The sequence below is a fragment of the Pseudonocardia sp. DSM 110487 genome, assembly GCF_019468565.1.
Lineage (GTDB): Bacteria > Actinomycetota > Actinomycetes > Mycobacteriales > Pseudonocardiaceae > Pseudonocardia.
The window spans coordinates 1-461,373 of sequence record NZ_CP080521.1; the positions used below are offsets into that span (position 1 = coordinate 1).

General features: G+C 71.8%; 376 protein-coding genes, 9 tRNA genes, 1 other RNA gene, 4 pseudogenes and 1 riboswitch (1 of these 391 only partly in view). Of the genes and pseudogenes, 210 read left to right on the forward strand and 180 right to left on the reverse strand.

The annotated features are described in order from the left end of the window. The 12 genes and pseudogenes from dnaA (at position 1) to K1T35_RS00060 (ending at position 14,315) form a co-directional block, all read left to right on the forward strand. Positions 1 to 1,596, forward strand: a complete 1,596-nt coding sequence (gene dnaA / locus K1T35_RS00005) for a chromosomal replication initiator protein DnaA (RefSeq protein ID WP_220258149.1) — start codon at positions 1 to 3, stop codon at positions 1,594 to 1,596. A 1,874-nt stretch (positions 1,597 to 3,470) separates the two neighbouring features. Next, on the forward strand, positions 3,471 to 4,628 hold the full coding sequence (dnaN, locus tag K1T35_RS00010) for a DNA polymerase III subunit beta (RefSeq protein WP_220258150.1): 1,158 nt from the start codon (positions 3,471 to 3,473) through the stop codon (positions 4,626 to 4,628). A gap of 27 nt (positions 4,629 to 4,655) precedes the next feature. Continuing rightward, positions 4,656 to 5,612: pseudogene (gene gnd, locus K1T35_RS00015) on the forward strand (phosphogluconate dehydrogenase (NAD(+)-dependent, decarboxylating)); the annotation flags it as partial. Positions 5,613 to 5,615: 3 nt separating this feature from the next. Beyond that, the gene (recF, locus tag K1T35_RS00020) at positions 5,616 to 6,746 is read left to right on the forward strand and encodes a DNA replication/repair protein RecF (RefSeq protein WP_220258152.1); all 1,131 of its coding nucleotides are present in this window, start codon (positions 5,616 to 5,618) and stop codon (positions 6,744 to 6,746) included. A gap of 84 nt (positions 6,747 to 6,830) precedes the next feature. Then, positions 6,831 to 7,421: a DUF721 domain-containing protein gene (locus K1T35_RS00025; protein WP_220258153.1), complete on the forward strand. Its 591-nt coding sequence runs from the start codon at positions 6,831 to 6,833 to the stop codon at positions 7,419 to 7,421. Positions 7,422 to 7,689: 268 nt separating this feature from the next. After that, the gene (gene gyrB, locus K1T35_RS00030) at positions 7,690 to 9,669 is read left to right on the forward strand and encodes a DNA topoisomerase (ATP-hydrolyzing) subunit B (RefSeq protein WP_220258154.1); all 1,980 of its coding nucleotides are present in this window, start codon (positions 7,690 to 7,692) and stop codon (positions 9,667 to 9,669) included. Between the two features lie 48 nt (positions 9,670 to 9,717). Then, positions 9,718 to 12,216, forward strand: a complete 2,499-nt coding sequence (gene gyrA / locus K1T35_RS00035; protein WP_220258155.1) for a DNA gyrase subunit A — start codon at positions 9,718 to 9,720, stop codon at positions 12,214 to 12,216. Between the two features lie 47 nt (positions 12,217 to 12,263). Continuing rightward, the gene (locus K1T35_RS49675; protein WP_370645287.1) at positions 12,264 to 13,244 is read left to right on the forward strand and encodes a DUF3566 domain-containing protein; all 981 of its coding nucleotides are present in this window, start codon (positions 12,264 to 12,266) and stop codon (positions 13,242 to 13,244) included. Positions 13,245 to 13,306: 62 nt separating this feature from the next. Continuing rightward, positions 13,307 to 13,380 (forward strand) — tRNA-Ile (locus K1T35_RS00045). A gap of 45 nt (positions 13,381 to 13,425) precedes the next feature. After that, positions 13,426 to 13,545: a DLW-39 family protein gene (locus K1T35_RS00050; protein ID WP_220258156.1), complete on the forward strand. Its 120-nt coding sequence runs from the start codon at positions 13,426 to 13,428 to the stop codon at positions 13,543 to 13,545. Positions 13,546 to 13,595: 50 nt separating this feature from the next. Beyond that, positions 13,596 to 13,668 (forward strand) — tRNA-Ala (locus K1T35_RS00055). A gap of 203 nt (positions 13,669 to 13,871) precedes the next feature. Then, complete coding sequence (locus K1T35_RS00060) at positions 13,872 to 14,315, forward strand: VOC family protein (RefSeq protein ID WP_370645288.1); 444 nt, start codon at positions 13,872 to 13,874, stop codon at positions 14,313 to 14,315. Between the two features lie 11 nt (positions 14,316 to 14,326). Here the strand turns inward: K1T35_RS00060 and K1T35_RS00065 are convergent, their stop codons facing one another. The 4 genes from K1T35_RS00065 to K1T35_RS00080 form a co-directional block, all read right to left on the reverse strand. Further along, the gene (locus K1T35_RS00065) at positions 14,327 to 15,121 is read right to left on the reverse strand and encodes an APH(3'') family aminoglycoside O-phosphotransferase (protein ID WP_255621426.1); all 795 of its coding nucleotides are present in this window, start codon (positions 15,119 to 15,121) and stop codon (positions 14,327 to 14,329) included. A 71-nt stretch (positions 15,122 to 15,192) separates the two neighbouring features. Next, positions 15,193 to 16,911 (reverse strand): L-arabinonate dehydratase, encoded by a 1,719-nt coding sequence (araD, locus tag K1T35_RS00070; protein ID WP_220258158.1) that lies wholly within the window; start codon positions 16,909 to 16,911, stop codon positions 15,193 to 15,195. Next, on the reverse strand, positions 16,908 to 18,512 hold the full coding sequence (locus K1T35_RS00075; protein ID WP_255621427.1) for a thiamine pyrophosphate-binding protein: 1,605 nt from the start codon (positions 18,510 to 18,512) through the stop codon (positions 16,908 to 16,910). The genes araD and K1T35_RS00075 overlap by 4 nt, the downstream gene beginning before the upstream one ends. Before the next feature lie 16 nt (positions 18,513 to 18,528). Further along, positions 18,529 to 19,821 (reverse strand): Nramp family divalent metal transporter, encoded by a 1,293-nt coding sequence (locus tag K1T35_RS00080; RefSeq protein ID WP_220258159.1) that lies wholly within the window; start codon positions 19,819 to 19,821, stop codon positions 18,529 to 18,531. A gap of 78 nt (positions 19,822 to 19,899) precedes the next feature. On the opposite strand from K1T35_RS00080, the gene K1T35_RS00085 reads away from it, so the two are divergent. Further along, entirely contained in the window at positions 19,900 to 20,607 is a 708-nt protein-coding gene (locus K1T35_RS00085) for a ribonuclease activity regulator RraA (RefSeq protein WP_220258160.1), read from the forward strand. Here K1T35_RS00085 and K1T35_RS00090 read toward each other — a convergent pair. Further along, positions 20,604 to 21,293, reverse strand: a complete 690-nt coding sequence (locus K1T35_RS00090) for a GntR family transcriptional regulator (protein WP_220258161.1) — start codon at positions 21,291 to 21,293, stop codon at positions 20,604 to 20,606. The two genes, K1T35_RS00085 and K1T35_RS00090, sit on opposite strands and share 4 nt — an antisense overlap. 54 nt (positions 21,294 to 21,347) lie before the next feature. On the opposite strand from K1T35_RS00090, the gene K1T35_RS00095 reads away from it, so the two are divergent. The 3 genes from K1T35_RS00095 to K1T35_RS00105 are packed head-to-tail and all read left to right on the forward strand — an operon-like array spanning position 21,348 to position 24,714. Beyond that, positions 21,348 to 22,244, forward strand: coding sequence for a TIGR03619 family F420-dependent LLM class oxidoreductase (locus K1T35_RS00095; protein WP_220258162.1), 897 nt, complete (start codon positions 21,348 to 21,350; stop codon positions 22,242 to 22,244). 14 nt (positions 22,245 to 22,258) lie between these two features. Then, entirely contained in the window at positions 22,259 to 24,376 is a 2,118-nt protein-coding gene (gene glgX, locus K1T35_RS00100; protein WP_220258163.1) for a glycogen debranching protein GlgX, read from the forward strand. Positions 24,377 to 24,387: 11 nt separating this feature from the next. Next, the gene (locus tag K1T35_RS00105; RefSeq protein ID WP_220258164.1) at positions 24,388 to 24,714 is read left to right on the forward strand and encodes a putative quinol monooxygenase; all 327 of its coding nucleotides are present in this window, start codon (positions 24,388 to 24,390) and stop codon (positions 24,712 to 24,714) included. A gap of 8 nt (positions 24,715 to 24,722) precedes the next feature. Here K1T35_RS00105 and K1T35_RS00110 read toward each other — a convergent pair whose 3' ends face one another. Continuing rightward, positions 24,723 to 25,139: a hypothetical protein gene (locus K1T35_RS00110; RefSeq protein WP_220258165.1), complete on the reverse strand. Its 417-nt coding sequence runs from the start codon at positions 25,137 to 25,139 to the stop codon at positions 24,723 to 24,725. A 155-nt stretch (positions 25,140 to 25,294) separates the two neighbouring features. Then, positions 25,295 to 25,783 carry a hypothetical protein gene (locus K1T35_RS00115; protein WP_220258166.1) on the reverse strand — a complete coding sequence of 163 codons (489 nt, stop codon included), beginning with the start codon at positions 25,781 to 25,783 and terminating at the stop codon, positions 25,295 to 25,297. Between the two features lie 168 nt (positions 25,784 to 25,951). Here K1T35_RS00115 and K1T35_RS00120 point away from each other — a divergent pair, with 168 nt between their 5' ends. From K1T35_RS00120 to K1T35_RS00130, 3 genes are all read left to right on the forward strand, one after another. After that, positions 25,952 to 27,154, forward strand: coding sequence for a S9 family peptidase (locus K1T35_RS00120; protein ID WP_255621428.1), 1,203 nt, complete (start codon positions 25,952 to 25,954; stop codon positions 27,152 to 27,154). Then, a complete protein-coding gene (locus tag K1T35_RS00125) occupies positions 27,151 to 27,684 on the forward strand; it encodes a peptidylprolyl isomerase (RefSeq protein ID WP_220263323.1) in 534 nt (177 codons plus the stop codon). The genes K1T35_RS00120 and K1T35_RS00125 overlap by 4 nt, the downstream gene beginning before the upstream one ends. Positions 27,685 to 27,854: 170 nt before the next feature. Then, a complete protein-coding gene (locus tag K1T35_RS00130; RefSeq protein WP_255621429.1) occupies positions 27,855 to 28,574 on the forward strand; it encodes a rhomboid family intramembrane serine protease in 720 nt (239 codons plus the stop codon). 249 nt (positions 28,575 to 28,823) lie between these two features. Here the strand turns inward: K1T35_RS00130 and K1T35_RS00135 are convergent, their stop codons facing one another. The 10 genes from K1T35_RS00135 to K1T35_RS00180 all read right to left on the reverse strand — a co-directional run bounded on the left by K1T35_RS00135 (position 28,824) and on the right by K1T35_RS00180 (position 39,938). Beyond that, positions 28,824 to 29,270, reverse strand: coding sequence for a PH domain-containing protein (locus K1T35_RS00135; protein ID WP_220258168.1), 447 nt, complete (start codon positions 29,268 to 29,270; stop codon positions 28,824 to 28,826). 79 nt (positions 29,271 to 29,349) lie between these two features. Next, positions 29,350 to 29,616, reverse strand: coding sequence for a cell division protein CrgA (gene crgA / locus K1T35_RS00140; RefSeq protein ID WP_220258169.1), 267 nt, complete (start codon positions 29,614 to 29,616; stop codon positions 29,350 to 29,352). A 69-nt stretch (positions 29,617 to 29,685) separates the two neighbouring features. After that, complete coding sequence (locus K1T35_RS00145) at positions 29,686 to 30,321, reverse strand: aminodeoxychorismate/anthranilate synthase component II (protein WP_220258170.1); 636 nt, start codon at positions 30,319 to 30,321, stop codon at positions 29,686 to 29,688. 40 nt (positions 30,322 to 30,361) lie between these two features. Next, positions 30,362 to 32,269, reverse strand: a complete 1,908-nt coding sequence (pknB, locus tag K1T35_RS00150; protein ID WP_220258171.1) for a Stk1 family PASTA domain-containing Ser/Thr kinase — start codon at positions 32,267 to 32,269, stop codon at positions 30,362 to 30,364. Positions 32,270 to 32,378: 109 nt separating this feature from the next. Further along, positions 32,379 to 33,785, reverse strand: coding sequence for a serine/threonine-protein kinase (locus K1T35_RS49590; protein WP_304940841.1), 1,407 nt, complete (start codon positions 33,783 to 33,785; stop codon positions 32,379 to 32,381). Further along, complete coding sequence (locus K1T35_RS00160) at positions 33,782 to 35,257, reverse strand: penicillin-binding protein 2 (protein ID WP_220258172.1); 1,476 nt, start codon at positions 35,255 to 35,257, stop codon at positions 33,782 to 33,784. The genes K1T35_RS49590 and K1T35_RS00160 overlap by 4 nt, the downstream gene beginning before the upstream one ends. Further along, positions 35,254 to 36,693: an FtsW/RodA/SpoVE family cell cycle protein gene (locus K1T35_RS00165; protein WP_220258173.1), complete on the reverse strand. Its 1,440-nt coding sequence runs from the start codon at positions 36,691 to 36,693 to the stop codon at positions 35,254 to 35,256. Before K1T35_RS00165 ends, K1T35_RS00160 begins: the two co-directional genes overlap by 4 nt. After that, on the reverse strand, positions 36,694 to 38,046 hold the full coding sequence (locus tag K1T35_RS00170) for a PP2C family serine/threonine-protein phosphatase (protein ID WP_220258174.1): 1,353 nt from the start codon (positions 38,044 to 38,046) through the stop codon (positions 36,694 to 36,696). A 94-nt stretch (positions 38,047 to 38,140) separates the two neighbouring features. Next, entirely contained in the window at positions 38,141 to 38,599 is a 459-nt protein-coding gene (locus K1T35_RS00175) for an FHA domain-containing protein (RefSeq protein WP_220258175.1), read from the reverse strand. Positions 38,600 to 38,642: 43 nt separating this feature from the next. Next, positions 38,643 to 39,938, reverse strand: coding sequence for a DUF3662 and FHA domain-containing protein (locus K1T35_RS00180; RefSeq protein WP_220258176.1), 1,296 nt, complete (start codon positions 39,936 to 39,938; stop codon positions 38,643 to 38,645). A gap of 135 nt (positions 39,939 to 40,073) precedes the next feature. Between K1T35_RS00180 and K1T35_RS00185 the strand changes: the two genes are divergently transcribed. Next, a tRNA-Leu gene (locus K1T35_RS00185) sits at positions 40,074 to 40,156 on the forward strand. 884 nt (positions 40,157 to 41,040) lie between these two features. On the opposite strand, the gene K1T35_RS00190 is transcribed toward K1T35_RS00185, so the two are convergent. From K1T35_RS00190 to K1T35_RS00200, 3 genes are all read right to left on the reverse strand, one after another. After that, a complete protein-coding gene (locus K1T35_RS00190; RefSeq protein ID WP_220258177.1) occupies positions 41,041 to 41,658 on the reverse strand; it encodes a uridine kinase in 618 nt (205 codons plus the stop codon). A gap of 3 nt (positions 41,659 to 41,661) precedes the next feature. After that, positions 41,662 to 41,904, reverse strand: a complete 243-nt coding sequence (locus tag K1T35_RS00195) for a DUF2630 family protein (RefSeq protein WP_220258178.1) — start codon at positions 41,902 to 41,904, stop codon at positions 41,662 to 41,664. 178 nt (positions 41,905 to 42,082) lie between these two features. Then, the gene (locus K1T35_RS00200) at positions 42,083 to 42,922 is read right to left on the reverse strand and encodes an LLM class F420-dependent oxidoreductase (RefSeq protein WP_220258179.1); all 840 of its coding nucleotides are present in this window, start codon (positions 42,920 to 42,922) and stop codon (positions 42,083 to 42,085) included. Between the two features lie 52 nt (positions 42,923 to 42,974). On the opposite strand from K1T35_RS00200, the gene K1T35_RS00205 reads away from it, so the two are divergent. After that, entirely contained in the window at positions 42,975 to 44,093 is a 1,119-nt protein-coding gene (locus K1T35_RS00205) for a 5-methyltetrahydropteroyltriglutamate--homocysteine S-methyltransferase (RefSeq protein WP_220258180.1), read from the forward strand. A 4-nt stretch (positions 44,094 to 44,097) separates the two neighbouring features. Further along, on the forward strand, positions 44,098 to 44,835 hold the full coding sequence (locus tag K1T35_RS00210) for a class I SAM-dependent methyltransferase (RefSeq protein ID WP_220258181.1): 738 nt from the start codon (positions 44,098 to 44,100) through the stop codon (positions 44,833 to 44,835). Here K1T35_RS00210 and K1T35_RS00215 read toward each other — a convergent pair. Continuing rightward, entirely contained in the window at positions 44,804 to 45,496 is a 693-nt protein-coding gene (locus tag K1T35_RS00215; RefSeq protein WP_220258182.1) for a haloacid dehalogenase type II, read from the reverse strand. The genes K1T35_RS00210 and K1T35_RS00215 overlap by 32 nt on opposite strands. Before the next feature lie 65 nt (positions 45,497 to 45,561). On the opposite strand from K1T35_RS00215, the gene K1T35_RS00220 reads away from it, so the two are divergent. From K1T35_RS00220 to K1T35_RS00230, 3 genes are read left to right on the forward strand one after another with little or no spacing between them, the layout of a single operon-like run. Continuing rightward, positions 45,562 to 46,014: a DUF4442 domain-containing protein gene (locus K1T35_RS00220; RefSeq protein WP_220258183.1), complete on the forward strand. Its 453-nt coding sequence runs from the start codon at positions 45,562 to 45,564 to the stop codon at positions 46,012 to 46,014. 19 nt (positions 46,015 to 46,033) lie between these two features. Beyond that, a complete protein-coding gene (locus K1T35_RS00225; RefSeq protein ID WP_220258184.1) occupies positions 46,034 to 46,696 on the forward strand; it encodes an NAD(P)H-binding protein in 663 nt (220 codons plus the stop codon). Continuing rightward, positions 46,693 to 48,090, forward strand: coding sequence for an NAD(P)/FAD-dependent oxidoreductase (locus tag K1T35_RS00230; protein ID WP_220258185.1), 1,398 nt, complete (start codon positions 46,693 to 46,695; stop codon positions 48,088 to 48,090). Before K1T35_RS00225 ends, K1T35_RS00230 begins: the two co-directional genes overlap by 4 nt. 5 nt (positions 48,091 to 48,095) lie before the next feature. Here K1T35_RS00230 and K1T35_RS00235 read toward each other — a convergent pair whose 3' ends face one another. The 4 genes from K1T35_RS00235 to K1T35_RS00250 form a co-directional block, all read right to left on the reverse strand. Then, on the reverse strand, positions 48,096 to 49,088 hold the full coding sequence (locus K1T35_RS00235) for a copper resistance D family protein (RefSeq protein ID WP_220258186.1): 993 nt from the start codon (positions 49,086 to 49,088) through the stop codon (positions 48,096 to 48,098). Further along, positions 49,085 to 49,639 carry a copper resistance CopC family protein gene (locus K1T35_RS00240; RefSeq protein ID WP_220258187.1) on the reverse strand — a complete coding sequence of 185 codons (555 nt, stop codon included), beginning with the start codon at positions 49,637 to 49,639 and terminating at the stop codon, positions 49,085 to 49,087. Before K1T35_RS00240 ends, K1T35_RS00235 begins: the two co-directional genes overlap by 4 nt. Before the next feature lie 91 nt (positions 49,640 to 49,730). Next, positions 49,731 to 50,237 carry a hypothetical protein gene (locus tag K1T35_RS00245; RefSeq protein WP_220258188.1) on the reverse strand — a complete coding sequence of 169 codons (507 nt, stop codon included), beginning with the start codon at positions 50,235 to 50,237 and terminating at the stop codon, positions 49,731 to 49,733. Positions 50,238 to 50,340: 103 nt separating this feature from the next. Further along, positions 50,341 to 50,871: a DUF6474 family protein gene (locus K1T35_RS00250; protein ID WP_220258189.1), complete on the reverse strand. Its 531-nt coding sequence runs from the start codon at positions 50,869 to 50,871 to the stop codon at positions 50,341 to 50,343. A gap of 120 nt (positions 50,872 to 50,991) precedes the next feature. On the opposite strand from K1T35_RS00250, the gene K1T35_RS00255 reads away from it, so the two are divergent. From K1T35_RS00255 to K1T35_RS00380, 26 genes are all read left to right on the forward strand, one after another. After that, positions 50,992 to 52,692, forward strand: a complete 1,701-nt coding sequence (locus K1T35_RS00255) for a TM0106 family RecB-like putative nuclease (RefSeq protein ID WP_255621431.1) — start codon at positions 50,992 to 50,994, stop codon at positions 52,690 to 52,692. A 147-nt stretch (positions 52,693 to 52,839) separates the two neighbouring features. Beyond that, on the forward strand, positions 52,840 to 54,144 hold the full coding sequence (locus K1T35_RS00260; RefSeq protein WP_220262287.1) for a UDP-glucose/GDP-mannose dehydrogenase family protein: 1,305 nt from the start codon (positions 52,840 to 52,842) through the stop codon (positions 54,142 to 54,144). Between the two features lie 108 nt (positions 54,145 to 54,252). Further along, the gene (locus K1T35_RS00265; protein WP_220258190.1) at positions 54,253 to 54,540 is read left to right on the forward strand and encodes a hypothetical protein; all 288 of its coding nucleotides are present in this window, start codon (positions 54,253 to 54,255) and stop codon (positions 54,538 to 54,540) included. Between the two features lie 253 nt (positions 54,541 to 54,793). Further along, positions 54,794 to 55,576, forward strand: coding sequence for an ABC transporter ATP-binding protein (locus K1T35_RS00270; protein ID WP_220258191.1), 783 nt, complete (start codon positions 54,794 to 54,796; stop codon positions 55,574 to 55,576). Continuing rightward, entirely contained in the window at positions 55,573 to 56,415 is an 843-nt protein-coding gene (locus tag K1T35_RS00275) for an ABC transporter permease (protein WP_220258192.1), read from the forward strand. Before K1T35_RS00270 ends, K1T35_RS00275 begins: the two co-directional genes overlap by 4 nt. A gap of 9 nt (positions 56,416 to 56,424) precedes the next feature. Then, positions 56,425 to 57,465, forward strand: a complete 1,041-nt coding sequence (locus K1T35_RS00280) for an ABC transporter substrate-binding protein (protein WP_220258193.1) — start codon at positions 56,425 to 56,427, stop codon at positions 57,463 to 57,465. Between the two features lie 166 nt (positions 57,466 to 57,631). After that, complete coding sequence (locus K1T35_RS00285) at positions 57,632 to 58,036, forward strand: helix-turn-helix domain-containing protein (RefSeq protein ID WP_255621432.1); 405 nt, start codon at positions 57,632 to 57,634, stop codon at positions 58,034 to 58,036. Positions 58,037 to 58,085: 49 nt separating this feature from the next. Then, entirely contained in the window at positions 58,086 to 58,880 is a 795-nt protein-coding gene (locus K1T35_RS00290) for an alpha/beta fold hydrolase (protein WP_220258194.1), read from the forward strand. Further along, positions 58,877 to 59,311 carry a VOC family protein gene (locus tag K1T35_RS00295; RefSeq protein ID WP_255621433.1) on the forward strand — a complete coding sequence of 145 codons (435 nt, stop codon included), beginning with the start codon at positions 58,877 to 58,879 and terminating at the stop codon, positions 59,309 to 59,311. Before K1T35_RS00290 ends, K1T35_RS00295 begins: the two co-directional genes overlap by 4 nt. A gap of 17 nt (positions 59,312 to 59,328) precedes the next feature. Further along, complete coding sequence (locus tag K1T35_RS00300) at positions 59,329 to 59,919, forward strand: carboxymuconolactone decarboxylase family protein (RefSeq protein WP_220258195.1); 591 nt, start codon at positions 59,329 to 59,331, stop codon at positions 59,917 to 59,919. A gap of 60 nt (positions 59,920 to 59,979) precedes the next feature. Continuing rightward, positions 59,980 to 60,324 (forward strand): helix-turn-helix domain-containing protein, encoded by a 345-nt coding sequence (locus K1T35_RS00305; protein ID WP_255621434.1) that lies wholly within the window; start codon positions 59,980 to 59,982, stop codon positions 60,322 to 60,324. A gap of 139 nt (positions 60,325 to 60,463) precedes the next feature. Continuing rightward, positions 60,464 to 61,108, forward strand: coding sequence for a TetR/AcrR family transcriptional regulator (locus K1T35_RS00310; protein WP_220258196.1), 645 nt, complete (start codon positions 60,464 to 60,466; stop codon positions 61,106 to 61,108). 48 nt (positions 61,109 to 61,156) lie between these two features. After that, positions 61,157 to 61,681, forward strand: coding sequence for a methylated-DNA--[protein]-cysteine S-methyltransferase (locus tag K1T35_RS00315; protein ID WP_220258197.1), 525 nt, complete (start codon positions 61,157 to 61,159; stop codon positions 61,679 to 61,681). A gap of 22 nt (positions 61,682 to 61,703) precedes the next feature. Then, on the forward strand, positions 61,704 to 62,936 hold the full coding sequence (locus K1T35_RS00320; RefSeq protein ID WP_220258198.1) for a cytochrome P450: 1,233 nt from the start codon (positions 61,704 to 61,706) through the stop codon (positions 62,934 to 62,936). Between the two features lie 66 nt (positions 62,937 to 63,002). Continuing rightward, a complete protein-coding gene (locus K1T35_RS00325; RefSeq protein WP_220258199.1) occupies positions 63,003 to 63,443 on the forward strand; it encodes a hypothetical protein in 441 nt (146 codons plus the stop codon). Then, entirely contained in the window at positions 63,443 to 64,318 is an 876-nt protein-coding gene (locus tag K1T35_RS00330) for an Fpg/Nei family DNA glycosylase (RefSeq protein WP_220258200.1), read from the forward strand. Before K1T35_RS00325 ends, K1T35_RS00330 begins: the two co-directional genes overlap by 1 nt. Before the next feature lie 11 nt (positions 64,319 to 64,329). Continuing rightward, positions 64,330 to 65,535: a sensor histidine kinase gene (locus tag K1T35_RS00335; RefSeq protein WP_255621435.1), complete on the forward strand. Its 1,206-nt coding sequence runs from the start codon at positions 64,330 to 64,332 to the stop codon at positions 65,533 to 65,535. A gap of 132 nt (positions 65,536 to 65,667) precedes the next feature. Continuing rightward, positions 65,668 to 66,540, forward strand: a complete 873-nt coding sequence (locus K1T35_RS00340; RefSeq protein WP_220262292.1) for a S49 family peptidase — start codon at positions 65,668 to 65,670, stop codon at positions 66,538 to 66,540. 129 nt (positions 66,541 to 66,669) lie between these two features. Beyond that, positions 66,670 to 67,545 (forward strand): LytTR family DNA-binding domain-containing protein, encoded by an 876-nt coding sequence (locus K1T35_RS00345; protein WP_220258201.1) that lies wholly within the window; start codon positions 66,670 to 66,672, stop codon positions 67,543 to 67,545. Further along, on the forward strand, positions 67,542 to 68,921 hold the full coding sequence (locus K1T35_RS00350) for a hypothetical protein (protein ID WP_220258202.1): 1,380 nt from the start codon (positions 67,542 to 67,544) through the stop codon (positions 68,919 to 68,921). Before K1T35_RS00345 ends, K1T35_RS00350 begins: the two co-directional genes overlap by 4 nt. Positions 68,922 to 68,925: 4 nt before the next feature. Then, positions 68,926 to 70,665: a cation acetate symporter gene (locus K1T35_RS00355; protein WP_220258203.1), complete on the forward strand. Its 1,740-nt coding sequence runs from the start codon at positions 68,926 to 68,928 to the stop codon at positions 70,663 to 70,665. A 50-nt stretch (positions 70,666 to 70,715) separates the two neighbouring features. Beyond that, positions 70,716 to 72,464, forward strand: coding sequence for a cation acetate symporter (locus K1T35_RS00360; protein ID WP_220258204.1), 1,749 nt, complete (start codon positions 70,716 to 70,718; stop codon positions 72,462 to 72,464). 322 nt (positions 72,465 to 72,786) lie between these two features. Continuing rightward, a complete protein-coding gene (locus tag K1T35_RS00365; RefSeq protein WP_255621436.1) occupies positions 72,787 to 73,074 on the forward strand; it encodes a DUF485 domain-containing protein in 288 nt (95 codons plus the stop codon). After that, positions 73,071 to 74,747 carry a cation acetate symporter gene (locus K1T35_RS00370; RefSeq protein ID WP_220258206.1) on the forward strand — a complete coding sequence of 559 codons (1,677 nt, stop codon included), beginning with the start codon at positions 73,071 to 73,073 and terminating at the stop codon, positions 74,745 to 74,747. The genes K1T35_RS00365 and K1T35_RS00370 overlap by 4 nt, the downstream gene beginning before the upstream one ends. A gap of 92 nt (positions 74,748 to 74,839) precedes the next feature. After that, entirely contained in the window at positions 74,840 to 75,172 is a 333-nt protein-coding gene (locus K1T35_RS00375) for a rhodanese-like domain-containing protein (RefSeq protein ID WP_220258207.1), read from the forward strand. 45 nt (positions 75,173 to 75,217) lie between these two features. Then, a complete protein-coding gene (locus K1T35_RS00380; RefSeq protein ID WP_220258208.1) occupies positions 75,218 to 76,129 on the forward strand; it encodes a DUF4328 domain-containing protein in 912 nt (303 codons plus the stop codon). A 12-nt stretch (positions 76,130 to 76,141) separates the two neighbouring features. On the opposite strand, the gene K1T35_RS48620 is transcribed toward K1T35_RS00380, so the two are convergent. Genes K1T35_RS48620 through K1T35_RS00400 form a run of 3 tightly spaced genes read right to left on the reverse strand, consistent with a single transcriptional unit; the run spans position 76,142 to position 79,568 of the window. Further along, complete coding sequence (locus tag K1T35_RS48620) at positions 76,142 to 77,737, reverse strand: ABC transporter permease (RefSeq protein WP_255621437.1); 1,596 nt, start codon at positions 77,735 to 77,737, stop codon at positions 76,142 to 76,144. After that, positions 77,734 to 78,516: an ABC transporter ATP-binding protein gene (locus K1T35_RS00395; protein WP_220258209.1), complete on the reverse strand. Its 783-nt coding sequence runs from the start codon at positions 78,514 to 78,516 to the stop codon at positions 77,734 to 77,736. Before K1T35_RS00395 ends, K1T35_RS48620 begins: the two co-directional genes overlap by 4 nt. Next, positions 78,516 to 79,568, reverse strand: a complete 1,053-nt coding sequence (locus K1T35_RS00400; protein ID WP_220258210.1) for an ABC transporter substrate-binding protein — start codon at positions 79,566 to 79,568, stop codon at positions 78,516 to 78,518. The genes K1T35_RS00395 and K1T35_RS00400 overlap by 1 nt, the downstream gene beginning before the upstream one ends. A gap of 222 nt (positions 79,569 to 79,790) precedes the next feature. Between K1T35_RS00400 and K1T35_RS00405 the strand changes: the two genes are divergently transcribed. Then, positions 79,791 to 80,759 carry an adenosine deaminase gene (locus K1T35_RS00405; protein ID WP_220258211.1) on the forward strand — a complete coding sequence of 323 codons (969 nt, stop codon included), beginning with the start codon at positions 79,791 to 79,793 and terminating at the stop codon, positions 80,757 to 80,759. Then, entirely contained in the window at positions 80,759 to 81,964 is a 1,206-nt protein-coding gene (locus K1T35_RS00410; protein ID WP_220258212.1) for an amidohydrolase family protein, read from the forward strand. Before K1T35_RS00405 ends, K1T35_RS00410 begins: the two co-directional genes overlap by 1 nt. On the opposite strand, the gene K1T35_RS00415 is transcribed toward K1T35_RS00410, so the two are convergent. Together K1T35_RS00415 and K1T35_RS00420 are read right to left on the reverse strand one after the other, a co-directional pair. Then, complete coding sequence (locus K1T35_RS00415) at positions 81,953 to 83,551, reverse strand: PucR family transcriptional regulator (RefSeq protein ID WP_220258213.1); 1,599 nt, start codon at positions 83,549 to 83,551, stop codon at positions 81,953 to 81,955. The two genes, K1T35_RS00410 and K1T35_RS00415, sit on opposite strands and share 12 nt — an antisense overlap. A 65-nt stretch (positions 83,552 to 83,616) precedes the next feature. Next, complete coding sequence (locus K1T35_RS00420; RefSeq protein WP_220258214.1) at positions 83,617 to 84,792, reverse strand: cytochrome P450; 1,176 nt, start codon at positions 84,790 to 84,792, stop codon at positions 83,617 to 83,619. Between the two features lie 46 nt (positions 84,793 to 84,838). Between K1T35_RS00420 and K1T35_RS00425 the strand changes: the two genes are divergently transcribed. Beyond that, entirely contained in the window at positions 84,839 to 85,777 is a 939-nt protein-coding gene (locus K1T35_RS00425) for a DUF5926 family protein (RefSeq protein WP_220258215.1), read from the forward strand. A gap of 54 nt (positions 85,778 to 85,831) precedes the next feature. Here K1T35_RS00425 and K1T35_RS00430 read toward each other — a convergent pair whose 3' ends face one another. Next, positions 85,832 to 86,638: a CPBP family intramembrane glutamic endopeptidase gene (locus tag K1T35_RS00430; RefSeq protein WP_220258216.1), complete on the reverse strand. Its 807-nt coding sequence runs from the start codon at positions 86,636 to 86,638 to the stop codon at positions 85,832 to 85,834. 199 nt (positions 86,639 to 86,837) lie between these two features. Between K1T35_RS00430 and K1T35_RS00435 the strand changes: the two genes are divergently transcribed. Both K1T35_RS00435 and K1T35_RS00440 read left to right on the forward strand, forming a co-directional pair. Continuing rightward, entirely contained in the window at positions 86,838 to 87,251 is a 414-nt protein-coding gene (locus tag K1T35_RS00435; protein ID WP_220258217.1) for a hypothetical protein, read from the forward strand. A gap of 7 nt (positions 87,252 to 87,258) precedes the next feature. Further along, entirely contained in the window at positions 87,259 to 87,576 is a 318-nt protein-coding gene (locus tag K1T35_RS00440; protein ID WP_220258218.1) for a DUF3817 domain-containing protein, read from the forward strand. On the opposite strand, the gene K1T35_RS00445 is transcribed toward K1T35_RS00440, so the two are convergent. Beyond that, positions 87,573 to 88,382 carry a DUF2470 domain-containing protein gene (locus K1T35_RS00445; RefSeq protein ID WP_220258219.1) on the reverse strand — a complete coding sequence of 270 codons (810 nt, stop codon included), beginning with the start codon at positions 88,380 to 88,382 and terminating at the stop codon, positions 87,573 to 87,575. The genes K1T35_RS00440 and K1T35_RS00445 overlap by 4 nt on opposite strands. Positions 88,383 to 88,493: 111 nt before the next feature. Between K1T35_RS00445 and K1T35_RS00450 the strand changes: the two genes are divergently transcribed. Continuing rightward, entirely contained in the window at positions 88,494 to 89,378 is an 885-nt protein-coding gene (locus K1T35_RS00450) for a hypothetical protein (protein WP_220258220.1), read from the forward strand. A gap of 39 nt (positions 89,379 to 89,417) precedes the next feature. On the opposite strand, the gene K1T35_RS00455 is transcribed toward K1T35_RS00450, so the two are convergent. Further along, complete coding sequence (locus K1T35_RS00455) at positions 89,418 to 89,960, reverse strand: macro domain-containing protein (protein ID WP_220258221.1); 543 nt, start codon at positions 89,958 to 89,960, stop codon at positions 89,418 to 89,420. 23 nt (positions 89,961 to 89,983) lie between these two features. Here K1T35_RS00455 and pheA point away from each other — a divergent pair, with 23 nt between their 5' ends. The 3 genes from pheA (at position 89,984) to K1T35_RS00470 (ending at position 92,682) form a co-directional block, all read left to right on the forward strand. Continuing rightward, positions 89,984 to 90,928, forward strand: a complete 945-nt coding sequence (gene pheA / locus K1T35_RS00460; RefSeq protein ID WP_220258222.1) for a prephenate dehydratase — start codon at positions 89,984 to 89,986, stop codon at positions 90,926 to 90,928. After that, complete coding sequence (locus K1T35_RS00465) at positions 90,925 to 91,557, forward strand: histidine phosphatase family protein (protein ID WP_220258223.1); 633 nt, start codon at positions 90,925 to 90,927, stop codon at positions 91,555 to 91,557. Before pheA ends, K1T35_RS00465 begins: the two co-directional genes overlap by 4 nt. An 84-nt stretch (positions 91,558 to 91,641) precedes the next feature. After that, positions 91,642 to 92,682: an acyltransferase family protein gene (locus K1T35_RS00470; protein ID WP_220258224.1), complete on the forward strand. Its 1,041-nt coding sequence runs from the start codon at positions 91,642 to 91,644 to the stop codon at positions 92,680 to 92,682. Between the two features lie 9 nt (positions 92,683 to 92,691). Here K1T35_RS00470 and K1T35_RS00475 read toward each other — a convergent pair whose 3' ends face one another. After that, positions 92,692 to 93,030, reverse strand: a complete 339-nt coding sequence (locus K1T35_RS00475) for a metallopeptidase family protein (RefSeq protein WP_220262294.1) — start codon at positions 93,028 to 93,030, stop codon at positions 92,692 to 92,694. A gap of 49 nt (positions 93,031 to 93,079) precedes the next feature. After that, positions 93,080 to 94,525: a septum formation family protein gene (locus tag K1T35_RS49595; protein WP_220258225.1), complete on the reverse strand. Its 1,446-nt coding sequence runs from the start codon at positions 94,523 to 94,525 to the stop codon at positions 93,080 to 93,082. Between the two features lie 149 nt (positions 94,526 to 94,674). Here K1T35_RS49595 and K1T35_RS00485 point away from each other — a divergent pair, with 149 nt between their 5' ends. Genes K1T35_RS00485 through K1T35_RS00495 form a run of 3 tightly spaced genes read left to right on the forward strand, consistent with a single transcriptional unit; the run spans position 94,675 to position 96,954 of the window. After that, on the forward strand, positions 94,675 to 95,301 hold the full coding sequence (locus K1T35_RS00485; RefSeq protein WP_255621440.1) for a hypothetical protein: 627 nt from the start codon (positions 94,675 to 94,677) through the stop codon (positions 95,299 to 95,301). A gap of 5 nt (positions 95,302 to 95,306) precedes the next feature. Continuing rightward, positions 95,307 to 96,473: a glutathionylspermidine synthase family protein gene (locus tag K1T35_RS00490; protein WP_220258226.1), complete on the forward strand. Its 1,167-nt coding sequence runs from the start codon at positions 95,307 to 95,309 to the stop codon at positions 96,471 to 96,473. A gap of 19 nt (positions 96,474 to 96,492) precedes the next feature. Next, entirely contained in the window at positions 96,493 to 96,954 is a 462-nt protein-coding gene (locus tag K1T35_RS00495; RefSeq protein ID WP_220258227.1) for a DUF350 domain-containing protein, read from the forward strand. Positions 96,955 to 96,957: 3 nt separating this feature from the next. Here the strand turns inward: K1T35_RS00495 and K1T35_RS00500 are convergent, their stop codons facing one another. Continuing rightward, positions 96,958 to 97,602, reverse strand: a complete 645-nt coding sequence (locus K1T35_RS00500) for an endonuclease (RefSeq protein WP_220258228.1) — start codon at positions 97,600 to 97,602, stop codon at positions 96,958 to 96,960. 63 nt (positions 97,603 to 97,665) lie between these two features. Here K1T35_RS00500 and K1T35_RS00505 point away from each other — a divergent pair, with 63 nt between their 5' ends. The 8 genes from K1T35_RS00505 to rfbB all read left to right on the forward strand — a co-directional run bounded on the left by K1T35_RS00505 (position 97,666) and on the right by rfbB (position 102,964). Further along, positions 97,666 to 97,926 carry a type II toxin-antitoxin system Phd/YefM family antitoxin gene (locus tag K1T35_RS00505; protein ID WP_220258229.1) on the forward strand — a complete coding sequence of 87 codons (261 nt, stop codon included), beginning with the start codon at positions 97,666 to 97,668 and terminating at the stop codon, positions 97,924 to 97,926. Continuing rightward, positions 97,923 to 98,315: a type II toxin-antitoxin system VapC family toxin gene (locus K1T35_RS00510; protein ID WP_220258230.1), complete on the forward strand. Its 393-nt coding sequence runs from the start codon at positions 97,923 to 97,925 to the stop codon at positions 98,313 to 98,315. The genes K1T35_RS00505 and K1T35_RS00510 overlap by 4 nt, the downstream gene beginning before the upstream one ends. Continuing rightward, positions 98,315 to 98,599 (forward strand): hypothetical protein, encoded by a 285-nt coding sequence (locus K1T35_RS00515; RefSeq protein ID WP_220258231.1) that lies wholly within the window; start codon positions 98,315 to 98,317, stop codon positions 98,597 to 98,599. The genes K1T35_RS00510 and K1T35_RS00515 overlap by 1 nt, the downstream gene beginning before the upstream one ends. Before the next feature lie 38 nt (positions 98,600 to 98,637). Beyond that, positions 98,638 to 99,432, forward strand: a complete 795-nt coding sequence (locus K1T35_RS00520) for an HAD family hydrolase (RefSeq protein WP_220258232.1) — start codon at positions 98,638 to 98,640, stop codon at positions 99,430 to 99,432. Between the two features lie 176 nt (positions 99,433 to 99,608). Further along, a complete protein-coding gene (locus K1T35_RS00525; protein WP_370645549.1) occupies positions 99,609 to 100,148 on the forward strand; it encodes a phosphatase PAP2 family protein in 540 nt (179 codons plus the stop codon). After that, positions 100,145 to 101,065 (forward strand): decaprenyl-phosphate phosphoribosyltransferase, encoded by a 921-nt coding sequence (locus tag K1T35_RS00530; protein WP_220258233.1) that lies wholly within the window; start codon positions 100,145 to 100,147, stop codon positions 101,063 to 101,065. The genes K1T35_RS00525 and K1T35_RS00530 overlap by 4 nt, the downstream gene beginning before the upstream one ends. Positions 101,066 to 101,089: 24 nt before the next feature. Then, a complete protein-coding gene (gene rfbA, locus K1T35_RS00535) occupies positions 101,090 to 101,977 on the forward strand; it encodes a glucose-1-phosphate thymidylyltransferase RfbA (RefSeq protein WP_220258234.1) in 888 nt (295 codons plus the stop codon). Positions 101,978 to 101,986: 9 nt separating this feature from the next. Further along, a complete protein-coding gene (gene rfbB / locus K1T35_RS00540) occupies positions 101,987 to 102,964 on the forward strand; it encodes a dTDP-glucose 4,6-dehydratase (RefSeq protein ID WP_220258235.1) in 978 nt (325 codons plus the stop codon). Here the strand turns inward: rfbB and rfbD are convergent. From rfbD to K1T35_RS00570, 7 genes are all read right to left on the reverse strand, one after another. After that, a complete protein-coding gene (rfbD, locus tag K1T35_RS48630) occupies positions 102,948 to 103,790 on the reverse strand; it encodes a dTDP-4-dehydrorhamnose reductase (RefSeq protein ID WP_255621441.1) in 843 nt (280 codons plus the stop codon). The two genes, rfbB and rfbD, sit on opposite strands and share 17 nt — an antisense overlap. Before the next feature lies 1 nt (position 103,791). Continuing rightward, positions 103,792 to 104,340: a dTDP-4-dehydrorhamnose 3,5-epimerase family protein gene (locus K1T35_RS48635; RefSeq protein WP_255621442.1), complete on the reverse strand. Its 549-nt coding sequence runs from the start codon at positions 104,338 to 104,340 to the stop codon at positions 103,792 to 103,794. After that, the gene (locus K1T35_RS00550; RefSeq protein ID WP_220258236.1) at positions 104,337 to 105,290 is read right to left on the reverse strand and encodes an NAD-dependent epimerase/dehydratase family protein; all 954 of its coding nucleotides are present in this window, start codon (positions 105,288 to 105,290) and stop codon (positions 104,337 to 104,339) included. Before K1T35_RS00550 ends, K1T35_RS48635 begins: the two co-directional genes overlap by 4 nt. A 387-nt stretch (positions 105,291 to 105,677) precedes the next feature. Continuing rightward, positions 105,678 to 106,811, reverse strand: a complete 1,134-nt coding sequence (locus K1T35_RS00555; RefSeq protein WP_220258237.1) for a serine hydrolase domain-containing protein — start codon at positions 106,809 to 106,811, stop codon at positions 105,678 to 105,680. Positions 106,812 to 106,875: 64 nt separating this feature from the next. Beyond that, the gene (locus K1T35_RS00560) at positions 106,876 to 107,061 is read right to left on the reverse strand and encodes a hypothetical protein (RefSeq protein WP_220258238.1); all 186 of its coding nucleotides are present in this window, start codon (positions 107,059 to 107,061) and stop codon (positions 106,876 to 106,878) included. 116 nt (positions 107,062 to 107,177) lie between these two features. Further along, positions 107,178 to 107,807 carry an LppA family lipoprotein gene (locus K1T35_RS00565; protein ID WP_220258239.1) on the reverse strand — a complete coding sequence of 210 codons (630 nt, stop codon included), beginning with the start codon at positions 107,805 to 107,807 and terminating at the stop codon, positions 107,178 to 107,180. Between the two features lie 113 nt (positions 107,808 to 107,920). Beyond that, positions 107,921 to 109,960: an alpha/beta hydrolase gene (locus K1T35_RS00570; protein WP_220258240.1), complete on the reverse strand. Its 2,040-nt coding sequence runs from the start codon at positions 109,958 to 109,960 to the stop codon at positions 107,921 to 107,923. 147 nt (positions 109,961 to 110,107) lie between these two features. Here K1T35_RS00570 and K1T35_RS00575 point away from each other — a divergent pair, with 147 nt between their 5' ends. The 11 genes from K1T35_RS00575 to K1T35_RS00625 all read left to right on the forward strand — a co-directional run bounded on the left by K1T35_RS00575 (position 110,108) and on the right by K1T35_RS00625 (position 158,213). Next, the gene (locus tag K1T35_RS00575) at positions 110,108 to 110,713 is read left to right on the forward strand and encodes a bifunctional 2-polyprenyl-6-hydroxyphenol methylase/3-demethylubiquinol 3-O-methyltransferase UbiG (protein WP_255621443.1); all 606 of its coding nucleotides are present in this window, start codon (positions 110,108 to 110,110) and stop codon (positions 110,711 to 110,713) included. Positions 110,714 to 110,745: 32 nt separating this feature from the next. Beyond that, positions 110,746 to 112,035 carry a lipopolysaccharide biosynthesis protein gene (locus K1T35_RS00580; RefSeq protein ID WP_220258242.1) on the forward strand — a complete coding sequence of 430 codons (1,290 nt, stop codon included), beginning with the start codon at positions 110,746 to 110,748 and terminating at the stop codon, positions 112,033 to 112,035. Positions 112,036 to 112,080: 45 nt separating this feature from the next. Next, positions 112,081 to 112,782, forward strand: a complete 702-nt coding sequence (locus K1T35_RS00585; protein ID WP_255621445.1) for a glycosyltransferase family 2 protein — start codon at positions 112,081 to 112,083, stop codon at positions 112,780 to 112,782. Between the two features lie 6 nt (positions 112,783 to 112,788). Next, positions 112,789 to 113,211, forward strand: a complete 423-nt coding sequence (locus K1T35_RS00590; protein ID WP_220258244.1) for a DUF2304 domain-containing protein — start codon at positions 112,789 to 112,791, stop codon at positions 113,209 to 113,211. Then, positions 113,208 to 114,104 carry a glycosyltransferase family 2 protein gene (locus K1T35_RS00595; RefSeq protein ID WP_255621446.1) on the forward strand — a complete coding sequence of 299 codons (897 nt, stop codon included), beginning with the start codon at positions 113,208 to 113,210 and terminating at the stop codon, positions 114,102 to 114,104. Before K1T35_RS00590 ends, K1T35_RS00595 begins: the two co-directional genes overlap by 4 nt. A 26-nt stretch (positions 114,105 to 114,130) precedes the next feature. Further along, on the forward strand, positions 114,131 to 115,807 hold the full coding sequence (locus K1T35_RS00600) for a hypothetical protein (protein WP_220258245.1): 1,677 nt from the start codon (positions 114,131 to 114,133) through the stop codon (positions 115,805 to 115,807). A 334-nt stretch (positions 115,808 to 116,141) separates the two neighbouring features. Beyond that, positions 116,142 to 125,009 carry a hypothetical protein gene (locus K1T35_RS00605; RefSeq protein ID WP_220258246.1) on the forward strand — a complete coding sequence of 2,956 codons (8,868 nt, stop codon included), beginning with the start codon at positions 116,142 to 116,144 and terminating at the stop codon, positions 125,007 to 125,009. Between the two features lie 9 nt (positions 125,010 to 125,018). Continuing rightward, positions 125,019 to 125,411, forward strand: a complete 393-nt coding sequence (locus K1T35_RS00610) for a hypothetical protein (protein WP_220258247.1) — start codon at positions 125,019 to 125,021, stop codon at positions 125,409 to 125,411. Beyond that, entirely contained in the window at positions 125,396 to 126,010 is a 615-nt protein-coding gene (locus K1T35_RS00615; protein ID WP_220258248.1) for a 3'-5' exoribonuclease domain-containing protein, read from the forward strand. The genes K1T35_RS00610 and K1T35_RS00615 overlap by 16 nt, the downstream gene beginning before the upstream one ends. Before the next feature lie 548 nt (positions 126,011 to 126,558). Continuing rightward, positions 126,559 to 157,773: a hypothetical protein gene (locus K1T35_RS00620; RefSeq protein ID WP_220258249.1), complete on the forward strand. Its 31,215-nt coding sequence runs from the start codon at positions 126,559 to 126,561 to the stop codon at positions 157,771 to 157,773. Beyond that, complete coding sequence (locus K1T35_RS00625; protein ID WP_220258250.1) at positions 157,770 to 158,213, forward strand: hypothetical protein; 444 nt, start codon at positions 157,770 to 157,772, stop codon at positions 158,211 to 158,213. The genes K1T35_RS00620 and K1T35_RS00625 overlap by 4 nt, the downstream gene beginning before the upstream one ends. A gap of 62 nt (positions 158,214 to 158,275) precedes the next feature. Here the strand turns inward: K1T35_RS00625 and K1T35_RS00630 are convergent, their stop codons facing one another. Together K1T35_RS00630 and K1T35_RS00635 are read right to left on the reverse strand one after the other, a co-directional pair. After that, positions 158,276 to 159,931, reverse strand: coding sequence for a hypothetical protein (locus tag K1T35_RS00630; protein WP_220258251.1), 1,656 nt, complete (start codon positions 159,929 to 159,931; stop codon positions 158,276 to 158,278). 17 nt (positions 159,932 to 159,948) lie between these two features. Beyond that, positions 159,949 to 161,889, reverse strand: a complete 1,941-nt coding sequence (locus K1T35_RS00635; RefSeq protein ID WP_220258252.1) for a DUF6541 family protein — start codon at positions 161,887 to 161,889, stop codon at positions 159,949 to 159,951. A gap of 128 nt (positions 161,890 to 162,017) precedes the next feature. On the opposite strand from K1T35_RS00635, the gene glf reads away from it, so the two are divergent. Beyond that, entirely contained in the window at positions 162,018 to 163,208 is a 1,191-nt protein-coding gene (glf, locus tag K1T35_RS00640) for a UDP-galactopyranose mutase (protein ID WP_220258253.1), read from the forward strand. A 2-nt stretch (positions 163,209 to 163,210) separates the two neighbouring features. Here the strand turns inward: glf and K1T35_RS00645 are convergent, their stop codons facing one another. Further along, complete coding sequence (locus K1T35_RS00645; protein WP_220258254.1) at positions 163,211 to 164,455, reverse strand: MFS transporter; 1,245 nt, start codon at positions 164,453 to 164,455, stop codon at positions 163,211 to 163,213. A gap of 182 nt (positions 164,456 to 164,637) precedes the next feature. Here K1T35_RS00645 and K1T35_RS00650 point away from each other — a divergent pair, with 182 nt between their 5' ends. Further along, positions 164,638 to 166,641: a glycosyltransferase gene (locus K1T35_RS00650; RefSeq protein ID WP_220258255.1), complete on the forward strand. Its 2,004-nt coding sequence runs from the start codon at positions 164,638 to 164,640 to the stop codon at positions 166,639 to 166,641. Here the strand turns inward: K1T35_RS00650 and K1T35_RS49680 are convergent. The 4 genes from K1T35_RS49680 to K1T35_RS00670 all read right to left on the reverse strand — a co-directional run bounded on the left by K1T35_RS49680 (position 166,575) and on the right by K1T35_RS00670 (position 172,456). Further along, positions 166,575 to 166,880 (reverse strand): helix-turn-helix transcriptional regulator, encoded by a 306-nt coding sequence (locus tag K1T35_RS49680; RefSeq protein ID WP_220258256.1) that lies wholly within the window; start codon positions 166,878 to 166,880, stop codon positions 166,575 to 166,577. The genes K1T35_RS00650 and K1T35_RS49680 overlap by 67 nt on opposite strands. A gap of 112 nt (positions 166,881 to 166,992) precedes the next feature. After that, complete coding sequence (locus K1T35_RS00660) at positions 166,993 to 167,445, reverse strand: hypothetical protein (RefSeq protein ID WP_220258257.1); 453 nt, start codon at positions 167,443 to 167,445, stop codon at positions 166,993 to 166,995. 153 nt (positions 167,446 to 167,598) lie between these two features. Beyond that, positions 167,599 to 169,506: a glycosyltransferase gene (locus K1T35_RS00665; protein ID WP_220258258.1), complete on the reverse strand. Its 1,908-nt coding sequence runs from the start codon at positions 169,504 to 169,506 to the stop codon at positions 167,599 to 167,601. Between the two features lie 82 nt (positions 169,507 to 169,588). Then, positions 169,589 to 172,456: an arabinosyltransferase domain-containing protein gene (locus tag K1T35_RS00670; RefSeq protein WP_220258259.1), complete on the reverse strand. Its 2,868-nt coding sequence runs from the start codon at positions 172,454 to 172,456 to the stop codon at positions 169,589 to 169,591. Between the two features lie 33 nt (positions 172,457 to 172,489). On the opposite strand from K1T35_RS00670, the gene K1T35_RS00675 reads away from it, so the two are divergent. Next, positions 172,490 to 173,128 (forward strand): nitroreductase family protein, encoded by a 639-nt coding sequence (locus K1T35_RS00675; protein ID WP_220258260.1) that lies wholly within the window; start codon positions 172,490 to 172,492, stop codon positions 173,126 to 173,128. A 230-nt stretch (positions 173,129 to 173,358) separates the two neighbouring features. Then, on the forward strand, positions 173,359 to 174,795 hold the full coding sequence (locus tag K1T35_RS00680) for an acyltransferase (RefSeq protein ID WP_220258261.1): 1,437 nt from the start codon (positions 173,359 to 173,361) through the stop codon (positions 174,793 to 174,795). A gap of 88 nt (positions 174,796 to 174,883) precedes the next feature. Here the strand turns inward: K1T35_RS00680 and K1T35_RS00685 are convergent, their stop codons facing one another. The 3 genes from K1T35_RS00685 to K1T35_RS00695 all read right to left on the reverse strand — a co-directional run bounded on the left by K1T35_RS00685 (position 174,884) and on the right by K1T35_RS00695 (position 177,433). After that, on the reverse strand, positions 174,884 to 175,252 hold the full coding sequence (locus K1T35_RS00685) for a YciI family protein (protein WP_220258262.1): 369 nt from the start codon (positions 175,250 to 175,252) through the stop codon (positions 174,884 to 174,886). A 67-nt stretch (positions 175,253 to 175,319) separates the two neighbouring features. Next, complete coding sequence (locus K1T35_RS00690; protein ID WP_220258263.1) at positions 175,320 to 176,075, reverse strand: decaprenylphospho-beta-D-erythro-pentofuranosid-2-ulose 2-reductase; 756 nt, start codon at positions 176,073 to 176,075, stop codon at positions 175,320 to 175,322. After that, positions 176,072 to 177,433, reverse strand: a complete 1,362-nt coding sequence (locus tag K1T35_RS00695; RefSeq protein ID WP_220258264.1) for an FAD-binding oxidoreductase — start codon at positions 177,431 to 177,433, stop codon at positions 176,072 to 176,074. The genes K1T35_RS00690 and K1T35_RS00695 overlap by 4 nt, the downstream gene beginning before the upstream one ends. Positions 177,434 to 177,549: 116 nt before the next feature. On the opposite strand from K1T35_RS00695, the gene K1T35_RS00700 reads away from it, so the two are divergent. Continuing rightward, positions 177,550 to 178,143, forward strand: coding sequence for a DUF1707 domain-containing protein (locus tag K1T35_RS00700; protein WP_255621447.1), 594 nt, complete (start codon positions 177,550 to 177,552; stop codon positions 178,141 to 178,143). Here K1T35_RS00700 and K1T35_RS00705 read toward each other — a convergent pair. From K1T35_RS00705 to K1T35_RS00715, 3 genes are read right to left on the reverse strand one after another with little or no spacing between them, the layout of a single operon-like run. Continuing rightward, the gene (locus K1T35_RS00705; RefSeq protein WP_220258266.1) at positions 178,134 to 178,397 is read right to left on the reverse strand and encodes a dihydrofolate reductase family protein; all 264 of its coding nucleotides are present in this window, start codon (positions 178,395 to 178,397) and stop codon (positions 178,134 to 178,136) included. The genes K1T35_RS00700 and K1T35_RS00705 overlap by 10 nt on opposite strands. A 1-nt stretch (position 178,398) precedes the next feature. Further along, positions 178,399 to 179,031: a dihydrofolate reductase family protein gene (locus tag K1T35_RS00710; RefSeq protein WP_220258267.1), complete on the reverse strand. Its 633-nt coding sequence runs from the start codon at positions 179,029 to 179,031 to the stop codon at positions 178,399 to 178,401. Between the two features lie 16 nt (positions 179,032 to 179,047). After that, positions 179,048 to 179,587: a dihydrofolate reductase family protein gene (locus tag K1T35_RS00715; RefSeq protein WP_220258268.1), complete on the reverse strand. Its 540-nt coding sequence runs from the start codon at positions 179,585 to 179,587 to the stop codon at positions 179,048 to 179,050. Positions 179,588 to 179,793: 206 nt separating this feature from the next. On the opposite strand from K1T35_RS00715, the gene K1T35_RS00720 reads away from it, so the two are divergent. Next, entirely contained in the window at positions 179,794 to 180,513 is a 720-nt protein-coding gene (locus K1T35_RS00720; protein ID WP_220258269.1) for a TetR/AcrR family transcriptional regulator, read from the forward strand. A gap of 110 nt (positions 180,514 to 180,623) precedes the next feature. Here K1T35_RS00720 and K1T35_RS00725 read toward each other — a convergent pair whose 3' ends face one another. Beyond that, the gene (locus K1T35_RS00725) at positions 180,624 to 182,303 is read right to left on the reverse strand and encodes a DUF885 domain-containing protein (protein ID WP_255621448.1); all 1,680 of its coding nucleotides are present in this window, start codon (positions 182,301 to 182,303) and stop codon (positions 180,624 to 180,626) included. Continuing rightward, a complete protein-coding gene (locus K1T35_RS00730; protein WP_220258271.1) occupies positions 182,300 to 185,503 on the reverse strand; it encodes a BTAD domain-containing putative transcriptional regulator in 3,204 nt (1,067 codons plus the stop codon). The genes K1T35_RS00725 and K1T35_RS00730 overlap by 4 nt, the downstream gene beginning before the upstream one ends. 104 nt (positions 185,504 to 185,607) lie before the next feature. On the opposite strand from K1T35_RS00730, the gene K1T35_RS00735 reads away from it, so the two are divergent. From K1T35_RS00735 to K1T35_RS00745, 3 genes are all read left to right on the forward strand, one after another. After that, positions 185,608 to 186,171 carry an NADPH-dependent FMN reductase gene (locus K1T35_RS00735; protein ID WP_220258272.1) on the forward strand — a complete coding sequence of 188 codons (564 nt, stop codon included), beginning with the start codon at positions 185,608 to 185,610 and terminating at the stop codon, positions 186,169 to 186,171. Positions 186,172 to 186,257: 86 nt separating this feature from the next. Next, a complete protein-coding gene (locus K1T35_RS00740) occupies positions 186,258 to 187,451 on the forward strand; it encodes an MFS transporter (protein WP_220258273.1) in 1,194 nt (397 codons plus the stop codon). A gap of 3 nt (positions 187,452 to 187,454) precedes the next feature. Continuing rightward, entirely contained in the window at positions 187,455 to 187,871 is a 417-nt protein-coding gene (locus K1T35_RS00745; protein WP_255621449.1) for a GtrA family protein, read from the forward strand. Positions 187,872 to 187,875: 4 nt separating this feature from the next. Here the strand turns inward: K1T35_RS00745 and K1T35_RS00750 are convergent, their stop codons facing one another. The 5 genes from K1T35_RS00750 to K1T35_RS00770 all read right to left on the reverse strand — a co-directional run bounded on the left by K1T35_RS00750 (position 187,876) and on the right by K1T35_RS00770 (position 192,096). Further along, positions 187,876 to 188,763: a glycosyltransferase gene (locus K1T35_RS00750; RefSeq protein WP_370645289.1), complete on the reverse strand. Its 888-nt coding sequence runs from the start codon at positions 188,761 to 188,763 to the stop codon at positions 187,876 to 187,878. Between the two features lie 35 nt (positions 188,764 to 188,798). Next, complete coding sequence (locus K1T35_RS00755) at positions 188,799 to 189,563, reverse strand: ABC transporter ATP-binding protein (protein WP_220258275.1); 765 nt, start codon at positions 189,561 to 189,563, stop codon at positions 188,799 to 188,801. Positions 189,564 to 189,570: 7 nt separating this feature from the next. After that, positions 189,571 to 190,458, reverse strand: coding sequence for an ABC transporter permease (locus K1T35_RS00760; RefSeq protein WP_255621450.1), 888 nt, complete (start codon positions 190,456 to 190,458; stop codon positions 189,571 to 189,573). A gap of 76 nt (positions 190,459 to 190,534) precedes the next feature. Continuing rightward, the gene (locus K1T35_RS00765) at positions 190,535 to 191,035 is read right to left on the reverse strand and encodes a bacterial proteasome activator family protein (protein WP_220262300.1); all 501 of its coding nucleotides are present in this window, start codon (positions 191,033 to 191,035) and stop codon (positions 190,535 to 190,537) included. A 74-nt stretch (positions 191,036 to 191,109) separates the two neighbouring features. Next, positions 191,110 to 192,096, reverse strand: a complete 987-nt coding sequence (locus tag K1T35_RS00770; RefSeq protein ID WP_220258276.1) for an NAD(P)H-quinone oxidoreductase — start codon at positions 192,094 to 192,096, stop codon at positions 191,110 to 191,112. Between the two features lie 54 nt (positions 192,097 to 192,150). Between K1T35_RS00770 and K1T35_RS00775 the strand changes: the two genes are divergently transcribed. Then, on the forward strand, positions 192,151 to 192,795 hold the full coding sequence (locus tag K1T35_RS00775) for a GNAT family N-acetyltransferase (RefSeq protein ID WP_220258277.1): 645 nt from the start codon (positions 192,151 to 192,153) through the stop codon (positions 192,793 to 192,795). A 6-nt stretch (positions 192,796 to 192,801) separates the two neighbouring features. On the opposite strand, the gene K1T35_RS00780 is transcribed toward K1T35_RS00775, so the two are convergent. Further along, positions 192,802 to 193,728, reverse strand: coding sequence for a neutral zinc metallopeptidase (locus K1T35_RS00780; RefSeq protein ID WP_220258278.1), 927 nt, complete (start codon positions 193,726 to 193,728; stop codon positions 192,802 to 192,804). Between the two features lie 73 nt (positions 193,729 to 193,801). On the opposite strand from K1T35_RS00780, the gene K1T35_RS00785 reads away from it, so the two are divergent. From K1T35_RS00785 to K1T35_RS00795, 3 genes are all read left to right on the forward strand, one after another. Next, positions 193,802 to 194,944, forward strand: a complete 1,143-nt coding sequence (locus K1T35_RS00785) for an endonuclease/exonuclease/phosphatase family protein (protein ID WP_220258279.1) — start codon at positions 193,802 to 193,804, stop codon at positions 194,942 to 194,944. A gap of 5 nt (positions 194,945 to 194,949) precedes the next feature. Continuing rightward, a tRNA-Ser gene (locus K1T35_RS00790) sits at positions 194,950 to 195,034 on the forward strand. A gap of 379 nt (positions 195,035 to 195,413) precedes the next feature. After that, positions 195,414 to 196,919, forward strand: coding sequence for an alpha/beta hydrolase (locus K1T35_RS00795; protein ID WP_220258280.1), 1,506 nt, complete (start codon positions 195,414 to 195,416; stop codon positions 196,917 to 196,919). 356 nt (positions 196,920 to 197,275) lie between these two features. Here K1T35_RS00795 and K1T35_RS00800 read toward each other — a convergent pair. Together K1T35_RS00800 and K1T35_RS00805 are read right to left on the reverse strand one after the other, a co-directional pair. Continuing rightward, positions 197,276 to 198,214, reverse strand: a pseudogene (locus K1T35_RS00800) (DUF6596 domain-containing protein); the annotation flags it as partial. Between the two features lie 63 nt (positions 198,215 to 198,277). Further along, a complete protein-coding gene (locus tag K1T35_RS00805; protein ID WP_220258281.1) occupies positions 198,278 to 198,754 on the reverse strand; it encodes a MarR family winged helix-turn-helix transcriptional regulator in 477 nt (158 codons plus the stop codon). Positions 198,755 to 198,810: 56 nt separating this feature from the next. Here K1T35_RS00805 and K1T35_RS00810 point away from each other — a divergent pair, with 56 nt between their 5' ends. Beyond that, entirely contained in the window at positions 198,811 to 199,317 is a 507-nt protein-coding gene (locus K1T35_RS00810; protein WP_220258282.1) for a pyridoxamine 5'-phosphate oxidase family protein, read from the forward strand. On the opposite strand, the gene K1T35_RS00815 is transcribed toward K1T35_RS00810, so the two are convergent. From K1T35_RS00815 to K1T35_RS00840, 6 genes are read right to left on the reverse strand one after another with little or no spacing between them, the layout of a single operon-like run. Next, on the reverse strand, positions 199,294 to 199,860 hold the full coding sequence (locus tag K1T35_RS00815; RefSeq protein ID WP_220258283.1) for a GNAT family N-acetyltransferase: 567 nt from the start codon (positions 199,858 to 199,860) through the stop codon (positions 199,294 to 199,296). The genes K1T35_RS00810 and K1T35_RS00815 overlap by 24 nt on opposite strands. A 26-nt stretch (positions 199,861 to 199,886) precedes the next feature. Next, positions 199,887 to 200,363, reverse strand: coding sequence for a cupin domain-containing protein (locus K1T35_RS00820; RefSeq protein WP_220258284.1), 477 nt, complete (start codon positions 200,361 to 200,363; stop codon positions 199,887 to 199,889). Between the two features lie 30 nt (positions 200,364 to 200,393). After that, on the reverse strand, positions 200,394 to 200,990 hold the full coding sequence (locus tag K1T35_RS00825) for a hypothetical protein (RefSeq protein ID WP_220258285.1): 597 nt from the start codon (positions 200,988 to 200,990) through the stop codon (positions 200,394 to 200,396). A 51-nt stretch (positions 200,991 to 201,041) separates the two neighbouring features. Continuing rightward, positions 201,042 to 201,695 (reverse strand): HAD family hydrolase, encoded by a 654-nt coding sequence (locus K1T35_RS00830; protein WP_220258286.1) that lies wholly within the window; start codon positions 201,693 to 201,695, stop codon positions 201,042 to 201,044. A 59-nt stretch (positions 201,696 to 201,754) separates the two neighbouring features. Further along, entirely contained in the window at positions 201,755 to 202,060 is a 306-nt protein-coding gene (locus tag K1T35_RS00835; protein WP_220258287.1) for a putative quinol monooxygenase, read from the reverse strand. A gap of 54 nt (positions 202,061 to 202,114) precedes the next feature. Further along, complete coding sequence (locus K1T35_RS00840) at positions 202,115 to 202,651, reverse strand: AAA family ATPase (RefSeq protein ID WP_220258288.1); 537 nt, start codon at positions 202,649 to 202,651, stop codon at positions 202,115 to 202,117. Between the two features lie 120 nt (positions 202,652 to 202,771). On the opposite strand from K1T35_RS00840, the gene K1T35_RS00845 reads away from it, so the two are divergent. Beyond that, complete coding sequence (locus tag K1T35_RS00845; RefSeq protein ID WP_220258289.1) at positions 202,772 to 203,929, forward strand: MFS transporter; 1,158 nt, start codon at positions 202,772 to 202,774, stop codon at positions 203,927 to 203,929. Positions 203,930 to 203,935: 6 nt separating this feature from the next. Here K1T35_RS00845 and K1T35_RS00850 read toward each other — a convergent pair whose 3' ends face one another. Together K1T35_RS00850 and K1T35_RS00855 are read right to left on the reverse strand one after the other, a co-directional pair. After that, positions 203,936 to 205,438, reverse strand: a complete 1,503-nt coding sequence (locus K1T35_RS00850) for an FAD-dependent oxidoreductase (protein WP_220258290.1) — start codon at positions 205,436 to 205,438, stop codon at positions 203,936 to 203,938. Between the two features lie 48 nt (positions 205,439 to 205,486). Then, on the reverse strand, positions 205,487 to 205,717 hold the full coding sequence (locus K1T35_RS00855; RefSeq protein ID WP_255621452.1) for a hypothetical protein: 231 nt from the start codon (positions 205,715 to 205,717) through the stop codon (positions 205,487 to 205,489). Between the two features lie 117 nt (positions 205,718 to 205,834). Between K1T35_RS00855 and K1T35_RS00860 the strand changes: the two genes are divergently transcribed. Continuing rightward, positions 205,835 to 206,737: an NAD(P)-dependent oxidoreductase gene (locus K1T35_RS00860; protein WP_255621453.1), complete on the forward strand. Its 903-nt coding sequence runs from the start codon at positions 205,835 to 205,837 to the stop codon at positions 206,735 to 206,737. Here the strand turns inward: K1T35_RS00860 and K1T35_RS00865 are convergent. Then, positions 206,721 to 207,980: a M18 family aminopeptidase gene (locus K1T35_RS00865; RefSeq protein ID WP_220258291.1), complete on the reverse strand. Its 1,260-nt coding sequence runs from the start codon at positions 207,978 to 207,980 to the stop codon at positions 206,721 to 206,723. The genes K1T35_RS00860 and K1T35_RS00865 overlap by 17 nt on opposite strands. A 20-nt stretch (positions 207,981 to 208,000) precedes the next feature. Here K1T35_RS00865 and mftG point away from each other — a divergent pair, with 20 nt between their 5' ends. Continuing rightward, complete coding sequence (gene mftG, locus K1T35_RS00870; RefSeq protein ID WP_255621454.1) at positions 208,001 to 209,410, forward strand: mycofactocin system GMC family oxidoreductase MftG; 1,410 nt, start codon at positions 208,001 to 208,003, stop codon at positions 209,408 to 209,410. 45 nt (positions 209,411 to 209,455) lie between these two features. On the opposite strand, the gene K1T35_RS00875 is transcribed toward mftG, so the two are convergent. Both K1T35_RS00875 and K1T35_RS00880 read right to left on the reverse strand, forming a co-directional pair. Then, positions 209,456 to 210,232, reverse strand: a complete 777-nt coding sequence (locus K1T35_RS00875; protein WP_220258292.1) for an arylamine N-acetyltransferase — start codon at positions 210,230 to 210,232, stop codon at positions 209,456 to 209,458. Positions 210,233 to 210,265: 33 nt separating this feature from the next. Further along, positions 210,266 to 210,685, reverse strand: coding sequence for an NUDIX hydrolase (locus K1T35_RS00880; protein ID WP_220258293.1), 420 nt, complete (start codon positions 210,683 to 210,685; stop codon positions 210,266 to 210,268). A gap of 6 nt (positions 210,686 to 210,691) precedes the next feature. Here K1T35_RS00880 and K1T35_RS00885 point away from each other — a divergent pair, with 6 nt between their 5' ends. Beyond that, entirely contained in the window at positions 210,692 to 212,725 is a 2,034-nt protein-coding gene (locus K1T35_RS00885; RefSeq protein WP_220258294.1) for a M3 family metallopeptidase, read from the forward strand. A 1-nt stretch (position 212,726) separates the two neighbouring features. On the opposite strand, the gene K1T35_RS00890 is transcribed toward K1T35_RS00885, so the two are convergent. Continuing rightward, the gene (locus tag K1T35_RS00890) at positions 212,727 to 213,200 is read right to left on the reverse strand and encodes a MarR family winged helix-turn-helix transcriptional regulator (protein WP_220258295.1); all 474 of its coding nucleotides are present in this window, start codon (positions 213,198 to 213,200) and stop codon (positions 212,727 to 212,729) included. A 72-nt stretch (positions 213,201 to 213,272) separates the two neighbouring features. Between K1T35_RS00890 and K1T35_RS00895 the strand changes: the two genes are divergently transcribed. Continuing rightward, a complete protein-coding gene (locus K1T35_RS00895) occupies positions 213,273 to 213,827 on the forward strand; it encodes a carboxymuconolactone decarboxylase family protein (protein ID WP_220262304.1) in 555 nt (184 codons plus the stop codon). On the opposite strand, the gene K1T35_RS00900 is transcribed toward K1T35_RS00895, so the two are convergent. After that, entirely contained in the window at positions 213,811 to 214,980 is a 1,170-nt protein-coding gene (locus tag K1T35_RS00900; RefSeq protein WP_255621455.1) for a benzoate/H(+) symporter BenE family transporter, read from the reverse strand. The genes K1T35_RS00895 and K1T35_RS00900 overlap by 17 nt on opposite strands. 52 nt (positions 214,981 to 215,032) lie before the next feature. On the opposite strand from K1T35_RS00900, the gene K1T35_RS00905 reads away from it, so the two are divergent. The 3 genes from K1T35_RS00905 (at position 215,033) to K1T35_RS00915 (ending at position 217,012) form a co-directional block, all read left to right on the forward strand. Then, a complete protein-coding gene (locus K1T35_RS00905) occupies positions 215,033 to 215,611 on the forward strand; it encodes a helix-turn-helix domain-containing protein (protein ID WP_255621456.1) in 579 nt (192 codons plus the stop codon). 102 nt (positions 215,612 to 215,713) lie between these two features. Beyond that, on the forward strand, positions 215,714 to 215,923 hold the full coding sequence (locus tag K1T35_RS00910; protein ID WP_220258298.1) for a hypothetical protein: 210 nt from the start codon (positions 215,714 to 215,716) through the stop codon (positions 215,921 to 215,923). Between the two features lie 111 nt (positions 215,924 to 216,034). Continuing rightward, a complete protein-coding gene (locus K1T35_RS00915; RefSeq protein ID WP_220258299.1) occupies positions 216,035 to 217,012 on the forward strand; it encodes an MsnO8 family LLM class oxidoreductase in 978 nt (325 codons plus the stop codon). Positions 217,013 to 217,085: 73 nt separating this feature from the next. Here the strand turns inward: K1T35_RS00915 and K1T35_RS00920 are convergent, their stop codons facing one another. Next, positions 217,086 to 218,177 carry a glycoside hydrolase family 16 protein gene (locus K1T35_RS00920; RefSeq protein WP_220258300.1) on the reverse strand — a complete coding sequence of 364 codons (1,092 nt, stop codon included), beginning with the start codon at positions 218,175 to 218,177 and terminating at the stop codon, positions 217,086 to 217,088. Between the two features lie 312 nt (positions 218,178 to 218,489). Here K1T35_RS00920 and K1T35_RS00925 point away from each other — a divergent pair, with 312 nt between their 5' ends. Together K1T35_RS00925 and K1T35_RS00930 are read left to right on the forward strand one after the other, a co-directional pair. Beyond that, positions 218,490 to 219,170, forward strand: coding sequence for a response regulator transcription factor (locus tag K1T35_RS00925; protein ID WP_255621457.1), 681 nt, complete (start codon positions 218,490 to 218,492; stop codon positions 219,168 to 219,170). Between the two features lie 137 nt (positions 219,171 to 219,307). Continuing rightward, positions 219,308 to 219,583, forward strand: a complete 276-nt coding sequence (locus K1T35_RS00930; protein ID WP_220258302.1) for a GlsB/YeaQ/YmgE family stress response membrane protein — start codon at positions 219,308 to 219,310, stop codon at positions 219,581 to 219,583. A gap of 49 nt (positions 219,584 to 219,632) precedes the next feature. On the opposite strand, the gene hisC is transcribed toward K1T35_RS00930, so the two are convergent. Beyond that, complete coding sequence (gene hisC / locus K1T35_RS00935; RefSeq protein ID WP_220258303.1) at positions 219,633 to 220,685, reverse strand: histidinol-phosphate transaminase; 1,053 nt, start codon at positions 220,683 to 220,685, stop codon at positions 219,633 to 219,635. A 61-nt stretch (positions 220,686 to 220,746) separates the two neighbouring features. Between hisC and K1T35_RS00940 the strand changes: the two genes are divergently transcribed. The 6 genes from K1T35_RS00940 (at position 220,747) to K1T35_RS00965 (ending at position 226,804) form a co-directional block, all read left to right on the forward strand. Further along, positions 220,747 to 221,445 (forward strand): dienelactone hydrolase family protein, encoded by a 699-nt coding sequence (locus tag K1T35_RS00940; RefSeq protein ID WP_220258304.1) that lies wholly within the window; start codon positions 220,747 to 220,749, stop codon positions 221,443 to 221,445. Between the two features lie 55 nt (positions 221,446 to 221,500). Next, complete coding sequence (locus tag K1T35_RS00945; RefSeq protein WP_220258305.1) at positions 221,501 to 223,462, forward strand: acetoacetate--CoA ligase; 1,962 nt, start codon at positions 221,501 to 221,503, stop codon at positions 223,460 to 223,462. 54 nt (positions 223,463 to 223,516) lie between these two features. Continuing rightward, positions 223,517 to 223,606 (forward strand) — tRNA-Ser (locus tag K1T35_RS00950). Positions 223,607 to 223,662: 56 nt separating this feature from the next. Continuing rightward, positions 223,663 to 223,735 (forward strand) — tRNA-Arg (locus K1T35_RS00955). 823 nt (positions 223,736 to 224,558) lie between these two features. Beyond that, positions 224,559 to 225,764 carry a 26S protease regulatory subunit gene (locus K1T35_RS00960; protein ID WP_220258306.1) on the forward strand — a complete coding sequence of 402 codons (1,206 nt, stop codon included), beginning with the start codon at positions 224,559 to 224,561 and terminating at the stop codon, positions 225,762 to 225,764. Next, the gene (locus K1T35_RS00965; RefSeq protein WP_220258307.1) at positions 225,761 to 226,804 is read left to right on the forward strand and encodes a tetratricopeptide repeat protein; all 1,044 of its coding nucleotides are present in this window, start codon (positions 225,761 to 225,763) and stop codon (positions 226,802 to 226,804) included. The genes K1T35_RS00960 and K1T35_RS00965 overlap by 4 nt, the downstream gene beginning before the upstream one ends. A 910-nt stretch (positions 226,805 to 227,714) precedes the next feature. Here the strand turns inward: K1T35_RS00965 and K1T35_RS00970 are convergent. After that, a complete protein-coding gene (locus K1T35_RS00970; RefSeq protein ID WP_220258308.1) occupies positions 227,715 to 228,608 on the reverse strand; it encodes a hypothetical protein in 894 nt (297 codons plus the stop codon). 10 nt (positions 228,609 to 228,618) lie between these two features. Here K1T35_RS00970 and K1T35_RS00975 point away from each other — a divergent pair, with 10 nt between their 5' ends. Then, the gene (locus tag K1T35_RS00975; protein WP_220258309.1) at positions 228,619 to 246,444 is read left to right on the forward strand and encodes a LysM peptidoglycan-binding domain-containing protein; all 17,826 of its coding nucleotides are present in this window, start codon (positions 228,619 to 228,621) and stop codon (positions 246,442 to 246,444) included. Between the two features lie 2 nt (positions 246,445 to 246,446). Here K1T35_RS00975 and K1T35_RS00980 read toward each other — a convergent pair whose 3' ends face one another. From K1T35_RS00980 to K1T35_RS00990, 3 genes are all read right to left on the reverse strand, one after another. Next, positions 246,447 to 247,091, reverse strand: coding sequence for a response regulator transcription factor (locus K1T35_RS00980; protein ID WP_220258310.1), 645 nt, complete (start codon positions 247,089 to 247,091; stop codon positions 246,447 to 246,449). After that, on the reverse strand, positions 247,088 to 248,830 hold the full coding sequence (locus K1T35_RS00985) for an ATP-binding protein (RefSeq protein WP_220258311.1): 1,743 nt from the start codon (positions 248,828 to 248,830) through the stop codon (positions 247,088 to 247,090). Before K1T35_RS00985 ends, K1T35_RS00980 begins: the two co-directional genes overlap by 4 nt. A 115-nt stretch (positions 248,831 to 248,945) precedes the next feature. Continuing rightward, positions 248,946 to 249,803 carry a helix-turn-helix domain-containing protein gene (locus tag K1T35_RS00990; RefSeq protein WP_220258312.1) on the reverse strand — a complete coding sequence of 286 codons (858 nt, stop codon included), beginning with the start codon at positions 249,801 to 249,803 and terminating at the stop codon, positions 248,946 to 248,948. Between the two features lie 79 nt (positions 249,804 to 249,882). On the opposite strand from K1T35_RS00990, the gene K1T35_RS00995 reads away from it, so the two are divergent. The 11 genes from K1T35_RS00995 to alr all read left to right on the forward strand — a co-directional run bounded on the left by K1T35_RS00995 (position 249,883) and on the right by alr (position 294,896). Then, entirely contained in the window at positions 249,883 to 250,929 is a 1,047-nt protein-coding gene (locus K1T35_RS00995) for an NAD(P)-dependent alcohol dehydrogenase (RefSeq protein WP_220258313.1), read from the forward strand. 3 nt (positions 250,930 to 250,932) lie between these two features. Then, entirely contained in the window at positions 250,933 to 251,370 is a 438-nt protein-coding gene (locus K1T35_RS01000; RefSeq protein ID WP_220258314.1) for an OsmC family peroxiredoxin, read from the forward strand. A gap of 204 nt (positions 251,371 to 251,574) precedes the next feature. Then, positions 251,575 to 252,084, forward strand: coding sequence for a DUF2617 family protein (locus K1T35_RS01005; protein ID WP_220258315.1), 510 nt, complete (start codon positions 251,575 to 251,577; stop codon positions 252,082 to 252,084). Then, on the forward strand, positions 252,081 to 252,488 hold the full coding sequence (locus K1T35_RS01010; protein WP_220258316.1) for a DUF4247 domain-containing protein: 408 nt from the start codon (positions 252,081 to 252,083) through the stop codon (positions 252,486 to 252,488). Before K1T35_RS01005 ends, K1T35_RS01010 begins: the two co-directional genes overlap by 4 nt. Positions 252,489 to 252,510: 22 nt before the next feature. Beyond that, entirely contained in the window at positions 252,511 to 252,975 is a 465-nt protein-coding gene (locus tag K1T35_RS01015; protein WP_220258317.1) for a DUF350 domain-containing protein, read from the forward strand. 8 nt (positions 252,976 to 252,983) lie between these two features. Beyond that, entirely contained in the window at positions 252,984 to 254,519 is a 1,536-nt protein-coding gene (locus K1T35_RS01020; protein ID WP_220258318.1) for a polyamine aminopropyltransferase, read from the forward strand. Positions 254,520 to 254,644: 125 nt separating this feature from the next. Beyond that, positions 254,645 to 256,057 (forward strand): helix-turn-helix domain-containing protein, encoded by a 1,413-nt coding sequence (locus K1T35_RS01025; protein WP_220258319.1) that lies wholly within the window; start codon positions 254,645 to 254,647, stop codon positions 256,055 to 256,057. A gap of 94 nt (positions 256,058 to 256,151) precedes the next feature. Continuing rightward, complete coding sequence (locus K1T35_RS01030; RefSeq protein ID WP_220258320.1) at positions 256,152 to 257,288, forward strand: sensor histidine kinase; 1,137 nt, start codon at positions 256,152 to 256,154, stop codon at positions 257,286 to 257,288. Further along, positions 257,281 to 258,378, forward strand: coding sequence for a hypothetical protein (locus K1T35_RS01035; protein ID WP_220258321.1), 1,098 nt, complete (start codon positions 257,281 to 257,283; stop codon positions 258,376 to 258,378). Before K1T35_RS01030 ends, K1T35_RS01035 begins: the two co-directional genes overlap by 8 nt. A 14-nt stretch (positions 258,379 to 258,392) precedes the next feature. Then, entirely contained in the window at positions 258,393 to 259,031 is a 639-nt protein-coding gene (locus K1T35_RS01040; RefSeq protein WP_370645290.1) for a response regulator, read from the forward strand. 276 nt (positions 259,032 to 259,307) lie between these two features. Continuing rightward, positions 259,308 to 294,896, forward strand: coding sequence for an alanine racemase (alr, locus tag K1T35_RS01045; RefSeq protein WP_220258323.1), 35,589 nt, complete (start codon positions 259,308 to 259,310; stop codon positions 294,894 to 294,896). A 132-nt stretch (positions 294,897 to 295,028) separates the two neighbouring features. On the opposite strand, the pseudogene K1T35_RS49685 reads toward alr, so the two are convergent. After that, positions 295,029 to 296,264, reverse strand: a pseudogene (locus tag K1T35_RS49685) (hypothetical protein); the annotation flags it as partial. Positions 296,265 to 297,180: 916 nt separating this feature from the next. On the opposite strand from K1T35_RS49685, the gene K1T35_RS01050 reads away from it, so the two are divergent. Beyond that, positions 297,181 to 297,675 (forward strand): hypothetical protein, encoded by a 495-nt coding sequence (locus K1T35_RS01050; RefSeq protein WP_220258324.1) that lies wholly within the window; start codon positions 297,181 to 297,183, stop codon positions 297,673 to 297,675. Positions 297,676 to 297,718: 43 nt separating this feature from the next. Further along, positions 297,719 to 298,735: an adenosine deaminase gene (add, locus tag K1T35_RS01055; protein ID WP_220258325.1), complete on the forward strand. Its 1,017-nt coding sequence runs from the start codon at positions 297,719 to 297,721 to the stop codon at positions 298,733 to 298,735. Here the strand turns inward: add and K1T35_RS01060 are convergent. The 10 genes and pseudogenes from K1T35_RS01060 to K1T35_RS01105 form a co-directional block, all read right to left on the reverse strand. After that, entirely contained in the window at positions 298,730 to 299,068 is a 339-nt protein-coding gene (locus tag K1T35_RS01060) for a DUF202 domain-containing protein (protein WP_220258326.1), read from the reverse strand. The two genes, add and K1T35_RS01060, sit on opposite strands and share 6 nt — an antisense overlap. Further along, entirely contained in the window at positions 299,065 to 299,439 is a 375-nt protein-coding gene (locus tag K1T35_RS01065; RefSeq protein ID WP_220258327.1) for a YidH family protein, read from the reverse strand. Before K1T35_RS01065 ends, K1T35_RS01060 begins: the two co-directional genes overlap by 4 nt. 72 nt (positions 299,440 to 299,511) lie before the next feature. Continuing rightward, the gene (locus K1T35_RS01070; protein ID WP_220258328.1) at positions 299,512 to 300,660 is read right to left on the reverse strand and encodes an acyl-CoA dehydrogenase family protein; all 1,149 of its coding nucleotides are present in this window, start codon (positions 300,658 to 300,660) and stop codon (positions 299,512 to 299,514) included. Between the two features lies 1 nt (position 300,661). Further along, on the reverse strand, positions 300,662 to 301,486 hold the full coding sequence (locus K1T35_RS01075; RefSeq protein ID WP_220258329.1) for a class I SAM-dependent methyltransferase: 825 nt from the start codon (positions 301,484 to 301,486) through the stop codon (positions 300,662 to 300,664). A gap of 99 nt (positions 301,487 to 301,585) precedes the next feature. Beyond that, positions 301,586 to 304,456, reverse strand: coding sequence for a BTAD domain-containing putative transcriptional regulator (locus tag K1T35_RS01080; RefSeq protein ID WP_220258330.1), 2,871 nt, complete (start codon positions 304,454 to 304,456; stop codon positions 301,586 to 301,588). 56 nt (positions 304,457 to 304,512) lie between these two features. Beyond that, a complete protein-coding gene (locus K1T35_RS01085; RefSeq protein ID WP_220258331.1) occupies positions 304,513 to 304,755 on the reverse strand; it encodes a hypothetical protein in 243 nt (80 codons plus the stop codon). A gap of 120 nt (positions 304,756 to 304,875) precedes the next feature. Continuing rightward, on the reverse strand, positions 304,876 to 305,196 hold the full coding sequence (locus K1T35_RS01090; protein WP_220258332.1) for an AzlD domain-containing protein: 321 nt from the start codon (positions 305,194 to 305,196) through the stop codon (positions 304,876 to 304,878). After that, positions 305,193 to 305,522, reverse strand: a complete 330-nt coding sequence (locus tag K1T35_RS01095) for an AzlC family ABC transporter permease (RefSeq protein WP_220258333.1) — start codon at positions 305,520 to 305,522, stop codon at positions 305,193 to 305,195. The genes K1T35_RS01090 and K1T35_RS01095 overlap by 4 nt, the downstream gene beginning before the upstream one ends. Before the next feature lie 58 nt (positions 305,523 to 305,580). Then, a complete protein-coding gene (locus tag K1T35_RS01100; protein ID WP_220258334.1) occupies positions 305,581 to 306,249 on the reverse strand; it encodes an isochorismatase family cysteine hydrolase in 669 nt (222 codons plus the stop codon). 24 nt (positions 306,250 to 306,273) lie between these two features. Beyond that, positions 306,274 to 307,487, reverse strand: a pseudogene (locus K1T35_RS01105) (MFS transporter). A gap of 121 nt (positions 307,488 to 307,608) precedes the next feature. On the opposite strand from K1T35_RS01105, the gene K1T35_RS01110 reads away from it, so the two are divergent. From K1T35_RS01110 to K1T35_RS01150, 9 genes are read left to right on the forward strand one after another with little or no spacing between them, the layout of a single operon-like run. After that, on the forward strand, positions 307,609 to 309,144 hold the full coding sequence (locus K1T35_RS01110; RefSeq protein WP_220258335.1) for an ABC transporter substrate-binding protein: 1,536 nt from the start codon (positions 307,609 to 307,611) through the stop codon (positions 309,142 to 309,144). A 1-nt stretch (position 309,145) separates the two neighbouring features. Then, positions 309,146 to 310,099, forward strand: coding sequence for an ABC transporter permease (locus K1T35_RS01115; protein WP_220258336.1), 954 nt, complete (start codon positions 309,146 to 309,148; stop codon positions 310,097 to 310,099). Continuing rightward, entirely contained in the window at positions 310,096 to 310,968 is an 873-nt protein-coding gene (locus K1T35_RS01120) for an ABC transporter permease (RefSeq protein WP_220258337.1), read from the forward strand. The genes K1T35_RS01115 and K1T35_RS01120 overlap by 4 nt, the downstream gene beginning before the upstream one ends. Continuing rightward, positions 310,965 to 312,509 carry an ABC transporter ATP-binding protein gene (locus K1T35_RS01125; RefSeq protein ID WP_220258338.1) on the forward strand — a complete coding sequence of 515 codons (1,545 nt, stop codon included), beginning with the start codon at positions 310,965 to 310,967 and terminating at the stop codon, positions 312,507 to 312,509. Before K1T35_RS01120 ends, K1T35_RS01125 begins: the two co-directional genes overlap by 4 nt. 14 nt (positions 312,510 to 312,523) lie before the next feature. Next, complete coding sequence (locus K1T35_RS01130) at positions 312,524 to 313,078, forward strand: GNAT family N-acetyltransferase (RefSeq protein WP_255621458.1); 555 nt, start codon at positions 312,524 to 312,526, stop codon at positions 313,076 to 313,078. Then, a complete protein-coding gene (locus tag K1T35_RS01135) occupies positions 313,075 to 314,304 on the forward strand; it encodes an MFS transporter (protein WP_220258340.1) in 1,230 nt (409 codons plus the stop codon). The genes K1T35_RS01130 and K1T35_RS01135 overlap by 4 nt, the downstream gene beginning before the upstream one ends. Before the next feature lie 34 nt (positions 314,305 to 314,338). Beyond that, a complete protein-coding gene (locus K1T35_RS01140) occupies positions 314,339 to 314,737 on the forward strand; it encodes a helix-turn-helix domain-containing protein (RefSeq protein WP_220258341.1) in 399 nt (132 codons plus the stop codon). Continuing rightward, entirely contained in the window at positions 314,734 to 315,171 is a 438-nt protein-coding gene (locus tag K1T35_RS01145; protein ID WP_220258342.1) for a protein-tyrosine phosphatase family protein, read from the forward strand. The genes K1T35_RS01140 and K1T35_RS01145 overlap by 4 nt, the downstream gene beginning before the upstream one ends. Before the next feature lie 30 nt (positions 315,172 to 315,201). Next, a complete protein-coding gene (locus K1T35_RS01150) occupies positions 315,202 to 315,474 on the forward strand; it encodes a DUF1905 domain-containing protein (RefSeq protein ID WP_220258343.1) in 273 nt (90 codons plus the stop codon). Here the strand turns inward: K1T35_RS01150 and K1T35_RS01155 are convergent. Next, positions 315,467 to 316,306 (reverse strand): helix-turn-helix domain-containing protein, encoded by an 840-nt coding sequence (locus K1T35_RS01155; RefSeq protein ID WP_220258344.1) that lies wholly within the window; start codon positions 316,304 to 316,306, stop codon positions 315,467 to 315,469. The two genes, K1T35_RS01150 and K1T35_RS01155, sit on opposite strands and share 8 nt — an antisense overlap. 68 nt (positions 316,307 to 316,374) lie before the next feature. Here K1T35_RS01155 and K1T35_RS01160 point away from each other — a divergent pair, with 68 nt between their 5' ends. The 3 genes from K1T35_RS01160 to K1T35_RS01170 all read left to right on the forward strand — a co-directional run bounded on the left by K1T35_RS01160 (position 316,375) and on the right by K1T35_RS01170 (position 318,169). After that, positions 316,375 to 316,818: a PPOX class F420-dependent oxidoreductase gene (locus K1T35_RS01160; RefSeq protein ID WP_220258345.1), complete on the forward strand. Its 444-nt coding sequence runs from the start codon at positions 316,375 to 316,377 to the stop codon at positions 316,816 to 316,818. A 2-nt stretch (positions 316,819 to 316,820) separates the two neighbouring features. Beyond that, on the forward strand, positions 316,821 to 317,786 hold the full coding sequence (locus tag K1T35_RS01165) for an aldo/keto reductase (protein WP_255621460.1): 966 nt from the start codon (positions 316,821 to 316,823) through the stop codon (positions 317,784 to 317,786). Between the two features lie 92 nt (positions 317,787 to 317,878). Further along, a complete protein-coding gene (locus K1T35_RS01170; RefSeq protein WP_220258346.1) occupies positions 317,879 to 318,169 on the forward strand; it encodes a DUF1905 domain-containing protein in 291 nt (96 codons plus the stop codon). Here K1T35_RS01170 and K1T35_RS01175 read toward each other — a convergent pair. After that, on the reverse strand, positions 318,156 to 318,761 hold the full coding sequence (locus K1T35_RS01175; protein WP_220258347.1) for a TetR/AcrR family transcriptional regulator: 606 nt from the start codon (positions 318,759 to 318,761) through the stop codon (positions 318,156 to 318,158). The genes K1T35_RS01170 and K1T35_RS01175 overlap by 14 nt on opposite strands. Before the next feature lie 168 nt (positions 318,762 to 318,929). Here K1T35_RS01175 and groL point away from each other — a divergent pair, with 168 nt between their 5' ends. The 3 genes from groL to K1T35_RS01190 all read left to right on the forward strand — a co-directional run bounded on the left by groL (position 318,930) and on the right by K1T35_RS01190 (position 321,654). Further along, entirely contained in the window at positions 318,930 to 320,540 is a 1,611-nt protein-coding gene (gene groL, locus K1T35_RS01180; RefSeq protein ID WP_220258348.1) for a chaperonin GroEL, read from the forward strand. Between the two features lie 70 nt (positions 320,541 to 320,610). Next, positions 320,611 to 320,946, forward strand: coding sequence for a zf-TFIIB domain-containing protein (locus K1T35_RS01185; protein WP_220258349.1), 336 nt, complete (start codon positions 320,611 to 320,613; stop codon positions 320,944 to 320,946). Positions 320,947 to 320,985: 39 nt separating this feature from the next. Continuing rightward, positions 320,986 to 321,654: an AAA family ATPase gene (locus K1T35_RS01190; protein WP_220258350.1), complete on the forward strand. Its 669-nt coding sequence runs from the start codon at positions 320,986 to 320,988 to the stop codon at positions 321,652 to 321,654. Here the strand turns inward: K1T35_RS01190 and K1T35_RS01195 are convergent. The 4 genes from K1T35_RS01195 to K1T35_RS01210 form a co-directional block, all read right to left on the reverse strand. Continuing rightward, on the reverse strand, positions 321,630 to 322,373 hold the full coding sequence (locus K1T35_RS01195) for a dienelactone hydrolase family protein (RefSeq protein WP_220258351.1): 744 nt from the start codon (positions 322,371 to 322,373) through the stop codon (positions 321,630 to 321,632). The genes K1T35_RS01190 and K1T35_RS01195 overlap by 25 nt on opposite strands. Positions 322,374 to 322,459: 86 nt before the next feature. Continuing rightward, complete coding sequence (locus tag K1T35_RS01200) at positions 322,460 to 322,852, reverse strand: DUF4189 domain-containing protein (RefSeq protein ID WP_220258352.1); 393 nt, start codon at positions 322,850 to 322,852, stop codon at positions 322,460 to 322,462. Positions 322,853 to 322,993: 141 nt separating this feature from the next. Then, positions 322,994 to 324,544 (reverse strand): MFS transporter, encoded by a 1,551-nt coding sequence (locus tag K1T35_RS01205; protein ID WP_220258353.1) that lies wholly within the window; start codon positions 324,542 to 324,544, stop codon positions 322,994 to 322,996. A gap of 61 nt (positions 324,545 to 324,605) precedes the next feature. After that, a complete protein-coding gene (locus K1T35_RS01210) occupies positions 324,606 to 325,169 on the reverse strand; it encodes a dihydrofolate reductase family protein (RefSeq protein ID WP_220258354.1) in 564 nt (187 codons plus the stop codon). A gap of 222 nt (positions 325,170 to 325,391) precedes the next feature. Here K1T35_RS01210 and K1T35_RS01215 point away from each other — a divergent pair, with 222 nt between their 5' ends. After that, on the forward strand, positions 325,392 to 325,979 hold the full coding sequence (locus tag K1T35_RS01215) for a TetR/AcrR family transcriptional regulator (protein WP_220258355.1): 588 nt from the start codon (positions 325,392 to 325,394) through the stop codon (positions 325,977 to 325,979). Here K1T35_RS01215 and K1T35_RS01220 read toward each other — a convergent pair whose 3' ends face one another. Together K1T35_RS01220 and K1T35_RS01225 are read right to left on the reverse strand one after the other, a co-directional pair. After that, on the reverse strand, positions 325,980 to 326,522 hold the full coding sequence (locus K1T35_RS01220; RefSeq protein ID WP_255622798.1) for a TetR/AcrR family transcriptional regulator: 543 nt from the start codon (positions 326,520 to 326,522) through the stop codon (positions 325,980 to 325,982). Then, positions 326,519 to 326,842 (reverse strand): multidrug efflux SMR transporter, encoded by a 324-nt coding sequence (locus K1T35_RS01225; RefSeq protein WP_220258358.1) that lies wholly within the window; start codon positions 326,840 to 326,842, stop codon positions 326,519 to 326,521. The genes K1T35_RS01220 and K1T35_RS01225 overlap by 4 nt, the downstream gene beginning before the upstream one ends. Before the next feature lie 132 nt (positions 326,843 to 326,974). Between K1T35_RS01225 and K1T35_RS01230 the strand changes: the two genes are divergently transcribed. Continuing rightward, the gene (locus tag K1T35_RS01230) at positions 326,975 to 328,270 is read left to right on the forward strand and encodes an adenosylmethionine--8-amino-7-oxononanoate transaminase (protein WP_220258360.1); all 1,296 of its coding nucleotides are present in this window, start codon (positions 326,975 to 326,977) and stop codon (positions 328,268 to 328,270) included. A gap of 48 nt (positions 328,271 to 328,318) precedes the next feature. Further along, on the forward strand, positions 328,319 to 329,131 hold the full coding sequence (locus K1T35_RS01235) for a hypothetical protein (protein WP_220258361.1): 813 nt from the start codon (positions 328,319 to 328,321) through the stop codon (positions 329,129 to 329,131). Positions 329,132 to 329,150: 19 nt separating this feature from the next. Here the strand turns inward: K1T35_RS01235 and K1T35_RS01240 are convergent, their stop codons facing one another. Beyond that, positions 329,151 to 329,837 carry an RraA family protein gene (locus K1T35_RS01240; RefSeq protein ID WP_220258363.1) on the reverse strand — a complete coding sequence of 229 codons (687 nt, stop codon included), beginning with the start codon at positions 329,835 to 329,837 and terminating at the stop codon, positions 329,151 to 329,153. Next, positions 329,834 to 330,988 carry a mandelate racemase/muconate lactonizing enzyme family protein gene (locus tag K1T35_RS01245; RefSeq protein ID WP_220258364.1) on the reverse strand — a complete coding sequence of 385 codons (1,155 nt, stop codon included), beginning with the start codon at positions 330,986 to 330,988 and terminating at the stop codon, positions 329,834 to 329,836. The genes K1T35_RS01240 and K1T35_RS01245 overlap by 4 nt, the downstream gene beginning before the upstream one ends. A 53-nt stretch (positions 330,989 to 331,041) precedes the next feature. On the opposite strand from K1T35_RS01245, the gene K1T35_RS01250 reads away from it, so the two are divergent. From K1T35_RS01250 to K1T35_RS01285, 8 genes are all read left to right on the forward strand, one after another. Continuing rightward, positions 331,042 to 331,758: a FadR/GntR family transcriptional regulator gene (locus tag K1T35_RS01250; protein ID WP_255621461.1), complete on the forward strand. Its 717-nt coding sequence runs from the start codon at positions 331,042 to 331,044 to the stop codon at positions 331,756 to 331,758. Next, positions 331,755 to 332,873, forward strand: a complete 1,119-nt coding sequence (locus tag K1T35_RS01255) for a Gfo/Idh/MocA family protein (RefSeq protein ID WP_220258365.1) — start codon at positions 331,755 to 331,757, stop codon at positions 332,871 to 332,873. The genes K1T35_RS01250 and K1T35_RS01255 overlap by 4 nt, the downstream gene beginning before the upstream one ends. Positions 332,874 to 333,169: 296 nt before the next feature. Continuing rightward, entirely contained in the window at positions 333,170 to 334,549 is a 1,380-nt protein-coding gene (locus K1T35_RS01260; protein ID WP_255621462.1) for an extracellular solute-binding protein, read from the forward strand. Then, positions 334,546 to 336,555: an ABC transporter permease subunit gene (locus tag K1T35_RS01265; RefSeq protein ID WP_220258367.1), complete on the forward strand. Its 2,010-nt coding sequence runs from the start codon at positions 334,546 to 334,548 to the stop codon at positions 336,553 to 336,555. Before K1T35_RS01260 ends, K1T35_RS01265 begins: the two co-directional genes overlap by 4 nt. Beyond that, positions 336,552 to 337,337 (forward strand): IclR family transcriptional regulator, encoded by a 786-nt coding sequence (locus tag K1T35_RS01270; protein ID WP_255621463.1) that lies wholly within the window; start codon positions 336,552 to 336,554, stop codon positions 337,335 to 337,337. Before K1T35_RS01265 ends, K1T35_RS01270 begins: the two co-directional genes overlap by 4 nt. 21 nt (positions 337,338 to 337,358) lie before the next feature. Further along, positions 337,359 to 338,180, forward strand: a complete 822-nt coding sequence (locus K1T35_RS01275; protein WP_220258369.1) for an RraA family protein — start codon at positions 337,359 to 337,361, stop codon at positions 338,178 to 338,180. Continuing rightward, positions 338,177 to 339,451, forward strand: a complete 1,275-nt coding sequence (locus K1T35_RS01280; RefSeq protein ID WP_220258371.1) for a mandelate racemase/muconate lactonizing enzyme family protein — start codon at positions 338,177 to 338,179, stop codon at positions 339,449 to 339,451. The genes K1T35_RS01275 and K1T35_RS01280 overlap by 4 nt, the downstream gene beginning before the upstream one ends. Before the next feature lies 1 nt (position 339,452). After that, on the forward strand, positions 339,453 to 340,319 hold the full coding sequence (locus K1T35_RS01285; RefSeq protein ID WP_255621464.1) for an NAD(P)-dependent oxidoreductase: 867 nt from the start codon (positions 339,453 to 339,455) through the stop codon (positions 340,317 to 340,319). A gap of 5 nt (positions 340,320 to 340,324) precedes the next feature. On the opposite strand, the gene K1T35_RS01290 is transcribed toward K1T35_RS01285, so the two are convergent. After that, positions 340,325 to 340,966, reverse strand: a complete 642-nt coding sequence (locus K1T35_RS01290; protein WP_220258373.1) for a TetR/AcrR family transcriptional regulator — start codon at positions 340,964 to 340,966, stop codon at positions 340,325 to 340,327. Positions 340,967 to 341,262: 296 nt separating this feature from the next. Between K1T35_RS01290 and K1T35_RS01295 the strand changes: the two genes are divergently transcribed. The 5 genes from K1T35_RS01295 (at position 341,263) to K1T35_RS01315 (ending at position 346,684) form a co-directional block, all read left to right on the forward strand. Next, positions 341,263 to 342,807: an HlyD family efflux transporter periplasmic adaptor subunit gene (locus K1T35_RS01295; protein WP_220258374.1), complete on the forward strand. Its 1,545-nt coding sequence runs from the start codon at positions 341,263 to 341,265 to the stop codon at positions 342,805 to 342,807. Positions 342,808 to 342,843: 36 nt separating this feature from the next. After that, positions 342,844 to 343,641: an efflux RND transporter periplasmic adaptor subunit gene (locus K1T35_RS01300; RefSeq protein ID WP_220258375.1), complete on the forward strand. Its 798-nt coding sequence runs from the start codon at positions 342,844 to 342,846 to the stop codon at positions 343,639 to 343,641. Between the two features lie 3 nt (positions 343,642 to 343,644). Then, complete coding sequence (locus K1T35_RS01305; protein WP_255621465.1) at positions 343,645 to 345,180, forward strand: DHA2 family efflux MFS transporter permease subunit; 1,536 nt, start codon at positions 343,645 to 343,647, stop codon at positions 345,178 to 345,180. A 95-nt stretch (positions 345,181 to 345,275) separates the two neighbouring features. Then, positions 345,276 to 346,475: a cytochrome P450 gene (locus K1T35_RS01310; RefSeq protein WP_370645291.1), complete on the forward strand. Its 1,200-nt coding sequence runs from the start codon at positions 345,276 to 345,278 to the stop codon at positions 346,473 to 346,475. A gap of 11 nt (positions 346,476 to 346,486) precedes the next feature. Continuing rightward, entirely contained in the window at positions 346,487 to 346,684 is a 198-nt protein-coding gene (locus K1T35_RS01315) for a ferredoxin (RefSeq protein WP_220262310.1), read from the forward strand. On the opposite strand, the gene K1T35_RS01320 is transcribed toward K1T35_RS01315, so the two are convergent. Further along, entirely contained in the window at positions 346,681 to 346,986 is a 306-nt protein-coding gene (locus K1T35_RS01320; RefSeq protein ID WP_220258376.1) for a hypothetical protein, read from the reverse strand. The two genes, K1T35_RS01315 and K1T35_RS01320, sit on opposite strands and share 4 nt — an antisense overlap. Then, positions 346,949 to 347,833: an AraC family transcriptional regulator gene (locus K1T35_RS01325; RefSeq protein WP_220258377.1), complete on the reverse strand. Its 885-nt coding sequence runs from the start codon at positions 347,831 to 347,833 to the stop codon at positions 346,949 to 346,951. Before K1T35_RS01325 ends, K1T35_RS01320 begins: the two co-directional genes overlap by 38 nt. 27 nt (positions 347,834 to 347,860) lie before the next feature. Here K1T35_RS01325 and K1T35_RS01330 point away from each other — a divergent pair, with 27 nt between their 5' ends. Both K1T35_RS01330 and K1T35_RS01335 read left to right on the forward strand, forming a co-directional pair. Next, positions 347,861 to 348,397: a class I SAM-dependent methyltransferase gene (locus K1T35_RS01330; protein WP_220258378.1), complete on the forward strand. Its 537-nt coding sequence runs from the start codon at positions 347,861 to 347,863 to the stop codon at positions 348,395 to 348,397. Further along, complete coding sequence (locus K1T35_RS01335; RefSeq protein WP_220258379.1) at positions 348,385 to 349,137, forward strand: SDR family oxidoreductase; 753 nt, start codon at positions 348,385 to 348,387, stop codon at positions 349,135 to 349,137. Before K1T35_RS01330 ends, K1T35_RS01335 begins: the two co-directional genes overlap by 13 nt. 148 nt (positions 349,138 to 349,285) lie before the next feature. Here K1T35_RS01335 and K1T35_RS01340 read toward each other — a convergent pair whose 3' ends face one another. The 3 genes from K1T35_RS01340 to K1T35_RS01350 all read right to left on the reverse strand — a co-directional run bounded on the left by K1T35_RS01340 (position 349,286) and on the right by K1T35_RS01350 (position 351,149). After that, positions 349,286 to 349,969, reverse strand: a complete 684-nt coding sequence (locus K1T35_RS01340) for a pentapeptide repeat-containing protein (protein WP_220258380.1) — start codon at positions 349,967 to 349,969, stop codon at positions 349,286 to 349,288. A gap of 29 nt (positions 349,970 to 349,998) precedes the next feature. Further along, positions 349,999 to 350,214 carry a hypothetical protein gene (locus tag K1T35_RS01345; RefSeq protein ID WP_220258381.1) on the reverse strand — a complete coding sequence of 72 codons (216 nt, stop codon included), beginning with the start codon at positions 350,212 to 350,214 and terminating at the stop codon, positions 349,999 to 350,001. A 92-nt stretch (positions 350,215 to 350,306) separates the two neighbouring features. Continuing rightward, positions 350,307 to 351,149 (reverse strand): GntR family transcriptional regulator, encoded by an 843-nt coding sequence (locus K1T35_RS01350; RefSeq protein ID WP_255622799.1) that lies wholly within the window; start codon positions 351,147 to 351,149, stop codon positions 350,307 to 350,309. Between K1T35_RS01350 and K1T35_RS01355 the strand changes: the two genes are divergently transcribed. Then, on the forward strand, positions 351,148 to 351,582 hold the full coding sequence (locus tag K1T35_RS01355; protein ID WP_220258382.1) for an NUDIX hydrolase: 435 nt from the start codon (positions 351,148 to 351,150) through the stop codon (positions 351,580 to 351,582). The genes K1T35_RS01350 and K1T35_RS01355 overlap by 2 nt on opposite strands. A 39-nt stretch (positions 351,583 to 351,621) precedes the next feature. Here the strand turns inward: K1T35_RS01355 and K1T35_RS01360 are convergent, their stop codons facing one another. The 10 genes from K1T35_RS01360 to K1T35_RS01405 form a co-directional block, all read right to left on the reverse strand. Next, the gene (locus tag K1T35_RS01360; RefSeq protein WP_220258383.1) at positions 351,622 to 351,768 is read right to left on the reverse strand and encodes a hypothetical protein; all 147 of its coding nucleotides are present in this window, start codon (positions 351,766 to 351,768) and stop codon (positions 351,622 to 351,624) included. Between the two features lie 614 nt (positions 351,769 to 352,382). Further along, a complete protein-coding gene (locus K1T35_RS01365; protein WP_220258384.1) occupies positions 352,383 to 353,156 on the reverse strand; it encodes an SDR family oxidoreductase in 774 nt (257 codons plus the stop codon). Between the two features lie 9 nt (positions 353,157 to 353,165). Then, positions 353,166 to 354,128, reverse strand: coding sequence for a tripartite tricarboxylate transporter substrate binding protein (locus tag K1T35_RS01370; protein ID WP_220258385.1), 963 nt, complete (start codon positions 354,126 to 354,128; stop codon positions 353,166 to 353,168). Beyond that, positions 354,128 to 355,120 carry a tripartite tricarboxylate transporter substrate binding protein gene (locus K1T35_RS01375; RefSeq protein ID WP_220258386.1) on the reverse strand — a complete coding sequence of 331 codons (993 nt, stop codon included), beginning with the start codon at positions 355,118 to 355,120 and terminating at the stop codon, positions 354,128 to 354,130. The genes K1T35_RS01370 and K1T35_RS01375 overlap by 1 nt, the downstream gene beginning before the upstream one ends. Continuing rightward, a complete protein-coding gene (locus K1T35_RS01380; RefSeq protein ID WP_220258387.1) occupies positions 355,117 to 355,761 on the reverse strand; it encodes a 3-oxoacid CoA-transferase subunit B in 645 nt (214 codons plus the stop codon). Before K1T35_RS01380 ends, K1T35_RS01375 begins: the two co-directional genes overlap by 4 nt. Beyond that, positions 355,758 to 356,417, reverse strand: coding sequence for a 3-oxoacid CoA-transferase subunit A (locus K1T35_RS01385; RefSeq protein ID WP_220258388.1), 660 nt, complete (start codon positions 356,415 to 356,417; stop codon positions 355,758 to 355,760). The genes K1T35_RS01380 and K1T35_RS01385 overlap by 4 nt, the downstream gene beginning before the upstream one ends. Beyond that, positions 356,414 to 358,039: a thiamine pyrophosphate-binding protein gene (locus K1T35_RS01390; RefSeq protein WP_220258389.1), complete on the reverse strand. Its 1,626-nt coding sequence runs from the start codon at positions 358,037 to 358,039 to the stop codon at positions 356,414 to 356,416. The genes K1T35_RS01385 and K1T35_RS01390 overlap by 4 nt, the downstream gene beginning before the upstream one ends. After that, a complete protein-coding gene (locus K1T35_RS01395) occupies positions 358,029 to 358,994 on the reverse strand; it encodes a tripartite tricarboxylate transporter substrate binding protein (protein WP_220258390.1) in 966 nt (321 codons plus the stop codon). Before K1T35_RS01395 ends, K1T35_RS01390 begins: the two co-directional genes overlap by 11 nt. Beyond that, positions 358,991 to 360,520 (reverse strand): tripartite tricarboxylate transporter permease, encoded by a 1,530-nt coding sequence (locus K1T35_RS01400; RefSeq protein ID WP_220258391.1) that lies wholly within the window; start codon positions 360,518 to 360,520, stop codon positions 358,991 to 358,993. Before K1T35_RS01400 ends, K1T35_RS01395 begins: the two co-directional genes overlap by 4 nt. A 1-nt stretch (position 360,521) precedes the next feature. After that, complete coding sequence (locus K1T35_RS01405) at positions 360,522 to 360,983, reverse strand: tripartite tricarboxylate transporter TctB family protein (RefSeq protein ID WP_220258392.1); 462 nt, start codon at positions 360,981 to 360,983, stop codon at positions 360,522 to 360,524. Between the two features lie 121 nt (positions 360,984 to 361,104). Between K1T35_RS01405 and K1T35_RS01410 the strand changes: the two genes are divergently transcribed. Continuing rightward, positions 361,105 to 361,983 carry a LysR substrate-binding domain-containing protein gene (locus tag K1T35_RS01410; RefSeq protein WP_220258393.1) on the forward strand — a complete coding sequence of 293 codons (879 nt, stop codon included), beginning with the start codon at positions 361,105 to 361,107 and terminating at the stop codon, positions 361,981 to 361,983. Positions 361,984 to 362,003: 20 nt separating this feature from the next. On the opposite strand, the gene K1T35_RS01415 is transcribed toward K1T35_RS01410, so the two are convergent. The 10 genes from K1T35_RS01415 to K1T35_RS01460 form a co-directional block, all read right to left on the reverse strand. After that, positions 362,004 to 362,756, reverse strand: a complete 753-nt coding sequence (locus K1T35_RS01415) for a class II aldolase/adducin family protein (protein ID WP_220258394.1) — start codon at positions 362,754 to 362,756, stop codon at positions 362,004 to 362,006. After that, positions 362,753 to 363,826 carry an ABC transporter permease gene (locus K1T35_RS01420; protein WP_220258395.1) on the reverse strand — a complete coding sequence of 358 codons (1,074 nt, stop codon included), beginning with the start codon at positions 363,824 to 363,826 and terminating at the stop codon, positions 362,753 to 362,755. The genes K1T35_RS01415 and K1T35_RS01420 overlap by 4 nt, the downstream gene beginning before the upstream one ends. After that, positions 363,823 to 364,824 carry an ABC transporter permease gene (locus K1T35_RS01425; protein ID WP_220258396.1) on the reverse strand — a complete coding sequence of 334 codons (1,002 nt, stop codon included), beginning with the start codon at positions 364,822 to 364,824 and terminating at the stop codon, positions 363,823 to 363,825. The genes K1T35_RS01420 and K1T35_RS01425 overlap by 4 nt, the downstream gene beginning before the upstream one ends. Beyond that, entirely contained in the window at positions 364,821 to 366,326 is a 1,506-nt protein-coding gene (locus tag K1T35_RS01430) for a sugar ABC transporter ATP-binding protein (protein WP_220258397.1), read from the reverse strand. The genes K1T35_RS01425 and K1T35_RS01430 overlap by 4 nt, the downstream gene beginning before the upstream one ends. Further along, positions 366,326 to 367,360, reverse strand: coding sequence for an autoinducer 2 ABC transporter substrate-binding protein (locus tag K1T35_RS01435; RefSeq protein ID WP_220258398.1), 1,035 nt, complete (start codon positions 367,358 to 367,360; stop codon positions 366,326 to 366,328). The genes K1T35_RS01430 and K1T35_RS01435 overlap by 1 nt, the downstream gene beginning before the upstream one ends. Positions 367,361 to 367,386: 26 nt before the next feature. Next, positions 367,387 to 368,181, reverse strand: a complete 795-nt coding sequence (locus K1T35_RS01440; protein WP_220258399.1) for a DeoR/GlpR family DNA-binding transcription regulator — start codon at positions 368,179 to 368,181, stop codon at positions 367,387 to 367,389. A 53-nt stretch (positions 368,182 to 368,234) separates the two neighbouring features. Beyond that, positions 368,235 to 370,208, reverse strand: coding sequence for a TRAP transporter fused permease subunit (locus tag K1T35_RS01445; protein WP_220258400.1), 1,974 nt, complete (start codon positions 370,206 to 370,208; stop codon positions 368,235 to 368,237). Beyond that, entirely contained in the window at positions 370,208 to 370,675 is a 468-nt protein-coding gene (locus K1T35_RS01450; RefSeq protein ID WP_220258401.1) for a hypothetical protein, read from the reverse strand. Before K1T35_RS01450 ends, K1T35_RS01445 begins: the two co-directional genes overlap by 1 nt. Before the next feature lie 7 nt (positions 370,676 to 370,682). Next, on the reverse strand, positions 370,683 to 371,657 hold the full coding sequence (locus K1T35_RS01455; RefSeq protein ID WP_220258402.1) for a TAXI family TRAP transporter solute-binding subunit: 975 nt from the start codon (positions 371,655 to 371,657) through the stop codon (positions 370,683 to 370,685). A gap of 98 nt (positions 371,658 to 371,755) precedes the next feature. Continuing rightward, on the reverse strand, positions 371,756 to 372,709 hold the full coding sequence (locus K1T35_RS01460; protein ID WP_220258403.1) for an aldo/keto reductase: 954 nt from the start codon (positions 372,707 to 372,709) through the stop codon (positions 371,756 to 371,758). A 31-nt stretch (positions 372,710 to 372,740) separates the two neighbouring features. Between K1T35_RS01460 and K1T35_RS01465 the strand changes: the two genes are divergently transcribed. Continuing rightward, positions 372,741 to 373,274 carry a DinB family protein gene (locus K1T35_RS01465; protein ID WP_220258404.1) on the forward strand — a complete coding sequence of 178 codons (534 nt, stop codon included), beginning with the start codon at positions 372,741 to 372,743 and terminating at the stop codon, positions 373,272 to 373,274. Positions 373,275 to 373,311: 37 nt separating this feature from the next. Next, on the forward strand, positions 373,312 to 374,154 hold the full coding sequence (locus K1T35_RS01470) for a hypothetical protein (RefSeq protein WP_220258405.1): 843 nt from the start codon (positions 373,312 to 373,314) through the stop codon (positions 374,152 to 374,154). Positions 374,155 to 374,276: 122 nt separating this feature from the next. Here the strand turns inward: K1T35_RS01470 and K1T35_RS01475 are convergent, their stop codons facing one another. Both K1T35_RS01475 and K1T35_RS01480 read right to left on the reverse strand, forming a co-directional pair. Next, positions 374,277 to 374,954: a response regulator gene (locus K1T35_RS01475; protein ID WP_370645292.1), complete on the reverse strand. Its 678-nt coding sequence runs from the start codon at positions 374,952 to 374,954 to the stop codon at positions 374,277 to 374,279. Beyond that, positions 374,942 to 376,060, reverse strand: a complete 1,119-nt coding sequence (locus K1T35_RS01480) for a sensor histidine kinase (RefSeq protein WP_255621468.1) — start codon at positions 376,058 to 376,060, stop codon at positions 374,942 to 374,944. The genes K1T35_RS01475 and K1T35_RS01480 overlap by 13 nt, the downstream gene beginning before the upstream one ends. Before the next feature lie 140 nt (positions 376,061 to 376,200). Between K1T35_RS01480 and K1T35_RS01485 the strand changes: the two genes are divergently transcribed. Beyond that, positions 376,201 to 376,446 (forward strand): hypothetical protein, encoded by a 246-nt coding sequence (locus K1T35_RS01485; protein WP_220258406.1) that lies wholly within the window; start codon positions 376,201 to 376,203, stop codon positions 376,444 to 376,446. A gap of 25 nt (positions 376,447 to 376,471) precedes the next feature. On the opposite strand, the gene K1T35_RS01490 is transcribed toward K1T35_RS01485, so the two are convergent. After that, complete coding sequence (locus K1T35_RS01490; RefSeq protein WP_220258407.1) at positions 376,472 to 377,485, reverse strand: ABC transporter substrate-binding protein; 1,014 nt, start codon at positions 377,483 to 377,485, stop codon at positions 376,472 to 376,474. A 149-nt stretch (positions 377,486 to 377,634) separates the two neighbouring features. Here K1T35_RS01490 and K1T35_RS01495 point away from each other — a divergent pair, with 149 nt between their 5' ends. From K1T35_RS01495 to K1T35_RS01540, 10 genes are all read left to right on the forward strand, one after another. After that, entirely contained in the window at positions 377,635 to 378,576 is a 942-nt protein-coding gene (locus tag K1T35_RS01495) for a MurR/RpiR family transcriptional regulator (protein WP_220258408.1), read from the forward strand. Beyond that, positions 378,573 to 379,331 carry a sugar isomerase domain-containing protein gene (locus K1T35_RS01500; RefSeq protein WP_220258409.1) on the forward strand — a complete coding sequence of 253 codons (759 nt, stop codon included), beginning with the start codon at positions 378,573 to 378,575 and terminating at the stop codon, positions 379,329 to 379,331. Before K1T35_RS01495 ends, K1T35_RS01500 begins: the two co-directional genes overlap by 4 nt. Positions 379,332 to 379,344: 13 nt before the next feature. Then, entirely contained in the window at positions 379,345 to 380,769 is a 1,425-nt protein-coding gene (ngcE, locus tag K1T35_RS01505) for an N-acetylglucosamine/diacetylchitobiose ABC transporter substrate-binding protein (RefSeq protein ID WP_220258410.1), read from the forward strand. A 9-nt stretch (positions 380,770 to 380,778) separates the two neighbouring features. Next, positions 380,779 to 381,690, forward strand: coding sequence for a carbohydrate ABC transporter permease (locus K1T35_RS01510; protein WP_220258411.1), 912 nt, complete (start codon positions 380,779 to 380,781; stop codon positions 381,688 to 381,690). A gap of 11 nt (positions 381,691 to 381,701) precedes the next feature. Next, complete coding sequence (locus K1T35_RS01515; protein WP_220258412.1) at positions 381,702 to 382,601, forward strand: carbohydrate ABC transporter permease; 900 nt, start codon at positions 381,702 to 381,704, stop codon at positions 382,599 to 382,601. 36 nt (positions 382,602 to 382,637) lie between these two features. Next, entirely contained in the window at positions 382,638 to 383,786 is a 1,149-nt protein-coding gene (locus K1T35_RS01520) for an alpha/beta hydrolase (protein ID WP_220258413.1), read from the forward strand. A gap of 31 nt (positions 383,787 to 383,817) precedes the next feature. Then, the gene (locus tag K1T35_RS01525) at positions 383,818 to 384,555 is read left to right on the forward strand and encodes a maleylpyruvate isomerase family mycothiol-dependent enzyme (protein ID WP_220258414.1); all 738 of its coding nucleotides are present in this window, start codon (positions 383,818 to 383,820) and stop codon (positions 384,553 to 384,555) included. An 89-nt stretch (positions 384,556 to 384,644) separates the two neighbouring features. Further along, positions 384,645 to 385,388: an MBL fold metallo-hydrolase gene (locus tag K1T35_RS01530; RefSeq protein WP_220258415.1), complete on the forward strand. Its 744-nt coding sequence runs from the start codon at positions 384,645 to 384,647 to the stop codon at positions 385,386 to 385,388. Between the two features lie 14 nt (positions 385,389 to 385,402). Further along, complete coding sequence (locus K1T35_RS01535) at positions 385,403 to 385,924, forward strand: VOC family protein (RefSeq protein ID WP_220258416.1); 522 nt, start codon at positions 385,403 to 385,405, stop codon at positions 385,922 to 385,924. A 379-nt stretch (positions 385,925 to 386,303) separates the two neighbouring features. Continuing rightward, entirely contained in the window at positions 386,304 to 387,242 is a 939-nt protein-coding gene (locus K1T35_RS01540) for an LCP family protein (protein WP_255621469.1), read from the forward strand. A gap of 131 nt (positions 387,243 to 387,373) precedes the next feature. On the opposite strand, the gene K1T35_RS01545 is transcribed toward K1T35_RS01540, so the two are convergent. Next, positions 387,374 to 388,273, reverse strand: coding sequence for a Ku protein (locus tag K1T35_RS01545; protein ID WP_220258418.1), 900 nt, complete (start codon positions 388,271 to 388,273; stop codon positions 387,374 to 387,376). A gap of 63 nt (positions 388,274 to 388,336) precedes the next feature. Here K1T35_RS01545 and ligD point away from each other — a divergent pair, with 63 nt between their 5' ends. Together ligD and K1T35_RS01555 are read left to right on the forward strand one after the other, a co-directional pair. Next, on the forward strand, positions 388,337 to 389,248 hold the full coding sequence (gene ligD / locus K1T35_RS01550) for a non-homologous end-joining DNA ligase (RefSeq protein WP_220262314.1): 912 nt from the start codon (positions 388,337 to 388,339) through the stop codon (positions 389,246 to 389,248). Between the two features lie 102 nt (positions 389,249 to 389,350). Then, the gene (locus K1T35_RS01555) at positions 389,351 to 389,938 is read left to right on the forward strand and encodes a putative glycolipid-binding domain-containing protein (RefSeq protein ID WP_255622800.1); all 588 of its coding nucleotides are present in this window, start codon (positions 389,351 to 389,353) and stop codon (positions 389,936 to 389,938) included. A gap of 48 nt (positions 389,939 to 389,986) precedes the next feature. Here the strand turns inward: K1T35_RS01555 and K1T35_RS01560 are convergent, their stop codons facing one another. The 4 genes from K1T35_RS01560 to K1T35_RS01575 form a co-directional block, all read right to left on the reverse strand. After that, positions 389,987 to 391,603 (reverse strand): ABC-F family ATP-binding cassette domain-containing protein, encoded by a 1,617-nt coding sequence (locus K1T35_RS01560; protein ID WP_220258420.1) that lies wholly within the window; start codon positions 391,601 to 391,603, stop codon positions 389,987 to 389,989. Positions 391,604 to 391,783: 180 nt separating this feature from the next. Continuing rightward, positions 391,784 to 392,671 (reverse strand): prephenate dehydrogenase, encoded by an 888-nt coding sequence (locus K1T35_RS01565; protein ID WP_370645550.1) that lies wholly within the window; start codon positions 392,669 to 392,671, stop codon positions 391,784 to 391,786. 80 nt (positions 392,672 to 392,751) lie between these two features. Further along, positions 392,752 to 394,080 (reverse strand): amidase, encoded by a 1,329-nt coding sequence (locus K1T35_RS01570; protein WP_220258422.1) that lies wholly within the window; start codon positions 394,078 to 394,080, stop codon positions 392,752 to 392,754. A 10-nt stretch (positions 394,081 to 394,090) separates the two neighbouring features. Beyond that, positions 394,091 to 395,302, reverse strand: a complete 1,212-nt coding sequence (locus K1T35_RS01575) for a M20 family metallopeptidase (RefSeq protein ID WP_220258423.1) — start codon at positions 395,300 to 395,302, stop codon at positions 394,091 to 394,093. Between the two features lie 93 nt (positions 395,303 to 395,395). Between K1T35_RS01575 and K1T35_RS01580 the strand changes: the two genes are divergently transcribed. Next, complete coding sequence (locus tag K1T35_RS01580; protein WP_220258424.1) at positions 395,396 to 395,911, forward strand: tRNA adenosine deaminase-associated protein; 516 nt, start codon at positions 395,396 to 395,398, stop codon at positions 395,909 to 395,911. 6 nt (positions 395,912 to 395,917) lie between these two features. Then, on the forward strand, positions 395,918 to 396,397 hold the full coding sequence (locus tag K1T35_RS01585) for a nucleoside deaminase (protein WP_220262315.1): 480 nt from the start codon (positions 395,918 to 395,920) through the stop codon (positions 396,395 to 396,397). A gap of 16 nt (positions 396,398 to 396,413) precedes the next feature. On the opposite strand, the gene K1T35_RS01590 is transcribed toward K1T35_RS01585, so the two are convergent. From K1T35_RS01590 to K1T35_RS01605, 4 genes are read right to left on the reverse strand one after another with little or no spacing between them, the layout of a single operon-like run. Continuing rightward, positions 396,414 to 397,844, reverse strand: a complete 1,431-nt coding sequence (locus K1T35_RS01590) for a S9 family peptidase (RefSeq protein WP_220258425.1) — start codon at positions 397,842 to 397,844, stop codon at positions 396,414 to 396,416. 33 nt (positions 397,845 to 397,877) lie between these two features. Continuing rightward, on the reverse strand, positions 397,878 to 398,627 hold the full coding sequence (locus K1T35_RS01595; protein WP_220258426.1) for an amino acid ABC transporter ATP-binding protein: 750 nt from the start codon (positions 398,625 to 398,627) through the stop codon (positions 397,878 to 397,880). Beyond that, entirely contained in the window at positions 398,624 to 399,457 is an 834-nt protein-coding gene (locus tag K1T35_RS01600) for an amino acid ABC transporter permease (RefSeq protein WP_220258427.1), read from the reverse strand. Before K1T35_RS01600 ends, K1T35_RS01595 begins: the two co-directional genes overlap by 4 nt. Continuing rightward, the gene (locus tag K1T35_RS01605; RefSeq protein WP_255621470.1) at positions 399,454 to 400,317 is read right to left on the reverse strand and encodes an ABC transporter substrate-binding protein; all 864 of its coding nucleotides are present in this window, start codon (positions 400,315 to 400,317) and stop codon (positions 399,454 to 399,456) included. The genes K1T35_RS01600 and K1T35_RS01605 overlap by 4 nt, the downstream gene beginning before the upstream one ends. 67 nt (positions 400,318 to 400,384) lie before the next feature. Here K1T35_RS01605 and K1T35_RS01610 point away from each other — a divergent pair. Beyond that, positions 400,385 to 400,472 (forward strand) — tRNA-Ser (locus K1T35_RS01610). Positions 400,473 to 400,576: 104 nt separating this feature from the next. Here K1T35_RS01610 and K1T35_RS01615 read toward each other — a convergent pair. Together K1T35_RS01615 and K1T35_RS01620 are read right to left on the reverse strand one after the other, a co-directional pair. After that, complete coding sequence (locus K1T35_RS01615) at positions 400,577 to 401,149, reverse strand: hypothetical protein (protein WP_220258428.1); 573 nt, start codon at positions 401,147 to 401,149, stop codon at positions 400,577 to 400,579. A gap of 383 nt (positions 401,150 to 401,532) precedes the next feature. Then, on the reverse strand, positions 401,533 to 401,958 hold the full coding sequence (locus K1T35_RS01620) for a helix-turn-helix domain-containing protein (RefSeq protein ID WP_220258429.1): 426 nt from the start codon (positions 401,956 to 401,958) through the stop codon (positions 401,533 to 401,535). Positions 401,959 to 402,056: 98 nt separating this feature from the next. Here K1T35_RS01620 and K1T35_RS01625 point away from each other — a divergent pair, with 98 nt between their 5' ends. Beyond that, positions 402,057 to 402,785 (forward strand): SDR family oxidoreductase, encoded by a 729-nt coding sequence (locus K1T35_RS01625; protein WP_220258430.1) that lies wholly within the window; start codon positions 402,057 to 402,059, stop codon positions 402,783 to 402,785. Positions 402,786 to 402,847: 62 nt separating this feature from the next. On the opposite strand, the gene K1T35_RS01630 is transcribed toward K1T35_RS01625, so the two are convergent. Both K1T35_RS01630 and K1T35_RS01635 read right to left on the reverse strand, forming a co-directional pair. Beyond that, entirely contained in the window at positions 402,848 to 403,063 is a 216-nt protein-coding gene (locus tag K1T35_RS01630; RefSeq protein ID WP_220258431.1) for a hypothetical protein, read from the reverse strand. Positions 403,064 to 403,235: 172 nt separating this feature from the next. Beyond that, positions 403,236 to 403,775 carry a YbhB/YbcL family Raf kinase inhibitor-like protein gene (locus K1T35_RS01635; RefSeq protein ID WP_220258432.1) on the reverse strand — a complete coding sequence of 180 codons (540 nt, stop codon included), beginning with the start codon at positions 403,773 to 403,775 and terminating at the stop codon, positions 403,236 to 403,238. Positions 403,776 to 403,896: 121 nt separating this feature from the next. Here K1T35_RS01635 and K1T35_RS01640 point away from each other — a divergent pair, with 121 nt between their 5' ends. Continuing rightward, complete coding sequence (locus tag K1T35_RS01640) at positions 403,897 to 404,562, forward strand: GntR family transcriptional regulator (RefSeq protein ID WP_220262317.1); 666 nt, start codon at positions 403,897 to 403,899, stop codon at positions 404,560 to 404,562. Between the two features lie 7 nt (positions 404,563 to 404,569). Here the strand turns inward: K1T35_RS01640 and K1T35_RS01645 are convergent, their stop codons facing one another. Continuing rightward, a complete protein-coding gene (locus K1T35_RS01645) occupies positions 404,570 to 405,331 on the reverse strand; it encodes a nucleotidyltransferase domain-containing protein (RefSeq protein WP_220258433.1) in 762 nt (253 codons plus the stop codon). 14 nt (positions 405,332 to 405,345) lie between these two features. Further along, positions 405,346 to 405,933, reverse strand: a complete 588-nt coding sequence (locus tag K1T35_RS01650) for an orotate phosphoribosyltransferase (protein ID WP_220258434.1) — start codon at positions 405,931 to 405,933, stop codon at positions 405,346 to 405,348. 148 nt (positions 405,934 to 406,081) lie between these two features. On the opposite strand from K1T35_RS01650, the gene K1T35_RS01655 reads away from it, so the two are divergent. Continuing rightward, on the forward strand, positions 406,082 to 407,374 hold the full coding sequence (locus K1T35_RS01655) for a cytochrome P450 (protein WP_220258435.1): 1,293 nt from the start codon (positions 406,082 to 406,084) through the stop codon (positions 407,372 to 407,374). Here K1T35_RS01655 and K1T35_RS01660 read toward each other — a convergent pair. The 5 genes from K1T35_RS01660 to K1T35_RS01680 form a co-directional block, all read right to left on the reverse strand. Beyond that, positions 407,349 to 407,813: a hypothetical protein gene (locus K1T35_RS01660; RefSeq protein ID WP_220258436.1), complete on the reverse strand. Its 465-nt coding sequence runs from the start codon at positions 407,811 to 407,813 to the stop codon at positions 407,349 to 407,351. The two genes, K1T35_RS01655 and K1T35_RS01660, sit on opposite strands and share 26 nt — an antisense overlap. Before the next feature lie 103 nt (positions 407,814 to 407,916). Beyond that, on the reverse strand, positions 407,917 to 408,879 hold the full coding sequence (locus K1T35_RS01665) for a threo-3-hydroxy-L-aspartate ammonia-lyase (protein ID WP_220258437.1): 963 nt from the start codon (positions 408,877 to 408,879) through the stop codon (positions 407,917 to 407,919). Positions 408,880 to 408,970: 91 nt separating this feature from the next. After that, a complete protein-coding gene (locus tag K1T35_RS01670) occupies positions 408,971 to 409,246 on the reverse strand; it encodes a GlsB/YeaQ/YmgE family stress response membrane protein (protein WP_220258438.1) in 276 nt (91 codons plus the stop codon). A 73-nt stretch (positions 409,247 to 409,319) separates the two neighbouring features. Beyond that, positions 409,320 to 409,634, reverse strand: coding sequence for a multidrug efflux SMR transporter (locus tag K1T35_RS01675; protein WP_220258439.1), 315 nt, complete (start codon positions 409,632 to 409,634; stop codon positions 409,320 to 409,322). 11 nt (positions 409,635 to 409,645) lie between these two features. Further along, positions 409,646 to 409,711, reverse strand: a riboswitch (guanidine-III (ykkC-III) riboswitch). Between the two features lie 135 nt (positions 409,712 to 409,846). Further along, positions 409,847 to 409,931 (reverse strand) — tRNA-Ser (locus tag K1T35_RS01680). A 59-nt stretch (positions 409,932 to 409,990) separates the two neighbouring features. On the opposite strand from K1T35_RS01680, the gene ffs reads away from it, so the two are divergent. Both ffs and K1T35_RS01690 read left to right on the forward strand, forming a co-directional pair. Then, an RNA gene (gene ffs / locus K1T35_RS01685) (signal recognition particle sRNA small type) lies at positions 409,991 to 410,085 on the forward strand. Positions 410,086 to 410,489: 404 nt separating this feature from the next. Continuing rightward, positions 410,490 to 412,619: a DNA polymerase III subunit gamma and tau gene (locus tag K1T35_RS01690; protein ID WP_220258440.1), complete on the forward strand. Its 2,130-nt coding sequence runs from the start codon at positions 410,490 to 410,492 to the stop codon at positions 412,617 to 412,619. Positions 412,620 to 412,693: 74 nt separating this feature from the next. Here the strand turns inward: K1T35_RS01690 and K1T35_RS01695 are convergent, their stop codons facing one another. After that, positions 412,694 to 413,464 carry an N-acetylmuramoyl-L-alanine amidase gene (locus tag K1T35_RS01695; protein ID WP_220258441.1) on the reverse strand — a complete coding sequence of 257 codons (771 nt, stop codon included), beginning with the start codon at positions 413,462 to 413,464 and terminating at the stop codon, positions 412,694 to 412,696. A 125-nt stretch (positions 413,465 to 413,589) separates the two neighbouring features. On the opposite strand from K1T35_RS01695, the gene K1T35_RS01700 reads away from it, so the two are divergent. Both K1T35_RS01700 and recR read left to right on the forward strand, forming a co-directional pair. Beyond that, on the forward strand, positions 413,590 to 413,937 hold the full coding sequence (locus tag K1T35_RS01700) for a YbaB/EbfC family nucleoid-associated protein (RefSeq protein WP_255621471.1): 348 nt from the start codon (positions 413,590 to 413,592) through the stop codon (positions 413,935 to 413,937). A gap of 12 nt (positions 413,938 to 413,949) precedes the next feature. Then, positions 413,950 to 414,570: a recombination mediator RecR gene (recR, locus tag K1T35_RS01705; RefSeq protein ID WP_220258442.1), complete on the forward strand. Its 621-nt coding sequence runs from the start codon at positions 413,950 to 413,952 to the stop codon at positions 414,568 to 414,570. A 6-nt stretch (positions 414,571 to 414,576) separates the two neighbouring features. Here recR and K1T35_RS01710 read toward each other — a convergent pair whose 3' ends face one another. Further along, positions 414,577 to 414,807, reverse strand: a complete 231-nt coding sequence (locus K1T35_RS01710) for a hypothetical protein (RefSeq protein ID WP_220258443.1) — start codon at positions 414,805 to 414,807, stop codon at positions 414,577 to 414,579. A gap of 255 nt (positions 414,808 to 415,062) precedes the next feature. Here K1T35_RS01710 and K1T35_RS01715 point away from each other — a divergent pair, with 255 nt between their 5' ends. The 6 genes from K1T35_RS01715 (at position 415,063) to K1T35_RS01740 (ending at position 418,627) form a co-directional block, all read left to right on the forward strand. After that, complete coding sequence (locus K1T35_RS01715) at positions 415,063 to 415,926, forward strand: helix-turn-helix transcriptional regulator (RefSeq protein ID WP_220258444.1); 864 nt, start codon at positions 415,063 to 415,065, stop codon at positions 415,924 to 415,926. A 105-nt stretch (positions 415,927 to 416,031) separates the two neighbouring features. Continuing rightward, positions 416,032 to 416,235, forward strand: a complete 204-nt coding sequence (locus tag K1T35_RS01720; protein ID WP_255621472.1) for a DUF397 domain-containing protein — start codon at positions 416,032 to 416,034, stop codon at positions 416,233 to 416,235. Positions 416,236 to 416,768: 533 nt separating this feature from the next. After that, complete coding sequence (locus K1T35_RS49690; protein WP_370645491.1) at positions 416,769 to 416,870, forward strand: hypothetical protein; 102 nt, start codon at positions 416,769 to 416,771, stop codon at positions 416,868 to 416,870. A gap of 48 nt (positions 416,871 to 416,918) precedes the next feature. Further along, positions 416,919 to 417,281: an amidase family protein gene (locus K1T35_RS01730; protein WP_220258446.1), complete on the forward strand. Its 363-nt coding sequence runs from the start codon at positions 416,919 to 416,921 to the stop codon at positions 417,279 to 417,281. Between the two features lie 165 nt (positions 417,282 to 417,446). Continuing rightward, positions 417,447 to 418,433 carry a helix-turn-helix transcriptional regulator gene (locus K1T35_RS01735; RefSeq protein WP_220258447.1) on the forward strand — a complete coding sequence of 329 codons (987 nt, stop codon included), beginning with the start codon at positions 417,447 to 417,449 and terminating at the stop codon, positions 418,431 to 418,433. Next, positions 418,430 to 418,627, forward strand: a complete 198-nt coding sequence (locus K1T35_RS01740; RefSeq protein WP_220258448.1) for a DUF397 domain-containing protein — start codon at positions 418,430 to 418,432, stop codon at positions 418,625 to 418,627. Before K1T35_RS01735 ends, K1T35_RS01740 begins: the two co-directional genes overlap by 4 nt. Positions 418,628 to 418,741: 114 nt before the next feature. On the opposite strand, the gene K1T35_RS01745 is transcribed toward K1T35_RS01740, so the two are convergent. Further along, positions 418,742 to 418,957 carry a hypothetical protein gene (locus K1T35_RS01745; protein WP_220258449.1) on the reverse strand — a complete coding sequence of 72 codons (216 nt, stop codon included), beginning with the start codon at positions 418,955 to 418,957 and terminating at the stop codon, positions 418,742 to 418,744. A gap of 537 nt (positions 418,958 to 419,494) precedes the next feature. Here K1T35_RS01745 and K1T35_RS01750 point away from each other — a divergent pair. The 5 genes from K1T35_RS01750 to K1T35_RS01770 all read left to right on the forward strand — a co-directional run bounded on the left by K1T35_RS01750 (position 419,495) and on the right by K1T35_RS01770 (position 425,326). Continuing rightward, positions 419,495 to 421,174: an ABC transporter substrate-binding protein gene (locus K1T35_RS01750; RefSeq protein ID WP_220258450.1), complete on the forward strand. Its 1,680-nt coding sequence runs from the start codon at positions 419,495 to 419,497 to the stop codon at positions 421,172 to 421,174. Positions 421,175 to 421,246: 72 nt separating this feature from the next. Continuing rightward, positions 421,247 to 422,251, forward strand: a complete 1,005-nt coding sequence (locus tag K1T35_RS01755; RefSeq protein ID WP_220262320.1) for an ABC transporter permease — start codon at positions 421,247 to 421,249, stop codon at positions 422,249 to 422,251. Continuing rightward, a complete protein-coding gene (locus K1T35_RS01760) occupies positions 422,248 to 423,171 on the forward strand; it encodes an ABC transporter permease (protein WP_220258451.1) in 924 nt (307 codons plus the stop codon). The genes K1T35_RS01755 and K1T35_RS01760 overlap by 4 nt, the downstream gene beginning before the upstream one ends. Further along, the gene (locus K1T35_RS01765) at positions 423,168 to 424,196 is read left to right on the forward strand and encodes an ABC transporter ATP-binding protein (protein WP_220258452.1); all 1,029 of its coding nucleotides are present in this window, start codon (positions 423,168 to 423,170) and stop codon (positions 424,194 to 424,196) included. The genes K1T35_RS01760 and K1T35_RS01765 overlap by 4 nt, the downstream gene beginning before the upstream one ends. A 5-nt stretch (positions 424,197 to 424,201) precedes the next feature. After that, the gene (locus tag K1T35_RS01770; protein WP_220258453.1) at positions 424,202 to 425,326 is read left to right on the forward strand and encodes an ABC transporter ATP-binding protein; all 1,125 of its coding nucleotides are present in this window, start codon (positions 424,202 to 424,204) and stop codon (positions 425,324 to 425,326) included. A gap of 55 nt (positions 425,327 to 425,381) precedes the next feature. Here K1T35_RS01770 and leuA read toward each other — a convergent pair whose 3' ends face one another. Beyond that, on the reverse strand, positions 425,382 to 427,178 hold the full coding sequence (gene leuA / locus K1T35_RS01775) for a 2-isopropylmalate synthase (RefSeq protein WP_220258454.1): 1,797 nt from the start codon (positions 427,176 to 427,178) through the stop codon (positions 425,382 to 425,384). A 280-nt stretch (positions 427,179 to 427,458) separates the two neighbouring features. On the opposite strand from leuA, the gene K1T35_RS01780 reads away from it, so the two are divergent. Then, complete coding sequence (locus tag K1T35_RS01780) at positions 427,459 to 427,761, forward strand: hypothetical protein (RefSeq protein WP_255621475.1); 303 nt, start codon at positions 427,459 to 427,461, stop codon at positions 427,759 to 427,761. A gap of 3 nt (positions 427,762 to 427,764) precedes the next feature. On the opposite strand, the gene K1T35_RS01785 is transcribed toward K1T35_RS01780, so the two are convergent. After that, entirely contained in the window at positions 427,765 to 429,897 is a 2,133-nt protein-coding gene (locus tag K1T35_RS01785; RefSeq protein ID WP_220258455.1) for a helicase-associated domain-containing protein, read from the reverse strand. Between the two features lie 58 nt (positions 429,898 to 429,955). On the opposite strand from K1T35_RS01785, the gene K1T35_RS01790 reads away from it, so the two are divergent. The 3 genes from K1T35_RS01790 (at position 429,956) to K1T35_RS01800 (ending at position 433,224) form a co-directional block, all read left to right on the forward strand. After that, positions 429,956 to 430,657, forward strand: coding sequence for a hypothetical protein (locus K1T35_RS01790; RefSeq protein WP_220258456.1), 702 nt, complete (start codon positions 429,956 to 429,958; stop codon positions 430,655 to 430,657). 162 nt (positions 430,658 to 430,819) lie between these two features. Further along, the gene (locus K1T35_RS01795; RefSeq protein WP_220262322.1) at positions 430,820 to 432,085 is read left to right on the forward strand and encodes an aspartate kinase; all 1,266 of its coding nucleotides are present in this window, start codon (positions 430,820 to 430,822) and stop codon (positions 432,083 to 432,085) included. 20 nt (positions 432,086 to 432,105) lie between these two features. Beyond that, the gene (locus K1T35_RS01800; protein WP_220258457.1) at positions 432,106 to 433,224 is read left to right on the forward strand and encodes an aspartate-semialdehyde dehydrogenase; all 1,119 of its coding nucleotides are present in this window, start codon (positions 432,106 to 432,108) and stop codon (positions 433,222 to 433,224) included. A 42-nt stretch (positions 433,225 to 433,266) separates the two neighbouring features. Here K1T35_RS01800 and K1T35_RS01805 read toward each other — a convergent pair whose 3' ends face one another. Together K1T35_RS01805 and K1T35_RS01810 are read right to left on the reverse strand one after the other, a co-directional pair. Then, positions 433,267 to 434,220: an endonuclease/exonuclease/phosphatase family protein gene (locus tag K1T35_RS01805; protein ID WP_220258458.1), complete on the reverse strand. Its 954-nt coding sequence runs from the start codon at positions 434,218 to 434,220 to the stop codon at positions 433,267 to 433,269. An 89-nt stretch (positions 434,221 to 434,309) separates the two neighbouring features. Beyond that, on the reverse strand, positions 434,310 to 435,539 hold the full coding sequence (locus K1T35_RS01810) for an MFS transporter (protein WP_220258459.1): 1,230 nt from the start codon (positions 435,537 to 435,539) through the stop codon (positions 434,310 to 434,312). Positions 435,540 to 435,770: 231 nt separating this feature from the next. Here K1T35_RS01810 and K1T35_RS01815 point away from each other — a divergent pair, with 231 nt between their 5' ends. Then, positions 435,771 to 436,679, forward strand: coding sequence for a hypothetical protein (locus K1T35_RS01815; protein ID WP_220258460.1), 909 nt, complete (start codon positions 435,771 to 435,773; stop codon positions 436,677 to 436,679). Here K1T35_RS01815 and K1T35_RS01820 read toward each other — a convergent pair. The 4 genes from K1T35_RS01820 to K1T35_RS01835 form a co-directional block, all read right to left on the reverse strand. Further along, positions 436,676 to 437,677: a LacI family DNA-binding transcriptional regulator gene (locus K1T35_RS01820; RefSeq protein ID WP_220258461.1), complete on the reverse strand. Its 1,002-nt coding sequence runs from the start codon at positions 437,675 to 437,677 to the stop codon at positions 436,676 to 436,678. The two genes, K1T35_RS01815 and K1T35_RS01820, sit on opposite strands and share 4 nt — an antisense overlap. A 21-nt stretch (positions 437,678 to 437,698) precedes the next feature. Then, on the reverse strand, positions 437,699 to 438,616 hold the full coding sequence (locus K1T35_RS01825; RefSeq protein WP_220258462.1) for a carbohydrate ABC transporter permease: 918 nt from the start codon (positions 438,614 to 438,616) through the stop codon (positions 437,699 to 437,701). Further along, positions 438,613 to 439,581, reverse strand: a complete 969-nt coding sequence (locus K1T35_RS01830; RefSeq protein ID WP_220258463.1) for a carbohydrate ABC transporter permease — start codon at positions 439,579 to 439,581, stop codon at positions 438,613 to 438,615. The genes K1T35_RS01825 and K1T35_RS01830 overlap by 4 nt, the downstream gene beginning before the upstream one ends. 107 nt (positions 439,582 to 439,688) lie before the next feature. Beyond that, entirely contained in the window at positions 439,689 to 441,098 is a 1,410-nt protein-coding gene (locus K1T35_RS01835) for an ABC transporter substrate-binding protein (RefSeq protein WP_220258464.1), read from the reverse strand. A gap of 251 nt (positions 441,099 to 441,349) precedes the next feature. Between K1T35_RS01835 and K1T35_RS01840 the strand changes: the two genes are divergently transcribed. Further along, positions 441,350 to 442,435 carry an ABC transporter ATP-binding protein gene (locus K1T35_RS01840; RefSeq protein WP_220258465.1) on the forward strand — a complete coding sequence of 362 codons (1,086 nt, stop codon included), beginning with the start codon at positions 441,350 to 441,352 and terminating at the stop codon, positions 442,433 to 442,435. A 51-nt stretch (positions 442,436 to 442,486) separates the two neighbouring features. Here K1T35_RS01840 and K1T35_RS01845 read toward each other — a convergent pair whose 3' ends face one another. Further along, a complete protein-coding gene (locus K1T35_RS01845; protein ID WP_220258466.1) occupies positions 442,487 to 443,533 on the reverse strand; it encodes a GNAT family N-acetyltransferase in 1,047 nt (348 codons plus the stop codon). Positions 443,534 to 443,644: 111 nt separating this feature from the next. Between K1T35_RS01845 and K1T35_RS01850 the strand changes: the two genes are divergently transcribed. Then, positions 443,645 to 444,067, forward strand: coding sequence for an organic hydroperoxide resistance protein (locus tag K1T35_RS01850; RefSeq protein ID WP_220258467.1), 423 nt, complete (start codon positions 443,645 to 443,647; stop codon positions 444,065 to 444,067). Between the two features lie 124 nt (positions 444,068 to 444,191). Here the strand turns inward: K1T35_RS01850 and K1T35_RS01855 are convergent, their stop codons facing one another. Then, positions 444,192 to 446,033, reverse strand: a complete 1,842-nt coding sequence (locus K1T35_RS01855) for a prolyl oligopeptidase family serine peptidase (RefSeq protein WP_255621476.1) — start codon at positions 446,031 to 446,033, stop codon at positions 444,192 to 444,194. A gap of 78 nt (positions 446,034 to 446,111) precedes the next feature. Between K1T35_RS01855 and K1T35_RS49695 the strand changes: the two genes are divergently transcribed. Beyond that, a complete protein-coding gene (locus tag K1T35_RS49695) occupies positions 446,112 to 446,543 on the forward strand; it encodes a DUF1707 domain-containing protein (protein ID WP_370645492.1) in 432 nt (143 codons plus the stop codon). Here K1T35_RS49695 and K1T35_RS01865 read toward each other — a convergent pair. Then, positions 446,435 to 446,848 (reverse strand): VOC family protein, encoded by a 414-nt coding sequence (locus K1T35_RS01865; protein ID WP_370645293.1) that lies wholly within the window; start codon positions 446,846 to 446,848, stop codon positions 446,435 to 446,437. The two genes, K1T35_RS49695 and K1T35_RS01865, sit on opposite strands and share 109 nt — an antisense overlap. 188 nt (positions 446,849 to 447,036) lie before the next feature. Between K1T35_RS01865 and K1T35_RS01870 the strand changes: the two genes are divergently transcribed. Beyond that, the gene (locus tag K1T35_RS01870; protein WP_220262324.1) at positions 447,037 to 448,224 is read left to right on the forward strand and encodes a Cmx/CmrA family chloramphenicol efflux MFS transporter; all 1,188 of its coding nucleotides are present in this window, start codon (positions 447,037 to 447,039) and stop codon (positions 448,222 to 448,224) included. On the opposite strand, the gene K1T35_RS48645 is transcribed toward K1T35_RS01870, so the two are convergent. Both K1T35_RS48645 and soxR read right to left on the reverse strand, forming a co-directional pair. Next, positions 448,190 to 448,315, reverse strand: coding sequence for a hypothetical protein (locus tag K1T35_RS48645; RefSeq protein ID WP_255621478.1), 126 nt, complete (start codon positions 448,313 to 448,315; stop codon positions 448,190 to 448,192). The genes K1T35_RS01870 and K1T35_RS48645 overlap by 35 nt on opposite strands. A gap of 68 nt (positions 448,316 to 448,383) precedes the next feature. Next, positions 448,384 to 448,905, reverse strand: coding sequence for a redox-sensitive transcriptional activator SoxR (gene soxR, locus K1T35_RS01875; RefSeq protein WP_255621479.1), 522 nt, complete (start codon positions 448,903 to 448,905; stop codon positions 448,384 to 448,386). A gap of 55 nt (positions 448,906 to 448,960) precedes the next feature. Here soxR and K1T35_RS01880 point away from each other — a divergent pair, with 55 nt between their 5' ends. Further along, entirely contained in the window at positions 448,961 to 450,577 is a 1,617-nt protein-coding gene (locus K1T35_RS01880) for an MFS transporter (protein ID WP_220258471.1), read from the forward strand. On the opposite strand, the gene K1T35_RS01885 is transcribed toward K1T35_RS01880, so the two are convergent. Beyond that, a complete protein-coding gene (locus K1T35_RS01885; protein ID WP_220258472.1) occupies positions 450,506 to 451,120 on the reverse strand; it encodes a maleylpyruvate isomerase family mycothiol-dependent enzyme in 615 nt (204 codons plus the stop codon). The two genes, K1T35_RS01880 and K1T35_RS01885, sit on opposite strands and share 72 nt — an antisense overlap. Positions 451,121 to 451,289: 169 nt before the next feature. Here K1T35_RS01885 and K1T35_RS01890 point away from each other — a divergent pair, with 169 nt between their 5' ends. Together K1T35_RS01890 and K1T35_RS01895 are read left to right on the forward strand one after the other, a co-directional pair. Then, the gene (locus K1T35_RS01890) at positions 451,290 to 451,730 is read left to right on the forward strand and encodes a VOC family protein (protein WP_220258473.1); all 441 of its coding nucleotides are present in this window, start codon (positions 451,290 to 451,292) and stop codon (positions 451,728 to 451,730) included. A gap of 329 nt (positions 451,731 to 452,059) precedes the next feature. Next, positions 452,060 to 452,596, forward strand: a complete 537-nt coding sequence (locus K1T35_RS01895; RefSeq protein WP_220258474.1) for a nucleotidyltransferase domain-containing protein — start codon at positions 452,060 to 452,062, stop codon at positions 452,594 to 452,596. Between the two features lie 170 nt (positions 452,597 to 452,766). Here the strand turns inward: K1T35_RS01895 and K1T35_RS01900 are convergent. Beyond that, positions 452,767 to 452,840: transfer RNA gene (locus tag K1T35_RS01900), tRNA-Pro, on the reverse strand. A 24-nt stretch (positions 452,841 to 452,864) separates the two neighbouring features. After that, the gene (locus K1T35_RS01905) at positions 452,865 to 453,806 is read right to left on the reverse strand and encodes a metallophosphoesterase (RefSeq protein ID WP_220258475.1); all 942 of its coding nucleotides are present in this window, start codon (positions 453,804 to 453,806) and stop codon (positions 452,865 to 452,867) included. 45 nt (positions 453,807 to 453,851) lie between these two features. Between K1T35_RS01905 and K1T35_RS01910 the strand changes: the two genes are divergently transcribed. Beyond that, positions 453,852 to 454,319 (forward strand): GatB/YqeY domain-containing protein, encoded by a 468-nt coding sequence (locus K1T35_RS01910; protein ID WP_220258476.1) that lies wholly within the window; start codon positions 453,852 to 453,854, stop codon positions 454,317 to 454,319. A gap of 45 nt (positions 454,320 to 454,364) precedes the next feature. On the opposite strand, the gene topA is transcribed toward K1T35_RS01910, so the two are convergent. The 6 genes from topA to K1T35_RS01940 form a co-directional block, all read right to left on the reverse strand. After that, a complete protein-coding gene (gene topA / locus K1T35_RS01915) occupies positions 454,365 to 457,085 on the reverse strand; it encodes a type I DNA topoisomerase (protein ID WP_220262325.1) in 2,721 nt (906 codons plus the stop codon). Positions 457,086 to 457,454: 369 nt separating this feature from the next. Further along, positions 457,455 to 458,048 (reverse strand): hypothetical protein, encoded by a 594-nt coding sequence (locus K1T35_RS01920; RefSeq protein WP_220258477.1) that lies wholly within the window; start codon positions 458,046 to 458,048, stop codon positions 457,455 to 457,457. A 66-nt stretch (positions 458,049 to 458,114) separates the two neighbouring features. After that, positions 458,115 to 458,723 carry a hypothetical protein gene (locus K1T35_RS01925; protein WP_220258478.1) on the reverse strand — a complete coding sequence of 203 codons (609 nt, stop codon included), beginning with the start codon at positions 458,721 to 458,723 and terminating at the stop codon, positions 458,115 to 458,117. 4 nt (positions 458,724 to 458,727) lie between these two features. Beyond that, positions 458,728 to 459,297, reverse strand: a complete 570-nt coding sequence (locus tag K1T35_RS01930; RefSeq protein WP_220258479.1) for a hypothetical protein — start codon at positions 459,295 to 459,297, stop codon at positions 458,728 to 458,730. A 104-nt stretch (positions 459,298 to 459,401) separates the two neighbouring features. Then, positions 459,402 to 459,950 (reverse strand): hypothetical protein, encoded by a 549-nt coding sequence (locus K1T35_RS01935; protein ID WP_220258480.1) that lies wholly within the window; start codon positions 459,948 to 459,950, stop codon positions 459,402 to 459,404. Between the two features lie 87 nt (positions 459,951 to 460,037). Then, positions 460,038 to 461,373, reverse strand: partial view of a sodium-translocating pyrophosphatase gene (locus tag K1T35_RS01940; RefSeq protein WP_220258481.1) — the 3' portion only. Its footprint extends 977 nt past the window's final position; only the last 1,336 of its 2,313 coding nucleotides appear in the window; its start codon lies off the right edge, out of view; it ends in the stop codon at positions 460,038 to 460,040.

Below are 461,373 nucleotides of genomic sequence, written 5' to 3' on the forward strand. Positions count from 1 at the left end.
GTGGCCGACCAACCAGGTGACTTGGGACAGGTCTGGAACCGCGTCATCGCCGATCTTTCGGGCGCGGCGGCAGGCTCTGGTCCCCAGTCGCTCTCCCCGCAGCAGCGCGCCTTCCTCCGGCTCACACGGCCGCTCGGTCTGATCGACGGCACAGCCCTGCTCGCGGCTCCGAGCGAGTTCGCGAAGGACGCGATCGAACGCATCCTGCGGCGGCCGATCAGCGACGCGCTCGGCCGGCACCTGGGCGTCACGGTGAACCTCGCTGTCGTCGTCGACGCCTCCGCTGCCTCCGGCGGCACCGAGGTGCCCGACCCGCCGGGAGCTGTCACGCGCTCCGCGCTCGCTTCCGCCGCCACCGACCACCTACCTGTCGAGCAGCCGGCCGATCCCGTCGGCTCCGACGGGATCGCACTGCACACCACAGGCCCCCTCGACGCCGTTCTCGACACCGACGGCGCGCGCACGAACGGCGGCCCGCGCGAGTCCGGCGACGGGCGGACCCCCGAGGTGTGGCCTACCTATTCCGGCCCTCCTGCCGGCGAGGCCGTCACCCCGCGCTCGCAGACGCGGCTGAACGAGAAGTACACCTTCGACACGTTCGTCATCGGGGCGTCCAACCGGTTCAGCCATGCCGCTGCGGTCGCCGTGGCCGAGGCGCCTGCGCGCGCGTACAACCCCCTCTTCATCTGGGGCGACTCCGGGCTGGGCAAGACCCACCTGCTCCACGCGGTCGGCCACTACACGCAGCGGCTGTTCCCCGGCATGCGCGTGCGGTACGTCTCCACCGAGGAGTTCACCAACGACTTCATCAACTCGCTGCGCGACGACCGGAAGGTGGCGTTCCAGCGCCGCTACCGCGACGTCGACGTGCTGTTGGTGGACGACATCCAGTTCCTGGAGGGCAAGGAAGGGACCCAGGAGGAGTTCTTCCACACCTTCAACACCCTCCACAACGCCAACAAGCAGATCGTCGTCTCCTCGGACCGGCCGCCGAAGCGCCTCGAGACGCTCGAGGACCGGATGCGCACCCGGTTCGAGTGGGGCCTCATCACCGACATCCAGCCACCAGAGCTGGAAACCCGCATCGCGATCCTGCGGAAGAAGGCCGCGCAGGACCGCCTCGCCGTCCCCGGCGACGTCCTCGAGTTCATCGCCGAGCGCATCGAGCGCAACATCCGAGAGCTCGAGGGCGCGCTCATCCGCGTCACGGCGTTCGCGTCGCTGAACCGGCAACCGGTCGACACGCAGCTCGCCGAGATCGTGCTGCGCGACCTCATCCCCGACTCCGCGGCGTCCGAGATCACCGCGCCCACGATCATGGCCGTCACCGCCGAGTTCTTCGGCGTCACGATCGACGAGCTCTGCGGACCGGGGAAGTCGAAGGCACACGCCCAGCCCCGCCAGATCGCCATGTATCTGTGCCGCGAGCTCACTGACCTCTCCCTGCCCCGCATCGGGCAGACCTTCGGCGGCCGCGACCACACCACGGTCATGCACGCCGACAAGAAGATCCGCAACGAGATCGCCCAGCGCCGCAAGACCTTCGAGCAGGTCCAGGAGCTCACGGCGCGGATCAAGCAGCGCGCTCGCCACTGATACACCGGGCGCTGTTGCCGGGTCCCGTCCGGTGGTGGCCGCGCCCATGATCCGCAATATCGGTTGCTCATGGCTGCGGCGACAGCCATGGACAACCGCTACTCGCGATCTTCGCTTCCATGATCCGGAGTTTCGGGTGCTCATGGTCGTGGCAGCAGCCGTGGACAACCGCTAGTTCGGATCATGCCCGCCGCCGGTCGAGGGCCGGGGTGGGTCAGGGCGCGATCCTGCCGATCCATCGGGTCGGGCTGGTCGGGCCCCTGCCGGTGGGCGCGCCGTTCCCGGCCCGGGCCCGCCTGCGCCCGCCTCGTGATCCGGGCCTCGCGCGTGTTCCCTCCCGTTCACCTCGACGCCGTCGCCGTGCGGAGGTGGCTGGGTTGGGTGCACTACCGAACCCTCGGGTTGCTCGGACGGCCGTCCCCGACTGGGGGGCACGCCCGTTCTCGACGAGACCACCGCGGTTCGGGTGCCACGCGACCGGCTGTGGTCCCGACCCTCCACCCCAGCCCTCTCCCGGATGATCACGGCCAGACCACCCCAAGGACAGTGCCCGTGCGCAGGTCCATGATCAGCAGGAACGGGACGCCAGCCGCAGGTGGTGCAGCTCCGGTCCCGATTCCGCTGATCACGCCCCAGATTCCAGGGGTGGCCAGTGGGCGAGGATCGGGACCACAGCCAGTCAAGTGGCACCAAAATTGCGGTGGTCTCGTCGTGAACGGGCGTGCCCCCGCGTCGGGGACGGCTGCCCGAGCAACCACATGATTCGGTAGTGCACCCAACCCGGCCACCTCCATGAGGCGGGGGTTGAGGTGAACCGGCGGGAACACGACGGCGGCCGAGGGCTGGTGGGTGAGCGCCGGGTGGCCCGGGCCGGGAACGGCGCGCCCACGAAAGACCCGGCACCCGACCGCACCCCCGGGGTGCGTTCCGCGGAACGCACCGCGACCCAGGCGGTGATCAGCGGCTCGGCGCGAAACCCGACGCCCCACGTCGGGAAAGGCGCCAAGCTGACGATCACAGGCTGCCGCCGGCCCGGCCCTGTGTCGCCCGGTGCGCGCGTTCTCGGGTGGCGCGCCCGGTCGACGGGGTGGCTGGCCGGTGACCAGGTGCGTCGACCGGCACGGGTTGCACCGGTGTCGGCGGCTCCGCCGTGCCGAGATGATCCCCAAGGCCTGCGATCAGAAGAACGATCACGAAGTCCGGCCGTAGTACTGGGGCGCCGTCCCAACTCGACCGCCGGGAGCGGGATGGTCGCTCCCCGCACACGGGCATCCACGCTCGCGTCACCACTCCCGGTCACGAACCGTCGTCACCCGGGTGCGGCGAGAGAGCACAACGGCTTGCTCAGAGTGAGGATCGACGGTCGGATCCGGTCGCGCAGCGTCCCCACCCGACCACTCTTCACCCACATCTGGGGACAACTCTGTGGATGGTCGCCGAGAGGCCGGTGGACGGATCGTGCGCGAACGGTGGAAAACCGGTGTCCACAGCGGGGACAGTTGACCGCTCCGCGCAGTCATCCACCGGCAACCTCATCCGCCCACGGGTGCGCCCACCCAGCCCTCCCCACCCGGACACGGCCACTGACCAGCGCGAACGTGACCCATCCACACTATGCACAGGCCCTTCTACTACTGCTGGATCTCTCTCTTTGAACATCTAAGAAAGAAGAAGCGACGTGGATGGAGTCGGACGGGCGATCCCGATCGGGTAGCCCATGGCCGGGATGACACCCGCCGTCCGGAGGCTCTACGGTGGGTCTCCCCGGCCCGGGTCCTCCCGGCACCGCGGCGGCGTCCGGGCGCCGCACCCACAACGCCCGCCGGCATTCCAGCCGGCGACCCTGAGTCGTCCCCAGCGTGAGAGGTCCCCTCATGAAGTTCCGGGTCGAACGCGACGTCCTCGCAGACGCCGCCGCCTGGGTGGCCCGCAGCCTCCCGGCGCGACCGCCGGTCCCGGTGCTCGGCGGCGTCCTGATCGAGGCCAGTGGCGGGGGAGACGGCGACCGCCTCACCGTCTCCGGGTTCGACTACGAGACGTCCGCGCGGGTCGAGCTCGACGCGACGATCGGCGACCCGGGCCGCGTCCTCGTCTCGGGCCGGCTGCTCGCCGACATCACCCGCGCGCTTCCGTCGAAGCCAGTCGATCTCGTCGTCGACGGGTCCCGCGCCACGATCAACTGCGGGAGCAGCCGGTTCAGCCTGCCGACGATGCCGGTGGAGGACTACCCACAGCTGCCGGCCATGCCCCAGCTCGCCGGCAGGGTCGCCGCTGGCGAGCTCGCCGAGGCCGTCGCGCAGGTCGCCGTCGCGGCAGGCCGCGACGACACGCTGCCGATGCTCACCGGCATCCGGCTCGAGATCGAGGGTGAGCAGCTCACCCTCGCCGCCACCGACCGGTTCCGGCTCGCCGTCCGCGAGCTGGACTGGACCCCGGAGGACGACGCGCAGTCGAGCGCGGTGCTGATCCCGGCGCGCACGCTCGCCGAGGTCGCGAAGACGCTCTCCGGCGCGGGCACCGTGGAGATCGCGCTGTCGGCAGGCGACGGCATGCTGGGCATCACGGGTGCCGGCAGACGCGCCACCACCCGCCTTCTCGACGCCGAGTTCCCGCGGTTCCGCCAGCTGATCCCGGCCGAGCACACGAGCGCCGCCGTGATCGAGGTTGCCCCGCTCGTCGAGGCGATCAAGCGCGTGGCGCTGGTCACCGATCGCGTCGCGCAGGTCCGGATGGAGTTCGCCGACGACGGGCTGCGCCTCGCCGCGGGTGGCGACGACGTCGGCAGCGCCGAGGAAGAGCTTCCGTGTGAACTCGACGGCGCGCCGCTCGTGATCGCGTTCAACCCCGGGTACCTTCTCGACGGCCTCGGTGCACTGCACACCGAGCGGGCACAGCTGACGTTCACCACGCCGAACCGGCCTGCTCTCGTGCGGCCGGTGCCCGCGCCAGCGAAGGACGCGTCCACGGAGGAGACTGCGGAACCGATGCCGGGGTACCTGCACCTGTTGATGCCAGTGCGGCTGCCCGGCTGAACGCCGCGCGCACCCCGATTCCAGGAGAGACGAGAAGTGCAACTGGGACTCATCGGCCTGGGCCGAATGGGCGGAAACATGCGCGACCGGCTGCGCGTGGCAGGCCACGAGGTGGTCGGCTACGACCCCCGGCCCGAGGTGAGTGACGTCGAATCGCTGACCGCGCTCGCGAAGGCGCTCACGGCGCCGCGGGTGGTGTGGGTCATGGTCCCCTCAGGTGAGCCGACGCGCGGCACCGTGCGCGCGCTGGGCGACGTGCTGGAGCCCGGTGACCTCGTGATCGACGGGGGCAACTCGCGCTACACCGACGACGGGCCCAACGCCGCGCTGCTCGACGAGAAGGGGATCGGCTACCTCGACGTCGGCGTCTCGGGCGGGGTCTGGGGCAAGGCCAACGGCTACGGGCTGATGGCGGGTGGGTCCGCCGACCACGTCGAGCGGGCCATGCCGATCTTCGACGCACTACGCCCTGAGGGCCCCCGCGAGGAGGGCTTCGTGCACGCGGGCCCGGTGGGCGCCGGGCACTTCTCGAAGATGGTCCACAACGGCATCGAGTACGGGCTCATGCAGGCCTACGCCGAGGGCTTCGAGCTGCTGCAGGCCGCCGAGCTGATCACCGACGTGCCCGGCGTGCTCCAGGCGTGGTCGCGCGGCACCGTGGTGCGCTCGTGGCTGCTCGACCTGCTCGTCGTCGCGTTGAAGGAAGACCCGGGCCTCGTGAAGCTCGACGACTACGTCGAGGACTCCGGCGAGGGGCGCTGGACGATCGAAGAGGCCATCAAGCACGCCGTGCCGCTGCCGGTGATCTCCGCTGCCCTGTTCGCCCGATTCGCCTCCCGGCAGGACTCCTCGCCCGCGATGAAGGCGGTCGCGGCGCTCCGCCAGCAGTTCGGCGGGCACGCGGTGCGCTCGGCCGCCGGGCCGGCCGGAACGCCCGGTGAGCACGCCGGCCCGAGCTCGGGCACCGGCAGCACCCACAATTAGTCGGTGTACCTGCGCCGCCTAGCCGTCACGGACTTCCGCTCGTGGGAGAGCGCCGAGCTCGACCTGCAACCGGGGGTCACGGTGCTCGTGGGGCCGAACGGGGTGGGCAAGACGAACCTCGTGGAGGCGGCCGGATACCTGGCCACCCTCGGCTCGCACCGCGTCGCCGCCGATGCGCCGCTCATCCGGCGCGGGGCACCGCGAGCACTCGTGCGCGGAGTAGTGGTGCACCAGGGCCGAGAGCTGACCGTCGAGCTGGAGATCGCGCCGGGACGGGCGAACCGGGCCAGGGTGAACCGTGCTCCAGCGAAACCACGGGACGTGCTGGGCATCCTGCGCACCGTGCTGTTCGCCCCCGAGGACCTCGCGCTGGTGCGCGGCGACCCCGGGGAGCGCCGCCGGTTCCTCGACGACCTCCTCGTCTCGCGGTTCCCGCGATACGCCGCCGTCCGCTCCGACTACGACCGGGTGCTGCGGCAGCGCTCCGCCCTGCTCAAGACCGCACGCGGCGGGGGCGACATGCGCACCCTCGACGTGTGGGACGGCCACCTCGCCCGGCACGGCGCCGCTCTGCTCGCGGGCAGGCTGGAGCTCGTCGGCGCCATCGCCCCCCGCGCGGTGGACGCGTTCGCCGAGGTCGCCCCGACCTCCGACCCGATCTCCGTCGGCTACCGGTGCAGCATCGAGGGCGAGCTGCCGGGGGCGGTGGACGAGCTGGAGCCACTCCTCATCGACGCGATGGGCCGGATGCGGCGGCAGGAGGTGGAGCGTGGTGTGTGCCTCGTCGGCCCGCACCGCGACGACCTGGAGCTGCGACTCGGGGACGGCCCCGCCAAGGGGTACGCGAGCCACGGGGAGTCATGGGCGCTGGCGCTCGCGCTGCGGCTCGCCTCGTACCGGCTGCTGTGCGACGACGACGTCGAGCCGGTCCTCGTGCTCGACGACGTGTTCGCGGAGCTCGACTCACGTCGCCGTACCGCCCTCGCCGACGTCGCCCGTCGCGCCGAGCAGGTGCTGGTCACCGCGGCGGTGGCCGAGGACGTCCCCGACGCGCTCGACGGCGACCGATTCGCGGTGAGCGGAGGGCACATCGAGCGGCTTACGCAAGAGTCCACGTCAGGAGGCCGGCTGTGACGTCGCCCACCTGGGGACAAAGGTGTGGATACTGTGGATAACTTTCGTCGCACTGGTGATGACGAGCAGAAACGACCGCCCATCGTGCCCGGGGAACCGCCCGCCGCGCCCCATTCGAGGGCGGTTGTCCCCAGCCCTGGGGATGAACAGGGGGAGACCGCTGGTCGTGGCCGCGGCGCGGATCTGGCCCGCGAGGCACTGCGCGCGGCACGGGAGGCCAGCGCCGAGCGAGCGGCCAAGCGCACCGCCGAGAAGCAGGGTCGCAAGCCGGCCAGCTCCCGCGGCCGCCGCAGGCGATGGTCGGGCCCCGGCCCGGACGAGCGTGATCCGCAACCCTTCGGCCGGGTGGTCTCGCGAGTTTCGCTGGACCGCGGCTGGTCGCCGCGCCTGACCGACGCCACCGTCCTGGGCCGCTGGCCGCACCTCGTCGGCGCCGATATCGCCGACCACTGCACGCCGCTGTCGTTGCGGGACGGGGAGCTCGTGCTGCAGGCCGAGTCCACGGCGTGGGCAACGCAGCTGCGCCAGCTGCAGCGCCAGCTGCTCTCCCGGCTGGCCGGTTCCGTGGGGAAGGACGTCGTGCGCCGGATCCGCGTGGTCGCACCGTCCGGGCCGAGCTGGAGGCACGGGCCGAGGCACGTCCGCGGCAGGGGGCCTCGAGACACGTACGGATGACGTCGATCGCGCCATGCGGCGATTCAGGGCGACGTGACGGCGCCGTAGCCCGTTTCATCCCCCGTCGCAGCCGATCGAACCCGTCCAGGTTCCCAATCGGCTGTCTGCGACGATTCTGGGGGTGTCCTAGCCGCGTTCCTGTCAAGCCGCCCCGGTATGATGGAGACGAGTTCCCGGGCGCTCCCCGATCGCCCGGTCTAGAGGCTCTGACACGGGGGCGTTGTCGTGCGCCCGGTCCGGGCCGTCATGGCGAGGAGACAGGCTGCCCGTGCCGGAGAAGAAGAACGCCTACAGCGCGTCGTCCATCACCGTTCTCGAGGGTCTCGAGGCGGTCCGTAAGCGGCCCGGCATGTACATCGGCTCCACCGGTGAGCGGGGGCTGCACCACCTGATCTGGGAGGTCGTGGACAACGCCGTCGACGAGGCGATGGCGGGCCACGCCACGCGCGTCGAGGTCACGCTGCAGGAGGACGGTGGCGTCCGCGTCGTCGACGACGGCCGAGGCATCCCGGTCGGCATGCACCCGGTGGAGAAGAAGCCCGCTGTCGAGATGGTGCTCACCATGCTGCACGCGGGCGGCAAGTTCGACAGCGACTCCTACGCGGTGTCGGGCGGTCTGCACGGCGTCGGCGTCTCGGTGGTCAACGCGCTCTCGGTCGCGCTCGACGTCGAGATCCACACCGACGGCTTCGTGTGGCGCCAGCACTACGCCCGCTCGGTGCCCGGTCCGCTGCGCAAGGGCGAGCCCACCCAGCGCACCGGCTCCTCCGTCACGTTCTGGCCCGACGGCGACATCTTCGAGACGCTCACGTTCAACATCGAGACGATCCGCCGTCGCCTGCAGGAGATGGCCTTCCTCAACAAGGGCCTCACGATCATCCTGCGCGACGAGCGCAACGGGCATCCGGCCGAGGAGGAGGAGCCCGACGCCGAGGGGTACGTGGCGAAGGTCAAGGAGTACACCTTCTGCTACCCCGGCGGGCTCGAGGACTTCGTCGCCCACCTGAACAAGTCGAAGGACCCGATCCACAAGAAGCTCGTCTCGTACGCCGCCGAGGCTGAGGGCCACGCGGTCGAGGTGGCGATGCAGTGGAACTCCGGGTACACGGAGTCGGTCTACACCTTCGCCAACACGATCAACACCCACGAGGGCGGCACCCACGAGGAGGGCTTCCGCTCCGCGCTGACGACCACCGTCAACAAGTACGCGCGCGACAAGAAGCTGCTCAAGGAGAAGGACCCGGCGCTGTCCGGCGACGACATCCGCGAGGGCCTCGCCGCGATCGTCTCGGTCAAGCTGAAGGAGCCCCAGTTCGAGGGGCAGACCAAGACCAAGCTCGGCAACACCGAGATCAAGTCGTTCGTGCAGCGGGTCAGCAACGAATGGATCGCCGACTGGTTCGAGCGCAACCCCACCGAGGCCCGCACCATCGTCAACAAGGCGGTGCAGTCCGCGCAGGCGCGGATGGCGGCGCGCAAGGCCCGCGAGCTGGTGCGGCGCAAGAGCGCGGGTGACATCGGCGGTCTTCCCGGCAAGCTCGCCGACTGCCGCTCCACCGACCCGTCCAAGTCCGAGGTCTACATCGTGGAGGGCGACTCGGCGGGGGGCTCGGCCAAGTCCGGCCGCGACTCGATGTACCAGGCGATCCTGCCGATCCGCGGCAAGATCATCAACGTCGAGAAGGCGCGGATCGACCGCGTGCTCAAGAACACCGAGGTCCAGGCCATCATCACGGCGCTGGGCACGGGCATCCACGACGAGTTCGACCTCTCCAAGCTGCGGTACCACAAGATCGTGCTGATGGCCGACGCCGACGTCGACGGTCAGCACATCCGCACCCTGCTGCTCACCCTGCTGTTCCGCTTCATGCGGCCGCTGGTCGAGGCCGGCCACGTGTTCCTCGCACAGCCTCCGCTCTACAAGATCAAGTGGGGCGGCCGGGGCAGCGAGCCGGAGTTCGCCTACACCGACCGCGAGCGCGACGGCCTCATCGAGGCCGGCCGGGCAGCGGGCAAGAAGCTGCCCAAGGAAGAGGGCGTCCAGCGCTACAAGGGCCTCGGCGAGATGAACGCCAAGGAGCTCTGGGAGACCACGATGGACCCGGCCCACCGGCTGCTCATGCAGATCACACTCGACGACGCCGCCACGGCCGACGAGCTGTTCTCGATCCTGATGGGCGAGGACGTCGAGTCCCGCCGATCGTTCATCACGCGCAACGCCAAGGACGTGCGGTTCCTGGACGTGTAGTCCGCGCGCCCGATACCGGAACCGGAACCGTACGAGCAGAGAAGGACGATGACCGACACCTTGGACCCCACGCTGCCCCCGCCGCCGGAAGGCGACCGCACCGAGCCGGTCGACATCCAGCAGGAGATGCAGCGCTCCTACATCGACTACGCGATGAGCGTGATCGTTGGCCGGGCGCTGCCCCTGGTCGAGGACGGGCTCAAGCCGGTGCACCGGCGGGTGCTGTACTCGATGGGGGAGAACGGCTTCCGGCCGGATCGCTCGTACGTCAAGTGCGCGCGCGTCGTCGGCGAGGTGATGGGTAACTACCACCCGCACGGCGACTCGGCCATCTACGACGCCCTCGTCCGGCTCGCCCAGCCCTGGGCGCTGCGGTACCCGCTGATCGACGGGCAGGGCAACTTCGGCTCCCGCGGCAACGACCCAGCTGCCGCCATGAGGTACACGGAGTGCCGGCTGTCCCCGCTCGCCATGGCGATGCTGCAGGACATCGACGAGGACACCGTCGACCTGGCCGACAACTACGACGGTAAGACCCAGGAGCCGCTGGTCCTGCCGTCGCGGGTGCCCAACCTGCTGATCAACGGCAGCGTCGGCATCGCCGTCGGCATGGCTACCAACGTCCCGCCGCACAACCTGCGCGAGGTCGGCGACGGCGTCGTGTGGGCGCTGGACAACTGGGAGGCCAACGACGAGGAGCTCCTCACCGCGCTCATGCAGCGCATCAAGGGGCCCGACTTCCCGACCGCGGGCACGATCGTCGGCCGCGACGGGATCGAGCAGGCCTACCGCACCGGCCGCGGCTCGGTGCGGATGCGTGCGGTGGTCGAGGTCGAGGAGGACGCCAAGGGGCGCACCACCCTCGTGGTCACCGAGCTGCCGTACCAGGTCAACCCGGACAACCTCATCGAGTCGATCGCGCAGCAGCACCGCGACGGCAAGCTCTCCGGCATCGCCGAGATCAACGACGAGTCGTCCGACCGGGTCGGCATGCGGATCGTCATCACGCTCAAGCGCGACGCCGTCGCCAAGGTCGTGATCAACAACCTGTACAAGCACACCCAGCTGCAGCAGGGCTTCGGCGTCAACATGCTGGCCATCGTCGACGGTGTGCCGCGCACGCTCCGGCTCGACCAGATGGTGCGCAACTACATCCGCCACCAGATCGAGGTCATCGTCCGGCGCACCCGCTACCGGCTGCGCAAGGCCGAGGAGCGGGCCCACATCCTGCGCGGCTACGTCAAGGCGCTCGATGCGCTCGACGAGGTCATCGCGCTGATCCGAGCGTCGGAGACGGTCGACGTCGCTCGCCAGGGTCTGATCGAGCTGCTCGACGTCGACGAGATCCAGGCCCAGGCGATCCTGGACATGCAGTTGCGGCGGCTCGCCGCGCTGGAACGACAGAAGATCATCGACGAGCTGGCCGAGATCGAGCGCACGATCGCCGACCTCGAGGACATCCTCGCCCGGCCGGAGCGGCAGCGCACGATCGTGCGCGACGAGCTCATCGAGATCGTCGAGAAGCACGGCGACGAGCGGCGCACGAAGATCGTGGCCGACGACGGCGACGTCACCAACGAGGACCTGATCGCGGTCGAAGATGTCGTTGTGACGATTACTCAGACCGGCTACGCCAAGCGCACCAAGACCGACCTGTACCGGGCGCAGAAGCGCGGCGGGAAGGGTGTGCAGGGTGCGCAGCTGAAGCAGGACGACATCGTCGCCCACTTCTTCGTGTGCTCCACGCACGACTGGATGCTGTTCTTCACGAACAAGGGCCGGGTGTATCGCCTCAAGGCATACGAGCTGCCGGAGGCCAACCGCAGCGCTCGCGGCCAGCACGTGGCCAACCTGCTCGCGTTCCAGCCGGACGAGCACATCGCGCAGGTCATGCAGATCAAGGACTACCAGGCGTCGCCATATCTCGTCCTTGCGACGAGAAGTGGTCTGGTGAAGAAGTCGCGGCTCACCGACTTCGACTCCAACCGCACCGGCGGCCTGATCGGCATCAACCTGCGCGAGGACGACGAGCTCGTGGGAGCCGTGCTCTGCTCGGCCACCGACGACCTGCTGCTCGTCTCCGCGGAGGGCCAGTCCATCCGGTTCGCCGCGAGCGACGACGCACTGCGTCCGATGGGTCGCGCCACGTCCGGCGTGCTGGGCATGCGCTTCAACGAGGGCGACCGGTTGCTGTCGCTCGCCGTGGTGCAGCCGGACACGTTCGTGCTCGTCGCCACAGCAGGCGGGTACGCCAAGCGCACCCCGATCGAGGACTATCCGGTGCAGGGTCGGGGCGGCAAGGGTGTTCTGACCCTCCAGTACGACCGCCGCCGTGGCACTCTGGTCGGCGCGCTCATCGTCGGGATCGACGACGAGCTGTACGCGATCACCTCCACCGGAGGGGTGATTCGCACGACCGCCAGGGAGGTCCGCAAGGCCGGCCGGCAGACGAAGGGGGTCCGCCTGATGAACCTCGGCGAGAGTGCCACGCTTCTCGCGGTGGCGCGCAACGCCGAGGACGACGCGGACGACCAGTCGGCCGACTGAGCTCGCGAGCCGCCCCACCCACCAGTCCCCGAGGAGACGTTCACCTCGTGAACGACACGACGAGCACACCGGACGAGTCCGACGGCCGTGGCCGCGTGGCCACCGGCGAGCAGGCGGCGATCCCGCCGCAGGCGAACGGACAGGCGAACGGAGCGGAGGCCGCGCCCGCTCGGCCCGGCGGTGCTGCTGGGGCGAACGGGTCGGCTCCCGCGCAGTCCGAGGAGGCGCCCGCCGCCGAGCGGCCGGTGGATCCCACGGGCCCGGATGCGCCCACGGCGCACATCCAGCTGCCGCGGCCCCACGGGGGAGCCGGCGGCCCGACGGGGGAGGCGCAGGCGGCTTCGGCGCCGGAGGTGCCGGCGGAGGCCTCTTCGCCGGCTCCCGCGCCCGCTCCGCGTCCGCCGGACCCGGAGCCCGCGCCCGGCCCGATGCCAGGGCCGGGGCCGGAAGCGGCGGCCCCGCCGCCGTGGCACCGGATGTCGGGGGGCGGTGGAGCCACGGAAGCGCCGCCAGAGCCCTCTCAAGAGGAGCAGGACACCACGCTGCTCGACGAGGGCCCCACCGCGTTCCTCGAGCCGCCGGCGCACTACGACGAGCAGCGCGCTGGGTCGGGTGGCTCGGCCGACACCGGCAGCTGGTCCACCGTGCGCTCCGTGCGCAACCGGCCACCACGGCAGGCGGCACTCCAGCTCAAGCGGCTCGACCCGTGGTCGGCGCTGAAGCTGGGCCTCGTGCTGGCCGTCGTGCTGTTCTTCATCTGGCTGGTGGCGGTCGGCGTGCTCTACGGCGCACTCGACGGCATGGGGGTGTGGGACCGGCTCAACGGCACCTACGCCGACCTGGTGTCCGGGGACACCCCCACGGGCAGCCCGCTGATCAGCGCCGGACGGGTGTTCGGCTTCGCCGCGGTGATCGGGGCGATCAACAGCCTGCTCTTCGCCGTGGCCGTCACGGTGGGCGCGTTCGTCTACAACGTGTCCGCCGACCTCGTCGGCGGCATCGAGGTCACCCTCTCGGAGCGGGACTGACCCGAGGGGGTATCCGGTTGAAGGCGGCCGGGGGTGCTGCGGTAGCCTCGTCCCCGGCGCAAGGGCCCATAGCTCAGTTGGTTAGAGCGCGTCGCTGATAACGACGAGGTCGCTGGTTCAAATCCAGCTGGGCCCACTTCCCTGAGCTCCACTCCGGACATCCTTCGGGACAGGTTAGGACGTGATCCTCGTGAAGAAGCTCATCGCCGTGGCAGTCGCTCTCGCCGCGGGCGCCTTCATCTTTTCCAAGGTGCGCGCCTCCCGCGAGACCGACCTCTGGCACGAGGCCACCAAGAACTGAACCCGGGCGACACCGCCCGCTGCTGAGCGGGTAACGTCCCCGTTCAGCCAGGGGACGTAGCTCAATTGGCAGAGCACCGCCTTTGCAAGGCGGGGGTTAGGGGTTCGATTCCCCTCGTCTCCACGCTCGGGCGAACCCTGCTCGCGGAGAGCGTTCGCCCTGTCGCGTGTCGGGTTTCCTCTGGGGGCCAAGCCCCCAGACCCCCGGCCGGGGGCTCCGCCCCCGGAACCCCGATCTCGCGGAGGGCGCTCGCCTACCTCTCGACCACCTTGTCCGAGCGTTCGTCGCGGTCCTCGCGGTAGCTGTGGGCTGTGCGAGGTCATCACGTGGCGCGCAAACCGGGCGGTCGCGGTCACGGCGGCGGCGGTTCCGGTTTGTCCAAGCCCTCCGGGGCGCGCCGCTGTCATCCTGGCCTGGTGATCAAAAGAATCGTCGCTTACGCCGATGGAGACGACCTCGCCGCCTCCCGGGACTTCTACGTCGAGGTTCTCGGGTTCGAGGTTGCGATGGAAGATCCGATCCTTGGCGTCACCTCGCCGACGAACCCCACGGCTCAGGTCCTCATCCCTCCACGCGGGATGGAGAACCCTCCGCCACGTTTCGGGGTCGACCTCGGCGACCCGCACGCGGTTGACGCCGCGCATGCCGAGGTTGTCCGGCGTGGACTGCGCGTCGTGTACCCGCTCACCAACGAGCCATGGGGTGTCCGTCGCTTCTTCATGGAAGATCCCAGTGGCACCGTGATCAACGTGCTCGCTCACCTGTCCTGATCCGGACGCCGTCACGACCAGGTCAGTGGGTCCAGGTGGAGGTAGAACCGCATCCGGTCGGGGTCGACGCGCTCCGGGCCGTAGAGGTCGGCCAGTAGGCGGTCCGCTCGGGGCTCGTCGTCGCCTTCCCAGGTCTCGCTCGCGTTGGCCTGCAGCAGGGACAGGTCGGCGTGGCGGTCTGCTGTGCCGAGGCGGCCGAGGTCGATCAGGCCCGTGCAGGTCAGCGTGTCCGGGTCGACCATGAAGTTCGGCAGGCACGCGTCTCCGTGGCAGACCACCAGGTCCTTCGACTCCTGAGCGAGGCGCTCGTCGAGCTGGGTGCGCAGGTCGGCCAGCAGCTCGGTGTGCGGCCGGCCGTGCTGGTCCTCGGTGAGGAAGTCGGGGATGACGGCGTCACGGCGGACCACGTCCTCCGCGATCCGGAACATCGTTCCCAGAGTCCGCTCGAACGGGCAGTCCGCCGCCGGGAGCTCATGCAATCGGCGCAGCATGCCGACGAGGGCCGGCCACGCGCGCAGCAGCGTGTTCGAGTCCAGCTCGCTCGCCGGGACACCCGGAACCGTCGTCATCACCAGGCGGGCGCCGGCATCGGACGTCGACCAGTCCACGACGGACGGACCCGGGATGCCGGTGCCGGCCAGCCACTCGATCCGCAGGCGCTCTTCGAGCAGGTCGTCGACGCCGCCCGATGCCACGTGTTTCGCGATCAGCGCTCCGTCGTCGCGCCGGAACACCTGGGCGCGGGACTCGCCGGTCGCGATGGGACTCCACTCAGGCACGGCGCCAGTCTTCCCTATGGTGATCAACTGTGACCGACGGTCCGCACGCGACGACTCCCCGGAGCAGCGAGTCGGTGGACGGGAGCACCGGCGCATAGTCAGTGGATGGCGGGCTCCGGGGCGCCGGATCCGGCGAGGAAGTCGAAGTCGCACCCCTGGTCGGCCTGCGTGACGTGCCGGGCGAACATCGCGCCGTACCCACGCGCCGGCGGCGGCGCGGGCGGGCGCCACGCTTCCCGGCGGGTCGCGAGCTCCTCGTCCGGCACGAGCAGGTCCAGGCGGCGGCCGGGCACGTCCAGCCGGACGAGGTCGCCGTCGCGGACGAGGGCGAGCGGGCCGCGCGCCGCCGACTCAGGCGCGACGTGGAGCACGCAGGTTCCGAAGCTCGTACCGCTCATCCGGGCGTCGGAGATGCGGACCATGTCGGTCACCCCGGCGCGCAGCAGCTTCTTCGGGATCGGCAGCTGGCCCCACTCGGGCATGCCGGGGCCGCCGATCGGGCCGGCTCCGCGCAGCACGAGCACGGAGTCCGCGTCGACGTCGAGGTCGTCGGCGTCGATGCGGGCGGCGAGGTCGTCGTAGTCGTCGAACACCACGGCGCGCCCGGTGTGCTGGAGCAGGTGCGGGCTGGCGGCCGACGTCTTGAGCACACAGCCGTCCGGGGCGAGGCTGCCGCGCAGCACGACGAGCGCGCCTTCCGGGAAGAGCGCGCGGTCGCGGCTGCGGATGACGTCCGCGTCGTGCGTCACAGCACCTGCGATGTTCTCCCCGATGGTCGTGCCGGCGACGGTGCGGGCATCCGGGTCCAGCAGGTCGCCCAGCTCGACCATCAGGGCACGCAGGCCGCCCGCGTCGTGGAAGTCGGCCATGAGGTGTGCGCCGGACGGGCGGATGTTCGCGAGGACGGGCGTGCGCCGGGAGACTGCGTCGAAGTCGTCGAGCGACAGCTTCACCCCCGCGCGGCCTGCCATCGCGACCAGGTGGATCACCGAGTTGGTCGAGCCGCCCAGCGCCATCACCACCGTGACGGCGTTCGTGAAGGCGGCGGCCATGAGTACCTGGCCGGGCCGCAGGTCCTCCCACACCATGTCCACGATCCGGCGTCCGGTCGCCACCGCCATCCGGGCGTGGCCGGAGAACGCGGCCGGCACCGACGATGCGCCGGGCAGGGTCAGGCCGAGCGCCTCCGCCGCCGCCGTCATCGTGCTGGCCGTACCCATCGTCATGCAGTGCCCCGGGGAGCGGGCGATGCCACCCTCGATAGCGCGCCAGTCCTCGTCGGAGATCGTGCCGGCGCGCTTGCGGTCCCAGTACTTCCAGGTGTCCGAGCCACTGCCGAGCACCTCGGTGCCCCAACGGCCGGGCAGCATCGGGCCCGCCGGCAGGAACACGAACGGGAGCCCCATGCTCGTCGCGCCCATCACGAGGCCCGGCGTGGTCTTGTCGCAGCCGCCCATCAGCACCGCCCCGTCGACGGGGTGGGAGCGCAGCAGCTCCTCGGCCTCCATCGCGAGCATGTTGCGGTAGAGCATCGTGGTCGGCTTCTGGAACGGCTCCGACAGCGACATCGCCGGCAGCTCCACCGGGAACCCGCCCGCCTGCCACACCCCGCGCTTGACCTCCTCGGCCCGCTCCCGGAAGTGCGTGTGGCAGGGGTTGAGCTCGCTCCAGGTGTTGAGGATGCCGATCACCGGCCGGCCGGTGTACTCCTCGGCGTCGTAGCCCATCTGCTGCGCACGGGACCGGTGTCCGAAAGACCGTAGGTCGCTGGCTCCGAACCAGCGGTGGCTGCGCAGCTCCTCCGGCGCCCGCCTCACACCGGCACCCGCTCGAGCAGGCCGGCGAGCGTCGCCGTCGGCGTGATGATGTCCGGATCGGTCCGGACTGCCACCACCGCAGGCCGCCCGCCGGTGACGGCGCGGTGCAGCGCGTCGTCCAGCTCTCCCGCCTCGGTCACGCCGTACGCGGCGGCCCCCAACCCCTCGGCCCACCGCACGAGGTCGACGTCGCCGATGTCGACGCCCGAGGTACGACCCAGGTCACGAGCCTGGTGCATCGCGATCGTCCCGTACATGCCGTTCTGCAGCACGAGCACGACGACGGGCACGCCGATCCGCACCGCGGTCTCGATCTCATGGCCGGTCATGAGGACACCGCCGTCACCGACCACCGCCACGGCGGTGCGCTCCGGTGCGGCCGCCGCGGCGGCGACCGCGGAAGGCACGGCGTAGCCCATCGCGCCGTTCACGGGCGCGAGCTGGGTGGTGGTGGGCGGGAAGCGCCAGTAGCGGTGCAGGAAGGCGGCGAAGTTGCCTGCGTCGTTGGTGACGATCCCGTCGACGGGGAGGTGCCGGTGCAGGGCGGCGATCACGGCGGCCGGGTGCACGCCCCCGTCGGCGTCGACGGCGGGGAGCGTCGACCAGTCATCGACGGCCGAGTGCACCGGCGTCCAGTCCACCTCGCGCGCTGGTCCGTCCCAGCGCGCGAGCGCCGCCAGCACGTCGGCCGGATCGGCGTCGATCCCGCCGTGGCCGTACCGGCCGATCGGGACGACCTCGCATCCGGGCGCCGGCAGCCCGTACCGCTGGGTAGTGACCTCGTCGAGCCGGGTGCCGATGACGAGCAGCAGGTCCGCGCCCGCCACGGCATCGACGGTGGCGTCCGGGGTCGCCAGCGCGAGGTGGCCCAGGAAGTTCGGGTGGTCCACCGGGAAGGCGTCCTGGCGGCGGAACGACGTGCAGACGCCGATGCCGAAGCGTTCTGCCGCGGCCACGAGCCGGTCGCGGGCCGGGCGGGCCCCTTCCCCGGCGATGGCGACCGGCCGGCGCGCGGCGAGCAGGCGGCCCGCCAGCTCCTCGACGGCGGCGGTGTCCGTGCCGGCCGGCTCCGCGACCGGCGGCGCCACAGCGCCCGAGAACTCGGCGTCCACGAAGTCGCTCGGGATCGCGATCGCCACCGGGCCCGGGCGGCCGGACATCGCGATCCGCCAACCCTCGGCGACGAGGCCGGGCACGTCCTCGGCGCGTTCTGCCGTGACGGCCCACTTGGTGATCGGGCCGTAGAACGCGGTGAGGTCGACCTCCTGGAAGGCCTCGCGCCCGCGCAGGTGTGAGTCGACCTGCCCGAGTAGCACGATCATGGGCGTCGAGTCCTGGTGGGCGGTGTGCACGCCGATCGCGAGGTTCGACGCACCGGGGCCGCGGCTCGCCATGGCCACGGCGGGAACGCCCGTCAACCGGGCGTCGGCGTCGGCCATGAACGCCGCACCGGATTCATGTCGCACCGACACCAACTGGAGTCCGGGATGCCGGTCGACCTCGTCGATCAGGCTGAGGAACGACTCCCCTGGCACGGTGTAGAAGCGGCGGGCGCCCGCTTCGGCGAGCAGGTCGGCCACTGCTGCGGCGACGGTCGTCACTCATGGTTCCTTTCGATCACGAGAACAGCTCACCCACAGCCTTGCCGATCCCCTGCACGGCGGCGACCGCGACGAAGGCGGCGACGAGCCCGAGCCCGACGTTCTCCTTCCAGCTGTTCGTGTACCGGCCCATGATGTCCGCGCGGTTGAGCATCACGATGAGGGCGATCACGATCAGCAGCAGGAACGGCGACGTCAGCACGTGGGACACCACGACGAGCGCCACGAATCCGGGCGCGTGCGGCAGGGACCACACGACCGCGAGCAGACCCCAGACGATCACCCAGCGGTAGGCGGGGTCGCTGGTGCGGCCGCCCGGGTAGCGCTCCTCCCGGCCGGGGCGCACCACGTGCAGTGCCTCGACCACCATCTTCGCCAGCGCGAAGAGCGACCCCGCCACCGTCGTCCACGCTGCCCCGAGCAGGCCGAGGTAGAAGATGTACGGGCCGACGGGGCCGACGGCGGCGCCCAGCGCGGCCGCGATGTCCCCGGCCTCGCTCACACCCTGCTTCCCGAACAGCACCTCGGCCCCGATCGCCCACACCGCGACGCCGAGGAACAGCACCACCATCGTGCCGAACAGCAGGTCGTACTGCTGCACGCGACGATGCGCCGGCGTGGTCCAGCCCTTCTCCCGCAGGAACTCCGGGTAGAAGAGGTTGGCCATCGAGCCGAGCGTGGCGAGCACGAGGCTGGACGCCACCAGGCCGGAGTCGAAGAGGCCCTGCTGCGCCGGCAGCTCGAACGCGAAGCCCTTGACCAGCTCACCCCAGTTGATCCCGACGAGCGCGATGCCGACCACGAAGGTGAGCACCATGAGCGCCAGCACCACCTTGAAGATGCGCTCGATCAGCCGATAGGCGCCCTTGAGCGTGACGGCGAAGACCGATAACGCCCCGATCACCGACCACCAGAACGTGGGCAGCCCGCCGAACAGCCCCTCCAGCGCCACGCCGACGCCGCTGAGGGTGAACGCCAGCAGGATGTGGGTGTAGAGCACGAACGAGACGAGCATCAGCCAGCCGAAGGCCGGGTGCGTCCTGGCGATGCCGCGCACGATGCTCGGGTCCTGCTGCATGTTGTAGAGCGGGTACTTGCCCAGTGCGTTCACAAAGACGAACCGGAAGACGAGCGAGAGCGGCAGCACCCACAGCAGGGCGTACCCGTAGTTGCCGCCCGCCACCGAGTTGTCGATCAGGTCGCCGGTGCCGACCCAGCTCAGCGCCACGACGATGCCGGGGCCGAATGCTCGCAGGTAGGCGAGGAAGTTGTTCGCCGGAGGTGCCACGGCTCCCGGCCGCTCGGTCATTCGTGTTCCCCTCGTCGTCGAGTGAACGGGCGTCTTGGTGTACTGGTATACCATCCGGATCGCTCGATGAGGAGGGTCATGACGACCGAGACCGTGGACCGCGGCACGCTCGAGGCACTGGGCAGCGTCAGCACCGCTACCGTGACCACCCAGCTCATGGCGCGCGGCCTGCGCAACACGTTCCTGCACGGGCTCGTGCCGCTGAACCCCTCGCAGACCCGCATGGTCGGCGAGGCGTTCACGCTGCGCTGCATCCCGTCGCGCGAGGACGTGGACACGCTGTCGGTGTTCCAGGACTACGACCACCCGCAGCGCAAGGCCGTCGAGACGGTGCCGCCCGGCGCGGTCCTCGTCGTCGACGCCCGGCGCCAGACGCGGGCGGCGTCGCTCGGTCACATCCTCGCCACGCGGCTGCTGCGCCGCGGCGTGGCCGGGTTCGTCACCGACGGGTCGGTACGCGACAGCGAGGGCTTCGCCGAACTGGCGCTGCCGACGTTCGCGGCGGGCGCGGCGGCCACCACCAACCTCGCCCAGCACCACGCGGTGGACCTGAACGTGCCGATCGGCTGCGCCGAGGTGCCGGTCTACCCGGGCGACATCATGGTCGGCGACCGCGACGGCGTCGTCTGTGTGCCGCGGCACCTCGCGGCCGAGGTGGCCGCGGCGGCCGTCGAGCAGGAGCGGCTGGAGGCGTTCGTGCTCGAGAAGATCGAGTCGGGCGCGCCCCTGCGTGGCACGTACCCACCGGACGAGTCGACGCTCGCCGAGTTCCGCCGCCGTCGTTAGCCTGCCGCGGCTCGCTCTCGCTCGTCCTGCAGCCGGGTGATCGAACGCTGGATGTGGCCCCGCATCAGTTCCTCGGCGTCGGCGGCCCTTCGTTCCTGGACCGCGGCGAGGATCTCGCGGTGCTCCTCCAGCTCGGCGCGCCAGGTCGGCCACTGCTCCCACAGCAGGCTCACGGTGCCGAGCGCGGTGAGGTCCTGCAGGTCGTCGAGGGAGCGGATCACCAGTTCGTTCGCGCAGGTGGAGTAGATGCTGCGGTGGAACCGCCGGTTGGCGAGACTCAGCCCGGGGTGGTCGTCCGCCTCGACGAAGCGCGCCGCGTCGTCGAGCGCGCGGCGCGCCTCGGCGGCGTCGAACGTGCCGGTGGCGGCCACCTGGCCCGCGGCCCACGGCTCGACCAGCAGCCGCATCTCGTAGACCTGCTGCACGTCCTCCGGTCGCAGGCGACGTACGGCGACCCCGCGGTTGCGGGTGGGCGTGAGCAGGCCCGACGAGGTCAGCGCGATCAGCGCCTCGCGCACCGGGGTCTTGGAGACGCCGAGGAGGTCGGCCAGCTTGCGCTCGACGAGCAGCTCGTCCGGCCGGAGCCGGCCGGACAGGATCGCGGACTTGATCGACGCGGCCACCAGGTCCGACCGCGTGGTCGAGCGGCCGAGCGGCGGCAGCACGGCCGCCTCGTCGTGCACCATCGCCTTGGTATACCACGCTTGCCGACGGGCGAATGCGGACTACTGTCACGAAGCGTGAAGCTCGGTGTCTCGCTCCCCACGACAGGTTCGACCGCGAGTGCCGACACCATCGGCACGGTGGCCGAGACGGCGGAACGCATCGGCCTCGACACGGTGTGGACGTTCGAGCGCCTTCTGTCCCCCACCGCGGGCGGCCTGATGGACGGGCAGACGGTTCCGCTACCGGACGCGTACGACTCCGTGCTCGCGCCGCTCGAGGTACTGGCGTTCGCCGCGGCGCGCACCAGCCGGATCACGCTCGGCACCAGCATCATGGTTGCCCTGCTGCACAACCCAGCCGACCTCGCGCGCCGGTTCGCCACGCTCGACCGGCTCAGCGGCGGTCGGGTGGTCGCGGGGCTCGGCCAGGGTTGGATGGCGCAGGAGTTCGAGGCCGCTGGTGTGCCGCTGAGCAGTCGTGGCCCCCGCTTCAGCGAGTTCATCGAAGCGGTGCGCGCAGTCTGGGGATCCGACCCGGTCTCGTACGACGGCCGCTTCTACCGGATCGAGGAGTCGAACGTCGGCCCGAAGCCGCTACGGGATGACATTCCGATCCTCGCCGGCGCTGCATCGCCGGGCGGGATCCAGCGCGCCGCCCGGCTCGGGCTGGGCCTGAACCCCGTGTGGTTCGGCTGGGAGGCGCTCGAGGGCACGGTGGAGGTGTACCGCGCCGCGGCCGAAGAGGCAGGTCGCGACCCGGCGACGCTCCCGGTGGTCGTGCGGGTCAACCAGTTCCCCGCGACCGAGCCCACCGCTGACGGCGCGTCGCCTACCGGTTCGCCCGCGCAGATCGTCGAGGCGATCCCGCGGCTGGAGCGGATCGGGGTCACAGAGCTGCTCTGGAATTTCGACGAGGGCCCGGTCGAGGAGCAGTTCCCGCGGCTCGCCGAGCTGGTCGGAGCGTCGGTCTGACCCGAGTGTCCCAAGTGGAGATCTGGCCGGGCTCGCCGTACCCACTGGGCGCCAACTACGACGGGGGCGGCACGAACTTCGCGCTCTTCTCCGAGGTCGCCGAGCGCGTAGAACTATGTCTGTTCGACGAGAACGGCAGGGAGACGCGCGTCGACCTCCCCGAGCGCGAGGTGCTGATCTGGCACGGCTACCTGCCGCGCGTGCGCCCCGGGCAGCGCTACGGCTTCCGCGTGCACGGCCCGTACGACCCACGGGCCGGCCTGCGATGCAACCCGGCGAAGCTGCTGCTCGACCCGTACTCCAAGGCGATCGACGGGCACGTGCGCTGGGACGAGGCGCTCTTCTCCTACCGGTTCGGTGAGCCGCGCTCGCTGAACCACACCGACTCGGCGCCGTACATGCCGCGCTCGGTGGTGGTGAGCCCGTTCTTCGACTGGACGGGTGATCGGTCGCTGCGCATCCCGTACCACGAGACCGTGATCTACGAGGCGCACGTCAAGGGCATGACGATGACGCACCCGGACGTGCCGCCCGAGATCAGGGGGACCTATTCGGGGCTCGTCCACCCGGTGATGATCAAGCACCTCAAGGACCTGGGCGTCACCGCCATCGAGCTGATGCCGGTGCACCAGTTCGTGCACGACCACGGGCTGGGGCAGCGCGGCCTGTCGAACTACTGGGGCTACAACACGATCGGCTTCTTCGCCCCGCACAACGACTACGCGTCCTTCGGCACCCGCGGCGAGCAGGTGCAGGAGTTCAAGAACATGGTCAAGCAGTTCCACCGGGCCGGGATCGAGGTCATCCTCGACGTCGTCTACAACCACACCGCGGAGGGCAGCCACCTCGGACCGACGCTGTCGTTCCGGGGCATCGACAATCCCAACTACTACCGGCTGGTGCCCGACCAGCCGGAGTTCTACGACGACACCACCGGCACCGGGAACAGCCTCAACGTCCGGGCCCACGAGTCACTGCGCCTGATCATGGACTCGCTGCGGTACTGGGTGCTCGAGATGCACGTCGACGGCTTCCGCTTCGACCTCGCCGCCGCTCTGGCCAGGGAGTTCCACGCGGTCGATCGGCTCGCCGCGTTCTTCGACCTCGTCAACCAGGACCCCGTGATCAGCCAGGTCAAGCTGATCGCCGAGCCGTGGGACGTCGGCGAGGGCGGCTACCAGGTCGGCGGCTTCCCGTCGCTGTGGACCGAGTGGAACGGGAAGTTCCGCGACACAGTGCGCGACTTCTGGCGCGGCGAGCCGGCGAGCCTCGGCGAGTTCGCATCGCGCTTCACCGGTTCGTCCGACCTGTACGAGAAGGACAACCGCAGGCCGATCGCGTCCATCAACTTCGTCACCGCCCACGACGGGTTCACCCTGAACGACCTCGTCTCCTACAACGACAAGCACAACGAGGCCAACGGCGAGGACAACCGCGACGGGGAGGGCCACAACCGGTCGTGGAACCACGGCGCAGAGGGCCCGACCGACGACGGTGCGGTCCACGCGCTTCGGGAGCGGCAGAAGCGCAACTTCATCGCGACGCTGCTGCTGTCGCAGGGCGTGCCGATGCTCGCCCACGGCGACGAGATCGGCCGAACCCAGCACGGCAACAACAACGTGTACTGCCAGGACAACGAGCTCGCGTGGGTGGACTGGTCGATCGCACGGGACAACTCCGTGCTCACCGACTTCATCTCCCAGGTCGCCGCGCTGCGCCGCGAGCACCCGGTCTTCCGCAGGCGGCGCTTCTTCCAGGGCCGGTCCATCCGAGGATCCGACATCGGGGACATCGCGTGGCTCCGCCCGGACGGGCAGCCGATGAGCGAGGAGGACTGGAACACCGGGTTCGCGCGTTCGCTGGCCATCTACCTCAACGGTGAGGGCATCCCCGAGCGCGACGCGATCGGCCGCCGCGTCGTGGACGACTCGTTCCTGCTGCTGTTCAACGCCCACCACCAGGCCGTTCCGTTCACCTTGCCCGGCGAGGCGTACGGGCGGATCTGGACGATCGTGGTCGACACCGCCGACCCGCTGCGGGCGCGCGCCCGCAGGCGGGAACGCGACGCGCGGCCGGGTGGAAGGCTCCGCATCACGGCGCGCTCACTGATGGTGCTGCGCAAGCACTATTGACCGGAGGACACATGATCTTCATCGTCGCCAAGTTCACGATCCGGCCCGAGCACGCCGACCAGTGGCTCGACCGGGTGGCCGACTTCACCGAGGCCACCCGGGCCGAGCCGGGCAACATCTTCTTCGAGTGGTCCCGCAGCGTCACCGATCCGAACCAGTTCGTGGTGGTCGAGGCGTTCCAGGACGATGCAGCGGCCGCACACGTGGGGTCCGACCACTTCAAGACCTTCATCGGTTGGGCGCCGGACGTCGTGGCCACCACGCCCGACATCGTGAGCGTGCAGGGTGTCCCCGGCGAGGGCTGGTCGAAGATGGGCGAGATCAGCCCTCGAACCTGAGACGTCGGTCAGCGAGCCCTGCGCAAGCCGATCCACTGCAGGTCGGCGAACACCGCCACGGCGGCGGCCTGGGCGAGCACCACGGCCACGCCGAGTGCGGTGAACGTGTCCCACCCGGCCACTGCGGCACCGATGCTGCCCAGGACCCAGGCGCTGTTCCCCAGGACGACCGTCCATGCGGCGGCCCTCGGAATCACCGGCCGTGCGGCGATGAACACGAGCGCGAGCGCGTAGGCGACGAGGAACGCGCCGGTCCCGCGCAGCCCGCCTGCTGTCATGCCGAGCGGGTCGGCCAGCGGCGCGGCCGCAAGGAGCCCCAGCAGACCCAACGCGCCTGATCCGGCGGCGTCGAGCCGGAGGGCGAACCGGAGCAGCAAGCCTCCATCACGGACGGAGACGATGCGAGCGAGCGAGAGGGCGGTCATGGCGATCCTCCTGACGTCGGTGCTGTCGGGATCGACTCTCGCCCGGGATGGGTCGTCGGGTCGATGACGTCGGAGGTAAGGCCTGCGCGACCAGCGGGCGGACGGGATAGGTCCGGGCGGCCGGCACGTGCGCCCGGACCTATCGCACCCGACCGTCAGGAACGGACGTCGTTGTTCGCGGTTGCGCCCAGCACCTGGCCGGGGACGGTGTCGAACATCGAACCGGCGTCGAGCCGCTGCATCGCGCTGTCCTGCTGCTGAGGTGCGGCGGACCGGAACTCGACGTCGGTGCTCCGCGTCGGCTGGGTGTTCCCGACGTTGACGGTGTCGCCCGTGCTCGGCAGCGCGTTGGTGGGCAGCTGGCGGGACGCGGGCAGCTGGGGGAGCCCGCGGTCCGCGGTGTAGACGCCGGTGCCCTGGATCGTGAAGAGCTGGGGCAGGTCGGGCAGGTCCGAGGTCTTGGGCGCGTTGCCGACGACGTTCGGCGTGGAGCGGGTGTCGGGTGCGGGGGCGGCCTCGTCCGTGGACGGCCGCTCGGGGGCCGCGGGGGCGGCGAACGCGGGACCCGCGAGCCCGACGCCCGCGGCGGCGATCCCGGCCACGGCAGCGGTGGCGCGCAAGGTGCGCCGTGCAAGCTCGCTCATCGAGTATCCCTTCGTGCTGGCTGTCGTCGAGGGCGACGCTGATCTCTGGTGGACAACGAGGTGGGCGAGTGGCAGTTGCCACGGATCCACCGCTCGTGGCTGCCGGTTCACCCGAACCGGTGGCTGGGGAAACCGCAGGTGGGGACCCGGTCACCGGGTGGAGTGAGCGTGAGCGGCTGCGCGCTGCACACGGTGGCGGGCATCATCATCGGCGTGATGCTGCTGCGGCGGGTGGGAGCCGGGCTCGGCGTCGGCCTCGGCATGGGGGCGGGTGCGGCCGGGATCGGGTGGTTCTACTCCTCGGTTCTGCTCGACACGTCAGCTCGACCGGTCTTCCCGGAACGGGTGCTCGCGGTCGCCGACGGTGCGATCACGCTCACGGCCAGCCGCCTCACGACGCAGCCCGGTACCTGGGGGCTGCGGTGGGCGTCCGACCACGAGAGCGGGCTCGCGGTGCTGGGTCCGGTGGCAGGGGAGAGCAAGCACGAGGTGGTCCGGCCGCTCATCGGCGGGGATCGTCCCGAGCCCGGATCCGCGGCTGTGCTCGACGCCGGACCGTACGACCCGGATCCGGCGGCGCGCGGTCTCGCGTTCGAGAACGTCGACGTGCCCGGCCCGCTGGGCTCCTACCCCGCCTGGTTCGTCCCGGCGGACGGGGACACCTGGGCGGTGCTGGTGCACGGAAGGGGTGGAGCGCGCCGAGAGGCGTTGCGGATCCTCCCGGCGCTGCACGCGCTCGGGCTCCAGCAGCTGGTGATCAGCTACCGGAACGATGTGGACGCCCCGGCCAGCCCGGACGGCTACTACCACCTCGGCGACACCGAGTGGGAGGACGTCGAGGCCGCGGTCCGGTTCGCGGTGGAGCGTGGTGCGCGGCGGATCGTGCTGTTCGGCTGGTCGATGGGTGGTGCGGTCACCGGCGCCTTCCTCGACCGCTCGGCCGACGCCGCCCGTGTGGCGGCCGTCGTCTGGGATGCCCCGCTGGTCGACTGGCGTGCCACGCTGCGCCAGCAGGCGCGCAACCGGCGTCTCCCGCCCGGGTTCTCCCCGCTGGCCAGTGCGGTGACGAGCCGCCGGATCGGGATCGACTTCAACCGCTTCGACCTGGTGCGCAACCCGCCTGCTGTCCGGCCACCGACACTGGTCGTGCACAGCGCAGGCGACACGGCAGTTCCGGTCTCGGCCAGCAGGGCGCTCGCCGCCGCCAGCGGGGATCTGGGATGGCCCATGCGCTACCTCGAGGTACCCCTCGTCGAACACACCGCATCGTGGAACGCCGACCCCGCTGCCTACGAGCAGGAGGTCACGTCCTTCCTCGCCGAGGTGCTGGACGGACGCCCCGAGGGCGGTGCTGGCACGATGGGGGTGTGACGGAAGCAGGAAACGGCAAGCACACCGCGACGCTCCGGACGAACCAGGGCGACATCCGAATCATTCTCTTCCCGGACCACGCCCCGAAGACGGTCGCGAACTTCGTCGGGTTGGCCACCGGGGAGAAGCCCTATAGCCAGCCGAACGCACAGGGCGGCACGTCCGGCCCGTTCTACGACGGCTCGATCTTCCACCGGGTCATCGGCGGGTTCATGGTCCAGGGCGGCGACCCGACGGGCACCGGCCGCGGCGGGCCCGGGTACGAGTTCGGCGACGAGTTCCACCCGGAGCTGCGGTTCGACCGCCCGTACCTGCTGGCGATGGCCAACGCGGGCCCGGGCACGAACGGTTCGCAGTTCTTCATCACGGTCGGCCCCACCCCGCACCTCAACCGGCGCCACACGATCTTCGGTGAGGTGGCGGACGCGGAGTCGCGGGCCGTCGTGGACGCGATCGCCGCCACGTCGACCGACCGCTCGGACCGGCCGCTCTCCGACGTGGTCATCGAGCACATCGACGTCTCGGCCTGAGCGTCCCGAGTCATGTGATGACGTATCCCGCCGGACCGCCGCCGTACCAGCCCGGTGGCTCGCCCTACGGCCCTGCCGCCGTGTGCGTGCGGCATCCGGACCGCCCCACGGGGCTCAGCTGTACGCGGTGTGGGCGCCCGTCGTGCCCGGAGTGCCTTCGTGAGGCCTCGGTGGGCTACCAGTGCGTCGATTGCGTCGCCGAGGGACATCGCACCGCCCGGACGGGCACCACCGTGGCCGGTGCGGCGCCGAGCGGCCGTCCGGTGGTGGTGCCGACGCTGATCGGGCTCAACATCGTGGTCTTCGCCCTCACCGCGGTGCAGGCGGGCAACCCGATGTACAACTCCATGTCGGCGCTGTTCCGCGAGCTGTCCCTCGTGCCGGGGTTCGTGCACGAGGGCGAGTGGTGGCGGGTGCTCACCTCGGGGTTCCTGCACATCGGTCCGATCCACCTGGTGTTCAACATGCTGGCGCTGTGGATGCTGGGCCGGGATCTGGAGATCGTGCTCGGGCGCGGTCGCTTCCTCGCCCTGTACCTCGCCTCCATGCTCGGCGGCGCCACCGCGGTGATGCTCTTCTACGGCGCGAACGAGCAGGTGGCCGGCGCGTCGGGGGCCGTGTTCGGGCTGATGGGTGCGCTGGTCGTCGTGCTGCGGCGGCTCAGGGCACCCGCCGGGCAGGTCTTCGGGATCATCGGCCTCAATGTCCTGATCAGCGTCGTGATCCCGGGGATCTCGCTGATAGGCCACCTCGGCGGCCTCGTGGTCGGCGCGGTGGCCACGGCCGCTCTTGTCTATGCGCCCGCACGCAACCGCGCCGTGGTACAGACCGGCGCGATCGGCGCGCTCACCGCCGTGCTGGCGCTCCTGATCTGGATCACCGGCTTCTGAGTCGGACGACGACGGCGGGGCACCCTCGTCAGGGTGCCCCGCCGTGGCTCGTCGGGATGGTCAGGCGGGTGGGTTGCAGCCGCAGCCCGAGGCGCAGCCGTCCGTTCCCCGCATCTGTGTGGTCGTCGCCATCCAGACTCCCTTCGTCGCCTCAGCCGATAGTAGGGCCGCCGTCGGCCGCACACGACCGCACGTTCGGGCGGCCCCCTTGCCACGCGGCGTATCCGATTGCGGCATGTGGGTGACGTCTCACGGTCTCAGCTCGCGCAACTGGGGCGCGACGTCCTCCGGATCGGCCGCGAGATCGAGCCGGCCGAACACGAGCAACCGTTCGGTGCCGTCCGCGGCGACGGTGTCGACCTCGAGGAGTGAGCTCTCCCGCCCGAGCCGCCGCACCCGAAGCACCCGAACGTCGGTGACGAAGGGCCATGGATGGTGGCGCGGGCGCAGCAGCCCGCCGACCGTCAGCCCGTCCGGATCGGCACGCAGACGGGGCCGCGCGCGGGTGCCGAACAGCGCGGCCAGCCCGGCGCCCAGCGCGGCCACCACGGCCAGCAGGCTCCCCGCGGGGTCGGATCCGGTCCACAACAGTGCCGCGCCCCAGGCTGCGGCGGCCACGGCCAGCAGCCAGGCCAGCGCGACGAGGCCGAGCGCCGGACTCCATTCCCGGACGCCGGCGGGCGCATGATCACTCATCCGTGTTGATCACGGAAAGTGACTTGTCCACAGCACCTGTCCACAATGGGGACTACTCACATTGGTGTATTTACGCTGGTCAGCGCCAGCGCATGGTCATCAGAAGACCAATTACGATCAGTGAGAACCCGATCGCGAAGTTCCATGGCCCGAGCGTGGCCATGAACGAGATCGACTCTCCGGCCAGGTAGTTCACCACGAGCCATACGAGCCCGAGCAGCATGACGCCGAGCATCACGCCGATGTAGATCGGGTGCGTGGGACCCGCGACCTTCACCGGGGTGGTGCCGGGGCGGTTGGCAGGCGGCGTGTAGGTCGCCTTCTTCCGGACCTTGGACTTCGGCATGGGCGCTGACCTCGGGATGTCGGAGTGTGTGACGTCCCCCAACGGTAGCGTGCCGAGTGGGGCACCGAGTCAGGCGCTGGCGGTGACGGCAGCGGCTTCCGCGGTGAGTGCTTCCACGGTGGGCTCGGGCACCGGGTGGCCCGCGCTCGCCATCCAGTTGGCCAGCAGCCGGTGTCCGCACTCGGTGAGCACCGATTCGGGGTGGAACTGCACGCCGACGACGGGAAGTTCGCGATGCCGCACGGCCATGATCACGCCACCGTCGGTGCGGCCGGTGACCTCCAGCTCGGCGGGCAGCGTGTCGGGCCGGATCGACAGCGAGTGGTAGCGGGTGGCGACGAACGGGTTCGGCAGCCCGGTGAGCACGCCGGTGCCCTCGTGGTGGACGAGCGAGGTCTTGCCGTGCAGCAGCTCCGGCGCGCGCTCGACGACCCCGCCCCACGCCACCCCGATGGCCTGGTGGCCGAGGCAGACGCCCAACACCGGCAGCGAACGCCCGGCGCTGTGGCGGATCACCTCGATGCTCGAGCCGGCCCGCTCGGGCGTGCCGGGGCCAGGGCTGACGAGTACACCGTCGACGGATTCCAGCTCATCGAGGTCGACCTCGTCGTTGCGGCGCACCGTGACCTGTGCCCCGAGCTGGGCGAGGTACTGCACGAGGTTGTAGACGAAGCTGTCGTAGTTGTCGACGACGAGGACGCGCATGGCGCCAGCCTCCCTGATCCCGGCGTGCGGCCGCTCCGGATTAATTGACCAGACCGCCGGGAGCGTCGCCGATCGTGAGGGTGACCGTCTGGTCCGTCGATACCTGACTGTCGGGTTCGACCGACTGATCGAGCACGCGCCCGTCCTGCGACTCGTTGCTCTGCTGTCGCCGGATCGAGACCCGCGAGAAGCCGAGCCCGGCGAGGCGATCCTTCGCCTGCTCCTCGCGAAGCCCCGTGAGGTCGGGCATCGTGACCTCGTCGCTGCTGCCGGTGAGCAGATCGACCTCGGTGCCCGGCGGCACGGTCTGGTTGGCAGGGGGATTGGTGCCCGAGACCTTGTCGGTGTCGTCGGCACCGTCGGGGCGCTGCGGCCTCAGCCCGGCGTCCTCCAGGGCGTTCACGGCGTCGTCAACGTCCTGACCGGAGACGTCGGGGACCCGCACGCCCGTCTGCTGGGCGCCGACGATGATGTCGACCTGGGCGCCGCCCTTCGCCGAGTCCCCGGCCCGTGGGTTGGAGTTGATCACCTTGTTGACCTGTGAGGGGTCGGCCGTCTCCTGCGGTCGCTGCTGGCCGAGCTCGAGGCCCTCCGCCTGGAGGGCGGCCTCGGCCTGCTGGGGCGTCATACCCTCCAGCCGGGGCACCGTGACGGTGGCCGGGCCGCTGCCGACGATCAGGGTGACCGAGGAGCGCTCGTCGACCGGGGTGCCTACCTGCGGGTCGGTCGAGATCACGCGCCCCTTCTGCTCGACCGTCGACTCCTGGGGTTGGGGATCGCCCGGCCGCAGTCCGGCGGCGATGAGCTGGTTGCGCGCCTCGGTCTCGGTCATGTTGGTGACCACGGGCACCGACACCGTCTGTGGTGCGGGCGGGCCGCTGAGCACTTGGTACGCGAAGAAGCCGACCACGCTGAGCGCGAGCACCACGACGACGGCGACCCCGATCACCTTGGCGGTGCTGCGCCGGGGCGGCTCGTCGTAGTAGTCGTCGTAGTTGTCCGATGGCGCAGGCGCGTGGCGGCCGTTGATCCGGCGAGTGGGGGCGGCCGGGCTCGAGGCGATCATCGCCGTGCGCTCGTCGTCGCTCATCACCAGCGGGGCCATCGGCGCCTGACCGTTGCGCACCCGCACCAGGTCGGAGCGCATCTCGGCGGATGACTGGTACCGGTTGAGCGGGTTCTTCGACAGCGCCTTCAGCACGACGGCGTCGAGCGAGGACGGGATGCTCGGGTTGAGCTCCGACGGGCGGCGCGGCTCCTCACGCACATGCTGGTAGGCCACCGCCACCGGGGTGTCGCCGGTGAACGGCGGCTCGCCGGTGAGCAGCTCGAACAGCACGCAACCGGCGGCGTAGACGTCCGAGCGGGCGTCGACGGCCTCGCCGCGCGCCTGCTCGGGAGACAGGTACTGAGCCGTGCCGATGACGGCGGCCGTCTGGGTGACGTTCTGGCCCTCGCCGAGCGCGCGGGCGATGCCGAAGTCCATCACCTTGACCGCGCCGGCATGGTTGATCATGATGTTGGCCGGCTTGACGTCGCGGTGGATGATGTTGTGGCGGTGGCTGAAGTCGAGGGCGGCGCACACGTCGGCCATCACCTCGATGACCTGCCGCTGCGTCATCGGCCCTTGGGTCTTGACGATCTCCCGCAGGGTCTGCCCGTCGACGAACTCCATCACGATGTAGGGCAGCGGGCCGAACTCGCCCTGCACCTCGCCGGTGTCGTACACCGACACGATCGCGGGGTGGTTGAGCGACGCGGCGTTCTGCGCCTCGCGGCGGAAGCGCATCTGGAACTGGGGGTCGCGCGCCAGGTCGGCACGCAGCACCTTCACGGCGACGTCGCGGCCCAGCCGCGTGTCAAGACCCTTGTGCACCTCGGACATGCCGCCGTAACCGAGCACTTCGCCCAGTTCATAGCGCTCGGACAACAGTCGGGGGGTGGTCATCGGTGCCGGTTCCTGGGAGTCATGGATGATTCGGACATCATGCCGGGCCTCATCGCCCAGCGGGGTGACCTCTCGGCCACCGCAGCGCCAGGCCGTCGGTTGGACGGGTTCACCGGACGCTCCCCGTGACGATCACCAGGGAGTGCAGCTCGCCGGGTACCGTCGAACTGGCCGAGACGCCCTCCCGACCAGCCACCGTACCGGGTCCGGCACCCTGCGGGGCCGGATTGACCGAGCCGATCGGCGGGAGTCCGCCTCGGAACAGCAGCACGCCGACCGCGACGGCGGCGATGGTGAGCAGCACGAACAGCACGAGCAGCAGGGTGCGGCCCGACGACTTCGGCTGCAGCCGGAACGACTGCGATGACGCGCGACGCGCCGGCGCGGTGTGCCGCGGCTGCGGTGCCGACTGGGGCCTGCGGGCGTGTGCTGCCTGGTCCGGCGCCGGGCGCCGGGCAGGCGCGGGGCGGGCCGCCCGCTGGACGGGTTTCGGTGGTGCGGGCACCGCCCGCGCCTGACGGGGCGGGGTCGAGCGCGTGGGAACCGGCGCCGACAGGGGCGATGACGGTGGCGCCGGGAACGGGGCAGACGGCGGCGCCGCTTTCGGCGCTGCCCTCGACGGCGTCGACGGCGTGCGCGGAGAAGCGATCGTGCCACTGAACGAGCCGATCGGGGGGAGCGGCTCGCCCCGGCGAACGGCCGCCACCGCGAGCGCGAACTCCCTCCCGTTGGAGTAGCGCTGCGAGGGATCCTTCACCAGCGCGGCCTCGATCAGCTCGCGCGCCCCGTAAGGCACGCTCGGCGGCAGCGGCGGAGGATCCTCCCTGACCTGCATCATCGCCACCGCCACCGCGCTGTCGGCGCGGAACGGCCGGTGGCCGGCCATGCACTCGTACCCGACGATGCCCAGCGAGTAGACGTCGCTGGCGGGCCCGGCCTCGGCCCCGCTCGCCTGCTCGGGAGCGATGTAGTGGGCGGTGCCCATCACCATGCCGGACCGGGTGACGGGCACAGCGTCGGCAGCCTTGGCGATGCCGAAGTCGGTGAGCTTCACGACGCCGTCGGTGCGCACGAGGATGTTCCCCGGCTTGACGTCGCGGTGTACGAACCCGCGCTCATGGGCCGCCTGGAGCGCCCACGCGGCGTCCTCGATGAGCCGCAGCGTCTCGTCGGTGTCGATCGGCCCGCGGGCGATGATGGTGGACAGCGGCTCGCCCCGCACCAGCTCCATCACCAGGTACGCGGTGCGCCTTCCGTTCGGGGCCTCGTCCTCGCCGTAGTCGTGCACGGCCGCGATGCCGGGGTTGTCGAGGGAAGCGACGGTGCGCGCCTCGATGCGGAACCGGTGCAGGAACTCCGGGTCGTCGCCCAGTTCCGGCCGCAGCACCTTGACGGCGACGCCGCGGCCCAATCGCGTGTCGGAGGCCTCCCAGACCTCGCCCATGCCGCCGACGGCGATCCGGCGCTCGAGCAGGTAGCGGTCGTCGATCTTCTGACCGGCGGCGAGTACGGTCACCGGTCCGTCCCCAGTGCTGCTCGGATCACGGCGCGACCGATCGGGGCGGCGACCGTGCCACCCGTGGCCGCGAGGTTGTTGCGGTCGCCGCCGGACTCGACCATGACCGCGACAGCGACCTGTGGATCGTCGGCGGGTGCGAACGCGACGTACCAGACGTGCGGGGCCACGGCCTGGGGGTTCGCTCCGTGCTCCGCGGTGCCGGTCTTTGCCGCGATCTGCACTCCGGTGATCTTGCCGCTGCCCGAGTAGCTGTTCTCGTTGTTGACCATCAGCTCGGTCAGCGTGCGGGCGACGGACGAGTCGATGGCCGTCCCGATGCGGTCCGGTTTGGTGGTCTCGACCGGCTCGAGGTCCTGGCTCTGGATCTGGCTGATCAGATGCGGCTTCATCGACACACCGCCGTTGGCGATGGCGGCGACGACCATGGCGTTCTGCAGCGGGGTGAGCGCGACGTCGCGCTGCCCGATGCTGGACTGCTGCAGCGCCGCGGTGTCGGGGATGTCGCCGATCGTCGAGGTGGCCACCGGCATCGGCACCTGCAGGTCGGCGGTGCCGATCCCGAACGCCTCCGCCTGCTGGCGGATGGCCTGCTCACCGAGCTCGGCCGACAGCTGCGCGAACGCGGTGTTGCACGAACGCTGCAGCGCGTCGCGCAGGGTCGCCGTCTCCCCGGTGCCACAGGCGTTGCCGTTGAAGTTCTGCAGCTGGGTGTTGGTGCCCTGCAGCGTGAGGGCCGACGCCGCGGTGAGCGGACTGTCGGGGGTGTAGCGGCCGCTCGACAGCGCCGCGGCCACGTCGATGAGCTTGAACGTCGATCCCGGTGGGTAGGTCTCGGAGATCGCCCGGTTCGGCAGCACCGGCGGCTCGGCCTCGTTGAACTGCTGCCATGCCGCCATCCGCTCGTCCGCGTCGTGGCTCGCGAGCTTGTTCGGGTCGAACGACGGCGTGGACACCATCGCGAGGATCTCGCCGGTCTGCGGGCGCAACGCCACGACAGAGCCGGTGTAGCCGCGGTCGGTCAGCTGTTCGTACGCGGCGCGCTGCACGGCGGGGTCGAGCGTGAGCGCCACGTTGCCGCCGCTCGGGTCGCGGCCGGTGATCAGGTCGGAGAGCCTGCGCGCGAAGAGGCGGTCGTCGCTGCCGTTGAGCACCGTGTCGGCCGCCCGCTCGATCCCGCTCGAGCTGTAGGTGATCGAGTAGTAGCCGGTGACGGGTGCGTACATCGGGCCGTCGGCGTACTGGCGCAGGTAGCGCAGCCGGTCGTCGGTCTCGACGCTGCTGGCCATGATCTGGCCCTCCGCCTGGATCTGGCCGCGCTTGCGCGAGTACTCGGCCAGCAGCACCCGCTGGTTGCGCTGGTCGCTGCGGTAGTCACCCGCCTGCACCACCTGAACGTAGGTCAGGTTGCCCATCAGCAGAAGGACCATCGCCATCACCGCGATGGCCACGCGCCGCACCGGGGTGTTCACGACGGCCGCTCCACCAGCTCGGTGCCGGCCTCCGCGATCGGCGGCAGCGGGGTGGGCGGGCGCCGCGGCAGTGGGGCACGGGCGGCGTTGGAGATGCGCAGCAGCATCGCGACGAGCGCGTAGTTGGCGACGAGCGACGATCCGCCGTAGGACAGGAACGGCAGCGTGAGACCGGTGAGCGGGATGAGCTTCGACGCCCCGCCGATGACGATGAACACCTGCAGCGCCAGCGTGAACGCCAGCCCGGTTGCGAGCAGTTTGCCGAAGCTGTCGCGCACGGCGAGGGCGCTGCGCAGGCCGCGCGTGATCAGCACGAGGTAGACGATGAGGATCGCCGCCAGCCCGATCAGCCCGAGCTCCTCACCGAGCGAGGAGAGCATGAAGTCGCTCTCGGCGTACGGCACCAGGTCGGGCCGGCCTGCGCCGAGGCCGGTGCCGCCGACCCCGCCCGTGCCGAGCCCGAACAGGGCCTGCGCGATCTGGAAGCCGGTGTTGTCGAAGTCTGCGAACGGGTCGAGCCACACCTGCACGCGCACCCGGACGTGCCCGAACAGCTGGTAGGCGATGATGCAGCCACCGAGGAAGAACGTCAGGCCGATGAGCAGCCACGAGACCCGCTCGGTCGCGACGTAGAGCAGCACGAGCACGATGCCGAAGAACAGCAGCGAGGTGCCGAGGTCCCGCTCCAGCACGAGAACGCCGACCGAGAGGCCCCACGCCACGACGAGCGGGGCGAGGTCGCGGGCCCGCGGCAGTTCCATGCCGAGGAACCGCCTGCCTGCTGTGGTAAACAGGTCTCGCTTCTGCACGAGGAAGGCCGCGAAGAAGACGATCAGGAGGATCTTCGCGAACTCGCCGGGCTGGATCCCCACGCCGCCGATTCGGATCCACAGCTTCGCGCCGTTGACCTCGGAGATCGACGAGGGCAGCAGGCCGGGCAGCGCGAGCAGCACCAGCCCGCCGAAACCGGCGGTGTAGGCGTAGCGGGCGATGGTGCGGTGGTCGCGCACCACCCACATCACCGCGACGAACAGCGCGACCCCGATCGCCGTCCACGCGACCTGCCTGTAGACCAGCTCGACCGGTGCGTCCCGCCCGGCCGCCAGCGCCCGCTCCACCCGGGCCAGGTCGAGCCGGTGGATCATCACCAGCCCGAGCCCGTTCAGCAGCGCGACGCACGGCAGGACCAGCGGATCCGAGTACGGCGCGAACCGGCGCACCGCGAGGTGGGCGATCGTGAAGAGCGCGAGGTAGGCCAGCCCGACCCACAGCAGTTCCTGCGTGAGTTCCTGCTCCTGGTTGGCCTCGACCAGCGCCAGCGCGCCCGTGACCAGAACGGCGGCGAACGCGAGCAGCACGAGCTCGATGCCGCGCCCGGTGGGCAGCGGCGCCGGGGTCGCCGGCGGCGACCCCGTGCGGGGCTCGGGAATGCTCATCTAACTCACCGACCGGCAAGTGGTCCCAGGCTCGGGCACAGGCGTCGGCAGCGGGGTCGTGTCGACCGGGGGCTGCGGCTGCACGTTCGGTTCGACGCCTGGCTGCGCCGGAGGTTGCACAGGTTCGAGCTGCTGCTGCGGCGGCTGGGGCACCGGGCAGGGCTCGAGCATCCGCTCGCGCAGGCGGTCGACCACCCCGTGGGCGCCGCTGAGCCCGTCGTCGGTCAGGATGCCGTCGCGCACCTGGCTGCGGTCGGTCTGGGGCAGGTCGTCCAGCGCGATGTCGGTGTGTTCGGCCACCGAGTGCAGCGGGAGCCCCAGCACGTCACCACGCACGCCCTGGAAGATCACGACCTGCTCGGCGTCGGCGCCGACGTAGTACTGCTGCAAGACCCACATGCGCGCGAGGAACCCACCGCCGAGCAGTACGGCGAGCACCGCGACGACGGCGAGCACGAGCCGCACCGGCCTCCGCCGTGAGGCGGCCGGTGCGGCCTGCTGGGGCACGACGCGCTGCGGGGCCGTGCGGGTCATCGTGGTGGCCGACGCGCGAGCGGCCGCCGAGTCGGGCGGCGGGCCGTCCTCCGAGCCGTCGCCGACCGACCCGCCCACGATGGGCGCGTCCTCGCCGAAGTCGATGTCCACGACGTCGGCCACGATGCAGGTGATGTTGTCCGGGCCGCCACCCCGCAGGGCCAGCTCGATCATCCGATCGGCGCACTCCCGCGGATCGCGATAGGCCTGCAGCGTCTCGGCAAGAGTCTCGTCGCTCACCACGCCGGACAGTCCGTCGGAGCAGAGCAGGAACCGGTCGCCCGGCCGGGCCTCCCGGATCGTCAGCGACGGATCCACATCCTGGCCGGTGATCGCCCGCAGCAGGAGGGACCGCTGGGGATGGGTGTGGGCCTCCTCCTCCGTGATCCGGCCCTCGTCGATCAGGGACTGGACGAACGTGTCGTCCTTCGTGATCTGGGTGAGGTAGCCGTCGCGGAGCTGGTAGGCCCGCGAGTCGCCGATGTGCACCAGCCCCAGCCGGCTGCCCGCGAACAGGATCGCGGTGAGCGTGGTGCCCATGCCCTCGAGGTCGGGCGCGTCCGCGACGTGCCGCGTGATCGCGGCGTTGCCCTCCACCGTGGCGTTGCGCAGCTCGGCGAGCAGGTCGTCGCCCGGATCGTCCTCGTCGAGCGGGGCCAGTGCCGCGATCACCAGCGACGACGCCACCTCACCAGCGGCGTGGCCACCCATACCGTCCGCCAGCGCGAGCAGCCGAGGACCGGCGTACACGGCGTCCTGGTTGTTCTGCCGGACGAGCCCGCGGTCGCTGCGGGCGGAGTAGCGCAGGACCAGCGTCATCTCAGCGCTCCGACACTACGTTCAGGGGCAGATCTGCCGGCGCGGCCGGCCCGGGCGGCGAGCGCCGAGGCACGGCGGTGAAGCATGCGCCGGCTCATGATCGAAGCTCGATCACCGTCTTGCCGATGCGGACAGGGACGCCCGGGGGGACCCGGGTCGGCCCGGTGACCTTAGCCCGGTCGAGGTACGTGCCGTTTGTCGACCCGAGATCCTCGACGTACCACTCGTCACCCTGCATCGAGATGCGGGCGTGGCGAGTGGAGGCGTAGTCGTCGTCGAGCACCAGCGTGGAGTCGTCGGCCCGGCCGATCAGGATCGGCCGGGAGTCCAACGAGATACGCGTGCCGGCCAGCGCCCCCTGCGTGACGAGGAGCTGACGGGGCGTGCGGCCCCGGCCTGTGCGGGCCGTGGCCCTTCCGCCACCGGGAATCAGCGCGCGCAGGCCGGACGCCGCATAGAGATCAGAGCGCACCACCCGGAGCGCGACCAGCACGAACAGCCAGAGGAGGGCGAGGAAGCCCGCCCTGGTCAGCTGCAGCACCAACTCCGGCACTCGCGGCGAACTCCATTCTGTCCGATGTCCGTCCCCACCCCGCCTACTGCGTCCGGAAGACCAGGCTCGAGTGCCCGACCCGGATGACGTCACCGTCGTTGAGCTGCCAGGTCTGAACCGGGTTGCCGTTGACGGTGGTGCCGTTGGTGGAACCGAGATCCGTCAGCGTCGCCGTGTGACCATCCCAGTTGATCTCGAGGTGGCGGCGCGACACGCCGGTGTCAGGGAGGCGGAACGACGAATCCTGCCCGCGCCCGATGACGTGGCTGCCCTGGGTGAGGTCGTACGTGCGGCCCGAGCCGTCGTCCAGCGAGAGCGAGGCCGACAGCTGCTGCTGGTAGCCGCCGTAGCCGCCCTGCTGCCCGCCGTAACCCTGGTCGTACCCGCCGTCGTAGCCCTGCTCGTACTGCTGCTGCTGGGGGTAGCCGCCCTGCTGGCCGTAGCCCTGCTCGTACCCGCCGGGAGCGTAGCCCTGCTGCTGACCGCCGTAGCCGCCCTGCTGGCCGTAGCCCTGCGGCTGCTGGCCGCCGTAGCCCTGGTCGTACCCGCCGCCCTGCTGAGGGGGACCGCCGTAGCCGCCGCCCTGCTGTTGGCCGTAGCCCTGGTCGTACCCACCGCCGGGCTGCCCGCCGGGGGCGCCGCCCTGCTGCGGGCCGGCGTAGCCGCCGCCCTGCTGGCCGCCGTAGCCCTGGTCGTACCCGGCGCCACCCTGCTGGGGGCCGCCGTAGCCGCCACCCTGCTGCGGGTACCCGCCCTGCGGGGCGTAGCCCGGCTGGCCCGGTTCGGCGGCCTGGTCGTACCCCCCTTGGCGCTGGTCGTAGGCGGGCGGGGCGTACGTCTGCTGCTGCCCGTATCCGGGGGCACCACGGTCGTATCCGTACTGCCCGTTCTCCTCGGGGTGGCCCGGTTGCTGGCTCATGGGTGCTTCTCCTGCGTCGCGTGCTCGGATGGCGTCCCGGCGGGAAGCGTCGGGGTCCACGGTCGAGCGGGTGCGGAACTGTCCCGTGTGCAGCGCATCGGAGCGCTCCAGGAAGACTACGACCTCGCCGTAGGTGTCCCATCCCTGGTCGGCGAGTTGCTCGGTGACAGAGCCGGACAGCGAGTTCACGATCTCCGCTCGGTCACCGCCCATGCGAGCGAGATCGGCCGGGCTGAGCAGCACCGTGAACCGGTTGGGCGCGAGTACGCGCCCCCCGGCCAGCTCCTGCACATGGCCTTCGGCTTCCCGCAGCAGCGCTTGCACAACTTCCTGGGGAACGACACTGCCGCCGAAGACCCGCGCGAAGGCATCGCCCACCAGTCCCTGAAGACGGCGTTCGAACCTGTCGACGCGGCCCAACTCGATCTTCCTCCGTTCGCATCGGCGTGTTGCTGGCAGTACCGATCGTATCTGTGCTAGTCCGTCAACTGCCGCCCCCCGACCAGGGGCCGCCCGAAACCCCCTCCCACCCCCGTGCTAACTTCGCATCTGCCAGGGCGAGTGGCGGAATGGCAGACGCGCACGGTTCAGGTCCGTGTGTCCGTAAGGACGTGAGGGTTCAACTCCCTCCTCGCCCACTGGGTACCCGTGTTCGCGGAGTGCGCTCCCTCCTCGTGGACTTCGGTTCTCCTCTGGGGGGCCGAGCCCCCCAGACCCCCAGCCCGGGGCTTCGCCCCCGGACCCCCATCCTCTGGGTCACCTTCCGGCGCCTGGTTCCGGTTCTTGCGTATGGACGTTCGCGCCTTCCGGTGCGGGCGTTCCGTTCCTTCCGTGGCGCCTCCCGGCCGGACCTTCAGCGCCTGCTGTGTGGCCTTCCTACGCTGGTCGAGCAGCGTAGGTCTCCGCGTTCGGCGGGTCTGGGGGTCGTCTGTTCTACGGTTCGTCCGCGGCTTCGGTTCATCCGTCCTTGTCCGCCTTGGTCGAGGCTGTTGATCGCTCACCGTGGTGCGTTCATCCGATCATGGGTGGCGGGTCAGGTCCAGTCCACGACAGTGGGTAACCGTGGAGCGGTCGGGGGAACCGGATGACAGCCGGCCGGGTGACGTGGCCGGAGGGGTGGCCACGCAACTCGTATCAGCTCGCGCGACCGTTCGGCGCTCGCGCTACCCGTCGATGGGTGGCGTGGGCCGACGAGGGTTGCGCGGCCGGAGAACGGGTGTGTGAGCTCCGCTGCCTGGCGTACAGGGCACCTCTGCTGCGGCTTGATCAGCAGTTCGGCGCGTTCCCGGGTCATTTTTGCCCGTTTCCGCACCGAAGTCTCGATCATGCCCGTGAATCCGCCTCCGGTGGCGCCGCGCGCCCATCTGGGCAGGCCCTTGGCCTGCCCGTGCTACTGCCCAGAGGGGTCGCAGAGGCGAGGGGCGGCCCCGCACACTGCGCGGCGCCACCGGAGGCCCTCCGGCCTGGTGCTTGCAAGGCGGCGCCACCGGAGGCCCACCAGGCTCGCCTGCTCGGGGTTGCGTCAGCGGCGCAGGGCCGGGCGGGTGGGGTGGTCGGAGAGGACCACCAGGTCCGCTTGCTGCTCCGGCGCGCGCTCTTCGGCGTAGCGGGCGTACGCCGGGAGGGCCCAGCGGTCGGCCTCCGGGAGGGTGCGGGCGAGTGCGGCGTTCGTCATCCGCAGGTGCACCGCGAGGTCGAACGGGAGGCCGCGGCCCAGCAGCAGCGCGCCGCCCAGCAGCACTACGCCGTCAGTGGGGAGTTCCACGTACCTGTCGCGGTGGGCGCGGTCGGCCACCGCGTCCCACAGGCGGGGGAGCACCCGGCCCGAACCGTGTGGCCCGGCCGGGTCGAGCACCTCACGGCGCAGGCCGCCCACGTCGATCCAGCCGTCGAGGAACTCGTCCGGATCCTCACGGCCGAACTCCAGCCGCACCGACGCCGGGCGCAGGAAGTCGTCCGTGCTGACGACCACCGCCATCCGGCCACGGGTGCGCAGCGCATCGGCCACCCGCTCCGCGATGGCGAGCGGGCGCGTGGGGGGAGGTCCGTCGAGCGCGAGGCGCACCCGTCCGGGGTGGTCGTCGACCAACTCCACGACCTCGTCGACGAGCCGGTCCGGTGTGACGGGTGTGATCTGCACGGTCTACTGCCGGTAACCCTCCACCACGTCGGCGGAGCGCTCCTGTGCCACGTCGGGGTCGAGGCCCGCGCGGCGGCGCGCGTCGCGCTGGCGCAGCAGGTCCCAGTAGCGGTCCAGCTGCACGGCCAAGTCGTTGAGCCGTTGCTGCTCCGCCTCCGACAGCGCCTGGCCCACGTGGGCCCGCTCGAGCCGGTGCTCCTCGGCGACCAGCTCGTCGATGCGGCGGTGCAGCTCGTCGTCGTTCATCCGGGTTCCCCGTCCGATCGGTGGGTGCGGTCGCCGCCTGTTGTACCCGACACTCGGCACGGTGGCACCGGACCGCGCCACCGGCGGCACTGCAAAGGTGACCGTTCCTCGTTCGGAACTGACCGCTCGTCGCCGCGAGCCGTCGCCGGCTCGGTGCGGGAAGTTACGGCCGCGTCGGTCATCCCGGCTGGCTGAGGCCCGCGAGGTCGTCGAGGGTGCGCAGGACCTCGTCCTCCCCGGCGTCGGGCAGCCCGTACAGCACCCGGTCGACGCCCGCCTCCGCGTACGACTCGACGGCAGCGCGGTCCCGCACGGCGCCGAACACGGTGACGGTGAGACCGTCGCGTCCCGCGTCGACGGCGCGCCTGCGCAGCTCGGCGATCCGTCCGGCGAGTACGTCTACGTCGTCGTCTTGGCCGCCGCGCGGCATCCAGCCGTCGCCGTGCGAGAGCACCCGGTCCAGCACGGTCGGCCCCTCGCCGCCGATCAGCACCGGTGGCGTGCGAACCGGCTTCGGCCACGACCAGATCGGGTCGAAGTCGACGAACTCGCCGTGGAACTCGGCCTCCTCCTTCGTCCAGATCTCCCGCATGGCCGCGATGTGCTCCAGCATCCGGCGGGTCCGGGTGCGCGGGTCGACGCCGTGGTTGGCCATCTCCTCCCGGTTCCAGCCCGGCCCGACGCCGAACTCGAACCGGCCGCCCGCGATGCGATCGAGGCTCGCGACCGTCTTGGCCAGCGTGATCGGGTGGTGCTGGAGCACGAGCGAGACGGCGGTGCCGAGCGTGATCCGCTCCGTCACCACGGCCATCGCGCTGAGCGCCACGAACGGGTCGTATGCGTGCGAGTAGCGGCTGGGCAGCTCGGACCCGCCCGGCCACGAGGATTCCCGGCTCGTCGGGATGTGCGTGTGCTCGGTGAGGTACAGCCCGTCGAAGCCGCGCTCCTCGGTGGCCCGGGCAAGCGTGGGTCCGTCGATGCCGTAGTCGGTCAGGAAGATGAAGACGCCGTGATCCACGCGACCAGCCTGCACCTGGGCGTGGGGTGGTGCACAGCGCTACGTTCCGGGCATGCAGCGACGCACCGAACCGCCATTCCGCGCAGACCACGTCGGCAGCCTCCTGCGCCCGCCCGCGCTCCTCTCGGCTCGAGAACGGTTCGCGGCAGGCACCCTCGACGCCGACGGTCTTCGCGCCGTGGAGGACGAGGCCATCCGGGACGTGGTGGCGATGCAGGAGGAGATCGGGCTGCAGTCGGCCACCGACGGCGAGTTCCGGCGCACGTCCTGGCACATGGACTTCATCTACCAGCTCGGCGGCATCGTGAAGACCGAGGAGCAGATCCGGGTCAGCATGCACAACGCGGAGGGGGAGAAGGCGTTCACGACAGCCGGGCTCGCCGTCCGCGACAAGGTCCGGCTCGACGAGCCGATCTTCGCCGACGCGTACCGGTACCTCGCCTCGCTCACCACGACCGCGACGCCGAAGCTCACGATCCCGTCGCCGAGCATGGTCCACTACCGGGCCGGCATCGGGGCCGTCGACCGCAGCGTGTACCCGGACGTCGAGGAGTTCTGGAGCGACCTGTCCGCCGCATACGCGGCGCAGGTGCGCGCCATGGCCGACCTCGGCTGCCGCTACCTGCAGCTCGACGACACCAGCCTCGCCTACCTCAACGACCCCGCCCACCGCGCCCAGATCGCGGCGAGGGGCGAGGACGCCGACCACGCCCACCTGCGCTACATCAAGCAGATCAACGCCGCGGTCGCGGACCGGCCGGAGGGCATGCGGATCACCACGCACATGTGCCGCGGCAACTACCGGTCCGCGTGGGCGGCCGAGGGCGGCTACGACTTCGTCGCCGAGGCGCTGTTCGGCGAGCTCGACGTCGACGGCTTCTTCTGCGAGTTCGACGACGAGCGCTCCGGCGGGTTCGCTCCCCTGCGGTTCGTGCCGCCGGGCAAGCAGGTGGTGCTCGGGCTCGTCACCACGAAGACCGGCGAGCTCGAGGACCCCGATGACCTCAAGCGCCGCATCGACGAGGCCTCCAAGTACGTGCCACTCGACCAGCTGTGCCTCTCCCCGCAGTGCGGTTTCTCGTCGACCGTCGAGGGCAACGCGCTCACCCTCGAGGAAGAGGTGGCGAAGCTGCGGCTGATCGTGCAGGTCGCGGAGGACGTCTGGGGCTGACGTGATGGACGGGCCGCCGGGCTGGGGCGCCCCGCTCCATGCCCGCGTGCTCGATCTCGCCGGGGTCGGCGCCGGCACCACGGTGCTGGACCTTGGCTGTGGGCCGGGGACGTTCGCCGCGGCGGCGGTCGCGCGCGGCGCGCGGGTGGTCGGCATCGACGCCGACCGGTCCGCGGTGGCAGCGGCAGCGGCCGAGGTGCCGGAGGCGGACTTCATGGTCGGTGACGCCCACGATCCGCCACCCGGCCCGTTCGACCTGGTCGCGGCGGTGCAGGTGCTGCAGCACGTCGCGAACCCGCTCGCCGTCCTGCGTGCCGGTGCGCGGGTGGGCTCCGCCGTCGCCGTCACCACGTGGGGGCCGGAGGAGGACTGCGACGTGCGTGCCTTCGGCGAGGCGCTCGCCGCATGGCTTCCGCCACGCCGTACGCCCGCTGGTCCGCCCCCGCTCACCGACCCGGTGCGGCTCCGCAAGATCGTCGGCCTGGCCGGGCTGGCGATCGAGGCCGAGGACGAGGTCGAGTGCCCGTTCACATACCCGGAGGCGGATGCACTGGTCAGGCCGCTGTTCGCATCGGGGATCGGGCGGGTGGCGGTCGCCAGGGCCGGCGAGGAGGCGGTCCGAGAGGCGGTCCTGACCCGACTGGATGTCAATCGGACGAGAACGGGCGGCTACGTCCTGCGGAACAGGTTCCGGGTGCTGCTGACCCGCCTCACGCGCCCAGCTGCGCCGCCAGCTCCGTGAGGGAGGCCACCGACACATCCGCCTCCGGGTCCGTCTCCGGGGGAGGGGCGGCCGCGGAGCCGTGCTCCCGCGGGCGGTGGATGTAGGCCGTGCGGAGGCCGCGGGCCCGGGCGGCGGCGAGGTCGCCGACATGGGCGGCGACCATCAGCACCCGCTCCGGCGGCAGACCGAGCAGCCGGGCGGCGCCGTCGTAGGCCTCGGGGTCGGGCTTGTAGTGCCCGAACAGCTCGGCCGAGAGCACCGTGTCCCAGGGCAGGCCGCCGTGCTTGGCCATGTCGACGAGCAGAGCGACGTTGCCGTCGGACAACGACGCGATCACGTACCGGTCCTTGAGCCGGGTGAGGCCCTCGACGGAGTCCGGCCACGGGTCGAGCCGGTGCCAGGCGAGTACGAGCTCGTTGCGGACGGCCTCGGGCACGCCGGGCACGCCGAACTCGGCAAGGAGCTCGTCCAGCGACGTCCGGTGCAGCTCGTCGAGGGAGGTCCACGGCAGCTCGCCGCGGCGCACGCGGTCCATGGAGGGGACGTACCGGCCGCGCCATGCGTCGGCGAGGGCCTCGGCGTCGAGGCCGGGCAGCAGGCGGCGCACCTCGCGCGCGATGCCACCGCGCCAATCGACGACGGTCCCGAACACGTCGAACACCAGCGCGCGCACGTCCACGCCTCGTGATCCTAGGAGCGCCCCACCACCTGGACAGGTGGTTACTGACCAGTAGCCTCTGCGGTGTGACGACAGAGCTGAGTTGGGTCGGCGCGACGATGCGGCAGACCGTGCCGTGGGTGGGCACGGTCGGGATCGAGTTCGTCGAGGTCACGCCCCAGCGCGTGGTCCTGCGGCTGCCCGACGACCCCGCGCTGCGCAACCACGTGGGCGGCCCGCACGCCGCGATGATCTTCGGCGTCGGCGAGACCGCCACCGGCGCGGTCACCCTGGCCGCGTTCGCCTCGACCATGGAGCGGGCCACGCCGCTCCCCGTCCGGTCCGAGATCGCCTACCAGCGCATCGCACGTGGGCCGCTGACGGCGGTCGCGGTGCTCGGCAGGCCGGCCGAGGACGTCATCGCCGAGCTCGAGTCCGGTACCCGTCCCGAGTTCGGCATCGACGTCACGATCACCGACGGGGACGACCGCGAGACCACCCGCATGACCGTCGTGTGGACGCTGCGGCCGAACCGCTGACCCGACTACCGTCCGGTTCGTGCACGTGGTGATCGCAGGAGGACACGGGAAGATCGGGCTGCGGCTGGCCGCGCTGCTCGCCGGCCGCGGGGACGTGGTCACCGGCGTGGTGCGCAACCCGGACCACGGCCCCGACCTCGAACGGGCAGGCGCCACGCCGGCCGTGCTCGACCTCGAGGCGGCGAGCGCCGACGAGCTCGCCACCGTGCTCACCGGCGCTGACGCCGTCGTGTTCGCGGCAGGCGCGGGGCCGGGCAGCGGGACGGCCCGCAAGGACACCGTCGACCGGGCGGCCGCCGTGTTGCTCGCCGATGCCGCACGGATCGCGGGCGTCCGGCGCTACCTGCTGGTGTCCTCGCCGGGCGTCGACGATCCGCCCGCCCCCGCCCGCGGGGAGGTGTGGGCCGCGTACGTCGCGGCGAAGAAGGCCGCCGAGGAGGCGATCCAGGCCGCCGACCACCTCGACTGGACGATCCTGCGGCCGGGCTCGCTCACCGACGACCCGGGCGTCGGGAGGGTCCTGCTGGCACCCCCTCCGGTGCCGCTTGGCAGCATCACGCGGGACGACACGGCAGCCGTGCTCGTCGCGCTGCTCGATTCGCGTGGCAGCGTGGGCAAGGTCCTGGAACTGCGCGAGGGGGAGGCCGACGTGCTCGAGGCCGTGGCAGGGGTGTCCCGATGACCGAGGTGGACGTCATCGTGATCGGCGGCGGGCCGGTGGGCGAGAACGCCGCCGACTACGCCGTGCGCGCCGGGCTCTCGGCGCTGATCGTCGAGTCGGAGCTGCTCGGCGGCGAGTGCTCGTTCTGGGCATGCATCCCGTCGAAGGTGCTGCTGCGCACGGGGCACGCGGTGGCAGCGGTGCGGAGGCTGCCGGGCACGACGGTCGACTTCGAGCCGGCGGCCGTGCTCGCGCGCCGTGACTCGTTCACGCACGACTGGGACGACGAGAGCCAGGTGCAGTGGGCCACCGGCACCGGGATCCGGGTGCTGCGCGGGCAGGGCCGCCTCGTCGGCGAGCGTGCGGTCGAGGTCGATGGGCCTGCTGGTCGCGAGACGCTGGTCGCGCGCAAGGCCGTCGTCGTGTGCACGGGCAGCGTGCCCACCACACCGCCCGTTCCGGGCCTCGACAGCGTCCGGACGTGGGGGTCACGCGAGGCCACATCGGCCAAGGAGGTCCCGCCGCGGCTTGGGGTGCTGGGCGGAGGCGTGGTCGGCTCCGAGATGGCGCAGGCGTTCCGGCGGCTCGGCTCGGAGGTCGTGCTCCTGCAGCGCGGTCCGCGGCTGCTGCCCGGGATGGAGCCCTTCGCGGGCGAGCGGGTGGCCGCCGCCATGCGGGAGGAAGGCGTCGACGTGCGCCTGGAGCACAAGCTCGAGTCGGTGGCCGCGGTCGGTGACCAGATCGAGCTCCGCACGAGCGACGGCACGGTCGTCGTCGACGAGCTGCTCGTGGCGACGGGCCGTCGGCCGAACACGGCGTCGATCGGCGTGGAGTCGGTGGGCCTCGAGCCCGGCAAGCCGCTCGTCGTGGACGACACCGGGCTGGTGGGGGGTGTCGAAGGGCAGTGGCTGTACGCCGCGGGTGACGTCACCGGCCGCGCGCTGCTCACCCACCAGGGCAAGTACGCGGGCCGGATCGTCGGGGCGGCGATCGGCGCCCGTGCGCGTGGCGAGGAGTTCGACACCCGGCCGTGGGGCGAGCACGTCTCCACCGCGGATCACAGCGCCGTCCCGCAGGTGGTGTTCACCGATCCCGAGGTGACCTCGGCGGGGCGCACCGAGGCGCAGGCGCGCGCCGCGGGCATCGACGTTCGGGTGGTCGACATCCCGATCGCCGTCGCAGGCTCGTCGCTGCAGGCAGACGGGTACGACGGTGCCGCGCGGATGGTCGTCGACGCCGAGCGCGGAGTTCTCGTCGGTGTGACGTTCGTGGGTCAGGACGTGGCCGAGATGATCCACGCCGCCACCATCGCGATCGTGGGCGAGGTGCCGCTGGACCGGCTCTGGCACGCCGTACCGGCGTTCCCGACGATGAGCGAGGTGTGGCTGCGCCTGCTGGAGGCGTACCGCTCCTGAGTGCACTAAGCCGACTGGGAGAGCGCGGCCGCGATGCCGATGGTGGCGGCCATGACCGCCACCTCGACTCCGGCCCACCGCAGCACGGGGGTGCGCCCGGCGGCGAGCCTGCGCCGGGCGATGCCGCCGAGAAGGCCGAGCAGCACGAGGCAAGCGATCTTCGCGAGCACGAGCACGCCGTAGCGTGTGGTGACGACCGCGTCCCACGTCCCGAGCCGGATCACCGCGGTGAGCAGGCCGGTCAGCGTGACGGCACCGAGGCACCAGCTCGCGAGTCGTGAGAAGCGGGGCAGGACCGGGTCGAGCAGGGCGCGGTGGCGCGCCACGAGCACGAGCACGACCGCCAGCCCGCCCACCCAGAGCGCGGCCCCCACGACGTGCACCCCGATCGACATGATCGCGAGCTGGTGGTCGGGGTGGGTGCCGGCGTGCCCGGTGACGGCCGGGGTGACGAGGCCCAGCAGCGCCGCCACCAGCGGCACGCGGGCTTGCACCCGGGAGCGGTCGCGCAGCCGCACGGCCGCGCAGACGAGGAGCGCAGCGGTGCAGACCGCCGTGAGCACCAGCCCTCGCCCGCCCGCCAGCTCCGTGACGAAGCTGCCGATCTCGCCAGGGGCGAGCTGCCCGAGCGGCCTGCCGAATGCATCGGCCGTGCGGAACATGATGCCGACCAGCACGAGCACCAGCCAGGCCCCCGCCACGGCGACCAGCGCGCGGTCGGCGACGGCCCGGACATGGTCGAGGGTGCGCAATGCGGAGCCCGGCACGTGGCGGGCCGCCGGGAGCAGCAGCGCGAGCAGGGCGAGCCCGACGCACGCGACGCCCGCGACGTCCATCCCGGACCGGGTGATCGACGTCCCGACCAGTACGGGGAGCGTCGTGCCCGCGAGCGCGCCGGTGAGCACGCTCGCCGTCAGCGCGGCACCGACCGCGAGCCCGGCCCACCCGACCGGGCGCAGCCGGTCGAGCGAGCGCGGGCCTGCGGTCGGCGGGGTCATCCGCGGCCCAGCCGGAGCGCAGCGACGACCCCGCCCCCGACGAGCACGACGGCGCCGACGATCCACGGCCAGACCGGCGTGCCGCCGCCGCTGTCGGCCGGTGCGGCGGCCGCAGGCGACGGCGCGGCGGCCGGAGCCGCGGCGGGAGCGGGCGCCGGCGCGCTCGTCCCCGGGCCCGGGGTGGTCAGTGTGAAGGAGATCTCACCCGTGACCGGGTGGCCGTCCGCCGACACCACCCGGTAGCCGATCTTGTACTGGCCCGCGGGGCCGAGTGGGAGCACCGCCGTGCTGACGGTGCCACCCTCCGCGCCGACATCGCCGGTCTCGTAGTGCGCGCCGTCGGGGCCGACGATCGTGACCGTGCTGAATCCCGGCGTCATCTCCTCGTTGAAGGTCAGCGAGATGTGCTCCGGAGCGGTGTCGAGGCTGGCACCGTCTGTCGGGTCGCTGCTTTGCAGGCGGGTGTGCGCGAGCGCGGGGGCCGCGCCGAGCAGCAGCGCGAGCCCGGCGAGCAGGATGACGGCGACCGTGCGCAGAATCCGTGCGGTCATCGGGAGGACGGTGCCGACGCGCAGCGCGCCCCGGCGGGTGGACGGGGGCATGGATGCTCTCCGGTGGGTGTTCGACGGCGTGCGGACGAGGTCAGCACGCCACCGGAGGACCACGCAGGGCATGGGCGACGAAGAAGGCGCGGCCCAGCCGTGCGGGCACCGCGGGCCCCGGTACCGCGAGGGTCGGGAGCGGGCGGTCGGCGGGGGGCGGCACGAGCCTGCGCGGCAGAACCCGACGCAGTGCCGCCGTCAACGCGGCGGCCCCGCGGTCGGCGTTGCGCAGCGCGAGCGCTGTGACCACGGTGGCCACGGCGTGCATGGTGAGCATCGACGAGCCCGTGTGGGACGGGTGCTGCAGCTCGATCGCGCTGTGCAGGACGAACTGCCCTGCCGACAGCACCGCGACCGTGCCCACCAGGCTCTTGCAGCGGCCGGCTGCGCCGGTGAACGTCCAGGCGAGCAGGGGCAGGACGGGTACGAGCACCGCCAGGTCGGGGACGGTACCCCCGCCCGCCGCGTGCCCGGCGGCCGCGAGCAGCGCGCTCAACCCGGCCAGGACGGCACCCCGGAGCACACCACCGCCCGGACCGCGCGTCACGGGGCGACGGTAGCCCCAGCGCGCGTGGCCGAGCCAGTGCACCCGTTCAGCGGACGGCGCCGCCTGGACGCCGCGCAGTAGGCCTGAGTTGTTCAGGACCCTCCTAGCCCCGGACGCCGAGGTGGTGGAGCAGGGCGATCTCGATGCGGTCCAGCTCGGCGCCGATGGAACGGTAGGCCGTGCGGCGGCGAGGGCCCGGCATCTGCTCGGCCGCACGCACCGCGACGGCCAGGTCGGCGAGGCGAGGTCGCATGTCGGCGGCGAAGCGGCGTGCCGCGCCGGTGCCGTGTGCTTCGGCGCCGGACTCGAGCCGGTCGAGCGCCTCCGCCATCCGGGAGAGGCGGGCGTGCAGCGCGCCACCCGGCCCGGAGTAGGCGGCCAGCTGCCCGGGCTCCACGCCGAGCCGGGTGGCGCGGTAGGCGTCCCAGCGGTTCCGCGCGACGGCGGCCGCGGCGAGCGCGTACGGCGCGAGCAGCGGTGCGACGGCCTTGCCCACGCCGATCATGCGCTTCGCCCTCGCCGCGGTGAGCGGCTTGCGGGCGCGACCGACCGCGCTCTCGATCGCGGCGCCCGCCTCGGGCGTCGCTCGACGTCGCAGCAGCCCCATCCGCTCGCCCTCCTCGTGCCCGCTCATGGTGATCGGAGCCTAGTGCCCCGGTGCCGTGCGCCTCCGCAGGTGGAGCGGCGGCGTTCACCGATGTGGTGAGGGCCGACCTGCCCCGGACTGTCGGTACCTGTCATTACTCTCTCGTACGTGACGGCGATCGAGAACCGGTTCCCCGCGGTGGAGCCCACCAGCGGGCCGGTCCTCGATGCGGCGGCCACCACGCGGTGCCGCCGTCGCGTCCACCTCGACCACGACCCGGAGGCGGCCGCCGCACCCCGTGCGATGCCGGATCCGTCGCTCGAGCAGCGCCGCGCCGACGCCGCCGCCCACCGCGAGCAGCTCGGTGCGCGGCTCGCCGCCGATCTCGGCGACGACTGGTGCGAGGTGCCCGCGGGTCTCCCCGCCGCCGACCGGGTGGAGGCCACCGCTCGCGCCGTGGCGTCGGGCGCCCGCCTCATCTGGGGGGCCACGTTGCCCGTCGACCGGGTGGCCGGCCGCAGGGGGAGTCCCGAGCTGCTGGTCCGGGTGCTGGGCGGCGGCTACGTGCCGATCATCGTGGTGCGCCATCGCATCACAGATCCCGGCACCGGTGCGCTCACGGCGGCGCTGGATGCGCCATGGCCGCAGCGCGCGGGCGTCGACCAGGAGCGCAAGGTGCGTTCGCAGCCGCGCGACCTGCTGCGTCTCGCCCACCTCAACCGGCTGCTGCACACCGCGGGCTGGGCGGCAGACCGCCGGCTGAAGCACGGCGACCACGGCGGCGTGATCGGGCTCGACGCCGACGTCGTCGTGTGGCACGACCTGCGGGCGGGCCACTGGCCCGGCGGCCGCTCCACCCTCGCCGAGTACGACGCGCGGTTCGCCGACCGCGTGGCCGTCGCCACCGCGGCAGCCACCGGGGCGCCCGCGCTCGCCGAGCCGTCTCGCATCACCGAGTGCAGGCGCTGCCCGTGGTGGCCCACCTGCGAGGCCGTGCTCGAGCGTGCCGAGGACGTCAGCCTCGTGGTCCGCGGGGAGTTCGCAGGTGTGCTGCGCGAGGTCGGGGTGGCAACCGTCGCGGAGCTCGCCGCGCTCGACCCGAAGGCCGAGCCACCTGTGGAGGTGCCGGGCCTGCCGTTCGGCGACCTCGTCGCGCTCGCGCGGGCGCGCATGCGCGGGCTCGCCGTCGTGCGGCGGGTGGCGGAGGTCGATGTGCCCCGCGCCGACATCGAGGTCGACGTCGACATGGAGAGCTTCGGCGAGTCCGGCGCCTATCTCTGGGGAGCGCTGCTGCGCCACCCCGGCGGGCGGCTGCCCGGCGACGAGCCCGACGGATACCGCGCGTTCGCCACCTGGGACCCGGTTCCCACGCAGGACGAGGCGCGGTCGTTCGCCGAGTTCTGGACCTGGTTCTCCGCCGTGCGCGCACGGGCCGCCGCCACCGGCCGCAGCTTCGCCGCCTACTGCTACAACGAGCAGGCGGAGAATCGCTGGCTGCTGGCCTCGGCCACCCGGTTCGCCGGGATGCCCGGCATCCCCCCGCTGGGCGACGTCGAGGAGTTCATCGACCATCCCGGATGGATCGACCTGTTCGCCGTGGTCAGCGAGTGGTTCCTGTGCGCACAGGGCAAGGGGCTCAAGCGCATCGCCCCGGCGGCCGGGTTCACGTGGCGCGACCCGGAAGCGGGTGGCGAGAACTCGATGCGCTGGTACCGCGACGCCGTCGGGATGGACGGCGTGCCCCCCGACCCGCAGCAGCGGGAGCGGCTGCTCGCCTACAACGCCGACGACGTCCACGCCACCCATGCCCTGCGGGAGTGGATGACGTCGCCCGCGATCAAGCAGGTCCCGCTGGCCGCCGAGCTGTAGGTCGGGCCGTGGTTCAGGCAGGTGGCCCGGTCGGGCCGGGGTAGGTGCACAGCGCGCCGTGATCGTCGTTGGATGGCCCTCGGCGTTTCATCGGAACGCCTCCGCCCATCCAGCAGGCCGTCATCCGGCGGAGGCAGCGTGCCTGGCATGTTCGCCCGGCGCATTGCTGTGATCGGTTCCGGCTACGTAGGTCTCACGACGGGCGCCTGCCTCGCCTCCCTCGGCCACCGCGTCGTCTGCGCGGATGTCGACGAGGCGAAGGTGGAACGGCTGCGCCGCGGCGTGGTCGACATCCTGGAGCCGGGGTTGCCCGAGCTGGTGGCCGAGAACCAGGCCGCGGGGCGGCTCGAGTTCGTGTTGGGCGCGCGGGACGCGGTGGCCGGGCGCGACGGGGAGCCGGTCGAGGTGGTGTTCCTGTGCGTACCCACCCCGATGGGCGAGGGCGGTGCAGCCGACCTGGCCGCGGTCCGGGCCGTCGCGGCCGAGGTCAGGCATCTGCTGCCGGCCGGATGCGTCGTCGTCAACAAGTCGACGGTTCCCGTCGGCACGGCGGAGGCCACGCGGAAGCTGCTGAACCGCCGCGACGTCGCCGTCGTGAGCAACCCGGAGTTCCTGCGCGAGGGCTCCGCGGTGCACGACTTCCTGCATCCGGACCGGATCGTCGTCGGCGCCGACGCGCAGGACGCCGCCGAGCGCGTGGCGGCGCTCTACTCGCGGCTCGGCGCGCCGACCGTGCTCACCGACGCCGCCAGCGCCGAGATGGTGAAGTACGCGGCCAACTGCTTCCTCGCGATGAAGCTGTCCTACGTCAACGCGCTCGCCGAGCTGTGCGACGTGCTCGGGGCCGACGTCGCGGACGTCACGGAGGGCATGGGCCACGACCGGCGGATCGGACAGGCGTTCCTCCAGCCGGGCCCTGGCTGGGGCGGGTCGTGCCTTCCGAAGGACACCAACGCGCTGGTGCAGGTCGCGGCCGCGGCCGGGATCGAGCTGCCGCTGGTCAGCGCGAGCATCAGCACCAACGAGCGGCAGCGCCGCATCGTCGTCGACAAGATCGCCGACGCCGTCGGGGGCGACCTCACCGGGAAGCGGCTCGGCCTGCTCGGGCTGACGTTCAAGGCGGGCACCGACGACCTGCGTGACTCGCCCGCCCTCGCCGTCGCGCGGCTGCTGAGGGAAGGTGGCGCCGAGCTGACGGCCTACGACCCCGGCTGCCCTGCGGCCGTGCCGGGCGTCACCGACGACGTGACCGTGGCCGACGAGCCGTTGCGCGCCGCCAAGGACGCGGAGGCGCTGGTGGTGCTCACGGAGTGGCCGGAATTCCGGTCGCTGGACTGGGGTGCGGTGGCAGGCGCGCTCGCGGGCCGGGTCGTGGTCGACTGCCGCAACCTGCTCGACCCCGACGTGCTGCGCCGCGCCGGGATCAGCTGGGTGGGTGTGGGGCGTCGCTGATGGCAGCGCCACGAGGGTGCTCGCGCGCGAAGCGCCGGTGAGACGTCCGTGAAAGCCCGTCCTCCGATCGTGGAGAGCGTCAGATCCACGACCAGGGGAGACGCGGACATGCACACCACTCGAATGGCATCCGTGCTGATCGGCCTCGTGGCCGCCGGCATGCTGGTCCTCGGCGCCGGTCAGGCGGCGGCGGCCGAGTCCGGCATCGGGCAGCCGGTACCCGCCGGCTACACCACGCGGATTCCCGCGGCCGCGGCGGACGAGGTGTACGGCCCGTACGAGTTCCAGTCGGAATGCCTCAGCGCGGGGAACCAGGGCATGGACGACGGCCGTTGGTCCGACTACGAATGCAACGGTAGCTACGGCGCCTGGTACCTCCACCCGAGCTACGACTGAGTTCGGTTCCGGTTCGCCATTGCCGGGAGGCGGCAATGGCGAACCGAAATTCCCGCGTGGGGTCGGTGTCAGGCGGCACGACGTACTGTGAGAAAATGGAAGGCTACGCAACCAAAAAATCCGTATTCGTAGCGTGACGTCCGGAGTTGACAGTACAACCCGATCGGCCCTACATTGATCCAATGTAAAGGGTTTCTGAAACTGGTTGTAGTCTTTGAGGCATCAGCAGAGTAGGGACGCCCGCGGGGGGCCGATGAACGAGACGAAGCCCAAGGTCGTCGTCGACCACCTGTCCGTGTCGCTCGGCGGCAACCACATCCTCGACGACATCGAGCTGTCCGTCGGCGAGCACGAGTTCGTGTGCATCATCGGCACGTCCGGCGGCGGCAAGACCACGTTGCTGCGCTCCGTGGCCGGCCTGCTGCCACCCGCGGGTGGAACCGTGCGGCTGGACGGGGATGACATCGTCGGGCCGACGCCCCGGATCTCGATGGTCTTCCAGCATTTCGGGCTCTTCCCGTGGAAGACGGTACGGGCGAACGTCGAGTACGGGCTTCGCGTGCAGGGCCGCACCGGCTACGGCGACCGGGTCGACGAGCTGCTCGAGATCATGAACCTCACCCATGCCCAGCACCGTTATCCCCACCAGCTCTCCGGCGGGATGAAGCAGCGTGTGGGCATCGCGCGCGCATTGTCGATGGAACCCGAGTTGCTGCTGCTCGACGAGCCGTTCAGCGCGGTCGACGCGATCACCCGCGAGGTGCTGCAGAACGAGGTGTTGCAGCTCTGGGAGCGCAACAAGGGAATGACGGCGATGCTGATCACGCACGACGTCGACGAGGCACTCCTGATGGCCGACCGGATCGTCGTGATCGCCGGCCCGCCTGGGCGCATCGCGCTGGAGGTCCCCGTGGCCATCCCCAGGCCGCGGTCGGCCCGGTCGGTGCGTTCGCACGAGTCGTACGCCGACCTGCGTGAGCAGCTGTGGAACGCCCTGCAGGGCGGCACCGACCGTGCCATGGAGAAGAGCGCATGACCGCCGTGACCGACGGCGGGCCCGGGACGGCGAGCGCAGGATCGCGGGGCCGCCCCCGCAAGCAGGCCCGCGGGCAGCGCCGCTCGCTGTCGCCCGCCACGAAGTGGGTCCTGCGGTTGGCCTCCGTGCTGGCCATCGCGGTGGCGTGGGAGCTGTACGGCAGCGCGATCAACCCGGTCCTGCTGTCCTCCCCGACCGCGATCATCGGGGCGACCTTCGAGATGGTCGCGGACGGCACGCTGCCGAAGGCGATGGGGGAGAGCTTCGTCGTACTGGGCGTCGGCTCGCTCATCGGCGTCACGGCAGGGCTCGTCATCGGCCTGGCGGCAGGCCGCAACCAGGTCTTCGCCACGCTGATCGAGCTGCCGCTCAACGCCCTCTACGCCACCCCGACGGTCGCGCTGATCCCCGTGATCGTGGTCTGGTTCGGGTTCGGGCCCACCGCCAAGACGGTCGTGGTGATCCTCTTCGTGCTGTTCCCCGTGCTGATCAACACGATGCGCGGGGTGCAGGAGGTCGACCGAGAGCTGGTCGAGGTGGCGCGTTCGTTCTGCTCGGGCGAGCGTCGCATGTGGTTCGACCTCATCCTGCCCTCCGCGCTCCCGTACGTCGTCACGGGCCTTCGGCTCGCGATCGGACGGGCGCTGATCGGCGTCATCGTGGCCGAGTTCTTCACGGCCTTCTCCGGGCTCGGCTATCTGATCGTCACCAACGCCAACAGCTTCCAGACCGACCGCACGTTCGTGCCCATCCTCGTGATCGCGGCCCTCGGTGTGCTCCTCACCGCGCTCCTCGAGCTGGTCGAGCGCCGCGTCGTCCGCTGGTCGGCGAGAGACTGAGAGGTTTCCATGTCACGACCGCGCCGGCTGCTCGCCGTCCTGTTCGTCACGCTGACCGTGCTGACCGCGGGATGCGGAGCGTTGGGTGAGGAGCCCGAGGCAGCGGCCACGAGCGGGCCTCGCGTGCTCCGGATCGGCCTGCCCACCAGCGTCACGAGCTTCGCCAACGCCGACGTCCTCGTCGCCAAGGAGAAGGGCTTCCTGGCTGACTACGGGGTCGCGGCCGAGATCCAGAACTTCCGATCGGGCGTCTCGGTGGTGCAGGCCATCGCCGAGGGGAAGATCGACATCGGGGCGTCGAGCATCGAGCCGGTGGTGAACGCCGCGGCCGGCGGGGCCGACGTCGTCATCATCGGCTCCCCGAGCGACCGGCTCGCGGTCTCCGCGGTCACGCCGAAGGAGGTCGTGACCCCGGCCGACCTGCGTGGACGCCCGCTCGGGGTGCAGGAGGTCGGTGCGTTCCGGGAGGTCATGACCAGACTCGTGCTCCAGCAGGCCGGTATGACGCCCAACGACGTGCAGTACGTGCCGGTGGAAGCGCAGTCCTACACCGCGGCACTCGTGGACGGTCGCATCCAGTCGGCGATCCTGCAGACCGAGCAAGCGGTCGCCGCCGCGCGCGCCTACCCCAACCTGCACGTGCTCGCGAACCTCGCCGACATCGTCCCGAACTACCACTACAGCACGTTCTTCGTGTCCCGGAGCTGGTTGGAGGCCAACCGAGAGACGGCCGAACGGCTGATCACGGCCATCACCAAGGCCCACCGCTACATGTACAGCAACAAGGCGGAGACGGTGCGCATCGTCGCCGACGCCACGGGCTATGACGACTCGATCATCGCCGAGTCGTACGACGTCCTGCTCACCCAGCGGCAGATCTTCCCGCTGAACACCGGCCTCGAGCCCGACCGGATCCGGTCCACGGTCGAGACGATGCGTCAGCTCGGCATCCTCGATGGCGACGCACCGCCGATCGACCGCCTTGTCGACACCGGGCCCGCCACCGACGCGATCAAGCAGCTCGGCGAGCTCGGCGGGGCTCGGCGCTGAAGTGCGGTCACACCAACGGCACGGGTCCCCGCGCTGTACACCGGTGATGGAACGTCGTTCTCGTGCCGGGATCGGCGGGCGTGCGAGTGGGAGCCGGACGGCCCTGCCGAGGCGATGTGGCGCGAGCGGCTCCGCGTCACCGCCGCCTGGTAGGTACCGTCGGCCCGTGGCGGCCACTCCGGCGATTCCGCTGTCCCGGCACCTGCTGCGGGTGCGGGACCTGATCGACCGTGCCTTCGCCGGGCCGCTCGACGTCCCCGCGCTCGCCCGGAGCGCCCACGTCTCCGACGACTACTTCATCCGGTCGTTCAAGGCCGCCTTCGGCGAGACGCCCCACCGGTACGTGCTGCGCAGGCGGATGGAGCGCGCCAAGGCGCTGCTGCGCACGGGTGAGCTGTCCGTCACCGAGGTCTGCCTCGCCGTCGGGTTCACCAGCCTCGGGTCGTTCAGCACCCAGTTCCGCCGGTTCGTCGGCGAGAGCCCCACGTCCTACCGCGACCGCGCGGGCCGCGACGAGCTCGCCGCCATCCCGTCGTGCCTGGTCCGCCGGTACACCCGCCCCGCGGGTTGAGCGGTTTTGGAGAAGCGGCCGCCACGGCTGCGCTCGTAGCGTCGCGGCAATGGAGACCGTGACCTCGGCAGACGGAACGACCATCGCGTTCGACCAGATCGGAGCGGGACCACCGCTGGTACTCGTGGCGGGAGCATCGTGCGACCGTGCCGTCGACGCCCGCATCGCCGGCGCCCTTGCAACCCACTTCACGGTGCTCAACTACGACCGCCGTGGCCGCGGCGACAGCACCGACACGCTCCCGTACGCCGTCGAGCGCGAGATCGAGGACCTGGAGATCCTGCTCGCCGCGTCCGGCGGCTCGGCGGTGGTCGTCGGCCTCTCGTCAGGAGCGGTGCTCGCGGCGCACGCCGCGGCCGCCGGCCTGCCGGTCGGGCACCTGGTGATGTGGGAGCCGCCCTTCCGGCTCGACGCCGCCGCGCGGCGTGCGGCCCGCGAGTACGCGGAGCGCACGAAGACCCTGCTGGAAGAGGGGCGACGTGGAGACGCGCTGGAGCTGTTCATGACCGTGGTCGGCCTGCCCGCTGAGGCGATCGCCGGTATGCGGCAGTCGCCGTACTGGGCGCTGGGCGAGCGGCTCGCGCCCACGCTCGCCTACGACGCCGCGGTGGTGGACGACGGCCGCATCCCCGGCGAGCGCTTCGCCGCGATCACCGCTCCCACGGCGGTGCTCACGGGCGGGGCGAGTCCGGACTGGTTCCGGGCGGCGGGCAGGGCCGCCGCGGCCGCGATCCCCGGTGCGACCTACGGCGAGCTGCCCGGTCAGACCCACGACGTCGCGCCGGACGCGCTCGCCGCGGCCGTGCACGACTTCGCCGGCACGCCATACGCTCGGCAGCCGTGATCACCGGGTTCGCTCTGGTCTGTCTGAACGTCCTCGACCTCGACGAGGCCAAGCGCTTCTACGTGGACGTGCTCGGCTTCGAGGTGGGCATCGACAGCGAGATCGACGGCTTCCGCTGGTTGACCGTCCATCCGCCCGGCCATCCGGACATGCCGATGATGCTGGTCGTTCCGGAACCGCCGGTGGTCGAGGAACCGATCGCCGGGCAGCTGCGCAGCCTGATCGCGCGCGGCTTCCTGGGGCTGGGCGCCCTCCGGACGGACGACTGCCGCGCGACCTGCGAGGAGCTGAAGGCGCGAGGCGTCGAGTTCACCGAGGAGCCGGAGGAGCGGTTCTACGGGATCGACGCCGCGTTCCGCGACCCGTTCGGCAACCACTGGCGGCTGACGCAGCCGAAGACGCTGGGCGAGATCCGCGAGACTGCTACGTAATAAGTAGCATCTGGGGGATGGAGCCACGACTCACCCCTGCACAGCCTCCCTACGACGAGGATGTCGAGCGGCTGCTCGGCAAGCTGATGCCACCGGACGCTCCGTTCGAACCGTTGCTGCTCTTCCGCGTACTCGCGATCCACCGCGACCTCGCCGATCGGATTCGGCCGATGGCCTCCGGGCTGCTCAACAAGGGGCTGCTACCCGCGAGGGATCGCGAGGTGCTCATCGAGCGCACCACGGCGCGGGCAGGTGCCGAGTACGAGTGGGGCGTGCACGCGATCGTCTTCGGCCCGTCGGTCGGGCTCGACGAAGCGACGCTGGCGGCCCTTGCGACCGCGCCCGCCGTTTCGCCGGCCTTCGACCCGAGAACGCGCCTGCTGGTCACGGCCGCAGACGAGCTCGCCGACGACGGACGGTTGACGGACGCGACATGGCGGGAGCTCGCCGCGGTCTTCGAGCCGGCCCAGCTGGTCGAGCTGATCATCCTCTGCGGCTGGTACCGGACGCTGTCCACGGTGATCACCTCGGTCGGCCTGCCGCTCGAGTCGTGGGCGGCCCGGTTCCCGCTGTCAGAGCAGCGAACGGAACGGGCCGAACAGGTCTGACTGCGCCTCTCGTCGCTACGTACTCCGTAGCGCATGGGTCGGTCGGAGGAGAATGCGGTCGTGGACGACGCCGAGACACCCCTCCCCGGCTCACCGGTCCGTGGATCGCGGACCGGTCGCCCGATCATGGCGGCCCTCGACCTGCTGGGCAGGCGCTGGGCACTGCGCATCCTGTGGGAGCTGCGTGATGGCGCGGTCGGCTTCCGGGCGCTGCAGGAGCGGTGCGACGGGCTTTCCCCGACGGTGCTCAACACCCGCCTCAGCGAGCTGCGAGCCGCAGGTCTCGTCGAGCAGGACGAGAAGAGGGCCCATCGCCTGACACCGCTGGGAGAGGACCTCGGTGACGCGATCGCGCCCCTGCGTGCGTGGTCGGTGCGGTGGGCGGAGTCGACCAGCGACGCCTGATACGCGGGTTGTGGAACGTGGTTCTCGTGGCGGCTGACCTGCAAGTGCAGGTCAAACGGGTGAGTCGGCGTGTTGAAGATCGTTATGGAGCCACATGATGTAACTTGATGCTGTAACGCCATTCCAGCAAGGGGTTCCAGTGTCGACTCGTACCCGCGCCGCCCGTGCCGAACGCGCCATGGCCACCCGGCAGCGGGTCGTGGCATCCGCGACGCCGCTGTTCGTACGCGACGGATACGTGGAGACGACGATGGCCGGCATCGCCCGCGCGGCGGGGGTGGCGGTCCAGACGCTCTATCTGTCCTTCGGCAGCAAGGCGGCGGTGCTGGAGGCGGCGCTCACCGTCGAGCCCGACGACCAGCCGAACGAGTGGCACGCGCAGGTGCACGCCGAGCCGGCGGGCCCGGCGGCGCTGCGCCGGTACGTCGAGCACACGGCGGTTCGGCTCGAGCGCCGCTTCCCGCTCGACGCGGTGCTGCGGGCCGCGTCGGCCGACCCCGAGCCGGCAGAGCTGCTCGACCGCACCCGGCGAACGGAGTTCGCGGCGCACGGCCAGGCCGTGGACGAGCTCGCGGAGAAGGCGGGCTTCACAACCGACATCTCGGTGGAGAGCGCCACGGAGATCGTCGCGACCCTGCTGTCGCACGAGACCTACGGCCTGCTGGTCGTCACGCAGGGCTGGCCGGCGCAGGACTGGGCGGACTGGGTCACCCGGCACCTCGTGGTCGATCTCTTCCCCGAGCAGGCGGCCGCGCACGACCCGGCACGCCCGAAGGCCGAGTAGCGGAGCCGGGAGGCGCGGAATGTCGGAGGGGCGCGTCACACTGGGGGCATGGCCATCGTTCGTTCCGTGGTGGACGCGCCAGCGCCGGTCGGGGCGCTCACCATCGGCGTCACCCCGGCGGGGCTCGCGCTCGTCGCCTTCGGTCGCCACCCCGAAGCGGTGGAGCGGGCGGCGGAGCGGTTGGGCGAGCCCGTGGCCGACGCCGAGGGCGGGGCCGTCGCGGAGCAGTTCGCGGAGTACCTGGCCGGCACGCGGCGGGCGTTCGACGTGCCACTCGACTGGTCGCTCACGTCGGGGTCGCAGCGCGTCGTGCTGCAGACGCTGTACGACACCGTGCCGTACGGCGCCACCGTCACCTACGGGGAGCTCGCGGCGCGCAGCGGGCTCGGCAAGGCCCACACGGCGGCGCGCGGCGTCGGGTCGATCATGGGGTCCAACCCGCTGCCGGTGGTGGTGCCGTGCCACCGGGTGCTCGGCTCCGACTCGCTCGGCGGGTTCGGTGGCGGCCGGGCCACCAAGGAGTGGCTGCTCGCGCTCGAAGGCGTGCTCACGCCCGCGCTCGACTTCGGGTAGCGCCACGGGTACGTAGGTCCCCGTGACGGACATCGACGTCTTCGATCCCCGCACGTTCGCGCGCGGCGTGCCGCACGAGGCGCTGCGCCTGCTGCGCGACACCGACCCGGTGAGCTGGCAGGAGGAGCCCGAGATCGGGATCTGGCCGGCGGGTCGCGGGTTCTGGGCGGTCACTCGGCACGAGGACGTCAAGCACGTCCTGCGCACGCCCGAGGTCTTCTCCTCTGCCCTCGGCGCTACCCAGATCCGCGACCCGGACCCGGCCGACCTGCCGTTCCTGCGCCGCATGATCCTGAACATGGATCCGCCGGAGCAGGTGCGGCTGCGCCGGATCGTCACGGGCACATTCACCCGCCGTCGACTGGAACTCTTCGCAGGCGTCGTGCGGGAGCGGGCGGCCGCGCTGCTGGGCGCCGTGGCCGGGCGCGGCAGCTGCGACCTCCCGCGCGAGGTCACCGACGACTTCCCGCTGCAGAACCTCGCCGACCTGCTCGGCGTGCCGGCCGCCGACCGGTCGCTGCTGCTCGAGTGGACCAACCGCGTGATCGGCTACCAGGACCCCGAGCACGCCCACGTCGTCACCGACGCAGAGGGGCGGCCGGTCAACCCGCGCTCGCCCGCGCAGCTCGCCGACATGTTCGGCTACGCGGAGCAGCTCGCCGAATGCAAGCGCGCCGAGCCTGCCGACGACCTGATGACCGCGCTCGTCTGGGCGGAGGTGGACGGCGAGCGGCTCACCGACGCCGAGCTGAAGATGTTCTTCTTCCTGCTGGTGATCGCCGGCAACGACACCGTGCGCAGCGCCTTGCCCGGCGGCGTGCTCGCCCTCGTGCGCCACCCCGACGCGTACCGGCGACTGCGCGCCGAACCGGAGATCCTGCCGTCGGCGATCGAGGAACTGTTGCGCGTGCATCCGCCCGTGCTCACGTTCCGGCGCACCGCGGCGCGTGACGTCGAGCTGAGGGGCAAGCGCATCGCGCGTGGCGACAAGGTCGTCGTCTACCACGTGTCGGCCAACCACGACGAGCGCCGCTTCCCCGATCCGTTCCGCCTCGACCTCGCCCGTGAACCCAACGACCACCTGTCGTTCGGGCAAGGCCCCCACCTGTGCCTCGGGGCGGCCTTCGCCCGGTTGCAGATGCGCGAGTTCTTCACGGAGTTCCTGCGGTTGCCGCAGGTGGAGCTGGACGGCGAGCCGCGCAGGCTCGTCTCGAACTTCATCAACGGAATCACGAGCCTCCCGCTGCGGTGGTAGCCGCCATCGAGGGCGGATCTGTGGGAAAGTTGTGGAAAACCACAGGCACTCAACACGGCGGAGAAGATGGCTACGAGAACGGTCGCCGGTGTAGACGGACGCATGTGGTCGGTGCGCCGCAACATCGAGTGGTCCGTGCCGGCCACGGGCGACGACTTCGAGCACGACGTCGACGGCGGGCGCGGAGCCGCGGTGCTCATCCTGTCGGCGCTGTTCGTGTTCTGGCTGATCATCATCGTCTGGCGGCCCGCGGGCGTGCACATCCCCTGGTTCCTGTACCTCGTCGCGTTCGCCGTGGTGGCCTTCTTCCCCATCCGGTGGTTCCTGCGCAGGCCGTGGACGATCGTCGCCGAGACCGCGGGCGGCTACGACCTGCCTGCCGAGCGCTGGACCGGCCTCGTGCGCGGTGGGTCGAAGGCGAAGGAGGAGATCCGCATCATCATTCGCCGCATCCGCACCCAGGGCACACCGGGCCACGCCGACAGCCCCCTGCAACCGGTCAACTGATGCCCGAGCTCCCCGAAGTCGAGGCGCTGGCTCACCACCTGCGCGAGCACGCGATCTACCGGCCGATCGCGCGTATCGACGTGGCGAGCATGAGCGCGGTCAAAACGTTCGATCCACCGGTGTCGGGGCTTCACGGGCGGGTGGTCACCGGGGCCGCCCGGTACGGCAAGTTCCTGTCCGTCGAGTTCGGCGACCGGCCCGACGAGCCGCTGCACCTGATCACCCACCTGTCCCGTGCGGGCTGGCTGCGCTGGCACGACTCCGCCGCCGCAACGCCGCCCAAGCCGGGGCGAGGGCCGCTTGCGCTGCGGGTGCACCTCGACACCGTCGGCGGGCCGGGGTTCGACCTCACCGAGCAGGGCACGCAGAAGCGGCTCGCGGTCTACCTGGTGCCCGACCCGCAACAGGTCCCGGGGATCGCCCGGCTCGGCCCCGACGCGCTCGCCCTCACTCGCGACGAGTTCGCCTCGCTGCTCACCGGGCGCACGGAACGGCTCAAGACCCTGATCGTGGAGCAGCAGGTGATCGCCGGGATCGGCAACGCCTACAGCGACGAGATCCTGCACACCGCGCGCCTCTCGCCGTACGCCACGGCAGGGCGGTTGACGGCCGAGCAGGTCGACGGGCTCTACGCCGCCATGCGCTCGGTGCTCACCGACGCCGTCGAGCGCTCGGTCGGCCAGGGCGCCGCGGAGCTCAAGGGGGAGAAGCGCTCCGGGCTCCGGGTGCACGCGCGCGCGGGCCTACCGTGCCCGGTCTGCGGTGACACCGTTCGGGAGGTCTCCTTCGCGAGCAAGTCGTTCCAGTACTGTCCCGGCTGCCAGACCGGCGGCAAACCCCTCGCCGACCGGCGGCTGTCGCGCCTGGTGAGGTAGGTAGGTGGAACGTGACTGAGCTGCTGGGCAGCTCCACGGCGCTGCTTGTCGCCGGTGGCGTCTTCATCATCATGATCGGGCTGCTGGTGTGGCTGATCATGAAGAACCGGCGCAACACCTTCGCCACGCCGCTGGAGCGCGCCACCTTCGCCACGCTGCACACGGTGGCGCTGGCCGCGCCAGCGCTGCGCGAGGGGCTCTCGCCGAACTCCGCGGGGTTCGCGCTGCCGTACCTGCGGCAGCTGCTCGACACGTGCGCGCTCGCCATGACCGACAACCGGGGCACCACTCTCGCATGGGACGGCGACGCCGACCAGCACGAGCCGGACGTCCGGTCGCTGGCCGACCAGGTGATCTCCACCGGGCGCCAGCAGGTGCTGTCCCACACCGCGCTGTCGTGCGAGCACCCCAACTGCGCGGTCAGGGGCATCGTCGTGGTGCCGCTCGAGACCGACGGCGCGATCGTCGGCACCCTCGCGGCGCTCACCACGTCCACCGCGGGGCCGGTGCTGCTGCGCGCCTCGGCGGAGGTCGCCCGGTACGTGTCCAGCCAACTCGAGCTCGCCGAGCTCGACGAGTCGCGGGCCCGGCTCAACCGTGCCGAGGTCAGGGCCCTGCGGGCGCAGATCTCGCCGCACTTCGTCTACAACGCGCTCACCACGATCGCCTCGTTCATCCGCACCGATCCGGTGCGCGCCCGCGAGCTGCTCATCGAGTTCGCCGACTTCACGCGCTACTCGTTCCGCACGGCGGGCGAGTACACGACGTTGCAGGACGAGCTCACCAACATCGAGCGCTACGTCCGGCTGGAGAAGGCCCGCTTCGGCAACCGGCTCAACATCAAGCTGCAGATCGCCCCCGAGGTGCTCTCCGTCGTGCTGCCGTTCCTCGCGCTGCAGCCGCTGGTGGAGAACGCCGTGCGGCACGGGCTGGGCGGCAAGCCCAACGGCGGCACGATCACGATCACCGCGGAGAACGCGGGCGCGGAGTGCGTGATCATCGTGGAGGACGACGGGATCGGCATGGACCCCGCACGGCTCCACGAGGACCTCGACGACGCCCACCAGTCGGGCGCCCACGTCGGGCTCGGCAACGTCGACGACCGGATGCGCTCCACGTTCGGCGATGACTTCGGTCTCGTCGTGGACACCGCGCCCGGAGAGGGCATGAAGATCACCCTGCGCGTCCCGAAGTTCCGCGCAGGCATCCGGGTCTGACTCGCGGGGGCCGAAGGCTCCCCGCCCACGAGTCGCGATGTGAGTGCGCGCGAGTTGTGGTTCGGCGCACGCTCCTGCCCTTCTTGATCTTGCGGCTGGCGCGCAGCCGCGTAACGTGGCCGCATGGACGTGATCCGCCTCCCCGACCGGCTCGCCTCCCGCCTACCGGGGCGACTCGGGGAACGCAGCGATAAGCCCGTCGTGTCTTTGCTGCGACTGCACGGCGTGATCACTGCGACCACCGGGCCGGTGCCGCGCTCGGTGATCAATGCGCAAGCACTGGAGAAGCCGATCGAGCGGGCCTTCGCGTCGGAGCGGCTCGCGGCCGTCGCGCTGCTGGTCAACTCACCCGGCGGTTCACCCACCCAGTCGGCGCTGGTGGCCGACCGGATCCGGGGCCTCGCCGCCGAGAAGGGCGTGCCCGTTCTCGCGTTCTGCGAGGACGTCGCCGCGTCCGGCGGGTACTGGCTGGCGTGCGCCGCCGACGAGATCTACGCGCACCCCACGTCGATCGTGGGCTCCATCGGCGTGATCAGCCACGGCTTCGGGCTGGACGGGCTCATAGAGCGGTTCGGGGTGCAACGCAGGCTCTACACGGCGGGCAACGCGAAGTCGCGGCTCGACCCGTTCCTGCCGGAGAAGCAGGAGGACGTCGAGTGGCTGCGCGATCTGCAGGACCAGCTGCACGAGATGTTCCAGAACTGGGTCGTCGCCCGGCGCGGTGATCGCCTACAGGTCAAGGACGAGCTGTTCACGGGCGAGGTCTGGACCGGAGCGAAGGCCGTGGAGCTCGGGCTCGTCGACGGGCTCGGCACCGCGAGGGGCGTTCTCGGCGAGCGCTTCCCCGATGCCGACCTCGTTCCGGTCGAGGGGCGCAAGCCGCTCCTCGCGCGCCTCGGCTTGACGCCGCCGGCGGCCGGGACCAGCGTGATCAGCACGGATGCCCTACTGGGGCTTGCCCAGGCGGCCGAGATACGGGCCGCGTGGGCGCGGTACGGTTTGTAGCGCGGTGTGATCGGATGATCCCGATTGGTGCTGGACTCTGGCACTCACACGGATTCGCCGTCACCATGGTCGTCGGAGTTGGGGCAGGCTGTCCCGACCCCGGCCCCGGACACGCAGGATGAGGAGATCGTGGACAGCAACGACAGCTCCGGCGGCCTGGTCGTCCTCGCGGTGGACGACGAGCTGCCTGCTCTCGAGGAACTGGCCTACCTGCTGAGCGAGGACCCGCGCGTCGGCACCGTGCTCAAAGCATCGGACGCCACCGACGCCCTCCGCATCCTGAACAGCCGGCAAGGCGTGCGCGAGGCCGCCACGGCCGGTCCGGCCCACCGCGGCGGGCTCGCCGACCCGGTGAGCGGCACGCGGGTGGCCGACCGCACCCACGTCGAGATCGTGTTCCTCGACATCCGCATGCCCGGCCTCGACGGCCTGGAGCTGGCGCGGGTGTTCTCGTCGATGGCCGTGCCGCCGTCGGTCGTGTTCGTCACGGCCCACGACGACCGGGCCGTCGACGCGTACGAGGTCGGGGCGGTCGACTACCTGCTCAAGCCCATCCGCTCCGAGCGGCTGGCCGCCTCGATCGACCGGATCCTCGCCAACCGCGCCGCCAACGTGGCCGAGCCGCAGCCGGAGCAGAGCAGCGAGGACGAGGTCATCCCGGTCGAGCTAGCCGGCACCACCAAGCTCGTGCCGCGTTCGGCCGTCCGGTACGTGGAGGCGCAGGGCGACTACGCCCGCCTGCACACCAACGAGGGCAGCCACCTCGTGCGCATCCCGCTCTCGGTGCTCGAGGACCGCTGGCGCGACGCCGGTTTCGTGCGCATCCACCGCTCGTTCCTGGTGGCACTGCCGTTGGTCACGGAGCTTCGGCTGTCCGGGTCCGGCTACGTCGTCCGGGTCGGCAGTGGCCCCGACTGCGCCGAGCTCCCGGTGAGCAGGCGCCACACCCGCGAGCTGAAGGACCGGCTGGTCCGCGCGACGAAGCAGGCGTGGAGTCAGCGGTGACCACCTTCACCGACGGCGCCCCGCCGTCGGTGACCCCCGAGCCGGACGACGGCTCGGTCCCGCACCGCGCCGAGGCTCCCGACGCCGACCCTGAAACCGGGTCGGCGTGGCTGCAGGACGAGATCCAGCGCCGCATCGCGGAGAAGGCCGCTGCCGGTGGCGGCGGGCGGCACGCGCGTCGCGGCGAACCCACGTCCTCCAGTTCGGCCGAGTACATCGCGCGACACTCCGTCGCGACGCCTGGGCCCGGCGCACCGCGACCGGGACCGGTGGGCGGGCAGATGTCGCAGGCGAGCGAGCTGCTGCGTCGTGAGCGCACCGAGGGCACCAGCGCCCAGCCGGTCTGGTCCGGTCCCCCCATCCGGCCCGGCGGGGTGCAGCCCGCGCCGAGTCCGTCAGACCGGGAGGCCGGGACGGACACCGTGCGCCCGGGTATCGCCGCGGCCGCCGCCATGCGAGGCGCCGCTCGCGGCCGGGCGCGCAAGGCAGCGGCCGCAGCGGCCCCACCCGTCGCCCCGATGCCGCCCGCGGACGCCCCGCAGGCTCCGCCGCATCCGGGGGCCGCCGCTCCCACCGATGCGCCGCAGCAGGACCCGTCGGCCACCACGCCGGTCGAGACAGCACTCGTCCACCCGGCGCCCGTCGAGACGGCGCCTCCGCACCCAGCGCCTCCGCACCCAGCGCCCCCCAACCCAGTGCCCCCGAGCGCCGCGCCGACCGGGCCCCTGCCCGCGCCGCCGCCTCAGGCCGCCGCCGCGCCGCCGGCGCCGACCGGCCCCATCCCGCCGGTCGCGTCTCCTCCGGACGCCACCGATACCCGGCCGTCCATGGCCCCGGATCCCGTCGCTGCCGAGCTCACCGCGCCGGTCCCGGCCGTCCCGCCCGCCGCTGCGGACGAGGAGCCGTCCGACGACCCCGAGCCAGTCGGTCGGCCTGTCGGCCGGATCAGCGTGCCCGCGCAGCGGCGCGCCGAGCTGCATGATGCCCCGCCCCCGGACCCCGATGCCCCGGCGGACCAGCCGGGCAAGCGGGTGCGGGTGGTGCTGGCCGAGCGTAAGAGCGTGGCCCGCCCGGTTCGCACGGTCATCACCATCCAGGAGCCCACCGGCGTCGGGGAGCTGCTGCGCAGCAACCTGATCGGGTCGCAGCTGGCCATCGCGCTGCGGTTCGCGATCGGGGCCGGCCTGACGCTCGGGCTGTTGCCGCTGCTCTTCGCGATGGTCCCGGAGATCGGGCGCGTCGAGGTGCTCGGGATCCGCCTGCCGTGGCTCCTGCTCGGCGTGCTGGTCTACCCGTTCCTGTTCGGGCTCGGGTTGTGGCACACCCGCACCGCGGAACACCTCGAGCAGAACTTCGCCGAGACTGTGCAAGATTAACTACGTGAGTACCCCAGCACTGGTCGCGCTCAGCGCGATCGGGCTCGTGGGGCTCGTGTCGACGCTGATCGGCTCGTACGGCGTCCGCATGGCGCGCAGCACGTCGGACTTCCTCGTGGCCTCGCGCACCGTCGGTCCCATGGCCAACGCGGGCGCGATTTCGGGGGAGTACCTGTCGGCGGCGTCGTTCCTCGGCATCGCAGGCCTGATCCTGCGCGAAGGCGCGGACGCGCTCTGGTACCCGGTCGCCTTCGTCGCGGGCTACCTCGCCCTGCTCCTGTTCGTGGCCGCCCCGCTGCGCCGCAGCGGCGCCCACACCGTGCCCGACTTCGCCGAACTGCGGCTCGCCTCTCCGGCTCTTCGCCGGCTGTGCACCGTGTTCGTGCTGGTGATCGGCTGGCTGTACCTGCTCCCGCAGCTGCAGGGCGCCGGGCTCGCGCTCACCACGCTCACCGGCCTGCCCACCTGGAGCGGGATCGCAGGGGCCGGCATCGTCGTCCTGCTCACCGTCGTGGGCGGAGGAATGCGGTCGATCACCTTCGTGCAGGCGTTCCAGTACTGGCTCAAGCTCTCGGCGCTCCTCGTGCCCGCCCTCGTGGTGGGCAGCATGTTCCTGAACGACACCCGCAGCTTCGACCGGCCGACGTCTCCGCGGTTCGGGGACGACACGGCCGTTGACATCCGCACCGACGTCGTGCTCGACGTGACGGAGCCGGTGCGGGTGTGGGTCGACGGCACCGTGAACGACAGCTGGGAGCGGGGCGACGTCACGTGGCCACCCGGTCGGTACGAGGTGGACGAGGGCACGAGGCTGAGGTTCGCGGCGGGCTCGGCCGTGCCGACCGCCGACGGCTCGCCCACCACCGACCGCCAGTGGCTCGAACCGATGACGGGTGGTGCGGCGGACGAACTGCTCTCGATCTACTCGGTGCTCGTGGCCGGCTTCCTCGGCACGATGGGCCTCCCGCACGTGCTGGTGCGCTTCTACACCAACCCGGACGGGTTCGCGGCCCGCCGCACCACGGTGATCGTCCTCGGGATGATCGGCGTGTTCTACGTGCTCGTCACGCTGCTGGGCGCGCTCACCCGCCTGTACACACCCCAGCTTCTCGTGAGCGGCGACACCGACGCCGCCGTGCTGCTGGTGCCCACGGCCGTTCTGGGGCACGACTGGGCGGGCTGGCTCCTCGGTGGGCTGGTGGCGGCGGGCGCGGCGGCAGCGTTCCTGTCGACTTCGTCCGGGCTCGTCGTCAGCCTGGCGGGTGTGCTGTTCACCGACGTGCTTCGGGGGCGGTGGAACGACTTCCGGATGGCCGCCGTGCTCTCGATCGTCGTGCCGCTCGCGCTCGCCCTCGCCGTGACCCGGATGGATTTCGCGCTGACCGTGCCGCTGGTCTTCGCGGTGGCCGCCGCGACGTTCTGCCCGCTGCTGGTGCTCGGGATCTGGTGGCGCGGCCTGACGGCCGCCGGCGCGATCGCGGGTGTGCTCGTCGGCGGCTGCCTGTCCGCGGTGGCCGTCCCGATGTCGCTGTTCGCGGTGGTGCCCCAAGGCTGGGTCGGGGTACTGCTCTACCGGCCCGCGGTGATCACCGTGCCCGCCGCGTTCCTCACGATGGTCGTGGTGAGCTGGTTCACCAGGGTCTCGATCCCGCGTGACGTCGACCGGTCGCTGATGATCCTGCACGCCCCGGAGCAGCTCGGGCTCTCCCGGGACCGGCTCGACCGGCCCGGTCAGGCCGGATAACCGACGAAGGTGTAGTGGTGGTCTGAGCCTCGCGTTGACATAGTGTTTTCGTGACGACAACCGGCATCATCGCGCTCGTGGCCATCGGCCTCGTCGCGGTGGCGTCGGCCGTGATCGGGTCGCTCGGGGTGCGCGTCGCGCGCAGCACCTCCGACTTCTTCGTGGCCTCGCGCACGGTCGGCCCGATGGCCAACGCGGGCGCGATCTCGGGTGAGTACCTCTCCGCGGCGTCGTTCCTCGGTATCGCGGGGCTGATCCTGCGCGACGGGGTCGATGCGCTCTGGTACCCGGTCGGCTACACGGCGGGCTACCTCGCGCTCGTGCTGTTCGTCTCGGCCCCGTTGCGCCGCTCCGGCGCGTACACGGTGCCCGACTTCGCGGAGTTCCGGCTGCGGTCCGGCGTGCTGCGCAAGGTCTGCGCGGTGTTCGTCGTCGTCATCGGCTGGCTGTACCTGCTGCCCCAGCTTCAGGGGGCCGGTCTCACCGTCACCACGGTCACGGGGCTGCCGGGCTGGACCGGAGCCGCGGTGGCGGCCTTCATCGTCGTCGCCACCGTGGTGCTGGGCGGCATGCGCTCGATCACGTTCGTGCAGGCGTTCCAGTACTGGCTCAAGCTCACCGCGCTGGCGCTGCCCGCGATCATCGCGGCGATCTTCTTCTTCAGCGACGACCGCACGTTCGACAAGCCGGCCCCGCCGCAGTTCCCCGACCGCGCGACGGTCGACATCCGTACCGATGTGGAGCTGCAGGTCGGGGAGCCGGTCCAGTTCACCGCCACCGGGGTGGTCGACGGCAGGCAGGTGGTCGACAGCCCCGTCCGCTGGGACGTCGGACGGCACACCGTCCAGGCGGGGTCGGAGCTCGAATTCCCCGCAGGCGCGCCGGTGCCGGTGGTGGCTGGGGCGCCCGTGTCGGACTCCACGTGGCTCGCCCCGTTCCCGGGCGGCCGCGAGCACGGCCTGCTCGCCACGTACTCGCTGATCATCGCGCTGTTCCTCGGCACGATGGGCCTGCCGCACGTGCTCGTGCGCTTCTACACCAACCCCGACGGGCGGGCGGCGCGGCGCACCGCTGTGTTCGTGCTCGCCCTGCTCGGATGTTTCTACCTGGCGGTCACGCTGCTCGGCGCACTGTCGCGGCTCTACACCCCGCAGCTGCTCGTCAACGGCGACACGGATGCGGCCGTGCTGCTGCTGCCGGCCGCCGTGCTCGGCAGCGGGCTGGCGGGCGCCCTGCTCGGTGGGCTGGTGGCGGCCGGTGCGTGGGCCGCGTTCCTGTCCACCGCATCCGGGCTGATCGTGAGCGTCGCGGGCGTGCTGTCCACCGATCTCATCGGCAGCAGCAAGGTGCGCGACTTCCGACTGTCGGCCGTGCTCGCCGGTGCGATACCGCTCGCGATGGCGGTTGCGGTCACCCGGCTCGATTTCGGCGAAGCCGTCGCGCTGGTGTTCGCGGTGGCCGCGTCGACGTTCTGCCCGCTGCTCGTACTCGGCATCTGGTGGCGCGGGCTCACCGCGGCGGGCGGTATCGCGGGCATACTGGTCGGCGGGATCAGCTCGGCAGGCGCGGTCGCCATGAGCCTCGCCGGGTTCGTCGACTCCGGATGGCTGGGCGTGCTGCTCTACCGGCCGGCGATCGCCACCGTGCCCGCCGCGTTCGTCACGATGATCGTGGTGAGCAGGATGACCGCACGGCATCGCCCCGTCGACGCCGACCAGGTGCTCCTGCGGCTGCACGCACCGGAACGGCTCGGTCTGAGCCGCGACCGCCTCGAGGATCGTCAGCGTCCCACCTGGTGAGATCCACCGCTCCCGGTGATCACCGGACGGATGAACCCAAGGTCACGATTCGGGGCGGTACGTCCGAGTCCGACCGCTCGTCAACCGTTCGTCGGCCACTTGTCCCGATTCACCCGCCGTTGATCGTGAGCTTGTCTCGTCAGTTGCGCAACGCCCGCCATCACCCAGCTGGAGTATTCCGGCGTGGGAGTGTGACTCAACTATGGTTCGCCCCGTTGTGCCCCGGAAGGCGCGGCGACGATGCAGTGCGCGGACGGAAGAGAACGGAGACGACGCCGTGAGTGCCACAGGCGAGCGATCTACAGGCACCATCTACGAACAGATGCAAGCCACTCCCGAATTCGTCGAACTGCGCAGGAAACTCCGGCGGTTCGTCTTCCCGATGAGTGTCGCCTTCCTGCTCTGGTACCTCCTCTACGTGCTGCTGGCATCGTTCGCTCCGGCGTTCATGGCCATCCCGGTGTTCGGCAACATCAACATCGGGCTCATCATCGGGCTGTTGCAGTTCGTCACGACGTTCGTGATCACGACCGTCTACGTGCGGTACGCGAACCGGCACCTCGACCCGGCCGCCGAGAAGATCCGCCATGAGATCGAAGGTGTGGAATGAGCAGCGCCGTGAGTGTCCTTGCGCAGGCCCCGGCGTCCCCCGGCGTCGGCAGCCCGGTACTGAACATCGGCATCTTCGCCCTGTTCGTGGTGGTCACCCTGGTCGTGGTGTTCCGGGCCAGCCGGAACAACAAGACCGCGTCGGACTACTACGCGGCCGGCCGGTCGTTCACCGGCCCGCAGAACGGGGTCGCGATTGCGGGTGACTACCTGTCGGCGGCGTCGTTCCTCGGTATTGCGGGCGCGATCGCGGTGAACGGCTACGACGGGTTCCTCTACTCGATCGGCTTCCTGGTCGCGTGGCTCGTGGCTCTGCTGCTGGTGGCAGAGCTGCTGCGGAACACCGGCAAGTTCACGATGGGCGACGTGCTGAGCTTCCGGATGCGGCAGCGTCCGGTGCGGGCGGCGGCGGCCACCTCCACTCTGGTGGTGTCGTTCTTCTACCTGCTGGCGCAGATGGCCGGCGCGGGTGCGTTGATCGCGCTGCTGCTGCAGATCCCGAACAGCAACACGTTCGGGCAGGGCGTGGTCATCGCGATCGTCGGTGCCCTGATGATCACCTATGTGCTGGTCGGCGGCATGAAGGGCACCACGTGGGTGCAGATCATCAAGGCCGCCCTGCTGATCATCGGCACGGCAGTGATCACCGTCTGGGTCCTCGCCAAGTTCGGGTTCAACCTCTCCGCGCTGCTCGGGCAGTCCGTCTCGGCCAACCCGTCGATCACGAACTCCTCGGGCGCGGTTCGAGAGCTCGGCGACAACCTGCTCAGCCCGGGCCTCGCCTACGGTGCCTCGACCACATCGAAGATCGACTTCTTGTCACTGGGCCTGGCGCTGGTGCTCGGCACGGCGGGCCTGCCGCACATCCTGATGCGCTTCTACACGGTGCCGAGCTCCAAGGAGGCGCGCCGCTCGGTGGTTTGGGCGATCTGGCTGATCGGCATCTTCTACCTGTTCTCGCTGGTGCTGGGCTACGGCGCGTCCGCCCTGGTCACCGGGGGTGCGCAGCGGATCTCCACCGCGCCGGGCGGCACCAACTCGGCGGCGCCGCTCCTGGCGTACGAGCTGGGCGGCGAGATCCTGCTGGGGATCATCTCGGCGATCGCGTTCGCCACGATCCTGGCGGTGGTGGCCGGTCTGACGATCACCGCGTCGGCGTCCTTCGCCCACGACGTGTACGCCAACGTCATCAAGCGTGGGGAGACCAGCCCGGACGCCGAGGTGCGGGTGGCCCGCATCACCGCCGTGGTGATCGGCGTCATCGCCATCGCCGCCGGCATCCTGGCTCGCAACCAGAACATCGCGTTCCTGGTCGCGCTGGCGTTCGCGGTGGCGGCGTCGGCGAACCTGCCGACGATCCTCTACTCGCTGTTCTGGAAGCGGTTCAACACGACGGGCGCGCTCTGGAGCATCTACGGCGGTCTGGCGTCCTGCGTGCTCCTGATCGTCTTCTCGCCGGCGATCTCCGGCCGCCCGACGGCGATGATTCCGAACGCGGACTTCGCCCTGTTCCCGCTGGCCAACCCCGGCCTGGTGTCGATCCCGCTGTCGTTCGTCCTGGGGATCATCGGCACGTACGTCGGCGGCAGGCACCCCGTCGAGGAGGGCAAGTTCGCCGAGATGGAGGTCCGCTCGCTCACCGGGGCCGGCTCCGAGAAGGCGACCGTGCACTGACCCGACACGCACACGACGGCGCCCGGCCCCTGTGGCCGGGCGCCGTTCGCGTTCACGGGGGTGTGACGTCCCGCCGTGCGAGGATTGGGGACATGACCGGTCCAGCCGTCCCGGAGGTGGCGGTGGCGCAGCTACCGCCCGACGCCGCCCTGCTCGATGTCCGCGAGTCCGACGAGTGGGCCGCCGGTCACGCGCCCGGGGCCACCCACCTGCCGATGTCGGAGCTCACCGGCCGGATGGACGAGCTGCCCGACGGCGACCCGCTCTACGTCATCTGCCGTTCCGGCGGCCGATCAGCGCGCGTGGTGGCCTACCTGTCCGCGCAGGGCTATCCGGCGGTCAACGTCGAGGGCGGGATGCAGGCGTGGGCCCAGCAGGGCCGCGACATCGTCGCAGACAGCGGCGCCCAGCCCCAGATCGTCTAGGACACGCCCGTGCAACCACCAGCGTCTGGTGCGGAGGGGGGCGGCATGGGCCCGCCGTGCCCCCGCTGTGGCCGCCAGGCTCCCGCCGGTGGAGGACCGTTCTGCCCGTTCTGCGGCCGCTACCTCGCCGCCCTGCGCTGGGTGGCGGAACCCCCTCCCGGCATCACACAGCCCCGGCGGGTGCCCGTGCGGGCCCGCTACACCGGGCCGCCGCGGTACCGCCTGCTGCCTCGGTGGGGGTTCCCGCTCGGTCCGTGGAAGTCACCGGAGCCGGAGCAGCCGCACCCGGATCCGCTGGTCGGCACGCGGTCGCTCGTGGGCTCCCTCGTTCCCTTGCTGTGGGCCACCGCGGCGGTTGCGCTGCTCGCCTCCGGCGCCGAGGTCTGGCGGTACGTCCTCCTGCTTGCGAGCCGCGACGGCGCGCTCCAGGCAGAAGCCGTGGCGGCCTCGGACGCCCTCGTCGCGTCCGCGGGCACCGTCGCCCCCATCCTGAGCCTCGTGGTCGGCGTGCTGATGGTGCTGTGGACGGTCCGCGCCGCGCAGGCGGCGGGCGATCGGGCACAGGTCCGGCCGTCCCGGTCCCCGCGCATGATCGTGCTCGGGTGGCTGGTGCCCGGGCTGAACCTGTCGATCCCCGGGTCAGTGCTCGCCGAGATCGAGCACAGCGCCATCGGGCTGCCGGCCGACCGGCGCCCGCGGCCGTCGCGGCTGGTGCTCGTCTGGTGGGGGCTGTGGGCCGCGAGTGTGGTGCTCACGGTCGTGGTGCTGCTGTGGTCGCTGCGCACCGGAGTCCAGGCGCGCGCCGACGGTGTCGTGCTGCACGCGGTGCTCGACCTGCTCGCGGCGGTCACCGCGGGCGTCACGGCGCGGCTCGTGCTCCGGATCACCCGGCTGCTCGCCCCCGCGGCGCCCCGCAGGCGCGAGGTGCTGATGCGGGTCAACCCGGCGCCCGCCTGACACCGACGCAGGTCAGTCGCCTGCCTGCGGGAAGAACCGGGTCAGCACGGCAGCCTCGAGCACACCGACCGCGGTGTAGCAGAGGATCGACGTGGCGGTGAGCACCACCACGGAAGCCCACAGCTCGTCGTAGCGGAAACCGCCGACGGCACGCAGGATCGCGCCTCCCATGCCCTCACCGGTGATCAGCCACTCGGCGATCAGCGCGCCGATCAGCGCTCCTGGCACGGCGATGCGAGCCGATGCGAACAGCGCGGGAAGCGCGGAGGGCAGCGCCACCTTTCGCAGCGCCGTCACCCGGCCGCCGCCGTAGGCCTGCACCAGGTCGATCGCGGAGCTGCTGGCCGAGCGCATGCCGAACACGACGTTCACCAGCACCGGGAAGAACACGACGATCGCGCCGATCACGGCGACGCCGACGAGGCCGCGGCCGAATACCAGCGCGATGATCGGGGTCATCGCGATCAGCGGCACGGAGCGCAGCAGCATCGCGACCGGCATCAGCGTGCGCTCCAGGCTGCGCACCAGCACGAACACCACGGCCGCCGCGAGCGCTCCGATCAGGCCTGCCGCGAACCCGATGGCGGCGTCGCGCAGCGTCACGAGCAGCGCGCCCAGTACGGCTGCCCGGTTCGCCTGTGCGTCGTCGTCGGTCACGAGGTAGGCCCACACCGCCGTTGGGGGCTTGCCGACCATCCGGCTGATGTCGAACACCTCGAGGAACGCGATCCACAGCGCCAGCACGACCACCGCGGAGACGACCAGCGGCAGCACCAGCCGCCCGACAGCGCGCAGGAATGCCACCGGGCCGTTCCCCTCGACGCGGAGGCCGCGCGCGCTCGGCGTGCCCGGGCCGGAAACCGCCCCTGCCCACGGGGTGACGAGCCGGGCGGCGAGGGCGACCAGCCCGTAGCCGATGAAGGCGAGCAGGCCGGTCAGCAACGCGAGTGCCCAGGTGCGGGCGACCTCGTACTGCTGCTGCGCGACGGTGAGCACCACGCCGAGGCCGCTGTCGACGCCGCCCAGGTACTCGCCGACGATCGCGCCGAGCATCGCGGCCGGGACTGCGATCTTCAGCGCGTTGAGCGTCGCCGGCAGGGCGGCGATCAGCTGGACCTTCACCAGCCGCTGCCAGCGGTTCCCGCCGAACGCCGTGACAGCGTCGAGGCTCGCGCGATCGGCCGCCCGCAGGCCGAGCAGGGCGCCGATCAGCGTGGTGAAGAAGACGGAGAGGGCGGCGAGGAACACCGTGGGCGTGCGGCCGCCGAACACCACGAGGATGATCGGGCCGATCGCGGTCAGCGGGATGCAGTAGCTGATCACCGCGAGCTGGGTGGCGACGCCCTCGACCGCCGGAACCAGCAGCACGACGACGGCGATCGCCAGCGCGAGCGCGTTGCCCCACAGGAAGCCGAGCCCCGCCCCGCGCAGCGTGATCGCCGCGTTGGACCAGTAGAAGCCGAACCCGTCGGTGACGAACTGGCCGACGACGGCCGCCGGTGTGGGTACCGCCCCGCTCGCCCGGAACGCCGTGACTGCCACGAGCCACCAGCAGCCGACGAGCAGCGCCATGCCGATCGCCGCGCCCGCCCAGCCGCGCCGCGTCACGCCTGCTCGCCCTTGGCGCTGAACACCAGGTCGGACACGCGGTCGTGGAGCGCGTGGAACTCCGGGCTTCGCTGCATGTCCACCGTGCGCGGTCGTGGCAGGTCGATCGGGACGAGGTCGAGGATCCGCCCCGGACGCGGGCTCATGACGGCCACGACGTCGGAGAGGAACACCGCCTCCGCGATCCCGTGCGTCACCATCAGCGTGGTGGCGGGCTGCTCGGTCCAGATCCGCAGCAGCTCCAGGTTGAGCCGCTGCCGGGTCATGTCGTCGAGCGCCCCGAACGGCTCGTCGAGCAGCAGCACCCGTGGCCGCAGCACCAGCGCCCGCGCGATCGACACCCGCTGCCGCATCCCGCCGGAGAGCTGGGCGGGCTTGGCCTTCTCGAAGCCCTGCAGGCCGACGAGCTCCACCAGGTCCGTCAAGAGCCCGGGCTCGGGCCGGATCCCGGCCACCTCGAGCGGCATCCTGATGTTGGTCAGCACGCTGCGCCACGGCAGCAGCGCGGGGTCCTGGAACGCGATGCCGAGGTGGTGGTGGCCGCGTAGCTCCTGCGGGCCCTCGCCGTGCACCAGCGCCGTGCCCGCGCTGGGCGTCTCCAGCCCGGCGAGGATGCGCAGCACCGTGGACTTGCCGCAGCCCGACGGCCCGACCAGCGACACGAACGTGCCGCGCTCGGTGCTGAGGTCGACGCCGTCGAGCGCGGTGACCTCGCGGCGCCCGAGGGTGAACCGTTTCTCCAGGCCGGTCAGCGTGATCCCGGACCCGTTGCCTGCCATCAAGCCCCCAGACCGGGGTTGTCCCGGTAGACCTCCCGCAGCGGCGCCAGGTCGAACAGCTGCTCGGCGGGCATGTCGATGCCGGCAAGGCGGAGCGACGTGATGTTCGCGGCGATGAGCTCGTCCGACACCGTGAGCAGCCCGTTCGACTGCGTCTCCGGTGAGACGATCAGCTCCATCTGGCGGCGCATGATCGCTTCCTGCTCGCCGGCGTTCAGGTTCTGGTCCTTGCCGTAGACCTCGGTGGCCAGCCGGGCCGCCTCGGCGGGCTCGGCCACGGCGTCGGACCAGCCGCGGGCCAGCCCCGTGAGGAAGGCCTTGAGCTTGTCCCGCTCCTCGTCGATCGTCTGCTGCGCCACCACCAGTGTCTCGCCCACCAGCGGCAGCCCGTTGTCGGCGAACAGGAACTGGGTGGCGGGGAACCCGCGTCGGCTCAGCGTGGCGGCACCGCTGGTGGAGTAGCCGATGTAGCCGTCCACGTCGCCCGTGGTGATCGGCGTGGGGTCGTACTGGAAGGGCACCCGGGTCACCTGGCCCGGCTCGATGCCGTTCGCGGCAAGCAGCGCGTTCCACACGATGTCGTTGGAGTCCTGCACGCCGATCCGCTTCCCGATCATGGCGCGGGCATCGGGGATCGGGGCGCTCTCCAGGGAGATCACGGCGAACGGGTTCTTCTGGAACGTCGCCCCGACGATCTTCAGCTCGGCGCCCTGCGCGACGGCGGGTGCCGTGATCAGCGGCGCCGAGATGCCGATCCAGACCCGGCCGGTGACCAGCGCCGTCTCCGCCGAAGTGCCCGCCGCGCCGCCGGCGAGCAGCTCGACCCCGGAGAACCCCGCCTGGGTGAAGTAGCCGCGGGAGTCGGCCATGTACTGCCCGCCGAACTCGACGTTCTTCACCCACGACAGCTGCATCGCGACGCTGCCGAACCCGTCGCCGGATCCGGCCGAGTCCCCGCCGGAGCCGCATGCGGCGAGCAGCGCGAGCCCGCCCGCGGCCCCGGTGAGTCGCAGGAAGCCGCGCCGGTCGAGATCCAGTGGACGGGGAGGCATGCCGTGCAGTAGATCAGGCCGGTCGGAGCCGGGACATCTCCACAGTGACGAAAAACCGCGGGTCACTCGCGTCGGGGGATGGACGATCCTCCGATGACGTTTCCACCGTGTTGACGCCGTGGCACCCCTCGGAGCTTCCCCCGAACCGCGCGCCGTACCGCCCGGCGAACGTTGGACGCTCCTCCGAAGCCGCGGGCGGCCTTGATCCGGTTGGCTCGACGCATGCTGCCGACGGCGGAACTGCACGTGCACGTCGAGGGAACCCTCGAACCCGAACTGCTGGTCCGGCTCGCCGCGCGCAACGACGTAGCGCTGCCCACCACCGACGTCGCCGCGCTGCGCGCCCGCTATCGCTTCACGAGCCTGCAGTCCTTCCTCGACATCTACTACGCCAACCTGGCGGTCCTGCGCACGGCCGAGGATTTTCATGAGCTGGCCGGCGCTTACCTGGCCCGTGCCGCGGCGGCCGGGGTGCGGCGCGCGGAGCTGTTCTTCGACCCGCAGACCCACCTGCGCAACGGCGTACCGCTCGCCGCGGTGTTCGACGGGCTCGGCGCCGCGCTCGCGGAGAGCCCGATCTCGGCCGACCTCATCCTGTGCTTCCTGCGCGACCTCGGTCCGGAGGCCGCGGAGGAGACCCTGCGCGCCGCGCTGCCGTTCCGGGAGCGGTTCATCGGTGTGGGGCTCGACTCGGCGGAAGTCGGTTTTCCGCCGTCGTTGTTCCGCGACGTGTACCGGATGGCCGCGGCCGAGGGCCTCCACCGGGTGGCGCACGCGGGGGAGGAGGCAGGCCCCGACTACGTCTGGGAGGCTCTCGACGTGCTGGAGGTGGAACGGATCGACCACGGCATCCGGGCGATGGAGGACGGCAACCTGGTGCGCAGGTTGCGGGCAGAGCGGATGCCGCTCACGGTCTGCCCGCTGTCGAACGTCAGCCTGCGCGCGGTCGACACGCTCGCCGACCACGTGCTCCCCGCGATGCTCGACGAGGGCCTCGTGGTGTGCGTGAACAGCGACGACCCCGCCTACTTCGGCGGTTACGTCGACGACAACTACCGTGCCGTCGCTCGCGAACTGGGCCTCGACGACGCGGCGTTGCGGACGCTCGCCACGAACTCGTTCGACGCCTGCTTCGCCCCGCCCGAGCAGCGCGAGCGCTGGAAGGCGGAACTGTCCGGGGAGGCCAACTGATGGACGGGCGTCTCGACGGGATCCGGCTGTGGGATGGCGATGCCGACCGCGGCCCGTCCGTGCTCACGTGGAGCGGCGGACGGATCACCGAGGTGCAGGCGGCGGAGCGGGACCGGCTGCCCGAGCTGTGCGCCATCCCCGGGCTGGTCGACACGCACGTCCACATGCTGGGCTTCGCGGGCGAGCAGGGCGATCCCGCCGGCCGCGACACCTTCACGTGGCCGCTCGTCACCACCCGGGAGGAGCAGACGCTGCACGCCGCGGCGAACGCGGGGAAGGCGCTGCGCGGAGGCGTCACGACGCTGCGCGACCTGGCCGGTGACGAGGCGCAGGTGGCCGTGGGCCGTGCCTTCGACAGCGGGATCCTGCCCGGCCCACGGGTTCGGGTCAGCGGGCCGGTCGGGATGACGGCAGGGCACCTGGACCTGTTCACCCCTGCGGCGGTCAGGAACCGGCCGCCGACCGCCGACGGCCCGGACGCCTGCCGCGCCCTCGTCCGCCGCTGGGCACGGGCGGGGATCACCGGCATCAAGATCTTCACCAGCGGCGGCGTGCTGTCCGTCGGCGACCGCGTGGGCTGGCGCAACCACACCCGCGCCGAGCTGGAAGCGACGATCGACGAGGCGCACGCGCTGGGGATGCTCGTCGCGGCCCACGCGCACTCGGCCGAGGGGATCCGGATCGCGATCGAGGTCGGCGCCGACTCCGTCGAGCACGGCACCGAGCTCGCCGAGCCGGAGGCGGCGGAGCTCGCCCGGCGGAACATCCCCGTCGGCCCAACGCTGCTGATCAACGAGATCATCGCCGCCGGGCGCGGGGCCACCGGGGAGGCGCGGGAGAAGGCCGCAGAGCTCGTCGAGCGGCGCGACGCGCTGCTGAAGGCCGCCGCGGCCGCGGGCGTCCGGTTCGTGCTGGCCACCGATGCGAGCGGCTACTTCGTGCGCTTCGGGGACCAGATGGCCGAGGTGGCCCGGATGGTGCAGGTGCTCGGCATCGACCCCGCACGTGCGCTGCGCGCCGCTACCTCCGACGCGGCGGACTCGATCGGGATCGGCGGCGACGTCGGCCGGCTCGCGCCGGGCTTCGGGGCCGACCTCGTGGTGCTGCGCGGGCGGCCGTGGGAGCGGATCGAGGACCTGGATCCGGCGAACATCGCGGCAGTGGTGTGCCGCGGCCGGGTGCTGTCCGGCGCGCTACCCGGCTGAGCGGCCGCCGTCGGCCTCGTCATGGCAGCTCAACGCCAGGTAGAGGTCGACCCGGTCGTGCATGGACGACATGCTGCGCCCGGTCAGCTGCTCGATGCGGGCGATCCGGTAGCGCAGCGTGTTGACGTGCACGTGCAGTTCCTCCGCGGAGCGCTGCCACGAGCCGCACGAGTTGAGGAACGACGCCGCGGTGCCGACCAGGTCCGAGCCGTGCAGCGCGTCGTAGTCGAGGAGCGGGGCCAGCAGCTGGCGGCCGAACGTGCGCCGCAGCCGGGCGGGCACGGCCGACAGCAGTGCCCGGTGCGAGTCGACCTTCGTGCCGGACACGACGTGCACCGGCTCGCCGGGCGCGGCCTCGGCGGCGGCCTCCCGGCGGCGCCGGGCCGTCTCCAGCGCCGAGCTCAGTGCGCTGACGCTGGTGGCGGCCTCGCTGATCCCCACCAGCAGCCTGCGGTCGCGCAGCAGCGGGCGCCAGCTCTCCGCGGCGGCGTGCACCGCCCGGACCAGGCCGTCGGCCTCGGTCGCGCCGTTCACGAGCAGGACGCCGTCCGCGCCATCGTCGACGGTGCCGAGCAGGTGCCGTCCGGGCGCGGCGAGCAGCTCCTCGAGCAGGGGGAGCGCCGCCCCACCCGGCGCGCGCTCGCCGGTGCCGGCAGGCGCGACGATCGTCGCGACGACCGCGACCGTCGGCAGCCGTGGATCGGCGCCGAGCACGCGCAGGTGCGCCGAGACCTCCCCGGGGGCCGCCGCGTCGGCGTCGAGGAGCGCGACGAGCCCGCCGACCGCCGCTCGCTCGGCCGCCGTGCGCTGGGCGGCGAGCTCCAGCTGGAGCGTCAGCACGCCGTGCAGGCTGCGCAGCGCCTCCGTGGTGGTGGCGTCGAGCTCGTCGGGCCGCCCGGGGTGCACGAGGTGGCCGTGCGGGCTGCCGGGGCCGTCCGGAATGCTCCAGGCCGAGCACGGGGCGCCGTCGACCACAACGGGGTGCCGCCCGGGTCGCCCGGGTAGGACCGCGCGCCGCACGGCGGACACCGCGGCCTCGTCGGGCGGGGTGCCGGCGGCGCCACCGACCCGCCCGGTGGGCGTGAGCACCCAGCACGCCATGCCGAACTCGTCGGCGAAGGCGGTGAGCGCCCGCGGCACGCCGTCCTCCGGCCCCACCGCGCCGAGCAGCCTGCGGTGGAAGCGGGCCGCCCTCGCGATCGCCGTCGCGGGTGCGGGCAGGGTCTCGGCGAGCACGGCTTCGCAGACCGCGCTGAACGAGTACCGCTCGTCGATCACCAGCATCGGCAGGTCGCGCCGGGCACAGGCCCGCGCCAGCCCGGCCGGAACGGTGCGGGTGACCAGCAGCCCGACCACGAGGCCCCGGGCGCCCGCGTCGGCGAGCGCGTCGGCGAACCGCGCGCTGTCGGCCGCGTCGCGGTACCAGAGGCAGCTGGTCAGCACGAGATCACCGGGCCGGAGGAACCGGCTGGGATCGGGCAGGTCGGTGACGTAGGGCCGCAGCACCGGCTCGTCGAGCGCCGCGCTGGGGGCGGTCGCCACGCTCAGGCCGAGCTCGGGCCTTGCGACGAGGTCACGCAGTCGCACTCGGTCCTCCAGTCGGCCGCTCCCGCCGGCGCGAGCCTATGTCGGCGCGATGGCCATGACGCGACTCACCCCGTCGCCAGCCGCAGCTCCCGCAGCCCGCGCATGACGAAGTCGGGGCGCCGCGGCGGCTCGGCCGCGAGCCGCATCTCCGGAAGCGCGGTGCGCAGCGCGTCGATCGTCGCCGCCACCTCCACCCGGGCGAGCGGGGCGCCGAGGCAGTAGTGCACACCCGCGCCGAACCCGAGGTGCGGGTTCGGCTGCCGGGCCACGTCGAGCTCGTCCGGTCGCGCGAAAACGGCGGGGTCGCGGGCCGCGGCGCCGAGCAGGGCGGCGACCTTCGTGCCGGCCGGCACCGGGTGGCCCGCCACGGCCGTGTCCACCACGGCCGTGCGCTCGAACAGCTGCAGGGGAGGGTCGAAGCGGATGAGCTCCTCGACCGCGGTCGCGTCGAGCCCCGGGTCGGCGACGAGCCGCTGCCACTGCCCGGGGTGGCGCAGGAGGGCGAGTACACCGTTCCCGATCACGTTGACCGTGGCCTCGTGGCCGGCCATGAGCAGCAGCGCGGCCGTGCCGACCAGCTCGTCGCCATCGAGGTCGGCGTCCAACAGGTCGGTGATCAGGTCGTCGCCGGGGTGCCGGCTGCGGTGGGCGGCGAGCCCGTGCAGCGCCTCCACGAACTCGGCGGCCGCCCGCTCCGCGTCCGCGCGCCGCACCCGGCCGGGGTCGGGCTCGTACATCGTGACGATCGTGTTGGACCAGCCGCGCAGCGCCGAGCGTTCCGGCTCGGGTACGCCGAGCAGGTCCGCGATCACCTCGACCGGCAGGACCGCGGCGACCCCCGCCATCAGGTCGGCGCTGCCGTCGGCCCGGATGCGATCGACGAGCTCGGCCACGAGCCGATCGGCGAGCGCTCGCACGCCCGGCTCGAGGCGGGCGGTGTGGCCACGGTTGAAGGCACCCGCCACCAGCCTGCGCAGCCGGTCGTGCGGTGAGCCCTCGCGTTCGAGCAGTGAGTTGCGGTGCAGCAGGTTGAAGGCCGGGAAGTCGGCGGCGGGTTCGGCATCGACCCAGATCCGGCCAAGGTCGCGCCCGCGCAGCACCTCCGAGCACGCGGCGTGGGACACCGCGACCGGGATGCCGAGCAGTGGGTGCTCGTGCACGGGGGCCTGCGCGCGCAGCGCGGCGAACGTGGGGTAGGGGTCGGCGAGGAAGTCGGGATCACCCGGGTCGAATGGGGCCATGGCGATCCCATCCTGCTCCGCCGGACCCACTAACGTTTGCCGGACCATGGCCAAGAAGACACGTGCCAAGGCGGCGCCCGCGGGTGAGAACCCCCGCCGCCCCTGTCCCTGCGGCTCGGGCAAGCGGTTCAAGGCGTGCCACGGCGCCGGTGACGACGTGATCGTCATCCGGCCGTTCGAGGGCCTCGCGGCGGAGTGCGACCTGGTCGCGATGCGCGAGTTCCTGCCGTCGGCCACGGCGCCGCTGCCGCTGCGCGAACCGGGCGGCGCTCCGGTCACGCTCGCCACCGTGCTGCCCGGGGCGGCCGCCGCGGTCGTGCGCCCGGACGGCTCGATCCTGCTCGGCATGCAGGTGCAGGCGCACTCCGGCGACCTGTCGGCCGACCTGGCGAAGGCGCTGCGGTGGGCGCAGTCGGCCGAGCCGGGATCGGCGCTGCCGGTCGTCGGGCCTGGCATCGCGGGCGAGCTGGTGCGGATGCAGGACGTGCTCGACGCGGAGGCCGCGCTCGACGTCACCGTGCACGCGGACTTCGGCTGGTGGATCCCCCCGGCCGAGGACGGTGCGGAGCCGAGCCCGGACGTCACCGCCGCCCTGGAACGGGCCAACAAGGTGATCATGCCGACCGAGCCGGTGGCGGCCCCCGGTGTCCGGGCGGCGTACTGGGTGGACACCGGGTCGAAGGCCCACCTGCGGTGGGTGCGGCCCGAGCCGGAGGAGGCGCTGCTGGCGGCGCTGGCCCGGCTCCAGGCGCGCGGCGAGCTGGCCCTCACCGACGACGCCCGGTACGCCGGATCGTTCCGGGCCCACGGCCTGCTCGTGCCGGTGTGGGACCTCGATCGCGAGCTGCACGCCAAGGAGTGGAGCGAGCCCCTCTCCGCCTTCTCGGAGCGGCTGGACGCCGCACTCGCCGAGGACGCCCCGCTCACCGATGCCGAGCGCCGCGCCCGCGACGCACTGGCCGGCAAGCAGATCACCCTGCGTTGACCGGGCCGTGAGTGGATACGCGGGCTATAGCACTCGTATCCGCTCACGACCCCGTTAGGGGAGCCAGGACGCCCGGCCGGAGAGGGCCGCGTATCCGACGAACGCCACCCAGTCGATCAGGGCGTGGGCGCCGACCAGCATCCACAGGCGGTTGATGCGCTGCCAGACTCGGCCGAACACCAGCCCCATCACGACGTTGCCGACGAACCCGCCGAGCCCCTGGTACAGGTGGTAGCAGCCGCGCAGCACGGCCTGGGCGACGACGGACCGGTTCTCCGACCAACCGAGCTGGCGCAGCCGCGTGATCAGGTAGGCGACCATCACCACCTCCTCGGCCCAGCTGTTCGCGGCCGCCGACATCAGCAGCACCGGCACCCGCCACCAGGTGTCGTCGAGCGTGGTGGGCGCGATCGTCACGCTCACCCCGATCGCGCGGGCGAAGAGGTACAGGCCCAATCCGGGTATGCCGATCAGCGCGGCGAGGCCGGCCGAGCCCAGCGCGTCGCGGCCCGGTCGGCGGCGATCGAGCCCGACGTCACGCATCGCGAAGCCGGCGCGCAGCAGCAGGTAGGCGCCCAGCGCGCCCCAGCCGACGAGCTGGAGTACCCGGGTGAGCTGCAGCGCGAGATCGATGAGCCCGACCTCCGCGGCCGGGGCGTTCAGCGCCACCTGCTGCTCGTTGAGCGGCACCGGCTGCATCACGGCGTCGAGCAGGGCGAGACCGCTGCGCACCGCGGACAGCCCGAGCGTCACCGTGAGGACGACCAGCACCTCCAGCCCGACGATCCGGCGGGTCCGCGGGTCGGTCAGGAGGGCCGTTCCGGAAGGTGGCGGAGCGATCCAGTCCCGGAGAGCGGTCACGGTCGCGGACGTTACTAGGCCGCGCCCTGTGGGCCCCAGGCCGCGCGCTTCGCGCCCAGACGGCCGCTGACTGCGTTGTCGGCACGACCGGGTATGTCCAATACATCGGCTCGCGCCTCCGCCTTGCCAGCGACCGCCTGGATCACGAAGCGCATCGACCTGGGGCCCACAGGACGCGGCCACGGGTAGTCTGAACCGCGTGCGCCGGCTGATCCTCTCCCCGAGGTGGGTCGTCTGGCACGTGCTCACGCTCGGCGCGATGGCCACGTGCGGCTGGCTCGCCGTGTGGCAGTGGCAGCGCGCCGGGTCCGCGATGGGCAGCGCGCTGAACGTCGGGTACGGGCTGCAGTGGCCGCTGTTCGCCGTGTTCTTCGCAGTCATGTGGTGGCGGATGCTGCGGATGGAGGCGGCGAAGCTGGAGGAAGCGGCCCCGGCCGCCGACGAGCCGGTGGCCCGGCCACTGCAGGAGCCACGCCCGGCCACGGCCCCGGACGCCCCGTCGCCATTCGGCCCGCGTCCGCGTGACGCCGCGCCACCGCCGGCGGACGACCCGGAGCTCGTCGCCTACAACCAGATGCTGGCCGAGCTGGCCGCTCGCAACTCCGACCGCTGAGGACGCCGTGCCGATCCAGACCGCCCTGCTCGCCTACCGCATCTCCGCATGGGTCACCGGCGTCGGACTCCTCGTCCTCGTGCTGATCGCCATGCCGATGAAGTACATCTTCGGGCAGCCGCAGCTGGTGGCGGTCGTGGGCGTCACCCACGGCTTCCTCTACATGATCTACATCGTCTGCACGCTGCTGCTGGCCGAGCGGGGGCGGTGGAAGCCGCTCGACGCCCTGCTCATCCTCGTGGCAGGCACGATCCCGGTGGCGTCGTTCATCGCCGAGCGCCGGGTCACCCAGCGGGTGCGGGCCGGTCAGTCCCCGGTCAGCTAGCTAGCGGGTCTGCTTCCGCCGAGCGGGTCGACGTCCACGCCGCGCCGCATCGGGCACCCGATCAGGTGCTGCATCTGCGTGCGCAGCTCCTCCACCGTGGTGGCCTGCTCGGGCCACGCGATCCGCACGTCGTGGTCGCGGCCCGGCGCCTCGAGCCGCAGGCGCAGGCCGTACCGGTCCATCCCGAGTGGGCGCAGCCGTGCCTCGCGCAGGTCGCGCAGAGCGGGCGGCAGGTGCCTGGTGAGGACGTCGAGGACGTCCGGGTGCGAATCCTCGAGGTGGGCGAGCCAGTGGCCCTCGTAGCGGCAGAACGGGTCCGGCCATGCGGCGGCCAGGTCGACGGGGGTGAGTGCGGCGGTGCCCTCGGCGTCGGACAGCACGGCCGATCCCGGGTCGAGGCGCACGAGGGTGGCGCCGTGGCCCAGCCGCAGCAGGTCGGCGTGCGGGCGCACGTCAGCGACCTGCAGCGCGATGCGCCTGGCGATGTCGGGCTCCGGCACCCGCAGCCGGCCCGTGATCCACAGCAGCCCGCGGACGGGCTCCCTGAGGTCGACGGGGGCGTGGTCGGTGATCTCGAGCATCGCCGCGAACTCGCCGCCGGGCGCACTCCGGATCGCGTCGAGTACGGGCTCGTCGTCGTGCAGCAGCAGCACCGCGGAACCGTCTGCGCGCACGTGGTGCACGAGAGGAACGGCCTGGGGTGCGCCGGTGCCGACGAGGCTCGCCGTTCCGCCGCGGGCGGCGACGCTACGGGCGCGCTCGGCAGCCGACGGAGCGGGCGGTCGGCGGGGCCGGGTGGATCCCAACAGGACACCTCCGTGACTTAGGTGAGCCTAAGCTATAGGCCGCTCCGGCAGGTGTCCAGGGCGCGAACCTACGGCCGCTGTCACACGGCCGAAGCCCACCCGTTAGCGTCTGTGACCGTGACGACGGCGGCTGGTGCGGATCCATGGGCCATCCCACCGCTCTTCGCGCAGCTGGTCGATGACATCAGCCTGCTGCAGCCGCGGTCGGTGGCGCCCGGCGTGGACGCCGTCGTATCGCGGTACCTGAGCGAACGGGACGGCCGGTACGGCGGTCTCGTCGGGCAGCTCGTCTGCCCGGTGTCGCGGCTTCCCGCGCTGGTCCAGGAGCTGGCCCGGTCGGTGCCGACGCGCCCTGTCGACGTGTCGCTCGTGGTCGACACCGGGCTCGGGGCCGTGCCGAAGGCGCTCTCCATGGTCTTCTCGCGCTCGAGCCTCCTGACGCCCCGCACCGTCGAGACCGCGGCGCCACCGGACGTCGACGCGATCTGGCTGGAGCGGGTGTCGGAGTTCGTGCCAGAGGACGTCGTGGCCGTGGTCGAGCCTCGCAGGCCTGCGGGCTTCGAGCCCGCTGACATCAGTGCGTGGCTTGGCGCCGTGCGCCGCGTCGCCGAGCACGGGTGCGCGCCGAAGCTGCGCTGCGGCGGCCCCCGCGCCTCCGACGTGCCGTCGGTCGCGGAGGTGGAGGAGTTCCTGCACGTGGTCGTCGACACCGGGCGGCCGTTCACCACGCTCGGGCTGCGTCAGGTCGTCCGCAGCGAGCAGGACGAGCAGCGCCGCCACGGCATCCTCAACCTGCTGGTGGGCGTCGCACGGGCGCTGGGTGGCGGCGACGTCCGCGAGGCGCTCGAGTCCAGCGATGGCGCGGGCCTCGCGCGAGAGCTCACGGGACTGTCCGAGCGCGCTGTCAAGGGCGTGCGCGGGCTCCTGTCGCGTTGCGGCGCCGACCCCGAGCCCGTGCCGGCCACCCAGCTGGCAGGCCTCGGCCTGCTCACCTGACGTTCCGCGAGTCGCGCTCTGGGTGCGGGTGAGTCGGGGTCATGCCTCCCCGAGGACCTCGTCCAGCGCCTCGCCCACTCGTTGCGCGCACACCTCGGGGGACAGCCCGCCCACGCCCGTGCCGAGGCCGGGCATGGCGATCGTGTGCACCTCGTCGCGGACCGGGGTGCCCTCGGGCAGTGAGCCGTCGCGCCAGAGCCGCAACACCGCGCCGGCCGCGGCGCGGGCGGCGTCGCCGTCGGGTGGGAGCCGCTGGCCGGGCCTGCTCATCGTCGGCGCGCTCACCAGCCAGGCCGGGTGCTCGACACCGGTCGGCACGATCACGGCCTCGCCGACGGGCAGCTCCCCGCCGGACGCCGCGCGCACCCGCTCGGAGATGCCGGGGAACCAGCGCGCGTACACGGCGTCGATGCCACCGCCCATGATCCCGAGCGAGTTGGCGGGGCTCACCACGGCGTCGACGGCCACGTCCGTGATCGGGCCCTCGTGCACGACGAGCCCGGCGCGGCCCTCCGCGAGCGCGCGCCATGCCCGCGCCATCGGAGTGTCAACGGCCACCAGCACCAGCGTCAGGCTGCCCATGCCCCCACAGTAGGGTCGCCTGCGTGACCCGCATCGCGTTCCTCGGGCCGCGCGCCACCTTCACCGAGCAGGCACTGCGGTCCATGCCCGAGGCCGCGGGCGCCGAGCTCGTGCCCTCCACCGGATCCCCGGCCGTGCTGGCCGCCGTGCGGGACGGTTCGGCCGACCTCGGCTGCGTCCCGATCGAGAACTCCGTGGAGGGTGCGGTTCCCGCCGTGCTCGACGGCCTGGTCGCCGACCCGCCGCTGGTGATCGTGCGGGAGGCGATGCTCGCCGTCCGGTTCGCGCTGCTGGTGCGGCCGGGCACGCGTCTTGCCGACGTGCGCACGGTCGCGTCCCACCCGCACGGCATCGCGCAGACCCGGGAGTGGATCGCCGCCCAGTTGCCCGAAGCCGACGTCCTGCTGTCGGCCTCGACGTCCGAGGCGGCGGCGCAGGTGGCCCGGGGCGAGTTCGACGCGGCCGTCTCGGCGCCGCTGGCCGCCGAGCAGCACGGCCTCGAGATCATCGCCGACGACATCGCCGACAACGCGGGTGCGATCACCCGGTTTGCGCTCGTCTCCCCGCCGGGGCCGCCACCCGCGCCCACCGGGCACGACCGCACCTCGCTCGCCGCCACCACGCAGAACCGTCCCGGCGCGCTGCTCGGCCTGCTCACGGAGCTCGCCGTGCGTGGAATCGACCTCACGCGCATCGAGTCCAGGCCGATCAAGGACCGGCACGCCGAGTACTGGTTCCACCTCGACTGCACCGGGCACGTCGCCGAGCCGGCCATGGGCGAGGCGCTCGCCGCGCTGCACCGCAGGTGCGATCGCGTGCGGTTCCTCGGCTCGTACCCGCGTGCCGGCAACGGCGCGTCGACGGCGGCCCCGAGCACGTCGCCGCTGCCGATCGGGGGCGCGGACGCGGAGCAGTTCACGGCTGCACAGAAGTGGCTCGACGGATTGCGCGCGGGGGGTACTGCATGAGCGGCGTACGTCTCGTCATGGCGCGGCACGGGGAGACCGCGGCGAACGTGCAGCACATGCTCGACACCCGCCCGCCGGGCCTGCCGCTGAACGAGCGGGGACATACGCAGGCGGCCGCGCTCGGCGCGCGGCTCGCCGCCGATCCGGTCAGCGCGGTGCACGCATCGGTGGCGGTGCGGGCTCAACAGACCGCGGCGCCGGTCGCCGCTGCCCACGGCCTGGACGTCAGGGTGGTCGACGGCGTCCACGAGGTGTTCTGCGGCGAGCTCGAAGGCCGCTCCGGCCGGGCGGCCCTCGAGCGCTTCATGGCCGTCTACGAGGCGTGGTGGGCCGGAGACCTGGACGCCCGGCTCCCCGGCGGCGAGTCGGCCCGCGACGTACGCGACCGGTTCCTGCCCGCACTCGACGGCATCCTCGACGGCGCGAGCGGCGACATCGTGCTCGTGAGCCACGGCGCCGCGATCCGCCTCGCCGCGGCCGCACTGCTCGGCGACACCGCGGAGACGCGCTTCCTGCCCAACACCGGCCTCGTGGTGCTGCGCCCCGACGGTGACGGCTGGGCGCTGGAGCACTGGGACGGCGCCATGCCCGTCGCCGGTGACGTCACCGCGGGCGGCACGCCGGCCTGATCGCGGTTCGGTCGCCGGGTCCACATCTCAGCTTCATCACAGCAAGTGGTTGCCATGGTGTTCCGCGCAACCGACCGAGGGTGGATGTTGAGCAGCACAGTGGACGCACCGACGCGACGCACGGCTGCCCGCTTGGACTGGGTCGACGCCGCGAAGGGCATGTCGATCCTCCTCGTCGTGGCCCATCACATCGTGTGGTTCATGGAGAGATCCGGGCAGGCGCCGAGTGCCGTCGTCACCGCCAACGAGGCGCTGGCCTCGCTCCGCATGCCCCTCTTCTTCCTGGCATCGGGGTTGCTCGCCGCCGGCCCCCTCGCGGCGCCGTGGCGGGCGGTGCTGCACAAGCGCGTCGCGTTCTTCCTCTACCTGTACGCGATCTGGACGATCATCCGGTTCACCTTCTTCGCCACGGTCGTGCCGCCCGATGTGGACCCGGACGGGTCGGCCGACCCGCTCGCGTTCGTGCTGGCGTTGCTGCTGCCCGGCCCGAGCATGTGGTTCCTGTACGCGCTCGCCGTGTTCGCCGTGGTGACCAAGCTCGCGCGCCCCCTTCCGGTCTGGCTGCAGCTGGGCGTGACGGGGACGCTGTCGGCGCTGGTCGGAGCCGAGATGGTGGATTTCGGCGACACACGCTGGACCTACATGTCGCGGTTCCTGTTCTTCTTCCTGCTCGGCTGCCACGCCCGGGAGTTCGTGGAGCGGTTGGCGCGGGCCACCAGCCTCCTGTGGGTCGTGGCCGGAGCCGCGACGTGCGTCGGGGCCGCGGTCGGGGCGGTCGCGTTCGGGCTCAGGACGATTCCCGGGATCGCGCTCGCCCTGCAATGTCTCGCGGTCGGGTCGGGCGTGCTGTTCGCAGCGTGGATCGCGCAGTACCGGATCGGCCGGCCGCTCGTGGTGCTGGGCACCCAGACCCTGCCGATCTACCTGATCCACATGATGTGGCTGGCCGCGATCATGATCGGGGTGCGGTACGTCGCGCTTCCGGTCGCGGCGGCGTACGCGCTGCCGTTCGTGCTGGTGCTGGTCCTGACGGCCCTCTCGCTGCTCACCCACCGGGCGCTGACGGCGCTGGGTGCGACGTGGCTGTTCGCCCTGCCCTCGCGGCTGGCCTACCGGGTCTCGTAGGAGTTCCGCTCAGCCCCAGCCGAGCTCGTGCAAGGTCGCCTCGGCGATCCCGAAGTGGTGCGCCACCTCGTGCACGACCGTGACGGCGACCTCGTGCACCACGTCGTCCTCGGTGTCACAGACGTCGAGGATCGCGTCCTGGTAGATCGTGATCCGGTCCGGCAACTCGCCGCCGTAGCTCGACGTGCGCTCGGTGAGCGCCACGCCCTCGTAGAGCCCCAGCAGCTCGGGATCGGTGTCGTGGCGGGCGTCGACGAGCACCACGACGTTGTCCATCGCGGCGGTGAGCTCGGGCGGGATGGTGTCGAGGGCATCCGCGACGAGCTCCTCGAACTGCCGCCGGTTCATGTCCACCGGTGGATACTCGCACCGCCGCCGGCGACGGTGGCGGCGCCCGTTACTGGCCCGCCACGGGGGCGGTCGGGGACACGCTCACCACCGGCGGCTGGGGCTGCTCGGGTTCCTCGGGACGCTCCGGGGCGGGCGGGGTCGTGGCGGTGGGCCGTGCCGGCTCCTCGGGACGCTCCGGCTCGACGGGCGCGCTCGTCGGTGCGGGCGTCGGCGTCGCCGTGGGGAGCTCCTCGGCGGGCGGCCCGTCGGTGGGCGGCGCCTGCGTGCTCGGGGCGGGGGACCCAGGCGTGTTGGTGGCAGGCGGAGCCGGCTCGTCGCCCACCACGACGTCGCCCTTCACCGGGCCGGTGACGGGCGCGAACCCGCTCCGGTCCGGCAGGAGCGCCGCGAGGTTGCAGTTGACCTTGCGGGTGCCGGCGTTCCAGGACGTCTCGGTGATGTTGTCCCAGTAGACGGTGAGGCCCTTGTCCGAGATCGCGTCGGCACTGCCCGCGTACTCGTTGGCGATCTTCGCGCACTGGGGCTGCAGGAAAGCGTCCTGGTCGCCGACCGCGGGGAAGGCGTCGCGGAACTTCTCGGAGAGCTCCACGATCCCGACCGTCTCGACGGCGTGCGGCCCCGAGCAGTCCACGGGGTCGCCGATCGTGCGGCCGTCGATGGCGAGGCAGGTGCCCGGGTCGTGGACCGCGGCCTGCTCGGACTCGGCGGCACGGCCGGCGAGCGGGAGGAGCGCGCCGGACCGGGACGCGCTCTGCACGCCGCACCGCAGCTCACGGTCGCCGTCGGCCCACTTGGACGGCGAGGGCTTCAGCGCGCCGACGCGGAAGCGGCCGTCCGGGTCGAACCTGCCGCCCAGGTAGTCGAGAACGACCGGCTGGCACCGTTCGTTGACCAGCTGGCGCCACTGACGGTCGTCCGGCAGCGCCATGTCGCTTGCGAGCGCGACGGAGCCGGCCTGCTCGAACAGGTGGGGCTGCGTGCAGTCGACGACCTCGGTGTCGGCGGCGTCGGGACGTGACCACATGAGGCAGGTGCCCGGCGTGGCCGGGGGCGGGGGGACCTCACGCGCGCTCGACCCGGCTGCCGCCGGGAGTGCCGCGAGGGTGCCCAGAACGGGCACGGTGGCGCCGGCGAACGAGTCGAGGGTGGCGACGCCCAGCATGGTGAGCGAGCCGATGAGGACGCCGAGGACCATGCGCCGCACCAGCCGCGGCTCGGGGGTACGCGACGCTGCTGGCGGTGGGGGCGCCGGTTGCGCCGACGGCGTCGGGACGCCGTGGCGTCCGGTGCGGGTGCCGCCGGCATCGCCGAACGCCGCGGCGCGCGCGGCGGCGAGGCGGTTGACGTTGGGCACGACGACGGTGGGCGCGTCGCCCGGACGCGGAGCAGGCTGAAGGCGCGGTGCACCTGCCTGCTGCGGCGTATGGGGCCGGCCGTGGGGAGCGGTCAGTCGGTCCATGTCGGCCGTCATCATGCCGTTACCTGCGGTCACGTCCAGAGGTCGGGGTCGATCTGCGCGACCATCGGTCGTTGGCGTGCTGCGAGCGTCAGCGTTTGCCGGTGGATGGTGTCCCGGTACGGTTCGGCGCGCGGGACGGACCTGTCACCGGCCCGGGAGCGCAGCCGAAGGGGGGACGAGCGGTGCCCGAGGACAAGACCGATGGCGACGGTGGGCCGGACGAGCAGCCCGACGGCGCACCGGCACCGGAAGAAGGTAGCCGCGGCCGGATGCGCTTCCAGGACGAGACCACGACCCCGCGCGAGCCCACGCTCGCCGAGCGCCGCGCCCGTGAGGTCGCGGAACGCCGGGCGGAGGAGGCCGAGCGCCAGGAGGCCGAGGAACGGGAGCGCTCCGCGCGCAAACGCAAGCGGATCCTGATCGGCACCGGCGTCACCGTCGGCGTGGTCGCGCTGATCGCCATCGGGTATTCGGTGGTGCAGTCCGACGACGAGGTGCAGGCCCAGTGCGTCGACGAGGAGGGTGTGATCGTCGACGACTCGAACTGCGCCACCCCGGCCGCCTCCAGCACCACCCACTACGGGGGCGGCTTCTACCCGATCTTCATCGGCGGTGGCGGCCGGCAGTACCACTACACCTACGGCGGCAGCGGAAGCATCGGCCAGCGCGTGCAGGGCGGCACGACGACGGTGCCGAGGGAGGGCACCCGCGTCACCACCTCGTCGGGCAAGACGGTCTCGTCCGGCAGCAGCAGTGTGTCGCGGGGTGGGCTCGGGGTCTCCGGCGGCGGCTCGAGCAGCGGGTCCTAGTCGTCATGGAGCGACACACGGGTGAGCCCCGGCCGGGCTGGGAGGCCATCGTCCGCGAGCAGGGCATGGTCTACAACACTCCTGGCCGTGGCATCGGCGGCGAGCCGAGGCCGTACTGGGACGAGTCCGTCCACTACACCTTCTCGATGGACGAGGTCCTCTCGCTGGAGGCCGACGTCGAGGTGATCCACGGGATGTGCCTCCAGGCCGTCGACCACGTGGTCACCACCGAGCGGTACCGCGACTTCGCCCTGCCCGAGTGGTGCTGGGACGGCGTCGCGGCCTCGTGGAAGCGGAGCGACCCGCACGTCTACGGCCGGTTCGACCTGCGTTACGACGGCGGCGGCCCGGCCAAGCTGCTGGAGTACAACGCCGACACCCCCACCACGTTGCTCGAGGCGTCACTGCTGCAGTGGTACTGGCTGAAGGACACCCACCCCGGCGACGACCAGTGGAACTCCTTGCACGAGGCGCTCGTCGAACGCTGGACGACGATCAAGGGCAGGCTGCCGAGCAACGAGATCCACTTCACGTGGTCGGGTGCCGACACCACTGGTGAGGATCACGTCACCGCGGGCTACCTGCAGGAGACGGCGGCCGAGGCGGGCCTGGACACGATCGGCCTCGCCATCGAGGACATCGGATGGGACGCCGCCCTCGACCGGTTCGTCGACCTCGAGGAAGCGCCGATGTCGACGGTGTTCAAGCTCTACCCCTGGGAGTGGGCGCTCACCGACCAGTTCGGCAAGGGCGTCGTCCGCAGCCTTCCCGAGACGCTGTGGATGGAGCCGCTGTGGAAGGCCTTGCTGTCGAACAAGGCGCTCCTCGCCGTGCTGTGGGAGATGTACCCGGGACACCCCAACCTGCTCCCCGCCTACCTCGACCAGCCGGGCCTGCTCACCGAGTACGTCCGCAAGCCCCGGCTGGGCCGCGAGGGCGCGAACATCTCGATCGTCGCGCCCGGCATGGAGCACCAGACGGGTGGCGTGTACGGCGAGGAGGGGTACGTCTACCAGCTCTTCGACCCGCTCCCGGAGTTCGACGGCTACCGTCCCGCGCTGGGTGCGTGGGTGATCGGCGACACCGCGGCAGGGCTGGGCATCCGCGAGACCGTCGGGCTGGTCACCGACGACGGCGCGGCGTTCGTCCCCCACCGCATCCCCGCAACTTGATGCTCCCCCGGACGCTCTGATGGAGGTTTTCGTGACGCTGGCCCAGATCGGTCCGGGTTTCGGCGAGGTGATCGGCCGCGGCGTCGGCGCGATCCTGCTCTACGCGGTGCTCGGCGTCCTGCTGATGCTGCTCGGCTTCTACGCCGTCGACCTCACTACGCCTGGCAAGCTCAACCGGATGGTCCGGGACGGGCTGCCGAACGCCGTGGTGATCACCGCTGCGGGCATGGTGAGCATGGCGTTCATCGTGGTCGTCGCGATCTACGCGTCGAGCGGTGGGCTGCTCGAGGGCCTGCTCCTGTCGCTGATCTTCGGCCTGGTGGGGATCGTGGCGCAGGTCGGCGGCGTGCGGCTGCTGGAGTGGGTCACGGGCATCGACATCGGCAGCGTGCTGGCCGCCGACCGCATCCAGGCCCAGGCCTTCGTCGTCTCGGCCGCCCACCTCGCGCTCGGTCTCGTGGTGGCCGTCGCCATCCTCTGACGGTCACGCGGCGGCCCTGACCTCCTCGACGAGCGACTTGTCCAGCGCCGCCCGCACCAGCGCCGCCGCCAGCGGGGCGAGCTCCGAGCCGGGCGCGAGGCGGGCCAGCTCGTCCGGGTCGGTGGGCAGGCCGACGCGGCGCGCGCCGTCGAGGGCCTTGCCGTCGATCGCGGGGCGAAGCGACGGCCACACGTCCTGCGCCTCGCGGCAGAAGATGTCGGCACCGACCGGTCCCAGCCTCGGGAACCCGGTGAGCGCCTCCCGGACGCGCTTCGGGTCACCGTCGGCGCTGTCGCGCAGCTTCCGCAGGTCGTCGCCGTACTCGCGGTGCATCAGCTCGGCGCCCTCGCCGAGCGCGGTCGCCGTGCTCTCGTCGTAGCGCTTGTAGCTCGCCCTGCCGAGTGCGTCCACGCGGTCCTGCCACGACGCCTCGCGCATCTTCGCGGGCGTCCCCATCCCGGCGTCGGCGAGCGCGCGGGCGGCGTCCACCGCGATGTCGGCCTTGATCCGGGTCGAGAGCAGGACCGACAGCACGAGCAGGCGGTAGAGCGGGGCCGGGCTGTCCTTCAGTCGGATCCCGGCCTGCTCGGCGTAGGTGGTGCCCGCGCGGTCGAGAAGACTCCGTAGGAGCTTGCGTTCGTCGGACATGGCTGATGGGTACCCACTCGGCTGAAGGCTACGTTGGCCTACGTAGGTGCTACGGTCGTAGGCATGTCGAGCGTTCCCTCGCGTGAGCTCCGTAACGACACCGCGGGCGTTCTGCGACGAGTCGAGGCAGGTGAGCGCGTCACAGTCACGGTCAACGGCCGCCCGGTGGCCGAGCTGGTGCCGGTGCAGCGGTCCCGGAGGTCCTGGATCCGGCGCGACGAGCTCGTCGCCCGGCTCCGTCGGGTTCAAGCGGATCCAGGGCTCCGTGACGACCTCGCCCGGCTCGCAGGCGACACGACTGACGACCTCGGACCCATCCGGTGAAGGGTCTGCTGGCTACGAGCGTCTTCATCGCGTTGGAGAGCGGCAGGCCGCTCGACGAGCAGCGGATCCCCGATGAGACAGCCGTGTCGGTGGTGACATTGGCGGAACTGCAGGCCGGTGTGCTGGCCGCGACGGACATCGACGTCCGAGCCCGTCGCCTAGCCACGCTGGACGCTGTCGCTGATATCGAGTTGATCGACATTGATGAATCGGCCGCGCGTGCCTGGGCGCGGATGCGTGTGCATCTGGCCGGGACTGGTCGACGGGTCAACGTCAACGATCTCTGGATCGCAGCGGTCGCCGCATCCCGCGGTCTTCCGGTCGTGACGCAGGACGACGACTTCGGCCCGGTCGAGGGTGTCATGGGACTCGACGTCATCCGCGTCTGATGTTGACCGGCGCCGCCCTGCGTGCCGCGATGGCGGCGGCGCGGTCACGCAGGATGCGTCGCGACGGAGCTGAGTACGAGGTGACGTTCGTGGAGAGCGGGCCGGACGGCGTCAGCGTCAGCGACGGCCATGGTGTCGCCGTGAACCGCGAGTTCCTGCTGGAGGCCCTCGATGCGGGTGGCGACGGGCAGCTGCTGCTCACCCTCGACGGACCGATCACGCCGCTGGCCATCAGCGCCGAGTCGCCCCGATCGGTCTCACTGCTGATGCCCGTGCGCCTCTGAAACCAGGGGCGCGCGCGCCGCGAACGTACCCTGGGCGAGTGCAACCACCCAGGCTCGTCGCCACCGACGTGGACGGCACCCTGCTCGACCCCGACGAGCGGGTGTCGTCGCGTGCGGTCGCCGTCGTCGAGCGGCTGGTCGCGGCCGGGGTCGGTTTCGTGCTGGTCACCGGGCGGCCGCCGCGGTGGATCCCGCCCGTCGTGGCGCAGCTGGACGTCGCCGCGCTCGCTGTGTGCGCCAACGGGAGCGTGCTCTACGACGCCGCTGAGCGCCGCGTGCTCTGGGCCGAGACCCTCGCTCCTGACGCGCTCGCCCGGATCGCCGCGGCCGCCGCTGAGACGCTGCCGGGGTGCGCGCTCGCGGTCGAGCGGGTCGACCTCGGCGCGCCGTTCGTCGCCGAGCCCGGATACCGGCACGCATGGGAGGACGGCGACGGGGTCGCGGCAGACCGTTCCGTTCTGCTGGACCGGCCGGCCGTGAAGCTGCTCATCCGCGATCCGCGGCTGTCCAGCGACGCGATGGTCGCCGCCCTCGCGCCGGTGATCGGCCACGAGGCGGACCTCACGTTCTCGTACCCGCGCGGGCTCGTCGAGGTGTCCCCGCCCGGTGTCACGAAGGCCACCGGCCTCGCCGAGGTGGCGCGGCGGCACGGTGTGACGGCGGCCGACGTCGTCGCGTTCGGCGACATGCCCAACGACCTGGAGATGTTGCGCTGGGCCGGCCACGGCGTCGCCATGGGCAACGCCCACCCGGCGCTCATGGAGGTCGCCGACGAGGTCACGGCGAGCAACGCGGAGGATGGTCTGGCGCTCGTCCTGGAGCGCTGGTTCTGACACGGTTCTGCCCACACCCGACTACGTAGGGTGACCGGGCGTAGCATCGGGCGACGACAGCGCACTCCGTGCGGCGCAGCGCCGCACCGATCACCGGGCGCACTGCCCGCCACGCCGTACTGGAGGCCCCACCTGTGGCCGAGCTCCTCGACCGCCCCGGCCAGCACGCCGTCCCGATCCTCGAGCCGGACGGCACGGTCGACGTCCCGCCGGCAGCGGCCGAGGTCCGAGTCCTCGAGGCCGTGCAGAGCACGCTGGGGCATCCACCCGTCGTGCGGGTCGCGCGCGGGATGTCGTTCTTCGGCGAGCATGCGGCCGGCTGGCTGGCGATGGGCGCGATCGGCGCGCTGGTCGACCGCAAGCGCCGCAGGGACTGGATCGCCGCGACGGCCGCGGTCGCCGTGGCGCACGGGGCGTCGGTCGGGGTCAAGCGCGTGGTGCGCAGGCCGCGGCCGGACGACCCGCGCGTGCAGGTGCACGTCGGCACGCCGAGCAGGCTGAGCTTCCCGTCGGCGCACGCCACATCCACCACCGCGGCAGCGATCCTGTTCGGTGCGTTGCTGCGCAAGCCGCTGGCTGCCGCGCTGGTGCCGTCGATGGCGCTCTCGCGGATGGTGCTCGGCGTCCACTACCCCACAGATGTCCTCGCGGGCTCCGCTCTCGGCGCCGCCGTCGCGGCCGTGGCGCGCCGGGTCATCCGGAAGGAAAAGCGATGACCAGCACCGACGTGCCCACCGAGCAGGCCGTCCCGCACCGCACGCCCGTGAGCGTCGCCCGGGGCGTGCTGAAGACGATGCGGCCGCGGCAGTGGGTCAAGAACGTCCTCGTGCTGGCCGCGCCGTTCGCGAGCGGCGACCTGTTGCGCCAGGGCATCGTGATGGAGCTCGCGGTGGCGTTCGTGGCGTTCTCGATCGCCGCGTCCGGGATCTACCTGGTCAACGACGCGAACGACGTGGCAGCCGACCGCGCCCACCCCACGAAGCGCAACCGGCCGATCGCCGCGGGCATCGTCCCGCCGGGGCTCGCGATGGGCGTCGCCGCCGTGCTGCTGGTGGGTGCGCTCGCGCTGAGCTCGCTGGCCAGCGTCCAGCTGGTGATCGTGCTCGCCGTGTACATCGCGGTGCAGATCGGCTACTGCTACTGGCTCAAGCACCAGGCGGTCCTGGACATCTGCATCGTCGCCTCCGGCTTCCTGCTGCGGGCCATCGCGGGTGGCGCGGCGACGGGCATCGTGCTCTCGCAGTGGTTCCTGCTGGTCGCCGGTTTCGGCTCGCTGTTCATGGTGGCAGGCAAGCGGTACGCCGAGATGATGCTCGCCGAGCGCACCGGCGCGAAGATCCGCAAGTCGCTGGAGAGCTACTCGGCGTCCTACCTGCGGTTCGTGTGGGCGCTCTCGGCCACGGTGCTGATCACCACGTACTCGCTGTGGGCCTTCGACATCGGCGTGGTGCGGCACAACCAGATGTGGTCGGTGATCTCGATCGTGCCGTTCGTGATCGCCGTGCTGCGCTACTCCGTCGATGTCGACTCGGGCAACGGCGGCGAGCCCGAGGAGATCGCGCTGGGCGACCGCGTCCTGCAGGTGCTGGCGCTGCTGTGGGTGGGCACGCTCACGCTGGCCGTCTACTTCTGACGGCGCCGAGTTGAAGCCGCCCCGATGAAGGGCATCATCCTGGCCGGCGGGTCGGGCACGCGGCTGCACCCGATCACGCGTGCGGTGTCGAAGCAGCTGATGCCCGTCTACGACAAGCCGATGGTCTACTACCCGCTGTCGGTGCTGATGCTGGCCGGGATCCGGGACATCCTCGTGATCTCCACCCCGCAGGACGTCCCGGCGTTCCAGCGGCTACTCGGTGACGGCGGCGAGCTCGGCCTCTCCATCGGCTACGCCGAGCAGGCCGAGCCGAACGGGCTGGCCGAGGCGTTCGTGATCGGCGCCGAGCACGTGGGGTCCGACCCGGCGGCGCTGGTGCTCGGCGACAACATCTTCCACGGGCCGGGCTTCTCCGGGCTGCTGCAACGCTCGATCGCCGACGTCGCAGAGGGGGTGGCCGCCTGTGTCCTGTTCGGCTACGCGGTGCGCGACCCGCAACGCTACGGCGTGGCGGAGGCAGGCCCCGACGGCCGGCTGCTGTCGATCGAGGAGAAGCCGGCGCACCCGCGGTCGAACCGCGCGGTCACCGGGCTCTACTTCTACGACAACGACGTGGTCGAGATCGCGGCAGGGCTCATGCCGTCGGCCCGCGGCGAGCTGGAGATCACGGACGTCAACCGCGCCTACCTCGAGCGCGGCACGGCCAAGCTGGTGGACCTCGGCCGAGGGTTCGCATGGCTCGACACCGGCACGCACGAGTCGCTGCTCGAGGCGGGCGAGTACGTGCGCGTGCTGGAGAATCGGCAGGGCGTGCGGATCGCCTGCATCGAGGAGATCGCGATGCGGATGGGATTCATCGATGCGGCCGCGTGCTACGCGCTGGGCGAGCGGCAGGCGAAGTCGGGCTACGGCGAGTACGTGATGGACGTGGCGAAGACTTTCGCCGGGTAGGAGGTTCGGGTGCGGGTCCTCGTGACCGGGGGAGCGGGCTTCATCGGCTCGCACTACGTGCGGTCGCTGCTCGCGGGCGCCTACCCGGCGTACGCGGACGCCGACGTCGTGGTGCTCGACCTGCTCACCTACGCGGGCACGCTCAGCAACCTCGCGCCGTGCGCGGCCGACCCGCGGCTGCGGTTCGTCAGGGGTGACATCCGCGACGCGGACGTCGTCGCCGAGGTCATGACCGGCACGGACGTCGTGGTGCACTTCGCGGCCGAGTCGCACGTCGACCGCTCGATCGCAGGCGCAGCCGACTTCGTCTCCACCAACGTCGTCGGCACCCAGGTCCTGCTTCAGTCGGCGCTGGAGTGCGGCGTCTCGCGGTTCGTGCACGTCTCCACCGACGAGGTGTACGGCTCGATCGACGAGGGCGCATGGCCGGAGACGCACCCACTCGAGCCGAACTCGCCGTACTCGGCGTCGAAGGCGGGCTCGGACCTGCTCGCGCGCTCCTACCACCGCACGCACGGGCTGCCGGTCTGCATCACCCGCTGCTCGAACAACTACGGGCCGCACCAGTTCCCGGAGAAGGTCATCCCGCTGTTCGTCACCAACCTCCTGGACGGGAAGAAGGTGCCGCTCTACGGCGACGGCCTCAACGTCCGCGACTGGCTGCACGTCGACGACCACTGCCGCGGCATCCAGCTGGTCGCGGAGAAGGGCCGCGACGGCGAGGTCTACAACATCGGTGGCGGCATCGAGCTGACCAACAAGGAGCTCACGATGCGGCTGCTCGCCGCCGTGGGTGCCGACGAGTCGATGATCGAGCCCGTCGCCGACCGCAAGGGCCACGACCGCCGCTACTGCGTGGACTGGTCCAAGATCGCCGACGAGCTCGGCTACGCCCCGCGGACGTCGTTCGAGGACGGGCTCGCCGGCACCGTGCGGTGGTACGCCGACCACCGCACGTGGTGGGAACCCCTCAAGAACCGGACCTGACGTACTCCGCCAGCCGCTCGCGCCAGTCCGTCAGCTCCACGCCGGCCGCGGCCGCCTTCGACAGGTCCAGCACGCTGTTCCGCGGGCGGCGGGCAGCGTGCGGCTTGTCGGCGAAGTACTCGGCGGTGGTGGTGTCGGTGACCCGCAGGTCGCCGTGCCCGGCCAGCGCGAACGTGGCCCTGGCGACGTCGGCCCATGACGCGGGCTCGCCGCCGCCCGTCACGTGGTAGGTGCCGTACGGGGCTCCGCTCGTCACGAGGTGGACGATCGCGCAGGCCAGTTCGGTGGCGAACGTCGGCCGCCCGACCTGGTCGGCCACCACCGAGGGCTCGACGCCCTTCCCGGCCAGCCGCAGCATCGTGCGCACGAAGTTGTGGCCGTCGCCGACCACCCAACTCGGCCGCACGAGGTAGTGGCGCTCGACGCCCTGCACCGCGAGGTCGCCCGCGGCCTTGGAGGCGCCGTAGGCCGACAGCGGGCACACCGGCGCGTCCTCCGGGTACGGCAGCGCGGACCGGCCGTCGAACACGTACTCGGTGGACAGGTGCACCAGCGTCGAGCCGGTCCGCCGGCAGATCGCAGCGAGGGCGGCAGGCCCCGTGGCGTTGGCCCGCCACGCGGCGGCGCGGCCCTCGACGGTCTCCGCGCCGTCCACATCGGTGAACGCCGCGGCGTTGACGATCGTGTCGTAGGCCGCCCAGTCGATCGACGCGTCCGCGGCGTCGGCGATGTCGAGGTCGAGGCGGCGCAGCGCGGTGGCGTCCGGCAGTGCGGCGGCCAACGCCCGCCCCACCTGCCCGCCTGCTCCGAGTACCAGTACCCGCACGTCACACTCCCGTCGGGGCGATGGCGGACAGCGGTGGGTGGCCACGGTCCTTGTCGGAGCGGATCGCCTTGTCCTCGGAGATCGGCCACTCGATGCCGAGCGCGGGGTCGAACGCCTGGATCAGCGTGTACCGCGCATCCGGCGTCCAGTGCTCGTTGACCAGGTACGAGTAGACGACGTCCGGGGTGAGCGTCTGGTAGGAGTTTCCGCACCCGCGGGGCACGAAGATCGCGTTGCCCGGGTGCAGCTCGAACGTCTCCACCCGCCCGAACGACTCGCCCGCCCGCAGGTCCACGATCGCGGCGTACGCCCTGCCGTGCGCGAGGGAGATGAACTTGTCCCACGGTTCGGCGTGGATGCCGCGCGTGACGCCCACCTCGGCGTTGTAGGAGACGTTGCTCTGCACGATCTCGAACGGCGGGAACCCGAGCGCCTCGAGCTTCGCGCGCTGGAAGGCCTCCTTGAACCAGCCGCGCCCGTCGTGGTGCAGGACGAGGTCGACGTGCAGCAGGCCGGGGATGGACGTCTGCGACACCCGCAGGTCACTCACGGCGACGGCTCCCGGGGGAGGGTGCGCACCCAGTCGAGGGTGGCACGCAGCCCGTCGGTCAGGTTCGTCGGCGGGGGGAGCCCCAGCTCGGACCGGGCGCGGGTGACGTCGAGGCAGCTGCGCAGCACCTCGCCGTTGCGGGCGGGCAGGAACTCGGGCGCGAAGTCGTCCACGCCTGCCGCCGCGGCAACGGCCTCCGCGAGGGTGAGCACGTCGACCTCGGTGCCGGTGCCGACGTTGTAGACCTCGTGCGGGAGGTCGCTCGCGGCCGCGGCCGCCCGGTTGGCGGTGACGATGTCGCCGACGAACACGTAGTCGCGGGTCTGGCGGCCGTCCCCGAACACCGTGGGTCGCTGCCCGGCGAGAACCCGGTCGCAGAAGATCGCGATGACGCCCGCGTCGCCGCGCGGGTCCTGGCGAGGGCCGTACACGTTGCCGTACCGCAGGGTGACGACGTCGAGCCCGTGGCTGCGCCGGAACCAGCTGCCGTACCGCTCCACGGTGCGCTTGCCCAGCCCGTACGCCGACAGCGGGTCGGTGGGGGTGGTCTCCGGGGTGGGGACGACGTCGGTCTCGCCGTAGATCGCCCCTCCGGTGGAGGTGTTCACGACCCGCCGCACGCCCGCGGCGAGGGCCGCGGAGAAGACGTTGACCGAGCCGAGGACGTTGACCGCGGTGTCGGTGGCCGGGTCGGCCATCGACTTCCGCACGTCGATCTGCGCCGCGAGGTGGAACACCAGATCCGGCGCGAACCCGGTGATGGCCCGGTGTACACCCGCCTCGTCGCGCACATCGAGCTCCACCAGCTCGGCGGCGGGGGAGCCCGCCAGGTTGGCGGCCGAGCCGTGGCTGAGATCGTCCAGCACGAGGACGTCGGCGCCGTCGGCGACAAGGGAATCCACGAGGTTGGAGCCGATGAACCCGGCCCCACCGGTCACTACGGCGCGCACGGCGGGATCGTAACGGGCGCTCCGCGTACGGTGGTGGACGCCAGCAGGCCGGTGGGAGATCCGAGATGTCCGAGTCCAGCGGTGCCCCGGTAGGGCGGAGGCTGCGCGAGATCCGGCTGTGGCGTGGCCTGTCGCTGCGCGCCGTCGCCGAGCTCGCCGGGTTCTCGGCGTCTTACACGGGTGCCCTCGACCGGGAGCGTGCGAGATCGCTTGGTACGCGAGTCGAGCGGCGGCGCTCGAGGAGGAGTCTCGGTCCTTGATCAGCGGAAACGGGACCTGGCGTTCATACCTGAGCGCCAGGTCCCGATCTTCGTGATCATGGCGGCCTGAGGAGCTATGAGTCTTTGCAGCGCGAGCGCGGGGCGCGAGCAGGGGTGCGTGAACCCCTCAGCCCACGCCGAGGCTCGCCCTCAGCAGCGCAGCCAGCCCTGGCGCACTCTCCTCGGCCGTCGGTGGCGTGAGGCGGTTGTGGGTGAACGCGAACCCGAGCCGCCGCTCCGGGTCGGCGTAGGCTTCCGCCCCGCCAAGGCCACCGAAGCCGAACGCGGTCTCCACCCCACCGGAGACCGGGTCGGCGTGCAGGTAGCCCAGCGACTTGAGCGCCGGAGCGTCGATGATCTGGTCGACGTCGCGGCGGCGGATGCGGGTGGCGAGCGCGACCCGCTCCGGGGAGAGCAGCACCCCGCCTCCGTTCGCCAGCGCGCCGTACAGCGCGGCACCCGCGCGTGCCGTCATCGTCGCGCTGAACGGAAGGAAGGCGTCCATGGCCCAGCTCCGACCCGCCGGGGCGACGCGTCGCGGCACGATCGAGTCGGCCAGTATCCCGCCCACCACCCTCTGGAAGGCGTTCCCGCCGGGGAGCTGCGCCTGAAGCGCGACGAAGTCGGCGGCGTCGATGTCGGCGAGCCGGTCCGCCTGTTCCGCGGGCGGCACGACGAACAGCTCGTCCTCGATCCCCAGCGGCACGGCCAGCTCGGTGCGGACGACCTCGTCGATGGTGCGCCCGGTGGCCCGCCGGACGACCTCCGCCATGAGGTAGCCGAACGTGAGACTGTGGTAGCCGGTCTTCGTGCCGGGTTCCCAGGCCGGTTCGAGGTCGGCGATCAGGGACACCACCTGGTCGTAGTCGGTCAGGTCGTCGGGGCTCAGGCCGGCGGGGAAGTAGGGGATCCCGGCGCTGTGCTCGAGCACGTGGGCGACGGTGATCGTCTCCTTGCCGTGCGCGCCGAACTCGGGCCACAGCTCGGCAAGCCTGGTGTCGTAGCGCAACGCGTCGCGCTCCACCAGCCGGTGCGCCACGGTGGCCAGGATCCCCTTGCCGACGGAGAAGACCGGGAACAGCGTCCTCGCGTCGACGAGCTGTCCGGTCGCCGGATCTGCCGTACCGGCCCAGGCGTGGACCACGAGCTCGTCTCCGAGGTACGCGGCCACCTGCGCGCCGAGCTCGACCCCGGATTCGACGAGGTCATCGAGCCGGCGCTGGATGGCCTCCTGGGCCGTGCGAGCAGTCGAGATCGTCATGACCTCGAGTGTGGCGGGCGCCAGTTTGTCTGTGTTGCGATATCTGGTCAGCCTCTATCGCGTTTCAGACACCGCACCAGTGGCCGCGGCGGCGCGTCGCCAGCGCGAACACGAGCGGGAGCGCGATGATGATCAGCGGGATGATCGTGAGGACCGCGATGATGACCATCCATCCCGGATCGATCAGTCGGACCACGATGATCGTGATGAGGGCCGAGAGTTGCAGGGCGACGTTCGTGCTGGTTGTCACTACTTGCTCCCGTCGCGTCGCAAGGATTCTCGCCGCGCCGCCCTCACCTGCGTCTCCGGAGGCATACCGGGTCGCCACCGTCGGCGTGCCGCCAATTGGCTGCGCCCGACAGCGTGTCAAGGGGCCTCGGCGGTGGGGGTGGAGGGCACCCACGGGGTGGGGTTGGTGGAGCGATGGCAGCCGCTGCTGACCCGGAGGACGGTGGCGAGGTTTGTGATGAATCGGTAGTGGGCGTCGAGGGTGGTGTCGAAACCGTTGGTCGTGTGGTCGCCGGGCCTGTCGATCTGCAGGCCCATGGTGGTGAAGCCGTGCTCGGCGGTGATCTCGGCGACGATCCGTTTGGCGTGCGGCCATTGATCATCCGGGATGTTGCGGTCGGTCACCCACGCCGGCGAGGTGGTGGTGTGGCCACCGAGGTGACTCGGGAACCTGTTGCCGCAGGTGCCCCAGGTACGGCCGCTGGATCTGTACCAGGTGAACGGACCGAACTCGGTGTCGAGGCGGTCGCGGATGCGCTGCAGCATGTCGTCGTAGCGGGCGGTCATCTCTTCGAGGGTGGGGCGGGCAGCCAGTTCGGCCTGGGGGTCCATCGTCTTCTCCTGGGTGGACGGGGCAGGGCTGCTGCAGCCGACGCACAGCAACAGCACGAGCGCGGTGAGCAGGACGACACCGACAGCTGGCTGCTGGCGACGTCGGAGCCGGTGGTGTGCCGCGGTGCCGGTGATCGGCCCGGTGAATCCGTCCACGTCAGCGGAGGCTACGGGCCGAGCCCTCGGCCGCGGGGCCGAATGGAGAAATCGAGGTTGCCGGGGTCGGCGTGACTCCGGGGAACGGGCGGGCGGTCGGCGCGGTGTGGTCATCAGAACGCGTCCCACGCCTCGCGAAGGAGGTCGCCGACGCCGGTGTTGGGACCGGTGATGCGTTTGTCGGGCAGACCGGCGACGGTGGCGGCGAGGTTGTGCTGGCTGGTCGTGCCGGGCACCAGGTACTCGCTGTGGCCCTCGGACTCGAGCAGCCTCGTGCCGTCGGGCGCTGTCTCCTCGGCGGCCGACAGGTTCGTGACATCGCCGAGCTGGTTGGTGTCCCCGCCGAAGCTGCCGAGGTCGGCTATCCAGTCCCCGCGGGCCTCCAGCACGCTCAGATGTCCGGGCGGAACGCGGAGGTCGCCGATGTCACCGGTGGAGGCGCCGGGGGAACCGAACAGGACCGCGTCGTCGACCCCGTCGACCAGTTGGAGGGCGTGTCCCGTGGTCGTGGAGCCGTACGAGTGGCCCAGCGCGGTCAGGTGCGGGTCGGTGGAGCGAGCAGCGAGGAGTCCCTCGATGAAACCAGCGAGCTGGGCGCCGCCCTGCTCAGCGGCGTCGTCGACGAGGACGGACTGGCCGGGGTCGCCGAGGGTGTCCCACTGCGGTGCGTCGTAACCGAGCCATGCGACAGCCGCGACCGTTTCGCCTCCTCGTCCGGCGCTCACCAACTGATCGTGGGTCAGGTCCCGCAGGCCCCCCATGTCGGTGACGTATCCCTTCAGGCTGTCGGTGACGGTGGTGGTGAACCCGGGGGTGAAGACCGCGACGTGGTCGGCGGTATCGACACCGACGAGGTTCCCGTCGCCGTCGATGGTTCCCACCGCAACCGCTGCACGGGGTTCCGCGTGCCCGGACACCTCGAGGTGCAGCAGTTGCCGATCCGGCCCGGCGATCGCGTTGGTCACCGCAGCGAGGGCGTCGCGCTGCTCGGCGAGCCGCTCGATCTCGAGGGGAAGCTGGAGCCGGTCGCGGGTTTCGCCTTGGCCTTCCATTCCCGGAGGCAACGCTTCCTCGGCTGTCGCCAAACGGGCGGTGGCCGCGGCGAGCTCCCGGTCGACCCGGGCTCTCTCCCGGTCGAGGAGGGCGCGGTTGGCCTTGTCCCGGTCGGCGGCGGGGACGCCGTCGCGGTTGCCGATCCACTCCGGGTGCTGCGCCAGCACCTGTTGCCTCTGGGCGGGGTCGAGCGCTCGCCACCACGCGGCGTTCTCGGCCGGCCGGGCGCCGGCTGGAGGTGGGGGTGGGATCGGGCCGGGCGCCGAGGTGAAAGACCGGACGACGCTGGTCGCGGCCGGGCCGATGACGCGGTGCGCCGCACCGGCGAGGGTCGCGCCGACCAGGGCGGCGCCGGCGCCGTCCTCGATGCCGTCGACCGTGGTCTGTTCGGCCGTCGCGCCTGCGGGGGTTCCCGACCGGACGGTGCTCGCCCCGGCGGGCCCGTTCTGCGGCGTGCTGCCCGCGGTCGGAGGCTGCGCGAGGTTGCGGATCTCGATCCCGGCGCTGCTGGCTTCTTCGAGCTTGCTGACGCATCGTGCGGCCGCGGCGTCGCGTTGGCCGGCCGCCTCGTCGGCTTTTCGCTGTGCGGCCTGGAGCGCCTGCCCCGCTTGGTCGGCGGCGGTCCGGGCGGCCTGCGCACGCTGAAGGGCGTCTGCCCCGCGTTGCTCGGCGGCCTGGGCGTCGACCGGGTCCAACCGCAGCTGGGCGTCGGCTGCCGCGGTGGCGTGCCGATCGGCGTCCGACCGTGCCGAGTCGTGGTCGGCGGTGGCTCGGTCTCGGTCCGCACTCGCGGTGCTCGCCTCCGCCGCGGCCGCGCGGGCAGCGTCCTGCGCGGCGGCGAGCTCTGTGGCGTAGGTGGCGAGTGCCTGGCTCGCCATCGCGTACGAGGTGGCGAGCCGCGTGAGGTCGGGACCGGTCCGGGTCAGCAGGGCGGTGAAGCCGTCGGCGGCCTCGCCGCGCCACAGCTGCGGTCCCATCCCGGTCTCGATCGCGCGCAGCCGCGACTGGATCTCCTGCGCGCGGGTCTCCACCGTCGCGTACAGGGCGGAGAGACGCCGCGCCTGTTCCGGGTCACCGGGAATCGTGGCGATGCGGGCCATTGGCTCTCCCCCCTTGGGCCGGGCGCCGCCCGGCACGCGATCGTGCCGACGACGCTCGCAGCCGGGCCGCTCCGACGTGAAGGAAGAGTTCTTCCATCGGTGGGGTGGGGCAGCGTTCATGAGGGCATGGCCGTCACACTGAGAGATGTGACTGCGCCAGAGGGTCGGCCGCGTACCGACGCCCCCGACTACGCCGAACGTCTGAAGAACCTGGAACAGGCGCGGTGGAAGCAACGGCTCGACGTGCAGGCGCCGTACCGCTGGAACATCCGCCGGCTCGAGCTCGGCCGGACCCTCGACGTGGGCTGCGGCCTCGGGCGCAACCTGGCCCACCTCGGCGGCGAGGGGGTGGGGGTCGATCACAACGCGGCCTCGGTGTCGGTGGCGCGCGAGCGCGGGCTGGTGGCGTACACGGCGGACGAGTTCTTCACCAGCGCACACGCGCGTGAGGGGTCGTTCGACAGCCTGCTGGCCGCGCACGTCGTCGAGCACATGTCCGAGGACGACGCCGTCGGGCTGCTGAAGACCTACCTGCCGTTCGTGCGCGCGGGCGGCAAGGTCGTGCTGATCACCCCGCAGGAGAAGGGCTACGCCACCGACGCCACGCACGTCCGATTCTGCGGGTTCGCCGAGGTCGCGGCCCTGTGTGAGACCGTGGGGCTGACGGTGGTGCGGCAGTACTCGTTCCCGTTCCCGCGCGCAGCCGGCCGGATCTTCCCGTATAACGAGTTCGTCACGCTCGCCCGGATCTGAGCAGGCCGGACCCAGCCCACTACCGTGGGCACGTGATACCCGCACGCCGCCTCGGCACCGCGGCGCATCTCGCCGCGGGACTCGGGGTGCTCGGTGCGGCGGGCTACGCGTTCGTCGCGGTGGTCGGCCACGTGTTCCACGGCCCGGCCGACGCAGGCGCGCTCAACGCCCTCATCTCGCTGTACATGCTCGTCAACATCATCGGGCCGGGGGTCTTCGCCGCGCTCGAGCAGGAGACGAGCCGCGCGGTCAGCGCCGCGGCGGCGCGCGGGGAGCCGTTGCGTCCGGTCGCCCGGCGCGCCGCGGTGCTCGCGCTCTGGTCGTTCGCCGGTCTCGTCGCGGTCGTTCTCGTGGCGTGGCCGCTCGTGCTGGGCCGGGTCCTCGAATGGCGTCCGGGCCTGTTCGCCGCGCTGCTCGTCGCGATCGCCGGGTCGGGCGCCGTCTACTGGGCGCGCGGCCTGCTGGGCGGGCAGCAGCGCTTCACCGTGTACGCGCGCACGCTGTACGTCGAGGGTGCGGTCCGGCTGCTGCCCTGCCTCGCCCTGCTGGCGTTCGCGCTGGAGGAGCCCTCCGCTTTCGGATTCGCCTTCGCCGTCGGCTCCGCGGTGGCCGCGCTGAGCGTCTGGCCGGCGCTGAAGCTCCCGGCGACGGACGTCGTGACGAGCCCCGACGGCATGGGGCGTTCGCTGCTGTACCTCGCGGGGGCGATCGCGCTCAGCCAGCTGCTCGCCAACCTCGCCCCGGTCGTCGTGACCTACCGGTCGCCGGACGACCTCGTGGCCGCGGCCGTCTTCGGGTCGACGTTCGTGCTCGCCCGAGTGCCGCTGTTCCTGTTCGCGCCGGTGCAGGCAGTGCTACTGCCGCAGGTCACGCGCGCGGCGGCCATGGGGCGCCACGAGGAGCTGACCCGGCGCCTGTGGCAGGTGCTCGGCCTGGTGGCCGGCCTGGGCGTGCTGGGGGTGGCCGGCTGCGTGTGGCTCGGCCCGTGGGCCGCGGAGCAGTTGTTCAACACCGCGTACCGCCCGTCGGTGGGCACGCTCGCGCTGCTCGGCACAGCCACGCTGGTGATGATGCTGGCGCTCGTCGTGCAGCCGACGCTCGTGGCGCTCGCCCGTCAACGTACGGTCACGATCGGGTGGATTGCCGGATCCGTCGTGTTCCTCGTGGTACTGGTGGTTGGGTCGGAGCCGATCACCGCGGCCCTCGTGGCGCAGCTCGCCGGCCCGCTCGTGGTGCTCGCCGTCCTGCTGGTCGGAGTGCTGCGAGCGCTGCGCGTGCCACCAGCGGGCGTGGGTGCATCGCCCGCCACGGGGCGCCGGTAGGTTGACGCGGCCATGCCTGGACAGAACGACCCGGAGGAGAGCGGTGTGACCACCGTCGACGGCAGGCGCAACGAGGACGTCTGGGTCGTGATCCCGGTCTTCAACGAGGCGCCTGTCCTGGAATCCGTTGTCCGGCAGGTACTTGCGGTCTTCCCCAACGTCGTCTGCGTCGACGACGGCAGCCGTGACGGGTCGGCCGAGGCCGTGCTGCGCACGGGCGCCCACCTCGTGCGGCACCCGGTGAACCTCGGCCAGGGCGCCGCGTTGCAGACCGGTCTGACCTATGCACGCGTGCAGCCGGGCGCGCAGTACTTCGTCACCTACGACGCCGACGGCCAGCACCGGCTCGAGGACGCCGCCGCGATGGTCGATGTTGCCCGTTCCGGGGTAGCCGACGTCGTGCTCGGGACCAGGTTCGCCGACCACGCCGACTCGGTGCCGGTGATCAAGCGGCTCGTGCTGCGTCTCGCGGTGCTGCTCAGCCCGGCGGGCCGCAAGCTGCGCCTCACCGACGCACACAACGGCTTGCGTGTACTCACCCGCCCAGTCGCGGACCAGCTGCAAATCTCCATGAACGGCATGGCGCACGCCTCGGAGATCGTCTCGTACCTGGGACGCTCGAAGTGGCGGGTGCGGGAGATCCCGGTGTCGATCCGCTACACCGAGTACTCCCGCAGCAAGGGCCAGTCGCTGTTGAACGGGGTCAACATCCTCTTCGACCTGTCCGTCCGCCACCGAGGAGGCTGATCGGCCGTGCTCATCCAGTTCGTCCTCGTGCTCGCGGTCTTGACGATCATGTACGTCTTCGTCCGCAGCTCCCACGCCGTCTACGTGCAGGCGAGCAAGCGAATCGCGCTCGTGCTGTTCGCGCTGGCGAACGTCTACGCCGTGATGCGGCCAGACGACCTCACCGCGATCGCCAAGCTTCTCGGCGTCGGCCGCGGCACCGACCTCGTGGTGTACGCGCTGGTCGTGGCGTTCATGGCCGGCATGTTCAGCATGTACCAGCGGTTCCGGGTGGTCGACCGTCGCTACACGGAGCTGGCCCGCACCGTGGCCATCCGCGAGGCGGAGCTCATCAACAAGGAACGGGGCCTCCACTCGGCCCAGGTCGTCAGCGTCGCGACCGGCGACGGCGACCGGGCACCGGTGGTGAGCGAGGAAACCGTCCGGTGACGACCGTTGACGTCATGCTGCCCCACTACGGGCGGCTCGACCTCGTGCAGGCCACCATCCGCAGCGTGCTCGCCCAGGACGACCCGAACTGGCGGCTCACGATCCTCGACGACACCGGCGAGTCCGCCGACGACGCGCTCGCCGACTGGTGCGCGGGCCTCGACGACAAGCGTGTGCAGTACCGGCTCAACCCGCGCAACCTGGGCATCAACCGCAACTTCCAGCAGTGCGTCGACCTGGTCGAGCACGACCTCGCCGTCCTCGTCGGCAACGACGACCTCATGCTCCCCGGCTACATCGGCACCGTGCGACGCGCGCACGCGGCGCACCCGGAGGCCGCGATCATCCAGCCCGGCGTCGAGGTGGTGGACGCCGACGGCGCGCCAGCGCGCTCGCTGGTGGACCTGGGCAAGCGCTGGGTGTACGCCCCCAGGGTCACGGAGGCCACCGTATTCGCCGGGCAGGAGCTCGCGGTGAGCCTGCTGCGGGGCAACTGGCTGTACTTCCCGTCGATCTGCTGGCGATCCGAGCCGCTGCGGCGCACCGGGTTCCGCGAGGGCGTCGACGTGGTCCAGGACCTCGCCCTGGTACTCGACCTCGTGCTCGACGGCGAGTCGCTACTCGTCGAGCCCACCACCTGCTTCCAGTACCGGCGTCACGATGCGTCGGTGTCGTCGGCGCACGCCGCCGACGGCAGGCGCTTCACCGAGGAGCGCAGGTTCTTCCTGGAGACGGCCGACCGCATGACCGCGCGGGGCTGGCCGCGGGCCGCGCGCGCCGCCCGCCGCCACCTGTCGTCGCGGATCAACGCCTTGACCCGGCTGCCGGCCGCGGCCCGGCACGGTGGACTCGGCGGCGTCCGCGCACTGGCCCGCCACGCTTTCGGCGCGTAACCGTGGCCCATCGAGGGCCCCTGGTCGTGGCCAGGGGCGTGGACGGAGCGCCCGACGATCTCGCGGCGGCCGCGTGGTGGGTGCGGGCGGTCGTCGCCGTGGGGGTGCCGACGGCCGCGTTCGGTGCCCACGCCCTGCTCTACGGCCGCTGGATCGTCGACGACGCCGGGATCACGTTCGCCTACGCCCGCTCGATCGCCACCGGCGCGGGGCCGGTCCTGCAGCCAGGGGCCGAGCCGGTCGAGGGCTTCTCGAACCCGGCGTGGCTCGGGCTGCTGGTGCTGGGCCGCTGGGCCGGGTTGTTCGACCGGGGCACCTGGTTCGGGATGCCCGACTACGTGGCGTTCCCGAAGCTGCTGGCGCTGGTGCTCGTCGCGGGCGTGTTCGCCTGCTGCTACGCCGTGGCGATCGCCATGACCCGCAGGCCCGCGTTGGTCACGGTCGTCGCGGGCCTGGTGACCGCGGTCGTGCCGTCCTTCGTGATCTGGACGATGTCCGGCCTGGAGAACGCGCTGCTGGCGCTCGCCGCTACGGGAACGGCGGCGGTGCTGGTCCGGGCCGTCGTGGCCGGCCGGTTGCTCGAACCCTCCACGGCCGTCTGGTGCGGCCTGCTCGCAGCGGTGGCGGCGCTCACCCGCCCGGACGGCCTCGTGTACGCCGGAGCCTTCCCACTCGCGGTGCTCCTGCTGCTTCGCCGGGCCGACCTGGCCCGCGCCGCGCGGGCCACAGCGCTGAACCTGCTCGTCTTCGCCGTGCCGGTGGGGGCCTACCTGGCGTGGCGGATCGCGGTGTTCGGGGAGTACCTGCCGAATACCGCGATCGCCAAGTCGCAGGGCCTCCCCGGACTCGCAGCGGCTACCCGGCCCGGCGAGCTGGTGACCTACATCGGGTGGCCTGCCGCGCTCCTGGCGGTCGGGGCCGTCGGGGCCGTCCTGGCGCGACCGGGCATCCGGCGCCGGGCACTCGTGGTCCTGCTCGTGCCGCTCGCGCTCGCGGTAATGGCATTCGGTGTGCTGGCGCCGGATTGGATGGGACAGCTCCGATTCGCCACACCGGTATGGCCACTGGCTGCGCTCGCCGGGGTAGTGGCCGCAGTTGTGGTCGCTCCGCAGTTCGTCGCACGGGCCCGCATCGCGGTGGTGGTACTCGCGATGATCGCGGCCGCGGTTTCCGGGCTCGCATTCGTCGACGGACTGCGCGCATTCCGCGCCGCACCGACCGCGCCGCTGTGCCTCGTCGCGCAGAACACGGGGTGGACGATCAATTCCTATGCGGAGATCGTCGACGTCCCCGATCCGGTGCTCGCCGCTCCCGACATCGGCGGCGCCGCACTCGTCAGTAATCTGCGGGTGGTCGATATCGTCGGTCTCGCCGACCGTCGGATCGCGCAATTCTGGGCGGTCGGCGACATCGCCGGGCTGCGTACTCATCTCCTTCGCGATGTGCGGCCCACCTTCCTCACTCTCAACCCCGATTGGGCGCGGCTGACCGGGCTCGCCGTCGACCCTCGATTGGTCGCGGGTTATGACAAGATTGCGACGAGTCCCGCGGGTGTCACCGACTGGGTGAGGCGCGACGCGCTCGGGCCCGGAGATCTCGACGCGCTCCGGATCCGGGCCGCCGAAGCGGTGGTCGTTGACGAGAACGCCCGTCGGTCGCCGCGGGCGTCCTGTGGCGACGTGCTCGTTCCGGCGGCGGGCTGAGGCGTCGCCTCCGGCGCGGTCGACATCGACATACCTCGAGTCATGGTCGGGTGATGGGGGTCACAACAAGTCGGTTTGGTCGCCTCCTGCCCGTCTGCTAATCTTCGGCCAGACCTTGATCTTGGGATCGAGGTCGTCACCCGGATCCATTGGACGCTGACGTTGCGCGTCGGATGTGGCCGGATGGCGAGTTGCTGGATGCGAGTGCTCTTACCCGTCCAGTGATGGTCGCTTGCCTCAGGCGCGACCTGGTATTGCTCGTGCTTCCTGCACGTCTTCTGCCTGTTCCCATTCGGTTCCGACCGCCGACTTCCTTCTCGAGGAGCAACCCGTCATGTTCGCGCGCCCGGTACGCAACGGTGAGGCCGCCAGCCTCGCCGTGCGTCCCGACGCGTGTGTCGTGCGGCTGCGGACCTCGCCGGTGGAGCGCCTCGCACTGGTCCTGCGCACGATCCTGGGTGTCGCCTTCGGTTTCGCGGTGCTGTGGGTCGGGGGCGTCTTCCTCTCCTCCACGGCGACCACCGCAGCCGCCGTTCCGGTTCAGACCGTTTCGTACGGGGCCGTGAAGGGCGGCAAGGATCGGGCCGCGGGAGGCCGCGCGCCCGGTTCTTCGCTTCTCCTGCTGGCTGCCTCTGATGACGGCGGCGACTCGGATGGCGGCGACTCGGACAAGAGCGACTCGGACAAGAGCGACTCGGACGAGAAGAACTCCGACGAGAAGACGGACTCCGACGAGAAGTCGGATGAGAAGAAGTCCGACGAAAAGGACTCGGACGAGAACGACTCCACGAAGAAGGAGTCGGTCAAGAAGGACTCCGCGGAGGAGGACTCCGAAGAGAAGAAGTCGGAGAAGAAGGAGTCGGACGAGAACGAGTCCGGCAAGGAACGCTCCGACGACAGCTCGTCCGCCAACGGCGACTCGGAGAACGGCGAATCGGAGAACGGCGAATCGGAGCAGCGCGACTCGAACGGCGAGAAGGCCGAGCCCGCCGAGTCGCGCGGCGAGGACTCCGATGAGGAGAAGCCCGCGGTCGAGAAGCGCGACGATTCCGACGAGGACCGCGAGTCCGACGTGCCGGCTTCCGACGTCGCCGCGGACAATGAGGAATCGGAGACCGACGAGCCCACCCGGTCGCAGCCCGCGTCGAGCGACTCCGCGGCGGACCAGGACGCCGACGCCGATGACGAGCGGGGTTCGGCGCCCGCTGCCACGGACGAGTCGGACGACGCGTCGATCGACTCCGACGGCACGGTCGACGGTGCCACCGACGAGGGCGATGACGTCTCGCGCGGCGAAGGGGCCGACCGCGACCGCGAGGATTATGACAAGATCAGTGAGGAGCAGCCTTCCTCCGACTCGCAGGAATCTCGCGACGATGCCGACTCCGAGGCCGCCGATTCGGACGCCGCTGACCGTGCGGCCGGCGACGCCGACGGTGCTGACCTGGCCGAATCGACCGCCGACCTCGCCGAGGGCATCAGCGACGACGCCACCGAGCGCGTCCAGGACCTGGTCGAGGAGCCGACCCTCGAGGACTCCTCAGCCCGCGACGAGGACATGGACGGCCGGGACGGCGACTCCACGGACAGCGACGCCGAGGAGGGCTCCGATGAGTCCGGCTCGGACACCGCCGGCGTGCTCGCCGCGAACGTCACCGATCTGGTCGGTGAGGCCATCGACGAGGCGGCCGGCGCGGACCACGCCGACTCCGACTCCGACGAGACACGTTCCGATGCCGAGGAGGCAGCGTGGGAGCAGGTGCTCACGGAAGCAGCCGATGCGCCCGACGCCGGCGAGGAACAGGACATCCAGCAGGCGCGGCTGCGTGCCGGCGAGCCCGCTGACCCGCGCGGCCCACCGGCCGAGACCGTCGCGCTCCTCAGTTCCGACGAGGACGACGCGGACGAGTCCCGCAAGTCCGACGAGGACGACGACCGCGATGACGATGAAGACCAGGACTACGACGACTCTCCGGAGCTGACCGAGCGGGTGCTCGAGGACCGGATCGAGGTCGACAACAGCAAGGAAGAGCTGGAGCGGGACAAGGCGAAGGTCGCCTCGGGTGAGGCGTCCCAGGCCGACTACGACCGGAAGGCCGCCGAGCACGCGGAGCGGGAGCGCGAGTCCGTCGAGCGCCGGGACGAGCTGTCGCCGGACCGCGTGGAGCTGGTCGACGAGGTCGTCGACGGGCACCGCGAGCTGAGCAAGCGCGAGAAGGAGTTGGCGGCCGAGAAAGAGCAGGTCGCCTCCGGCGCGGCCGACCGCGACACGCACGAGAAGAACGTCGCCGACTACGAGATGCGTCGCGACGACGTCTACGAGTCCACCGACGAGCTGATGGACGCCACCGACCGCGAGGTGCGGACGGTGTCGGAGGACGACCTCGACGGTGAGGGCGCGACCGCCGGATGTGACGCGGACGGGTCCTTCGTCGGCTGCGGCTCGGCGAGCGAGTCCGCCGATGGTGAGCGCGACTCAGAGCGGAAGCTGTGCCTGTCCGGGGTGTCGAACTGCGGGGCGTCGTCGGAGTCGGGCGGCTCGAAGGCCGACGCGTCGTGTGACGACACCGGCTGCGGGAGCAGCGCGTCGAGCCGCGGCGCCGACGGCACGGAGACGCGGTCGTCCGCGCGGTGCGACGGCGCTGCCGGGGACTGCGGGCAGTCGAGCACGGCCGACCGACAGGGCGCGAGCGCGGAATGCGAGTCGGGCAGCGGGACCTGTCGCAGCGAGTCGAGCGGCTCCGGTCGCGGCAGTGACGAGTCGGGTGGCGATCGGGACACCGTGCGCCTCGCCTCCGCCGACGAGTCCGTTGAGACACGGGTCGCCGGAAGCGGCTCGGCGCGGTGCGAGTCGGCCACCGGGTGCGGCACGTCCAGCCGGGTCGGGGTGAGCGAGGACGGCGACGTCGTCGCCGACGCCGAGACCGGGTGCGACGCCGGGTGCACCGGGTCCGCCGGCACGCGCACCGACGCTTCCGCCGTCACCGCGAGCACGCGCCAGTCCACCACGACCGGGAGCGCCGACTGCTCCGTGAACGGCGCCTCCTGCTCGGCCCGCAGCGGCTCGCAGGCCGACGGCGAGGACGGCGACCTGTCGGCCTCGAGCACGGCCGGCGGCAGTGTCGAGTGCGACACCGCGTGCACCGGGAGCGCGACGGGCACCACGAACGGGAAGACCACCGGTAGCCCGGCGGTCGCCGGCGCGGCGGCGCCCGTGCGGGAGACCAGCGGAACGTCGTCCTGCACGGCCTCCGCAGGCGAGTGCTCGGCGGAGTCAGCCTCCGAGGTCGGGGATGCCGGCAAGGAGTCCCGTTCGGTCCGCAACGCCGCCACCCGGGAGCTGTACGCGGCGAGCGCCGCTGGAACCACCGTCGCCTGCGCGACCACGGAGTGCTCGGGCACGGGCAACAGCACGACCTCTGGCGCAGCTTCGGGCGACGTGGTGGGCGTGCGGGACAGCACAGCCACCTCGTCCTGCTCGGCGCACGGCGCCGGCGGCGCCTGCTCGACGGCCGCGGACACGCTCGTGTCCGACCGCGAGCCCACCGCGGGCGAGGTCGTGGCCGGCGTGCCGGTCTCCGGTCCGGTGAGTGTGTCGAACGCGAACGCCTCGGTGGAGTGCTCGGGCGCCGCAACCGAGTGTGGCGGCACCGCGACCTCGGCCACGAGCGCCCGCGACACCGCCGTCACGCCCGACGCCCGCGGGACCTCCGCGTCCACCGAGTGCGTGGTGACGGGCGGCGGGTGCGCCGGCACGGCGAGCTCGGCGGCGTCCAGCGCGAACGACTTCGTTGCCACCGATCCGAACACCGGGCTCCCGCTGCCCGGCCAGCCGACGACCGGACCGTCGTCGACCGCCACCGCGAACGCGGCGCTGGCGTGCGCGCCCGGAACGTCGTGCACGGGTTCGGTGCGCACGAGCACGACCGCATCGGACGGCGCGCTGACGCGCATCTCCGACGGCACCGCGTCCTGCACGGGTGCGACCGGCGGCTGCAACGTGCAGTCGGTCTCGACCGCCTCCAGCGGTCCCGGCGCGGCGCTGGCGCTGGCCGGGGGTCCGCAGCCGGTGAACGCGGCCCGCCTGCCGGCAGGCCCGTCCGCGGCCTCGGCCGCCGGAGCGGCGATGACCTGCGCCGGTGAGACCGCCTGCAGCGGCTCGGTGTCGAGCGCGGCGAACGCCACCGACCCGCTGGTGTCGCCCACGGCCCGCGGTTCCCACGGCACCGGCTCCTGCGAAGGCGTCTCCGGCGGCGTGTGCCAGGCGGTCACCAACTCGGGTGCCTCGTCCGACCCGTCGGCGAACGTGATCGCCCCGCTCGTGGCCGAGCGCTCCACCGCCAACGCGACGGTGGCCTCCGGCACTACGGGTGACACCCCGCAGGGCAGCGGGCCGCAGCAGGAGCAGCCGGCAGTGCCGGTGCCCACAGCGCCCGGCTCGTCGGCGAACTTCGGTGCGCCCACCGTCCCCGGCGCGTCCAGCTGGACCATGGCGAACGCCACGCTCGACTGCTCCGGCAGCGCCAACGGGTGCACCGGGGTGGCGCGCAGCTCGGCTGCCGGCACCGACGGCCCGACCGCCGGCAACGGTGTGACCGGGGCTCGCGGCCCACCGGCAGGCGGCTCCAGCACCAGCAGCAGCTGCGCCACGGGCGCGAGCGGCTGCCGGGCGCAGACCAGCGCCACCGCGGCGTCGGGCCAGGTCGTGGCCGACATGATCGCGGAAGACCGGATCTCCACCGCCGTGCAGCTGGCCGAGCAGGCCGCGCAGGCGGAGCACTACGCCGCACTGGCCGCACGGGTTGCGAGCCGGGCGGATGCCACAGCAGAGCAGAAGAGGGCCGCCGCGGACGCGGTGGCACTGGCGGAGCAGACGCGAGTGGCCGCGTCGGAGGCTGCCGAGCTGGCCGCCAGGCCGGTGACCGGCGCCCCGGCGAGCACGAGCGAGTCGTCCGCCCGCGCGATCTGCGCAGGATCGGGCTGCGTCGCGGGGACGACGGCCGCCACCACCGGTGCGACCGGCGCGTCGAACACCTCGGCGACCTGCACAGCGGCAGCCACCGGGTGTGCGGTGACGAGCAACGCGTCGGCCGCCGCCGACGACGCCGCCGGGACCGATGCGGCAGGCAAGCTCATCCCGGGAGCGTCCGTCAGCGGTCAGGCCGCCTCCCGCATCGTCTGCCCGGAGGCGGGCTGCACCGGCACCCTGACCGGGAGCGCCACCGCAGGCGACGGGACGAGCCGCAGCACCGGTGACACGGCCTGTGCCGGCACCGCCCCGTGCTCGGCAGCGATCACCGCCGGCTTCAGCGCGACGTCCTCGGCCGCAGGCGCGCGGCTGGACGAGCGGTTCACCAACTCCTCCACCTTCGTCGAGGCGCTGTGCAGTGACGGCACCACAGCCGGTTGCACGACCCGGACGTCCTCGACGACGGAGGTCACCGCAGCGGGTGACCCGGGCATCCACGCGCGGTCCACCTCGACCTGCGCCGCTGCGGGCAGCTGCGCCGGGGCCTCCGGTGGGCTCTCCGCAAAGGGGTACGTCGACCTCACCGCGGGCTGCGCCGGTGCCGGATGCCGCATCGAGACCGTCGGCACCGCCGCGGCGGCCGCGCAGGGTGGGCTGAACCGGGCGGAGGTGCGGACGGACTGCACCGCGGGAGCCGCGGGCGGCGAGTGCGCGGCCACGAGCAAGCTCGTGGCGAGCGCTGCCGGGGCTCAGGCGTCGACTTCCTGCCAGGGCAGCGCGGGGGCGGTCTGCCACCGCAGCTTCGCGGCAACGAGCACCGCCTCCGGGATGCATGGCGGCACCCGGGTGAACGCGGACGCCGGGTGCGGCGCGGCCGGTGGCGCGGGCTCCGGATGGTGCGCCACCAGCGCCGCAGCCGACGCGCGGACGGGACTCGCGATGGCGTCGGCGGCGTGCGAAGGGGCGGGCTGCTCCCACTCGTACCGCGCGGAGAGCCACGCACGGGGCGCAGGCGCCAAGGCCGACGCGGTCGGTCACGGGGGCGGCGGGACCGGTGGTGGCCATGTCGCGACCACGGCTTCGGCCACGGGCGGTCCCGGGTTCGCGCAGGCATCCGCGTCGTGCGCGGGCTCCGAGGGGGCCAGCTGCCGGCACTCCTACTCCGCAACCAAGTCGGCGTCCGCCCGCGGTGCGCGGGCGTCGGCCTCCGGGTCCGGTGGCGGCGGCTTCGGCGGTGGCGGCGTGACGGTCACGGCGCAGGCCTCGTCCGGCCCCGGGTGGGCTTCGGCTTCGGCGTCGTGCTCCGGCGCGGCGAACTGCCGGCACTCCTACTCTGCGAGCGCGTCGCAGTCGGCGTCGTACCAGGGCGCCGGTCCTGGCGGTTCGACCGTTCGCCACTGGGCGCGGGCGTCGGCGTCCGGTTCCGGCGGCGGTGGTCAGGGCGCAGGTGGGGTGTCGGTCACGGCGCGGGCGAGCGCGAGCCCGACGGGTGCCAGCGCGTCGGCGTCGTGCTCGGGCGCGCGGAACTGCAGCGCGAGCTTCGAGTCCCACTCGGTCGCCGACGCCTACCACGACCCGAAGCACTATGCGCACGCCGACGCCGACTGCTCGGGCAGTGGCTCGGGCGGGTTCTGCGCGACGTCCGCCGTCGCGAAGGCCGATGCGAAGTCGGCGTCGGCCGGTGCCTCCTGCAGCGGCAGCGGCGCGGTGTGCCGCCACAGCTACTACGCGCACGGCGACGCGGACATCGAGACGCCCACCACGAAGGCCAACGGTGGGGTGGACTGCGGGGACAGCGGCGGGTTCGGTGGCGGAGGCTGCGGCCTGGTCGCCTACACCGAGGTCGACCAGCACGGCGTGACCCGGCTGCACCTCGGATGCAAGGGCCCCGGCTGCCGCTTCAGCGGTGTCGCCGACGCGAAGGTCGGGAACCTGATCGCGGAGGGCAAGGCGCACCAGGAGTGCAGCTCCGTCGGCGAGGGATCCTGCACGCTCGGCGTCAAGGCGGAGCTGCGCCCCGACCGCGAGCGCGAGAACTTCAAGGTCGATGCCTTCGGGTCCTGCGTCGGTACCGCGGGTGTGAGCTGCAAGGGCGACTACTCCACGCGGATCGCGCTGGGCACGTCGACGGTCGGGGAGTGCACCGGCGTCGGCTCCGGTGGATGCCACAGCCGGACCGAGACCGGCAAGGGCAACCCGGTCTTCTCGTACGGCACCTGCATCGAAGGGCTGGCCTGCGACTGGAAGGCGACGACCCACAGCGACGCGGGCATCAAGACGGCCGATGAGAGCCTGGCCGCCCGCTCGGGCGCCGACTGTTCGACCTCCAGCGCGAACGGCCCGGGCGGATGTGTCACGGCGGCCGGTATCGAGGTGAAGAGCGACAACGTGATCGTCGCGTTCGCCAGCTGCAACGGCGGCGCCGGTGCGGTGTGCAAGTACGACGCGCGCGTCGAGGCCGAGGACAACTCGGGGAGGAACTCCGCCGAGGGGTGGCAGGCCTGCGGGCAGCAGGCGGCCGGCTCCTGCGGTGTCTCCAGCTACGCGCTCACCTTCACCGACCGCGACAAGCTCCACGGTGAGGCGATCGCCGGCGGGACCTGCACCGGCACCGCGGGCACCGCCTGCAGCGGCGCCTTCCGCACGCACGTCGACAGCGGTCGCGACACCTGGAGCACCTGCACGGGCACTAGCGCAGGCGAGTGCCACGGTATCGCCGATCCGTCGAACGCACGCTCGACGGGCACCGGGACCGGCCACATCGAGTCGAAGTCGCCCGACGAGCACAAGAAGGGTCACTTCACCGCCGACGGCTCCCCGGTCACGATCGGCGCCAACACGCACGAGACCGTCGGCCGTTTCTTCATCAACCAGGGCCGCAACGTCACCGATGGATTCGCCGACATCGGTACGCACTTCGGCAACTTCGGCCACCTCGCATGGACGGGGGACGAGGAGCCGCGCCGTCCCGGGGAGTCCGAGGAGGAGTACACCGCTCGTGTCTGGCCGCTGAAGGCCAGTTGGAACGAGGGTGTGGAGTCCGTCAAGCAGACGGTCGAGGACATCGGCACCCACTTCGGCAACTTCGGCCACCTCGCGTGGACCGGAGTGGAGAAGCCGTACCTCCCCGGGGAGTCCGAGGACGAGTACAACGCTCGCGTCTGGCCGCTGAAGGCCCAGTGGGACCAGAGCATGGACATGATCGGCAAGATCGCGTCCGGCCGCGCAGGCCACGAGCTGTTCTGGGACCCCGCCGGCACGCTCGCGACCGCGGCCTCTGGACCGGCGATGATCGCCACCGGCGGGGGTGCCGGGGCGCTCATCTCGAAGCTCGGGACGAAGTCGCTGGGGGGTGGCCGCGACTCGTCCGCGGATTCGCCGCACTCCCTCCCGGAGAACATCAGGAATCAGCCGGGAACCGTTCGCACGGACGATCCGGGAACGCTGTCACCCGCGCTTCCGTCGAACGCAGCCAATCCTGGCTCGGGGCAGCCGACGGCGCCGCAGATCCCGGGGAATGGCAGCGACCTCCCGCAGGCTCCGACCAACCTGGAGCGGGCGGGCAACGACCCGGACACGCTGGCCCGCTGGGAGCGTTCGCACCGGACTCCTGGCGACCTCGACGCGGCACTGGACACCATCTGGTCGAAGGTGCCCGACCCCGCCCAGCGCGAGCGGCTCATGAACGTCGTGGACCGGCCGGGATCGCTCGCCAAGTACCTCGACCGTGTGGAGAGCCCCGACGACCTCGAGCGGGCGATCGAGACGACGAGGACGAACGGGGTGCCCGGCGGGATCGATGCGGACGATTGGACGGACGCGGCGGCGAAGATCCGGGCCGGAGTCGAGGCCAAGGAGTTGGGAGGCCGGCTGATGGTGCAGGGCAGCCGCGCCGTCGGGGTCCCGGGCCCGGACAGCGACCTCGACTTCGCGATCCTCATGGATCGGAAGCTGTACGACGAGACGCTCGTCAAGACCTTCAAGACGACGCACGAGCAGATCGCCGAGATGCGCGCCATCCAGGAGTCCGAGTACAAGACCGCTCTGCCCACCGCCAAGCTCCGCGGGCTGTGGTACGCGGCGAACAAGGGGAAGATCGCGCGGGGTGAGCTCAAGCTCAGCCCACTCGGCAAGAGCCTTCAGCAGGAGCTCGGGTTGGGGAAGGACGTGGACATCTCGGCGATCCTCGAGGGCGGTGACCTCGACCAGGGTCCGTACCTCCCGGTGCCCTAGCATCGCCGCGTGTCGGAGGACGTTGATCCCTACTGCACCGTGTACGTGCACGGTGCCGAAGATCCCCAGGACCTGGCGCGCGCTGTGGGAGACGTCCTCGGTGGTGTCGTGGATGACTGGTCCACTGTCACTGCGGAGGGTGTCGATGTGTACGCCCGCGACTCGGACGAGTTCTCGCCGGATGGGGCCACCGAGTTCCCCATCGGGTTCTACTCCTTCCCGTTCCTGCTCGAGGTCGTGTTCACCGAGGGCACTGCCGTGGACACCGCGGTCGAGACCGTCGCCCGGGTTCTGCGCGGTCTGTGGGAGCGGGGTTGGGCTGCCGTTGCAACATCGGGCTACGCGGATCGCCTGCCTCATGAGGGTGGCGTGAGCGAGGAGCTTCCGTGGCCCGGGAAGTAGCCGAGGACCACACCGGGGCAGACGTCTACATCTCGGTCGATGTCGAAGCCGACGGGCCCGTGCCGTTGGTGCACTCGCTCCTGTCACTGGGCGCGTGCGTCGCGGGCACGTTCGACGGAAAGGCGTTCCGCCGGCCCGACCCTCTCGGCTGCACGTTCTACGCCGAGTTGCGGCCTGTCGGCGACGAGTTCGACCCGGCCGCGCTGGAGGTGTCACAGCTGGACCGCGGCCGCCTCGCCGCGGAGGGCGAAGATCCCGAGGCCGCGATGCGGCGGTTCGTGGCGTGGGTCCACGAGGCGGTGCGGGGCGGCCGGCCGGTGTTCGTCGCGTATCCGGCGTCGTTCGACTGGCCGTGGGTCTCCGCCTACCTCGGCAGGTACGCCGCTGGCCTGTCGCCGTTCGGGTTCTCCGGGGTGCTGGACGTGAAGACGATGTACATGGTGAAGGCGCGGGTCCGGATCGGGAAGGCTGCGAAGCGCGCGATGCCGGAGGAACTGCTCTCAGCGCGGCCGCACACGCATCACGCGCTGGACGACGCGGTCGAGCAGGCCGAGCTGTTCGCCAACATCTGGGAATGGCCCGGCCCGGCGGGTCGATGAGTGAGGCCGGTCAGTCCGACGGGCGGGCGGCAGGCGAGGGCTGGTCGCCCCGCAGCAACGCCCCCGGATCCGGTGCACACCCGTTCGCTCCGCTGGACTCCGGGCACCGCCCGTCTGGCTGCCGCACGTGCTGTGCCACGTACGCCACGGCCCCACCGACCGGTCGTTGCGGGGCAGGTACCGCTCCGCGGTGGCGAAGCCCATTGAGAGCGCGAGCAGCAGCGCCGCGCACATGGCACCCGATGAGCATTCCGCCAGTGGCCGACCTCGGTGACAGCGGCCACCGGGGGGCTTGGTCAACATGGGTCCGTCTGATAGCCTCGTTCGAGTCTTGATCTTCGGATCGAGATCGCCGTATCGGATCCACCAGTCGCTGACGTAGCGCGTCGGGTGAGGTCGGATGCGGTGGAGCTGTTGGACGTGAGTGCAACCCGTCCAGCAGGGGTCGCTTGCCTCAGGCGCGACGTCGTTCTCGCTGGTTCTGCGTGTCTTCTTCTGCCCTTCCGCTCGGCGTTCCTGTCGCCGACTCTTCTGAGGAGCAACCTGTCATGTCCGGGCGTCCAGTCCACGACGGTGAGGCCATCGGCCTCCCCGTGCGTGGTGGCGCCTGCGTGGTACGGCTGCAGAACTCGCCCGTGGATCGGCTGCTCCTGGTCCTGCGCATGATCCTCGGCGCCGCTTTCGGAATCGCGGTGCTCTGGCTCGGCGGCGCGTTCCTCTCGTCCCCGGCATCCACCGCCGCCATGGTTCCGGTTCAGACGGTTGTCTACGGGGCCGTGAAGGGTGGCAAGGATCGGGCCGCAAGAGGCCGCACGTCCGGCTCCCCGGTGCTTCTGCTGTCAGCCTCGGATGACGACGGCGGCGATTCGGACAGCGGCGACTCGGATTCGCGCGACAGCTCGGACTCCGGTTCCGACTCGGCGGAGAAGGACTCGCACGAGGAGGACTCCGACAAGGGCGACGGGGACAAGGGCGACGGGGACGAGAAGGAGTCCGACGAAGAAGAGTCCGGCTCGGAGGAGAAGGAGTCGGAGAAGCAGGAGTCCGACGAGAACCGTTCCGACGACAGCCCGTCGACGGAGAGCGACTCGGACGATCGTGACTCGGGCGACGAGGAGCCCGTAGACGAGAAGCAGGCAGACGAGAAGCAGGACGACCAGAAGCAGGACGACCAGAAGCAGGACGACCAGAAGCAGGACGACCAGAAGCAGGACGACCAGAAGCAGGACGACGCCGACGAGGACCGAGAGGCGGCCGCAGCCGGCAGCGCATCGGAGGACGAGGGCTCGGAGAACGGGGACACCCCCGAGGCGCAGCCCGCGTCGGATCACGACGCTGCCGCCGACGAGCAGCACGGCGCTGAGGAGCGGGGTTCGGAGCCGTCGGGCCAGCGCGACTCGGCGGACGAGTCGGACGACGGGACGACCGCGGCAGCAGTCGAGGCGACCCGCGAGGATTATGACAAGATCGGCGAGGAGCGGCCTTCCTCGGACTCCGGCGAATCCAGCGACGAGGAGGGCTCCGAGGACGCCGACGGCGCCGAGTCCGACCCCGTTGACCGCGAGAGCGACGACCTTGCCGGGTCGACCGCGGGCATCGCCGAGAGCATCAGCGACGACGCCGCGGAGCGCACCCGAGACCTGGTCGAGGATCTGACCAGCGACGACGAGTCCGCTGCGAGCGACGAGGACGGCCTCACCGAGGAGCGCGCCGACGAGTCGGCCGACACCTCGTCGACCGGGGTGCGCGAGGCGCTCGACGAGTACCTCGGCGACGAGCGGATCGAGGGGGCGCGAGCGGAGGCCGACGATCTCCGTGACGACTCCGGCGAGCTGTCGGACGAGGCGCAGCAGCTGATCGCCGCTGGACAGGACGACAGCGACAAGGACCACCGGGACGAGGACTCCACCGAGACCGCCCAGGACGACACGGTCGACTCGGTGAGCGACACCGTCGCGGATCTCGTCGAGGACCGCGGCGAGGACGCCGGAGAGATCGCGCGCGATGTGCTGGAGCGGATCCCGGACTGGGTTCGGTCGGCCTCGTCGAACGGGGACGTCGAGGAACGGGTCGAAGAGGCCCGCGCAGACCGGGACGAGCTGGACGGCGACCAGCCCGAGCGGGGCGACGTCGAGCGCGCGGTCCGCGAGCTGAGCCGGCACCTCGACGACGATCAGGGCGTCGATCAGGATCTCGACGCCGAGCAGGCGCTCGATGCGAGCGACGAGGTCCGCGCGCCGCTGGCCGACGCCGACGACGCCGAGAAGGTCGTCGAGCGGCTGGTCGCCCGGGAGGGCACTCGGGACCAACCGGTGTTGAGCGACGCGTCGGACCGTCGTCCGCGGGTCGACACGGAGGCGTTCGAGCGGATCGGGGACCGGGTCGCCGACGTCGTGCGTGAGGCGGCGTCCGATGACGGCGAAGATCTCGCCGACGCGGTGGACGATCTCGTCGACGAGGTGTCCAGGTCGATCGAGTCGAGCCGCGACTCGTCAGAAGAGCCGGAGCCGCAGCTTGCCGTGCTGATGCGGGACGGCACGAACTCAGGCAAGACAGGCGACGTCGACGGCGTGCTCGTCGACGACTCCGGCGACCCCGACCTCTGCGCGTCCGCGGGCGCCGGGTGCGGCGAGTCGACGGCGGGTTCGCGGCTGCTCTCCGCCGAGGCCGCCCGGGGTCCCCCGTCAGATGAGGATGACGAAGACGACGAGGATTCCGAGAACCTCACGGAGAAGGTTCTCGAGGAGCGGATCGAGACGGACAAGAGCGCGGAGGCGCTCGAGGAGAGCCGCAAGCAGGTTGCGGCGGGCACGAAGACGGCCGATGAGTACGCCCGGGAAGAGGCTGCGCACCAGGAGCGGGTGGCGCAGGCGGAGGCGGATCGGACCGAGCTGTCGGAGAAGCGGGTCGAGCTGGTCGACGAGGTCGTCGACGGGCACAAGGGCCTGAAGGGACGCGAGGACTCGCTCGCGGCGGAGGCGCAGCAGGTTGCTGCCGGCGCCGTCGACGCGGAGACGCACGAAAAGAACGTGGCGGCCTTCGAGGCCGACAAGGACGAGCTCTACGAGAAGACCGACCGGCTGCGTGAGGCGGCTGGGCGGGACGAGCCGAAGACGGTGTCGTCGCGTGACGCCGGCACGGACGGCTCGGCCGCCGGGTGCGGTGTGAGCGGGGCGTTCGCCGAGTGCGGATCGGTCTCGAAGGACGAGAGCGGCGAGCGGCAGGGCGACCGGTGCGTGGCGCTGGGTGGAGTGTCGGGGTGTGGTGTGTCCACCGGCTCTGGCGACAACACGGCGTCGGCGTCGTGCGACCTCTCGAGCTGCAGCAGCACCGCCCGGAAGGGCGAGAACACCGCGTCGGCGAAGTGCTCCATCGGCGATGGGTGCAGTGCGCGCAGCAGGGCCAATTCGGGCGGCGCCGAGGCGGACTGCCGCACCGGCAGCGGTTCCTGCGAGTCCGGTAGTTCGGGCGCCCGGCGCGGGAACGATCGAACAAGGCTGGCATCCACCGCGACCGGCGAGCAGTCGCGCCAGGGCAACGCGACCGCACACTGCGAGGGCGCGTCCGGCTGCGGCACGAAGAGCAAGGTGACGTTCGACCGGTCCGGCGATGTGCGCGCCGACGCCAGTACGAGCTGCGGCGCGGACTGCTCCGGCAAGGCCACGACCGCGACCGCCGGCTCGGCGGACGGCGTGCAGGACGGCACCGAGCGGGCGAGCGACGGCTCGGCGACCTGCGAGGCAACCGGCGGCGGCTGCAATGCGCGGTCGGGCACGAAGGTGAACAGCTCCGTCGACGTCGAGCGCGGCGCGATGGGCGTGTCGGTCACCGACGGCAAGGGCAAGGCATCGAGCACCGCTCAGGCGAGTGTCGACTGCAAGGGCGCCGCGGGCTGCTCGGGCAAGGCCACCACCGCGACCGACGGCAAGGTCGCTGCGCCGAACGCCACGCCCGGCGCTCCGGCGGCGGTCCGTGAGACCAGCGGCTCGGCGAGCTGCGACGCCACCGCCGGCGGGTGCCGCAGCGAATCCGCCTCCGACGCGGTGGACGGCGGTGTCTCCGCCCCCAGCTTCGACCGCGCCGCGGACGGCACGCTGGTCGCCCGTCCGGCCGGGCACGAGCTGACCGCGACGAGCCGGACGGGCACGCGGGTCGAGTGCGACAACGCGCTCTGCAGCGGTTCGGGTAACTCGGCGACGTCGGGTGCCGCGTCCGGTGACATCGTCGGGGTGCGCGACAGCACCGGATCCTCGAGCTGCACCGCCCACGGGGCGAGCGCGAGCTGCGCCGCCGACTCGGACACCACTGTGTCCGACCGCGAGGCCACCCGCGATCCGGCGACCGGCGTGGCGCAGGTGTCGGGGCCGGTGAGCGTATCCAACGCGGGCGCCACCGTGAAGTGCTCTGGCGGGGCCACCGAGTGCGGCGGCACCACGGCATCGTCGACGAGCGCGCGCGACACCGCGGTCACCCCGGAGGCTCGTGGTACGAGCGCCGCCGCAGACTGCATGGTGACCGGTGGCGGCTGCTCGGGTGAGTCGAGCTCGAAGGCCTCCAGCGCCCCCGATTTCGTCATGATCGACCCGGCCACCGGTCAGCCGGTGGCGGGGCAGGCCACCAGCGGACCGTCGTCGACGTCCTCGTCGTCCGCGGCGCTGGACTGCCCGAACGGCTGCACCGGCACCGTCAACACCAGCACCGCCGCCTGGGACGGCGCGGTCGCAGGGGGTGCGCCGCGCACCTCGAACGGCACGGCCTCCTGCACGGGTGGCACCGGCGCCTGCACCGTGCAGTCGGTCTCCACCGCGTCGACCGGGCCGGGCGCCGCCCAGGAGCTTGCGGCCGAGTCGCAGGCCGGAGCGGGGCAGCAGCTCAATGCGACGCGGCTCGTTGCCGGCCCGTCGGCCGCGTCCGCGGCGGGAGCGACGCTGACCTGCACCGGCCAGGAGCTGTGCACCGGCAAGGCGACGAGCGCGGCGACCGCCACCGACCCGTCGGTGTCGCCGGACCCGCGCGGCTCACACTCGGAAGCTTCCTGTGAGGGCATCTCCGGCGGGGTGTGCCAGGCGGTCAGCAACTCGGCGGCGTCGAGCGGCCCGGACGCGAACAGCATCGCGCCGCTGGTGCAGGCCCGCTCCACGGACAACGCCACGGTGACGTCCGGCACGACCGGCGACCAGGCCCCGCAGCAGCGGTCCGGCGAGCCCGGTCAGGACCAGCCGGCCACGCCGCCCGCACCGACCGCGCCGGGTTCGAGCGCGAACTCGGGTGGTCCGACCGTGCCCGGCGCCTCCAGCTGGACGATGGCGAGCGCCACCCTCGACTGCCAGGGCGGCACCCGGTGCACGGGCACCACGCGTACTTCGGCATCGGGCAGCGACGGCCCGGCCGCGCTGAACGGTTCCGGTGAGGCCCGTGGCCCACCGGAGGGCACCTCCACCACCAGCGCAAGCTGCGCCAGCGGCCGTTCCGGCTGCCAGGCGCACACCAGCTCGACCGCGGGATCCGGCCAGGTCGTGGCCGACATCATCGCGGAGCAGCAGAACGACGCCGCCCAGCAGGCTGAGCAGCAGGCCACGCAGGCCGAGCAGCTCGCAGCACAGGCCGCGAAGGTCGCTGCCCGCAAGGGCGCGACCCCCGAACAACAGAAGGCAGCCGCCGACGCCGCGACCGCCGCCCAGGAAGCGCGCAAGGTCGCCACCGCGGCCGCAGAGCAGGCCGCGAAGCCGGTCACCGGCGCGCCGGCGACGATGTCGCAGTCCTCGGCCACCGCGCAGTGCGCCGGCCCGGAGTGCACCGCGACGACGACCGGCGACACCGCCGGCATGCCGGGCGAGTCCCACACGACCGCCGCGTGCACCGCCGCCGCGTCCGGGTGCGCAGTCGCCAGCGACGCCAGCACCACGACCAACCGGAACGCCGGTGTCGGCGAGAACGGCCAGCCGGTCCCCGGCTTCTCCGCCCAGGCCGAGACCAACTCGCAGGCGATCTGCCCCGATGCCGGCTGCACCGCCGTTCTCACGGGCAACTCGAGCGCCGCGGCGGGTCCGGCGGGGCAGCAGACGCGCAGCGCCGCCACGGGCGACACCTGGTGCGACGGCACGACCGACTGCCAGGCCCAGATCACCGCCGGGTCGACCACCAGCGTCGTCACCCCGGCCGACCCGGCCGCCGGGTCCGCAAGCACCAGCGGCTATGTCAGTGCGGCGTGCGACAACGGCAGCGCAGAGGGCTGCGCCACCCACGCGACCTCGCAGACCGAGGCCTCCGGCGCGGCCACCGTCCACAACAACGCCACCGCCGCCTGCCAGACTGCCGGCGCCTGTCAGGCCGGCACGGCCGGGATGGCGGCGAAGGACTTCGCTGAGACCACGGCAGGCTGCGCCGGCACCGGTTGCACGACCCACACAGCCAGCGTTGCCGACGCCGCCTCACAAGGCGGGATGAACACAGCCCGGTCGAACAGCGACTGCACCGCAGGCGCGAACGGGCAGTGCGCCGGTTCGAGCCGGGTGGCCGCCAGCGCGGACTATGCCCTCGCCTCCGCCTCGTGCGCCGGCAGTGACGGGTCGACGTGCTCGTTCTCGTACCGGGCGGAGAGCCACGCCGCGGCGTCTGGGGCCAAGGCGGACGCGGTCGGGTTCGCGACCGGCACCGTCGGCGGCGGCGAGGTCGTCACGTCGGCGGCGGCTCAGGGCGACGCGCACTCGGCCCAGGCGTCGGCGTCGTGCCAGGGCAGTGCCGGAACCAACTGCAGCTACCACTACGAGGCAACCCGCTCGGCGTCGATGCGGGCGAAGAGCGGCTCGCACGCCGAGGCCTACGCGCACGGCGTCGGCGGCGGCACGATGGGCGCGGGCGGGGTCGCCGTGTCCGCCTCCGCCTTCGCGCAGGGCAACACGGCGCAGGCTTCCGCCAGCTGCTCCGGTGACGCCGACTGCTCAGGAACGCACTACTCCGCGTTCGCCGCCGACTCCGCCCGTGCCGAGATCCCGGCCACGGAGAACTCCTGGGGCGGGCACCTCGACGCGACGAAGACGGCGCAGTGCAGCGGCAGCGGCAGCGGCGGCTGCGGCGTCACCGCGATCGCCGACCCCTTCGACGGTGACGGCGGCGAGGCGGCCTGCTTCGGCAACTGCCAGAACTTCCGGGAGAGCCACAACGCCCCGGTCTTCACCGCGACCACGCCGCCGCTGCCGAAGAAGACGCCCGTCGGCAACAACGGCCAACCGCTCGATCTCGGCGATCTCGGCCCCACCCAGAGCGGATCGAACTCGGGCACGGACGAGCAGGGCAACCCCAAGCTGGAGATCAAGAGGGCCGGCGAGGACAAGCCGCAGGTCTGCGACGCGACGTGTGTGGCGGCGTTGCCCGTCGGCGCCGACGGGCGCAAGACGTTCGGTGCTGCCGACGGCCCGCAGGCCAGCATCGACCCGAACGCGGTCGCGAACAGCGCCACCCGTTTCGGCGCGTCCGACCGGGTGGCCGAGAACGGCCCAGGCCGTCACCAGGTCTACGGCCAGACCAGCGCCGGGATCGCTCGCGACGCGGCCGGCCGGACCCAGGCCTCGGTCGGCGGCAACGGCAGCGTGACCGACGGGCGCAGCGGCAAGAAGATCGTGATCACGGCGGAGCGGGACACGGTCAACAACCTCAAGATCGTGGATGCGAACGTCCCGTTCCACGGCGAGATCAAGGGCAGCTTCACCTACACGGGCCCCGAGGTCGTGCTGCCAGAGGGGGCGAAGCCCTTCAGCCCGAAAGCGCCGCAGTTCGAGCAGGTGACCACGCACGGCACCTGGGGCAAGATCACCGCCGGTGCCGGGGGCACCACCGACAACGCCGGGTTCCAGTTCAACGGCACGGGTGAGTACACCTCAGCCTGGGGCGACAGCCTCGTCCTGGAATCCGGCAAGGCCAACATCGTCGTCCGCAACTCGATGGGCTACGGCGGCCGCATGCGGATCGAGAACGACGGTGCAGCCCCCGCTGATGGAAGGATCACCAGCGCCGAAGGTGTCTTGCTGTTCTGTGCCGGCTGCGCGGGCGACGACAAGAAGGCCGGCTTCGCCGAGCACCGCATGCCGACGGCGCCCGGCCTGGGCGGCAGGAACCTCTGCGCGGGCTCGGCCGGTAGCTGTGTCGGCACCGGCACCGCCGTGGGGGACACCGGCTACGTCGACAAGCAGACGGGATCGGTCCGCAACGGCGGTAAGGGCCGGTTCGAGTTCGTCCAGCAGCTGCGCAACGATGACCTGAGCGGTGGGTGGGCGGTCGCATTCACCTCGGGTGACGGGCATGTCAGGGGGGACGACGCCTACCACAACCCGATCGAGGACTGGGGCGACGGCGGCGGCATTTACCTGGGTTACTCGGAGCCCGACGGCTACAACAACGGCCGGGCTTGCGCCAGCTCCCGGTGCGTCAGTGCACAGCCGGACGACCGCGTGAAGTGGGTCAACCCCGACGAGAAGGTCACCCTCGCGCTCGGCATGCAGGACCTGGAGTTCGTCGGCCCGCCCGGCCGAGGACGCCAGGACCTGGAGGCTCGCGCTGAGGCCGTCGCGATGTACGGCGGTTCACAGAGCCACGCCCGCTGGATGTCTCAGACCGGCAACGCGCAGCTCGAGGGGCTGGCGACGGCAGCAGGGCACGCCGGGCTCGACGGGATGAGCCGGGAGGAGCGCGACGCCTTCCTGCAGGAACTGGCCAAGAACCCGACCCTGATGTCCCGCGCGCAGCGCACCCGCGGCGCGGTGGAGACCATCTTCAAGGTTGCGGACACCCAGCCGCGCAACACGGAGGACGTGGAGCGGCTGCTGGGTGAGGATCCTGCGCTGTTCAAGGCGATCACCGGCCGCGACTGGAACCCCGACCCGGGTCAGAAGGACACGCAGATCCAGGACGCGAAGACCATGATCCTGGACAAGCAGGACGTGGTGGCCGGCTTCCAGAAGACGCTGGAGACCGATCCGACGCTGGTCGGGAAGCGCGGTGCGTACCAGCAGAAGCTGGACGACTACAACAAGGCGGTCGACGCCTACAACCGCGGGCTGGGTGGGAACAAGGCGGATCTCGACCGTCGGGCGGCCGAGCTCGACGGACTCTCGCGGGAGATCGCCGATCTCGAACGCCCCCTGCGGGAGGGCATGGAGAAGGAGCGGGGCGGCCTCCGGACCTACGACCTCGCCGCGGCGGGGGTCGCAGACCCCGGCTACGCCGCGAACATCGAGCGGGCGCGCAACAACCTCGACGCGATCGCGGGGCTCGTCGACAAGCTTCCGCAGGCCGACCCGCAGACCCCGGCCGACGTCGCGGCGAACAACCAGGTCATCAGCTTCGTCGACTCGATCGAGGCCAGCTACGACGCGGCCCTCGTGGCGCCTCGCAAGCCGGGCAACCGGCTGAACGACATGTCGCTTCCGTCGCACGGGCTGGACCTCGTGCTGGCGATGCGTGCGGCGCAGGGCTACGACGACCTCAAGCGGCTGATGGACGCGGACAGCAGCCCGCTGGTCACGCAGGACGGACCGAACGCCCAGCAGCGTGACCTGACGCCGGACGAGCTCTCCAGCCTGGCCGCGACCTGGGTGCCGAAGAACGACACCACGATCCGAGCCCTGCGCGACGACAAGCTGGACCTGCGGGTGATCGCCCGGCAGAACGGCGCCTTCGGCAACGCCGACGACCGGATCGCCTTCATCGCGGGCCTCGCCGGTGACGCCGGTACGAGGGAGGCGCTGCTCGGCGACCCGAAGCGGGTGGCCACGGTGAACCGGTTCTTCAGCCGGGCGAACGTCGTGAACGGCAGCTACCGCGCGCTCGCCGAGGGTCTCGGCGAGGGTGAGCGGGAGAAGCTGGACAACTTCGCGGCGGAGGTCGACCCCAAGAGCTTCAAGAACTTCTTCAAGTTCCTCGGCGACGGTGCCCAGCAGCTCAACGCCCACGTGGTGCGCGAGTACAACCGCGCGTTCGGCTACGGCACCGACAGCTTTCTCCGCAACGCCGGACGCAGCGCGGCGCAGTTCGCGAGCGGATCGATCAGCTTCATCCCCGGCACCGCGCTCGGCGGGTACGGCTACGAGGCCATCAACAACATCGAGCACGGCATCGAGGCCGGTGGGGTGTCGCTTCCCCCGCGCATCATCGCCGACGCCGGTGGCGAGGTCCCCGGCATTCCTCGCTACGTCGGGGAGTCCCAGGAGGAGTACAAGGCCCGGGTCAGCCCGTTCACCACGACCGTCAAGGACATGGCAAAGCACTCGTGGGGCCTCATCAACGGGAAGGAGGACCGCGGCAAGGCGTTCTTCCACGACCCGTTCGGCACGGTGGCCAGCGTCGCCCTGCCCGTCACGATCGTGGTCGCCCCGTTCGGCGCGGTCGCGAAGGGCCGGGGGGCCGGATTCGCCGCCCAGGCCGGAGCCCTGCGCGCCACCGCGGGCACGCTCCAGCGCGGTTCGATGACCCTCGACGCCTTCGCCGGCATGAGGTCCGGCCTGCGGCAGCAGGCCTTGGGTCTGGAGCGCAAGGCCGGTGTCTACAACGGAATCGGGCGTGCCGCGGACGCCGTCGGGTACGTCGGCAGGGCGCCGTTCGTCCTGCTGGGCCTGCCCTTCCGTGGCGCGGCCGCGCTGGCGCGAGGGACGTTCGCCTCCGCGTCACGGCTCACTTCCACCGCGGCCTCCGCGGCGATGGCCCGCGGGGCGGCTCGCGGCTCTGAGGGCGTGCCCTTCGGAACCAGGTGGGGCAACGTCGGCGAGCGCCTGAACGGCATCGCAGGCACCATGGCCCGGGGCGCCGAGTTCGCTCGTGGGGTCGCCCGTCACGGCGTGATGGGCGTGAGCATCCTGGGATCGCGCCGGACGGCCAGCGCCTACAACACCTTGGGGACGAGGCCCGGCGCCCTCGCCCGTGACATCTCGGCCAGCTTCGAGAGGCGTGCCCGGCAGCTGAGCGAGTCGCCTGGAGGCAGGTTCTCCCGGCCCGGGCTGCAGGACCCGGTGCGTGCCGCTCGGCACGACGCCCTCCGGCAGGCGTACGTGACGGTGGCCGACAGCAGGGCTGCGCTGGCAGCCGCACGTTTCGCGACCGACGCCACGAAGGCCACCAAGGCAGCAGATCGGGCCGCGGCGGACGCGCGCAAGGCCGAGACGCGAGCCACCGAGACCGCCGCCACGCGCGACGCCGCTCTCGCCGCCGCCAAGGTCGCGGAGGCCGAGGCCACGAGGCTCGCCGTTGAAGCCGCGGTCGCGCGAGCACAGGCGATCGTGGCTCAGGCCGAGGCGCTCGCCGAGGGAAGCGCCGCCGCGGCCGCCCGCGCCGCCGACGCGACCAGGGCTGCCGCAGCCGCTGATCGTCTCGCCGCCGCGGCCGCGGCGAGGGCGGCCGAGGCGCGGACGGCCGCCAAGGCGCCCACCGCATCCGCCTACCGGTCGGCACAGGACGCCGTGGTCACTGCACACGACGCCGCTCGGCTCACCACGGTGGCGGAGCAGACCAGGGTCCGTGCCATCCAGGTCGCCAACGACCAGGTGCGGTTGGTCCGGGAGCGGCACTCGGAAGGGTCCGAGCCCGGATCCCCGGCGCCGGGGCCCGGCAAGCCGATCGATAACGGTCCCGGCAAGCCTGTCGACGGTGTGCCGCCGAGCCAGCCGAACCTCGGTGGCGGCCGCCCGTCCAAGACGGACGGGGGCGGCGAACGGCCGGATCCGAAGCCAGGTGACGGCGATGGCGCACAGCGCCCGACCGGCAAGGTCGGACGTCCCAACCTGACCTCGTTCCGCGCCCGGCAGGGGTGGCTGGACCAGTACCGCAACCGCGGGCCTCCGGAGGGGCCGACCAGCTCTGACCCCAGCTTCACCAAGCGTTCCCTGAAGAACGCGGTCGCAACGGCGAAGCAGAAGCTGGCCGCCGCGTTCCGGAACCGGAGCGAATACCTCAACCGGCTGGACGCGGAGTACCGCAAGACCGGCAACGCCGACCGCCGTCGGGCGCTGGATCACGCACGGCTTCGGCCCGAGATCGCGGTCGAGAAGGCCAGGAAGGAGCTCTACGAGGCAGAACGCGCTCTCACGCTCTACAGGGAGCTGCGTCGTGGCGACCGCAGGACCATGCGCGCCGCGAAGCAGGAGTGGACCAACCTGAACGACCAGCGTTACGGCGAGCTGGTCGAGAAGGTGCTCAACCGCGAACGGCTCACCAGCCCGCAGTACTTCGCGGTGCTCGCGGAGACGATCCGCCGCACCGAGCGCGGACCGGGGCAGGCGCAGCTGCGCCTGCACGACGTGCAGCTCGCCGCCGCGATCGTGATGGACCGTGGCATGCGCGGCCGGCGGGGTCAGCGGCTGCGCGGGGTGATCGCTCAGCTGGGAACCGGTGAGGGCAAGACCATCGCCGGGATGGTCGTCGCGTTCAAGCGCGCGCTCGAGCACCAGGCCGAGCGGGCTGCGGGTGGCACGGCGCACGGCGTGCACGTGATGACGCACAACGGCCAGAAGGCCGTCGATGCCTGGAACGACTACCGGCCCTTCGCCGAGAAGCTGGGTCTCGAGGTCAGCCTGCTGGCGGAGCGGTGGCAGTCCACCGCTGTCCGGCGGGGGGCGTACCAGGCCGATGTGACGATCGGCGCGGTCAGCAGCTTCGTCTTCGACTTCCTCGAGGACCAGCGGGTGGCTTCCTCCTCGAAGGTGCAGGTCGGTAAGCGCTTCGCCCTGATCGACGAAGCCGACATGATCCTCCTGCGGGCGGACGACTACCGGCTCGCGATGAGTGTCGCCGGGAGCTCGGCCCGCCGGGCCGAGCTCATCTGGGCCCGGGACTTCGCAGCGAAGCTGCGCAACGACATCGAGATCAGCTTCAGCGAGAAGCGCGGCTACACCATCAGCAAGGCCCAGGTCGATCTCATCGCCAGCAGGGTCGGACGCCGGCTGACGCAACGGCAGATCAGCGATCTGATCAACGCACGACGGGCCGCGCGCGAGGTGTTCGGCCGAACGTACGTGATCCGTGACCGCGTGCGGGTCGAGATCCTCGACAACCCGAACGGCCGGGCACTCGACGGCCAGCGGTGGAACAACGGTCTGCACGAGGCGCTCGAGGCCTGGCACGGCCTGCCGATCCGCAACCCCCAGCGGACCATCGCCGACACCACGGTGGTCAAGTACCTCGACAACTACCGCGGGCTTGCCGGCATGACCGGCACCGCGGGCCGGGCCGGGCTCTACCGGTCTCACTTCGGGCTGGGCGTGCGGGTGATCCCTCCGCGCGTCGCCAGCAGAGTGGGACCGCCGCGAGATCTGGTCGTCTACGGCAGCGAGAAGGCGCAGCTGGCCGCGTTCGCCGACGAGGTGGCATCCCGGAAGAGCCGCGAGCGGATCGACGCGGGCGACGGCGACCTCAGGCCCGAGTTGCTGATCTTCCGCACCCCGCTGCAGACCGAGGTGTTCGCCGCGATGCTGCGCGAGCGCGGTGTGCGGGCGCGGGTGCTGAACGCCTTCGACGGGCGCTACGACCGGGAGAACCAGGTGGTGGCCGCGGCCGGGCGCCCGTACCAGGTCACCGTGGCGACGAACATGATCGCGCGCGGCACCGATATCAAGCTGGGCGGCTCCGGGATCACCGCCTTCACACAGGCCCGGCGGGCGGTGCTCGAAGCCGGTGGATTGCGCGTGACCGTCGGCAGCGCCTTCGAGTCGAACCGGGCCCTGAACCAGGCATACGGGCGCGCGGGACGGCAGGGCGAGCCCGGTTCGGTGGGACAGATCCTCTCCCTGGACGACCCGATCCTGAAGCAGTACGGCAACCAGCGCCAGATCGCGAGGCTGAAGGAGCGCTACGGCGACGGAGTGATCCCGCGCGATGAGGTCCAGCGCCTTGTCGACAAGGCCGTGAAGCGCGCCGAGATCCTCAACGAGAAGCGGTTCACGGCGATCGTCAAGGGCAAGATCAAGCCGGACAACTCGGTGGTCGCCGAGGTCAACGGCAGGCCGGCCGGCACGTCCTTGCAGGAGGTGGGTCGGGCCGCCGTCGACGAGAGCGGGATCGACGCCATGGTCGGCGAGATCGCCGGCCCGCTCACGGAGAACCTCGTCGCGGCGCGGGAGCTGGTGGCCCTCGCCGAGATGCGGTACAGCCGCAGCGGTAGCGTTGCCGGGCTGCTGGGCGCCGTCGCGCACCTGGATCGTGCCGAGGCCGCGTTGTACCGGGCGTTGCAGGAGTACCGCGCGGCGACGGAGCCGGAGCGTTCGGACCCGATGGGCGGCGCCGTCCGCAGCGAAGGCGACGCGGACGTTCCGGGGCAGGCGGAGTTCGACGAGATCGCCGCGTACCTGACCGGGGTGCACCCCGACACCGTGTTGCACGCCCGCGCGCAGATGGAGGCGGGCGACTACGCCGGAGCGATCGACACCCTGCTCGGGCTTGTGACCGGCACGCAGATCGTGGCCGCATACCTCGACGGGCACGCCGTCGCCACCCTGGAGTCGGCCCGCCTCGCCGCCGAGGACGCCACCGTCGCTCTCGCCCGGCTCGTGGCGCTGCGGCAGGCGCCCGGCCCGGTGACGATCCTCGACAGCTTCGAGCAGACCGAGCTGCGCGGCACCATCGGCCGCCTGGCGTCGATCGTCGCGACCTTGCAGGGCCGTCCCGGCGAGGCGGTTGCGACGATGGTCGGCGCGGATCTGCACCACCAGCTCGGGCGGCTCAGCCTGGTCTCCGAGGTCCCGATGAGCGTGATCGCGGATCTCTACATCCTGGCGATGAACGGCGAGCTCACCGCCGCCCGGCTACGGGCGCTGCTGCACGTCGGCCGGATGTCCGGCCACGCCCGGCCTGCGCAGGTCGTCGGCGACTTCGCCGCCGAGCACGACCTCCACTGGAGCAAGCGCACGAAGCAGCGCCTGCGGATGGCGCTGCGCAACGTGCGGCCCGAGCCGAACGGTCCACTCACCGAGCCAGGGCGCGTAGCGCAGCTGCTGGCGGCGTCGCAGACGCCCGCCCAGGCGGATCTCACCACCCCCGTGGTGCGGACCGGCGGTCGCTTCCACCTCGTCGACGCCGGGAACGGCATCAGGGTCGTGCGAGCCGACGAGGTGTCGGACTTCCTCCGCCACTCGGCGTTCACCGCGGTGGGCATGGCGGTGCTGGACACGGCCGCAGGCGGCGTCACCTGGTCCACGGTGAATCTGCCCGACACCCGGCTCGCCGGCGACGTGACCGTCCCGGGGCAGGCGCGCAGCGGCAGGGGAGCGAGGACGTCGCGGGGATCGGCCCCAGGCGCGTCCGATGACGGCAACGACCGGACCGGCGGGCCGGGCATGACGGCGGGCGGAGGAGGCGGCTCCGGGACCGGCGGCTCGGGTGCGGCGGGGTCCACTCCGGGGAACTCGGCCCAGGGTCGGTCCGACGAGGGCGGAACCGCGGAGTTCACCGCACACCGCCCCAGCAACGACCGGTACGACGCGCAGCAGCGCGGCCCGCCGCTGTGGCTGCGGATCCAGGACGCCGTCCGGCGCATCCTGGGCGTGCTGGGCGCGGCCGTGGCCATCGCCCTCGTCGCACCGGCCATGGCGAACGCCGCCACCGCCGGCGCCGCTGCCACCGTCGGTTCGACGAGCGCGGCCGGTCTCGGCCCGACCGGTGGCCGCCAGGCCGAGCCGGGTGCGTTGTTCGACTTCTCGTCCGGCGTCCACCCGTTGATCGGTGCCGCTGTGGCCATCGTCGTCGTCGGCGCTGCGGCTGCCTGGTTCATCGCGCGGGCACGTGGTCCTCCTCCGACGCGGCCCGCCACGGAGGCGGACCTGCAGCGGATCAAGGACGAGCTGCGCGTTTTCGAGAACGTCGTGATCGTCGCTCCGAAGTGGGCGTGGCGGTACGAGGACCGCACGGTCGGGGAGGACCGGCTCCATTCGTACGGGCCGGGGTTGCGGGGCGAGCCCGGATCGATCGTGCTGGTCGGCCACGCCACCGCGGACCACTTCGTCTTCCCAGCGGCAGACGCGATCATCCTGGCCACGTTCGAGCAGCTGCGGGAGCTGCTGCACTCGCACCCCGAAGTGCGAGCGCTGCTCGACGAGACCGTCGCGGCGGGCAACGAGCCGCGGATCGATGCCGTCGCCTGCCGCCTCGGCTGCATCAGCGAGGACGACGGGCGGGCGCTCGCGGGCGGGCTCGGCGTGCCAATCCGGGCGCCGGAAGCCGACGTGGACGTGTTCGCGCCGGCGACCGCGGGCGGCGCGGCCCGGATCGCACCGGTGTCGGGTGGCTGGGTCGACATCCTGCCCGACGGTTCACGGCGGCCGGCTGCGGCGCCGATGTCGCTGATCGCGCCGGACCTGACGCCGGGTGCGAAGCGGTTCGCGCCTGGCGGATACCTGGCGCGTGGCCCGCCGGCCGGCGGACTGCCGGTACGCGCCGGCGGTGATGAACAGCCTTCCCGAACTGAAGAACAGCAGCGCCTCCTCGACAAGGCGTTGGCCGATCTGGCCGACGGCTCGACCCGGAAGCGCAGGATCTCCGACAGCGCCCGTCTGCTCATCGACGACGCCCGGGCGAAGATCCCGGCCGGATTCACTCCGCCCGTCATCGGTGCCGGTCGCTTCCGCATCGACAAGACGTCACCGGTCCGCCCGATCTACGAGGCACTGCGCAAGGTCAGCCCCGGCACGGTCGGTGACATTCCGTTCCAGGGTGCACCTCGCCCCAAGCCCGGCGACATCGACCCGGCTCGTCCCAGCACGAGGATCGCGGGCACGGACGAGAACCCGAAGGTAGCTGCGGACCACATCGTGCCGCTGGCGAAGATCGTCAACCTCCCCGGCTTCTGGCGGCTCGGCACGGACCTGATGTTCGCCATCGCCAACGCCCCGCTGAACCTGCAGTGGCTGTCGGGGTCGGTGAACTCCTCGAAGGGCTCCGGCACCGCGGCGAATGTGAGCAAGGCAGATCCCCAGTGGCAGAAGGACCAGGCCGCCATCGAGGACTGGCTCCTCGACAAGTTGCAGGACGTCATCGACGACCTCCTCGTCAGCCAGGGTGACCAGCCGTCGAGGCCGCAGAGCGAACGGGTGCCGGGGACCGAACGCCCCGGCCGGCCGAACGCGCCTGCCGCGCGGGGTCAGCTGATCCGTCAGTTGCCGTACTGGCAGTGGCTGCTGCACCGGATTCTCGGCCACGGCCCGGACGACGTGGCCAGGAGGCACGGCGCGCCGGAGGACGAGACGGGTCGCGACCAGCCGCGCAACGGCGGCACGAACCGCCAGCGGCGCGTGACGTCGAGCAGCGACGACGACGGCCCGGCGCCGGGTGAGCTGTGGTGGCGGTTCGGCATCCAGGGCGCCACCGCCGGTGCCAACCAGGTCGCGCGCGGCCTCGCCGGTGCCGTCGGCGGCAGTTCGCTCTCGAGGCAGTGGCGAGAGCGGGCCGACGCCTTCGTCCACGACTACCTGGGGGTCGCGAAGCGGAAGGCTGACAAGGAGCGCTGGCTCGAGGTCCGGATCCACGTCGACCCGTCGGCGGTCGGCCACCTCGACCAGATCCTCACGGGTTGGGGCGTCACCCTGACCCCGGCCGAGCACTTCGCCAACAACGAACTGCGAGGGCAGGTGCTCGGTGAGGGCTACCGGGGCGGGGTCACGGAGCGCGGTGACGTGGTGATCGTCGAGGGCTCGAACGAGTGGGACCCCGGCTACTCCGGCGCGGTCGACGGCCGGGGCTCGGACCACATCGACCCGGCAGGGACGAGCGGTGGCCGCGGCTACGTCGGTGACCCGACGAGCACGTCCTCCCCGGCTCGCCATGGCCGGCCGCGACCCGCGGAACCGTATCTGCCCGAGAACGTCAACCGCGGGGAATTCGAGCACCACCTCCAGAGGTGGGACGAGTTCGTCAAGAAAGCCGAGTCGCTGCACAAGCGCCGGCACGACCTCGGCAGGGTCATCGTTCGCGGCGACGAGCTCGCGCGTCGGCAGCTGGTCGACGATCTCGTCACATGGTTCCGGCAGCGGGTCGCGCCGAACGAGCGGCCGGTCGTCGCCGACGCGATCGCGGCGAAGCGACCGCGCATGAAGAACCTGCTCGCGCATGTCGACCGCAAGCTCAGGAGCAAGCTTCTCGCCGGGCTCGGCGACAGCTTCCGCACGGTGAAGCCGATCTACGAGCGCCGGGTCGTCACCGATGCGGACCTCGCCGAGCTGCTGGCGGACTGGGACTGGTTCGCGGACAACGTCGACCGCCTCGGCAACCGTCGCCGCTACGACGACGGCCGGTACCTCGTTCGGCCGGACGAGGCCTACCGCCGGGAGCTCGTGACCGAGCTCGTCGAGTGGTTCGGCGAGAAGGTGGAGCCGGAGGACCGCGCCTCCGTCGCACAGGCGCTTCTCAAGCAGCGCCCGGGGAAGGGCCTGGCCTCGATCCTCCGTCAGGTCAGCAGGAGGCTCGAGCGTCAGGGCAAGGGCGGCCTCGGCTGGGGCCTGCCGGGGGTGGCCGCACTCGTCGGCGGGCTGACCGTCGCCGGCACGGTCGGTGGTGCCGGCACGGCCGAGGCCGACACGGCGTCGGGCGTCGGCGAGGTGGCTGCGAGGGGTTCCGAGCTCGACCTCTCCTCGGTGGTCGACTTCGTCCTGACCGCGGGCGCGACCGCGGCTGTGGTCGGTGGGTTCTGGATCGGCGCCTACCTGCTGGTCCGTGGCGTTGCGGCGCTGTTCCGGGCGATGCCCCGTCGGTTGGACGCACCGGTGAGGCGCGGCGTGCGGTTCTGGGCGTCGGACCGTGGCCGCGCGCCACCGGTGCTGGGGGGCGCCCTCGCCATCGGCGGGGCCGACGTCGTGCTCGGACGCGCACCCGCCGACTTCCAGAAGCCTTTCGGGCCGCCGGTGAACGAGCGTGTCGTGGGCGCGCAGATGCGCGGCACGTTCGAGTGGGATGAAGGGCATCGGGCGGAGATCGTCAGGGACCTGGGGCAGGGTGCGCGCTGGCCGCGCGAGCACGCCCGCCTCGGTGCACTGCTGGATCTGCTGCGCCGCGTGGTCGCGGAGCAGGTCGCCGGCATTGAGGACGGTCCGGCGTACCGGGATCTCCTGTCGGTCGATCGAGGCGTGCGCAACCCGCCGCGGGTCTTCCAGGTCCGGCTCACCGAAACCGTCAGCGGCGACGCGACGTGGAAGGAGATCGCGGCCGGTCACGTCTGGACGGCCGACGGCGTCGTCCGGCTCTACTTCCGCACCTCCGACGGGGCGCTGCACGAGTACACCGAAGCGGTCCTCGCCGAGCTGCTCGGGATCGACGACCCGGCGCTGCGCCACCTCCTCGCGGTGCTGGCCGAGCGGTCCCTCGCCTCGCAGACGATCGACGAGGACCGGCTGCTGACCACGCGGGCGCTGCGGCAGCTGCAACTCATGAGCGTGGAGGACCCCGACGCGCTGCGAGCACTCATCGACGACTACTCGCGGGTCCAGCTCGGCATCTACGCGGCGACGGCGGGCAGCTCCGCCCTGCGCGCGCTGCTCCTCGGGTTCGCGGCGGAGTTCCACGAGGCGGCGAAGGCGGCGCTCGCGGACTCCACGGTGACGGAGGCGGACGAAGCGCGAATGCTCGCCGACACTGCCGCCGCTCTCATCGAGACGCTCAGGGCGTTCTTGCCGGGGAACACGGAGCAGCTCGCCGCGCGGGCGCGTCTGCTCGACGCGATCGAGACCGCCATCGGTGATCGGTCCGACATCATCGGCTCGCTCGACGAGCGGGTGGCGCACACGAAGGACCTGATCGCGCAAGCCCGTGCGCTGGTGGCAGCGGGTCCGGTGGTACGCCCTGATCAGGCGCAAGCAGCTGCCGTGGTCGTCGAGTGGCTGTCGATGGCGACGATCATCGAGGACGGCATGCGGCCGTCCGAGGACGCGCTCGGGCAGGCGGCAAGGACCGACCCCGACGCGCTGCAGGCGTTGATCGACGACCGCCGGGTCGTCCAGGACCACGTCCTCGATCTGTTCGGGGACGACGAGCTGCGCGCGCGGCTGCTGGCCTACGTCGACGAGGTCGTCGCCGCCGCCTGGGGCGCGCTGATCGCCTCGTCCGACTTCACCGCGGTGCTCGACGAAGCCGCCCTGCTCCATCAGGTGCTGCAAGGCGCTCGTGCGGGGTTGGGCGCGTTCGTGCCGGCCTCACCGGAGCAGCACTGGTTGCGCGCCGAGCTGTTCGACGAGAGCGACGACGCGTACGAGCGGGTCGGCAAGCTGCTCGTCGAGCTGGTTGCTCTGGAAGATGCGGATGGGCTGCCGTCGCCCACCACGCTCGCCCGCCTTCGCACGGAGCTCGACGATCTCGCCTCGGCCGTCCGGGCGGTGACACGGCGGATCTGGACTGCGCTCGGCGACGGGGACGTCCAGGGCGGCGGGCTGATCATCGGCGGCATCGAGCCGCACGAGGAGCGGTTGCTCGTGCGGATCCTCCGCCCGGTGGCCGCCGCGCTGGCACCCAGGGGCGGCGGGGTCGACGTCGACTGGCGCCTGGTCGCGGCGCCGCTGCGCAGGGCCGGCATGGGCGGTCTCGGCACGCGGATGCTCGCGTACACCGTCTTCGGCGGGGCCGGCGACGACCGTGTGTGGACGGTGTCGTTCACGCACGTCAGCGAGGTCCTCGCGGAATCACGGAAGGCACGGGAGGTCATCGCCGGGCACGAGGAGCTGCATCGCCTGCATCCGCACGGCTGGGAGAGCCACGACGTGCACGCGTCGACGACCGTCCAGCGGCTCGACGACGTGTTCCCCGGCTGGCGCGACCGGCTCCGTGAGGCGTTCGAGCCGATCGCCGTTCCCGACCGGGTCGACGGCGATGCCGCGCTGCTCGACTTCTCGACGCCTGGAATGTCGGTACACCTGGTCGGGAGCCGCTGGGCCGAGCCGTTCCTGCTCTCGCCGGAGCAGCTTCAGGAGCAGCAGGCCGTGGAGGCGTTGATCTCGGAGCTCGCCGCGGCGCACCGGTTGTCTCCCGATGCCGCGCATGTGCTGCGCATGAACTACGGCTCGAGGCTCCTCGACGCCTCGCCGCGAGCGCACGTGCGGTGGGTGCACGACGCACGGATGGCCTCGCTCGCGGACCTCGAGCGGGCGCAGGAGATCGACGCGGCGCTGGGCCTGGATCCCGAGCAGATCGAGCACCGCCTGCTGGCGAGCCGGATGGTCCAACATTCCCTGCGGCTGGTGAACCACGGTCACCGCGGGGACAAGGGCCGGCAGTACAACTGCGACAGGTGCGCGGTCGCGGCGGACGCGACCAGTGCCGGTCATCCGGCGACGGCGACGCCCGCGGCGCTGCCACCCGGCACCACGCTCGCCGAGGTCGAGGCAGCGCTCGCCGCACACTTCGCCGGGACGAGGCGTGCGCTCGAGGTTCGGTACGGACGTGCCTTCCAGCCGGTATCCGGCGAGGTCGAGGTCGTGCAGATCATGAGCGCGGCCGGGGCCGGGGCGCGCGGGATCGTGGCCACCGATACGCATGCCTTCAACGTGCAGTCGGTGCTGGCTCTGATCGAGGGCACGCCGCAGGTCGTGGTCGTGTTCAGCGACGCCCAGTTCGGTGGACATCCCGGGTACCTCCAGCGCGCCACCATCGAGGGGCTCCTCCTGACGAACGACAACTCCGGTCGGGGCGGTGCCGCCGTGGCCGCGCATCCGCTCGACGAGCGAAAGCGCGATCAGGTGGTCGAGGCGCTGCGTCGCTCCCGGGCGGAGATGACGCCGCTGGACGAGCTGACCCTGGCGATGCCGCGTGCGCCGCCGGGGGTGGAGGGGCAGGGCGAGCCGATCGCCGAGCGGGCTTCGTCGCTGCGTCGGCTGCTGAGATGGATCGGACGTGTCCTTTCGCCGCTGATCGCGGCCGTCGTGCTGACGTTCGCTGGTCCGGGCGCCGGCACGCCCGTGGGCGCAGCTCCGACCCGGGCGGTCATCGCACCCGACGCGCCTGCCACGCACGAGACGCTCGCGCTGGCCGATGCGGCCGGGCTCGGCGGCGGCTCCGATCTCCTCGGAACCGTTCTGACGAGCGGGCTCGCGAATGTGACGGTGGCGGGGGTCGGTGTGATCCTGCTGGTCGCGGTGGCGGATCTCCTGTACCGCTACTCGAGCCGCCTGCGGTCGCTCGCGCCGGCGTGGTTCGCCAACCGCACGCTCCACCGGAAGCTCGGCACATTGCGGCCGGAGCCCAACGGGACGGTGCGGGACCTGGAGGGTCTGCTGCCGGGGAACGGTGACCGGAAACGCAAGGTGCCGGGGGCGGCCGAACGTTCCGACGACGATCTGCTCCGGTCGGTGTTCGCTCCGGCCGACGGTCAGTACCTGGCGACGCACCCCGGTGCGCCCGGGCGGCTCCTGCAGGGCAACCACCGCGGGAGGGAGCTGCGGAACCGGGCCGGGAAGCCCGATTCGTCGATCACCTGGGACACACCGATCTTCATCCACCACGTCGGGCCGGGGCGGAACGGGTGGATCCGGAGGGCCGTGCAGAACCGCCGGACGGCGGGCGAACGCCAATCCGATCAACACAGGGGTGGGTCGAAGGCGCTGTCGCATCCGCTGGTGACGATCGCCGGGCTCTTGACGGCCCTCGCGTCGGCCGGACCGCTCGTCGGCCTGGCGGGGGCGTTGGTGTTCGCGGTGGTGGCGGCCGGCATCGTGGGGATCGGGCTCCGGTTCGCCGTTCGGGTGGCTCGCGCGTGGTCGCAGCGGGGGCCGCCCGGTGTCCTGTCCCGCATCAGCGTGCACGTGCGGAAATCCGTTCTCGGTTGGGCGCTGATCGCCGCCGTGGCCGGGTCCGGTGCCGCCGGCATCGGTGCCGTCGTGCTGACGCCTGCTCCGGCGGCGGCCACCACCGTCACCTCGGAGTACCGACCCGCGGCCCGTACGGCGTCGATCGACGTCGCGCCCGCCTTCGTCCGGTTGATCGCGGTGGAGAACGACAACCTCACCGGGCTTGCCGCGGCACTCGGCATGTCGCCGCAGGCGCTCGCGGCGGCGAACCCGAACGTGTGGCCCGACGAGACGACGTGGGACCAGCTGCTGGAGCGTCAGGAGCTCCGGGTCCCCGTCGGCCCGGGTGGATGGGACGGACGCTGGCGGGTTCAGCCGCGATTGGTGCTCCCCGCGGAGTCGCTGTGGGCGGTGAGCAAGCGGCTGAACGTGCCGGGTGGCTGGCAGCAGCTTGCTGCTGACAACCCCACCGCGCTGATCGACGGGAACCCGGACCAGGTCATGGCGGGCGCGGAGCTCGTCGTGAACGGCGTGACGCCGATCCAGCCGCCGGGTCAGCCGAACCAACCGGGGCAGCCGGGCCAGCCGAACCAGCCTGGCCAGCCAGGTGACCCGGGCCAGCCCGGGCAGACGACCCCTCCCACCACGACCACGACGCCGGCCCCGTCGCCGAGCCCGCCGACCACGACCACGAACGCGCCGCCATCGGACCGCGCACCCCCGGGTTCCGGGTTCTGGCAGGCGCTGCTCACAGCGGCTATCGGCCTGTTGGCCCTCCTGGCCGCGGTCCTCGGAATCCGGACCGTCGTGCGGTGGACGGGCGCGCGGGTCGCCGCCGGCGGCGGGTGGCGTGCCTCGGCGGGACGGGCTGGTCGGGCTGTCCTCGCGGCACCGGGATCGGCGCGCGCATGGTGGGCCGACGTGGTGACCGGGCTGCGACTCGGACTGGACGTCGCCGGCTCCGTGCTGCCGGCGCAGTGGACCGTCAGCTGGTGGCGGGCCGCGCTCGGTGGCGCGGTGCAGGAATGGACCGCCCGGCTGGCCGGCTGGCGCGATCAGGTGGCCGCGGCGTGGCCGGTGGAGCTGAGCCCGGTCTGGTGGCGGGCGACGCTGCGCAACGCGGCACAGCGCTGGAGTTCCCGGTTCCGCGCGATCTCGGGCCGGGTGATCGGTTTCGTGGAGCGTCGGGGTTGGGACGAGCCGATTGATTCGGGCCCCCGCCTGCAGGTGTGGGGCGGCGTCTCGGCCTACGTCACCGCTTTCGGGTTCGGGCTCGCGGCCGTGGCGACGGGGGCGGTGACGACGCTGATCGCCGTCGGTGCGATCGCGGCCGGTCTGCTGGCCGGTGCTCGGGTGGTGTGGTCGGTCACCCTGCTCACCGATCCGCGACGCCCGTCCTCGTGGGTGTCGCGCCTGCGGGGCACGGTGCGGGTGCTCTCCGTGATGGCCGCGGGCGGGTTCGTCGGGGCGGTGGCGACCGGGCTTCCCGGCGCGGCCGTCGCCGGTGTGACCGCGCTCGCCGCGTGGTCGGCACCGACGGTCAAGTTCCTGCTCGCCGGGGTCGCGGTGCACGGCCTGATCGCCTACTGGTCGGTGCGGAACCGGCGGACCGCGAACCGGGCATCCTCCGGGTCGTGGATCCACCCCGCCCGGGACGCGCTGATCTCCGCGGTCAGTGTCGTGGCCGTCGGGTGGGCCTACAACGTGTTCCGCGTGGTCGCCCTACCGCCCGTGTTGCACACGGTCACGGAACACACCGTCCTGGTCGCCGTGGCCGCGGTGGCCGGCATGCTCAGCTCGGCGCTCCAGCGGCGGCTCGTGGGTGGTGAGCGGGGTTGGACCGCGATCATGTCCGGGCTCGCGGCCATCCCGACCACATTGATGCTGGCGTCGCTGCACCTTGCGAATGCCCCGCCGAACTGGGACGAGTACCTGAGTGCCTTCGGTACCTGGGCGATGTTCGTCCTGCCGACGACCATGGTCGTGGAGTACGTGGTGTACCGGTGGGGTCGCCTGCGGCTGTGGATCAACGAACGGCGCTACCGCAAGGCGGAGCAGGACGGCAGCGCCGCGGACCCGAAGAAGCTGGATCGGATCGCGCACCGCATCGTGAGCTTCCGCCAGTTCGGGCCTCCGGACTGGCGGATCATCGTGTTCAAGACCTTCCGGGCGGAGCTGACGGCCGCCCTCACCTACTGGATCGTGCGGCCGCTACCGGGGATCCCGGATACGCCGTGGCTGGTGGTGGGCCGGGCCGGGATTGCAGTGCTGGTGATCCTCGCGGTGTGGGTGCCGGTCGATCGGTTGCAGGCCCGGCTGAAGCTGCTCGGTGAGCTCACCGACCGGGTGTTGACGTCCCGGATGCGCCCGCTGATCCCGTTCGGACGGGTGAGCCAGCGGGTCCGGCCGTATCGAGGGCTGCTCGACGCGTTCCTGCAGAACGCGGTCGGCGACCCGGCGGAACCGAACCGGACGCTCGACGAGACACTGGCACCCACGGTTGCCGGACAGGTGGTGCGGGTTCTGCAGATCCCGTCGCCGAAGCCGAAACTCCTGACCCAGCTTCTGCAGCACCCGGACCTGGGCGAACAGGCCGCGCAGGTCGCCGAGCTCTGGGAGAAGCGCCACGAGCAGCTCCGGCTGGCCGCCGCGTCGATCATCATGCTGCTGGCCAGCAACCGGGCGGCCGTCGGCGGGGCGGCCGACCGGATCGAGAGCAGGACGGGTGGGATCCTCCGCTTCCACATCCAGGTGCTCGATGCCCTGCTCACCGAGGAGAACCTGCGCGAGCTGGGTCTGCCGCTCGACGCTGTCGAGATCCTCCGCGGCAACGCCGAGACTCAGCTGATCGAGGCGCTGGAGCGGCGCATGAAGCTGCGGGTCGACTACCTGAAGGCCTATCGGCAGCTGCTGCAGGACTGGGCTGCCATGCTCCGAGCCGGTGGCAGCTCCGATGCCCTCGAGCAGGTGGAGGTGGAGCTGGCCCGCGTCGAGGCCCAGCTGGAGATCGAGCGTTTCCAGAAGGTCGACAAGCGAGCACCGGTCGCGGCCCGGGTGCTGCTGCGTGAGCGCCGCGACAACCTGCGCGTCGCACTCGCTGCCGAGCTGCGCGCGCTCGGCGCACCGGACAACCTCAGGACCCGACCCGAGGCCGAGATCCGGGAACGCATCGGGACCATCCGGCTGCTGGTGTCGACTCTGGAGCTGATGGAGGGCTGGGTCGCCCTGCACGACGAGGTGGAACTTCATCGGGAGGAGCGCGGATTCTGGAGAAGGGCGCTGAAGCGCGCGCTCGACGAGCCGGCCCGGCTGCGGCCCGATTCCCTGCTCGCGGTCGCGCTGACGGTGGCCGGGCGGACCGAACCCACCACCGCGGACGTGCTCGCTCGGATCCACCCCGACATCAGCGTCGACTGGAACGAGCGCCTCGCCGATCTCGCGGCCGTCGGCATGGTCTCGGGTGACCCCGGCGCGGGCTACCGCGCCGCGCCCGAGCTGCGGCAGGCGTGGCTGCAGGCGAACCCGCGGTTGCGCCATGCGATGCGGCGCAACCCGCAGCTGCTGGTGGCCGCTCTCCCGACTCCGCGGTGGACGAACGTCGGGTCCACCGTCCTGGAAATCCTGATCACGACCGACCCGGATCGACAGAAGGTCGCCACGGAGGGGAAGGTCGCCTACAGGACCCTGCTGGAGCTGTTCTCCTCCGCGGATCGCGTGCTCTTCCGCCACCACTCGCAGGGCCTCCGCGACGACGTCATCCGTCTGGTGCGGTGGATCAGCGGGGCTCGCTACGAGTTCGTCGACGCCCAGTCATGGGTCGACCCGTATGCGGACTCCGTTCCCGAGGTGGATCAGTCCGGTGCGCGGGACGAGAAAAATGAGGCGGTCGCCAAGCTGCACACCGCGATTCGCGAGGTGGAGCAGGCCGAGCTCCAGTGGCGGAGGACCGAACGGAGGGTCCACCGCGCTCGGGGCGGCCGGAACGCGCACGACGCGGACGCCAACGCGCCACCGGGGCGCGCGGACTCGGTCACGCCCGAACAGGGCGCGGCCCGCGCGGCCCGGCAACAGGCGTACCTGACGCTGCGGGATCTCCGGCAGGAGGTCGAAGAGACCCATTACCCGGTGGTCGGATCCCGGCCGACCCGGGTCAGCGGGTTGCTCGAACGCGCGGAGCGGCTGCTCGCGAATGCGCCCGGTGCTCGGGCGACCGAGCCCCAACCCGAGATCGAGCTCCGCCGGGCGAGACGGGCAATACGTGCCGCGGACCGTCTGATGGTCGGCGCGCGGTCACTCGATCCGAGCGATCCCCGCTACATCGAGGCCGTCGCGGCGGCGCGCAAGGCGCTGTCCCACTTCAAGTTCGCGCGGCAGATCGCGGAGACGAACAAGAGCGACAAGCAGCTGGGGCCGCGGCTGCGTCTGCGCCGGGCGGCGGCCATGGCCGAGGTGCTGCGCGGGCGGGCGCCAGGCCTGCTGACCGACGACCTCCCGCTGACACCGCCCGGCGGACCGGCGCACGGCGGCCCGACCTCCGTCGCCGGCCGCGCCGTCGAGCTGGCATCACCGCACACCGGCGGCACGGTCGTCGCCGGCATCAGCCGCGCCGGGACCGATCACCCGGCGATCGACGAGCACTACAACGAGGACCGGCTCCGGATGGCCGTCGACGCCGCCGGGACGGTCACGATCGTGGCCGCCGACGGGCTGCAGTCCAGTGGATCGCGCGCCGCGGAGGCCGCGGAGGTCGCGGGCGACAGCGGATTGGCCGAGCTGAGCCGCACAGACGGGGCCGGGCGCTCCGCTGGGAAGGCGCACGAGGACGCCTACGCGGTGGTGGCTGCTGCCGTCGACCGCATGGCCGTGCCGGGCCAGGCCAACCCGCCGGCGACCACGTACACGGCCGTGCGCATCGAACAGGTCGGGCCCGGGCGCTGGGCGATCACCATCATGCATGTCGGCGACGCCCGGGTGCTGTGGATCCCCCGGCGGGCGACCGGCGGCACCCCGGAGGTCCTCACGGTCGACGACACCTGGGCGGTGCGTTTCGGCCGGACCGGCCCGCAGAGCGAGACCCTCTCCGCGTGGCTCGGCGCGGACGCGCCGCAGGGCGCTCCGACCGTGACGACCTTCTACACCGACACCCCGGGAACGGTGCTGGTGGCGACTGACGGGTTCCACCGGCACGTCCCGCTCGACCGGCTGCAGGCTCTGATCGAGAAATTCGCCGACCGGGGTGTCGGCGCGGTGCGCGACCGGTTGATCGCGGAGATGCTGGCGCGCGGTGGCGGCCGGGACGACTACAGCCTCGCGGTCGCGGCGGTCGATTGGCCGGCGACCCACGGCGGTGGCGCGCCCGCACGGGTGTCGCACGAGGCCGCGAGCCCCCGCGACCAGGTGGTGCTCGCGTACGTCATCGCCCACGCTCCGGTGGCGGCCACGATCGGCCTGGCTGATCCGCGGCTGGCAGAGGTCACCGGTGGACTCACCCAGCGCGACTTCGCCGAGCACCACGCCCATGGCATCCGCATCATCGACGGGCTGAACGAGCAGGTCCGGTCGGCAGGTGGGCCGCTCGACCTCGTCATGTGGGCGCACGGCGACGGCTGGATCTACGTCGACAGCCAGGTGTGGTCGGCGATCCTCCGGTCGCTCACGCCTGCCGAGCGGCAGATGCTGGTGCGCCACGAGCTGACGCACATCGATCGTCCGGATCTCGTGGAGGACGAGGCCCAGCGGATCGCGCCGTTGCCGGATCTCCACGTGGTGCAGGCCGCGGTCCAGGGCGAAGTGCCCGCCGCCGAGCTGATCGCGGCCTTCGGGGACGTTGTCGAGCACATCGACGACGTTCTGACCCGGGGCCGGCCTGGCCGTCGGGGGCGTGAGCGGGTCCTGTCGTGGGAGGAGCGGATTCGCGCGCGGGCGCAGGTGTGGGCGGTGGCCGACCACCACTGGGGCGCCTCCGACGAGCGGGAGATCGCGCAGACTGTCCGTGCGCGGGTTCGGGGACTGTCCGCTGCCGCGGAGGCTCTGGGGCTGGAGCGTCCCAGCGACGCGGAGCTGGTGCTGCCGGCGGCGTTCCTGGCGTACTGGGGAACGGTGACCCGCCGCCAGGTCGTGCCGGACGAGCAGGGCAGGGCTCGCACGGTCGACGTCGGCGAGGACGTGCGTCGGTTGAGCGCGTGGTGGTTCGGCACCCGGCTGCTGCCCGAGCTCGGCCGTGCGCTGGTCGCGCCGAGCTCAGGGGCGCGGGTCGAGCGCACCCTCGACGTGCTGATGGACGAGCTCGACCGAGCGTCCGGCAGCGGCCCTCGGGTGCCGGCGTGGGTCCTCGCGGAGGTCGATCATCTCGCGGACTCCGTGCCGGACCTGCTGCGAGCGCTGATCGACGACACGCTGGGACGGTTGCGACGGATCGATGCCGAGGTGGCCGACCCGGCGCTGCGCGCCGACCTGCGAAAGGCGGAGCTGCAGCAACTGGAGGCGGCGTTGGTGCGGCTGGCGGTCCCCGCGCCCCCGCTCCACCCGGACGGCCTGCGCAAGCTCGTGGAGGCCGCACGGGCCGGGCTGATCACCGTGTTCATCGAGGAGCAGTTCGATGCGCTCGCCGATGCAGCGGAGCTGGAACGTCGGGCGGGCACGGTCTGGCGGGTCGCTGTGCACGCCGCGCGCAGCGGAGACGACGCGACCGTCGGGCTGGGTGGCGACGCCGTCTGGCGGCTCGCGGCCATGTGGTGGGTGTGGGAACGGGCCACGTGGGACGACGCGGAGTCGCGTGAGCTGGCCGAGGTGGCGTTCGCCGCGCTGCTGCCGTCGCCGCTGCCCGACTCGATCACCCTGGCGACGACGCCGGAAGCCGTCCGTGCGCCGGTCCTGCCCGCAGAGGAGGACGCGGCGTCCTACGCGCTCACCGGCGCGGCGCTCGAGGGCCTGCAGGCCACGGTGGTGGAACTGCGCACCTACCTGGAGAACCGGCAGCTGGCGGCCGCGCGGGGTGCGATCACGTTCGCCGCGGCGCAGTTGCGCGGCCGGCGGCTGCACCTGGAAGCCACGGTGCCCTCGGCTGAGACGGCCCTCGACCTGCTCGGTGAGCTGCACGCACAGGCCGGCGTGCTGCACGTGATGGAGAAGGTGCGTGCGGGCGAGGCGCCCGGAGCCGAGTTCTGGGCCCTGGTCCAGGACGTGCTCGACCAAGTGATGGTGCGCGGTGAGTCGGTCCAGGAGCATCTGCACGATGCCCTGCTCCTGGCGTGGGCGCGCACCCCGGTCGACTACGAGGGCCCCTCGGTGTACCCGGCCTTTGCCACTCTTCCGTCGATCAGATTTGTCGGAGCATCGCCGTGGGAGAAGATCGGGCTGCTGCTGGTCGTGATGCTCGGTGCACCGGACCAGCACCACGCGGCCCGCGTGGCCGACTCGATCAATGAGCTGCCGCGGCACGGTCGGAGCACGGACGCCGCCCCGCACGGCCGGGCGCTGCTGACCCTCATGGACCTGCTGGTGGCGCGGGGCGTCGTCACCCCGCTCGACGCCGCCGTTGAACTGGACCGCGTGCGTCCGAAGATCGCTGAACACGATCTGTTGCCCGAGGCCGGCCCGGAACGACGGGGGGTGTTCCTGCAGCAGCAGCTCGCCCGGCTTTCCGGATCGACGCCCGGCGCAGGCGAGTGGGAGGAGATGGCGCGCGATCAGCGCGAGGAACTCGTCCGGCAGTTGGAGCAGGTCCTGGAGACGGTGACCCCACCGGTCGGGTTCGCTGCCCGGTTCACCGAGCTGCACGGCTGGGCGCGGCAGTTCGTCCGGGTGCTCTCGGGGGAACGGGTCGACGGGCTTCCACCGGTCCGGTTCGTCCTGCTGGACGCTGTGCTGGAGCACTCGGCACCGGGGGCTCCGGTGCACGCGGTCACCCGGCGCGCCGATGGCGTCACGATGATCGCGGGGACCGATGGCGTCCGCCTCTTCGGCGAGTTCGTCCGCAGCGTGCTGGCCCCGTCGCTCGGGTATGCCGACGCGGCGGCACGTCGCCTCGGGCGCCTGGCCGAACGGGTCCTCGAGACCTGGCCGGACGACGGTGTCACCCCGCAGACGTTCGAGTCCCGCCTGCTGTGGTTGACCCGTCGCGACCACCGGGACATCCGCGATCACAGCGCCCTCATCGAGGAGTGGATCGCCGACCACCTCGCCGAGAAGGCGCGGATCCGGGAGGCACTCGACGATCGGTGGCAAGGTCTGGAGCTCCACGTCGCCCACCAGCGGCAGCTGCTCATGCTGACGAACGCCCCGCTGCCGAAGATCACCATGGAGCTGGCCGACCAGTACCGGTATCCGGCTCGTCGGGTCGTTCAGGCAGCGGCGCGCGACCTGTCGAAGCGCGAGCGGAAACGGGTGGAGCGCGCGCAGACGGAGTCCGACGAGCAGGTTCCGGACCGGAAGCACGTCGGTGACCTGCAGATCATCGCGCGGAACCTCGCGGCCGCGCTCGGTGCGCACGGAATCCGGTTGTCGCGCGATGAGCTCCTCACGCAGGCCGCTCGGATCTACCAGTTCGACATCGCCGCCGGACCCCAGCCCTCGCCCGTCGATCGGGCCCTGTGGTCGAGGTTCACCGCCGGTATGGCCGAGCTGATCGGGGGCGATCCCGGGAGGGGTCTGGTCGGATCGTTGGACAGGTGGGACACGATCCGGGCGTTCCGGCAAGAGCTCGTGGAGCGTGGGCACCCCGACGTCGCGGCTCGTCTGCACGAGCCCCCCGCTCCCGAGACCGTTGCACCGCTCCCGACACCGCACGCCACCGTAAGCCGGTTCGCCGAGGCGTATCCCGATCTCGCACAGGCCATCGTGAAGCCGGAGGGCGGGCTCTCCGTCGAGGAGCTCGCGGCACTACGGGAGGTTGCTCGCCCGGGGAGCAGGGGGACCAGCGCTCGGAGCTCCGCCGTGCGCTGGCGGAACGGCACCCGCTGCTGCTCGAGCGGCACGCCCTGTACGTCACGGTGCTCCGGTCGGCGGTGCGCAAGCTCCCGGTGGTGACGGGTCTCTTTGCCACTCCACTCGCAACCGAGCACCCGTGGTCGACCGATCGCGGATGGGGCGGGTACGGCCCCGGTGACGTCGTGACCGTGCCGGGCGTGCTGACCGCCGTCCGGGAGTATCGGCCCTACCGGCACGATCCCCCCGAGCTCTTGCTCTACTCGCGGACCGGGCGCGACCTGAGCGGGCTGCGTTCCCTGGAAGCGATGGGTATGGCGGTGTTCGCGCCCGGGTCCCGGTTCGCCGTGGTGCACCGCTATCAGGTGACCGATGATCCGACGGCGGAACGGATCCTCCTCTTCGACGTGACCACGGGTGGCCCGGTCTCACCGGACGAGCTGGACACCCTTCGCGGTGAGCTCGTCGGGCTCGCCGGACTGAGCGCCGCAAGGGCCGACGAGCTGCTCGACTTCCTCGCTCGCGTCCCGACCGGCGGCTGACCTGCACGCCCCGCTCGACTCGGCGCGACCGTCACAGGGATGGCGCATGACCGCGCTGTCGGTCAGCTGCCGTTCGGGGAGCTCGGAACGTCCTCCGGCTTCCACTCGCCCCGCAACAGCGCCCCCGGATCCGGCGCACACCCGCCGGGCCCGCTGAAGATGGGGCAGGCCCCGTCCGGCTGCCGCACCTGCTGCGCGACGTACGCCAGCAACCCCACCGACCCGTCGTTGCGGGGCAGGTACCGGTCGGCCGTGGCCGAGCCCATCGAGAGCCCGAGCAGCAGCGCAGCACACAGGGCGCCGACGACCGGCATCGCGTTCCGCGGAACGTGCCCGTTGCCCGTGACCGCGCGCGCCCGCCATGCGTCCACCAGGCGTCGGCCCCCGTACCGCGCCGCGAGCACGACGAGCAGCAGCAGGCAGAAGAGGATCTCCGCCGTGGTGCGCGGGTAGAGCTGGACCGTTTGGGTCTCGTACATCTGCGCGGCGATCGCGAGCCGCAGGATCCACGCCCCGGCGAGCAGGGCGCCTGCCGTGAGCACCGCGGTCCGGCGGCCCGCCACCGCGACGGCCACGCCGAGACCGACCACCAGCAGCACCGTGAACACCCCGACGCCCGCGAGCTCGCCGGGTGGCGGCCACGGGCCGACGTCGCCGGGCAGGTCGTTGCGCCACATCGCGATGTACGCGGGCTCCACAGCGGTGTCGAAGTAGAAGTAGCGGTCCTGCACCATGCCCGCGGCGGCGATGACACCGAACAGGTGCGGCCAGGCCACCACGACGAGGCCGGCCGCCGTCGCACCCAGCAACGCGAGCCCGCGCAGCGGAGCGCGCCACGGGAACCGGGCGAGCACGGCGACCAGCGCACCGGGCGCCGACCAGAGGAACCAGCCGGAGTACACGCTGAACAGCACCCCGAGCGCGACGCCCGTCGCGGCGCCGGCGAGCGCGATGCTGGTCCATGTCTGCGTGCCGGCGCGGCGGAGTACCCGCAGGAACACGATCAGCAGCGGCACCAGCGCGACCAGGACCACCGTGGTGTACGGCTTGTACGGCTCCAGCAGCGGCATCGCCGCGACCAGCGTCACCGCGAGGGCCCACACCGGTGCCAGCACGAGCCGCCACGACAGGTAGGCGATGGGCCCGAAGAGCGCGGTGCCCACGATCTGCGACGTGCGGAGGGCGCCCGCCGTCGAGTCGCCGGTGAGCTCGGCCCAGCGGGCGATCAGGTGCAGTGCGACGGGCGGGTAGTCGGGAGGGATCGGCCGGCCGGCGAGGATGTCGTCCGCCCAGCGGATGAGCTGGCCGGAGTCGCCCCAGTTCGCGAACAGCGCCCATGTGGTGCCGTGCAGCGCGAGCACGATCCCGCCCGCGACGAGCCCGGTGGCGAGCCCGGCGACGGCGGCACACGCCAGCCGGCTGACCACCGCGAACACGCGCGGGTGGCGCGCCGTCGCGACGCAGGCGGCGAGCACCGCCATGCCGATCAGGAGGAACCGCATGTCGAGCGCGGCGAGCCCGCTGACCTGGCCGATCCGGTCCAGCGGGTCGACGTCCACCGAGTGGCTCAGCTGCATCGAGACGAGGCCTGCGCCCACGCAGGCGGCGACCTCGCCTGCGCCGGCCGCGGCGCGCGCGAACCGGCCTTGCGGGTCGGAAATCGGGGATGCGGTCGTCACGTCCAACCCGCCCGTCCCCGCCTCTGCGTGCGCAGACACGGCCGCAAGGGTATGGCCTAGCCCGGCCGTGCCCTGATCCGGTAGATGACCGCGTCCTTGTTCCGGTACACGGCCTGGAGCCACGGGGCGTCCTCGAGCCCGAGCAGCCCGGGGGCGCGGCGCCAGTCGGTGCGGACGAAGCCCCTGCCGAGCATCACGTACGAGATGTTGAGGCGCGCGACCGCGGCCCGAACCGAGCGGTCCACCGGGTAGCTGTTGAAGCGGGTGTTCAGCATCAGGGCGTCCTCCCCGATGCCGGAGACGTTGTAGAACCCTGCCACGGGGTGCACGCCGGCGATCGCGTACATCCACACCGAGCCGTCGCCCCGGTCGTTCATGACGCGCTGGTCGGGCGGTACCAGCGTCGCGAGCACGCGCATCGCGTCGACCTCGAGGGAGGACACGACCGGCCCGTCCGGGGCGGACAGGCGCATCCTGGCCACGTTGCGGCCGGAGTACAAGTCCTCGCTCGCCACCAGGAACAGCGCGATGACCAGGATGGTCGCGAGGCCTCTCGCCGCGTTCCGGGCCAGCGCGGGCGGGCCTGCCCCGACCTTCTCGGCGAGCGCCGTGACACCCCAGGCCGCATGCCGCTGCAGCTCGGCGAGGCCGTGGCCGGCCAGCACAGCGACCGGTACGACGCACAGCCCGATGAGCCGCCACTGGTCGTTCCACCACGGGCGCGTGATGGCGTTGACCCACGGTTCGTCCGACGACGCGGCGAGCACGAACATCGTGCCGAACGCGAACCCGGACGCGAACATCCAGCGCAGGGCGCCGAGCTGCCGCAGCCCTGCGATGCCGATGGCGGCGACGAGCACCAGCCACCACTGCGGGTGCAGGCCGTCGTGGGCGAGCGCGAGCAGCTCGCCGAAGGCCTCCGACTGCGTCAGTTCCGCCGGCCAGTCGTACACCGGCTCGCCAGAGGCGCTGCCGAGCGAGCCGAGCACCTGCGGCAGCGCGAGCACCGCGGCGACCGCTCCCGCCGCGAGCACGACGATCGGCTCCCGCAGCAGCAGCCGCGGTTGCCCCGCCCAGCGTTGGACCATCGCGGGGAAGACGAACACGGCCGCGGTGAACAGGATGGCCGGGTTGAGCGCGATCATGCCGAGCAGGCCCAGCCCGAACAGCAGGCCTCTGCCGATCTGACGGCGGCCCTCGGCGTCGAGGACGTCCACCAGCAGCACGGCGGCGAGCGGCATCAGCACCGCGCCGGTGACGAACGGCAGCAGAGGTCCCCGCCACAGCAGGTCGTAGAACGACGTGATCGCGATGCTGCAGCCTGCTGCGGTCACGGCGAGCACGGCCCGGCCGCCGAACCGGTGCACCAGCGTGACGATGACCAGCGCGCCCAGCCCGGGCAGCAGCACGGTGTGCGCGTTGAGGACGGTGGGGATGTCCGCTCCGGTGATCCGGAAGACCACAGCGGCGATCAGGTGGTAGGCGTTGGGGTAGAAGACCTCGACGTCGTCCTCGTACCAGTTGACCTTGGCCATCCCGACGAGGCTGCTGTCGCCGGTGTCGGCGATCCACCGGATGCCGTTGGCGTGGAAGGCGGCGTCCCAGTCCTGGGGGATCGCGGTCAGCTGCCCCAGACCCGACCAGATCACGGTGCCGCCGAGCACGACGATCCAGCCGAGGGCCGCGGCGACGCCGACGTGGGTCAAGAGGCCCCACACCGGCGGCCCGGAGCGGTCGGCGGCGCCGAACCGTTGCCGGATGGAGAACCGCACGAGCACCGCAACGGCGCAGAGCACCACGAGGAGCAGGCCGGCGCTCGTCGGCGTCCACGCGATGCCCAGCGCGGCGAAGAGCGGCCCGAACAACCCGGCGACCGCGTAGGTGAGCAGTGGGGCCCCAGCGGCGAGTGTCCAGCCGCGCAGACCGGCGAGCCCGCCGAGCACGAGGCCCGGAAGCCAGAGGATGAGCACGTACAGCGCCACAACGCCTGCGCCCACCTGCCGAACCCCCGGATCGCCGCCGTCGCCGGATCAACGGCAACGGGCGCGAACCTACACGCCGGTGGATGGCGTCCCGGTGATGCCAGGGTCGGGGCGTGCGGGGGCGCCCACTACCCTCGGTTGGCGTGACCTACGCGGGATACGACCTCGTCGTCGTCGGTTCCGGCTTCTTCGGCCTCACCGTTGCCGAGCGGGCCGCAAGCGAGCTGGACAAGCGGGTGCTGGTGCTCGAACGCCGCTCCCACATCGGCGGCAACGCCTACTCCGAGATCGAACCGGAGACCGGCGTCGAGATCCACCGCTATGGCGCCCACCTGTTCCACACCTCGAACGAGCGCGTGTGGGAGTACGTCAACCGCTTCACGAAGTTCACCGGCTACCAGCACCGGGTCTTCGCCCGCGCGGGCGACCAGGTCTACGCGTTCCCGATGAACCTGGCGCTGATCAACCAGTTCTTCGGTCGCAGCCACACCCCGGACGAGGCCCGCTCCCTGATCGCCGAGCTGTCGGGCGAGATCGACACGAAGGACGCGAAGAACCTCGAGGAGAAGGCGATCTCGCTCGTCGGGCGCCCGCTCTACGAGGCGTTCATCAAGGGGTACACCGCCAAGCAGTGGCAGACCGACCCCACCGAGCTCGACCCGTCGATCATCACGCGGCTCCCGGTCCGGTACACGTTCGACAACCGGTACTTCAACGACACCTACGAGGGCCTTCCGGCCGACGGCTACACCGCGTGGCTCGAGAAGATGGCTGACCACCCGAACATCGATGTGCGGCTCGACGTCGACTACTTCGAGGTGCGCGACCAGATCCCGGCCGGCATGCCCGTCGTCTACACCGGCCCGCTGGACCGCTACTTCGACTTCTCGGAGGGCGAGCTGGGGTGGCGCACGCTCGACTTCGAGCAGGAAGTGGTCGAGACGGGCGACTTCCAGGGCACCGCGGTGGTGAACTACAACGACGCAGAGGTGCCCTACACCCGCATCCTGGAGTTCCGCCACTTCCACCCCGAGCGGGACTACCGCACGGACAAGACGGTGATCGTGCGCGAGTACTCGCGCTTCGCCGAGTCGGGCGACGAGCCGTACTACCCGATCAACACGCCGGACAACCGGGCGAAGCTGCAGCGCTACCGCGAGCTCGCCCGCAAGGAGACGGCCAACGCGGGCGTGCTGTTCGGCGGCAGGCTGGGCACGTACAAGTACCTCGACATGCACATGGCGATCGGTTCCGCCCTGACGATGTTCGACAACCGCCTGCGCCCCTATTTCACGGAGGGCAAGGCGCTGTCGGGCACGGAGTCCGAGGACTGAGCTCAGCTGCGACCCGGGTTCCGACGAACGGCGCGTTCGTCGGAACCTAGCCGACGAACGCGCCGCTCGTCGGAATCAGGGCGGGGGCGCCGGGGCACCCATCGGGCCATGCCCGCCGCGCCCAGCGCCGAGATCGCCGCGAGCGCGAGCGAGCCCGCTCCCAGGGTGGCCACCGCGGCGACGGCGGCGAGCACGAGCGGGCCTGCCAGGCTGCCGGCGTCGTGGCAGAGGCGGAAGGCGCCGAGGAACTCCGCGCGCCCGTCCTCCGGCGCGGCGTCGGCGCCCAGCGTCATGATCAGGCCGTTGCTCAGCCCGTTCGCGACCCCCATCAGCACGGCGACCGCGCCGAGCGTGAGCACGCTGCCGGTGAGCGGAAGGGCCACGTGCGCCGCGGCGAACGCCACCAGCGAGCCGACGGCGACAACCCGCCGTCCGCGCAGGTCCATCCACCGTCCGGCCGGGTAGGAGAGCGCGACGTCGACGGCGGCGCCGACGCCGAACAGCAGGCTGGTGGTGGTCGGGTCCAGCCCGATGTGGTCGGCCCACAGCGGCAGCACCGCCGTGCGCGAGGCCCGCGATGCGCCCATGATCAGGGCGTTCACGCCGAGCGTTCGCAACACCCTCCGGTGGGTGACCAGCACGCTGCGCATGGTCTGTGCTGCTCGGGCGCCACCGCGGTCAGAGCCGACCGCGGGCATGCCGGCCATCAGGGCGCCTGCCACGACAACGGCCACCAGCTCCACGAGGAACCCGCCGCGTGGGCCGAGCAGGTAGACGACGCCCGCTCCGAGGAACGGCCCGATCAGGGTGCCCAGCCGGTTCAGCCCCGCCATCGTCGACAGCGCCCGCGCCCGCAGCGCGACCGGCACCGCCTCGATGATGTAGGCCTGCCGGGCCAAGGCCCACACCGCACTAGCGACGCCGTACATCCCGACGCCGATCCCGAGCACCACGGGCGTCCAGGACAGCAGGCAGAGCGCCGTACCGACGGCCCCGACCGCGCTCCCCAGCAGCACCGCGGATCGCTCGCCGATGCGGGCGACGATCCGGCCTGCGGGGAGATCGCCGAGCACCATGCCGAGCCCGAGCATGGCCACGACGAGGCCCGCGCCGCCGACCGACGCCCCGAGGTCGCGGGCCTGCAGCGCCACCACCGGGATCGCGGCTCCCTGTCCGATGCCGAACACCGCTGACGGCAGGAAGACAGGGACGGCGAGCCTTCGGAGTGTCCCGGCCTCGGATGTCACTCGGGCCTCCTGCGGCGTGGGGTTGCTTGCCGAGAAGCAAGCTATCGCATCGCATGCCCGTATCGGGGGGCATGCGCGGCCCGCGCCCCATCCGGGCCCTCGGGTACGGCGTCGCTACTCTCGGGTGCCGGAAACACACGAACACGCCACCCCGGCCCTCGACGACACAGGACGCTTCCTCGATGACGATCTCCGAGACGCCGCCCCGCCCGAAGCCGGCGCGCCGCCGTGGCGGGACGCCGCCCGCACCCGACGGCCACCTGCTGCAACGGGTGATCCTGCCGCGCACGGGCGACCCGATGAGCGTCCGCGCGCTGTACCTCGACGAGCGGACGGGGATCCGCCTCACCACCGTGCCCGACGTGGCCGGTGGCGCGATCCCGAAGAAGGTCAGCCTCGGGGGTTCCACGGTCAGCGCCCGGCGGCTGCGCGCCACGTCACGGACGTCGGCGGTGGTGCCGGAGCAGAGCGAGGTCTCCTTCTCCGCCTACTTCAACGCGTTCGCCGCCGGGTACTGGCGGCGCTGGAGCCGGCTCACGGAGGTGCACCTGAAGCTGTCCCTCCAGGGGGCGGGCCGGGTGGATGTCTACCGCACCAAGTCCGACGGCTCCACCATCTTCGAGCGCGGCGTCGTGGTGACGGGGCGTCATGAGCTCGACATGCCGCTGGACCTGCGGCCGTTCGAGGATGGTGGGTGGTACTGGTTCGACCTCACCACCGACGAGGGCGAGCTCATCCTGCACGCGGGTGGCTGGTACGCCGCCGACGAGCCGACGGGCCGAGCCGCGGTGGCCGTGGGTACACCGACGTTCAACCGTCCCGCCGACTGCGTGGCCACCCTCACCGCGCTCGGCGAGGACCCGCTGGTGCGCGAGGCGATCACCGCGGTGATCATCCCGGACCAGGGCACGAAGAAGGTGCGCGACGAACCGGGCTTCGAGCAGGCCGCCGCGGCGCTCGGCGACAAGCTGAAGATCATCGACCAGCCCAATCTCGGCGGGTCGGGTGGCTACGCGCGGATCATGTACGAGGCGCTCGAGCACACCGACTGCGAGCAGATCCTTTACATGGACGACGACATCCTGCTCGAGCCGGACTCGGTGCTGCGGGCCGTCGCGTTCTCCCGCTACTCCCGCTCGCCGATGCTCGTCGGTGGCCAGATGCTGTCCCTGCAGGCCCGGTCGCAGCTCTCGACGATGGGCGAGGTCGTCGACCGGGGCACGTTCCTGTGGCGCAATGCGCCCGGCACCGAGCCGCACCACGACCTGGCCGCCCAGCCTCTCCGGCAGACACCGTGGCTGCACCGGCGCACCGACGTCGACTACAACGCATGGTGGACCTGCCTGATCCCGCGTGCGGTCGCCGAGGACGTCGGCATGCCGCTGCCGCTCTTCATCAAGTGGGACGACGCCGAGTACGGGCTGCGCGCCCGCGCGAAGGGCTACCGGACGGCCACCGTTCCCGGGATCGGCATCTGGCACATGTCGTTCCTCGAGAAGGACGACACGAGCGACTGGCAGGCCTACTTCCACTACCGCAACCGGTTCATCGCGGCCGCCCTGCACGGGCCCGACAACCCCACCGCGCTGCTGCGCGACTCGATCAAGCGCACGCTGCGCCACCTGCTGCTCCTGGAGTACTCCGCGGTGGCGTTGCAGGAGATGGCCCTGCGCGACTTCCTGTCCGGCCCCGAGCACCTGTTCCCGAAGCTGCCCACGGTGCTCGGCGAGATCCGCGCGAAGCGCGCCGAGTACGACGACGGCAGGCCCCTCGACTCGGCCACCCAGGTGCCGCTGTCCGACCTCGACGCGCTGTCGGCCCAGCTGTTCCCCGAGCCGCCGTCCGGCAAGGTCGCTGCCGTGAAGGGGCTCGCGCGGGGCGTGCTGCACAACCTGCGCGCCCCCGACCCCGGCCACCAGGCGGTGCCCCAGCGCAACGTGCCGGCCCGGCACGCGCAGTGGTTCGTGCTCTCCCGGCTCGACTCGGCCACGGTCGCCACGCCGGACGGGCGCGGGGTGACGTTCCGCCGCCGCGACCCGGCCCTGTTCCGGTCCATGCTCAAGCACGCGATCAGCGAGTACCGGCACGTGGCCAAGGCATGGCCCGACCTGCAGCGCCGCTACCGCGCCGCGCTGCCGGAGCTCACCAGCCGCGAGGCGTGGGCCCGCGAGGTGTTCGACCGCTGAGGAACGGCCCGGAGCTGGCGGATCCCGAACGCCGACGCAATGAAGGACGTCAGCTCCGGCTCGTCGAGTCCGAGCGCATCCGCCAGCATCCGGACCGTCACCGGTCGAGGCCTGGTTGTTTCCCCTGATTCGAGCTTTCCCACCGCGCGCACGCTGAGACCTGCGCGTTCGGCGAGTTCCTCCTGCGTGAGTGCGGCCCGCAGTCGCGAGTTGCGCAGCAATTCCCCGAAAACAGCCACAACGACCCCCCAGCCCTGTCCTTCTACTGACGAGGACGCGACGGGAGTAGCGGCGTTGCCCGCCCGTGACCAAGATCGGCTGTCCGGAGTAGTCCGGACAGCCGACCAGCGGTCAGTAGTCGGGGTGCACGACGCCGGTGTGCGTGTACTTGCGCGGGATCCAGGGGATCAGGTTCACCCAGCTGGCGTTGGCCCGGTAGTAGCCCACGCCCCGGCCCCACGGCTGCAAGTTCGTTCTGACCTCCGGTTCGTCCTGACCGGTGGCGACCTGCACCGGATTGCAGGTCTCACCGTCGCACTCCTCGAGCACCACGAGGGCACCCACCAGCGTGCCTCCCTCCGACCGGGCGAGCGCGCCGATCCGCGTGTTCTCCGGATCGGACCGGTCCACGATCTTGCAGACGACGATCCCGTCGACTGCTGCGGCGCAGTCCTCCTCGAGCGAGGGCTTCGGGGCGGCGGGTTCGGCGACCGCCGGGCCCGCCAGGCCGAACACGGCCGCGCCTGCCAGTACCGGCACCATCGCGAGCCGGCCGGCCCGGTGTACCAGGTTGAGGTTGCGCATCTGTTCTGTGCTCCTGTTGCGATTGAGTGATCACGACCGGCCGGCGAGCCGGTCGCGATCAGTCAATCGGAGTCAGACAGGTTGGACCAGGAACGTGATCAGCACTTCGCCGGCACTCCGAACGAGTGATGTCGGCAGCTGATCGAGTGAAGGTCAGTCCTTCAGGCCGTAGAGCCGTTCCCAGTTCTCCCGGCTCGACAGCTGCGGTACCGCCTCGCGGTAGCGGCCGACGAGGGCAGGTGCCTCGCGCACGAAGCGGCGCAGGAGGTGGGCGGCCTGGCGGGCGAGCTGGAGGGCGGTCTGCTTGTCCCGGATGCGGATGCGGAAGCCCTGCTCCGACATGTCGGTGACGATGGCGCGCTCGAACAGGGAGACGTGCCACCAGTGCGCGTCACCGGCGGGGACCGCACCGGTGGGGTGTGGCGCACGGCCGGTCACCTGGTAGGCCACCCGCTTCAGGAAGGTGAGGGTCTCGGAGCCGGGTGGGTTGGCCGCCCGGATCACCGGCCGGTCGTGGAACTCACCACCCGCATCGGACATCGGGTGCATCACGGTCTCCGGGTAGGCCTTCCGGATCTCGCGAACGCGCGCGAGCGCGCCGGCCGAGCCGTCCCGGAGGGTGTCCGGGCCCGCCAGGAAGTCCTCGACGGCCTGCAGCAGCGTGGCCGTCATGCCGTACTGCATCGCCACCAGCTGGTGTGACACCAGCTGCGCGAGCCGCCCGGTGATCCGGCGGATCGAGAAGCCGCTGTGCAGTGCGGCCATGATCAGGCCGTTGCGCACGGTGAAGTAGCGCTGCCACTCGTCGCCGTCCTTCCAGCCGAAGTCGGCGTGCCACACGCCGGCGCCGGGGAGGGAGACGGTGGGGAAGCCGTGGGCGCGGGCCCGATAGCCGTACTCGATGTCGTCCCACTGCAGGAACAGCGGGAGCGGATAGCCGATGGCGCGGATCACCGTGGCCGGGATCAAGCAGGACCACCAGCCGTTGTACTCGGTGTCGACGCGGCGCTCCTGGTTGATCGGCAGCTGCCGGTCGTCCAGGCCCAGCAGGTAGGCCTCGCGGAGGGCGCCGGGCATCTTCAGCCCCATCAGCAGCACCTCGGGGTCGGCGTACTCGGCCGAGATGTGCAGGTGGCCGGGGTGCAGCAGGTTGAGCATCTGCGCGCCGACGATCATCGGGTGCCGGGTGCTCGCCGAGAACGACGTGAGCCGCACGAGGAGCTCCGGCTCCAGGTGCACGTCGTCGTCCATGAGCAGGACGTCGGCCTCCTCGCCCGGCGCGCCGTGCGTGGCGTGGAGCATGCCGCGGGCGAAGCCGCCCGAACCGCCGAGGTTGGGCTGGCGGACGTACTTCAGGCGCTCGCCGAGTGCGGCGGCGATCTCGCCGAACCGCTCGCGCGACTCGATCGGGTCGCTGCCCTGGTCGGCGACGTGCACGGTGCGGATGCGCTCGAGCGCCTCCGGGTCGCGGGCGAGCGCCTGCAGGGTGTTGAGGCAATCGTCGACGCGGTTGTGGGTGGTGATGGCGATGTCGGTCGGCGGCAGGGGGCGGGTGGTGGTCACCGTCCAGCGCACGCCGGAGACGGTGAGCTCGCCGGTCTCGGTGGTGATCTCGAGCCACATGCCGCCGCCGTCGACGAACCGGTCGACCGGGCCCACGAGGCGCACCGCGGTGGCCTCGCCGTCCCGCACGTCGACGGTTGCGACGATCCGCCACACCTTGTTGGTGTCCGACGCCATCAGCCGCACCCGGCCGGTGCCGGTGGCCACGGCCGACACCTCGACCTCGCCGATGTCGGTCCAGCGCTGCCAGTAGGTGGCGTGGAACCGCCCGAAGTAGGTGTTGGTGCTCACCAGCGAGCCGGGCGCGAGCGCCACCAGGTCACGCTCGCGGCGCGCGGTGCCCCGCTCGACCCGCGAGTAGAGGTCCTCGGGCACGATGCCGGACGGCCCGAAGAACAGCCCGCGCTGCGCGAGCAGGCGGGCCGGGGTCCGGTCGGCCGGCCGCTCGTCCGTCGCGGGCGCGGCGGCCCGATCCGTGCTGTCCGATGTGCGAAGCATGCGCGCGGCCGTCCTCCGGTCGTCGGGTGCCCTTTCCGGGGTCATTGTGGAGGCCGTGCGGTGCGAGCCGTGGCCCGGGGGGTCACCCGGCCGGGTCGAGCGACGGCACCCGCGGGTGGCCGTCCCGCTGCCATCCGGCCACCGTGCGCCATGTGACGACCGGCTCGGGGTGCGCGAGTGGCCTGATCGGGATCCAGCGGTAGACCTGCCCCGCGTCGCGGAGTGGATCACCGGCGAGATAGGTGGGCATGCGCCGTTCGGTGATCAGCAGCCGGGGTGCGACGAAGGGTCCACCGTATTGAGACTGGTACGTGATGTGCGTCTCGGTGTTGTCCACGGACGGCGCCACGCGCCACTCCGGGAGCGCCGCGGTGCCCAGCGGCAGCGGTTCCGGGGCGAGGCAGGGGAACAGGAACGCCACGGGCCAGTCGAGGATCGCGCTGCTGCCGGGCGGCAGTAGGTCGGTCATCGGGGTGAGCCGCGGGGCCCGCGGCAGCGTCGCCAGAGCACGGGCGGTGTCCGGGGCGTCGACGGCCAGCCGCACCGCCGTGGCGCCGATGGGCGCGAGCTCCCGGATGTCGTTCTGGGCCGGCAGGTCCGGCGCGATGCGCCTGCGCTCGAGCACTGCCGTTCCGTCGCCGAACTCGAGGTACAGCCCGTCGCTCAACCGCAGCGTCCCGGACGTGGTGACGACGACCGGGAGGATCCGCGCGCGCTGCCGCGGGTCGAGCGTGAACCACGGGGTGGCGGTCCGGCCGGCCACCGCCACGCCGGGGACGAGGCGCCCACCCACGTCGACCGGGAGCGTGCCGCCGAGCGGGCCGCCCACGGCGGGCAGCACTCCGGCAGCGGGGTCCGTCTCCACGGACAGCCGCTCCTGCAGCCCGCACGGCCGGCCGCCCACGGTGGCGATCGTGTCGGAGGTGGGGGTGTAGCTGTCCTGGTGCGCAACCGCCACCCGGACCGCGATGAGCACCTGCAACGCCAGCACGGCCACCAGCACGACGGCGAAGGCGGGCGCGGGAGCCGGCAGCCCGCGCGGCAGCGGGCTCTCGGGAACCCCGCCCGCCCGCTGCCATGCCCACCGCACGAGCAGCGGGATGACGACCGCCCCGCCGGCCACGAGCGCGATCGTCGCCAGCGGGACGTCGAGGATCCGCGGAGCGATGGTGCTGAACGTCGGCGTGTACCACGCGCCCTGGTAGGGCCAGACGTTGTAGCCGGCCAGCACGATCGCGGCGACGACGGTGGTGGCCGCCAGTCCGGCGACGAACGCGCGCGGACGGGCGCGGAGCGTCGCCGACCCCACCACAGCGCCCAGCACGAGCACGGCGATGCCGTAGCCGGCGAGGTCGCCGAAGTGCTGGGTCCACTTGGTCGGGGCCAGCGTCAACGTCGCCATGCTCAGCAGGAACCCGATGATCAGCCGCCGGGCCGGGCCCGTGGCGATCCCCGTTGCCGTGCGCCGCAGCGACCACAGCACGCCAGCGGCGGCGAGCAGCGTGCCCAGCACCGCTGCCCGCCTGCCGATCGCGCCCTGGAAGGTCGTGCTCAGCAGGCGCGCGTACCGGTCGGTCTCCTCGAACCACGGCTGGCCGCCACCGACGACGGCACGGACGCGGACCGCCTCCAGCATCCCGGCGAGGCTCTGGTCGGGGACCATCAGGAACACCGCCGACGCCGCGGCGGCCAGCAGCACGGCCAGCAGGTGCAGCGGGCGCAGGTCGCGGCGGGACCGCAGCTGGGCAAGCAGCCGACGCCCCGCGACGAGGAACGGGGTGAACGCGAGCAGTCCGCCCGGCGTGAGGGCGGTCGTCGCGCCGGCCAGCACGAGAGCGACCGCGAGCGGTAGCAGCCGGGCTGTGGCGAGGGTCCGCTCCACGGCGAGGAACACGGCGAGCGCGCCCACCGCGACCCACGGCTCCGGCCGCAGCCCGAGGCCGAACGGGATCCACCAGGTGGCGAACGCCAGCGCGGCGGCCCACTGCACCCATCGGCGAGCCGCGAAGCGGCCGAGCCGGGGCAGCGTCAGCCGGGAGACCAGCCACCAGCACAGAAGACCGAGCAGCGTGGACGGCAGGCGCATCCACGGCGTCGAGGGCGAGAAGAGCGACCACAGGTAGTAGACGTCGTAGAACCAGCTGAACGGTGCTTCTGGCGCGTTCAGCCAGCGGTAGGCGTTGCCCACGAACCCGTTGCCGGCCCTGCTGCGCACGATGCCCGCGATGTAGCCGTCGTCCACCGTGATGGCGCCGATGGCCCACCACAGGCCGAGCAGGGCGGTCACGGCGGCGTCCACCGGCCGCGGGTGCCACCAGCGCCGCGGGAGCAGCCGTACGTGCCGCGTCCGATCGAGGCGGTGCACCGCGACGAACATGGCGAGCAGCGCGAGCACACCGGCTACACCGATCCCGGCCTTCAGCGGGGAGATCGTGGTCTCGAAGCGAGAGTCGGTGGACAGGCGCAGCTCGACGCCCGACCGGACGTCGGAGAAGGCGCCCGCGACGTCCGGCCGCACGTCGCCGTCCCGGACGAGCACCGGCTCGCCGTTCACGAGCACCGACGTGCGGGCCGGGTCGGCGACGACCGACAGCGTGCAGTCGCCGCTGGGGAGCCGCACGGCGCCGAGGTCGACGCCCGCGGTCTCGACCCGCACCGCGCCGCCGGACGTGGTGAGCAGCAGCCCGTGCAGTGGTTCACCCGCCACGTCCGGCCGTGACGGCACCGTGTACAGCAGCGCATCGCCGTCAGGTGCCTCCCGCGCGGTTGTGCAGCTCGCCTGCGCCGTGAGCTGGACGGGCTGGTAGGGCAGCAGCGGGATGGCGGCGTCGCCGTCGGCCGCCGACCAGGAGTACGTGGCCTCGGCCTGCTCGACCGGGGCGAGCGGGAACGCGACCGCCGCGAGCACGGCGAGCAGGCCGAACAGGCCGGCACCCGACCGTGTGAACACGCGCGAAGCCTAAGCGAGAGGGATCATCGAGCCATGACGCTCCCACTGACTCCCGACGAGCTGCTCACCACCACGCGTTCGGTGCGCAAGCGCCTCGACCTCGACCGCCCGGTGCCGATCGAGCTGGTCCGCGAATGCCTCGAGGTGGCCCTCCAGGCACCCACGGGAAGCAACTCGCAGGGCTGGCACTGGATCGTGGTGACCGACGCGGCCCGACGCCGGGCCATCGGCGACTACTACAAGCAGTCCTACGACCGCTACCGCGCCGGGCGCGACGAGCAGTTCGCGCGGCTCTCCGCCGAGCGGCAGACCGTGGGAGCCCGCGTGGCGACCTCCGCCGACCACCTGGCGGAGCGGATGGGGGACGTGCCGGTGCTCGTCCTCGGGTGCATCACTGCGGCGGGCGAGCTGCCTGCCGGCAACCAGGCAGGCCTGTGGGGCTCGCTGCTCCCCGCCGCCTGGAGCTACCAGCTCGCTGCCAGGGCACGCGGTCTGGGCACGGCGTGGACCACCTTGCACCTGGCCTACGAGAAGGAGATCGGGGAGCTGCTCGGGATCCCGCCGAACGTGCGCCAGGGCGTGCTGATGCCCACGGCCTACTACACGGGGGAGACGTTCCGGCCGGCGCCGCGTGAGCCGCTGGACACCGTGCTGCACCTCGACGCCTGGTAGCACGCCGTGCCCGCCATTGGTGGGAGGCACGCCGAAAACGTGAACAGGTATCCGCCCGAACGGATGACAGGGCCGGAAGCGCTCCGTGAGCGTCGCCGCCAAGCCGGTACGTTCCGGGTGTCACTCGCACCGCTGGTTAGCCAGGCTTCGTTTTTCCGTGCGTGACGAACCCGTGCCCCACAGCCACTCCATCCGGTACTCGAGCGGCATCCTCCGGTGAAATCCGAGGCTTGACGGGGCTGCGGGCCGTCGCGGCGGTGTGGGTGGTGCTGTTCCACTTCCACTTCACCCCGCTGCCGGGGGTGGCCGGGGTGGTCGACGCGCTGGGGCCGCTGATCACCTCGGGCGCCCTCGGCGTGGACCTGTTCTTCGTGCTGAGCGGGTTCGTGATCGCCTACACCTACCTCGACAAGCTGGGCCCCTCCCTGCGGGCACGGGCCACCGCCCGGTTCCTGTGGGCGCGCGCCTGCCGGCTCTGGCCGGTGTACCTGCTGGTGCTGCACGTGTTCGGGGCGTGGCTCATCCTGCGCGCGACCGTCGGCGCCGACGGGGTGATCGCGTTCCAGACCACGCAGCCGGCGCTCGACGTCGGCCAGTACCTGCAGCAGCTCGTACTGGTGCAGCTGTGGGACGACGCCTACTTCGACGGCGCATCGTGGGTGGGTTCCACGTGGTCGATCAGCGCCGAGTGGCTCGCGTACCTGCTCTTCCCGGTGGCCGCGCTCGTGCTGCACCGGATGCGCGGGCTGCCGGTGGTGGTGCTCGCCTGCGGCGCGCTGCTGCTGATGGCTCCGATGACGTGGGCGTACCTCTCCACCGGCAGCCCGTACTTCCCGTGGAGCTGGCTCGTGCGCATCCTGTGCGGGTTCGGCGCGGGCGCGCTGGCCTACCTTGCCGTGCGCAAGCTGCGGTGGACGTCGACGACCCGGCGCGCCGCGTCGGCCATCGCGGCGGTGCTGCCGATCGTGCTGGTCGCGGGTCTGCTGTTCGGAGAGCTCGCGGGCCCCGGAAGGGGCGGCGCCGTGATCCTGCTGTTCCCGGTGCTCGTGGCGGCGCTCGCGGTGGCCGACCGGGGCCCGGCGATGCTGCTCGCCACCCCGGCGCTCGTCTACGGTGGGCGGCTGTCCTACGGCCTCTACCTCGTGCACATCCCGCTCTTCGAGCTGTACTGGTTCGCGCTGGAACGCTCCCCGCTGCTGGCGCCGCACACCGCGCTCGCGCACGTCGTCGGCGTTCAGGTGCTGCTCCTCACGGTGGGGGCCGCGGTGCTGACCTACCGGTTCGTCGAGGAACCGAGCAGGCGCAGCCTGCGCGCCCTCACCCCGGCCGTCGAGCGGCTGCCGGTGCGCGCGGCGATCGCGCTGGGGATCCTGCGCGCCCGGCCGGTCACGCTGCCGGAGGTCGCCGCGTCGTCGGACGGCGCGCTGGCCACCGCGGCCGCCCGGTTCGCCGCGAAGCGCCAGGCATTGGCCCGGGCCGGGGGCTGGCTCGACGAGCCGGTTTCGGAGCCGAAGCACGCTGCGTCGCCGATGCGGCCGGCAACGCTCGCCACGGCACTGGCCAAGGCAGAGTGCCGCAGGGCGGCCCACCGCAGCGAGCTGGATCTCTGGGCCGACTACGAGCGCGCGGAGTACATCCGAGGCGGCTACCTGGCCGCCGGGAATTGACCACCACCCCGAAGATCGGCATGTGGTCTCGATACGCGCCGGCCCTGGCGGGCCGGCGCTACTCGACCACCGGAAGAGGGGCCGTGCCTCAGTCCGCCGGGCCCGCCGAGAAGATGATCGGGCGGACCTCGATGCCGAGGCCCTCCACCCCGGCGTCCGGGATCAGAGCGGCCAGTTCAAGTGCTCGCTCTCGGGTGGCGCAGTCCACGATGTAGTAGCCCCCCATGAACTCCTTGGACTCGAGGTAGGGGCCGTCGGTCACGACCGGCACGCCGTCCCGCACGCGCACCACGGCGCTCTGGGAGGGCTCACCGAGGGCGTTGGTCTCCACCATCTCGCCGGAGGCCTTGATGGTGTCCATGAAGGCCCCGTGGCCCTCCATGATCTCCTTGCGCTGCTCGTCGGTGAGCGCGTCGAAGGCGGCCGGGTTCAGCTGCATGATCAGCATGTACTTCACGGCGGTTCGCTCCTATCCAGTCGGCGTGCACGGACAGGTCGGAACCGAAGCGCGGTTCTCGACACGCCTATGCGGGAAGCCGGCGGAACACCGCTCGCGGCAGGTGCCGCAGCACGCTCATCAGGAAGCGCACCTGCGCGGGCGCCCACACCAGCTCACGGCGCTTGCGCACGGCGTCGACCGTGATCGCGGCGACGGCCTCGGGGGTGGTGGACAGCGGCGCGGGCCGCATGCCCTCGGTCATCCGGGTGTGCACGAAGCCGGGGCGCACCACCGTGACGGTGACGCCGAGCGGCCGCAGCGCCTCGGTGAGGCCGGAGTAGAAGGCGTCCAGCCCGGCCTTCGTGGAGCCGTACACGAAGTTGGAACGGCGGGCGCGCTCGCCTGCCACCGACGAGAACGCCACGATCGCCCCGTGGCCCTGCTCGCGCATCCGCTCGGCCAGCGCGACGCCCACCGTCACCGCCGCCGTGTAGTTCACCTGTGCCATGCGGGCGGCGTACGAGACGTCGGTCCACGCCTGCTCGTTGTCGCCGAGCAGGCCGAACGCCACGACCGCCACGTCGATGTCGCCGCCGGTGAAGGCCTTGCGCACGACGTCGGCGTGGGTGTCAAGGGCCTCGGCGTCGAACGGGAGCGTCTCGACGGCGCAGCCACGCGCCTCCAGCCGGGCTCGCGCGGCGTCGAGGCGGTCGGACGGGCGCGCGGCGAGCACCACGCGCAGCGGCCGGTCGCTCGCGAACGCCTCGACGACCGCGAGGCCGATCTCGGAGGTGCCCCCGAGCAGCAGGATGCTCTGGGGGTTGCCCACGGCGTCGATCACTTGGTCAGCTCCAGTCTGCGGGACATGTCGGAGGCGAAGACCCCCTCGGGATCCGCGGCGTCACGGACCTTGCGCCACTCGTCGAAGCGCGGGTAGCCGCTGCGGAACTTCGCGGCGCCCACCCGCGACTCCTTCGCCAGGTAGAACCGCCCGCCCGCGCCGAGCACCAGCTCGTCCAGCTCCTCGCACAGCCGGTGCAGGCCGCGCGCGATCGGGAAGTCGACCGTGATCGTCCAGCCCGGCTGGGGGAACGACAGCGGCGCCTGGTTGCCCTCGCCGAACCGCTTGAGGACGTTGAGCCCGGATGCGTGCGGCGACGCGGCGATCTTCTCGACGATCCGGCGGAACGTCGGCTCCTCGCCGAACGGCACGAGGAACTGGTACTGCAGGAAGCCGCGCGAGCCGTACACCCGGTTCCAGTCGCCGAACAGGTCCAGCACCTGGTAGAAGGCCGTGATGTTCTGGATGGCGCCGCGCTGCCGCCTCGGCGCCTTGCGGTACCAGAGCTCGCTGAACGCACGCAGCGTGTAGCGGTTGGCGAGACCGCTGGGGAACACATCGGGGAACGACAGCAGCTGCGGCGCGTCGAACTTCAAGGGGTCGCTGCGCAGCTTCGCGGGCAGCTGGTCCACCGTGGCGAGCGAGCCGCGGGTGAGCACCGCCCGCCCGAGCTGCGCGCCGGTGGTCGTCGTGTCGAACCAGGCCGCCGAGTAGCCGTACGTGTCATCCGAGCCGTCGGTGAGCAGGCCCATCAGCTCGTCGAGGTCGGCCGTGCGGTCGGTGTCCACCACGAAGTACGCCGACTCGGTGCGATGCAGCGCCACGGTGGCGCGTACGACGACACCGGTGAGCCCCATCCCGCCGATGGTGGCCCAGAACAGGTCGGAGTCGGGGCCGTCGGGCGTGAGCCGACGCACGGAGCCGTCGGCCGTGACCAGGTCGAGCGAGCGGACGTGGTTGCCGAAGCTGCCCTTGGTGTGGTGGTTCTTGCCGTGGATGTCCGCGCCGATGGCCCCGCCGATCGTGACCTGCCGCGTACCGGGCAGCACCGGCACCCACAGCCCGTACGGCAGCGCGGCCCGCATGAGGGTGTCGAGGCTGACGCCCGCGTCCAGGTCCACGAGGCCGGTCTCGGCGTCGATGGAGTGGATCGTGGCCATGCCCGTCATGTCCAGGACGGTGCCGCCCGCGTTCTGGGCCGGGTCGCCGTAGGACCGGCCCAGCCCTCTGGCGATGACGCCGCGCGGGCCTGCGGTCTTGATCGCGGCCGACACGTCGTCGGGGGACCGGGGGAGCAGCACCTTCGCGGTGGTGGGCGCGGTACGTCCCCAACCGCGCAAGCTCATCGATTCCGGCATCGCGGGCCAGGGTAGCGCTGGCTCGGTCGGCGGCCGCGGGGTGGACGAGGTCGCCCATGGCTCCTCGTCCCGCTCCTCGTCCCGCGGATCAGCGTCGCGGCATAGGCTCACATGCTGTGAGCGAGCAGCCCGAGGCACGCGGATTCCGCATCTCCGACGCGGACCGCGAGCGGGCGGCCCAGCGATTGCACCAAGCGCTCGCCGAGGGCCGGATCACGCTGAGCGAGCTGGAGGAACGGCTCACGGTGGTCTACGCGGCGCGCTACGAGGCGGACCTCCGACCCCCGTTCGCCGACCTGCCCGACCCCGACGTCGTCGCCCGCCCGGTGCCGTCGGTTCCGTCGGACGCGCCGCCATTGGTGCTCAGGGCAGGCATGTCGACCATCAAGCGCAGCGGGTCGTGGGACGTGCCGCCGCGGCTGCGCCTGCAGAGCGCGATGGGCTCGGTCGTGCTCGACTTCTGCGACACGGTGATCGCGCATCCCGTGGTGGACATCGAGGTCGACCTGGGTGCAGGGTCGGCCAAGCTCCTCGTGCCGGACGATTCCACCGCGAACGTCGACGACATCGTGGCGAGCATGGGCACGGTGAAGAGCAGCGTCCCGTCCGTTCCCCGGCCCGGCGTGCCCCATTTCGTGGTGCACGGCCGGGCCGGGATGGGATCGGTGACGGTGCGGAGGCGCTACCGCATCGCGGGCCGCTACTTCTGATCCGCCCGCTGGAACACCGTGATCGGGATGCCCTCGCCGACCGTTCTCGACGCCGTCAGCTTCCACGTCGACTTGTCCGGGGTCTCCCCGAAGAGCCGCCGTCCCGTGCCGAGGACGATCGGGAACGTCATGAGGTGGATCTCGTCGACGCGATCGAACGCGAAGGCCCAGTTCGGGTGCTTGAAGTCCTCGCCGCCCGGGGCCTCCACGACGCCGTCGAGCGAGATGAACTCGGTGACCACGATCCGGCCCATCTCAGGCCCCCTTGCGGCGGAACGTCAGGTGCGTGACTCCGCTGGGTGAGGAGGTGGTCTCGATCTCGTAGTCCTTCTCGAGACCTTCCAGCCCGTCCCAGAGCCGCACGCCCCGGCCGAGCAGGATCGGCACCACCGCGGTGTGCATGTGGTCGATGAGCCCGGCCGCGAGGAACTCGCGGATCACGGTGGGTCCCCCGCCGATGCGTACGTCCTTGCCACCCGCGGCCTCGCGGGCCACCTTGAGCGCTTCGGCGGGCGACGCGTCGAGGAAGTGGTACGTCGTGCCACCCTCCATCTCGATCGACGGGCGCGGGTGGTGGGTGAGGACGAAGACCGGCGTGTGGAACGGCGGGTTGGGTCCCCACGCGCCCTTCCACTCCGGGTCCTCGTGCCATCCGGGGTGGCCCCACTTCCCGGCACCCATGATCTCGGCGCCGATCCCCACGTCGTGCCGCTGGACGAAGGCGTCGTCGACGCCGCTGCTGCCGCCGGGCTTCCACCACTGCGTGGTGAACATCCATTCGTGCAGCCTTTCCCCGGCGTGCCCGAAATGTGCGTCGCGGCTCTGCCCTTCACCGGTGCCGAAGCCGTCGAGCGAGATGGCGAAGTTGTGGACGCGGGCGAGTGACATCGTCAGCTCCTCCTGATCAACCGGCGGCGGGCCCGTAGACCGTGTGCACCACGCCGGTGGTGAAGGTGGTGGCGGACTGCAACTTCAGCGGCACCTTCGCGCCGTCCGCGAACAGCTTCTGGCCCTTCCCGATCACGACCGGGTGCACCAGCAGGTGCAGCTCGTCGACCAGCTCCTGCTCGACCAGCCACTGGACCAGGACGGCGCTGCCCGTCGTACCGAGCTGCGCGTCCTGCTTGAGCTTCGTCAGCTCCGCCTTGACGTCGCCGCTGATGATCGTGGAGTTCTCCCAGGTCGCCTCGGTGAGCGTGTTCGACACGACGTACTTCCGCGACTCGTTCATCTGCTTGGTCATCGGGTCGTCCGGATCGGCCTTCGGCCAGTACTCGGCGAACCCGTCGTAGGTCTTGCGGCCGAGCAGCATGGCGTCGTTGCCCTCCATCAGCGCGCCGACCGCCGCTCCCATCTCGTCGTTCCAGTAGTCGAAGTGCCAGGTCTCGGGCGACTCGATGACGCCGTCGAGCGAGATGAACAGGCCGGACTTGATGGATCCCATGAGCTCTCTCCTTCGGTGGGGTTCTGGTGTGGAGACCGCGCCGCGGCGCGGAACTGATCGGTCGCCCTCTAGCCCGGACGTGCGTGCTCGATCACTCGCCCCATCGGTTCCCCTCGAGGTGCGGTACCGTATCCCTCGGAAACAGTATCTGGCGGATACTGTTTACGGCAAGCACGCCGTGGGGGCAAGAGCGGATCGGAGAGCGGATGGACGACGACACCGGGCGGGTCATCGAGCTGCTCTGGGGCGCGCCGAATCGGCCGAGCCGCGGGCCACGGCCGTCGCTCTCCATCGCCGCGATCGCCGACGCGACGGTGCGGATCGCCGACGCCGACGGGTTGGAATCCGTGTCCATGCAGCGCGTCGCCGAGTCGTTCGGCGTCACGAAGATGGCGCTGTACCGGTACGTGACCGGTAAGGCCCAGCTGCTCGCCGTCACGGTCGAGGCGGCGGTGGGAGACCCGCCGGTGCTGCACGGCACCGGCTGGCGGGCCCGGATCGAGGAGTGGGCCGGGCTGCTCCGCGAGAACTGGCTGCGCCATCCATGGCTGCCGCGGGCGACCGTGGGGGACCGGGTGATGGGGCCGCGTGAGGTCGCATGGATCGAGTGCCCGGTCCAGGTGCTCGCCGAGGCCGGCCTCACCGGCCCTCGGCAGATGGACGCCGTCCTGCTGCTGTGCGCCCACGTGCGCAACACGTTGACGCCGACCATGTCCGGCACGCAGCCGTGGACCCCCGGCAGGGGTTCCGGCTCCCTGCGCAAGCAGCTCGCGCAGCGCAACGCCGAATACACGGCGGTGCTCGCCGCCACCGAGTCCGGGCGGTCCCACGACAACGGCTGGCGGTTCGGGCTCGAGCTCGTCCTGGACGGGCTCGAGGTCCAGGTCACCAGAGCTGGACGGCATGGTGCTCTGCATCGCGGCTGATGCGCCACCTCTACCAGGCGAACAGCCCTGGACCGCCCGCTAGGACGGAGGTTGGCGAGAACCACGCGGAGGATGTCGACATCGGCTCGTGCTTCCCACTCTGGCGGGGCCTAGAGCTTCGCGAGCTCGTCGGTGAGGTCGTCGAGGCCGAGGCTGCCCAGCGACAGTGCAGCGGCGTGCCATGCCTTCAGGTCGAAGTCGGCGCCTCGCGCCGCCATGGCCGCGTCGCGGCCTGCGAGCCATGCGCGTTCCCCGAGCTTGTAGCTGATCGCCTGGCCCGGCCAGCCGAGGTAGCGGACGATCTCGCTGTCCAGAAACGCGGCAGGCCGCCCGGAATGCGCACCGAAGAACTCGCGTGCGATCTCCGGTGTCCAGGTCTCGCCTGCGTGCAGCGGGGAGTCGGCGGGCACCCGCAGCTCCAGGTGCATGCCGATGTCGATCACAACCCGCACCGCGCGCATCTGTTGCGCGTCCAGGTAGCCGAGCCGGGCGCCGGGCACCGTCAGGTAACCCAGCTCGTCCATCAGGCGCTCCGCATAGAGCGCCCATCCCTCGATGTTGCCGGACACCGAGCCGACCGAGGTCTGGTAGGTCGAGAGCCGGGACGCCAGGTACGCCCACTGGGCCAGCTGCAGGTGGTGCCCCGGAACTCCCTCGTGGTACCAGGTGCTGATCAGCTGCCACAGCGGGAAGCGGGTCTCGCCCATCGTCGGCAGCCAGGTGCGGCCGGGGCGGGAGAAGTCGAGCGACGGGCGCGTGTAGTACGGGGCCGCTGCGCTGCCTGCCGGCGCGATCACGGCCTCGACCGCGCGGACCGGTGGAGCGATGTCGAAGTGCGTGCCGTCCAGCTCGGCGATCGCGGTGTCCATCATCTGCTGCAGCCAGGCGCGCACCTCCTCGACGCCCTCGACCGCGGGGCCGTTCTCGTCGAGGTGACGGATCGCGCTGCGCAGGTCGGCGCCCGGCAGCACGGCCTCGGCCTCCCGGCGCATCTCGGCGTCGATCCGCCGGTACTCGGCCCAGCCCCATGCGTAGGCCTCGTCGAGGTCGAGGTCCGAACCGGTGGACAGGCGGGCGCCGAGCCGGTAGCGGTCCGGCCCGACGGCATCCGGGGTGCCGGCCGTGGCCGGCAGGTAGGTGCCGGCGAGGTAGTCGCGCAGCGACCTGGTGGCCGACGCCGCCGCGTCGGCGGCGCCGGCCAACCCGGACCGCACCGCCCCCGGCACGCCGTCCGGTGCCTTCGCCGCGAACGAGTGGAACCACGAGCCACCCTCGCCGGTGAGCCACTCGTCGAGCTGGCCGATCACGGTCTCCACCTGCCTCGGCGCAGCGTGCAGCCCGCGGCTGGATCCGTCGGCCAGCGAGGCGGTGTAGCCCCGGAACGACTCCGGCACCTTGCTCATCCGCCGTGCCACAACCGCCCAGTCGTCCGGGCTGGTCGTGGGCATCAGCTCGAACAGCTGCCGGACCTGCGCGTGCGGGCCGAAGATGTTGCGGACCGTTCGCAGGTGCTCTCCCGCGTCGCTCACCGCCAGCTGGGCCTCGAGCCGCTCGCGCAGCAGCCGGGCGCAGCGGCGGTCGTCGTCATCGGCCACCTCCGCCGCCGCGATGGCCGCGAGCGTCGCGCGGGCCAGCTCGTCGACGGCGCGTTGACCGTCGGGGGAGAGGTCCGGCACTCGGTCGTCGCCGGGATGGGTGCCCAGTGACGTCGCCACCCGGGTGTCGAGGTCGGCGAGCCGGCTGACGTAGTCGTCTGCGAGCGAACGGACGGCGGAGTCGGTGATCGTCACCCGCCCCATCCTGCTGTATTCGATTGCCTCCGCTCCGCTAGGACGGCATCGGCATCGAGGTCGGAGCCACGGGCGAACTCGGCGTCGAACGCCTCGCCCAACGCCGCTCGCGCGGCCGCCGTGATCCGATCGACGTCGCCGCGGTCGCTGGACGCCTCGGTCCCGTCGATTCCCGCACGGGTGGCCGCCGCGGCGCCGAGCAGCCGGGCGGCGTGGCGGTACTCGCCGCGCAGCACACGCTCGCCGGCGAGCCCTTCGAACGCGAACGCGACCGCGCGTGGGTCTCCGCTGCGACGTGCCGCGTCGAGGCCCTCGATGTGCAGGCGGCCCGCGGTCTCCGCGTCGCCGCGCTGCTCGGCGAGGAAACCGAGCTCGGCGAGGCTGATCGCCTTCCCCGGCTCGTACCCCGCGGTGCGGTACCACTCGTGCAGGGCCGTCAGATGCTCCGCTGCCTCGTCGAACCGGCCGGTGCGGCGGGCGACCATGCCGAGGCCGAGCTGGGCGTAGACCGCCTTCGACTCGTAGCCCTGCTCCCGCGCGAGTTCCAGCGCGCGGCGGTGGCGGTCGTCGGCGAGCGCGGGCTCGCCGGTGAGGGCGGCGATGCGGCCGAGGCGGCTCAGGTGGTCGATCACGGCGGGCCACAGCTGGAGCTCCTCGGCGCACCGCAGGCCGTCCCGGTGGCGCCGCGCCGCCGACTCCTGATCGCCCGCGATCTCGTCCAGGTTCCCGAGCACCTCGGCCGCGCTGGCCTGTCCCCACCGGTCGCCGAGCTCGTCGAAGAGCCGCGCGCTCTCCTCCCCGGCCCGCCGCGCCTCGTCGAGTCTGCCGCGGGACATCGTGTACATGCTCACCTCGCGCAACGCGGCCGCCGCGCCCCACCCGTCGCCCAGCTCGTGGAACGTCGCGAGCGCCGAGGCGGCGAGGTGCTCGCCCGCCTCCAGCTCGCCGATCCCGCTCATGACGAAGGCGTGCAGCCAACGGGCGTGTGCGAGCGCGCCCGGCGAGCCAAGGCCGGTGAAGGCATCGAGCGCGGTGCGGCTGTGCGCCACCGGATCGTCGACGCTCCGCTCCCGGATCCGGACGGCGGCGAGCGCGGCTCCTGCGGCGGCCCGCGCGACCGACCGTTCCGGCCCCGCGATCCGCAGCGCCGCCGCCAGCGACCGACCGGCTGTGCGGTGGCGGCCCCGGAGGAACCAGTACCAGGTGAGCGCATTCACCAGTCGCAGCGCGAGCGCCGGGTCGGGCCGGGCGACGGCGGTGTCCAGCGCCGCCTTCATGTTCGCCGTCTCCGCATCGAGCCCGGACAGCCATTCCTTCTGTTCGGGACCGCGCAACCGGGGTGCGGCGCGCTCGGCGAGCTCCGCGCAGGCGACCGCATGGCGGTACCGGGTGGCCTCCTCCTCGCCGGCCTCGTGGAGCCGCTCGCACGCGTACGCGGCGACGGTCTCGAGCAGCCGGTAGCGGGTGCGGCCGCCGCCGCTCTCGACCGGCAGCACCAGCGAGCGGTCCACGAGCCGGGACAGGAGCTCGAGCACGTCATCCCTGTCGACGGGTTCGCCCGCGCACACCTCCTCGGCGAGGCCCGTGGTACAGCCGTCCGCGGTGACCGCGAGCCTGCGCAGCACCGCCCGCTCGGACTCCGATAGCGGCTCCCAGCTCCAGTCCATGACGGCCCGGAGGGTCCGCTGCCGCCGGGGGGCGTCCCTCGGGCCGGAGCCGAGCACGCGGAACCGGTCGTCGATGCGTGCGGCGAGCTCGGCGAGGCCGAGCGTGCGGACGCGGGCCGCCGCGAGCTCCAGCGCGAGCGGGAGCCCGTCGAGCTGCCGGCAGACGGCCGCGATCATCGCCGCGTTGTCCCGCGTGAGCGCGAACCCCGGCGCCACGGCGGCGGCGCGTGCGACGAAGAGCTGCACGGCCGCGGAGCCGGCGGGATCGGCCCCGTCGGATGGCAGGTCGAGCGCCTGCACCGGCCGCACGACCTCGCCGCGCAGACCGAGCGGTTCCCGGCTCGTCGCGAGCAGGCGCAGCTCCGGTGCGCGGCGGAGCAACGCGGCGACCAGCTCCGCGGCCGGCTCGACGATCTGCTCGCAGTTGTCGAGCAGGAGCAGCACGTGCCGGTCCGCGATCGCGTCGACGATCCTGCGGACCGGATCGGTGGACGCGTCGTCGTGCAGGTCGAGAGTGGCGGCCACCAGCTCGGCCAGCTCGCCGACCGCGTCGCCGCGGGCGGCGTCGAGCCCGGACAGATCGACCATCCACACCCCGTCGCGCGTGGTGGGGACGAGCAGGCGGGCGGTCTCGACGGCCAGCCGCGTCTTCCCGACCCCGCCAGGGCCGGTGAGCGTCACGAGTCGGGCCGTCGCGAGCACGGTGCGCAGGTCCGCGACGTCGCGATCCCGCCCGACGATGTCGTCCCACGTGGCGGGCAGGTTGGTGCGCGGCGTCGCGGGCGCGTCCAGCGCTCGTTCCTGGGTCAGGATCGCTCGGTGCAGCTCGACGAGCTCCGGCGACGGGTCGAGGCCGAGCTCGTCGCGGAACCGGATGCGCAGCTCGTCGTAGCGCTGCAGGGCCTCGGCCTGCCGGCCGGCCCGGTACAGCGCGCGTAGCCGGGTGGCCTGCAGCTTCTCCCGCAACGGGTGCTGGTCGAGCAGGGTGTTCAGCTCGCCGATCACGGCGTCGACCTCGCCGAGCTCGAGGCGCGCCTCGGCGTCCAGCTCGACGGCGCCGAGGCGCAGCTCCTCGAGCTCGGCGATCGCGGGCGCGGCGAACTCCTCGTCGGCGACGTCGGCGAACGCCGGCCCGCGCCACAGCGCGAGCGCTTCTGCGACGCGCGTCGCGGCCGTCGCGGCCCCGCCTCCGCGCGCCGCCGCCACGAGCTCGGCGAACCGTCCGGCGTCCACGGCGGAGGCCGGTACGTCGAGGACGTAACCGTGCCCGCGCGAGACCAGGAGCCCGCGGGCGCCGGGCTCGGCACCGTCGAGGGCCCGCCGCAGCTGGGAGACCTTCACCTGCAGCGCACCGAGCGGCCGGCGGGGCGCGTCGGCTCCCCAGAGGTCCTCGATCAGCCGGTCGGCCGTGACGAGGCTGCCGCGGTGCACCAGCAGGTCGGCGAGCAGGGCACGGACCTTCGCGCCCGGCACCACCACGGGTGTGCCGGCATCGGTCCACACCGCCAGCGGCCCGAGCACCCCGAATCGCACGGTTACGACCGTAACCGGCCGATCGTCAGCGGACGGGAAGTGCTCGGTAAGCGCGGGAGCCCAATCTCGGTCTCGTCGGAACAGACACCTCGGAAGGAAGACCGATGAACACCCGCATCCTCGCCATCTCGGGCAGCCTCCGCTTCGACTCGGTCAACACCGCACTGCTGCGCGCCGCCGCCGCCGTCTCGGCCGACGACACGTGGGTCGAGCTCTGGTGTGGCCTGGGCGCCATCCCGCCGTTCAACGAGGACGGCGAGCACGACACCCCGGCCTCCGTTGCGGACATGCGCGCGGCGATCGCCGGTGCCGACGCCCTGCTGGTCTCCACCCCCGAGTACAACGGCTCGATCCCCGGCCAGCTGAAGAACGCGCTGGACTGGGCGTCGCGGCCCTACGGCGACTCGGTGCTGTCCGGCAAGCTCGTCGGGATCACCAGCGCCAGCCCCGGCGACTACGGCGGCGCATGGGCGGCCGAGCACCTCGGCAAGGTGCTGCGGACCGCCGGCGGCCAGGTGCTGGAGCCCTCCTTCTCGCTGCCGCTCGCCGACCAGGCGTTCGAGCCCGGCACGGACGTGCTCCGCGACCCCGCCCACACCGCTGCCCTCACCGGTCTGGTCTCCGCCCTGCAGACCGCGGCGCAACCCGCCCTCGCCGTGGCGAACTGACCCCGAACTCGGCAGGAGAACCCCATGTCCCGTATCGCCGCCGGCCATTACTCCGCCACCGGCAACGTGACGACGGTGCGTGCGTCATGAGTGCCGTCGTCACCGCCGCCCCGCCCGTGTCCCGCACCTTCCCGCGTGTCGCGCTGTTCGCGCTCGCCGCCGGTGCCTTCGTGATGTGCACCGCCGAGTTCGTGATCGCGGGCCTGCTGCCCGACATCGCCGCGGACCTCGGTGTCGGGATCTCGACGGCGGGCCTGCTGATCTCCGGCTACGCCGCGGCCATCGTCGTCGGTGGCCCGGTGTTCGTCGTGGCGGGCACCCGGATCCCGCGTGGTCGGCTACTCGTGTTCGCGGCGGCCGTGTTCGTCGCCGGGAACGTGCTGTCCGCCGTCGCGGGCTCGTACGGGCCGCTCATGGCGGGCCGGGTGATCGGCGCGCTCGGGCAGGGCGCGTTCCTCGCCACCGCGTCGGTGGTCGCGGCCGACCTGGTGGCGCCGTCACTGCGAACCCGTGCCATCGCGCTCGTGTTCGCCGGCGGCACGGCGGCCAACGTGGCCGGCAGCCCGCTGGGCGCGCTCGTGGGGCAGCTGCTGGGATGGCGGGCCACGTTCTGGGCGGTCGCCGTGCTGGGCGTCGTGGCGTTGGCAGCGGTGGCGGCCGCCGTGCCCGCCACCCCACCGCCCGTGCCCACCACGCTGCGGAGCGGATTCGGGGCGTTCCGAAACGGCCAGGTGTGGCTCACGCTCGCGATCGGAGTGGCCGGGCCGGGTGGACTCTTCGCGGCCTACACCTACATCGCGCCCCTGCTGACGTCGGCCAGCGGCTACCCGCCTCAGGCGATCGCCGCGGTTCTCGGCCTGTTCGGGATCGGGCTCCTCGTCGGCAACTCCATCGGGGGCAGGTTCGGGGGCGGCGCCCAGCTCCGGGTGCTCGGCATCGCGCTCGCGGTGCTCGCGACCGGGCTGGCCGGGCTGGCCGTCGGCGCGCACTCCACGGTCGTGGCCACCGTCCTGCTGGTGGTCGTCGGGGCGGGCGCGTTCGCCATGGTGGCGCCGTTCATGACCAGGCTGATCGACCAGGCCGCAGGCGCACCGCTGCTCGCCGCGGCCGCGGGTGGCTCGGCGACGAACACGGGCGCCGCGCTCGGCGCATACCTCGGCGGGCTCGCGATCGACACCCCGCTCGGGGTCACCGGCCCGCCGGTGGCCGGCGCGATGATCGCCGCGTTCGGCCTGGTGGCGGTACTCGCGGCCAGTGCCACTGCCACTCGATACCCTTGACCGGTGACCGCGACCCAGCCCGCATCGGCCCAGCATCCCGGCCTCGCCGCGCAGCTGGGCCGGTTCGTGGCCGTCGGGGCGCTCTCCGCGCTCGTCGACTTCGGCGGCTACCACGCCCTGCTCGCGCTCGGCACATGGGTGCACCTGGCGAAGGCCATCAGCTTCATCCTCGGCACCACCACGGCGTACCTGCTCAACCGCCGGTTCACGTTCACCGCAACCGCGGGCGGCAGCGCCCGGTTCGCGGGCTTCGTGCTGCTCTACGGCACCACGTTCGCGATCAACATCGGGATGAACGCGCTGATGCTCGCCGTGCTGCCGCAGATGCCGTTCCGCACGAGCCTGGCGTGGGTGATCGCGCAGGGCTGTGCCACAGCCATCAACTTCGTGATGCTCCGCACGGTGGTCTTCCGCCGCTGAGTGCTCAGGGGCGGCGGAAGCGTTCCGCCCGGCCCTGGCGGACCAGCCGCACCCACTGCAGGAACTCACGTGGGCTGCGCTTCGTCACCAGGAAGTACCAGGCGAACCGGGGCACCTCCAGCACCCCGACCCGCCGCATCCCCGGCTGGGACACCAGGAACCCGCGGTTGCGGTAGGTGTAGTAGCGCTTCACCGGGTCGTCGGGGTCGCGGGCGTGCAGCCGGCCGCCGAGCATCGGCTTGTCGTCGTCGGCGCCCGCCGGGTGCAGGTAGGCCGCCCGCAGCGAGGTGCCGAACGGCAGCCCGGAGCGCACCAGCCGCCGATGCACCTCCACCTCGTCGCCGCGCACGAACAACCGCAGGTCCGGCACGCCGACGACGTCGAGCGTGGACGCCCGGAACAGTGCCCCATTCATCAATGCCGCGATCCCGGGCAGCAGCTCGTCGTCGGCGCCGTGCTTGACGTCGGCGGCGAGCTCGGCGCGGGAGCGGTGCCACGTGAGGCCGCGCCGGACGGGGAAGGCGAGCCGGTCGGGCCGGTCCTTGTCGGCCACCGTCGGGGATACGGCCGCGAGGCGGCGGCGCTGGGCGAGCTCGACGAGCGTGGAGAGGGTGGACTCGTCGGCGGGCATGCCGTCGTCGTCGCCCAGCCAGATCCAGTCGGCGCCCATGGCAAGTGCGTGCAGCATCCCGAGGGCGAACCCGCCCGCGCCGCCGAGGTTCGTCCAGGACGGGATCCAGGTGGCCGGTAGGCCACAGTTCTCGACGACCGCCTGAGCGGACTGGTCGGGACCGTTGTCGACGACGATCAGGTGCGCGATCGGGTGGGTCTGCTTCGCGAGCGCGGCAAGCGACTCCGTGAGCAGCTCGGTGCGGTGGCGGGTGACCACCACCGCGACGACAGAACCAGCGGGAAGCGGGGCCCGATTCACCGGGCGTCTATCTCGGCCAGCACGTCACGTCCCTTGTAGTGGTGGAGCACCTCGCGCAGCGGGCCGTGCTCGCGGATGGTGCCATGGTCCATCCATATCGCGGTGTCGCACAGGTCGGCGAGGAACTCGTCGGAGTGGGAGGCGAACACCAGGATGCCGGACCGCTCGACCAGCTCGTTGAGCCGGTCGCGGGCCTTGGCGAGGAACTCGGCGTCTACCGCGCCGATGCCCTCGTCGAGCAGCAGGATCTCCGGGTCGATGCTCGTGACCACACCGAGCGCGAGGCGCACCCGCATGCCCGTGGAGTAGGTGCGCAAGGGCATCGACAGGTAGTCGCCGAGCTCGGTGAACTCGGCGATGTCGTCGACCCGTGCCTCCATCTGCTTGCGGGTCATGCCCAGGAACAGACCGCGGATGAGGATGTTCTCGAAGCCGGAGATCTCCGGGTCCATGCCGACGGCGAGGTCGAACACCGGCGCCACCTTGCCGACGACGCTCGCGCGCCCGCGGGTGGGCTCGTAGATGCCCGACATCAGCCGCAGCAGCGTGGACTTGCCTGCGCCGTTGTGCCCGACGAGCGCCACGCGGTCGCCGCGACGCAGCGACACCGTGACGTCGCGGAGCGCCTCGATGATCGGGACCTTCGACTCGGTGCCGATGCGCCCGCCCGCTCGGCCGAGCACGGCCTTCTTCAGCGAGCGTGTCTTGGCGTCGAAGATCGGGAAGTCGACCGCGGCACCTTCGATGTCGATGCTGACCATGCGCCCCTCAGACCCAGTACGCCACGCGGGAGCGGTAGTTGCGGAGGAAGACGAGTGCGGCGACGCAGCCCGCCACGGTGATCACGGCGACCACGTACCAGTGCCGCCACACGATCGGCTGGCCCAGCATCGGCTGGCGCAGGATCTCCACGAAGTGCATCACCGGGTTGAGCTCGGCGATGCGCGCCCGCTCGGCCACCGCCGGGTTCTTCAGCAGCGTGTCGTACTGCCAGACGATCGGCGTCATGAAGAACAGCAGCTGCGTGAGGCTCGCGATGATCGGCGGGATGTCCCGGAACCGGGTGGCCACGATGCCGGCGAGCACGGCGATCCACGCCCCGTTGAGCACCAGCACCGCGAATGCCGGGAACGCGAGCAGGAGCGACCAGCCGAGTGGGTGCGGGAAGATCACCATCAGGACCGCCCACACGACCAGGTTGTGCAGGAAGAACAGGGTCTGCCGCCACACCAGCCGGTACACGTGCAGGGACAGCGGTGCCGGCAGGAACTTGATCAGACCCTCGTTGGCGATGAACACCTCGCTGCCCTCGAGGATGCAGCCGTTCACGAAGTTCCAGATCAGCAGCCCCGTGGCCACGTACGGCAGGAACGTGGCGAGATCCATCTGGAACAGCGCGCCGTAGAGGATGCCCATGGCGGTGGCGACGACGGCCATGCTGATGCTGACCCACAGCGGCCCGAGCACCGAGCGTCGATACCGCTGCTTGATGTCCTGCCAGCCCAGGTAGCCCCACAGGGGGCGTTGCTTCCATCCCTGCCCGAGGTCGCCGAACGCGCGCTGCCAGCTGCGCGAACCGGCGACGTCGACCACGACGGGCCGGGCGGGGGTGGCGCCCTCGGCCCGGTCGTCGCCGGTGGTCATCGTCTGAGCCACCAGGCGAGGGTACCGGCGGGTCGAGTAACCGTTCCGGGCGGTGCTGCCCAAGACGGTCCGCAACCGCGACCCGGCCTCAGAGGTACTGCCCCGTGCCCCGGCCGATCGGGCCCTCCCCAGCCTGCGGCACCGCGCCCGGCGGGAGGCCGCGGCGCATCTGCTCCAGCTGCTGGCGGGCGGCCATCTGCTGCGCGAAGAGCGCCGTCTGGATCCCGTGGAACAGGCCCTCCAGCCAGCCGACCAGCTGCGCCTGTGCGATCCGCAGCTCCGCATCCGACGGCGTGGAGTCGTCGGTGAACGGCAGGGTGAGTCGGTCCAGCTCCTCGCGCAGCTCGGGCGCGAGGCCGTCCTCCAGCTCCTTTATCGAGTTCTGGTGGATCTCGCGGAGCCGGTTGCGGGAGGCCTCGTCGAGCGGAGCGGCACGCACCTCCTCCAGCAGCTGCTTGATCATCGTGCCGATCCGCATGACCTTGGCCGGTTGCTCGACCATGGAGCCCACTCCCTGCTCGTCGGCGTCCTCGCCGGATTGGGGGACCCGTGCCACGCCGACCGGTCGCCCGTCAGGGCCGATGACCATGACCTGGTGGTCGCCGTTTTCCCCGTTGTTCTGCTCCGTTGGCTGGCTCACCACACCACGGTATCGAGGTTGTGTCAGGTGAGGGGCAGCAGGATCTTGCCGATCACGCCGCCCGCCTCGAGTTGAGCGTGCGCCTTCGCCGCCTCGGGCAGGGGGATGCTGCCGTGCACGATCGGCCGCACCCGCCCGTCGGCGAACAGCGGCCACACCTGCTCGCGCACGCCCGCGACGATCGCGCCCTTGCCGCTCGGCCCGGTCACAGGGCGGCCGCGCAGCTGCAGGGCGGTGACGCTCCCGCGCTTGCGCAGCAGCTTGTTGAGGTCGATCTCACCCTTCGTCCCGCCCTGCAGGCCGATGATCAGCAGCCGGCCGTCGGGCGCGAGCGTCTCGATGTTCGCGGCGAGACCCTTGGCACCCATGATGTCGAGGATGACGTCGGCACCGTGCCCGTCGGTGGCCTCCTTCAGCCGGGCCGGGACGTCGTCGTGGTAGTCGATCACGATGTCTGCGCCGAGCGCGCGGCAGCGCTCCAGGCGGTCCGGGGCACCGGCGGTGGCGGCCACGCGGGCGCCCAGCGCCTTGGCCACCTGGATCGCGTGGGTGCCGATCCCGCTGCTCCCGCCCTGCACGAGGAACGTCTCCCCGGCGGACAGCCGCCCCGCCGCCACGATGTTCGACCACACCGTGCACGCCACCTCGGGCAGGCCCGCGGCCGTCACGAGGTCGACGCCCTGCGGGATCGGGAGCAGCTGCGCCGCCGGCACGGCGACCTTCTCTGCGTACCCACCGCCCGCGAGCAGCGCGCACACCTCGTCGCCGACCTGCCAGCCCTCGACCCCGTCACCGAGTGCCGCGATCCGGCCGGAGCATTCGAGACCGATGATGTCCGACGCGCCGGGCGGCGGCGGGTAGAAGCCCTGCCGCTGCAACAGGTCGGCGCGGTTGACCGCGCTCGCCACGACGTCGACGACGACCTCGCCCGGACCCGCCACCGGGTCCGCGACCTCGGTCCACTCGAGCACTTCCGGTCCACCCGGTTCCCGCACCGTGATCGCACGCATGCCGCTGACGCTATTAGGTCGAGCGTGCGCGCGCCGCTCCGGCAAGGTGGCGCCATGGACTATCCGGAGCCATGGCCCCTGCGGCGCCTCGTGCTGCGCACGCCGCGGCTCGAGCTGCGACCGGACGACGACGCCGGGCTGCTCGAGCTCGTCGAAGAGGCCTACCGCGGCGTGCACCCGCCGGAGCAGATGCCGTTCCTCGTCCCGTGGACCGACTCCGAGCCTGCTCACCTGGGCAGGCGCATGCTCCAGTTCTACTGGGACGCGCGCGGACGGCTCACCCCCGACAACTGGTCGATCCACTTCCTCGTCCGGTTGGAGGGACGGGTGATCGGCGAGCAGACGGTGACAGGCCGGGACTTCCGGGTCGTGCGCGAGGTCGATACCGGCTCCTGGATCGGGATGCGCCACCAAGGCGGTGGCATCGGCACCGAGATGCGCGCGGCCGTGCTCGCGTTCGCGTTCGACCACCTCGGTGCCGTGCGGGCTCGCTCAGGCGCCTTCACCGACAACATCGCCTCGCGCCGGGTCTCGGAACGCCTCGGCTACCGGACGGACGGCTCCAGCTGGTTCGCGCGTCGCGGCCGGCCCGCCGAGGAGCTGCGGCTGACGGTCACCCCCGACCTCTTCGTGCGCCCGGAATGGAAGCTCCAGGTAGAAGGCGTAGAGCCCTGCCTCGCGCTACTGGGTGCGGGCTGACTGGGGTCAGCCGAGGTCCACGCCGCGGGCGAAGGTGTCGCACCGCGCAGGGTCGCCCGACTCGTACCCGGTGGTGTACCAGCGCTCCCGTTGCGCCGAGCTGCCGTGGCTGAACTGGCTCTCGTCCACCTGGCCGCCACCGAGCTGGCTCTGGATGTAGTCGTCGCCGATGCGGGCGGCCGTGTCGAGCGCGGCCGCCACGTCGTCGCGCGTGACGTCACGGATCAGCGGTTGCCCGGATGCGGTCGGCACCGATTCGGCGTGGTTGGCCCACACCCCGGCGTAGCAGTCGGCCTGCAGCTCCAGCCGCACCGAGCCGGACGTCGGCCCGGTCTCGCCAGGCCGCACGCGCTCGCTCGTGCCGAGCAGCGCCTGGATGTGGTGGCCGTACTCGTGGGCGATGACGTACGCCCGCGCGAACGGGCCGCCCTCCGCCCCGAAGCGCGTCTCGAGCTCCCGGAAGAAACCGAGGTCGATGTAGACCTCGTTGTCGGCGGGGCAGTAGAACGGCCCGACCGCCGACGACGCGCTCCCGCAGCCGGTGCGCACGCCGCCGCTGAAGAAGTTGGTGCGCGGGGCCTGGTAGGTGATCCCGGAGCGCGCGAAGGTGTCGCTCCAGTACCCGTCGAGCGAGTTGACGACCGCCACGACCTCGCAGTCCAGCTCCGTGTTGGCCTGGCCGCCTGTTCGGCAGGTGGAGGCGGCCTGGGAGGTGTCGGCCGACTGTCCCTGCTCCAGCCCGGTGAGTCCACCCAGGTCGATCCCGGAACCGCCGCCCATCTGGCTGAGCAGGAAGTACAGGATCAGTCCCACGACGCCGAGCCCGCCGCCGCCCACCGCAACGCGCCCGCCGAGGCCACCGCCTCCGCCACCGCTGCCGCGCAGGTCGTCGATCTGAGACGTGTCCAGCTGGGCGTTCTCGTCGAACCGCATGCTGCCCTCCCGCGCAGATCCCACCACATCGGTCGTCACCGCTCGTTCACGCTCGCCTGTAAGGGTGATCGCCATGCCGCTCCACCGCGCGCTCCCCGCCGTGCTCATCGCACTCGCGCTGCCCGCCTGCACGGCGGCGACGGCCGCCCCTCCCGCCGAGGCCCGCGTCGCGACGTTCAACGCATCGCTCAACCGGGCAGCAGATGGCGAGCTGGTGGCCGACCTGTCGACCCCGGACGACCCGCAGGCCCGCGAGGTGGCCGAGGTGGTGCAGCGAGTGCGGCCGGACGTGCTGCTGGTCAACGAGTTCGACCACGCCCCCGCCGCCGTCGACCTCTTCCGCGACAACTACCTGGAGCGCGGCCAGAACGGCGCCGAGCCGATCGAGTACCCGTACGCGTTCCTCGCACCGTCCAACACGGGGGTGCCGAGTGGGTTCGACCTCGACAACGATGGCGCCGTCGGCGGCCCGAACGACGCGCTCGGCTTCGGCGCGTTCCCCGGGCAGTACGGGATGCTCGTGCTCTCGCGCTTCCCGATCGACACCACCGCCACTCGCACGTTCCAGCGGTTCCTGTGGAAGGACCTCCCTGGTAGCAGGCAGCCCACAGACTTCTACTCGCCCGAGGAGCAGGCCGTGCTCCCGCTCTCCTCGAAGTCGCACTGGGACGTGGCCGTGCGGATCGGGGACCGCACCCTGCACGTGCTCGCGAGCCACCCGACGCCGCCGACCTTCGACGGCCCTGAGGACCGCAACGGCCGCCGCAACGCCGACGAGATCGCCTTCTGGCGCCTCTACGTCCAGCCCGGGGCGGCCGGTGACGCGCTCTACGACGACGCAGGCCGGCGCGGCGGCCTCGGCGCCGGGGAGAGGTTCGTGATCCTGGGCGACCAGAACTCCGACCCGCTCGACGGGGACTCACTCGCAGGCGCGGCCGAGCAGATCCTCACCGCGCACCGCGTGCTCGACCCGGCCCCTGCCTCTGACGGAGCGGCGGAGGCCGCGAACCCTGGCCACCGCGGCGACCCCCGCCTGGACACCGCCGACTTCTCCGACCCCACCCCCGGCAACCTGCGCGTCGACTACGTGCTGCCCTCGGCGCCGCTGGAGGTACTTCGCAGCGGAGTGTTCTGGCCGGTCGCGGCCGATCCGCTCGCCCGCCTGAACGACGCATCCGACCACCACGCGACGTGGGTGGATCTGCGGCTACCCTGATCGACGGAAGCGTGGCAGAGCGGCCGAATGCACTCGCCTTGAAAGCGAGAGACGGGCAACCGTCCGGGGGTTCGAATCCCTCCGCTTCCGCGGTCCTGACCAGCGGCAGCGCCGGACAGGACGATCACGTCCCGACCGGCGCCGCCGACGTGGTTGCAGTTCTGGTTGCAGTTCGCCGCTCAGGCGGCCGGTCGCGGCCGTCCTGATCTGGTCGGGGTCCCTACTCGGTCGCCGCAGCAGACCGCCGACGCGCTCCGCGACGTCGCGCCGCATCGCGGCCGGTGATGTGCCGGTAGTGAGCGGCCATCGCGGTGTCGACCCAGCCCATGACGGTGCGCCCGGGGACGCCGAGCAGTAGGGGACCGTGGCGGCGGTGTGGACGAGGCCGTGTCGCCGGGGGCATGCCCCCGGCCCGCTCGGAGGGTTCGCCGGATGGGTTCGCCGGCGGGGGGTGGCCAGGCTGAGATGCATGACGACGACGAGGCGTAAGGCCGCGCTGCTGGCGGGGGTCGCTGCCGTACTGCTCACTGCCATGCCCGCTACCGCGGCAGCGGCCGACGGCGCCGGTCTGGACTGGGGCGTGTGCGCGGGCGACGACCTCGATCCGCGGCAACAGTGCGCCACCCTGGACGTGCCACTCGACCATGACGACCCGCGCGGCGAGCACATCGAGCTCGCCGTCTCCCGCATCCCCGCCGCCGACCCGGGCGCCCGCCGCGGCACCCTGATGCTGGTGCCCGGCGGCCCGGGCGAGCCGGGGCTGTCCGACCCGACCGCCGCCGCCCGCAGCCTCCCGGCGGAGGTGCTGAACGCCTACGACATGGTCAGCTTCGACCCGCGCGGCGTCGCGCAGTCCACGCCGGTCAGCTGCGGCCTGGCCCACGAGGACCTGTCCCTGGTGCGGCTGCGGCCATGGCCCGCCCCGGACGGCAGCATCGCGGAGAACGCGGAGAACTCCGAACGCATTGCCGACGCCTGTGCGGTCCACGGCGGCCCGCTGCTGCACGAGATCAGCACCGCGGACGAGGCCCGCGACATCGACCTCATCCGGCAGGCGCTGGGGATGCAGCGGATCTCCATCTGGGGCGTGTCGTACGGCACGTACGCCGGTGCCGTCTACGCCCAGCTGTTCCCCGATCGCACCGACCGGGTCGTGCTGGACAGCGTGGACGACCCCGACCCGACGCGGGTCGCTCGCGGCTGGCTGGCGAACTACGCGGTCGGCGTCGAGGACGCATTCCCCGCCTTCGCGGACTGGGCGGCCGACCCCGGCAACCCGCAGCGGCTGGCCGACGCTCCCGAGCAGGTGCGCCCGCTGTTCCTCGACCTCGCGGCCCGCCTGGACGCCGAGCCGATTCCGTGGCCGGGTGCCAACCCACCGGAACTCTCGGGCAACTCGCTGCGGCAGACGCTGCTCGACGCACTGTACGCACCCGACCGCTACCCGCGGCTGGCCGAGCTGATGCACGCTGTCCTGGACCGCACCGCCCTGCCCGCGCCGAACACCCCGCCCGACGAGGTCGTGCAGAACTCCGCGGCCGCGATCGCCGCCACCATCTGCAACGATGTCGCCTGGCCGACGGACCTCGACACGTACGCCCGGGGCGTGGCGGCGAGCCGGGAGAGCCACCCGCTGACCGCGGGCATGCCGATGAACGTGCTGCCCTGCGCGTTCTGGCCACGGCGCGCCGAACCGCCCGTGGAGATCACAGCTCGCGGCCCGTCCAATGTGCTGCTGGTGCAGAACCTGCACGACCCGGCCACCCCGCACTCCGGCGCGCTCCGGATGCGCGAGGCGCTCGGTGACCGGGCACGCATGGTCACCGTCGCCGCCACCGGCCACGGCTCCTACGCGAGGACCGGCAACACCTGCGGCGACCGGCACGTGACCACGTTCCTCCTCACCGGCCACCGCCCGGCCGCCGATACCTTCTGCCCCGCGGAACCCTCCGATGCGCCGATCGGAAGGCGCTGAGTGTCCTCGCACCGACTGCCTCGCCTGCGGCGATCCGCTCGACCGGGAGCCAGACATCGACGGCAAGTCGTACGCCATCGCTGACCGGGACGTACAGGGACTGCAGGCGTACCGGGCGATGCAGGTCGCGATCAGGGAGGCCGGCGGCGGTCCCACACCTGACCGGCCACAAGGGGGCAACCGCCCATGATCCGTTGTTTCGGGTGCTCATGGTCGTGCGGGCAGCCGTGGACAACCGGCAGTTCGGATCATGCCCGCCGCCGGTCGAGCGGCTGAGCCGCCGGGGTGCGTCAGGGCGCGATCCTGTCGGTCCATCGGCTCGGTCCGGTCGAGCAGCCGCCGGTGGGCGCGACCGGTCAGCGGCGCAGGCGGGCGTTGAGCCGGGCGGCCTGGCGGGTCAGGTGGGCGCGCTCGGCGAGGTTGGGTGCCTTCTCGGCCGCCTCGGCGTACAGCCGCGCCGCCGTCTCCGGATCGCCGGCGCGCTCGTGGAGGTACGCCGCGACCGCGGCGTGGCGGGGCAGTGAGTCGTCCAGCGCCGCGAGCGCTGCAAGCCCGGCGCGTGGTCCCTCGGCCTCGCCCACGGCCACTGCGCGGTTGAGCCGCACGACCGGGCTGTCGGTCAGTCGCGCGAGCTCGTCGTACCACTCGACGATCTGCACCCAGTCGGTCTCCTCGGCGGTGGGCGCGTCGGCGTGGAAGGCCGCGATGGCGGCTTGGGCCTGGAACTCGCCCAACCGATCGCGGGCCAGCGCCGCCTGCAGGATCTCGACGCCCTCGGCGATCGAGGCGGTGTCCCAGCGGCTGCGGTCCTGCGCGACGAGCGGCACCAGGCTCCCGTCGGGAGCGGTCCGGCTGGCGCGCCGGGCGTGGTGGAGCAGCATGAGGGCGAGCAGCCCCGCCACCTCGGGGTGGTCGATCGCGGCGGCGAGCTGCCGGGTGAGCCGGATGGCCTCGGCGGCGAGGTCGACGTCGCCGGAGTAACCCTCGTTGAAGACCAGGTAGAGGACGCGCAGCACGGTGGCGACGTCGCCGGGCTGGTCGAACCGCACGCTCGCGACGCGGGTGGTCAGCCCGCCGACGGCGCGCAGCGTGAGCGCGACCGCTGACGACGGCGTCAGCGACGGGTGGGCGCACAGGAAGTAGAGCTGGAGCGTGTCGTCCACCGCGGTAGCCGGCCCGGGGGCAGGCTCCTCGTCGACGAGGTCCTCACGCCGGCGGCGGGCGGCTTCGGTCCGGGTCGCGTCGAGGAACTTGCGCCATGCGACGGTGACCAGCCAGCTCTTCGGGTCCCGCGGCGATGATTGCCGGCACCGGAGAGCCGGAGAACGTGACCTCCCTCGTGGAGCCGGTCTTCGCGCCTACTGCGCCGGGCGCACTCTGCGGTTGCGCACCGCAGCCGCGCCACCCGCGATGTCGATCGCGGTGAGCAGGGTGCGCCGGGCCGACTCGACCCGGTCGGCGCCGAGCTTCTCGGCCAGTTCGCCGACCAGCTCTGCCCGGATCTCCCGGGTGTCTCGCACCGCGGCGCGGCCGCGCTCGGTGAGCGCGACCCGGCGCACCCGGCCGTCCGTGGCGTCCGGCATCCGTTGCAGGTACCCCGCGGCGCTCAGCTCGGCCGCGGTCTTCGAGACGGCCTGTTGCGTGACGCCGAGCCGCTGCGCCAGCTCGCCGACGGTGATGGGCCCATCGATGAGGTGCTGGAACAGGTAGCCGTGGCTCACCCGTAGCCGGGTGTGGCCGCGTTCGTGCAGCCGTTCGAGCGTGCGGTCCGTGAGCGCAAGCCCGGCGAGTTGGGCCACGACGGCGAAGTCGAGCAGATCGTCCGGGACGGGCACGTCGCGACTCTACAACCATGGTTGACAACTCTCGTTGTGCAACTATGGTTGTGGATATGTCTTCGCCGGTCAAGCGGTTCATCGCGATCGCCCACGAGATCGTCTGGTGCACGCTCGGCACCGTCGACACGTCCGGACGGCCGCGCTCTCGGGTCGTCCATCCGGTCTGGGAGGCGCTCGCTGACGGCGGGCTGGTCGGATGGCTCACCACCCGCTCGTCGACACCGAAGCTCGGTCACATCGCTGCCACCCCGTACGTCTCGTGCTCGTACTGGTGGGAGAAGCACGACGTCGCCGTCGCCGAATGCCACGCGCGGGTCGTCCTCGATCCCGGCGAGCGGGAGCGGGTGTGGGAGGTGGTGGCGGCGCTGCCGGCGCCGACCGGGTTCGACCCCGCGACCATCTGGCCAGGCGGACCGGCCGACCCCGGGTTCGTCCTGGTCCGGATGGACCCATGGATGCTGCGGTTCGCGCAAGCCGACGAGCTCGCCGCAGGCGGGGCGCCGGAGGTGCACCGGTTCGCGGGCGGCGGTGTCGCCTCAGGGTCGGTGGGCCAGCGCTGACGCGTCCGGCCATGCGACGCGGAGCATGGCCGGGGCGCCGTTCAGGCGGATGGGCACACCACCGGGCGGCGGGACGAGCGCCTTCTCCACGCAGGCTCCGCCTCGAGCACGGTAGAACCGCTGCGCGGCGACGTTCTGCTCGAGCACCCACAGGTAGATGGCCGGACCGGCGGCGCGGCCGAGGATGCCCTCGGCGGCGCGGGCGAGGAGGGCGGTGCCGACGCCGGTCCGCTGGTGGGGAAGGGCGACGTGCAGGTTGTCGACGAGGCTGCCCCACGCGGCATCTTCGTCGATGACGACGTGGACGAACCCTGCGAGGCTGTCGCCGTCTTCGGCCAGCACCGTGACGCCGCCTGCCGGATCGGCCAGGCGCGCCGACCAGACCGCCCGCCGGTCGGCGACGACGTCACCGTCGAGATAGGCGTCGGCGTAGGCGCCGCGGTAGTGCCGCCGCCAGCTCGCGGCGTGCAACGCGGCGACCTGCTCGGCGTCGCCGGCGTGCGCGGCGCGGAAGCGCACTTCCGTCGGCTCGTTCGCAGCCATATCACCGCACGGTAGTTGGGGTGCCGCTAGAGCGGGTCGGAGATCGCGAGCGGCGGACCGATGAACTCGATCCAGTTCGCGTGGCCGACGGCGGCGAGCGCCTCGGCGTCCACCGGGCCCGGCAGCGCGGCGAACTGCTCGAAGAACCGCTCCACCCCCGACGGTGAGGTGATGATCAGCAGCCGTCCGGCCGCGTCGCCGATGTTCTGGAAGTTGTGCGGTACGCCACGCGGCCCGAAGGCCATGCCGCCGCTCGACGCCCGGAGCATGGTGTCACCGGCCTTGAACCGGAATTTGCCCTCGAGCACCCACCACACCTCGTCCTCCCGGACGTGGATGTGCTGTGCAGGTCCCGACCCGGGTGCGACCAGCAGTTCGAGGACCGTGAGCGAGCCGTTGGTGCTCATGGTGTCGGCCTTCACCGTGATCGCGTCGCCGGTGGGCGTCTCGAGAACCGGACCCTCACCGGGCTGCACGGCGAAGGGCGCCGTGAAGTTGGGCATGGGCCTGGCTCGCTCGGGGCCGTGCGCGCGTTACGACTCCTTCCGGCCGGTGAGGCCGAGGTAGCGCGCACGCCACGAGGCGCCATCGCGGACCGGCACTTCCTCGCGGTAGATCCCGAACGACCGCCACATGTCGGCCGCCGGCGCCGTGCCCTCCCACATCGCCTTCGCCAGCTCCTCGGACACGGGGGACTCCGCTCCGAGGTGCCGGGCGATGTCGTGGGCGGCGAGCGTGCGCGCGACGTTGAGCTGCCAGAAGTAGTCCCATGCCGGGACGTCGCCGTACCCGCAGTGGACGACGGCGTCGCGGTCGGTCACCCGCGCGGCGGCGGCGCGGGCGCGCTCGGCGATGCGGGCGATGTTGCCGTGCGGATCGTCGCCGAGCAGGTCGCCGTCGTAGGTGTCCCGGCCGACCTCGTCCATGGTGCGCCCGGCGAGCATGTCCGGGATCCAGGCCTCGTCGTAGGCGGCGTGCGCGAGCACCTCGCGCAACGGGCGCGGCTGGTCGGCGCCCGGCATGTCGAACAGTGGTGGCAGGACGCTGTCCATGTCCTCGGCCCCGACCAGCGTGAAGGCGTGCACCGCGGCCAGGTCGGCGAGCTGGAACACCGCTGCTTCGTGGATCATTCGTGCTCCTCGGTCGTCGTCGGGCACGACCGTAGGAGCGATGTAGGTCAGTTATCGGCACACATCGTCGAGGTGTTCGTGCAGCTGCGCGGGCGATTCGAAGACCTCGGCGGCTCCGGCCTCGCGCAGTTCGCCGGCGGAGAAGCCGCCGGTGAGCAGCCCGTAGCCGGGTATCCCCAGCCGCGCGCCGGCCCGGAAGTCCCACACCGAGTCACCGACCAGCACCGCGGAACGGCCGCCGACCTTCTCCAGCGCGGCTTGCAGGAGGTCCGGCGCCGGCTTGGTCTGCTCGACGTCGGCCGAGGTGGTCCACGCTTCGGCGAGCTCGGCACCGCCGAACAGGCTCAGGTAGTGGTCGACGTGCTCGGCCTTGCCGGAGCTGGCCAGCACGAGCGTGAAGCCCCGGCGGCGCACGTCGTCCAGCAGCTCACGCACCCCGTCGAAGGGCTGGACCTCGCCGAGCAGCGCGTCGAACTCGTCGGACCAGTCCGCGCGCAGCTGCTCGCCGAGTCGCTCCTCCACGTCATCGCCAGCGACGGCCGGCACCACGTGATCACCGCCCATCCCGATCGCCCGGTGCAGCCGCCAGATCGGAACGGTCAGGTCGTGGCGCCGGAAGGCTCGGAACCAGGCCAGTGCGTGGTGGTAGTTCGTGTCGACCAGCGTGCCGTCGACGTCGAAGATCGCCGTGTCGTAGTCGGCCACCAGACCGGACTACCCGGGCGCGCGCTCCGGAATCGGATCCTAGGAGCGCCCTGAGCAACTCAGGACCCTCCTAGCCCGACCCCTCCCACCACCCGCGTCTCCTGCCGGGTGAACTCGCCGGTGAGCAGCGGCATGGCGGCGGCGATCGCGGCCTTGGTCTCGGGAAGTTCCAGGGACGACGCGTGGTGTTCGGCGCTCTCCCACACCTCGGTGACCCAGATCCGGTCGTCGTCGTCAGGGCACTCGCCCACGACGTAGGACAGGCATCCCGCGGCCGGGAGTCCGTCGATGCTCTTCAACAGGTGCGCGACGACCTCGTCACGCTCGCCGGGCCGCGTCCGCATGCTGGCGATGTAGCCGTACACGAAGGCAGCCTGGCACGGGTCGGCGCGCCTGCATTGGAGATTCCCGACAACGCGTCACGCCACCCTGGACTCGTCGGTTCGGCGCACGATCTCGTCGACGGTCTCGGCCACGGACAGCTCGGAGCTGTCGAGCCACAGCCCCACGCGCGGTGTCTCGGTGCGCAGCGACTGATCGAGCGCCTCCACCGTCCACGGGCCGTATGCCTGCTTGCCTCGCCGCGCCTCCCGCGCCGCCACGGCGTCCGGCCGCGGGGCGAGGACGACCACGTGCAGCGGCCGGGTGCGGATCGTCGCCACCATCCGCGGCAGCTCGTCGCCGAGCACGATGTCCTGGGCCACGACCGTGAAGCCGGCGTCGGCGTACGTGTCGCACGTCCGGGCCGTGAGCAGGTGCCGTAGCCGCAGCTGACGGACCGCTTCGGGGCCTGCGTCCGGCGTCATCTCGGCTCGGCCGCCGACGATCCAGCGGCGGAACTGGTCGCCGTGCACGTGCACGGTCCGACCGGGCAGCCGCTCGGCGAGGGTCTGCGCCACCGTCGACTTGCCCGCCGCCTGGATACCGGTGACGAGGTGCACCGAAGCCGTGATCACGTTCTGGATCGTGCCAGGGAACGGAAATCGCTGGGATCGGATAACCGATGCGGTTAACCTCCCGACGTGCCTGGTTGACGCACTCTCCCGCCTCCCGCCCGCCCGCTCGCCCGTCGCATCGTGGGGTGGGCGCTTGTCAGCGACGTCGTCCCGCTGTACCCCCTGTACGCGCTGCTGTTCACGGCCACGGGGCTGTCCGTCGCGCAGGTCTCAGCGCTGTTCGCGATCTGGTCGGCGGTCGCGGTGCTCACGGAGGTGCCGTCCGGCGCGCTCGCAGACCGGTTCTCCCGGCGTTCGTGCCTGGTGGCGGCGGGGGTCCTGCAGGCCGCCGCGTACGCCACGTGGGTGCTGATGCCCGGCTTCGCCGGGTTCGCGCTCGGCTTCGTGCTCTGGGGGTTCGGCGGATCGCTTGTCTCTGGTGCGAAGGAGGCACTGCTCTACGACGGACTGGCCGCGGCCGGGGCGAAGGAGCACTACGCGCGTGTCGCGGGCTGGGTCGCCGCGATGGAGTTGGTGGCCCAGCTGCCGGCGGCGCTCGCGGCCACGTGGCTCTTCGTCGTCGGCGGGTTCCCGATGGCCGGGTGGGTGAGCGTGGGCACGTGCCTCGCCGCCGCCTGCGTCGCCGCGACCCTGCCGGAACCGTCCCGCCACGACGACGGTGACGGCACCCGCTACCTGGCGACGCTGCGCTCCGGCGTCAGGGACGCGACTCGTAGCCCCGGCGTCTGGCCCGTATTGCTGGCCGCCGCCGTCCTCGCTGCCTACGACGGCGTCGAGGAGTACTTCCCGCTCCTGCTGGCGGGATGGGGCATTCCCACCGCGGCCGTCCCGCTCGCCGCCGTCCCGATCGTGCTCGGCGGGACGGCGGGTGCCGCGCTCGGGGGAGCGGCCGCCCGGCTGCCCGCGTGGGCACTGGCGGTGATCCTCGGGACGGCGATGGTGCTCCTCGGGGTCGCGGCCGGCGTGATCGCCGTCGCCGCGTTCTACGGCGGCTATCGGGCGGTGCTCGTGGTCCTCGACGCGCGGCTGCAGGAGCGGATCGCGAGTGCCACGCGCGCCACCGTGACCTCCGTGGCCGGGCTGGGCACGGAGCTGGCGACGTTCGCGGTGTACGCGGCATGGGCGGCGGGCGGAGCGCCGCTGCTCGCCGCGGGAGGCCTGCTGATCGCGGCGGCGCTGCCGGTGCTGCTGCGGAGACGGGTGGCGGGTAGCGGCGCCCCCGGTATGGCCGCCACCCGCCGGACCGAGGAGGGCGCTCGCCCGCCGGGAGATTCGTGATGCGTGTCACTCACCCGGCGGGATCCGCCCGGGCAGCGGCCGCACGGCAGGCCCTTCCAGCACCTCGCCGTCGACGTCGAACCGCGAGCCGTGGCACGGGCAGTCCCAGCTGTTCTCGGCGGCGTTGAAGCGAACGAGGCAGCCAAGGTGCGTGCACCGCATCGAGACGGCGTGCAGGCCACCGTCCGGGTCGCGGTACACCCCGGTGCGCTCGATGCCCGAGCGCACCACACCCGCCGAGCCCGGCGCGAGCTCCTCGGCGGAGGAGATCCGTCCCGGCATCAGCCGGTCGCCGACAAGGTCGGCTCCCACCTTCGCGTTCAGGCGCGCGAGCCGCGGCAACGCGCGCAGGGAGACACGGTGCGGGCTGAACACGTCCGTGCCCTTGCCCCCGCCGATCTGCTCGGACAGGATCGCCGCTGCCATCGTGCCGCCGGAGAGCCCCCACTTCGAGAAGCCGGATGCCACATACATCCGTGAGTTGCCAGGGGTGTAGGTCCCGATCATCGGGGTGTGGTCGTATGGCGTCGGGTCCTGGGCCGACCAGCGGTGCGTCACCTGTTCCACGTCCCAGTGCTCGCGCAGGTGCTCCTCGACCGCGTCGTAGCAGGACCGGTCGACACCGCGCGCCCCCGTCGGGTGGCCGCTCCCGAGCACGATCATCAGGTCGCCTGCCGACCGGTAGGACCACGTCCGCGGGCCGACCGTGATCGACATTCCCTTGACGGGCTCGCCGCGCACGCGCGCGGCCACGCAGTACGAGCGGCTCGCCTCCATCCGGGCGAAGTACAGCCCCCGATCCCAGACCGGGTAGTGCGTCGCGACGACAACCCGGTCGCCGGTCAGCGGGCCGCGCGTGGTCTCGATCCGCACCGGGCTGCCCTCCGCGACGCTCAGCGCGCGGGTGTTCTCGAACACCCGGCAGCCGTCGCCGTCGACGGCGGCGGCGAGCCCCGCCACGTACTGCACCGGGTGGAAGGCCACCTGGTCGCGCAGCCGGGCCGCCCCGGCCACCGGGTAGGGCAGGTCGACCGACGCGGTCATCTCGACCGGAAGTCCCGCCCGCTGGGCCGCCTCGAACTCGCGCTCGACGTCGGAGAGTTCCGCGTCCCGCACGGCCACGGTGAACGCGTCACGGCGCCGCAGGTCGCAGTCGATGCCCTCGTCCGCGGCGAGCTCGGCCACCAGTTCGACGGCGGCGAGGCTGCGCGCGGCGTACTCGTCGGCGACCTCCGAGCCGCGGGTGCTCGCGATCGATGTCAGCACGGTGGACTGGAGGGCGGTCACCTTGGCGGTGTTGTTGCCGCTGACCCCGGCGCCGACCCGCCCGGCCTCCACGACGGCCACCCGGGCACCGCGCCGCTTGAGCAGCAGCGCTGTGGTCAGGCCGGTGATCCCGCCGCCGAGCACGAGGACGTCGAAGGTGCGCTCGCCGGACGGGGGTGGGTAGGCCGTGCTCGGCAGCGCGGCGAGCCACAGCGACTGCGCGGCGGTCGTGGTGGATGACACGAGAGCCTCCCGGATGTCGGCTCCCGTCTTTACCCCGTGATCGGGGGGTCAACCAGCGTCGTCGTGGTCCGGGTCGCGCAGCCGGTACTCGCCGCCGTGGCCTGCCACCTCGTGCAGGTCGTAGTGGTGCACGATCTTCGGGCCTTCGTGCAGGTGCACGTAGCGCACGGTGCCGGGGGCCGGGTCGGACGGCTCGCGGGTGTCGACGCGACCGTCGAGCGGGCCGCCGACGAACCAGTACACGTCCGGGCCGTCGGCGAGGGAGTGCTCCGCGCTCACGCGACCTCCTCGGTGGGGTTCCGGGGACATTCGCACCACGGTAAGGCCACTCACGGCACCGTGCGAGATCCGTGCGAGGAGCGTCAGCGCGCGGCGGGACGGTGGGGTCGTCCGGAGATGACGATCGAGAGGAACACCATGTCCCAGCACGACCGCTCGCCCGTCACCGTGATCGGCCTCGGTGCCATGGGCACCCGGATCGCCGAGGTCCTGCTCGCGGGCGGGCACCCGACCACCGTCTGGAACCGCACCCCCGGCCGGGCCGACCCGCTCGTCGCACAGGGTGCGGTCGGATCAGGGGACGTCGCCGAGGCGATCACGGCGAGCCCGCTCGTCATCGTGTGCGTACTCGACTACGCCGCTGCTCGCGAGATCGTCGAACCCGTCGCTGGCGAGCTCGCCGGGCGCACCGTGATCCACTACACCACTGGCACGCCGCGGCAGGCCCGCGAGATGGCCCAGTGGGCGGCCGCGCACGGCATCGAGTACGTCGACAGCGGCATGATGGCGACCCCGCCGATGATCGGAAAGGACGGCGCGCGCTTCCTCTACAGCGGTTCGAAGGACGCGTTCGAGCGCTACCGGTCCGGCCTGGAGCTGCTGGGGACGGCGGAGTACTTCGGCGAGGACGCCGGGCTCGCCTCGCTCTACGACCTCGCGCTCCTGTCGGCGATGTACGGGATGTTCGCGGGCTTCTTCCACGGGGCCGCGCTCGTCGGGAGCGCCGGGGTCCCGGCGGCGGACTTCGCCGGACAGGCCGCGGCATGGGTCACCGCCATGACGGCGGGCCTCCCGTACGACGCCGCGTTCATCGACTCGGGCGACTACACCACAGCCGACGAGCAGACCATCGCGTTCAACAAGTCCGGCTTCGACACGATCGTGCAGGCCAGCAGGGAGGAGGGCGTCGCCGTCGACCTCGTGGCGCCGCTGCAGGCCCTGCTCGCCCACCAGGTCGCGGAGGGCAACGGTGCCGCGAGCTTCGCGCGGGTCTTCGAGGGGATCAGAGCGGGTCGGTGAGGAACGCGGTGGCCGCTGCGGCGAGGTGAGCCGGATCCTGCACCCCGCACAGCTCCCGCGCGGAGTGCATCGAGAGCACCGGGATCCCGACGTCGACGGTGCGGATGCCCAGCCGGGTGGACAGGATCGGCCCGACGGTGCTTCCGCAGGGCATGGTGTTCTTGCTGACGAACACCTGCGTGGGGGTGCCCGAGTCCCGGCACGCGCGGTGCCACGCGGCCGCGCCGGGGGCGTCGGTGGCGTAGCGCTGGTTGGCGTTGACCTTCAGCGCCGGTCCGCCGTTCGGCACCGAGCGGTGGTTCGGGTCGTGGTGGCCGAGGTAGTTCGGGTGCGCGGCGTGGGTGACGTCCACCGAGAGGCAGCGGGACGCGGCGAACGCGGCGCCGCGCGCGTCGAAGCCGCCCGCGAGCCGGGTGAGCACGGTCTCCAGCAGCGGACCGGCGGCCCCGGTCGCGGAGGCGCTGCCGATCTCCTCGTGGTCGAAGCCGACGAACACGGGGATCACCCCAGCCGCGTCGTCGGCCGCGGCGAGCAGGGCGCAGATGCCCGAGTGCACGGACGCGAGGTTGTCCAGCCGCGGGCCCACCAGGAGCTCCTCGTGCTCGCCCAGCCGGGCGGGCGGGGTGAGCTCGTGCACGACGAGGTCGTGGGCGGCCACCTCGGCCGGGTCGATGCCTGCCTCCGCGGCGAGGAACCCGATCAGGTCGCCCTCTGCGGGGGCGCCCAGTCCCCAGACGGGCAGCAGGTGCTCCTGGGGGTCCAGCTTGAGGCCCTGGTTCACCTGGCGGTCCAGGTGTATGGCCAGCTGCGGCACCCGCAGCAGCGGCCTGCGCACGTCGACGAGCACGACGGAGCCGTCGAAGAGGGCGAGGCGGCCCGCGAGACCGAGGTCGCGGTCGAGCCACGAGTTCCACAGCGCGCCGCCGTAGACCTCCACCGCTACTTGCCGCCACCCGGCCGACCCGGTGTCGGGCCGCGGCTTGACCTTGAGGGTGGGCGAGTCGGTGTGCGCGGCGAAGATCCGCATGGGCGTTCCGGGCGGGGCGCCCTCGGGCATGAACCAGGCCAGCAGCGTGCCGTCGCGCACCAGGTAGCGGCCGCCGGGGCCGTCCGCCCAAGGCCCGGCCTCCGGCTGCTCGGTGAAGCCGGCTTCCCCCAGACGGCGCACGCCCTCGGCGACGGTGTGGTACGGGGTGGGCGCCGCGGTGAGGAACGCGGCGAGATCCTGCGCGAGATCGCTCATCACCAGGCATCCTCCCTGATGTGTACGACGTGGTCGTGGTGGGCGCCGGTTCCGCGGGCTGCGCCCTTGCGGGCCGGCTCGCCGAGGACGCTGGGCGTCGGGTGCTGCTGCTCGAGGCAGGGCCGGTGGCGGCGCCGCCGGACTGGCTCGACGGGGCCAGGCCGGGGCACCCACTGAACTGGTCCTACGCGGCCGAGCTGCGGCCCGGCCACACCGTGAGCGTGCCGCGCGGCCGGGTGGTCGGCGGGTCGAGCGCCATCAACGGCGCCAACTGGGTGCGCGCCACCCCCGCCGACGCCGCGGGCTGGCGCGTGCCCGGCTGGTCCTGGCCCGACCTCCTCCCGCACTTCGTCCGGTCCGAGCACGACCTCGACCTCCCGACCGCACCCGGCCACGGCGACCGCGGCCCGGTCCCCGTCCGCCGCCCCGCCGGGCAGTTGCTCCACCCGGTGGCGGAGCGGTTCCTGGCCGCCGCGCAGCGGATCGGCCACGGGCTGGAAGCCGACAAGAACGCGGGCGCCCCGCCGGGGGCCGGGCTGGTGCCGAGCAATGCCGGGGACGGCATGCGCACCTGCGCAGCGAGCGCCTACCTCGTCGGCCACCCGAACCTGACCGTGCGGGCCGATGCCCCCGCGGCCCGGGTGCTGCTCGACGGCGACCGCGCCCGCGGCGTCGCGCTGCTCGACGGCACGGTCGTCGAGGCGGGGGAGGTGGTGCTCGCCGCAGGCGGCGTCGCCACCCCTCACCTGCTGATGCTGTCCGGTATCGGGCCTGCCGACATGCTGCGCGCCGCGGGCGTGCCGGTCGTCCTCGACCTGCCGGTGGGGCAGGGCTTCACCGACCACCCAGCGGTGTTCGTCCCCTTCACCACCAGCGACCCACCCGCCCACCCGCACACGCCGGGCAGCCAGGCCGCGCTCGACTGGGACGCCGGCGCGGATCCAGGAGGCGATGTCGAGGTGCTCGCGTTCGTCCGGCCCTTCACCCCGGCAGGCGAGCTGCACCTGATGTGCATGGTGGCGAGCCCCGACAGCCGCGGGACGATCACCCTCACCGCCCCCGATCCGCGCGTCCGGCCGCGGATCGACTACCGGTACCTGCGCACCGAGCACGACCGCCGCCTCCTCCGCCACGCCATCCGCACCGCCGCCGAGCTGCTGCGGGCCGGCGTCGGCACGCGCGTCGCGCCCGGCGGCGACGTGCTGGGCAACGATCGCGCGCTCGACGGCTGGATCGGCGCCCACCTCACCACGGCCGTGCACATGTCGGGGAGCGCCGCGATCGGGCCGGTCGTCGACCCGCAGCTGCGCGTCCACGGGATCGCCGGGCTCCGGGTTGCCGACACCTCGGTGCTGCCGATCGCTCCCCGGCGCGGCACGGCCGCCACCGCGGTTGCGATAGGGGAGAAGGCCTCACAGCTACTGTCGTGAGTGGATACGCGAGCTATAGCACGCGTATCCGCTCACGACTCCGGCTCAGCAGGTCGCGAGTACGGGCACGCGCTCGGCCCACTGGCGATCCAGCACGATCCCGAAGCGGTCGGCGAGCAGCGCCCACTCCTCGGCGGCGGAGACCTCCCGCTCCGTTCGCACCCCGCGGTCGAGCTCGGCGAAGACGCCGTTCACCAGTGAGATCCGGCCGGTCGGGGTGGCCAGTGCGGCGAGCCGTCGGCCGATGAAGTCCGAGCCGGGGTCGTACTGCTGGTAGCGGTTGCGGTCGGCGAAGTCGGCGAGTTCCCGCGGCTGCGGCGTCCAGGCCCAGCCTCGTTCCCACCGCCCGTCGCCGCGGCGCTCCGTGATCCACCACAGGTCGCCGACGCGGTACACCTGCACCCTGCCGTGCACCCCGGGGCGTCGTGGCACGGGCTCCGTCCACCGCGCCCCGTTGCCGACGTCGACGATCCAGCTGCCGTCGACGGCGTCCACCAGTAGCCGCAGGTGGTCGGCGTCCCGGCCGCGGGTGCCGTCGTCGTCGAGGGAGAACGCCCCGACCATCGTGACCGCGAAGCCCAGCTCCCGCAGCAGCACCCCGAACAGACCGTTCAGCTCGTAGCAGTACCCGCCGCGACGCCGCTGGACGATCTTGCGTTCCAGCGCGGCCGGCTCCAGCGAGATCGCGACCCCGGTGTGGATGTCGTAGTCCTCGAAGGGAACGGACCGCACGTGCGCCCGGTGCAGAGCGGTGAGCGAGGCGCTCGTGGGAGCGGCCGGGCGGGCGGCCCCGATCCGCATGAGGTAGGCGGCGACGTCCATGAAGGCAGCCTCCGACCTGAACCGGGGTTCAGGTCAAGCAGATTTCCCGTCCAGGAGCCCCGCGTCGAGGCAGCGGCCGAGCGGGTCGAACAGCTCGGCCCGGCGATCTCGCAGCTCGGCGGGCGTGAGCCAGGCCAGCGCGGTGGCCTTGTCCAGCTCGCGCAGCTGCGCCTCACCGCCGAGCCGGGTGCAGCCGATGAAGAGCGTGACGTAGTGCCGCCCGATCTCGGGCATCGGGTCGTCCGTGAAACCCAGCCGGACCGTCGGCCGCACGACGAGCCCGGTCTCCTCGAGGGTCTCGCGGACGGCGGTGATCTCGGGCGACTCGCCGAACTCCTGGTGGCCGCCCGGCAACCCCCACGTGCCTGCCCCGTGAGCGCCCGCCCTGCGCAGCACGAGGACCCTCCCGCCGTCGCGCACCACCGCGCCGACCCCGACCTGAACACCCGCCACGGACCTATGCTCGCGCGGGTGACCGGCAACCCGTTCCTCGCCCCCAGCCAGCTGCCGTTCGAGTTCCCGGACTTCGACGCCATCCGCGAGGAGCACTTCCTCCCCGCGTTCGCCGCGGGCATGGCCGAGCAGCGCGCGGAGGTCGAGGCGATCACCGCCGACCCGGGTCCCGCGACGTTCGAGAACACCGTCGTCGCGCTGGAGCGGTCGGGCGCCACCCTGCGGCGCGTGTCGAACGTGTTCTTCACGCTGGTCGGCTCGTGCAGCACGCCCGGGATCCGGGAGATCGAGGCGGAGGTGGCGCCGCGGCTCGCCGCCCACGCCGACGCCATCACGCTCGACCCGGTGCTGTTCGCCCGCATCGAGGCGCTGTTCGGGGCCCGCCACGATCTGGATCTCGACGCCGAGTCGCTGCGGCTCCTCGAGCGGCGCCACCGCGACGCCGTGCGGGCGGGAGCCCGACTCGCGGCCGCCGAGCAGGAGCGGCTCAAGGAGCTGAACGCGGAGCTCTCGGCCCTCGCCACGGAGTTCGGCACGCGGTTGCTCGCCGGGGCGAACGCGGCGGCCGTGCTCGTCGACGACGCCACACAGCTCGACGGCCTGCCCGCCGACGGGGTCTCGGCGGCGGCGCGGGCCGCGGCCGAGCGGGGGCACGAGAGCGGCTACCTGCTCACGCTCGTGCTCCCGACGGGGCAGCCCGCACTCGCCTCGCTCACCGACCGCGGGCTGCGCGAACGGCTGCACACGGCATCCACAGCCCGTGGATCGGGTGGGGATCACGACACGCGCGACATCGTGCTGCGCATGGTCGCGCTGCGTGCGGAACGGGCGACGCTGCTCGGCCACCCGCACCACGCCTCGTGGGTCGTCGAGATCGGCACCGCGGGCACCGTCGAGGCGATCGACGCGATGCTGGGCAAGCTCGCCCCGGTGGCGGTCGCGAACGCGCGAGCGGAGGCGGCGGAGCTGTCCGAGGCGGCAGGCTTCCCGATCGAGGCATGGGACCGCGCCTTCTACGCCGAGCGCGTGCGCCGGGCGCGGTTCGACCTCGACACCGACGCGCTGCGCCCGTACTTCGAGCTGGAGCGCGTCCTGCACGACGGCGTCTTCCACGCCGCGGGCCGGCTGTACGGACTTCGCTTCGCCGAGCGCAACGACCTGCCGCGCTACCACCCGGACGTGCGAGTCTTCGACGTGTTCGACGAGGACGGACAGCTCGGGCTCTTCGTGGCGGACCTCTACGCCCGCGACTCCAAGCGCGGCGGCGCGTGGATGAACTCCTTCGTCACGCAGTCTCACCTGCTGGGCACGAAGCCGGTGGTGCTCAACACGCTGAACATCGCAAAGCCCGCCGACGGCGAGCCCACCCTGCTCACCATCGACAACGTGCGCACCCTGTTCCACGAGTTCGGCCACGCCCTGCACGGCCTCTTCTCCGACGTGCGGTACCCGACCTTCTCCGGAACGTCCGTGCCGCGCGACTTCGTGGAGTTCCCGTCGCAGGTCAACGAGATGTGGCTGGAGGACCCGGAGATCCTCGCGAGCTACGCCCGCCACCACGAGACCGGCGAGCCGCTACCGGCCGAGCTCGTCGAGCGGCTGGCGGCGTCGCGGCGGTTCGGGGAGGGGTTCGCCACCACCGAGTACCTCGCCGCGACGCTGCTCGACCAGGCATGGCACCGGCTGGGCCCGGATGACGAGGTCATCGACGTCGAGCGGTTCGAGGCCGACGCGCTCGCCGCGGCGGGCATCGCCGAGCCAACCGCGCCGCCCCGCTACCGCAGCGCCTACTTCAACCACGCCTTCGGCGGTGGCTACAGCGCGGCCTACTACTCCTACATCTGGAGCGAGGTGCTCGACGCCGACACCGTGGATTGGTTCGCCGAGAACGGTGGCCTGCGCCGGGAGAACGGCGACCGGTTCCGCCGCGAGCTGCTCTCCCGCGGCGGCGCCGTGGACCCGATGGAGGCGTATCGCTCCTTCCGCGGCCGCGACCCGGAGCTGGCCCCGCTCCTGGCCCGCAGGGGCCTGACAGGTTGACTCAGGGGCCGAACCAGCCGGCCACATCCAGACGGATCGCGGTGGGCGGCACGACCGTCCGCAGGTCCGCCTCCAGCGCGCGCACGTGGTCGGTACCCAGCCGCTCGGCCCACTCGGCTCGCAGCTGCTCGAACACGGCGGCCGAGCGGGCGAGCGCGTCGTACCCGCGCGGCGTGAGCCGCACCAGCTTGCGCCGCGCGTCGGCTGCATCCGCGCTCCGCTCCGCGTAGCCCAGCTCCACGAGCCGGTCGACGGTCTTGCCTGCCGCCTGCTTCGAGACGCCGAGGCGTCTGCCCAGCTCGCTCGCGGTGGCCCCGTCGCGGCCGATCGCCTGCATCGCGAAGCCGTAGGCGGGGCGCATGTCGGAATGTCCCTGCCGCGCGAGCTCGGCGTGCAGCCGGTCGATCAGCGTGCGGAAGCCACCGAAGAGCAGCAGCGGGAGCATCCAGCCCGGCTCGTCCTCCCGATCAACCATGGACAGATTCGACAACCTGGTTTACGGTTTGGTCAACCACGTTGTCGAGTCTAGGAGATGCCGATGTCCCAGATGTTCCCCGCCCACACGATCGAGACCGCGCCGCAGGCCGCCCGCCGCACGATGGGCGCCGTCGAGAAGCGGTTCGGGTTCGTGCCGGGCGCCGTGGCCCGGCTCGCCGAGTCGCCCGAGCTGCTCGACGGGTTCCTGCGCCTCAGCGGTATGTTCGAGGCGTCGACCCTCGATCCGACGGCCAGAGAAGTCCTGATCATGACGATCGCCGTCCGCAACGGCTGCCACCTCTGCGTCGCCATGCACACCGGCAAGCTGCGAGGGTTGGATGCCGACGAAGCGCTTGTCGCAGCGTTGCAGGCGGGGGAGCCGCTCGCGGATCCCCGGCTCGAGGCGCTGCGGGCGTTCGTCCTCGAGGTGCTCGCCACCACGGGCGACGTGCCCGACGACTCCGTCCGGTCCCTCCTCGACAACGGCTACACGCTCCGCAACGCGCTGGAGGTGGTGCTCGGGATCGGCGCCTACACGATGTCGACGTTCGCGAACCGGCTCACGAGCGCGCCTCTGGACGAGCCGTTCGCTCGGCATCTCGAACCGGTCAGCGTGGGGAGGTGACCGCATCGGCAGGCGCGCGTCGCCGGTGCAGCAGGCTCACGCCCACCCCCGCCAGCAGTCCCCAGAACGCGGCTCCGATGCCGAGGAACCCGACGCCGGCCGCCGTCACCACGAACGTGGTGGCGGCGGCCTCGCGCCGGTCCGGCGAGGACACCGCCGAGGACAGCGCCCCGGCCAGCGCACCCAGCAGCGCGAGCCCGGCGACCGCCTCGATCAGCACCGGCGGCGACAGCACGAGGAGGGCCGCCGCGAGCCCGGCGCCCAGCCCGAGGACGGCAAGGCCGACCCCGGCGGTCACGGCGGCGACCCAGCGCCGCCGGGGGTCCGGATGGGCGTCCGGTCCGGCGACGAGCGCGGCGCTGATCGCCGCGAGGTTCACCGCGTGCCCGCCGAACGGCGCGGAGACGATCGTCGCCAGGCCGGTGGTGGTCAGGATGGGGCGCATCGGCGCGCTGTAGCCGTATTGGGCGAGCACGGCGGCGCCGGGCAGGTTCTGCGAGGCCATCGTGACGAGGAAGAGCGGGATCCCGACGCCCACGACGGTGGCGAGGTCGAACGTCGGCGTGGTCCACACGAGTGCGGGGGTGATGGCCACGTCACCGAGTCCCGGCCCGGTCAGCGCGATCGCGACGGCCGCGACCACGAGCGCGGCAGGCACCGCCCACGTCCGGGCGAACCGGCCGACGAGTGCCCACACCGCGATCACCGGCGCGGCGAGCACCGGAATCTCCGCGAGCGCCCGCACCGGGGCGATGCAGAGCTCCACGAGTACGCCGGCCAGCATCGCGCTCGCGATCGGCACGGGGATCAGCGCGATCAGCCGCCCGACCGCCGGCACCAGGCCGGCCACCACGACGAGCGCGCCACAGACGAGGAACGCGCCGGCGGCGGCGGGGAAGCCGCCGGGCGGCGGGCCAGTCGAGATCAGGAGTGCCGCACCGGGTGTGGACCAGGCGATGCTGATGGGGATCCGGTGGTGCAGCCCCAGCGCGAGCGTGACCAGGCCGCACGTCAGGCACAGCACCAGCAGGCCGGATGCCGCCTGCCGCTCGTCCGCCCCCGCCGCGCGCAAACCCGTGAGCACCACAGCGAACGCGCTGGAGAAGCCGACCAGCGCCGTCACGATGCCGGCGAGCACGGGTTGCAGCCGCACGTATCCCTCCCATCGTGCGTTCCGTTTACGGAACGATGGGACGATAGCCGACGTGACAGCGGCGAGCGAGGGCCCGGCGGGGGAAGGCACATCACGGCCGGCCCTCCCCGAGGGCGCGGCCGAGGTCGGGTGCCGGGTGCGGGAGCTGCGCGAGCGCCGGGGCATGTCGTTGTCCGAGCTGGCGCGCCGGGCGGCCGTCGGGAAGGCGACGCTGTCCGGGCTGGAGGCCGGCACCCGCAACCCCACCCTCGACACGCTGCAAGCCGTGGCAGCCGCACTCGACCTGCCGTTGACCGCTCTCCTCAGCCCACCGCCCGCCACCCTCCGCGGGGCCGCCGTGCAGATCCAGCTGCTGCGCGTCTTCGACGACGGCCCGGTCACGTACGAGCTCTACCGCATGCGCGTTCCGGCAGGCCTCGCGCAGAGCTCGCCCGCGCACCAGGCCGGTGTCACCGAGCACGTCACGGTGTTCGCGGGCGTGCTCGAGGCCGGTCCCGCGGAAGCCCCGCTGCGCGCCGGCGCCGGCGCGCACCTCGAGTGGACGGCCGACGCCCCGCACACCTACGCCGCCCTCGGAACGGACGACGTGCTGGCGAGCCTGCTGATCCGCTACCCCCGCGTCGCCCGCTGAGAGCCGGAACGCGCGACCCTCTCGCCTAGCCGGGCACTACGCTGTACCGATGATCCTCTGAGAGCAACCCCGTCCCCATCCCGACCACCTCGGAGGTTCTCCGTGTCCCAGCCAGTACCGCCCAACCCCGAGCAGCCCGAGTCGGTTGCGGAGCCGGAACCCGCCACCGACCCGGACGAGGAGGCCGCTCCGCTCAACCGGGCCGAGCGCCGGGCCAAGGCGAAGAAGGGCGATCCGACGCACGTCGGCCCGCGCGACGACCTGGCCCGCCAGACCCGCGGCGGCCGCCCGCACACGAAACGCCGCCACTGACCCACTCACTTCCGCGAGTCGCGGGCTGGGTGCGCGTGAGTCGCGGTTTCAGTGCGCCGCCAGCCGACCAGCTCTGGAATGGCAGGCGGGGTCGGCGTGTTGGGCGAAGCGATGGATCCGCAGGTCGAGCTCTCGTTGCTGGACCGCTCGCGCACCCGCGCGGGCGAGCCGGACGTCGCTGCCCTCCGGCACACGGTCGAGCGGGCGCGGCGTGCCGAGCGGCTCGGGTACCACCGGTTCTGGGTGGCCGAGCACCACGCCGTGCCCGGTATCGCGAGCGGCAGCCCGCCGGTGCTGATGGCGGCCGTTGCCGCCCGCACCGACCGCATCCGGGTCGGGTCCGGCGGTGTGATGCTGCCCAACCACCAGCCCCTGGTCGTCGCCGAGCAGTTCGCGGTACTCGAGGCGCTGTTCCCCGGGCGGATCGACCTCGGCGTCGGCCGTTCGCTCGGCTTCACCGCTCCGGTGCGCACGGCGCTGCGCCGTGCGGCCGACGCGCCGGACACCTTCGAGGCCGATCTCGACGAGCTGCGCTCCTACCTCGACGGCCGGGGCCCGGTCACGGCCCGCCCACGCCTCGAGCGTCCGGTTCCGGTGTTCGTGCTGGCCACTGGGCGGGGCCTCGCCATCGCGGGCGACGCGGGGTTGCCGGTCGTGCTCGGTGGTCCCGTGCTGGACAGCGCCGACGTCGGGGAGGCACTGGACGACTACCGCGGGCGCGCCATGGCCGCAGGCGGCCGGCCGTACGTCGTGGTCTCGCTCGACGTGCTGATCGCCGACTCGGTCGCCGCGGCCCGTGAGCTGGCCCTACCCGAGGCGTGGGCGCTGGCCGCGGCCCGCACCACCGGGCAGTTCCCGGCGCTGGAGCCGGTCGACCCCGATCGGGTGTTGTCCGCCCGGCAACGCACGGTCATGGAGGACGCCGTCGGCCGAACGGTGCACGGCGACGAGGCCACGGTCGCCGCCGAGCTCGGCGAGCTGTTCCACCGCACCGGGGCCGACGAGCTGCTCGCGTCCACCTCGACGTTCGACCTCGACGCCCTGAGCGAGTCCGACACGCGGCTCGCCCGGCTGCTGACGTCCCGGTGAACGTCCCGCCCCGCCCGGTGGGGAGCGCCGGGCGGGACGGGGTATGGGCAGTCGTCGGGGAAGTCGGAGGGTTCTAGCGGTAGATCCGCATGTAGTCGACGTACATCTCGGTGGGCTTCGGCGAGCCGCCCTCGGGGAAGTAGTCGAGCTGGATCGTCGCGTGCATCTTGCCCGGCGGGAGGGTCTCCGAGTCGGTGCTCTCGAACCACTTCTCGCCGTCGATGTAGCCGGTGACCCTGCCATCCACCCACTCGACCGCGTAGTTGTGCCACTGCGTGATGTCGAGGGTCTTCTTCGCGTACTTCTGGTCGCTGCCGTAGTGCAGGAAGAAGGAGACGTCGGGCGACGCGCTGGTCGTCTCGGCGAAGTCGATCTCGCCGTTCTCCTTGCCGCCGCTCTCGCGCCAGAGGATCAGCACGGGGTGGTACTGGTCGTCACCCTTGGGGAACCGGGCGCGCATCTCCCAGCGACCGAAGCGCTGGTCCTCCTTCCAGGACATGCCGCCCGTGTTGCCCTCGGAGTCGCCGCGGATCACGAGGCTGCCGTTCTCGACGCTGACCGCGTCCGGTGTGCGGCGTCCGGCGCCGTCGTGCCCCTCGCTGTCGTAGGGGCTCCACAGCGGGCTCAGTCCGCTGTTGAACTCGTCGCCGCCGGCGCGGGTCCAGCCCTTCGCGGCGGCCGCCGACTTGCCCTCACCGCTCTTGCGGGGTGCCGCGGCCTGGCCGTTGCCTGCCGTCTTGCGTTCGGCGGCTTCCGGCTTGGGCGTGGCAGGGGGTTCTGTCGGCTCGGCGGCGGCCTGGGGCTCGGCGGTCGGCTCCGGCGTCGGTTCCGGGGTCGCGGGCGGCGCCTGGGCGGGATCGGTACGGGCGACGGTGTTGCTCAGCTCCTGCGCCGCGAGCGAGGGGTCTTCCGGGGGTTGCGCGAGCGTGGCGACGAGGGTGGCCACGAGCATTACGACGGCGCCGACGGCCAGCGGTGCGAGCCGCCGGGTCATCGAGCTCGTCCGGGGCGCCTCAGTGGTGACGACGGCCTCCGCGTGGCGGGACGGGAGCCGGTGGCGGCCCGTGTCCGTGACGGCGTCGCTGCCACGTTCGGCAGTGATCCGTTCGATCAGCTCGGTGGCAGAGCCCGAGCGACCGCCCACTGCGGAGGTTGTCCTTCGCATGGGGCGGAACGATAGGGACGGTGACGGCTCGTGATCGGAAACCTGAGAGTGCGGGTTGCTCGTACGCGCCCAGGGGTAGGTTGCACGCGCCGGAACGCGCCCGATCGGTGAGGTTGCGCGCGGTTTGTACCCCGTTCGGGGTAATCGCGCTCTCAGGTTGCGCCTATCCGTCGTACTCCTGGAAGTGATGTCGCTCCGTTAGCCGATTGTTACGGGCCGCCCGCTGCGCAAAGGTGTCTGGCGATGCTCCCCGCTGCTCCCCCGGGGGGTGCGTCCTCGTACACGTCGACCGCTGTGTCGGCGCGTGTGTCCGTGCCCCCGAACACGATGCCCCCGACCAACAACCACGTATTGCTGGCGCTGCCACCGACGGCGGCGTCGGCCTCTGTGCTGCGCAGCCTTCGTGCCGAAGGCGTGTCGGTCAGCCCGGTGAGCGACGGCATCGGCGTGCTCGACGCCGTCCGCAACCGCGGCCCGGCCCTCGTCGTGCTCGACGTCGAGCTCCCGGGCCCGGACCAGGCTGCCGTGCTGGCCGCGGTGCACCACGAGGCGCCCAACGTGCCCGTCATCGCAGTCACGCCGCGCGAACGCAGGCTCGGTCTGCTCGGGCTCCTGCGCGGCGACCGCGACGACTTCCTCGTACGCCCGTTCGCCGTCGACGAGCTGGCCGCCCGGATCCGGTTGCGCCTGCGGCTCGGCCCCGCCGTCGAGAACACCGTGCTGCGCCACGGCGAGCTCGTGGTGGACACCGAGTTCGGCGACGTCACCATCGACGGGCAGCCCGTGTCGTTGTCACCCACCGAGTACGCGCTGCTGATGGCCCTCATCGCCGAGCCGGGCGCGGTGGTGCCACCGCACAGGTTGGCCCGCGAGGTCTGGTCCGAGCCGGCTTCGCCGAATCTCGTGCAGGTCTACATCTCCTACCTGCGGCGCAAGATCGGTTCGGAGCGCATCCGCACCGTTCGCGGCGAGGGTTACGTCCTCGAAGCCTGATCGATGCCGTAACTGTTATCGAACGCGGCCCGACCGGGTGGCATCTGCGGTTGCCTAGTGCGACGGTGGTCACACCGTGCTACCCAATGACTACACGAGCCGCGCGGCTGCGGCCCGGACGAGAGTCGGGAGCACGGATGACTGTTACGGGGATCATCACCGCCATCATCATCGGCGCCATCATCGGGTTCGTCGGCCGCCTCGTGGCGCCGGGGAAGCAGAACATCCCGATCTGGCTGACCATCCTGGTCGGGATCGTGGCGGCCTTCATCGGCACGTGGATCGCAGGCCTGTTCGGCGTCGCCGACACCGGCGGCATCGACTGGATCGAGCTGATCCTGCAGGTCGTCGTGGCCGCGATCGGTGTCACCGTCGTCGCCGGTGTCTACGGCAGGCGCGGCGTCACCCGCTGACCCCGTCGCAGGCCCGGTCCCGACCAGTTCGGGGCCGGGCCGCCTTCGGCTATTCCTGGAACGCCCGCGCGGCCGCGAGGAACGCGTCGTTCTCCTCGGGCGTCGACACCGTGACGCGCACGCCGTCGGGGTGGAACGGGCGTACGACGACCTTGTGGTCGAGGCAGTGCGCCGCGAACGGGGCGGTTCGCTCGCCGAGGGCGAGCCACACGAAGTTGGACTGCGTCTGCGGCACCGTGAAGCCGGCGGCGAGCAGGGCGTCGCGCACCCGGACCCGCTCCTCGATCACGTCGGCGCAGCTCGCGAGCAGCACCTCCTCGTCGTCGAGCGCCGCGACGGCGGCGGCCTGCGCCATCGAGCTCACGCTGAACGGCGAGCAGACCTTGCGCAGCGCCGTCGCCACCTCCGGCGACCCGATCGCGTACCCGACGCGCAGCGCCGCCAGCCGGTAGGCCTTCGAGAACGTGCGGAGCACCACGAGGTTGGGGTGGACGTCGATCAGGTCCATGCCGTCCACGGCGTCCGGGTCGGTGACGTACTCGTGGTACGCCTCGTCCAGCGCCACCAGCACGTTCCGCGGGACGGCAGCGAGCAGGCGCTCCAGCTCCGCGCGGGTGACCACGGTGCCCGTCGGGTTGTTCGGGCTGCAGACGAACACGAGCCGCGTGCGCGGCCCCACAGCGGCGACCATCGCGTCGACGTCGTGGCGGAACTCGGCGTCGATCGGGACGGTACGGATCGTCGCCCCGCCGATCTGCGTGACGATCGGGTACGCCTCGAACGAGCGCCATGCGAACACGACCTCGTCCTCGGGCTCCCGGCAGGTGGCCTGCACCAGTTGCTGGCACAGGCTCACGGAGCCGCAGCCCACGGCGATCCGCTCCGGTGCGACGCCCCGAGCCTCCGCCAACCGCGCCGTCAGGCCTGCGACGGCCAGATCGGGGTAGCGGTTGCCGCTCGTCGCGGCCTCAGCGATCGCGGCGAGCATCCGCGGGGTGGGAGGGAGGGCGACCTCGTTGCTCGCCAGCTTGATCGCGCCCGGGATGGTCTTCCCGGGCACGTAGGCCGGCAGGCTGTCGAGGTCCGGGCGGATCTGCGTCATGAACGTCACCGTAACCGTGCCCGAGGCCGCCGACTTCACCCAGCCGTGACACCCTGGTTCCATGACCGAGATCCGCACCGAGACCGTCCCTCTGGTCGACGGCAGTGCGCTGCGACTCACCGTCGCAGAACCGGTCAGCGCGATCCGCGGGGGGATCGTGGTGCTGCACGAGGCGCGGGGTGTCACCGACTCGGTACGCGGCATCGTGCACGGCCTCGCCGCGGACGGCTGGCTCGCCGTCGCCCCACATCTCTATCACCGTGACGGTGCCGATGAGCTCGACGGCGCCGACGAGGAGGTTCAGCAACAGGTCGACCGGCTCGAGGGCGAGCAGGTGATGGCCGACACCGACACGGCGTTCGGGTGGCTCGCCGAGCACGGCGTCACCCCCGACCTGATGGGGGTGATCGGGTTCGACCTCGGTGGCTCCGTAGCGCTGCTCGTGGCCGCGAAACGCACGCTCGGTGCCGCCATCACGGTGGCGGGCGACCGGGTGGCCGCGACCCCGGCCACCGGGCTGCCCGCGCTGGTCGACGCCGCCCCCGGCCTCACCTGCCCGTGGCTGGGCATCTACGGCGAGGTCAACGGCGGCGGGCCGGACCCGGAGGTCATCCGGCTGCGGGACGCCGCCGCGTCGTCGCAGGTCGCCACGGACGTCGTCGTCTACCCGCGCCGCGGCCACCGATTCGACGACGACCCGGACGTGGCCGCCGACGCCTGGCAGCGCACCCTCAACTGGTTCGACTCCCACCTGCGCTGATCCACCACCCGGGACGCCTCTGGCGCGGGCGGACCTCGGAATGCATGCTGCGCGTATGACCGGCGCCGAGGCCCCCGACGTCCTGTGGACCCCCGACCCCGACCACCACGGTCCGCTGGCCGAGTTCACCGACTGGGTGCGCGAGCACCGAGGCGTCGACGCTCCCGACTACGCCGCGCTGCACGCCTGGTCGGTGGACGACCAGGCCGGATTCTGGTCGGCGGTGGCCGAGTTCCTCGGCGTCCGGTTCCACGAGCAGCCGCATGCCGTGCTCGGCCGCACCGAGATGCCGGGTGCCGAGTGGTTCCCCGGGGCCACGCTGAACTACGCCGAGCACGCACTCGCGCCCGGCGCCGACGCCGATCTCGCGGTCGTCTTCGCCCGGGAGGACGGTGTCGAGCGCGAGGTGACGCGCGGAGAGCTGCGCGACCTCGTCGGCCGTGCGCGCGCCGGGCTCGTGCGCGCCGGGGTCGGCCGGGGTGACCGCGTCGTCGCGCTGGCGCCCAACAGCGTCGAAACCCTCGTCACGTTCCTGGCCGCGGCCAGCCTCGGCGCCATCTGGTCGTCCTGCTCGCCGGACTTCGGGGCCAGGGCGGTGCACGACCGGTTCGCGCAGATCGAGCCGAAGGTCCTGCTGGCCGTCGACGGCTACGTCTACGGAGGCAAGCGGTTCGACGTCCGGAGCACCGTGCAGCAGCTGCGGGAGAAGCTGCCCACCCTCGCCGCCACCGTGCTGGTGCCGTACCTGGACGAGACCGCCACGCTCGACGGCGCCGTCCCGTGGGCCGAGTTCACCGGTGCCCCGGGTGAGCTCGCGTTCGAACCGGTGCCGTTCGACCACCCGCTGTGGGTGCTCTACTCGTCCGGCACGACCGGCCTGCCGAAGGGCATCGTGCACGGCCACGGCGGCATCGTGCTGGAGCACCTCAAGGCGCTCCGGTTGCAGATGGAGCTCGGGCCGGGGGAGCGGTTCTTCTGGTTCACCACCACCGGCTGGATGATGTGGAACCTCCTCATCGGCAGCCTTCTCGTCGAAGCGACAGTGATCCTCTACGACGGCAACCCCGGCTACCCCGACCTCGGCGCGCTGTGGCGGCTCGCCGAGCGGCACCGGGTCACGTACTTCGGCACGTCCGCCCCGTTCATCCAGGCGAGCCTCAAGGCCGGGCTGCGCCCCCGCGACCAGTTCGACCTGGGCGGGCTGCGCGCCCTCGGCTCAACGGGCGCCCCGCTGTCCGCCGAGGGGTTCCGCTGGGTCGGCGACGCTGTCGGCGAGCACGTGCAGATCTGCTCGGTGTCCGGCGGCACCGACGTGTGCGCCGCGTTCGTGGGCTCCGCGCCGAACGTGCCGGTGTGGCTGGGTGAGATCAGCTGTGCCTCGCTCGGGGCCGCCGTCGTCGCCTACGACGAGAAGGGGCAGGAGCTCGTCGACGAGGTCGGGGAGCTCGTGATCACCCGGCCGATGCCGTCGATGCCGGTGATGTTCTGGAACGACCCCGACGGCACCCGGCTGCGCGAGGCGTACTTCGACGAGTTCCCCGGCGTGTGGCGGCACGGTGACTGGGTGCGCCGCACGCCGCGCGGGTCGTTCGTCATCTACGGACGCAGCGACTCCACGCTCAACCGCGGCGGCGTGCGGATGGGCACGGCCGACTTCTACGCCGTGGTCGAGGGCTTCGAGCAGGTCATGGACTCGCTGGTGATCGACACCACCGAGCTCGGCGCCCGCGACGAAGGAGCCCTGCTCTGCTTCCTCGTCCTCGCAGAAGGAACCTCGCTCGACGACGTGGAGCCCGCCCTGCGCCGTGCCCTGCGCACCGAGCTGTCGCCCCGCCACGTCCCGGACCGGTTCGTGGTGGTCGAGGCGATCCCCCGCACGCTCAACGGGAAGAAGTGCGAGGTACCGGTCAAGAAGATCCTCGCCGGCACGCCACCGGAGCGCGCCGTGAGCCGCGGCGCCCTCCAGAACCCGGACGCCCTCGGCCCCTTCCTCGCCCTCGCGACCGGGGGGTCGTGAACCCGCTGGACCCACCCATGTACTCTGATGTCCGCTGGAGGCCGAGAGGCCCCGGGAGGCTTCGCCTAGTCTGGTCTATGGCGCCGCACTGCTAATGCGGTTTGGGGTCACCCCCCATCCCGGGTTCAAATCCCGGAGCCTCCGCGCTGGTGCGGTCGACTTCCGGGTCGGTCGCGGCATGATGTACAACTGAACAGCACGCGCCCGTAGCTCAACGGATAGAGCATCTGACTACGGATCAGAAGGTTAGGGGTTCGAATCCCTTCGGGCGCACAGCAAGAATCTCCGCCCTGACCAGCACGAACGGTCAGGGCGGAGATCGTTTGTCGGATCGGTTGTTGATCTCTGGCCACAGTCTTGGCCACGAACCTTGCTAGCTTCCGAGCCGTGGCAGGCACTGGGGGACCGATCGCGAGCCGCAGGCGCGGCGGGATTCGCCGGCACGGCGACGGCTGGCAGGCCCGCGTCTCGGCCTGCTCCGACCCGAGCACACGCGAGCGGATCGTCCTCTACGAGACCGTGCCGATCCCGAGGCGTACAAGGATGCTGAGAAGGTCCTCACGCGCCCCCAGGCCGAGGCCGACGCGCTGAAGGTCGGTAGGACCAAGGCGACCGTAGGAGCGCTCCTTGAGCGCTGGATGGCCCAGCACGAGATCGACCCGACCACGCGAATGACCTACGACGCGCAGATCCGGGCTCTACATCGTGCCGAAGCTCGGAGACGTCCCGCTGGTGCTGTTCGTCCGCGAGGCGGCCGAACGGCTCAGCGGGACTGGGAGCGACTGCGACGGATGGTGACCGGCCGTGCCGACCATCGCTGCGAGGCGTGCCACGAGTCCACACACCTTGGCCTCGCCAACGTGCAGGGCCGGGCCGGTGAGGCGCTCGCGCACCTCCAACGGGTGACCGGCATGTCCGACGGAGAGGTATCGGGCCACGTCGACGCGGCGAACGACGCGTTGGCTGGCGAGGACAAGCTCGGCACGGCGACACTCGAGGGTTTGCACCACAACAGCACCGCCGGTTCGGAGGATGGCCACGCTCGGACGAAATCGGGTGTGACTCGGATCGTCCCTGCCGGACATACTCCTCTTCGATGCCTGACGACCCGCTCCTCACCACCCTGCTCGCTGCCGTCGCGGCCGCCCCGGCCGACGTCCCGCTGCGCCTCCACGTCGCCGAGCTCCTCATCGAACGGGATCGGCCGGGCGATGCTCTCCAACACTGCAGCCACGTGCTCGCCACGGAGCCGTCGAACGCGAGCGCGGTCGCGATGCTGGAACGCATCACGGCGCTCATGACCCAACCGGCCGAGCCCGGCCCGGCGCCCGCCGAAGGTTTCGACTGGCGGCACGCCGAGGAGCAGGTGGCCGACATCCCCGCCCTGTCCATCGAGGAGCCCGCCACCCCGTCACCGACCGTCGAGGACATCGAACGGCCGTCCGTGCGTCTTGCGGACGTCGGCGGTATGGAGCAGGTCAAGCAGCGCCTCGAGATCGCGTTCCTGGGCCCGATGCGCAACCCGGCGCTGGCCAAGGCCTTTGGCAAGAGCCTCTCCGGCGGGCTGCTGCTCTACGGCCCGCCCGGATGCGGCAAGACCTTCATCGGACGCGCGGTCGCAGGCGAGCTGGGCGCCAACTTCTTCAACGTCGGCATCGCCGATGTGCTCGACATCTACACCGGGTCCAGCGAGCGCAACCTGGCGGGGATCTTCGCCGCGGCCCGGCGCAACGCCCCCTGCGTGCTCTTCCTCGACGAGATCGACGCGCTCGGCCAGAAGCGCGCCCACCTGAGCCACGACAGCAGCATGCGCAACACGGTCAACCAGCTGCTGAGCGAGATGGACTCGCTCGGCGGCGACAACGAGGGCGTCTTCGTCCTCGGCGCCACCAACCACCCGTGGGACATCGACAGCGCGCTGCGCAGACCCGGACGGTTCGACCGCATGCTGCTGGTGCTCCCACCCGACGCTCCCGCACGAGCCGCGATCCTGCGCTACCACCTGCGGGACCGGCCGACCTCCGGCATCGACGTCGACCGGCTCGTCGCCGCGACGGAGCACTACTCCGGGGCCGACCTGGCCCACGTCTGCACCACGGCCGCCGAACGGGCACTGGCCGCGTCGATGCAGGCCCAGCGGCTGCAGCCGCTGACCACCGCCGACCTCGTCGCCGCGCTGGGCGAGGTGCGCCCCAGCACCGGCCCATGGTTCGCCACCGCGCGCAACGTCGTCATGTTCGCCAACACCGACGGCGGCTACGACGACCTCGCCGCCTACCTGCGCAAGCACCGCAAGCTGTGAGCGCAGAGCAGGCGGCGCAGCGGGTGGAGCACCTGCGCGGGCTCGGCCGGCTCGACGACGCCGAGCGGGTGGCACGGGAAGCCCTCGCCGCCGAACCGGAAGACCCTGGCCTCCTCGCCGAGCTGTCGGCCACCCTGCTCGCGGCCGACCGCTACGAAGAAGGGCTGGCCGCCGCCGCGGCCGCACTCGCCGGTGACCCCGACCACGAGTGGGCGTACCTGCTCTACACCACCCACCTCTCCTGGATGGGCCGGCACGACGAGGCCGTGGAGCGGTCCGAACGGACCGTGGCGCGCGACCCCGAATCCGGGGTGGCCCACGCTCACCACGCGTTCGTGCTGAATCGGGCCGGTCACCACGAGCGGGCCCTTCCCGTCGGGCGACAGGCGGTCGAGCTCGAACCGGAAGACCCCGATCACCACGTCCTCGTCGGAGACATCGCCGCGGATCTCAAGAAATGGCGCATCGCGCGGCAGGCATACCACGAAGCCCTCCGCATCGACCCGACCCACTTCAGCGCGCGCCACAACCTCGCCATGCTCGACTCGGCCATGTTGCGGATCGGCCCTGCCCTGCACGGGCTGGTCGAGGCCGGTTCGATGGACCCGGGTGAGCCGGCGGTTGCGCAGAACCTGACTGCGCTGATGTGGCGCCACCTGCTGGTCCACCTGGCGGCGCTGGGCCTGGCCGCGACGGCCGTCCTCATCTTCGGCGGCCTCGGCACCCCGGGACTGGTGGTCCGCATCCTCGCGGGTCTGTCGGTCCTCGATGTCATCACGTTCGCGTGGTGGGCGACCCGAGCGCTCCGCTCCGCGAACCGGACCGCCGTCCTCGCGATCGCCCGCACCGAACCCGGCTACCGACTCACGCTCGCAGCGATCGGCCTGGGCCTGCTGCTCCAGCTGGGCGCCGCGATCACCGGCCTCGGCTGGTTCTCGCTGGGCGTGCTGATCATGCTCGGCGTGCTCGGCGCCGTCTTCATCAGGTTCGTCGCCCGGACCCCGAATGACGAGCCGGAGGCGCAGGCCCCACCGGGCTGACGAAACATGGAGACTCGGGCTCTGCGGCTCGCACCGGTAAGGGTGGAACGCGTCACCCGAACGACTGCGGTGGCGAGCGTCCGCCAGGGTCGTCGTTCATCGAAGCGGTCTACTGGGCGCACCCGTGAGGCAGGACCCGGTGATGGCCGCCCACCAAGTCGTCGACGAGCTGGGCGTCCACTTCGAGACTTTGCTGGTCACTTGCTTGATCCGGTCCATCGTGGGTCCTTGCCCCAGATCGCGCGACTCCTTCCGGGTCCGCTGGAATGACACGCGGGGCTTGCGCAGTAGTTGGCGCAACCGCTTACGACGGACGCGCGCGCACCGGCCAGCCTAGATTCTCAGCTGGATGAGGAGAGCTTGCGCACGCTCCCGTCAACGGGCATCCGAGCCTGCCCGGGCGGGTGGTGGCCGTCGCGAGGATGAACTCGGTGTCCTCATCACTGATCAGGCGGGGACAGCCTCCCGCCCACTGAGGTCCAGCACGAACATTCCTTCTCCGCGCCGCTACCGGTGTACTCGGCAGCCAAGAGAATGTTCGACACCTGGCTAGGCAAAAGGTGAATCCGGTTACCGACGGCGGCTCGAGTGCCGATCAGCTGCGGTTGTGAGGCTCCTCGAGCGCCTGAGTGTTTCCACTCAGGTCCTCCATGAGTATCCGCGGGGTGGACCTTCCTGCGCTGTCCGGCTATCGTTCAATCGTCCTTCCGGACGAGCCGTTGCTGACGTTGCGCGCCGGACCGTCGGGGGGAGAGCGGGTCGCTGCCTCGGGCGCGACGTGCGGATGTGGGAACTGACCTTCCCGTTCGGCCGGTGTCGGCCTGTTCATCATGCGGCTGCTCTTGTTCTACTCCGCAGCTTCTTGTTCCCTGTGAACGCTTCCGAGGAGATCTGACGTCATGCGCGCGACCTATGCACACGATGGCGAGGCCACTGGCCTCGCCGTGTGTGCCGAGTCGTGCGCCGTGCGGCTGCGGCCCGGGCTCGCGGACGTCGCGATGTCGATCGTGCGTGGCGTGCTCATCATCGCCGGGCTACTCGTGGCGCTCTGGATGGGATCCGTGGTGATGGCGTCGCCCGCTTCGGCGGCCGTCGTCGTTCCGGCCGCGACCGCATCCACCGCGAAAGGTGGAAAGGGAAACTCCTCGGGTGGAGGCGAGAAGAAGTCTTCGGCCGAGAGTGAGTCGTCCGGGGGGAAGTCGGGCGGTGAGAAGAAGCCTTCGAGGGGTGAGAAGAAGTCTTCGTCCGAGGATGAGTCGTCCGGGGGGAAGTCGGGCGATGAGAAGAAGCCTTCGAGGGGTGAGAAGAAGTCTTCGTCCGAGGATGAGTCGTCCGAGGGGAAGTCGTCGAGCGGCGAGAAGAAGACTTCTGGGCAGAAGGATCCCGCGAAGTCGACCTCGAGTGGCACCGTAAAGACCACGACCGGGAAGACCACGACCGGGAAGACCACGACCGGGAAGACCACGACCGGGAAGACCACGACCGGGAAGACCACGACCGGGAAGACCACGACCGGGAAGACCACGACCGGGAAGACCACGACCGGGAAGACCACGACCGGGAAGACGACCACCGGGAAGACCACGACCGGGAAGACCACGACCGGGAAGACCACGACCGGGAAGACCACGACCGGGAAGACCACGACCGGGAAGACCACGACCGGGAAGACCACAACCGGGAAGACCACAACCGGGAAGACCACAACCGGGAAGACCACAACCGGGAAGACGACCACCGGGAAGACGACCACCGGGAAGACGGTCGCTGCTCGGCCGAATCCGGCGTCGGTTGGTGTGCGCACGGCGATCGGTGTGAACGATGAAGAGACCGATGCGGTGCGGGACGCGAAGAAGATCGTCGCGGGGCTCCGCGGGACGACCGGGAAGCAGCGCGCCGAGCTCATCCGGCGGGCCGAGCGGTGGGCCGAGAAGGCGCGCGACGAGATCACCCGCGATCCGAAGGTCGCCGCCACGGTGAAGGCGGTGCTCGACAAGGCGGGCGTGCGCGACCAGGTCGACGACGCCGAGCGGCCGACCACCATGGAGGGCCACCGCTGCGCCGACGGTTCGTGGGGCGGCCAGGAGTGCGGTGCCGCGACTACGGGCGATCAGGGGCCGCCCGGCAAGCGCGGCCCGCCGTCCGAGGACCAGACGTCCGGGGCCGACGAGGGCGGAGCCGACGAGGGCAGGGCCCGCGTCGCGAAGGTCCTCGACGACCGGATCGCGGTCCAGCGCGGCCGCGACGCCCTCGCGATCGAGCGGAAGAACGTTGCCGCCGGCAAGGGCGACGCCGCGGCGTACGCCCGGCATGCACGAGCGCAGCAGGCCCTCGAGCGCAAGGTCGCCGCGGAGAGCAAGAAGCTGTCGCGCCACGAGAACAAGCTCATCGGCGACGTCGTCGCCGGGCACCGCGCCCTCACGACCTCTGAGAAGACCCTCGCAGGCGAGCGCAAGCGCGTCGTCGCCGGCAAGCTGAGCGATGCGACCTACCGCGCCCACCTCGCCGCCTACTCCACCCGCCGATCGCAGGTCTACGCCGACACCGGCAAGCTGCAGGACATCCTCGGCGGCAGCGGCACGGACGGGCGTCCCGACGATCTCGACGGGAACGGCGTCTCCGCCGGCTGCGACCGCTCCGGCGCGATCGCCGAGTGCTCCACCGCGAGCAGGGCGGGCGGGTCCACCAAGACGGATCGCTGCGTGGCTCTCGCGGGCATCTCCGCCGGCTGCTCCGCCGCGGCCGGCTCCGGCCATCAGAAGGCCGCCGTCTCGTGCACGCTCACCGGCTCGGCGAAGGGCTGTCGCAGCTCCGCCACGTTCGGCAGCAACACCGCGTCGAGTTCGTGCGCCGGGGGTGCCGCGTGCGCGATGCGCAGCACGGCCACCGCCACCGATGCCAGCACCAGCTGCCGCACGTCCGCTGGTTCGTGCACGGGTGACACGTCCGGCCCCCGCATGTCGGCGAAGGTCGCGGCCAACGTCACGTCGGCATCGTGTGAAGGCCGGTGCACGCTCACCGGACGCGTCGACGCCCGCAACGCCGACGCCGACTGCCGCGCCGAGAACGGCAACTGCAGCGTCCGCGGCGTCGGTCGCGGGGTGAGCAGCGGCGCCGCCTCCTGCCGGATCTCCGGTGGTACCTGCGACGCCACCGGCGGCGCCCGCTACGTGAACGGCGTGCTGTCGAGCACCGCCGACGCAGGAGTCGACTGCCACGCCGAGATCTGCCACGGCACCACCGACACCGCGGCCCGCGGCGCCGTGCGCGGGATCCCCGTCGCCGGCAAGACGGTGCCCGTCCGGGCCACGACCACCACGTCGAAGTGCACGATCAACTCCGGCGACTGCCGCTCGCAGGCGGGCTCCGACGTCACGACCGTCGCCGGCATGGTGGCCGGCACCCGCGACGGCGTCGCGAAGAGCACGGGCGGCTCGGACGCCGACTGCGCCGCCACGACCTGCGCGGTCGGCATCACCGGCGCGACTGCGGGGTCGGCCACCGGTGACGTCACGCGCGCCAGCTCGGGCACCGTCAGCTGCACGGTGCACGGCGCCGGTGGCACGTGCGAGACCGACACCGCCACGACGGTCGGCCACCACAGCGTCTCGACCGCCGACGCGGCCCTGCACTGCACCGGCGGCCCGGGCACGTGCGGCGGCGCCGCGGCGACCGAGGTCCAGGCCATCGACGCGGCGATCAGCGCCGTCCCGCGCGGCGCACGCGGCAACGTCGCCTGCACGGTGACCGGCGGCCGCTGCGACGCCACCACGAACGGCACGTCGACCACGGTCGGCGGGGGCGCGGGCCGCACCACGGCCACCGCCGCTCTGGACTGCCCGAAGGGCTGCACCGGCACCGCCACCAGCTCGACCGCCGCGTTCGCCGGCACCCGGCAAGCCAAGGCCACCACGGCCACGGTCACCTGCTCCCTGCAGAACGGCGCCTGCGGGGGCGAGGCGCGGTCGGCGGCCTCCACCACCGGCGACGCGATCGCGCTGCTGACCGGGAAGACATCCACCGGCACCCGGCTCGCGCTGTCCAGCGTGGCTGACGCGAACGCGCACCTGAACTGCGAGCGCGGCTGCACCGGCGGCGTGACGTCGGCGGCGAAGGGCTCGGACGGCATCGAGAAGCGCGGTTCCGACAGCTCGGCACGCTGCACGCTGACGGGTGGGACGTGCTCGGGCGCGTCCCGTTCGATCGCCAGCGGTGCCACCGACGTCGCGGACGTGGTGCGCGCGATCAACGAGGACGAGCAGCAGACACCCGCCCCGCTGGCGCCCGGCGACGGATCCAGGCAGGCCATCTCCGCGCCGGTGGCGGGCCCGTCGAGCGTGTCGGACTCGTTCGCGCTCGCCGACTGCCCGGACGGCTGCACGGGCGGCGTGTACTCCCGCACGACCGGTTCGCACGCCCCGGTGCTGGCGAACCGGCACCCCGGCGGCACGGGTGCGCGCGGTCCCCCGTCGGCCAGCACGACCAACACCCGCGGTACCTGCACGGCCACCGATCCCTGCCGGGTCCAGATCCAGTCGAGCTCCGGCGCGGGCGCCGGTGTGAACTACCTGGTCGAGCGCAATGCCAGCGCCACCGACAACTCCGAGTCTTCCGGGAAGTCCGGGAAGGCAGCTCCGTCACCGCTGCCGGTGACGTCGAGCCAGTCCTGGGTCTACGCCCAGTGCGGTGGACCGGACTGCGCGGTCCGCACCGTCAGCGACGCGTACACCAGCGGCGCCGGTGACGCCGCGAAGACCCACTCCCACTCCGCCGGCCGCTGCCGGGCCGAGACCGCCTGCGGCGTCGGCTCCGACGCCGGCGCCAGCACCCTCCTCCACACCGGCCTCGGCACCCCGCACGTGCGGGGCCGCAAGGCGACCTGGATCCCGGGTGTCGCGGGTTCCGCACAGTCCGGTTCCTCGCTCGACTGCCCGGACGGCTGCGACGGCGCCGTCACCGGCGACTCGACCTCGGCCGCCAGTCCCGACGGCGGCGCGACCGCCGGGATGGACGCGGTGCGCAACGGGTCGAAGCGGCCCGTGAGGCCCGCCGCAACCGACCCGGTCGCCACCGGCCGCGCCCATGCCTCCACCGCCTGCCAGCAGGCGTGGGGCGAGTGCCGGGCAGGGGTCGTCACCGGGGTTTCGGCGAGCGCCACCCCGAACGAGGCCGGCCGGTTCGGTGTGGCGTCGGCATACTCGTCCGGCAGCTGCGGCAGCGCGGCGAAGGCCTCGTGCCCGACGAAGGCCGCCTCGACGTCACTGGGCACCGACAACCCGACCACGCTGGGCAGGCCCGGAGTCGTCATCCCGGTCGGCGCGGCGAAGATGATCTCCAGCGCGACGTGCGCGAGAGCCGGATCGTGCGACACGTCCACCGGCGCCTACGCGGCCGACCACCTGGCTGAGGCAACGGGTGCCTGCACCGGTGCGGGCTGCCGCGTCGGCACGACAGGACGGGCGACGGCAACCCCCACGCGCGGCGCACTGGCCCAGATGATGAAGGCCGCGGCCGCCGCGGAGAAGCGAGCCGCTGCCAAGGCGTACGCGAAGATGTCGCCGGCGCAGAAGGCCGCCGCCCGCAAGGCCGCCGCACAGAAGGCCGCTGCCCAGCGGGCCGCGGCGAAGGAGGCGGCGGCTCGGCAGGGGACGGCATGCGCCGGACCGTGCGCGCCGACGACGGCGATCAGGGGTGCGCACATCGCGGTGGCCGGCTCCTCCTGCACCGCCACGTCGGCGAAGGCGTGCAAGGTCGACGGTCGGGTGGGCGCGACTCCGCAGGGAGCCCAGGCGTCGGCCGGGTGCACGGGCCTGGCGGCGTCGTGCCGGCACTCCTACGCGGTGCGCAGCGTGGTGAGCGACCGGTTCCGCGGCAACGTCGCCGTCGGCCGGGCCGCGTGCGGCGACCGTGCCGGTGCCGGCACGGGCTGGTGCGCGACGACGGCGCTGGCGGAGACGGACTACAGCCAGGCCCTCGCCGGTGCGGCGTGCGCGGGCAGCAAGACCGCGAACTGCACGTTCGCGTACCGGGGGAGCAGCGCATCCGGCCAGAAGGCGCGCAAGGCCGGTGCGAAGGCACTCGCCCACGGTTCCCAGAACGGTCGGGTCGGCGGTGGAACCGTGCTGACGACCGCGCTCGCGGCCGCGGCCGGCAACCAGGCGATGGCCTCCGCTGCCTGCTACGGCACCAAGGGCACGAACTGTCGTTACTCCTACATCGCTCGCGCGGGCGACAAGGCGCGAAAGGGCAGCAACAAGGCCGCGGCGCAGGCAGTGGGGTGGAAGAGCGGCCGGACCGGCGGCGGCGGTGTCGGAGTCGCGGCGCAGGCGATGGCCGGCCGGGGTTACGCGGCGGCAGCGGCGGTCTGCGAAGGCGTCGGCACCTGCCACCGCAGCTACTCCGCCTCGGCGTCAGCCCGTGACTCCCACGGCGCGAACACGGCACGGGCCCACGCCGCCGGGTCCGGCCGCGGCGGCAAGGGCTCCGGCATGGTCCTCGTGATGGCGCAGGCCAAGGCCGGCCCGGGCTACGCGTACGCGGCGGCTGCGTGCTCCCGCGCGGCGAACTGCCGGTACGGCTACTCGGCGACGGCGAAGGCATCGGCCCGGTTCGGCGCCAACACGGCGTGGGCGAAGGCGCACGGTTCGGGCGGCGGCCGCGTGGGCTCGGGTGGAGTGGTGGTGAGCGCGCAGGCGCAGGCCGGCCCCGGCTACGCGTTCGCCGCGGCCTCGTGCACGGGAGCGCGGAACTGCCGCCACAGCTACGGCGCGCACGCCGAGGACTACGCGGCCTCGCACGGCAGCTGGGCGTGGGCCCGCTCCGACGGCTCCGGCGGCGGTGGCCAGGGCAGCGGCGGCGTCGTCACCACTGCCGTGGCAATCGCGGGCAAGGGCTACGCGCAGGCGCAGGCGTCCTGCTCCGGGGCGCGCAACTGCAGCACGGCGAAGAACCAGCACGTCAAGCCGATCATCGTCTACCGGGTCGTCACGAAGAAGAAGGTGAAGCAGGCGCCGCGCGGCTCCGGCAGCGGTGAGGACACCACGCGCACGTCGGTCGTCGACTGCGGGGCGGCGAACCAGGCGGGCGCGTCCTCGTGCACCGAGTACGGCAACGGGAAGAAGACCAGCTACGAGCTCAACGACCACACCCGTCGGGAACTGCGGTTCGAACGGCGGACCGGCAACGCCGACCAACGGCGCGAGGCCGAGTACTACATGGGCAAGGCGGGTGGCGACTACAACAGCCGCGTTCAGGGCAAGGACGCGAAGACCGGGAAGACGAAGGTCCAGTACGGGACGATCGAGCGGCGCCCGCAGGACCAACTGACCAGCACCGCGACCACCGTGGTGATCAGCCGGACCGCACCGAAGATCATCAAGACGGACAAGGAGTCGCTGCCGCCACCGTCGATCGTCGTCGGGCGGACGACCTGCGGCACGTCCGGATCGATCCGCACCTGCGTCAACTCCGACGGCACCGGCAAGCAGGTCGGCAAGATCGAGAAGTACGACACGAACGACATCTTCTCCCTCCAGAAGGCGTGCACCGGTGGCATCGGCGGCGCCTGCGGCCGGATGCTCGCGATGTCCGTCGGCGGCGACGAGATGCAGGTGCGCGACGGCAAGAAGATCATCAGCCTGCACGCAGGCCTCGCGCCGAAGGCGGCGCTGCCGCTGCCGAAGGGTGGCAACGGCGAGTCCTGCGGCCGCTACGCCGGGCCGGAGTTCCACTGCCAGTCGTTCGCAGGCGGCAAGCCGGTCGGTGATCCGCGCACGCTCTTCGGCTTCAAGGTCGAGAACCCGCTCAAGACGTACACGCAGTGCACCAGGACGGCCGTCTGCACCGATGTCGAGCAGGGCACGACCCTGCCGCGCTCGTTGCCGATGACCTACGACAAGGGTTGGCAGAACGAGCTCGCGGCATCCTGCAGCGCGAAGGGGGGCTCCAACTCCAGCACGTGCATCTCCGCGCGAGCCCTGGGCGACCCCGACGGGGTCGCCTGGGACACGACCAAGGAGATCAAGCTCTCCGTCACGCCGTTGGCGCAGAACAACCCGAGGTCCGGGTCCGTGACGACGGTGTTGAACCCGGACGGCTCCCGCCGCCTCACCACCGCCTACGACGCCACCCAGGGCGCTTACCTCGGCGGCTCGCTCGACGGCGGCGAGGTGCGGCTCCAGCCGCACCGGGCGGTGCCGGTCCGGGTGCTCCGCCTACCGGCAGGTGATCGCCAGTACCTGGGCGGCGACGACCGGCGGAACCTGTCGTTCGTCGACACCTACCCGGACGGCTCCAAGGTTCGCTGGGACGTCCACGACGACCAGCACGGCATCCGCACCTCCACCCGGACCACCTACGACTGGGGCCTCGTGCCGCGTCGGACGACCATCACCGAAGAGGTCCCGGCCGTGGTAACCGACGTCGGGACGAACACGGTGTTCGGCGCCCACGGTGTCGCCGAGGAACGCGGGTACCTGCGGGTCGCGAACACCGAGGGGACCTACACCAACGGCGACCCGAACAACCGGCGTGGCGGCAACGTGGTCTTCCGCCCCGACATGGTCCGCGACGGGCACATCATCGGCACCGACTCGGGCACTGACTGGCACCCCGTGATCGCGGTGGACGACCAGGGCCGGCACGTCATCAGCGGCACGTTGTCCAGCGGCGACGCCGTGTACCCCGCGAAGCTCCGCTCCCCGCGGATGGAAGACGGGAAGCCGGTCGAGGACCCGATGCTGCAGGTCGCGATGCCGTCCGACCACCAGACTCTCGTCGATGTCACCTCCGCGATGGGCGGCATGGACCAGAGCTACGCCGCCGTCGTGGACGGGGTCCGCTACCAGGTGTACACGCCCCGCATCGAGCGCGGATACGAGCGGTTGGTGCGAAACAGCAAGCACCTCTACGCGGACGTCACGGCCGATGGGGTCCCGCTCGGAACCCGGATCAAGACGGGCGCGCTCGGCGCCGGCAGCATCGCGCTGGACGCCGCGACCCTGACCGGCACCAACGTCTACGAGTACGGCAACGACTGCCGCACGGCCGGCACGAACTGCGGGCGAGCCACCCGGGACGCGGCGCTCGGGCTTGTTTCGGTGCTGCCCGTCGGGAAGGGCATCGGATTCGTCGGCAAGTTGGGCGCCAAGGCGCTCAAACTCGGTGTCCGCGGCGGGGCGACCGCGGCCTCCGGCCTCGGTCGCATGACGGTCGCGCTCTCCGAGAAGGCGGCGGCGTCCCGGTTGGCCGGGTCCGCGCTCGCGAGGGGTGGTGCGCTCGCGGCCGGCGTGCGGGGCACGGCGGCGTTCACCCGGCTCGCCACCGGTGCGGCGGCGGTGCAGCGGGTCGTCGGCCCAGCGGTGCGCGTGGGTTCCACCGCCGTGGTGCGTGTCGCGGGAGGGGGACGTTGGCTCGGCACGCAGTTGCTGCGGGGCGGCCGTGGCGCCGGCAACATGCTGACCGCGGGTGCGGCCGCCCTGGGCACCGTGGTGGATCCGGTCTTCCGGGTGGTCAACGTGATCCCGCCGCTGCGCGCCGGGTTCTACGCCCACACCGTCGACAACGCCGCCGAGGCCTACCACCAGGTGAGGGCGTGTGACGGGCGGACATCGTGCGCGCTGGCCGGGGCACACGCCGGTCTGCTCGCGTTCGACGTCCTCGCCGGGCGCGGCTTGACCAACACGTTCGAGAACGGGCCGGCCTGCGTGGGCGGGCACGTCGGAGGGTGCTCGTTGCTGGCGCTGGACGTGGCCGGCACCGGCGTGCTGGCCCATCCGGGTAAGCCGGTCCTCCGCGGCCCACCCCGGGAGCGGGCACCCTCCGACGCGGCCGACCGGACCGACCTGACTGCCGAGCTGAAGGCACAGGGGCGGGTCGACTCGAGGGTCGTCGATGTCCGCCCCGGCCGCGACGGCGGCGCGGTCGGGATGGACGCGCACGGGCAGCAGCGGGTCCTCACCGACCGGGGCGAGGACTTCCGCGATGTGGGGGTGCCGCAGGAGGACGTGACCGACTTCGTCATGACGGCCGTCACCGAGGGCACCGTCGTCCGGTCACTGCGCACGAAGCGCGGTACCCGCGCCGACTACGAGCTGGACTGGAAGGGCGGGCGCTATCGCGTCACCGTGGCGGTCGATCGTCGCGGGCTCGTCGGCAGGGTCGATCGACCCGTGCGGATCGGCGATCCCCCGCGTCCGGGCCGGCCGGCGTCGCCGAAGATCAAGATCATCAAGTCCGCTCCGGGCGGGGCGTCGACCCCAGGAACGTTCCCCGGCTTGCGGAACGACCCTCTGCCGGGGCCGGTTGTCGACCGGATCAACGCCCCGGTCGAGCCGTCGCGCTGGTCGACCGTGACCAGGATTCCTGGCTACACCCCTTCGCGGACGACCGCGAGCCGCCCGATCGACTCGGCCACCGCGCCGGCGCGGACGTCCGCCGAGGTGCCGAAGGGTCGGACCTGGCTGCAGAAGATCGGTGACCAGGCGAAGGTGCTGCTCCTGCGCGCCGGCATGCAGACCGTCGCCGTCGCCGTGACCGCCTTCCCGTCGCCGGCCCGGCTCGACACCGTGCCGACCGACACGACGCCGTTCGTGAACTACCAGTCCATCGGACCCAAGTGGCTGGTCTCGCGTGGCGACAAGGACTTCAACCCGTCGGCTCCCGACCTGTCGCTGCGGTCGCGCGGCGGGATGGGGCGGGGCATCTTGCGGACCGCCACCGACAGCCCGCCTCCGGGGGTGTCCCGGCGCGAGTGGCGCGCGGCCGACAACCCCGCGCGTGTGCAGCTGCGTGCCCGGTACGCGCAGGCGCAGCAGCGCGAGCTGGACTCCGCGCGCACAGACCTGGCCGCCGAACGGCAACGGCAGCAGGCTCTGCCGGCGGAGCAGCGGACGGTACTGGACTTCGGGCCGGTCTCGCGGGCGAGCGCCGCGGCGGCTGATGCCTGGATGCGGGTGCGTCTCCAGGAGAACGCGGCCCCGCGCCCGGTCGGTGTGGTGCGGCTCGCCGTCGACGGCGACCGGACAGACGGGGCCGTGCAGCCGGTGCCCGTGCCGGACGCAGGCGGGCTCGTGCTGCCCCCCGAGGTGGCCGCGGTCGTGTTCGACCTGCCGCCTGCCGAGACCGACGCCTGCGCCGCCGTCTGCATCGTCTCGCGCCCGTCCGGCACGGAGGCCGACGACGGCGTGATCGCCTACGTCGACGCCAGCTCCGGGCGGATCCACCTCGACGCCGATCTGGCCACGGCGATGCTGACCGGACAGATCGGGACGGAGCAACGCCAGGCGCTCGGTCGGCACCTGCTCGGTGCGCTGCAGAACGCGCAGCGGCCGTGGACGCAGCGGGTGGCCGACGGCGAGCCCTGGACCGCGGCCGACCTGGTGGCTGCTGGACAGTCGCGCGCGGCGACCCCGAAGCCGGCGACCGACGAACACGACGCCGCCTCCACGTTCGTCCTCGGGCTGCTCCGGGGCGAGCTGCCGGCCGGTGGCCCGGCCCGTGAGTCCGGCGCCGGGCTGACCGCTGCGCAGCTGCGCGCTATGGCGGACCTGCTGCGCTCAGTCACCGGCAGCGAGCTGCTGACCCCGCATGAGGTCGCCTACTTCTTCGGCGTGCCGCTCGCCGAGGTCGAGGACGTGGGATGCACCGGCATCTGCGTGGTCCGCAACTTGGACGAGCAGGTGGCGCGGACCGGGGTCGACGACCTGGTGATGTACGCCGACGGTGCGACCGGGCTGATCGTCGTCGACGCCCGGACCATGGATGCGCTGCGCGCCGGGGTCCTCGGGAAGGACGCGCTGCGCGCGCTGGGTCGGCACGAGCTCGCCGAGCTGCGCAACGCCCGGCTCCCCGAGGGGCAGCGGCTGCCGCACGACCGGCTCCCGGCGCTGCCCGACATGACCCCGGTCGGCACTTGGCGGCGGGCGATGCAGCGCCTCGCCGCCGGCGAGTCGGTCGCAGAGTCGGACCTGGGCCCGTGGTTCGGGGAGAACTACCGCCATTACCGCCGCGACGGGACGGTCCACATCCGCCGGCGTGACGGCCGGGCCGACGACGACCTGCACCCGCAGCTGGTGCCCGCCGGTCAGGGTCGGGTGCGGGCCGCCGACGTGCCGGGGCCTGCCCGGTTCGTGCCGGGGAAGCCCGTGGCCGGGGACCACCACACGCTCAGCGGCCCGTGGCGGGAGATCGCCGACCTGGTGTCCGCAGGCCGCGGGTGGCTCAGCGGGAAGATCGCGGAGTGGTGGGCGGCAGGCAACCGCGAGCTCGCCGTGCGCGGCGAGCACACGCGCACCAACGTCGGCGAGGCGCTGGGCACGATCGCGGGCGAGCACGCAGTGGAGGACCTGCAGCGGGAGTACGGGCCGCGCGGCTACCGGATCGAGGAGGTCCTCCGCGATCTGAGCGTCGACGACACCCGCGCCGGCACGGGCCGGTTCGATCGGATTCTGCGCGTGACCAGGCCCGACGGCACCGCCGAGATCTGGATCATGGAGGAGAAGGCGCCTTCGAGCAGGCGTGGCAGCAGCTTCGGCCCGGATGGGGATCTTCTGCGCTACGAGCAGGGCCACCCCCGGTACGTGCTGCGCAAGCTGGAGGAGATGCGCGCTCGCGGCGGCGACGAGCGCGTGCTGGCCGACGAGATCCAGGCGGCGATCGACGCAGGACAGTTCCGGTACTTCGAGGTCCGGGCGCGACCGATCGAGAACGAGCGGTACTCCGGCTACCTCCGGCGGGAGTTCGACCAGACCGACCGCACCACTCCGATCCGGGACGAGCGGGGCGCGACGTCGCCTCTGGTCGCGGCGCTGACGGCCGTGCTGGTGCCCGGCGCAGGGGTCGCCGTCGCGATCTTGGGCTGGCCGGCCGCCCTGGTGGTCGGTGCGCTGGGAGCGGTGGCGGCGGCGGTCGTTGTCGTGCTCCGGCACGCCGGATCCGACGTACGGGTCCGCGGGCCACCGCGGGTGTGGCAGCAGATCGTCCGCATCGGCCGGGCGGTCGCTACCCGGCTCGTGGCCGCTGTGCCGAGGCTCGCGCGGCGGGTGACCGGGGCGTCCGGTGTCGTGCTGCTGCTCGCCGCGACCACGCTCGGCTTCGGGATCCTCGGGACCGAGGACGCCGCCGGTACGACCACGGTGTCGGAGCTGCACGTCGAGCGCGGCGACACGCTGTTCGGGCTGGCCCGCGCGCTGGGCGTCACGCCGGAGGAGCTGGCGGCTGCCAACCCGCACGTGTGGCCGAGCCGCGCCGACTGGAACCGGCTGGCTGCCGGTGAGGAGCTGAACATCCCGGCTTCCTGGGACGGGACGTGGCGGGTGCGCCAAGGCGACTCGATCTGGGTCATCGCCGCCCGGTTCGACCTGCCCGGTGGCTGGACGGTGCTGGCCAGGCAGAACCGGTCCACCGTCGCGGATCCCGATGTCATCGGGATCGGCCAGCGCCTCGTCATCCCGGGCGCGTCACAGGAGCCGACCCAGAAGCCGACCCAGAAGCCGACCCAGAAGCCGACGATCCGTCCGAGCACGCCCGCGACCGGAACCCCGCTGCCGACGAACTCGGGCACCGGGTCGCACGTCGACTGGCGGCCGCTGGCGTGGATCGGCGGTGTCATCGCCGGTGTCGCTGCGCTGGTGGCCGCGATGTTCGGCGTCGTTCGCGTCCTGCGCAACCGCCCGCACCCTCTGGTCACCGCCGCCGGGCGGCCCACCGGTGCTGGGCCCGGTGCAGCGGGCAGCGTGCTGCAGGCCGTGTACGAGGGCGGGACCGCCGGCATGGACGTCGACGAGATCGCCGCGGCCACGCAGCGGCCCGCGGACGAGGTCGCGAGGGTGTTGGACCAGCTCGTCGAGACCGGCGTGCTGGAGCGCGACGGGCCCGGGTACCGGCTGTCGGATCTGATCCGGGCCGCGCTGGACGCCGCGCCCGCCGACCTGCGGACCGCGATCATGGATCAGCTGTTGCCGCGCACGGACGACCCGGTGGCCGCCGCCGATCTCGTTCGGTCGGCGGCGAAGCCCGCAGCCGTGTGGAAGCGCGCCGCCACGGCCGTGCGGCAGCTCGGCGCCGTGCTGCGTCGCGTCTCGCTCGTGGTGCGGATGCTCATCTCGACCGAGCGGACGCGCCGGCTCGTCGTCGCGCGCCTTTCCGCACGGCAGCGTGGCTGGATCGCCTGGTTCGTGCAGCAGTCCTCCATCGCCGAGGTGGGCCGGCTCAGCGGTCTCGGCAGCGCAATGGTGGCGGCGATCGTCGACGGGATCGTCCCGGTCGCGCCGCCGGCGGCCGGCTCAGCAGACGCGCTGCGGGAAACGCTCACGACGTTGGGGTCGACGGTGCCGGAGCTGGCGGCGGCTCGTTCCGGCCTGCGCGCGCTCGCTGCGGTGCAGGGCGCTCTCCGCGACGCGGTGCGGGCGGCGGTGGCCACGGTCGCCGCGGCCGGGATCCGCCCGGTCCGCTCGGTGCGCGCCGACGGCACCGTCCGGCCGGGCCGCGTCGTGCGGGTGCTGCGCGCGACCCAGAACCTCCCGCAGACCCGGATCGTGCGGATCGGCGTCCGCATCGCGCAGTTCCGGCCGGGGAGGCGGCTGGTCGTGGCGCTGGACCAGTACGGCCCGCAGATCGGTCGGACCGGGTTGGCCATCGGCGCCATGCTGCTCGGCGGCGGTGCCGCGATCACCGGCTGGCCGGGGGTGCTCACCGGTGCCCTCGGCCTCGCCGCGATCGCCGTGAGCAGCCGCCTGCACCCGATCCGCGGCCCGCCGGCAGTGCTGGTGACCGCCGTGGTCGCTGCCGGCTCGGCGTTCGTCGGCCTGTTCCACGGATTCCTCGGCGGCCGGCTGCGCACCGCCACCGGGGAGCACGGCTGGCTCACCACCCTCCAGCACCTCGCTGACCAGTTCCCGCTCTCCGCCCGGCTGCTCGCCGGAGCGGTGACCGTGCTGCTGGTGTACCGCGCGGTGCAGCAGCGATCCGCGGCGCGCCGGGCGGAGGGCTACGAGGTGCACCCGAGGCGCGACTCGTGGGGGTCGGCCGCTGCCGTGACGGTCGCGACGCTCGGGTACCTGTTCTTCGTCGGGGCCGCCGGGCTCACGGAGCGGGTGGTCGCGGTGGCCGTCGCGGTCCTCGCGGGCATCGCCGTTTCCGGGTTCCAGCGGAAGACGACGGGCCGTGGCCGGGTACTGGCCGCGGCGGCCGCCGGGGTGTCGGCGATGCTCACCTCTCTGCTCGGACGCTGGATCGGCATCGGAGAGATGACCGATGGCACGGTCCCGTTCTTCAGGGTGGCGGCTGCCGGGCTGGCCGCCTACCTGCTCGGAATGCTCGGCGACCAGATCATCGCGGCCTTCGCGCAGTGGCGGGCGCACCGCGTCGCCACCAAGGAGCACCGGGAGCTGTCGTCGAGCAGCGCTCACGAGCGCCGCGCGCTCACCCGCAGCCTGCTCGACTGGACCTTCGCCATGTCGTTCGACTGGAGGGTGGTGCGCTGGCGGCTGGATCCGCTGATCAACAGCGTGATGATCGCCGTGATCGCCATGCCGGTCAGGGCTTCGACCCTCCTCTACGAGGTGCTGGTCGCCGGGTCTGCGGCATGGCTGGTCATCATGATCAACCGGCGGCGCGACCGCCGTGACCAGCTGAGCGGCGGATACGGATCGAAGTCCTCGCGGTCGATCCGCAAGCCGTTCCGCCGGCAGGTGCAGCTGCCGTGGCACGAGCGGACACCTGCCGAGGCAGCGGTGCGCGCCGCACTGGCCGAACTGGGGATCCCGACCGACGTCGAACTCGGCGAACTCACCCCGGAACAGCGGGCCGCGCTCGTCGAACTGGTCGGCGAGAACCTGCGTCCGAACATCGACGATCTCGTCACGCTCGTCGCCGCGTGGATGAGCGCGTACCGGTCGGCGCACATCGAGGACATCCGGGAGCGCCTCGCAGCGCTGGCCACGCAGCGGGCCGAGCAGCACGCGGTGACGGTCGCGCATCTGGTGCTGACGATCGAGCAGGCGCTCAAGGCTCCGGGCCTCGGAGGTGAACTGCACGAGCTGCTCGTGGAGATCGTCGAGCGGCTCCGGTCGCACCCGGACGTCCAGCGGCTGATCGCGGCGGGCGACGCCGGATGGGGCGCCCGGACGCACTCGGCGATCAAGGAGAGCGACGATCTCCGCAGCGAGTACCACCGGCTCTTCCACCTGCTGCTGCTCGATCTGCGCCGCGCGCTCGGGCACCGGCATCCGCGGCTGGACGAGCTGCTGGAACAGATCCAGCGGATCGAGCAGGCCGAGGCCCGCGACCTGCAGCGCGAGACCGATCCCGACCCGCTGACGGCCACCATCAACCGCCTCGACCAGCGGTTGAAGAGCATCGACGACCGGAACTTGTCGACGCTGGACGAGCACCGCAAGGTCCTCGTGCTGCTCCGCAGCACGGCCCTGTTCGCGAACGAGCAGCGGCTGAGCCGCTCTTCCCGGAGGACGGCGCGTGCGCATCTCACGGAGCGGCTGAACGCCATCCGTTCGTCGGGCGCAGCGCTGATCGGCGAGACCACGTTGCTGCGCCTGCTCATGTGGGTCGCCGCCGCGCCGCTGCCCGTCACACCCGCCGAACTGGACGGGATCGGCGGGCGGACCGCCCGCCAGTGGCAGGCCGCGCTCACCGTTCTCGTCGAGGCGGGCCTGCTGATCGGTGGGCCGGCGGAGGGCTACCGAGCCGAGCGCTGGCTGCTCGTGGCCTGGCAGGACGCCGATCCGCGGCTGCGCCACGCGCTCCTCACCGCGCCCGTCGAACTGCAGGCACACCTCGAGTCGCTCGTGTCCGGCACGCGCAAGCGGAAGAAGGTGAAGCTGGCCGGCCAGGTGCTCCGGGACGTGCTCGACGAGGGCAACCGCGTGCTGCGTCACCACCGCGACGGCCACCTCTACGAGCTGGCGGGCCTCCGCAACCGCCTGCACGCGCTGGTCACCCGGCCGCGCCACGGGGCCGTCGACGCCGCCCGGATCGGGCGTGGCCAGTACGTGGGTGATCTCGGGTCGGTCGAACGGCTCTGGGCGGAACTCGTCGAGGAGCAGTGGAACGCGGTCCGGGCGGCCAAGGCGCGGCTCGCACGGGCAGGCCGGAACGAGGGGCGCGGATCGCGGCTGGTCCGGGAGGCGAGCGCTGATCTCGCCGTGGCGCTGGGGAGGCTGGCAGCGGCGAGGGACCAGTACGCGGCCGCCATGGAACGCCACGACATCTACCCGCACGTGTACTTCCGCGAGCTGGACCGGATCGAGCGGGTGCTGCAGCACGAACGCGGCAGCGACCCCACAGCGGAGGCCGGCGCGCTCCTGACGCAACTGCTGGCGAAGCTCGAGAAGGCGCTTCGTGATCTGCGGGCACGCCCGACCGATCCCGAGGCCATCCGCGCGGCTGAGCAGGTGCTCGACGAGCACGTCGCCGTCAGCGCCCTGGTGATCGAGACGATTGCGTGGCGGCCCCGCGGGAACTGGAAGAAGCACGGCAGGGCCTGGGAGCTGGCGCTGGAGCTGGCTTCGCTGGTCGCGATCAGCCCGGACGCCTCCGTCGTGAGCGCCGCGGGGCAGGAGGTTCCCCGATCCGCCGACATGCCGATGGACGAGACCGGCTGGATCGCCGACGGTATCGCCGCCGCCACCGTCCCGGCGCCCGGTGCGTCGAGCAACCAGGACGCCGCGGCCATCGGTGCGGACGGCGACATCAGGTTCGTCGCGGTCGCAGACGGGCTCGCCGACGGCCCGGCCGACGCGCGGCCCGCCGCCGCGGCCGTGCACGCGGCGATCGAGTCGCTGGAGAACTCGTCGGGCACGCCGATCGACGTGCGGCTGCGAGAGGCGATGCGCGCGGCCCAGCAGGCGGTGGCCGCCACGGCGACCGACACGCACGCACCGGCGACCACGCTGACCGTGGTCGCGGTGGTCCCGACCGGCACAGCGGGCGAGCACCTGATTCTCGCCGTCTGGACCGGCAACACCCGGGTCTACTGGCTGCCCGCCGGCTCGACGGGCAAGGCGACGCCGCTCACCCGGGACCACACCATCGGCGACCGGCTCACGAGCTGGCTCGCCGCCGACTTCGAGCCGACCATCGGCACCGTCGTCCGCACGGTCACCGGCGACGGGACGGTGCTGGTCGTCACCGATGGGCTCTGGCGACAGGTGCCGGAGCTCGGCGCCGCCGTCGGTGCCGGGGGCGACGCGCTCGCGGCCGTCCGCTCGGTGCAGGCCGCGGCGAGCACGATCGGCCGGGCCGACGACCGCACCGTCGCGGCCATCACGGTCCCGGCGCCGGCCCCGCATGCCCCCGGTCCGAGTGGCGGGACCGGGCCGGTGGTGTCGCCGCAGGGTGGGGCTCCGGCTGTCGGCCCGTCCGCCCCGGGTTCGGGCGGCACGCCCGCAGCACAGAGCGGGCCGTCGACCGGAGGGCAGTCGGCCCCGACAACGAGCGGCGTCGGCGGCACGCGCAAGCCGCACGGCAGCGCCGGCATCGACGAGCTCACGCGCCTGATGCTCGACGACGACCCGGTCTCGGAGCGGCAGCGGCGCTGGTGGGCCGATGAGCTCGACGAGGCGATGCGCCGGACGCCGCCGGTCGAGCTGGCCCTCGGCCCGTACAACGAGCTCCGCGCCATGGTGGTGGCGGCCATCGCGTTGCTCCGTGGGGAGTCGCCCGGGCCGGGGTGGGGAACCCTGCCTCCGGTCGTGCTGCACCAGTTGTCGGAGGATGCCCGCGAGGGGCTGGTCGACCACGCTCTCGGCATCGGCCCGGACGCCACCCACGTCGTCCGCGACGGTGCGGTGCACATCTACGCAACCACGGCGATCGGGGCCCTGCACGAGCTCGTCGAGGCCGTGACCGCTCCCGCCGCAGGCGTTCTCGCGTCGCAGGCGCACACGATTGCGACCATCGCGGAGCGAATCGTGGAGATGGACCTCGATGCGAAGGAGGGTGCGCGGAGGTCGAGCCGCCGCCCGGGCTGGTTGACGACGCGCGCAGCCCGGGAGATCACGCAGTGGGCGAACGAGCGCGACGACGTCCGCAACCTGATGGTCCTGCAGTACCAGCAGGTGCTCGCCGACATCGAGGAGCGGTTCGACGGCAGCCCGTGGGCCGACACCGTCCTCACCTACGCGGCGGAGTTCCACGATGCCCTGATCAAGGCGGCGCGTCCCCTCAGGATCCAGCCCGGCGCACTCCAGATCGAGTTCGACCGCGCCATTACCGAGCTCCGGGAGTTCGGGAAGCCCTTCGAGCCGAGGGGCCTTGCGGGCTGGAACGACCGGCGCAAGATCCACACGCAGCTGGACCGAGCGCGTCCCCGCTACTTCGGCCAGGACTTCGAGAAGAAGCTCAACCTGCTTCGGGAGAACGCCGAGAGGCACGGCATCCCGCTCGACCACGACCAGCTCCTCGCGATCGCCGCCCGGTGGAAGGCCTGGGAGATCTACGCCTGGGCAACCCCGTACGAGGCCGGCATCCAGGACGAGGCGGCCCGGCAGCTCGTACGACGGTGGCCGCAGATCGTGCCGGCGCTGTACGGGACGGCAGAACCCTCGAAGCTCCGGAATCGGGTGGCCCGGCTCGAGCAGGACCTCGAGAACGGTCTATCGACGCCGGCCGACCCGCTGGGGTGATGTCACCGACGGCTGCGCTCGGCCTTCTGCAGCTCGAGGATGGCGAGCACCCGCTGGTTGCCATCGGGCAGTTTCAGCTTGTGGAAGATCCGGGTCACGTGGTTCTCCACGGTGCGCTCCCCGATGCCGAGGAGTTGAGCGATGCCGCGGTTGGACATGCCCTCCGCGGCGTGGGTGAGCACCTCGCGCTCCCGCGGCGTCAGCGATTCCAGGGCGTCGGTCATCGCCTGCCGGGCCACGAGATCGGCGACGACGTCCGGGTCCACCGCGACCCCGCCGCCGTGGATCCGGTTCAGGGCGTCGCGGAGCCGCTCGGCGTCGGTCAGGTTGTGTTTGAGCAGGTATCCGACCCCGGTTGGCCGGCAGCGCAGCAACCGGGCCGCCCACTCGGCGTCGCGGCTGGCGGAGATCACGAGGACGCCGACGTCCGGCGCCGTGGTGGTGATGGTCTCGGCAGCGCGCAGGCCTTCGTCGGCGAAGTGCGGCGGCATGCTGATGTCGACGATCGCGACGTCGGGCGGGTTGGCGCGCACCATCGCCTGGAGCTCGTCGGCGGTGTGCGCAGCGCCGAGGACCTCGATGCCGATTTCGGTGAGCCAGCTGGTGAGGCCGGCGAGGAAGAGCGGATGGTCATCGGCGATCGTCACGCGCATGGCAGCCTGACCAGCACGGTCGTGCCCTGCCCGACAGGGCTTCGCACTTCCATCCGCCCGCCCAGCGCTCGGGCGCGGTCAGCGGCTCCGGCCAGGCCGGAGTGGGCGGTGCACTCGGCCCCACCGCGGCCGTCGTCGACGACGCGGAGCTCGACGGTGTCGCCGTGGCGTTCGATCGTCAGGCAGGCCGAGGTAGCCCCGGAGTGCTTGCGCATGTTCGTGATCGCCTCCGAGGCGATGAACCAGAGATTCCGTTCGATCGCTGCGGGAAGGCGTTCCGCGGTGACGTCCAGATGGACCGGGATATCGATGGACCGCACCAGTTCGGGGAGGGCTTCGGCGAGACTCTTGCCGCCGGCGGGCACGGGTGCACCAGCGGTGAGACCGCGGATGACCTCCAAGGCGTTGACCACCTCCATGCGCGCCTGCTCGATGGCTTCCTTCGTGCTGGCGTCGTCGGCTGCCCTGCGGGTGGCCACGGCCAATCGCAGCTGCGCGCTGAGCAGCACTTGCTGGGCACCGTCGTGCAGGTCGCGGGCGATGTCGTGACGGGCGAGGCGCTCGGCGAGCTGCAGGCGGGCCTGCGAGGCTGCGATCTCGGCCTGGTTCGCCTGCCGGTCGAGCAGCATGCCGACGGCTCCGGTGGCGGCGTCGACCAGCCGACTGTGTCGACGCACCGCCTGCGGCATCCCGATGATCGCGAGCAGGGCGCCGTCTGTGGAGCTCACAGGGACCAGGTACCGGTCGCCGATGGCGTCGGGAGGGGGGACTTCGCCGGGGAGCCACAGCTCCAGGTCGGGATCGCGCAGCGCCCGGCGCAGCTCCGCGCGGACCTCGTCGAGGGTGGTTGCGTAGTAGATGCGCGGCAGGAATTCGGCGGCCGCCGAACGGATCAGTTGCCGGCGCACCTCCACGGCGAGGAACGCGATCGGTGTGAGCAGCGCCGCGGCGGCGGTGGCGATCCGCAGTACGTCGATGACGGCGCCGGGCAGCCCGAGGATCCGCGTCCCGATGTAGAGGATGGCCGACACCGCGATCGTGACGGCAGCGACGACAGCGGGCAGGGCATCGACTCGTTCGAGCCCTCGGCCGCGCCAGATCCTGCCCAGCAGGAGGGCGACGAGGCCTACCCCGAACGCGACGAGCCCGATGTTGAAGATCGTGGTCAGGGTCGTGAAGAGGCGCTGGTCCGGCGCGAGGGCGAGCCACCAGGCGCGGTCGTCGAAGTCGGCCCAGCCGGGGCGCGACACCGCGGCGATGACGAGCTTCCCACCGCACACCCAACCGGCGAAGGCCAGCAGGAGAAGCCGTTCGTACCAGCGTTCGAGGCGGGCCTGCGGGTAGCGGATCAGCGCGGCCCCGAGGCACACGACCCAGAGGTAGCCGCAGACGAAGGAGATCATGGGCAGCGGGCTCGCCTGCCACTCCGGCGGCCACCCCCAGCCCCATGACACCAGATAACAGGCGGCCGAGAGCGCGATCGCCCGCGCGCTCGGGCGCTGTTCCGGGTCCTCGGCCAACACCGCTGCGGTGGCGGCGAAGGAGCTGATCACGAGCAGGATCACCACGCCGGTCGCTGTCGCGTCGAGCCACTGTGACCACCACGACACGGCAGCAGCGCCTGCGAAGACCGCTGTGATCGACAGGACGCGGAGAACGCGGCCGCCACCCGGTGGTATCGCGTGCTTCTCGTCGGCCGGCAGGTCGGCCGCGCACGCCCCAGCCGAACCCATCGGGCCTCCCGTCGTCGGCGAGCGGGTCCACCTTCCTCACACCCGGTACACGCCGTTGGTCAACTCTAATCCGTGTGCTCGGAGCAGCTCCAGGTTCGCCCGTCCGCCCGGGCTCTCACCGTGCGCGTCGTCGAACCGCGCCGTTCGTGTTCGCCGCGCTCTCCGCGCGCGGTGCGGACGGCTCGGGCCGGGTGGCCGCCAGCTCGCGGAGCAGGGCGGCGCTGTCCTCGTCGGCGGGGAGGAACGTCTCGAGGGCCAGGTCGGCCGCGCCCACGTCCAGTGGGGCGCCGAGCGTGGCGATCACGGTCTGCAGGCCGACCACACCGAGGCGGGTCTTGAGCTCGAAACCGGCCATGACGCCGTCGCCCGTCCACCGGGGCGGCGGCCGGCCCGCAGCGGCGGCGAGGTGCCGTTCGGCCTCGAGCACGAGGTCGAGGAGCGCGTCGTCGGCCTCCTCGTCGGCCTGCCGACGCAACTGGGCGATCAATGGCCGGCTGCAGACCGGGGTGGCGGTGGAGATCCGCGGCAGGCCCTCGGGGTGCGTGGACAGCCGCAGCATGTTGACCGGCGGCGTCAACAGCCCGGGATCGACGCCGTCCCACAGCAGGTCGGCGGCGGCGTTGGCGGCCACGAGGTCCCAGCGGGCGTCGACCACGATCGCCGGGTGCGGGTCGTGGGCGGCGAGCAGCGTGTCGAGCGCCTGCCGCAGCGGTCGCATCGCCCGGTCCCGGGGGCCGGGCCCGCCCTGGGGCGGCGCGTAGCCACCCGCGAGCAGCAGCCGGTCGCGCTCGCGCAGGGGCATGTCCAGTGCATCGGCGAGGTGGACGAGCAGCTGCCGGCTGGGCCGGGCCCGTCCGTTCTCCACGAAGCTGAGGTGCTTGGTGGACACACCGGTCGCGGTGGCGAGCTCCAGCTGGCTCATGCCGCGGCGCTGCCGCCAGAATCGCAGCACCTCACCCGCGCCGCCGCCCACGGAACCAGAGTAGGGCCGTGGCGTCGCTGCACCCAGGAGGTAATGGGCTGCAGCACCTCCGGAGGACGAAGGTCGGTTCATGCGCAGCTACCGGCTCGACGCGGGGACCGGCCTCGACGGCCTCCGCCTCGACGTCTCCGAACTCCCGGTGCCCGGGCCCGGCGAGGTCCTCGTCGAGGTGCGGGCGGCCTCGCTCAGCTACCGCGAGGCGATGATCCTGGAAGGCAGGTACGTGCTCCCGGTCCGCGCCGGCGGGATCCCGCTCGCCGAGGGGGTCGGCGTCGTCTCCGCGACCGGACCGGACGTCGCAGGCCCCCCGGTGGGGGCGCGGGTCGTCGTCGCGGCGTTCCCGCGCTGGCAGGACGGGCCGTTCTCCCTCGACGTCATCGACCAGATCGGAGGATCGCTCGACGGGATGCTCGCCGAGCACGTCGTGCTGCCCGCGACCGCGCTCGTCGAGATCCCGGACGACCCCGCCGAGCCCACCGCCGACCTCACCGACGCAGAAGCGGCCACGCTGCCGGTCGCCGGGCTGACCGCGTGGAACGCGCTAACCGGCGGCCGCGGGATACGCCGCGGGGACACCGTGCTGACCCTCGGGACGGGAGGGGTGTCGCTGTTCGCGGTCCAGCTGGCCACCGCGATGGGCGCGCGGGTGATCGCCACGACCGGGAAGGACGCGCGGGCGGGCCTGCTGCGGGAGCTGGGCGCGGACGAGGTGCTGAACTACCGCGACATGCCGGACTGGCCTGCCGCGGTCCGCGCGGCGACGGGCGGGCGCGGGGCCGACCTCGTCGTCGACGTGGCGGGCAACCTGGAGTCCTCGCTCGCTGCCGTCGCGCTCGGCGGGGAGATCGCCGTGGTCGGGTTCGTCGGCGGGCGCCCGGGTGCCACCCTCGACCCGTATGCGGTCTTCACCACGGGCGCGACGCTCCGACCGGTCGCGGTCGGCAGCCGGGCCCAGCTCGTCGCCCTCGTCCACGCGGTGGGCACCCACCGGATCCGGCCGGTCCTCGACCGGGTCTTCCCCTTCGACGACGCACCCGAGGCGTTCCGCCACTACCTCGGCGGGACCGCACTCGGGAAGGTAGTCATCACAGTCGCACCGAACCACGAGAGGACCTGAGCGATGGCCGCACGCACCGGAAGCGCGAACTGGACCGGCGACCTGCAGGACGGGAGCGGTCGCCTGGTCGTCGGCCCGAAGCGTTGGGAAGCCGACTACAGCTTCCGCTCCCGCTTCACCGACGACGCCGTGGGCGCCACGAACCCCGAGGAGCTGCTCGCCGCAGCACACGCCGGCTGCTTCTCGATGTCGCTGACGCACGTGCTCACCCAGGCCGGCAGCGTTCCCCGCAGCGTCGCCACCAGCGCCCGGGTGCGCCTGCGTCCCGTCGACGGGCTGCCGACCATCGACCTCGTCGAGCTCGACACCACGGTGGACGTGGACGGCGTCGACGAAGCCGCCCTCCAGAAGCACGCCGAGGCGGCCGAGGCAGGCTGCGCGGTCTCCCGCGCCCTGACCGGGGTGGCAGAGATCAGGGTGACGGCGCGGCGGCAACCCTGAGCACGCTGGATCCACTGCAGGGCGACCGACGGGCCGGTCACCGCACCTCCTTGATCGAGACGATAGTGTCATCCGATCGGATGCCGCCGGGGGGAGGCATGACATGAGCGAGCCGCTGCTCGCCCTGCTCGTGATCGCCGTGCTCGCTGTTCTCGTCGTGCTCGCGCTGCGGTGGCGCCAGTACTCGCGCCGCCGGACCGGCACGTGAGCCTCCACCACCTCGATGTGGAGCCGCGCGACGTCGCCGCCGAGGCGCTGGGGCTGCTGCTGGACGCCCCGGCCCCGGCCGCGCTCGCAGAGCTCGTCCTCGACGACGGCCGCGGCGGCAGGCTGGTGCTCGGTGTGCTGGGCGCCTCGCACGTCGTCACCGCCGGCTCGGGTGGGCACGTCCTCACCGAGCAGGTCTCTTGTGACGCGCTCGCCGCAGGCGGGCGGGCGCTCCCCGAGCGGGCGGAGTCCGACGGCTACACGCTGTCGTCGACCGTCACGCCGGTGCCGCGGGCGGACCTCGACGCCACCGCGGTCCGGCTGCGCGCCCGTGCCGAACGCGACGACCGCCTGCTCTGCGGCGCCTTCCCGGGTGATGCGGGCGCCCTGACGGCCCTCGCGGCCGCCCCGCTGCCCGGCGGCGGCTGGACCTGGGAGACGTGGCACCTGTACCCCGGTGCGGAGAGGGGCGTGATCGTGACGACGCGGAGCAGGTGGGCACGGTGAGGGCACCGGTCGCCGCCGCCCTCGCCGCCGCGGCCGCGCTGTCGCTCGGCGCGTGCAGCGGCGACGACGACATCCGCGACTTCCTCTCCGAGACCTACTCGTACAACGGAAGCAGCGGCGACACCGCCACTTACAGCGCGCTCCGATCCCCGGTCGATGCCACGACCGCGAGGATCGCCGGGGAGTTCCCGCCGTCCGCACGCGGGGTCGACGGCAGTGCCGAGTACCTGCGCTACGCCGACGACATCGTCATCGTGAGCGCGATCCCCCAAGGCAGCGCGATCCGCGTCGAGGACCTGGACGACGGCTACCGCAGCGGCCGCTACCGCCACCTCGGTTCCGGTTTCGATCCGGGCTCGCCGGCCGGCAGCGCCACCGACGGTGGACCGGGGGACGGGAAGTGACCCACCAGAGCAGGAGAAATCCGTGATCGTGACGACCCAGTCCCTCCAGTTCGGGGCGGTCGACGCCACCGCGCTCGCGCAGGGCGCGCTCGCGACCCTGCTGTACTTCGTCGTCGGCTTCGCCGTGCTCGGCCTCGGCTTCCTCGCGCTCGACATGCTCACGCCGGGCAACCTGCGGCACCAGGTCTACGTCGACCGCAACCCGAACGCCGCGATCCTGCTCGGCGCGAACCACCTCGCGCTGGCGATCATCGTCGTCACCGCGATCATGACGAGCTCCGACAGCCTCGGACAGGGCCTCGCCGACTCGGCCGTCTACGGGATCATCGGCGTCGTCCTGCAGGGCGTTGCGCTGCGGCTCCTCGACGCGTTCGTGCCGGGCCACCTGCGCAACCTCGTCAACGAGCCGCGCATGAACGGTGCGGCGTGGGCGGTCGGCGTCAGCCTGGTCGCGATCGGCGCGGTGAACGCCGCCGCCCTCTCCTAGGGACACTAGTGCCGCCGCTGCGGTGGGCGCGTCCGCTGCTGCTCGCCGCGGTGGCGGTGTGCGCGGCGTGCGGGCTCGTCTACGAGCTGGTGCTGCTCACGCTCTCCACCAGCCTCGCGGGCGGCGGCATCACCGAGACGTCGCTGATCGTCGCCGGGTTCGTCGCGGCGCTGGGCGCGGGCGCGCTGCTGGTGAAACCGCTACTCGGGCACGCGGCCGCCGTGTTCGTCGCCGTCGAGATCCTGCTCGGCGTCGTCGGCGGGCTCAGCGCGGTGGCGCTCTACGTCTCCTTCTCCTTCTACACGCAGAGCTCGCCGGTGCTGGTCGTGGCGACGGCGGTGATCGGCATCCTCGTCGGCGCCGAGGTCCCGCTGCTGATGACGCTGCTTCAGTCCGGCCGGAGCGGCATCGACGCCCGCACCTCGGGGTCGGTGCTCGCCGACCTCAACGCCGCCGACTACGCGGGCGCCCTGCTCGGCGGGCTGGCCTGGCCGTTCGTGCTGCTGCCGCTGGCCGGCCAGGTCCGCGGCGCCGCCCTGACCGGCATGGTCAACCTGGTCGCCGCGGCCGTGGTCGCAGCGTTCCTGCTGCGAGCACAGCTCGGGCCGTGGGCGCGCCGAGGCGCCGCCGTCGCGCTGCTCGCCGCCGCCGCGGTGCTCGGGGTGCTGCTCGTGCAGGCGAGCGACATCGAGGTGAGCGCCCGCCAGCGGCTGTACGCCGACCCCATCGTCGAGGCCATCCAGTCGTCCTACCAGCAGATCGTCGTGACCGAGCGGGGCGGCGACGTGCGGCTGTACCTCGACGGCGACCTGCAGTTCTCCAGCGGCGACGAGTACCGCTACACCGAGGCGCTGGTGCACCCGGTGCTCGCGCGCGACCCGCGGCGCGTGCTGATCCTCGGCGGCGGCGACGGCCTGGCCGCGCGGGAGGCGCTGCGCCACCCGTCCGTGCGGGAGGTGGTGCAGGTCGAGCTGGACCCCGCCGTCGTGCGGCTCGCCCGCACGCGGTTCGCCGGGATCAACGACCACGCGCTGGCCGACCCGCGAGTCCGGGTGATCACCGCGGACGCGTTCACCTGGCTCCGCGATCCTGCGGCCCGTGGCTTCGACGCGGTGGTGGTCGACATGCCCGACCCCGACACCCCCGCGCTGGGGCGCCTGTACTCCACCGAGTTCTACGGTCTGGTGCGCGCGGCCCTGAGTCCGGGCGGGCTGGTGGCGGTGCAGGCCGGGAGCCCGTACTCCACTCCCACCGCGTACTGGCGCACCGTGTCGACCGTCGCCTCGGCCGGGCTCACGGTCACGCCGTACCACGTGCACGTGCCGTCGTTCGGCGACTGGGGCTTCGCGCTTGGCGGCACCGCCCCGTCCGCCCCCGAGCTCGCGCTGTCGCCGCAAACGCCTCCGCTGCGCTTCCTCGACTCCGCCGGGCTGCAGGCTGCCGCCGTGTTCCCGCGCGATCGCCCGCCGCAGCAGTTGGCGCCCTCCACCCTCGACCGCCCGCTCGTCGTCGATGACATGCGCCGCGGGTTCGTCGGGCGTTGACCCGGGACGCGGGTCCGTCGGATAGAAATGCGGCGTCACTGCTGCGGTCGGCATCTGGAAGACGGTGATCGACGATCGTCACTTCGCCTGACGACCCGGCCCAGCGCTCGCTCGACGTACTGGCGATGCACCGGCTGGGCCGCCGCGCGGACGGGAGCGCGGCGCTGTTGCGCTGGCTGTCGAGCCGCACGGGGTGCTGGACGGGGTTGGTGGACCGCTCGGGCGCAGTGCTCGTCAGCATCGGGGATCTCGACCGCACCGACATGGCGCTCGTCGGCCGCGGCATCGAGGACATGCTCGACCGGGGGCTCACCACGTTCATCGCGCACGACGGCCCGACGCGTTCCGCCCTGCTGCTGGTCGTCGACCAGCCGGCGGACGGTCCCGGCCCCGTGCTCGTGTTCGTCGGCGACGATTACGTGCCGCGGTCCCTGGCGAGCGACGCGGCCTCGCTGCTCGGCACCTGCTGGTGGGCGGAGGAGACCCGGCGCACCCGGCAGCGGGTGGAGGAGGCCGAGGCCCGATCGCGTGAGGCCGTCCTGCACCTGCTGACATCGAGGAACACGGCGATCGCCGGCCAGATCGCCGCCGCCCTGTTGCCGCCGCTGCCCGATCCGGTCCGGGTGCACGTCGTCGAATGCGGGCCCGGCGAGCGCGACGAGGTGCTGCGGCGGTGCGCGGAACTGACCGGGAACACGGCATGGATCGTCCGATGCCCGGTTCAGGTGCGCCACGTCCTCGTCGTGGCCGCCGGGCACCTGCCCTCGTTGGAGGTCGCACTCACGGCAGGCCTCGACGGCTGCGTCGTCGGGACCGGCGACGTCGTCGCGCTGCGGGACACCGCCGCCGGCTACGAGCAGGCGTTCCACGCGCTGACGGTCGCGCGGGGGCGCCCGGAACGGTGGGCTCGCTTCGACGCCCGGCTGGACCTCGCCACGCTCGTCGGGCGAGACGGCCTGCCGTGGGCCACCGCGGTGCTGACTCCGTTGATCACCCACGTGCCGGCACGCCGCAGCGATCCGGACGCTGTCGAGCTCGTGGCGACCGCCAGGTCCTGGCTGTCGTTCTCCACCGCGGCGACCCGGCAGCTGAAGATCCACCGGAACACGCTCGTCACGCGGCTCGGCCTCATCGGGGAGTTGCTCGGGCTCGACCTCGGTCGGGTGGCGGACCAGGCCGTGCTCGACCTCGCTCTGCGCGTCAGGGCCATGCCTCATGCCACGACGGCCCACGAGACCGACGTCGTCGATCTGGACGACCTCCTACGGGCGCCCGCCGTCCGGGAGTGGGCGCTGGCCACCCTCCGCCCGATCCGCGACCCCGCGCTCGAGTCGACGCTCCGTATCTGGCTGGATCGCGATGCGCGGCTCAGTGCCACGGCCGACGCGCTCGGCGTCTCCGTCCCTGGTGCACGCAAGAGGCTCGGCCGGCTGGAGCGGGCCCTGGAACGGTCGCTGCTGCAGCCGCCCAGCGCCCGGTTCGACGTGTGGCTCGCCCTCCGCGCCGCCGATCTCACGGCACGGGCCACCGACGGCTAGATCTGCTACTTGCGGATGTGCTCGCTGGGCAATTTGATCCTCGCCGTCCGGATCCGATCGCCGTTACATTCCGGCACAGCTGCGTGAGGGGCACATGTCGGAAGAGCTCGGAGGTTCCGAACGGCTGCTGGCGCGGTTCGGTCGCCGGTACGCCGGTGTCGTCCGCATCGCGACGGCGTTGCCGATCGGGGCGATCAGCGTGTTCAGAGTGGCGCCGGAGTTCACAGCGGCCCAGATCGTCCAGGCCTGCGTCCTTGTGGCGTGGACCTGCGTGTATGCGTGGTGGCTGACCCGCTCCGACCAGGTGCTGTTGCCGCTCACCGTCGACGTCGCAGGTTTGCTCGCCGCCTGCGTCGTCTCCGCGGTCCTCGTGTCCACTACCGGCGCGGACGTCGACCGCGGCCCCCTGCGGCTGCTCGTCACGTTCGGCGTCGTGACCTACCAGTGGTACGCGCCGCCGCTCGCCGGCGGCCTCGCGGCGCTTGCGGCGGTCGGTGCGCTGGTCCTCACCAGCGTCGTGGTCGGAGCGGACATGGACATCCTCCGCGGGCAGGCGTGGGTGCTGGTGGCAGCAGGGCTGTCCCGAGCCGCGTGGGTGCTCATCGTGCGAGCCGCGCGGCGGGCCGATGCCCTCGCGCTCGAGGCCGAACGGGCTCGTCGCGCGGCACACGTGGAAGCGGCCGTGCGCGCCGACCAGCGTGAGCTCGCCAACGCGCTGCACGACACCGCCTCCACCACACTGCTCATGGTGGGCACGGGCCAGGTGCCTGCCGGCGCCGGTTGGCTGGCGCCGCAGGCGCGCCGCGACCTCGATCGGATGCGTACCGACGGACGGCGAGTGCCCGACCACGCTGATCTCGTCGCCATGCTGCGCGAAGACCTCGACGCGACGCACCTCGCGGTGCGGCTCGACGGTCCGGAGCGGATTCCGCTGCCCTTCGCCGTGGCGCAGGCGATCGCCGACGCGGCGCGGGAGGCCCTCAACAACGTCCGCCGTCATGCCGGAGTGGACCATGCGGCCGTCCGGCTCCGGGGCGACTCCCGAGGGCTGCGGCTCGACATCGTCGACGAAGGAGTGGGTTTCCCGGTCGACGAGGTCCCCGGCACGCGTCGCGGCTTGCGGCACTCCGTGCACGGACGCATGAGCCGCATCGGGGGCACGGCGACGGTCATCTCCGCCGTGGGCGCGGGCACCGTCGTGAGGCTGGAATGGCGAGCCGAGCATGAGTGACAGTGGTGAGGCGCAGGTCCCGCACAGCGTGCGGATCGCGACGCTGATCATCTCCGCGGCCATCGCACTCGGGCTCGGTGGCGCCAACCTGCTGAGCAACATGGCGGAGTACGAGGTCCCGCTCGCCCAGGTGGGTGCCTACGCAGCCCTCGCCGCGGTGCTCGGGGTCGAGGCGGTGCTGCTCGTCCGGCGGCGCCCGTGGGGACGCCTGCGCATCCCGGCCATCGTCGTGACGTTCGCGGCGTCGGCCCTGTCGGCGGTGACCCTGCCAGACGGACAGACCTCCACCACCGTGGACTGGGTGTTCGGCGCGACGAACTTCGTGGGCCTGGCCGTGCTGCACGACCGCCCGCTGCGCAGCGTCGTGGCGTTCCTGTCCGCCCACGAGCTGATCGCGGTGCTGAACCTGCTCCTGTTCCACGATGTCACCCGCGGTGCGCTTCTGCGTCTCGCGACGGGCTCGGTGAACGTGATCGGCGTGCCGCTGTGCATCGCGGTGGGAGCGGCCGCGGTGCGCCGGATTCACGCAGAGGCGGAGGCCGCCCGCCGGGAGATCGAGCGCGTACGAACCGCGGAGGCCGTCGCGACGGAATCGCACGAGCGCCGCCAGCAGCGTTTCGCCGAGCTGTCCGGCACGGCCGTCCCATTGCTGCAAGGGCTCGCCGACGGGTCGCTCGATTCCGAGGACACCGACGTGCAGCGTCGCTGCGCCATCGAGGCCGCGCGGATGCGGCGACTGTTCGCCGAGGTGGACGAGGCCGCGAATCCCTTGCTGCACGAGCTGCGCCATTGTGCCGACATCGCCGACCGCAAGGGCGTCGTCGTCGAACTCGACGCGCGCGGGAAGTGGCCCACTCCGCCGAGAGAAGTGCGACGTGAACTGACCGAGGCGGCCCTCACCGCCCTCGCCACCGCGGTGTCGCGGGCGCGGGTGACGGTGATCGGGGGAGCGGATCTCGTGTCGGTCGGCGTTGTGGCGGACTGCGGCGCGGTCGATATTCCGCCACCGACGGTACCTGGCGTGCGGATTGATACGTTCAGCAACGAGGAGACGGTGTGGATCGAGGCGCAATGGGAACCGACGCGATAGCCACGATCACAGCGGTGATCGTGGACGACCACGTCGCGGTCGTCGCGGGAGTGCGCTCTTGGTGCGATGAGGCGGTGCCGCCGATTCGAGTCGTCGACGCCGGGGCTCGGCTCGCCGACGTCTGGACCGGACCGGGTGCGGAGGCGGATGTCGTGGTCTTCGATCTGGAGTTGGTCCCGGGGAATCCCGAATTCGGAGAGTTGCGCCGGTTGGTCGACAGCGGCCGCCGCGTCGTCGTGTATTCACAGCACCTCGACAACGCCACGGCGATCAAATGCATCGACCTGGGAGCGCTCGCCTACCTGACCAAGCGCGAAGGGCCGGAGCACCTGGTGCCGGCCGTCCGGGCCGCTGCCCAGGGCACGGCGTACACCCCGCCGTCGCTCTCCGGAGCGTTCATCGCGGACGATGACTCCGATCGACCCCGGCTGTCCGGGCGTGAGCTGGAAGTGCTCCGAGCTTGGTTCGCGTCGTCGTCCAAGGACCTCGTCGCGGCCAAACTGCACATCACGGTCAAGACCGTCGACACCTACATCGCGCGGGTGCGGGCGAAGTACGCCAACGTGGGGCGGCCGGCCCGCACCAAGAGCGAGCTGGTCAGCCGGGCGCTGGACGACGGGATCATCACGCTCGCCGAGCTCAACAGACCATGACGGCGGTGTCGGGTGTTCGCCCGACACCGGAGGGCTTCCGGCCTTCCTAAGGTTTCTACCGAGCGGATCCACCGCAGTTGCTGCCCACGGCGCAACGGCTCGGGTCCGCCCCTCGTGGCCACGCCAGTTGCTTGCCTCCGGCGCAACAGCGTGGCTCACCAGGGTTGTGCGCAGGTCGCTTGCCTCGAGCGCGACGTGCGGGACGCCCTTTCTCCGGTCATCCGACCGAACCCCTTTGCAACACCCCTTCTACTCCGAGCTCAGGAGCGATCAGCGATGCGTGCGCAAACCGTGTGGGACGGAGAGGCCATCGGCCTCACCGTGCCCGGTTGCGCCTGCGTCCGGTTGCGCTCCTCGTGGCCGGAGCGGTTTGTGACCGCCCTCCGGTGGGTGCTCGGTACTGCTGCCGCGGTCGTCGTCCTGTGGATCGGCGCGGCGTTCCTCGCGACGCCCGCATCCGCGGCCGCAGCCCTTCCCGCGGCGGCTGCGGCTCAGCACGGCCTCCTGAGGGGAGGTGTCATGAGGCCGGCGGCAAGCAATGGCGACGGCGAGGGGAATTCCGACAAGAAGAAGTCGGATGACGGGGGCAGCGATTCCGACGGCGGAGATTCCGACGATGAGAAGAAGTCGGATGGCGACGGCGAGGAAAAGCAGTCCCGCGAGAAGAAGTCGAAGGACGACGACGAGTCGGGCGACGGCGATGGCGAGGCAAGCCCCAGCCTGGCGAGTTCGGGCGACGACGAGGGCGACGACGAGGATCGGCCGACGCCCAAGAAGAAGTCCAAGGGCAAGGAAGAGTCGGGCGACCGCGAGGACAAGGCACGGCAGAAGAAGAAGGCCGACGACGAGAAGGATGCGGACGACGAGTCGTCCGTGAAGGTCACAGTCAGGCTGGTCGAGTCCGATGAGGATGCGGACGAGGACTCGGACGAATCGAAAGAGGCCCGGTCGAAGAACGACGCCGAGGCCGATCGCGAGACCTCGAAGTCCGACAAGAAGAAGCCGGGCAAGCCGTCGAAGGCGAAGAAGGACGCACCCGAGTCGGACGATGACGCCGAAGAGGTTGACGCCGACGACGCCGACGTACGGCGGGCCGTTGTTTCGGATCGACGTGAGGGCGGCCGGGTCGGCCATGAGCTGGCGGAGTTCATCCGGGAGCAGAAGGAGCTCCAGGGGGCCGGCCGCGATGGCGACGGCAATGAAGAGGACGAGTCCGGGCCGGACGACGAGCCGGGCAAGCCCTCGACGGGGAAGAAGAACACGTCCGAGTCGGACGAGGATGCTGAAGAGGATCGCGACGCCGATGTGCGGCGGGCCGTTGTCGCGGATCGTCGTGAGGGTGGGCGGGTCGGCCATGAGCTGATGGAGTTCATCCGCGAGCGGAAGGAGCTTCAGGGCGCCCGCGACGAGGACGGCACCGAGGACGACCAGTCCGAGTCGGACCGTGAGCGGCCACAGCGCGACAGTGCTGATCGGTCGAAGGACAAGACGACGCGATCGGGCGAGAGCCACGACGACACCGGGCGCCGGTGGAAAGAGATCGCGGCTGCCGTGCGGGACGCCGTGGACGAGCGTGCCGGCGATGATCGTAAGGAGTCCGCGGAGAAGTTCCGCGAGATCGTGCGGGACGTGTTGCGCAAGAGCGACGACCGCGGTGAGCGGGCGACGTCCAAGTCGTCCGACGACGAGGAACGCGACACGGCAGCTGACGGCGCCGACGTCGTCTCCACGCTCGTTGCGCTCGCGGACGACCCGGACAAGGTGACGGCGGAGGGACACCGGGCCACGAGGACGGGCTCGGAGGAGTCACGAGGGCCACCGTCCTCCGACAACGAGACGGACGACGACGAGCAGGAGCACGACGACTCGCCCGAGCAGATCGAGAAGGCCCTCCAGCAGCGGATCGACGCGATCGAGAGCGCGGAGGCGCTGGAGAAGGACAAGAAGAAGGTCGCATCGGGTGACCTGTCCGCGAAGCAGTACAAGAAGAAGCAGACCGCGCAGGCGGCGCTGGAGAAGAAGGCAGACGCGGAGGCGGCGAAGCTGTCGCCGGACGACGCCGAGCTGATCGACGAGGTCGTCAACGGTCACCGCACGCTGGAGAAGCGCGAGGCGCAGCTCGCGGCGGAGAAGAAGAACGTCAAGGCCGGGAAGGTCGACGACGAGACCTACGAGGGCCACGTCGAGGCGTTCGAGGAGCACCGGGACGACCTGTACGAGGCCACCGACGAGCTTCGCGAGGCCGCCGGCCACGACGAGCTGGGCAGTATCTCCGAGGACGACCTCGACGGTGAGGGGTCGGTCGCCGGCTGCGGATCGAGCGGCGCGTTCCTCGCGTGCGGGGCGGCCAGCGAGAACGACGACGGCGACACCCAGGAGGACCGGTGTGTCGGGCTGGCTGGTGTGTCCGGCTGCGGCGTCAAGGCCGGCGGCGGGGACGACAAGGCGGCCGCGACGTGCTCGGATCGGGGCTGCCGGAGCAACGCGACCAGCGGTGAGAACACCGCGACCGCCTGGTGCTCGGCCGGTACGGACTGCCAGCAGCGGGCCCACGCCGACTCGGGCGGTGCGGAAGCTGACTGCAGGACCGGTTCCGGCAGCTGCCGGGTGAACGGCTCCGGCACCGCCCGCGACTCTGACGAGGCGACTCTCGTGAGCACAGAGGGCCGCCGCCACGGCAGTGCCGCTGCCGACTGCTCCACGAAGACCGGTGGGTGCGACACCTCCGTCGCGGTGGACGTCCGCAACGACGCATCCGCCGAGGCCGAGACCGGGTGCGACTCGGACTCCACCGGCTGCCGCGGTGGCGCGTCGACCAAGAGCGATGCCGACGTCCGTGACGCCGCGGCGCAGCGGGCCGGCGTGCGGACGGCGGCCGACAAGAAGGTCGCCGACCCCGCCGCGAAGGCAACGGGCTCCGCCTCCTGCACGGTGAGCGCCGGCTCGTGCCGCGCGCAGAGCGGCTCCGACGCTGACGGCGAGTCCTCCGACGTGGATGCCGGCGTCACCGCGTCCGTCGAGCTCGACTGCGAGGGCGCCTGCAGCGGAGAGACCGCAACCAGCGGCACCGCGAGCGGCGTGAACGCCGGTACGACCCGGACCAGCAGCGGCTCCAGCGGCTGCGAGGTGCGGGGCGGGGACTGCGGGGCGCGCTCGGACACCGCGGTGGGCCACGCAGTCGACGTCACCGACACCCCGGCCGGCGTCGCCACCGGTCCAGGAGTCACCGATGGCGACGGGTACGCCTCCAGCTCCACCGATGCCGATGCGGCCTGCGATGACGTGGCCGGGTGCTCCGGCTCGGCGCGGACGGCCACATCGGGCACGGTCAGCAGCCTTGCAACGGGCGCGGTGCGGACCACGAGCGCGTCGAGCAGCTGTGCCGCGACGGCCGGTGACTGCACGAGCGCCGCGTCCTCGCAGGTCGCCGACGACTCGCGGGAGTCGGATGAGCTGACTCCGGCAGGCCGTGTGCTGACCGCCTCCAGCCAGGCCGGCGCCGACGTGGCGTGCGAGCTTGTCGAGTGCGGCGGCTCGAGCACCGCGACGACGAAGGGTTCGGCCTCCGGTGACATCACCGGGGTGCGTGACAGCGTGGCAACGGCGTCGTGCACGGCCGACGGTGCGGGCGGGGGTTGCGCCGCCGACTCGGTGAGCGACGTCGCCGATCGCGAGCCGTCGGACACCCCCGGCGCCGTGACCGGCCCAGTGGCCACCTCGGATGCCACGGTCCAGGCTTCGTGCGCCGGTGGCGAGGGCACGTGCAGCGTGTCCGGCACCGCGTCGAGCAGCGCCCGCGACACCGCGGTGAGCCCGGACCGGCGTGGTACCAGCGCGACCACGACGTGCACCGTCGAGGGCGGCACATGCGGCGGCACCGCGTCGTCGGCGGCCTCGTCCGCGCCGGACTACGCGGCGGTCGACCCGAAGACCGGGCTGCCTGCGGCCGGCCCGTCGAGCGCGTCCAGCTCGAGCGCACAGCTGGACTGCCCGCAGGGCTGCACCGGCACCGCGTCCAGCTCGGCGACGGGCATGGACGGGAAGCTGAAGCGGTCCTCGACCGGCTCGGTGAGCTGCACCTCGACCGGTGGCGCCTGCTACGGGCAGACCACGTCGGTCGCCTCGACCTCGCCCGGATCCGCGCAGCAGCTGTCGGCCGACACCACGGTGAACGCCGCTCGCCAGGTGGCCGGCCCGTCGGCCGCGTCCGTGTCGGGTGCGCAGTTGGTCTGCGCCGGGCAGACGACCTGCGACGGCAAGGTCACCAGCGCGGCCTCGGCCGTGGACCCGAGCGTGTCGCCCGACCCGCGTGGCTCCCGCAGCGAGGGCTCCTGCACCGGCGTGACCGGCGGCATCTGCCAGGCCGTGACGAACTCGGGCTCCTCGACCGAGCCGAACGCCTCGATCATCACGCCGATCATGACGGCCGCCAGCACGTCGAATGCTGACATCAGCACCACCACGGACGAGCCCGTCGAGGGCGACACCGACGCTCCGGCCCAGGCGCCTGCGACCCCGGTCGCGCCGGGTTCGAGCGCCAGCTCCGGCGGCCCGACGGTGCCGGGCGCGTCGAGCTGGACGACGGCCTCGGCCACCCTGGACTGCGCCGGCGCCACCGCCTGCTCCGGCACGGTCGGCAGTTCCGCGTCCGGCAGCGACGGACCGGCGAACCTGAACGGGTCCGGCGGGGCTCGCGGCCCACCGGAAGGCGTCGCACGCACTACCAGCAGCTGCACCGCAGCCGACTCCGGCTGCCAGGCCCAGACCAGCTCCACCGCGGGATCCGGCCAGGTCGTGGCCGACATCATCGCCGAACAACAGAACACCGTCGCCGAGCAGGCCACCGCGTACGCGGAGCAGGCTCAGCAGGTCGCCGACGAGGCAGCGCGGATCGCCGCGGACTCCGGCGCAACGGCGGCGGAGAAGAAGTACGCAGCCGACGCGGCGAAGGCCGCGAAGGCTGCGGCCGACGCCGCCACGCTGGCTGCGAAGCCGGTGACGGGCGCGCCGGCCACGCTGGCCCAGTCCGACGCCGCTGCGCACTGTGTCACCGCCGGCTGCACCGCGACCACCACGGGCGCCACCTCCGGCCTGGCCGGCGACTCGCGCACCGAGGCCACCTGCACTGCGGCCGCCTCCGGGTGCCGTGTGACCAGCGAGGCCAGCGCCCAGCTCAGTCGGACCGAGGGGCCGCTCCCGGGCTTCTCCGGCAGCGGCGAGGCCGGCTCCCAGGCCGAGTGCCCCGAGGCCGGCTGTACCGCCCGGCTCACCGCCACCGCGGACGCAACCGCGGGCTGGAAGGGCCAGCGCAGCACCAGCTCCGCCGACGGTTCGACGTCCTGCGACGGCACCACCGCGTGCCTGGCGCAGATCACCGCGGGCTCCGCGGTGTCCGTCACCGCCCCCGGCGTGGCGCGGGAGGCCCGGTTCGCCACGACCGCCGCGTCGGTGGGCGCGGTTTGCGACAACGGCACCGAAGGCGGCTGCGTCACCCGGACCACGAGCACGACCAGCACCGTCGCGGGGAAGAAGACCACGGGGAAGGCCACCGCGACCTGCGCGGCGGCTGGTGCCTGCCGGTCCGAGACCACCGGCTCCGTCGTGCCCGACCTGACCGAGGTCTCCGCCGCGTGCATGGGTACCGGCTGCCGCGCCCGCACGCAGGCCACCGCCGAGCACGCCGGGCTGGACGGCAACGGGACCAACATCGCCATCTCGCGCTCCGCCTGCACGGCCGGCGCGGGCGGTGCCTGCCTGACCTCCAGCCAGGCCGGGGCGACCGAGACCGGCACGCAGGTCTCCGCCGCCTGCCAGGGCAGCGAGGGCTCGACCTGCTCGCATAGCATCTACGCCAAGAGCGCCGCGCACAGCGTGACCGGTGGCAACGAGGCGTCGGCGAAGGCCACGTGCAAGGCGAGCGGTGGAGCTGGCGGGGGTTCGTGCGCCACCAGCGCCGTCACCCAGACCACCGAGAACAGCGCTATGGCCGCCGCGTACTGCCAGGGCAGCAAGGGCACCGACTGCTCCTACTCGTACCGGGCGCACAGCTCCGCGTCGGCGGGTTCGGCGTACGGCACCGCGACCGGCCATGGTGAGGGCACCTTCGGCGGCGGCCAGGTGATGACCACCGCCAGCGCCCAGTCCATGGCGAACGGTGCCGCCGCCTCGGCGTCCTGCCAGGGCACGCCGGGCACCGAATGCAGCCACTACTACGAGGCGAGCGCCTCGGCGTACGCCAAGGACCCCAATACCGGCTCGTGGGCCGAGGCGTCCGCCCACGGCTCCGGCCGTGGTGGCATGGGCGGCGGCGGGGTGGCGGTGTCCGCGTGGGCCCAGGCTGTGGGTGACACCGCGACGGCGGGGGCCTCCTGCACCGGTGCAGCGAACTGTGATGCGCACTTCTACGCGTACGCGGCCGACGAGGCGGTCGGCCGTCGATCGGATGCGACCGGGCGGCTCTGGGAGGACAAGGCGACGTACTGGGCCAGCTGCTCGGGCAGCGGCAACGGCCACTGCGGCGTCACCGCGGTTGCGAACCCGGCCGATCCAGACGGGGGCGCCGCCGAATGCTGGGGCAACTGCGACAACCTCCTCCAGGACGGCACCAGGACGACAACGGCGCTCGGCGGGCCAGCGGAGGCGGCCCCCGCCCCGCCCGACCCGATCGACGCCGTCAAGGAGTGCGGTGAGGACTGCGTCACGATCGGCTGGGACAAGAACGTCGACGGCAGCTACGACATCGCCTATCAGGACGCGGACGGCACGCTCGTCGAGCTGATCTGCCCGGCACCGTGCACGCCGGGTTCGGAGAACTCTGTGGTTAACGGCGGTGACGGCCAGCGTTTCGAGGTCACCGACGACGGCGTGGTGACCACCAACCCGTCGGCAGACGGCAAGCCGGACGACGAATGTGGCTCCACGCAGGGGTGCGGGCTTGCCCGTGACGCGGACGGCAACGGGAAGGGCTGGGTGGAGGACAAGGGCTACGTCTACGACGGGAACAGCGGTTCCCGAATCACCTACGACGGCGACCATTCTTCGCTCGGATACGGCTCGCCGCTCGAGTTCCAAGGGCTTGGCGAGAATCCGGCGTCCAACAACGAGGCCACCTTCACCAACGCCGAGGGTGCCCCGTTCACCACGACCTGCTTCGGTGGCTGCTCGGGGAGCATCAGCAACGCCGACATCGGCAACGATGTCTGGACCGACCACATCGACATCGACCACAGCCCGTACGTGCTCACCGGCCGGGACGGGCTGGGGAGCGCCGCGAACCTCAGCTTCCACGGCAAGGGGACCGTCACCACCGCCGAGGGCGACATCATCGACGCCGATGGCAACGGCGCGGACCCGGGTGGCACCTGGACCTCCATCATCACCCGGGATGCCTTCGGCAACCCCGGCATGTACAGCATCACCGGTGGTCAAACCGGAGCTGTCTTCCTTGCGGAGAAGTCGCGCTGGTACCACCAGAACGAAGAGAGTCGCGTGGAATCGTCGACGACGGGTGCCCCGGTAGTTGTCACCCCGACCAGTTTGTATATCCCTGGTGAAGAAATCTCGACGGAGAGCACGCTCGTCGGCGCGGACAATCACATCACCGTCTTCACGCCCAACGGTGCCGGCAAGGGCGGATCGATGGAGTGCCTCGGCGACTGCACCCCGATGAGGCCCACTGACGTCCTCGACCCGTCGACCGGCCGGCCGATCTATGAGCCGGACTGGTCTGCGGGCGAGGACCGCCTGATCTACGAGGAGTTCGGCACCGGGGAGGGCGTCGCCCCGAACGGCCTCGTCACGGTCGAGTTGCTCGACCGCGCGGGCTCCACCGCCCGGGCCTCGTACGGCGAGAACGACAACTACGCGACCTGTGTCGGCGCGGAATGTGCCTTCACCGTGTACCACCCGGACGCCGACGGGAACGGCGGCGGCGCGATCTGCAGCCACGGCGGCTCCGCAGGCGGCTGCTTCCTCGACAATGCCCATGGGGATTCCCAGCACGCGACCGTGGTGGTGGTGGACGGCGAACCGGTGCCGGTGACGGCCGGGCTGCTCTTCGGCAACGCCGACGGCACCGGCCGCGGCCGGTTCTGCCAGGGCGAGATGTGCGGCGGTATCGGCCCGAACGAGCTCGATCTGCCGCAGATCAACGCGGCGATGGCGGCCGAGCTCGACCCGGGCATCGAGATCTCCGCGGAGATGGCGCAGGAACTGGCCGCGCTCGAGAACGCGGACGGTGAGTCGCTGCTGAACCGGGACTCCGACGACCAGCGCCCGCTGAGCAGGTCCGAGTACGGCGCGCTGCTGGCCGCTGAGGCGAATGGCGAGATCGACCAAGCGGTGTTGGACGCCTATGCCGCGGCCGAGGACGAGCTCGACCTGTCGGCCACCCAGCTGCACGCCCCGCACATGGCGTACTTGGACGCCGCCGTCACGGATATCGAACTCGCCGCCGAGTACGAGGAGCTCGCGCCCGAGATCGACGAACTCAATGTCGTGGTCACGGCGGCGCTGGACGACGACCATATCGACGACGCCGAGTGGGCGGAGATCGAGCCGCTCCGGGACAGCATCGACGAGCAGGCGCCCGGGTTCTTGGAGGAGTGGGCCCCCGCGCAGGAGATGCTCAGCCGCCTTCGTTACGCGGGCTGGACGGTGGAGCAGGACAGGTCCGCGTACGCGTACGTGGGTGAGAACCCGGAGCTGATCGAGCAGCTGATCGACACCTACGACGCGTCCGACGGTCCCCCCACCCCAGAGCAGCAGGAGCAGGCCATCTTGGCGGTCGCCGCGGCGCAGCGAGCGGTCGGGGACGCCCAGTCGAGGATGTACGCCGAGATCGGGGCCCGCACCGAGGAGCTCAACTCGCGCATCGACATGTACAATCAGTTCGCGGCGAGCGTCGAGGCCGGCGGTGGGGCGACTCCTGGCGAGTCGATGTGGCTCAGCAGCGAGTACGCGGCGCTCACCCGGGAACAGGATGAGCTCACCGAGCTCTCCCGGCCGTACCAGGACGTCATCGACGACGCCGAAGCGGCGCTACAGGCGATCGATCTGGCCTATGCCGATGTATCCGAGAATGCCGGGTGGGCGGCCGACCTGCACGAGGCGAACAACCGGCTGAACACTACGAACGAGCTGTATCGCCAACTGCTGGCGTCCGAGCAGCCGCGGCAGCAGGAGCTTTCGACGACCTACGCCGATCTCGACCGGCTCACCAAGCTCGCCTACAACGCGGTCCGCGACCGGCCGCTCACCGCACCGTCGAACTATGAACCAGGCGACAGCGTCGGTACGACTCAGAGTTTGCTGGGCGGGACGTACCTGCCCTCCACCCTGCTGGGTGATTTCGCGAAGATTCATCAGACCGCCATGAACTATCCGGGATGGCGGGACTATGACGGCCCTCTCAATGCCTTCCTCGAGTCGTTCGCGCCGACTGCTGATGCTCAGGCCGCCTGGGCCGCTGCGGGGATTACGCCGAGCCGATGGCAAGACCCTGAGAAGGCGGAGAACACGCTGAGCGGTATCACGGAGGTGCTGGACGGCGACGAAGATGCCGCCGAAGAATGGTCGAGTCACATCGACGAGGTTGCGCCAGGCGCCGACACGGTCGACGTGTTCCGGATGCCTTACTACCAGCCCGCCACCGACAACACCCCGGGATACTGGGGCGAGGTTCTCCTGTTCCGGGTCGACGTCGACGGCAGCGATGACACCGACTATCGGTTCATTGATCAGACCGGCGCGTACTACACAGATCTCTACGATTTCCGTCGGCACAACGAGATGCTCGTCGAGGACGGCACGCTGATCGCACCCAAGGACCTGTCGAGCGACGCTGGAGAAGTCGAGCTGATCTCGACGTCCGGGCGAAAGGTCACCGGGTGGGAAAAGGCCGAGCCGTGGGTCATGAGCGGTCTGGTCGTCGGTGGTGTCATCCTGACGATGAGCGGAGTCGGGGCGCCCATCGGACTCGGGATGATCGGCGCCGGCGTCGGGTACACCACCGCAGACGCGATCAACAACTTCCGTCAACGCAGTGCCCACGGCCAATCCAACAGCTGGTCCAATCCCGCAGCCAGGGCCGACTATCTGACGCTGGCCGGCAACGCGCTGGCATTCACCGGTATCGGTGCAACTGCCCGGCTTTTCGCCACCGGCAGCCGGGGAGTGCTGCTCGGCACTCCGCTCTGGCAGATGCCCAGGTCGAGTATGGGCAGCGCAGTGATGGGCTGGCAGGCCAGCCGCGCCGCATCCCTAGCCGCGGAAAGCGGGGGCCTCCTCAGCCAGGCCCGTTACGCTGCCAGACTCGAGAATGTCGCCATAGCGAGCGACACCGCCGGCTTCGGCGTCTTCGGCGCGACCGCAGTCGAGAGCACGATCGCCACATACCAAGGTTGGCGCGACATGACGCCGGCCCAGAAGGATGAAGCCTGGGGTGGGCTCGTCCAGACCTGGAGCATGATGGCGTTGCCGTTCGCCCTCAAGTACGTGCCTCCCCTGATGATGAAGTTCAACCTGAACTGGCTGCCGGGCCGTCGAAATGCGAACGCCCCCGCAAACAACAGCCACCTCCCGGTCCGCGCTGGAAGACCTGCCACCCTGCGCGAACCAGTTGAGCCGGACGCGGCGAACGTGCGCCGGTCGGACCAGGAGCAGGCGCACCGCGAGGCGGTTCTCGAGGCGGAGGAGGCGCATCGCAAGGCGGTTCTCGAGGCGGAGCAGGCGCATCGCAAGGCGGTTCTTGCAGCGGAGGAGGCACATCGGACTTCGGTTCGTGAGGCGGAGCAGGCGCATCGCGAGGCGGTTCTCGCGCGTGAAGAGGCGCACCGAGCGGCGGTCCGTGCGCAGGAGGCGCGCGCCCGGGAAGGAGCGCAGGGCTCGAACGAGGGCGGCGTGCCCGGCGTGACGTCCCCGCGGACCGGTGCCGACCCGCTCACCGGACGTGACGCCGATCCCGCGTCGGAGAACAGCACCGGCTTCCCGACCGGACAGAAGCCCGAGTTGGGTGAGCAGGACCTGCCGCCTCCGGACGCGACGAACGAAGGCCCGGTCACCGGCTCGCTGCTCGAAACGCTGGAGTCCCAGGACACCACTGGGGAGAGCGTCGTCGGGGCGCTCGAGGGCAGGTACGGACGGCCCTTCCAGAAGACCGATGCCAAGCAGGTCGAGCAGACGCTGGCCGACCTCGAGGACGGCGAGTTCGTTGTCTGGTCCCCTGGCCGTCCCGGCGAGCCGGCCCGCCTATTCAACGCCGTCGTCAAGGGCGGGAAGGTTCGCTACTTCGACCGGGGTCGTGAGCTTGCCTCCGACGACCCGCGCATCCAGAACATCGAGGCCATCCAGCAGGTCGACGGCGGCGAACCCATCACGTTCGGCACCGGTGAGCGTGCGCTGCCACCGCAGCGGTTCGGCACCCGCACGCAGTCCGAAGGCAACACGCAGCGCGCTACCACGCCTGAAGCCGGTGCGAGCCCGGAGGGCATCCCAAGCCTGCGTGACGCGGAGCAGGCGCAGCAGGCGCATCTCGACGCACTCGCCACGGTCGACAAGCTGGCGCGTGACCTCGATCGCGCCCGGAGCGCCGCCCGGAGCGCCGCCCGGAAGAAGGACTACGTCGCGGCCCGGGAGGCGGAGCGCAAGGTTGCGGAACTCGAGCGCAGCCTGGCGGCGGCGCGTCAGGCGGAGGAGGCGGCCCTTGCGAGCCGGGATGCCACGGCCGTCCCAAGCGATCGGGACGTCGAGCAGGCGGAGCGGGCGCATCTCGCCGCGCTCGCCACGGTAGACAAGCTGGCGCGTGACCTCGATCGCGCGCGGAGCGCCGCCCGGAAGACGGACGTCGTCGCGGTGCGGGAGGCGGCGGAGCGCAAGGTTGCGGAACTCGAGCGCAGCCTGGCGGTCGCACGCGAGGCGGCGCGTCAGGCGGAGGAGACGTTCTGGAACGTCCATCGCAGACGGCACCAGCCCACGTACGAGGAAGAGCTGCGCCAGTGGATGGCGGCTGGCGAGGGCCGGGACATCGAGGGGGTCAAGAACCTCGCTGCGCGGTACCCGCAACTGCTCGCGCGGCTGAAGACGGCGCGCCAGACGGGGCGTCCGCTCAGCCAGCTCGAGGCCTACGCGCTGCTGTTCGAGGCGACCCGGCGCGCTCACCCGGACGCGAAACGCCTGAAGGGCGGTTTCACACTTTTCGACGCCCAGATCTCCGGGGGGTTCGTGCTCGACGGCAAACCGGTCGACGGGCGCGGATACGTCCTGGAGATGCCCACCGGCATGGGCAAGTCCGAAACAGCCGTGCTGCCGCTGGGCAGGCGGGCACTGGAGATCAAGGTCAAGTACGGCGCGGACAGCGGGGATCACCTCGTCGTCTACGTCGCCAGAGACGGGGAGCAGGCGCAAGACACCTTCAACAGGCTCAGTCCCATCCTGAAGGAGGTCGGGCTCGACTCCGGCCTGCCGGAAAAATGGGGTCCGGACAGTGCGGAGCGGCGCGCCGAGTACCGCAAGGACGTCGTGTTCGTCTCACGGAACGAGTTCGGGCACGACGGCTTGCGGGACAGCACACAGGCCGATCCGGCGCTGCGCACTCAACCGGACCACCTCGCCTACGTGCTCGCCGACGAGGCCGACCTCGTGTTGGTGGATGCTGCCGGCAGCCCGCTGGCGCTGACCACCCGATCCGACTACCGGGATCCCGCAGCGTGGTACGAGGCCCGGGACCTGGTCGGCAACTCGCTCAAGCCCGGCGAGTTCGACCGGAGGACAGGGACGATCAGCGACCGGCAGTTCGCACGGATCGAGAAGCGCATCGGGCGCAAGCTCACGCCCGAGCAGCGCAAGGGTCTGGTCGCGGCGGCGCAGCGGTCGCTGTCGGTGCGGCGCGATGTTGACTACGTCCTTCCCGACCGAGGCGACCCGATATTGGTCGACGGCCTCAGCGGCTCGGGCCAGCGGGACCACCAGCTCCAGGACGGCGTGCACGAAGCCCTCCTCGCCAGGACCGACCGGCCGATCCGGGCGGCAGAGGACATGATCGCCGAGACCACCGTGGCGAAGATCTACGCCAGGGCCGAGCATCTCGCCGGTATGACGGCCACCCCGGACGTGCGTGGCATGTTCGGCGCGCTGCACGGGCTGGAAGTGGCGAAGGTTCCCACCGCGAACCCTGCCCGCCTCGCGAAGCGGCCCACTGAGCTGTACGTCGGTCGTGACGGCGAGTTGGACGCGACGGTCGCGGAGGTGCGGCTCGTCCGGGACACCGGTGACCCCGCTGCGTTCTACGTTGTCGTCCGGACCCCCAAGAGGGCCAAGGAGGTGGCCAGAGCGCTCGGGGGCGCGGGGATCACACCGGACGTTCTCAGCGCCGAGACCGAGGCGATGCTCACCGCGATCGTCGGTCGGGCGGGCCGGCCGGGCCAGGTCACGGTGGTGACGTATCTGGGCGGCCGTGGCACCAACCCGCGCCTCGGAGGCCGCGGGGCCGGGGCGGACGACGCAGCCCTGGCCGAGGTCAGGGATGCGGGCGGGCTCCACGTCCGGGTGCTCGAGGTCTCCGAATCGGTCCGCGGCACGACCCAGGTCGAAGGCCGCGCCGCCCGCAACGGCGAGCCGGGCGAGTCCCTCGAACGCTACTCGATCAAGGACTCCATCCTGGCCACGCACGGCAACCCCGCGGTGTCCGCGATGTTCCGGGTGGCGGGCCTGTTCCGCGGCAAGGGCACGCCGTTCCGGGGCAAGCTCGTGGAATGGTTCGTCCGCAACGCGCAGAGGCGGGCCGAGAAGCAGGAACTCCAGCACATCCTGGACGTCCATCACGGCAAGGCCACGGCCCGGAGCAGAATCACGAGGACCGTCGAGGGCGGCGCGGCCGGCCCGGTCGCGAAGACCGGCACGACGACCACCTCCACGACCTCAGCGGCGGTCAAGGCCGCGGCTCGCGCCGGTGGCCTGATGGAGCAGCTCGGCCAGGCCCGCGCCCACCTCGCCGCCCACATCACCGGGCAGCGTTCCGGCACGCTGCTCCTTTCCGACGTCGCGGAGCTGAACCGGCTGGAGACCGAGACCGCCCGAGCACTGGCCGCCTACCGCGAGCTGGCCAACCCCGCGGCGAAGGTGGCCGGCGGCGCGGCAGCGGCCACCGAGAACAGCCCTGCGATTGATGCATCCGATGCCAACGGGTTGGCCCTGACACCGTCGGACGTGCGGCAGGTGGCCGAGCAGGCGGCCGCCGGGGATTACCGCGGGGCGATCGAGGCGCTGCACCGGATGGCTGTCGCCCTCGGGCTGGTCACCGGCTTCTCCGAACAGGACGGCGACGAGTGGGGCGCCGCCGGGTGGGCCGAGCTCAGCATCAGGCAGGCCCTCGGCACCCTGCAGCGGATGGCCGCGGGTGCCGACCGGTCGGCGCCGTGGCTGGCCGACGGCTTCGAGGCCGCCGAGCTGGCCGGCCAGCTGAACCGGCTCGAGAACCTCGTTCGCACGATGCCGACCGACGTCACGGCCAACCGGTACGCCGCCGACTTCGCCGGACGCCTGCGCCAGCTCAGCCGTGCCATCGATCTTGCCGACCGGCTGCACATGACCCCGGAAGAGCTGGCCGACACGCTGCTGGTCGGCAGGCGGCTGCTGGCCGAATGGCTGGCCCGCGACACCGTCACCGGCGCCGAACCGTCCCGGCTGGAGCTGCTGCTCATCGGGGAGCTGCAGGTCCTCATCGCGTGGGCGGACGGTGCGACTGACGAGGCGATCGCCGCCGACCTCGGGACCACCGTCGACGAGGTCGACCGGTTGCGCACCAGGGCGATCGACTGGCTGGCTACCGGTACGGGCCGAGGGCTGAAGACCGAGGCGGGCGTCCGGGAGAAGGCGCACGACGACTACCGGAACCGCAAGCCCAAGTCCAAGCTGTGGCTCTTCGTCCGGCGGAAGCTGCACAACGCCGAGAAGAGCGTGGGCCGGGCCGAGGGGGTTCTCTGGAACCGCGGGGACCGCATCGAGGAACTCATCGCGCACATCGACGACCCCAACACGGGTGACGACCGGTACCGGGACCCCGTTTACCGGGCGCTTGTCGAGGCCGGGATCACCTCGATTTCGCATCTCGCCGTGCTGGACGACTCGAGGCTGGCGACGATCGGCATCACCGGCGCTGCCCGCACGGCGCTGCGCAGGGCACTGGAGAAGTCCCAGAGCCGCAACGCGCATCCCGTGCCCGCCGAGCGGCGGCGCGCGGCGGAGCTCGCCGAAGCCATGCGCAACAGCCCGACCGGGCCCACCCGCGACCAGCTGCAGAATGCCCTCCGCGCGGTGCTCGACGAGCACCTCGCGAACGAGGTGAAAGCCGGCCGTCTCACGGACCGGCAGGCTGCTGCTCGGAAGCAGCAACTGGCTGCCATGCCCGAGCTGCTCGTCGAGACCGGCGCGTCGCGCGTCGCGGCCGTCATGCGCGGAATGCCGTCGGCCGGCACCGCCTTGTTCGACCAGGCAGGCGCCCACGACACCCTCGGCGCAACCGAGCTGGAGACGTTGATCGCGCACGCGTCGGGCGCAGTGCACCATCTCGATGGCCGCGCCGACGCCGGGCCCTCGGCACGGCTGGTCGCCCTCGCGGTGTTGTACGAGTACGTCCGCAAGGTCGCGGTTGGCGCCGGCTCGGGTTCAGGTACGGGCGGCGGCAGTGGCGGCCCCGTGGCGATCGGGGACGACGGGCAGGCCCGGACGGCGATGCGGCCGCACGCCGCGGAGCTGCGCGAGGCGGGCGTTCCGTTCAGCCGGGAGCGGTTCCGACACCTGCCGCGTGGCCCGCCGGAGGTTTCGGACGGGATGATCATTGTCGTGCCGGCGGAGATGCGTCCCGCTGGCGCTGAGGGCGTGCTCGCATTCGGGTGGCGCCCCGACGCGGCACGGTCCGGCGGCTACGTCCTGGTGTTCGATGACGTGCTGCGGGAGATCGACCGGCTCATCGCGGCTGACGAGCGGTTCGGCCAGTGGTGGGTGGATCTGCTGCTGCACGAGTGGACGTTCCACCTGTCCGGCCGCGAGCACTCCGATCAGGAACACCGCGCAGACGTTGAGCGTCTGGTCAGGAGGTTCCTGCAGGCTGGCCTCGACGACGCCGTCGACAGGGTGCTCCGCGCGGAGTTCCAGCGGACCCTGACGGATGACAGGTCGCAGATCGTCAAGGACCTGGACCGGTACGTCGAGCGCAACCGCGACAAGTGGATGAGCACGGCTGCCGGAAAGGTGCTCGAGCAGTCCGCCACGCCGGATCGCAGGGTGAGGCCGGCGGACGTGCTCTACGCCGACTTCGGTCGGGATGAGCTCGTCGATGCCGTCCGGGACGGGATCGCGCGTTGGCTGGAGTGGTCGGAGAAGAACACCGGCCGCGCGGACGCCGACTCGGTGATCGCGCTGGACAACCTTCGTTCGACCGACGCGCGAGGCCCCACAGCGCGGGCGTCAGGCCCGATGGCGGCGGCATTGCTGGTGACCCTGCATCCCGCGGTCGGCGACGCGCTGACTGCCGGTAGCGGTGGTTCGGGAACGGCCGGTGGCAACCAGCTGGGATCGATCGAAAGGGACGGGCACCAGCCACAGCTGGCCGGGCCGGGTCCGTCGGTGCTTCCGGCGGTCGGGCGGGTCATCCGGCGCACGTTCGACGCCCTGGCTCGCGGCCCTCCGCGATGGCTGTGGAACGGGATACGAGGGGCTAATGGATGGGTCGCCGCCACCCCGCATCGTCAGATCGCCGCCAGTGCGGTCATCGTCACGCTGGGCGCCATCATCGGGTATCTCGGGTCGCTCGACGGATTCGCTGCCGCCCTCGTGCCGTGGCTCGGCAACGGCCGGATAGACAAGCGCTTCGAGAACGCGTGGTCGCGGGCGGCGATGTTCAGTCGGGAGCTGCGGAGGCTCTCGTTCGAGTCGTTGTGGCGGCACTACGAGCGGCGGGCCGAGCAGTTCGAGCGGATGGCTGCGGAGGCGCGCCGCGCTTCGGCCGGTGTGATGCGCAATGCCGCCCTTTGGCTGCTGACTTTGAGCGCCCGTGCCGGTCGCCGATCGCAGGTGCTCCCCGTCGTTCTCCTCGGATTGATCGTCACCGTTGGGCTCACCGCCGGGGAAGCGTGGCTGCAGGGCGCAATAGGTAGCGGTGTCGTTGGAACAGAGACCGGCTCGATCGCCGGGGTCCTCATGTGGCCCTGGTGGCGTGGTGCCGCAAAGAATGGCGGTTCACGTGGGCCGGGCGGTGGCCCGACCGATGCCGCGCCGGTCAGCGGGTCATCGGAGCTTCCGGTCGTGGGTAAATCCGTGCCCGCGCCGAAGGGCAACCAGGTGGCCCAGATCGGCCACGATGCGCGGGCGCGTGCCCCACCGGCACCGCCGCGCTTCGTGTCGAGCAAGTGGGGTCTCATCGACACCGAGTCACCTGCGCTGCGCGCACAGATCGAGACGGTGGTTGAGTCACTGGCGACCACCGGAATGCCCCCGCCCGGTATTCCGCGGGGCAGAACTCCAGGATTCCCGAAGGGAGTGTTCGCCAACCTCGAGGGCGCGCTGCCCGCGCATCCTGTGGACCCGCACTACTACCTGGAATCGGACGTCAACCCGAAGTGGCCGGTCGTAGACGATGCGGGCAAGATCGTCGGAAAGGCTTTGCGAGACTCTGAACGGATCGTTCGCGGAGCGGGCGGTGAGGTGTACTACTCACCGGACCACTACGGAACATTCCGCCGTATCGACCGCGGCGCGGGAGCAGATCAGGCTTCCGCGACCTCTGGCTCGAGTAGCGGGTCGGGAACGAACGGCGGTGGCCAGCAAGGCGCGATCGAGGCCGATGAGTTCGGGTCGCCGTCGGTCATGTCGGGCTGGTCGGCGCTCTCGTCCGCTGGCCACGTGATGCGTCGCGGTTTCGATGCGCTGGCTCGGGGGCCCCCGCGGTGGCTGCGCGCCGTTGTCGCCGCGGCGAAGGCGATGTTCCGAACTGTGCTCGGGTCGGCCGTCATTCAGCGCGCCGTCCGGCTGCTGCAGGCGGGGCTGTCATGGCGGGCTGTCGGCCGGGTGGCGCTGGTGGCAGCCGTCGCCGTCGCGGTCGTGCTACTCGTCGCGGGGTCGGGTGAGGCGCATCCGGCCGCCGACACGGCACACGCCACGGTCGGCGCGGGTGTCTTCCTCGTGCCGCTGCTCGGCCCCCGCCGGAACGGTGGTCGAGCTGCGGCCTTGCGCGCCCTGCGTACGCAGGCCAAGGGCGGACCGCTAGGCGCCGCACTGGAGGACCTCGGTCCCGCCGCACGGGCGGACGCGATGGCACAGGCGCAGTACAAGGAGCGCTACGCGTGGGCGGGCCGGCTGTACCGGGACCGCGCGAAGGGTGCGGGCGGAACGGGCCTGGTTCTGAAGATCGCCAAGGAGTTGCACATCACTACTCCCGAGGAGGTCCACGCGCAGATCGTCACCGACCAGCTGTTCGCGGCTCCAGACTTCACCGTGTTCTCGAAAGAGGGTGACGACCTCCTGGCGGACGTTGCCGCCGAGACCGACACGCGGCGCAGAGCAGCGGCGGCGGCCGACACAAAACTGGCCGCCGTTCTGGATGTGGTCCGAACCGCAATCGAGCCGTCCGTGACCGCGGGGGCGTCGGATCGGCGGATCGTGAGGGCTCTCGGGATCGACGCCGATCTGCGGTACCTGCTCTTCCCGGCGCCGGTGGCGCGAAACAGCGGGGAGTCCTCGAAATCGTCGGATGCGCGGGTGGAGCACATCGCCGCGTCGGTCGACTTCGCCGAGCGCCGGGCGTGGGTGCGCTGGGCATCCGATGAGCTGGCGGGTGCGTGGGCGGACGCCGAGATCACGAGGAGGCTGGCCGCCGCGCTCGAGCTGGACGAGGTCGAGGTCGCCTCGATCCGGACCCACGGCCCGGGGATGCCGCGCGCCCCGCCCGGGCTTGCCGGCCGCACGCTCACCCCGGACCAGGTGCTGGCGGAGCTCACCGCGCTCAGCACGACTCGACGCGATCGCCTGGCTCAGGCCACCGCGGCTCTGGCGGCGCTTCCTGCCTCCCACACCAAGGACGTCGCGGGTGCGGCGCCGATCCTGACCGACTGGTTGATCCTCCCGGCGTTGGCCCAGCTGCGTGCGCTCGGCCTGCGCGTGACCGGGCGCGGCAACCGCATCATCATCTCGTTGCCGAAGGGTCTGCAGGCCGATGTTCGGCTCGAGGAAGCAGTGACGGCGTTCGGGAAGTTCGTCGACGGGCACCTGCACCACTTCGGCTACCCGTACCACCGGGTGACGTCGCTGGGCGGGCTGGTGAAGGACCTGCTGTTCGCCGGTCACGACATGGTGTTGACGTTCCACCCGATTCCGCAACGGATCAAGGGGCTGGGCTACTACGGCGACGTCGACGCACAGGTGGTGTCGACCCGGTTCGGGACGTCGATGCTCGCGATGCGCGGCAAGCTCACCGACGCCCACCTGTTCGAGGCGATCCGCGAGTTGCCTGCGGACATCGGGTGGCGGGTGATCGGCGGCATCACCGGTGGTCGGTTCGACATCCCAGGCCTGGGGCTCTACCTGCGGGTGATGGTGATTCTCAACCCGAACCTGGGGTTCCTGTTAGGTGAGACGACCCTGAACAAGGAGAACGTCACGCTGCAGCTCGGGCCGCAGTCGGCGAACCTGCTCGACCCCGACTACGCCCCGACCCTGGAACGGGTGCGCACCGCGATTCCGCGGCTGCGCAGCGCGCTGGCCGGCGGGGTGCTCGACCTTGCCGCCTACCGCAAACTGGCCGCCGCCCTGGATGAGATCGCTTCGTTGCAGGGCGTGGACCTCGGGCTGCAGCTGGTGCGGAAGCTGCACTACCTGGCCGACCCGAACCAGGTCGGGCGCGACGACGAGCTGCAGCGGCAGTTCCGGGATGCCTTGCTCCGGATCGGGGTCGGCCAGGCCGAGCTCAAGGCATACTCGATCACCCGGGTGTACGGGCGGAGGCTGAGGGAGTTCCTCGAGTTCCTCGAGGAGACCGGCGCGGTCGGCGTGATCCACAACGACGCGGGCGAGCCGATCTTGGGACCGGACGGCTTCCTGATCGCCGGTCCGTCGGACTGGCGCTACGTGATGGCGTTGCTCGCCGCGCTACGGGAGCACCCCCGGGCCCGGGTGATCATGGCGCACCTGGGGACCGGGAAGTTCACCACGCTCTCGCGTGGGTACCTGAAATTCCTGGAAGACGAGGTGGTTGGCAAGCGGAACCAGCTGTTCCCGAACCTGTACATCGACGTGTCCTGGAACGACCTCGCCCAACACATCCAGGAGACGCCGCAGCTGCGGGCGGACTTCGAGCGGATCGTGGCCAGCCGCTTTGACATGTTCGTGTTCGGCACCGACGGGGTGAAGCCGGCGAACGTGGAGCACTACGAGCGGCATCACCGCGACATGGCGCACATCCTGGAGGCGATTGACCGGCGCGCCGCACAGGACGGCCACCCGGGAGTGGCCGAGGCCATCAGATACCGCAACCTCATCACGCTGCTGACGGCCGCCCGGTCCGATGTGCAGGCGTGGGCGCTGGCGAACATCGCGTCCGGGAACTGGGACGAGGTACTGAACGCGTTCCCGCGACGCGACCGGGAACGCGTACGCGCGTGGGCCGAGCTGCAGCGCCTCCGGGGCGCGACCCCGCGGTCGGCACTGGAAACCCATCCTGGGCCGAACCCGCTAGCCAACCAGCAGGTCGCGGACCTGCTGGGCTGGCGGCACGCGATCAGCCACCGGTCCGCCGGCGGCCGGCAGACCTTGCGGCTGTGGGCCCATGGGTTGCGGGTCACGGCCCGAGAGTGGTGGCGGACCGTCCGGCCGTCCCGCGCGCCGCCGACCTCGGAGCGCGCGTCCGACGTCGCTCCGCTGCAGCTACAGCCGGGAGAGCAGGCGCCGGCTGCGGGTCATCCGATCGAGGCGCTGATCGCCGCTGATCAGGGCCGCCGGATGGAAGCCTCCGAGGGGCACCAGCGGGAGGCGCTGAGGCTGGTGACGGACCGCCAGCAGATCGTGGAGAAGAACCGTGCGGCGATCAAGGAGCGCACCGCGAAGGTGCTGCGGGCGTTCCGGTGGATCGTCGCCGTGGTCGGTGTCGCCGTAGCCGGGGCGGTGGCGGCCGCCATCCTGCTGATTCCGGAACTGTTGCCGTGGATCAGTTCGGTGGCGTTCATCGTGCGCGGCCTGATCACCCTGATCCGGACGGGTGACCAGGCGCTGACCCGCGTGGTCCACGAGTCGATGGTGGAACGCGGCAAGGTGACGCCGGCCAAGATCGCCTGGCTGTACTGGACGGTGCTGCGCAACGCCGCCGCCTACGGCGTCAGCAGCGACCGGCTGAAGACGTTCCGGGAAGTGACTCGCCAGCTGCTGGTCAACATGTTCCACCAAGACCGCGGCCTGATGCGCAAGCCCCTGCAGAGCGGCGAGTCCGTGCGAGCCCGGCTCGGCCGCATCATCGCCGAGTACTCCCGCTGGTTCGATCTCGCGACCCGGGCGGTCGGGCCGAGCGTGACGTCGCTGCAATCCAGCGGCCCGCAAGCGCGGTGGGGGCGGATCTTCAACGCGGCGATCCTCGTGACCTTCGTCGGGAACCTGGCCTACCACCTGTACGCCACGTACACCGGCATCGTTTCGAGGGCCTTCTGGCTCGACATCATGACCGATGGGCTCTACGCCGTCACCGACACCTTGTTCCTGATCCTCGCGGTGCCCGGGGCGGTGAGCGGCTGGTTCAAGTTCAACAGCGGGGCATGGCCCGAGGCCCGCAAGCTGACGAACTACGTGGCGTTCCCGCTGGTGACGCTGGCCAATGCGGCGCTGACCGCGCTGTTCCTCTACGAGAGCCAGCCGTTCGCCGCGTTCGTGACGGGAACGCTCGCCGTACTGTCGGCGAGGGTCGTCCTCGCCACGATGTTGACCGGAGCGACCGGATACCTGTCCATGCTGGGTCTGCAGACCGAGTTCACCCTCGGCGTGCGCTCCGCCAGGCGACTTCCTACGGCCACAACGTACTTCGCGTTGTCACTGGTCGGGCTTGGGCTGCTGACCGCCCCGAGCCCGCTGCTCCCCGACGTGTCGCTGCTCCTCCCGGTCGTGGGCATAGCCGCGGCTCTCGCGATCAAGAACGGTGTCGCCGCCGCCAAGAAGGCGGTTGCGGGGGCGGTCCGCAAACGTGACGTACTGCGTGACAGTCACGCGGTCAAAACCCTGGTTCTGACCGCGCTGCGGGCCCTCGGCCTCACCGGCGCCGTGGTCGCGCGAGGCGTGGACGCCCTCCTGCCCGCCCTGACGACCGGCGTGACCATCGGTGTGGTCGCCGCCGGAACTCCCGTCGTGGTGGCGGTGATCGTGGGTGCGGTCGTGCTCTACGAGCGGGCCAGGGCGGGCGGGGCGGGTTTCCACCTCCGCCCGATCAGCAAGCAGGACGCCGCCTTGACCGGCATCCGTGCCGGCCGGTCGATTCGCTGGGCCGCCCGGTTGGCGAGGGTCGACCGAGAGCAGATCGTGCGGTGGCTGATCCGCGCCCTTGGCCTCCGCGGCCCACCGCCCACGGCCGTGCGCGACCCTTCTTACGCGGCGACACTCCGCGGTGCACCGCGCTTCCCGCTCCGGCGCTCGTCCCGGCTGGCCCGCCAGCTCGTGGCCGCGGTTCGCGCCGCCGAGGCGCCGGCCCAGCTCGGCACCCCGGAGGCCCTCCGCCTCATCCAGATGTACCGGCACCTGATCTGGGTGGTGCGCCCCGACGGCAGCGTCTGGATCGCCCCGGCAAAGGTTCAGGGGCGATTCCAGATCCACCACGCGGTGCTGTCCGAAGGTGAACCCGTACTGGCCGCGGGGGAGGTGATCCTCCAGGGGCCTGGTCCTCTGGTCGTCGGCATAAAACTCACCGTCGGCAGCCGGCACTTCCGGGCGCACGATGCCGCACCCGAAACCGATCTGCGTGACCTCGCTCGCGCCGCGTTCGCCCGGCACGGTATTGGCTTCCCGAACAACGGATCGCTGGCCGACGTACCTGGCTACGAGCTGACCGGCCGGGCGCAGGAGGACTTCGAGGCTCCCCTCCCGGATCGGATCGCGGGTGGGACGCGGATTGACACGCTGCCGTACGGGGAGCGCGGCCCACCGCTGGTGCTGATCCGCAGGGAGCCGGGCGACCCCGCCGTGGTGGCCTACACCTTCCACGGGCCCGACGGTCCGGTGATCGTGATGTTCGACGACGTCTTCGCCCAGATCCATGCGTTGCAGGACTTCGGACTGGCCGATGACTTCCTGGTCCGGGTCCTTGCTTTCGAGGTGACGTACCGGGTTCTCGGTGGGCCCGAGTTCGGCCGCCGAGCGGACGCACGGGTGCTGATCGACGAGCTGAACGCGGCACGGGCATCGGCGACCGTGGAGGCGGAGGCCGCCAACGACCTGGATGCGCTGCTGCACAACTTCGGGGTGGTGCAGGCGGCGACCGATGCCGTCGTGATGCCGGTGCTCAAGGGCGACGCCTACGGGCATGGGCTCGTTCGGGTGGCACTTGCCCTGGAGGCCGCCGGCGCACAATGGTTCGGCGTCGCCACCCTGAAGGAAGCGCTCACGTTGCGGGCCGCCGGGATCAAGGTGCGGGTGTTTTCCTGGCTGCACAGGCCTGGTCAGGACTTTGCGGTGCCGATCGTGGCGGGCGTCGATCTGTCGGTGAACTCGCGGCGGCACCTGGATGCGATCGCGTCCGGAGCGGTCCGCGCAGGGCGGCGGGCAAGGGTGCATTTGAAGGTCGACACGGGTCTCGGCCGGGGCGGGGTCCCGCTCGCCGAGTGGGAGGACTTCCTCAACCACGTCGAGCGGGCAGTGGCGGACGGGACCGTGGAAGTGGTCGCGGTCTGGTCGCACCTGTCGTACGCCGAAGAGGCCAGTGGTGCCACCACTGCTCAGCAGGCTGACCTGCTCACCGCGGCCTGGGTAGCGGCGCGGAAGCGAGGGCTGGACCCGTGGCGGCATCTCGCCAACTCTGCGGCCGTCATGACCAGTCCGGAGGTGCACTTCGACATGGTCCGCGTGGGCTATGCCCTCACCGGCCTCGATCCGCTGGGCCACGCACCCTCCGAGAGCCCGCTACGTCCGGTGATGACGCTCCGTGCGCGCGTGGCTCTCGTCAAACAGGTGTTGGCAGGGCAGGGCGTGTCCTACGGCGGCGAGCGGTGGACCGCCGAGCGGGACACCGCGCTTGCACTGGTGGCGATCGGGCACGCCGACGCCTCGTGGCTGCGCGAGGGGATGTACGTGCAGCTGGGCGGCGCCCGCCGGCCCATCGTCGGGAGCGTGAGCATGGACCAGATCGTGGTGGATCTCGGTCCCGGCAACCCCGGCGCGGTGCGGGAAGACGACTTCGCGGTGTTGTTCGGGCCGGGTGACCACGGCGAGCCGACGGCGGTGGAACAGGCGATGCACCTTGGCGGCGACACGGACCCGGTCCAAATCTTCACGGGTCTGAAGTGGGACCGGATCGCGCGCAGGTACACCGGAGAACGCCGGCAGCTGGTAGGCGCAGAAGCGATGCCCTTCGGCGGTGAGTCGGGCACGACCGGTGGCATCCAGCCGGGCATGACCGAGGACGGAGGGCTTCGGCCGCCGTCGGCTCGTTCGTGGTCTGCCGCGGTTCTGAAGGTCGGCCGTGTCTTCCAGCGGACATTCGACGCCCTGGCCAGGGGGCCTCCGCAGTGGGTGCGTGCACTGTGGGGCTGGATCCGTGCCGGATGGGGGCTGATCCGCAGCGCGTACGGCTGGGTCAACGCCACAACGGGGCATCGGCTCGCCGTCGCAGTGGGTGTGGTGCTCATTGCCGTCGTCGGGTTCGCATGGTCGCCGGATTGGCTCGCCGCTGCCTTCGTGTTGCCCTGGTGGTCTGGCGCCGGCCGGACCGACGCGGCGCGGGACGGCAAACGAGCGTCGCGGAGGGCCACGGCCGTGCTGGTCGTTGCCGGGTTCCTCGGCGTTCAGCTGCCCGCGGCGACCGCGATGGGAGCCCCGGTCGACGGCCTCCCGGTGGATGAGCGGGTGGTCATCCAGCTCGAGCTCGAGTCGCAGCCGGCTGTGCCCATGTCAGGTCCAACTGCGCCCACGCACGAGATCCAGACTTCGACGTTGCAGCTCGTGGGCGTCGAGGAGCAGTTGGACGGCGACCTGGAACAGGGGCCGGCGTCCCCCGTCAAGGGGCTGATCGTTCAGGGCGGCGACACGCTCAGCGGAATCGCGGCGCGGGAGGGGTTGGAGGTCGACGACGTGGTCGCGGCGAACCCGGGTCGGTTCCCGACCATGGAGAGCCGGAACTGGATCTTCATCGATGAGGTCCTCAATCTTCCCAGCACGGCGGGGTCGGTTGCGCCCACGGAGCCGAACGGGCCGGCCCAGCCGGGTACCGAGCCGCCCGGTACGGAGAACCCGCCCCCCGGGACGGAGACACCGGGTGCCGAGACACCGGGCCCAACGCCGGGCACGACGGACTCGCCGACGGTTGATCCGGAGCCGACGACGGGTCCGAGCGAGCAGCCCACGATCCGAGGCCCGCCGCTGGTGATCGTGTTGATCTCCGGTGCGTTGGTCGTGGGTGGGGTTGTGGGCGCGCTGGCGGGCGCGTTCCTCGGCCTGTGGAAGCGGCTCGACCGGTCGTCCCGGGTTCGGATCGGAGATGGCCTCGGTGCGCTTCGCTCCGGCCTGGTCGCCGGCGGCCGAGGACTGGCGAAGCGGTGGCAGGACGGGCGGCCGTTGCGGGGGCAGGTCCGGGGCCTGGCGCGGTTGCGGGCGCTACAGGTGGCGGCGGAGCGGCTCTGGGACCGCGAACAGGGAGCGGTGCTGCGGTTGATCACACGGCACCAGCTGGGCTGGATCCGGTGGCTTCGGAAGGTCAACGACGAACAGGCCGAAGCGCCGCTGACGGACGAGCAGCTGATCGAGCGCATCGCGGACGAGCTGAAGCTGTCGGTGCACGCGGCGGCTCGGTTGTGGGAACTGGCCGGTGCCCCCGCGGTCAAGGCAGTGCCGCCTGCTGATACGGCCTTGTCCGAAGTACTGCTCGACGAAGCGGTCGCCGCCGTGGCGAAGGCTTTCGGCGAAGTGTTCCCGATGGTGAGGGCCGCTTGGTCCCACCAGAACGACGCCGAAGACGCGCTGCGGAACGGCCGAGCTGACGCGGGGCGGATCGCGACCGACGCCGGGGTGGAGCAGGACCGGGCGAACGCCCGGCTGGACCGGGCCGCTGGCGGACGGGGCTGGGCCGGGTACCGAGCCCGGATCCTTGACCGACTCGGCTTGAGCACTCCGGTGGCCGAGCGGAACCGGGCGCGCATGGCGGGGACGGCCGGGTTCGCAATGGCTGCCGGCGTGCTGGGGATCGTGGGACCGGCCGAGGTCACAGTCCTGGTGGGGGCGATTGTCGCGGCGGCCGGACTGCTGGCGGCGGTCCGAGCAATGTGGACGCCACGGCAGACCAACGGCCCGCCGAGTGGGCCGAAGGCGTCGAGTGCCGCGGCGACGGACCAGGCTGCGTCGGGGACTTGGAAGGCGCTGGCGCGCGGCCTGCGGGACCAAGGCTGGTCGTTCGTGTGGGGGGTGTCGATCGGCCTGGCCGTGGCCCGCGGTGTGCCATGGGTGTGGGGACTGGTCGGTGGCCAGCCAGATCTGCGCGGCGCGGTTCTGACATTGGCGGTCATTGTCGGCCTGGTGTACCGGAACGTCCTTCATCGGCAGTTCGCTTACCAGGAAAGGGACATGCAGACCCGGCCGCGGTGGTTGGCGTGGAAGTCATCGGTTCTGTTCTTCGTAATCGCCGGTGGCTATGTCGTGTTGGTCGATCGGTCCCCCGAGAACGTGCGGTCGTTGCTGGAATCCCTCTTCGGTGCCGCCCTGTTCGGTGCCGGCGAAGCGATCGCGCAGAACAAGGACATCGGTCGAACCAGACTGTTCAAGCCATTCGCCTCGGCGCTGGCTGCCGGGATCCTGGCTTGGGGTGTGTCCCCGATCCGCAGCGGGCTGGAGTCGGGAGGGTGGAGCGCAGGGATCGATTTGGCGTGGCTCGGGGTCCTTGTTTTGGGGGCTGCGCTCCCTACCGTGTTCGCCGAATACGCCAACAGGTGGTTCGGGATGCTGGGCGCGAAGGTCGCCGAACGGAACGCGAGGAAGGCGGAGGCCGCCGGCGATCCAGAAGCGCTGGAGGATGCGTTGCAGGCCGAGGTGGACTACCGGAAGTTCTCCGACGTCGACCTCCGGTTGTTGTGGCGCAAGGCGGTCGACCCGATGCTGGGGATGATCGCCGCAATCGTGATCACCCTGCCCTGGGTGGATCCGGACTGGGTGATGGAGTACGACTCCGCGTCGTCGGTCGTGATCCGGTTCGTGCTGGTGGCAGCCGCGATCTGGCTGCTCAACAAACTATGGCGTGACCTGGACGAGTTCCGCGCCGGCTACTACGGCCTGACGGGTGCGCGTCGCGCACCGGACCGGCCGACCCGCTGGCTGTGGTGGCGCGGGAACCGGCTGCATCAACGGTCCGTCGAGTTCCGCACGCGCGTGCGCGCGTTCCTGAAGGAGCACCCGCTCGACGAAGACGGTGCCAAGGAGCTGGCCCGACAGCTGATCGACCTGATGACGAGAAAGATCCCCTCACCGCTGAACGAGTGGGCGGACGGCATGGAGAACGAGCCGGAGATCCGAGCGGCGTTGTCACAGGTGCGCAAGCGTGAGCGGGAGTGGCGCGAGCATGACGTCAAGACGATCAGGTTGGCGCCTGCGATCCTCGCCGCCGACACGGCGGCGTTGCAGCGGATGCTGCCGAAGCGCGCTCGAGGCGATGCCGAGATCATCGATTTCCTACGGATGGTCGACGAACAGCTGTGGAAGCAGCTCACGGGGCGGCAGGACGCGGATCTCCCCGAGCCGAACCAGGCGTGGGCCGAGCTCGAGACGGAGCTCGAGAAAAGTGTCGAGCTCCGGACCGAATATCTGAAGGAGCGGAAGGAGCTGCTCGAGCTGATCGTTCAGTTCTACCTGAAGGTGGGCAAGACGCGGCATCAGAACTACAAGCGGGCCCGCCTAGAGCTGAGCAAGCTCAAGTTCGAGGCCCACAACAAGCCGCTGACCGACCCGCTGGAGGCGGTTGCGCAGCTGGCCGAGCAGCGCCTGCCGCTGCTGCGCGCGATGGCGTTGGTGCACAAGGAGGTCGAGTACCGCCTTACCGACCGCCAGCAGATCCGCCCCGCCACCCCGATCCAGTTCGCCCGTGCCCTCATCGACTGGGTCGTCACGAGCGTGCGGCGCGAGTGGGTGCCCGCCAAGCACCGGGTCCGACTGTGGGTCTTGATACGCAAGCTCGACCCCGCTGACCGGCACTACTTCCGGGTGCGGCTGGCGACCGACTTCCGGGCCGACCACCATCCCGACGGAGGGCTTCCGGAAGACGCGCGCCGGCTACTGCATCTCACCACCGCTACCCGGGCGGAGAGGCACGCCAGGCTCGCCGAGGCGCGGAAGCAGGCCCGGGAGGAGATGGAGGCGGTCGGGTCCTACCCCCACCTGATCGACCGGGCGTTGCACGGCGCGAACAAGGCGCTCGAGCGGTCCCCGGAGTCCGATCCACTGCCAGCCCCGGTTCGACGGGCGCTGATGGCGATCACCCCCAAGTTGCGCGCCATCAGCCGGCGGCTCGCCGCGATGGACGAGTCGGATCGCGAATGGAACCAGACCATCGAGGAGGCGAAGCGGCTTCTGGAGCTGCACCGCGGGCTCGACGAGAGCGCCCGGAACACCGATCTCCACCGCGACTACGGCGGCTGGAGGACGATGAGGAAGGCCGAGCGCGCCGCGAATGAGCTGCGGGTCAGCCACAAGGCCGTCAACGCGCCACGTGATCCGGGCAAGGTCGAGATCACGCCCAGGATGGCGGCGATATCCCACCCCGGCGTGGGCAACCCGGTGAACCAGGATGACTTCGCCGAGGTGCTACTGGGCAACGGGGACTGGGTCAGGATCGTTCTCGACGGCCTGTCGAGCTACCCCGACTCGAACGGGGCGGCGACCCGGTTCGCCGCGGCGTTCCTCGCCGAGATCAGCCGCATCGACGGCCGTGCCCCCGAGCGGGCACTTAGTGACGCCCACGCCGCTGCGCTGGCCGCTATGACCAGCCGCTACACCCCGAATGCCGGCCACGCCGGTGTGACCTATGTGGCCGCTTACACCACCGCCGCCGGCACGACCTGGACCAGCCATGTCGGATCGGCCCGCGCCTACTTCCTCGACAAGGACGGGGTCCGCACGGCGTTGACGGAGGACCACTCCCGCGGCGGCGACGTCACCGACGGCGGGATCATGGATCGCTGGGCGGCCAGCAACTACCAGCCCGAACCCACCATCAAGCAGCACCCCGAGGTGAAGGGCGCCGGTCTGCTCGTGCTGATCACGGACGGCGTGTGGCGCTACCTGCTTACCGCGGACGAGGTCGCCGCCCTGCTCGCCCCGGAGGACTACAGCGACCCCGCGACTGTTGCGAGGAAGATTGCCGCTGCTGTCCGGAGCAAGGGCGGTCGTGACGACTACACCGTCGCCGTCATCGTCGTTGGGCCGGGATCTGCTGCGGTCAACCCGGACGATGGCGGGAGCGACCGGGGGCAGCAGGTGATGCCACAGACCGACGCTGACGCCCCTGAGCAGGTCCGGGCGCCGGAGGCCAGTTCGAACGACCAGCGGCCTGGGCGCACGGCGTCGGGGACTTCCCCGCCCACCGACGGACAGGTTGCGGCGACGGCCATGGAAAGGCAGGCGCCGGACTCCGTTCGGCCAGGCGTCGTCCAGCGCGTCTCGCGATTGTTCTGGGCGGTGTTGACGCGGTGGTTGACGCTCACCTCGCTCCGCTGGGTGGCCGTGCTCGGGGTCGTGGTGGCCGTCGCGGCGATGGTGGGGCATGACCTTGCCGGGGGCGTCGCCAGTGCCGCCGCGGTGGGGCCGTGGTTCCGGGGGCTAAGCCTCACCGTCCGCAGGCGGCCGGATGCTCATCCGGATGTGCTGCCCCACGCATACAAGCCGGAACCGGTGTTCCACGGAACGGGTCCGCTGTACCTCGGCCTCGAGTTGGAGATCAACACCAAGCCGGACTCTCATGACAGGGCCGTCGAACTCGCCATCAACCACCTGGGTGGTCTGGGCTACCTCAAACGCGATGGCTCCATCACCCATGGCTTCGAGCTCGTCACCCATCCCATGTCGTACCACTGGGCTATGGCGAACTTTCCGTGGGAAATGCTCGCCGAGCTCGAGAAGTTGGGCAGCCATGCGAACGGCGTTGGGCTGCACGTCCACATCAGCCGCGCCGCGTTCGACTCCCCGGCGCATATCCGCCGCTGGATGCTGTTGCTGCACCACAACAAGGACCAGGTGACGGCACTCGCCCGGCGGAACTCGGACAGGTATGCGGCGTTCACCTACTCGGACCGGCTCAAGGCAAGGGATTACGCATACGGCGAGCGAGGTGACAGCCGGTACCGGGCAATCAACACCTGGAACGAGCAAACCTTCGAGCTTCGGATCTTCGCGGGTTCGCTGAACCAGCAACAGGTACAGGCGGCGCTCGGGCTGGCCGCTGCGACGGTCGAGTACAGCCGAGGGCTGTCGTTGTTGGACGTCGGGGACTGGTCGGCGTTCCTCTCACACTTGAACGATCACCCCGAGTACGCCCCGCTCTCGCGCGAGGTGACTCGGGTTGGTGCAGCCGGGACCGCCGAGGGCAGTCCCAACACCGGTATCGAGGCGCCACGCAGCCGCGGCTCCCCAGTCGTGATCAAGGTTCTGCGGTGGCTCGGCTCGCTGCGGGCGGGGCTGACGAGCCGGCGGCTGTTCACCCTCCTGCTGCTCGGGTCCGCTGTGGCGCTCGTGTGGTCGGGAGTCGAGCCGGCCGACGTGGCGATGGCGGGTGCGCTGCCGTGGTGGCCGCAGCGTCAGCGGGCCCAGGCACGGGAGAGGGCGCTGGAGTCGGTCCGCCGTGAGCTGAGCCAGGCCAGGTGGGCCCTGGAGACCATGGAACGCTCGCCTGGGCGGGCGGAGTTGGCGCTGCCGGTGCTGGAAGCAGTGGACGCACGGCTGAGCGAGCTGGCCGCGGCGGTGGAGTCGCTGACGCTCTCGCGGTCCCGGGACCGGCGGTTCGCTTCCCAGCTCGCAGCGACACGGGCCGAGCACGAGCGCCTGGCCCAGGTCGCGGCGATTCTCACCACCCGGCCGGATGGCCCGGAGCCTGCCGCGCGGTTCTGGCAGCGGGCGTGGCCGGTGCTGGCCGAGATCGCCGCGACACCGCGCGCAGCTCGCAGCGCTCTGCAGGTGGTGGTGCTACGGGCGTTGGTGGCGGCGCATGGGCGTCCATTCACCCCAGACGGTGACTGGGAGTTCCTCACCCGCGACGGTCCCGGATGGGTGGCCACCGCGCTGAACACCGAAGATGTCGCTCCTCAGTGGCTGGTCACTTGGTGGGGCAAGCGATCAACGCGTGATGAGAAGCTCGCGATGGCGCTGGCCGCTGCGGCGGCGGGCGAGCGGGGCTGGTGGTTGGCCGAGCTGCCCAGAAAGCTGCGCGCAGAGCGTCAGCTGATGAACGTCGCCGAGTGGTACACCAACCCCGAGCTCGCGCACTACCTGGACCCGGTCGAGGCGATGATCCCCCTGGTCGAGAGCGGTCCGCTGCGTGGTGGGTACCTCAAAGCCTGGTTGGGCGTACTCGACGCCCTGGTGGTCGCCGTGCCGGTGCTCACCGAGTTGGGGCAGTCGAGACAACCGGATGCCGTGGTGTCGAACCTGCCGCGGACGGTTCAGGCCCGGGCCCCGCCCAAGAGGGCCGCGGCCCTCACCGAGGCCGCCGGTCAGCTGCTGGGGATCATCGAGCAGCAGCTCGACGCGCTGCTCGGCGCCGAGCTGGACCGCAACCGGCCACTGAACGTCCCGCCTGGAACCGAGCTGTTCCGGGCGTTGGTGCAGTACCGCCAGCCGGTGCGGCGCCCAGAGCTGACCGCGATGTTCGCCCGCTACCTGGAGGCCTGGCAGCGCACCGGTGACGCGGCGGCGGCGACCGAGGCGTTCTGGGCGCAGTGGCAAAGGTGGATCACCGGTCGGCTCGGACGCTATCCGTCCGTTGTGGCCCGTGACCTCGCTGCCACCGACCTGATCGGCAGCGCCCGGGTCGGCAACCAGGAGACCGAGGTGCTGATCGGCGTCGTGCACAGCCCGGTGGAAATCCTGCACCTGGGCTATCCCGACCTCGACGGCGGCTGCCTGGACTGCGCTCGCGGCAGGAACCGCCATCACACCCAGACCTACCTGCTGCACCCCCGGCTCGCCGTCATCGGCGTCTGGCGGCGGCTGCCGGAGGGCCGCCGGGGCGAGCGGCTGGCGGTCATGCAGGTGTTCCTCACCGACCAGGGCATCCTGCCGCTGAGCCACCCCTACGCCGTCGGCGCCAGTGTCAACGCCGACAGGGCGGTCACGGAGTATCTGGCGCGCTGGGCCACCGAACTTGACCGGCCGCTACTCGCCCCGCACGCCTCCGAGGGGATCTACCGCGCGTCATGGCTACGGCTACCGACCCCGCACGAAGGCCAGATCACCCTCACCGTCACCCTGCCGGCCGATGGCGCGGCGGATGAGATCTATGCCGATCTGTTCCGCAGCACCCCCGAATTGCCGAGTCTGCACACCCGCACGTTCGACCGGTGGGCGCCGCCGGGCGTCCACGACGGCCCGGTCGCCATCGGCCACTGGGACGACGCGGACACCGAATTCCTCCGGACGGTGCTGGCGAAGCTGGCCCCGCACCTGAAGTCGCCGCGCGAGCTGGGCGTGCGGCTGCCGCGCGGCCCGCCCGGTACCGCGCCCATCTTCGGCTTGGACATCGAGGCGTTGCGGCCGGAGCTGGCGACGCTGCTGACCAGCGACGAGCGCGCCCGGCTGGACGAGGTGCTGTCCAGGCTGGTGGCCTTCGGTCGGCGCGGCCCGGCGGGTTCGGGCGCCGAGCGGGGCATGATCGTGACGAGCAAGGCGCGGCTCGACGAGATCGCCGGGCACCTGGCCGCGGGTCGGCTCACCAAAGCCTGGTGGCGGGAGCTGCTGGCGCACGAGGCGCAGTTCCACGTCGACGGCCGCAGGCAGCTGCGCGGGCTGGGCCACGATGACCACGCCAACGTCCTCGCCGCCGCGCTGGTCGACGCCCGCGGCGAGGCGGCCAACGCCGGTCGCATCACCGAAGCCGGCCCCGCGACGACACCGGTCAGCGACCATCGGGCCGGAGCTGCCGCGCACGACACGCCGCACGCGGTTGCGCCGCCGGTCGCCGGTCGGCCGGTCCTGCCCGGCCTGCCGCCCGGAGCTTCGCCTGCGGAGGTCGCGCGGTGGTGGGCGGGACTCGGTTCCGCCGGGCAGGGGTACCTGATCCAGCACCACCCGGAACAGTTTGGCGCCCTCGACGGGCTTCTTCCCGCGGATCTCCACGAGGCCAACCTTCGGGTCCTCGACCGCGCCGAGGCCGAGCTGCGCGCGGCGCTCGAGGCGGTGCGCAAGGGACGAGAGGGCCGGCGGCAGCGGGCCGAGATCGAGGGCAAGCTCACGGGGATCCGGGACGTCCGCGCTCGTCTGGACCGCACCGACCTGCCTCGGGCGTACCTGCTCTATTTCGACATCGAGGGCCACGGTCACGCCGTCCTCGCGTTCGGCGAAGTCGACGCCGCGGCGCACATTGCCGTCTACGTGCCAGGCATGACGCAGAAGCTCGCCCGGATCCATGTGGGTATCGAGCATGCCGAGATCGTGCGGCGGGAGGCGGAGCACCTCGGTGAGACCGACATCGCGTTCGTCGCGTGGTGGGGCTACGACATGCCGCAGTCAATTCCAGGTGCCGCGTCGGACTCGTGGGCGCGGACAGCGGCGCCGCGGCTACGGGCCTTCCTCGGCGGCCTGCGCGCGAGCCGTCGCGGACCGCCGGCCCACGTGACGGTGTTCGTGCAGAGCTACGGGACGGTGGTGGGCGGGTACGCCGCGCGGACCGTGGGCCTTCCCGTCGACGACCTGATCTTCCACGGAAGCCCCGGCACCACCGCCGAGCACGCATCCGACCTCAACCTGCCCCCGGAGCGAGTGTGGGCCGCCGCCGCGGATCGGGATCCAGTGCCGTGGATCCCGCGGCGGTGGCACGGCATCAACCCGGTGGATCCCGCGTTCGAGGCGCAGGTCTTCGACGCCGGCACCGGTGGCGGCTTCCGGCCGGGCCGAACCCACCGCAGCTATCTGCGCGAGGACTCCCCGGCGCTCACATCCACCGTGCTGATCATCATCGGGCGGGGGGACGAGGTACCGATCCGGCCGCGGGAGGTCAGCGGCCGCATCCCAGGCGGCATCTCCGTTCCCGAGGTGGCGATCCGCGCCGCCGTCCGCAATCCGGTGAAGATCCCGACGATCAGGCGCGAGGCGGGAGGTATGACCTTCCGGTACGTCGGAACAAGCGCCACCGTCGTTCTCCGCTCCGACGGCACGGTCGTCGCCGCCGGTGCCCGGGCGGCGGACTTGGCGGTCGGCTGGCGGAACCGGCTTGAGGGGTCGATCCTGTGGTCGCCGACCACGGTGTGGCGTGCGGTTGTGCGCGTGGTCGTGTTCGCGGTGGCGACAGCGGTCGCGCTCGCCGTCCTGATCGCGGTGGACTCCCTCACCGCACCGGCCGCCGCGATGGCGAGCGACCTACTGGGTGGTCTCGCCGCCCCCGTGGCTGCCGACCCGTCCTGGTTCGCGGCGCACCTGCCGGCAGCAGCGTCGATCGGGACGGCGACAACCGTAGCGGTGGGGCTCTGGCTCGGCCTGCTGAAGTGGCGAGCCCATTTCCGCGCACCTGCCGGGACGGGAACCGGTGCTGCGCTTCGCTCCCGGCCGGCCGGTCACCGTGGTCGACGTGAGCACACCGGTGGGTCGGTGGCTGGTCGCAAGTCGGTGACCAGACGATCACACCCGACCGCGGCGGAGCACCGAAGTCGATGTGTGAGTCGACCAAGCACCCGATTCGGCCGCCGCTATCCGTCGACGGGTGCACCTTCATCGGGGAACTGCGAAGGCCACCATCTCCGCCTGACTGATGTTCGAGGTGTAGTAGAGGGTCCGGAAGATGAGGAAGCGCCCGCCCGTCCACACTGCCTGCTGGTTGTCGCCGCCGAACAGCCCGCTCCGGACGTGGTCGGACAGCTCGTCGTCCTCGTGGGCGTCGGTTCCGATGGGCAGCAACGGCTTCAGTGCGCCGGTGGCGGCGTCCACCGAGAGGAGCAGACCGTGGACGTCGTTGGCGTTGGCCGACTGGTAGGCCACGACGCTCCCGTCGGTCGTCTGTACGAGGTGCAGCGCACGCCCGTCGACCATCCCGGTGCGCCACGCCTCATTGCCCGTCTCGAGGTCGAGGGCCATCAGTTCGTTGCGGAACTCGGTGCTCTCCATACCGGGGTACGCGCCCGGGGAGCCGGGGTTCATCTGCTCGGGGACGGTGGTGAGGATCAGCTTGCCGTCGGCGATCCGGACCTGCTGGCAGTGCGCGATCCCGCGCTCGTCGCAGGGGGAGAGATATGGATTGCCGTCGCGCAAGGTGAAATGCCGGGTGAGGAGGGTGACCGACTCGTTCGTCTCGCGGTTCACCCGCAGCGTCTCGACGGTGTCGGTGCTCTTCCGGTAGACGTCGACCACGAGCGGTTCGGCGGAGAGCACGTTGCGGATCGCGAGTGGCTTCTTGGCGCCCTCCTCGGGAGCTTGCCAGGTCCACACCTTGTCGAGTTCGCCGTTGTAGGCCCGTAGCCCGGTGAGGATGGGGTCGCTGCCCGGTCGCTCGCGGCAGTTCACGCGCGCCAGCAGCAGTTCGCCGAAGGCCGCGTACGCGTCCTCGCGGCACTGTCCCTCGTCGGCGACCGGCACGTGCCGGCCCGTGGCGGCATTGACCAGGTGACCGCCCGTTGGGCTGCTGACCAGCACGAACTCCCCGGATACCACCGGGACGTCGGACACAGTGACCGGTTTGCCGTCGATGGGCGGGAGGTCGGCGGTGAACACTTCCTTTCCGGTGCCGATGTCGAGCACCGTGACCTCGTCGCAGGTGCTCGCGTCGCCTCCGGGGCCACGCAGCAGCGCCACCCGGCTGCCGGACTGCTGCTGTGACGAGGGGCAGTCATCCGATGCGTCGCCGGACAGGGGGACCTCCCAGGCCACGTCACCGGTGTTCAGGTCGTGTGCGACGACGCGACCCGGCAACCGCCGCACGAGATGGGTGTCGGTCACCCAGTGGTCCCGGGCCGGCTGCGCGTTGGGCGCGGCGCCCTGCGTGGTCCGCCACAGCTCCCTCGCGGCCCCGACCTCGTCGACCGCGGCGGCCCAGTCCTGGGCAGCGCGCGCTCCGGAACCTCCGCCGTCCGCGGACCAGACCAGCCCGGCCCCAGTGCCGACGGCCACCAGCAGTGCACCCACCGACGCCGCGACGATCAGCCGCCACGGGGGCGCGGGCTTCGTGAGGACCGGTGGAGGTGCCGGCCGACGGTCTGCGCCTCCCAGGATGTCCCTGAGCCTGCCGATCCCGTACAGCAGGTAGCCGACCGCGATCACGCCCACCAGCAACCCGGCGATCATGACAGCGAACCCGTCCTCGCGCGGGTCGAGGAACTCGTAGAGGGAGCGGTAGACCCCGGCGCCGAGGAAGAACGCCAGGTAGGCCAGCGGGAAGGCGACCCAGGTCAACGGGTGCCACCACCGGACGGCCCGCTGGTTGCGCCCGACCGCGATCCAATCGACGAGCACGAGCAGCGGCGTGTAGACGTGCTCGAACGGCAGGTAGTCGAAGTCGCCGCCCATGATCCCGAAGAACGTGCCCGCGACCAGCAGGAGGAGCACCGTCGTGGCGCCGCGCAGCCACGGCGAGCTCGGCTCGTGCCGGGTTCCGCCGGTGAAGGCGGGGTAGATCAGCAGCCCGAAGTAGACGACGCCGGTCAGCAGGCTTGCCTGCTGGCTCAGGCCTTCGAGGTTCTCGCTCCAGCCGGTGGCGTCGGTGAAGCCGTACAGCGCGCTCGCGACGATGACCAGCCGCCAGAGACTGACCCCGGTCAGTACGCCGAGGCTCACCCGCCGGACCGGTTGCCGGTGGACGACGTTGATGGGCTCGGTGTCGGGTTCTCGCATCGGACGCTCTGCCGGAATCGCGGGGCGGGAAGAACTCACGAAGAACCCTTCAATCGTTTCGCTGCGGTGACGCCACTCGAATTCGGCAACCTACCCGTTGGGCCGATCGGTGGCTTGCTGTCAGGTGTTCGCCTGACAGTGCGCGGCAGAGCGCGGCAGTATCGTCCGCTCCGCATTGTTCGTGCCGCAGCAACGAGGGGAACTCGAGGAGGCTGGAAGCGGCGAAATTTGTTCGGGAAAAAGATCGCGTAAGAACGCGGGGAGCGTTCTCGCGGTCCTCGTTCGCCGGGCGGTGCCACTGTGCATCGCCCGGCGATCGGGTTTCCGGGGTGATCGGCACCGGCGGTCATCGCCCGCGGGTGCTGACCGTGAGCACGGTCCGCCGGTCCGGACGGAGCGCCGGCCACTCAACGAACGCGCTGCGCCTACCGCGACAGGTGTTCCGACGGGATCGAGAACGGGTCGGTGAGCCAGTGCGCCTGCCGGTGTGCCCGGGGAAGGGGCTGCTGCTCGTCCGAGTCGAAGCGGGCGATTCTTCGCAGCTTGCGCGCCGTCACCCGGTGGTCGGGTGAGCAATAGGCCTGGCGTGTGCCGCCGCACTCGGGTTGAACGATGGTCTCGCCGCACCCCGGAAGGGCGCATCGTTGCACTGTCGTGGAATGCCCGTCGGGCATGAGTTCGGTCCTCGTCTCGCCGCCGTCCCAACGTGTCGGGACGGTATTCAGGCAGGTCCGCGGTTGGTGCCGGGCGAACACCCGACAGACGTCGCGGAGCGGGGGCACCTGGAGATGACCACGTCAGGTTGTCGGGTGTTCGCCCGACAACACGGGGCGTGTCTCTCCGTAGGGTTGCCGCGTCATGCCGACCGGCGCGATCGCTCGTGCAAGGCGGACGGAATCGAAAGGGAAAGTTGTCAATGTCGAAGAAGCCTGTTGCCGTCATCGGTGGCATCGTGGTCGTACTGGCCTTGACCGCCGGCTGCGCGGACAACGGCATGTTCGGCGGGGGCACCGATGTCGCCTATGGCGAGGAGGTCACCCTCGAGCAGAACAGCGGTAGCTCCAAATTCACGGTCAAGGTGGACGAGCCTCGCGAGGTCGACCACGACGCCTCCGAGGAGGGGATGATCGCGCTGGCCGTCGACATCGAAGCGAGTACGGAAAAGGGCGCCCCCAGCACGAATCGCATCCTGGGACCGTTCTCGTTGATCAGCCCGTCCGGTGAGAGCGTGGCCAATCACGTCGCCGGTACCCCCGACGGCGATTATTTCGGCACCTCGATGCCGCGCGAAGGGGAGTCGAAGTCGGGCACGCTGGTCTTCCTGGTCGAGGAGGAGGGCGACTACACCGTCCAGTACAAGAGCCCGCTCAAGACCGAGGACGTGTCCGCTACCTGGAGCAAGAGCGAGTAACGACGAGGTCGCGAAGAGCGGAGCACCGGAGCACCATGCGTGCATGGACGTGGAACTCAGCGAGTTCGTCGCCGGCCTGCCCAAGTGCGAGCTGCACGTGCACCTCGAGGGGACGCTCGAGCCGGAGCTGAAGCTCGCCCTCGCCGAGCGCAACGGGGTGGACATCGGGCAGCGAACGGTCGAGGAGGTCCGCGCCACCTACCGGTTCGACTCGCTGGCGTCGTTCCTCGCGGTCTACTACCCGGCGATGGACGTGCTGGTCACCGAGCAGGACTTCTACGAGCTCGCGCACGCCTACCTCGTGCGGGCGGCGTCGCAGAACGTCCGTTACGCGGAGGTGTTCTTCGACCCGCAGGTGCACACGGGGCGCGGGGTGGCGTTCGAGGCCGTGGTCCGCGGCTACCACCGTGCGTTGCAGGACGTCGAGCGCGATCTCGGGGTGGCCGGTGCGCTGATCATGTGCATCGTCCGCGACCTGCCCGCCGACAGCGCGATGGAGGCGCTCGACGCGGCGCTGCCGTTCAAGGATCTGATCCTCGGCCTCGGTCTCGACTCCGACGAGCGGGGGAACCCGCCCGCGAAGTTCGCGGAGGTCTTCGCGAAGGCCCGCGGCGAGGGGCTGCACCTCACGATGCACTGCGACATCGACCAGGAGAACACCACGGAGCACATCCGGCAGGCGCTCGAGGACATCCAGGTCGAGCGCATCGACCACGGCACGAACGTCGTGGAGGACCCGGGGCTGCTGCAGATCGTGCGGGACCGGGGCACCGGGCTCACCTGCTGCCCGATCTCCAACGGGTTCGTCACCGGCGACATGAAGGCCCCGGTGATCGCCCGGCTGCTGCGCGAGGGCGTCCGCGTCACCGTCAACTCCGACGACCCGGCCTACTTCGGTGGCTACGTGGGCGAGAACCTGCTCACGCTCGCGCGGGTCGCCGACCTCACCCCGGCCGAGCTGGTGCAGCTGGAGCGCAACGCGTTCGAGATCGCGTGGCTGCCGGACGAGCAGCGTGCTCGCTACCTCTCGGAGCTGGAGGAGTACGCCGCCGCGCTATAGGTGCGCTGCGACGACCACCGACAAGGCCGCAAGCCCGAGGGACGTGCAGGCGACGCAGACCGCCGCGACGAGTCGCCCGCCCGGGCCGGAGGTCAGGCACCCGTCCCGGAGCAGGGCCGCCTGCGTCCGGCGCACGCGCCGCGTCGAACCGACGAGGAGCAGTGCGGCCAGGCTCAGCCCGAGCAGCCCGACCACCAGTGCTCCCGCGCCCAGCGCCGGGGCGAGCAGGCGCGTGCCCGCGATCGCCCCGACGGCCACGGCGAGGCCGGTGCGACGCCAGGCGAGCGCGGTCCGCTCCGGCTGGAGCCCGGGATCGAAGAGCCGCTCGGTCATCGCAGGAGCAGCGCCGCCAGCAGAAGCACGCCCGTGATCGCCGTCCCCACCGTGAGGGGCACCATCAGCGACGGCGCGCTGAGCGGCCGCCCGTTCCGCATGGCGCGCTCGTCCCGGCTCCAGGCGAACCACGCCTGGAGCGGTGTCAACAGGCCCAGGACGATCAACAGGACGGACGCGGCGAGGCGCAGCTGGGGTTGGAGCGGCAGGGCGACGGCCTCGAGCGCGATGCCGCAGGCGAGCAGGGCGAGCCCGGTGCGGATCCACGCGAGGAACGTGCGCTCGTTGGCGAGGGTGAACCGCGGGTCGGGTTCGCTGCCCTCGCCGAACACCCAGCTGGGGAAGCGACGGGACACGGTCGGGCTGCTCATCACCACCAGTGTGCACCTCAATGTCCGGTCAAATCGATGGATCTCCCATCTGATGAGACGGATATCTCTGGTTCACAGCAGCACGGACGGAGGGACGTCGGCCCCGAGGAGCAGCCCGCCTGCCATCTCGAAGATGCTCGGCGCGGCCTGGACGTGTGCCGCGGCGGTGCGCAGATCCTGGAAGCCCCGTTGCAGCGGGTGGTCCTCGGGCACCGCGGCGGCACCCGCGACCCGCTGCAGGACATCGGCCACCCCCACCGCGGTCGAGATCCCGTGGGTGATCGCCAGGCGCACCCGGATCCGCTGCCGCGGGTCCGGTGGGTCGCCCGCGAGGATCGTGTCCCACACCTCGGCGACCGCCTCCCGCAACCACGCCCGTGCCGACGCGACCTTCGCCTCGGCCCGCGCCACCGCGATCTGGACCATCGGCCGATCCCGCAGCGGCGCTCCGCTCAACCAGCGCACCGTGCCCTCGGCGAGCTCGGTGAACGCGACCAGCGAGCCGCGGGCCACGCCGAGTGCCTGCGCGGCTTGGAGGACGAAGGCGAGGTTCTGGTAGCCGTCGCGGTACAGCGGGCCGTCGTGCGGAGCGTCCCCCAGCACCGGCATCGGCAGCGTCCACTCCTCACCGACGGCGACGTCCCGCACGGTGAAGTCGTGGCTACCGGTTGCGCGTAACCCGACCGACCGCCACGTGTCGAGGATCGTCGCGTCGGCGGAGGGCACGTAGACCAGGCGCAGCTCGCGCTGCCCGTCCGCCTGCTCGACCAGGCACGTCCCGTAGAGGTGATCGGCGTACGTGCAGCCGCTCGCGAACCCCCATCGCCCGCTCACCCGGTACCCGCCGTCGACGGGAACGGCCCGGCCGCCGGGTCGCAGCACGCCGGCCAGCGTCGCCGCAGGCCGCCCGATGACGCGCTCCGCGACCGGTGGCGGCAGGAACGCCGCGAACCACGCCGACTGCGTGCCGATCATGACGGCCCATCCGGCGGAGCCGTCGATCCGGGATGCCGCCTCCACCACGTCGGCGGCCGAGAGGGGATCGAGCTCGAGCCCGCCGAGCGCGCGCGGGACGAGCAGGGCGAACAGCCCGGCCTCGGCCATTTCGCGGGCGAGTTCGTCGGGGAGCCGCCGCTGCGTTGCGTTCGCCGCCCTGGTCTGCTCGATGCGCGGAGCGAGCTGATCGAGGGCGGCGAGCGGGGAGGCCGTCGTCGTGGTCATCTCATCGCTTCCGCGCGGTGACCAGCAGGTACTCGGCCACCCATCCGGCTCCGTCGCTCGAGGCGGTGAGGAACCGCAGGAAGTCGCTGTCGAGTTCGGTGACCCGTTCCGGGCGGTCCGCGTTGAACTTGTAGACGGCGATCGTGGGCCCGTAGTTGCGCTTCCAGTACTCCCGGAACTCGGTCGGATCGGTCTGGTGATCCATCCGGACGGTCTGGCGCCGCATCTCGAGCGCGGTGACGCGGTCGCCGAACAGCGCGCGGACGTGCTCCTCGTCGCCCCACCGCGGCGGCGGGGTCGCGCCGGGCGGGGGCGGTGGCGCGTAGGGACCGATCGTCGCGAAGAGGTTGCCGATGAAGCCATGGGGAGTCCAGTTGATCATGCCGATGGTCCCACCGGGGTGGGTCACGCGGGCCAGCTCGTCGGCGACCGTCTGGTGCCGCGGCGCGAACATGGCGCCCACGCAGGACAGCACCACGTCGAACGTGTCGTCGGGGAAGGGGAGGGCCTCTGCGTCCGCTTCCGTCCACGTCAGGTCGACGCCCCGCTCGGCGGCGATCCGCCTGCCCGCGGCGAAGAGCTCCGGCGTCAGGTCGGACGCGGTGACGTCGGCGCCGGTGGCTGCGGCCGGGATCGCCGCGTTGCCGGAGCCCGCGGCGACGTCGAGCACCCGCTGCCCCGCCCGGACGCCTGCCGCCGTCACCAGCTCGGGGCCGAGCTCCGGGATCAGCTCGGACGCCACGGCGGGGTAGTCGCCAGCCGCCCACAGCGCCCGGTGCTTGGCCTTCAGCGCGCGGTCGGTGGTGGTCGTGTCGGTGGTGGTCATGTCGTCCTCCGCAGGTGTCGGATCAGGTGCCGGGAAGCGTGGGCCCCGCCGCATCGGCGCTGATTCGGCCGTCGTGAAATCCCCTGGTGAGGAGCGTGATCAGCAGCAGCTCGAGAGGGCGGCCCGCGCATGCGCGACCACCGCGGAGCCGGAGAGCGCCGCACCGGCCGACTCGGCCGCGGCGTACCGCCCTTCCCCGAGGTCGCGCGCGAACCCGGCGAGGCGCGCCGCGTCCAGCGGGGACGACCTGCCCGCCGCGGCGAGCGCGGAGTGCAGCGTCACGGCATCCGCGACGGCGCGTCGGCGGGCCAGCAGGCGCACCACGTACCGCAGGGCGATCCACTGCTGGCTCCAGTCGCCGACCCGCTCCCAGTGCTCGAGCACGTCGAGGAAGTCCCGGCACGCCCGCTCCGGATCGGCGTGCACGGCCCGGGTGGCGGCGCCCTCCATCAACGCGATGCCGTGCCACCAGAAGTTGCGCACCGAGGCGGCGAGCTCGCCCGCTTCGTCGAACAGCGCGAGCGCACGTTCCGGTTCGGACTTCTTGAGCACGAGGCCGAGCGCGTACCTGGCCATCGACTGCGCAGTCGGGTTGGCGGTCGGGCGGGCCACCAGCACCGCCTCCTGTGCGGCGGGCAGCCCTCGCTCCGGGGTGCGGAGGACGGCGTGGCACACCGCGACGTAGTAGAGGGTCCACACCAGCCGGATCGGGTCGTCGTCGCGGCGTGCCCGCTCCACCTCGGCGCCGTAGTGCAGCAGGGCCACATCGGCGTGGCCCGCGTACAGGTCCACGTCGGCGAGCACGTCGCCGGGATACGCCACGCGGCCGGTGCCGCGCCCCGGAATCCTTCCGTCGGCGCGAGCGGCGAGCGCCCGTGCGCGGGCGAAGTCGCCGCCGTTCCAGGCCCCGCGCGCGGCCGCGCCGACCGCCGCGGCGAACAGCGCGTGCTCCGGATCCGCCATGTCGAGCGTTCGCTCGGCCCAGCTCGCCGACTCGTAGCCGACCCGCAGGTGGGCGAGCTCGGGAAGCGACGTGACCAGCCGCAGCGCGAGGTCCGCGTCCCGCTCGGCGACCGCGCGCTCGAACGCGGCGCGGAGGTTGTCGTAGTCGGGCAGCACCCGTTCCACCCAGCTCCGTTCCTCGGCGCCCTGCACCGCAATGGCGCCCCGCTCGGCGAGGGCGGTGAAGTAGGCGGCATGCCGCCGCGCGATGCGATCGGACGCGCCTGCCTCGTCGAGGCGCTCGCGCCCGTACGCGCGCAGCGTCTCGAGAACCCGGTAGCGGGACCGGCCGGGCCCGTCGCGGGCGATGACCATGGACTTGTCGACGAGCCCGATCAGCAGGTCGAGGGTGTCCTCCACGGTGGTGCCCTGGTCCGCGCAGACGCCGTGGGCGGCGTCGAGGTCGAACCCGCCCGCGAACAGCGACAGCCGGGTGAACAGCGCCCGTTCCGCGTCGGAGAGCAGGCGGTAGGACCAGCCGACGGCGGCGACGAGGCTCTGGTGCCGGGGCGCGGCGCCGCGCGTCGGGTGCACCAGCCGCGAGGTGTCGAGGTGCCGGGCGAGCTCGGTCGCCGACATCGCGCGGATCCGGGCGGCCGCCAGTTCGATGGCGAGGGGGAGCCCGTCGAGCCGCCTACAGATCTCGGCCACGGCGTCCGCGGTCTCGGGATCCAGGCCGAACTCCGGTCGATGCGCCCGTGCACGGTCGGCGAACAGCGCCGCCGCGGCGGTATCGGGGAGCGGATGTACCGGGTGGATCCGCTCGCCTTCGACGCCGAGCGGCTCCCGGCTGGTGACGAGCACCGCCACCGACGCGCAGTGCCGCACGATCCGGTCGACGAGCCGGGCCGCCGCGTCCAGGACGTGTTCGCAGTTGTCCACCACGAGCAGGAGGCGGCGACCGTCGAGGTACTCGGTGATCGTCTGCTCGATCCCCAGCCCGTGCTGTTGCTGCACGCCGAGGGCGGCGGCCACGGCATGGCCCACAGCGCCGCCGTCGGACAGCGGGGCGAGCTCGCACATCCACACCCCGTCGGGGAACCGCGGCCCGGCCTCGCGGGCGGCCTCAATGGCGAGCCGCGTCTTGCCGACCCCGCCGACGCCGGTGAGGGTGACCAGCGGGCCGTCGCGCACGGCGGCCGCGACCCGCCGCACGTCGTCGTCCCGGCCGAGGAAGCGGGTCGTGCGCCGCTCGAGGTTGCCGCGCGGCCGCCCGGCGCGAGGAGGCACGGCCGGAACGTCGGCGTCGAGGATCTTCTGGTGCACGTTGCGTAGATCATGGCCCGGTTCGCTGCCGAGCTCCTCGACGAGGCGGCGGCGGATCCGCTGGTAGGTGGCGAGTGCGTCGGACTGACGGCCACTGCGGTACTGGGCGAGCATGAGCTGACCGGCCAGGCGCTCGTCGAGCGGGTGGGTGCTTGCCGCGGTGGTGATCTCGCCGAGCAGGTCGGCGTGCCGGCCGGCGCGGAGGGCCGCGTCGTTGCGATCCAGGGTGGCGGCGAGCCGCTCGGCCTCCAGCGCGGTGCGTAGATCGGCGAACCACGGCACGTCGACCGTGGGGAAGGGATCACCCCGCCACAGGTCGAGGGCCCGGGCGTAGAGCGCGGCTGCTTCCGCCGGTTGCTCGGTCTCCCGCGCACGGGAGACCAAGTGCCGGAACAGGTGCAGGTCCACCGTCAGCGGGTCGGCCGCGAGGAGGTAGCCGCCGGCGCCCCGGGTGATCCGCACCCCGTCGAGGCGGCCCAGCACCCCGCGCAGCCGCGACACGTAGGCGGACAGCGCGTTGCGAGCCCGGTACGGAGGGCGGTCGGCCCACACCCGGTCGACGAGCTGGTCGGCGGGGACCGGCCGTCCTACGTCGACGAGCAGTGCGGCGAGCACGGTCCGCTGCCGGATGTGGCCGGTGTCGAGCGGGCGCCCGTCGAGACCCACCTCGACGTCGCCGAGCAGCCGGAACTCCACCGTCATCCGCGCGCCACCGCCCGGGACAGTCTGCCCCGGTGTGACCCGCGGAACCAGGGCCGTCAGGCCGCAGCGTGTTCGTACGCGTCGTCGAGTGCGGCCCGGCCGGCCGCGGTGAGCAGGGTCGTGCCGCCGGCGCGGGCCAGCAGCCCGGCCGCGAGGAGGGCGTGGGCGCGCGGCTGGTCGCAGAACCACCGGCCGTCAACGCGCAGATTCGGGATGCCAGCGGGGGCGATGTCACAGCGACCGGCGGCCACCGCGCGCAGTAGCGCCCGGTCGCGTCCGGTCAATCTCAGTGCATTCATGGGTTCCAACCTTTCCGAGCTGTAAGACGCCCGAGGTGGCATCGAGGTTCGCCTGGCGCCTCGAAAAGGTGCCCCCAACCGCTTTCACCGGACTGTCATGGCGCTCGCACGCCAGCGCTCTCACAGAGCGGCGAGAGCGACGACCACCACCAGCCCCGCCCCGACCGGCAGGACGAGGCCCCGACGTCGCCACGCGATCACCGCGGCCACGACCGCACCGAGCAGTACCGGCAGCCGGGGCCCGAGGTCGGGCAGGGCCGCGCCGCCCGCGATCCCGGCTCCCACCATCGCGGCGATGGCCGCCGGTGCCGCATGGTCGAGCAACCGGTGCGCCGCCGCCGGGAGCCGCGCGGTGGGCAGGAGGGCGATGGGCGTGACGCGGAGGACCCAGGAGACGGCGCCCACCGCGAACAGGGTGGCGACGATCGTCACGGGGCTCACGACGGCATCCGGTCGAGCAGGGCGCCTGCCGCGATCCCGGCGCCGATCCCGGCGATCACCCCGACGCCGCCGGGCAGCGGGGCTCCCGCGACGGCCACGAGCAGCGCGGTGAGCACGCCCGCGCCCGCGGCGACCATCGTCAGCGGCGCGAAGTGCGCGGCGCCCGCGAACACGGTGGCCGCCGCGGCCATGTCGGCAAGGGGCGGCACCCCGAGCTGGGTGGCGGTCGCCCCGATCACGAGCCCGAACGGCGCGACGCTCAGCGCCACCGGGAGCGTGTCTCGCGCGGCGCGCAGGTCCCGTCCGGTGGCCGGTGGGTGGGTCATGGGCAGATCATCGGGAACGCCGCATCGGAAGGTCTGCCGCGTTCGTGAAATCCGCTGGTCAGGGGAGCATGGTGAGCACCTCGGCCGTGGGGCGCACGTCGCCGAAGCTGCGGTGGATGGTCCGCAGCGTCGCGTTGCGCGCCGAATCCCGCACATCGGCCGTGCCGTCCGCGATGAACACGACCCGGTAGCCGAGCGTGGCGGCGTCCCGCGCGGTCGACTCGCAGCAGACGCTCGTGACGTTGCCGGTGATCAGCACCGTGTCTACGTTCCGCTCCGCGAGCGACGCGGGGAGCGTCGACCGGCCCGGGAAGAACGCGCTGGCCGCCGACTTCTCGGCCCACACGTCGTCCGCCCGCGCGTCGAGTTCGGGGAACAGCCGTTCATCCCTTGAACCGGTGCCGCCGGACGCGGCGTACATCGTGGCGACCGCGAGCCCGTAGAAGCCGATGGCCCACTCCGACGGCGGGCCGACCTCGGGCAGCACCCAGGCCACAGTCCCGCCTGCTGTCCGCAGGGTACCGGCGAGGGCGTTGATGTTCGGCACGATCCCGCGGAAGTGGGGGCCTGCGTCGGCGAAGAACCGCACCATGTCCACCACGACGAGGGCGGTGTGCGCCGGATCGAGAACCTCGTAGGCGAACCGCCGCCCCCGCCTCGACTCGTGCCGCGCGTACTCGCGCTCGTCGATGGACCAGTTCTGCGGCTTCGGTTCGGATCCGGTCATGATCCGCAGTATCAGCCCTCTGTCTCATAGGGGACGGGAGAAGGTGCGCGTGCCCGGCACGAGCATCGCCGCGCCGGGGGCGGCGAGGCAGACGACGGCGCAGGCGAGCAGGACCGGCCCGGCGCCGAACGCTGCGATCGCGGGCGCGATGAGCGCCAGGCCGAGCGGGGCGAGGCCGTAGGACAGCAGGAAGTCGACGCTCGACACCCGGGCGAGCAGCTTCGGGTCGACCTCGCGCTGGGTCGCGGTGAACCATGGGACGTTGAACAGCTCGATGCCGATCCCGGTGACGACGTAGGCGGCGACGACCACCGCCGCCGGCACGGGGAGCAGCAGCGAGAGCGGGGCGAGCGCGTAGAGCGCCAGACCGCCGAGCGCCGCCCAGCCCGGTGCGGCCGGCCGCCAGCGCGCCACGAGGAACGCACCGGCCAGCGCGCCGAGGGCGTACCCGGTGGTGGCGGCGGCGAGGACGGCCTCGGTGCCGTAGCGGTCGCGGGAGATCAGGGGGAGCGCGACGCTGGTGGCGGAGTAGCCGGTGGCGATCACGGCGGTCAGGGCTGCCAGGCCCGCGAGGAACCACGGGTGGCGCCGGGACTCGGCCATGCCGTCGGCGAACTCCCGGAAGAACGCGCTCCGGCCCGGCGCGCCTGCGGCGGCTCCCCGTGGCGGCAGCAGGGCCGCGACGAGCCAGAGGGCGCGGTGCCCGCGACGAGCGCGCCGACGTCGACGACGAGGGCGAGCAGCGCCGCCAGCGACGGCGCGACCAGGACGCTGACCCGGACCGCGATCGTGATGGCGGCGTTGGCCTGCTGGCGGTGGTCGGGATCGACGACCTCGGCGGTGAGCGCCTGGAAGGCCGGCCGGCAGGCGCCCTGCCCCGCCCCGACGACGGCGGCGGCGAGCGCGAGCACGAGCGTCGACGTGCCGAGGCCCGCCGCGGCGACCGGACTGGCCACGGCCGCGGCGGTGGCGGACCAGGCGACGACGGTGCGCCGCGGGTACCGGTCGGCCAGCACGCCCGCGGCCGGGACCGCGGCGAGGAACCCGACCGTCCGGGCGGCCAACGCGATGCCGAGGCCTGCCGCGTCGAGCGAGCCGTCGAGGACGGAGAGCCCGAGCAGGAACGGAAACGCCCACGTGGCGAGGCCGGACGCGGTGGTGCCGGTCCACAGCCGTAGGAACGCCGCATCGCGCAGGACGGAGCGGGTCGGAGCGTGCACGGCGGCAGTGTTGCACATCAATTGCACTAACCAGTTAGATGCAGAAACGACGATGTGATCAGAACGACTGGAGAATGGTAATCGTATTCACTTACGCTCCCGGTCGACCATCCCCTGGCTCGCCCCGAGGAGCGTGCGCGTGCGCCGGACCCTGACCGCGATCGTTGCCACCCTGCTGGTGGCCGTCACCGCCTGCGGCGGCGGTGGCGGAGGAGCGGCGGCCGGCCAGCTCACGCTCGCCGTCGCCAAGATCAACGCCACTCTCGATCCTGCTGAGGCGCTGACCACGAGCTACCTGCGTTCGTACGGGGTCGGCGAGTCCCTCGCGAAGATCCAGCCCGACGGCACCGTGGCGCCCGAGCTGGCCGCGTCGATCGAGCAGACCGCCCCCGACACCTGGACCGTGGTGCTCCGCGAGGGCACGCGGTTCCAGAGCGGAGCGCCGGTGGACGCCGAGGCCGTGCGGGCGTCGCTGGAGCGCTCCGCCACGGAGAACGAGCTCGCGGGTGACCTGCTGGATGGGCTGACGGTCTCGGTGGTCGACCCGCGCACCCTCACCGTCCGCAGCACCGGACCCGCGCCGTTCCTGGACTACACGCTCTCCCACTACGAGCTGCAGATCCACAACGTGGCGGCATACCGGGCGCTGACCGGCCCGGCGGGCCCGGCCGACGCCGACTTCACCGGTCCCTTCCGCGTCACCGGGTTCGACGCGGAACGCGAGCTGACGCTGCAGCGCAACCCGAACTGGTGGGGCCAGGCACCGACGGTCGAGACGATCACCGTGCAGCAGGTGGCCGACCCGGAGGCGCGGGCGCAGATCGCACTGGCCGGGCAGGCCGACGTCGTCGACCTGCTGCCCAGCTCCGCGGTGCCCGAGCTGCGGGCGGCGGACGGCCTGACGCTCGTCGGCGCGCCCGCGGCCAACACGGTGGCGGTGTACCTGAACCCGGCCTCGCCGGTGCTGGCCGACCAGCGGGTCCGGCAGGCGCTCGCGTGGGGCGTCGACCGCGATGCGGTCGCGGAGATCGCAGGCGAGGGGCTCACCGAGCCCGCGCCGAGCTGGCTCGCGTCCAACCCCGCGTATCCCCAGGCCGACCAGCAGGGCTTCACCCGCTACGACCCCGACTTCGCGGGCCGGTTGCTCGACGAGGCCGGCTGGGTCCGCGGACCGGACGGCCGGCGCGCGAAGGACGGCATTCCGCTGGCGTTCCGCCTCCAGACCTGGGGGAGCGAAGGCCCCACCGGCGAGGTGCTGCAGGCCCAGTGGGACGCGCTCGGGGCGGACGTGGACCTGTCCTACGTCGACAACACGCTGGTGCAGCAGGCGAGGGAACGCGGCGACTGGGACGCGCAGACCGCGGCGTTCACCACGCTGGGCAACGTGCCGAGCCTCTTCTCCGTGCAGCTCTCGCCCGGCGGTTCTGGCAACTACGGCCACTACGACCTGCCGCAGGTCGCCGCGCTGGTCGAACTCGCGAACACGGCCGCAGACGAGCAGGCGCGCACCGCAGCCGTGCTGGAGCTCAACGCGGTGCAGGCCGAGGTCGTCCCGGCCGTCCCGGTACACCCGCGCCCGCAGGCCACGGCCGTGGCCGACCGGGTCGGCGGCTTCGTCCCGCACCCGCTGCAGTACGAGAACCTCGTGCAGCCCGGCATCACGCTGGGTGGGTGAGTTGCGCGCCGCAATCCGAGCGATCGTGGGCACCGTCGGCATGCTGCTGGTGGCCTCGATCGTCGTGTTCGCGATGGTCCGGTCCGCTCCCGGCGACCCGGTCGACGTGCAGCTCGGTGAGTCCGGCGGGATCTCGCTGAGCCAGGATGACGAGGACCGGATCCGGGCCGAGCGGCTCGCCGAGCTCGGCCTCGACCGGTCGCTGCCCGAGCAGTACGCGCGCTGGCTCGCGCGCATGGTCAGCGGCGACTGGGGCACCTCCTATCGCACCGGGCAGCCGGTGCTCGGCGAGATGCTCGACCGGCTGCCCGCGAGTCTCGCGCTCGGCACGGTGGGCTTCGGCGTGGCCGTGCTGCTCGCCGCGGGGCTCGCGCTGCTGGCGACCCGCCGCCCGGGCGGGGCGGTGGACCAGGTCGTGCGGCTGGTGACCCTCGCAACGGTCGCGGTGCCGTCGTTCCTGCTCGGCACGCTCGCCCTGCAGGTCGCGACCGGCACCACCGGCTACCGGATCGCGGGCCCGGCCAGCCTCGACCGGATCTGGCTGCCCGCGCTCGTACTCGGCATCGCGGTCACGCCGACCATGTCGCGGGTGCTGCGCGCCTCGCTCGTGGCCGAGCGCGGCCGGATCTACGCCGTGGCGGCGCTCGCCCGCGGCGCCTCGCACGGCCGCACGCTGCTGCGCCACGTCCTGCGTCCTGCGCTCGGCCCCGTGCTGATCCTCGGCGGGCTCGCCTTCGCCTCGCTCGTCACCGGCTCGATCATCACAGAGGCCGTGTTCACGTGGCCGGGGGTCGGGTTGTTCGCCGTGGACGCGATCGCGGCGCAGGACTACCCGGTCGTGCAGGCCTACGTTGTTCTGGCCACCGCGCTCGTGGTGCTGGTCAACCGCGGCGTCGACCTCGCGGGCCGGCTCGTCGACCCTCGGCAGGACGTCCGGGCGGAGGCGGTGGCGTGAGCGTGACGGGGGTGTCGCTGAACATCGGTCTGCGCCGCTTGCCGGTCGCAGGCCGAGGACGCGGCCTGCTCACCGCGGGCGTCGTCCTGCTCTCGATCGTCGTGCTCGCCACGCTCGCCGCGCCGTGGCTGGCCCCGTTCGACCCGGTCGCCCAGGGAGTGGGTCCACGGTCGGCCCGGCCGGACGGCGAGCACTGGCTCGGCACCGACCGGTTCGGCCGCGACACCGCATCCCGCGTGCTGCACGGTGGGCAGAACACCCTGCTGCAGACCGGCACCACCATGCTCGCGGTGATCGCCATCGGGGCCGCGGTCGGCATCGTCGTCGGCCTCGCGGGGCCCCGGCTGGACGACATGGGGCGCCGGCTCATCGACGGGGTCGTCGCATTCCCCGCCGTGATCGTCATCCTCGCGTTCGTCGGGCTGCGCGGCCCGTCGCTCTCGGCCGTGCTCGGTGGCGCGCTGCTCGTGTGGTGGGCGCCGTTCGCCCGGTTGACCCGGTCGCTGGTGCGGTCGGCACTCGCCGAGCCGTCGGCCGTGACCGCACGCGCGCTCGGCGCCGATCGCGCCCACCTGCTGCGCACCGAGGTCGGACCGCGCCTGATCGGGCCACTGGCAGTGCTCACCGCCGTGGAGGCCGGGCAGTTGATCGCGACCGTCGCCGGCCTGTCGTTCCTCGGCATGGGGGCGCAACCGCCCGCCGCCGAGTGGGGCGCGATGCTCGCCGAGGCGCGCGGGGCCGCGCTGTCGAGCCCGCACCTCGTACTGGGGCCCGGCCTCGCGGTGCTGGTCACGGTGTTCGCGCTGACCTGCGTCGGCGAGGGCCTGCGCGACGTGCTCGACCGGTCCGGGCAGGCGGTGACGTCGTGACGGCCGTGCTGTCGGTCCGCGGGCTCACCGTCGCCTACGCCAGCCGGACCGTCCTCGACGGCGTCGACCTGGACGTCCACGCAGGTGAAGCGGTCGTCGTGCTCGGCGGGAGCGGATCCGGGAAATCGACGCTGCTGCGCGCCCTGCTCGGCTTGGTCCCGGCCCCGGGACGGGTGCGGGTGGGCGAGCTCGCCCTGCAGACCGACGCGGGACGGCTCGACCTGACCGCGCCCGGGGCGTGGCGGAGGGCCCGCGGCCGGGAGATCGGCATGGTGTTCCAGGACCCTGCGCTCGCGCTCACCCCGCTGCGGCGGGTCGGTTCCCTGCTCACCGAGGTGGGCGGCGATCGGGCGCAGGTGGAACCGCTGCTGCGGGCGAGCGGGTTCGCCGACCCCGCGCCGGTGGCGGCCCGGCGTGCCTTCGAGCTCTCCGGCGGTATGGCGCAGCGCGTCGGGTTCGGGCTCGCGGTGGCGGGCGGGCCGAGGGTGGTGCTGGCCGACGAACCGACCACCGCGCTCGACGGCCCGGCCCGCGAGGAGCTGGTGACCCGGCTGCGCGAGCGGGCCGCCGCCGGTACCGCCGTCGTGCTCGTCACCCACGACGTGACGGTGGCGGCCGCGCTCGCCGACCGGGTGGTGGTGCTGCACCGCGGCCGGATCGTCGAGCAGGGCTCGCCGGCCCGGGTGCTCGGCGACCCGGTCCACGAGACGACCCGTTCCCTGGTGCGTGACGTGCCGTGGGCGCTGCCGGCGCGCCGCTCCGGTCCGCCTGTGGGCGGTGCCGTCGTGATCCGCGTCCGGGGCCTGACCAAGTCCTACGCCGGCACGCCGGTGTTGGACGGGCTCGACCTCGACGTCGGCGACGGCGAGGTGGTGGGCATCGCGGGACGCAGCGGCGGCGGCAAGACCACCCTGCTGCGGTGCCTGCTCGGCCTCGAGCGCCCGGACGCGGGTGAGCTGCGGCTCGCCGGCATCGATCCGGCGACCCAGGGGTGGCGGGCGGTGCGCCGCGCTGTGCAGCTGGTGCCGCAGGACCCCCGCGCGTCGCTCAACCCGTGGCGGACGGCCGCCCAGCTCGTCGCCGACCCGCTCGACTTCCACCGGATCGGCACCAGGGCCACCCGGCGGGCCCGCGCCCGCGAGCTGCTCGCCGCGGTGGGGCTCGACGGGCTGGCCGATCGCCGCCCGAACGCGCTGTCCACCGGACAGTGCCAGCGGGTGGCGATCGCCCGCGCGCTCGCCGTGCGGCCTCGGGTGCTCGTGGCCGACGAGCCCGCGTCCGCACTCGACGTCACGCTGCAGGCCGAGCTGATCCGCGTGCTCTCGCAGGTGGTGGCCGAGCACGGCATGGCGGCACTCGTCGTCTCCCACGACCTGCACGTGCTGGAGCGGCTGTGCGACCGCATCGCCGTGCTCGACGGCGGGCGGCTCGTCGAGGACCTCCCGGTCGCCCGCCTGCGCAGCGACGCGGCGCACTCCCGGACCAGGGCCCTGCTGGCCGCCTACCCGACCGATCCGCTGACCGCCGTCGTCGCCGGTTGAGAAGAGAGGACTCCGTGACCGACTACGCGATCCGTCGCGCCACGACCGTGAAGGACCTCGACGGCGCCCGCACCGTCGTCCTGCACACCGCCGAGGCCGACCTCGGCTACGGCTACCAGCCGCAGTGGCACTGGGACCTCGACCGGCCCGTCGAGACCTATGTGGACAACCCGCGGCAGGCGATGTTCGTCGCAGTCGACCTCACCGGCACGGTGGTCTCCACGGCGGCCATCCGGATCGGCGGGCCGAACGTGCCGCCGCACCCGCCCGAGCTCGGCCGCCGCTACGCCGACCGGCAGGCGGTTGCGCAGCTGCTGCGGGTCGCGACGCTGCCAGAGCACCGCCGCCACGGCCTCGCCCGCCGGCTCGTGGCCGCGTGCCATGAGTTCGTCCGCGCCGACGGCGGCTTCCGGGTGATCTACCTGCACACCAACACCAGGGTGCCGGCCGCCGAGCCGTTCTGGCGGTCCCTTCCGGTCGTCGAGATCCGCGACGACCGGGGCGAGGAGAGCGACCCGCGGTTCGCGACCGTGCACTTCGAGCTGCCGCTGGACGCGCCAGTCGCGTGACTGCCCCGTCCGTCCGCGCGCAGTTCCGAGCCCTCACGCCGGCAGCCCGGCTGCTCGTGGTCAACCAGTTCGGGATCAACGTCGGCTTCTACATGGTCGTGCCGTTCCTCGCGACCTACCTCGTCGACGACCTCGGCTACGCCGCGGCGCTGGTCGGTGTGGTGCTCGGGGTGCGGACCCTCTCGCAGCAGGGGCTCTTCCTCGTCGGCGGCACGGCGGCCGACCGGCTGGGCGCCCGGCCGGTGATCGTGTTGGGCTGCGCGCTGCGCGTGCTCGCGTTCGGGCTGTTCGCGCTCGTCACCTCGCCGGTCGGGATCGTGTCCGCCGCGGTGCTCACGGGGTTCGCCGGGGCGCTGTTCAACCCCGCGGTCCGCGCGTACCTGAGCCGGGAGGCGGGCGAGGAGCGCGCGGGCGCGTTCGCCGTGTTCAACACGGCGGCCGATGCGGGGGCGTTCGCAGGCCCGCTGCTGGGGGCCGCCCTGCTCGCCGTGGACTTCCGGCTGGTCGCCGCCGTCGCGTGCGTGACGTTCTTGCTGCTCACCGTGGCGCAGGTGCTGGTGCTGCCCGCGCACCCGGTCGAGACCCACACCGAGGGCGTGCTCGGCAGCTGGGGCACGGTGGTGCGGAACCGCCGGTTCGTGGCCTTCACCTTCTGCGGCTCGGCCCATCTCGCCCTCTACAACCAGGTCTACCTGGTCCTCCCGCTCGAGGCACAGCGGGTCACCGGCACGCCGGCCGTCGTCGGCGTGCTCTTCGCGGTGTCCACGGTCACCGGGATCGTGCTGTACGTGCGGGTCGCCGCGTGGGCCGGGCGCCGCTGGCCACCCGGCACCTGCGTGGCGGTGGGGCTCGCGCTGATGGGCGCCGGCTTCGTGCCGGTTGCCGTCTCCGCGCCGCTGCTGCCGACGGCGACCGGCCTCGTTCCGGCCGCCGCGCTACCGGTGCTCGCAGGCGCGATGGTGTTCACGTTCGGGATCGCGCTGGCCAATCCGTTCACGATGCAGCTGATGCCGGTGGTGGGCAGCGAGCGGCTCATCGGTACGTACTACGGCTTCTACTACCTGGTGTCCGCACTGGTGGCCGCCGCGGTCTCGGCCGCGGCAGGTGCGCTGCTCGACCTCGGCGGGCCCGGCTGGCGGGCGGCGGCCCCGGTGGCGCTGATCGCCGTGGGGCTCGCCGGCGCCGCGGGAACGGCGCTGATGCAACGACGAGGGCACCTAACCTGACCTATCTATCCCTCAATGGGGAAGGATGGGGAACATGAGTGAGTGGTACACCCTGGACGACGTTGCCGATCGGCTCGGCCTGCACGTCCGCACCGTGCGCAACTACGTGCGGGACGGGCGGCTCGGCGCGGTGCGCATCGGCAAGCAGTACCGCGTCTCCCACGCCGATCTGCGGGCGCTCACCGGCGATCGCGCCGGCGGCTCGCGGCAGGTCGGGGTGACCAGCGTCGTCGACATCGACGGCATCGGCGCCGCCGCCGCGGAACGGCTGGCCACCTTCATCGCCGGTCTGCCGAGGCCAGCGCAGGCACCCCATGTGGACGTCGTGCACGAGCCGGAGCGCGACCGGCTCAAGGTGATCGTCGTGGGCTCGGTCGAGGCGAACGTCGAGCTGCTGCGCCTCGTGGGTGCGATGGCGGAGGAGGCGGCATGAGCGGGCCGCTCTCCGGTGCCATCGCGCTGCCCGACGGCACGCTCGTGCGCGGCCGCGGCCGTCGCGAGCCGTTCCCCGACGGGCCACTCCCCGAGTTCGGCCTCTATCCCGGGTTGCCGGGGCGGCGCGCGCCGTGGCGGCCCGAGTGGCCAGCGGCCTGGATCGACTGGCCCGACTTCCGCACCCCGCGCGATGCCGGCGCGGCCGCCGCGCAGATCGTCGAGGCCTATCGCCGGGCGCGGTCGGGGGAGCGGGTCGAGGTCGCCTGCCACGGGGGCACGGGGCGCACCGGCACGGTGGTCGCCTGCATGGCCGTGCTCGCCGGGCACCCCGCGGAGGACGCCGTGGCCTGGACCCGGAGCCACTACCGGCGGCGCGCGGTGGAGACCCCTGGTCAGCGGCGCTGGATCGCCTGGTTCGCCGCGCACCGATGAATCCGGGCCGTGCCGTGCGACTCCCTTGTCATGACGCACCTCGACCACTCGTTCACCGCCCCTCTGGAGAAGGACGGCTCCTTCCCGACCTATGTGACGGTCCCCGGCTCCGCGGAGCTGCTCGGTACCCGGCGCGCCGTCAAGGTGGGCGGCACGATCGACGGCCACCCCTTCACCGCCACCCTCATGCCCTCGGGTGAGGGCCCGCACTGGCTGCCGGTCCGGGCGGCGCTGTGCAAGCTGATCGGCAAGGACCGGGCGGGGGAGGAGGTGGCGTTCCGCCTGGAGCAGCGGTTCAGTTGACTAGTGCTGGCGCCGGTTCCTCGAGCGCGGCGAGCGCCTCGGAGCTGGCGGCGTCGGCCGGCAGGTAGGCGACCAGGCGCTGCTCCTCCGGCCCGGGGAGGGGGAGGCTCTCGAACGCCAGGCGCAGCGGGCCCACCGTCGGGTGCTCCCACGCCTCGACGCCCGTCCACGGCGGGAGCGCGCCGCCTGCGGTGAACCGGCGGGCGAACTCGGCGCCCTCGGTGATCGACAGCTCGTCGGCGAGCGCCGCGGCCGTGCGGTCGCCGAGATCGGCGGCGGATCGCAGTGCGGCGGCGCGCTCGTTCGCCACGCGCTCCCACTCGGGGAACGCCGTGCGTGCCCGCGCGTCGCCGAAGACGAAGCGCACCAGGTTCGGCTCGGTGGCGTCGAACAGCCCGATCGGCGCGGCGAGCCGGCGGAAGCCCTCCGTGCAGGCGAGCACGTCGCCGTGCGGGGCGACGACCAGCGACGGGGTGGGCTCGAGCCGGTCGAGCAGGGCCAGCACGGTGGGGCGCACGGTCCGCGACGGCGGCTGCGCCTGCGCGCACACCTCGCCGGAGACCACCTTCACCATGCGGTACACGTGGACCCGCTCGTCGGGGGAGAGATCGAGCGCGTCGGCGAGCGCCCCGATCACCTGCGCGGACGGGCGGCGGTCGCTGCCGCGCTCCAGGCGGGTGAGGTACTCGACGCTGATGGCCGCGCGCGATGCCAGCTCTTCGCGGCGCAGCCCGGGTGTGCGGCGGCGGGAGCCGGTCGGGAAACCCAGGTCGCCGGGCCTGATCGCCTCCCGCCGGGCGCGCAGGAAGGCGCCGAGCGCGTTGTCGGTCACCCTTCCGAGAGTAGGGGGTCCCTGGCGCGGTCTCCCTGACGTTCACCGACGAGCAGAGGCTCGTGGCCATGAGCATTTTCACGACAGCAGAGATCGAGTACCTGCGCAGCCAGCCGCTCGCCCGGCTCGCGACGGTGGGCGCGGACGGACGGCCGCAGGTCAAGCCGGTCGGGATCTTCCTGGACCCCGACACCGACGAGCTGGTCGTCGGCGGCGTCGTCGGCAGCGGGATGGGCACCAGCAAGAAGTTCAGGGACGTGGCGGCGACCGGCGTTGCCGCGCTGGTCGTCGACGACCTCGCGAGCGTCGACCCGTGGACCCCGCGCGGGGTCGAGGTGCGCGGGCTCGCCGAGGCGCGCCTCGCGGGCGGTGCGGAGGTGGGGCGGCGCCTCGGCGCCCCCTTCGACTTCGACCCGGAGTGGATCCTGGTGCGGCCCACCCGGATCGTGTCGTGGGGAATCGACGGCTCCTCGTTCCAGATGTCGGCGCGCGACGCCGTGAAGGCGGGCTGAGCGTGCGCTACCGGCTCTTCGGCCCGACCGGCCTGCGGGTGTCCGAGCTCTTCCTCGGCACGATGGTCCTCACCGATCCCGGCGAGACCCGCCGGATCATCGACGCCTACGCGGACGCGGGCGGCAACGTCCTGGACACCGCGTCGGCCTACGGCGATGGGGAGGAGCTGCTCGGCTCCGTCGTCGAGCGGCGCGACCGGTTCGTCCTCGCCACCAAGTACACGCTGTCGCGCGACGCGCGTGACCCCAATGCGGCGGGCAACCACCGCAAGAACCTCGTGCTCTCGCTGGAGCGGAGCCTGCGGCGGCTGCGCACCGACTACATCGACGTCTACTGGGTGCACGTCTTCGACCGGCACACCCCGCTCGAGGAGACGATGCGCGCGCTCGACGACGCCGTGCGCGCCGGCAAGATCCTCTACGTCGGGATATCCGACGCCCCGGCCTGGGTGGTCGCCCGGGCGAACACGCTCGCGCAGTGGCGCGACTGGACCCCGTTCGCCGGCCTGCAGGTGCCCTACAGCCTGCTGCAGCGCGACATCGAGCGGGAGCTGCTGCCGATGGCGGAGGCGCTCGGGATGAGCGTGGCCGCGTGGGCGCCGCTCGCGTCGGGCCGGCTCGCGGGCGGCTCCCGGCGGGCCGACCCGGCGTCGCTCACGCCCCGCGACAAGGCGGCCGCTGATGCCGTGCGGGCCGTCGCCGGTGAGCTGGGTGCGACCCCGGCCCAGGTGGCGATCGCCTGGACGCGCAGCAGGTCGGCGGCGGTGCACCCGCTCGTCGGGGTCAGCTCCGTGCGGCAGCTCACCGACAACCTGGAAGCGCTCGACCTCGTCCTGCCCGGAGAGGCGGTCGCCCGGCTGGAGGCCGCTGTGGAGTTCGAGCGCGGGTTCCCCGCGGACTTCATCGCCGAGTGCGAGCCGTCCCCGTTCGTGTTCGGCGACCACGCCACGGCGGTCGTGGGCCGGTAGAAAAAGATCCGGCGGGCATGTCGAGGACGGGCGGCCACCCTCGACGTTCCCGTTGTGGACGGCCACTCCTGCCGTCCCGCGGAGGAGGAACGATGACCGAGAACCAGACCCTCGACCACGAGTTCAGCGCCGTCCTGCAGAAGAGCCCGAACCCGGGCGGCTGGACCTACGTCGTGATGCCCGGCTCGGCCGAGTTCTTCGGCACCCGCGGCCTGGTGAAGGTCCGCGGCACCGTGGACGGCCACCCGTTCCAGAGCTCGTTCATGGCACTCGGCGACGGCAGGCACAAGCTCCCCGTGAAGGGCGAGCTCCAGCGGGCCCTCGGCAAGGTGCCGGGCGAGACGGTCACGGTGCACCTGTCCGAGCGGATCACGGGCCGCTGACGGCCTCCAGCGCCGGAGCCACGTGCGCGAGCCCCTCGCGCAGCGCGTCCGCGAGGGAGGTGCCCGGCACCACGACGAGATCACCCGCTGCCGGTCGTAGCCAGCGGCCCGCAGCCACGCGGGCGGCGGCCGACACCGCGGCCGCGAGCACCGTGGCCCGCAGCTCATCGATCCCGGCGCGCTCGGCGATCGCGGTGGCGAGCGGCTGCTCCATCGCGGCGACGGTGCCGAGGAACTCGGCGCGCAGCGACGGTGCCGATGTGAGCAGCGCGAACGCGTCGCTGCCTGGTTCGGCCTCCGCGACGTACTGCTCCACGACGGCCGTGACGACCGCATCGGCGAGCGCCTCTTCGGCCGGGCGGTCCCGCAGCGCGGCAGCGATGCGCAGCGCGCGTTCCGCCGAGATCGCGGCGACGATCGCCTGCTCCCGGCTGGAGAAGTAGTTGTTGTACGTCCGGGGCGACACCCCGGCGGCCTCGGCGATGTTGTCGACGCGCACGTTCTCCGGGCCGTTCTCGAGTGCGAGCCGCAGCGCCGCCGCGCTGATGGCGTCCCGGGTGGCGATCTTCTTGCGCTCGCGAAGGCTGTCCATGAGCCGCAGCTTACTGCGTGCGCGCAAGTTTGCGTGCACGCAGTTTTTGGCTATCGTGGTTCTGGCACTCGTGGTGCACGAGTGCCAGATCGGTGGTCGGCGCCGGTGGGACCTCGGTCCAGCCGTCGCGGGCGCAGGTGCCGTCCGCCCGGAGCCTTGGGAGAAGCAGTGGCGAAGCAGATCGCTTTCGACGAGGAGGCGCGCCGCGGGCTCGAGCGTGGCATGAACACCCTCGCCGACGCCGTCAAGGTGACGCTCGGCCCGCGCGGCCGCAACGTGGTGCTGGAGAAGAAGTGGGGCGCGCCCACCATCACCAACGATGGTGTGTCGATCGCCAAGGAGATCGAGCTCGAGGACCCCTGGGAGAAGATCGGGGCCGAGCTGGTCAAGGAGGTCGCGAAGAAGACCGACGACATCGCCGGTGACGGCACCACCACCGTGCTGGCCCAGGCGCTGGTGCGTGAGGGGCTGCGCAACGTGGCGGCGGGTGCGAACCCGATGGCGCTCAAGCGGGGCATCGAGAAGGCCGTCGAGGCCGTCTCGGAGGCGCTGCTCAAGAGTGCCAAGGAGGTCGAGACCAAGGAGCAGATCGCCGCTACGGCGTCGATCTCCGCGGCCGACCCGACCATCGGCGAGCTGATCGCCGAGGCGATGGACAAGGTCGGCAAGGAAGGCGTCATCAGCGTCGAGGAGTCGCAGACCTTCGGGCTCGAACTCGAGCTCACCGAGGGCATGCGCTTCGACAAGGGCTACCTCGCCCCGCACTTCGTGACGGACGCGGAGCGGATGGAGGTGGTCCTCGACGAGCCCTACCTGCTGTTCGTGGCATCGAAGATCTCGAACGTGCGCGATCTCCTTCCCGTGCTGGAGAAGGTGATGCAGGCCGGCAGGCCGCTGGTCGTGATCGCGGAGGACGTGGAGGCCGAGGCGCTCGCGACGCTGCTGGTGAACAAGCTGAAGGGCGTGTTCTCCTCGGTGGCGGTCAAGGCGCCCGGCTTCGGTGATCGCCGGGAGGCGATGCTGGCCGACATGGCCATCCTCACCGGTGGTGAGGTCATCTCGGAGAAGGTCGGCCTCAAGCTGGAGAACGCCGGCCTGGGCCTGCTCGGCCGGGCCCGCCGCGTGGTGGTCACCAAGGACGAGACCACCATCGTCGACGGCGCCGGCGACGCCGACCAGATCGCCGGACGGGTCAACCAGATCCGCTCCGAGATCGAGCGCACCGACTCCGACTACGACCGCGAGAAGCTCCAGGAACGCCTGGCCAAGCTCGCAGGCGGGGTCGCGGTCATCAAGGCCGGCGCGGCCACCGAGGTCGAGCTCAAGGAGCGCAAGCACCGCATCGAAGACGCGGTGCGCAACGCGAAGGCGGCCGTCGAGGAGGGCATCGTCGCCGGCGGCGGCGTCGCCCTGATCCAGGCCGGTGCCGGCCTCTTCGAGGGCCTTGGCCTGGACGGTGACGAGGCCACCGGCGCGAACATCGTCAAGGTCGCGCTGGAGGCACCGCTCAAGCAGATCGCCATCAACGCCGGCCTCGAGGGCGGCGTCGTGGCGGAGAAGGTCCGCGGCCTCGCCGCGGGCGAGGGTCTGGACGCGGCCACCGGCGAGTACAAGGACCTGATCAAGGCCGGCATCATCGACCCGGCCAAGGTCACCCGGTCCGCGCTGCAGAACGCCGCCTCCATCGCGGCACTGTTCCTGACCACCGAGGCCGTCATCGCCGACAAGCCGGAGAAGAACCCGGCCCCCGCCGACCCCTCCGCAGGCATGGACTTCTGAGCTGCCGTCCGCGGGTGGTTGTGGGTGCACACATGCGCACTCCGCAACCACCCGCGCTAGTCTCGGCCGGGTGATCTGTCCGAAGTGTCAGAACCGGATGCATACCGTCGACCGGCGAGGCGTACACATCGAGCAGTGCCAGGGGTGCCGGGGGATCTTCCTCGACCGCGGCGAGCTCGAGCAGATCGCCAACGCCGAGCAGAGCTTCTACGGCGGCCACGGTGGGCAGCAGGCCTACTACGCCGACTCGCCGCCTCCGCACCAGCGGCACCGAGGGCAGTACAGCGACTCCCCGCCCCCGTACGGCCATCAGCAACGCGGCCACTACAGTGACTCCCCGCCGCCCTATGGCCAGCACAAGGGGCACAAGCGCCGTAAGGGCTTCCTCGACGAGCTGTTCGGCTGAGCGAGGCTTGCCGAGCGAGCAGACAGGGCTGAGCGAGGCTTGACGAGCGAGCATCGCCCGGTCGACCTCCAGATCTGCCTCGGCTGCGGCGCCCGGTTCACGAACCCGGTCGTCGCACCCGACGCGGCGGTGCTGATCTGCGGCGACTGCGGGCACCGGCAGCCGTTCCGGCGCCTGCCGCTGTTCGCGCTCACCGGTCCGAGCGGGGCGGGCAAGTCGACGGTGGCCCGCCTGCTCCCGCAGGCGCTCGCCGACGTGGCGGTCGTCGTCGAGCAGGACGTGCTGTGGACGGCAGGCCTGCAGGACCCGGCCGACGACTTCGCGGACTTCCGCCGGATCTGGCTGCGGATGGCCGCGATGATCCACCAGAACGGGCGGCCGGTCGTGCTGGTCGGCACGGTCGTGCCGGAGCAGTTCGAGCGGCGTCCCGAGCGGGTGTTCGTCGGGGAGATCCACTACCTGGCGCTGGTGGCCGACTCCGACGCGCTGCGGTACCGACTGCGGGCGCGTCCGGCCTGGCGTGGCTGGGACGAGCCGCGCATCGCCGAGACGGTGGAGTTCAACGACTGGCTGCGCCGTTACGGGCCGACCCTCGCCCCGCCCGTCGAGCTGCTGGACACCACGACGCTCGAGCTCGTGGAGGCCGCGCGCCGGGTCACCGAGTGGGTGCGGCGCGGCGTGGATCAGGCATGCAGCGTGGCCCCGTAGAGCGCTTCGAGCGCCTTCCAGTGCCGGTCCTCGGCGGCCTCGTCGTACGTGGGGTTGTCCGGCACCGCGAACCCGTGCTTCGCCGGGTAGAACTCCACCGTGTGGCGCACGCCCGCGTCGGTGAGCGCCGCGTCGAGCAGCTTCGCCTGCTCCGGGGTGAAGTGGTCGTCGTCCTCCGCCCCGGCGACGTACACGGTGGCGGTGATACGGCCGGCCGCGAGGTGCGGGCTCTGCGGGTCGTCCGCCACGGCGATCCCCCCGCCGTGGAACGACGCCGCCGCGGCGACCTTGTCCGGGTGCGCGCCGGCCGTGATCAACGACAGCCGTCCACCCATGCAGTAGCCCGTGGTCCCGGCCGCGGCGCCTGTGACCTCGGGACGCGCCAGCAGGAATTCGAGATAGGCGCCCGCGTCCGCGAGGATTCGATCTCGCGTGAGGTTGCCCATGAACTCCGCCAGCCGGGCCCGCTCGTCGGGGTCGGTGAACACGGTCGCGATGTCGAACGGCCTCCAGTCCCCCTCGCGGTAGTAGACGTCCGGCACCAGCGTCACATAGCCCATCCCCGCGAGCCGGTCGGCCATCACGCGCTTGGTATCCCGCAGCCCACCCGCGTCCGGGAACAGCAGCACCCCTGGCCACGGCCCGTCGCCATCCGGTAGGTGGAGGGACGCGGGGCAGGTGCCGTCGTCAGTGGTGATCCGGACGTCGATGCGGGCCATCGGTCCAGCATAGGAGCGCCCTGAACAACTCAGGCGTACTGCCGCTCGCTACGGCCTGAGTTGTTCAGGACCCTCCTATGCGGCGATCACCTGTGGGCACCCGTGCACGTGTACGCGAGCACGCGGGCGCCGCGACCCGGGGTTGCGCGCACGGCCGCCTGCTTGGCCTCCTCGAGGGACGCGGCGTAGGCCCAACCCCACGCGCGGTTCCGCGCCTGTGCCACGGCGGCACAGCCGTTCGTCACCTGCACCGCCGCCTGGCAGCCGCGTGCGTCGCACTCGTCCACGGCGGCGCTCGCGGCTGCTCCGGCCGACGGCTGCTCGTAGGAGTAGCCGATGTTGCCGGTCTGCACCGAGATCGCGATCGCGGCCCAGGTGTTGGGCGCGGCGCTCGCCGGGGCGGCGCCGAGCACGGTGGCGCCGGTCGCGAGCGCGACCGTGACAGCAATCCGGGTGATCACGGGGCGGATGGGCATCATGGTCGCTCTCCCTCGGTGTGGCTCTGTTGACCGAGATGACCGCTGGTGCCGACGATCGGTTGGGTCAGGCGCGGAAGAGGACGGGAACCGGCCGTTCGTGGCCATGCTCGTGGCCGACATCCGGGCCTTCGTCCGCGGGCTTCAGCAGCAGGCCGGTTCGCGTTCCGGTTCCTGCTGCGGCGCCTCGCTGTCGCGCAGCGCCACGGCGGCGACCACCGCGATAGCAGCCGCGATCACCCCGGCCGCGGCGGAAGTCAGCTGCAGCCCCGCGACGAACGCCTCCCTCGCCACGTCGACCAGCGCGGCAGCGGCGGGTTCGGGCAGGTGGGCGGCCGCCGAGATCGCGCCGCCGAGGGTGTCGCGGGCGGCGTGCGCGGCCTCGTCCGGCACTCCGGCGGGCAGGCCGCCTGCAACGCCGCCGCGATAGATCGCCGCGCCGACGCTGCCCAGCACCGCGATCCCCAGCGCCCCGCCCAGCTCGGCGGCGGTCTCGGAGATGCCGGAAGCCGCGCCCGCCTTCTCCGTCGGGGCGGAGCCGACGATCATCTCGGTGGTCAGGCCGAACACCGGTCCCATGCCGAGCGAGATCACCACGGACGAGACGACGATGGCGGCGAGCCCCGTGCCGACCTGCACCGTCGTGAGCAGGAAGAGCCCGGCAGCCGCCGCGGCCAGCCCTGCGGCAACGACGTTCGCGGGCCGGACGCGCTGCACGAAGCGCGGCGCGAGCTGGGAGCTGACGACGAAGCCGAGTGCCCCCGGCAACGACCACAGGCCGGCGTGCAGCGGGGACATCCCGGCGACCAGCTGCAGGTACTGCCCGATGAACAGGAAGTAGCCGATCATCACGAAGAGCGCGAGGAAGTTCACGACGAGCGCGGTGTTGAACCGGCGGATCCGGAACAGAGCGAGGTCGATCATGGGATTGGCAACCCGCCGCTGACGGCGCACCCACAGCGCGCCGACGACCGCACCGGCGGCGATGGTGAGCGCGGCTGCGGTGGTCGGCCCGTCCTGGGCGACGTGCTTCAGGCCTGCCACGATCGCGAGCAGGGCGACGACGGACATGGCCGCGCTGCGCACGTCGAGCCGGCCCGCGTTCGGGTCGCGGTACTCGGGCAGCACGCGCGGGCCGAGCACCAGTAGGGCGCCCATCACCGGCAGCGCGAGCAGGAACACCGAGCCCCACCAGAACACCTCGAGCACCAGCCCGCCGAGTATCGGCCCGACCGCGCTGCCCGCGGAGAACGCCCCGATCCAGATGCCGACGGCGAGCGAGCGCTGCTTCGGGTCCTGGAACATGTGGAAGATCAGCGACAGCGTGGACGGCGCGATGGTGGCCCCGGCGATCCCGAGGAGCGCCCGGCTGACGATCAGCATCTCGGGCGTGGTGGAGAACGCCGCCATGATGGAGACGGCCCCGAAGGCGGCTGCGCCGATCAGCAGCAGCCGCCTCCGGCCGATCCGGTCCCCGAGCGTGCCCATCGTGACGAGGGCGCCCGCCACCATGAACCCGTACACGTCGATGATCCACAGCAGCTGGGTGCTCGTCGGCTGCAGATCCGCGCTCAGCGCGGGGATGGCGAGGTGCAGCACCGTCAGGTCCATCACGTACAGCAGGCAGGCCAGCGCGAGGACGGCGAGGCCGACCCACTCCCGCCGGCCGGCCCGCACTGTCTGCGCCGTCGTCATCGCTCTCGTTCCTCCGGGTTCGTCGGGATCTCGGAGGTAGGACTGCGGCGCTTCCGGAATCTCATCGGTCGTAGCTCAGGACGACCGTCCCGTTCTCCAGCGTCCGGGTGCCGGTGAGCCGGAATCGGGTGGGGCTGAAGTCGGCGGTGAACAGCGGGATCCCCGATCCGAGCACCAGCGGGTAGACCTTCAGGACCAGCGAGTCGATCTCGTCGAGCAGGGAGCCCGCCAAGCGGGACCCGCCCATGAGGTAGATGTCCTTGCCCTCCTCGGACTTGAGCTTCCGGATCCGCTCGACGACGTCGGTCGAGATGACCTCGACGGCGGGATCCGGGCTCTCGTAGGTGGTGGAGACCACGTACTGGCGCAGGTGTGCGAACGGGCTGGTGACCCCGATGTCGAGGGCGGGCTGGAAGGTGGTCCGGCCCTGCACGCCGACGTCGAAGTTCGGGTTGGGGACGTCCACCGCCAGCTGCTCGCGCACGTGGGTGGGCAGGGCGTCCGGGTAGTCGCCGACGATGAAGTCGATCACGTCCTGCGTGACTGGGAAGAGGTCGACGCTCCCGTCCGGGGCGGCGATGTAGCCGTCGATGGTCACGGCGACGTAGTAGACGAGCTTTCGCACGCTCGGGCCTTCCTTTCGTGGTGTTCGGCTACCGGTTGCCGCGCGGGCGTAGGACGGGCCGGGGGCGGGGCAACGGCCGCGGCTTGGTGGGCTGCTGCGGTCGCCGCGGGCGGGGCTGCGGGAAGGACGTGGCTCGCATGAAGCGTCTCCTCCGTAGTACTGTGGATGTAGTGGTTGGACTGTAGTACTACGGATGAAGTGGTGTCAACGGAGGAGATGCGGATGCGGCAGAACCCGGCTCGGCGGGCGGCGCTCCTGGACGCGGCGATCGAGGTGTTGGCCAGGGAGGGAGCGCGGGGACTGACCTTCCGCGCGGTCGACGCGGAGGCGCAGGTGCCCGTCGGCACCGCGTCCAACTACTTCAGCAGCCGCGACGAGCTGTTCACCCAGGTCGGCCACCGCTACTACGAGCGGCTCGAACCCGATCCCACTCTGCTCGCCGCGTCGCTCACCGGGCCCCGGGACCGGGACCGGGTCACCGAGCTCATGCGCGACATCGTGGAGCGGGTCACGACCTTCCGATCCGGCTACCTGGCCCTGCTGGAGCTGCGCCTGGAGAGCACGCGCCGCCCCGAACTGCGTGAGCTGCTCAGCAAGCGGATCCGCGCCGACCTCGACTTCAACATCCGCAACCACGAGGAGTCCGGCCTGCCGGGGGACGCCACCACTGTTGTGGTGCTCTACCTGGCGCTGAACTGGCTGATCCTGGACCGGCTCACGTTGCCCGACGTCTTCCCGGAGGAGCAGTTCGACGACCTGGTCACCGAGGTCGTGGAGCGCATCCTGCCCGGTCCGCGGCGCCCGGCCTGATCAGTGGCCGACGAGCCGCGCGAGCACGGCGTGCACCTCGTCCGCGCTCGGCGGCTCCGCCGAGACGAAGCAGCGCAGGAGGAGACCGTCGACGGCAGCGGCCACCCCCGCCCGGACGATCGGGTCGTCGGCGTACGGCCTGAGGAAGGCGTCGACCGCGTCCGCCCAGCGGGCGGCCTCCGGCTGCATCTCCGGGCGCCGCGCCGCGATCAGGAAGAGCTCGTACTCGGCGGCGACATAGGCCCGACGCGCCCCGGTGCCGTCCGCGATCAGTCGCGCGAGGGCCGCGATCGGGTCGGCATCGCGGGCGCAGGCGTCCAGCCCGCTCAGGTAGATGTCGTTGCAGTCGGCGAGCGCCGCGACGAGCAGGTCGTCGACGGCGGGGAAGTAGTAGGTGACGGCGCTCGGCGGGACGCCCGCCTCATGGGCCACCACCCGCTGGCTGACCGCGGCCACTCCGGCCCGCTCGATCACCCGCATCGTGGCGTCGAGGAGCTGCCTGCGGCGCTGCTCGCCCTTGCGCCTGCGTCCGTCGGTGATCAGTGCGCCGCCCCCAGCTCGAGGGCGAGCACGCCGGCGATCACCAGCACGATCCCGCCGGCCTGCACCATCGTCATGCCCTCCCCGAAGAACGCGGCACCGGCGATCGCGACGAGCGCGACTCCGGCCGCGGCCCACACGCCGTACGCGACGCCGATCGCCATCCCTCGTGTCAGCGCCTGCGACAGCATGCCGAACGCCACGACGTACCCGATCACGACGACGATCGACGGGACGAGCCTCGAGAAGCCATCGGAGAGTTTGAGCGCGAGGGTCGCGACGACCTCCGACAGGATCGCGCCGACGAGGAAGAGCCAGGGCACGGAAGCCTCCAGGTACGCGAGAAATCAGAGCGAACGCTCCATATTCTAGTGGAGCAATCGCTCAGGTTTTTCGTGGTGCCCGTCACCGGATCCCACCTCGCCCGGCCCGGCGCGTGCTGGCATCGTCGCGATGTGGCCACCGGCGACCTCACCCCCGCTCAGCTGCTCGATCTCGATCGGAAGCACGTCTGGCACCCGTACGCGCCCATGCCGGGCGTGCGCCCGCCGTACCTGGTCGAGTCCGCGGCCGGCGTGCGGCTTCGGCTCGCTGAGCCGGTTGACGGGGTGCGCGAGCTGGTCGACGGGATGGCGTCGTGGTGGTCGGCCATCCACGGCTACGCCCACCCCGTGCTGGACGAGGCAGTGCGCGACCAGCTCGGGCGGATGAGCCACGTGATGTTCGGCGGGCTCACCCATGAGCAGGCGATCCGGCTGGCCACCACGCTCGTGGAGATCACCCCGGAGCCGCTGCGGCACGTGTTCCTCGCCGACTCGGGGTCGATCTCGGTCGAGGTCGCGATCAAGATGTGCCTGCAGTACTGGCGCTCACGTGGCCGTCCCGAGAAGAGACGGCTGCTCACATGGCGCGGCGGCTACCACGGCGACACCTGGCACCCCATGTCCGTCTGCGACCCGGACGGCGGGATGCACCACGTCTGGGCGGGTGCCCTGCCGGAGCAGGTCTTCGCCGATGCGCCGCCGCGCGAGTTCGAGCCCGCCTACGTCGAACACCTCGCGGACCTGCTCGCGCGGCACGCGCACGAGGTGGCGGCCGTCATCGTCGAGCCGGTGGTGCAGAACGCGGGCGGCATGCGATTCCACTCGCCCCGCTACCTGCAGGCCCTGCGCGAGCTCGCCGACGCCCACGACGTGCTGCTCGTGTTCGACGAGATCGCGACCGGCTTCGGGCGCACCGGCGAGCTGTTCGGCGCCGACCACGCCGGTGTGAGCCCGGACGTCATGTGCGTCGGCAAGGCCCTGACCGGCGGATACCTCTCGATGGCCGCCGCACTCTGCACCCTCGAGGTGGCCGACGGGATCTCCCACGGCGAGCTGTCGGTGCTCGCGCACGGGCCCACCTTCATGGGCAACCCCCTCGCCGCCGCGGCGGCGAACGCGTCGCTCGGCCTGCTGCTCGGTGGCGACTGGCGCGGCGGGGTGGCCAGGATCGAGAAGGGCCTGCACGCAGGGCTGGAGCCGGCCCGCGACCTCCCAGGTGTGCGAGATGTGCGCGTCCTCGGCGCCATCGGTGTGGTGCAGCTCGACCACGAGGTCGACATGGCGGCAGCCACCGCCGCCGCCGTGCGGGAGGGCGTGTGGCTGCGCCCCTTCCGCGATCTGGTGTACACGATGCCGCCCTACGTCACGGACGACGACGACCTGGCCCGCATCTGCACGGCCGCGGTGGCCGCGGTGGCGGTGGGGTGATCTGTCTCACTTTCTCTCAACGCGTGAGGTTTCTGTGAGTCTCTAGGAGTGATCGCGGAGGGGGAGATCGAGATGGTGCTGCGTGTCCTGTTGTTGCTCGCCGTGGCGGTGCTGGCGGGTGGCGGCCTCACCGCCTGCTCGAGCGGACCACAGACCGGCGACTGCGTCGAGAAGTCCGGCGACGTCTATGTCACGGCCGACTGCGGGACGGCATCGCTGCGCGTGCTCGAACGCTTCGACAGCTTCTCGGGTGACTGCATCCCCGTGGCCGGGGTGTCCGAGAGCTTCTCCGACACCGCGACGAACTCGACGCTCTGCATCGGCCCGCGTGACGTCGACCCGGCTGCCGCCATCAACGTGGCGAAGGAGGGGGACTGCGTCACGAACGCCACGAGAACCGACGTGCGCCGGGTGGACTGCGCGGATCCCACGGCGGAGGAAGTGGTGCTGCGCCGAATCGAGGACGCCACCACGATCGGCGGCAGCGACCAGTGCACGTCCGTGCCGGGGACCAGTACGAGCTACAGCTGGGACATGGTCACCACCGGCAACCAGAACGGGCCGAGCGCCGCTGACGGCCTCGCCGCCGACCTGCTCTTCTGCCTCGGCCTGGTCGGCGTCGACCCGAACGCCTCGCCCGACACCGCGCAGGTGGGCGACTGCATGGCCGAGACGTCGGAGGGCGTGGGCTACGCGAAGGTGGACTGCGGGGCGCCCAACGCGACCCTGCGCGTGGTCGAGCGGGTGGACAACGCGTCGATGGGCTTCGAGCTCGCCTGCGGATCGCGTCCGGAGGTGACGGCCGGGCTCGAGAGCGGTCAGGGCCTGGACGGCTACGTCCTCTGCATGGCCCCGAAGTGAGCTCTGGCCCCGAAGTGAGCTACAGCCGCCCGTACTTGTTGTAGACGTCGATCACCGGCACCCCTGCCTGCACCTCCTCGCGGACCTTGTCCTCGATGTCCTTGGCCTCCTCGGACTTCGCGAGCACCTCGTCGAGGGCGTCCTTCGGGATGACGAGCACGCCGTCCTCGTCGCCGAAGACCCAGTCGCCCGGGTTCACCCGCACCTGGCTGCTCGTGGTGCCCGTCATCGAGATCGGGATCTCGATGTCGTGGATCCGCGAGCGGCGCAGCGACTCGATCGGCGAGGTGTAGCGGGCGAAGACGCCGAGGCCGTCGATCTCCCGGACGAGCCTGCCGTCGCGGATGCCGCCGTCGATCACGACGCCGGTGGCCCCGCGGGCGCGGCTGGCGTTGCTCATGAGCTCGCCCCAGATGCCGCTCTGTCGTTCGCCCGCGGCCCCGACGACGACCACGCAGCCGTCGTACATCTGCGTGAAGACGCCGAAGTCGGCGAGCTTGGTGTTCGGGGGCATCTCGTCCCGCTCGCGGATGTCGGGGCCCGCCATCACGGTGTACGCGGGGCCTGCCACCCGCATGGAACGGTCGAGGGGAGCTATCGCGAGGTCGAGGCACTGATGGGGCAGCCCCATCTCGTCCATGATGTCGTAGACGACGGCGGTGTAGAGCGCCTTGAGCCGCTTCGCGGTCTGCGCTGTGTCGCTCATTCGAAAACCCCGAATCCGGGGACGGCGTGCTTGCGGACGCCGTCCATGTTCAGCTCGACGCCGATGCCGGGGGCGTCGGGCAGGGTGATGTAGCCGTCCTTGACGATCGAGCCGCTGCCGTCGGGCGCGGTCACGTAGCTGTCCCAGATCTCGCGCTCCTCGAGGGCGTGCCACTCCTGCACGAGGAAGTTGGGGATCGAGGCGCACTGGTGTGCCGTGGCCATCGTGCCCAGCGGCGTGGAGACCAGGTGCGGGGCGAACGGGACGTAGTGCATCTCCGCGAGGTTGGCGATCTTCTTGGCCTCGGCGAGGCCGCCGCACTTGGGCACGTCCGGCTCGATCACGTCGACCGCTCCCTTCTCCAGCAGCTCCCGGAAACCCCACCGCAGGTAGAGGTTCTCGCCCACGCAGATCGGGGTGCGGGTCTGCGCACGCACCCGCACCAGTGCGTCGACGTTCTCGGCAGGGATCGGCTCCTCCAGCCACATGAGGTCGAACGGCTCCAGCGCCCAGGCGATCTTGCAGGCGCTCGGCACGTCGTACCGGGCGTGCAGGTCGATGGCCAGGTCGACGTCAGGGCCGATGGCCTCCCGCACGGCCGCCACCCGCTCGACCATCGAGCGCAGCTCGGCGGCGTTGACGGTGTGGTTGAAGTCGTCGTACTTGGCCGGGTGGTGCAGGTCGTCGATGTCGAACTTGATGGCCGTGAAGCCCTCGGCGACCATCCGCTGCGCCCGGTCGACGCAGCCCGACACCGAGCCAGCCGGGTCGTCGCCGTCGCCGCAGTCGGCGTAGAGCCGGATCCGGTCCCGGAACTTCCCGCCGAGCATCCGGTGCACGGGCTGGCCCGCCGCCTTGCCCGCGAGGTCCCACAGGGCCAGCTCGATGCCGCTCATCGCGATCACATACACGCCGGCCTGCGGGCCGGAGAAGACGCGGCGGCGCAGTTTCTCCCAGCACCGCTCGACGTTGCGCGGGTCCTCGCCGATCAGCAGTGGCTTCAGCGATTCGATCAGGCCGACGACGCCCCCCGCGCCGGCGTCGGGGTTCGCCTCGCCGTAGCCGGTGAGGCCCTCGTCGGTGTCGATCCGCACCAGTGTGGCGTGCCCGTGGTAGGCGACCACTGCCGTTCGGACGTCGACGATCCGCATGCTTCCCCCATTGGAAGAGGTGACAACCACCACATGTCATATAAGCTGATGACATGTCGAGGAGACAAGAGGCCGCGGACGTTGTCAAGGTCCGCACCCTCCCGGTGCAGGTGGCCGCCCGCCTGACCCGGCGGATCGTCAACGGCGAGATCGAGGAGTCCCGCGCGCCCTCCGAGCTGGACATCTCGCGCGAGTTCGGCGTCTCCCGCGTGGTTGCCCGCGAGACGCTCAAGATCCTCGCGTCGCTCGACATCGTCGACATCGCCCAGGGCCGCAGGGTCACCGTCCGCCCGCAGGCGGAGTGGGACTACCTGAGCCCGCTGCTGGCCGAGTGGCTCCCGGAGGAGCACGTCGACGGCCTGCTGCGCGAGCTGCACCAGATGCGCGAGCTCCTCGAACCGGAGCTGGCCGCGATGGCGGCCGCTGCGATCAGCGACGAGACACTGGCCCGCCTGCGGGATGCGCTGGACCGGATGGCGAGCCTCGAGTCCGACCCGGAGGCCTACCTCGAGGTCGACCACGAGTTCCACATGGAGATCTGCCGGGCCGCCGACAACCGGATCCTCGACCGGATCATGTACTCGGCACGCTGGCTGGGCACCGCGAGCCGTCGCGTGACCAACCAGGGCAGCCTGCCGAACGCCACCCGGGACCACGCGCTCGTCTACCGCGCGCTCGAGTCCCGCGACCCGGACGCCGCACGGGCCGCCATGCGCACCCACGTGCAGGGCAACGCCCCGTTGCTCGCCCGGTCGGGGATTCGGTCGTGAACCCGATCCGGCTGGGGCTGATCGGCACCGGCCTCGCCGTCGAGCACCTGCACTGGCCCGCGCTGCGTCAGATGACCGACCGGTTCGTCGTCACGGCCTTCGCGGACCGGTCCGCCGAGCAGGGCAGACGATTCGCGGCGCTGAGCGGGCTCGATCCCGCGCGCGGCACCACGGACCACCGGGAGCTGCTCGCCCGCGACGACATCGATGCGGTGCTCGTCTCGGTGCCGATCCCGGTGTTGTACGGGATCGCGCGGGACGCGCTGGCCGCGGGCAAGCACCTGCTCTGCGAGAAGCCGACCGGCACCGACGAGGAGCAGGCCCGCGCGTTCCTCGACCTCGAGCGCGAGTTCCCCGGCCGGGTCGTGCTCGTCGGGGAGAACTACTTCTACCGCGACGACATCCGCCACGCGCGTGCCCTGCTCGACGACGGTGCGATCGGCAAGCTGCACCTGATGGCCTATCGGCGCGCCGGGCAGATGGTGCCGCGCGAGGGCCGCTTCAACAGCACGCCGTGGCGGCAGCGGCCCCAGTACCGCGGCGGCGTCCACCTCGACGCGGGCGTGCACGACATCGCGCAGATCCGGATGCTCTGCGGCGAGGTGGCGCGGGTGCACGGCGTCGTGCAGTGGGCCAACAGCACGATCGACTCGCCGTCGGACCTCGCCCTGAACCTCACGTTCGCCTCCGGCGCGATCGGCAACTACACGGCCTGTTACTCCGAGGTGCCGGTGCCGGCGGAGCCGAACGACATGCGCCTCTACGGCACGGAGGGCGTGCTCGTGCTGTCCGGGCCGCAGGAAGAGCGACGGGTCACCCTCACGCGGGCGGACGGCACCACCCGCACCGACGTCTTCCGCGGCATCGACAACGGCTACTTCGCCGAGCTCTGCGACTTCGCCGACGCCGTGCGGCTCGGCGAGCCGGTGGTGGGCACGATCGCGCAGAGCGTGGCCAACATGCGGATCGTCCTCGCGGCCCTCGACTCGGCCGATCGGGCCGCCGTCGTCGCGCTCGAGGTCTCCGGCGAGGGCGGGGTGCCGCTGTGGCGCCCACGTGGCGCCGACGGCCTCTTCGAGGGCCTTCCTGGTCGACACCAGATCTCTGAGGAGTGACCGTTGACACCCCATCGATACCCCTTTAGTGTGACCGCGGTCGCACTACGTGGCACGGCATTCTACTAAGTGAAAAGCACTCATATTGCGCAGTCTCTCCCGGCATGGGGGCCGGAGACGGCTGCTGCGGATCCCACCGGGATCCGTTCCTCGTGAGAGGAAGGGGGCATCCGTGCCCCCTGGCCCCCGTCGGTAGCACCGTCGCCCCGTCGGCCGCGTCCCAGCGTTGGGACGCAGGAGGAGTTGTCATGGCACAGCGGACCGGACCTGTTTGGTCGAGGCGGAAGTTCCTGGGGATGAGTGCGCTCGGCGCCGTCGGGCTCAGCGCCTGCGGTGGTCAGCCCGCCGCACCCCAGGTGGACGTCCAGGTGTCGCAGGCGGTGCTCGATGCCGCGGCGCCCTACCGCGGCGGCTCGGTGGGCATGCTCTCGCAGAAGCTGTACTCCGAGGCCGCCAACCAGGCGCTCGACCGCTCGCTCCAGGCGTTCGCGCAGGCCACCGGCACCACCGTGCAGAACGACCTGGTCTCGGGCGATTCCGGCGACATGGTCGCCAAGATGGACGCAGAGGTGAGGGCCGGCACCGCCCGGGACCTCGCCTTCATGAGCGACGAGCGGTTCGTCGGCCAGCTGCATAACCTCGGTGACCTCGAGGACGTCACCGACGTGGTCGAGGAGATGAAGGCCCTCTACGGCGAGCCGGCGACAGAGGCCACCAACTTCTGCGTGTTCAACGGGCGCTGGTTCGCGATCCCCTACCACTTCATCGCCGCCGGGATGTTCCTGCGGAAGGACTGGTACGCGGAGAAGGGGCTCCCGCTCAAGCCCACCTACACGTGGGAGGAGCTGCGCGACAACGCGCTGGCGGTCTCGGACCCGGCACAGCGACGCTTCGGGTGGGGTATCACGATCAACCGCTCCGGCGACGCCAACGGGTTCATCGAGTCCGTCATCAACACCTACGGCGGGTCGATCGCGGACAACACCGGGCAGAGGGTGGTGTTCAACTCGCCTGAGACCGTCGAGGCCGTCACGTTCATCGGCGACATCTACACCAACCCGAAGTGGGAGCCCATGCTGCCGCCCGGGATCGAGAGCTGGACCGACACCGGCAACAACGAGAACTGGCTCGCGGGCATCATTGGCGTCACCAACAACCAGTACAGCATCTACGCCGACTCGAAGACCAAGGGCAACCCGGTCTACGCGAACACCCACCCGTTCAACGGGGCCATCGGTCCGGCGGTCGACGTTCCCATCGCGTTCGGCTCGTCGAACTCGTTCGTCGTGTTCAAGGGGGCGAAGAACCCCGACCTGGCCAAGCAGGTGGCGAAGTTCATGGTCAGCGGGTCCGCCCTGCTCGGCGTCGCGCAAGGGGCACCGTGCCTGGTGAACCCGTCGTGGGAGAAGGTGTGGGACTCCGACCCGTACTACACCAACGGCGACCCGGCATACGCGGCGATCCGCGAACAGACCAGGACGCCGATCCCGTTGACCACCGCGACCGGCTACACGTTCCCGCAGGCCCCGAGCCCCGGTGAGCAGGCCGCGGTGGCCGCCTACCTGCTCACGGACATGATGCAGTCGGTGGTCCAGGGCACCGCTCCGGCCGAGGCCGTGGCCACCACCCACGACCGCATGGTCCAGATCTTCGAGCAGCAGGGCTACAAGCAGTGACCGTCACCAGTCCGCGGCCTGCCCCGGCCCGCTCCGCGGCCGCCGGGTCGACCTCGCTCTCCGGCACGCAGCGGATGCTCGGGCGGGACTGGCGGCTCGCAACGGCCTTCCTCGCGCCCGCCGGGCTGCTCATCGCGGCGCTCATCCTGTTCCCGATCGTCAGCTCGATGGTCACCAGCACCACCGAACGGCATGGCGCGGACACGGTGTTCGTCGGGCTGGACAACTACACGGCGCTCGTCGACGACCCCGTGTTCCACACCGGTGTGCTCAACTCGTTCGTCTTCACCGCGTACGCCGAGATCTTCAAGGTCACCCTCGGCCTCATCGCGGCGCTGATGCTGCACCACATGCGCAAGGGCCGGGCGATCATCGCCGGAATCATCCTGCTTCCCTGGGTGGTGCCGACGGTCGTCACCGCGTTCACGTGGCGCTCGTTGTTCGACCCGATCTTCGGCAGCGTCAACGTGGTGCTCACCGACTCCGGGATCGGGCCGATGCTCGCCGCGATCGGGCTCGTCGACCGCTGGCCCGCCGAGTGGCTGTCGGATCCCAACCTCGCGATGCCGGCGGTCATCCTGGTCAACGTCTGGAAGGGCATCCCGTTCTTCACGGTGACCTTCCTCGCCGGGCTCAAGGCGATCGACAGCACCCTCTACGAGGCGGCCATGGTCGACGGCGCCACCCCGTGGCAGCGCTTCCGGCACGTCACCCTGCCCGGCCTGCGCCACGTCATGATCGTGACGGTGCTGCTGTCGTCCATCTGGACGTTCAACAACTTCGACCTGATCTGGCTGATGACCCAGGGCGGGCCGGGGGACGCCACCGCGCCGTACGTGATGGTGGCCTACTCCAAGGCCATCCAGCAGCTGCAGGAGGGCGCCGGTGCCGCGGTCACGCTGGTGATGCTGCCGATCATCGGCATCCTCGTGGTCATCCTGGTCCGGTTGATGCGCCGGAGCGACGGGCCCGGCACCGGCGACTTCGGGCGCAGCCGACTGACCCCGGCGCAGCGCAAGGCGATGCCGTGGGTGATCGTCGCCGTCTCGACGCTGCTGCTGATCTGGGCCTCACCGCACATCGTGTGGAAGGCAGCGCTCGTGCTGGGCGTGTTCGTGCTCCTCGCGGCGATCATCGGGCGGGTGGTCTCCACGCTGGCCGCGCGGGGCAACCAGTTCGCGGCCCGGTTGGTGAACGGCGTCGGATCGGGCGTCGCGCTCGTGGGGCTGCTGGGGTTCGTGCTTGCCCCGCTGTACTGGATGACGGTCACGGCGTTCAAGTCCGACACCCAGATCGTCATGCGCACCAGCGACCTGTGGCCCACCCCGTGGAGCACCGAGCAGTTCACCAACCTCTTCTCGGGCCGGGCGTTCGGCACCTGGTACCTCAACACCGTCATGGTGGCCACGGCGTCCACCCTGATCGCGCTGGTCTGCGCCGCGCTCGCCGGCTACGCGCTGGCGCGGCTGAAGTTCCGCGGCTCGGAGAGCTTCACGGTGACGATCCTGCTCACGTACGTGATGCCGGGTGCGCTGCTGTTCATCCCGCTGTACCAGATGATGAGCGGGGTCCGGCTGAACGACTCGCTCTGGTCGCTGGTGATCACGTACCCGACGTTCACGCTGCCGTTCGCCACGTGGCTGCTCGTGGGCTACTTCAAGTCGATCCCGGCCGATCTGGAGGAGTCGGCGCTCGTCGACGGCTGCACGCGGTTCGGTGCGTTCGTGCGGATCGTGCTGCCGCTGGCGAAGCCGGGCTTGTTGGCGGTGGCGCTGTTCACCCTCACCAACGCGTGGAACGAGTTCCTCTTCGCGTTCGTGTTCATCACCCGCGACGACTACAAGACGTTGCCGGTCGGCATGCAGTCGATGATCTTCGGTGACGTCGTGCCGCAGGGCCAGCTGGCGGCGGCATCGCTGCTGATCAGCATTCCGGTGGTGCTCATGTACGCCTTCGGACAGCGGTTCTTGACCGAGGGTCTGACTGCGGGTGCTGTGAAGGGATGACCTCAGCGTCATCGATACAGCCGGTTCGCAGGGGGCGGGCCAGCGCGGCGGGAACCTCCGTCGAGAAAGCCATGCGGATCCTCGAGGCGCTCGCCGTGCCGGACGGGCCGCACCGGCTGATGGACGTGGCCGAGCGCGCGGCCGTGCCCCGCTCCACGGCGTACCGCGTGCTGGCCACGCTCACCGCCGAGGGGTTCGCCGAGAACTGCGGCGACGGGCGCTACGGCGTCGGGGGGCGGCTGTCCGGGCTCGGCGCGCAGCTCGTCTCGGTGGTGTCGGCCGGGGTCGGGCCCGCCCTGCGCCGGCTGCAGGAGGGCGCGGGCGGCAACACGGTGCACCTCGCGGTCCGGGTCGGCGACCACGCCGTCTACCTGCACAAGGTCGACAGCGACAAGCCGTACGAGATGCGTTCGCGGGTGGGCAACCAGCTCATGCTGCACTGCACGGCGATCGGCAAGGCGGTCCTCGCCCATCTCCCTCCGGACGAGGTGGACGCCGTGATGGCCTCGGCGGGCATGCCGGCCCGTACCGAGGCCACGATCACCGGCCTCCCGGCCCTGCACGCCGAGCTGGCCGCCGTGCGCGAGCGCGGTTTCGCCGTCGACGACGAGGAGAACGAGGCCACCGTGCGCTGCCTCGGTGCGGCTGTCCTCGACCGGGCAGGCCGGCCGCGCGGCGGCGTGAGCATCTCCACCGTCACGTTCGCGGTGAAACGCGCCGAGCTGCTCGGCTACGCACCGCTGTTGAAATCGACCGTCCAGGGAATGACCGATCTCGTATAGCAGGAAGAAGGCGAAGCGGACGTGCGCATCCATCCCGGCAAGGACGATCTCGAGGAGCTCACCGCGGCGTGGACCGGTGAGCGCTTCGGATCGGGCCGGCCCCGAGTTCCGGACGACGTGCTGGAGAGCCTGAAGCTCGCCACCACCGAGGAGGCGTGGGGCCACCTGTTCCAGGCCGGGTACGTGCGCCAGTTCGCGGGAGGCTGGCGCGAGACGCACCCGGGCACGGTGATCGTCGGCAGGGCCGTCACCGCGCAGTTCCTGCCGCACCGGCCCGACTACGACGCCGTCGTGGTCGCGGCGGGCGCGCGCGAGGGGCACATGGAGGGCGACCGCCAGAACTCGTGGGTGATCGAGACCCTCGAGAGCGGCGACGTCATGGTCGTCGACATCTTCGGCAAGGTCGTCGAGGGCACGGTGGTCGGCGACAACCTCGGAACGGCCGTGGCCTCGCGCACCGGCGTGGGCGCGGTGATCGACGGCGGCATCCGCGACCTGCAGGGCCTGCAGCAGCTGCCCGGCGGGGTCAACATCTTCCACCGCGACGTCGACCCCACGCCCATCCGCGGGGTCACGCTCGCCGGGATCAACATCCCGATCCGGATCGGCGGGGCCACGGTCCTGCCCGGCGACGTGATCCTCGGCACCCCCACCGGCGTCGCCGTGATCCCAGCCCACCTCGCCGCGGAGGTGGCCGCCACCAGCGTGGACACCCGCATCCGCGACGTGTTCGGAAAGCAGCGGCTGGCCGAGCGGCGCTACACGAGCGCCCAGATCGACGTGCCGACCTGGGCGGACGACATCGAGGCCGACTTCCAGCAGTGGCGCAAGGAGCGTGGATGAGTTCCAGCACGATCACCGAGGAATACGTCGATACCGCGTCGCGGCCCAGCGACCTGCGGATCACGGACGTGCGGGTGGCGAACCTGCACGGGGTGCCGTTCCGCTCGTCGATCATCCGGATCGACACCAACCAGGGGCTCGTCGGCTACGGCGAGGTGCGCGACCAGGCCAGCGCCAGCTACGCGCTCGTGCTCAAGAGCCGGATCGTGGGGGAGAACCCCTGCAACCTCGACAAGGTCTTCCGCAAGATCAAGCAGTTCGGGCACCACGGCCGCCAGGGCGGCGGCGTGTCCGGCATCGAGATGGCGCTGATGGACCTGGCGGGCAAGGCGTACGGCGTGCCCGCGTACGCGCTCGTCGGCGGCAAGTTCCGCGACACGGTGCGGTGCTACGCCGACACGCCGTCGCTGCTCGACCCGCACGAGATGGGCGAGCGGCTGCTCGAGCGCAAGCGCCGCGGCTTCACGATGCTCAAGATGGACGTGGGCATCTCGCTGCTGTGGGACGTCCCCGGCACGCTCATCGCCCCGCCAGGGGCGCGTGAGGACGTCTCGACGATGCACCCGTTCACGGGCATCCAGGTCACCCCCAAGGGGGTCGAGCACCTGGCGAGCTACGTCGACACCGTGCGGTCGATCGTCGGTTACGACGTGGCGCTCGCGGCCGACCACTTCGGCCACATCGCCCTCGACTCGTGCATCCGGATCGGGCGGGCCCTCGAACCGTTCACGCTGGCCTGGATCGAGGACCTGATCCCGTGGCAGTTCACCGACCAGTGGCGTCAGCTCACCGAGGCCGTTGCGGTGCCCACCTGCACGGGTGAAGACATCTACCTCACCGAGGGCTTCAAACCCCTGCTCGACGCGGGCGCCATCCGCGTGGTGCACCCCGACCCGGCCACGTCCGGTGGGATCGCCGAGACGAAGCGGCTCGGGGACTACGCGCAGGAGCGCGGAATCGCCATGGCGCTGCACCTCGCGGCGTCGCCGATCGCCACGATGGCCTGCGTCCACCTCGCCGCCGCAACGGAGAACTTCCTCGCGCTCGAGCACCACGCCGCCGACGTGCCGTTCTGGAGTGAGCTGGTCACCGGCCTGCCCCGGCCGCTGATCCAGGACGGGTCCATCACGGTGCCGGACACCCCGGGCCTCGGGTTCGGAGAGATCAACGAGGAGCTGTTCCGCCAGCAGCTGGACCCGCGCGACCCGGTGTTCTTCGCCGAGACGACCCACTGGGACGGCGAGACGAGCCACGACCGCCTGTGGAGCTGAGTTGAGGATCGCCGTGACGGGCGCGGCGGGCCGGCTGGGCCGGCACGTCGTCGCCCGTGCCCTGCGCGCCGGGCACGAGGTCGTCGCAACCGATCTGCCCGGCGCGACCGAGGAGCCCGCGGGACGGGTGGAGTGGCGGGCCGCCGATCTCACCGACTTCGACCAGGCAAAGACCGCGCTCGCCGGCGCCGAGGCCGTGATCCACCTGGGTGGGCTCGTGCATCCCGGCTACCCGGAGCCGGAGGTCCACCGCGTCAACGTGAACGGCACGTACCACGTGCTGGTGGCCGCCGAGGAGCACGGGCTGGAGGGCGTCTGCCTCGCGTCGAGCATCAACGCGATCGGTGGCGTCTACAGCGCGGAGCCGCGCTACGACTACTTCCCGGTGGACGAGGACCATCCGACCTACGCCGAGGACGCCTACAGCCTGTCCAAATGGATCGTCGAGCAGCAGTCGGCGGCGTTCGCGCGCCGCCGGCTGGACGTGGCGTTCTCCGCGCTGCGGCTGCACGGCCTGCGTGACGACGCGGAAGCGGCGAAGTCCCGTGGACCTGACGACGGCAGGGCTCGCAAGGACCTGTGGGGCTGGGTGAGCTTCGACGCGGCGGCGGCCGCCTGCCTGCTCGCGGTGCTCCGCCCGACCCCGGGCCACGCCGTCTACCACGTGGTGGCCGACCGCACGATCACCCGCACGCCCAGCGCCGAGCTGGCCGCGCGCTGGTACCCGGGCGTGCCCCTGCGCGCGCCGATGGCGGGCACCGCCGGGTTCTACTCCACGGCCAGGACCACCGAGGACCTCGGCTGGGATCCCGCCGTCGACCACCCGGAGATCGCTCCCCGTGAACGGTCCCGCCTCCCGGCCGCCTGATCGCGTCAGTTGCTCGTGATGTGGTCGGCCCAGATGACGTGCCCTGGCAGGGGGTCGTGCTCCCGGCCGGCCCGGAGGCTCTCCAGGAGCAGCGCCATGCAGCGCTCCGAGGCCAGCTGCGCTGAGGCGCTCCACTCGATCGACAGCGGATGGGCCAGCAGCGCGAACATCACGGCGACGTCGCCGGTGCCGACGTCCGTGCGTAGCGTGCCCTCGGCCTGCGCCCTGCGCACCACGCGGTCGAGCAGTTCGATCATGTGCCGGCGGGACTGGTCGACGTCGCGTTCCTTCTTGAGGAGCGCGTGCACGTGCGGGTAGGCCGTGAGCAGCCGGAAGGACAGCCGCAGCTCCTGTGACTGGCGCAGAATGCGCACCAATGCGTCCCATGCCGAGGGTTCCTCGGTGAGGGCGGCGTTCGCCTCAGTGAACGCGTTCTCGAAGTTGTTCACGGCCACCGCCCGGATGAGGGCCTCCCGGTCGGCGAAGTGCCGGTAGAGCGTGCCCGTGGCGACGCCAGCCGATCGAGCGATTTCCTCGGTGGGCGCGTCCGGGCCGTGTGTGGCGAACCACGTCTTGGCGGCGGCGACGATACGGTCGCGGTTGCGGCGCGCGTCAGCCCGCAGTCTGGGCTGCTGCTCGTCTCCCACGGCCGTCCTCTCGGTTGGGTCTCAGCGTTTTATCAGGCCGTCACTCTCGCATGATCGGGGTCACTCGATGGCGGGAAACGGTATCTGCGAGACTCCACTCTCGTTTCTAGAGCGTGGTGATTGTGCCGCATCAGCGGGAGGGGAGCGTGCAGCGGATGAACCGGCGTTACATGTCGGCCGGACGGCTGCGGCGGATCGGCGCGGCGGGGTGCGGGGTACTTGCCGTGCTCCTGGTTGCCTCGTGCACGAGCGAGGAGGCCTCGAGACCGACAACTGCGACGGTTCAGCGCGCTTCGGTGACCAGCGGCGTGTCGGCCACCGGCTCGATGAGCGCGGCCAGCCAGCAGAACATGGGCTTCCCGGACGGCGGTCAGCTGACCAACGTCTTCGTGAAGGTCGGCGACCGCGTCGAGCCGGGGCAGGTGATAGCCACGGTGGACGACTTCGCCCTGCGCCAGACGCTGGAGCAGCAGCAGGGGCAGCTGAGGTCCCAGCAGGCCGCTCTCGACCGGCTGATCAACTCCCCGGTCGCCGACGGTGCCGGTGACTCGCTGTCACAGGCCCAGGAGATCCTGGACAAGACTCGCAAGCAGGCCTCCGAGGCGCTCGACGCGGCCGAGCAGGAGATCGACAACGCCGAGCGGAAGCTCGAGGTCGACAAGAAGGTCCTCGACAGGGCCGAGGACCAGCTCGAGGCCGACGAGCGGGCGTGCGACGACGACTCGCCGAGCAATAGCTCGACGAACAACGGCTCGGGGCGCAGCAACTCCGCCAACGGCGGCTCGTCGGGCAGCGGCTCGTCGGGCAGCGGCGCCGAGGGCAGCGAGGACTCGGACGACGAGGACGGCAGCACCACCAACTCGTCGGGCTCGCTGCTGTCGGTGACCCCGAGCTCGACGAACCAGTCGGCCGCGTGCAGCGCCATCCCGTCGGACAAGTCCGCGGTGGCGTCGGCCAAGCAGACGGTCGTGGTCAGCAAGAACGCGGTGGATTCCGCGAAGAGGTCGCGCGACTCCCAGCGGGCCAGCGGCGAGCTGTCGATCGCGAACGCCGAGCAGTCGGTGGTGAGCGCCCGCAACAACGCGAACTCGGAGCGGTCGGACCGGCCGTTCAACATCGAGGAGCAGCGCGGCGCCGTCGTGAGCCAGCAGGCGGCCGTGGCCGCCGCGCAGCGCGACGTCGACGACGCCACGCTGCGTTCGCCGGTGGCCGCCACGGTCTCGGCGGTCAACGGTGTGGTCGGGGAGTACCTGGCGCCGAGCAGCGGCACCAGTGCCCTTGCCCCGGGAAGCCAGGCGGGCATCCCGGGCGTGGACTCCGCGTCGGCGGCGCAGGCCGCTGCCGGGGTCGGCGCCAACCCGGCCCGGCCCGGCGGCACCCAGTTCCTGGTGCTCGACAACATCGACGCGTTCCAGGTGGTTGTCCCCTTCAACGAGTCGGACGCCGCGACGATCAGCCAGAACCAGAAGGTCAACGTGGCGGTCGACGCGGTCCCGGACGTCACGCTCGAGGGCACGGTGCTCTCGGTCGCACCGACCGGCACCGCCATCTCCGGGGTTGTCACCTACTACGTGACGATCGTCGTCAACAACTCGGACCCGCGGATCAAGGACGGGCAAACGGTGCGCGCCACCGTGGTCACCGAGGAGCTCGCCAACGTGCTCACTGTGCCGAGCGCGGCGGTGCGCCAGGAGAACGGTCGCTCCGTGGTGACGGTCCTGAACTCCGACGGCACCCAGGCGACGGTTCCGTTCGAGCCGGGCAAGGTGGGGGCGGACCGCACACAGGTGCTCTCCGGCCTGCGGGAGGGGCAGCAGATCGTGCTGCCCACCCCACGGTGAACGAGCGGATACTCGAGGTCGGAGGGGAGTCGATCGATGTCTGAGGGTCCGATCACGGAGCCGGTCGCGGTGAGCAACGGCAGCACCGATGGCAGGGGTACCGAGGCCAAGAGCAACGACAGCAACACCAACAGCACCAACAGCGCAGGCGACGCCGCCGAGCCGAAGCAGAAGCGGCAGATGTCGCGGGGCACGAGGATCGCGCTCGTCCTGATCCTCGTGATCGCCGTGGTTGCCGGTGGTGGGGTCACCGCCTGGTACTTCATCGACGCGCAGAACTACGTCACCACCGACAACGCGCAGGTCGACGGCGACCGCATCTCGGTCAACGCGCCCACCAGCGGCACGGTGATCGACTGGAGGGCCACGGAGGGTTCGCAGCTGCAGCAGGACCACGTCGTGGGACGGATCCGCATCCAGGGTGCGTTCGTCCAGCCGGAGATGGCGGTGCGGTCTCCGGGCAACGGCACGGTCGCGGTCAACAACGCCGTCGAGGGCACCTACGTCACGGCGGGCACCGAGCTGGCGGTCGCCTACGACTTCTCCAAGATCTACGTCACCGCGCGCGTCGACGAGACGGACATCGACGACGTCCGTCCCGGCCAGGTCGTCGACATCGACGTCGACGCGTTCCCCGGCCATCAGTTCAGGGGATCGGTGCGCGAAGTGCAGGGTGGGGCCGCGGGTGTCTTCTCGGTGTTCCCGGAGTCCAACACCTCGGGGAACTTCCAGAAGGTCACGCAGGTGATCCCGGTGAAGATCGATATCGACAACCCGGAGGGTCTCGGGATCGTGCCTGGCATGAACGTCACCGTGCACATTCACAAGGGCTGAGCGGTGACGCAGGCGGCGGCGGCCCGCGCGGAGGCACGCGCGGCCGCCGGGGGGTGGCTGCTTCCGCTCGTCGTGCTCGTGTCCGGCATGTTCATGTCGGTGCTCGACACGAGCATCGTCAACGTGGCGATCCCGAAGATGCAGAACGTCTTCGGGGTCACCGCGGACGACATCGAGTGGATCGCCACGTCCTACACGCTCGTGCTCGGCGTGGTCGTGCCGGCCAGCTCGTGGCTCGCCAACCGGGTCGGCATGAAGCGGCTGTACATCATCGCGCTGGTGGCCTTCGCCGCGGGATCGGCGCTCTGCGGCGCCGCGTGGGATCTGGAGAGCATGATCGCCTTCCGGGTTCTGCAGGCCATCCCGGGCGGCGTCCTGCCGGTCGTGAGCCTCTCGATGCTCTACCAGATCGTGCCGAGGGAACGGATCGGCGCCGCGATGGGCATCTACGGCCTCGGTGTCGTCGTCGCGCCGGCAGTCGGCCCGACGCTCGGCGGCTACCTGGTCGAGTACGTGGACTGGCGGCTGATCTTCTTCATCAACGTGCCGATCGGCGTACTGGGGGCGATCGCGGCCTTCCTCCTGCTGCCGGCCTTCACCGGTCAGCCGGCCGGCCGGTTCGATTTCCTCGGCTTCCTCGCCATCGCCACCGGGCTCTCGTCGCTGCTGCTCGCACTCTCGGAGGGGCAGTCGTGGGGATGGAGCGACTATCGCACGGTGATCCTGATCATCCTCGGGATCGTGTCCCTCGCGCTGTTCGTGGTGATCGAGAACGCTGTCGAGAACCCGCTGCTCGACGTCCGGGTGTTCCGGGTGTGGCAGTACACCAACTCGCTGCTGCTGATCGCGGTGCTCTCGATCGGCCTGTTCTCCGTGCTCTTCTACATCCCTGTGTACCTCCAGTCAGCGCGCGGGCTCCAGGCGTTCGAGGCCGGGTTGCTGCTCATGCCCCAGGCGCTCGTCATGCTCGTCATGATGCCGATCGCCGGGCAGATCTACGACCGGATCGGTGCGCGCGTGCCCGCGGTCGTCGGCATGCTGATCATGACGGTGGCGACCTATCTCCTGCAGGACCTGACCGCTGTCACGTCGCAGGAGGAGATCGTCGGGCTGCTCTGCTTCCGGGCCTTCGGCACCGGGCTGTGCATGATGCCGATCATGACGGGTGGGATCTCGGCCGTTCCGCCCGCGATCGTCGGCTCGGCGAGCGCGTTCAACAACGTCGCGCAGCGCGTCTCGTCGGCACTCGGGCTCGCTGCCTTGACCGCCTTCATGACCATCCAGCAGGCTCAGCTGGGCGCCGATCGCAGCGGGTTGCTCGACCCCGCGATGCTGCCCTCGCTCGGTCAGGGGCAGACGGGGCAGCTGCTCGGCACCTATGCGATCTACCAGCAGACCAACACGCAGGTCTACGTCTCGTCGCTCGACGACGTCATGCTCATCATCACGGTCATGACCGCCTTCGCCGTCGTGCTCGCCTGCTTCCTCCGTCATGGGCGCAGTGAGTCTGCCGGCGCCGGGCCCGCGATGGTCGACTGAGGGGTTGCTGAGGCGACGCGGAACCCGCCGACGGGTGCCCGTCGTCTTCTAGGCGGGAGCGCGCCACGAGGGCGTGCGCGCCGTCGGGAGGTCCGGTGACAGCACCACCAACGTTGCCCGTCCACATGCAGCGCAACGTCTTCGACCCGGCACCCGAGCTGGCCGAGCTACGCGCCGGCACGGGCATCGAGCGGATCCGCACCGCGTTCGGGATGGAGGCATGGGTCGTCACCCGGTTCGCGGACGTCCGCGAGGTGCTGAGCGATCCGGCGCGCTTCAGCAACGCGCGCCTGCAGGAGGCGGGCCGCGCCCCTGGCCTCCCGCCCGTGAGCCCCGAGGAACGGGCGCGGCAGCTGGCGGGAAACCTGCTCGCCGCCGACCCGCCAGAGCACACCCGGCTGCGCCGGATGCTCACCCCGGAGTTCACGGTACGGCGGATGCGCAGGCTGGAGCCGCGGATCCGGGAGATCGTCGACGAGCACCTGGACGCGATGGAGCGGCACGGCCCGCCCGCCGACCTGGTGGCGGAGTTCGCCCTCCCCGTGCCGTCGCTGGTGATCTGCGAGCTGCTCGGGGTGCCGTACGCCGACCGGGCCGAGTTCCAGGCGCGCAGCAATCGGCAGCTCGACCTGCGTCTCCCGGCCGAGGAGCGGATGCGGGCCGGGCGGGAGTCGCGGGCGTACATGGCGACGCTGGTGACCGGTGCGAAGGCCGACCCGGGCGAGGACATGCTCGGCATGCTCGTCCGCGAGCACGGCGACGACCTCACCGCCGACGAGCTCGTCGGGATCGCGTCGCTGCTGCTGCTCGCCGGGCACGAGACGACGGCCAACATGCTCGGGCTCGGCACGCTCGCCCTGCTGCGCCACCCTGACCAGCTCGCGCTCGTGCGGGACGAGCCCGAGCGCGTCGACACAGCCGTCGAGGAGCTGCTGCGCTGGCTGAGCATCGTGCACACGGGCACCGGCAAGATGGCCACTGTCGACACCGAGATCGCCGGGCAGCCGATCGCGGCGGGGGATCTCGTCATGTGCGCGCTGCCCACCGCCAACCGCGACCCGGAGCTGCGCACCCAACCGGACCAGCTCGACGTCACCCGCGGCGGCGTCGGTCACGTCGCCTTCGGTCACGGTATCCACCACTGCCTCGGGGCGCCGTTGGCCCGGATGGAGATGAAGATCGGCTTCCCGGCGCTGCTGCGGCGGTTCCCCGGCCTGGCCGAGGTGCCCGACACCGCGACGTTCCGCAGCTTCAGCATCATCTACGGTCTGACATCGCTGCAGGTGACGTGGTGAAGGGGGACCTGATGGCCGGGGTGCACGTACACGCGGACCGTGATGTCTGCATCGGCGCGGGGCTCTGCGTCGTCACGGCGGAGGCGGTGTTCGACCAGGACGACGACGGCATCGTGGTCGTGCTCGACGAGCACCCCGCCGATGCCGCGGCCGCCAGGGATGCCGTGGCGAACTGCCCGTCCGGCGCGCTGTCGCTCACGGAGGACTAACTGGGTGCGCTGACCACCGTGTAGTGGTGCACCCGCTCGTCCACGTCGTCGAGCACGGCGCGGGCGGCCGGGGAGACGTTCGCCGCGTCGACGTCGGGGCCGGCGAAGCGGCGCACGTCGGCGAGTGAGTCGAACAGTGTCAGCGTGACGAATTCGGTGCCGGTCGCGTGTGAGCGGCGCAGCAGGTAGGCGCCGCGGAAGCCGTCGAGGCCGCCCAGTGCGTCGAGCACGTGGGAGTCGAACTCCTGCTCGTATGCGCGGGGATCACTCGCCGTTCGGGCGCTCCAGATTCGCATGATCATGCCTGGATCGTCCGCGGCTTCCCGGCGCGAGGCTTGACGATTCGTGCTCGCCACCGAGCAGCCGTCGGATGCGGCTGGGCGGGTCGCCGACCTCGGCGCGCATCGCTCGCGTGAAGTGCGCGTGGTCGGCGAACCCGAGATCGGCGGCGATCCCTGCGAGATCCCGGTCGCCGTCGGCCAGCCGGTCCAGCGCGGCGCGCACCCGCAGGCGGTTCCGGAACCGAGTGAGGGTCTCGCCGGTCTCCGCGCGGAACACCCGGGAGAGGTGCGACCGCGAGACGCCGAGCAGGCGCGCGAGGCGGTCGAGGCCGTCGAACGCGGGGTCCGTGACCAGCACCTCCCTGGCCGCCTCCGCGAGCCGCCGGTGGGACGGGGTGTCGCCGGGTGCGGTGGCGCGAACGGGGTCGCGGAGCAGGCCCGTTGCGAGGTGCACCACCCGCTCGGCCAGCTCGAACCCGTCGGCACCCTGGCGCGCACGCGCGAGCAATGCGCGATGGGCCATGTCCACCCGGCCCGATGTGCGCAGCGTGTCCGGCAGCCGCCCGGGCAGCAGCTCGGCGGCGAGTTGCGGACCGAGCGAGACCACGGTGCAGGCGTCCTCGCGGCCCGGCAAGTGGGCGATGCTCTGCTCGTCGCCCGGGCGTCCCACGAACGCCGAGACCGGATCGACCGTCGCTTCCGCGCTGCGCAGTGTCCCCGAACTACGGAGCCGGAGCCCGAACGTGCCGCGTCGCACGAAGACGAGCTGGTGGCCGGGGGTGTGCAGGGGTGCGGTCCACGCCGGTGTTCGCTCGACGATCCGCAGGTCGTCCACGGCGATGTCGTCGGCGGCAGCCAGCCTCGTCACGTGTCGCACGATGCGATGCTTCCACGTGTGGCGCCGGCAGCGGAGCGGTTGGTATGGGCGGTCGAGACGCTGGGCGTGCGTCCCGGCGACCGGGTGCTCGAGATCGGTTGCGGGCACGGCGTTGCCGTGTCGCTGGTGTGCGAACGCCTCGACGGCGGGAGCGTCCTCGGCATCGACCGGTCCGCCAAGATGATCGAGATGGCGCGTCGACGCAACGCAGTGCACGTGGCCGCGGGGCGGGCGATGTTCCAGGTGGCGGCGCTGCACGAAGCCGACCTCGGCGACGCCCGGTTCGATCTCGCCTTCGCGATCCACGTGCCGGTACTGCTGCGCGGCGACCCGCGCCGGGAGCTCGCGATCGTGCGCGCCCACCTCGTGCCGGGAGGCCGGTTCGCGTTGCCGTTCCAGCCGCTGGACCCCGCGACCACCGAGCCGACCATCGATCGGCTCGCCGGCATGCTCGACGCAGGCGGGTTCACGGTCGAGGAGCGGCACGTCGCCGAGCTGGCGAGCGGCAGGGCCGGATGCGTCGTCGCGGCGAGCGGGAGATCATGTCGCTCGTGACGGACGGCGATGTGGCAGTGGTGACGGGTGCGGGCTCGGGAGTCGGGAGGGTGGTGGCGACGGCCCTGCTCGGCGCGGGCTATCGGGTGGCGCTCGCCGGGCGCAGGGCGGAGGCGCTCGAGGAGACAGCGGGTGGCCGGGAGACCGCGCTCGTGGCGCCGACGGACGTCGCCGACGCCGAGTCGGTGGCCCGGTTGTTCGCGCAGGTGCGGGAGCGCTGGGGCCGGGTCGACCTGCTGATGAACAACGCCGGCACGTTCGGGCCGTCCGGCAGCGTGGACGAGATCGCGGTGGAGGACTGGACGTCCACCGTCGCCACGAACCTGACCGGGGCGTTCCTCTGCGCGCGCGAGGCATTCGCCGCGATGCGCGCGCAGCAGCCCCAGGGCGGGCGGATCATCAACAACGGCTCCATCTCCGCGCACGTGCCGCGTCCCGGCAGCGCGGCCTACACGGCAACGAAGCACGCGCTCACCGGTCTGACCAAGTCGATCGCGCTCGACGGGCGCCCGTACGGCATCGCCTGTGGCCAGATCGACATCGGCAACGCCGCCACCGACATGACGGCCGGCATCTCGGTCGGCGCGAAGCAGGCCGACGGCAGCATCCGCCCTGAGCCGACGTTCGATCCGGCGCACGTGGCCGACGCCGTTCTGCTCATGGCCCGGCTGCCCCTCGACGCGAACATCCCGTTCCTGACGATCACGGCGACGACCATGCCGTTCCTGGGCCGCGGCTGACTGAAGCGTGATCAGCGGCTGGGTGCAGAACCGGCCGTATCTGGCCGCCGTTGCACCCGTCTGGCGATGAAGCTCGGGCACGCTGGGCAAGATTGTCAGATGGGTGCGGAAACGGCCGGATATGGCCATTCAGGCACCGTACCGGCGATCACGGCGGTTGCTCGGTCACCTGGATCCCGACGGCGTCGAGCAGGCCGGTGGCCAGCGGGATGATCTGGTCCGGGCTGATCCGTGCGCCGCGCAGGGAGAGCACGCCGCGGACGTCGTCGACGGTGGAGCCGTGCAGGTCGGTCTCCCGCAGCCGCGCCGCGTCGAAGCTCGCCTCGGCCAGGTCGCACCCGAGCAGCGCGCAGTGCTCGGCGTCGAACTCGAACAGGTCGGCACCGTGCAGCGAGGTGTTCTCGACGAGGAGGAACCGCGCCTTCGCCATCCGGAACCCGGCGAGATCGGCGGTGCTGTCGGTGATGCGGACGTCGGTGAGCTGCGACCCGTCGAAGCCGGCGCCGGTGAGCCGGCAGTCGGTGAAGACGACCCGCGTGAGCACGGCCTCCTCCAACCGGGCGCCGGACAGGTCGCAGTGGACGAACTCCACGTCCCGGCATTCCAGGCCGGTGAAGCGGGAGCCGGCCAGGTTTCCGCCGACCCACCGGCTCTCCTGGATGCGCAGGTCGGCCACGCGCTCGGGCACCTGGACCGCGGCGCCTGCCTCGACGCAGTCCCACAGCTCGCCGCCCTCGACCACCGCGGGGGCCTGCGCCAGCTCGTCGGGGAGGTCGGGTGCCTCCGGGCGGCGCTTGGTGGGACGGGATCTGCTGCTTCCTCGGGGGGCCACGGGGCGAACGTACGGGGTGGGGCCGACGATCAGTTGTGTCCCGCGACCGCGCAAAGGGCGATGCGGGCCACGGTGCACGGCCAATGCGAGAGGGTGTGTACGCAGCCCGTGCAGTAGTCATCCGGGCGGCGGCGGTGCTGCGCGAGAGTGCGCTCAGGGCCGCCCGGTTGCGCGACCATGAAGGCCACCGCGGCGGCAAAGGTCCGCTGCGCCGCCACGTAGTCGTCGACCTCGTCGTCGTTCATGCCGATCACGCACCTCTCGCATTTCCACTAGGTCACCTGGTTGTCTAGGGGAGTGGCGAAGGTACCGCGCGAGCGGATGAGGTGCAACGGAGTCAGCGCGCCTTGATCTCGTACTCCAGGACGTATGCCGGAGCCGCCTTTACGGTGTCGCACACCTCGACCGGTCTCCCTGCGATGTCATAGGCGGTGCGGACGACCACGATCACCGGCACGCCTGCTTGCAGCTCGAGACGGCGTCGCTCCTCGACGGTCGGCATGCGAGCAGCGACCTCCTCCACGAACCGATCGAGGGTGTACCCCGCGTCCTCCAAGCGGGCGTACAGGCCTCCGGGCCCGGTGTCGATTTCCGCGATCGCAGTGCCTTCTGCGACTGCGAGCGGCAGGTACGACACCGCGAGCTCGACCGGCCGGTCGTCGGCGAAGTAGCGCCGAGAGCGGCTCAGCACGAGGCTATCTTCCAGCCGCAGGCGCTCACGCACGAAAGCGGGCGCCTCGACCCGAGTGACCTCGATCTGATCGACGCGAGCCCGGAAGCCGCTTCGCTCAGCCTCCGCGAGGAAGGCCGCCTTCCCCGCCTTGCGGTGTTCACGCGCGAACCGGTCGGACGCCAGCCTCCGGACGGGCGGCGGCTGCCGCACGAAGACACCGCGCCCGTGCTCTGCGACGACTCGCCCCTCGGCACGGAGCTCCTGAATCGCTTGCCTCGCCGTCATCCGCGCTACACCGTAGTGCTCCTTCAGCTCCGCCTCGGATGGAAGCCGATCCGCGGGCCCGAGCTGACCGGCGTCGATCGCGGCGCGAAGGTGATCGGCGATCTGCCGGTATGGCGGCCGATCGTTCAGCCGGTCGATGCGGCCGAGGTCCACACGAACACCTCCAGTCGTCCAGGCGTCCCGTAGGGTACGTCTCTGATCGTCGGAGGAAGGGCTCGACATGGGCGGCACGCCCAGGCACTCCGTGAGCGTCGCCGGCGTCGTGGTACGCGACGACGGACGCGTCCTCGTGATCCAGCGCCGGGACAACGGTCACTGGGAGCCGCCCGGCGGCGTGCTCGAACTCGCCGAGACCTTCGACGAGGGCGTCCGACGCGAGGTGGCCGAGGAGACCGGCGTGCAGGTCGACGTCGAGCGGCTCACCGGCGTGTACAAGAACGTCAAGCGCGGCATCGTTGCCTTGGTGTTCCGCTGCCGCCCTGCAGCGGGTGAGGCGACGGCGACGGACGAGTCGAGGCGGGTCGCCTGGTTCACCCCGGAAGAAGTGCGCCGGCACATGACCCCCGCTTATGCGATCCGGGTCTTGGATGCCCTGGACGACGGGGTTGCGACCAGGGCCCACGACGGGGTGCACATGATCAGGTCGACCTCATGAGTCTCCCGAGCCTCACCAGCACACATGGTGTCGATCTGATCATGCGCCCAGCGCCCGGTCGCGGGCGCGGGTGAGTTGAGCGACGATCAGGTCCTGTCGGCGGAGGATCTCGAGCTTCGTGTAGCGGTAGACCCGCCACCCCTTGTCCACCAATCCGGTATGGCGGCCGATGTCCCGCAGCAGCACTGCAGCAGTAGATCCGGGTCGAAGGGGTGCACGTTGGCCAGGCGGTCGACCGCTACGACCCGCTCCACCAGGTCGCCGCGGCGGGCCAGGTCGTAGGCGGTGCGAGCCGGGCTGGTCACTTTCAACCCGTTCACCTGCATGACCTCGCCGGGGAACAGGCGGCCCCGGTTCACGATCAGGCCCGCCGGGCTGCGCTGACCGTGATGGGGCACGGTCACTTCGGCCGGTGCGTCCCAAGGCCCGCAGGACGCCCCCAGTACCTCGGCGGCCGAGTAACCCGACAGCACACCCCTACCTTCGACGTACCGGTACGCCGCAAGTGAGCGCAAACTCAGATCGGGTGGCCCGGTGGCGGGCGCCTTGATGTAGGTGTCGGGGAACAACCGCAGGAAGCCTGGGCCCTGGAGCACGGTCCACGTCACCAACCCTGCCGCTACGGCGGCAGAACCCCGGAATGCCACCGGCCAGCCAGGAACCACATCCGGATCATGGCTTTCACCGACGTGCTCCCGGGGGCGATTCGGAAAAGTCCTCGCGGTCTACATGATCAGGTCGACGCCATGTGTGTTTGAGCCGCGGCGGAGGCTCAAGAGGTCGACTTGATCAAGAGCTTCTCAGTGCGTCCGCACCAAGCCCCCGTCGCAGCGGATCTGTTCGCCCGTGACGTAGGAGGCCGCCGTGCTCGCCAGGAACGTCACTACCGCGGCGAACTCATCCGGAGTGCCATACCGCCCCGCCGGGATCGAGGCTTTGGCCGCCTCGCGGACCTCCTCCTCGGACTTGCCGGAGCGCTCGGCGTTGGCCCGGTCGAGCACGCCGACGCGGTCGGTGGCGATGCGGCCGGGCAGGACCATGTTGACCGTCACGCCGTCGGCGGCGACCTCGCCGGCGAGGGTCTTGAGGTAGCCCGCGAGCGCGGCGCGGGCCGCGTTGGACGCGACGAGGCGATCGAGCGGGGCCTGGACGCCGCTGGACCCGATCGCGACGATCCGGCCGAAGCCGCGCCCGCGCATCCCCGGCAGCACTGCCTGGACGAGCCGCTGGTGCGGCTGCACGAGCAGTGCGACGGCGTCGGCGAACTGTTCGGGGGTGAAGTCGACCGCCACGCCGGGCGGTGGGCCGCCGCCGTTGAGCACCAGCACGTCGACCGGGCCGAAGTGGTCCTGTGCGGCGCCGACGAGCGCGTCCGTCGCGGCCGGGTCGGTGAGGTCGACCTCGATCCCCACCGCGGCCGGCAGCTTCGAGGCCTCCTCGCGCACGAGCTCGCCGCGCCGTCCGCCCAGCACGACGTTCGCCCCTTCGGCGGCGAGCGCGCGGGCCACGGCGAGGCCGAGGCCGGAGCTGGCGCCCGGCACAACGGCGGTGCGTCCCTTCAGTCCCGTATCCATGAGCCTGAGTCAACCATCCTTCAGTTGCTGAGCGACCGGGCCGTACACGCGGACGATCTCGTCGAGCCGTCCCCGGAACGCGTCGGCGCCGATGAACTCGTCGGGTACGTATGCCTCGTCGAGCTGCTGCCGGACGGCGGGGTCGGCGAGGCCGTCGCGCATCGCGGCCTCCAGCCGCGAGACGATCTCCGGCGGGGTGCCGGCCGGGGCGCCCAGCCCGAAGAGGGACGTGCTGTAGGTGAGTTCGGGGAATCCCAGCTCGGCGAGCGTCGGGACGTCCGGCAGGTACTCGACGCGCTCGGCCGGGCTGATCGCGAGCGGGCGGAACGCGCCTGCATCGAACTGCGCGCGGATGTCCGCCGACACGTTGATGAGCACCGCGTCGACGGAGCCGCCGAGCACGGCCTGGATCAGCTCCGCGTTGCCGTTGAACGGCACGCTCGTGACCTGCACCCCGTACTCGCTCGCCAGCCGCCGCAGCTCGATGGCCTGCGACGTGGTGGCGCCCGGCACGCCGACGGTCAGCTGGCCGGGCCGCTGCCGGGCGGCGTCGAGGAACGCGGTGGCGTCGCGGAACTCGGAGTCGCCGCCGACCGCCAGCACCGACGGCACCTCGGTGATCACGCCGATCGGCACGAACGAGGCGGCGTCGTAGGGCACGTCCTGGATCATCGGCGTCACCACGGCTGACGGGGCCGCGAGGAGGGCGAGCGTGTGGCCGTCCGGGTCGCTCGACACCAGCTCCTGGTAGGCCTCCGACCCGGATGCGCCCGGCAGGTTCTCCACGATCACGGGCTGCCCGAGCGCCTTCTCCAGGTGCGCGCCCATCGCGCGGGCGGCGAGGTCGGTCGGCCCGCCCGCGGTGTACGGGACGAGCACCGTGATCTCCTGGCTCGGGTACTCGTCGGGCGTGTCCGGCGCCGAGCAGGACAGCGTCAACGCCGCGACGAACGCGATCCACGCCAGTCTCATCAGGACCCTCCCAGGATCGGCTCGTAGACGGCCAGCGTCCGGTCCAGCACGGCCCGCATCTCGGCCGCGCCCCGGAACTGAGTACCCAGGTAACGCTCGCCGACGGCCGCGACGACCTCCGGGTCGGCGTGCGCCTTGCGCAACGCGTCCTCGAGCCGGCCGACGACCGGCTCGGGCAGCCCGGCCGGACCGGCGAGCCCGAACGTCGAGCCGGAGAGGGTGAGGCCGTCGAACCCGGCCTGGGCCAGCGTCGGGGTGCCGGGCAGCCAGTCGAGCGGCTGCTCCGTGGAGACGGCGAGCGGGCGGAACTCACCGGCGTCGAGGTTGGCGGTGACGTCCGGCGACGCGTTGATCAGCACAGCGTCGACGTTGCCGCCGAGCAGCGCGGTGGTCATCTCCGCGTTCCCGTTGAACGGCACGGCGGTGACGGTGACGCCGTGCTCGTCGCGCAGCCGCTGCAGCTCGACGGCCTGCGGGGTGGATGCCCCCGGCACGCCGACGGTGACGGCGCCCTGCCGGGCCCGCGCGTCCGCGACGAACGCGGCGACGTCGGTGTACGGCGAGTTCCGTCCCACCGCGAGCAGCGACGGCACCTCGGACAGCACGCCGACCGGCGTGACGTCGGCCGCGGTGTAGCCCACGTCGTTCACCAGCGGCGTCAGCACGGTCGTGCCCGCGGTGATCACGGAGAGGGTGTGCCCGTCGGGCTCGGCCTGGATCAGCTCCTGGGTGGCGAGCGCGCCTGAGCCGCCAGGGAGGTTCTCCACGACCACGGGTTGGCCGAGATCGCGTTCGAGGAACTCCCCGTAGGCGCGCGCGGCGAGGTCGGCCGGTCCGCCCGCCGCGTACGGCACGAGCAGCCGGATCTCCTCGCTGGGGAAGGACACGTCGTCCCGCGACCCACCGCATCCGGCGAGCAGCAGGGCCACAGCCAGCCAGGCGCACACCAGTCGTGAGTGGATACGCGCGCCATGGCGCGCGTATCCACTCACGACCTGTCCCCGAAACGCAGTGGGGCGGCGGTCTTCGCCTGCAGCTCGTTCCGGGTGAGGCCGTGGACCATCTCCCGCACGACGAAGCCATCCGGCGTCACGTCGATCACGGCGAGATCGGTGTAGACCCGGTCCACCACGGCCGCCGCGGTGAGCGGGTAGGTGCAGGCGGGCAGGAGCTTGGGCCGCCCGTCCTTGGTGGTGTGCGTGGTCAGGACGAACACCCGGCGGGCGCCCACCGCGAGGTCCATCGCCCCGCCGACCGCGGGCGGCAGCGTGGCGTCGTCGGTGGCCCAGTTGGCGAGGTCGCCGTTCGCCGCCACCTGGAACGCGCCGAGCACCGTGATGTCGATGTGCCCGCCGCGCATCATCACGAAGGCGTCGGTGTGGTGGAAGTAGGCGCCGCCGGGCAGCAGGGTGACCGGCTGCTTGCCCGCGTTGATCAGCTCGGGGTCCCCGGTGCCGGGCTCGGGCGCCGGTCCCATCCCGAGGATGCCGTTCTCGCTGTGGTAGATGATCTCCCGGTCCGGCGGCGCGACGTCGGCCACGAGGGTGGGCAGCCCGATCCCGAGGTTGACGTAGGAGCCGTCCGGGATGTCCCGCGCCACCCGGGCGGCCATCTCCTGCGCCGTGCGTCTCATGCCACCACCACCCGGTCCACGAAGATCCCCGGCGTCACGACGGCCTCCGGATCCAGCTCCCCGAGCTCGACGAACACGCGTACCTGCGCCACCGTCAGCTTCGCGGCCGTTGCCATCACGGGCCCGAAGTTGCGGGCAGCGGAGTGGTAGACGAGGTTGCCCCATCGATCGGCGCGGTCGGCCCTGATCAGCGCGACGTCGGCGTGCAGTGGCTGCTCGAGGACGTGCCTGCGCCCGCCGATCACGCGCACCTCCTTGCCCTCCGCGAGCGGGGTGTCCGCCCCTGCCGGTGTGAAGAAGCCGCCGAGCCCCGCGCCCGCTGCCCGCATCCGCTCGCTGAGCGTGCCCTGTGGCACCAGCTCCAGCTCGATCTCGCCTGCCCGCCACAACTTCTCGAACCACACCGATCCCGCCGATCGCGGGTACGAGCAGACGATCTTGCGGACCCGCCGCTCGCGGATCAGCGCGGCGATGTCGGTCTCGCCGCTGCCCGCGTTGTTCGTGACGACGGTGAGGTCCCGCGAGCCCAGCTCCAGCAGGGCGTGCACGAGCTCGACCGGGATGCCGGAGTTGCCGAACCCGCCGACCAGCACGGTGTCGCCGTCCTTCACCCCCGCGACGGCCTCGGCGAGCGACGCCACCCGCTTGTCGATCATCCGGCCGCCCGGTACCACCGCGGCGAGGTCGACGGCGGGGGCGTGAGCGCGGCCCGCACCGCCACCAGCGACGGCCCGTCGGTCGCGAGGCTCTTGGCGAGCGCCGCCTCGAACGCGTCGCCGAAGCCGTCGACGGCCTCCGCGGGCACCCCGAACGCTCCGGCGAGCGCCACGAAGTCGGGGGTGACCAGGTCGACGCCGCGGGTGGGCACGCCCGCCTGCACCTGGTCGAAGCGGAGCATGCCGTACCCGCCGTCGTCGACGAGCACGACCGTGACCGGCAGCCGTTCCTGCACCGCGGTGGCCAGCTCGCCGCATGCGAAGAGGAACCCGCCGTCACCGACCACCGCCACCGCCCGCCCTCGTACGGCGGCCCCGAGCGCGGCAGGGAAGGCGAAGCCGAGCGTGCCCCAGCCCATCGGGTACGCGAGCCGCCGTGGCCCCGGCACCCGGTGGAACCCGGCCACCCAGTACCCCGCGATGCACATGTCGGCGAGCACCGTTGCGTCGGCGGGCAGCACCCGGTCGAACGTGTCGAGCAGCAGCGCGGCCTGCGGTTCCTCCTCGAGAACCAGCGCGGCGACGTGCCTGCGCATCGACTCGGTCTGCACCGTGCGCACGTCCAGCCCGTCCCGCTGCGGTACGGCCGCGGCCAGCCGTTCGGTCACGGTGCGGGCGTCGCCGACCAGGACGTGGTCGGGCCGGTAGTTCTTCGCGGCGTCCGCGGCGTCGATGTTGACCGCCAGCAGCGCGGGTGGTTGTGGCATTCGCCAGTTCTGGGTGGTCATCCCGTCCAGGTCGCTGCCGATCACGATCACGAGATCGGCCTCGTCCCACAGGGCTCCGACGGCCGGGACGTGGGTGAGGGCGGGGGCGAGGCACGGGTGGCCGGGCGGCAGGATCCCGCGCCCGTGGTAGGTCGTGACCACCGGCGCCGCGAGCCGCTCGGCCAGCCGCCCCACGGCGTCGCCCGCGCCCGCGCGAACGGCCCCGCCGCCGACCCACAGCAACGGGCGCTCCGCGCGCTCGATCAGCGCGAGCGCCGCGTCGAGATCCGGTTCCGGCCGGCCCGGCGGGTCGGGCTCCACGGGCGTTCGCCGGGCCACGGCGGCGGTGAGCAGGTCGGTCGGCACCCCGACGTAGACGGGCCCGGTGGGCGCACGCAGCGCTTCCCGCCCGGCTTTCAGCACGTCGGCGTACAGGTCCGCGGCCGACGCCGTGGTCGTCGCGGCCTTCGTCACCGGCGCGAACATCGCGGCCTGGTCGCGGGTCTCGTGCAGGACGCCGCGGTAGACGCCGGGTCGGCGCAGCGTCGACGGGATGTCGGTGGCGATCACCAGCACCGGCGCGCCCGACGTCATCGCCTCGCCGGTGGCGCCCAGCGTGTTCGCCGCACCCGGCCCGGTGGTCACGACTGCGACCCCGAGCCGGCCGGTGGCCCGCGCGTAGCCGTCGGCGGCGTACGCGGCGGCCTGCTCGTGCCGCACCCCGACCAGCCGGATCCCGGCCTCGGCGCACGCCTCCCACACCGCGAGGTTGTGCACTCCCGGCAGCCCGAACGCGAGCTCGACGCCCAGCTCATGCAGCGCGTCGACCAGCCCCGATGCCCCGTCATCCGCCACTTGCGACCCCCTGGAACGTCTGCTCGGTCTCGGTGAACAGCGCCGCGAGATCGGCGCTGCCCATGAACTGGTCCGGCACGTACCGCTCGTCGAGCCCGCGCCTGGTCTCAGGATCGGCCGAAGCCGCGCGCATCGCCTCTTCCAGCCGCGCGATCACCGGTTGCGGTGTGCCAGCCGGGGCGAGCACACCGAACGTGGTGGTGCTCCGGGTGATCTCCGGGTAACCCTGCTCGACGAACGTCTGCGCTCTCAGGTACGGGAGTCGCTTCTCGGTGCCGACGGCCAGCACTCGCAGCTTCCCGGACTCGAAGGCGGGCATCGCGTCCTGCGAGGCGTTGACGAACCCGGCGTTGACGGAGCCGTTCATGACTGCCGTCAGCACCTCCTGAGCGCCTTCGAACGGCACGACGGTGAGCGGTACTCCGTAGAGCTGGGTGATCCGACGGGTCTCCACAGCGTGCGTGTTGGTCGCTCCGGGGGTGCCGACGGTGACGGGGAAGGTCGCGTTCGGGGCAGCGGCGAAGAACGCCGCCACGTCGTTGTACGGCGATGCGGACGGCACCACGAAGGCAGACGGCACCTGGGTGATCACGCCGACCGGGGCGAAGTCCTCGCGGGTGTAGCCGACGTCGTCGCTCAGGTAGTTGAGCACGGCCGTGGGCAGCGCGACCATCGACAGCGTGTAACCGTCCGGCTCGGCGGACAGCAGCTCCTGGTAGGCCGTCGACCCGGAGGCGCCGGGCAGGTTCTCCACCACGACCGTCTGGCCGAGCGCACCCTCCATGTATTTCCCGAGCGCCCTGGCGGCGATGTCGGTGGGACCGCCCGCCGTGTACGGCACGATCAGCCGGATCTGCTCGGAGGGGTATGCCTCCGGCTCGGCCGAGCGCTGCCCACCGCATGCGGCGAGCAGGAGCGCGGCCGCGAGCGCGGCGGCGAGACGCAGGCGGTTCATCGCTCTCCCTCTGCGGGCGTGAGTTCATGGTCGTGGCGGTGGAGCACGCGGGCCCTGCGGCGGGCCGTCACGATGCTGATCAAGACGATCGCGGCCGTCGCGACGAGCAGGCCGCCGGAGATCGGCCGCGTGACGAACACGCTCAGGCTGCCGCCGGAGATCAGCATCGACTGGCGGAACGCGCGCTCGAGGATCGGACCGAGCACGAACGCCAGTACCAACGGGCCGGGTTCGAAGCCCGTCTTCTTCATCAACCAGCCGAGCAAGCCGAACGCGAGCACCACCCACATGTCCGTGGCGTCGTTGTTGATCGAGAAGACCCCGGCCATCGTGAGGAGCAGGGCGAACGCGGCGAGGATCCCGGCGCGCACCCGCAGGATCTGCACGAACACCCCCACCAGCGGGATGTTGAGCGCGAGCAGCATGAGGTTGCCGACGAACATCGACGCGATCACGCCCCAGAAGATCTCCGGGTGCTGGTCGATCAGTTGCGGCCCCGGCGTCACGCCCTGCACCAGTAGCGCGCCGAAGATCAGCGCGAGCACGACGTTGGCGGGGATGCCGAGCGTCAGCAGCGGGATGAACGCCGAGGTCGACGAGGCGTTGTTGGCGGTCTCGGGGCCCGCGACACCCTGGATCGCGCCCCGGCCGAACCGGCTCTGGTCCTTGGCTCGCCGCTTCTCCAGCGCGTACGAGGCGAGCGACGAGACCACCCCACCGCCTCCGGGTAGCACGCCGATGAGGAAGCCGAGCAGGCTGCCGCGCCCGATGGCGCCTGCCGAGTCGCGCAGGTCGGTGCGACTCGGCCAGATGTTCCTGATCTTCTGGGTGACGGCCTGGACCTTGTCGGTGCGCTCCAGGCTGTGCAGGATCTCGCCGACGCCGAACAGCCCCATCGCGACGGCCACGAAGTCGAGGCCGTCGAACAGCGCGACCTGCCCGAACGTGAACCGGGTGGTGCCCGCGATCGGATCCTGGCCGATCGTGGCGAGCAGCAGGCCCAGCGCCGCCATGCAGAGGCTCTTCACCGCCGACCCGGTGCCGAGGTACGTGACGAGCAGGATGCCGAGCACGGTCATCGCCACGTACTCCGGCGGACCGAACGACACGGCGAGTGCGGCAAGCGGCGGGGCCAGCAGCGCGAGCCCGACGACGGAGAGCACGCCGCCGACGAACGACCCGATCGCCGCGATCCCCAGCGCGGGCCCTGCCCGGCCCTGCTTGGCCATCTCGTAGCCGTCGAACGTGGTGACCACCGACGCCGCCTCGCCGGGAAGGCGCAGCAGCACCGACGTGATCGTGCCGCCGTACATCGAGCCGTAGTAGATCCCGGCCAGCAGGATCACGGCCGTGTGCGGCTCGATCTCGTAGGTCAGCGGCAGCAGCAGCGCGATCGTCGCGGTCGGGCCGAGGCCCGGCAGCACGCCGATCACCGTGCCGATGAGCACGCCGAGGAAGACGTAGAGGATGTTGACCGGGTCCAGCGCGACGGCGAACCCCTGCGCGATCCCCTCCAGGACACTCACGTCAGCCACCCACCAGCCCGGCCACCACGTCGTCGGGGAACCGCACCCCGAGCGCGGTGTCGAACAGCAGGTAGAGCCCGACCGAGCCGGCGAGTGCCAGCCCCAGCGCCCACCGCCACGGCTCGCGGCCGAACACGCGCAGCCAGAGCAGCAGCATCAGGAACGCCGGGAGCAGGAACCCGACCACGTCGAACGCGGCCACGAAGACGGCGAGCCCGGCCAGCCCGCCCGCGATCCGGGCGGACCCGCGCGTGAACGGCTCGTAGTCCTCCGGGTCGTCGACCACGAGGAGGACGAGCGCCGTGCCGGTGAGCAGGAGCGCCACGACGAACGGCCACAGGCCCGGGCCGGGCGCCGTCAGCGACCCGAGCGAGAGCCCGACGGCGCCGGCGAGCGCGGCGACGCCCACGGCGAGGACGAGCAGCGGACCGATCCGGTGCAGCTGCCCACGCCACTGCTCCATCGGCACCTCTTCCCTGAGGCCGGATGTCTGATGAGCGACCGTATGCAGTGCGGGCTTGGCCAGTCCAATACAAGATGGCGGTAGGACTGAGACCTGATTCATATCAATGAGGGAGTAGGCCGTGGAGTTGCGGCACCTGAGGGCCTTCACCGCCGTGGCCGAGGAGCTGCACTTCGGACGGGCCGCCGCGCGCCTGCGCATCGCGCAGCCGCCGCTGTCTCAGCAGATCAAGCACCTGGAACGCGACCTGGGCGTGCGGCTGCTGGAGCGCACCACCCGCCGGGTGCGACTCACCAACGCGGGCGTGGTCTTCCTCGAGCACGCCCGGCGGGTGCTCGCCGAGGCCGATCGCGCGCGGGAGTCGGTGCTGCTCACCGAGCAGGGTGAGCGCGGCGAGATCCGCGTCGGCCTCACCGGCGCGACCACATGGCGGCTCCTACCCCGCCTGACCCGCGCCTACCGCGAGCGCTACCCGCTCGTGCGCTTGGAGCTGCACCCGTCGGTGTTCAGCGGCGCCCAGATCAGCGGGCTGCTCGACGGCGGTATCGACGTGGCCTTGCTGCGCGCCCCCGTTCCGACGCTGCTGGAGAGCCGCACCGTGCTCGACGAGGAGCTGGTGGCCGTCCTGCCCGACGAACACCCACTCGCCGCCCGGCCGTCCGTGCCGCTGGCCGACCTGGCGGGGGAGAACTTCGTGAGCTACCCCGACCGCCAGGGCTCCAACCTGCGGGACGTCGCGATGCGCGCCTGCGCGGACGTCGGTTTCTGGCCCCGTGTGGTGCAGGAGGCTCAGGACACCTACACGGTCGTGGCCCTGGTCGCCGCGGCGGTCGGCGTGGCCCTCCTGCCGGCGTCGGCGGAGTGGCTGCAGTTCGAGGGCGTCGCCTTCCGCCCGGTGACGGGCGCCGACGTGCGTGTCCCGGTGGCCATGGTCTGGCGCCCGGACGACGGGTCGCGGATCCTGTTGGGTTTCCTGGACGTGGCCGCCGAACTCCTCTGACCGAAGTAGGGCGCCGGCGCTCAGGCGCCGAGGCGGGTGCGGCGGGCCGCTTCGTCCGGACGCCCGGCCAGCTCGCGGGCGTGGGCGATACCCAGGGGAGACATGGTGCCGGCGCCGAGCGCGACCGAGCGGACGCGCGCGGCCTTCACAACCATCGTCGTGATGGTCTCCACCTCGGTGGCGGTGGCGCCGAGCGCGACGATGCCGTGGTTGCCGAGCAGCACGAGCCGGGGCGCGACGCCGTCGCGGTCGAGCCGATCCCGGACGGCGGCGTGCACCGCCGTGCCGAGCGCGATGCCCGGCGCCGCGTAAGGCACCCAGACCGGCTCGCCGAGCACCACCGCCTCGTCCGGGAAGAGCGGCGCCGACCACAGCTCCTCGGCCTCGCGCACGGCCAGCAGCCCGACGACCGCGGTCGGGTGCGTGTGCGCCACCCACGTGGCTCCCGCGGCGAGCGCCACGACGTGCACGAGCGTCTCGATCGAGGCCTTCGACCCGCCGCCCGCGGACAACAGCCGGGACAGCGTCTCCTGGTCGGTGCCACCCCGCTCCAGCACGTCGACGAGCTCGGGCAGCTCCCCGACGACGAAGTCGCCTGCCTCGGCGAGGTCCATCCGGGACCCGCTCGCCTTCACGACGAACCGGTCGTCGGACAGGCGGGTGGACGTGTTGCCCTCCGCGAGGACGACCAGGTCGGCTGCCGGGTCGCCGATCCGTCGGGTGAGCGCGACCAGCTCCGCCGGCACCTCGTCCGACCGCACCGCGAAGGTCACGAAAGTCTCCCGTATCGGCGCAGGGCAAGGGTGTTGAGCAGTGCGGACAGCACGAGCACCAGCCCGAGCGCGAGCAGCTGGTAGCGGCTGCCCTCCGCGCCCTCGGGGAACGCGAGCAGCATCCCGGCGTTCAGCCAGGTGATCAGCAGCGCGGCCACGAGCACTCCGCCGACCCGTCCTATCCCGCCTTGGATCGCGACGCCGCCCAGCACGGCCACGGTGATCGCGGGCAGCGCCATGCCGTTGCCGACGATGCCTGCGTCCGGTCGGGCGGAGGCGAACTGCGCGACGGTCACCACCGCCACCACGCCGGACAGCAGCCCCGAGATCACGAACGCCGTGAAGCGCGTGCGGGCCACGGGCTGCGTGGCGTACCCGGCGGCGATGTCGTTGGTGCCGACCGCGTAGAGCGCCCGGCCGTACGTCGAGCGCGACACGATCACCCAGGCCAGCACGGCGCAGGGCAGCATGATCGTGAACACGTGCGTCGGGATCGGCGGTAGCAGCGGGAGCTGGATGTTGCGGGTCAGGGAGTGCAGCGCGACGACCGGCGGGGTCGAGATCGGGGCGTTCGCGTTGCTGATCAGCGCCAGCGAGCTGTAGGCGTAGTACGTGGCGAGCGTCGCGATCAGCGCCGGGAACCGCAGGTAGGCCACGAGCGCCCCGTTGACGGCTCCGAGCAGCGCGCCCACCACGATGCAGCCGGCGATCGCCGGGAGCAGCGGCCAGCCCCACACCCCGACCATGAACCCGAACACCATGCCGGCGAGCGACACGATCGCGCCCACCGACAGGTCGATCCCGCCGCGGCCGGAGACGATCACGAACAGCTCCGCGACGGCCAGGAGCGCGAACGGCACCATCGACTCGAGCGCGTTGCCCAAGTAGCGCAGGTCGTACGGCGCCACGAGGTACCCGCCTGCGCCGAGCACCCGGAACCACACGACCACCACGACCAGCAGCACAGCGAGCAGCACGATGCGCTCGGTCAGCCCGATCCGCAGCACCTTGGCCGCGAGCCCTTCGCCACGGGTGCGCTCCGCGGGCGGGACGGTTTCGATCTCGGTCATCGGGCGCTCCTCCGCCGCTCGCGCAGCAGGTCGACCCCGACCGCCACGAGGATGAACAGGCCGATGAACAGCTGCGTGAGCTCCGACGGCCATGAGAGCAGCGTGACGGCGCTGGACACGGTGCCGACGAGCAGCGCGCCCAGCAGCGTGCCGAGTACGGTGCCGCGGCCGCCGATGATGCTCGTGCCGCCGATCACCACCGCGGCGATCACCCGCAGCTCGAGCCCGGTGCCCACGTTCTGCTGCACCAGCCCGCCGCTGCCGATGAGGATGCAGGCAGCGAGTCCGACGCAGGCGCCGGTGAGCACGTACGCGCTGATCTGGCGTCGCCGCACCCGCACGCCCGCTAGCCTCGCTGCGAACGCGTCGCCGCCCACGGCGTACAGGTGCCGGCCGGTGGCCCAGAACCGCATGTAGCACCACATGCCGGCGGCTAGCACGAGCGTGAGCCACCAGGCCGTTGGCACGCCCAGCAGCTTGCCCTCCGCGCCGCCGCCGATCGGCGAGAGCGTGGCGGGCACGCCCGCCACCTGCTCGGTGCCGAAGATCTGCAGCGAGACGAACCGGTAGATGTTGAGCGTGCCGAACGTGACGATGATGGGGTGGATGCCGCCGTAGGCCACCAGCAGCCCGTTGACGGCACCGAGCACGAGCCCGATCACCACGGCGACGGCGACCGCAGGCAGGAACGGCAAACCGGAGTCGCGCAGCAGCAGCGCGATGACCACCATCACGACGGCGGCCTGGCTGCCCACCGAGACGTCGATCCCGGCGGTGACGATCACCGCCGTCATCCCGATCCCGACGAGCGCGATCGGCGCCACCGTGAACAGGATGTTCTGCAGGTTGCCGGTGGTGAGGAACGTGTCGGTGGAGAGCGTGAGCACCACCCACAGCAGGCCGACCACCGCGATGAGCGCGAGCTCCTGCCCCTCGATCGCCCGCACGCGCGGCCTGCGTCGGGCGGGCGCGGCAACGTCCTTCGTCAGGATGCTCATGCCGCGGCCTCGCCTTCGTCCCCCGCCGCGGCGGCGAGCACGTCGGCCTGGCTCGCGCCACGCTCGAACTCCCGCACCACGGCGCCCTTGCGGACCACCAGCACCCGGTCCGCGAGCTGCAGCACCTCCGGCAGATCCGTCGAGATGACGAGAACGGCGCTCCCGCCGTCGGCCAGCTCGAGGACGAGCCGGTGGATCTCTTCCTTCGCCCCCACGTCGACGCCCTGCGTGGGTTCCTCGAGCACGAGCACGCGGGGTGCGCGGACGAGCTGGCGGGCGAGCACGACCTTCTGTTGGTTGCCGCCGGACAGCGCCCCGACGGCCGTGCCCACATCGGGGGCCTTGATCGAGATGCGGCGCAGGAAGTCTTCGGCGATCGAGCGTTCCCGCCGCCGGTCGAACCAGAAGCCCAGCTTCGCCAGGTGGCGCAGGTGGCCGCTGGAGATGTTGAACGCGATCGACTTGTTCGCGAACACACCCTGCTGCTTGCGGTTGCCGGGCAGCATCGCGATCCCGGCGGCCGCGGCGTCCTGCGGCGAGTGCAGCCGGACCGCGCGGCCGTCCACCTGCACGGTGCCTGCGTCGGCGGGGCTCACCCCGTAGAGCGCGCGGGCGATCGTGTCGGTACCCGAGCCCACGAGGCCGTAGAGCGCCACCACCTCGGCGGGCCGCACCTGCAGGTCCAGGTCGGTGAACGCCCCCGTGCGGCCGAGCCGGGACACCGTGAGAACGGGTTCGCCGGTCGGGGCGGGCCGGTCGGCGGTGGCGGAGCCCAGCTCGTGGCCGACCATCAGCTCGGCCACCTGCCGCACGGTCAGCTCACTCGTCGGCCTGCTGGCGACCACCTCGCCGTCGCGCATCACGGTGACCCGGTCGCTGATCTGCGCCAGCTCGTCGAGCCGGTGGGAGATGTAGATGATCCCGACGCCGGCCGCCCGCAGGCTGCGGACCACGCCGAACAGCACGTCGATCTCCCGGTCGGTGAGGATCGCCGACGGCTCGTCGAGGATGAGGATCTTGGCCGAGTGCGCGAACGCCTTCGCGATCGACACGAGCTGCTGCTCGGCCACCGGCAGGTCGGCGACGCGGATGTCGCCCATCCGCGCGTCGAGGCCGATCTGCTCCAGCAGCTCGCCGACCCGGGTGCGTTGGGTGGCCCAGTCCACCCGCCCGTTCACCCGTAGCTCCCGGCCGAGGAACACGTTCTCGGCCACCGTGAGCTCACCGAACAGGTGGGGCTCCTGGTAGACGGTGGCGATCCCCGCCTCCATGGCCTCCTGGGTGTTCCCGCCGGTGAGCGGGGTTCCGTCGATCTCCACGGTGCCCTCGTCGGCCACCTCGGCACCGGACACGATCTTGATCAGCGTGGACTTGCCGGCGCCGTTCTCGCCGACGAGGGCGTGCACCTCGCCGGCGAGAACGTCGAAGTCGACACCCCGCAGCGCCCGGACGCCGCCATAGCGCTTCAGGACGCCGCGCAGGTGCAGCAGGGTCTCACTCATCAGTACTGGTACTGGTCGACGTTGTCGGTGGTGATCCGCAGCGGGTCGCCCAGCAGCAGCGTCTTCGACCCCGCGTCCCACGCGACGGCCGGGAGCTCCGGGTTCACGTTGTTCGTCGCCTGGAACGGGGTGCCCGAGGCCACCTGCAGGCCGGCCCACGCGGTGAGGTAGCCGAGCTGCTCGACGTCCCACAGGATCGCCGCGGACGACGAGCCGTTCTCCAGGTACTGCTTCATCGACTGCGGCGTACCCAGCCCGGTCGTGAACACCTGCCCGACCTTGCCGGCCTCGGTGACGGCCTTCGCCACACCCGGCGCCGACGCCGTGCACTCGCCCACCAGACCAGTCAGGTCCGGGTGCGCGTTCATCAGGTCCTTGGCCATCGACACCGACTGCGCCTCGTCCTCGCCCGCGTACACGATGTCGACGATCTCGGCGTTCGGGTACTTCTCCGCGGTCACCTTCTTCTGGACCTCGATCCAGGAGTTGAGGTTCGCCGCGGTCTGCCCGCACGAGACGATCGCGTACTTGCCCTGGCCACCCATCGCCTCCAGCAGGGCGTCGGTGAGCGCAGTGCCGATGCCATCGGGGGAGGCCTGGTTCACGAACGCCTCGCGCACGGAGTTGGGCGCGTCGGTGTCGGCGGTCATGACCTTGATGCCGGCGTCGGCGGCCTCCTGGAGCACTGGTGCCATCGAGTCGGGGTCGTTCGGCGCAACGACGAGGACATCCACCCGCTGCTGGATCAGCGAGTTGACGATCTCGGTCTGGGCGCCCGGGTCGGCCGTCGAGGAACCCCGGTAGATCCACTCGATGCCGAGTTCCTGCGCGGCCTTCTGCCCGCCGGTGTTCATCGCCTCGAAGTAGGGGATGCCCTGCAGCTTGGGCACGAAGGCGACCTGCACCCGGTCCTCGCCGCCGCCGCCACCTCCGCCGCCGCTACCACCCCCGGGGTTCTGCTGGGTGCAGCCCGCGAGGGCAAGCACCCCCGCCGCTGCAACGGCCAGTGCCGCCGTGATGCGCCTGCTGAGCATCGTCGCTCCTTCCTTCACGCCTGTGATCAGGCGGACGTCTCGTGTGTGTCGTCGGCCGGCATTCGGTGGATCTTGACGCCCTGCTCGGCGAAGCCGGCGAGCGCGTCGGGCGCGGCCCCGTCGTCGGTGTACAGCCCGGTGATCCGCTGGGTGGGCACGAAGCTGTGCAGCGCGAACCGGCCGATCTTGGACGAGTCGAAGAGGCCGTAGACCTCGGTGCACGCGGCGGCCAGCCGGCGCTTCACCGTGGTCTCCTCGATGGAGAGCTCCATCAGGCCGTGCTCGCGGGACAGGCCGCGGATCCCGAAGAAGCCCATCGTCAGGCGGCCGCGGCTCATCACCACGTCGCCGAAGTCGCCGACGAGCGACCACGACGAGCGCCGCAGCGTGCCGCCGGGGAGCACGACGGTGACCCCACTGTCGCTCAGCAGCTCGGCGGCGCGCAGGCCGTTGGTGACGACGATCAGGCTCCGGCGTCCGCGCAGCTCGTGCGCCAGGTGGAAGCAGGTCGTGCTGCAGTCAAGGGCGATCGCGGCGCCGTCGGGCACGATCGCGGCCGCGGCGCGCGCGATCGCGGCCTTCGCCGCCGTGCCGTGGCGCAGGCGCATCTCGAACGCGCCCTCGTCGGCCCCGTCGGCCGTGACGGCCCCGCCGCGCACCCGGGCCAGCAGGTGACGGCGCTCCAGCACCTCGAGGTCCTTGCGGATCGTCACCGCGGTGACCCCGAAGCGGCGGACGAGGTCGGCGACGCTCACCCGGCCGTCGACGTCGAGCAGGCGCAGCACCTCCTGCTGCCGCTCGTGCTCCGCGATGCCCGCCACGGGCGAACCGTAAGAAGCGCCGCCGTAACCGTCAACGAACAGTTTGGTAACCGCTAACGGTTGGCTTTCGATTGGTTGTCAGCCGCTTTCCTTCGAAGGTGCACCAGGTGCACTCCGATGCCGGCCAGCGCCGCCAGGACACCGATCCCGAGCGAGAGCGGCGCCATCACCAGCAGCGCGATCGCGGCCACCGCGAACAGGGCTCTCGCGGGCCGGCCGACGGGACCGGCGAGCCACGCCCCGGTGACGACGGCCAGTGCGGCCACCGCTGCGGCGGACGCGAGCGCCGCGACCAGCACCGTTCCCGGGCCGCCCGCCAGCAGGAGCCCCACGCCCTGCGGGGACAGCACCGCGACGAACGGGACGAGGAACGCGGGCAGCGTGTACTTCCAGGTGAGCCACATCGTCCGGACCGGCCGCCCGCCGGTGATCGCCGAGGCCGCGAACGGCGAGAGCGCCGTCGGCGGGGACACCTCGGACAGCACCGAGTAATAGAAGATGAACATCGCCGCGGCGTAGGCGGGCACGCCCACGTTCTGCAGCGCGGGGCCGATGATCACCCACGAGATGATGAAGCTCGCCGTCACCGGCACCGCGAGCCCGAGCAGCACCACCGACACGGCCGAGTAGACCGCCGTGAGCACGAGGCTCCCACCCGCGAGGGCCACGATGATCCCGGCCAGCTTCAGCCCGAGCCCGGTGAGCGTCATGACCCCGACGATGATCCCGGCCACCGCCATCACCGCGATCACCGAGAGCGCACCGGTCGCGCCCGACGCGAGTGCGCCGCCGATGCGCCGCGGTGTCATCCACGCGCTGCGGTCGAGGAAGCTCAACACGAACGCGAGCGCCGTGGCGTAGACGACCGCGCGGAACGGCGTGAGGCCCAACGCCATGAACACGACGATCGCCACCAGCGAGCTGAAGTGGTAGCCGAACCGCAGCAGCAGTGCGCCCGCGGGCCGGACGTCGAGGTCGATCGCGTGGGTGCGGTATCGCCGGGCGTCCATCTCGACGGCGAGGATGATCCCCAGGTAGTACAGCAGGGTGGGGATCGTCGCCCAGATCAGCACCTGCAGGTAGGAGACGTTCAGCAGCTCGGCGATGATGAACGCCGCCGCGCCCAGCGTGGGCGGGGACAGAATCGCGCCGATGCCCGCCGCGGCCAGCACGGCGCCCCCGTGTTCCTTCGGGTAGCCGGCCTTGCGCAGCAGCGGCCACGCCACCCCGCCCAGGGTCACAGTGGTGGCCACCCCTGAGCCCGACACCGTGCCGAGCAGGAACCCTGCGAGTGTGACGGTACGGCCGGGCCCTGCCCCGGACTGCCCGAACGCGGCGAAGGACAGGTCGATGAAGAACCGTGTGGCGCCGGACGCGGTGAGCACCGCGCCGTAGAGCGTGAACAGGATGATGTAGGTGGCCGCGACCTCCATCGGCACGCCGAACACGCCCTGGGTGCCCATCATGTTGTGGCCGACGAGGCGTTCCCAGCTGAAGGACGACGTGGCGAACGGGCCGGGGAAGTACGGGCCGAAGTAGGCGTAGGCGAGGAAGCCGACCACCACCAGCGGCACCACGAGCCCCACGGTGCGCCGCGCCGCCTCCAGCACCAGCAGGATCGCGAGTGTGCCCATGACGACGTCGAGGTCGGTGGGCACCACGGCGCGGCGGAAGAACGAGTCCCAGTCCGCAACGATGTAGACGAACGGCACGAGCGCCACCACGGCGAGCAGCCAGTCCAACAGGTGGGGGTTGTCGGTCGTCGCTCCTTGCGGACGCCCCCAGCCGCGGTAGACCAGGAACGTCATCGTCAGCCCCACCGCGAGGAACGAGGGCAGGTACTGCTGCGCCGGCATCGGGTTGAACACCCACCACAGGCCGTACAGCGTGAGGATCGTGCCCAGCACCTGCACCACCCTCAGTGGCCACCCGGAGAGGTGCCGTGCCGGCTTCTCCGCCTCGTACTCGGCGAGCAGCGCCTCCTCGTCGACGGCGGGTGCCTCGTCGCCGTCCGGGCGTGTCGTCATCAGCTCTCCTCGATGTCGAGCACCACGGTGACCCCGTCGGTGACCAGCGGCGGAAGGGGTACCGGTGCGTGCCCAGGCACGTGCAGTGTGCGCTCGCCGAGCGCCGTGGCGGCGATCGCCAGCTCGTCGAACACCGGGTGGTCACGCGGTTCGGCGAGCCAGCGCCTGCGGTCACCGCTCGGCGCACCGCGCACCGGCCCGGGCACGGCGTAGTACTCCTCCAGCACCGCGAGTTGGTCGGCCGCCAGCTCGACGAGCCCGAACCGCCCGCCCTCCCGCACGTGGTAGCGCTCCTCGGCCACCGTCCCGTACACGGAGTTGCGGTAGCTCACGGCGAACTCCGGCGCAGGCAGCGGCACCCGCGTCAGCAGCGCTCCACCGCTGTCGCGCACGGTGAGCGCGGGCCCGGGCGCCGCCCCGGCGCATCCCGACCCGAGCAGGGCCGCGGCGAGAATCGCCGCGCACACCGCCCGGTCAGCCCGTGGCCTGATCGAAGTAGGCCTTCGCACCGGGGCACACCTCGACGAACCCGACGTCGTCCGCCGTGGCCGGGTCGAGGTCGTTCGCGGCCGGGTGCACCGCGGCGAGCTGTGCCTTGTTCTCGAAGACCGCCCGGGTGATGTCCTGCTGCAGCTGCTGGGGCATGTCGGAGCGCACGATCAGCACGTTCGGCACGACGACCTGCGGGCTCGCCTCCGCCTGGCCCTCGTACGTGTTCGCCGGGATGTCCTCGGTCTCGTAGTACGGGCCGAACTTCGATGCCAGTGCCTGCGTGTACTCCCCGGTCGGGAGCAGCACCATCTGCCCGGTGGTCGCCAGGTCGACCAGCGCACCTGTGGGCAGGCCACCGGACCAGAAGCCGGCGTCGATCGTGCCGTCGCGCAGCGCCTGCGCGGTCTCGCCGACGCCGAGCTGGCTGCGCTGGATGTCGGATTCCGGGTTGATCCCGGCCGCCTCGAGGAGCCGCAGCGCGATCACCTCGGTGCCAGACCCCGGCGAGCCCACCGAGACCCGCTTCCCGCGCAGGTCCGCAATGCTGCGGATGCCGGTGCCGCTCGTGGTGATGGTCTGGGTGAAGTTGTTGTAGAGCTTGCCCAGCGTGCAGAGCGTGACCTGGCGGCCCTCGAACTGGGCCTTGCCCGCCACCGCGTCGGCCACCGTGTCGCCGAGCGCGAAGGCGATGTCCGCGCCGCCGTCCTGCACCAGCAGCACGTTGTCGACGGACGCGTTGGTCTCCTGGGCGGTGGCCGTGACGCCGAGCTTGTCCGAGAGCAGGGTGCCCATGGCGCCGCCGTACGGGTAGTAGACGCCGCCGGTGCCGCCGGTCGCGATGGACAGCGACCTGTCCGCGCCCGGCGCCGCGGTCTCCCCTCCGCCGCACGCGGAGAGGAGTAGCGCCCCTGCCGCGACGACGACGGCGAGGCTCCGACGCTTGGTGGTGACGACCATGGCACCTCCTGCTGAACGTGATCACGAACATCGCACACGCCACGGGCATTGTCCACGCGCCCGGGCCACCTTGGAGCCATACCGTTGTCTCGGGTGGATCAGGCCCACGTGCGCGCCGAGCGGGCCGACCAGTACGTGGTCGGGTCCTCGGCCAATGCCTCCAGCTCGGTGCGGACGTGTGCGGGCAGGGATACTCCGGCGGCCGCCGCGTTGCTCGCGACCTGCGCTGGGTCAACCGCTCCGGAGAGCACGCGCCACGTCCACGGCTGCGCGAGCGCGGCGGCGATCGCGAGCTGGTCCAGCGGGATGCCCAGCTCGGCGGCGAGCTCCACGGCCCGGGGCGGGGCGTCGAGGGCTCCGGGCGTCAGGCGGCCGTTCGCCACGGCCTCCTTGACGATCACCCGGGCGCCCGCGTCCGCGGCCTCGGCGAGGGCGGGGCCGACCGATGGCTCGAGCACGTTCCACGTGGACTGGACGGAGGTGAACAGCCGCGTCCCGTCGACCTCGATCTCCAGGGCCCTGCGCACGGCGTCGGCCTGAGCGGGGCCGGAGGTCGACAGGCCGACCCGCACCCCGTGGTCGCGCAGCTTCCCGAGCGCCCGGTGCAGGGCCGCGTCGTCGAGCGCGCCGGTGTCGAGCGTCGCGGAGTGCACGTGGTACACGGCGAGGCGCGGCCCGAGCAGCGCCGCGGTCTCGGCGAGCTGCTCGGTGAAGGCGGCGAGCGAGTGGTCCTTCACCTCGTGCACGGGCACGTCGAGCCGCCATTCGCCGACGTACCGGTAGCCCCACTTCGACCCGATCTCGACGTCGTCGGCCTCCGGGTGGTGGGCCAGCCAACCCGCGAGGAACTCCTCTGCCCGCCCGTACGAGCGCGCCACGTCGATGTAGCGGATGCCGGCTGCGTACGCGGCGTCGAGGACGGCCTCGGTGCGGGCCCGCAGGTCGGCGACGCCGCGCCGCGCGCCGAGGTCGCTTGCGCGGCCCGATGTGATGTAGGCGGGGCGGGCGACGGCGGCGAGGCCGATGCCCAATCGCGTGGTACCGGCCGTCACGGGCGCGTAGCTTACGCGCGGGGTGATCAGGATGAACGCAGTTGGGCTGCCGCCGCTGGCCGGTGAGGACCACGTCTGTGCGGACTGCCCGATGTCCTACGTGGATACCGGGCTGGACGCCGCCGTGCAGGCGCTGCGCTCGGTTCCGGCCGACGTCAGCGCCGCCGCGCTCGCCGTGCCCGGCGAGCGCCTGCGAATGCGCCCGGATCCGGCCACCTGGTCGGTGGTGGAGTACGCCTGCCACGTCCGCGACGTGTTCTCGGCGTTCACGATCCGGCTGCACCGCATCAGGGCCGAGGACGAGCCGGTGCTGGAACCGATGTTCGCCGACCTGCGGGCGGTGCGCTTCCGCTACAACGACGCCGACCTCGGCATCGTGCTCGCAGAGCTGGACGCATACGTGGCCGGGTTCCTCGACGAGATCGCCGAGACGAGCGACTGGGACCGCACCGCCACCCGCCGCCGCGGCGAACTACGCACCGCCCGTTGGCTCGTGCGCCACGGCCTGCACGAGGCCCGCCACCACACCCGGGACATCACCGCGGTCGGCCGCGCGGTCGGCTGACCTTGTTCTCCTCGTCGCCGAGCGGTAGACCGCAGGAATGACCGAACGAGCGCTCCTCGAGCGTGAGCTGTGGCGGATCCTGGAGACGGTGCACGCGGTCGTGTACTTCGTGCCCGAGGCGAAGGCGGCGTACGGCGCGCTGGGTCTGCGCGGGTACTGGATGGGCTACTTCGCCTCTCGCTCCGCGGCGCTCGGCACCCCGAGCCCACGGCTCGTCACCGCACTGTTCTACGGCTTCGCGCCCCGGATGGTGGAGCGCGCGCTTCCTGACGCGTGGGCCTTCGCCGATCGCACGCGGGTGCTCGAGACCAGGCTGGAGCTCGCCCGGTCCGCGCTCGCCCGGCACGCGGGCGCCGGGCTCGGCGACACGGCCGACCTGCTCACCTCGGTGCTCGCCCGGCTCGACGTCGCGGGCCGGCCGCTCGCGGCCGCCCACCTGGACGTCCCGGCGCCTGCCGAGCCGCTGTCCCGGATCTGGCACGCCGCCACCGTGCTGCGTGAGTACCGCGGTGACGGGCACGTGGCCGAGCTCGTCGCGGCGCGGGTCGACGGCGTGGAGTGCCATCGACTCCACGGGGGCTCGCTGGTCGGCCAGCAGCGGGAGTTCCGCGGCTGGACCGAGGAGGAATGGGCGGATGCGGGCGGGCGGCTGCGCGCTCGCGGCCTGCTGGATGACGCGGGCGAGAACACGCACCGGGGTCAGGAGCTGCGCGCGGAGATCGAGCAGGGCACCGATCGCTCGGCCGCGGTCGCCCTGCGCACGCTCGACGATGCGCAGCTGGGGGTGCTGCGAGATGCCCTCGGCCCCGTAGCCGGGGCGCTGGCGGCGGCCGGAGCGGTGCCGTACCCGAACGCGATGGGCGTCGCCCGGCCGGCATGATCCGAACTGCCGGTTGTCCACGGCTGCTCTCACGACCATGAGCACCCGTAACTCCGGATCATGGGCGCGGCCACTACCGAAGGGCCCCGGCAACAGTGCCGAGCACCCATGCTCACAGAGGACTAGTCGAGCAGCCCGGCGTCGTGCGCCAGCAGCGCGATCTGCACCCGGTTGTTGAGATCGAGCTTCGTGAGGATGTTCGAGACGTGCGTCTTCACGGTGGGTACCGCGAGGTGCAGCACCGCGCCGATCTCGGCGTTCGAACGGCCCTGGCCCACCGCGACGGCGACGTCGCGTTCACGGTCGTTGAGCAGCGCGAGCCGGGCTCTGGCCCGGTCGCGGCGCCGGTCGTGATCGCTGTCGGCGACGCGGGCGATCAGCCGCCGCGTCACCTCGGCTGAGAGCACCGGCCTGCCCTTGGCGACGAGCCGCACCGCGGCGACGATCTCCTCCGGAGGGGTGTCCTTGAGCAGGAAGCCCGCCGCGCCCGCTCGAAGCGCGCGCAGGACGTGCCGGTCGGCGTCGAACGTGGTCAGCACGATGACCTCGGGCGCCTTCCCCCGAGCGCGTACCGCCTCCGTTGCGGCGAGGCCGTCCATCCCGGGCATCCGGATGTCCATGAGTACGACGTCGGGGGCGTGCCGGTCGACGAGCGGGAGCACCTCGGCGCCGTCCCCGGCCTCGCCGACCACGCGGATGTCCGGCGTGCCGCCGAGCATCATCGTGAGGCCCGCGCGCACGAGCGGGTCGTCGTCGACGATGAGCACGTCGACGGGAGCATCCGGGATCACGCCGGCCACGCTATCCGGGCCGCGACGCGCCAGCCCCGCGCCTGGGTGGGGCCGTGCTCCAGGCGCCCGCCTGCCAGTCCGACGCGTTCGGCGAGACCGGTGAGGCCCTGCCCGGGCGCCCTGACCGGTTGCGGGGCGGCCGGTGCACCGTTCTCGATCTCGACGGTGAGGTCCGCGCCGGGAGAGCCGCCGACCGCGACGGTCACGGCGGCGCCGGACGCGTGCTTGCGGGCGTTGGTCAATGCTTCCTGCACCACCCGGTACGCCGTGCGCCCGACGGTGTCCGGTGGCGCTCCGGCGACATCGTCGCGCAGCTCGACGTCCATCCCCGCGCGCCGGGACTCGGCCACCAGATCGGGGATGTCCGCGACGGTCGGCTGGGGGAGCTCGCCGACCGGGGCGCGCAGCACCCCGATCACCTCCCGCAGGTCCTGCAGCGCCTGGTGGGCGCTCTCCCGGATCACCCGGGCCGCCCGAGCGATGTCCTCGGCCGGGGCGTCGGGGCGGTACTCCAGCGCCCCCGCGTGCACGCTGAGCAGCGACAGCCGGTGCCCCAGCACGTCGTGCATCTCGCGAGCCACCGCCTCGCGGGCCTCCAGCTGAGCCTGCTCCGTGCGCAGCCGGACCTCGACGCTGGCCCGGGCGACGAGCTGGCGTTGGTGCTGGATCACCAGCCCCCAGCCGAACGCGGCGCTCTGCAGGGCGACGCCGAGCAGCAGGAGCAGCGCCTGCGGCAGCTCCGGCTCCGGCCGCAGCACCGTGTAGGCCGCCGCGGTGAGCAGGCTCAGCACGAAGACGGCGAACGACACCCGCTTCGACCGGTGCACCGCCACGGTGAACAGAGCGGCCAGCATCGCACCCGCGACCAGCTCGGAGAACGCCGATGCGAGCACGAGCACCACGGCGAGCTGCACCGGCCAGCGCCTGCGCAGCCAGAGGGCCGTGCACCCTAGTGCCCCGACCACCTGATCGACCTCGAACAGCCACGGCGGCAGGGGCGTCCCGATCCGCTGGCTCGCCGCGAACAGCCCGAACAGCACGGCGAGCACGAAGATCGCGGTGTCCACGATCCAGTCGCGCCTGCCGCGCCGCCGTCCGGTCCAGGTGCTCCCCATCGTGATCGGGAGCCTACGGTCGGCGGCCGCCTCCACGGGCGAGCTCGATACCGATGGTGGGGAACCCGGTACTTCGGTCGGAGCGCGTGGACACCGCCGACCGATCCCCGCAGGTAGGAGCGCTACTTACCGTCGCCGGTATGCGCAGCGCCCTCCAGTTCGCCGGTGTCGTCCTCGTGGCCGTCGGCGTCAGCGGGACGATCGACCGCCTCCTCGGCTTCCAGCCGATCTTCGGCTTCCTCAACGTCGTCAACCGGTTCCTGATCCCCGGGGTCGACGGGCTGAGCGGCTACGAGCTGTACGCGAACCTGTCGATCGTGGTGCTGGGGGTCGTGGTGTTCGCCTCGTCCGGCAGCGGCCGCCGAGTGGACCGGGGAAGCCCATGATCTGCGGAAATGGTGCGACGGCGTCTTATCCCAGCGGGACCTGCCGGATCCGCTCCAACAGCTCGTCGATGACGAACGGGATCGTGAGCGAGTTGGGCATCGACACAGCGTCGCTCGCCACCGGGTCAAGGCCGATCATGCGCCCGTCCCGGACCACCGGTAGGCCGGCGAACGTCGGCAGCGCGTCGAGGCGTGGCTTCGCCGCCTCGTAGTTGTCGACGACCAGCAGGTCTCCGTTCACCAGCGCGGTGTTCTCCGGCGAGACGTCGACGTAGAACCCGTCGCCGAACGCGTCGCGCACCCCGGCCACCGGCTGGAACCCCATCTCGGCGAGCAGCTGGCCGCGGCCGGAGCCGGGGCTGAACACCCGCAGCACCCCGCCGTCGAGCACCCTGACCAGCGCCGCGGTGCGCTCCGCGAACCACGGGTTCTCCGCCCGGGTGCGGGCGAAGAGGTCCTCGACCTCCTTGATCTCCGCCGCGGCCCTACCGGGGAGCCCGACCGCGGCCCCGATCCGCGCGGTGACCTCCTTCCACGGCAGGGCCCAGTCGGTCTGCCCCGGCGCGTGCAGCACGGTGGGCGCGATCGCGTTGAGCCTGCGGTAGACGTCCTCCTCGATCGCGTTGTTGACCGCGACGATCAGGTCGGGGGAGGCGGCCGCGATCGGTTCGAGGTCGAAGTCCGTGGTGGCGTCGGCGAGCGGGACCGGGGCCGCGCCGGCGAGGTGCGGGCGGGCCCACGAGCCGACCCCGTCGTCCACCGAGCCGTTCCACACCGGCACGAGCACCGGGACCACCCCGAGCGCCAGCAGCACGTCGGCGTCACCGAGCCCGACGACAGCTACGCGGCTGGGCGGTGCCGACACGGTGGTCGTCCCGTAAGCGTGGTCGAGGGTCACGGGAAGGGCGCCAGGCTCCGCGGCGCCCGCCGCGGCCGTCCCCGCCGGGTCCGGTGCTGCGCCCGCGCAACCGGCCGCCAGGCCGGTGACCGTGATGAAACCCAGCCTCAGAACCGCCCGACGGCTCAGCTCCAGCGTCATCGACCCGGCCACCTCCTGGTTAAGGAAGGCAAACCATACCTGGCGCCCCGTAACCCGCTCGTTGCAGAAACGTCTTACCGGAGCCTTGACAGTTCACCCGCTGTGGTGGAAATTTTCACCCACCTCGCCCAGGCTTGAAAGGTTTGCCGATGGCAGTGACAGCCGGATCCGAGCCGCCCGTCGAGGCGGGAACGGGTCAGCTGCTCGCCCACTTGCGCAGCGTGCTTCCCGGTCTCGCCGGAGCGCTGCGCCAGGTGGGCAACGCGATCCTCGAGGACCCCGCATGGGCCTCCAGGGCCACGATCGTCGAGCTCGGCGAGCGCAGCGGCACCTCACCGGCCACCGTCACCCGCTTCTGCCGCAGCCTCGGCCTCGGCGGCTACACCGAGCTGCGGGTCGGGATCGCCACCGACATCGGCCGTGCCGACCAGGCAGGCTGGGAGCTCGGCATCGGCGCCGACGTGCTGCCCACCGACCCGCTCGACCGCGTGCTGCGCACGCTGCTCGCCGTCGACCTGCAGGGGATTCACGAGACGGCCGCCGGGCTCGACCTGCGGGTCGTCGCGACCGTCGTCGACGCGCTCGTCACGGCCCGCCGCGTCGACCTCTACGGCGTGGGCCACAGCGCCGCCGTGCTCGAGGACGTGCAGATGCGGATGCACCGGATCGGCATCGCCTCGTGGACATGGTCGGACGTGCACGCCGGGCTCATGAGCGCCGCCATGCTCGGCCCGGGTGACGTCGCGATCGCGCTCTCGCACAGCGGCCGCGCCACCGAGACCGTCGACATGCTCGCGCAGGCCAAGGCCAGCGGCGCCACCACGGTGGCGATCACGAACTTCTCGACCTCCCCGATAGCCGAGGTCGCCGAGCACCTGCTGTGCACCTCGGTGCGCGAGACCTCCTACCGCTCGGGTGAGATGTCGGCACGGCACTCCCAGTTCCTCGTGCTCGACCTGCTCTACCTCGCCGTCGCCCAGCGCACCCACGAGCGCGCGACGGAGACCTGGGCGCGCGCGGCCGACGCCGTCGCGACGCACCGCATGCCGTACGAACCCCGGGGCCGCCGTGGCGCGGAGGGCGCGTCATGAGGAACCAGACGGTCTCCGCCGCGAGTTTCGCCGCCGCCACCGAAGAGGCGGTGCAGCGCGTGGCTCGGGAGCAGACGGCCGCCGTCGCGGCCGCGGCAGACCTGGTGGTCGGAGGCCTGCGCGCCGGCGGGGTCGTGCAGGCCTTCGGCACCGGGCACTCGCAGGCCCTCGCCATGGAGCTCAGCGGCAGGGCGGGCGGGCTCGTGCCGACCAACATGATCGCCCTGCGCGACCTGGTGCTGCTGGGCGGCGAGCCGCCGGAGCTGCTGTTCACCCAGCACCTCGAACGCGATCCGGCCGTGGGCCGCAGGCTCTACGACCTCGCCGGGGTGTCGCCGCCGGACGTGTTCGTGATGGCGTCGAACTCCGGCGGAAACGGCTCGGTGGTCGAGCTCGCGCACGCCGTGAAGGAGCACGGTCACCCGCTGGTCGTCATCACGTCGATGGCGCACAGCGGCCGGGTGACCTCGCGCCATCCGTCGGGCCTGCGCCTGTTCGAGCTGGCCGACGTCGTGCTCGACAACGGTGCGCCTTACGGCGACGCCGTGCTCGCCACCGGCGACGTCACGGTCTGCGCGATCTCGTCCATCACAGCGGCGCTGCTCGCGCAGATGATCGTCGCCGAGATGGTGCGCACGATGCTCGCCGCAGGCGAGACCCCACCCGTCTACCTGTCGTCCAACGTGCCGGAGGGCGACGCCCACAACGACGCGCTGGAAGCGCGCTACGCGGGCCGCATACGCCGCCCCGCCTGATGAGGAGGCAGTCATGAACAGGCCACGTCCCGGACTCGACCGCAGGCAGTTCCTGCAGCGACTCGCCGCTGCCGGCCTGCTCACGGTGCCCGGCGCAGGTGTGCTGTCGGCGTGCGCCACTGGCGGCGGCGGTCCGGCCACGGCGGCGCAGGGTGACGTGAGCGCGCAGAACCCGCTCGGCGTCGCCGCCGACGCCGGTCTCGACGTCGTCATCTTCAAGGGCGGCTACGGCGACGAGTACGCGCTCTTCCACGAGGAGCTGTACAAGAAGGCCTACCCGCAGGCGCAGGTCGAGCACACCGCGACCACGCAGATCGCGCAGGAGCTGCAGCCGCGCTTCGTCGCGGGCAACCCGCCGGACGTGCTCGACAACTCCGGTGCGCAGAAGATCGACTACGCGACGCTCGCCGCGGAGGGGCAGTGCGCCGACCTCGCCCCGCTCCTCGATGCCCCCACCGTGGACGACCCGAACGTCAAGATCCGCGACATCCTCCTGCCCGGCGTGCTGGAACAGGGCACCTACGGCGGCAAGTTCGTGATGCTGAACTACGTCTACGCGGCGTTCCCCATGTGGTACTCGAAGCCGCTGTTCGAGAAGAACGGCTGGCAGCCCCCCACCACCCTCGACGAGATGCTCGCGCTCTGCGAGCAGATCAAGGCGACTGGCATCTCGCCGTGGGCCTACGGGGGCACGAACGCCGCCGACTACGTGCTCGACCTCTCCCTCGGGATGTCGGTGAAGCAGGGTGGCCCCGACGTCGCCAAGAAGATCGACAACCTCGAACCGGCTGCATGGCAGCAGGACGTCGTGGTGGCTGGGGTGCAGGCGATCGAGGAGATGGTCCGCAAGGGCTACTTCATGCCGGGGTCGGAGGCCCTCAAGCACACCGAGGCGCAGACCTCGTGGGTGCAGGGCAAGGCGGCGTTCTACGTCTCGGGGTCCTGGCTGGAGAACGAGATGAAGGGGATCGCGCCGCCGGACTTCACGATGACGGCCGCCCCGGTGCCGGTACTCGACAGCGGCTCGGCCCTGCCGGTGACGGCGCTGCGTACTCAGCCCACCGAGGCGTTCATCGTGCCGGCGCGCGCGAAGAACGTGAACGGCGGGCTGGAGTACCTGCGGCTCATGATGTCCAAGGAGGGCGCGTCGAAGTTCGCCGAGCTCACCGCCTCGGTGCCGAGCGTGAAGGGCGCCGACGCCGGTGCCGCGGCCACCCCGGCGCTCCAGTCCGTCACGGCGGCCCTTGACGCCGCGGGCAGCGACGTCTTCTCCTGGCAGGTCAACACCTGGTACGTGAACTTCTACAAGTCGGTGCTGCAGCAGCAGCTCGGCAACCTGCTCGCGGGCCGGATCGACGCGAACACGTTCATCTCCACGGTGCAGTCGGAGGCCGACAAGCTCGCCGCCGACCAGAACGTGCCGAAGTTCCAGCGCTGAGGGGCTTTCATGCGCTACGGAAAGTACCGGTTCATCGCGGGCTTCCTCGCGATCCCGCTGCTGCTCTACGTCGTCTTCGTGGTGTCGCCGTACCTGCAGGCGATCTACATCTCGCTGACCGACTGGCGGGGGTTCTCCCAGAACCGGAACTTCGTCGGGCTGGCCAACTACGTGGACCTGCTCGGTGACACGCGGTTCTGGCGCGCGATGTGGCACAACCTGCTGCTGCTGATCGTCGTCCCGGTCGTGACGCTCGCGATCGCGCTGTTCCTCGCCACGATGACCACGCTGGCGGGGCGGGGCGGGGCGCTCGGCCGGGGCGGCGTGCGCGGCTCGCGCTTCTACCAGATCGTGTTCGTGTTCCCCTACATCGTGCCGCTGGTGATCGCGGGCCTGCTGTTCGCGTTCTTCTACAACCCGGAAGCCGGCCTGCTCAACGGGCTGCTGCGGCTGGTCGGCTTCGACTGGCTGGCCCGCCCGTGGCTCGGGGACACGACGTTCGCGCTGCCCGCGGTGATGGCCGTGCTCATCTGGGCGTTCGTGGGCTTCTACTTCGTGGTACTGAGCGCGGCCATGAAGGCGTTGCCCATCGACGTGTTCGAGGCCGCGGTGCTCGACGGCGCCGGCCAGGTCCGGACGTTCATGAGCATCACGCTGCCGCTGCTCACCGACAGCCTGAAGGCCTCGTACATCTACCTCGGGATCATGATGCTCGACGGCTTCACGCTGCTGCAGGTGATGCTGCCCGACGGTGGACCGGACGGCTCGACCGAGGTGGTGGCGCAGTACCTCTACCGCGCCGCGTTCACCGACGGGCGATTCGGCTACGCCTCGGCGATGGGCGTCGCGCTCTGCCTGGTCACGCTGGTGCTGGCGATCGTGATCCTGCGCGCGGGCCGCCGCGACCGGGTCGAGTTCTGAGGGGATCTGCGATGTCGATCGACACCCGCCCGCCGGTTGCCAAGGCAGCGCGGCGGGCCGGCCCGGCGCCGGAGGGCCGCCGCTCGGGATTCGGTGCCCTGAACGCCGGGGCGCAGGGCCTGCTCGTCGTCTGGGCATTGGTCTGCGTGGTGCCGCTGCTCTGGGCGGTGCTGACGTCGTTCAAGTCCGACCGGGAGATCTTCACGAACCCGTGGGCCCTGCCGACGGAGTGGCACTTCGACAACTTCGTGCGAGCCTGGACCTCGGCGAGCATCGGCCGCTACTTCATCAACAGTGCGATCGTCGTCAGCGCAGCGGTGCTGCTGGTGATGCTGCTCGGCGCGATGGTGGCCTACGTGCTCGCCCGCTACGAGTTCCGCGGCCGCAACGTCATCTACTACGCGTTCGTGGTGGGGATGACGTTCCCGCTGATCCTGGCGCTCGTGCCGCTGTTCTTCGTGGTGCAGAACGTCGGGATGCTCGGCACGTACCACGGCCTCGTCATCGCCTACATCGCGTACGCACTGCCGTTCACGGTCTTCTTCCTCACCAACTCGTTCCGCACGTTGCCCGGTGAGCTGATCGAGGCGGCGATGCTGGACGGGTGCTCGCATGCCGGTGCGTTCTTCCGGATCATGCTTCCGCTGGCCCGGCCGGGGATGATCAGCGTCGGGATCCTCAACTTCTTCGGCCTGTGGAACCAGTTCTACCTGCCCCTGGTGCTCATGCCCGACCAGGACCGGTACGTCCTGTCGCAGGGGCTCGCGGTGCTGGCGGCCAACCAGGGCTACCGATCCGACTGGAGCGCGCTCTTCGCCGGCCTGGTGATCGCCCTGGTCCCGGTGCTCGCGGTGTACGTCGCGTTCCAGCGGAGGATCCAGGACGGGCTGGCCGTGGGCGCGGTCAAGTAGACAGCCGATCGCGTTCGCGCGGCGTACCTTGCGTATGTGATCGGTGAGAAGGTGCGCGTGCAGGCGCTGCGGTGGGTGTTCCGCGTCCTGTTCGGGCTGCCGAGACCGGTCAAGCGACTGCTGGCAGGCCGGGCGATCGGGGTGGACGGGCAGGAGCTCGATCTCGACCTGCAACTGCTGGGCCGGGTCGACCGGCTGCTCGCCAGCAACGACGGTGGCACCGTCGATCGGGCCACCATCGCCGAGCAGCGTCGGCAGGCCGACCTCGCCGCCGACCTCGTGGCCGATGCCCTCCTCGCCCACATCGAGACCCGTGACCTGCAGGTTCCCGGCGAGGCCGGTCCGCTGCCCGCACGGCTGTACGTGCCCCCAGCGGTGCCCGAGACCCCATCGCTTGTCGTCTACTTCCACGGTGGCGGATTCGTGATGGGCAGCGTCGCCTCCACCGACCCGCTCTGCCGGTTGCTCGCCGCTCAGTCCGGAGTGCGCGTGCTCTCCGTGGAGTACCGGCTCGCGCCGGAGCACCCGTACCCGGCGGCGCTCGGGGACGCCATCGCGGCATTCCGGGCCGTGCGGGCCGACGCGGCCGCGTTGGGGGCAGAGCCGGATCTGATCGCGGTCGGTGGCGACAGCGCCGGTGGCAACCTCGCGCTCGTGGTCGCCCACCAGCAGGCCGTACTGGGCGGCCCGCTGCCGGCGTTCGTGCTCGCGCTCTACCCCGTCACCGACGCCGAGCGGGACGGCGGGTCGAGGGAGCTCTTCGGCACCGGGTTCGGGCTCACAACCGACCTCCTGCGCGATCTCGAGCGCATGTACCTGCCCGACGGCGTGCCCACCGACGACACCCGCGGCGCGATCCTGCGGGCCGCCGACCTGTCCGGAATGCCACCGGTCTACCTCGCGACGGCCGGCTTCGACCCGCTGCGCGACGAGGGGGAGGAGCTCGCCGCCCGGTTGCGCGAGGCGGGGGTGCCGGTGGTCGCCCGCCGCTTTCCCGGCCTCGTCCACGGATACGCCAGCTTCACCGCGCTCAGTGCCGCGGCCCGGGACGCCACGCTCGACGCCGCCAGCGCTCTGCGCGCCGGCCTCGGGCTGGTGGCCGGGGGACACCCGGCGCGCGGACGGCGCCTGCGCATCCCCGAGATGCACCGGGTCGTCCACCCCGATCCGCTCGCGGGCGGCTGATCACGCGGGCGTCACGGCCTAGGATCCCTGCGTGGATCGCCGTGACACCGCTGTGACCCTGCCGTGGCTGGGGTCGGGTACCAAGCTGCTCACCGGGGCCGTCAACGCCCTTCCCGACGACGCGCTGCGCACTCCGAGCGCCCTGCCCGGCTGGAGCCGGGCCCACGTCGTCGCACACGTCGCCCGCAACGCCGAGGCGCTCACCCGGCTCGTGACCTGGGCGCGCACCGGGATCGAGACGCCGATGTACTCGTCCCGCGAGCAGAGGGCCGCCGAGATCGAGTCGTCGGCGCAGGCACCGGCCGACGTGCTGCGCGCCGAGCTCGCGACCACCGCGGCAGATCTCGACGCCGCCCTCGCCGCGCTCGACGACACCACGTGGCAGGCGGAGGTCCGCAGCGCGCTCGGCAGGCCGATCCCGGCGGCTGAGATCCCGTGGATGCGGGTGCGCGAGGTCTGGCTGCACGCGGTGGACCTGGATGCCGGGGTCTCCGTCGCCGACGTCTCACCCGACGTCGTGGACACCTTGCTCGACGACTCGACCGGCACGCTGTCGGCCGCGGAGGGCTGTCCGTCCGCGGTGCTCGCCCCCACCGACCGGGACCGCACCTGGACGCTCGGCCCCGCATCCGACGAACCGCTGCGGGTGCGCGGCGATGCGGCGTGGGTACTCGGCTGGCTGGTGGGCCGCACCGGTACCGACGGCGTCGAGGCCGTCACGGCCGACGGCACCCCCGTGGCCGTCCCGGCACCGCCTCGCTGGCTCTAACCGCCGGTCGAGGGACCCCGCCCCTTCCGGCGGTGACCTCACCCCGCGGGACAATGCGCGCACCCGGCGCCAGTGGCACAGTGCCGCAAGTGGAGATCACGTTCATCGGCAGCGGCGACGCGTTCGGCAGCGGCGGTCGCTTCCAGACGTGCATCCGGGTGCGGGCGGACGGGGCCACCGCGCTCGTCGACTGTGGCGCCACCAGCCTCACCGCGATGCGGGCGCAGGGCGTCGACCCCGGCGACGTCCGGGCGGTCGTCGTATCCCACTTGCACGGGGACCACTTCGGTGGGTTGCCGTTCCTCGTCCTCGACGGCCAGTTCACGCGGCGGACGGCACCGCTCACCGTCTTCGGGCCGCTGGGCATGCGCGACCGGCTGCACACCGCGATGGAGACGCTCTATCCCGGCTCCACCGGTGTGGAGCGGCGGTTCCCGGTGAAGATCGTCGAGCTGGACGGCGCGGGCGGCACGCGACGGGACGGGCCGTTCTCCGTCCGCGGGTGGGAGGTCGACCACGCCAGCGGGGCACCTGCGCTCGCCGTACGCGTGGACGCGGGCGGGCACGGTTTCGGCTACTCGGGCGACACCGCGTGGACTCCGGCGCTGGTCACGGCGGCGGACGGGGCGGACGTCTTCGCGTGCGAGGCCTATACCTGGGACCAGCAGGTCCGCTACCACCTCGACTACCGCACGCTGCGCGAGCATGCTGGCGAATTGGCGGCGGGCCGGCTGGTGCTGACCCACATGGGGCCGAAGATGCTGGCCCGGTTGCGGGAGGCGGAGCACCCTGCCGCCGTGGACGGCCTCGTGCTCGATGCCGGGATGCTCTAGAGGAAGGAAGTCCGATGCCGCAGCCGCAAGGAGCCGAGCTCGAGGCGGTCCGTGCCCGACGGGCGGAGCTGAAGGAGCGCTACCTCGTCGGCGCGGCCAAGCGCCCCGCATCGACCGTGCAGGGGGTGCACCACCTCGCGCTGATCTGCCGGGATGTCGAGGAGACGATCCGGTTCTACCAGGAGCTGCTCGGGTTCCCGCTGGTCGAGCTCGTGGAGAACCGCGACTACGCAGGCTCCAGCCACTTCTTCTTCGACATCGGGAACAACAACCTGCTCGGCTTCTTCGACTTCCCAGGGCACGACCACCCGGACTTCACCGAGACGATCGGCGGCGTCCAGCACTTGGCGCTCTCCACGTCGCCGGAGGAGTTCGCGGCCGCCAGGGAGCGCCTGGACGCCGCCGGCATCGACTACCTCGGGCCGGACCGGGGCGTGGAGAACAGCCTGTACCTCCGCGACCCCAACGGCGTCGGCCTCGAGTTCTACTGCGAGAAGCTCGGCTTCTTCGAGGGGGAGCCACTCCTCTCCTCCTGACAGCCGCCTGGCGCGCCCATGGAACCCCACCCCCCACTCGTGCGTCCCTGTACATGGACGACGTATACGCCGAAAGCGACGGGTGGGGAGCATGGACGACTTCCGTGGCCGTGGTGGGCCGCCCCCTGGGCGGCCGCCAGTGCCGGGGCGCCGTGGCGGAGCCCCCCAGTGGGGGCAGCCGCAGCGGCCCCATCCGGGGCGAGCCTATCCGGCCCCGCCACCAGCACCCTCAGGGCAGGGCGCCGGGTACCCGCCGCCGGAACCCCCGCACAGGCCGCGTCCCCTGCAGCGCACGGCGTTGCTGCCGGCCCAGCGCCGACGAGGCAGCCCGCAAGGTGCCACCGGCGCGCCGCCGCGGCGCCCGCCCCGGCCACGGCCCGTGCGGGGCCGCCCGCGCTGGGGGCGTCGCCTCGGCCTTGCGCTGCTCGCTCTGCTGGTCGCGGTGGCCGGGTTCGCGGTGTACGTGGACGGCACGCTCGCGCGGGTGCCGGCGCTCCCATCGGACAGCGAGGCCTCGTCGGAAGGCACCAACTGGCTGATCGTGGGCTCGGACAGCCGGGCGAACCTCACGGCGGAGCAGCGCAAGGAGTACGCCACGGGCGACCCGGAGTCTGAGCTCACCGACACGATCATGCTCCTGCACACCGGCAGCGGGCCCACCACCCTGGTCAGCATCCCGCGTGACTCCATCGTCGACATCCCCGGCAAGGGCCGGCACAAGATCAATTCAGCGTACGGCCGCGGGGGTGGCGCCGACGGCGGGGGGCCCGAGCTGCTCGTCCGCACCGTCGAGAACGCCACGGGCCTGCGCATCGACCACTACGTCGAGATCGGGTTCCTCGGCATCGTCTCCGTGGTCGACGCGGTGGGCGGCGTCGAGATGTGCGTCCCGGAGGCGATCAAGGATCCGAAGGCCGCGCTGGACATCAAGGCCGGCTGCCAGACGCTCGACCAGGCCACCGCGCTGGGCTACGTGCGGACAAGGGCCACCGCGTCATCCGACTTCGGGCGGGTGGAACGCCAGCGCGCGTTCATCTCCGCGCTGCTGGACAAGGCCACGAGCCCGAGCACGCTGTTCAACCCGTTCCGGATCGTCCCGCTGGCCACGGGCCTGTCGAGCTCGGTCGCGGTGGACGGCGGCACGCACGTCTGGCACCTCGCCCAGCTGGGTCTGGCGATGCGCGGTCTCTCGGACGGCGTCTCGACCACGGTCCCGGTCCGCGACGGTGCGGTGAACTGGGACCGCACGAGAGCAAAGGCCCTGTTCGACGCGCTGGCGGCCGACGAAAGGCCACCCGAGAACGCACTGGGCCCCTGACCTGTACCGACGAACGGCGCTGTTGTGCCACTGAGGGCTGCACGCTTGCTCCGCGGCGCGCGCAGCCCTCAGACATGCATGGCGTCGGATAGGTACCGACGAACGCGCCGTTCGTCTGAATCAGAGACGGCTCAGGCCGGCTTGCGGCGCTTCCGTGGGGCCTCGTCGTCGTCCTTCTTGCGGGGGGACTTCCGGGCCGGAGGCTTCTTCTCCGCAGGCTCCTCCGCGGGCTCGGCGGGCTGCCCGCTCGCGGCCCGCGCGGCCTCCACGCTCGCCTGCAGGGCGCTGAGCAGGTCGGTCATGCTGTCCGGGCCCTCTTCGGCCTTCGCGGCCGCGGGAGCAGGCCGGGTCTCGCCCGTGGTGCGCTTGCGCTCGATCAGCTCGACGACCGCGTCACGGTACTCGTCGTGGAACTGCGTGGGGTCGAACTCGGCGCCGAGGCTCTCCACGAGGGAGGCCGCCATCGTCAGCTCCTGGGGCCGCAGCTCCACCTCGGCGTCGAGGATGTCGAACTCGGGTTCGCGCACCTCGTCGGGCCACAGCATCGTCTGCAGCACGATCGCCTTGTCGCGCACGCGCAGCAGGGCGATGCTCTCGCGCTGCCGCAGCGCGACCTTGACGACCGCCATCCGATCGGTCTGCACGAGCGCCTCGCGCAGCAGCGCGTACGGCTTGGCCGCCTTCGCCTCCGGCTCGAGGTAGTAGCTCTTGTCGAACAGCAGCGGGTCGATCTGGTCGGCAGGCACGAACTCGACCACGTCGATCTCGTGGCCGGACTTCGTGGGCAGCGAGTCGAGGTCCTCCTCGTCAAGGGTGATCAGCTCGCCGTCGTCGGTCTCGTAGCCCTTGACGATGTCGGCGTACTCCACCTCCTCACCGTCGATCGAGCAGGTGCGCTTGTACCTGATCCGTCCACCGTCGGCCGCGTGCACCTGGTGGAACCTGATGTCGTGGTTGGACGTCGCCGAGTACGCCTTCACCGGCACGCTCACCAGCCCGAACGACACCGCGCCGCTCCACATCGCGCGCATGCGAGCCCCCGTTTCCTCCGCCGTTTCGCGACACTGAAGTGACAGCATGGCGGCGTGCAGCCCATGCTCGCCACCCCCGGCGCCCTTCCGGAAGGTCCGGAATGGCTCTTCGAGGTGAAGTGGGACGGCATGAGGCTGCTCGCCGACGTCGCCGACGGGCGGGTCCGGCTCTCCAGCCGGAGCGAGCGCGACGTCACCGCCAACTTCCCCGAGCTCGCGTCGCTCACCGAACTCGCGCCGGACGTGCTGCTCGACGGCGAGGTGGTGCTGCTGGAGAACGGCGTGCCCAGCTTCGCGGCGCTGACCGAGCGGATGCACGGCCCGGTCGCGCCGCGGGTCGCGCAGGCCCGGCCCGTCACGTTCATGGTGTTCGACGTGCTCCGGCTCTACGGCGTGCCGCTGCTGGAGCGCCCGTTCGCGGAGCGGCGCGGCACCCTCGAACGGCTGGATCTCGCCTCGGTCCCGGTGCTCTCGCTCTCCCCGATCTACACGGACGGCGCGGCCCTGCTGGACGCCACGCGCGAACGTGGGATGGAGGGCGTGGTCGCGAAGCGGCGCGACGGCGCGTACCGGCCCGGCCGTCGCAGCCCCAGCTGGACGAAGGTCACCCACCGGCACTCGCAGGCCTGCGTCGTGGGCGGGTGGCGGCCGGAGCGCAGCGGCTCGAACCGGATCGGGGCGTTGCTGCTCGGCGTGCCCGGCGGCGGCGGGCTGCGGTACGTGGGCCGCGTGGGTTCCGGGCTGGCGGGCGAGCGCGTGCAGCGGCTCCTGCGAGATCGGCTGTACCAGGTGGACGTGTCGCCGTTCGCAGGGCCACTGCCGCGCGCGGAGGTGGCAGGCGCGAGGTGGTGCGACCCGCGGACGGTCGTCGAGGTGGGCCACTCCGGCCGGACCGAGGCCGGGCGCTTGTGGCACCCGGTGTTCCGCGGCGTGCGCGACGACCTGGATCCCGCGCATGTGGAGCTCGACGGCTGAACGGCGTCACCCGGCGCGACGAAGAGGGCACGTGCTGCGACCGGGATTGCCGCAAGGTCACGAAGTTGGCCCGGCTGGACTACCGTTGCTCCGGTGACGACGATGCTGACGTGGCAGGCCGAGGACGGCCACGGCCTCGAGGGCGTGCGGATGATTCCCGGTCACGGGGGGTTCAGAGCCCTCGGGCGGATGGTTCGCGTCGAGCCGAACGGCGGCTTCACGTCCTCCTACCGCCTGGTGGTCGGTGAGGACGGCACGCTGTCGCGGCTCTCTGTCACCAGCGCCACCGCCGAGCGGGAGAAGCACCTGACGATCAACCGCACCGACGACGGTGTCTGGTTGCTCGACACCGGGTCCGGCAGCGGCGCCGTCCGCGACGATTGCGCGGGCTCCGTGGACGTCGACCTGGCGTTCAGCCCGATGTTCAACACGATCCCGATCCGCAGGCTCGGCCTGCACCGGGAGACGGGCGAGCACACACTGCCGATGGTGTTCGTGTCGCTGCCCGACCTGGAGGTGCGGGTCGTCGAGCAGACCTACCGCACCGCGTCGGTGCTGGACGAGGGCACCGGCCACGCGGAGATCGGGTTCCGGTGGGGCGACTTCACCGCCGACCTCGTGGTCGACGCCGACGGTGTCGTCGCCAGCTATCCGGGCCTCGCCCGCCGCCTCGCCCCCGCGGCGAGCTGAAGCTCCCGGTGGTCGAGTAGAGCCTGCGCCCAGCTCTCCCGGTGGCCGTTACAGCTCCAGCCGGGGCCAGCTCGCCGTGTCGCGCAACAGTTGCCGGTCGTGGGTGGCGATCACCACGGCCGCGGCCGTGGCCCGCACCGCTTCGGTCAGCTCGTCGACGAGCGTGATCGACAGGTGGTTGGTCGGCTCGTCGAGCAGCAGGACGTGTGGCCTGGCGGCGAGCAGCACCGCCAGGTCGAGGCGGCGCTGCTGGCCGACCGACAGCTCGCTCACCCGCCGCCGGGCGTCCCGTGAGGTGAGGAGCCCGAGCGCGCCGAGCGGCACCACGTCGCCCTCGGTGAGATGGCCCGTGCTGACGAGCCTGCCGACCGCCGCGTCGTAGACGTCGAGCGCGCGCCGCCGCGACCCGGGCGGCGACTCCTGGGCGAGGAGCCCGATCCGGGCCGTCCGCGACCGGTGCACGCGCCCGGTGCTCGGCTCCACCCGCCCCGCGAGCGTGGCGAGGAGGCTCGATTTCCCGGAGCCGTTCGGCCCCGTGACGACCAGCCGGTCTCGCGACCGCAGCGAGAGTGACTGCGCGCGATCCAGCCGCCCGTGGACGGTCACGTCCACCGCGTCCAGCAGCGTGGCGCCCGGCAGCGCGGGCAGCTGCGGCGCGGTGAACCGCAGCGGCGGCTCCGGCGCCGTGACCGCGTGGGCCTCGAGGTCGGCCCGCCGCCGGTGCACGGCCCTGACCAGCGCAGGGGCCCGGGTCGCACGCGTGTGCTTCCCGGTGCCCTTATCCGGGCGCCAGCCCGTTGACAGCCGGTTCTGCGCCGCCGACAGGTCGTCGGAGAGGCGCCGTCGCTCGCGTTGCTGCTCCTGGTGCTCGGCCGCCCAGCGGTCGCGCTCGGCACGGTGCCCCTCCCGGTAGCCGGCGTACCCGCCTGCGTACGTGCGCGGGCGCCCGTCGCTGGTCGGGTCCAGGTCGAGCACCGCGGTGACGACGTCGGCGAGCAGCGCGCGGTCGTGGCTGACCAGCACCACGCCGCCCGGGTGCTCGCGCAAGCGTGCTGTCAGGTGGTCGAGACTGCCTGCGTCGAGGTGGTTGGTCGGTTCGTCCAGCAGCAGCAGGTCGTGCCGCGCGCCCAGCAGGCAGGCCAGCCGGATGCGGTAGCGCTGGCCCACCGAGAGGGTGTCGAGCGGCCGCTCGCGGTCGTCGACCGCACCGAGGGCGGCGAGCGACAGGCCGACGCGCCGGTCGGCGTCCCAGGCGTCCACGGCCTCGGCGGCCGCGAGCGCATCGGCGTATGCCTGTTCGGCGCCCGGCCGTTCCTCGGCGAGGTCGGCGACCGCGGCGTCGAAGTGGCGCAGCACGGCGCGGATGCCGGCGAGCTCGACGTCGATGAGATCACCGACCCTGCGGTCAAGCGGGACGGGGATCTCCTGGTCGGCCATGCCGATCGTGCCGGCCCGGCGCACCGAGCCTGCGTCGGGCGTGAGGGTGCCTGCGAGCACCTGCAGCAGGGTGGTCTTGCCGCTGCCGTTCTCCCCGACGACGCCGAGTCGGTCGCCCGCTGACACGGTGAGGTCGACGCCGGTCAGGACGGGGCGCCCGCCGCGCGCGACGTGCACGTCGGACGCCGAGAGGTGGGCACGGGTGGATCGTTCGATGACGGTGGACACTGCTTCCTCCGGAACCGGACCCGCGCCGCGCAGGCGTCATCACCGGCCATGCCGGGAGGGGTCCGGTAAGTGAGATGGACGTCGGGCAGGGCCGACGTCTCAGAGGAAGTACAAGTGCACGAACCGGACGCTACCAAGGTCCGGCCGCGCGGGCACCGTGATTTCGATCAGGAATTTCGATCAGGTCCAGCCGACCACCGCGTCGCCGCGGCGGCCGATCTCCCGCAGCTCGGCGGGCGTCGTGCGGCCCCGGTGCACGCGCACCGGCTGCGGGTCCCGGGCCGCCGCCCAGCGCAGGCGCCCCTCGTGACCAGCGCGAACCGTCGCCGCCAGTCCACCGGTCGAGGCGAGCGCGCCGCGCATCGCGCCGAGCCTGCCCAGCGCGTCGTCCACGGCGGCGAGCAGCGCGTCCCGGTTGCCCTCGCACATCGCGAGCACCAGCTCGGGCCGGGTGCCCGCCACGCGCGTGCCGTCGGCGAACGACGAGGCGGCCAGCGCGAGCGGGAGCTCGTCGTCGCCCGCGGCGCCCACGGCCGCGAGCACCGCGGCGAGCAGGTGCGGCAGGTGCGAGACCCGTGCCACCGCGAGGTCGTGTTCGTCGGACGCGGCGGGCACCACCCGCGATCCGCAGGCCCACGCCAGCTCGGCGACGTCGGCCCATACGTCGAGGTCGGCGCCGTCGTCGGCGGCCACCACCCATGCCGCGTCGGCGAACAGACCCGCGTTCCCGGCGCCCCAGCCTGACTCCGCGGTGCCTGCCATCGGGTGCCCGCCCACGTAACGGGCTCGTGGCGCGCGCCCGGCCACGGCGTCGGCCACCGCGACCTTGACGCTCACGGCGTCGGTGAGCCGGCACGTGGGCGCGACCGCGTCCACCCGGCGCAGCACGCCGTCCAGGGCGGGGAGCGGGACGGCCAGCACGACGAGCGCGTCCGCCTCGGCGGCCCGGCGCAGCGCGCCGTCGGTGTCGGTGCCGACGTCGAACCCGTCCGCGTGGGCCTCGGCCGCGGTCTCCTCCGACGCGCTGGTGCCCCACACCGCCCGCCCGGCCTTGTCCGCGGCTCGCATCAGCGACCCGCCGATCAGCCCGGCGCCGATCACGCACACCGCCCGCTCCGTCACGCCGCGAAACGGTACGCGGCCCGCGGTCAGTCCCGGGCCAGCGCCCCCGCCACCCGGAGGACCCCGCGCTCCTCCAGCCGCACCCCGACGATCTGCACGCCGGCCGGGAGCTCTCCGTCGGCGACATCGCCGGGCACCGAGGCCGCGGGCCAGCCGGTGAGGTTGAACGGGAGGGTGAGGGCGAGCAGCTGGGGCCGCACCGCCACGGACGCGCCGTCGACGGTCACCTCGTCCGCCCCGATCGGCGTGGCCCGAAGCCGCGTGGTGGGCAGCAGCAGGACGTCGAGGTGGGCGACGGCCGCGCGCAGGGCTGCCTTGAGGCGCCGCCGCGTGCGCAGGGCGTCGACGTAGGCCCGCGCCGGCTGGTCGGCGTACGGGAGCAGCCGCTCGCGCGTGATCGGCTGGTAGTCCTGCGGCCGGTCGGCGAGCCACTGCGCGTGGGTGGCGTACGCCTCGGCGCCGACGATCACGGCGTACGTGGCTGCGAGCTCCTCGATCATCGGGGTGCTCACCTCGTGCAGCTGCGCCCCGCGGGCCTGCAGCCGGGCGGCCCCTGCCTCGACGGCCTTGGCGAGGGCCGGGTCGAGCGGGCGCCAGTAGTCGTCGGTGAGCACGCCGACCCGCACGCCGTCCACACCGGGGGACTGGATGCCGCCGCCGGTACCGTCCGGCCTGCTGAGCACGTCCCACGCGACGGACGCCGCGTGCACGTCCGGGGCGAGCACACCGACGTGGTCGAGGGATTCCGAGAGCGGGAAGCACCCCTCGGTCGGGAGCACACCGAACGCGGGCTTCAACCCGACGACACCGCACAGTGCGGCCGGGGTGCGCACGCTCGCGCCGGTGTCGGTGCCGAGCGCGAGCGGCAGGTGCCCCGCGCCGACGGCCGCGGCGGAGCCAGAAGACGAGCCCCCGGTGATCCGCGACGGGTCGCGCGGGTTGCGCGCAGGCCCGGTGGCGGCGACGTCGCCCGTCGGCCCGTAGGCGAACTCGTGGGTGTGCAGCTTCGCGACGATCACCGCACCGGCCTCGCGCAGCCGGGCGACCACCGGCGCGTCGGCGGCGGCGGGCGGGGCGTCGGCGAGGACGTTCGAGCCCGCGCGGGTCGGGAGGCCTGCCACGTCGATCAGGTCCTTCACACCGACCGCGACGCCGTGCAGCGGGCCGCGCCACTCCCCGCGCGCGAGCTCGGCGTCCCGCTCGGCGGCCGCGGCCAGCGCACGTTCGGCGTCGAGGGCTATGACGGCGTTGCAGGTGTCGGCGGCGAGCCGGTCCAGGACGTCCCGGACGTGCTCGGTTGCGGAGAGCTCGCGGGAGCGCAGGGCCATGCCGAGTTCGCGGAGATCAGGCAGCACCCCGCCATCCTTACAGGCCGGCGAGAGCGAGTCCGGCGTAGACGGCGACGCCTGCGGCCATCGCCTCTTCGTCGAACACGACGCGGTTGGAGTGGTTGGGCGGCGCGAGGGCGGGGTCGACACCGGGCGGGCAGCCGCCGAGGAACGCGAGCGCGCCGGGCACCTCGGCGAGCACGTAGGAGAAGTCCTCGGCGCCCATGATCGGTGCGGGCATGGACACGACGTTGTCGCGGCCGAGCACGCCGCCCGCGAGGGCGTTGACGTGATCGACCGCGCCGGTGTCGTTGACCGTGACGGGGTATCCCGGCTCGATCTCCACTTCGGCGGTGCACCCGTGGGCCATGGCGGTGTGCCGGCAGACCCGCCGGATCTCCTCGTACATCGTGGCGCGGGTGGTCTCGGAGAGGCTGCGGAGCGTGCCCTCGAGGACGGCGGTCTCCGGGATGACGTTGTTGGTGGTGCCGGCGATGATGTGCGCGATCGTGAGCACCACCGGCTGATGGGTGTCGATGCGACGCGTCACGGCGGTCTGCAACGCCCCGACCATCGCGGCGGCGGCGGGCACCGGGTCGAGCGCGTCGTGGGGAGCGGAGGCGTGTCCACCGCGGCCGTTCACGGTGACCCGTATCACGTCCGCGGCGGCCATCAGCGGCCCGGGACGGGCGTGCACCTCGCCCGACGGCAGCGTGGCGGAGATGTGCAGCGCGTACGCGGCATCCGGCCGCCCGGCCGGCCCGGTGCGATCGAGCAGGCCCTCCTCGATCATGTAACGCGCGCCGTGGAAGCCCTCCTCGCCGGGCTGGAACATGAACACGACGCGGCCCTTGAGCTCGTCGCGGCGATCGGCGAGCACCTTCGCGGCCGACGCGAGCATCGCCACGTGGGTGTCGTGCCCGCATGCGTGCATGGTGCCTGCGACCTCGGAGGCGAACGGGAGCCCGGTGTCCTCCGGCAGGGGCAGCGCGTCCATGTCGCCACGCAGCAGGATCGTCGGGCCGGGCCGATGTCCCTCCAGCACGGCCACCACCGAGCTCACCGAACGTCCGAGGTGCACCTGGAGCGGCAGGTCGGCGAGCGCGGCAACCACGGCGTCCCGGGTGCGGGGCAGGTCGAGCCCGAGCTCCGGGTGACGGTGCAGCGCGCGACGCAGCGTCACGGTTCGTGGCTGGACGCTCCGAGCGTGAGCATGCAGTCCGTCGATCGGGGCACCCGGTAGCGACATGTGCACGATCCTGGCATCTCCGGATGGTGACGCGAGGGCCAACTTCTGGTTGTGGTTTGGAGCACAGTCACCCGGAGGCTTACCGTAGGGGGCATGGCGGTGCAGAGCGTCGAGCGTCCCGCGGACGTGCGGGAACAGGCCTTGCCCGGATTCGCCGTCGCGGCGATCCGGGAGGACGGCCAGTGGCGTTGCCTGCCCCTGGCTCCCGAGGCGCTCGTCGACCTCGATACGGCGATCACCGAGCTGCGGTCCCTGCGCTCCACCGGCGCCGTGCTCGGCCTGCTCGACGTCGACGACGAGTTCTTCGTGCTGCTGCGGCCCGCGCCGGGTGGCGTCGCGCTGATGCTGTCCGACGCCGTGGCGGCCCTCGACTACGACGTTGCCGCCGACGTGCTCGACCTGCTTCGCGTGGATCTGCCGTCCGAGGAGGACGCGTTGGACGCGCCGCCGTGGCCGGAGGGCGACCTCGGCATCCTCGCCGATCTGGGCCTGCCCGCCGACGAGCTGGAGGTTCTCGCCGCCGAGGTGGAGCTCTACCCCGACGAGCAGCTCGCCGCGATCGGTCGTCGCTGCGGGTTCGCCGACGCGCTCGCCGAGGTCGTCAGCTAGGTGGTTTTGCCTTGGCTCGCCTCGGACGAGGTGCTCGTCCGGCGTGCGCTCGAGGTGGCCGCGGCCGCACCCGCCACCGGTGATGTCCCGATCGGTGCGGTCGTCGTCGACGCTTCTGGCCGCGAGCTCGCCGCCGCCTGCAACGCGCGCGAGGCCCTCGGCGACCCCACCGCCCACGCCGAGCTGCTCGCCCTGCGCGCCGCCGCGCGCGTCACAGGTGAGTGGCGGCTGGAGGGTTGCACGGTCGCGGTCACGGTCGAGCCGTGCACGATGTGCGCGGGGGCGCTCGGGCTGGCCCGGGTGCGCCGGGTCGTCTTCGGCGCGTGGGAGCCGAAGACGGGCGCCGCGGGCTCGTTGTGGGACGTGCTGCGCGACCGGCGCCTGAACCACCGCCCCGAGGTGGTGGGCGGCGTGCTGGAGGCGGAGTGCGCCGCGCTGCTGGAGGACTTCTTCGCGCCCCACCGCGGCCTCCCGCAGGTCGACTAGCGCCGACCACCGGGAACTACCTCGGGAAGCGCTGCGTGAGCCAGCTCCGCACCAGCTCGAGTGCCGACGGGTCGATGGTCGTGTCGATGGTGGCGTACTCGTCCAGCCCGCCGTTCGTGGCCGGCTGCATCAGGTGGTTGAGCCCGGGAAGGGTGCGGACGGTTGCGTCCGGGCTTCCGGCGAGGAGCGAGCGCATCAGCGGCTCGTTCTGCCCGGCGGGCACCTGCAGGTCGGCGCCGCCGAAGAACGCGAGCACCGGTACCCGCAGCGCCTGCAGCGCGGGGGCCGGGTCGTGCACCGCCCAGGCGCGGTAGTAGGGGTTCACGGTCGCCGCCACCTGGGCCTCGATCTGCTCCGGGGTGGGTTGCTGCTCGGGGGGCAGGCCCGTCGCCTGTGCCACGAGCTGGCGCACGGCGAGGCCGCGTGCCCGCTGGTAGTCCTCGGCCCGCAGCAGGGCGACCAGCGTGCGGACGTACGCGATCTGGTCGGACACGACCTCGGGCGGCGCTCCCGCCGACTCCAGCAGCAGCTGGTTCTGCAGCGCGAGCACTTCCTCGCCCGACGCGGCCGGTCCGGCCATCATGATCGCGAACGCCACCGGGGTGCGTTGCGCGACGAGCGGCACGAGGTATCCGCCCTCGCTGTGCCCGAGCAGCCCGATCTTGTCCCGGTTGATCTCGGGCCGGCCGCGGAGGAACTCCACGCCCGCCACCGCGTCACCGGCGAGCTGGTCGTAGCCGGACTCGTAGAGCGATCCGGTGGATCCGCCGACGCCGCGGTCGTCGACGCGCAGCACCGCGTACCCCGCGCGCGTCAGGACGTCCGCGAGCAGCAGGAACGGTTTGTGCCCGAAGAGCTCCTCGTCGCGGTTCTGCGCGCCACTGCCGGTGAGGAGCACGACCGCGGTGAACGGCCCGGGCCCCTCCGGCCGGGTCAGCGTGCCCGCGATGTCGACGCCTTGGCCGGGGTACTTGACGTCCTCGATGCGGTACGGGAACGGCGCCTTGGGCTCCTGCGGCCTGCCCGCGACGGGGCCCGGGCGGAGCACGAGCGGGAACGACTGCCCGAACTGCGTGAACGCGCCGGGAACGCTCTTCCCGTCGGTCTCGAACGTGCCGTGGAACCACGCGTCGCCCCCCACCTCGGGGAGGCGGAAGGACAGCTCGCGACCCTCCAGCAGCACGTCGGAGAGCGGCATCGCCTTGACCGCCTGCGCCGGGATGTCGATCTCCCCGCGGAGCCCACCGTTCTCGGCCGTCAGCCGGATGCCGATCTCGACGGCCGCACCGGGGATCCCGATCCGGCCTGCCCACTCGCCCGCCGTGGTCACCACGGTGGGCGTCACGGGGGCGGGAGGTGGGGGCGGGGGAGGCGGCGGCGCCTGCGCCGACGCACAGCCCGCGAGCAGCAGCACCACGACGGGCAGGGCGGCGAGCAACCGGCGCATGGCGTTCACCGTATTGGAGGTAACCGGACGGCCCTACCCCAGCCGTCCGGCGGCGATCACGCGGGACAGGAACTGCCGTGTGCGCTCCTGAACGGGGTCGCCGAGCACCTGGGCAGGCGGGCCGGACTCGAGCACCCGCCCGCCGTCGAGGAAGCAGACCTGGTCGGAAACCTGGCGGGCGAAGCCCATCTCGTGCGTCGCCATCAGGATCGTGATGCCGTCGGCTGCGAGCCCCCGCACGATCGCGAGCACCTCCCCGACCAGCTCCGGGTCGAGGGCGGAGGTGATCTCGTCGAGCAGGAGCAGGCGGGGGCGGACGGCGAGGGCCCTTGCGATCGCCACGCGCTGTTGCTGGCCGCCGGAGAGCCGGTCGGGGTGGCTGGCGGCCCGGTCGGCGAGCCCGACGCGGTCGAGCAGTTCGCGCGCCCGCTCGTCGGCCGCGGCGGCGGATACGCCGTGCACCACACGCGGGGCGAGCGCGACGTTCTGGAGGGCGGTCATGTGCGGGAACAGGTTGAACGCCTGGAAGACGATCGCCATGCGCCGCTGGGCAGCTGCCGTATCGGCACGCGGGTCCGAGACGTCGACGCCGTCCAGCAACACGTGGCCGTCGTCGATCTCTTCGAGCAGGTCGACGCAGCGCAGGAGCGTCGACTTCCCCGAACCGGACGAGCCGATCACCGTGACCACCTGGTGTTCGCCGACCGCGAGGTCGACGTGGTCGAGCACGGTGGCGTCGCCGTAGCGCTTGACGATGCCGCGCACCTCGAGCACCGGGGTCATGCGAGCCCCTGTCGCCGGGCCGCCCGCGCCGCCATGACGTCGGCGATGCGCCCGGTGGGCACCGCGAGCAGCACGAACAGCAGCGCCGCCACGACGTACGGCGTGAAGTCGAACGTGCGCGCCGACGCGATCTGGGCAGCCCGGATCGCGTCGACGGCGCCGAGCACCGAGATCAGCCCGACGTCCTTCTGCAGGGCCACGAAGTCGTTGAGCAGCGGCGGCAGCACGCGCCGCACCGCCTGCGGGAGGATCACCAGCCGCATCGACTGGCGGTGGGACAGGCCGAGCGAGCGGGCCGCGGCGCGCTGCGACGGGTGTACCGATTCGATGCCCGCCCTGAACACCTCGGCCACGTACGCGGAGTAGATCAGGATCAGCGTGATGGTGCCGAGCACCGCCGTGTCGGTCGGGATGCCCTGCAGGCGCAACGCGGGCAGCCCGAATCCGATCAGGTACAGCGCGATGAGCAGCGGCACGCCGCGGAACAGGTCGACGTAGCCGGTGGCCAGTGCGCGCAGCGGGAAGAACACCGGGCCGCGCAGCGTGCGCAGCACGGCGATCAGCAGCCCGAGCGCGAGCACCCCGAGCTCAGCGACCACGAGCACCCGCACGTTCAGCCACAGACCCGCCGCGACGGCCGGCAGCGACTCCCAGCCGACCCGCACGTCGAGGAACGTCTCCTGGACACGTGGCCAGCCAGGAGCACTGGTCACGCCGAGCACGACCGCCGCCGTGAACACCAGGGTGGACGCGAGCGCCACCAGGGTGGAGCGCCGGGCCCGCGAGCGACGGTAGTCGCCCCGTTCCTTGGCCAGCGGGCTCAGGATCACCGCAGTTCCGGGGCTGTCTCCGCCGAGGCGAGCCACTGCTCCTCCAGCGCGGCCAGCGTGCCGTCCGCGCGAAGCTTCTCGACCGCGGCCGAGACGCACGTCGTGAGCGGGCTGTCCTTGTCCAGCACGGCGCCGAACTGCTCCGGCGTGCCGCCGCCCAGCGGGAGCTGCCCGACGATCTCCGAGCCTTCCAGTTCCGCGGAGGTGATGTAGAAGGCGGTGGGCAGGTCCACCACGATGGCATCGACCTGTCCGTTGGAGAGGGCCAGCTTCGCGTCGTCGTTCGTGTTGAACACAGCAGGCTCGGTGGTGGGGGCGATCTGGTCGATGATCGCCTGGTAGCTCGTGGTGCCAACCTGCGCGCCAAGGCGCGCGCCCTTCAGATCCGCGATCGAGGTGGCGGCCGCGGCCGGGCCGGTCGACAGCGCGACCACCGCCTGCTTCACGTCGTAGTAGGGCGCCGAGAAGTCCACGGCCTGCGCCCGCTCCGGCGTGATCGAGAACTCGGTGAGGTTCAGGTCGTAGGACTTGGGCCCCGGCTGGATGGACGCGTTGAACGGCACCCGGACCCAGGTGACCTTGTCCCGCGGGTAGCCGAGCCCGTCGGCGATCGCGTACGCCACCGCGCTCTCGAAGCCGCGGCCGGACGTCGGGTCGTCGTCGAGGTACCACGGCGGGTAGACAGGCTGGTCGGTGCCGAACGTGAGCGTGCCGGACGCCAGGGTCGGCAGGGCGCCGGGCTCGCAGGACGGTGCGCCCGCCGCAGGGGGTGCGGCGGCGGGCTCGGGTGCGCAGGCGGCGGCGACGAGGACGAGAGCGGCCACCGCGAGCACACGCCGGACCGCGGACGAGGAGATCACCGCTGGATTCTGCCGTGTCCCGCGGGCGGGGCGAAACGCCGGTGGGGCACCTTGTAAGCTCGTCGGCGGTAGCGTGTCCGAGCGGCCGAAGGAGCGCGCCTCGAAAGCGCGTGAGGTGCAAGCCTCCGTGGGTTCAAATCCCACCGCTACCGCCAGCCTGAACAGGCGAAACGCCGGGCCTTCCGCGAGGAAGCGCCCGGCGTTCGTCGTTGTGGTTGCAGTTGTGGTTGTGGTTGCAGTTCGGCCGGCGCTCCTGCGGTTAGGAGGTCGGGGTGGCGCCGGTCTCGACCGGGACGAACTCGATGATGAGCGAGCTCATCAGCTTCACGCCCTCGTTGGCCGCCGCATCCTCAATCCCACCGGGGATGGACCATGTGGTCCCGGTCGGGCAGACGTGACCGGCCGCCTCCCCGGTCGTCTCGTGAAGCACCGCGCCGTCCGCGCCGTACATGATCTTGCCGGGGTTGCCTGGGCAGGTCGATTCACCGGTCTCGATGTACATCAGCGCTGGGTACGGCAGGGTCGCGGGCGGGACGCTGGCGCCCGGCTCGAGGGTGAGCCGGGCGATGCGCACCTCGACCGGACCGGCCGGCATGTCGCGGACGATTCCGCCGACGAGCAGGGACGCGAGACCGACGCCATCCTGGGCGGGCGGGGCGGTGGCCACGCACTCGCCCGCGCTGGGAGTCGTGTCCTGCGCCACCGCCGCGTCCAGATTGTGCGCGAAGAACGCCGCAGCCGCGCCTCCGACCACCAAACGGCCAACCACCGTCCGGCGGCTGACCCCAGGCGGCGCGTTCGAGACGACGACTTCGTTCTGCTTGGCGACCACGTCGATCCCTCCTGGCGCTCGGTGCGACCCGGTGCCAAGCCCGCTCCGTCCGCCGACCCGCCCAGCGGCGATGGCCGGGCACGGATCGCGGTCGGTGGGCGGGCGCCCAGTACACCGGATCGCGCCCGTCAAGTACACCCGGGGGATTCCGGGTTTCGGGTCGAACTTCTGGGTCGGGCAGCGAAGGAGCCCATCCCGCGGCGACCGGCCCGCGACCCCCAGCTGGCTGGCTTGCGTCAGCGCTGACTGGAGCGTGGAAGCAGGTCGAGGAAGCAAGCAGCGCATCGCGCGATAAGCCCGCGGATCGCGGAGCTCTTCGCCGACAACGCCGCCTGCCTGCTGGACGGCCACCCACTGCGCAACGTGGTGAACACGGTCGAGTTCTACTGACCGTGTGACCCGACGGTCCGTGCGGCGGCGCGCGCCTGGTTCGCGCGGATCTCGTCGTGGTGCTCGGAGGCCCAGTTGACCAGCGGTGTGACGATCTCGAGGAGGCTGCGACTCAGTGGGGTGAGGGCGTACTCCACGCGGGGCGGCACTTCCGCATAGGCCGTTCTCGTCACCAGCCCGTCCTGCTGCAGCTGACGCAGGGTGAGGGTGAGCATGCGCTGGGATATGCCGGGAATCTCGCGCTGCAGCTCGGTGTAGCGCCGGGGACCGTCCCGCAAGGTGACGACCACGAGCATGGTCCATTTGTCGCCGACGCGGTCCAGGACCTGCCTGATGACGTCCGCATGCTCGGCCGGTAGGTACGCGCAGGTCCCCGGGAGCCGGGCGGGAGCCGGCTGGGCTGCGTCCACGGCGCACATCTCCCTTCGAAGCGGACACGGATGTGCCTTTTGTACACGTTTCCATACCGGTCCATCATGGCGCTACGCACAAGAAGTGAGAATTGGAGGATTAGCCCATGTCCAAAGTGCTCGCCGTCCTCGGGGCTGGTACCGGTCTCGGCGTGTCCGTGGCCCAGCGCTTCGGGCGCGAAGGCTTCCGGGTCGCCCTGGTGGCGCGCCGCAAGGACCGTCTGGACGCGCTCGTCGAGAAGCTCGCCGGCGAAGGCGTCGAGGCGGCTGCCTTCTCGGCCGACCTGTCCGAGCCCGGCGAGGTGCCCGCACTGATCGCGGCCATTCGCGACCGATTCGGCCGGATCGATGTGATCGAGTACGGGCCGATCGGCGGCGAGGTGTCCTTCACCCCGGCCGCCCAACTGGACGCGGCCACCCTGGAAGGGCTCTCGCGCCTGCTGCTGCTCACCCCGGTGGAGGTGTTCCGTGCCGTGTTGCCGGAGATGACCGATCGCGGTGACGGCGCCGTCTTGATGACCACCGGCTACACGGCGGTGCAGCCGATGCCCCACCTCAGCGGTGTCGGTCCGGTGATGGCAGCCGCCCGCAACTACCTGTACTCCCTGAGCGGCGAGCTCGCCGACACTGGTATCTACGCTGGGACACTGTCCATCGGGGCCGGCATCGCCCGCAGCGAGATGGTCGAGAGTGAGATGGGCGAGGCGGCGACCAACTCTGACCTGCTTGGGGCGTTCCCGGTCGTCGACCCGGACGACCTCGCCGAGCACTACTGGGACATGTACACCAAGCGGGATCGGGTCGAGCGGATCCACCCTGAGTCCCTGGCCCCGTAGCCTGTCGTCGGATAGCCCGCTCCCGTCCCCTGGAGGTCGTTCGCTGATCACGGGCGATCGCGTCAGGTGAGCAGGTCGGCGACCGCCTCCGCGGTGCTCGCGTCGGTCATCACGCCGAAGTGGTTGCCGGCCAGCTCGACCACTCGCAGGTCAGAGGCGGTTGCCCGCAGGGCGTCCCGGTTGGCGACCGGCACCACCTCCGCCCGCCGCAACCACCCGTCCCAGTCCCCAGAAGCGCCGCGCGCAGCCGCAGGCTTCGACGGCCGGATCTCGGCCATCCGGCCGGACGATCGTGAACGAGCGATCGCAGACCTCGAAAGCGCGTGAGGTGCAAGCCTCCGTGGGTTCAAATCCCACCGCTACCGCGAGCCTGAACAGGCGAAACGCCGGGCCTCCCCGTGAGGGAGGGCCCGGCGCTCTTCGTTGTGGCGCGTCCCGACGAGCTGTTCGTCAGGCGGGGGTCTCGCCGATGGCGATCAGAACCGCACGGCCGAGGACGTGTCCGAACATGGTGAAGCCGAGGACGGCCGGGGTGGCGTCGGCCGACACGCCGATGGACTCGACGTCGAGGGCGTGCACCACGACGAAGTAGCGGTGAGGTCCATGCCCGGCCGGCGGGGCGGCGCCGATGAAGCGGGCCGCGCCGGCGTCGTTGCGCAGCTGGAAGGCGCTTGCGGGCAAGCCCGAGCCGGTGTCGTCGCCTGCGCCCTCCGGCAGCTCGGTGACGGTGGCGGGGATGTCGGCGAGCGCCCAGTGCCAGAACCCGGACCCGGTGGGGGCGTCGGGGTCGTAGACGGTGACGGCGTAGCTCTTGGTGCCTTCCGGGGCGCCGTGCCAGGACAGCTGCGGGGAGACGTCCTCCCCGCCCGGGACGCCGAAGATGCCGGAGTACTGCTCGGGCGACCAAGCGGCACCGTCGGAGATGGTGGTGCTGGTGACGGTGAAGGAGGCCACCTCCGGGAGGCGGGCGAAGGGGTCGTTCGCGCTCATCGCGTCGTTCCTCTCAGGTCGTGTTGCGGGGCAAGATCGACCATAGCACTGATAATCGATTATCTGCAGGATCGTCTATGCTTCCGCCATGCCGCCGACGTCCGACACATCGGGGAAGCAGATGCTCTCCGAGCAGGTCTACGCACACCTGCGGAACGCGATCATGCGCGGCGAGCACGCCCCCGGTGCCGCCCTCAAACCGCAGGACCTCGCCAAGGAACGGGGCGTGAGCCTCGCCGTCGTGCGCGAGGCGCTCGTGCGGGTGGTCGGCGACGGCATCGCCGACCGGCTGCCCAACCGCGGCTTCGCCGTCGCGGCCTTCTCCGACCGCCGCTGGCAGGAGATCGCGGAGGCCCGCCAGGCCGTCGAACCGGTCGTGCTGCGAATGTCCATCGAGCGCGGCGACGTCGACTGGGAGGCCCGCGTGCGAGCCGCCCACCACCGGCTGACGCGCACCCCCGTGTACGTACCGGAGGAGGGCGAGTACTACAGCCGCGCGTGGTCGGAAGCCCACCGGGTCTTCCACCGCGCCCTGCTGGAGGGTTGCGGCAACTCCGTCCTGCTGGAGGCCTTCGACCGGATGTGGACCGCGAGCGAGCTGGCCCGCCGCTGGTCGACCCACCGCAACCCCGACCGGGACGGCTTCGAGGAACACCGGCGCCTCGAGGAGGCGGCACTGGCCCGCGACGCCGACACCGCGGCCGAGCTGCTGGCCCGGCACGTCGCCATGACCGCGGCCGCACTGACCGGCCGTACTCGCCACGAACCCGCGTCGACCGGCGGGTAGCTCCCGGCTACGGGGCACCGGCCGTACGGGCGTTCAGTTCGTCCAGCCGAGGAGGGGACAGGAGTTCGCGCATCCTGCGTACCGCCCCTTCCGGATCGCGGGCGCACGTTCCGATGATCTCGTGGGCCGCGGCGAGGCCTGCCGCGTCGACGATGCCCTTCTCGTTCAGCACCCACTCGCCGCGCTCGGCCAGAACACCGTGCGCGGTCTGCGCGGTGGCCCGCGCCATCGTCCCCGCGGCGAGGGTGACGTCCCCACGCCTCGCGTACTTCTCGGCGTGCACGAGCGAGAAGCCGCCGCCCCAGCGCCACCGCATGCCCGCCGCCGTCCGTAGCGCGTCCGGGTAGGTCACCCGCGGCAGCCTGCCGTGCAGGACCCGGGAGATCGCGAGCTCGCCGACCGGGGTGTAGGTGGGCAGGCCGGCGATGTGGCCCTCGACGTTGTCGATCTCGAAGTGGCCTGCCTGCGCGTCTACCAACCATCCCTCGATGACGTCGAGGTCGCGCAGCAGCACGTCCACCGGCGCGCCATCGACCGACAGCCACGCCCCGCCGTTGACGATCCGGCCCCACTCCCCGGGCTGCGCGACGCGCCCGGGGAAGCCGAGGCCGGCGATGAGCCCGGCGTCGAAGCCGCCGCGGTAGTAGAGCCCGATGTCCCAGTTGCTGTCCGGACGGTTCGTGCCGCGCGCCCGGCTCCCGCCGAGCACCACGGCGACGACTCCCGGGAGCGAGACGAGCCTCGGGACGATCACGTCGAGTACCGCCATGCCCCGATGATCCGTCACGGCGTCTGCAGCGGCTCCCCGTGTGCGCAGCGCGGGCAGCGTCCCGGCTCCCAGATCTCGTTCTCGCGGGTGGCGACCGCCTCGAGCGGCAGGCCGGCCGACGCGGCCACCGCCGCAGGCGTGGTTCCGAGGGCGAGCAACGCCCCGAGCGCCACCGGCAGTGCGCCCGCAGGCGTGAGCGCGGCGAGCGTGGCCCGGACGGCCGAGCCGGCGTTGACCACGTCGTCGACGATCGCGACCCGCAGACCGATGAGCCGGGTAGCCAGCGCATCGGGCAGCCGGTAGGTGGCCGCGTAGAGGCCGTCGCCCGTCGAGGCCCGCTCGGTGTGGCAGAACCGGACACCGAGCCGCGCCGCCACGAGCTGGGCGAGGAACGCGCCGCCGACCAGCGGCCCGCACACGACGTCCGGCGCGTGCGGCCGGATCAGGTCCGCCAGCCGGTGCGCGAGCGGCTCCAGCGCCGAGGGATCCCAGCACAACGCGTCCAGCTCCAGCCACAGCTCGCCGTGGTGGCCGGACTCCAGCGGGAAGTGCCCGGTTCGGGCGGACATCAGGGCCAGCACGTCGTCCTGGGGGTTCGGCATCGCGTTGCGAGCCTAACCCCGCTCGCCGAGCATTTCGGATGACGGACGAGCTCGCCGGCGCACCGCGGATGTTCCTCACCGACGCAGGACGACCGATCTCAGCACACTCTCACCATCAGGGTCGCTCGCCTGCATAGAGTTCTGCCGCATGTGGGGGGCCCGCAGACGCATCATCACCACTCTCGCCCGCCTGCGGCTGGGCCGCAGGCGCAGCGGCAGCACGGATGCACTGCTGTCGGTACTGCCCGACTCGGCCATGGTGCCGCTGCAGCGCGAGGGGCTCGACCCGGTGGCCGAGCTCGGTGAGCGGCGTGCCGTCGAGCCCGTCAGCCGGATGAAACTCCCGTTCGGGCTGCGGGCGTGGCTGGTCACCGGGTACGACGAGGCGAAGGCCGTGCTCGCGAACGCTCCCGCGTTCAGCAGCGACTTCAGCAACCTCGTCGGCACGGTCGGGATCACGGCCGAGCAGAACCCGGGAGGTCTCGGGTTCACCGATCCACCCGACCACACGCGGCTGCGCAAGCTGCTCACGCCGGAGTTCACCGGGCACCGGCTGCGCAGGCTCGCGCCGCGGATCGAGGCGATCGTGGCGGGCCAGCTGGACGAGATGCAGGCTGCCGCAGAGGCGGGCGAGAGAGTGGACCTCGTCCAGAGCTTCGCGCTGCCGATCCCGTCGCTCACGATCTGCGAGCTGCTCGGCGTGCCCTACTCCGACCGTGCCGAGTTCCAGCGCCTGTCCACCACCCGCTTCGACCTGCTCGGCGGGGTCACCGGATCGCTCGGCGCGATCTCGGAGTCCATGGAGTACCTGCTCAAGATCGTGGAGCACCAGCGGGACGAGCCCGGCGACGGCCTGCTCGGCCGCCTCGTGCGCGAGCACGGCGACGACCTGTCCGACCACGAGCTCGCCGGCCTCGCCGACGGCCTGCTCACCGGCGGGCTCGAGACCACGGCCAGCATGCTCGCGCTCGGCACGATCGTGCTCATGCGGCACCCGCAGACCCGCGAGGCGATCCGGGAGAGCGACGAGGCGGTCGACCCTTTCGTCGACGAGCTGCTGCGCTACCTCACGGTCGTGCAGGTCGCGTTCCCGCGTTTCGCGAGGCAGCGGGTGGAGATCGGCGGTGCCACCATCGAGGAGGGCGACATCGTCCTGTGCTCGCTCAGCGCGGCCAACCGCGACGGAGGGCTGGACGACTTCGACCCGCACCGCCCGACCCGTCCCCACCTGGCCTTCGGCCACGGGCTGCACCGCTGCATCGGCGCCGAGCTCGCCCGCATGGAGCTGAAGGCCGCCTACCCGGCGCTCGTCCGGCGGTTCCCCGACATCGACCTCGGCACCGAGCCGTCCGAGCTGCCGTTCCGGAAGTTGTCGTTCGTGTTCGGAGTGGACAGCCTGCCCGTGAACCTCGGGCTCACGGCTCCTCGACCAACACCGTGAACTGCAGGGACTCGGCAGCGAGCAGCCCGGTGATGGTCCAGCACCCGGGAGCGGGGAAGGCCACCGACGCGGGCCAGAAGGACAGGTCGGCGGTGCCGAACGCCTGTGCGAAGCCGCCGACATGACCCGGCGCCTCGCCCGCTGAATCGGCCCGAGCCGCGGTGACGGTGGGCGCGCCGCGTGACGCCGTCGGCAAGCCGTCGACCAGTGTGACCACCGGGAACTTCAGCACCAGCGTGTCGCCCTGCGCGGAGGGCGGGTGGTCGGGGATGCCGAACCACAGATCGCCCTGGCCGAACCAGTCGGTCGTGGTGGCCGTCAGCGCCGCCGGGCGGGCCGCGGGCGGTGTGGCGGCGGTCTCCGCGCACGGGGCCGCCGCGGTGGCGCGCGGCTGCTCGGCGGGGTCTGCGGCCGTGGAGCACCCGCCGCAGATCAACACAACTGCGGCGCTCAGGACGGCGGCTACCGTCGGTGCGGAGGGGCGACGTCGTCGGATGCCCGCGGATCTTACGAGCTGATCCGGGACCGTCGCTACCCGGCGATCAGCTCGTGACGAGCGCCGCGAAGCGGTCGAGGTCGACGTTCCCACCGCTCACCAGCACCCCGACGCGCTGTCCGGCGAGCTCGGCGCCGAGCCGGCGGACGGCGGCGAACGCGAGGCAGCCCGTCGGCTCCACCACGATCTTCATCGTCGACGCGAACACCCGCATGGCCGCCACGAGCTCCGCGTCGCTCGCGGTGACGATGTCGTCCACATCCCGGCGGATGATCTCGAACGGGAGCACGCCGAGAGCTGTGGTCTGCGCGCCGTCGGCGATCGTTTCCGGGGTGTCGATGCGCACGATCGAGCCGCTGCGGAACGAGCGCAGACCGTCGTCGCCCGCCTCCGGTTCGACGCCGATGATCCGGCACGACGGCGCCAGCGCACGCGCGGCGAGCGCCGCTCCCGACAGGAGACCGCCCCCGCCGAGGCAGACGAACAGCGAGTCGAGCTCGCCGACCTCTTCGATGAGCTCCATGGTGGCGGTGCCCTGGCCCGCGATGACGTCCGCGTGGTCGTAGGGCGGGACGAGCGTGACGCCCTTCTCAGCCGCCAGCGTCCGTCCGATCTCCTCGCGATCCTCGGTGTAGCGGTCGTAGCGGACGACGGCCGCGCCGTACCCCAGCGTCGCGGCCACCTTGCTCTCCGGCGCGTCGTGCGGCATCACGATGGTGGCGGGAACGTCGAGGATGCTCGCGGCGAGTGCGATCGCCTGTGCGTGGTTCCCCGACGAGTAGGTCACGACCCCGGCCCCGCGCTGATCCGCGTCGAACCGCGACAGCGCGTTGAACGCGCCCCGGAACTTGAACGCGCCCATCCGCTGGAAGTTCTCGCACTTGAAATGCAGCCGGGCGCCGGTATCGGCATCGATCCGGCGTGAGGTCAGCACCGGCGTGCGGTGCGCGTGCCCGCGGATCCGCTCCGCGGCCGCCTGCACGTCGGCGAAGGTGGGTGGCGTCGGCATCGTCCGATCATGCCTTCCGCCACCGAACACACGTCAGGTCCCCGGCGCGCAGGTACCGCGCGCAAGGGACCCGACCCGGCAGCTGCGCCGGCTACCGTCGAATCGCTCGACGGCCGTAGATCCCGGCCACGACGATGACGCCGATCGCGGCGACGACGACCTGCATGACGATCTCGAGCCAGTCGATGCCGCGGGTGTCGGCCACGCCGAACAGTCCGGCGATCCACGTGCCGATGAACGCGGCAACGATGCCGACCACGACGGTCAGCCAGATCGGGATGTCCTGCTTCCCCGGCGCCACGAGGCGGCCGAGGAATCCGATGATGGCCCCGATGATGATCGCGGTGATGATGCCCGTGACGGTCATCGCTCCTCCTGGTTCCCCCATGAGGGCCGCTCCTGACGACCCACTACTGGCCGTGTTCCCGATCGGGCCCGTCCTAATGCAGGAACTTCAGGCCGACGACGCCTGCGACGACGGCACCGAGGCAGAGCAGCCGCAGCACGGTGACCGGCTCGCCGAGCACCGCCATCCCGTACAGGACGGTGCCGACGGCCCCGAGCCCCACCCAGACCGCGTAACCGGTGCCTACCGGGATCTCTCGCAAGGCGTAGGCCAGCCCGGCCATGCTCAGCACGAGCGCCACCACGAACACGATCGACGGCACGAGCCTGCTGAAGCCCTCCGAGCGGCTCAAGGCCGCCACCCAGACCGTCTCCAGAACCCCCGACACCAACAGCACGAGCCACGCCACGACACACCTCCGGTGCGTCGTCTTGTCGTGCCGGGTACGACGTCGCTCGTCCGGGGGCGCCGCGGGTGCGGCCCATCCGCAGGCTACGACCCGGGCGGCGCGAAGGGCCCGCGATGGTGGCCGATCTGACCACACGGCGCTCACCACACGGCCGAGATGCAAGAACGCCGGGTCGCATCGAGGCGACCCGGCGTTCTCACTGCTCAGCGGCGCGGAGGATGCGGGATTCGAACCCGCGAGGGCGTGAACCCAACACGCTTTCCAAGCGTGCGCCATAGGCCACTAGGCGAATCCTCCGCCTCGGAGCATAGCCGGGCCGCCCACAGCCCCCGCGACCCCACTCCCGTACACTCGCCCCCGGACCCCGCGCGGCGTCCATCCTGTGAACTCCCCCAGGGCCGGAAGGCAGCAAGGGTCAACGGGCTCTGGCGGGTGCGCGGGGTCCCCTTCGCGAGGGGGCGAGGTCTGCTCGCGCTTCGCGCTTCGCCTGCCTCGCTCATCAGCGTCCTCTGGGGGCCAAGCCCCCAGACCCCCTGCCGGAGGGGCTTCGCCCCCCGGACCCCCCACCGTCGTCCGCTTGGTCATTCGACTTCCTGTCTTGGTTGGGGGTTGGCGCTACCCCGCTTCGCTGACCCCGGCCACCCCGGCCACGCAGCGATCGCGAAGCGACGCCGTAGGCGCCCTTGAGTCGTGAGGGGCGGCCCCGCACAGTGCGCGGCGCCACCGGAGGCGTCCAGAGCGGGGCATGTCGAAGGGCCGCCTCGCGCACGTGGGCGGCGGGCGACGTTCTTGGTTCGGAGGCACGTGTTGTTCCCCGACGTACGGGCGTCGGTGGTGGTGGGTAGCCTCGCGGCCGTGGCGCTGGCTCTGTACCGCAAGTACCGCCCGGCGAAGTTCGCCGAGGTGGTCGGGCAGGAGCACGTCACCGAGCCGCTGAGCACCGCGCTGGCCTCGGGCCGCATCAACCACGCGTACCTGTTCTCCGGGCCGCGGGGCTGCGGCAAGACGTCCTCGGCCCGCATCCTCGCCCGCTCGCTCAACTGCGAGCAGGGGCCCACCCCCGACCCGTGCGGCATCTGCGCCTCGTGCGTCTCCCTCGCACCCGGCGGACCAGGCAACATCGACGTCACCGAGCTGGACGCGGCGTCGCACGGTGGTGTCGACGACACCCGTGAGCTGCGCGACCGCGCGTTCTTCGCGCCCGCCGAGTCGCGGTACCGGGTGTTCATCGTCGACGAGGCCCACATGATCACCACGCAGGGTTTCAACGCCCTGCTGAAGATCGTGGAGGAGCCGCCCGAGCACCTCGTGTTCGTGTTCGCCACCACCGAACCGGACAAGGTGCTGCCCACCATCCGCTCGCGTACCCACCACTACCCGTTCCGGCTCATCCCGCCGGGCACGCTCCGCAAACTCCTCGAACGGATCTGCGAGGAGGAGGGGGCGGTCGTGGCGCCGCCCGTCTACCCGCTGGTACTGCGGGCGGGCGGCGGGTCGGCGCGCGACACGCTCTCGGTGCTCGACCAACTGCTCGCCGGCGCCGGGCCGGAGGGCGTCACCTACGAGCGTGCGGTCGCGCTGCTCGGCGTCACCGACGTCGCCCTGATCGACGACATGGTCGACGCGCTCGCCGCCGGTGACCGCGCCGCGGTGTTCGAGACCGTCGACCGGCTCGTCGAGGCGGGCCACGACCCCCGCCGGTTCGCGGCCGACCTCCTGCAACGGCTGCGCGACCTCGTGCTGCTGCAGTCGGTGCCCGAGGCCGCGGAGCGCGGGCTGGTCGAGGCCGCAGCCGACGAGATCGCCCGCATGACCGAGCAGTCCGGCAAGATCGGCGGGGGCACGCTCACGCGGTACGGCGAGATCGTCCACACCGGGCTCACGGAGATGCGCGGCGCCACCGCTCCGCGGCTGCTGCTGGAGCTCCTCTGCGCGCGGATGCTGCTGCCCGCGGCCACCGCGGCCGAGCCCGGGCTCCTCGAGCGGCTCGAACGGCTGGAGCGACGCAGCGACATCGCGTCCGCGCCATCAGGGCAGGAGGACGGAGGGGCCGGCGACAGCAGGCGCACCTTCCGCAGGCCGAGCGAGGCCCCGGCAGATGGCCCCGGCGCCGGGCCCGCAGAACGGGCGCCCGCTGCCGCCCCGGCGAGCCAGGCCCCCGCTGCTTCCCGTCCGGAGGAGGACGGTGCCCGGCCCGCGCGTCCTGCCGCCCCCGAGGCGCGCGCCGAGCGGCCGGCACGGCCTGCCGCCCAGGCGCCGCCTGCGCCGGAAGAGCCGCCGCCCGCACGGCCGTCGCCGCCGGCCCAGACCCCGCCGGCCCAGACCCCGCCGGCTCAGCCGCCGCCGGCCCAGCCTCCGCCACCTGAGCCGGCCACACCCGCACCCGCGTTGGCGCCCCCGGCCGGCGGCCAAGGCGGCGCGCTGGACGCCGCTGCCGTCCGCCGCGTGTGGTCCGAGGTGCTCGCCGCGGCCCGCTCGCAGAGCCGCAGCATCGAGGCGATGCTGGTCAATGCCACGGTGCGGGCCGTGGAGGGCGACACACTCGTGCTCGGCATAGGCGCGCCTTCGCTCGCCCGTCGTCTCTCCGAGTCGCGCAACGCCGACATCGTCTCCGCCGCGCTGCACTCGGTGCTCGGTGTGCGCTGGCAGGTGCGATGCGAGTCGGGTGACGCCCCGGCCGCGCCGCCGGCAGGTGGTCGAGCCAGCGCTCCGCGGCGGTCCGAACCTCCGTCGCGCCCGCAGCAGGCCACGTCCCCGCCGCGGGCCCAGCGCCAGGCGCCCACCCGCAGGGCACCTGCGTCCGACGACGGTGTGCCGCTGCCTCCAGAGCCACCCGACGAGGACGCGCCCCCGGAGGACGACGAGGAGGCGATGCTCGCAGAGGCCGCCGTCCCGGTGAGCGACGCGGAGCGCCGCGACCCGGAGGAAGCCGCGATCGAGCTGCTCACCACGCAGCTGGGTGCGCGGGCCATCGAACGGCCGTAACAAGATCGTCGCTTCGGTGCAGAGACTCGGCGCGGGGATGGCCACATGTGGCCGCCAGCGCACCGGTCCGACGATCACCTCCCGAGGAAATCCAGCACACCGTCGCTGATCGCGGCCGCGTAGCGCTCGCGTCCCTCGGGGGAGGACACGACCACTGCCTCGCCCGGATTGCGCATGTTCGCGCATTCCACGAGGGCGGTCGGGCGGGTGGCGTGGTTCAGCCCGGCGAGATCGGCCCGGGGCGAGAGACCGTCGCGGCCGATGTAGTCCGAGTCCCGGAACCCGCCCGATCGCAGCGCGTCGCGCAGCGCGGTGGCGAGATCCCGCGCCGGCCCGGCCTGCGCCGGGTTCAAGGGCGGGTCGGAGTAGGCCACGTGGAACCCCGACGAGGTCGGAGCGGCTCCGTCGGCATGGATCGAGACGGTCGCCGCGGCACCGGCCGCACCACCGGCGCGGCCGCGCTCGTCCACGCACGGGCCCACGCCGTCGTCGTCCGGACGGGTCAGCACGACGCGGACGCCTGCCGCCTCGAGCTTCGTCGCCGTCCGCTCGGCGACGTCGAAGGCGAAGGCGTGCTCGGGGTAGCCGGCGTCGGTGGAGGTGCCCGCGGTGTTGCACGCCTTCTCGCCGCCGCGACCGTCGGGAACGAGCCGGCGGGTGGCGGCCGGCTCGGCGCCGTTGCGCCCGTTGTGGCCCGGATCGAGCACCACGACGGGCGGTGGCGTCGCGGCCGCGGTCGCCACCGCGGCGGGGGCCGGTGGCTCGGGGGCGGCGGCCGCGCCGGAGCACGCGACGGTGGGCAGGACCGCCGTGACGACGAGCACGACCCAGCGCGATGTGTGCACGGAGCGAGTGTGCCGGACCTCCGGTCCGGGGCACTGGCCTGCCAGCCGCCCGGATCGCTGATGGCCTAGCCTGGCAATGGAGCCGGCCGGTGCCGGCGCAGGCACGATGTGCGAGGAGATCGCTGGTGCAACCGGGTCAGCCCGACATGCAGATGATCCTGCAGCAGGCGCAGAAGATGCAGCAGCAGCTGATGGCCGCGCAGGCCGAGTTGGCGTCCGCGGAGGTGATCGGTCAGGCGGGCAACGGGTTGGTGCAGGTCACCATCACGGGCGCGGGCGAGCTGCGAGCCGTGCGGATCGACCCGAAGGTCGTCGACCCCGAGGACGTCGAGACGCTGCAGGACCTCATCGTCGGCGCGTTCCAGGACGCCACGCAAGCGGCCCAGGAGCTGCAGGCCGAGAAGATGGGCCCGCTCGCGGGTGGCCTCGGTGACGCCGCGGGTGGCCTCGGCCTGCCCGGCCTCGGCGCATAGCGCTCGCCTGCCGTGTTCGAGGGACCGGTCCAGGACCTGATCGACGAGCTCGGTCGGCTGCCGGGTGTGGGGCCGAAGAGCGCCCAGCGGATCGCGTTCCATCTACTCGCCGCCGATCCGGCCGATGTCGCGCGGCTGCAGGACGCGCTGCAGAAGGTCAAGGAAGGCGTCCGCTTCTGCGACGTGTGCGGCAACGTGTCTGAGCGGGAGCGGTGCCGCTACTGCGCCGACGCGCGCCGCGATCCCACACTGGTGTGCGTCGTCGAGGAGCCGAAGGACGTGCTGGCAGTCGAGCGCACGCGCGAGTTCAAGGGCCGCTATCACGTGCTCGGCGGAGCGCTCGACCCGCTGGCGGGCGTCGGTCCCGACGCGCTGCGGATCCGGGAGCTGCTTGCGCGGCTCGGCGGCACCGGCCCGGCGGCCGACGAGACCGAGATCGCCGAGGTGATCATCGCGACCGACCCGAACACCGAGGGTGAGGCCACGGCGACCTACCTCTTGCGACTGCTGCGCGACTTCCCCGGTCTCACGGTCACGCGGCTCGCGTCCGGCCTCCCGATGGGTGGCGACCTCGAGTTCGCCGACGAGCTCACCCTCGGCCGCGCCCTGTCCGGACGGCGTGCCCTGAGCTGAGCGGGGCTACAGCAGGTCGTGCAGCTTGCCCCGCTCGCGGAGCAGCCGGCAGGCCGGGCACCCCTCCGACTCGGCGGCCCTGATCAGCTCGCGCTCCCACTCGCCGAGCTCACGGCGATGGCGGGCGATCCGGTTCCATGCCTCCCGCTGCGCTCGCGCGTCCGTGTTTCCGATCAGGACGGCCAGCAGGACCAGCGCTAGGACTCCTCCGACGGCGACGACTGCGATCCCGGTCATCGGTGCCTCCTCGGGCGGTGACCTCGGCTCCGAGTGTGCGGCTCGCAGCTGCGCCATGCAAGTGCACAGCGGAATTGCTCACAGGATGTGCACAAAGCGTGCAGTGTTCTGCACGACAGTGATGGCCATCGCGTGGCGGCAGGAGTACTCTCATTCGTCACGCACACCCGGCGGGCCACCCCGCCGGGCGCGCGCCCGGCGTCCGCCCGTACCGGACGTCCCAGCAGCTCAGGTCCGACCCGAAGGGGTACTGGCATGGCCACCAGCCCTGTCCTGTCCCGTCGCACCCTCGGCACCGAGCTCCGGCGTCTCCGGGAGGCAGCCGGGGTGGCGGTCAGTCGGGCAGCCGAGGAGCTCGATTGCTCGGTGTCCAAGATCAGTCGCATCGAGACAGGGCTGTCCACCCCTCGTCGCCCGGAGATAGACACACTCCTGCGGCTCTACTCGGCCCCTGGCTCGCGTGAAGAGCTGGTGCATCTGGCGGGCGAGGGCAAGCAGGCAGCGTGGTACGACTCGTACGGCGACCTGCTCGCCCCGGGATCCACCCTCCACCGCTTCATCGGCCTCGAGGCAGGCGCGTCCAGGCTCCGCCAGTTCTCCTCGGGCGCCGTGCCCGGCCTGCTGCAGACCGAGCGTTACGCCCGAGCCGTCATCACGGCGTCGCAGCCCACCGTCTCGGGTGAGGCGCTGGAGACGATGATCCGGATGCGGCTGGATCGCAAGAGCGTTCTCCGGCGCGAGCCCGACCCGCTGCACATCGCGGCGCTGGTCGATGAATCGGTGCTACGCCGCTCCGCCCACGGGCCGGGCGTCATGCGTGACCAGGTGCAGCACCTGTGCGGGATCGTCGAGGACGGCTCGTCGACGATCGAGGTGCGGGTGCTCCCGTTCTCCGTCGGGCTGCACGGGCTGCTCGGCGGTGGGTTCCAGATCCTCTCGTTCGACCACGGCGAGAGCGATGTCATCTTCTTCGAGGGCCAGGACGGAGGCGGCCTGCAGGAGAAGGCCGACATCGTGCGGGCCCATTCCGATCGCCTAGACGCGGCATGGAAGCAGGCCCTCGAGGGCCGCGAACTGTTGAGCTTCCTGCGGGAGGTCGCCGACACGTACGACGAGTAGGCCCCTGGCCGCCAGTCCCTGCCCGCCGACCTGTAGATCGGCGAGCCGGTGGATCACGCTCTGCCCCTGTACGATCACCCGATCGTGCGTCGGAGGGGTGGACCGTTGGCTGGTGCGGGGCGCGAACTCGAGTTCGTGGGGCGGGAGTTCTGCAGCGTGGGCGACTGCGTCGAGGCCGCACGTCTCCCGGACGGCCGCGTTGCGCTGCGCAGCACCCTCACCCCGGACGCTCCGCTCTGGCTGGTCACGGCAGGCGAGTGGGCCCAGTTCCTCCGCACAGTGAAGGACGGGGGTTTCGACAGCGTCTGAAGCGGGCCAACTCCGGGTGCCGGCTCGCCTGGTTCGTCCTGCGAATGAATGGATGGAAGCGTGCCGCGCAGATTTCGCAGGCTCGTGGTGGGCGCGACGGTCGTCCTGTGCTCCGTGGCATTGATCCGCGCTGGTACTGGGCGAGATCAGGAGAGTTCTGCGGCCCGCGGGTGAGCTTCGCGTGTACGAGCACGTCGCAGCACGGAGCTTCCTGGGGCGGTTGATACAACGTGCGCTCGACCGAAGCATCTGGCCGAGAATGTTCGATGGCTGTCCATGTATCGCGGGATACGGCGGCCGCAATCACTTCGGCCGGGGTTCGAATGGATCGAGCAACGCCATGTCTGGTTCGCGCGTATGCCGTTGATGTATCCATCAGGTCCGCATGTCATCGGCCGGGCCAGGCCCGGCCCCGGCGATCACCCGGGATCGAACTCACCGTGCTTCAGGGCGCTGAGAAACGCGAGCCATTGAGTGCGCGGGCCGGCGTCGTCGGTCTCAAACCGACATGGGGCAGCGTCGATCAGGCCGGAATGCTCCCGTTGTCTCCAACCCTTGACCACATCGGACTGGTGACTCGCACCGTCGGTGACAACCGTGTCATATTCGAGGCCGCGCACCGTCATCACGCCTGATTGGCGCATTGCTGGCAGGATTACGCGACGTGGACATACACGAGCCTGATGGCCGGCCGCCTGCTGTCGGACGACGTATACCGTGAGGCGCTGGCGACCCGCCAACGATTCGAGTCCGACGTGGATCAGGTCCTGGATCGAGTGGCCTTCCTCGCAACCCCGACGATGCCCGGTGCGGCGCCGATGAACGACGCGGATGGGACCGACCTGATGATGCGGACCGTTCCGTTCAACATGAGCCGCCACCCGGCGATCACGGTACCGATGCGGTGCTCGGTCGACGGCATGCCGCTCGGTCTGCAGTTGATCGCTGAGCGCGGCGGCGAAGTGGGCCTCTATGCGCTGGCGCAGTCCTTCGAGACGGCGCTCGGTGGGTTTCCGACCCTGGCCGGCACACCTGTGCTCCCGTAGTGCGGCCGGTCCCGCACACCGGGCCCGCCGGCTCGCTCACGGCTGGTCGGCCACCCGAGGGTCCAAGCCCCCGCACGCCGGCTCCAGGGTGCGCGAAGAGGCTACCGCGACTACTCCTTCGGGCTACTCCTGGGGCTACGGCAGCACGATCAGGCTGTCGATGCGATGTGCCTGCTCGGCGGGCTGGTTCGGTCCGTTATGCTCGGCCCGTTCGTGCAATTGCGTGTCGCAATCTCAACCCCTGGCGGAATGATGCCCACTGCGCAAGGCCCCGCAGGCCCGCGGCGGCGCCTTGGAGTCGAGCTGCGCCAGCTCCGCCGCCGGGCCGGCTTGCAGCTCGTCGAGGTCGCCCAGGAGCTGGACTGCTCGGCGTCCAAGATCAGTCGCCTCGAGAACGGCAAGGGAATCCCCCGGATGCCTGACGTCGTGGCGTTGATGGAGCTCTACAGCGTCTCGGACGATGGGCGGCGCGAGCGGCTCACGCAGCTGGTGCACGAGAGCCGCGAGCAGGGCTGGTGGGAGCGCTACACCGACGGCGTGCAGGCTGAGCGGTTCGTGATGAACTCACCGGCGCGCTATACCGCCCTCGAAACGGAGGCGGTTCGGGTGAGTTCGTTCGAGGTCATGTGGGTCCACGGCCTGCTGCAGGTGCCCGATTACACGCGTGCGGTGCTTGCCGAGCTGCTCTCTCGAACCACCGACGACCAGGTCGAGAAGCTCGTCGAACTTCGCCTGCGCCGCCAGGAGGCCCTCACCCGGCGGGTTCCGCCGTTGGAGCTCGTGGTCGTGCTGGACGAGTCCGTGTTGAGCCGTGTGGTCGGGTCGCCCGACGTGATGGCGGCACAGATGCGCCACCTGCGTGAGCGTTCGGAACTGTCCAACGTCACCATTCGAGTGCTTCCGTTCACGGTCGGGTTGCATCGCGCACACGCAGGGCCGTTCCAGATCTTGGAGTTCCCTGATCAGGCCGGCAGCGACGTCGTGTTCGTCGAGGGCCCGTCAGGGGACACCTACGAGAACGAGTCTGATGTGGACATGTATAAAGACGTCCTCGCGGATGTGGCGGACCGGGCGTTGGGCCCCGACGCCTCGCGGGAGATCGTTCATCGATACGAGCTCCAGCACGCTCCCCCCGGAGGAAGACCCAGATGACCCAGCACATGGCGGCCGAGTACAAGACCAGCAGCTTCTGCTCCGGAGCAGATTGCGTCGAGGTCGGGGTGCGACAGGGAGGTGTCGTGGCGGTGCGCGACACCAAGGACCGCAGCCGCGAGCTGACCTTCAGCCCGCAGGAGTGGGCCGCGTTCGTGTCCGGGATCAAGCTCGGCGCGTTCGACGCTCTCTGAGCGCAGGCTCGGCGACCGAGCCGGCCCGGCGATCGCGGGCGGATCGGCCGGGGCCGCCGCCCGACCTTGGGACGGCCCCGGCGGCCGCGCGATCACTCCCCGGGATCGCGCTTCCTAGTCGTCGTCCCACGACTCGTCATAGCTGTCGTCGTAGGACTGGGAGCCGGAGTACGCGTCGACGCCGTGCAGCCGCGGCTGCTCGGCCTCCCAGCGCGCGCGCCGCTCCGCCGCGATCTGTCGCCACGTGGGTGCCTGTGCGGCCTCCACGACGCCGACCACGATCGCGACCAGTACGAGAAGACCGAGGCCTGCGACGATCAGAGTGATCATGGCGACGACCCGTTCCGGTCGGCCGTGCTGGCACCGGTGTGCTTCCCGGGGTGCATCAGTGGGGACATCAGTTGGCTCCTTCCCGTGTGCTGCTCTCGCCGGCGGGTTGCCGGACGGCTGTGGGTCCCGGTGTCTCCGGGACGGGTGCGGGCTCCTGGTTCGCAGGAGTTCCGCGATGAGTGCAGGACGGCGGAGGCGGGTACCGGAGTCTTTGTCACGGCGGGCCTCCTCTCGGGATGACCCGGCAGGCCCTCTCGGCGTTGGGGAAGGTCGGCCGGATACTTAGATTGCCGCACGCAAGGTCCTCCTGCAATTGCAAGGCGCGCGGTACGCGGACAATCACCCGACTGAACCAGCCGATCGCCTGCTCCGCGGGCCCCCATGACCGGAAGGGTGCCGGTGGCCACCGACAGTCCGGCTCCGGCGGCGTCACCTGATCGTTAGAGGCCGTAGCGGAACCGTGACTCGACGAGCTACCGATCGGTATCGCGATCGCACTAGTTTCCAGCGGGTCTCCTATGAAGAGGTGTTGCCCGCATGAGATCAGCTGCCAGACGTATCTCGGCCGCGTGCGTGGCCGGCGCGCTCGCCATCACCCTCGCCGCGTGCGCCGAGTCCCAGCGTGACCCCGGCACCGAACAGGGCGGAGCCGGGACCACCGGCGGAACGATGGTGTTCGGCGCGGCCGGTGCCCCGCGGAGCTTCGATCCGCTCTTCGCCCAGGACGGGGAGACGTTCCGGGTGTCGCGGCAGATCTACGACACGCTGATCACCTACAAGCACGGCACCTCCGAGCTGACCCCGGGGCTCGCCACCGCGTGGACCCCGAGCGCCGACGGCACGGAGTGGACGTTCACCCTCCGGGAGGGCGTGACCTTCCACGACGGCACGCCATTCAATGCCGAGGCGGTCTGCTTCAACTTCAACCGCTGGTTCAACCTCCCCTCGGCGGCGGCGCAGAGCCAGGCGATCTACTACTACGAGCTGTTCGGCGGGTACGCGAACAACCTCACCGACGACACCACCGACCCGGTCTACAACTCCTGCCAGGCACCGAACCCGACCACCGCGGTCGTCAAGCTGAACAGGGCCAAGGGCGCGTTCCCCGCGGCGTTCGGGCTCACCTCACTGTCGATCTCGAGCCCGGCTGCGCTCCAGCAGTACAACGGGGACGAGGTCACACAGAGTGGTGAGTCGTTCGCCTACAGCGCCTACGCCACGGAGCACCCGACGGGCACCGGGCCGTTCCGCTTCGAGAGCTACGACCGGACGAACCAGACCATCACGCTGGTGCGCAACGACCAGTACTGGGGCGAGCCGGCCAAGCTCGACCGGCTCATCTTCCGCGTGATCCCGGACGAGAACGCCCGGAAGCAGGAGCTGCAGGCCGGCACCATCGACGGCTTCGACTACCCGTCGTCCGCCGACTGGCCGTCCCTGAAGGAGGCGGGCTTCCAGGTCCTCGTCCGGCCGGTGTTCAACATCCTCTACCTCGGGATCAACCAGAAGAACCCGGCTTTGCAGGACGTCCGGGTGCGCCAGGCGATCGCGCATGCGCTCGACCGCGAGTCGATGGTGCGCAACCAGCTGCCCGAGGGCGCGGTCGTTGCCACCCAGTTCGTCCCGGACACGGTCAGCGGCTACAACCCGGACATCGCGCCGATCCCCTACGACCCGGAGCGGGCGCGGGCACTGCTCGCCGAGGCGGGGCAGTCGAACCTGACGCTCAACTTCTACTACCCGACCGAGGTCAGCCGGCCCTACATGCCCAACCCGACCAACATCTTCACGGCGCTCGCGGAGAACCTGCGGCAGGTCGGAATCACCGTGAACCCGGTGGCGCGGCCGTGGAACGGCGGCTACCTCGACGACGTCCAGGTCAACGGCGTGCAGGACCTGCACCTGCTCGGCTGGACCGGTGACTACAACGACGCGGGCAACTTCATCGAGGGCTTCTTCGGCTCGCCGGGCCCCGAGTTCGGGCTCACCCTCCCCAAGGACGCGGCGATCGTCGACAGCATCGCCAAGGCGGACGCCACCGTGGGCGAGGAGGCGCACGCCGCCGCGTACCGGGACGCCAACCGGATCATCATGGAGCAGCTGCCGGGTGTGCCGCTGTCCAGCTCGCCCCCCGGGATCGTGGTGAGGCAGGGCGTGAACGGTCTCATCCCCTCGCCCCTCACCGATGAGCGGTTCCTCACGGTCAGCGTCGACTGAGAGGAGCTCCGAGTGGCACCGCCCAGCCGGGCGGTGCCACTCTCGGCGTCCTGGTTCGATGGAGGGGGGATGATGCTGCGCTTCGTGGTGCGGCGCCTGCTGCAGGTGATCCCGACGCTCCTGCTGCTATCGATGCTCGTCTTTGCGTGGCTGCGGTCGCTGCCAGGTGGGCCGGCCACCGCACTCCTCGGCGACCGAGCCACCCCTGAGGGGATCGCGGAGCTCAACCGCATGATGGGCCTCGACCAACCGATCTGGGTGCAGTACGGCCGGTTCCTCGGTCGCGTCGCCACCGGTGACTTCGGCACGTCCTCGATCACCGGGCAACCGGTGATCGACGAGCTCGGTCGTGCCCTGCCGGCCACGATCGAGCTGTCGATCGCCGCCCTGGTGATCGCGGTCGGGCTCGGCATCCCGCTGGGCTACGTCGCGGCGCGCTACCGCGGCCGGCCGCTCGACGTGGCCACGGTGATCGGCACGCTCGTCGGTGTGGCCGTGCCGGTGTTCTTCCTCGGCTACGTGTTGAAGGACGTGTTCGCCGTCGACCTCGGCTGGTTCCCGCCGTCGGGCCGCCAGTCGGTGGCGGTCGACGCCACCAACGTCACCGGTTTCGCGGTGCTCGACGGGTTCCTCACCCGTGAGTTCGACGCGAGCCTCGACGCGCTGAGTCACCTGGTGCTGCCGGCGCTGACACTGGCGACCATCCCGCTCGCGGTGATCGTGCGGATCACCCGGGCGTCCGTGCTCGACGTGCTCGGCTCCGACTTCGTCCGCACGGCGAACTCGAAGGGCCTCGCGCCGGGCACCGTCCGCGGCCGGCACGTGCTGCGCAACGCGTTGCTGCCGGTCTCCACGACGATCGGGCTGCAGGTCGGTCTCCTGCTCGCCGGGGCTGTGCTCACCGAGCGGGTGTTCGTGTGGGGCGGCATCGGCACGCTGCTCGCCGACGCGATCACCCTGCGGGACTACCCGCGACTGCAAGCGGTGCTGCTGCTCGGCGCGCTGATCTACGTGCTGGTGAACCTGCTCGTCGACCTGTCCTACGCGATCATCGATCCCCGGGTGCGGTTGTCATGACGACCACGTGGCTAGAACGCCGCCGGAGCAGGATCGACGACATCGCGGGCGGGCGCAGCCTCAGCGCCGAGGCGTTCCGCCGGCTGCGCCGCGAGCCGGCCGCGATCGTCGGCGCGATCATCATCGGGATCTTCGTCGTGGTGGCCGCCTTCGCACCGCTGCTGGCACCGCACGATGCCACCGCGGCGTTCCCCCAGCTCCAGGAGGACCTGCGACCCGGCATGATCCCCGGACCGCAGGACGGATTCCCGCTGGGCAGCGATCAGCTCGGGCGGGACTTCCTCTCCCGGATGATCCTCGCGTCGCAGCAGACGCTGCTCGTCGGCGTGCTGGCCACCCTCATCGGGCTCGTGTTCGGCATCATGATCGGCACCGTGGCCGGCGCGTTCGGCGGCTGGGTGGACACCCTGCTCATGCGGATCACGGACGTGTTGCTGGCGATCCCGAGTCTGCTGCTCGCGATCTCGGTGGCGGCGCTCGCGGCGAGCCCGTCACAGACCACGGTGATCATCGCGGTGTCGATCGTGAGCGTGCCGATCTTCGCGCGTCTCCTGCGCGGGTCGATGCTCGCCCAGCGCCACAGCGACCACGTCGTGGCAGCCACCGCGCTGGGAGTCAAGCGGCCCGCGGTGGTGCTGCGCCACATGCTGCCGAACGCGATCGGCCCGGTGATCGTGCAGGCCACCCTCACCCTCGCCACCTCGATCCTGGACGCGGCGGCGCTGTCGTTCCTCGGCCTCGGTGACGCCGACCCCGGTCGCGCCGAGTGGGGGCTCATGCTCGCCCAGGCTCAGACCTACCTCGACGTGCGGCCCGCGCTCGCGTTCTATCCGGCGCTCGCGATCATCGTGGTCGCCCTCGGTTTCACGCTGCTCGGCGAGTCGCTGCGCGAGGCCATCGACCCGAAGGGGCGCCGATGACGGCCGTGCACCGTGCAGACGACGCACGCGGCAGCACCGCGACGGCCGAGCCGCTGCTCTCGGTCCGCGACCTCCGCGTCACCTTCCAGCGCAAGGGCGAGCCGGAGACCGTGGCCGTCGACGGGGTCAGCTTCGACGTCGCGCCGGGGCAGGTTGTCGGCCTTGTCGGGGAGTCGGGCTGCGGCAAGTCCGTGACGTCGATGGCGATCATGCGGCTGCTCCCGGAACGCGGGGTGCGCGTGAGCGGCAGCGTCGTGATGGACGGCACCGATCTGCTGACGCTGTCCGAGCCGCAGATGCGGGAACGTCGCGGCCGCGACCTGTCGATGGTCTTCCAGGACCCGCTCACCTCGCTGAACCCTGTGATTCCCGTGGGGCTGCAGGTCACCGAGGTGCTGCGGCGCCACCGCGGGATGAGCAAGGCGGGGGCGCGCAAGGCCGCCGCCGAGCTGCTGGACCGGGTGGGGATCCCCGACCCGCGGCGGCGGCTCGACTCCTACCCCCATCAGCTCTCCGGCGGTATGCGACAGCGGGCGCTCATCGCGATCGCGCTGGCGTGCGGCCCCCGGCTGCTCATCGCGGACGAGCCGACCACCGCGCTCGACGTCACCATCCAGGCTCAGATCCTCGAGCTGCTGCGCGAGCTGGTGCGGGAGACGGGGGCCGCCCTCGTCATGATCACGCACGACCTGGGCGTCGTCGCCGGGTTGTGCGAGACGGTGAACGTGCTGTACGCGGGCCGGATCGTGGAGCGGGCCCAGCGCCACCGCCTTTTCAGCACGCCCCGCCATCCGTACACGCACGGCCTGCTCCGGTCGATCCCGCGCCTGGACAGCCCGCAGGGGGAGGAGCTGCCGGCGATCCGGGGATCGGTGGTCGACAACGTGCCATGGGAGCACGCGTGCGCGTTTGCACCACGTTGCCCTCGATCGCTGGAGCGCTGCCTCGAGGTCACGCCGCTCGGTGAGACGTCCGGCGGGCGGTTGCTGCGCTGCCACAACCCGGTGCCGGCGAGCGCGGAGTGAGCGACATGGCCGAACGATCGAACGGCGCCCTGCTGGACGTGCGGGACCTCGCCGTGCACTTCCCGATCAAGCGAGGCGTGGTGCTCGACCGCACCATCGGGCACGTCTATGCCGTGGACGGGGTCTCGCTGCAGATCCGCGGCGGCGAGACGTACGGGCTCGTCGGCGAGTCCGGCTGTGGCAAGTCGACGCTCGGTCGGGCGATCATGCGCCTCGTCGACCCGACGGAGGGGACGGTCGAGTTCGACGGGGTCGACGTCGCGAAGCTCACCGGTGAGCGGCTGCGCACCATGCGCCGACGCTTCCAGATGGTGTTCCAGGACCCGATGTCCAGCCTGGATCCGCGCCAGTCGGTGGAGTCGATGCTGCTCGAGGGCATCAAGGCACACGGCCTGTCCCATGGGCCGGAGGCGGACGGCGCTCGGCTGCGGGAGCTCGTCGACTCCGTCGGGCTCCCGGCAGCGGCGCTGCGCCGCTACCCGCACGAGTTCTCCGGCGGGCAGCGTCAGCGCCTCGGAATCGCCCGCGCCCTGTCCGTCGAGCCGGACATGATCGTGGCCGACGAACCGGTCTCGGCACTCGACGTGTCGGTGCAGGCCCAGGTGCTGAACCTGCTCGGCAGGCTGCAGGACGAGCTCGGGCTGACCTACCTCGTGATCGCCCACGACCTCGCGGTTGTCCGGCACGTCAGCGACCGGATCGGGGTCATGTACCTCGGCGGGATCGTCGAGGAGGCGTCGTCGCAGGCGCTCTACGACGACCCGCAGCACCCGTACACGAAGGCGCTGCTGTCGGCGATCCCGGTGCCGGACCCCGAGCTGGAGGACCGCCGCGAGCGCATCTTGCTCACCGGCGACCTCCCTTCCCCGGCGGCCCCGCCACGCGGCTGCCGGTTCCACACCCGCTGCCCGTGGCGGCAGCCGACGCGCTGCGACTCCGAACGCCCCGAGCTCCGGGTGATCCCCGGAGCCCCCGCCGGCCACCGCGTGGCCTGCCACTGGGCCGAGGAGATCCGCGGCGGCGCGCTGCAACCGCACCAGGTGGAGCCGCCCGCGGCGGCCGATGACGTGCTCGGGCCCGGCGTTGTGCCCGAGCACCCCGGCTCGGTGACGGAGATACTGGGCCGCTGACCTCGTGAGTGGATACGCGCGCCATGGCACGCGTATCCACTCACGAGGGGAGCCGTCAGCGCATGGCGCGGTTGATCGCCGAGACGACCGCCTTGAGCGATGCGCTCACGATCGAGCCGTTGATGCCCACGCCCCACAGCACCGTGCCTTCCACCGCGCACTCGACGTAGGCGGCGGCCCTGGCGTCGTCGCCGGCGGACATGGCGTGCTCGTGGTAGTCGAGCACCCGCACGTCGAACCCGATGCCCGCCAGCGCGTCGACGAACGCGGCGATCGGGCCGTTGCCGCTGCCGGCGATCTCGTGCAGGTCGTTCTCGACGCGGACGGTCGCGACGATCTCGTCGTTGCCCTCGCCGTCGCTCGTGATGCGGTGGCGGATCAGCTTGAGCGGGGTGACGCGGTCGAGGTACTCCGACTCGAAGACGTCGCGCATCTCCTTCGGGGAGATCTCGCCGCCCTCGGTGTCGGTGACCTCCTGGATCACCCGCGAGAACTCCATCTGCAGCCGCCGCGGCAGGTCGAGCTGGTGTTCGGCCTTCATGATGTAGGCGACGCCGCCCTTGCCGGACTGCGAGTTCACCCGGATCACGGCCTCGTAGGTGCGCCCGATGTCCTTGGGGTCCACCGGCAGGTACGGCACCTCCCAGCGGAAGTCGTCGACCTCGACGCCTGCCTCGGCCGCGTCGGCCTGCATGGCCTGGAAGCCCTTGTTGATCGCGTCCTGGTGGCTGCCGGAGAACGCGGTGTAGACCAGGTCGCCGCCCCACGGGTGGCGCTCGGCGACGGGCAGCTGGTTGCAGTACTCGACGGTGCGGCGGATCTCGTCGATGTCGGAGAAGTCGATCTGCGGGTCGACGCCCTGGGTGAACAGGTTCATCCCGAGCGTGACCAGGTCGACGTTGCCTGTGCGCTCGCCGTTGCCGAACAGGCAGCCTTCGATGCGGTCGGCGCCTGCCTGGAAGCCCAGCTCGGCTGCGGCGACACCGGTGCCGCGGTCGTTGTGCGGGTGCAGCGACAGCACCACGGCGTCGCGGCGGGCCAGGTGCCGGTGCATCCACTCGATCGAGTCGGCGTAGACGTTCGGGGTGGCCATCTCGACGGTCGCGGGCAGGTTGACGATCATCGGCGACTCGGGGGTTGGCTGCCAGATCGCGCTCACGGCGTTGCAGACGTCCACGGCGTACTCGAGCTCGGTGCCGGTGTAGGACTCGGGGGAGTACTCGAAGCGCCAGTCGGTGTGCGGGTATTTCTCGGAGAACCGCAGCACGTCCTCCGCGCCGTCGGTCGCGATCTTCGAGATGCCCTGGCGGTCGGACCGGAAGACGACGCGGCGCTGCAGGATCGACGTCGAGTTGTAGAGGTGGACGATCGCGCGCGGGGCGCCCTCGCAGGCCTCGTAGGTGCGCTCGATCAGCTCGGGGCGCGCCTGGGTGAGCACCTGGATCGTGACGTCGTCCGGGATCAGGTCCTGCTCGATGATCTCGCGGACGAAGTCGAAGTCGGTCTGGCTCGCCGCCGGGAACCCGACCTCGATCTCCTTGTAGCCCATCCGCACCAGCAGGTCGAACATGCGGCGTTTGCGGGCCGGGCTCATCGGGTCGATCAGGGCCTGGTTGCCGTCGCGCAGGTCGACGGCGCACCACAGCGGTGCCTTCGTGATCCGCGTGTCCGGCCAGGTGCGGTCGGGCAGCGATACCGGCTCCACCAGCTCGTGGAAAGACCGGTACCGGTGCACCGGCAGATGGGACCCGCGCTGCGGGTTCCAGGCCGGCTGATCATCCGGAACCGGACGATCGGGCGTGCGCAGGCGGCTGGCGGACGACGACGTGTAGGCGTCGGGGGACGTGGTCATCGGGGTGCTCCTGGGAGATGGGCCGATCTTTCAAGACCGGCGCACGCCACAACCCGCGACGAGGGGCCGGTCGGTCAGACCCCGCCGCGGCGGCGAAGGAGCAGGCGTGCCACGTCCCCGAGAGTAGCCCCGGGGAGGGGGAGTTCCGCAACCCGCCCCTCCGCGGGGTGCCCGACGGGCACCACGATCCAGCGTCACCCGATCGGGTAATACCAGTGGGTAGCGCACCTCGGCGGGGGCCGTGGGAGCATGGCGTACAACGAGCCCGGGGAGGTCTCCAGTGGCAGTGGGGAGCACGGCACGGCGGGGCATCGACGCCCTCGGCAACGTGCTGCGGATCGTCGGCATGCTGATCGTCACCGTTCTCGTGGTGCACATCGTGCTCACGCTGCTCGGCGCCAACCCGGAGAACGGGCTGACTCAGCTGATCCGCGACGCCGCCGACACGTTCAACCTCGGTCTGAGCGACCTGTTCCTGCCCCAGGACCCGCGCCTGGCCGTGGTGCTGAACTACGGAACCGCGGCGCTGATCTGGTTCGCGATCACCACGGTCGTGGTGCGCCTGGTGCGACGCGTCCCCTGACCCTCATGCGGCACCCGTGAGCCGCGCCGCGAGCGCGGCCACGTCGACCCGTGTGCCCGGCCATTGCTCTCCGGGCGGTGTGGGCGCCCGGCGCACCGGCGTGCGGGTGACCACGGTGGTACCGGTGGTGTCCTGCTCCACCGGCGAGTAGCCGGCAGACCGCAGCGCTTCCAGCACCTCGGCCACGGGGCGATCGCTGACCAGGACGGTGTCGGCCAGCGGTTGCAGCCGTAGCGGGGCCAGCGTGCGCTGCGCCGCGAGCTCTGCGCCCAGCGCGGCGTCGGCAACGCGGACGCAGGTGGTGACCGCGCGCACCTGGACCTGTCCGTGCTGGCGGGCGACGTCGCGGACGAGGTATTCGAGGGGCTGCGGGATCGGGTGGTCGGCGGCCGCGGCGAGCGCGGCCAACAGTCCGTCGGCCGTGTGGCCGGCGTCGAGGGCCCGCCGCACGCTTGCCGCCGTGAACCTCCAGACCGACGTGACGTCGCGGCGCTCGGCGTCGGCGGCCACGTCGAGCAGCCGCATGAGTGGGGCGGCCGCGATGCCGGTGACGAGTGCGGTGAGGTCGGGCAGGAACGTCGCGGTGCCGGTGGGTGCGGGCAGCGCGTCGGCGATGGCGCGCCGCAGCACGCTGTGGGGCTGGTCGGCGCGTACGGCCGTGAGCAGGTGGTGTCCGAGCGGGGTGAGTGCTCCCGTCGCGACCAGGCCGAGCACCTCGGCCTCGGAGAGGGTGGCGTGCAGCCGGGCGGCGTCGTCGGGGAACTCGCGGTCCATCGGCGCGCGGTGGGCGAGCAGCTCGCGCAGCGTGTCGAGGTCGACGAGACCCCTGTAATCGCCCAGCGTCGCCAGCGCGGCGAGCGCACCCGAGCGCATCCGCTGGTGTTCCGGGTGCCCGTAGGCGCGCACGAGGGCGGGAGCGGGCCGGCCGGACTCGTCGACGCGCAGGCTGGGCACCATCGGCAGTCCCCACCACGCGAGCAGGAGCCGGGCGTAGGCGTCGGCCGGTTCGGCGGCGAGCCACTCGTCGACCGCCTCGGTGGGCAGCGCGACACCGACGGGCGGCTGGTACCCACGGCGCGGCGTGATGCGCCCTTCGCCCTCGCGAGCGAGCGCGACAAGGCCCGCCGCGGCGGCGGTCTCCAACCCGAGCCGGACGCTCGTGATGTCGGAACCCAGCTCCTTGGCCGCCCGCCGCAGCTCGCGGACGCCGATGCCACCACCCTGCACGGTGGTGAGCGGGCTGTCGCCCAGCAGCGTGACGAGCGCACGGATCGCATCCAGTGCCGCGAGTGCGGCATGCTCGCTCGAAGCGCGCAGCTGCCCCGGGTCGACGGACGCGGTGGCCGCGTGGGGCGGATGGGGGTCGAAGGGCGCGTGGTAGCCCGGCCCTCGTACGGCGAGCGCGACCTCTCGCGGCATCTCGGCGATACCCCACTCCGTGGGCGCCACCCAGCCCTGCAGCGCGATCTGGTGGCCCACGTGGTGGGGCTCGACGGACTCGCCGGGCTCGGGGAACCGCACCCCAGAGCGCCGGGGCCCGTGCCATGCGAGCTGTCGCACGGCCTCCGCGACCGCGGGATCGGCCCTGGACAGCCGGTCCGCGACCGCGGCGGGGTCGGTGAGGATGGCCACGACGGCGTCGATCCCCGCCCGCCCCAGACCGTGCACGCCGTGCTGGACGCCGATGCGATCGAGCTGCTCCGTGGCGAGCCGGCCGTAGAGCTTGCGCGCCGGACGGCCGAGGCCGAGCGGATCCGGCGTGATCGCTCCCCAGCCGCCGACCTGCCGAATCCGCCCGTGCAGTGGCCACACGAGCGCCATCGAGGTGAGCTCCGCGACCGCGGCGTCGACGGCGGCCACGAGCGGGGCATCCGCGGCGCCGAGCAGGCCGTGCAGCTCATCGCGCGTCGCGGTGCCACCGAGCGCCAGCAGCGCCTCGGCGACCTGCAGCGCGGGCTTGGAGAGCTCCAGCAGCGCGCGGTTGACCGACGCCTGGGCCGCCAGCCGATCGGACAGCATGGCGAGATCCGTGGGCGCCGGGTGGCGCAGCACATCGGGCCGGGCGCGCAGGATGGCCTCCAGCTCCGCTGTGCTCAGCGTGGCGAGCCACGCTCCCAGCCCGGCCGACCGGCTCATGAACAGCAGGGTAGGCCGGTGCACCGACAGGCTGGAGCACTAGCACTAGCGTGCGGCCGTGGCCCGCGAGGAGCGCGTCGACGTCCTGCGGTTGCGGTGGTACGTCGACAGCCGCCGTGAGCCCGCCGACCTGCCCGTGCGCTGGCTCGCGCTGTGCCGCGAGCACCTCCCCCAGGCGTTGCCCCGCCGGTTCGGCGCCACCGAGCCGCTGCGCGGGCGCCTCGACCGCGACGGCGACGGCGCGTTCGTGCGGGCGTACGCGAATGCCGAGACGCTGCTGTTCATGGCGGGCGAGCCGCCGTGCCTCGGCGGCAGCCTCGGCACGCCGCAGCGGCCCGTGCGGATCGGTCCGATGACCTCGCACCAGCTCGACGTCCGGCTGGACGCCGGCGTCGCGAACCACTCCGTCCGCGCGTTGTTCGAGGCCGCGGCCGATGCGTTCGGCACCGTCTTCGCCTCCGCCTCGGTGGAGCGGAACCTGCTGTGGACCGGCCGCACCCTCGTCGTCGACAGGGCCGACCCGGACGCGCAGCCCTTCCTCGCGCCCCTCGGGGAGTGGCTGGGGCTGCCGCCGCGCCCGCCGCTGTGGGCGTGGTTCGGGCCCGGCTACCGGCGGCTCGTACCGCCCGGCTGGGAACGCGAGTGGGTGCACCGTGACCTGGTGGCCCGGCTCGACGAACGGGAGCCATCGCGCCGGGCGGCGCGCCGCCTGCCGCGCGGGCTCGGCGGGTCACGCTTGTGGGCGATGCGGCGCCGGTGAGCTGTGGCGTACCCCATTCCGATCTGCGCAACGAGGCCCGGCCGGTAGGGTGGGCTCCCGACCAGCACCCGGAGCGCGCGCCAACACGCGGGCGCACAACCTGGGGTGATGAGCCCGGAGGCCGCGTCGGGGAAGCCGCGCGGCCAGTACAGGAGGTCGGCGGTGGCCCTCGTCGTGCAGAAGTACGGCGGATCGTCCGTTCAGGACGCGGACCGCATCAAGAAGGTCGCCGAACGGATCGTCCGCACGCACAAAGAGGGCAACGACGTCGTCGTGGTGGTCTCGGCCATGGGTGACACCACCGACGACCTGCTCGACCTCGCCGACCAGGTCTCCCCGGCGCCCCCACCGCGCGAGCTGGACATGCTGCTCACCGCCGGTGAGCGCATCTCCAACGCGCTCGTGGCGATGGCGATCCACTCGCTCGGCGCGCAGGCGCGCTCGTTCACCGGCTCGCAGGCCGGCATGATCACCACGTCCAAGCACGGGGACGCGCGGATCGTGCAGGTCAACCCGCAGCGGCTGCGCGAGGCCCTCGACGAGGGCGCGATCGTGCTCGTCGCCGGGTTCCAGGGAGTGAGCCAGGACTCGAAGGACGTCACCACGCTCGGCCGCGGCGGTTCGGACACCACGGCGGTGGCGCTCGCCGCCGCGCTGGAGGCGGACGTCTGCGAGATCTACACCGACGTCGACGGCATCTACAGCGCCGATCCGCGCATCGTCCCGGACGCGCGGCTGCTCGAGACCATCACCTACGAGGAGATGCTCGAGATGGCCGCCTGCGGGGCGAAGGTCCTGCACCTGCGCGCCGTGGAGTACGCCCGGCGCTACAACGTCCCGCTGCGGGTGCGCAGCTCGTACAACGACAAGCCGGGCTCGCTCGTCACCGGCTCGATCGAGGAGATCCCCATGGAGCAGGCGATCATCACAGGGGTCGCTCACGACCGGTCCGAAGCGAAGATCACCGTCACCGATGTGCCGGACACGCCCGGCATGGCGGCCCGGATCTTCCGCACGGTGGCCGATGCCGAGATCAACATCGACATGGTGCTGCAGAACATCAGCCGCACGTCGGCGCAGCGCACCGACATCACGTTCACGCTGCCGCGCACCGACGGCCCGCGTGCCGTCGCCGCGCTCACCGCCGCGCAGCCCGAGGTCGGGTTCGCCGAGGTGCTGCACGACGCGGAGGTCGGGAAGGTGTCGCTGGTCGGCGCCGGGATGCGCTCGCACCCTGGCGTAACGGCCACGTTCTGCGAGGCGCTCTCCAGCGCGGGGATCAACATCGAGACCATGAACACCTCGGAGATCCGGATCTCCGTGCTCTGCAGGCCCGATCAGCTCGACACCGCGGTGAGCGCACTGCACGCCGCGTTCGAGCTCGGCGGTGCCGAGCAGGCAGTGGTACACGCGGGAACGGGACGGTGACCGGAATGACAGGGACCGGGATGACCGACGGATTCGCCCACGAGGAGCACGGCCGCCACGAGCACGGGCGCCACGAGCGGGGCCCGGTGCTCGCGCTCGTCGGCGCCACCGGGGCGGTCGGCAGCACGATGATCGAGATCATCGACGCACGCGAGAACGTGCCGTGGTCGGAGATCAGGCTCGTCGCGTCGGCTCGGTCGGCGGGCAAGGTGCTGCGGGTGCGCGGGCAGGACATCACCGTGCGGGCGCTGGCACCCGAGGTGTTCGACGGCGTCGACGTCGCGCTGTTCGACGTGCCCGACGAGGTCAGCGCGCAGTGGGCGCCGATCGCGGCCGAGCGCGGCGCGGTGGCCGTGGACAACTCCGGCGCCTTCCGGATGGACCCCGACGTGCCGCTCGTGGTGCCCGAGGTGAACGCCGAGAAGGCCTCCGAGCGGCCGAAGGGGATCATCTCCAACCCCAACTGCACCACGCTGTCGATGATGGCCGCCATGGGCGCGCTGCACCGCGAGTTCGGCCTGGAAGCGCTGGTCGTGGCCTCCTACCAGGCCGCGTCCGGCGCGGGCCAGGGCGGCATCGACCGGCTCTACGCCGAGCTCTCCGCCGTGGCGGGCAAGGAGGTCGGGGTGCGGGGCGGCGACGTCGCGGAGACGCTCGCCGCTGCGGGGCTCGACGCCGCGGCGTCGCCGTTCCCCGCGCCGCTCGCGCTCAACGTCGTGCCGTGGGCTGGCTCGCTCAAGGAGGACGGCTGGGCGTCGGAGGAGCTCAAGGTCCGCAACGAGGCCCGCAAGATCCTCGGCATCCCGGACCTCAAGGTGTCCGCCACGTGCGTTCGGGTCCCGGTGGTCACCACTCACTCGCTCGCGGTGCACGCCACCTTCTCGCGCGAGGTCACGGTGGAGGCGGCTCGCAAGGTGCTCGCCGAGCAGCCGTCGATCGTGCTGCGCGACGACCCGGCGGCGGGCGAGTTCCCCACGCCTGCCGACGCCGTCGGTGGCGACCCCACCTGGGTCGGCCGGATCCGGCAGGCCCTCGATTTCCCCAACACGCTCGAGCTGTTCGTCTGTGGCGACAACCTGCGCAAGGGCGCCGCCCTGAACACCTACGAGATCGCGGAGACGGTGGCGGTCAGTCTCTGACCAGCCGTGAGTGGTGACGAGTGCGTCGGCACTCGTCATCACTCACGAGTTCTGGATGCGCAGCGTCGCCATGATCGCGCGGTGGTCGCTGCCCTCGATGTCGCGCACGTCGAACGTCTCGGCGGCGATGCCGTCCGTGGCGAACACGTGGTCGATCTGCGGGCCGAACTGCCGGGTTCCCTGGCTCGGGCCCCAGGTCGGGATCAGCCCGGCGCCCCGCTGCGCTGCCGCGTCCTCGCAACCGGTGGTGCCGTCGCGCAGCGCGGAGTGGTCCAGCGTGGCGTTGAAGTCGCCCGCGATCACGGCCGGGGTCGGCCCGGAGCACCACCGGGAGAGCAGCGCGAGGTCGGCGTTCCAGTCCGGCACGGAGCCGGGCACCGGTGCCACCGCGTGGAACGCGACGAAGCGGAGCGCGTCGAGCTCCCCACCGCTCACCTCGATGTAGGGGAATGCGGAGGTCTCGTCGCCGATGCGGACCTCGACCTCGCCGAGCTGGTCCGACACGACGGCGGTGACTTCCTCGACGTCGTCGTCCGCGGGATCGATGGTGGTGACGTGCACCTGGTAGCCCAGCGGCTCGACCAGTGGTTGGAGCTTGTCGGCGAAGTTGCGGCCGGACTCGCTGATCGCCACCGCGTCCGGTTGCTGGTCCTCGATCAGGGCGGCGAGTTGTTCGGCGTTCGCCCCGCCCTCGAACGTGTTGAACGCCAGCACCCGGAAGGGGGCCCCTCGCGCGGGTGCGGTGTCGGGCAGCACGCGGGGGAGGACGATCCCTCCGCCGACGAGGAGCACTGCCAGCACACCGGCGGCGAACGGCCACACCCGGCGCTCGAACACCATCACGATGAGCAGCAGCACGAGCAGGACGAGCACCCCGCCGAGGATCCACGGCCGCATCGACACGAGCTGTGCGAACGGGCTGCGCCGGTCGAGCCCGAACAGGAGGTCCGGCACGGTCGGCACCGCCACGGCCACCGCGAACACGGCCGCGACCACGTATCGGGTGGTACCCCCACGGCGCCCCGCGTCCCGCGATGGCGGAGCTGACGGGGGAGCGGGGGGGAGCCGGTCCGGGGGTGCGGTCATCACCGCAAGTCTTCCCTAAATCGGTTGAGAACCCGCTGAGGGGGTGACGGAAGACTCCCGCCGCGCCGGCCGAGCAGCCCGACCAGCGCGGCGGCGCCCATCCCCACCGAGGCGACGGTGAGGACCGCGACGGCGGGTGAGGCGATGTCGACGATGAGCCCGGCGAGCGGCGTGGCGACGGTGGCGCCGATGGTGATGGCCGAGCCGTGGAGCCCGGTGACCAGCCCGCGAACGTGCTCGGGCGCCAGCGCGCTGACGGTCTCGGCGCTCGCGGCCATCGAGGGCGCGATCAGCAGCCCGACGGGCACGAGCAGGAGGGCGTAGGACCACCACGGGCCCGCCAACGCGACGGGGAGCGCCGCGACCCCGAGGCCGCCGACGAGCAGCGGGAGCGAGCGGGAACGCCGGGCCGCGCCGTACGCGAACCCGCCGACGAGCGACGCAACGCACCACACGGCGTTGGCGACCGGGATCCAGCCTGCCTGCCCGCCGAGCTGGAGACCGGCGATCATCGACAGCTCGGTGCCGAAGACGACGATCACCGCGGCCGTGGTGGCCAGCAGAGCCCCGAGCAGGCGCCGGTCGAGCCACTGCCGGACGGGCGGGGGCGGCCCACCGTCCGCGGCGTCCGCCACGCGGGTGGGCGGGTTCAGCAGCGCGAGAACACCGCCCGCCACCAGCCAACCGGCGCCGACCGTCCACATGGCGGCCGTGGACGACACCTGCAACGCCAGCACCGCGCCGATCGCCGGCCCGATGATGTACGAGAACTCGACCGACATCGAGTCGAGCGCGAACGCCTGCCGCCTGCGCCCAGGGGGCACGAGAACGGCGAGCGACTGCCGGGTGACGGAGTAGACCGGCACGCCGAGCAGACCACCGATCAGGGCGCTCACCAGCAGGGCCGAGTACGGCAGGAACGGCGCGACACCCCAGAACACGGCCTGGGCGGACAGCGTGATTGCGAGCATCGGGCGCAGCCCGCGCCGGTCGACCAGCCGGCCGAGCAGCGGTGCGCCGATCGCCATGCCGACGGTGGCCGCTGCGCCGACGACCCCCGCAGCCGCATACCCCTTGTCGAGGGTGAGCACCACGTGCAGCGTGAGTGTGATCGCCGCTGCGGACGCGGGCAGGCGGGCGAGGAACGACACCGCGGTGACGGATGCGACGCCGGGAAGGGCGAGGACGGTGCGGTATGCGCTCAAGCCCTTCGCGGCGGCGACGTCCACGGCCCCATGGTGCGCCAGGCCCCCGACAGAACACGACCGAGTTCCGGCATCGGCATGGCGGGTCGATCACGCTCCCTGGCTGATCGATCCGCGGATCGTAACCAGGAGATCGACGTGATCCACGTCACTGCGGCACAACGGCCGAGGCTCCTGCCGGGTCCATCCCAGTGTCGGCCGGGCCGGCGAAGTGGGGGGCGGTCCGGCCGGCTCGACCCGACGAGGAGGGGACGGATGACGATTACCACCGTGCGCAGGGGCGGGGCGGCTCTCGCGGGCTGTGCCGCGGCGCTCGCGGTTCTCACCGCATGCGGCGGGGGGGACGCCCCCGCCGAGAGCGGTCCGCTCGCGACGAAGCCGGCAGCGGAGGTCGCCCGCGAGGCGCCGGACGTCACCCGGGCCGCGGGCTCGTCCCGCTACGCGTTCGAGATGACCTACTCCACCACCGGCAGCCCCATCGGGGACTCGTCGTGGACGATGAGCGGCACCGGCACCTACGACTACGAACGCCAGGTCGGTGACGGCCGGATCACCACCGCCGACGCCCAGTTCCCCGTGCCCCCGCAGGACGTGGTGTTCACCAACAACGTCCTGTACGAGCGCAACGCCGGGGAGAGCCGGTGGCGCAGGTTCGACTTCTCGCAGCTGGTGGACACGCCGGTCGGTCAGCACGACCCCAGCCAGCAGCTCGACCTGCTGCGCGGGGTCTCCGACGACGTGCGCGAGGTCGGCACCGCGCAGGTGCGCGGCGAGGAGGTGCGCCAGTACGCGATCACCATCGACCCGCAGCGGCTCGCCGCCGCGAGCGGTGTCGTCGTCGACGGCGGACCGGTCCAGGCCGCATTGCAGGCCGGGGGCCCGATGCCCGGTCAGGTGTTCGTCGACCTGGACGGGCGCGTGCGGCGCTTCGAGGTCAGCATCGAGACGAGCGGCGCGGACCTCGCCGCGTCGCCCGAGATGAGCAATATGCTCGCCGACAACCCGCAGCTGCAGGAGATGCTGCGGAACCGGCGGACCACCTCGACGATCAGCATCGAGTACTTCGAGTTCGGGATCCCGGTCACGGCCCAGGAGCCCGACCCGTCGCAGGTCGACACCGGCCCGGCCATCCCCGCCATCCCCGGCCTTCCCGGGGGGAACTAGCGGGCAGCGGAGCTCGTGGTGCCCCGCACCACCAGCTCGGTGGGCACGGTGACGGCCGGAAGGGGTTGCTCCGGGTCGGTGAGCGCCGTGAGGATCATCTCGGCCGCCAGCACCCCCTGTGCGACGACCGGCTGCGCCACGGTCGTCAGGTCCAGCAGATCCGCCATCTCGTGGCCGTCGATGCCGATCACCGACACGTCCTCCGGTACGCGGAGCCCGGACCTGCGCACCGCCTGCACAGCACCCATCGCCATCTCGTCGGAGGCGGCGAACAGCGCCGTCGGTGGCTCCGGCAGCCCGAGCAGGCGTTTGGCGGCCGCGCGCCCTCCGGTCACCGTGAACCCGCCGACGGCCTCGAGCTCGGGGAGCGCGGGCAGGCCGGCGCCGGCGAGCTCGGCCCGGTACCCGACGCGCCGGTCGGCGGGCATCGCCGTGTGCAGCTCGTCATCGCCCCCGATGAAGCCGATGCGCTGGTGGCCGAGATCGAGCAGGTGCCGCACGGCGCACCGTGCGGCGCCCTCGTCGTCGATGCGGACGCTCGCCCAGCCCGGTACGTCCGCGCCCACGATCGCGACCGGGCCGCCAACCGTGGAGAGCGCCGCGACCTCCTCCTCGGCGGGGTGCAGGCCGAGCACGAGCACCCCGTCGACGCGCTTGCGCAGCAGCGTGCCCGAGAACGCGCGCCTGCGCTCGAGGGCGTCGGTGCCGAGGCTGTAGAGCAGCAGGTCGTAGCCCGCCTTGCGGAGCCGCTCCTCGGCGCTGTGCACGATCGCCGCGAAGTACCAGCGGTTGACGAACGGTGCGACCACACCGATCGCGTTCGTCTGGCCGCTCGCGAGGCTCGCCGCGCTGGGCGACGCCACGTACCGCAGCTCAGCGGCGGCCGCGAGTACCCGCTGCCGGGTGGCCTCCGAGACCCGGGGCAGCCCGTGCAGCGCGCGCGAGACCGTCGCGATGGAGACCCCCGCTGCCTCCGCGACGTCCTTGATCGTGCTCACGGCAGACCCTGGTGTCTCGGATCAGCCCTTGACGCTGCCGGCCAGCAGGCCGCGGACGAAGTAGCGCTGGAGCGCGAAGAAGACGATCAACGGGATGATGATCGACACGAACGCGCCGGACGCGAGCAGGTGCCAGTCCGAGTCGCGGGTGCCAGCAAGCTCGGCCACGCGCACCGTGAGCGGTGCGACATCCGTGGTTCCGCCCGCGAACACGAGCGCAACCAGCAGGTCGTTCCACACCCACAGGAACTGGAACACGGCGTATGCCGCTATCGCGGGCTTCATCAGGGGCAGCATGATCGTCAGGAAGATCCGGACGTGGCCCGCTCCGTCCACCCGCGCGGCCTCCACCAGCTCCTCAGGGATCTCCCGCATCGAGTTGTGCAGCAGGAAGATCGCAAGCGGGAGGGCGAAGGTCGAGTGCGCGATCCAGACCGTCCAGAACGTCCCGTTCAGGCCGGTGCCGACGAAGATCTCCAGGAGCGGGATCAGGGCGACCTGGAGCGGCACGATCTGCAGCGCGAAGATCGCCACGAACAGCGTGTCCCGCAGCGGGAACCGCGTCCACGCGAATCCGTACGCCGCCGTCGTGGCCAGGATGATCGGGATGAGCACCGCCGGGAGGGTGACCATGATCGAGTTGACGAAGAACCCCGCCAGCGGCTGGCTGCCACCGAACAGCACCCTCGAGTAGTTGTCGAGCGTCAGGTTCGGGTTGGCGAGGAACGTCCACCAGCCGGTTCGTTGGACGTCGCGCTCCGGGCGGAACGAGGACAGGAACAGCCCGAACGTCGGGATGGTCCACAGTACGGCGATGACGAGCGCGGCGATCGAGGCCCACGGCGAGGTGAGGCCCTTCTTCGCCCCCGCCGAGCGGGTGGTTGCCGCGGTGACCAGGTCCGGCCCGGCGCCGGTGTCCTTGGTGTCGATCACGGTCATCGCGCGTCCACCTTCCGCATCTGCCGCACGTTGTAGATGACGATCGGTACGACGAGGACGAAGAGGATCATGGCCAGCGCCGAGCCCATGCCCAGGTCGGAGAGCCGGAAGCTCTGCAGGTAGAACTCGTTGGCCACCACGCTGGTGCCGAACTGGCCGCCGGTCATCGTGCGGACGATGTCGAAGACCTTCAGCACGGCGATGCTGATCGCGGTGATCACGACGACCACGGCGGGCCGGATGCTCGGCAGGGTGATGTAGAAGAACAGCCGCACGCCGCCGACGCCGTCCAGGCGGGCCGCCTCGATGATGTCGCTCGGGATGGCCTTGATCGCGGCCGAGAGCAGTGTCATCGCGAAGCCTGCCTGGATCCAGATGATCACGACGATCAGCAGCAGGTTGTTCCACGGCTCGGCGAGGATGAAGTTCACCGGCTCGAAGCCGAGCCAGACCAGTACCTGGTTGACCAGCCCGATCTGCTGGATGTTCTGCTGGTTCGGGCGGTAGGCGTACACGAACTTCCAGATGATCGAGGCGCCGACCAGCGAGATCGCCATCGGCAGGAAGATCAGGGCCTTCGCGAACGCCTCGAACCGGGTGCGGTCCACCAGCACCGCGTAGACCAGCCCGATCGCCGTGGAGAGGATCGGGGCGATCACCACCCAGAGCAGCGTGTTGCGCAGCACGATCACGAGATCGGGCTGGGTGAAGATCCGGATGTAGTTGTCAAGCCCGACGAAGTTCGCGCTGCTGGCGTCGAGGAAGGACTGCGCCGCCGTGCGGCTCGCCGGGTAGAGCAGCCCGATGACCAGGAGAAGCACGGCGGGGGCCACGAACGCGAGGCCGGACACCAGGTCGGTCCGACGCCCTCTTGCGCGGTCGGCGACGAGCAGGACCACGCCCATCACGGCGGCGAACACGGCCACCGCGACCAGCAGTTGGAGCAGTTTGTCGAGCAGGGTCACAGCCGGCTCACCTCCGAACGGTCACTTGCGGGCCCGAGAATCAGCACGGAGCGCGCCGGGACGGACGTATCGCGTCCGTCCCGGCGCGGGGATCTCGCTGAGGCCCGTCAGGAAGAGCCGGGCCAGGACTGTTCGATGTAGTTCAGCGAGTCCGTGGTGCTCTGACCGGTGATCCAGTCCGTCATGCCCCGCCAGAACGACGCGGAGCCAACCGCCGCAGGCATGAGGTCGGAGCCGTCGAACCGGAAGGTGTTGTTCTGGTCCTGCAGGATCTCGGCCGAGAGCCGGTCGATCGGGTTGGACAGGTTGTTCGGGTCCAGCCCGGTGTTGGCGCTGATCCAGCCGCTCTGGCCGAGGTCGCTACCGGCCCTCGCCTTCGCGTTGGCCCACTCCGGCGAGGACAGGTACGCCTGGAACGCCTGCACCTCGGGACGGTCGGAGAACGCGGCGACGAACTCGGAGCCGACGAGGATCGTCTGCTGCCCGCCCTGGTTGATCGACGGCAGCTCGAACGCGAAGGCCTGCCCGTTCTCCGAGATGTCGGTGCCCTCGGGGAAGTTGGCCGCGTAGAAGTTGGCCTGGCGGTGCATGTAGCAGGTCCCGTCGAGGATCGGCAGGCCGCCGTCCTGGAAGGTCGTGGTGGCGATCGAGGCGACGTCGCCGAGGCCGCCGTTCACGAAGTCGGGGTTCTTCAGGATCGAGCCGACGCGGTCGAGCGCCCGCACCACACGCGGGTCGTTGAACGGGATGGCGTGCGAGACCCACTGGTCGTAGACCTCGGGCCCGTTCTCGCGCAGCATCACGTCCTCGAGCCAGTCGGTGAGCGGCCAGCCCGTTGCGTCACCGGAGCCGATGCCCGCGCACCACGGCTTGCCGCCGTCGGCGACGATGCGGTTCGAGAGCGTCACCATCTCGTCCCAGGTCTGGGGGACGGCGTAGCCCTTCTCCGTGAACTCCTGCGGCGAGTACCAGACATAGGACTTCACGTTCGAGCCGAGCGGGGCGCCGTAGAGGGTGCCGTCGACGCTGCCCGCGGCCTTGAAGGTCTCGGAGTAGTACTGGTCGACGTTCGCGACGACCGCCTGCGGGGCCGGCTTCACCGCGCCGGGGTTCTGCGTGACGAGCGTGTTCAGCAGGCCCGGCTGCGGGACGTAGGCGATGTCAGGTGGCGAACCCCCCTGTACACGCACCGGCAGCTGGGCCTCGAACTCCTTCGAGCCCTCGTAGACGATCTGCGCGCCGGTGCACTCCTCGAACGGCCGGTACGAGTCGATGTGCGGCTGGTCCTCGGGTGACACGATCGAGGTGTAGATCGTGACCCGGGTGCCGGACAGGTCACCGTACTGCGCGAACGGCGCGCAGTCCTGGCTCGAGGCGGCGGGGTTCCCACCGCCACCTCCCGCGACGTTGCTGCCGCCGCATCCGGCGAGCACGAGGCTGAGGCCCAGCGCGGCGCTGATGAGGGCCGTGCCGCGCGACGGTCTCCGCAGGATCGATCCGGACTTCGGGGCTGGCATCGCACCCTCCGCGTCGATGGGGATGGAACGGGCAGGCACCCGTCCCGTGAGACCGCGTCATGAAAGCGTTTACGCATCGCCAGGAGCAACAAGGCGCGGTAACGATGCCGTAACTCCGACGCTAGGTAGTCGATCACTTACGCTTCGTGTTAGGTCTTCTCCTCGGGACACCTGCCATGGCAGGCTGCAAGCGCTTTACTCCCTCTCACTCGGATCGTCCGGCACGTTCCTGCCGGTGGAAGGAGCACAGCATGGCTGCTGTGACCTATGACAAGGCGACCCGCATCTACCCGGGGTCCACCAAGCCCGCGGTCGACTCGCTCGACCTGGAGGTCGCCGACGGCGAGTTCCTCGTACTGGTCGGGCCATCCGGATGCGGCAAGTCCACGTCGCTGCGGATGCTCGCGGGGCTCGAGGACATCGACCAGGGCTCCATCCACATCGGCGGCCGTGACGTCACGCGCGTCCCCCCGAAGGACCGCGACATCGCGATGGTCTTCCAGAACTACGCGCTGTACCCGCACATGACCGTGGCGGAGAACATGGGCTTCGCGCTCAAGATCGCCGGTCGGCCGAAGGACGAGATCCGGAAGCGGGTGCAGGAAGCGGCGAAGATCCTCGACCTCGAGGACTACCTCGAGCGCCGCCCGAAGGCCCTCTCCGGCGGTCAGCGCCAGCGCGTCGCGATGGGCCGGGCGATCGTCCGGGAGCCCAAGGTGTTCTGCATGGACGAGCCGCTGTCCAACCTGGACGCCAAGCTGCGCGTCTCCACCCGTACCCAGATCGCCTCGCTGCAGCGCCGGCTGGAGATCACCACGGTCTACGTCACCCACGACCAGGTCGAGGCGATGACGATGGGCGACCGGGTCGCCGTGCTGAAGGACGGGCTCCTGCAGCAGGTCGACACGCCGCGCGCGATGTACGACAAGCCGGCCAACGTGTTCGTCGCGGGCTTCATCGGCTCCCCCGCCATGAACCTGCTCCAGGTCGAGCTGGACGGCGACACGCTGCACTTCGGCGGAGCGGAGACCCACATCCCGCGCTCGGCGGTCGAGGAGGTCGGGTCCACCCGCTCGATCACCGTCGGCGTGCGTCCCGAGGACATGGAGCCCGTCGCCGAAGGCGCCGGGCTGGCCACCGAGGTGGACGTCGTCGAGGAGCTCGGCGCCGACGCCTACGTCTATGGCACCACGAAGGTAGGCGGCGAGCGCCGCGCGATCATCGCGCGCGTCGACGGCCGCACCCCGCCCGACAAGGGCTCTGTGCTGCACTTCGCGCCGCGCGAGGGCCACCTGCACCTGTTCGCGGGCGACACCGGCGAACGCGTCGATATCTGATCCACGCATCGGCCCCTGGACCGGATCCGGTCCAGGGGCCGACGTCTGTGCTCAGCCGACCGGAGTGGGCAAAGCGGCGCGCAGCCGCACCTCGGTGCCGAGGATCTCCGCCGCCGGGCGCAGCCCTGCCCGGCGCATCAGCCGGGTGATGCCGACGTCGTCCGGGCGCGCGCAGCCGACGAGCTCGTCGAGCCCGCGCTCCGCGGCGACCTCCGCGATGTGGCGAAGCAGCGCCGTGCCGAGCCCCCGGCCCTGCCATCCGTCCTCGACCAGTACGGCTGCCCTCGCCGCCCCGGAGACGTCCGGCTCCGGATCGAGGTTCGCGATGCCGACGGCGCTGCCGCCGTCTGCGGTGACCGCCAGCACGGCCTGCAGCGCGGTGGGGGAGGCGGACGGGCCGAGCAGCGCGGCCAGCTCGTCGGGCTGCAGCCGCGGGGCCGGGTTGAGGTAGCGGGAGCGCCGAGACGCAGGGGAGCAGCGGGCGTGCAGCGCGGCCACGAGCGGGCCGTCGCCCGGATCGGCCGTGCGCAGCCGCACCTCCGAGCCGTCGCGCAGCTGCAGGGTGCGATCCGCGCCAAGGCTGCGGACGGGCGCCCGCATCGCGAGCTGCGTGGCGAGCTCCAGCAGCGCCGCGGCCCGCGAGAGCTCGGTGGCCGTGAACGGCCACGGGCGCCCGACGTGGATCTGCTGGGTGCCCCCGCGCAGCGTGTGGACGTGCCCCGACGGCGGCGCGGCCGGGTCGATCAGGCGGGCCCGAAGCATCGTGGCCACCGCGCTCGGTGCGCTGCCCGGGTCGGCCACGACCATCCGCGCGAGCGCGAGCGCGGTGGTGGCCGGGTCGGACAGCTCCGTGGCGTCGGCGCGCACCAGCAGCGTGCACGGGATGCCTGCGGCCTCGACGGCGTCGACCAGCGCCGTGGGCTCGATGCGTTCGGGTACCTGCACGAGCAGTTCGTCGGTGACCGCGCCGTCATCGGTCGGTTCGCCGACGACGTGGAGGGAGAGGATGTTGCAGCCGGCCTCGCCGACCGTGGTGGCCAACCCGCCGAGTCGACCGGGACGGTCTTCGAGCTCGACGTGCATTCGCCACAGTGCCATGCCCGCCAGCGTCCCCCCGCCTTGTTTCCGATCCGCTACCGGTGCGTGACAGGCCCGCTGCGCGCGAGTTATGTTGTGCACAACATAACTGTGGCGGAAGGTGAACCAGCGATGGCGAATGCGGTGTACACGGCGGAGGCGACCTCGACCGGTGGCGGTCGTGACGGACGGGTCCGTACCTCGGACGGTGTGCTCGACGTCGAGCTCAAGCTGCCGCCCGCGCTCGGTGGGCCCGGTGGCGCGACCAACCCGGAGCAGCTCTTCGCGGCCGCCTACGCCTCCTGCTTCCACGGCGCCCTTCGCCTCGTGGCCAGGAACAAGGGCGTGCGCATCAGCGACGACGCCACGGTCGACGCGGCGATCGACCTGAGCAAGGACGCCACGAGCTTCGCGATCGGCGCCACGCTCACCGTCCACCTGCCCGGCCTCGAGCAATCGCAGGCCGACGAGCTGGTGGCCGCGGCGCACGAGGTCTGCCCCTACTCGAAGGCGACCCGCGGCAATGTCGACGTGGAGCTCAAGGCGACGGTCTGACCATGCCCCGACCCGCTGGTCGAGTAGCGGAGGCGCCCCGCGCCGGAGCGTATCGAGACCCCTCTGCTTCTGGGGTGAGCGTGGGTGGTGGTCTTCGATACGGGCCGACGCCGGCGCGTCGGCCCTACTCGAGCACCGGAAGGGCGCGGCGGGCGAAGCCGATCTCCGTGGCCACGTGGCGGAGTGTCTCCTCCACCACGAGGCTCCCATGGCCCGCGTCGAAGCGGCTCACCTCGTACCGCACGTCGCCGCGGGCGGCGAGGGCGTCCAGGTAGTTGTCCACCTGCCGGATCGGGCACCGGGGGTCGTTCTCGCCCGCGAGCACCAGCACCGGCACGCGCACGCGGTCGACGTACGTGAGCGGCGACGCCTCGCGGTACGCCTCTGGGCGCTCCGCGGGAGAACCTTTGAAGAGCGCGCGGTCGAACGCTCGCAGCTGCTCCATCTCGTCCGCGTAGGCGGCGAGGTAGTCGGCCACCGGCACCCCGGCGACGGCGCCCGCCCAGCGCTCCGGCTGGGTGCCGACGGCCAGCAGTGCGAGGTAGCCGCCCCACGACCAGCCCTCCACCACGCAGCGCCGCGCGTCCACGAGGCCGTCGGCCACGCAGCGGTCGTACACCGCGGCGACGTCCTCCAGCTCGGTCAGGCCCGGCCGGCCCTCGATGGCGTCCCGCCACGTGGAGCCGTAGCCGGTGGAGCCGCGGTAGTTGACCTCGACGACGACGAACCCGGCGTCCACCCACGCTGCCCGGCCCGCGCTGAACCGGTCCTCGTCGGCGGCGTGCGGCCCGCCGTGCAGGGCGAACACGGCGGGCGCTGGTCCGTCGACGCCGGTTGGGTGGGCGACGAGGGCGTGCACCCGCCCGCCCTGGCCGTCCACCCACAGATCCTCCACCGGCACCGATCCCGGGGCGCGCGGTCCCGGCGGCGCGACGAGCACGCGGTCGGTGCCGTCCGGGTGCAGCGCCCGCACCGTCGACGGCTCGGCCGCCGACGAGCAGGTGTACTCGACCGTGCCGTCCGGGCGTACCTCGGCGGAGCCGACGCACCCGGGCGCCACCGGCAGCTCGGTCAGCTCGCCGGCCTCCAGCGCGTAGCGGTACAGCCTGGTGCGGGCGACCGCGGTGTGCCAGACCAGCAGGAACTTCGCATCGGGATGGAAGTCGGCGTAGACCTCGCCGGGCAGGTCGAGGGAGATCTCGCGCTCGGTGTCGGCGAGTACGTCCCACAGCAGCAGTTCCTCGCGGCCATGGCGCTCGTGCAGGAGCAGCAGCCGGCCGTCCCCGCGGACCGGGGCGAACACCAGCGGGGTCAGTCCCTTTCCCGGGCCGTCAGACTTCTCGGCGACGAGGCCGCCGTCGGACACGCGCACGACCCGGACAGCGGGGTGGCGCGAGTCGCCGTGCTCGGAGTGGCTGATCGCGAGCAGCGTCTCGTCCTCAGAAAGCGCGCCGACGCCCGCGTCCTCCGCATGCTGGTAGACGACCTCCGCGGGATCGTCGCCGCGGCGCAGCCAGATCTTCGTGCCGTCGTCGGTCGAGGTCCCGGCGGCCACGACGGCCCGCCCGATCTCCAGGCCGGCCGGGTAGCCGTCCTCGACGGCCGGGAGCGCGGGCTCGGCCGTGGTCCCGGTGGGCAGGCCGGCGAACGGTTCACGCACCCAGTGCCCGAACTCGTCGCCGTCGGTGTCGGCGAACCACCAGACCGTCCCACCGTCCGGCGGGAGCGTGGCGATGTGGGTGCCGCTGCGCCGGTCGGTGACCCGGCGGTGCAGGTCGGTGGCGCGGTCCCACACGTACACCTCGGTGGTGCCGCTGGCGTTCGACGTGTAGGCGCAGCGGTCCGGCGCGTCGCGGGCCCATCCCGGCCGCGACATCCGCGGCGCGGTGAACCGGGCGCGCCAGCGTTCCTCGCGCTCGTCGTCGAACAGGCGGTCGGGAACGGGGGCGACGGGGTGCTCGGTCACGCCGGGATCATGCCGCACTCGGTCGAGTGGATTCTCTGCCATGATTCGAACGTGACCGAGCCGGTGCGACCCGAGGACATGCGCATCTCGGACGCGGAGCGAACCGAGGTGCAGGACCGGCTCCGGCTGGCCCACGACGTCGGCCGGCTGGACCTCGGCGAGTTCGATGAGCGGGTCAAATCCGTCTGGGCCGCCCGCACCCGTGGCGAGCTCGCCCGCGTCACCGCCGACCTCCCGGCATCCCCGTCCGAGCCAGGGCGCAGGACGGTGTTCTCCGACACCGGCGGTGGCATGACGATCCCGTGCTCTACGTGGCCGGGATCGGCCGCCCGCCCCGCGACCGGTGACGGATCGGCCCGGCACTCCGAGTGCGGCCGGCCGCGCGACCACTGCGTTCCAGGTCAGACGTTGACGAAGAAGCAGAACGGGTGGCCGACGGGGTCCAGGATGACCCGCACGTTCTCCTGCGGCTGGAACTCCGCGAGCGTCGCGCCCGCTTCGAGCGCGTAGGCGACGGCGCCGTCGAGGTCCTCGACCTCGATGTCCAGGTGCAGCTGCATCTGCTGCCGATCCCGTTCCGCGGGCCATGCGGGGCGCTCGTACAGCTCCTCGAGCTGGAACGACAGCCCCGGCCCGCCGCCCGGCGGACGGAGCGTGACCCACGTGGGATCGTCCTGCACCACCGGCCAGCCGAACAGGCTCTGGTAGAAGGCCGCGAGAGCGCGGGGATCCGGGGCGTCGAGGACGGTGGCGGACAGCGTCAGCGCGGGTCGCTCCACCCTGCGCAGTATGCCGGTGGCGCTGATCGGCCGCATGGCACTAGGCTCGCGATCATGTCGAGCCCCGAGGCGTCCAGAGCCTGACCACCGGTCGATCGGTGGTCTGGTGAGCCCGGCTCCCCTTCCTCGTACTCGCAGTTCCTGCGTTTCCGCGCCGTTCGACCGGTCCGGCCTTCACCGACCTCGTCGACATCGCCACGGAGCGCGCTGTGCAGAAACCGTCCTTGCCGCCTGTCGTCCCCCTGCTCGGGACCGCGGTCTTCGCCCAGGGAACGTCCGAGTTCATGGTGGCCGGCCTCGTGCCGGACATCGCATCGGAGCTGTCCGTCTCCATACCCGCAGCTGGCCTGCTGACCTCGGCGTTCGCGGTCGGAATGGCGGTCGGCGCGCCGTTCATGGCGCTGCTCGCCATGCGCTGGCCCCGGCGGCTCGCGCTCGTCGCCTTCCTCGCCGCGTTCGTGGTCGCCCACGTCGTCGCGGCCGTGACCGGCAGCTTCGAGGTGCTGGTCGCAACCCGTGTGGTCGGGGCACTGGCGAACGCCGGGTTCCTCGCCGTCGGGCTGGCCACGGTCACGAGCATCGTGCCGCCCGACGCGAAGGGGCGCGCGCTCGCGGTGCTGCTCGCCGGGACCACGATCGCCTGCGTGGCAGGCGTCCCCGGCGGGGCGGTCCTCGGCGGTCTGTGGGGGTGGCGCTCGGCCTTCTGGGCCGTCGCGCTGCTCTGCCTCCCCGCCATCGTCGCGGTGCTCACCTCGGTGCCGAAGGACAGGTCGGGGGCGACCCCGCCGAGCGCGCGCGGCGAGGTCCGGGTACTGCGGCGGCCGCGGCTGCTGGTGGTGCTGCTGCTCGGCGCGCTCGTCAACGGGGCGACGTTCTGCTCGTTCACCTTCCTCTCCCCGGTGCTCACCGATGTCGCCGGGATCGACGCCGGGTGGGTTCCCGCGATGCTCGCCCTGTTCGGCGCCGGGTCGTTCCTCGGTGTCCGGCTCGCCGCCCGGTGGTCCGACACCCGTCCCGGGCCCGTGGTCGTGGGCGGTGGAACCGCGCTCGCCATCGGGTGGGTCGCGTTCGCGCTCGCGTCCGACAACGTCGTCGCGACCGTCGTGCTCGTCCCGTTGCTGGGGATGCTCGCGTTCGCCGTGGGGAGCACGCTGATCGCCCGCGTGCTCTACGCGGGCTCGGACGCGCCGAACCTCGCGGGGAGCTTCGCGACGGCGTCGTTGAACGTCGGCGCGGCCGCCGGCCCGTGGATCGGCGGGATCACGATCGCGGCCGGTCTCGGTCTGAGCGCGCCGCTGTGGGTGAGCGCGGCACTGGTCACCGCCGCGCTGGCGATCGCCGCGCTCGTGCGCGTCACCGACGCGGCGATGCGGTCGGTTACTTCTCCGACCTCCGGTCCGAGATCCGCGTGATGACCGCCAGAACGGCGATGAGCAGCAGGACGGTGGGGAGGAAGATCGTGACCGTCCAGTAGTCCAGGATCCAGTCGTATGGCGTGTTCATGTGCCGTTTCCTCCGCGGGGGGATCTGCCGATCAGCCTCGACGGTAGCAACCTCGCCGTATCGGGCTCTCAGCGGATCCGCAGGTTGGGCCCGTCCGCGGCGCGCGGTCGCCGGGCTAGGTCCTCCTCGTGGCGGAGTGCCCGCGTGAGCAGCCGCCGTGGGCCACTGCCCTGCCCGCCGAGCTTGTCGTCGCGGTTGCGCAGCAGGCAACGGTCGAGGGAGAGGCAGCCGCAGCCGATGCAGTCGGCCAGGTTGTTGCGCAGCCGGGCGAGCTGTTCGATGCGGGTGTCGAGCTCGTCGCACCACGCGGCGGACAGCCGTGCCCAGTCCTCCCGGTCGGGCGTGCGCCCGTCGGGCAGCGTGGCGAACGCTTCCTTGACCATCCGCAGCGGGATGCCCACGCGCTGGGCCACGCGGATCACGGCGACGCGCCGCAGCGTCTCCCGGGGGTAGCGGCGCTGGTTGCCGCTGGTGCGGCGGCTCGAGATGAGGCCCTTCTCCTCGTAGAAGTGCAGGGCGCTCACGGCGACGCCCGAGCGGGCCGCGACCTGGCCGACGGTGAGCTCGGCGGCGGGTGGCGTGTCGGTCACCCCACGAGGATAGCTCCTTGACCTCAACCATTCTTGAGGTTCCACCCTTGAGGTCATGACCGACTCTGCCGCGCTGAGCGGCGAACAGGCCGGGATGCGCGAGTGGATCGGACTCGCCGTGCTCGCCCTCCCGGCTCTGCTCGCATCCCTCGAACTCACCGTGACCCACCTGGCGCTTCCCGCCATCGCCGCGGACCTGGCGGCCAGCAGCACGCAGCTGCTGTGGATCGTCGATGTCTACGCGTTCCTGCTCGCCGCGGTGCTGATCCCCATCGGTGCCCTCGGTGACCGGATCGGGCGGCGCAAGGTCCTGCTGATCGGCGCTGTCGGATACGGCCTCGCGTCCGTGCTCGCCGCGTACGCGCCGAGTCCCGAGCTGCTGATCGCCGCGCGGGCACTGATGGGGGTCACCGGCGCGACGCTCATGCCCTCGACGCTCTCGCTGACCGCGGCGATGTTCCGCGACGCCCACCAGCGCGCGGTGGCGATCGGGGTGATCGTCGCCAGCGTCTCCGGCGGCACGGCGATCGGCCCGCTCGTGGGCGGCTGGCTGCTCGAACACTTCTGGTGGGGATCGGCGTTCCTGCTGGCCACGCCCGTGATGGCGGTGCTGCTGGTGGCGGGCCCGCTGCTGCTCCCCGAGCACCGTGATGCCCACGCGGGCCACCTGGACATCGCGAGCGCGCTGCTGGCGCTGCTCGCCGTGCTGCCGGTCGTCTACGGACTCAAGCAGGTCGCGGCCGACGGGTTCAACCCGGTGCCGATCGCGGCCGTGATCGCCGGGATCGGGATGGCCGTGCTGTTCGTGCGCCGCCAGCGCCGGCTTGCCGACCCGCTGATCGACCTCGGGCTGTTCGCCGATCGCGCGTTCCGCACCGCGGCCGCCACCTTGACGTTCGGGATCTTCGTGCTGTGGGGATCGAACTACGCGATCGCCCAGTACCTGCAGCTCGTCGCAGGCCTGTCCCCGTTGAACGCCGGGCTGTGGACGGCCCCTTCCGCCGCGGGCGTGATCGCCGGGTCGCTGCTGGCACCCCGGATCGCGCGGCGCGTGCCGGCACCCGTCGTGATCGGCACCGGGCTCGTCGTGTCGTCGGCCGGGTACCTGGTTCTCGCCACGGTCGCCCCCGCCCACGACCTCGTGCGCCTCGTGGTGGGAGCGATCATCGTCTCGGCAGGTCTCGGTCCGATGATGGCGCTGGCCACGGACATGGTGGTCGGGTCGGCGCCGGTCCAGCGTGCGGGCGCGGCGGCGGCGATCTCCTCGACCGCGCCCCAGATCGGCGGCGCCTTCGGCGTGGCCGTGCTCGGCAGCATCATCACCGCCGTCTACCGCGAGGCGATGACCACCGCGGTGCCGGTCGGCGTGCCGCACGACGCGGCACAAGCCGTCCGCGACAACCTCGGTGCCGCCGCGGCAGCCGCGGGCGAGCTGCCCCCGTTCCTCGGAGATCCGTTGCTCACCGCCGCCCGCGCCGCCTTCACCTCGGGGTTCCACGTGACGGCGCTCGTGAGCGCGGTGCTGATGGTGGTCATCGCGGCGCTGGTGCTGACGCTCCGGCGGCCCGGTCGGCGCGGAGTACGAGGGCGCGACTCGGGGTCAGCGCAGCGCATCGACCCCCGGCCCGGCGAGGTCGTCCACCGCCACCTGCCGCCCGGAGACGGCCAGTAGCAGGGAGAGGGCGGTGCCGGTCAGCTCCGGACCGTTCCCGATCGACACGTCCGCGTCCGTCGCCGTCAGCCGGACCCGCGCCACCAGCTCCTTGGCTCCACCGAAGGACGCCGGGGTGCGGGCCTGGAGGCGAAGCGCCCTGACGACGGCCTCCTCCGGATAGGACCGGGTGAGCCCCAGCGGGCGGCGGATGTCCTCACCGTGCACGACCTCCTCGACGAGGCGGGTGTCGAGGGGCGCGGGAGGGGTCGACGTCCGCGACGCCACCCGCCGGAGCCGCTCCAACGTCTCCTGGGGCGAGGACGCGCGTTCGCGCTCCACGCCGCGGGCGTTCTGCCGGTCGAAGTCGAACCCGGCGCGGGCAAGACCCACCACGAAACCGAGGCGCGTCGTCCGAGCCGTGTCGACCAGATGCGCGACGACGTCGTGCACGGTCCAGCCCGGGCAGAGCGATGGCACCTCCCAGCTGCCTGTGTCGAGCCGCTCGAGGTCGTCGATCAGGGCCGCGCGCTCCGCGTGCACCAGCGACCAGACATCTCCCACGTTTCTCCTCCAGCCAGGTCGTCGCGTTCGACAGGTGAGTCGCGCGGGTCAGCGGAGATTCATCGCTCACGACGAAAGGCGCAGAGTCGGTGACTCGTGCGGATGCGGGTAGTCGCTGTACTTTGCTGCTGTACCGCCGAGACGATCTCCGCCGCACCGGAGGCCAGGCATGACGACGACGTTCGGGCACATCAACGTCCTCGTGCGGGACATGGACGCGACGATCGCCTTCTACCGGTTGCTCGGGCTGGATGTGCCCGATGCCTTCGAGTGGCCACCGGGATCCGGAGCCAGGCACACCGAGGTGCCGATGCCCGGCGGCCACTACCTCGCCTTTGACAACTACGAGATGGCGCGCATCTGGCACAGCCACTTCGACGCCGGACGCGGGGAGGGCAACATCGTCATCGGCTTGCTCGTCGACAGCCGCGACGACGTCGACCGCATCTACCGCGGGGCCCAGGAGGCGGGACACCGGGTCGGCCGGCCGCCGCACGACGCGTTCTGGGGCTCTCGCTACGCGATCCTCATCGACCCCGACGGCAACGAGGTCGGCCTGAAGAGTCCCGTCGACGACGAGCGTCGCTACGAGCCACGCGCCGACGAATGACCGTTGCATTCGCAGCTGTACCAACGCCGGAGGCCCCACCGGATCGTCTACGACAGGCCTCTGACCTGCGTCGGGGTGACAGGATCTGAACCTGCAACCTCTTCGTCCCGAACGCCCGTCCTGCGTTGTATCGAGAAGCGCTCCGTACTGTTCCGCTGGTCACGGTGCTGGTCAGTGTCGGCGCCTGCCACCTCTGATGACGGCGGATGGTGCCTTTTGACGCCCCGGCGACCGCGCGTCCCGCACGGAGGGGGTTCGGTGTGGCATCCCGTCGACCTGCCCGTCCGGCGAGGACATGCTCGGATAGACAAATTACCTGCCGTCCATACGTGGAAGTCTGGGAGTCGGCGCGACAGAGGAGGGACCCGCCGCTGATGACTGGCGAGGATGTGCTGGAGATCTTGGAGGTGCTGGGAAAGGCCGGGACGGAGATCTGGATCGGTGGCGGCTGGGGCATCGACGCCTTGCTGAGGACCCAGACCCGTAATCACCGCGACCTGGATCTCATGCACCGTCGGGAACAGGAGCGGGTTGTCGTCGAGGTGCTCGCCGAAGCCGGCTTTAGTGAGTCTCTCGACTGGCGGCCCGTGCGCTTCGTCGTTGCAGACGTACAGGGACGCGCGATCGACCTGCATCCCCTGGTCTTCGCACCTGACGGGAGCGCAATCCAGGCTTCGCCGGACCGGGCGCGCCCGTTCATCTACCCGGCTGCCTGCTTTGTCACGGGCGAGATTCAGAACGTCACCGTTCCCTGCTTGTCAGCGGAACAGCAGGTCTACTTCCACCAGGGCTACGAGCCCACCGACCGAGACCGCCACGACATGGCCCAGTTACGTGACGCCTTCGGCATCACTACACACTTCTGACCCGCTCGCCCGCTTGTGGCGCCTGGACCGCGGTGGCAGCAAATCGCCTGCATGCGCTCGACGACGAGGACCCAGATGGCGGCGCTGTTGGTGCGCCGGTGCCCGCCTGATGCCTTGCAGGCCCTGGTCAGAGATACATTGTCAACTCTCTGACCAGGGCTTTCGCGATGTCGGGGTGACAGGATTTGAACCTGCGACCTCTTCGTCCCGAACGAAGCGCGCTACCAAGCTGCGCCACACCCCGATGGCCCGTGGGCCGTTGGTGAGTCTAGCTGACGTCCGCGGGCGCCGACGCAGGGGTGGCCCTGGCAGCGGCCGCGACCGACGGCCGGGGCACGAGGGTCAGCAACGTGGCCTCCGGAGGGCAGGCGAAACGCACCGGGGCGAACGGGGACGTGCCGAGCCCCGCCGAGACGTGCAGCCAGGTGTGGGCGCCCCAGCGGGACGCTCCACGGGCGCGGGAGCGGTCGATGCCGCAGTTCGTGACGAGCGCGCCGATGCCGGGCACGCGCAGCTGGCCGCCGTGTGTGTGGCCGGCGAGCACGAGGTCGTATCCGTCGTCGGCGAACCGGTCTAGCACCCGCGGCTCTGGGGAGTGGGTGAGGCCGAGTCGCAGGGCAGGTGCACCCCCGCGGCGGCCGGCGACGCGGTCGTAGCGGTCGAGACCCAGGTGCGGGTCGTCCACGCCGGCCGCGGCGATGTCGATCCCGGCCGCGGTGAGGTCGATGCGGGCGTGCGTTGCGTCCTGCCAGCCGCGCTCCACCAGCGCGGCCCGCAGGTCCCGCCACGGCAGCGGCTCCCCGTGGCTGCGCCGGGAGCTCTTCACCAGGTAACTGGCCGGGTTCTTGGGCGTGGGCCCGAAGTAGTCGTTGCTGCCGAACACGAACAGGCCGGGGAGGTGGAGCAGCGGGCTGAGCGCGGCGATGACGGCGGGCACGGCGCGCGGATGGGCGAGGTTGTCGCCGGTGTTGACCACCAGATCGGGCTCCAGCTCGGCCAGCCGGGCCACCCAGCGCTGCTTGCTGTGCTGGCGCGGCGTGAGGTGCAGGTCCGAGATGTGCAGCACGCGCAGCGGGCGGGCACCTTCGGCCAGCACCGGGAGGGTGTTCTGCCGGAGGGTCCACCAGCGGCGCTCGATGCCCGCCGAGTAGGCGAGGGTGGCCGCACCGGTGGTGGTCGCGCCGAGTGCGAGGCGAGCCCAGCTGTTCACAACTGCAGGGTACGTCGGACGGGGAGTGCATTAGCGTGCGCTCCCGTGAGCACCCTCAAGGAGCGGCTGCGGTCCGACCTGACCGCGGCGATGAAGTCAAGGGACGAGCTGGTGAAGTCCACTCTCCGGATGACGTTGACGGCCATCGGCACTGCCGAGGTGGCGGGCGCCGAGGCGCGGGAGCTCGGCGATGACGAGGTGCTCGCGATCATCCGCAAGGAGGCCAAGAAGCGCGCCGAGTCGGCGGAGGCGTTCGCCGGTGCCGGCCGTGACGAGCTCGCCGCGCAGGAACGCGCGGAGGGCGAGGTGCTGGCCCGCTACCTGCCGGCGCAGCTCTCCGACGACGAGCTGGCCGAGATCGCCCGCGCGGCCGTCGAGCAGACCGCGTCCGAGCTGGGCGAGCGGCCCGGCCAGCGGCAGATGGGTCAGGTCATGAAGCACGCGACCGCGGCCGTCGCCGGGCGGGCCGACGGCAAGCGCCTCGCGACCGCGGTGCGGTCACTCCTCGCCTGACCCGCGAGCGCACCTGGGAGCCGTCGTACGGCTCCCAGGTGCACCTCAGCTCTTGGCCTCGGCCTTCTTGCGCGGTGCGGCCTTCCTGCGGGCGGGCGCCTTCTTCGTCGTGCCCGCCTTGGTGCGGCGCTCGGCCAGCAGCTCGCTCGCCCGCTCGTCGGTGATCTTCTCGACGTCGTCGCCCTTGCGCAGGGACGCGTTGGTCTCGCCGTCGGTGACGTACGGGCCGAACCGACCGTCCTTGATCACCATCGGGTTGCCGGTGGCGGTGTCCTTGCCGAGCTCGCGCAGCGGCGGGGTGGCCGCAGCGGCGCGTCGGCCCCGCTGCTTGGGCTGCTTGTACAGCTCCAGCGCCTCGTCGAGCGTGACCGTGAACAGCTGGTCCTCGCCCGAGAGCGAGCGCGAGTCGGTGCCCTTCTTCAGATATGGCCCGTAGCGGCCGTTCTGGGCGGTGATCTCCTCGCCGCTCTCCGGGTCGGTGCCCACCAGCCGGGGCAGCGAGAGCAACTTCAGCGCGTCCTCGAGCGTGACCGACTCGGTGGTCATCGACTTGAACAGCGAACCGGTGCGGGGCTTGGGCTTCGCGGCGGCCTTCTTCTTGGTGCCGTTGCCGTTGCTCTCCGCGGGCGCCTCGGTCTCCGGGAGGATCTCGGTGACGTAGGGCCCGTAGCGGCCCTCCTTTGCCACGATCTCGTGCCCGGTGACCGGATCGACGCCCAGCGAGCGGCCTTCCTGCGGCACCGAGAACAGCTGCTCGGCCACCTCGGGCGTGAGCTCGTCGGGCGGCAGGTCGTCGGGCAGGTTGGCCCGCTGCGACTCCCCGTCGCGCACCCGCTCCAGGTAGGGCCCGTAGCGGCCGACGCGCACGACGACGTCGTCGAACACCGGCACGGAGTTGATCTCCCGGGCGTCGATCTCCTCGAGGTTGACGCCCACGAGCTTCTTCAGGCCCCCGGACCGCGCCACCGAGCCTTCACTGCCCTGTTCGGCGCCGAAGTAGAAGCCCGTCAGCCAGTCGGTGCGGTGCTGGGTGCCCTGCGCGATCGCGTCGAGCTCGTCCTCCATCGCCGCCGTGAAGCCGTAGTCGACCAGCCGCCCGAAGTGGAGCTCGAGCAGTCCGATCACGGCGAACGCGATCCAGGACGGCACGAGGGCCTGCCCCTTCTTCCACACGTAGCCGCGGTCCTGGATGGTCTTGATGATCGACGAGTACGTGGACGGCCGCCCGATGCCGAGGTCCTCGAGCGCCTTGATCAGGCTCGGCTCGGTGTAGCGGGCGGGCGGATTGGTGGTGTGGCCCTCGGGATTCAGCTCGGCCGCCGTGAGCGGCTGGCCCTTCACCAGCTCGGGCAGCCGCGACTCGGCGTCGTCGGCCTGTCCGTCGCTGCCCTCGTCGAGCGTCTCGACGTAGGCCTTGAGGAAGCCGGGGAACGTGATCGTGCGGCCGGAGGCGGCGAACGTCACGTCCTCACCGGTGGCGGCCGTGCCGGCGATCCGGATGCTGACGGTGGTGCCGCGTGCATCGGCCATCTGGGAGGCCACCGTGCGCTGCCAGATGAGCTCGTAGAGCCGGAAGTCGTCGCCGTCGACCTCGCGGGCGATCTCGCCGGGCGTGCGGAAGGTGTCGCCCGCCGGCCGGATCGCCTCGTGTGCCTCCTGCGCGTTCTTGACCTTGCGCGTGTACTGCCGCGGCTGCGGCGAGACGTACTCGGCGCCGTACAGGTCGCGCGCCTGGGTGCGGGCGGCCTGGATGGCCGTGTCCGACAGCGTGGTCGAGTCGGTGCGCAGGTAGGTGATGTAGCCGTTCTCGTAGAGCCGCTGCGCGCTGCGCATGGTGCGGTCGGCCGAGAACCGCAGCTTGCGTCCGGCCTCCTGCTGCAGCGTGGACGTCATGAACGGCGGGTACGGCTTGCGGGTGTAGGGCTTCGACTCGACGGAATCGACGACGAGGTCGCGATCCTGGAGCGCCTCTGCCAGCCGGCGAGCGCTCGCCTCGTCCAAGGCCCTTGCGGCGTCCTTCCGCCCGGCGCTCTTGAGCTGCCCATCGGCGCCGAAGTCGCGACCGGTGGCGACACGGGTGCCGTCGACGGCGACCAGCCGTGCCGGGAACTGCCGCGGCGATGCCTCGGCGCCCGCATCCATCAGGGCGGCGATGTCCCAGTAGGACGCCGGGATGAACGCCATCCGCTCGCGCTCGCGCTGCACGACGATCCGCGTGGCCACCGACTGCACCCGGCCGGCCGAGAGCTTCGGCATGACCTTCTTCCACAGCACGGGGGAGACCTCGTAGCCGTAGAGGCGGTCGAGGATGCGGCGGGTTTCCTGCGCGTCGACGAGGTCGTGGTCGAGGTCGCGCAGGTTCTCCACGGCAGCGCGGATCGCCGACTCGCTGATCTCGTGGAAGACCATCCGGCGTACCGGGATCTTCGGCTTGAGCGTGTCGAGCAAGTGCCAGGCGATGGCCTCGCCCTCGCGGTCGGGGTCGGTGGCGAGCAGGATCTCGTCGACGGACTTCAGCGCGTCCTTGAGCTCGGCGACCTTGCCCTTCTTCTCGGGCGTGACGATGTACAGCGGCGCGAACTGGTTGTCGACGTCGACACCCAGCCGCGCCCACGACTCGCCCTTGTACTTGGCCGGCACGTCGGCCGCCCCGCGCGGCAGGTCGCGGATGTGCCCGACCGAGGCCTCCACGACGTAGTCGCGGCCGAGGTACTGCTGGATCTTCTTGGCCTTCGTGCCGGACTCGACGATCACCAACCGTCGCATCGGCCGCCCGTTGGCGGCGCCGGTGGACGTGCCGGTACCCCGGCCGCCGCCCGCCGCGCGGCCACCGCCCGCGCCCTTCCCGGTCGCGGGCTTCGCACTCGTCGTTCCGGTTGCCACCTGGTCCTACTCCATCGTCTACGGACGTGTCGGCGAGCGCCTGCCGTCGGCACGCGCACCGGCCATCTCCGGGACCCACCGCGCCGGCTGCACGGGGGCCAGGACACCGAGTATGCGTGGCCTTGGAACCGGCTTTCGCCGGAACCCCGCGTTCGCACACCCACCCGCTGTGTCACGCTCGTCACATTCAGCTGCGGAACCGGGAGGGACCGACGTGCTGCCGACCTGCGCCGCGAGAGCGTAACCATCTCGTCAAGACGCTGTTCTACCCCAGTACCGCGGCCACTCGTCCGTCGCCGCCCCCGGCGGGACCGGGCCGACCAGCTCGACGAGCCGGGCGACGCGGCGGGTACCGCTGATCCGCAGCGCCGCTCCCCGTGCGTCGCGAGCCGGCGGGAGACCCGCCCGCGTGGCCGCCGCGATGAGCGGCAGGTGCGTCTCGGGTGCGTGCGGGTCGAGCGCGAGCAGGTACCCGCCTCGCTCGTCAGGCCGGCCCGCCGCAAGCGCCCACATGCGTAACGCCGGGCCGTCCAGTTGCCATCCCTCCGGCACGCATTTCACTGACCCTCGCATCCACGCCTTGGCCAGGCCGACCAGGTCGCACCGGAACGCCGTGCGCAGGGCCAGAGCGCCGGACTCGGTGCGGACGCCGGTGACCGGGATGCCGACGGCCGCGCACGCGGTGGTCACCGCGGGCGCGCGGGCGGCGTCGGGCAGGACGATCGAGAGCCGGGCCTGGTCCCCTGCCCCGAACCGGGCGATCTGTCCCGGACCGCAGAGCAGCCCCGCCAGGTCAGTCAACCGTGGCGGCCGTGCCTCCGCGGAGAACATCGACAGCTGCGACACGTAGCGCAGAGTAGAACACGCGTTCGATTCGTGGTACCGGGCGCGCCGATCTCTGGTGTGGGTGGACTATCGCGGTGCGTCCGATGCCAAAGCGGAAAGCTGCTGGCACCGCGCCGAGCGCTCGGCCGCCCGGTGCAGGCGGGGCGCGGCGGCGAGGTCGCCGAGCGGGTTGGGCGGGGCGACGGCCGACACCTTCGACTCCACCTGGGCCAGGGTCGTCATGAATGCGGCGGGGTCGTTCGGGCTCGTGCGGTCGACGGTGGTTTTGACCCCGTCGAAGTCCTCCTCGAGTGCCCGGAGCGCGTCCTGGGTCCTGCGGGCGGCCTCGTCGCCTCCCGGTTCCGGAGCCCTGCCCACCTCGGTGAGCTGCGCCTGGCCACGCTGAGCCCCTGCGATCACGGTGTCCAGGTACGAGCTGACCGTCCGCTGGACGGCCGGGAGGTCGGCCGACCTCGAGAAGTCCGGGGCGGACGTCGCGGGCACTGCGAAGCTCAGCACCGACTCGCAGACCCGATCGGCCCAAGCGACCGGATCGCTCCCCGGACCTTCGCTGGGCGGTGCCGTGTCGGCGGCCGGCGTCCCTCCGACCGTGGTCGTACAGCCGGCGGTGAGTATGGCCGCGGCGGCCAGCATCCCGATCAGGGCCGGCCCACGTCGGGACGAGCGGGTCATCATGCGATCACCTCCCTGCCTCCTGCGCGATCTGCTGGCAGCCGGCCGCCTGCCGGCCCGCCTGGGCGAGTTCCGGGTTGCTCTGCAGGTCGGCCATCGGACTCCGCGAGAGCCGCCTCACCGACTCGACGGCGGCCGGCACCACGCGCTGCAGCTCCTGCCGGTCGTTGATGTCGACCCGCTCGATGCGGGTTCGTGCGTCGCGGTAGGACGCCCGCATGGTCTCCAGCGTGCTGCTCAGCTTGTCGACGACCTCGTTGCCACCCGCGATGGGCGCGGGTCCGGCCGCGGCCATGCCGCTGATCGCCGATCCGGCGCTCTCCTCGGACACGCTGAACCAGTTGTTGAGGTCGCGGACGAGGGTGGCTACGTCAGGGGCCTCGGCCGACTTCGGCGGCGAGACCGCGGCCTTGACGTACGGCAGGAGCGAACCACAGATCTGATCGACCCATGCCACCGTGGCCTGCTCCGCCGTGTCGGCCGAGGCGGCTCCAGATACCGCGGTGGTGCATCCGCCGCTCAGCGCCATGACCACGACGGCCGGAAGGAGGAGGGCAGGTGGGGTGATACGGGGCATGCAGCTGCTCCGGCGCGTGGGGACAGGTCACCCGATAGTGTGCCCGCCGGTCGGGTGTGCGCCGCAGCGGCCCTCGGACGGCTGCGGCGAGCGGTGTTGCTCGATCAGCCCGCCGGTGCTCCGGTCGCGCGGAGCTGGCGGCAGTTCTCGGCTTGCTCGCTCGCCGCACCGAGCTCCTCGCTGGCGCGCATCCCTTCGGTCGGCGCGGGGAGGTTGCGCAGCTCCTGCAAGGGAGCCAAGGCCGCCGGTACGGCGGTAGCCAGCTGTGCCGGGTCGGACACGTCGACGGCGGCGAGCTGCGTGCGGGCCGAGTCGAAGCCGCTCCGGATGCCGCGCAGGGCCTCCTCGAGGCGGCCGACGTACACGTCGCCGCCGTCCACGGGCGCTGCGCCGACGGCATCCAGCGCGGTGAGGGAACGCTGCAGTTCGTCGGACGTCGCCCCGAGGTACCGGTCCAGCTCCTGCACTGCGGCCACCGGGTCGCCGCGGTTGATCTGCGGACTGGTCGTGGCTGCTCGCGTGAAACCGGAGAGCGCCCCGCACACCTGGTTGGTCCACGCGACGGCCTCCTCGCTCGGCGCGGCCGGGCCGCCGCACCCCGCGACGAGCGCCGCGAGCGCGGCGACGGTGCAGCTGATCCTGCGCGTCCTCATGGGTCCTCCCGGGGCTGGCGCTTGCCCTTTCAACGACGGAGGCCGTCCACCCGTACGGGTGAACGGCCTCCGGTTGCGCAGATGCGGTCAGCTGACCGTGCTCTCCGCCGGGGTGTCGGCAATGGCGGTGGAGCGGCGCTTCGACACCACGACCGCTCCGACGATGATCGCGGCCGCGATCAACGCGATCACGATGCGGACCGGCGTCGATGCCGAGTCGCCCACCGAGAACGTCACGATCGCCGGGGCGATCAGCACGGAGACCAGGTTCATCACCTTGATCAGCGGGTTGATCGACGGGCCCGCGGTGTCCTTGAACGGGTCGCCGACCGTGTCGCCGATGATCGTGGCCTCGTGCGCCGGCGAGCCCTTGCCGCCGTGGTTACCGTCCTCCACCAGCTTCTTCGCGTTGTCCCATGCGCCACCGGAGTTGGCCAGGAAGATGGCCATCAGGGTGCCGGTGGCGATGGCGCCGGCCAGGTAGCCGGCCAGCGGGCCGACACCGAGGCCGAAGCCGACAGCGATCGGAGCGAAGATCGCGAGCAGGCCGGGCGTGGCCAGCTCGCGCAGCGAGTCGCGGGTGCAGATGTCCACCACGTTGGCGTAGTTCGGGCGAACGGTGCCCTCCATGATCCCGGGCTCCTCCCGGAACTGCCGGCGGACCTCGAACACGATCGCGCCTGCCGCTCGCGTGACGGCGTTGATCGCGAGCCCGGAGAACATGAACACGACGCTCGCGCCGATGATCACACCGACGAGCGTGTTCGGCGCGAACACCTCGAAGGCGAACGCGGTGCCCGCGTCGGCGAGCGTGCCGCCTGCCTCGGCGAGCGCCTGGTTGATCGCGTCGCGGTAGGACCCGAACAGGGCCGTGGCGGCGAGCACCGCCGTGGCGATCGCGATGCCCTTCGTGATGGCCTTGGTGGTGTTGCCCACCGCGTCCAGTTCGGTGAGGATGCCGACCCCGTCGCCCTCGACGTCGCCGGACATCTCGGCGATGCCCTGCGCGTTGTCGGAAACCGGGCCGAAGGTGTCCATCGCGACGATCACGCCGACCGTGGTGAGCAGGCCGGTGCCGGCGAGGGCAACGGCGAACAGCGCCACGGTGATCGAGCCAGTGGCCAGCGCGAAGGCGCCGAACACCGCCGCGCTGATCACGAGCGCCGTGTAGACGGCCGACTCGAAGCCGATCGAGATGCCGGCGAGGATGACCGTGGCCGCCCCGGTGAGCGAGGACTGTCCCACCGTCTTGACCGGCTTGTCCTCGGTGCCGGTGAAGTAGCCGGTGAGCCAGAGGATCACGCCGGCCAGCACGATGCCGATGATCACGGCGGCCGAGGCGATGAGCCGCGGGTCGGCGCCGCTCATCGCGGCGACGACGGTGCCATCGGTGGGGCCGTTGAGCGCGTCGAAGCTCGATGGC

Coding starts and splice junctions, on each gene's coding strand:
- dnaN (WP_220258150.1), top strand. CDS start 3,471: ATGAAGTTCCGGGTCGAACGCGACGTCCTCGCAGACGCCGCCGCCTGG.
- gyrA (WP_220258155.1), top strand. CDS start 9,718: ATGACCGACACCTTGGACCCCACGCTGCCCCCGCCGCCGGAAGGCGAC.
- K1T35_RS00080 (WP_220258159.1), bottom strand. CDS start 19,821: ATGACCGAGCGGCCGGGAGCCGTGGCACCTCCGGCGAACAACTTCCTC.
- K1T35_RS00085 (WP_220258160.1), top strand. CDS start 19,900: ATGACGACCGAGACCGTGGACCGCGGCACGCTCGAGGCACTGGGCAGC.
- K1T35_RS00090 (WP_220258161.1), bottom strand. CDS start 21,293: ATGGTGCACGACGAGGCGGCCGTGCTGCCGCCGCTCGGCCGCTCGACC.
- K1T35_RS00105 (WP_220258164.1), top strand. CDS start 24,388: ATGATCTTCATCGTCGCCAAGTTCACGATCCGGCCCGAGCACGCCGAC.
- K1T35_RS00110 (WP_220258165.1), bottom strand. CDS start 25,139: ATGACCGCCCTCTCGCTCGCTCGCATCGTCTCCGTCCGTGATGGAGGC.
- K1T35_RS00115 (WP_220258166.1), bottom strand. CDS start 25,783: ATGAGCGAGCTTGCACGGCGCACCTTGCGCGCCACCGCTGCCGTGGCC.
- K1T35_RS00135 (WP_220258168.1), bottom strand. CDS start 29,270: ATGAGTGATCATGCGCCCGCCGGCGTCCGGGAATGGAGTCCGGCGCTC.
- crgA (WP_220258169.1), bottom strand. CDS start 29,616: ATGCCGAAGTCCAAGGTCCGGAAGAAGGCGACCTACACGCCGCCTGCC.
- K1T35_RS00145 (WP_220258170.1), bottom strand. CDS start 30,321: ATGCGCGTCCTCGTCGTCGACAACTACGACAGCTTCGTCTACAACCTC.
- pknB (WP_220258171.1), bottom strand. CDS start 32,269: ATGACCACCCCCCGACTGTTGTCCGAGCGCTATGAACTGGGCGAAGTG.
- K1T35_RS00165 (WP_220258173.1), bottom strand. CDS start 36,693: ATGAGCATTCCCGAGCCCCGCACGGGGTCGCCGCCGGCGACCCCGGCG.
- K1T35_RS00170 (WP_220258174.1), bottom strand. CDS start 38,046: ATGACGCTGGTCCTGCGCTACTCCGCCCGCAGCGACCGCGGGCTCGTC.
- K1T35_RS00195 (WP_220258178.1), bottom strand. CDS start 41,904: ATGAACGACGACGAGCTGCACCGCCGCATCGACGAGCTGGTCGCCGAG.
- K1T35_RS00205 (WP_220258180.1), top strand. CDS start 42,975: ATGCAGCGACGCACCGAACCGCCATTCCGCGCAGACCACGTCGGCAGC.
- K1T35_RS00210 (WP_220258181.1), top strand. CDS start 44,098: ATGGACGGGCCGCCGGGCTGGGGCGCCCCGCTCCATGCCCGCGTGCTC.
- K1T35_RS00230 (WP_220258185.1), top strand. CDS start 46,693: ATGACCGAGGTGGACGTCATCGTGATCGGCGGCGGGCCGGTGGGCGAG.
- K1T35_RS00235 (WP_220258186.1), bottom strand. CDS start 49,088: ATGACCCCGCCGACCGCAGGCCCGCGCTCGCTCGACCGGCTGCGCCCG.
- K1T35_RS00240 (WP_220258187.1), bottom strand. CDS start 49,639: ATGACCGCACGGATTCTGCGCACGGTCGCCGTCATCCTGCTCGCCGGG.
- K1T35_RS00250 (WP_220258189.1), bottom strand. CDS start 50,871: ATGAGCGGGCACGAGGAGGGCGAGCGGATGGGGCTGCTGCGACGTCGA.
- K1T35_RS00260 (WP_220262287.1), top strand. CDS start 52,840: ATGTTCGCCCGGCGCATTGCTGTGATCGGTTCCGGCTACGTAGGTCTC.
- K1T35_RS00265 (WP_220258190.1), top strand. CDS start 54,253: ATGCACACCACTCGAATGGCATCCGTGCTGATCGGCCTCGTGGCCGCC.
- K1T35_RS00270 (WP_220258191.1), top strand. CDS start 54,794: ATGAACGAGACGAAGCCCAAGGTCGTCGTCGACCACCTGTCCGTGTCG.
- K1T35_RS00275 (WP_220258192.1), top strand. CDS start 55,573: ATGACCGCCGTGACCGACGGCGGGCCCGGGACGGCGAGCGCAGGATCG.
- K1T35_RS00280 (WP_220258193.1), top strand. CDS start 56,425: ATGTCACGACCGCGCCGGCTGCTCGCCGTCCTGTTCGTCACGCTGACC.
- K1T35_RS00290 (WP_220258194.1), top strand. CDS start 58,086: ATGGAGACCGTGACCTCGGCAGACGGAACGACCATCGCGTTCGACCAG.
- K1T35_RS00300 (WP_220258195.1), top strand. CDS start 59,329: ATGGAGCCACGACTCACCCCTGCACAGCCTCCCTACGACGAGGATGTC.
- K1T35_RS00315 (WP_220258197.1), top strand. CDS start 61,157: ATGGCCATCGTTCGTTCCGTGGTGGACGCGCCAGCGCCGGTCGGGGCG.
- K1T35_RS00325 (WP_220258199.1), top strand. CDS start 63,003: ATGGCTACGAGAACGGTCGCCGGTGTAGACGGACGCATGTGGTCGGTG.
- K1T35_RS00330 (WP_220258200.1), top strand. CDS start 63,443: ATGCCCGAGCTCCCCGAAGTCGAGGCGCTGGCTCACCACCTGCGCGAG.
- K1T35_RS00365 (WP_255621436.1), top strand. CDS start 72,787: ATGCAAGCCACTCCCGAATTCGTCGAACTGCGCAGGAAACTCCGGCGG.
- K1T35_RS00370 (WP_220258206.1), top strand. CDS start 73,071: ATGAGCAGCGCCGTGAGTGTCCTTGCGCAGGCCCCGGCGTCCCCCGGC.
- K1T35_RS00375 (WP_220258207.1), top strand. CDS start 74,840: ATGACCGGTCCAGCCGTCCCGGAGGTGGCGGTGGCGCAGCTACCGCCC.
- K1T35_RS00380 (WP_220258208.1), top strand. CDS start 75,218: ATGGGCCCGCCGTGCCCCCGCTGTGGCCGCCAGGCTCCCGCCGGTGGA.
- K1T35_RS00395 (WP_220258209.1), bottom strand. CDS start 78,516: ATGGCAGGCAACGGGTCCGGGATCACGCTGACCGGCCTGGAGAAACGG.
- K1T35_RS00400 (WP_220258210.1), bottom strand. CDS start 79,568: ATGCCTCCCCGTCCACTGGATCTCGACCGGCGCGGCTTCCTGCGACTC.
- K1T35_RS00405 (WP_220258211.1), top strand. CDS start 79,791: ATGCTGCCGACGGCGGAACTGCACGTGCACGTCGAGGGAACCCTCGAA.
- K1T35_RS00410 (WP_220258212.1), top strand. CDS start 80,759: ATGGACGGGCGTCTCGACGGGATCCGGCTGTGGGATGGCGATGCCGAC.
- K1T35_RS00420 (WP_220258214.1), bottom strand. CDS start 84,792: ATGGCCCCATTCGACCCGGGTGATCCCGACTTCCTCGCCGACCCCTAC.
- K1T35_RS00425 (WP_220258215.1), top strand. CDS start 84,839: ATGGCCAAGAAGACACGTGCCAAGGCGGCGCCCGCGGGTGAGAACCCC.
- K1T35_RS00455 (WP_220258221.1), bottom strand. CDS start 89,960: ATGGGCAGCCTGACGCTGGTGCTGGTGGCCGTTGACACTCCGATGGCG.
- K1T35_RS00465 (WP_220258223.1), top strand. CDS start 90,925: ATGAGCGGCGTACGTCTCGTCATGGCGCGGCACGGGGAGACCGCGGCG.
- K1T35_RS00470 (WP_220258224.1), top strand. CDS start 91,642: ATGTTGAGCAGCACAGTGGACGCACCGACGCGACGCACGGCTGCCCGC.
- K1T35_RS00475 (WP_220262294.1), bottom strand. CDS start 93,030: ATGAACCGGCGGCAGTTCGAGGAGCTCGTCGCGGATGCCCTCGACACC.
- K1T35_RS00490 (WP_220258226.1), top strand. CDS start 95,307: ATGGAGCGACACACGGGTGAGCCCCGGCCGGGCTGGGAGGCCATCGTC.
- K1T35_RS00495 (WP_220258227.1), top strand. CDS start 96,493: ATGGAGGTTTTCGTGACGCTGGCCCAGATCGGTCCGGGTTTCGGCGAG.
- K1T35_RS00500 (WP_220258228.1), bottom strand. CDS start 97,602: ATGTCCGACGAACGCAAGCTCCTACGGAGTCTTCTCGACCGCGCGGGC.
- K1T35_RS00505 (WP_220258229.1), top strand. CDS start 97,666: ATGTCGAGCGTTCCCTCGCGTGAGCTCCGTAACGACACCGCGGGCGTT.
- K1T35_RS00515 (WP_220258231.1), top strand. CDS start 98,315: ATGTTGACCGGCGCCGCCCTGCGTGCCGCGATGGCGGCGGCGCGGTCA.
- K1T35_RS00530 (WP_220258233.1), top strand. CDS start 100,145: ATGACCAGCACCGACGTGCCCACCGAGCAGGCCGTCCCGCACCGCACG.
- rfbA (WP_220258234.1), top strand. CDS start 101,090: ATGAAGGGCATCATCCTGGCCGGCGGGTCGGGCACGCGGCTGCACCCG.
- K1T35_RS00555 (WP_220258237.1), bottom strand. CDS start 106,811: ATGACGATCTCGACTGCTCGCACGGCCCAGGAGGCCATCCAGCGCCGG.
- K1T35_RS00570 (WP_220258240.1), bottom strand. CDS start 109,960: ATGGCCCGCATCGCCACGATTCCCGGTGACCCGGAACAGGCGCGGCGT.
- K1T35_RS00605 (WP_220258246.1), top strand. CDS start 116,142: ATGTTCGCGCGCCCGGTACGCAACGGTGAGGCCGCCAGCCTCGCCGTG.
- K1T35_RS00620 (WP_220258249.1), top strand. CDS start 126,559: ATGTCCGGGCGTCCAGTCCACGACGGTGAGGCCATCGGCCTCCCCGTG.
- K1T35_RS00650 (WP_220258255.1), top strand. CDS start 164,638: ATGACGATCTCCGAGACGCCGCCCCGCCCGAAGCCGGCGCGCCGCCGT.
- K1T35_RS00660 (WP_220258257.1), bottom strand. CDS start 167,445: ATGCGCAACCTCAACCTGGTACACCGGGCCGGCCGGCTCGCGATGGTG.
- K1T35_RS00665 (WP_220258258.1), bottom strand. CDS start 169,506: ATGCTTCGCACATCGGACAGCACGGATCGGGCCGCCGCGCCCGCGACG.
- K1T35_RS00675 (WP_220258260.1), top strand. CDS start 172,490: ATGACGCTCCCACTGACTCCCGACGAGCTGCTCACCACCACGCGTTCG.
- K1T35_RS00695 (WP_220258264.1), bottom strand. CDS start 177,433: ATGCCGGAATCGATGAGCTTGCGCGGTTGGGGACGTACCGCGCCCACC.
- K1T35_RS00705 (WP_220258266.1), bottom strand. CDS start 178,397: ATGGGCCGGATCGTGGTCACCGAGTTCATCTCGCTCGACGGCGTCGTG.
- K1T35_RS00710 (WP_220258267.1), bottom strand. CDS start 179,031: ATGTCACTCGCCCGCGTCCACAACTTCGCCATCTCGCTCGACGGCTTC.
- K1T35_RS00715 (WP_220258268.1), bottom strand. CDS start 179,587: ATGGGATCCATCAAGTCCGGCCTGTTCATCTCGCTCGACGGCGTCATC.
- K1T35_RS00720 (WP_220258269.1), top strand. CDS start 179,794: ATGGACGACGACACCGGGCGGGTCATCGAGCTGCTCTGGGGCGCGCCG.
- K1T35_RS00735 (WP_220258272.1), top strand. CDS start 185,608: ATGAACACCCGCATCCTCGCCATCTCGGGCAGCCTCCGCTTCGACTCG.
- K1T35_RS00740 (WP_220258273.1), top strand. CDS start 186,258: ATGAGTGCCGTCGTCACCGCCGCCCCGCCCGTGTCCCGCACCTTCCCG.
- K1T35_RS00755 (WP_220258275.1), bottom strand. CDS start 189,563: ATGGTCAGCATCGACATCGAAGGTGCCGCGGTCGACTTCCCGATCTTC.
- K1T35_RS00765 (WP_220262300.1), bottom strand. CDS start 191,035: ATGGTCATCGGCCCTGACGGGCGACCGGTCGGCGTGGCACGGGTCCCC.
- K1T35_RS00770 (WP_220258276.1), bottom strand. CDS start 192,096: ATGCGTGCGATCACGGTGCGGGAACCGGGTGGACCGGAAGTGCTCGAG.
- K1T35_RS00775 (WP_220258277.1), top strand. CDS start 192,151: ATGGACTATCCGGAGCCATGGCCCCTGCGGCGCCTCGTGCTGCGCACG.
- K1T35_RS00780 (WP_220258278.1), bottom strand. CDS start 193,728: ATGCGGTTCGACGAGAACGCCCAGCTGGACACGTCTCAGATCGACGAC.
- K1T35_RS00785 (WP_220258279.1), top strand. CDS start 193,802: ATGCCGCTCCACCGCGCGCTCCCCGCCGTGCTCATCGCACTCGCGCTG.
- K1T35_RS00795 (WP_220258280.1), top strand. CDS start 195,414: ATGACGACGACGAGGCGTAAGGCCGCGCTGCTGGCGGGGGTCGCTGCC.
- K1T35_RS00810 (WP_220258282.1), top strand. CDS start 198,811: ATGTCTTCGCCGGTCAAGCGGTTCATCGCGATCGCCCACGAGATCGTC.
- K1T35_RS00815 (WP_220258283.1), bottom strand. CDS start 199,860: ATGGCTGCGAACGAGCCGACGGAAGTGCGCTTCCGCGCCGCGCACGCC.
- K1T35_RS00820 (WP_220258284.1), bottom strand. CDS start 200,363: ATGCCCAACTTCACGGCGCCCTTCGCCGTGCAGCCCGGTGAGGGTCCG.
- K1T35_RS00825 (WP_220258285.1), bottom strand. CDS start 200,990: ATGATCCACGAAGCAGCGGTGTTCCAGCTCGCCGACCTGGCCGCGGTG.
- K1T35_RS00860 (WP_255621453.1), top strand. CDS start 205,835: ATGACGATCGAGAGGAACACCATGTCCCAGCACGACCGCTCGCCCGTC.
- K1T35_RS00865 (WP_220258291.1), bottom strand. CDS start 207,980: ATGAGCGATCTCGCGCAGGATCTCGCCGCGTTCCTCACCGCGGCGCCC.
- K1T35_RS00875 (WP_220258292.1), bottom strand. CDS start 210,232: ATGGACGTCGCCGCCTACCTCATGCGGATCGGGGCCGCCCGCCCGGCC.
- K1T35_RS00885 (WP_220258294.1), top strand. CDS start 210,692: ATGCTCGCGCGGGTGACCGGCAACCCGTTCCTCGCCCCCAGCCAGCTG.
- K1T35_RS00890 (WP_220258295.1), bottom strand. CDS start 213,200: ATGGTTGATCGGGAGGACGAGCCGGGCTGGATGCTCCCGCTGCTGCTC.
- K1T35_RS00895 (WP_220262304.1), top strand. CDS start 213,273: ATGTTCCCCGCCCACACGATCGAGACCGCGCCGCAGGCCGCCCGCCGC.
- K1T35_RS00915 (WP_220258299.1), top strand. CDS start 216,035: ATGGATCCGCAGGTCGAGCTCTCGTTGCTGGACCGCTCGCGCACCCGC.
- K1T35_RS00920 (WP_220258300.1), bottom strand. CDS start 218,177: ATGCGAAGGACAACCTCCGCAGTGGGCGGTCGCTCGGGCTCTGCCACC.
- K1T35_RS00930 (WP_220258302.1), top strand. CDS start 219,308: ATGACTGTTACGGGGATCATCACCGCCATCATCATCGGCGCCATCATC.
- hisC (WP_220258303.1), bottom strand. CDS start 220,685: ATGACGCAGATCCGCCCGGACCTCGACAGCCTGCCGGCCTACGTGCCC.
- K1T35_RS00940 (WP_220258304.1), top strand. CDS start 220,747: ATGACCGAGATCCGCACCGAGACCGTCCCTCTGGTCGACGGCAGTGCG.
- K1T35_RS00945 (WP_220258305.1), top strand. CDS start 221,501: ATGACCGGCGCCGAGGCCCCCGACGTCCTGTGGACCCCCGACCCCGAC.
- K1T35_RS00960 (WP_220258306.1), top strand. CDS start 224,559: ATGCCTGACGACCCGCTCCTCACCACCCTGCTCGCTGCCGTCGCGGCC.
- K1T35_RS00985 (WP_220258311.1), bottom strand. CDS start 248,830: ATGGGTTCGGCTGGGGCGTGCGCGGCCGACCTGCCGGCCGACGAGAAG.
- K1T35_RS00995 (WP_220258313.1), top strand. CDS start 249,883: ATGCGCAGCTACCGGCTCGACGCGGGGACCGGCCTCGACGGCCTCCGC.
- K1T35_RS01000 (WP_220258314.1), top strand. CDS start 250,933: ATGGCCGCACGCACCGGAAGCGCGAACTGGACCGGCGACCTGCAGGAC.
- K1T35_RS01025 (WP_220258319.1), top strand. CDS start 254,645: ATGCACCGGCTGGGCCGCCGCGCGGACGGGAGCGCGGCGCTGTTGCGC.
- K1T35_RS01030 (WP_220258320.1), top strand. CDS start 256,152: ATGTCGGAAGAGCTCGGAGGTTCCGAACGGCTGCTGGCGCGGTTCGGT.
- K1T35_RS01035 (WP_220258321.1), top strand. CDS start 257,281: ATGAGTGACAGTGGTGAGGCGCAGGTCCCGCACAGCGTGCGGATCGCG.
- alr (WP_220258323.1), top strand. CDS start 259,308: ATGCGTGCGCAAACCGTGTGGGACGGAGAGGCCATCGGCCTCACCGTG.
- K1T35_RS01050 (WP_220258324.1), top strand. CDS start 297,181: ATGTCGAAGAAGCCTGTTGCCGTCATCGGTGGCATCGTGGTCGTACTG.
- add (WP_220258325.1), top strand. CDS start 297,719: ATGGACGTGGAACTCAGCGAGTTCGTCGCCGGCCTGCCCAAGTGCGAG.
- K1T35_RS01060 (WP_220258326.1), bottom strand. CDS start 299,068: ATGACCGAGCGGCTCTTCGATCCCGGGCTCCAGCCGGAGCGGACCGCG.
- K1T35_RS01065 (WP_220258327.1), bottom strand. CDS start 299,439: ATGAGCAGCCCGACCGTGTCCCGTCGCTTCCCCAGCTGGGTGTTCGGC.
- K1T35_RS01070 (WP_220258328.1), bottom strand. CDS start 300,660: ATGACCACGACGACGGCCTCCCCGCTCGCCGCCCTCGATCAGCTCGCT.
- K1T35_RS01075 (WP_220258329.1), bottom strand. CDS start 301,486: ATGACCACCACCGACACGACCACCACCGACCGCGCGCTGAAGGCCAAG.
- K1T35_RS01080 (WP_220258330.1), bottom strand. CDS start 304,456: ATGACGGTGGAGTTCCGGCTGCTCGGCGACGTCGAGGTGGGTCTCGAC.
- K1T35_RS01085 (WP_220258331.1), bottom strand. CDS start 304,755: ATGAATGCACTGAGATTGACCGGACGCGACCGGGCGCTACTGCGCGCG.
- K1T35_RS01095 (WP_220258333.1), bottom strand. CDS start 305,522: ATGACCCACCCACCGGCCACCGGACGGGACCTGCGCGCCGCGCGAGAC.
- K1T35_RS01100 (WP_220258334.1), bottom strand. CDS start 306,249: ATGACCGGATCCGAACCGAAGCCGCAGAACTGGTCCATCGACGAGCGC.
- K1T35_RS01140 (WP_220258341.1), top strand. CDS start 314,339: ATGAGTGAGTGGTACACCCTGGACGACGTTGCCGATCGGCTCGGCCTG.
- K1T35_RS01145 (WP_220258342.1), top strand. CDS start 314,734: ATGAGCGGGCCGCTCTCCGGTGCCATCGCGCTGCCCGACGGCACGCTC.
- K1T35_RS01150 (WP_220258343.1), top strand. CDS start 315,202: ATGACGCACCTCGACCACTCGTTCACCGCCCCTCTGGAGAAGGACGGC.
- K1T35_RS01160 (WP_220258345.1), top strand. CDS start 316,375: ATGAGCATTTTCACGACAGCAGAGATCGAGTACCTGCGCAGCCAGCCG.
- K1T35_RS01170 (WP_220258346.1), top strand. CDS start 317,879: ATGACCGAGAACCAGACCCTCGACCACGAGTTCAGCGCCGTCCTGCAG.
- K1T35_RS01175 (WP_220258347.1), bottom strand. CDS start 318,761: ATGGACAGCCTTCGCGAGCGCAAGAAGATCGCCACCCGGGACGCCATC.
- K1T35_RS01195 (WP_220258351.1), bottom strand. CDS start 322,373: ATGGCCCGCATCGACGTCCGGATCACCACTGACGACGGCACCTGCCCC.
- K1T35_RS01200 (WP_220258352.1), bottom strand. CDS start 322,852: ATGATGCCCATCCGCCCCGTGATCACCCGGATTGCTGTCACGGTCGCG.
- K1T35_RS01205 (WP_220258353.1), bottom strand. CDS start 324,544: ATGACGACGGCGCAGACAGTGCGGGCCGGCCGGCGGGAGTGGGTCGGC.
- K1T35_RS01215 (WP_220258355.1), top strand. CDS start 325,392: ATGCGGCAGAACCCGGCTCGGCGGGCGGCGCTCCTGGACGCGGCGATC.
- K1T35_RS01240 (WP_220258363.1), bottom strand. CDS start 329,837: ATGAGCGACACAGCGCAGACCGCGAAGCGGCTCAAGGCGCTCTACACC.
- K1T35_RS01245 (WP_220258364.1), bottom strand. CDS start 330,988: ATGCGGATCGTCGACGTCCGAACGGCAGTGGTCGCCTACCACGGGCAC.
- K1T35_RS01250 (WP_255621461.1), top strand. CDS start 331,042: ATGTCGAGGAGACAAGAGGCCGCGGACGTTGTCAAGGTCCGCACCCTC.
- K1T35_RS01260 (WP_255621462.1), top strand. CDS start 333,170: ATGAGTGCGCTCGGCGCCGTCGGGCTCAGCGCCTGCGGTGGTCAGCCC.
- K1T35_RS01270 (WP_255621463.1), top strand. CDS start 336,552: ATGACCTCAGCGTCATCGATACAGCCGGTTCGCAGGGGGCGGGCCAGC.
- K1T35_RS01280 (WP_220258371.1), top strand. CDS start 338,177: ATGAGTTCCAGCACGATCACCGAGGAATACGTCGATACCGCGTCGCGG.
- K1T35_RS01300 (WP_220258375.1), top strand. CDS start 342,844: ATGTCTGAGGGTCCGATCACGGAGCCGGTCGCGGTGAGCAACGGCAGC.
- K1T35_RS01315 (WP_220262310.1), top strand. CDS start 346,487: ATGGCCGGGGTGCACGTACACGCGGACCGTGATGTCTGCATCGGCGCG.
- K1T35_RS01320 (WP_220258376.1), bottom strand. CDS start 346,986: ATGATCATGCGAATCTGGAGCGCCCGAACGGCGAGTGATCCCCGCGCA.
- K1T35_RS01335 (WP_220258379.1), top strand. CDS start 348,385: ATGTCGCTCGTGACGGACGGCGATGTGGCAGTGGTGACGGGTGCGGGC.
- K1T35_RS01345 (WP_220258381.1), bottom strand. CDS start 350,214: ATGAACGACGACGAGGTCGACGACTACGTGGCGGCGCAGCGGACCTTT.
- K1T35_RS01355 (WP_220258382.1), top strand. CDS start 351,148: ATGGGCGGCACGCCCAGGCACTCCGTGAGCGTCGCCGGCGTCGTGGTA.
- K1T35_RS01350 (WP_255622799.1), bottom strand. CDS start 351,149: ATGTCGAGCCCTTCCTCCGACGATCAGAGACGTACCCTACGGGACGCC.
- K1T35_RS01365 (WP_220258384.1), bottom strand. CDS start 353,156: ATGGATACGGGACTGAAGGGACGCACCGCCGTTGTGCCGGGCGCCAGC.
- K1T35_RS01370 (WP_220258385.1), bottom strand. CDS start 354,128: ATGAGACTGGCGTGGATCGCGTTCGTCGCGGCGTTGACGCTGTCCTGC.
- K1T35_RS01380 (WP_220258387.1), bottom strand. CDS start 355,761: ATGAGACGCACGGCGCAGGAGATGGCCGCCCGGGTGGCGCGGGACATC.
- K1T35_RS01385 (WP_220258388.1), bottom strand. CDS start 356,417: ATGATCGACAAGCGGGTGGCGTCGCTCGCCGAGGCCGTCGCGGGGGTG.
- K1T35_RS01395 (WP_220258390.1), bottom strand. CDS start 358,994: ATGAACCGCCTGCGTCTCGCCGCCGCGCTCGCGGCCGCGCTCCTGCTC.
- K1T35_RS01405 (WP_220258392.1), bottom strand. CDS start 360,983: ATGGAGCAGTGGCGTGGGCAGCTGCACCGGATCGGTCCGCTGCTCGTC.
- K1T35_RS01420 (WP_220258395.1), bottom strand. CDS start 363,826: ATGACCGAGATCGAAACCGTCCCGCCCGCGGAGCGCACCCGTGGCGAA.
- K1T35_RS01425 (WP_220258396.1), bottom strand. CDS start 364,824: ATGAGCATCCTGACGAAGGACGTTGCCGCGCCCGCCCGACGCAGGCCG.
- K1T35_RS01430 (WP_220258397.1), bottom strand. CDS start 366,326: ATGAGTGAGACCCTGCTGCACCTGCGCGGCGTCCTGAAGCGCTATGGC.
- K1T35_RS01435 (WP_220258398.1), bottom strand. CDS start 367,360: ATGCTCAGCAGGCGCATCACGGCGGCACTGGCCGTTGCAGCGGCGGGG.
- K1T35_RS01445 (WP_220258400.1), bottom strand. CDS start 370,208: ATGACGACACGCCCGGACGGCGACGAGGCACCCGCCGTCGACGAGGAG.
- K1T35_RS01455 (WP_220258402.1), bottom strand. CDS start 371,657: ATGGTCGTCACCACCAAGCGTCGGAGCCTCGCCGTCGTCGTCGCGGCA.
- K1T35_RS01465 (WP_220258404.1), top strand. CDS start 372,741: ATGAACGCAGTTGGGCTGCCGCCGCTGGCCGGTGAGGACCACGTCTGT.
- K1T35_RS01470 (WP_220258405.1), top strand. CDS start 373,312: ATGACCGAACGAGCGCTCCTCGAGCGTGAGCTGTGGCGGATCCTGGAG.
- K1T35_RS01480 (WP_255621468.1), bottom strand. CDS start 376,060: ATGGGGAGCACCTGGACCGGACGGCGGCGCGGCAGGCGCGACTGGATC.
- K1T35_RS01485 (WP_220258406.1), top strand. CDS start 376,201: ATGCGCAGCGCCCTCCAGTTCGCCGGTGTCGTCCTCGTGGCCGTCGGC.
- K1T35_RS01490 (WP_220258407.1), bottom strand. CDS start 377,485: ATGACGCTGGAGCTGAGCCGTCGGGCGGTTCTGAGGCTGGGTTTCATC.
- K1T35_RS01495 (WP_220258408.1), top strand. CDS start 377,635: ATGGCAGTGACAGCCGGATCCGAGCCGCCCGTCGAGGCGGGAACGGGT.
- K1T35_RS01500 (WP_220258409.1), top strand. CDS start 378,573: ATGAGGAACCAGACGGTCTCCGCCGCGAGTTTCGCCGCCGCCACCGAA.
- ngcE (WP_220258410.1), top strand. CDS start 379,345: ATGAACAGGCCACGTCCCGGACTCGACCGCAGGCAGTTCCTGCAGCGA.
- K1T35_RS01510 (WP_220258411.1), top strand. CDS start 380,779: ATGCGCTACGGAAAGTACCGGTTCATCGCGGGCTTCCTCGCGATCCCG.
- K1T35_RS01515 (WP_220258412.1), top strand. CDS start 381,702: ATGTCGATCGACACCCGCCCGCCGGTTGCCAAGGCAGCGCGGCGGGCC.
- K1T35_RS01535 (WP_220258416.1), top strand. CDS start 385,403: ATGCCGCAGCCGCAAGGAGCCGAGCTCGAGGCGGTCCGTGCCCGACGG.
- K1T35_RS01545 (WP_220258418.1), bottom strand. CDS start 388,273: ATGCGCGCGATGTGGAGCGGCGCGGTGTCGTTCGGGCTGGTGAGCGTG.
- ligD (WP_220262314.1), top strand. CDS start 388,337: ATGCTCGCCACCCCCGGCGCCCTTCCGGAAGGTCCGGAATGGCTCTTC.
- K1T35_RS01555 (WP_255622800.1), top strand. CDS start 389,351: ATGCTGACGTGGCAGGCCGAGGACGGCCACGGCCTCGAGGGCGTGCGG.
- K1T35_RS01565 (WP_370645550.1), bottom strand. CDS start 392,671: ATGCGAGCCGCGGACAAGGCCGGGCGGGCGGTGTGGGGCACCAGCGCG.
- K1T35_RS01575 (WP_220258423.1), bottom strand. CDS start 395,302: ATGTCGCTACCGGGTGCCCCGATCGACGGACTGCATGCTCACGCTCGG.
- K1T35_RS01580 (WP_220258424.1), top strand. CDS start 395,396: ATGGCGGTGCAGAGCGTCGAGCGTCCCGCGGACGTGCGGGAACAGGCC.
- K1T35_RS01590 (WP_220258425.1), bottom strand. CDS start 397,844: ATGCGCCGGTTGCTCGCCGCCCTGCCCGTCGTGGTGCTGCTGCTCGCG.
- K1T35_RS01595 (WP_220258426.1), bottom strand. CDS start 398,627: ATGACCCCGGTGCTCGAGGTGCGCGGCATCGTCAAGCGCTACGGCGAC.
- K1T35_RS01620 (WP_220258429.1), bottom strand. CDS start 401,958: ATGTGCGCCGTGGACGCAGCCCAGCCGGCTCCCGCCCGGCTCCCGGGG.
- K1T35_RS01625 (WP_220258430.1), top strand. CDS start 402,057: ATGTCCAAAGTGCTCGCCGTCCTCGGGGCTGGTACCGGTCTCGGCGTG.
- K1T35_RS01630 (WP_220258431.1), bottom strand. CDS start 403,063: ATGGCCGAGATCCGGCCGTCGAAGCCTGCGGCTGCGCGCGGCGCTTCT.
- K1T35_RS01635 (WP_220258432.1), bottom strand. CDS start 403,775: ATGAGCGCGAACGACCCCTTCGCCCGCCTCCCGGAGGTGGCCTCCTTC.
- K1T35_RS01640 (WP_220262317.1), top strand. CDS start 403,897: ATGCTCTCCGAGCAGGTCTACGCACACCTGCGGAACGCGATCATGCGC.
- K1T35_RS01645 (WP_220258433.1), bottom strand. CDS start 405,331: ATGGCGGTACTCGACGTGATCGTCCCGAGGCTCGTCTCGCTCCCGGGA.
- K1T35_RS01650 (WP_220258434.1), bottom strand. CDS start 405,933: ATGCCGAACCCCCAGGACGACGTGCTGGCCCTGATGTCCGCCCGAACC.
- K1T35_RS01655 (WP_220258435.1), top strand. CDS start 406,082: ATGTGGGGGGCCCGCAGACGCATCATCACCACTCTCGCCCGCCTGCGG.
- K1T35_RS01665 (WP_220258437.1), bottom strand. CDS start 408,879: ATGCCGACGCCACCCACCTTCGCCGACGTGCAGGCGGCCGCGGAGCGG.
- K1T35_RS01670 (WP_220258438.1), bottom strand. CDS start 409,246: ATGACCGTCACGGGCATCATCACCGCGATCATCATCGGGGCCATCATC.
- K1T35_RS01710 (WP_220258443.1), bottom strand. CDS start 414,807: ATGACCGGGATCGCAGTCGTCGCCGTCGGAGGAGTCCTAGCGCTGGTC.
- K1T35_RS01715 (WP_220258444.1), top strand. CDS start 415,063: ATGGCCACCAGCCCTGTCCTGTCCCGTCGCACCCTCGGCACCGAGCTC.
- K1T35_RS49690 (WP_370645491.1), top strand. CDS start 416,769: ATGCTCCCGTTGTCTCCAACCCTTGACCACATCGGACTGGTGACTCGC.
- K1T35_RS01730 (WP_220258446.1), top strand. CDS start 416,919: ATGGCCGGCCGCCTGCTGTCGGACGACGTATACCGTGAGGCGCTGGCG.
- K1T35_RS01735 (WP_220258447.1), top strand. CDS start 417,447: ATGTGCCTGCTCGGCGGGCTGGTTCGGTCCGTTATGCTCGGCCCGTTC.
- K1T35_RS01740 (WP_220258448.1), top strand. CDS start 418,430: ATGACCCAGCACATGGCGGCCGAGTACAAGACCAGCAGCTTCTGCTCC.
- K1T35_RS01745 (WP_220258449.1), bottom strand. CDS start 418,957: ATGATCACTCTGATCGTCGCAGGCCTCGGTCTTCTCGTACTGGTCGCG.
- K1T35_RS01750 (WP_220258450.1), top strand. CDS start 419,495: ATGAGATCAGCTGCCAGACGTATCTCGGCCGCGTGCGTGGCCGGCGCG.
- K1T35_RS01755 (WP_220262320.1), top strand. CDS start 421,247: ATGCTGCGCTTCGTGGTGCGGCGCCTGCTGCAGGTGATCCCGACGCTC.
- K1T35_RS01760 (WP_220258451.1), top strand. CDS start 422,248: ATGACGACCACGTGGCTAGAACGCCGCCGGAGCAGGATCGACGACATC.
- K1T35_RS01765 (WP_220258452.1), top strand. CDS start 423,168: ATGACGGCCGTGCACCGTGCAGACGACGCACGCGGCAGCACCGCGACG.
- K1T35_RS01770 (WP_220258453.1), top strand. CDS start 424,202: ATGGCCGAACGATCGAACGGCGCCCTGCTGGACGTGCGGGACCTCGCC.
- leuA (WP_220258454.1), bottom strand. CDS start 427,178: ATGACCACGTCCCCCGACGCCTACACGTCGTCGTCCGCCAGCCGCCTG.
- K1T35_RS01785 (WP_220258455.1), bottom strand. CDS start 429,897: ATGAGCCGGTCGGCCGGGCTGGGAGCGTGGCTCGCCACGCTGAGCACA.
- K1T35_RS01800 (WP_220258457.1), top strand. CDS start 432,106: ATGACCGACGGATTCGCCCACGAGGAGCACGGCCGCCACGAGCACGGG.
- K1T35_RS01815 (WP_220258460.1), top strand. CDS start 435,771: ATGACGATTACCACCGTGCGCAGGGGCGGGGCGGCTCTCGCGGGCTGT.
- K1T35_RS01825 (WP_220258462.1), bottom strand. CDS start 438,616: ATGACCGTGATCGACACCAAGGACACCGGCGCCGGGCCGGACCTGGTC.
- K1T35_RS01835 (WP_220258464.1), bottom strand. CDS start 441,098: ATGCCAGCCCCGAAGTCCGGATCGATCCTGCGGAGACCGTCGCGCGGC.
- K1T35_RS01840 (WP_220258465.1), top strand. CDS start 441,350: ATGGCTGCTGTGACCTATGACAAGGCGACCCGCATCTACCCGGGGTCC.
- K1T35_RS01845 (WP_220258466.1), bottom strand. CDS start 443,533: ATGGCACTGTGGCGAATGCACGTCGAGCTCGAAGACCGTCCCGGTCGA.
- K1T35_RS01850 (WP_220258467.1), top strand. CDS start 443,645: ATGGCGAATGCGGTGTACACGGCGGAGGCGACCTCGACCGGTGGCGGT.
- K1T35_RS49695 (WP_370645492.1), top strand. CDS start 446,112: ATGCGCATCTCGGACGCGGAGCGAACCGAGGTGCAGGACCGGCTCCGG.
- K1T35_RS01865 (WP_370645293.1), bottom strand. CDS start 446,848: ATGCGGCCGATCAGCGCCACCGGCATACTGCGCAGGGTGGAGCGACCC.
- K1T35_RS48645 (WP_255621478.1), bottom strand. CDS start 448,315: ATGAACACGCCATACGACTGGATCCTGGACTACTGGACGGTCACGATC.
- K1T35_RS01880 (WP_220258471.1), top strand. CDS start 448,961: ATGACCGACTCTGCCGCGCTGAGCGGCGAACAGGCCGGGATGCGCGAG.
- K1T35_RS01890 (WP_220258473.1), top strand. CDS start 451,290: ATGACGACGACGTTCGGGCACATCAACGTCCTCGTGCGGGACATGGAC.
- topA (WP_220262325.1), bottom strand. CDS start 457,085: ATGCGACGGTTGGTGATCGTCGAGTCCGGCACGAAGGCCAAGAAGATC.
- K1T35_RS01925 (WP_220258478.1), bottom strand. CDS start 458,723: ATGATGACCCGCTCGTCCCGACGTGGGCCGGCCCTGATCGGGATGCTG.
- K1T35_RS01930 (WP_220258479.1), bottom strand. CDS start 459,297: ATGCCCCGTATCACCCCACCTGCCCTCCTCCTTCCGGCCGTCGTGGTC.
- K1T35_RS01935 (WP_220258480.1), bottom strand. CDS start 459,950: ATGAGGACGCGCAGGATCAGCTGCACCGTCGCCGCGCTCGCGGCGCTC.